At 70.4% G+C, this 330,160-nt stretch carries 313 protein-coding genes and 4 pseudogenes (1 of these 317 running past the window's edge); 156 read left to right on the top strand and 161 right to left on the bottom strand.

Annotated elements, in window-relative coordinates; genetic code table 11:
* Positions 1 to 158 precede the first annotated feature (158 nt).
* The gene (locus tag AC07DC_RS02065; protein WP_478910962.1) at positions 159 to 806 is read right to left on the bottom strand and encodes an HD domain-containing protein; all 648 of its coding nucleotides are present in this window, start codon (positions 804 to 806) and stop codon (positions 159 to 161) included.
* Positions 807 to 947: 141 nt separating this feature from the next.
* On the opposite strand from AC07DC_RS02065, the gene AC07DC_RS02060 reads away from it, so the two are divergent.
* Positions 948 to 1,988, top strand: coding sequence for a GlxA family transcriptional regulator (locus AC07DC_RS02060; protein WP_478910960.1), 1,041 nt, complete (start codon positions 948 to 950; stop codon positions 1,986 to 1,988).
* Between the two features lie 132 nt (positions 1,989 to 2,120).
* The gene (locus AC07DC_RS02055; RefSeq protein WP_478910958.1) at positions 2,121 to 2,375 is read left to right on the top strand and encodes a hypothetical protein; all 255 of its coding nucleotides are present in this window, start codon (positions 2,121 to 2,123) and stop codon (positions 2,373 to 2,375) included.
* 33 nt (positions 2,376 to 2,408) lie between these two features.
* Here AC07DC_RS02055 and AC07DC_RS02050 read toward each other — a convergent pair whose 3' ends face one another.
* Positions 2,409 to 3,116 (bottom strand): hypothetical protein, encoded by a 708-nt coding sequence (locus AC07DC_RS02050; RefSeq protein WP_478910956.1) that lies wholly within the window; start codon positions 3,114 to 3,116, stop codon positions 2,409 to 2,411.
* 22 nt (positions 3,117 to 3,138) lie between these two features.
* Positions 3,139 to 3,237, bottom strand: a pseudogene (locus tag AC07DC_RS02045) (helix-turn-helix domain-containing protein); the annotation flags it as partial.
* A 209-nt stretch (positions 3,238 to 3,446) separates the two neighbouring features.
* Between AC07DC_RS02045 and AC07DC_RS02040 the strand changes: the two are divergent.
* Complete coding sequence (locus AC07DC_RS02040; RefSeq protein ID WP_478910955.1) at positions 3,447 to 4,676, top strand: phospholipase D-like domain-containing protein; 1,230 nt, start codon at positions 3,447 to 3,449, stop codon at positions 4,674 to 4,676.
* Here the strand turns inward: AC07DC_RS02040 and AC07DC_RS02035 are convergent.
* A complete protein-coding gene (locus tag AC07DC_RS02035; protein WP_478910953.1) occupies positions 4,651 to 5,040 on the bottom strand; it encodes an STAS domain-containing protein in 390 nt (129 codons plus the stop codon). The two genes, AC07DC_RS02040 and AC07DC_RS02035, sit on opposite strands and share 26 nt — an antisense overlap.
* Positions 5,041 to 5,289: 249 nt before the next feature.
* On the opposite strand from AC07DC_RS02035, the gene AC07DC_RS02030 reads away from it, so the two are divergent.
* The gene (locus AC07DC_RS02030) at positions 5,290 to 5,439 is read left to right on the top strand and encodes a hypothetical protein (protein WP_478910951.1); all 150 of its coding nucleotides are present in this window, start codon (positions 5,290 to 5,292) and stop codon (positions 5,437 to 5,439) included.
* Here AC07DC_RS02030 and AC07DC_RS02025 read toward each other — a convergent pair.
* The 4 genes from AC07DC_RS02025 to AC07DC_RS02010 form a co-directional block, all read right to left on the bottom strand.
* Positions 5,436 to 6,032 (bottom strand): DNA-3-methyladenine glycosylase I, encoded by a 597-nt coding sequence (locus AC07DC_RS02025; protein ID WP_478910949.1) that lies wholly within the window; start codon positions 6,030 to 6,032, stop codon positions 5,436 to 5,438. The two genes, AC07DC_RS02030 and AC07DC_RS02025, sit on opposite strands and share 4 nt — an antisense overlap.
* A 107-nt stretch (positions 6,033 to 6,139) precedes the next feature.
* Positions 6,140 to 6,922 carry a glucosamine-6-phosphate deaminase gene (locus AC07DC_RS02020; RefSeq protein WP_478910947.1) on the bottom strand — a complete coding sequence of 261 codons (783 nt, stop codon included), beginning with the start codon at positions 6,920 to 6,922 and terminating at the stop codon, positions 6,140 to 6,142.
* A gap of 112 nt (positions 6,923 to 7,034) precedes the next feature.
* Positions 7,035 to 11,885 (bottom strand): HEAT repeat domain-containing protein, encoded by a 4,851-nt coding sequence (locus tag AC07DC_RS02015; RefSeq protein WP_478910945.1) that lies wholly within the window; start codon positions 11,883 to 11,885, stop codon positions 7,035 to 7,037.
* 23 nt (positions 11,886 to 11,908) lie between these two features.
* Positions 11,909 to 12,259 (bottom strand): hypothetical protein, encoded by a 351-nt coding sequence (locus AC07DC_RS02010; protein ID WP_478910943.1) that lies wholly within the window; start codon positions 12,257 to 12,259, stop codon positions 11,909 to 11,911.
* Positions 12,260 to 12,541: 282 nt separating this feature from the next.
* Here AC07DC_RS02010 and AC07DC_RS02005 point away from each other — a divergent pair, with 282 nt between their 5' ends.
* Positions 12,542 to 13,243 (top strand): phosphatase PAP2 family protein, encoded by a 702-nt coding sequence (locus AC07DC_RS02005; protein WP_478910941.1) that lies wholly within the window; start codon positions 12,542 to 12,544, stop codon positions 13,241 to 13,243.
* Positions 13,244 to 13,271: 28 nt separating this feature from the next.
* On the opposite strand, the gene AC07DC_RS02000 is transcribed toward AC07DC_RS02005, so the two are convergent.
* Entirely contained in the window at positions 13,272 to 13,907 is a 636-nt protein-coding gene (locus AC07DC_RS02000; RefSeq protein WP_478910939.1) for a TetR/AcrR family transcriptional regulator, read from the bottom strand.
* Positions 13,908 to 13,986: 79 nt separating this feature from the next.
* Between AC07DC_RS02000 and AC07DC_RS01995 the strand changes: the two genes are divergently transcribed.
* The 5 genes from AC07DC_RS01995 to AC07DC_RS01975 all read left to right on the top strand — a co-directional run bounded on the left by AC07DC_RS01995 (position 13,987) and on the right by AC07DC_RS01975 (position 19,006).
* Positions 13,987 to 15,471, top strand: a complete 1,485-nt coding sequence (locus tag AC07DC_RS01995) for an MFS transporter (protein ID WP_478910937.1) — start codon at positions 13,987 to 13,989, stop codon at positions 15,469 to 15,471.
* A 283-nt stretch (positions 15,472 to 15,754) separates the two neighbouring features.
* Positions 15,755 to 16,576: a putative protein N(5)-glutamine methyltransferase gene (locus tag AC07DC_RS01990; protein WP_478910936.1), complete on the top strand. Its 822-nt coding sequence runs from the start codon at positions 15,755 to 15,757 to the stop codon at positions 16,574 to 16,576.
* 108 nt (positions 16,577 to 16,684) lie between these two features.
* A complete protein-coding gene (locus AC07DC_RS01985; protein WP_478910934.1) occupies positions 16,685 to 17,206 on the top strand; it encodes a GNAT family N-acetyltransferase in 522 nt (173 codons plus the stop codon).
* Positions 17,207 to 17,313: 107 nt separating this feature from the next.
* A complete protein-coding gene (locus tag AC07DC_RS01980) occupies positions 17,314 to 17,571 on the top strand; it encodes a hypothetical protein (protein WP_478910933.1) in 258 nt (85 codons plus the stop codon).
* Positions 17,572 to 17,779: 208 nt separating this feature from the next.
* Entirely contained in the window at positions 17,780 to 19,006 is a 1,227-nt protein-coding gene (locus tag AC07DC_RS01975) for an FUSC family protein (protein WP_478910931.1), read from the top strand.
* A 25-nt stretch (positions 19,007 to 19,031) separates the two neighbouring features.
* Here the strand turns inward: AC07DC_RS01975 and AC07DC_RS01970 are convergent, their stop codons facing one another.
* The gene (locus AC07DC_RS01970; protein WP_478910929.1) at positions 19,032 to 19,385 is read right to left on the bottom strand and encodes a VOC family protein; all 354 of its coding nucleotides are present in this window, start codon (positions 19,383 to 19,385) and stop codon (positions 19,032 to 19,034) included.
* Between the two features lie 179 nt (positions 19,386 to 19,564).
* On the opposite strand from AC07DC_RS01970, the gene AC07DC_RS01965 reads away from it, so the two are divergent.
* Complete coding sequence (locus tag AC07DC_RS01965) at positions 19,565 to 19,969, top strand: nuclear transport factor 2 family protein (protein WP_478910927.1); 405 nt, start codon at positions 19,565 to 19,567, stop codon at positions 19,967 to 19,969.
* A gap of 28 nt (positions 19,970 to 19,997) precedes the next feature.
* On the opposite strand, the gene AC07DC_RS01960 is transcribed toward AC07DC_RS01965, so the two are convergent.
* From AC07DC_RS01960 to AC07DC_RS01945, 4 genes are all read right to left on the bottom strand, one after another.
* Positions 19,998 to 20,840, bottom strand: coding sequence for an MIP/aquaporin family protein (locus AC07DC_RS01960; RefSeq protein WP_478910925.1), 843 nt, complete (start codon positions 20,838 to 20,840; stop codon positions 19,998 to 20,000).
* A gap of 307 nt (positions 20,841 to 21,147) precedes the next feature.
* On the bottom strand, positions 21,148 to 21,648 hold the full coding sequence (locus AC07DC_RS01955) for a levansucrase (RefSeq protein WP_478910923.1): 501 nt from the start codon (positions 21,646 to 21,648) through the stop codon (positions 21,148 to 21,150).
* A gap of 113 nt (positions 21,649 to 21,761) precedes the next feature.
* Positions 21,762 to 22,325 carry a DoxX family protein gene (locus AC07DC_RS01950; protein ID WP_478910921.1) on the bottom strand — a complete coding sequence of 188 codons (564 nt, stop codon included), beginning with the start codon at positions 22,323 to 22,325 and terminating at the stop codon, positions 21,762 to 21,764.
* A gap of 180 nt (positions 22,326 to 22,505) precedes the next feature.
* The gene (locus AC07DC_RS01945; protein WP_478910919.1) at positions 22,506 to 23,465 is read right to left on the bottom strand and encodes a DUF1152 domain-containing protein; all 960 of its coding nucleotides are present in this window, start codon (positions 23,463 to 23,465) and stop codon (positions 22,506 to 22,508) included.
* Positions 23,466 to 23,594: 129 nt separating this feature from the next.
* Here AC07DC_RS01945 and AC07DC_RS01940 point away from each other — a divergent pair, with 129 nt between their 5' ends.
* Positions 23,595 to 24,332 (top strand): YoaK family protein, encoded by a 738-nt coding sequence (locus tag AC07DC_RS01940; protein ID WP_478910917.1) that lies wholly within the window; start codon positions 23,595 to 23,597, stop codon positions 24,330 to 24,332.
* Positions 24,333 to 24,357: 25 nt separating this feature from the next.
* Here the strand turns inward: AC07DC_RS01940 and AC07DC_RS01935 are convergent, their stop codons facing one another.
* A complete protein-coding gene (locus AC07DC_RS01935; protein WP_478910915.1) occupies positions 24,358 to 24,957 on the bottom strand; it encodes a GNAT family N-acetyltransferase in 600 nt (199 codons plus the stop codon).
* 227 nt (positions 24,958 to 25,184) lie between these two features.
* On the opposite strand from AC07DC_RS01935, the gene AC07DC_RS01930 reads away from it, so the two are divergent.
* Together AC07DC_RS01930 and AC07DC_RS01925 are read left to right on the top strand one after the other, a co-directional pair.
* On the top strand, positions 25,185 to 25,778 hold the full coding sequence (locus AC07DC_RS01930; protein ID WP_478910913.1) for a hypothetical protein: 594 nt from the start codon (positions 25,185 to 25,187) through the stop codon (positions 25,776 to 25,778).
* Positions 25,779 to 26,395: 617 nt separating this feature from the next.
* Positions 26,396 to 26,596, top strand: a complete 201-nt coding sequence (locus tag AC07DC_RS01925) for a hypothetical protein (RefSeq protein ID WP_478910911.1) — start codon at positions 26,396 to 26,398, stop codon at positions 26,594 to 26,596.
* A 96-nt stretch (positions 26,597 to 26,692) separates the two neighbouring features.
* On the opposite strand, the gene AC07DC_RS01920 is transcribed toward AC07DC_RS01925, so the two are convergent.
* Positions 26,693 to 27,100 carry a hypothetical protein gene (locus tag AC07DC_RS01920; RefSeq protein ID WP_478910909.1) on the bottom strand — a complete coding sequence of 136 codons (408 nt, stop codon included), beginning with the start codon at positions 27,098 to 27,100 and terminating at the stop codon, positions 26,693 to 26,695.
* A gap of 365 nt (positions 27,101 to 27,465) precedes the next feature.
* Between AC07DC_RS01920 and AC07DC_RS01915 the strand changes: the two genes are divergently transcribed.
* From AC07DC_RS01915 to AC07DC_RS01890, 6 genes are all read left to right on the top strand, one after another.
* The gene (locus AC07DC_RS01915; RefSeq protein ID WP_478910907.1) at positions 27,466 to 28,317 is read left to right on the top strand and encodes a fumarylacetoacetate hydrolase family protein; all 852 of its coding nucleotides are present in this window, start codon (positions 27,466 to 27,468) and stop codon (positions 28,315 to 28,317) included.
* A gap of 11 nt (positions 28,318 to 28,328) precedes the next feature.
* The gene (locus tag AC07DC_RS01910; RefSeq protein WP_478910905.1) at positions 28,329 to 29,666 is read left to right on the top strand and encodes an L-fuconate dehydratase; all 1,338 of its coding nucleotides are present in this window, start codon (positions 28,329 to 28,331) and stop codon (positions 29,664 to 29,666) included.
* Between the two features lie 135 nt (positions 29,667 to 29,801).
* Entirely contained in the window at positions 29,802 to 30,113 is a 312-nt protein-coding gene (locus AC07DC_RS01905) for an L-rhamnose mutarotase (RefSeq protein ID WP_478910903.1), read from the top strand.
* Positions 30,114 to 30,118: 5 nt separating this feature from the next.
* Positions 30,119 to 30,961 carry an amidohydrolase family protein gene (locus tag AC07DC_RS01900; protein ID WP_478910901.1) on the top strand — a complete coding sequence of 281 codons (843 nt, stop codon included), beginning with the start codon at positions 30,119 to 30,121 and terminating at the stop codon, positions 30,959 to 30,961.
* Between the two features lie 85 nt (positions 30,962 to 31,046).
* Positions 31,047 to 31,697 carry a CGNR zinc finger domain-containing protein gene (locus tag AC07DC_RS01895; RefSeq protein ID WP_478910899.1) on the top strand — a complete coding sequence of 217 codons (651 nt, stop codon included), beginning with the start codon at positions 31,047 to 31,049 and terminating at the stop codon, positions 31,695 to 31,697.
* A 272-nt stretch (positions 31,698 to 31,969) separates the two neighbouring features.
* On the top strand, positions 31,970 to 32,476 hold the full coding sequence (locus AC07DC_RS01890; RefSeq protein ID WP_478910897.1) for an O-acetyl-ADP-ribose deacetylase: 507 nt from the start codon (positions 31,970 to 31,972) through the stop codon (positions 32,474 to 32,476).
* Between the two features lie 25 nt (positions 32,477 to 32,501).
* On the opposite strand, the gene tsaA is transcribed toward AC07DC_RS01890, so the two are convergent.
* The 3 genes from tsaA to AC07DC_RS01875 all read right to left on the bottom strand — a co-directional run bounded on the left by tsaA (position 32,502) and on the right by AC07DC_RS01875 (position 34,519).
* On the bottom strand, positions 32,502 to 32,918 hold the full coding sequence (tsaA, locus tag AC07DC_RS01885; RefSeq protein ID WP_478910895.1) for a tRNA (N6-threonylcarbamoyladenosine(37)-N6)-methyltransferase TrmO: 417 nt from the start codon (positions 32,916 to 32,918) through the stop codon (positions 32,502 to 32,504).
* A 96-nt stretch (positions 32,919 to 33,014) separates the two neighbouring features.
* Positions 33,015 to 33,899, bottom strand: a complete 885-nt coding sequence (gene sigJ, locus AC07DC_RS01880) for an RNA polymerase sigma factor SigJ (protein WP_478910893.1) — start codon at positions 33,897 to 33,899, stop codon at positions 33,015 to 33,017.
* A gap of 146 nt (positions 33,900 to 34,045) precedes the next feature.
* On the bottom strand, positions 34,046 to 34,519 hold the full coding sequence (locus tag AC07DC_RS01875; RefSeq protein WP_478910891.1) for a MarR family winged helix-turn-helix transcriptional regulator: 474 nt from the start codon (positions 34,517 to 34,519) through the stop codon (positions 34,046 to 34,048).
* Positions 34,520 to 34,601: 82 nt separating this feature from the next.
* On the opposite strand from AC07DC_RS01875, the gene AC07DC_RS01870 reads away from it, so the two are divergent.
* On the top strand, positions 34,602 to 35,537 hold the full coding sequence (locus AC07DC_RS01870; protein ID WP_478910889.1) for a quinone oxidoreductase family protein: 936 nt from the start codon (positions 34,602 to 34,604) through the stop codon (positions 35,535 to 35,537).
* Positions 35,538 to 35,687: 150 nt separating this feature from the next.
* On the opposite strand, the gene AC07DC_RS01865 is transcribed toward AC07DC_RS01870, so the two are convergent.
* Positions 35,688 to 36,107: an SRPBCC family protein gene (locus tag AC07DC_RS01865; RefSeq protein ID WP_478910887.1), complete on the bottom strand. Its 420-nt coding sequence runs from the start codon at positions 36,105 to 36,107 to the stop codon at positions 35,688 to 35,690.
* A 206-nt stretch (positions 36,108 to 36,313) separates the two neighbouring features.
* Here AC07DC_RS01865 and AC07DC_RS01860 point away from each other — a divergent pair, with 206 nt between their 5' ends.
* The 3 genes from AC07DC_RS01860 to AC07DC_RS01850 all read left to right on the top strand — a co-directional run bounded on the left by AC07DC_RS01860 (position 36,314) and on the right by AC07DC_RS01850 (position 37,911).
* The gene (locus AC07DC_RS01860) at positions 36,314 to 36,907 is read left to right on the top strand and encodes a GNAT family N-acetyltransferase (RefSeq protein WP_478910885.1); all 594 of its coding nucleotides are present in this window, start codon (positions 36,314 to 36,316) and stop codon (positions 36,905 to 36,907) included.
* A 128-nt stretch (positions 36,908 to 37,035) separates the two neighbouring features.
* Entirely contained in the window at positions 37,036 to 37,374 is a 339-nt protein-coding gene (locus AC07DC_RS01855; protein WP_478910883.1) for a PCC domain-containing protein, read from the top strand.
* Positions 37,375 to 37,575: 201 nt separating this feature from the next.
* A complete protein-coding gene (locus AC07DC_RS01850; RefSeq protein WP_478910881.1) occupies positions 37,576 to 37,911 on the top strand; it encodes a histone-like nucleoid-structuring protein Lsr2 in 336 nt (111 codons plus the stop codon).
* Between the two features lie 128 nt (positions 37,912 to 38,039).
* Here the strand turns inward: AC07DC_RS01850 and AC07DC_RS01845 are convergent.
* Positions 38,040 to 38,465: pseudogene (locus tag AC07DC_RS01845) on the bottom strand (sigma-70 family RNA polymerase sigma factor); the annotation flags it as partial.
* A 111-nt stretch (positions 38,466 to 38,576) separates the two neighbouring features.
* On the opposite strand from AC07DC_RS01845, the gene AC07DC_RS01840 reads away from it, so the two are divergent.
* Positions 38,577 to 40,112, top strand: a complete 1,536-nt coding sequence (locus tag AC07DC_RS01840; RefSeq protein ID WP_478910879.1) for an MFS transporter — start codon at positions 38,577 to 38,579, stop codon at positions 40,110 to 40,112.
* A gap of 60 nt (positions 40,113 to 40,172) precedes the next feature.
* On the opposite strand, the gene AC07DC_RS01835 is transcribed toward AC07DC_RS01840, so the two are convergent.
* Positions 40,173 to 41,390: a M20 metallopeptidase family protein gene (locus AC07DC_RS01835; RefSeq protein WP_478910877.1), complete on the bottom strand. Its 1,218-nt coding sequence runs from the start codon at positions 41,388 to 41,390 to the stop codon at positions 40,173 to 40,175.
* 201 nt (positions 41,391 to 41,591) lie between these two features.
* On the opposite strand from AC07DC_RS01835, the gene AC07DC_RS01830 reads away from it, so the two are divergent.
* Together AC07DC_RS01830 and AC07DC_RS01825 are read left to right on the top strand one after the other, a co-directional pair.
* The gene (locus tag AC07DC_RS01830) at positions 41,592 to 42,065 is read left to right on the top strand and encodes a VOC family protein (RefSeq protein ID WP_478910875.1); all 474 of its coding nucleotides are present in this window, start codon (positions 41,592 to 41,594) and stop codon (positions 42,063 to 42,065) included.
* A 176-nt stretch (positions 42,066 to 42,241) separates the two neighbouring features.
* A complete protein-coding gene (locus AC07DC_RS01825) occupies positions 42,242 to 43,735 on the top strand; it encodes a metallophosphoesterase family protein (RefSeq protein ID WP_478910873.1) in 1,494 nt (497 codons plus the stop codon).
* A 181-nt stretch (positions 43,736 to 43,916) separates the two neighbouring features.
* Here the strand turns inward: AC07DC_RS01825 and AC07DC_RS01820 are convergent, their stop codons facing one another.
* The gene (locus AC07DC_RS01820) at positions 43,917 to 44,753 is read right to left on the bottom strand and encodes an NAD(P)-dependent oxidoreductase (RefSeq protein WP_478910871.1); all 837 of its coding nucleotides are present in this window, start codon (positions 44,751 to 44,753) and stop codon (positions 43,917 to 43,919) included.
* Between the two features lie 286 nt (positions 44,754 to 45,039).
* On the opposite strand from AC07DC_RS01820, the gene AC07DC_RS01815 reads away from it, so the two are divergent.
* Complete coding sequence (locus AC07DC_RS01815) at positions 45,040 to 46,239, top strand: glycoside hydrolase family 64 protein (RefSeq protein WP_478910869.1); 1,200 nt, start codon at positions 45,040 to 45,042, stop codon at positions 46,237 to 46,239.
* 54 nt (positions 46,240 to 46,293) lie between these two features.
* On the opposite strand, the gene AC07DC_RS01810 is transcribed toward AC07DC_RS01815, so the two are convergent.
* Together AC07DC_RS01810 and AC07DC_RS01805 are read right to left on the bottom strand one after the other, a co-directional pair.
* Positions 46,294 to 47,499 carry a low temperature requirement protein A gene (locus tag AC07DC_RS01810; protein ID WP_478910867.1) on the bottom strand — a complete coding sequence of 402 codons (1,206 nt, stop codon included), beginning with the start codon at positions 47,497 to 47,499 and terminating at the stop codon, positions 46,294 to 46,296.
* 56 nt (positions 47,500 to 47,555) lie between these two features.
* Positions 47,556 to 47,774, bottom strand: a complete 219-nt coding sequence (locus AC07DC_RS01805) for a hypothetical protein (RefSeq protein ID WP_478912655.1) — start codon at positions 47,772 to 47,774, stop codon at positions 47,556 to 47,558.
* On the opposite strand from AC07DC_RS01805, the gene AC07DC_RS01800 reads away from it, so the two are divergent.
* Together AC07DC_RS01800 and AC07DC_RS01795 are read left to right on the top strand one after the other, a co-directional pair.
* A complete protein-coding gene (locus AC07DC_RS01800) occupies positions 47,671 to 48,207 on the top strand; it encodes a chloramphenicol phosphotransferase CPT family protein (RefSeq protein ID WP_478912569.1) in 537 nt (178 codons plus the stop codon). The two genes, AC07DC_RS01805 and AC07DC_RS01800, sit on opposite strands and share 104 nt — an antisense overlap.
* A 10-nt stretch (positions 48,208 to 48,217) precedes the next feature.
* Positions 48,218 to 48,448: a DUF6011 domain-containing protein gene (locus AC07DC_RS01795; protein ID WP_478910865.1), complete on the top strand. Its 231-nt coding sequence runs from the start codon at positions 48,218 to 48,220 to the stop codon at positions 48,446 to 48,448.
* A gap of 36 nt (positions 48,449 to 48,484) precedes the next feature.
* On the opposite strand, the gene AC07DC_RS01790 is transcribed toward AC07DC_RS01795, so the two are convergent.
* The 4 genes from AC07DC_RS01790 to AC07DC_RS01775 form a co-directional block, all read right to left on the bottom strand.
* Entirely contained in the window at positions 48,485 to 48,964 is a 480-nt protein-coding gene (locus tag AC07DC_RS01790) for a hypothetical protein (RefSeq protein WP_478910863.1), read from the bottom strand.
* A gap of 141 nt (positions 48,965 to 49,105) precedes the next feature.
* Positions 49,106 to 49,768, bottom strand: coding sequence for a hypothetical protein (locus tag AC07DC_RS01785; protein ID WP_478910861.1), 663 nt, complete (start codon positions 49,766 to 49,768; stop codon positions 49,106 to 49,108).
* A gap of 309 nt (positions 49,769 to 50,077) precedes the next feature.
* Positions 50,078 to 51,634, bottom strand: a complete 1,557-nt coding sequence (locus tag AC07DC_RS01780; RefSeq protein WP_478910859.1) for an FG-GAP-like repeat-containing protein — start codon at positions 51,632 to 51,634, stop codon at positions 50,078 to 50,080.
* Entirely contained in the window at positions 51,631 to 52,992 is a 1,362-nt protein-coding gene (locus AC07DC_RS01775; protein ID WP_478910857.1) for a glycoside hydrolase family 76 protein, read from the bottom strand. The genes AC07DC_RS01780 and AC07DC_RS01775 overlap by 4 nt, the downstream gene beginning before the upstream one ends.
* Positions 52,993 to 53,370: 378 nt before the next feature.
* Here AC07DC_RS01775 and AC07DC_RS01770 point away from each other — a divergent pair, with 378 nt between their 5' ends.
* The 3 genes from AC07DC_RS01770 to AC07DC_RS01760 all read left to right on the top strand — a co-directional run bounded on the left by AC07DC_RS01770 (position 53,371) and on the right by AC07DC_RS01760 (position 54,771).
* Positions 53,371 to 53,532, top strand: a complete 162-nt coding sequence (locus AC07DC_RS01770; RefSeq protein WP_478910855.1) for a hypothetical protein — start codon at positions 53,371 to 53,373, stop codon at positions 53,530 to 53,532.
* Between the two features lie 50 nt (positions 53,533 to 53,582).
* Positions 53,583 to 54,188: an O-methyltransferase gene (locus AC07DC_RS01765; RefSeq protein WP_478910853.1), complete on the top strand. Its 606-nt coding sequence runs from the start codon at positions 53,583 to 53,585 to the stop codon at positions 54,186 to 54,188.
* A gap of 145 nt (positions 54,189 to 54,333) precedes the next feature.
* A complete protein-coding gene (locus tag AC07DC_RS01760; protein ID WP_478910851.1) occupies positions 54,334 to 54,771 on the top strand; it encodes a nitroreductase family deazaflavin-dependent oxidoreductase in 438 nt (145 codons plus the stop codon).
* Positions 54,772 to 54,888: 117 nt separating this feature from the next.
* On the opposite strand, the gene AC07DC_RS01755 is transcribed toward AC07DC_RS01760, so the two are convergent.
* Together AC07DC_RS01755 and AC07DC_RS01750 are read right to left on the bottom strand one after the other, a co-directional pair.
* On the bottom strand, positions 54,889 to 55,524 hold the full coding sequence (locus AC07DC_RS01755) for an FMN reductase (protein WP_478910849.1): 636 nt from the start codon (positions 55,522 to 55,524) through the stop codon (positions 54,889 to 54,891).
* A gap of 58 nt (positions 55,525 to 55,582) precedes the next feature.
* A complete protein-coding gene (locus AC07DC_RS01750) occupies positions 55,583 to 56,683 on the bottom strand; it encodes an LLM class flavin-dependent oxidoreductase (protein ID WP_478912567.1) in 1,101 nt (366 codons plus the stop codon).
* Between the two features lie 463 nt (positions 56,684 to 57,146).
* On the opposite strand from AC07DC_RS01750, the gene AC07DC_RS01745 reads away from it, so the two are divergent.
* The 3 genes from AC07DC_RS01745 to AC07DC_RS01735 are packed head-to-tail and all read left to right on the top strand — an operon-like array spanning position 57,147 to position 64,008.
* Positions 57,147 to 57,707, top strand: coding sequence for a sigma-70 family RNA polymerase sigma factor (locus AC07DC_RS01745; protein ID WP_478910847.1), 561 nt, complete (start codon positions 57,147 to 57,149; stop codon positions 57,705 to 57,707).
* Complete coding sequence (locus tag AC07DC_RS01740; protein ID WP_478910846.1) at positions 57,704 to 59,320, top strand: hypothetical protein; 1,617 nt, start codon at positions 57,704 to 57,706, stop codon at positions 59,318 to 59,320. The genes AC07DC_RS01745 and AC07DC_RS01740 overlap by 4 nt, the downstream gene beginning before the upstream one ends.
* Positions 59,317 to 64,008 carry an FtsK/SpoIIIE domain-containing protein gene (locus AC07DC_RS01735; protein ID WP_478910844.1) on the top strand — a complete coding sequence of 1,564 codons (4,692 nt, stop codon included), beginning with the start codon at positions 59,317 to 59,319 and terminating at the stop codon, positions 64,006 to 64,008. The genes AC07DC_RS01740 and AC07DC_RS01735 overlap by 4 nt, the downstream gene beginning before the upstream one ends.
* A 66-nt stretch (positions 64,009 to 64,074) precedes the next feature.
* Here AC07DC_RS01735 and AC07DC_RS01730 read toward each other — a convergent pair whose 3' ends face one another.
* Complete coding sequence (locus AC07DC_RS01730) at positions 64,075 to 64,380, bottom strand: hypothetical protein (RefSeq protein WP_138354356.1); 306 nt, start codon at positions 64,378 to 64,380, stop codon at positions 64,075 to 64,077.
* Positions 64,381 to 64,455: 75 nt separating this feature from the next.
* Positions 64,456 to 65,445 (bottom strand): hypothetical protein, encoded by a 990-nt coding sequence (locus tag AC07DC_RS01725; RefSeq protein WP_478910842.1) that lies wholly within the window; start codon positions 65,443 to 65,445, stop codon positions 64,456 to 64,458.
* Positions 65,446 to 65,664: 219 nt separating this feature from the next.
* On the opposite strand from AC07DC_RS01725, the gene AC07DC_RS01720 reads away from it, so the two are divergent.
* The gene (locus tag AC07DC_RS01720) at positions 65,665 to 72,018 is read left to right on the top strand and encodes a putative T7SS-secreted protein (protein WP_478910841.1); all 6,354 of its coding nucleotides are present in this window, start codon (positions 65,665 to 65,667) and stop codon (positions 72,016 to 72,018) included.
* Positions 72,015 to 74,759, top strand: a complete 2,745-nt coding sequence (locus tag AC07DC_RS01715; RefSeq protein WP_478910839.1) for a right-handed parallel beta-helix repeat-containing protein — start codon at positions 72,015 to 72,017, stop codon at positions 74,757 to 74,759. The genes AC07DC_RS01720 and AC07DC_RS01715 overlap by 4 nt, the downstream gene beginning before the upstream one ends.
* 25 nt (positions 74,760 to 74,784) lie before the next feature.
* Here AC07DC_RS01715 and AC07DC_RS01710 read toward each other — a convergent pair whose 3' ends face one another.
* Positions 74,785 to 75,642 carry a ricin-type beta-trefoil lectin domain protein gene (locus AC07DC_RS01710; RefSeq protein WP_478910837.1) on the bottom strand — a complete coding sequence of 286 codons (858 nt, stop codon included), beginning with the start codon at positions 75,640 to 75,642 and terminating at the stop codon, positions 74,785 to 74,787.
* 118 nt (positions 75,643 to 75,760) lie between these two features.
* Here AC07DC_RS01710 and AC07DC_RS01705 point away from each other — a divergent pair, with 118 nt between their 5' ends.
* From AC07DC_RS01705 to AC07DC_RS01665, 9 genes are all read left to right on the top strand, one after another.
* On the top strand, positions 75,761 to 75,988 hold the full coding sequence (locus tag AC07DC_RS01705; RefSeq protein WP_478910835.1) for a hypothetical protein: 228 nt from the start codon (positions 75,761 to 75,763) through the stop codon (positions 75,986 to 75,988).
* A gap of 89 nt (positions 75,989 to 76,077) precedes the next feature.
* Complete coding sequence (locus AC07DC_RS01700) at positions 76,078 to 77,598, top strand: phytoene desaturase family protein (RefSeq protein ID WP_478910833.1); 1,521 nt, start codon at positions 76,078 to 76,080, stop codon at positions 77,596 to 77,598.
* Entirely contained in the window at positions 77,595 to 78,452 is an 858-nt protein-coding gene (locus tag AC07DC_RS01695; RefSeq protein WP_478910831.1) for a fatty acid desaturase family protein, read from the top strand. Before AC07DC_RS01700 ends, AC07DC_RS01695 begins: the two co-directional genes overlap by 4 nt.
* Positions 78,445 to 79,086: a TetR/AcrR family transcriptional regulator gene (locus AC07DC_RS01690; protein WP_478910829.1), complete on the top strand. Its 642-nt coding sequence runs from the start codon at positions 78,445 to 78,447 to the stop codon at positions 79,084 to 79,086. The genes AC07DC_RS01695 and AC07DC_RS01690 overlap by 8 nt, the downstream gene beginning before the upstream one ends.
* Before the next feature lie 35 nt (positions 79,087 to 79,121).
* Positions 79,122 to 80,057: a 2-dehydropantoate 2-reductase gene (locus AC07DC_RS01685; protein WP_478910828.1), complete on the top strand. Its 936-nt coding sequence runs from the start codon at positions 79,122 to 79,124 to the stop codon at positions 80,055 to 80,057.
* A 126-nt stretch (positions 80,058 to 80,183) separates the two neighbouring features.
* Positions 80,184 to 80,372, top strand: coding sequence for a hypothetical protein (locus AC07DC_RS01680; RefSeq protein WP_478910827.1), 189 nt, complete (start codon positions 80,184 to 80,186; stop codon positions 80,370 to 80,372).
* Positions 80,373 to 80,520: 148 nt separating this feature from the next.
* Positions 80,521 to 80,688, top strand: coding sequence for a hypothetical protein (locus tag AC07DC_RS01675; RefSeq protein WP_478910825.1), 168 nt, complete (start codon positions 80,521 to 80,523; stop codon positions 80,686 to 80,688).
* 189 nt (positions 80,689 to 80,877) lie between these two features.
* Positions 80,878 to 81,081, top strand: a complete 204-nt coding sequence (locus tag AC07DC_RS01670) for a cold-shock protein (protein ID WP_138354363.1) — start codon at positions 80,878 to 80,880, stop codon at positions 81,079 to 81,081.
* A gap of 178 nt (positions 81,082 to 81,259) precedes the next feature.
* Positions 81,260 to 81,925, top strand: a complete 666-nt coding sequence (locus AC07DC_RS01665; RefSeq protein WP_478910823.1) for an NAD(P)-dependent oxidoreductase — start codon at positions 81,260 to 81,262, stop codon at positions 81,923 to 81,925.
* A gap of 100 nt (positions 81,926 to 82,025) precedes the next feature.
* On the opposite strand, the gene AC07DC_RS01660 is transcribed toward AC07DC_RS01665, so the two are convergent.
* Positions 82,026 to 83,045, bottom strand: a complete 1,020-nt coding sequence (locus AC07DC_RS01660) for an alpha/beta fold hydrolase (protein ID WP_478910821.1) — start codon at positions 83,043 to 83,045, stop codon at positions 82,026 to 82,028.
* A 434-nt stretch (positions 83,046 to 83,479) separates the two neighbouring features.
* Here AC07DC_RS01660 and AC07DC_RS01655 point away from each other — a divergent pair, with 434 nt between their 5' ends.
* Both AC07DC_RS01655 and AC07DC_RS01650 read left to right on the top strand, forming a co-directional pair.
* The gene (locus AC07DC_RS01655) at positions 83,480 to 84,235 is read left to right on the top strand and encodes a VWA domain-containing protein (RefSeq protein WP_478910820.1); all 756 of its coding nucleotides are present in this window, start codon (positions 83,480 to 83,482) and stop codon (positions 84,233 to 84,235) included.
* A gap of 217 nt (positions 84,236 to 84,452) precedes the next feature.
* Positions 84,453 to 84,839 carry an ATP-binding protein gene (locus tag AC07DC_RS01650; RefSeq protein ID WP_478910818.1) on the top strand — a complete coding sequence of 129 codons (387 nt, stop codon included), beginning with the start codon at positions 84,453 to 84,455 and terminating at the stop codon, positions 84,837 to 84,839.
* Positions 84,840 to 84,894: 55 nt separating this feature from the next.
* Here the strand turns inward: AC07DC_RS01650 and AC07DC_RS01645 are convergent, their stop codons facing one another.
* From AC07DC_RS01645 to AC07DC_RS01630, 4 genes are all read right to left on the bottom strand, one after another.
* Positions 84,895 to 85,323: a VOC family protein gene (locus tag AC07DC_RS01645; RefSeq protein WP_478910816.1), complete on the bottom strand. Its 429-nt coding sequence runs from the start codon at positions 85,321 to 85,323 to the stop codon at positions 84,895 to 84,897.
* Positions 85,324 to 85,348: 25 nt separating this feature from the next.
* Complete coding sequence (locus tag AC07DC_RS01640) at positions 85,349 to 85,777, bottom strand: helix-turn-helix transcriptional regulator (RefSeq protein WP_478910814.1); 429 nt, start codon at positions 85,775 to 85,777, stop codon at positions 85,349 to 85,351.
* Between the two features lie 67 nt (positions 85,778 to 85,844).
* Positions 85,845 to 88,232 (bottom strand): ATP-binding cassette domain-containing protein, encoded by a 2,388-nt coding sequence (locus AC07DC_RS01635; RefSeq protein WP_478910812.1) that lies wholly within the window; start codon positions 88,230 to 88,232, stop codon positions 85,845 to 85,847.
* Positions 88,233 to 88,368: 136 nt separating this feature from the next.
* Positions 88,369 to 88,725 (bottom strand): VOC family protein, encoded by a 357-nt coding sequence (locus AC07DC_RS01630; protein WP_478910810.1) that lies wholly within the window; start codon positions 88,723 to 88,725, stop codon positions 88,369 to 88,371.
* Positions 88,726 to 89,106: 381 nt separating this feature from the next.
* On the opposite strand from AC07DC_RS01630, the gene AC07DC_RS01625 reads away from it, so the two are divergent.
* Positions 89,107 to 89,361 (top strand): isoamylase early set domain-containing protein, encoded by a 255-nt coding sequence (locus tag AC07DC_RS01625; RefSeq protein WP_478910808.1) that lies wholly within the window; start codon positions 89,107 to 89,109, stop codon positions 89,359 to 89,361.
* Between the two features lie 46 nt (positions 89,362 to 89,407).
* Here the strand turns inward: AC07DC_RS01625 and AC07DC_RS01620 are convergent, their stop codons facing one another.
* Positions 89,408 to 91,531 (bottom strand): alpha-galactosidase, encoded by a 2,124-nt coding sequence (locus tag AC07DC_RS01620; protein WP_478910806.1) that lies wholly within the window; start codon positions 91,529 to 91,531, stop codon positions 89,408 to 89,410.
* A gap of 178 nt (positions 91,532 to 91,709) precedes the next feature.
* Here AC07DC_RS01620 and AC07DC_RS01615 point away from each other — a divergent pair, with 178 nt between their 5' ends.
* From AC07DC_RS01615 to AC07DC_RS01585, 7 genes and pseudogenes are all read left to right on the top strand, one after another.
* The gene (locus tag AC07DC_RS01615) at positions 91,710 to 92,882 is read left to right on the top strand and encodes an ROK family protein (protein ID WP_478910805.1); all 1,173 of its coding nucleotides are present in this window, start codon (positions 91,710 to 91,712) and stop codon (positions 92,880 to 92,882) included.
* An 80-nt stretch (positions 92,883 to 92,962) separates the two neighbouring features.
* Positions 92,963 to 93,154, top strand: a pseudogene (locus tag AC07DC_RS01610) (carbohydrate ABC transporter permease); the annotation flags it as partial.
* An 89-nt stretch (positions 93,155 to 93,243) separates the two neighbouring features.
* Positions 93,244 to 95,049 carry an alpha-galactosidase D gene (locus AC07DC_RS01605; RefSeq protein ID WP_478910804.1) on the top strand — a complete coding sequence of 602 codons (1,806 nt, stop codon included), beginning with the start codon at positions 93,244 to 93,246 and terminating at the stop codon, positions 95,047 to 95,049.
* A 109-nt stretch (positions 95,050 to 95,158) separates the two neighbouring features.
* On the top strand, positions 95,159 to 97,579 hold the full coding sequence (locus tag AC07DC_RS01600; RefSeq protein WP_478910803.1) for a glycosyl hydrolase family 95 catalytic domain-containing protein: 2,421 nt from the start codon (positions 95,159 to 95,161) through the stop codon (positions 97,577 to 97,579).
* Positions 97,576 to 98,808 (top strand): SGNH/GDSL hydrolase family protein, encoded by a 1,233-nt coding sequence (locus AC07DC_RS01595; RefSeq protein ID WP_478910802.1) that lies wholly within the window; start codon positions 97,576 to 97,578, stop codon positions 98,806 to 98,808. The genes AC07DC_RS01600 and AC07DC_RS01595 overlap by 4 nt, the downstream gene beginning before the upstream one ends.
* Before the next feature lie 240 nt (positions 98,809 to 99,048).
* Positions 99,049 to 100,413, top strand: a complete 1,365-nt coding sequence (locus AC07DC_RS01590; protein WP_478910801.1) for an LCP family protein — start codon at positions 99,049 to 99,051, stop codon at positions 100,411 to 100,413.
* Positions 100,414 to 100,468: 55 nt separating this feature from the next.
* Entirely contained in the window at positions 100,469 to 100,753 is a 285-nt protein-coding gene (locus AC07DC_RS01585; protein ID WP_478910799.1) for a DUF6343 family protein, read from the top strand.
* Positions 100,754 to 100,774: 21 nt separating this feature from the next.
* Here AC07DC_RS01585 and AC07DC_RS01580 read toward each other — a convergent pair whose 3' ends face one another.
* The 7 genes from AC07DC_RS01580 to AC07DC_RS01550 all read right to left on the bottom strand — a co-directional run bounded on the left by AC07DC_RS01580 (position 100,775) and on the right by AC07DC_RS01550 (position 110,064).
* Positions 100,775 to 101,335 carry a 3'-5' exonuclease gene (locus tag AC07DC_RS01580; RefSeq protein WP_478910797.1) on the bottom strand — a complete coding sequence of 187 codons (561 nt, stop codon included), beginning with the start codon at positions 101,333 to 101,335 and terminating at the stop codon, positions 100,775 to 100,777.
* Positions 101,336 to 101,377: 42 nt separating this feature from the next.
* Positions 101,378 to 101,884, bottom strand: a complete 507-nt coding sequence (locus AC07DC_RS01575; protein WP_478910795.1) for a DinB family protein — start codon at positions 101,882 to 101,884, stop codon at positions 101,378 to 101,380.
* A gap of 48 nt (positions 101,885 to 101,932) precedes the next feature.
* Positions 101,933 to 105,721: an SAV_2336 N-terminal domain-related protein gene (locus AC07DC_RS01570; RefSeq protein WP_478910794.1), complete on the bottom strand. Its 3,789-nt coding sequence runs from the start codon at positions 105,719 to 105,721 to the stop codon at positions 101,933 to 101,935.
* 2 nt (positions 105,722 to 105,723) lie between these two features.
* Positions 105,724 to 106,632, bottom strand: a complete 909-nt coding sequence (locus tag AC07DC_RS01565) for an AAA family ATPase (RefSeq protein ID WP_478912566.1) — start codon at positions 106,630 to 106,632, stop codon at positions 105,724 to 105,726.
* Positions 106,633 to 106,757: 125 nt separating this feature from the next.
* Positions 106,758 to 109,052 (bottom strand): VMAP-C domain-containing protein, encoded by a 2,295-nt coding sequence (locus tag AC07DC_RS01560; RefSeq protein WP_478910792.1) that lies wholly within the window; start codon positions 109,050 to 109,052, stop codon positions 106,758 to 106,760.
* Between the two features lie 3 nt (positions 109,053 to 109,055).
* Positions 109,056 to 109,478, bottom strand: coding sequence for a CU044_2847 family protein (locus AC07DC_RS01555; RefSeq protein WP_478910790.1), 423 nt, complete (start codon positions 109,476 to 109,478; stop codon positions 109,056 to 109,058).
* Between the two features lie 118 nt (positions 109,479 to 109,596).
* Positions 109,597 to 110,064, bottom strand: coding sequence for an SgcJ/EcaC family oxidoreductase (locus AC07DC_RS01550; protein ID WP_478910788.1), 468 nt, complete (start codon positions 110,062 to 110,064; stop codon positions 109,597 to 109,599).
* A gap of 92 nt (positions 110,065 to 110,156) precedes the next feature.
* Between AC07DC_RS01550 and AC07DC_RS01545 the strand changes: the two genes are divergently transcribed.
* Together AC07DC_RS01545 and AC07DC_RS01540 are read left to right on the top strand one after the other, a co-directional pair.
* Positions 110,157 to 110,651 (top strand): MarR family winged helix-turn-helix transcriptional regulator, encoded by a 495-nt coding sequence (locus AC07DC_RS01545; protein WP_478910786.1) that lies wholly within the window; start codon positions 110,157 to 110,159, stop codon positions 110,649 to 110,651.
* Positions 110,648 to 111,808, top strand: a complete 1,161-nt coding sequence (locus AC07DC_RS01540; RefSeq protein ID WP_478910785.1) for a DUF3800 domain-containing protein — start codon at positions 110,648 to 110,650, stop codon at positions 111,806 to 111,808. Before AC07DC_RS01545 ends, AC07DC_RS01540 begins: the two co-directional genes overlap by 4 nt.
* Positions 111,809 to 111,923: 115 nt before the next feature.
* On the opposite strand, the gene AC07DC_RS01535 is transcribed toward AC07DC_RS01540, so the two are convergent.
* Positions 111,924 to 112,760, bottom strand: coding sequence for an NAD(P)H-binding protein (locus AC07DC_RS01535; protein WP_478910783.1), 837 nt, complete (start codon positions 112,758 to 112,760; stop codon positions 111,924 to 111,926).
* 390 nt (positions 112,761 to 113,150) lie between these two features.
* On the opposite strand from AC07DC_RS01535, the gene AC07DC_RS01530 reads away from it, so the two are divergent.
* The gene (locus AC07DC_RS01530) at positions 113,151 to 114,323 is read left to right on the top strand and encodes an alanine--tRNA ligase-related protein (protein WP_478910781.1); all 1,173 of its coding nucleotides are present in this window, start codon (positions 113,151 to 113,153) and stop codon (positions 114,321 to 114,323) included.
* A 38-nt stretch (positions 114,324 to 114,361) separates the two neighbouring features.
* Here the strand turns inward: AC07DC_RS01530 and AC07DC_RS01525 are convergent, their stop codons facing one another.
* Positions 114,362 to 116,110: a glycoside hydrolase family 9 protein gene (locus tag AC07DC_RS01525; protein ID WP_478910780.1), complete on the bottom strand. Its 1,749-nt coding sequence runs from the start codon at positions 116,108 to 116,110 to the stop codon at positions 114,362 to 114,364.
* A 139-nt stretch (positions 116,111 to 116,249) separates the two neighbouring features.
* Here AC07DC_RS01525 and AC07DC_RS01520 point away from each other — a divergent pair, with 139 nt between their 5' ends.
* From AC07DC_RS01520 to AC07DC_RS01505, 4 genes are all read left to right on the top strand, one after another.
* A complete protein-coding gene (locus tag AC07DC_RS01520; protein ID WP_478910778.1) occupies positions 116,250 to 116,762 on the top strand; it encodes a DUF2199 domain-containing protein in 513 nt (170 codons plus the stop codon).
* 70 nt (positions 116,763 to 116,832) lie between these two features.
* Positions 116,833 to 117,408 (top strand): GNAT family N-acetyltransferase, encoded by a 576-nt coding sequence (locus tag AC07DC_RS01515; RefSeq protein WP_478910777.1) that lies wholly within the window; start codon positions 116,833 to 116,835, stop codon positions 117,406 to 117,408.
* Complete coding sequence (locus AC07DC_RS01510) at positions 117,398 to 118,279, top strand: DUF3626 domain-containing protein (RefSeq protein WP_478910776.1); 882 nt, start codon at positions 117,398 to 117,400, stop codon at positions 118,277 to 118,279. Before AC07DC_RS01515 ends, AC07DC_RS01510 begins: the two co-directional genes overlap by 11 nt.
* 76 nt (positions 118,280 to 118,355) lie before the next feature.
* Positions 118,356 to 119,162 carry a class I SAM-dependent methyltransferase gene (locus AC07DC_RS01505; protein WP_478910774.1) on the top strand — a complete coding sequence of 269 codons (807 nt, stop codon included), beginning with the start codon at positions 118,356 to 118,358 and terminating at the stop codon, positions 119,160 to 119,162.
* A gap of 73 nt (positions 119,163 to 119,235) precedes the next feature.
* Here the strand turns inward: AC07DC_RS01505 and AC07DC_RS01500 are convergent, their stop codons facing one another.
* Entirely contained in the window at positions 119,236 to 119,931 is a 696-nt protein-coding gene (locus AC07DC_RS01500) for a TetR/AcrR family transcriptional regulator (protein WP_478910773.1), read from the bottom strand.
* A 275-nt stretch (positions 119,932 to 120,206) separates the two neighbouring features.
* Between AC07DC_RS01500 and AC07DC_RS01495 the strand changes: the two genes are divergently transcribed.
* Positions 120,207 to 120,434: a hypothetical protein gene (locus tag AC07DC_RS01495; RefSeq protein ID WP_478910771.1), complete on the top strand. Its 228-nt coding sequence runs from the start codon at positions 120,207 to 120,209 to the stop codon at positions 120,432 to 120,434.
* A gap of 30 nt (positions 120,435 to 120,464) precedes the next feature.
* Here AC07DC_RS01495 and AC07DC_RS01490 read toward each other — a convergent pair whose 3' ends face one another.
* Positions 120,465 to 121,052, bottom strand: coding sequence for a TetR/AcrR family transcriptional regulator (locus AC07DC_RS01490; RefSeq protein ID WP_478910769.1), 588 nt, complete (start codon positions 121,050 to 121,052; stop codon positions 120,465 to 120,467).
* A gap of 297 nt (positions 121,053 to 121,349) precedes the next feature.
* Between AC07DC_RS01490 and AC07DC_RS01485 the strand changes: the two genes are divergently transcribed.
* Positions 121,350 to 121,862 (top strand): ATP-binding protein, encoded by a 513-nt coding sequence (locus AC07DC_RS01485; protein ID WP_478910768.1) that lies wholly within the window; start codon positions 121,350 to 121,352, stop codon positions 121,860 to 121,862.
* Positions 121,863 to 121,894: 32 nt separating this feature from the next.
* Here AC07DC_RS01485 and AC07DC_RS01480 read toward each other — a convergent pair whose 3' ends face one another.
* The 6 genes from AC07DC_RS01480 to AC07DC_RS01455 form a co-directional block, all read right to left on the bottom strand.
* Complete coding sequence (locus AC07DC_RS01480) at positions 121,895 to 122,566, bottom strand: NUDIX domain-containing protein (protein ID WP_478910766.1); 672 nt, start codon at positions 122,564 to 122,566, stop codon at positions 121,895 to 121,897.
* Complete coding sequence (locus AC07DC_RS01475) at positions 122,563 to 122,940, bottom strand: DUF4406 domain-containing protein (protein ID WP_478910765.1); 378 nt, start codon at positions 122,938 to 122,940, stop codon at positions 122,563 to 122,565. Before AC07DC_RS01475 ends, AC07DC_RS01480 begins: the two co-directional genes overlap by 4 nt.
* A gap of 83 nt (positions 122,941 to 123,023) precedes the next feature.
* The gene (locus AC07DC_RS01470; protein ID WP_478910763.1) at positions 123,024 to 123,809 is read right to left on the bottom strand and encodes a DeoR/GlpR family DNA-binding transcription regulator; all 786 of its coding nucleotides are present in this window, start codon (positions 123,807 to 123,809) and stop codon (positions 123,024 to 123,026) included.
* Between the two features lie 137 nt (positions 123,810 to 123,946).
* Positions 123,947 to 127,225 (bottom strand): GH92 family glycosyl hydrolase, encoded by a 3,279-nt coding sequence (locus AC07DC_RS01465; RefSeq protein ID WP_478910761.1) that lies wholly within the window; start codon positions 127,223 to 127,225, stop codon positions 123,947 to 123,949.
* Positions 127,226 to 127,715: 490 nt separating this feature from the next.
* Positions 127,716 to 128,042: a DUF4326 domain-containing protein gene (locus AC07DC_RS01460; RefSeq protein WP_478910759.1), complete on the bottom strand. Its 327-nt coding sequence runs from the start codon at positions 128,040 to 128,042 to the stop codon at positions 127,716 to 127,718.
* Positions 128,043 to 128,286: 244 nt separating this feature from the next.
* Positions 128,287 to 128,667: a DUF805 domain-containing protein gene (locus AC07DC_RS01455; protein WP_478910757.1), complete on the bottom strand. Its 381-nt coding sequence runs from the start codon at positions 128,665 to 128,667 to the stop codon at positions 128,287 to 128,289.
* A gap of 195 nt (positions 128,668 to 128,862) precedes the next feature.
* Between AC07DC_RS01455 and AC07DC_RS01450 the strand changes: the two genes are divergently transcribed.
* Together AC07DC_RS01450 and trxA are read left to right on the top strand one after the other, a co-directional pair.
* Complete coding sequence (locus AC07DC_RS01450; protein ID WP_478910755.1) at positions 128,863 to 129,294, top strand: MerR family transcriptional regulator; 432 nt, start codon at positions 128,863 to 128,865, stop codon at positions 129,292 to 129,294.
* 1 nt (position 129,295) lies between these two features.
* The gene (gene trxA / locus AC07DC_RS01445) at positions 129,296 to 129,631 is read left to right on the top strand and encodes a thioredoxin (RefSeq protein ID WP_478910754.1); all 336 of its coding nucleotides are present in this window, start codon (positions 129,296 to 129,298) and stop codon (positions 129,629 to 129,631) included.
* A 134-nt stretch (positions 129,632 to 129,765) separates the two neighbouring features.
* On the opposite strand, the gene AC07DC_RS01440 is transcribed toward trxA, so the two are convergent.
* Positions 129,766 to 130,350, bottom strand: a complete 585-nt coding sequence (locus AC07DC_RS01440; protein WP_478910752.1) for a hypothetical protein — start codon at positions 130,348 to 130,350, stop codon at positions 129,766 to 129,768.
* A 173-nt stretch (positions 130,351 to 130,523) separates the two neighbouring features.
* The gene (locus tag AC07DC_RS01435; RefSeq protein WP_478910750.1) at positions 130,524 to 131,114 is read right to left on the bottom strand and encodes a helix-turn-helix domain-containing protein; all 591 of its coding nucleotides are present in this window, start codon (positions 131,112 to 131,114) and stop codon (positions 130,524 to 130,526) included.
* 82 nt (positions 131,115 to 131,196) lie between these two features.
* Here AC07DC_RS01435 and AC07DC_RS01430 point away from each other — a divergent pair, with 82 nt between their 5' ends.
* Together AC07DC_RS01430 and AC07DC_RS01425 are read left to right on the top strand one after the other, a co-directional pair.
* Complete coding sequence (locus AC07DC_RS01430; RefSeq protein WP_478910748.1) at positions 131,197 to 132,288, top strand: NAD(P)/FAD-dependent oxidoreductase; 1,092 nt, start codon at positions 131,197 to 131,199, stop codon at positions 132,286 to 132,288.
* A 104-nt stretch (positions 132,289 to 132,392) separates the two neighbouring features.
* Positions 132,393 to 133,034: a class I SAM-dependent methyltransferase gene (locus tag AC07DC_RS01425; RefSeq protein WP_478910746.1), complete on the top strand. Its 642-nt coding sequence runs from the start codon at positions 132,393 to 132,395 to the stop codon at positions 133,032 to 133,034.
* A gap of 159 nt (positions 133,035 to 133,193) precedes the next feature.
* Here the strand turns inward: AC07DC_RS01425 and AC07DC_RS01420 are convergent, their stop codons facing one another.
* Both AC07DC_RS01420 and AC07DC_RS01415 read right to left on the bottom strand, forming a co-directional pair.
* Positions 133,194 to 134,057 (bottom strand): ABC transporter permease, encoded by an 864-nt coding sequence (locus AC07DC_RS01420; RefSeq protein WP_478910745.1) that lies wholly within the window; start codon positions 134,055 to 134,057, stop codon positions 133,194 to 133,196.
* Positions 134,054 to 134,965, bottom strand: coding sequence for an ATP-binding cassette domain-containing protein (locus tag AC07DC_RS01415; protein ID WP_478910743.1), 912 nt, complete (start codon positions 134,963 to 134,965; stop codon positions 134,054 to 134,056). The genes AC07DC_RS01420 and AC07DC_RS01415 overlap by 4 nt, the downstream gene beginning before the upstream one ends.
* A 133-nt stretch (positions 134,966 to 135,098) precedes the next feature.
* Between AC07DC_RS01415 and AC07DC_RS01410 the strand changes: the two genes are divergently transcribed.
* Together AC07DC_RS01410 and AC07DC_RS01405 are read left to right on the top strand one after the other, a co-directional pair.
* On the top strand, positions 135,099 to 136,277 hold the full coding sequence (locus AC07DC_RS01410) for a sensor histidine kinase (RefSeq protein WP_478910741.1): 1,179 nt from the start codon (positions 135,099 to 135,101) through the stop codon (positions 136,275 to 136,277).
* Positions 136,274 to 136,933, top strand: a complete 660-nt coding sequence (locus AC07DC_RS01405) for a response regulator (RefSeq protein ID WP_478910739.1) — start codon at positions 136,274 to 136,276, stop codon at positions 136,931 to 136,933. The genes AC07DC_RS01410 and AC07DC_RS01405 overlap by 4 nt, the downstream gene beginning before the upstream one ends.
* A 31-nt stretch (positions 136,934 to 136,964) precedes the next feature.
* On the opposite strand, the gene AC07DC_RS01400 is transcribed toward AC07DC_RS01405, so the two are convergent.
* The 14 genes from AC07DC_RS01400 to AC07DC_RS01335 all read right to left on the bottom strand — a co-directional run bounded on the left by AC07DC_RS01400 (position 136,965) and on the right by AC07DC_RS01335 (position 147,999).
* A complete protein-coding gene (locus AC07DC_RS01400; protein WP_478910738.1) occupies positions 136,965 to 137,558 on the bottom strand; it encodes a TIGR03086 family metal-binding protein in 594 nt (197 codons plus the stop codon).
* Between the two features lie 294 nt (positions 137,559 to 137,852).
* On the bottom strand, positions 137,853 to 138,374 hold the full coding sequence (locus AC07DC_RS01395; RefSeq protein ID WP_478910736.1) for a hypothetical protein: 522 nt from the start codon (positions 138,372 to 138,374) through the stop codon (positions 137,853 to 137,855).
* A 228-nt stretch (positions 138,375 to 138,602) separates the two neighbouring features.
* On the bottom strand, positions 138,603 to 139,043 hold the full coding sequence (locus tag AC07DC_RS01390) for an SPW repeat protein (RefSeq protein WP_478910735.1): 441 nt from the start codon (positions 139,041 to 139,043) through the stop codon (positions 138,603 to 138,605).
* A gap of 311 nt (positions 139,044 to 139,354) precedes the next feature.
* A complete protein-coding gene (locus tag AC07DC_RS01385; RefSeq protein WP_478910733.1) occupies positions 139,355 to 139,765 on the bottom strand; it encodes a rodlin in 411 nt (136 codons plus the stop codon).
* A 180-nt stretch (positions 139,766 to 139,945) separates the two neighbouring features.
* Positions 139,946 to 140,323 (bottom strand): luciferase domain-containing protein, encoded by a 378-nt coding sequence (locus tag AC07DC_RS01380; RefSeq protein ID WP_478910731.1) that lies wholly within the window; start codon positions 140,321 to 140,323, stop codon positions 139,946 to 139,948.
* Positions 140,324 to 141,314: 991 nt separating this feature from the next.
* Entirely contained in the window at positions 141,315 to 141,650 is a 336-nt protein-coding gene (locus AC07DC_RS01375) for a hypothetical protein (protein ID WP_478910729.1), read from the bottom strand.
* Positions 141,651 to 141,976: 326 nt separating this feature from the next.
* A complete protein-coding gene (locus tag AC07DC_RS01370) occupies positions 141,977 to 142,354 on the bottom strand; it encodes a nitroreductase/quinone reductase family protein (RefSeq protein WP_478912564.1) in 378 nt (125 codons plus the stop codon).
* 104 nt (positions 142,355 to 142,458) lie between these two features.
* A complete protein-coding gene (locus AC07DC_RS01365; RefSeq protein WP_478910728.1) occupies positions 142,459 to 142,788 on the bottom strand; it encodes a thioredoxin family protein in 330 nt (109 codons plus the stop codon).
* 89 nt (positions 142,789 to 142,877) lie between these two features.
* Positions 142,878 to 144,026 (bottom strand): hypothetical protein, encoded by a 1,149-nt coding sequence (locus tag AC07DC_RS01360; protein ID WP_478910726.1) that lies wholly within the window; start codon positions 144,024 to 144,026, stop codon positions 142,878 to 142,880.
* Complete coding sequence (locus AC07DC_RS01355) at positions 144,023 to 144,832, bottom strand: PP2C family serine/threonine-protein phosphatase (protein WP_478910724.1); 810 nt, start codon at positions 144,830 to 144,832, stop codon at positions 144,023 to 144,025. The genes AC07DC_RS01360 and AC07DC_RS01355 overlap by 4 nt, the downstream gene beginning before the upstream one ends.
* A gap of 56 nt (positions 144,833 to 144,888) precedes the next feature.
* Positions 144,889 to 145,680, bottom strand: coding sequence for a vWA domain-containing protein (locus tag AC07DC_RS01350; RefSeq protein WP_478910722.1), 792 nt, complete (start codon positions 145,678 to 145,680; stop codon positions 144,889 to 144,891).
* Entirely contained in the window at positions 145,670 to 146,449 is a 780-nt protein-coding gene (locus AC07DC_RS01345; RefSeq protein WP_478910720.1) for a hypothetical protein, read from the bottom strand. The genes AC07DC_RS01350 and AC07DC_RS01345 overlap by 11 nt, the downstream gene beginning before the upstream one ends.
* Before the next feature lie 91 nt (positions 146,450 to 146,540).
* Positions 146,541 to 146,996: a hypothetical protein gene (locus AC07DC_RS01340; protein WP_478910719.1), complete on the bottom strand. Its 456-nt coding sequence runs from the start codon at positions 146,994 to 146,996 to the stop codon at positions 146,541 to 146,543.
* On the bottom strand, positions 146,983 to 147,999 hold the full coding sequence (locus tag AC07DC_RS01335; protein ID WP_478910717.1) for a serine/threonine-protein kinase: 1,017 nt from the start codon (positions 147,997 to 147,999) through the stop codon (positions 146,983 to 146,985). Before AC07DC_RS01335 ends, AC07DC_RS01340 begins: the two co-directional genes overlap by 14 nt.
* A 413-nt stretch (positions 148,000 to 148,412) precedes the next feature.
* Here AC07DC_RS01335 and AC07DC_RS01330 point away from each other — a divergent pair, with 413 nt between their 5' ends.
* A complete protein-coding gene (locus AC07DC_RS01330) occupies positions 148,413 to 149,444 on the top strand; it encodes a hypothetical protein (protein ID WP_478910715.1) in 1,032 nt (343 codons plus the stop codon).
* Between the two features lie 105 nt (positions 149,445 to 149,549).
* Here AC07DC_RS01330 and AC07DC_RS01325 read toward each other — a convergent pair whose 3' ends face one another.
* Together AC07DC_RS01325 and AC07DC_RS01320 are read right to left on the bottom strand one after the other, a co-directional pair.
* A complete protein-coding gene (locus AC07DC_RS01325) occupies positions 149,550 to 150,233 on the bottom strand; it encodes a response regulator (protein ID WP_478910713.1) in 684 nt (227 codons plus the stop codon).
* The gene (locus AC07DC_RS01320; RefSeq protein WP_478910711.1) at positions 150,230 to 151,561 is read right to left on the bottom strand and encodes a sensor histidine kinase; all 1,332 of its coding nucleotides are present in this window, start codon (positions 151,559 to 151,561) and stop codon (positions 150,230 to 150,232) included. Before AC07DC_RS01320 ends, AC07DC_RS01325 begins: the two co-directional genes overlap by 4 nt.
* 239 nt (positions 151,562 to 151,800) lie before the next feature.
* Here AC07DC_RS01320 and AC07DC_RS01315 point away from each other — a divergent pair, with 239 nt between their 5' ends.
* The 5 genes from AC07DC_RS01315 to AC07DC_RS01295 all read left to right on the top strand — a co-directional run bounded on the left by AC07DC_RS01315 (position 151,801) and on the right by AC07DC_RS01295 (position 156,641).
* On the top strand, positions 151,801 to 152,499 hold the full coding sequence (locus AC07DC_RS01315) for an ABC transporter ATP-binding protein (RefSeq protein WP_478910709.1): 699 nt from the start codon (positions 151,801 to 151,803) through the stop codon (positions 152,497 to 152,499).
* Positions 152,496 to 154,946 (top strand): ABC transporter permease, encoded by a 2,451-nt coding sequence (locus tag AC07DC_RS01310; RefSeq protein WP_478910707.1) that lies wholly within the window; start codon positions 152,496 to 152,498, stop codon positions 154,944 to 154,946. The genes AC07DC_RS01315 and AC07DC_RS01310 overlap by 4 nt, the downstream gene beginning before the upstream one ends.
* A 39-nt stretch (positions 154,947 to 154,985) precedes the next feature.
* Complete coding sequence (locus AC07DC_RS01305; RefSeq protein ID WP_478910705.1) at positions 154,986 to 155,690, top strand: ribonuclease H family protein; 705 nt, start codon at positions 154,986 to 154,988, stop codon at positions 155,688 to 155,690.
* An 88-nt stretch (positions 155,691 to 155,778) separates the two neighbouring features.
* Complete coding sequence (locus tag AC07DC_RS01300) at positions 155,779 to 155,994, top strand: hypothetical protein (protein WP_478910704.1); 216 nt, start codon at positions 155,779 to 155,781, stop codon at positions 155,992 to 155,994.
* Positions 155,995 to 156,236: 242 nt separating this feature from the next.
* Complete coding sequence (locus AC07DC_RS01295; RefSeq protein ID WP_478910702.1) at positions 156,237 to 156,641, top strand: hypothetical protein; 405 nt, start codon at positions 156,237 to 156,239, stop codon at positions 156,639 to 156,641.
* A gap of 86 nt (positions 156,642 to 156,727) precedes the next feature.
* On the opposite strand, the gene AC07DC_RS01290 is transcribed toward AC07DC_RS01295, so the two are convergent.
* The 5 genes from AC07DC_RS01290 to AC07DC_RS01270 form a co-directional block, all read right to left on the bottom strand.
* Positions 156,728 to 159,082: a chitobiase/beta-hexosaminidase C-terminal domain-containing protein gene (locus AC07DC_RS01290; protein ID WP_478910700.1), complete on the bottom strand. Its 2,355-nt coding sequence runs from the start codon at positions 159,080 to 159,082 to the stop codon at positions 156,728 to 156,730.
* 311 nt (positions 159,083 to 159,393) lie between these two features.
* Positions 159,394 to 160,233 (bottom strand): class II fructose-bisphosphate aldolase, encoded by an 840-nt coding sequence (locus tag AC07DC_RS01285; protein WP_478910698.1) that lies wholly within the window; start codon positions 160,231 to 160,233, stop codon positions 159,394 to 159,396.
* Complete coding sequence (locus AC07DC_RS01280) at positions 160,211 to 161,146, bottom strand: 1-phosphofructokinase family hexose kinase (RefSeq protein ID WP_478910697.1); 936 nt, start codon at positions 161,144 to 161,146, stop codon at positions 160,211 to 160,213. The genes AC07DC_RS01285 and AC07DC_RS01280 overlap by 23 nt, the downstream gene beginning before the upstream one ends.
* Complete coding sequence (locus AC07DC_RS01275) at positions 161,143 to 162,171, bottom strand: ROK family protein (RefSeq protein ID WP_478910695.1); 1,029 nt, start codon at positions 162,169 to 162,171, stop codon at positions 161,143 to 161,145. The genes AC07DC_RS01280 and AC07DC_RS01275 overlap by 4 nt, the downstream gene beginning before the upstream one ends.
* Positions 162,164 to 163,117 carry an SIS domain-containing protein gene (locus AC07DC_RS01270; RefSeq protein ID WP_478910693.1) on the bottom strand — a complete coding sequence of 318 codons (954 nt, stop codon included), beginning with the start codon at positions 163,115 to 163,117 and terminating at the stop codon, positions 162,164 to 162,166. Before AC07DC_RS01270 ends, AC07DC_RS01275 begins: the two co-directional genes overlap by 8 nt.
* Before the next feature lie 373 nt (positions 163,118 to 163,490).
* On the opposite strand from AC07DC_RS01270, the gene AC07DC_RS01265 reads away from it, so the two are divergent.
* The 6 genes from AC07DC_RS01265 to AC07DC_RS01240 all read left to right on the top strand — a co-directional run bounded on the left by AC07DC_RS01265 (position 163,491) and on the right by AC07DC_RS01240 (position 170,390).
* Complete coding sequence (locus AC07DC_RS01265; protein ID WP_478910691.1) at positions 163,491 to 165,479, top strand: ricin-type beta-trefoil lectin domain protein; 1,989 nt, start codon at positions 163,491 to 163,493, stop codon at positions 165,477 to 165,479.
* 124 nt (positions 165,480 to 165,603) lie between these two features.
* Positions 165,604 to 166,362: a DeoR/GlpR family DNA-binding transcription regulator gene (locus AC07DC_RS01260; protein ID WP_478910689.1), complete on the top strand. Its 759-nt coding sequence runs from the start codon at positions 165,604 to 165,606 to the stop codon at positions 166,360 to 166,362.
* 178 nt (positions 166,363 to 166,540) lie between these two features.
* Complete coding sequence (locus AC07DC_RS01255) at positions 166,541 to 167,602, top strand: chitinase (protein ID WP_478910687.1); 1,062 nt, start codon at positions 166,541 to 166,543, stop codon at positions 167,600 to 167,602.
* A gap of 298 nt (positions 167,603 to 167,900) precedes the next feature.
* Positions 167,901 to 168,938 (top strand): PHP domain-containing protein, encoded by a 1,038-nt coding sequence (locus AC07DC_RS01250; RefSeq protein ID WP_478910686.1) that lies wholly within the window; start codon positions 167,901 to 167,903, stop codon positions 168,936 to 168,938.
* Positions 168,939 to 169,115: 177 nt separating this feature from the next.
* The gene (locus AC07DC_RS01245) at positions 169,116 to 169,916 is read left to right on the top strand and encodes a VOC family protein (RefSeq protein ID WP_478910684.1); all 801 of its coding nucleotides are present in this window, start codon (positions 169,116 to 169,118) and stop codon (positions 169,914 to 169,916) included.
* Positions 169,917 to 170,093: 177 nt separating this feature from the next.
* The gene (locus AC07DC_RS01240) at positions 170,094 to 170,390 is read left to right on the top strand and encodes a hypothetical protein (RefSeq protein WP_478910682.1); all 297 of its coding nucleotides are present in this window, start codon (positions 170,094 to 170,096) and stop codon (positions 170,388 to 170,390) included.
* A 70-nt stretch (positions 170,391 to 170,460) separates the two neighbouring features.
* Here AC07DC_RS01240 and AC07DC_RS01235 read toward each other — a convergent pair whose 3' ends face one another.
* Positions 170,461 to 171,003 carry an ArsR/SmtB family transcription factor gene (locus AC07DC_RS01235; RefSeq protein WP_478910681.1) on the bottom strand — a complete coding sequence of 181 codons (543 nt, stop codon included), beginning with the start codon at positions 171,001 to 171,003 and terminating at the stop codon, positions 170,461 to 170,463.
* A gap of 57 nt (positions 171,004 to 171,060) precedes the next feature.
* Here AC07DC_RS01235 and AC07DC_RS01230 point away from each other — a divergent pair, with 57 nt between their 5' ends.
* Positions 171,061 to 171,978 carry a S41 family peptidase gene (locus AC07DC_RS01230; RefSeq protein WP_478910680.1) on the top strand — a complete coding sequence of 306 codons (918 nt, stop codon included), beginning with the start codon at positions 171,061 to 171,063 and terminating at the stop codon, positions 171,976 to 171,978.
* Between the two features lie 7 nt (positions 171,979 to 171,985).
* Here the strand turns inward: AC07DC_RS01230 and AC07DC_RS01225 are convergent, their stop codons facing one another.
* The 4 genes from AC07DC_RS01225 to AC07DC_RS01210 form a co-directional block, all read right to left on the bottom strand.
* A complete protein-coding gene (locus AC07DC_RS01225) occupies positions 171,986 to 173,974 on the bottom strand; it encodes a GTP-binding protein (RefSeq protein WP_478910678.1) in 1,989 nt (662 codons plus the stop codon).
* 296 nt (positions 173,975 to 174,270) lie between these two features.
* Positions 174,271 to 174,642 carry a DUF805 domain-containing protein gene (locus tag AC07DC_RS01220; RefSeq protein ID WP_478910676.1) on the bottom strand — a complete coding sequence of 124 codons (372 nt, stop codon included), beginning with the start codon at positions 174,640 to 174,642 and terminating at the stop codon, positions 174,271 to 174,273.
* Between the two features lie 235 nt (positions 174,643 to 174,877).
* Positions 174,878 to 177,454 carry a polynucleotide kinase-phosphatase gene (locus AC07DC_RS01215; protein WP_478910674.1) on the bottom strand — a complete coding sequence of 859 codons (2,577 nt, stop codon included), beginning with the start codon at positions 177,452 to 177,454 and terminating at the stop codon, positions 174,878 to 174,880.
* Positions 177,451 to 179,019: a 3' terminal RNA ribose 2'-O-methyltransferase Hen1 gene (locus tag AC07DC_RS01210; RefSeq protein WP_478910673.1), complete on the bottom strand. Its 1,569-nt coding sequence runs from the start codon at positions 179,017 to 179,019 to the stop codon at positions 177,451 to 177,453. The genes AC07DC_RS01215 and AC07DC_RS01210 overlap by 4 nt, the downstream gene beginning before the upstream one ends.
* A 141-nt stretch (positions 179,020 to 179,160) precedes the next feature.
* Here AC07DC_RS01210 and AC07DC_RS01205 point away from each other — a divergent pair, with 141 nt between their 5' ends.
* Entirely contained in the window at positions 179,161 to 179,904 is a 744-nt protein-coding gene (locus AC07DC_RS01205; protein ID WP_478910671.1) for a dienelactone hydrolase family protein, read from the top strand.
* Positions 179,905 to 179,906: 2 nt separating this feature from the next.
* On the top strand, positions 179,907 to 180,173 hold the full coding sequence (locus tag AC07DC_RS01200) for a DUF6295 family protein (RefSeq protein ID WP_478910669.1): 267 nt from the start codon (positions 179,907 to 179,909) through the stop codon (positions 180,171 to 180,173).
* 26 nt (positions 180,174 to 180,199) lie between these two features.
* Here AC07DC_RS01200 and AC07DC_RS01195 read toward each other — a convergent pair whose 3' ends face one another.
* The 3 genes from AC07DC_RS01195 to AC07DC_RS01185 form a co-directional block, all read right to left on the bottom strand.
* Positions 180,200 to 180,568: a VOC family protein gene (locus AC07DC_RS01195; RefSeq protein ID WP_478910668.1), complete on the bottom strand. Its 369-nt coding sequence runs from the start codon at positions 180,566 to 180,568 to the stop codon at positions 180,200 to 180,202.
* A 95-nt stretch (positions 180,569 to 180,663) separates the two neighbouring features.
* Positions 180,664 to 181,812: a serine hydrolase domain-containing protein gene (locus AC07DC_RS01190; protein ID WP_478910667.1), complete on the bottom strand. Its 1,149-nt coding sequence runs from the start codon at positions 181,810 to 181,812 to the stop codon at positions 180,664 to 180,666.
* A 114-nt stretch (positions 181,813 to 181,926) separates the two neighbouring features.
* On the bottom strand, positions 181,927 to 183,255 hold the full coding sequence (locus AC07DC_RS01185; RefSeq protein ID WP_478910665.1) for an aldehyde dehydrogenase family protein: 1,329 nt from the start codon (positions 183,253 to 183,255) through the stop codon (positions 181,927 to 181,929).
* 53 nt (positions 183,256 to 183,308) lie between these two features.
* On the opposite strand from AC07DC_RS01185, the gene AC07DC_RS01180 reads away from it, so the two are divergent.
* Positions 183,309 to 183,980, top strand: coding sequence for a TetR/AcrR family transcriptional regulator (locus AC07DC_RS01180; RefSeq protein ID WP_478910664.1), 672 nt, complete (start codon positions 183,309 to 183,311; stop codon positions 183,978 to 183,980).
* 44 nt (positions 183,981 to 184,024) lie between these two features.
* Here the strand turns inward: AC07DC_RS01180 and AC07DC_RS01175 are convergent, their stop codons facing one another.
* On the bottom strand, positions 184,025 to 184,303 hold the full coding sequence (locus tag AC07DC_RS01175) for an MmyB family transcriptional regulator (RefSeq protein ID WP_478910662.1): 279 nt from the start codon (positions 184,301 to 184,303) through the stop codon (positions 184,025 to 184,027).
* Here AC07DC_RS01175 and AC07DC_RS01170 point away from each other — a divergent pair.
* Complete coding sequence (locus AC07DC_RS01170; RefSeq protein ID WP_478910660.1) at positions 184,286 to 184,507, top strand: hypothetical protein; 222 nt, start codon at positions 184,286 to 184,288, stop codon at positions 184,505 to 184,507. The genes AC07DC_RS01175 and AC07DC_RS01170 overlap by 18 nt on opposite strands.
* A 55-nt stretch (positions 184,508 to 184,562) precedes the next feature.
* Here AC07DC_RS01170 and AC07DC_RS01165 read toward each other — a convergent pair whose 3' ends face one another.
* The 3 genes from AC07DC_RS01165 to AC07DC_RS01155 form a co-directional block, all read right to left on the bottom strand.
* On the bottom strand, positions 184,563 to 186,452 hold the full coding sequence (locus AC07DC_RS01165; RefSeq protein WP_478910659.1) for a phospholipase C: 1,890 nt from the start codon (positions 186,450 to 186,452) through the stop codon (positions 184,563 to 184,565).
* Between the two features lie 195 nt (positions 186,453 to 186,647).
* Complete coding sequence (efeB, locus tag AC07DC_RS01160) at positions 186,648 to 187,883, bottom strand: iron uptake transporter deferrochelatase/peroxidase subunit (protein ID WP_478910657.1); 1,236 nt, start codon at positions 187,881 to 187,883, stop codon at positions 186,648 to 186,650.
* Positions 187,880 to 189,172, bottom strand: a complete 1,293-nt coding sequence (locus AC07DC_RS01155) for an EfeM/EfeO family lipoprotein (protein ID WP_478910655.1) — start codon at positions 189,170 to 189,172, stop codon at positions 187,880 to 187,882. Before AC07DC_RS01155 ends, efeB begins: the two co-directional genes overlap by 4 nt.
* A gap of 303 nt (positions 189,173 to 189,475) precedes the next feature.
* On the opposite strand from AC07DC_RS01155, the gene AC07DC_RS01150 reads away from it, so the two are divergent.
* From AC07DC_RS01150 to AC07DC_RS01135, 4 genes are all read left to right on the top strand, one after another.
* Positions 189,476 to 189,763: a hypothetical protein gene (locus AC07DC_RS01150; protein WP_478910654.1), complete on the top strand. Its 288-nt coding sequence runs from the start codon at positions 189,476 to 189,478 to the stop codon at positions 189,761 to 189,763.
* Positions 189,764 to 190,548: 785 nt separating this feature from the next.
* Positions 190,549 to 190,959 carry an apotyrosinase chaperone MelC1 gene (melC1, locus tag AC07DC_RS01145; protein ID WP_478910653.1) on the top strand — a complete coding sequence of 137 codons (411 nt, stop codon included), beginning with the start codon at positions 190,549 to 190,551 and terminating at the stop codon, positions 190,957 to 190,959.
* 67 nt (positions 190,960 to 191,026) lie between these two features.
* The gene (gene melC2 / locus AC07DC_RS01140) at positions 191,027 to 191,845 is read left to right on the top strand and encodes a tyrosinase MelC2 (RefSeq protein WP_478910651.1); all 819 of its coding nucleotides are present in this window, start codon (positions 191,027 to 191,029) and stop codon (positions 191,843 to 191,845) included.
* Positions 191,846 to 191,932: 87 nt separating this feature from the next.
* Complete coding sequence (locus AC07DC_RS01135; protein WP_478910649.1) at positions 191,933 to 192,724, top strand: maleylpyruvate isomerase family mycothiol-dependent enzyme; 792 nt, start codon at positions 191,933 to 191,935, stop codon at positions 192,722 to 192,724.
* Between the two features lie 62 nt (positions 192,725 to 192,786).
* Here the strand turns inward: AC07DC_RS01135 and AC07DC_RS01130 are convergent, their stop codons facing one another.
* From AC07DC_RS01130 to AC07DC_RS01115, 4 genes are all read right to left on the bottom strand, one after another.
* Positions 192,787 to 193,530 carry a hypothetical protein gene (locus AC07DC_RS01130; protein ID WP_478910647.1) on the bottom strand — a complete coding sequence of 248 codons (744 nt, stop codon included), beginning with the start codon at positions 193,528 to 193,530 and terminating at the stop codon, positions 192,787 to 192,789.
* A gap of 163 nt (positions 193,531 to 193,693) precedes the next feature.
* On the bottom strand, positions 193,694 to 194,473 hold the full coding sequence (locus tag AC07DC_RS01125) for a VOC family protein (RefSeq protein ID WP_478910645.1): 780 nt from the start codon (positions 194,471 to 194,473) through the stop codon (positions 193,694 to 193,696).
* 209 nt (positions 194,474 to 194,682) lie between these two features.
* Positions 194,683 to 195,912: a S8 family peptidase gene (locus tag AC07DC_RS01120; protein ID WP_478910644.1), complete on the bottom strand. Its 1,230-nt coding sequence runs from the start codon at positions 195,910 to 195,912 to the stop codon at positions 194,683 to 194,685.
* Between the two features lie 179 nt (positions 195,913 to 196,091).
* Positions 196,092 to 197,648, bottom strand: coding sequence for a ThuA domain-containing protein (locus AC07DC_RS01115; protein ID WP_478910642.1), 1,557 nt, complete (start codon positions 197,646 to 197,648; stop codon positions 196,092 to 196,094).
* Positions 197,649 to 198,331: 683 nt separating this feature from the next.
* Here AC07DC_RS01115 and AC07DC_RS01110 point away from each other — a divergent pair.
* Positions 198,332 to 199,618, top strand: coding sequence for a ricin-type beta-trefoil lectin domain protein (locus AC07DC_RS01110; protein WP_478910641.1), 1,287 nt, complete (start codon positions 198,332 to 198,334; stop codon positions 199,616 to 199,618).
* Positions 199,619 to 199,704: 86 nt separating this feature from the next.
* Here the strand turns inward: AC07DC_RS01110 and AC07DC_RS01105 are convergent, their stop codons facing one another.
* From AC07DC_RS01105 to AC07DC_RS01095, 3 genes are read right to left on the bottom strand one after another with little or no spacing between them, the layout of a single operon-like run.
* Positions 199,705 to 200,733: an aminoglycoside phosphotransferase family protein gene (locus tag AC07DC_RS01105; RefSeq protein WP_478910640.1), complete on the bottom strand. Its 1,029-nt coding sequence runs from the start codon at positions 200,731 to 200,733 to the stop codon at positions 199,705 to 199,707.
* Between the two features lie 25 nt (positions 200,734 to 200,758).
* The gene (locus AC07DC_RS01100; RefSeq protein ID WP_478910638.1) at positions 200,759 to 201,310 is read right to left on the bottom strand and encodes an HAD domain-containing protein; all 552 of its coding nucleotides are present in this window, start codon (positions 201,308 to 201,310) and stop codon (positions 200,759 to 200,761) included.
* Positions 201,311 to 201,351: 41 nt separating this feature from the next.
* The gene (locus AC07DC_RS01095; protein ID WP_478910636.1) at positions 201,352 to 201,681 is read right to left on the bottom strand and encodes a hypothetical protein; all 330 of its coding nucleotides are present in this window, start codon (positions 201,679 to 201,681) and stop codon (positions 201,352 to 201,354) included.
* 29 nt (positions 201,682 to 201,710) lie between these two features.
* On the opposite strand from AC07DC_RS01095, the gene AC07DC_RS01090 reads away from it, so the two are divergent.
* From AC07DC_RS01090 to AC07DC_RS01080, 3 genes are read left to right on the top strand one after another with little or no spacing between them, the layout of a single operon-like run.
* Entirely contained in the window at positions 201,711 to 202,724 is a 1,014-nt protein-coding gene (locus AC07DC_RS01090; protein WP_478910634.1) for a hypothetical protein, read from the top strand.
* Entirely contained in the window at positions 202,708 to 202,839 is a 132-nt protein-coding gene (locus AC07DC_RS01085; protein ID WP_478910632.1) for a hypothetical protein, read from the top strand. The genes AC07DC_RS01090 and AC07DC_RS01085 overlap by 17 nt, the downstream gene beginning before the upstream one ends.
* 56 nt (positions 202,840 to 202,895) lie before the next feature.
* Entirely contained in the window at positions 202,896 to 203,441 is a 546-nt protein-coding gene (locus AC07DC_RS01080; protein ID WP_478910630.1) for a DUF5949 family protein, read from the top strand.
* A gap of 97 nt (positions 203,442 to 203,538) precedes the next feature.
* Here the strand turns inward: AC07DC_RS01080 and AC07DC_RS01075 are convergent, their stop codons facing one another.
* Entirely contained in the window at positions 203,539 to 204,168 is a 630-nt protein-coding gene (locus AC07DC_RS01075) for a dihydrofolate reductase family protein (protein ID WP_478910629.1), read from the bottom strand.
* A 440-nt stretch (positions 204,169 to 204,608) separates the two neighbouring features.
* Positions 204,609 to 205,001 (bottom strand): TOBE domain-containing protein, encoded by a 393-nt coding sequence (locus AC07DC_RS01070; RefSeq protein ID WP_478910627.1) that lies wholly within the window; start codon positions 204,999 to 205,001, stop codon positions 204,609 to 204,611.
* A 236-nt stretch (positions 205,002 to 205,237) separates the two neighbouring features.
* Here AC07DC_RS01070 and AC07DC_RS01065 point away from each other — a divergent pair, with 236 nt between their 5' ends.
* From AC07DC_RS01065 to AC07DC_RS01050, 4 genes are all read left to right on the top strand, one after another.
* A complete protein-coding gene (locus tag AC07DC_RS01065; protein WP_478910626.1) occupies positions 205,238 to 205,480 on the top strand; it encodes a hypothetical protein in 243 nt (80 codons plus the stop codon).
* A 467-nt stretch (positions 205,481 to 205,947) separates the two neighbouring features.
* Positions 205,948 to 213,303 (top strand): SpvB/TcaC N-terminal domain-containing protein, encoded by a 7,356-nt coding sequence (locus tag AC07DC_RS01060; protein ID WP_478910625.1) that lies wholly within the window; start codon positions 205,948 to 205,950, stop codon positions 213,301 to 213,303.
* Between the two features lie 58 nt (positions 213,304 to 213,361).
* On the top strand, positions 213,362 to 218,662 hold the full coding sequence (locus tag AC07DC_RS01055; RefSeq protein WP_478910623.1) for a Tc toxin subunit A-related protein: 5,301 nt from the start codon (positions 213,362 to 213,364) through the stop codon (positions 218,660 to 218,662).
* Between the two features lie 749 nt (positions 218,663 to 219,411).
* Entirely contained in the window at positions 219,412 to 219,630 is a 219-nt protein-coding gene (locus AC07DC_RS01050) for a hypothetical protein (protein ID WP_478910621.1), read from the top strand.
* A 61-nt stretch (positions 219,631 to 219,691) separates the two neighbouring features.
* Here the strand turns inward: AC07DC_RS01050 and AC07DC_RS01045 are convergent, their stop codons facing one another.
* Complete coding sequence (locus tag AC07DC_RS01045; RefSeq protein WP_478910619.1) at positions 219,692 to 220,510, bottom strand: DUF2785 domain-containing protein; 819 nt, start codon at positions 220,508 to 220,510, stop codon at positions 219,692 to 219,694.
* A gap of 436 nt (positions 220,511 to 220,946) precedes the next feature.
* Between AC07DC_RS01045 and AC07DC_RS01040 the strand changes: the two genes are divergently transcribed.
* Entirely contained in the window at positions 220,947 to 221,597 is a 651-nt protein-coding gene (locus tag AC07DC_RS01040; RefSeq protein ID WP_478910618.1) for an IclR family transcriptional regulator, read from the top strand.
* A 22-nt stretch (positions 221,598 to 221,619) separates the two neighbouring features.
* On the opposite strand, the gene AC07DC_RS01035 is transcribed toward AC07DC_RS01040, so the two are convergent.
* Positions 221,620 to 222,513 (bottom strand): LysR family transcriptional regulator, encoded by an 894-nt coding sequence (locus AC07DC_RS01035; RefSeq protein WP_478910616.1) that lies wholly within the window; start codon positions 222,511 to 222,513, stop codon positions 221,620 to 221,622.
* Between the two features lie 137 nt (positions 222,514 to 222,650).
* Between AC07DC_RS01035 and AC07DC_RS01030 the strand changes: the two genes are divergently transcribed.
* Together AC07DC_RS01030 and AC07DC_RS01025 are read left to right on the top strand one after the other, a co-directional pair.
* Positions 222,651 to 224,069 (top strand): MFS transporter, encoded by a 1,419-nt coding sequence (locus AC07DC_RS01030; protein WP_478910614.1) that lies wholly within the window; start codon positions 222,651 to 222,653, stop codon positions 224,067 to 224,069.
* Between the two features lie 102 nt (positions 224,070 to 224,171).
* Positions 224,172 to 224,438, top strand: a complete 267-nt coding sequence (locus tag AC07DC_RS01025) for a hypothetical protein (RefSeq protein WP_478910613.1) — start codon at positions 224,172 to 224,174, stop codon at positions 224,436 to 224,438.
* Between the two features lie 139 nt (positions 224,439 to 224,577).
* Here AC07DC_RS01025 and thrS read toward each other — a convergent pair whose 3' ends face one another.
* Complete coding sequence (thrS, locus tag AC07DC_RS01020) at positions 224,578 to 226,092, bottom strand: threonine--tRNA ligase (RefSeq protein WP_478910611.1); 1,515 nt, start codon at positions 226,090 to 226,092, stop codon at positions 224,578 to 224,580.
* Positions 225,992 to 226,486 (bottom strand): cupin domain-containing protein, encoded by a 495-nt coding sequence (locus AC07DC_RS01015; protein ID WP_478910609.1) that lies wholly within the window; start codon positions 226,484 to 226,486, stop codon positions 225,992 to 225,994. Before AC07DC_RS01015 ends, thrS begins: the two co-directional genes overlap by 101 nt.
* 249 nt (positions 226,487 to 226,735) lie before the next feature.
* Here AC07DC_RS01015 and AC07DC_RS01010 point away from each other — a divergent pair, with 249 nt between their 5' ends.
* Positions 226,736 to 227,443, top strand: a complete 708-nt coding sequence (locus AC07DC_RS01010; protein WP_478910607.1) for an alpha/beta hydrolase — start codon at positions 226,736 to 226,738, stop codon at positions 227,441 to 227,443.
* 112 nt (positions 227,444 to 227,555) lie between these two features.
* On the opposite strand, the gene AC07DC_RS01005 is transcribed toward AC07DC_RS01010, so the two are convergent.
* Both AC07DC_RS01005 and AC07DC_RS01000 read right to left on the bottom strand, forming a co-directional pair.
* Positions 227,556 to 229,046, bottom strand: a complete 1,491-nt coding sequence (locus AC07DC_RS01005; RefSeq protein WP_478910605.1) for a flavin monoamine oxidase family protein — start codon at positions 229,044 to 229,046, stop codon at positions 227,556 to 227,558.
* A gap of 297 nt (positions 229,047 to 229,343) precedes the next feature.
* The gene (locus AC07DC_RS01000) at positions 229,344 to 230,042 is read right to left on the bottom strand and encodes a TetR/AcrR family transcriptional regulator (protein ID WP_478910603.1); all 699 of its coding nucleotides are present in this window, start codon (positions 230,040 to 230,042) and stop codon (positions 229,344 to 229,346) included.
* Between the two features lie 127 nt (positions 230,043 to 230,169).
* On the opposite strand from AC07DC_RS01000, the gene AC07DC_RS00995 reads away from it, so the two are divergent.
* The 7 genes from AC07DC_RS00995 (at position 230,170) to AC07DC_RS00965 (ending at position 239,126) form a co-directional block, all read left to right on the top strand.
* Complete coding sequence (locus AC07DC_RS00995; RefSeq protein ID WP_478910601.1) at positions 230,170 to 231,963, top strand: amidohydrolase; 1,794 nt, start codon at positions 230,170 to 230,172, stop codon at positions 231,961 to 231,963.
* Between the two features lie 139 nt (positions 231,964 to 232,102).
* The gene (locus tag AC07DC_RS00990; protein ID WP_478910599.1) at positions 232,103 to 233,740 is read left to right on the top strand and encodes an ABC transporter substrate-binding protein; all 1,638 of its coding nucleotides are present in this window, start codon (positions 232,103 to 232,105) and stop codon (positions 233,738 to 233,740) included.
* Complete coding sequence (locus tag AC07DC_RS00985; protein ID WP_478910597.1) at positions 233,737 to 234,753, top strand: ABC transporter permease; 1,017 nt, start codon at positions 233,737 to 233,739, stop codon at positions 234,751 to 234,753. Before AC07DC_RS00990 ends, AC07DC_RS00985 begins: the two co-directional genes overlap by 4 nt.
* Positions 234,750 to 235,655, top strand: a complete 906-nt coding sequence (locus tag AC07DC_RS00980) for an ABC transporter permease (RefSeq protein WP_478910595.1) — start codon at positions 234,750 to 234,752, stop codon at positions 235,653 to 235,655. The genes AC07DC_RS00985 and AC07DC_RS00980 overlap by 4 nt, the downstream gene beginning before the upstream one ends.
* Complete coding sequence (locus AC07DC_RS00975) at positions 235,655 to 236,764, top strand: ABC transporter ATP-binding protein (protein WP_478910593.1); 1,110 nt, start codon at positions 235,655 to 235,657, stop codon at positions 236,762 to 236,764. Before AC07DC_RS00980 ends, AC07DC_RS00975 begins: the two co-directional genes overlap by 1 nt.
* On the top strand, positions 236,761 to 237,669 hold the full coding sequence (locus AC07DC_RS00970) for an ABC transporter ATP-binding protein (protein ID WP_478910591.1): 909 nt from the start codon (positions 236,761 to 236,763) through the stop codon (positions 237,667 to 237,669). The genes AC07DC_RS00975 and AC07DC_RS00970 overlap by 4 nt, the downstream gene beginning before the upstream one ends.
* A gap of 167 nt (positions 237,670 to 237,836) precedes the next feature.
* Positions 237,837 to 239,126: an ATP-binding protein gene (locus tag AC07DC_RS00965; RefSeq protein ID WP_478910589.1), complete on the top strand. Its 1,290-nt coding sequence runs from the start codon at positions 237,837 to 237,839 to the stop codon at positions 239,124 to 239,126.
* 30 nt (positions 239,127 to 239,156) lie between these two features.
* On the opposite strand, the gene AC07DC_RS00960 is transcribed toward AC07DC_RS00965, so the two are convergent.
* From AC07DC_RS00960 to AC07DC_RS00950, 3 genes are all read right to left on the bottom strand, one after another.
* Positions 239,157 to 239,675, bottom strand: a complete 519-nt coding sequence (locus AC07DC_RS00960) for a GNAT family N-acetyltransferase (protein WP_478910587.1) — start codon at positions 239,673 to 239,675, stop codon at positions 239,157 to 239,159.
* A gap of 87 nt (positions 239,676 to 239,762) precedes the next feature.
* A complete protein-coding gene (locus tag AC07DC_RS00955; RefSeq protein WP_478910585.1) occupies positions 239,763 to 239,891 on the bottom strand; it encodes a hypothetical protein in 129 nt (42 codons plus the stop codon).
* 129 nt (positions 239,892 to 240,020) lie between these two features.
* Positions 240,021 to 240,950 (bottom strand): LysR family transcriptional regulator, encoded by a 930-nt coding sequence (locus AC07DC_RS00950; RefSeq protein WP_478910583.1) that lies wholly within the window; start codon positions 240,948 to 240,950, stop codon positions 240,021 to 240,023.
* An 83-nt stretch (positions 240,951 to 241,033) separates the two neighbouring features.
* Between AC07DC_RS00950 and AC07DC_RS00945 the strand changes: the two genes are divergently transcribed.
* From AC07DC_RS00945 to AC07DC_RS00935, 3 genes are all read left to right on the top strand, one after another.
* Complete coding sequence (locus tag AC07DC_RS00945; RefSeq protein ID WP_478910581.1) at positions 241,034 to 241,999, top strand: EamA family transporter; 966 nt, start codon at positions 241,034 to 241,036, stop codon at positions 241,997 to 241,999.
* A 124-nt stretch (positions 242,000 to 242,123) separates the two neighbouring features.
* Positions 242,124 to 243,047: an NADP-dependent oxidoreductase gene (locus AC07DC_RS00940; protein WP_478910579.1), complete on the top strand. Its 924-nt coding sequence runs from the start codon at positions 242,124 to 242,126 to the stop codon at positions 243,045 to 243,047.
* 34 nt (positions 243,048 to 243,081) lie between these two features.
* Positions 243,082 to 244,020: an AraC family transcriptional regulator gene (locus AC07DC_RS00935; RefSeq protein ID WP_478910578.1), complete on the top strand. Its 939-nt coding sequence runs from the start codon at positions 243,082 to 243,084 to the stop codon at positions 244,018 to 244,020.
* A gap of 129 nt (positions 244,021 to 244,149) precedes the next feature.
* Here the strand turns inward: AC07DC_RS00935 and AC07DC_RS00930 are convergent, their stop codons facing one another.
* A complete protein-coding gene (locus tag AC07DC_RS00930) occupies positions 244,150 to 245,082 on the bottom strand; it encodes an NADP-dependent oxidoreductase (protein ID WP_478910576.1) in 933 nt (310 codons plus the stop codon).
* 110 nt (positions 245,083 to 245,192) lie between these two features.
* Between AC07DC_RS00930 and AC07DC_RS00925 the strand changes: the two genes are divergently transcribed.
* Entirely contained in the window at positions 245,193 to 246,149 is a 957-nt protein-coding gene (locus AC07DC_RS00925) for a GlxA family transcriptional regulator (protein ID WP_478910574.1), read from the top strand.
* 143 nt (positions 246,150 to 246,292) lie between these two features.
* Here the strand turns inward: AC07DC_RS00925 and AC07DC_RS00920 are convergent, their stop codons facing one another.
* Together AC07DC_RS00920 and AC07DC_RS00915 are read right to left on the bottom strand one after the other, a co-directional pair.
* Positions 246,293 to 247,480 carry a serine hydrolase domain-containing protein gene (locus tag AC07DC_RS00920; protein ID WP_478910573.1) on the bottom strand — a complete coding sequence of 396 codons (1,188 nt, stop codon included), beginning with the start codon at positions 247,478 to 247,480 and terminating at the stop codon, positions 246,293 to 246,295.
* 267 nt (positions 247,481 to 247,747) lie between these two features.
* A complete protein-coding gene (locus tag AC07DC_RS00915; RefSeq protein WP_478910572.1) occupies positions 247,748 to 248,326 on the bottom strand; it encodes a CGNR zinc finger domain-containing protein in 579 nt (192 codons plus the stop codon).
* 72 nt (positions 248,327 to 248,398) lie between these two features.
* Between AC07DC_RS00915 and AC07DC_RS00910 the strand changes: the two genes are divergently transcribed.
* Positions 248,399 to 249,667 (top strand): MFS transporter, encoded by a 1,269-nt coding sequence (locus tag AC07DC_RS00910; RefSeq protein WP_478910571.1) that lies wholly within the window; start codon positions 248,399 to 248,401, stop codon positions 249,665 to 249,667.
* A gap of 90 nt (positions 249,668 to 249,757) precedes the next feature.
* Positions 249,758 to 250,096: a DUF427 domain-containing protein gene (locus tag AC07DC_RS00905; RefSeq protein WP_478910570.1), complete on the top strand. Its 339-nt coding sequence runs from the start codon at positions 249,758 to 249,760 to the stop codon at positions 250,094 to 250,096.
* 84 nt (positions 250,097 to 250,180) lie between these two features.
* Here the strand turns inward: AC07DC_RS00905 and AC07DC_RS00900 are convergent, their stop codons facing one another.
* The gene (locus AC07DC_RS00900) at positions 250,181 to 250,699 is read right to left on the bottom strand and encodes a hypothetical protein (RefSeq protein ID WP_478910569.1); all 519 of its coding nucleotides are present in this window, start codon (positions 250,697 to 250,699) and stop codon (positions 250,181 to 250,183) included.
* A gap of 276 nt (positions 250,700 to 250,975) precedes the next feature.
* Here AC07DC_RS00900 and AC07DC_RS00895 point away from each other — a divergent pair, with 276 nt between their 5' ends.
* The 4 genes from AC07DC_RS00895 to AC07DC_RS00880 all read left to right on the top strand — a co-directional run bounded on the left by AC07DC_RS00895 (position 250,976) and on the right by AC07DC_RS00880 (position 254,887).
* Positions 250,976 to 251,656 (top strand): hypothetical protein, encoded by a 681-nt coding sequence (locus AC07DC_RS00895; protein ID WP_478910567.1) that lies wholly within the window; start codon positions 250,976 to 250,978, stop codon positions 251,654 to 251,656.
* 32 nt (positions 251,657 to 251,688) lie between these two features.
* Positions 251,689 to 252,927, top strand: a complete 1,239-nt coding sequence (locus AC07DC_RS00890; protein WP_478910565.1) for a histidine kinase — start codon at positions 251,689 to 251,691, stop codon at positions 252,925 to 252,927.
* Entirely contained in the window at positions 252,924 to 253,604 is a 681-nt protein-coding gene (locus AC07DC_RS00885) for a response regulator (protein ID WP_478910563.1), read from the top strand. The genes AC07DC_RS00890 and AC07DC_RS00885 overlap by 4 nt, the downstream gene beginning before the upstream one ends.
* A 212-nt stretch (positions 253,605 to 253,816) precedes the next feature.
* Positions 253,817 to 254,887 (top strand): CaiB/BaiF CoA transferase family protein, encoded by a 1,071-nt coding sequence (locus tag AC07DC_RS00880; protein WP_478912562.1) that lies wholly within the window; start codon positions 253,817 to 253,819, stop codon positions 254,885 to 254,887.
* Positions 254,888 to 254,936: 49 nt separating this feature from the next.
* Here AC07DC_RS00880 and AC07DC_RS00875 read toward each other — a convergent pair whose 3' ends face one another.
* Complete coding sequence (locus tag AC07DC_RS00875; RefSeq protein ID WP_478910561.1) at positions 254,937 to 255,374, bottom strand: cytidine deaminase family protein; 438 nt, start codon at positions 255,372 to 255,374, stop codon at positions 254,937 to 254,939.
* Positions 255,375 to 255,548: 174 nt separating this feature from the next.
* Here AC07DC_RS00875 and AC07DC_RS00870 point away from each other — a divergent pair, with 174 nt between their 5' ends.
* Entirely contained in the window at positions 255,549 to 256,208 is a 660-nt protein-coding gene (locus AC07DC_RS00870; RefSeq protein WP_478910560.1) for a dihydrofolate reductase family protein, read from the top strand.
* 202 nt (positions 256,209 to 256,410) lie between these two features.
* Here the strand turns inward: AC07DC_RS00870 and AC07DC_RS00865 are convergent, their stop codons facing one another.
* Positions 256,411 to 257,010, bottom strand: a complete 600-nt coding sequence (locus AC07DC_RS00865) for a hypothetical protein (protein ID WP_478910559.1) — start codon at positions 257,008 to 257,010, stop codon at positions 256,411 to 256,413.
* A 220-nt stretch (positions 257,011 to 257,230) separates the two neighbouring features.
* On the opposite strand from AC07DC_RS00865, the gene AC07DC_RS00860 reads away from it, so the two are divergent.
* Complete coding sequence (locus AC07DC_RS00860; protein WP_478910557.1) at positions 257,231 to 257,797, top strand: cysteine hydrolase family protein; 567 nt, start codon at positions 257,231 to 257,233, stop codon at positions 257,795 to 257,797.
* A 59-nt stretch (positions 257,798 to 257,856) separates the two neighbouring features.
* Here the strand turns inward: AC07DC_RS00860 and AC07DC_RS00855 are convergent, their stop codons facing one another.
* Both AC07DC_RS00855 and AC07DC_RS00850 read right to left on the bottom strand, forming a co-directional pair.
* Entirely contained in the window at positions 257,857 to 258,195 is a 339-nt protein-coding gene (locus tag AC07DC_RS00855) for an ArsR/SmtB family transcription factor (RefSeq protein WP_478910555.1), read from the bottom strand.
* 109 nt (positions 258,196 to 258,304) lie between these two features.
* On the bottom strand, positions 258,305 to 260,020 hold the full coding sequence (locus AC07DC_RS00850) for a serine/threonine-protein kinase (RefSeq protein ID WP_478910553.1): 1,716 nt from the start codon (positions 260,018 to 260,020) through the stop codon (positions 258,305 to 258,307).
* A 38-nt stretch (positions 260,021 to 260,058) separates the two neighbouring features.
* On the opposite strand from AC07DC_RS00850, the pseudogene AC07DC_RS00845 reads away from it, so the two are divergent.
* Positions 260,059 to 260,208, top strand: a pseudogene (locus AC07DC_RS00845) (Tn3 family transposase); the annotation flags it as partial.
* A 143-nt stretch (positions 260,209 to 260,351) separates the two neighbouring features.
* On the opposite strand, the gene AC07DC_RS00840 reads toward AC07DC_RS00845, so the two are convergent.
* The 3 genes from AC07DC_RS00840 to AC07DC_RS00830 are packed head-to-tail and all read right to left on the bottom strand — an operon-like array spanning position 260,352 to position 261,884.
* Positions 260,352 to 261,017 carry a dihydrofolate reductase family protein gene (locus AC07DC_RS00840; RefSeq protein ID WP_478910552.1) on the bottom strand — a complete coding sequence of 222 codons (666 nt, stop codon included), beginning with the start codon at positions 261,015 to 261,017 and terminating at the stop codon, positions 260,352 to 260,354.
* Complete coding sequence (locus AC07DC_RS00835; RefSeq protein ID WP_478910550.1) at positions 261,017 to 261,538, bottom strand: SRPBCC family protein; 522 nt, start codon at positions 261,536 to 261,538, stop codon at positions 261,017 to 261,019. The genes AC07DC_RS00840 and AC07DC_RS00835 overlap by 1 nt, the downstream gene beginning before the upstream one ends.
* Positions 261,522 to 261,884, bottom strand: a complete 363-nt coding sequence (locus AC07DC_RS00830) for an ArsR/SmtB family transcription factor (RefSeq protein WP_478910548.1) — start codon at positions 261,882 to 261,884, stop codon at positions 261,522 to 261,524. The genes AC07DC_RS00835 and AC07DC_RS00830 overlap by 17 nt, the downstream gene beginning before the upstream one ends.
* Before the next feature lie 114 nt (positions 261,885 to 261,998).
* On the opposite strand from AC07DC_RS00830, the gene AC07DC_RS00825 reads away from it, so the two are divergent.
* The gene (locus tag AC07DC_RS00825; RefSeq protein WP_478910547.1) at positions 261,999 to 262,187 is read left to right on the top strand and encodes a hypothetical protein; all 189 of its coding nucleotides are present in this window, start codon (positions 261,999 to 262,001) and stop codon (positions 262,185 to 262,187) included.
* A 142-nt stretch (positions 262,188 to 262,329) separates the two neighbouring features.
* Here the strand turns inward: AC07DC_RS00825 and AC07DC_RS00820 are convergent, their stop codons facing one another.
* The 3 genes from AC07DC_RS00820 to katG all read right to left on the bottom strand — a co-directional run bounded on the left by AC07DC_RS00820 (position 262,330) and on the right by katG (position 267,597).
* On the bottom strand, positions 262,330 to 263,115 hold the full coding sequence (locus AC07DC_RS00820; protein ID WP_478910545.1) for an ArsR/SmtB family transcription factor: 786 nt from the start codon (positions 263,113 to 263,115) through the stop codon (positions 262,330 to 262,332).
* A gap of 139 nt (positions 263,116 to 263,254) precedes the next feature.
* Positions 263,255 to 264,523 carry an MFS transporter gene (locus tag AC07DC_RS00815; RefSeq protein WP_478910543.1) on the bottom strand — a complete coding sequence of 423 codons (1,269 nt, stop codon included), beginning with the start codon at positions 264,521 to 264,523 and terminating at the stop codon, positions 263,255 to 263,257.
* A gap of 845 nt (positions 264,524 to 265,368) precedes the next feature.
* Positions 265,369 to 267,597, bottom strand: coding sequence for a catalase/peroxidase HPI (gene katG / locus AC07DC_RS00810; RefSeq protein ID WP_478910541.1), 2,229 nt, complete (start codon positions 267,595 to 267,597; stop codon positions 265,369 to 265,371).
* 459 nt (positions 267,598 to 268,056) lie between these two features.
* On the opposite strand from katG, the gene AC07DC_RS00805 reads away from it, so the two are divergent.
* Together AC07DC_RS00805 and AC07DC_RS00800 are read left to right on the top strand one after the other, a co-directional pair.
* Positions 268,057 to 268,467 (top strand): Fur family transcriptional regulator, encoded by a 411-nt coding sequence (locus AC07DC_RS00805; protein ID WP_478910540.1) that lies wholly within the window; start codon positions 268,057 to 268,059, stop codon positions 268,465 to 268,467.
* 73 nt (positions 268,468 to 268,540) lie between these two features.
* The gene (locus AC07DC_RS00800; protein WP_478910538.1) at positions 268,541 to 268,819 is read left to right on the top strand and encodes a glutaredoxin domain-containing protein; all 279 of its coding nucleotides are present in this window, start codon (positions 268,541 to 268,543) and stop codon (positions 268,817 to 268,819) included.
* A gap of 131 nt (positions 268,820 to 268,950) precedes the next feature.
* Here the strand turns inward: AC07DC_RS00800 and AC07DC_RS00795 are convergent, their stop codons facing one another.
* Positions 268,951 to 271,179, bottom strand: a complete 2,229-nt coding sequence (locus AC07DC_RS00795; protein WP_478910536.1) for an MMPL family transporter — start codon at positions 271,177 to 271,179, stop codon at positions 268,951 to 268,953.
* Positions 271,180 to 271,433: 254 nt separating this feature from the next.
* Here AC07DC_RS00795 and AC07DC_RS00790 point away from each other — a divergent pair, with 254 nt between their 5' ends.
* The 3 genes from AC07DC_RS00790 to AC07DC_RS00780 all read left to right on the top strand — a co-directional run bounded on the left by AC07DC_RS00790 (position 271,434) and on the right by AC07DC_RS00780 (position 274,952).
* A complete protein-coding gene (locus tag AC07DC_RS00790; protein WP_478910534.1) occupies positions 271,434 to 272,624 on the top strand; it encodes a sensor histidine kinase in 1,191 nt (396 codons plus the stop codon).
* Positions 272,621 to 273,298: a response regulator gene (locus tag AC07DC_RS00785; RefSeq protein WP_478910532.1), complete on the top strand. Its 678-nt coding sequence runs from the start codon at positions 272,621 to 272,623 to the stop codon at positions 273,296 to 273,298. The genes AC07DC_RS00790 and AC07DC_RS00785 overlap by 4 nt, the downstream gene beginning before the upstream one ends.
* Before the next feature lie 418 nt (positions 273,299 to 273,716).
* On the top strand, positions 273,717 to 274,952 hold the full coding sequence (locus AC07DC_RS00780; protein ID WP_478910531.1) for a cytochrome P450 family protein: 1,236 nt from the start codon (positions 273,717 to 273,719) through the stop codon (positions 274,950 to 274,952).
* Positions 274,953 to 275,096: 144 nt separating this feature from the next.
* Here the strand turns inward: AC07DC_RS00780 and pip are convergent, their stop codons facing one another.
* A complete protein-coding gene (gene pip, locus AC07DC_RS00775) occupies positions 275,097 to 276,056 on the bottom strand; it encodes a prolyl aminopeptidase (protein ID WP_478910529.1) in 960 nt (319 codons plus the stop codon).
* Positions 276,057 to 276,174: 118 nt separating this feature from the next.
* A complete protein-coding gene (locus tag AC07DC_RS00770) occupies positions 276,175 to 276,501 on the bottom strand; it encodes a helix-turn-helix domain-containing protein (protein ID WP_478912560.1) in 327 nt (108 codons plus the stop codon).
* 302 nt (positions 276,502 to 276,803) lie between these two features.
* Between AC07DC_RS00770 and AC07DC_RS00765 the strand changes: the two genes are divergently transcribed.
* A complete protein-coding gene (locus tag AC07DC_RS00765) occupies positions 276,804 to 277,394 on the top strand; it encodes an HhH-GPD-type base excision DNA repair protein (protein ID WP_478910527.1) in 591 nt (196 codons plus the stop codon).
* A 208-nt stretch (positions 277,395 to 277,602) separates the two neighbouring features.
* Here the strand turns inward: AC07DC_RS00765 and AC07DC_RS00760 are convergent, their stop codons facing one another.
* Positions 277,603 to 277,920, bottom strand: coding sequence for an SCO5918 family protein (locus tag AC07DC_RS00760; protein ID WP_478910525.1), 318 nt, complete (start codon positions 277,918 to 277,920; stop codon positions 277,603 to 277,605).
* A 301-nt stretch (positions 277,921 to 278,221) separates the two neighbouring features.
* On the opposite strand from AC07DC_RS00760, the gene AC07DC_RS00755 reads away from it, so the two are divergent.
* On the top strand, positions 278,222 to 278,644 hold the full coding sequence (locus AC07DC_RS00755) for an acyl-CoA thioesterase (RefSeq protein ID WP_478910524.1): 423 nt from the start codon (positions 278,222 to 278,224) through the stop codon (positions 278,642 to 278,644).
* Between the two features lie 59 nt (positions 278,645 to 278,703).
* Here AC07DC_RS00755 and AC07DC_RS00750 read toward each other — a convergent pair whose 3' ends face one another.
* Positions 278,704 to 279,555, bottom strand: a complete 852-nt coding sequence (locus AC07DC_RS00750; RefSeq protein WP_478910522.1) for an SDR family NAD(P)-dependent oxidoreductase — start codon at positions 279,553 to 279,555, stop codon at positions 278,704 to 278,706.
* A gap of 109 nt (positions 279,556 to 279,664) precedes the next feature.
* Between AC07DC_RS00750 and AC07DC_RS00745 the strand changes: the two genes are divergently transcribed.
* The 3 genes from AC07DC_RS00745 to AC07DC_RS00735 all read left to right on the top strand — a co-directional run bounded on the left by AC07DC_RS00745 (position 279,665) and on the right by AC07DC_RS00735 (position 281,408).
* Complete coding sequence (locus tag AC07DC_RS00745; RefSeq protein ID WP_478910520.1) at positions 279,665 to 280,126, top strand: MarR family winged helix-turn-helix transcriptional regulator; 462 nt, start codon at positions 279,665 to 279,667, stop codon at positions 280,124 to 280,126.
* 271 nt (positions 280,127 to 280,397) lie between these two features.
* Positions 280,398 to 281,126, top strand: coding sequence for a hypothetical protein (locus tag AC07DC_RS00740; RefSeq protein WP_478910519.1), 729 nt, complete (start codon positions 280,398 to 280,400; stop codon positions 281,124 to 281,126).
* A 93-nt stretch (positions 281,127 to 281,219) separates the two neighbouring features.
* Complete coding sequence (locus tag AC07DC_RS00735) at positions 281,220 to 281,408, top strand: hypothetical protein (protein ID WP_478910517.1); 189 nt, start codon at positions 281,220 to 281,222, stop codon at positions 281,406 to 281,408.
* 24 nt (positions 281,409 to 281,432) lie between these two features.
* Here the strand turns inward: AC07DC_RS00735 and AC07DC_RS00730 are convergent, their stop codons facing one another.
* The 9 genes from AC07DC_RS00730 to AC07DC_RS00690 form a co-directional block, all read right to left on the bottom strand.
* A complete protein-coding gene (locus AC07DC_RS00730; RefSeq protein ID WP_478910515.1) occupies positions 281,433 to 282,338 on the bottom strand; it encodes a hypothetical protein in 906 nt (301 codons plus the stop codon).
* 12 nt (positions 282,339 to 282,350) lie between these two features.
* Positions 282,351 to 283,571, bottom strand: coding sequence for a DUF2306 domain-containing protein (locus tag AC07DC_RS00725; protein ID WP_478910513.1), 1,221 nt, complete (start codon positions 283,569 to 283,571; stop codon positions 282,351 to 282,353).
* A gap of 89 nt (positions 283,572 to 283,660) precedes the next feature.
* Positions 283,661 to 284,176 carry a PadR family transcriptional regulator gene (locus tag AC07DC_RS00720; protein ID WP_478910511.1) on the bottom strand — a complete coding sequence of 172 codons (516 nt, stop codon included), beginning with the start codon at positions 284,174 to 284,176 and terminating at the stop codon, positions 283,661 to 283,663.
* A gap of 53 nt (positions 284,177 to 284,229) precedes the next feature.
* Entirely contained in the window at positions 284,230 to 285,489 is a 1,260-nt protein-coding gene (locus AC07DC_RS00715) for a vWA domain-containing protein (protein ID WP_478910510.1), read from the bottom strand.
* Positions 285,486 to 286,748 carry an AAA family ATPase gene (locus AC07DC_RS00710; protein WP_478910508.1) on the bottom strand — a complete coding sequence of 421 codons (1,263 nt, stop codon included), beginning with the start codon at positions 286,746 to 286,748 and terminating at the stop codon, positions 285,486 to 285,488. Before AC07DC_RS00710 ends, AC07DC_RS00715 begins: the two co-directional genes overlap by 4 nt.
* Positions 286,749 to 286,809: 61 nt before the next feature.
* Complete coding sequence (locus AC07DC_RS00705; RefSeq protein ID WP_478910506.1) at positions 286,810 to 288,255, bottom strand: hypothetical protein; 1,446 nt, start codon at positions 288,253 to 288,255, stop codon at positions 286,810 to 286,812.
* Between the two features lie 136 nt (positions 288,256 to 288,391).
* Entirely contained in the window at positions 288,392 to 289,306 is a 915-nt protein-coding gene (locus tag AC07DC_RS00700; RefSeq protein ID WP_478912558.1) for a DUF5829 family protein, read from the bottom strand.
* A gap of 862 nt (positions 289,307 to 290,168) precedes the next feature.
* Positions 290,169 to 290,579, bottom strand: coding sequence for a VOC family protein (locus AC07DC_RS00695; RefSeq protein ID WP_478910504.1), 411 nt, complete (start codon positions 290,577 to 290,579; stop codon positions 290,169 to 290,171).
* Between the two features lie 92 nt (positions 290,580 to 290,671).
* Positions 290,672 to 291,064 carry a helix-turn-helix domain-containing protein gene (locus AC07DC_RS00690; RefSeq protein WP_478910502.1) on the bottom strand — a complete coding sequence of 131 codons (393 nt, stop codon included), beginning with the start codon at positions 291,062 to 291,064 and terminating at the stop codon, positions 290,672 to 290,674.
* Positions 291,065 to 291,155: 91 nt separating this feature from the next.
* Here AC07DC_RS00690 and AC07DC_RS00685 point away from each other — a divergent pair, with 91 nt between their 5' ends.
* The 5 genes from AC07DC_RS00685 (at position 291,156) to AC07DC_RS00665 (ending at position 295,456) form a co-directional block, all read left to right on the top strand.
* Positions 291,156 to 292,055 carry a GNAT family N-acetyltransferase gene (locus tag AC07DC_RS00685; protein WP_478910500.1) on the top strand — a complete coding sequence of 300 codons (900 nt, stop codon included), beginning with the start codon at positions 291,156 to 291,158 and terminating at the stop codon, positions 292,053 to 292,055.
* 458 nt (positions 292,056 to 292,513) lie between these two features.
* Complete coding sequence (locus tag AC07DC_RS00680; protein ID WP_478910498.1) at positions 292,514 to 292,735, top strand: hypothetical protein; 222 nt, start codon at positions 292,514 to 292,516, stop codon at positions 292,733 to 292,735.
* Positions 292,732 to 293,640 (top strand): XRE family transcriptional regulator, encoded by a 909-nt coding sequence (locus AC07DC_RS00675; RefSeq protein ID WP_478910496.1) that lies wholly within the window; start codon positions 292,732 to 292,734, stop codon positions 293,638 to 293,640. Before AC07DC_RS00680 ends, AC07DC_RS00675 begins: the two co-directional genes overlap by 4 nt.
* Positions 293,637 to 294,470 (top strand): hypothetical protein, encoded by an 834-nt coding sequence (locus tag AC07DC_RS00670; protein ID WP_478910494.1) that lies wholly within the window; start codon positions 293,637 to 293,639, stop codon positions 294,468 to 294,470. The genes AC07DC_RS00675 and AC07DC_RS00670 overlap by 4 nt, the downstream gene beginning before the upstream one ends.
* Positions 294,471 to 294,628: 158 nt before the next feature.
* Complete coding sequence (locus AC07DC_RS00665) at positions 294,629 to 295,456, top strand: alpha/beta fold hydrolase (RefSeq protein ID WP_478910492.1); 828 nt, start codon at positions 294,629 to 294,631, stop codon at positions 295,454 to 295,456.
* A gap of 59 nt (positions 295,457 to 295,515) precedes the next feature.
* Here the strand turns inward: AC07DC_RS00665 and AC07DC_RS00660 are convergent, their stop codons facing one another.
* The 8 genes from AC07DC_RS00660 to AC07DC_RS00625 form a co-directional block, all read right to left on the bottom strand.
* Positions 295,516 to 296,256, bottom strand: coding sequence for a hypothetical protein (locus tag AC07DC_RS00660; RefSeq protein ID WP_478910490.1), 741 nt, complete (start codon positions 296,254 to 296,256; stop codon positions 295,516 to 295,518).
* 31 nt (positions 296,257 to 296,287) lie between these two features.
* On the bottom strand, positions 296,288 to 296,806 hold the full coding sequence (locus AC07DC_RS00655; RefSeq protein WP_478910488.1) for a hypothetical protein: 519 nt from the start codon (positions 296,804 to 296,806) through the stop codon (positions 296,288 to 296,290).
* A 185-nt stretch (positions 296,807 to 296,991) separates the two neighbouring features.
* Positions 296,992 to 297,309, bottom strand: a complete 318-nt coding sequence (locus tag AC07DC_RS00650) for a cupin domain-containing protein (RefSeq protein WP_478910486.1) — start codon at positions 297,307 to 297,309, stop codon at positions 296,992 to 296,994.
* A gap of 196 nt (positions 297,310 to 297,505) precedes the next feature.
* Positions 297,506 to 300,448, bottom strand: coding sequence for a hypothetical protein (locus AC07DC_RS00645; protein ID WP_478910484.1), 2,943 nt, complete (start codon positions 300,446 to 300,448; stop codon positions 297,506 to 297,508).
* A complete protein-coding gene (locus tag AC07DC_RS00640) occupies positions 300,448 to 302,301 on the bottom strand; it encodes an HSP90 family protein (protein ID WP_478910483.1) in 1,854 nt (617 codons plus the stop codon). The genes AC07DC_RS00645 and AC07DC_RS00640 overlap by 1 nt, the downstream gene beginning before the upstream one ends.
* Before the next feature lie 276 nt (positions 302,302 to 302,577).
* On the bottom strand, positions 302,578 to 303,618 hold the full coding sequence (locus AC07DC_RS00635) for a hypothetical protein (RefSeq protein ID WP_478910481.1): 1,041 nt from the start codon (positions 303,616 to 303,618) through the stop codon (positions 302,578 to 302,580).
* Between the two features lie 284 nt (positions 303,619 to 303,902).
* Positions 303,903 to 304,670, bottom strand: a complete 768-nt coding sequence (locus AC07DC_RS00630; protein ID WP_478910480.1) for an alpha/beta hydrolase — start codon at positions 304,668 to 304,670, stop codon at positions 303,903 to 303,905.
* Positions 304,671 to 304,802: 132 nt separating this feature from the next.
* The gene (locus AC07DC_RS00625; RefSeq protein ID WP_478910479.1) at positions 304,803 to 305,636 is read right to left on the bottom strand and encodes an aldo/keto reductase; all 834 of its coding nucleotides are present in this window, start codon (positions 305,634 to 305,636) and stop codon (positions 304,803 to 304,805) included.
* A gap of 207 nt (positions 305,637 to 305,843) precedes the next feature.
* On the opposite strand from AC07DC_RS00625, the gene AC07DC_RS00620 reads away from it, so the two are divergent.
* A complete protein-coding gene (locus AC07DC_RS00620) occupies positions 305,844 to 306,263 on the top strand; it encodes a PPOX class F420-dependent oxidoreductase (RefSeq protein ID WP_478910477.1) in 420 nt (139 codons plus the stop codon).
* 96 nt (positions 306,264 to 306,359) lie between these two features.
* On the opposite strand, the gene AC07DC_RS00615 is transcribed toward AC07DC_RS00620, so the two are convergent.
* Both AC07DC_RS00615 and AC07DC_RS00610 read right to left on the bottom strand, forming a co-directional pair.
* Positions 306,360 to 307,364, bottom strand: a complete 1,005-nt coding sequence (locus AC07DC_RS00615; protein WP_478910475.1) for a zinc-dependent alcohol dehydrogenase family protein — start codon at positions 307,362 to 307,364, stop codon at positions 306,360 to 306,362.
* Positions 307,365 to 307,394: 30 nt separating this feature from the next.
* On the bottom strand, positions 307,395 to 307,799 hold the full coding sequence (locus AC07DC_RS00610) for a nuclear transport factor 2 family protein (RefSeq protein ID WP_478910473.1): 405 nt from the start codon (positions 307,797 to 307,799) through the stop codon (positions 307,395 to 307,397).
* An 89-nt stretch (positions 307,800 to 307,888) separates the two neighbouring features.
* Here AC07DC_RS00610 and AC07DC_RS00605 point away from each other — a divergent pair, with 89 nt between their 5' ends.
* Complete coding sequence (locus AC07DC_RS00605; protein WP_478910471.1) at positions 307,889 to 308,467, top strand: TetR/AcrR family transcriptional regulator; 579 nt, start codon at positions 307,889 to 307,891, stop codon at positions 308,465 to 308,467.
* 61 nt (positions 308,468 to 308,528) lie between these two features.
* Here AC07DC_RS00605 and AC07DC_RS00600 read toward each other — a convergent pair whose 3' ends face one another.
* The 4 genes from AC07DC_RS00600 to AC07DC_RS00585 form a co-directional block, all read right to left on the bottom strand.
* On the bottom strand, positions 308,529 to 308,675 hold the full coding sequence (locus AC07DC_RS00600) for a hypothetical protein (RefSeq protein ID WP_478910469.1): 147 nt from the start codon (positions 308,673 to 308,675) through the stop codon (positions 308,529 to 308,531).
* A 917-nt stretch (positions 308,676 to 309,592) separates the two neighbouring features.
* Positions 309,593 to 310,531 (bottom strand): sigma-70 family RNA polymerase sigma factor, encoded by a 939-nt coding sequence (locus tag AC07DC_RS00595; RefSeq protein ID WP_478910467.1) that lies wholly within the window; start codon positions 310,529 to 310,531, stop codon positions 309,593 to 309,595.
* A gap of 108 nt (positions 310,532 to 310,639) precedes the next feature.
* A complete protein-coding gene (locus AC07DC_RS00590) occupies positions 310,640 to 312,310 on the bottom strand; it encodes a PHP domain-containing protein (protein ID WP_478910465.1) in 1,671 nt (556 codons plus the stop codon).
* A gap of 85 nt (positions 312,311 to 312,395) precedes the next feature.
* Positions 312,396 to 314,300: a LamG-like jellyroll fold domain-containing protein gene (locus AC07DC_RS00585; RefSeq protein ID WP_478910464.1), complete on the bottom strand. Its 1,905-nt coding sequence runs from the start codon at positions 314,298 to 314,300 to the stop codon at positions 312,396 to 312,398.
* A gap of 280 nt (positions 314,301 to 314,580) precedes the next feature.
* Here AC07DC_RS00585 and AC07DC_RS00580 point away from each other — a divergent pair, with 280 nt between their 5' ends.
* Positions 314,581 to 315,561 carry an ADP-ribosylation family protein gene (locus tag AC07DC_RS00580; protein WP_478910462.1) on the top strand — a complete coding sequence of 327 codons (981 nt, stop codon included), beginning with the start codon at positions 314,581 to 314,583 and terminating at the stop codon, positions 315,559 to 315,561.
* Between the two features lie 64 nt (positions 315,562 to 315,625).
* Here the strand turns inward: AC07DC_RS00580 and AC07DC_RS00575 are convergent, their stop codons facing one another.
* Complete coding sequence (locus tag AC07DC_RS00575) at positions 315,626 to 316,063, bottom strand: DUF6299 family protein (RefSeq protein WP_478910460.1); 438 nt, start codon at positions 316,061 to 316,063, stop codon at positions 315,626 to 315,628.
* Between the two features lie 175 nt (positions 316,064 to 316,238).
* A complete protein-coding gene (locus tag AC07DC_RS00570; protein ID WP_478910459.1) occupies positions 316,239 to 316,538 on the bottom strand; it encodes a hypothetical protein in 300 nt (99 codons plus the stop codon).
* Between the two features lie 100 nt (positions 316,539 to 316,638).
* Here AC07DC_RS00570 and AC07DC_RS00565 point away from each other — a divergent pair, with 100 nt between their 5' ends.
* Positions 316,639 to 316,947 (top strand): helix-turn-helix domain-containing protein, encoded by a 309-nt coding sequence (locus AC07DC_RS00565; RefSeq protein ID WP_478910458.1) that lies wholly within the window; start codon positions 316,639 to 316,641, stop codon positions 316,945 to 316,947.
* 31 nt (positions 316,948 to 316,978) lie between these two features.
* Here AC07DC_RS00565 and AC07DC_RS00560 read toward each other — a convergent pair whose 3' ends face one another.
* The 3 genes from AC07DC_RS00560 to AC07DC_RS00550 all read right to left on the bottom strand — a co-directional run bounded on the left by AC07DC_RS00560 (position 316,979) and on the right by AC07DC_RS00550 (position 319,573).
* Complete coding sequence (locus AC07DC_RS00560) at positions 316,979 to 317,800, bottom strand: methyltransferase domain-containing protein (RefSeq protein WP_478910456.1); 822 nt, start codon at positions 317,798 to 317,800, stop codon at positions 316,979 to 316,981.
* A gap of 28 nt (positions 317,801 to 317,828) precedes the next feature.
* Positions 317,829 to 318,176, bottom strand: coding sequence for a VOC family protein (locus AC07DC_RS00555; RefSeq protein WP_478910454.1), 348 nt, complete (start codon positions 318,174 to 318,176; stop codon positions 317,829 to 317,831).
* Between the two features lie 155 nt (positions 318,177 to 318,331).
* A complete protein-coding gene (locus AC07DC_RS00550; RefSeq protein ID WP_478910452.1) occupies positions 318,332 to 319,573 on the bottom strand; it encodes an RNA-guided endonuclease InsQ/TnpB family protein in 1,242 nt (413 codons plus the stop codon).
* Positions 319,574 to 319,598: 25 nt separating this feature from the next.
* Here AC07DC_RS00550 and tnpA point away from each other — a divergent pair, with 25 nt between their 5' ends.
* The 3 genes from tnpA (at position 319,599) to AC07DC_RS00535 (ending at position 322,312) form a co-directional block, all read left to right on the top strand.
* Entirely contained in the window at positions 319,599 to 320,018 is a 420-nt protein-coding gene (tnpA, locus tag AC07DC_RS00545) for an IS200/IS605 family transposase (RefSeq protein ID WP_478910450.1), read from the top strand.
* A gap of 445 nt (positions 320,019 to 320,463) precedes the next feature.
* Complete coding sequence (trpD, locus tag AC07DC_RS00540) at positions 320,464 to 321,492, top strand: anthranilate phosphoribosyltransferase (protein ID WP_478912556.1); 1,029 nt, start codon at positions 320,464 to 320,466, stop codon at positions 321,490 to 321,492.
* Positions 321,493 to 321,832: 340 nt separating this feature from the next.
* Complete coding sequence (locus tag AC07DC_RS00535) at positions 321,833 to 322,312, top strand: hypothetical protein (RefSeq protein WP_478910448.1); 480 nt, start codon at positions 321,833 to 321,835, stop codon at positions 322,310 to 322,312.
* Positions 322,313 to 322,344: 32 nt separating this feature from the next.
* Here the strand turns inward: AC07DC_RS00535 and AC07DC_RS00530 are convergent, their stop codons facing one another.
* Entirely contained in the window at positions 322,345 to 322,917 is a 573-nt protein-coding gene (locus AC07DC_RS00530) for a dihydrofolate reductase family protein (protein WP_478910446.1), read from the bottom strand.
* A gap of 205 nt (positions 322,918 to 323,122) precedes the next feature.
* Between AC07DC_RS00530 and AC07DC_RS00525 the strand changes: the two genes are divergently transcribed.
* The 6 genes from AC07DC_RS00525 (at position 323,123) to AC07DC_RS00500 (ending at position 328,351) form a co-directional block, all read left to right on the top strand.
* Positions 323,123 to 323,263, top strand: a complete 141-nt coding sequence (locus AC07DC_RS00525; protein WP_478910444.1) for a hypothetical protein — start codon at positions 323,123 to 323,125, stop codon at positions 323,261 to 323,263.
* Between the two features lie 170 nt (positions 323,264 to 323,433).
* Entirely contained in the window at positions 323,434 to 324,567 is a 1,134-nt protein-coding gene (locus tag AC07DC_RS00520; protein WP_478910442.1) for an alanine racemase, read from the top strand.
* A gap of 292 nt (positions 324,568 to 324,859) precedes the next feature.
* Positions 324,860 to 326,668 carry a protein kinase domain-containing protein gene (locus AC07DC_RS00515; protein ID WP_478910441.1) on the top strand — a complete coding sequence of 603 codons (1,809 nt, stop codon included), beginning with the start codon at positions 324,860 to 324,862 and terminating at the stop codon, positions 326,666 to 326,668.
* A 174-nt stretch (positions 326,669 to 326,842) separates the two neighbouring features.
* Positions 326,843 to 327,214 (top strand): DUF4440 domain-containing protein, encoded by a 372-nt coding sequence (locus tag AC07DC_RS00510; protein ID WP_478912554.1) that lies wholly within the window; start codon positions 326,843 to 326,845, stop codon positions 327,212 to 327,214.
* A gap of 11 nt (positions 327,215 to 327,225) precedes the next feature.
* On the top strand, positions 327,226 to 327,423 hold the full coding sequence (locus AC07DC_RS00505) for a hypothetical protein (protein ID WP_478910439.1): 198 nt from the start codon (positions 327,226 to 327,228) through the stop codon (positions 327,421 to 327,423).
* 61 nt (positions 327,424 to 327,484) lie between these two features.
* Entirely contained in the window at positions 327,485 to 328,351 is an 867-nt protein-coding gene (locus AC07DC_RS00500; RefSeq protein ID WP_478910437.1) for a class I SAM-dependent methyltransferase, read from the top strand.
* Positions 328,352 to 328,420: 69 nt separating this feature from the next.
* On the opposite strand, the gene AC07DC_RS00495 is transcribed toward AC07DC_RS00500, so the two are convergent.
* Complete coding sequence (locus AC07DC_RS00495) at positions 328,421 to 328,870, bottom strand: carboxymuconolactone decarboxylase family protein (protein WP_478910436.1); 450 nt, start codon at positions 328,868 to 328,870, stop codon at positions 328,421 to 328,423.
* An 83-nt stretch (positions 328,871 to 328,953) separates the two neighbouring features.
* On the opposite strand from AC07DC_RS00495, the gene AC07DC_RS00490 reads away from it, so the two are divergent.
* The gene (locus AC07DC_RS00490) at positions 328,954 to 329,841 is read left to right on the top strand and encodes a sigma-70 family RNA polymerase sigma factor (protein ID WP_478910434.1); all 888 of its coding nucleotides are present in this window, start codon (positions 328,954 to 328,956) and stop codon (positions 329,839 to 329,841) included.
* An 83-nt stretch (positions 329,842 to 329,924) separates the two neighbouring features.
* Positions 329,925 to 330,160: the start of a TetR/AcrR family transcriptional regulator gene (locus tag AC07DC_RS00485; RefSeq protein WP_478910432.1), read on the top strand. 376 nt of this gene lie beyond the right edge of the window; only the first 236 of its 612 coding nucleotides appear in the window; the start codon lies at positions 329,925 to 329,927; its stop codon lies off the right edge, out of view.

Below are 330,160 nucleotides of genomic sequence, written 5' to 3'. Positions count from 1 at the left end.
CGCCCCGCCGCGGCCCCCCCCCCCGGTTCCCCGGGGGCGGCCACGTCTTTATACAACAACCCGGTCCCCCCAACTGGGTGGGGGGGGCGGGTACCCCCCCCGGACCCGCGCCGCCCTCATTGCTCTGCAGGCCGCTTCCGGGCAGTCGGGCAGCCGGTCTACTCGGGCCAGGGCGAGTTCTGGATGGTCTCCACGAAGTCGCCGCGCTCGAACCCCGGGACGAAGTGCTGGAGGACATCGGCCTTCACGTTCCCGAACGTCGTCTCCGGCTTCGGGGCGATGCCCTCGGTGAACGCCTCCAGGATCCGCCGCTTGAAGTCCGGGCGGGGGTGCAGCGCGGTGATCGCGGCGCGGTCGCTGTCACGGATGTCCTGGTACCCGATGCCCAGGACGTCGTACTCGACACCGGCGGTGAGCAGCGCGACCTCAGGCTCCATGAAGGCGGGGATGCCGGGGGTGGTGTGCAGGGCGATGGCCGTCCAGACCCGCCGGATGCCGTCCTCGGGGAGGCCGTGGGTGAGCAGGAAGCGCCGTGCCTCGTCGGCGCTGTCCACCTCGAAGCGGCGCCCGCTGGCACGGAAGGGTTCGCCGAGGCCCAGGTCGTGGAACATCGCTGCGACGTAGAGCAGTTCCGCGTCGAACCGCAGACCGCGGTTGGCTCCCTGCAGGCTGCCGAACCAGTAGACGCGGCGGGAGTGGTGGTAGATCAGCTCGCCGACCGTGTCGCGCACCAGCTCGGTGGCCTCGGCGGCGAGCTTGGTGTCCGGTACGGACACTCCGGCGGCGCTGGACTCCTGGACCGTCATGGAACGGCTCCTCTCCTCTGCTCGGGGAACGGGCCCGACCGGCCCGGGTGACTGCTCCAGCCTGTCCGCGCTGCCGGACGCCCCGCCATGTCGCTGAAGACAGGAACCCCACACATACGGACATGCGGCTACCGTGGACGGGTGCAGCGCCAAGTGATCGTCTTTGCCTTCGACGGGGTGCGGCTGATGGACGTCGCCGCTCCGCTGGAGGTCTTCGCCACCGCCGCGCGGGACACGGGCGCCTACGCCGTGCGGGTGTGCACCCCCGGGGGACGGGACGTCATCACCTCCACCGGCCTGCGGATCGCGGCCGACCTCTCCGCGGAGCAGGCCGAACGCACTCGGTGGCCGGACGGGGACGCCCCGGCGGAAGCGGCGGGCCCCGGGGAGCGGGCGGGCCGGGAGGTCACGCTCATCGTCCCCGGCCCCGCCGACCTCGACACCCTCCGGAGGGAACCCGCCCTGGTCGAGCAGGTGGCCCGGCTGGCGGCGCGGGCGCAGCGCGTGGCGGCGGTCTGCACCGGGGCGTTCGCGCTCGCGGCGGCCGGCCTGCTGCACGGCCGCAGGGCGACGACGCACTGGGAGCACGCGGCGGAACTCGCCCGCCGGTACCCGGACATCCGGGTCACGCCCGATGCCATCCACGTCCAGGACGGGACCGTCCTCACCTCGGCCGGGGTGACGGCCGGCATCGACGTCTGCCTGGCGATGGTCGAACAGGACCACGGCCCGGAAGCGGCGCGCCGGGTCGCGCGTGACCTGGTGGTGTTCCTGCAACGGCCGGGAGGGCAGTCCCAGTTCTCCGCCGCCTCCCGCACCACCGCGACGCTCCACCCCGTCGTGCGTCCGCTGTTGGACGCCATCGCGGCCGACCCGGCGTCCGACCACAGCCCGCAGGCCCTGGCCGGGCAGGCCGGTGTGAGCCCGCGTCATCTGTCCCGGCTGTTCCGCGAACACACCGGCAGCACCCCGGCCGCGTACGTGGAGACCATGCGGCTGGAAGCCGCCCGGATGCTGCTGGAACGCGGCGAGAGCGTGACGTCCGCGGCCCGCCACAGTGGATTGGGCAGCGACGAGACCCTCCGCAGGACCTTCGCCCGCCACCTGGGAACCACTCCCTCCGCCTACGCCGCGCGCTTCCGCAGCACGCGCCCCGAGGTTCCGCCGGCTCCGGCAACCTGACGTAACGCCTCGTGAATGCCCGTGGGGCCGGTCCCGTCCCGGGCCGGCCCCACGGGCATTGTCAGACCTCCCCGGTAGCGTCGAAAACCGGTCCGTGAACCGGCGGACGGCGAATGGCTGAGGAGGACCACGATGGGAAACAGGATCACGGTCGACCGGCAGGGCCTGGGCCGGTCACTGACCCAATGGGGAGACGTCTACGGCACGTCCTACCAGCGCGACTTCGCCTCCCTCAGCCGGTCCCACCGCGGCCGGCCCGTCGCCGAGATACTTCCCCTGCTGCGCCGGGCGGCCGAGAACGCGAGGCTCGGCTTCACCCCGACCGACCTGCTGGAACAGGCCGAAGCCATCAGCACCGGGGCACCGTACGAGGTGCGGATCGGGTGAGGTGAGCGGCGGCGGGCCGGGGAAGCCGGCGAGTTACGTCCGGGGCTCGCCGTACCAGCGCCACTCGGTGACGCGGGGGTGGCCGGGCAGTTCGGCGCGCCCGGTCGCCCACAGCAGGGTGGGCCAGGGGTCGGTGGTCCGCGGCGCGTCCGGGAAGAGCCGGCCGAGCACGCGCGAGCAGATGTCGGAGGGCGGGGTCCAGGCGAGCCCGAGTCCCTCGGCCAGGTCGTGGGTGTGCACCAGGGTCTCCACGATCCCCATCGCGGCGAACCCTTCCGGATCCGACACGCCGAAACCGTGGAAGGCGCGAGTCCGCGACGGCGTCGTGCGCACCATGGCGACCAGCAGGGCGCCGCACGCCTCCAGTACCTGCAGCAGCCCGTCGGGTCCCGCCGCACGGTCCGCGTGGACGGCGTTCGCCGGGCCACCGGGCCGCCGGCTCTCCCAGACGAACGGCACCTCACCCTCCAAGGGCGGTGTCCTGGGGCCCAGTTGAGCCGCGTAAGCGAACAGATCGTCGCTCAGGTGCTCGACGGTTTCCCAGCAGTCCCACTCCAGCGAACCGGCCTTACCGTCCCAAGCCGTCGCGGGCGCGTTCCGCAGGGCGGCGACGGCGAGCTGGACCGACCGGTCGAGATCGTCCGCGGTCACGGCGGAAGGCGCGGATGACGGTGCGGCGGACGGTGCGGCGGACGGTGACGCGGCGGAGGGCGACGGTGAGGCTTCCGATGATGCAGACATGGCAGGACCGTACCCGGCCGTGCCGGTCCATCCGGATGTGGCCGCCGTCGGCCCACCGCCGGACGGTCTCAGGACTCACGGCCAGCACTCTCGCGGCCTGGCCGATGCTGTAGGACGACACCTCCGCACGATACCCGCACCGCGCTCGCCTGCGGGTTCCGCTTCGCGGGGCCGCGGACGCGCCACGGCACCGTCAACTTCGGCGGCAGCACCGGCGGGTGTGTACGTTGGCCCAGTCCAATCGGCTCGTTTCGCTCCGAGATCCGGGCATCGGCGCCGTACGGCGGGGCAGCACACACCGCAGCAGCTCTCTACGCCAGGAGAATCCGCATGACGACCGTCGAGGACCACGAGCAGACGCTGCCCGGGGCCGGTGCGCCACCCGCGCCGGGCGAGCTGTCGTACGCGGAGCGGAAGCAGCGGATACGGCGCCGCCTCGAGCGGCTGATCGGCATCGCGGCGACCGAGAACAACGCCCTGGTGCCGCTGCGCAACGGTGACGAGATCTTCGCGGCGATGTTGGAGAGCATCAGGACGGCGCGCTACACCGTCGACATGATGACCTTCGTCTACTGGCGTGGTGCGATCGCCCGGGAGTTCGCGAAGGCGCTCGCCGGCCGGGCCCGCGAAGGGGTCCGGGTCCGGCTGCTGCTGGACGGTTTCGGCAGCCGGCTCATCGAGCAGGAACTGCTGGACGAGATGGAGCAGGCCGGGGTGCAGGTGGCGTGGTTCCGCAAGCCGCTGTGGCTCTCACCGTTGAAGCAGAACCACCGGTGCCACCGCAAGGTACTGGTCGTCGACGAGACGACCGGGTACACCGGCGGGGTCGGCATCGCGGAGGAGTGGTGCGGCGACGCCCGCGACGAGAAGGAGTGGCGCGACACCCATGTGCAGGTGCGCGGCCCAGCGGTGGACGGGATCGCGGCGGCGTTCGCGCAGAACTGGGCCGAGTGCCATGCCGACCTCTTCGACGATCGCGACCGCTTCGTCGAGCACGCCCCGCAGGGCGAGGCGATCGTCCAGGTGGTGCGCGGCTCCGCCAGCTTCGGCTGGCAGGACATGCAGACCCTGATCCGTGTGGTGATCGAGTCGGCCCAGGAGCGGCTACGCCTGGCCACCGCCTACTTCGCACCCGACGCCTTCTTCATCCACCTGCTGTGCGAGGCGGCCCGGCGGGGAGTGGAGGTGGAGATCCTGCTGCCAGGACCCCACACCGACAAGCGGGTGTGCCAGCTGGCGGGCCAGAACTTCTACGAGGAACTGGTCGCGGCCGGAGTGAAGATCTGGCAGTACCAGCCGACGATGATGCACGCGAAGGTGATCACCATCGACCACGTCGCGTCGCTCATCGGCTCCACGAACTTCAACCGCCGCTCGCTCGACCATGACGAGGAAGTGATGCTGGCCGTCCTCGACGAGACCTTCACCGCCACCCTCGACGCACACTTCGAGGAGGACCGGGCGGTCAGCGAACTGATCGAGTCCGGCTCGTGGAACCGGCGTTCCTCGATGCAGCGCCTTCAGGAGGTGGCGGTCATCCCGATCCGGCGTTTCCTGTGACGCCGGTGGCGTCGGGAGGCAGCAGCAGGCCGGCGGCCTCCTCGACCCCGCCGGCCAGGGTGAAGACCTGGTCGGCGCCGGTGAGTTCCAGGGTGCGCAGCAGCTGAGTGCCGGGCGCGGCCAGGACCAGGGAGCCGCCGCGGTCCTCCAGGGTCTGCCGCAGCGTGAGCAGGAGTCCCAGTCCCCGCGAATCGCAGAAGGTGAGTTGTCCGCAGTCCAGGATGAGCCGCACCTGGCCGGTGTCCAGCACCGATGCGGTGGCATCGGCCAGCACCTGTTCGCTGTCCAGGTCCAGTTCGCCGACGACCGCCACGACGGCCACGCCGTCATGACGGTGTATCCGTCGCGCCTGCAAGCGCGTCATGGAGCACTCCCACTCGAAGATCGACTGCCCCGTGCCGTCATTCTGCCAGGACGGTACGCCTCCGGTCCGGAACTTCGCACACTTGTACCCCGCGCAGGCGCGGTGGGACCCCGGACGGACCCGGCCGGACCAGCAAAACAGGACCGGCGCCGGGGACTGGGTTGGAGTGGTGGGGGGCTTCCGGCCGTCCGGGAGCCCCTACAAGAGCCATTCCGAGATCCCATCCGAGATCCCATCAGAGGAGAAACGATGATCACCATCGTGTGTCACTGCGGCGACAACATCAGCGTCCCGAGCGGGACCGACACCGACTACGACGAGCAGCGTATCTACCACGGGGACGACGACGGCAGGCCCACGGCCTGCCCGCTCGACGCCGAAGGCGAGATGCGCGGCTAGGGCCTGCCCGCGGCGGGCCGCGCCTGGGCCGTGCACGCGGTGGTGTGGTCGTTCACGACACCGACCGCCTGCAGAAACGCGTAGGTGATGGTGGTCCCGACGAAGGTGAAACCACGCCGCTTCAGGTCCTTGCTGAGCCGGTCGGAGAGATCGGTGCGCGCGGGCAGCGGATCCGCCGGGCCGGGACGGTTGACCACGGGTGTGCCGTCGACCCACTGCCAGAGGTAGCTGTCGAAGGAACCGAACTCATCGCGCGTCGCGATGAAGGCGCGGGCGTTCTTCACCGTGGACGCGACCTTGAGACGGTTGCGGACGATGCCGGCATCGGTCATCAGGTCGTCCAGCTTGGCCTGCTCGTACCGGACGATCTTCCGGTAGTCGAAGCCGTCGAGGGCCTTGCGGTAGTTCTCGCGCTTGTTCAGCACGGTGGACCAGGACAGCCCTGCCTGGGCGCCTTCGAGAATCAGCAGCTCGAACAGGTAGGCGTCGTCGTGGGACGCGACGCCCCATTCGGTGTCGTGATAGGCGGCCATCAGCTCGGAGCCCTCGGCCCAGGCGCAACGGGTGACGGTACCGGCGGTGGCTGCGCTCACGGGCTGTCCTCGGGGCTGCTGGGGCAGGCAGGGGGTATACGGGCGGCGGCCGCCCCGGAACTGCAGACCCGGGACGGCCGCCGGTGGTCCGGATGTACCGGACAGTACTAGAGGAACTGCCAGGTGGGCTTCGCCGCGTACGTGGCGCGGAAGTAATCCGCCAGCTTCAGGCCGGACGCGGCCGCTTCGTCGATGACGACGGTGGCATGCGGGTGCAGCTGCAGCGCCGAAGCCGGCACCATCGCCGACAGCGGGCCCTCGACCGAGAGCGCCACGGCCTCGGCCTTGGCCTCGCCGGTCGCCAGCAGCACCAGATGGCGCGCTTCCAGGATGGTGCCGATGCCCTGGGTGATGACGTGGTGCGGCACCTCGTCCAGCGAGTCGAAGAACCGCGCGTTGTCCACGCGGGTCTGCTGGGTGAGCGTCTTGATGCGGGTGCGGGAGGCGAGCGAGGAGCAGGGCTCGTTGAAGCCGATGTGCCCGTCGGTGCCGATGCCGAGCACCTGCAGGTCGACGCCGCCCGCGGCGGCCAGCGCGCGGTCGTAGTCGGAGCTGGCGGCGGCGACGTCCTCGGCGGTCCCGTCGGGGCCCATGAAGGAGGCCTCGGTCAGCCCGAGCGGCTCGACGACCTCGCGCAGCACCACCGAGCGGTAGGACTCGGGGTGGCCCTTGGGCAGTCCGACGTACTCGTCGAGCTGGCAGATGCGCGCCCGTGAGGCGTCGAGCGTGGAGGCGCGGACCCGGGCGGCCAGCGCTTGGTAGATCGGCAGCGGCGTCGATCCGGTGGCTACGCCGAGCAGGGCGTCGGGCTTGCGGGCGAGCAGGCCGGCGATCGCGGAGGCGATGAGTTCGCCGCCCGCTGCGGCGTCCGGAACGATCACTACTTCCATGCTGATTCCACCGTTCTGAGGCATACACATCGTGGTGTAGACCAATTTACCGGAGGTGGCGGGAGGGCGGAGCGGCGGTCCAGCACTCGGATCCCCGCCGTACGGGAAAGGTTCACTGCCTGGACGCCCGCTGTGCGCCGACCGCCACGATCCGTTCGAGGACGTCGGTGTAGTGAGGCCGTTTGTCGGGGCGGGCGTGGTCGGCCGCTCGTCGCAGAGCGGGGACCGCCGGTGCGCCCATGCCGACGAGCCCCTCGGCCGCCGCCTTCCGGACGACGGGGTGCGCATGCTCCAGCAGACCCGTGATGGCGGGGATCGCGGGCTCCCAGCGCGCGTGACTCAGGGTTCGGACCGCGGTGCGGACGACGTTCGGCTCGGGGTCGTCCAGCAGGACCGAGGTGTGCAGCAGATAGGTCGGCCGGTCCAGCACCGACCGTGAGGTCCGGTGGGCGTGCAGTCGGACTTTGGGCCTGGGATGGCGCAGCAACTCACCGATCAGCTCCAGCAGTTCGGCATCGTCGCCGGGGCCCCGCCGGGCGCCCGCGCCGGGACGTGACCCGGCCAGCCGGGTGAGCGCCCGGCGGATCTGCTCGGGGGCGCCGGTGCGGGCCAGATCCAGCAGCTCGTCCCGGGACGGCTCGGGGGCGGCACCTTCCGGCGGGTCCGCGGCGCGAGCGCGGAGCGCCGCCAGGGCGGCGGCGTCCCGTGACCCGGCGTCCGGGCCACGCAGCGGGCCGTCGACGAGCAGGAGCCCGTCCGCGAGGTCGTCGCGGCCCTCGGCGCGCAACCGCCGGCAGATCCGTTCCAGCGCGGGGGTGCGCAGCAGCGGACGGCCGGTGAGCAGATCGAGGAATCCCCAGGCGCCGGCGTCCAGGCGGTCGGCGAGGCGCTCCGCCAGCGCATCGGCTGACCCCCTGCGGAGCAGATTCCACGCTGTCGGGCGGAACGCGGGCGGGTCGTGCTCCCACCAGTCCAGCAGCAGCGGGACCAGCGAAGTCAGCTCCCGGTGATCGAGCAGCCCGGCCACATCGGCCACCCGGTCGTGCAGGATCTCCCCATCCCGTAGTTCGGCCTCGCCGAGGCCGCTCAGCATGCGGGCCATGTCGCCGCTCACCGGCACCGTGACCCGGCCGCGGAGGAACGCCCGCAGTACGAGAAGCCGGGTCCCGGGCTCGGGCCATGCCAGCAGCGCGAGCGCGGCGGCGTCCCTGCGGTTCGGGTCGGCGGACTTCAGCAGGCGCAGTAGCCGCTCGCGCAGTGCGGTCGAACGGGGCTGGTCGAGGTCGTCGATGTGTACGGCGCGCGGTGCGGGTACGGGCTCGCGGGCAGTCTCGGCGATGGTCCAGGCCGGTACGTCGAGGGGCTGCAGATCCGTCATCCAGTCGAGAAGCGCACCGCGCACGCCGGGGCCGGCGGAGGGATAGGCGTCGATCAGCGCGGTCAGCCGCTGCCGGGAGTTCGGTACGTCGTCGTTTCGGCGCTGCAGGGCTGTCAGGGCTGTCTGGGCCAGGGTGTCCGGGGCCCGCACCGCGGCGTCCAGCGCGTCCTGCCACGCCGCGACCGCAGTCCCGGTCTCGGCTTTGGCATCGGCTACGGCATTGGCTTCGGCATCGGCCTCGGTGGGGGAGTGCGGGACAGCGAACGCCTCCCGCAGTACGGCCGATTCGGCCTGCCAGGGGTCGGCACCGAGCCGGGCCGCGGCGAGCGCCCGGTCGAGGTCGGCGCGGACCAGCACCGCACCGCACCGGCGGAGCAGCGCCAGCGTGGAGCGGTCGCCCGCGGGAGCGGGTGGCAGTGCGCGCACGGCCTCGACGAGAGCCGAAGCCCTGACCGCGGACAGCTTCGGCGCGACCGCTTCGAGTACGGCGATGAGGTCGTCGCGGTCGGCGGCCGCCATGCCGCGGCGTCCGTCGGCGATTCCGTCAGTGAGTCGGTCGGCGCGTCCATCAGCGTGTCCGTCGGCGAGTTCGTCGAGCACGACTCCGGTGGAGCGGGAGAGGATCGTCAGCTCGTCGTCCGTCCATGGTGCCGGGCACAGGCGCAGGGTGAGCCCCAACACCCGGCCTCGGAGGATGGGTTCCGCCGTTGCCAGCCGGAGCCAGTCGGCGAGCAGCGGGCGCAGCGACGTCAACTGTGCGGCGGTCGGAGGTTCCGGCCGTTCAGCGATGCGTACCGCGACCGAGGGGTCCCAGCCCCGAGTCGTCAACGACCTGACGTCGAGGTCGGGTTGGTTGTCCGTCGCCGGTCGGCGTCCTGCGGGTACGGCAATTCCGTGCCGGGTCAGGGCTGCCACCAGGTCCTCGACCCTCCCGGCCGAGAGGTGGACCCGGCCGGCTGCCACCAGGGCGAGCAGGGTCGGTGCGACCGGGAAGGCCTGGTTCTCCAACGCGAGGACCGAGCGCGCGGACAGCTCGCCGTCGAGGCCCTCCAGCAGCAGTTCGCGGGTGCGGCTCTCCCCGTCGCCCTCGGAGTCGTGCGGGGAGCGGTGCCCGACGGCGTGTCGGGAGGCGTGCTCGGCTGCGGCGAGGACCGTCGCCGCGTACGCTTCGCCGAGGATGGCGCGCAGCGCCGCGACCAGTGCCTCGCGCAGCCCCGGATTGTCGTGGTTGCCGAGCCAGAACAGCAGCTTCGGCACGGCCGCGGGGGTGCCCGCGCGGGACAGGACCCCTGCGGCGGTCTTCTTGATGTTCATGTTCGGATGGTCGAGACACGCGGCGATCGCGGCGGCGGCCCAGCGGGCCCGGGCATGGCCGAGGGCCAGCAGCGCCTGCCGTACGGTCCGGATGTCCTGGATGTCCTGGCCGTTCCGGGTGGCGATCAGCGCGATCAAGGACGCCGACAGCGCCTGGGCGTCGTCGCCGGTCGTGTCGCGGGCGAGCAGCGCGATCACGTGCTTGCGCACCTGCGGGTCGCGATTCCGCAGCAGCTGGTGCACCCGCCGGCGGGTCCGCTCGTAGGGCGCCCGCAGGAGCAGTTCGAGCAGGATCGTCCGCTCGCCGTCCGACACCTCCGGCCGGTCCAGCAGGTCGAGCGCCATGCTCGCGACGAGCGCGTGCCCGGCCTCCCGCGCGGTCGTGGCGTCGAGCAGGCAGGACGGCCGGATCCTGCCGCGTTCGTGGAGGCGACCGCCCAGGGCGCACAGGGCAGCGAGGACCTCGTCGGGCACCGCGGGCTCGCCGGTCGGCGGCCGGTCGCGTTCGGGCCGCGCCGCGCCGCTCGCCTCCCCGGACGCGAGATCGGCCACGACGCGCAGGAGAAGGTCCGCGATGAGCGGCAGCGTGCCGGCGCCGCCGTGGGCCGCGAGCCTGCACAGGGACGTGACCGGCTCGTCCGGGTCCAGATGGGAGCTCAGGAGCGCCAACTCCCGCTCGTCAGGACCGCCGAGGTCGGCCGCCGTGCGCCGGGGCAGATCGGCGGGATCGAGACGCTCCAGGAGGGCACGCCGCTGCTCAGGATCGGTCGTCAGCAGCCACAACAGTTCGAGGGCGCGGTCACGTACGGCGCGCAGATGAGGCGCTATGGCCCCCGCGTTTCCCTGCTGGGCGAGACCCAGCCCTTCACGTAGCACCGTCACGGTCCGGTGCCCGCCGATGGCCTCCAGAGCGTCGAGGGCGGCCTCGGGCGCCGAGGGCAGGAGCGCGATCACCGCGTCCTCGGCGTCCGTGTGCCGCAGTCTGCGGATCGCGTCGAGGAACGGTCCGGGCGCGGGAGCCGAAGGAAGCAGGCGCGCGATGGCCTCCCCGATCCGGGTCTCCCCGGTCCCGGTCCCCTCGGTCCCGGTCCCCTGCTCGGCGAGCGCGACCAGGAGGTCCAGCCGTCGTGGCCGGTTCGCGTCGTCGCCGTCCGTCTCCTGGTCCAGCAGGACGTGGCCCATCGTCCGACGGCAGGTGAACAGGATCGTCGCGACCTGACCGCCCGGAATCGAGTGATCGGCCAGCGCCAGGCCGACGATGGCCGGGACGTCCGCCTCCGCGGGAAAGTGTCCGCGCCGGTGGAGCCCGCGCAGGCAGGTCATCGCCGCTCCGGCCAACAGCGGCGGGTCCTGCGCGGCGCTCGCCGTCAACCCGGCGATGTCACCGCGGTCCGCCAGGTCACCGAGGAGTTCCATGGCGCGCCGCCGCAGGCCCGGCGACAGCTCAGCATCGTCGACGACCCGTCGCAGCAGGTGGCGGTGGCCGTGCCGGGCCGCGGTGGTGAGCGCGGCCTCAGCCGTCTCCGGCGCGGCGTTCACCGCATCGGTCTTGAGAAACGGGGTCAGGTGCCTCGCGGGCAACGGATCGAGCGCCGCCCACGGCTCCGCGAGCTCCCGCAGCGCGTCGGCGGTGACCTCGGTGCTCCCGGCACCGAGCAGCCGCAGCAGCTGCTCGCGGACCGGCGCCGGGGCGAGCAGGCCGGCGTGCAGACCCTGCCGGGCCAGGCGCAGGGCCGCGGCCGCCAGCACCGGGTCGCCGCTGTCCACCAGCTCCTCCACGAGCTGCTCGGGTCGGTGTGCGTCCGCGACGGCCGCTCCCCGTACCGCCTGGTACAGCAGCTCTCCCGGCGCCTCGTCGCGGATCACCGCCGGATCGTTGAGGAGTTCGGCGCGCAGCCACGCGATCCGCACCCGCACCGGCAGCGGCTCCGTACGCCACGACGGCCAGGGTCGCTCACCTAGGTGGGGTCCCAGGCGTTCGTAGAGCCCGGCCAGTACGAGCGCCGCCTCCGGCGATCCGGCCACCGATCCGGGCAGCAGCGCGGCGAACCGGGCCGACTCGCCGTCGTCGGGTGTGCTGTCCGAGGCGATCCGCTCGGACAGCAGGGTGAGGCCCAGATACCGGACCTGGGGGCTTTCGTGCCGGACGAGACGTCCGAAGATGTCCGGCGAACAGCTCTGCGCGTCCAACCGGCCCGCCAGCCGGCCGACGTCGGCCCGGCCGAGCGCATCGCGGAAGTCACGGAAGTCTTCGTCTGGCGGGGTCGTCATCACCGGATGTTAGCCGCGGTGATTCAGAGTCCTCCATCGGGTTTCCCGGGGGATTTGGGCTCCACATCGATCGCTGTGATCACCGGATTGCCCAGGGGTGCGGAGCGCTCGTCCAGGCCGGCACCGCGCAGCGCGCTTTCGGCGAGCGTGAACGCCTCCGCACGTGCTGTGGCGCTGTTCTCGGCCTCCACTTCCAATCGGAGGGTGAACGTGGAGGTGTCCGGGTCGAGGCTCAGTGGGTCGAGCTCCGCGGACTCGCCCTCCGCGACTTCCCGGGGATCGGTGCCCTGGAGCGCGGCCAGGATCTTCCCCCTGATCTCGGGGGTGAGCTGCGCTTTCAGGGTGCCCGGCAGGGAGACGACGAAATTGCTCATGAGCGTCGACTACCCGCTACCGGGCATTTCCCACCAGGCCGGTACGGATGAAGCGCCCGGACGGGGCACATCGTCCGCGTATCGCGCCGGTGGGCTTCGCCGCCCTCCGCGGGGATCCGGAACGTCTTCCGTGGGCGCCGGCCGTGGTGGCGTCGCCGTCCGATGCCACCAGCACGGTCTGCCCCTTCCCTTCGTCTACGGTGTTGTAGACAGACGGATCCGCCGCGGGCCGCCCGGGAACGGGCGATGCGGGGCGCTCGGCGTGCAAGGAGACTGGCCGGCATGGTCGAGAACCGGGTCGACCCCCGTGATGCGCCGCCGCGCACCCGATTCCCGGTCTCCCTGGTCGTCGCCGCGCTCGGCGCGGGATTGCTCGTCGTGCTGGCGGTGCTCGTCGGCATCCGCCACGGAGATCCGCTCCCCGGTGACCGTGCCGCGCACGCCTGGTCGGTGGCCCACCGCCCGCACCTCGCGCTCACCGTGGCCCGCTGGGTCACCGCGAGCGGTACGGGGGTCGGCCCGTACGCGATGGCGGTGGCCGCCGGGCTGATCGTGGGGCGCGGGCCCCGGCAGCGGGCGTACGCGGCGGTCGGCGCCGCGGTCTTCCTCGCCGCCGGGCAGGCCGTCCGCTACGGCCTGATGGAGGCGATCGGCCGTGCCCGGCCGCCCGTCGTCGACTGGGCCGGCCATGCGTCCGGCTTCGCCTTCCCGTCCGGGCACGCGACCACCTCGGCGATGGCCGCCGGCCTGCTGGCCTGGGCGGCGCTCGTCCGCGGGCGCCCCGCGGTCGCGCGGCTGAGCTGCGCCGCAGTGCTGTGCTGGGCCGTGGCCGTGGGCGGCACCCGGGTCTACCTCGGCATGCACTGGCCCAGTGACGTGCTCGGCGGATGGCTGTTGGCCGCCGCCTGGATCGGACTCGGTACGACCCTCTGGGCCCGGTACTTCGCGCGCCGTCCGGCGAAGGGCGGCCGGCCCCCGAGCTGAACCGGGGGTGCCCGGCGCCGGTCGCGGGTCAGCGGACGGCGTATCCGCGCAGCCCGTTCTCGACGAGATCGAAGGCGGCTTCGGCCCGCGCCACGGCGTCCTCGTACATGGCGTCGGGGGTCTCTCCAGCGAGCAGCCTGCGGTGGTTCTCGGCGATCAGGGCGTTGCGGGCGCCGAGCAGTTGGGCGGCCGCGACCTGCGCCATCACGGGGTCGCCGGTCTCCTCGGCCAACTCGGCGGCGAGCAGGTCGGCGCTGCGGGCGGAGAAGGAGTAGGCGCGGATGAGCAGGGCGGGAGTGTCCTGGATGAGTTGGCGGACCCGCAGCACATGCCGGTCGTTGTTGAGGCCGACGGACGCGTCACGGACGGCGAGGGCCTCGATGAAGTGGCGGCGCAGCGCGGCGACCGCGGACTCGCCGGCGGCGCGCCCGCGGACGACGCGCGCCGGGTCGCCGATGTGTTCCTCCATCGGGCCCAGCGCCAAGTCCTCTTTGGTGGCTACGTAGTTGAAGACCGTCATCTTCGACACGTCGGCGGCCGCGGCGATCTCCGCGACGGACACCTGGTCGAAGCCGCGCTCGCTGAAGAGGTCGATCGCCACCGACCACAACCGGCGGCGGGTCTGGAGCTTCTTGCGCTCCCGCAGTCCCAACTCCTGAGTCATGACGTCACTGTACCAGGAACAAAAATGTTCCGAGATTAAGTCTTGACTCGGTACACATTTTGGCGTCATGGTGATCCCCATGACGACATCGCTGATGACCGAACGCCAGCGCAGGACCGGCTTCTTCCTCTGTCTCGCCACGATCGTGCTCGCCGTCCTCGACCAGAACATCGTGTCGGCGGCGACCGTCCCGATCGTCCGGGACCTCGATCCGGCCCATGGCGTCGACCTGATTCCCTGGCTGATCAGCGCCTTCGCGCTGGCCGCCACCGCGGCGCTGCCGCTCTACGGAAAGCTCTGCGACGTCCTCGGCGCCAAGCGGGTCTTCCTCGGGGCGGTCACCGTCTTCCTGGCCGGTTCCGCGCTCTGCGGCGCGGCCCAGTCGATGGGACAGCTGATCGCCTTCCGCGCGCTGCAGGGCATCGGGGGCGGCGGACTGATGAGCGTCACCATGGTGGTGATGGCCCACCTCAAGGGCCCGAAGGAGAAGGCGGGCGCGGGAAACAGCGGCAGCTTCGGCGGCATCGTCGCCGGCGCCGGCATGGCGCTGGGCCCACTCGTCGGCGGTCTGCTCGCCGATCACGCCGACTGGCGCTGGATCTTCTACGTCAACCTGCCCGTCGGCCTCGCGGTGCTCTTCTTCGCCGCCCGCACGCTGAAGCTCCCGCACCGGACCCGGCGCCACCGCATCGACTTCCTCGGCGCGGGACTGGCGGCCGCCTTCTCCACGTCCCTGCTGCTCGTCACCGAATGGGGCGGCAAGCAGTACGCCTGGACCTCGCCGCTCGTCCTCGGCCTGATCTGCGGATCCGTCGCCGCCCTCGGCCTCTTCCTCTGGCGGCAGGCCACCGCCGCCGAGCCCGTCCTGCCGCTCACGATGTTCAAGCACCCGAACCTGCGGATCGGGTTCGCCGTACAGGGCCTCGTCGGGATGGCCCTGATGGGCTCCATCGTCTACATCATGATCTACCTCCAGGTCGTCCGCGGTCTGCCCGCCACCTCCGCCGGACTCTTCCTGCTGCCGATGGCCGTCGGCATGACCGTGGTCGGCATCGCCTCCGGCCGGCTCGCGGTGGCCGGTTGGTCGCACAAGACCTTCGTCATCAGCGGTACGGCCTGCGCCGTCGTGGCGATGCTGCTGCTGGCCACCACCGGTGCCGGCACCAGTCTGTGGGTCGTCCGCGGCGAACTCCTGCTCCTGGGGGTCGCGTTCGGCCAGCTCGTCGGCCAGCTCCTGCAGCTGATCCAGGACTCGGCACCGCGAGAGCAACTCGGCGTGGCCACCACCGGGATCCGGTTCTTCCAGACCCTCGGCAGCGCCCTCGGCGCCGCGCTCTTCGGCACCCTGCTCACCCGGGTCTTCGCCGCGAAGATGCCCGGCGGAAGCACCAGCACCATCGGCACGCTGACCGGCCGGCAGCACGAGATGGCGGTGCACGCCTTCGTCACCTCGATGGACATCGTCTTCCTCGCCGCGGCCGGAGTCATGGCGCTGGCGCTCCTGATCGCCTCCCGACTGCCCGCCCGCAGGCCCGCCGCGCTGGAGGTCGTCATCGCGGCCTGAACCACCACGCGCGACGGCCCCGCCCCGGATGCGTCCCGGGCGGTGCCGTCGCGTCGTCCGGAGCCGTCCTCCAGCGCCGGCGCCATAGGCCGGACCAGCGGGTACAGGGTCAGGTACAGTGTTGCCGTCGTTACCAGTGAACAACCGAGGAGGTGGGACCCATTACCGCTGTATCAGGTCGGGTGCTCCCCCCTCACGGCCGTGCGGTTCACCGTCAGGCATAGGTGACCGCGGGAGCGCCCACAGGCGTTCCGAAAGGCTCATCGTGTCGGCATCATCACCCGTGCTCCCGCTCTCCGCCATCGTCACCAGGCTTCGCGCCGCCGGCTGTGTGTTCGCCGAGGACGAGGCGGAGTTGCTCATCTCCACCGCGCGAACTCCCACCGAACTCGCCGCCATGGTGGACCGGCGCGTCGTCGGACTGCCCCTCGAACACGTCCTCGGCTGGGCGGAGTTCCACGGCCGGCGGTACATCGTCGACCCCGGGGTCTTCGTGCCCCGCCGCCGTACCGAGTTCCTCGTCGATCAGGCGGCGGCCCTTCTCCGACCGGGCTCCGTCGTCGTCGACCTGTGCTGCGGCTCGGGCGCGCTGGGCGCCGCGCTGGTGGCCGGCCGGAACCGGGAACCGGGCTCCGGCCGGGGCCCGGTGGAGTTGTACGCCGCCGACATCGACCCCGCCGCGGTGCGCTGCGCCCGGCGCAACATCGACGCCGTCGGCGGCGAGGTGTACGAGGGCGACCTCTACGAGGCACTACCCGGTACGTTGCGGGGCCGCGTCGGAGTCCTGCTCGCGAACGTGCCCTACGTGCCGACCGACGAGATCGAACTGCTCCCCGCGGAAGCCCGCGTCCACGAGGCCCGGGTGGCCCTCGACGGCGGTACGGACGGGTTGGACGTCCTGCGGCGGGTGACCGCCGAAGCGGCCCGGTGGCTGGCCCCGGGCGGTCATCTGCTCTTCGAGACCAGTGAGCGGCAGGTGCCGGAGGCCGTCGACATCGTCGCCCGCGACGGACTGATCCCGCGGGTGACCGGCTCGGAGGAGTTGAACGCCACCGTTGTCATCGGAACCCGACCCGCGGGTGCGGACAGCGCGCGTCGGCCCTGACCTCGCGCCGGGCCCGACATCGCGGCGTGCGGGGGCGGCTGTCCGCCGTACCCGTACGCCGCGGAAATCCGGGTGTGCCCACGCCATCGCGCGTGATAGTCCGATGCCATGGACGATCTTGTGACGGCGCGGCTCGTGCTCCACCCGATGAGTGTCATCGAGGCGCGGCAGGTGGTGGCGGGCGAGCCAAATGAGGGCGCACGGTGGGCGCCCGGCTATCCCGACGAGGGTGATGTCGCCGGGGCCCGGCGCTTCCTGAACACCTGCGAGCGGAGCGGGGATCCCCAGCCGTTCGGCGCGTACGAGCTGCGCCGCCGCGAGGACGACCTGGTCATAGGCGGCCTGGGCTTCCACGGCCCCGCGGACGAGAACGGCGGCGTCACCATCGGCTACGGACTGGTCCCCGCCGCCCGGGGCCAGGGGTACGCGGGTGAGGCGCTGCGGGCGCTGCTGGTGTTCGCGCGCGCTTGCGGCATCTCGCGGGTGCACGGTGACACCGCGCGGGAGAACATCGCGTCCCAGCGGGTCATGGCCGCGGTCGGAATGCGGCTCGTCGCGGAGGACGAGCGGTTGAAGTACTACACGATCGAGTGGACCGGGATGCCGGAGACGACCACTGCGCGCCCCTGACGGCGCCCCCAGGACACCGTCCGCCCGCCGTCCTGTTGCGTACGTCCCGGAGGGTGGGTTGTTCACGGTTTGCGTGCCCTCTGGCCGTCCCGCGCGTTACATCGATCATGAACGTTCGTCGATTCCTCACCGCCGCCGCCGCAAGTTCCGCGCTGCTTGCCGCCGCCGCCCCCTGTGCCCAGGCTCTTGACTTCGGAGGAACCCTGAGTGGCACGGCGCAGACCGCCGCGACCACCGGCCAGAAGGCCAAGGAGGCGGCGCAGAGCGTCGTCGGCAACAAGCTGGACCAGAAGGTGGGCGCCGTCAAGGACACCGTGAAGGCGGGCAAGGACGCGGTGAAGGCCGGCCACGAGCTGGTCAGCTGAGCGCACCCGGCAGTTCGGGCGCCTCGCCGGATCCTGCTGTTTCTCCCGGTCGGCGACCGGGTAACGCTGTCGGCGACAGCAGGAGGATGCGTCGCGATCCGGACCGGCGCGGGTACCTTCACACCCACGCCGGTCCGCCCCGAGCTCCGTACCGGTCTCCGGCTCAGGCCCGATGCCTGAGCCGTCCATGATCGGGAAGGGGTGGGAGATGCCCGGAGTACCTGATCCCGTCGTCAAACTCGTCCAGAAGTCCAACGAACCCGTCGTCGCCCAGACCCTGCGCTCCACCGCGGCGGCGGTCATCGCCTATCAGGCCGCGGTGTGGCTCAGCCCCGAACCGGCCCCCCTGACGGCGCCGCTGACCGCGCTCCTCGTCGTCCAGGTCACCTTGTACGCCACGCTCACGACGGGGATCCGCCGCGTCAACGCGGTGGTGGCCGGCGTCCTCATCGCGAGCGCCTTCAGCTCCCTGGTCGGGCTGAACTGGTGGAGCCTGGGCCTGACGATTCTCACGTCACTGGTCATCGGACGATTCGTGCGCGTGGATGAATTCGTTCCCGAGGTCGCGATCAGCGCCATGCTCGTCCTCGGCGTGAGCCGGGTGGCGGACACCGCGTGGGACCGGGTCCTGGAGACCCTGATCGGCGCCGGTGTGGGCCTGCTGTTCAACCTGCTGTTCGCGCCACCCGTCTGGGTGCAGTCCGCGGGGGAGTCCATCGAGGGACTGTCCCGCCGCATGGGCCGGCTCTTCCGCGACATCGGCGCTGAGCTGTCCGGGCACACCCCCGTCGAACGCGCCGCCGCCCGGCTGCACGAGGCCCGCCGCCTCGACCACGACATCGTCGAGGTGGACGCCTCGCTACGGCAGGCGGAGGAGAGCCTGCGGTGGAACCCCCGGGTGCGGGAGGGACTGCTGTCCCGGGTCGTCCTGCGGACGGGCCTGGACACGCTCGAGATCTGCGCCGTGGTGCTGCGGGTGCTGACGCGAACGCTCACGGATCTCGCGAAGGAGCGCCTCGACGAGCCGCTGTTCCCGTCCGATGTTGCGGCCGCGCTCGACGAGTTGCTGCGCCATGTGGCCGTCGCCATCGAGAGTTTCGCCATCCTGATCACCACGCAGGTCACCGCGAACGCCGAAGAGGCGGAGGAGGAGCTGAGCCGGGCGCTGGAGCAGAGCGGCCTGCACCGCGAAACGGTGGCCCACCTGCTGCTGGACAAGGTGCGTGAGCACCCGCGCCAATGGCAGCTGCACGGGGCGCTGCTGGCGGAGATCGACCGGATCCTGGACGAGCTGGACGTGGAGAAGCGCTCGGTCCGGCTGGTGGAGGAACTCGACCGCTACTCCCGTGAGCAGCGCGAGCGCTTCCCGCGCGTCGACGCCTTCAAGCGCCGGCTGCTCGGATCGGCCCCGAACGTCTCCCGGGCCGATCCGTGACGCACGGGCACGCGTCCGCCGGGTGTCAGCCGGCGCGGGCGCCGAGCACGCAGAACTCGTTGCCTTCCGGATCCGCCAGCACGACCCACGGCTCCTCGCCCTGCCCCACATCCGCGCGGCGCGCCCCATGGGCCAGCAGCCGGTCCACCTCGGCCTGCTGATCGGTCGGACGGAAGTCCGGATGCAGCCGGTTCTTGACGACCCGTGGATCGTCCACCGGCGTGAAGAGCAGTCCTGGCAGCCGGTCCGGCGCGGGCCGGATCTCGTACTCGTCGGCGGAGTCGTTGACCACGACCCAGCCCAGGGCTTCGGCCCACCAGCGTCCCAACGCGACCGGATCCGCCGCGTCCACCACAACCTGTTCCCATTCCAGTGCCATGCGCCGAGCGTAGACGCGGAGGCGTATGCGGGCCGGGACCGGATGACGCGACGCGGCGGCACACGCCAGACCGTCGGCGCTGCCGCAGAGGAGTCGAAGGCGGCCGGTGGGCAGTCATAGGGTGAGGGCGGGTTCGGGGATGCCGAGGCGTCGCCGCACGCTGCTACGAGAGGACATCGATGGCACTCACCTCCGAGGACCGTACGGCGATCATGGAGCTGATCTCGCTGCACGGTCATCTGATCGACGACGGCGAACTGGACCGGCTGCACGAGGTGTTCACCGCCGACGTCACCTACGACCTGACCGATCTCGGCCACGGATCGATCGAGGGGCTGGCGGCGATCCGGGGCGCGGCGCTCGCGATGGGCGATCTGAATCCGGTCGCCCATCACGTCACGAACGTCCTTCTCACCGAGGTCGCCGCCGACCACGTCCACGCCCGGTCCAAGGGCATCGGCATCGCCGTGGACGGCACCTGCGGGAGCGTGACCTACGAGGACACGGTCTCGCTCGGCGCCCAGGGCTGGCGCATCGCGTACCGCAAGGTCATCGTGCGGCGAACGCCGTTGAGCGCCAAGTAGGGCTCCGTGCCGGGGGAGGGGGAGCCCGTCACTCGTCCTCCTGCAGGATGCTGCCCGGAGGTTGTTCGGCGTGCTCCGGCAGAAACGGCCTGATGACGTAGTGGTAGACGGCTGCGCCGATCGGGCCGCCGATGAGCGGGCCGACGATCGGCACCCAGAAGTACAGCTCGCCGTACTGGTCGCGCCACGCGCCGCTGTAGCCGGTGAGGTAGCTCGCCAGCCGCGGACCCAAGTCGCGGGCCGGGTTGATCGCGTACCCGGCGGCGGTACCGATGGCCATGCCGATCGCGACCACGAGGAACCCGATCAGCAGAGGGCCCAGGTTCGCCTTGGGCGCTGTGTTGAGTACGTCGGTCAACGCCATGATCACGAGCAGCAGGACGGCCGTGCCGATGATCTGGTCGCGGAGCGCACCCCATTCGCTGATGGGGAAGACCCCGTTGCCGGGCAGGGTGGAGAACACCCCCTGGGTCTTGATGGTGTGACCCGGGTCGGCCTTGGCGAGGACCTCGGAGGAGTTCCAGCGCACCAGCAGAGCGGCGACGAAGGCTCCCGCCGTCTGCGCCAGTGCGTACGGGGCCACTCTTGGCCAGGGGAAGCCGCGGAACATGGCCAGCGCGACCGTCACGGCCGGGTTCAGATGCGCGCCCGACAGCCGTGCGGCGACGTACACACCGAACGTGACGCCGAACCCCCACGCCCACGCGATGCTGTCGTGGTCGCCCAGGCCGGCGGCCACGACCTGGGCGACCACTCCCACCCCGAACAGGATGAGCACCAGGGTGCCGGTGAACTCCGCGAGCAGTTCGCCCAGCAGTTGGTGCGAGGCCAACCGGCCCCCCGCCTTGGGAACATCTGTCGTATCGGTCATCGGTCCAGCCCTTCCCGGCGTGTGGGTCCGCCCCTCGTCGCGGTGCCGGTACGGCGGTGCGCCGTGTGGAGGTGTGGCCGTGTGCCGGCGTGGCGACGTGATGGCGGACCGCATCCGACCCACGTCTGACCCATTCGACAGGCATGCCGGTCCTGCGGCACCGTGAGAAGCCCGTGGCGCTGCCGAACGGGTGACGCGGCGGGTCCTACCGCCCGCGCGCCGGCCAAGGGCCGAGGTCATGGAGGCGCGCCCGGCCGCCCTGGGCCGGAGCGCTGACGGCACGGCAGCCCAACTGCACAGGGGAGCGTCAGGCCGGGTGGTTGAAGTAGCGGTCGCCCTTCTCGACGAGGTGGGAGGAGTAGATCCATCCCAGAGCGGGCTTTCCGCGGAAGAGTCCGACGTAGTGCCGCGCGGTGTCGACCACGACGGGGCGTGCGAAGCAGGCGAACTGGTTGCGCTGCTTCTCCTCCGCCCACGCCATCGCGGCCGGGTCGACACGCTCGCTGACCAGGACGGGGAAGACAGCGACCCCGGTCTGCATCCCCACGGGCAGGCCGCCCTTGTTCTTCTTGGCGAAACTCAGGGTCTGCGTGGTGAAGGTGTCGATCGTCGCGGGGGTTATCTCGGGGACGGCCGCGGCGATCGTGAACAGATGCAGGTTGGTGGCCATCCAGCGCAGCCTGAAGTCGGCCCGCCGGCCGACCAGCACGCGGATACCCGACCAGTCCTGCCACTGCGGGGCGCAACCGTCGGCCGTCAGCCGGCTTTCCACCGCGGCCAGGTAGTTTCGTGGCGACTCTTCACTCATGGACGCGATTGTCCCCGCATCCACCGCCCCCGTGAAGATCCCGGGGCGGACGGAGTGACGGACGGACCCGAACCGGGTCCGTCCGTCCCGTCCGACCGGGCGTGCTCCGCCCGTTACACCGAGGACGAGGCGGGGACCTCGGATCGCGCGGGAGTCAGGGAACCGGTGTCGTCCCCGTCGTGGCGGCCGGCGGAGAACGCCACGGTGGCCGGTGCGACAGCCGCGCCGACCGTCGAGGTCTCCGTCGCGATGCCCTTCGCGGTGCGCCGCTCCAGCAGCGCGTCGAGTGACCAGCGGCCCGGCCCGGCGACCACGATCAGCAGGAACGTCCAGGCGTACATCGCCGCCGGTTCGCCACCGTTCTGGATCGGCCACAGGGCGTTCTGCTGGTGCTCGGTGAAGTACGCGTAGGCCATCGAACCGGAGCAGATCAGCGCGGCGTAGCGGGTGCCGAGGCCGAGCATCACCAGCCCGCCGCCGACGAGCTGGATCAGCGCCGCGTACCAGCCGGGCCAGGTACCGGCCGCGACGGTCCCGCCGCCGAAGGCGCCGCCGAGGACGCCGAAGAGCGAAGCGGCGCCGTGGCACGCGAAGAGCAGTCCGACAACGATGCGGAACAGCGACAGCACCTGGTCCTGCACGAGGGCGGCCGAAGTCCTTGAACCGGAGAAACGCATGAGGGGTCTCCTACGGCAGAGAGGGAGGTACCGATGCGGGAAGAGTAGGAAGAATGGTTGAAGCCGCACTTAAATCCAGCGCGTTGGCACTGTGTCGCCGGACGCCTTGCAGCCGAATGGCCGAACAGCGTGTTGACGGAAACGCGGTGCCGGCACGGCGGAACGGCGTGCCCCGGCGGCTCAGTGCGGGAACGTACGTGGCGGCCGTTGGCGGGGCAGGTCGTCGCGGAACTCCGCTATTCGGCTGCTGATCTGCCGTACGAGATGGGTGTCCTCGATGCGGTCGAGGTAGAGGGAACGGCCGGCGACGCCGTCCAGATCGAAGGAGAAGTACAGGGACATGAGGGGGTTGATGAAGAGCTCCGAATGCCGAGTGCGATCGGTGAACCGCACATCGCCGAACTCCCCTCGTACCGCCGCGGCGATCGAGCCGTTGACGATGCTCGGATGCACGGCGGTCTCCGCCTGGGCATGGGCCACCGCGTCCAGGTAGAGGGCGCCCTCGGAGGTGTCCCGGGGGACGGACAGTGCTCCGAGGTAGGCGGCGTCACGGTCGAGTGCCGCGATGTTCTCCAACACCTGGGAGTGGTTCACCCCGTGGTACGCGTCAATGCCGAAGCCCAGGCACACGACGAGCCGGTTCGGTACCGCCAGTCCGTGCACGGCCGCGAGGCTCGCCATGTCCTCCTCCGGCGTGCCGAGACCGGACTCGTCACCGCGCATGAGGATGTCCGTGCCGCCGTCGACCAGCACGATCGCGTCCACGGCGAGGTGCTCTACCAGCGCCTCGTACGCCGCCCGCAGCGGCTGCACCCCGATCGACGGGAAGGCGAAGACGGTCTCGGGCATACCGCGCCGACGCAGCCAGCGCGCCAGTGTCCGTTCGGGAAAGTACTCCGCGGCCGACACGGTGTCAGGCCCGATCTCTGCGACGTCCGGCGCGAGCCATACCTCGGAGTCGAGCCCGTAAAGATCGCTGAACGAGAAGTTCGCCAGGTGGACGTCCTTGCCCTGGGCCCTGAGCGCCAGCGCCAGCGGCAGGCCGGCGTAGACGTCGAAGCCGCCGCCCGCGCCGGCGATGAGCACCCGGCCGGCCGGGGCGAGGCGCGCGAAGAGGGGCGGCACGGCGAAAGAGGACATGGGAGGGGACCGTACCAGCGCGCGAAGCAGGGCGGCGCTCTGCCGTGGCCGTGGTGGTGTATCCCTGGGCGTGGTGGACGGAGCCCACGCCGCCCGGACGCCGTCCCGCATCATCGGAAGGGAACCGCCGTGACCACTGTTCTGCGCGATGCCTGGAACACCCTGGTCCCCGACCTCGACAGCCGCCACGGGCCGTTGCCGCCGCTGCTTCTCGCGCTGACCGTCGTCACCGGGCTCGTCGACGCCTTCAGCTATCTGGTGCTGGGGCATGTCTTCGTGGCGAACATGACGGGCAACGTCGTCTTCATGGGCTTTTCGCTGGCCGGCGCCGAGGGTTTCTCCCTGACCGCTTCGCTGGTGTCGCTGGTCTCCTTCGTCGTGGGGGCGCTGGCCGCCGGGCGTGTCGCCAACCGTTTCCCGCACCACCGCGCTCGGTTGCTGCTCGCCGCGACCGTCATCGAGTGCACCCTCGTCCTCGCGGCGTACCTGAGCAGCGAACTGACCGCCGATCGGCCTTCGTCGGCCATGCGCTACGTGCTGATCGTCCTGCTCGGCCTGGCCATGGGCGGGCAGAACGCCACCGCCCGCCGGCTGGCCGTCCCCGATCTCACCACCACGGTCCTGACGCAGACCATCACCGGCATCGCAGCCGACGGGCGGCTCGCGGGAGGCACCGCCGGCAGGGCCGGCACCCGCGCCCTGTCGGCCATCTCGATGTTCCTGGGAGCCCTCGTCGGCGGGCTGCTCATCGGCCACACGGCGCCGGCGCTGCCGTTGCTCGTCGCCGGTCTCACGCTGGCAGGGACGGCCGCGGTGGTGTCCTTCCACGTCCGCTCGACGCGGTCCTGGATCGCGGCAAGCAGCTGACGTTACGACTGACCGTACGGAAGGGTCACACCGTGCCGGGGGCCGGCCGCCACAGCGGGTACATCGCCTCGGGGTCGAAGGGCAGGGCCAGCGGCTCGCCGAGGTCGGTGTAGCCGTGCCGCAGGTAGAGCTTGCGGCTGGCGGGGCTGGTCGCCTCCAGGTAGGCCGGGCGGCCGTCCCGGTCGAGCGTCTCGTGGTGCAACCGGAGCAGCCGCGAGCCGATGCCGCTGCCCTGCAGGTCGGGGTGGACGACCAGGAAGGCGAGGTGCTCGTAGTCGCCGCGATCGGTGGGGTGGGCCCGCTCCATGGCCTCGTCGAGCTCGTGGAACCGCCCGACGTGCTCCTGGCACGCGGCCGCCAGCAGATCGTCGTAGCCCTCGATGGCGGGGGAGGGCTCCGGCAGCCATACCGCGGCGGCCAGCAGATCGTCGGTCACATGGACCGTTCCGTGGCGCAGCGCGTGTCCGACGAGGATGCGGAAGAAGTTCGGAAAGATCTCCGGGTGCCGTTCGCGTACCGGGACCAGCCAGCTGTGCAGCGGCAGTTCGTCGAAGACGGTCGCCAGGAGCCGGGCGACGGTCTCCTCCTCGGCGGGGACGGCTTGTCTGACGGTTGTACCGGTCACGCGCGCACTCCCATGGGTCGGCTTCTGGCGGCCGGGCCAGATCCTATCCGCCGCTTGTCGGCAACCAGCCATCGCCCAGGGCGATTTCCGGGACCGCCGCAGGCCGGCGGTCTCGGGCCGTCTCCGATTCCGTAGACTCCGGTTTCGAACGGCGCCGCCGCAGCGGCCGCCGCACGATCGCTGGGCGGGACACCGTACGCCTGAGTCCACGAATGCGAGGCCGACCGATGACCGCCGATCAGCACCAGCGCCCCCACACGCCGGGCAGCCCCGGCACGGAGCCCGCCGATCCCGTCGATGCCGTCGACGAGGCGCAGGCCGTCCGCTCCTCGATCCGCGGGACCGCGCGGGGCATGTCCCATCACGAGGCCGAGGAAGCGCTGGAGAAGGCCCGGTCCGAGGAAGACCACGGTGAGGACGCCGGGGGCGACGAGGACGGCGACGGCGGTCCCGTCGGCGCGGCGGTCGAGGAGTGGGAGCGCATCGTCGATCTGCTCACCACGCACGCCGGCCCCTACGATCCGGACTCCGATCCCTTCGTCCAGGGCGAGCTGACCGCACAGGCCAACCGGAAAGCGGCCAAGCGGACCGACAACACCGGCGCCGCCGACACGGACGCCGACAAAGCGGATGCCGACGACGCCGATGCCAGGAACACCTTGCTGAGCACGCTGGCCCGTACCGGGGTACGGAACGGCGCCGGCGGCGAGCACGAGTCGGTGGTCACCCGGATCGTCCAGGCCGACCCGGCTGCCGCGCTCGCCGTGAGCCGCTGGCTCGACGCCGCCTTCGCTTCCGGCCGGTCTCAGGCTCAGGACTGAGGCTCAGGACTGAGGCCGGGCGTCACCGGAGGACCGATCCGCTCCGGCCTCAGACCAGCACGAGCAGGTCCATCCAGCTGGTGGCGGGTTCCGCCGGTTCCGCCGGTTCGGCCGCGCCGGCCGCACGGAGCCGGGCCATGCCCTCGGTGAACTCGGCGTCCGGGAGGGCCCGGAGCTTCGAGTCGGCGTCGCGGCGGATCGTCCCCGCGAAGTCCGCCAGGCTCGCTGCGCGTCGTCCTGCGGTACCGAACGCAGCGCCACCCGCGTGAACCCGGCGGCGGCGAAGGCGTCGCAGGTCTGCTCGACGGTCGGGTACGTGTCGATGACGCGCGCCGTCCCGGGGAAGAACCGCACCCGCAGATCGCGGTCGCAGCGGCCGGGGAACGTGTTGCGGACGAGCACCGGTGCTCCCGGCTTCAGCGCCCTGAGTGCGGAAGGGCCGCGGGATTGGCTGCCGGGCCGGGTGGTCCCGCAAGGGCCGTCCAGGGCAGTACCACTGCGTGCCGGCGCGGGAACCGCCGTGTGGACGATGCTGAAACCCGTGCGGGCCCCGGAGCCAGAACGTGGCTTCGGGGCCCCATCGCGCGTTCGGGGCGCCGGGGGAGGAGACTGCACGAATGACTGTTCATCGCCGCCCGCTGGGCATCGGACCGCACCCCGACACCGATCCGGACGAGGGGCGGGCGCAACGGGCGATGACACCCGCCGAACGCGCGGCCGCGGAAGCGGCGAGAGCGGCGGTGGAGGAGGAGAGCCTTCCTCCGGAACAGCCCGCCGTGCGGCGCCCGTTGGGTGACGGGTCGCACCCGAACGCCTGATTTCAGGCCGTCGGGAAGCGTTCGCTTGGGAGCCCTCTACCCAGAGGCCTTTCACCCGCGAGACCTTCACCCGGGACCCGTTCGCCCGAGATCCGTTCACCGGGGTTCCGGATCACCTTCCGCGCCGTCGCCGTGCTGCTCGTACCAGCGCCGGATGCGTTCCATCTTCCAGATCACCGCCCGGTCGATCTCCTCCACACTCAGACCCGTGGCCGCCGACAGGGTGTCAGGACCCATGAGGTCCTGCGGGCGGCCCTGCAGCGCGCGGCTGATCTTTGCCGCCCAGAGTTCCTCCGGCACGAACGGGCGCCGTCGGTACTCGTCCTGCAGCGCGACCAGGTGCTCGGGCGAGCAGACGATGATCAGCCGCTTGCCGTCCTTGCCCGGATCGTGGGCGTGCACCGCCGAGGAGTCCGGCACCAGGTCGAGACGGCCCTGCGCGCCGATGCGTTGGCCGCAGAAGTCGCAGATGTCCGGGAACGGGTCAGACTCGTCCGATGCCATACCCAAGGGCTACCCCGAAGAGGGGTCCCGATAGCCGTCCACCCACCGGCGCGGCGGGGCGCGCGGGATGAATCGCCGGGCCCCGGCCACGCGACGCAGCTCCTGGCCCTGCTGCCGGAACTCGTAGGGGCCGAAGCCGCAGCCTGATCCTCACTCCAGAGACATAGGATGTCTCCATCTGGCGGGCTGAGCCATAGCAGGGGCGGTCAGGCTTCCTCATGTCCAAGATGGCGTTGATCAAGCAATATTGGGCACTTGCCTTGGGTTCAAGGGCGACGTAGAGTCCGTTCTGAAGTCGAGACATCGGATGTATTTCGATGGGCTCGGGCTCGCCACACCCCCAGCCGATCAGAGGGAACAGCTCCGTGAAACTGCTGCGCTTCGGCACCGCCGGCCATGAGCGGCCCGGCGTCCTCACCGACGAAGGTGCGGTACTGGACCTGTCGGCGCTCACGCCCGACATCGACGGGGCCTTCCTCGCCTCCGGTGGGCCCGACAGGGTCCGGGCCGCGCTCGCCGCGGGCTCCCTGCCCGTCGTGGACGCCACCGGGCTGCGGATCGGAGCTCCCGTCGCGCGGCCCGGCAAGGTCGTCTGCGTCGGCCTCAACTACCGCGGCCACGCGGAGGAGACCGGTGCCGCGATCCCGCCGCGACCGGTGGTGTTCATGAAGGATCCGGGCACGGTGGTCGGCCCGTACGACGAGGTGCTGATCCCGCGCGGATCGTCGAAGACCGATTGGGAGGTCGAGCTCGCGGTCGTCATCGGCAGCCGGGCCCGCTACCTGGAATCACCGCTCCACGCCCTCGACGCCGTCGCCGGGTACGCGGTGAGCAACGATGTCTCGGAACGTGAGTTCCAGCTGGAGTTCTCCCCGCAGTGGGACCTCGGCAAGTCCTGCGAGACGTTCAATCCGCTCGGCCCCTGGCTGGTGACCCCGGACGAGGCCGGCGACCCGCAGAAGCTCGGACTGCGGCTGTCGGTCAACGGCACGCAGCGGCAGAACAGCGAGACCGGGGACATGATCTTCGACGTGGCGTACCTCGTCTGGTACCTGAGTCAGTACATGGTCCTGGAACCCGGTGACGTCATCAACACCGGCACTCCGGCGGGGGTCGCCCTCGGACTGCCGGGGACCCCGTACCTGCGCCCCGGCGACACCGTGGAACTCGCCATCGACGGTCTCGGCGCCCAGCGCCAGACGTTCGCCCGAGCGTGAGAGGCACCTTCGTGACGCCAACCGCCCCCCGGATCACCGCGGTCGACACGTACGACATCCGGTTCCCGACCTCGCGCGAGCTGGACGGCTCGGACGCGATGAACCCGGATCCCGACTACTCCGCCGCGTACGTGATCCTGCGCACGGACGCCGGCGACGGGCTGGAGGGTCACGGGTTCACCTTCACGATCGGACGCGGCAACGACGTACAGGTCGCCGCGATCGCCGCGCTACGGGGACACCTCGTCGGCCGGCCTCTCGACGCGCTGTGCGCCGACCCCGGTTCGCTGAATCGCGACCTGATCGGGGACAGCCAACTGCGCTGGCTCGGCCCGGAGAAGGGCGTCATGCATATGGCGATCGGCGCCGTCGTCAACGCAGTGTGGGACCTCGCCGCGAAGCGTGCCGGGAAGCCGCTGTGGAAGCTGCTCGCCGACGCCGACCCCGAATGGCTGGTCTCCCAGGTCGACTTCCGCTACATCGCCGACGTCCTCACCCGTGAGGAGGCGCTCGGCCTGCTGCGCCGGGGCGCGCCGGACCGGGACGCACGCGAGGCGGACCTGCTGCGACGCGGCTACCCCGGATACACCACCTCGCCGGGTTGGCTCGGCTACTCCGACGAGAAGCTGACACGGCTCGCGCGGCAGGCCGTCGCCGACGGCTTCACCCAGATCAAGCTGAAGGTGGGCGCCGACCTCGGCGACGACATCCGGCGGCTGCGTGCCGCCCGCGCCGCCGTCGGTCCTGAGTTCCGTATCGCCATCGACGCCAACCAGCGGTGGAACGTGGGCGAGGCCATCGAGTGGACCAAGGCCCTGGCCGAGTTCGAACCGTACTGGGTCGAGGAGCCGACCAGCCCCGACGACATCCTCGGCCATGCGGCGGTGCGCAGCGCCGTGGCACCGGTCAAGGTCGCCACCGGCGAGCACGTCCAGAACCGCATCGTCTTCAAGCAGCTGCTGCAGGCGGAGGCGATCGACATCCTCCAGATCGACGCGACCCGGGTCGGTGGCGTCAACGAGAACCTCGCGATTCTCCTGCTCGCGGCGAAGTTCGGGATCCCGGTCTGCCCGCACGCCGGCGGAGTGGGACTCTGCGAGCTGGTGCAGCACCTGTCGATGTTCGACTACGTCGCGCTGTCCGGAACCACCGAGGACCGGGTCATCGAGTACGTCGACCATCTGCACGGGCACTTCGAGACCCCGGTCGTCATGCGGCGCGGGCAGTACGCCGCACCCACGGCACCCGGTTTCTCCGCGGAGATGCGCGCCGCGTCGATCGCGGAGTACACCTATCCCCATGGCGCTTTCTGGGCCGCCGACCTCGTCACCCGGGGGACCGCGGCATGAGTGACCTCTTTGGCCCGGCACTGTCTGTCCGCACGACATGATGTGTCCGGGCCGGGCCGTCGCGGTGCACCGCCCCGCCCGTGAAGTGGTCGATGCTGGAGAACAGCCGGGAACCGGCACGGAGGGAGACCTGCCATGAGAGTCGCGCTGCACACGAAGGTCCGCGGGGACCGGATCGAGGAGTACGAGGCCGCGCACCGGCAGGTGCCGGAGGAACTGGTCACCGCGATCCGCGCGGCCGGCGCCACCTCATGGACGATCTGGCGCAGCGGCACCGACCTGTTCCACGTCCTGGAAGTCGAGGACTACCCGGCGATGATCGCCGAACTGGGCAAGCTCCCGGTCAACGTCGCCTGGCAGGCCAGGATGGGTGAGCTGGTGGAGGTCGCGCACGACTATTCCGCCGGCGGGTCCGACGCGACGCTGCCCGTGGTGTGGGAGCTGTGACGAGTATGCGCATCGTCGATTCCCATCACCACCTGTGGGACCTGGCGGTCCGCGACCAGGACTGGATCACGGGCGAAGCCCTCGCCCCGCTGCGCCGCAACTTCGCCCTGGCGGATCTGGAACCCGAGGCACGTGCCGCCGGAGTCGAAGCGACCGTCGTGGTCCAGACGGTCACGGTCCCGGAGGAGACCCCGGAACTGCTGGCTCTCGCGAACGGCAGCGACCTGGTCGCGGGGGTGGTTGGCTGGGCCGATCTGACCCACCCCGGCATCGCCGACACCCTCGGCGCCCTGCGTGAACTGCCGGGGGGCGATCGGCTCGTCGGTATCCGGCACCAGGTGCAGGGCGAGCCGGATCCGCGGTGGCTGCTGCGCCAGGACGTTCTGCGCGGGCTGGCGGCCGTCGCTTCGGCGGAACTCGTCTACGAGCTGGTGATCCTCCCGCATCAGCTGCCCGCCGCGTACACGGCCGCCGCGCTGCGGCCCGAGCTCACCTTCGTCCTCGACCACCTCGGCAAACCGCCGATCGCGAGCGGTGAACTCCGGCCCTGGGCCGACGCCGTTCGGCAGCTGGCGTCGCTCCCCAACACCGTCTGCAAGCTCTCCGGGATGATCACCGAGGCGGACTGGGACACTTGGACGACCGCGGGCCTCGCGCCGTACGCGGACACGGTGCTCGACACGTTCGGACCGGACCGGCTGATGTTCGGGTCGGACTGGCCGGTGTGCCGTCTGGCGGGTTCGTACACCCAGGTCGTCGACACCGCACGCGAACTGACCGGCTCGCTCGGCCCGGCCGGGCGCGAGGCGGTCTTCGCCGGCACGGCCACCCGCGTCTACGGCCTGTGACGGGAGCGGACCGGGACCGGCGGTCGGAGCGTCCAAATGGTTGATGGCTTGGAAAACCATTAGGAAAAGGCGTACGGTCGACTCCATGAACACCACGGATCCGCAGATCGGTGCGCCGTTGCTCGGTGAACCGCTGCCGGTCGAGCTGATGAACACCGTGTGGGCCGACCGCGACGGTGTCCACGACGCCCTGGGTGACGCCGATGACCTGGCGCGATGGCTGCGGGCCGTGTCCCCGCGCTTCGAGCCGGCACTCGCCCTGGACGAGCCGGCCGCGGCATCCGGGCCCTCGCCGCTGCTGCCGCTCGTGGACAAGTACCTGCGGCTGCGTGACGCGCTGCGCCGGCTGGCGGCCGTTGTCACCGAAGACCCCCGTCCGGCGGCGGCCTCGGCGGCGCCCGATCTCGCGGCGGCTGTGGAGGCGGTCAACCGGGCCTGTGCCTATGCACCCGAGTGGTCGCGGATGGTGTGGCCCGAAGGGGGAGTGCCGTCCCTCACCAGGACCGGCGCACCGTCGCGCGACATCGCGGCGACGGCGCTGTCACGGATCGCGGAAGAGGCCGTCCAACTCTTCGCCGGGCCGGACCGGGATGAGCTGCGCGCCTGCCGGGCCCCCGGCTGCGTGTTGTATTTCGTGCGGGCCCACCCCCGCCGGGAATGGTGCTCGGCCAACTGCGGCAACCGCGCCCGCGTCGCACGCCACTACCAACGCCACCACGCCGAACCCTCCGTATAAGCGGTAGGGGCACGACTCGGCCGGCCGGCTGAACGATCTGGCGCCGTCCGGGATGCGACGTTCTGGCGCGGACAAACGTGTCCTGCGGATCTCCACAAGGGCCGAGACCCTGACACTGCCTGGCGAATTGCGAACGAGCCCGGCGGTGTCGTCGGAGGTGCCCGGACGCGCCGCCGGACCTGCCTTGGCCGCGCCGCCGGACGCGCCCGGATGGGGGTCCCGGCGGCCTAATCCGCAGGTCGGACGCCGGTGCTGCTGCGAGGATGGGCTTCATGATCACTATCACCTTCGCCCTCGGCGACATCACTGAGCAGCGCGTCGACGCGATCGTCAATGCCGCCAACTCCTCGCTGCTGGGCGGTGGGGGAGTGGACGGGGCGATCCACCGCAAGGGCGGGCCCGAGATCCTGTCGGAGTGCCGCGCGCTGCGGGCGTCCCACTACGGGAAGGGGCTGGCGACCGGCCGGGCCGTGGCCACCACGGCGGGACGGCTGCCGGCGCGCTGGGTGATCCACACCGTCGGCCCGGTCTGGTCGCAGAACGAGGATCGGTCGGACCTGCTGGCGTCCTGCTACCGGGAGTCGCTGCGGGTGGCCGACGAGCTGGGGGCGCGGACGGTGGCCTTCCCGGCGATCTCCACCGGGGTGTACCGGTGGCCGATGGAGGACGGGGCCCGCATCGCCCTGGCAACGGTCGCGGCGGCGGAGACGTCGGTGTCGGAGGCCCGGTTCGTGCTGTTCGACCAGGACGCTTACGACGTCTTCGCCTCGCAGGCCTGAAATCCGCTGCCAGGGGCCGGGGAGTTCAGCGTTCGGTGTCCGCGTCGAGTACGGGCTTGATGTCCAGGACCGGTGTGGCGTCCAGGGCTTCGAGATCCGACACGCACATCCGGTTGCCGTCGATCGAGACGATCCGCACCCGGTGCAGTCCGATCGGGTTGGGACGGGCGGGTGAGCGGGTGCTGAACACACCTGTGGGCGGCCTGGTCGCGTCGCCGCGCGGGTGGACGGTCAGGACATCGCGACGTGCGCGGTCGAGCCAGGTCAATACCAGGATCTCGGCGCCGGCCCGCAGGTCGGCGAGCCCGGCGCTCACGGCCGGTTCGAACACGAGCCAGGCCTCGGGCGATCCCTCATCGCCCTGCTTGGGCGCTGTTCCGGGGTCGACCAGCGGCGACTCGACCCATCCGATCGGCCGCAGGGCATACAGGTCATCGGGCAACGGACGTTCCTTTCCGGCAGGTGGGGCGAAGGGGGGTGCCCGCCGCCCTCGTGAGGGCGGCGGGCATCGGACGGACGGAGCGAAGGGACGTCCGCGTCAGTTGCCGAGGAGTTCCCATTCCAGCTTGGCGAGACGGTCGCGGTCGGCGAGCAGGTTGATCTCGGTGATCCTGCCGTTGACGACGGTGAGGCCCATGACCGCGTACAGCTGCCCGTCGGGGACCGTGATGATCCCCGGGGCTCCGTTGACGAGTGCGTGCCTGGCGTACTGGGCGAAGGCCGTGAAAGTGAGCGCCTGCTGCGCCACGGTCCGCGATCCGCGGATGAGCCGGGAGATGTTGCCGGCTCCGGTGCCGGTGTCGGCCCGCATCAGGACGTCGGGATCGAGGACCGCCACCAGGGCGTCGAAGTCGCCGCCGCGCGCCGCGGTCATGAAGGCGTCGACGACTTCGCGCTGGCGGCTCGGGTCCGTGTCGGGAGCCGGGGCCGCTCCCTGGACCCGGCGGCGGGCCCGGCTGGCGAGCTGCCGGGTCGCGGCAGGGGAGCGGTCCACGATCGGGGCGATGTCGTCGAAGGGCACGGCGAACATGTCGTGCAGCACGAAGGCGAGCCGTTCGGCGGGCGGCAGCGTCTCCAGGACGACGAGCAGCGCGAGACCGACCGAGTCCGCCAACAGCACCTCGTGCTCGGGGTTGAGCCCCTCGGCGCTGCTGACGATCGGGTCGGGCACGTGCACTTCGAGCGGGTCCTCGCGGCGTGTGGTGCGCGACCGCAGCATGTTCAGCGACACCCGGGCGACGATCGTCGTCAGCCAGCCGCCCAGGTTCTCCACATCGTCGGTGCCGGCTCGGCTGGCCCGCAGCCACGCGTCCTGCACGGCATCCTCCGCCTCGCTCAGCGAACCGAGCATGCGGTAGGCCACTGCCCGCAAGTGGGTGCGGTGGGCCTCGAACTGCTCCGCGAGAAACTCTTCGTCGTTCATCGGTCACATTCTCCCGTTGCCTCGTGTCATATCGATGACCCGTGAAACCCCGGCGATGTGACGGGCGCACGATGCCGGCCCGATCCCGCTACGGACCCGGTCCGGTCGCCACGCGGCAGGGACCGGTCGGTGGGGCGTGCGGAGTTCTACTCGCCGCTGTCTCCGGGGCCGCAGGCGGGCTCTTCCGACTGGATGATGCGGGTGAGCAGAGCGATGAGCTGCTCGCGTTCCGCGGGGGAGAGAGCCGCGGTGAGTTCGGCGTTCGCCTCGTCGCCCAGTTCCTCCGTGCGCCGCAGCCGCCGCCGGCCGCTCGCCGAGATGGCGACGGCGTTCTTCCGGCGGTCCTTGGCGTCGGGTGTACGGGTCACGAGGCCGCGGCTCTGGAGTTCGTTGACGATCGCGACCATGTCCTTGGGGTCGATGCTCAGACTCCGGCCGAGCTCCGCCTGCGACACCGGCCCCAGTTCGGCGACGGCCGACAGGACCGCGTGATGCATCATCCGCAGGCCCTCGCGGGCGAGCGCTCCGGCGACCAGGCGGTGCCCACGGGCGGCGGCACGCCCCAGGAGCCAGCTGGGCAGTTCACGGATCCGGGCGGGGGCGTACGGGTCTTCGGCCATGCCTCCAGCGTATCGAACTCATCATTGGGGCGACCAATGACATTCTGATACCGTTGGGATCACCAACGAATTGGAGGTATCCATGCGGCGCGTCCGCTTCTACGAGTACGGCGGCCCGGAAGTGCTGCGCGTGGAGGAGGCCGAGGACCCCTCGGCCGGCCCCGGCGAACTGCTGGTCCGTACGGAAGTCATCGGCGTGACGCTGCCTTCGGTGCGCAAGGTGCGCGGCGAGGGCGGCGGTACGACGCTGCCGGGGATTCTGGGCGGCGAGGTCGCCGGAGCGGTGATCGCGGTAGGGCCCGGCGTGACGGACTTCGCGGTCGGGGACCGCGTCACCTCCCTCACCTTCACCGGCTCGTACACCGAACTGGCCCTCGCGCCCGCCGCCATGGCGAGTCGTATACCGGACGGCGCGAGCGCGGTGCAGGCTGTCGCGCTCGTCCGCAGCGGGCAGGTCGCCCTCGCCGCGCTGGCCACCGCCCGACCCGCCACTGCCGAGTCGGTGCTCATCACGGGAGCGGCGAGCGGGGTGGGGCACCTCGCGGTCCAACTCGCCAAGATCCAGGGCGTCCAACGGGTCGTCGCGGCCGTGAGCTCGCCCGCCAAGGCCGACTTCCTGCGCGCGCAGGGAGCGGACGAGGTCGTGCTGTACGACGGCGAGAACTGGGGCGAGCCGGTCGATGTCGTCCTGGACGGCGTCGGCGGGGGTCTCCTCCCGCGCGCCGTGGCCGCCCTCGCGCCCGGCGGACGCCTGGTCTTCTTCGGCTCCGGCGGCGGCACGGTGCCCGCCTTCGACCTCCTCGCCGGGGCCAAGACCATCACCGGTCTGACGATGGCTCGCTTCTCCACCACTCAGCGCGAGTTGTACGACCGGCACGGCGATCTGTTGTGGGAGCTCGCCCTGTCCGGACGGCTGCGGCCCGCCGTGCACGCCGAGATCCCCCTCGCCGACGCCGCACGGGCACACGAGATAATCGAGGCACGGGCCAACTGCGGCAAGGTCGTTCTGCGCCCCTAGTCGACGTCGCACCTGGCCCGCGTCGCCCCTCCGGCCGCTCGCGAACGGCCGTACCCCGCTTGGTGCGAGGCCGGGATCGGTTCCGCCGCTCGGCCGGAGCGGCGGAACCGAGCGCCGTCGTGGAGGCCTCCGGCGCAGGCGCGAGCGGCGTCAGCTCCGCGACGCCAGAGCGGCCAGGGCGGCCAGCGTGTCGGGCCAGTCGGCGGTGATGCCGGGGCCGATCTGCGGTCCCGCCTCGTCGGAGCCGGCGCCGGTGATCTCCATCCGGTACACCACGCGAATCCTCTCCTGGTCGATCCGGACGATCCGGTGCGTGGTCCGCAGCACCAGCTCGTCGAACCGGGCCTCGTCGACGAACATCTCGTCCTCGACCGCCTCCGCGACGACGAGGAGCACTGGGTCGTCGCCGGGCGGCGTCATCGTGATCCGCGCACCGGGTGCGAACGGGCCGCTGATCTCGATCTTCTCGATCTCGGCGTTCCAGGCGCCCCAGTTGTCGACATCCGCCCAGAGCCGCCAGATCGCCTGGGGGGTGGCGCTGGTCTCGATACTGCTCTCGTATTCCCACATGGTGGCCTCCTCGACTGGTTAATCTATCCATAGATTATCTGCGCGACGACTATCTGTCCAGCGCTCCGCCCCACCGCTTCGGTGGCGACCTCCGATCCCTCCGCCGCCACCGGACCACTGCGTCACCGGTCCCTGGGCCACCGGGCCGCCGCGCACCGTCCTGCCGTGCCGTCGGGTCGACTTCGGGGCCGACCTACGATTCCTCCATGATCGAAGGAAACCTCGTGAGACTCCGCGCGTTGCACGCGGAGGACCTGGACCACCACGTCCGCTGGCGCAACGATCCGGAGGTGGTGCACTGGGCCACCGGCGGCAATCCGCACTTCGGCCCCGTCACCCGGGCCGCCGTGGAGCGCGGCTTCGACACGATGCTGGGCCTGGACCCCGGCGATTCACGTGTCTTCACCGTGGAGGACCTGGTCGACGGCCGGCCGATCGGCATGGCCGACTACCGCGACCTCGACCCGTTCGCGGGGCGGGCCACCGTCGGTATCACCATCGGCGAACGGGACTGCTGGGGCACGGGACATGGGACGGAAGCCCTGCGCCTGCTCGTGGGGCATCTCTTCGACGCCTGCCGGCTGCACCGGGTCGAACTCGACACCTGGAGCGGCAACGAGCGCGCCATGCGCGCCTTCGAAAAGGCCGGGTTCCGCGAGGAGGGCCGGCGCAGGGCCGCCGTGCTGGTGGCAGGGGAGTGGTACGACAACGTGCTGTTCGGGATACTGCGCGACGAGTGGCGCGAATCGGCCGGCGGCCGGGCCCGCCGCCCGGAAAGGGATGCCGCTTCGACCGAGTGAGCCGTCGATTCTCCGGGAAGGGGCCTCGGAGCGGTGCGACCTCGTTGACGGAGGAAATCCGGGCGGGGCCGCAGGACGCGTCGATAGGCTCCGGGTCCGGAGCCCGCATTGCGCTGGGGAGTGATGGCATGCAGGTATTCGAGGTACGACGCGGTGAGCTGTTGGAGTCGATAGCGGATCAGGCCGCATCGGCCGGCATCTCGGACGGGGCGATCGTCTCCCTGATCGGCGCGGTCGACGCTTTTACCGTCTCGACGATGTCCGAGGACGACGCAACGAAGGACCAGCGCACCTACTACACCTGTCCGGCGGAACTCGGCGGAACGGGAGAGATCCGGGACGGAGACGTTCACATTCACGCCATTCTGGCGGTAGCAGGCGATAAGGCCATTGCTGGGCATCTGCTCCACGCTCGGGTGGAAACGCACTTTGTGCGGGCGTACGTGCTCCCCGCGCTTCCCACATAGTCCCGACAGCCTCCGACAGCCTCCGGCGGACTCCGGCGGACTCCGGCGGACTCCGGTCGGGACGCTATGCGGACCCGAAGCGAGCCGCTATAGAGGCCCTGCGAACCACCGGATCGTTCTGTCGTGCTACCCGTCCGTACACATGAGCGGACGGTAAGTGATTTCTATACGACCCCCCGCATTACTGCTAATCTGCGCCCTATGGCTCAGAAAATCGTAACCATTTACACCGACGACCTCACCGGCAAAGAATCGGCGGAGGCGGCCACTCACACGTTCGCCGTTGATGGCGTTGTCTATGAAATCGACCTCGCCCCGGACAGCTTTGACTCTCTTCTCGAAGCGTTGAACCCCTTCATTGCGGCCGGGCACAAGGTGGGCCGGAACAAGGGCGCGAACGGACCGCGCAAGCTCGCCGGCGCCGGTTCGGAGGACACCGCCAAGATCCGGGCCTGGGCCAAGGAGAACGGCTACGACGTGAACGACCGGGGGCGCGTCCCCGCGACGGTTCGTGAGGCGTACGAAAAGGCGCACTGAACCCGGTGCTCGTCCCGTGACGGCCCCGCCGCTCTTTTGGAGCTGCCGGGGCCGTCGTCGTTCGTTGAGTCGCGAGCCGCCGGCAGCCAGTCTTCATTCGTCGTTCGTCAGTCGTGAAGGATCGTCAGGGCGATGTCGTCGTAGGGCACGCCGAACAGGTCGTGCAGCACGAGAGCCAGCCGCTCTTCGGGCGGCAGTGTCTGCAGGGCAACGAGCAGCGCGAAACTGACCGAGTCGGCCAGCAGCGCTTCGTGTTCGGAGGTGCATCCGTCGGTTCTGCCGTCGATCGGGTCGGGGCTGTGCAGCACTTCAAGTGGGTCCCCGCGCCGTCGATGGCGCGAGCGCAGCATGTCCAGCGATACCCGGGCGACGATCATCGTCAGCCAACCACCCAGTTTCTCGGCGTCGTTGGTGCCGGCACGGCTGAGCCTCAGCCATGACTCGTGGACCGCGTCATCCGCTTCGCTCAGCGAGCCGAGCATCCGGTAGGCCACCGACCGCAGATGAGTGCGGTGCGCCTCGAACCGCTCCGCCAGAAATTCATGTCCGTCCACCGGTCACACTCCCTCGTCGCGTGGTGTCACTGCACTGACAGACGAAACGCCGCCGATGTGACAGGACGCGGTACCGACCGCGCCGCACGGCCGGCCTCCAGGAGTGATGAGATGGCTGCTTCAGTACCCACCACAATCCGTTCGGGACCCGCGGCGGGGGCGGGCCCCGGTGCGATATTGGCTTTCCTCTGCATCGCTCAGTTCATGGTCTTCATCGACGTATCGATAGTGAACCTCGCCCTGCCGTCCATCCAGCGCGGCCTCGGGATGTCCGATGTCAGCCTGGAGTACATCGTCACGGCCTACTCGACCGTGCTCGGCGGATTCCTGTTGCTGGGCGGGCGGCTAGCCGACACGTTCGGGCGTCGCCGGATGCTGCAGACCGGGTTCGTCGTGTTCGCGCTGGCCTCGCTGGTGTCGGGCCTCGCGCAGAACGGCGCCACGCTGATCACCGCCCGGGGATTCCAGGGACTCGGCTCGTCGCTCATCGCGCCGGCCGCCCTGTCGATCCTGACCGGTACCTTCGCGGAAGGTCCTGAGCGCAACAAGGCGCTGGGCATATGGGGTTCGCTGTCCGGTGTCGCGTCGATCGTCGGCGTCATCCTCGGCGGTGTGCTCGCCGACGGGCCCGGCTGGAAATGGATCTTCTGGATCAACGTGCCGATCGGCCTGTCGGCCGCGGCGCTGGCCCCGCGCATCGTGCCCGAGAGCCGGGCCGATGAGCGTCGCCGTCCCTTCGACGCGGCGGGCGCGGCAACCCTCACCGCCGGACTGCTCCTGCTGATCTTCACCCTCGGCGAAGCCACCCACGTGGGCTGGGGCACGGCCCGTACCCTCGGCAGCCTGGCCGGCGTCGCCGTGCTCCTCACGGGGTTCCTGGTGATCGAGGCGCGGGTCGCGTCGCCGATGATGCCGCTGAAGGTCTTCCGGCTGAAGACGATGCGGACCGCCAACCTCTCCGCCGTACTGGTCTTCGGCACCTTCGGCGCGCTGTTCTACTTCGCCAGCATCTTCATGCAGCAGGTCTACGGCTACTCACCGATGAAGGCCGGGTTCGCGTACGTGCCGCTCGCGGTCTCCGTGGCGGTCGGCGCGGGGGTCGCCTCGGGACTGATCACCAGGATGGCGGCGCGGCCCGTGCTCGTCACGGGGCTCGTGGTCACCATCACGGGACTGCTGCTGCTCTGGCGCGCTCCGGCCGACGGCAGCTACGCCGCGAACCTGCTGCCCGCGTTTCTTGCTCTCGGACTCGGCTGCGGCATGTGCTTCGTGACACTGCAGATCGCCGCGTTCGTCGGCATCAGCGAGGAGGAGGCGGGACTCGGCGCCGGTCTCATCAACACCAGCCAGGAGGCCGGCGGGGCGCTCGGCCTGGCCATCGTCGCGACCATCGCCTACAGCGGCTTCGCCGGGAAGCTCGCCGCCGCGGGCGGTGACCCCCCGGCGATGCGGGCCGCGCAGGCCTCGGCGAACCACGAGGCGTTCCTGGCCGCCGCCTGCTTCGGAGTCGGCGGGCTGCTTATCGTGCTGCTGCTGATGCCGCGGGGGAAGGCGTCGATGAGCTCCGCGAGCGCGGTGGCGGGATCCCAGCAGACGCCGGAGGACTCCGAGACCGCCACCGTCATCCGGATGGGGTCGGAGAAGTAGCCGGTCGGGGGAACGGGCTGCCGGCCGGACCGTGGGGAACGGTCCGGCCGGCAGGGGGGCTCAGTCCCTGACGGTCCGTCCCAGAGCCAGTTCGGCGAGGAGCGCCGCAGCGTCGCCCAGCACGCAGTCGTCGAAGGCGGCCTGCGGGGAGTGGTTGTAGGCGGCGGTGGACGGGTCGCGGTCGGCGGGGCAGGCACCGAGCATCAGATAGCCCGAGGGGACGAGCTCGGCGACGACGGCGAAGTCCTCGGCTCCGGCGACCGGGCGCGGCATGTCGAGGTAGCGGTCCGCACCCAGGAGTTGGCGGGCCGTCTCGGCCGCGAAGGCCGTCTCGGTGGGGTCGTTGACGGTGACCGGATACCCCTCGGTGACGATCGCCTCCACCGTCAGCCCGTGCGCCCGGGCGATTCCCTGGACGACCACGGGCGCCTCCTCCAGCACCCGGGCCCGGGCCTCGGGCGAGAAGGAGCGGATGGTGGCGCCGAAGACCGCCTCGTCGGGGATGACGTTCTCGGCGGTGCCCGCGTGGAAGCTGCCGACGGTGACCACGACCGGGTCGAAGACGTCGAAACGGCGGGTCACCATGGTCTGCAGCGCGATGACGGCCTCGCAGGCGGCCGGGACCGGATCCAGGGCGAGATGGGGGCTGGATCCGTGCCCGCCGCGCCCGTGCATCGTGACGGTGAGAGTGTCGGCCGCCGCCATGATCGGGCCCGGGCGGGTGGCGACCCAGCCGTTGGGCAGCTGTGAGGCGGCGACATGCAGGGCGTAGGCGGCGACGGGAGTGCTCCCGGCCGCTTCCAGCACACCTTCGTCGATCATCAGCCGGGCACCGCCCAGGCCCTCCTCGCCGGGCTGGAACATGAAGACCACCGTCCCGGCCAGCTCGTCGCGCCGCTCGCACAGCAGCCGGACGGCCCCGACCAGCGCCGCGGTGTGCAGGTCATGGCCGCAGGCGTGCATCACGCCTGCGACGGTGGACGCGTACGGCAGGTCACCAGCCTCCTGCACCGGCAGTGCGTCCATGTCCCCGCGCAGCAGCACCACGGGCCCCGGCAGCGCGCCGCGCAGCACGGCGGTGACCGAGCCGAGCTTCTTGCCGTGGGTGATCTCCAGCGGCAGCCCGTCCAGCGCGGCCAGCACCCGGGCCCGCGTCAGTGGCAGCTCCAGGCCGATCTCGGGCTCCCGGTGCAGGGCTCGGCGCAGTGCCACCAGCTCGGCCTGGAGCGCGGCGGCGGATCGGCGAAGGCCGGCATGACGGTGTGCTGCGGCGGTCATGGCATCTCCTGACGAGGTCGTTCTCCCATCCTCGCCGCTTTCGGGCGCCGTGGCGTGGAACGACGGGGACCGGTCGCTCCGTGCGCCGCCGCGCCGCGCCGCGCCGATCCCGGGATTTCTTCCTGAGTAGCGATGACATTCGACCGGTGCGACGGTCAATACAGGAGCAGGGCAGAACACCCACGAAGCGAGGAGAGTCCCATGCCGCGGATCACCCCCAACCTCTGGTTCGACACCGAGAGCGAGGAAGCTGCCAAGTTCTACGTCTCGGTCTTCCCGAATTCGGCGATCAAGAGCATCACGCACTACAACGACGCCGGTCCGCGGCCGGCCGGAACGGTGCTGACGGTCGCCTTCGAGCTCGACGGCCAGGAGTACATCGCGATCAACGGCGGCCCGGAGTTCACCTTCACCGAGGCGGTCTCACTGATGATCACCTGCGCCGACCAGGCGGAGATCGACCACTACTGGTCCAAGCTCTCCGAGGGCGGCGAGGAGGGTCCGTGCGGCTGGCTGAAGGACAAGTACGGGCTGTCCTGGCAGGTCGTCCCCGGTGGGATGGACGAGCTGCTGAACGACTCGGACCCGGGCCGAGCCCAGCGGGCGATGTCGGCCGTCCTCGGGATGAAGAAGCTCGACGTGGCTGCCATCTACGCCGCCGCCGACCAGACGTAGCAGGCACAGCGGGCGTCATAGGCGTAGTCGCGAGCCGTGGAAGCTGCACGCACCGCGGCGCGGGCCCGTCCGGACACCGTCCGGGGCCGGCCCGCGCCGCCGCTCCGCCGGTCTGAGACAGGGCGGGATCAGGCATCAATTCCGTGCGTCGGACGGGAGGTTGCTAGGGTGCGCCGGTGTCAGTTTCCTCGCGCGATTCAGCGACCGGTGCCGGATGGCACGGCCAGGAGCCCGGCCATTTCGAGAGTCTGATGCCCGGCCGGGTCAAAAAGCTCTCCTGGCTCAATCCGGCCACCCTGTGGAGTGCCCGCAACGGACCGCTCGCCTCCCTGTTCGGTGACCCGACCAACGACGACCGGCGGCGCTGGGTGTCCGGGCAGCGCGACCGCGGGGTCCCGAAGGACTTCGTGATCGAGCGGGACGACCCGGACACGTACTCCTTCATGCTCATCGCGGACACCGGCGAGGGCGACGCCCCCCAGTACGCCGTGGTGCCCGGCCTCCTGGAGGCGGGCGAGGGCTCCCGCTTCGCCGTCCTGTCCAGCGACGTGATCTACCCCGTCGGCAGCGCCGACGACTACGGCACCAAGTTCTTCCGGCCCTACCAGGACTACAACGCGCCGATCTACGCGATACCCGGCAACCACGACTGGTACGACGGCCTGACCGGGTTCATGCGGGTCTTCTGCGAGGCCCTTGCGCTGCCTGCGGGCGCCCGCCCGAAGCTCCTGTCGGCGGCCTGGTGGCGGTCATTGCTGTGGAAGAGCCCCGACGCCGTCGACGAACGGCGGCTGAAGGAGGCGCGGTCGCTGAGGTCGGCCCCGGCGCAGCAATCCGCGCAGCCCGGACCGTACTGGGCCATCGACTCGGGACCGCTGCGCATCATCGGCATCGACACCGGGCTGCTGGGCGGCATCGACAAGGAGCAGGGAGAGTGGCTGCGCCACGTCTCCCAGGGCCCCAGGCCCAAGATCCTCGTGACCGGTTCACCGATATACGTGGACGACAAATACCATCCGTGCGCCATCGAGGGCGGCGGCACCGTCGATGAGATAGTCCGCGACGCCAACTGCCACTACGTGGCGGCCATCGGCGGCGACATCCACAACTACCAGCACTATCCGGTGGACGTGGACGGCCGCACCATCGAGTACGTCGTCTCCGGGGGCGGCGGAGCGTTCATGCACGCCACCCACATCATCCCGCGAGTGACGGTCGCCGGGGTCAGCGAGCAGGAGTTCCGCTGCTACCCGCTGCGCGGGGACTCGCTGGCCTTCTACAGCGGGCTCTACGGCCGGCGGCTGCGGATGAAACGATTCTTCGCACTGACCGACGAGCAGGCGACAGCGGTGGTCGCCAAGCGGCTCGGCATCCCCCCGACGCGCGCGACGAACGCGCGGGTGACACTGCGCACCCGACTGGTCGCCACGCTTCTCGGAGTGCCCTCCCGCCCGCACGGCAGGTCCTGGTTCCGGCTCCCGGTCCGCAAGATCTACACGCAGGTCCTCTCGCCGGGCTCTGTGACCTACACCCCGCCGTTCTTCAAGAGCTTCCTGCGCCTGGACGTCACCCCGCACAACCTGCGGATCCGGTGCTTCGCCGCCACCGGCTACCGCGAGCAGGAGATCGCCCCTCCGGTCGAGGACGACTTCACCATCCCGCTGGGCTGAGCGGTACGGCGCCGGGGGGGCGGGGCGTCCGGCAGAGCGTGGCGGTGCGTCCCCGCGCGGTGGTGGGCTGGGCACCGGGCGGTGGCGGCGGTGCGGCCCCGGCCAGGCGCCGTTGGGGCGCACCGCGCAACCGCCGTTGGGGCGCCGACGTGCATCCGCCCCAACGGCGCCGGGTACCCGGTCAGTCGCGGTGGAGTCGCCGCAAGGCCTCCTCCGTGGTGAGGGAGTCGTCGTCCTTGCTGTCGTTCCAGCGGGCCAGGGTGCGGGCAGCCGCGCGCAGCACGTCGTCCGGCAGGCCGGCGGCGGCCGCCATGTCGGCCGCCTCCTGCAGTTCCGGCCCCCAACGCCACGCACGGGCAGCCGTACCGGCAATACGCCCCGGTTCGCCGAGCGGTGCGTCGGTGCGCCGGGACGCGAGGGCGACGAGCTCCCGCTCGACACCGTGCTCCTGCGCCATCCCGAGGGACAGCGCGGCCACCACCTGGGACGTCTTGCGCAGGCTCGCATAGGCGAGCTTGAGCGCGGAGGCCTGGCCGACCTCGCTGCCGAGCACCGTTGTCGTCACGTCCGTTCCGGCGAACAGCTTCTCCACGACGGCCGCCGCGGGAGCCAATCCCGAGAGGTACAGCGTCGGCGCCTCACCGCCGGACGGAGGAGTCCCGGTGACCGCACCGTCGAGGACCAGCGCCTCCGGCAGCAGGCCCACGATCCGCCGGACCCGCTCCGGGGAAATGGCGTTGGCTTCCACGTACAGGCCCTCGAACCCGTGCCTGCCGGCCTCCCGCGCCACGTCCTCGGCGGCGGCCGGTGGGCACAGGCTGATGACGATGTCCGAGCGGTCCAGCAACTCGGCGGGCGTCGCAACCGGTTCCAGTCCGAACCGGGTGGCGCGCGCCACCGTCCGCTCGCTGCGCCCGTCCTGGCACCACAACACGGTCGCGGCGTGAGTCGCGGCCTGGGCGGCCACGGCCGCGCCCATGCTGCCCGGGTGGAGGATCCCGACGATCGGCTTGGCCACGGGTGGAGCTCCTTCGTAGATGCTCGGCAGGGTGTCGATCGCGTCGCCGACGGTGTCGACCGTACGGGCCGTGACGGGCTGTTCGTCAAACCGGGATCTTCCCTGCGCGTGCCTGTCGGAGTTGGAGCAGTTTCTGTCTAGACCATTGACAGAGCACTTCCGCCCTCCCATTCTGAGAGCGCTCTCAGCCCGGGTGGTTCGGACCATGCGGCCAAGAGCCGGACCCAGACGGTCGTATCGGCCTCCACGTCCCCCCACGTTGCCTGTACGAAGCAAGGAGCAAAGCGTGTTCGCCAGAAAATGGAAGCTGTTGGTGTCGCTGATAACGGCGGCGGTCATCGGCACAGGTATCGCGACCATCGGCCCCATCGCCCCCGCGGGAGCCGCGGTGCCCGCGACCATCCCGCTCACCTTCACGAACAACTCCGGTCGCGGCGAACAGATCTACATCTACAACCTCGGGACCCAGCTCTCGACCGGCCGACAGGGCTGGGCCGACGCGAGCGGTACGTTCCACGCCTGGCCCACCGGCGGCAATCCCCCCACGCCGGCGCCGGACGCCTCGATCGCCGGACCGGCCAACGGCCAGTCCATGACGCTCCGGATGCCGAAGTTCTCCGGGCGGGTCTACTTCTCCTACGGCCAGAAGCTGGTGTTCAAGCTGGCCACCGGCGGGCTGGTGCAGCCCGCGGTGCAGAACCCCAGCGACCCGAACCACAACATCCTCTTCAACTGGTCCGAGTACACGCTCAACGACTCCGGGCTGTGGATCAACAGCACGCAGGTCGACATGTTCTCGGCCCCCTACGCCGTCGGCGTCAAACTCCCCAACGGCTCCACCAAGTCCACCGGGCACCTCAAGCCCGGCGGGTACAACGGCTTCTACAGCGCGCTGCGCGGCCAGCCGGGCGGCTGGGCGAACCTGATCCAGACCCGCTCCGACGGCACCGTGCTGCGCGCCCTCGCGCCCGGCCACGGCATCGAGTCCGGCGCCCTGCCGGCCACCGTGATGAACGACTACATCAACCGGGTGTGGAGCAAGTACGCGAGCTCCACGCTGACCGTGACGCCGTTCGCCGACCAGCCGAACACCAAGTACTTCGGCAAGGTCTCCGGCAACGTCATGAACTTCACCAACAGCTCCGGCGCGGTGGTCACCTCCTTCCAGAAGCCCGACGCCGACAGCATCTTCGGCTGCTACAAGCTCCTGGACGCCCCCAACGACCTGGTGCGCGGCCCGATCGCCCGCACCCTGTGCGCGGCGTACAACCGCTCGACGCTGCTCGTCAACGCCAACCAGCCGGACACGAGCTCCGCGACCTTCTACCAGGACACGGTGACCAACCACTTCGCCCGGAAGATCCACGCGCAGATGGTCGACGGCAAGGCGTACGCCTTCGCCTTCGACGACGTCGGCAACCACGAGTCGCTGGTGAACGACTCCAACCCGCAGCAGGCGTACATCACCCTCGACCCGTTCAACTGAGGCCTGCCACCCGAACAGCGCCGCCCGCCCGGAAGTCCCCGGGCGGGCGGCGGCTCACGTCTGACGGGGCCAGGCGGACGCGGATGCCATGCGGTCGGCGTGGCTCCGCTGCCGTCGGCCGACGAGCACGGCCGCCAGGATCGTCCACAGCGCGAGCAGCGGGATCAGCTGGCGCGGGGTCAGCCTCTCCGGGCCGACGAGGAAGGCCAGGCAGACGGTGGCGGCGGTCGCCGCCGAGCCGAGGAGGAAGCGCCGGATCCCGCCGCCGCGGCGGAAGAAGCGCAGGTTGCCGGAGAAATAGAGGGCGACACCGACGGTGAGCAGCCACGAGCCGGCCAGCTCGACATGCCCGGGCGGCTGCTCCCGCAGGCAGAGTTCCAGCCCGGCGGAGACCAGCAGCAGTCCGAAGGCGGGCCGCAGATGTCCCCCGGCGTAGAGGGTGCGGGCGGCGGAGAGCACGCGGTCGGTCGAGGTCAGAGCGTGCTCGATGGCTTCGGCGACGGAGTCGAAGTAGATCCACCACAGCGCCGCCGCCAGCAGCAGTCCGCCGACCAGCCCGCACCAGTAGCCGAAGTCCTCGCCCGTGCCGGGATCCGCTCCGGCCCCCGCGGCGACGACCTCTCCCAGCATGATGATCATGAAGAGGCCGAAGCGCTCCGCGAGGTGTCGCGGCTCGATCTCGGCGCCGGGCCGCTGGGCGGCCGAGCGGCGTGGCGCGAGCAGACGGGCGGCCTCGTAGACGAGGGCGAGCAGCACGAGCCAGATGAGCCAGTCGCGGCCCTCGCCCCACACCCCCCACACGGTGAGTACCAGGGCCGAGAAGACGTAACTGCTCCATACGTCCAGCGGGTGCCAGCGCAGGGCGCGTTCGGTCTCGGCGAGATGCGCGCCGGCGAGCAGCAGTCGTGCCGCGGCGAGCGCCAGGCCGAAGCCGAGGTAGTGCCCGTCCACCGCGTCGGGCACCTGGGCGCCGGCGACGGCGCAGGGCAGCGTCCCGGCGAGGATCACGAGACGTTCCCCGCGGCGTTCCTCGTCGCCGTGGCGGTTGTAGAGGACGGCGAAGCCGATCCAGGTCCACCAGAGGATGGCGAAAAGGAGCACGGTCAGCCAGACGCCACCCGCGTCGGGGTGTTCGACGATGCCGAGAGCCAACCGGGAGACGACGTACACGTAGACGAGGTCGAAGTAGAGCTCGACCCAGGAGACCCTTTTCGCCGGAAGGCCGGATGAGACTCCTGCGATCCCGCTGTCACTGGACATGTGCCAGATATTGCCGCTGTTCCTCCGGGGCACCAAACCGGCATCATGATCGGACGTCAGCAGAGCGCGAGCGGGGGAGAGGACACAATGGCGGCACCACCAGTGCCCAGGTCCGAGGGGACCGCCGACCCGGCCGGAACGTCGCGGACGTCCGGCGGGCTGATCATCTTCTTGAACGGCACATCGAGTTCGGGGAAGTCGAGCATCGCCGAGGAACTACTGGCGATCCTTGAAGAGACGTACTTCCACATGCCGGTGGATGCCTTCCACGCCATGCGCTCACGACGGGACTTCGGCCCGGAGCAGCTGCCGGCGATGCTCGAACGCACCTGGATGGGCTACCACCGCGCGGTCGCCGGCATGGCGGCGGCGGGGAACAACATCGTGGTGGACCATGTGCTGAGCGCCCGGTGGCGGCTGCTCGACTGCCTCGACCTGTTCGCCCCCGAGGACGTCGTCCTGGTCGGTGTGCACTGCCCTCTGCAGGAGCTGGAACGACGCGAGCAGGCGCGCGGTGACCGCCCGTCGGGTCTCGCCGCCAAGCAGCTCGCCCAGGTTCATGACCATGGCATCTACGACGTCGAGTGCGACACCGGCGCGGCCGGTCCGCTCGACTGCGCCCGGCAGATCAAGGATTTTCTGCCGCGGCGGCCGACCCCCACTGCGTTCGAGCAGTTGCGGCGCGTGGTGCGGGGCGGTAGCTGGTAGACCTGGACACATGTTCCCCGCCCCGGACTCCGACCCCGCGCTCCTGCCCGGCTTCGCCACTCCTGACGAGCCGGCCGCCGGGCGCCCCCGTGTTCTGTGCCGGCTCTGTGGGCGGCCGTTGAATGATCCGGAGTCCCGGTTGTGGGGGCTGGGGGAGGGCTGCCGGAACAAGCTCGATACCCGGAGTGCCCCCCGTCCGGCGGAGAACGGTGTCGAGCAGGAGCAGTTGCCAGGGTTCTGAGCCGGGAGCCGGGAGCCGGAGGCGTTCGCGTCCGGGTCAGGCCGGCGGGTCCGTCAGGTCCGAGATGCGGGAGCCGTCGAGAGGCGCCTGGTACCAGACCTGCGTGGGGGAGCCGGAACCCCAGTACTCGGTCACCACCACCGTGGCGTGTCCGGCCCCGCTGCCCTCGTAGCGAACCGACCGGTCCTTCGGAGTGTTCTGCGCGCGGAAGACCGGGTCGGCCATGTTCTTCTCGGCCCAGGCGTCGAGTCTGTCGTTGAGCGCGGGGGTGAGGAACTCGTTCCGGACCTCTCGCGGGTTCATGTCGGGGTTCTTGCCCTCGATGGCGGCCATGTACTGGTCGTAGAAGGCCGTGACCCGCTTGACGGCCTTCGACTCCTGGCGGACCGCGGCCACCGAAGCGGCCGCCGATCCGTCGTCCGCCTGCGCCGGAAGGACTAGGAGGCCGCAACTGGTCACCAGGGCCGCGGAACAGGCGCCGATCACGGCTCCGCGCAGCTTCGAGCGGTAGGACATACGGGTCTCCTCGACGGCAGGGCCTGGCGGCCGCTCACTGATCGATCACGGACAGTGACCAGTGAACCACTCGCGGACGACACCGCCCAGAAGGCATGGGGGGAGGTGTCGTCCGCGGGCCGGAGCGCCGAAGGTGTGGTGTCAGTGCCGGCCGGTGTCGGCGCGGCGGCGCAGGACGAACAGCCCGCCCGCTCCGACCAGGAGGAACGCGCTGGCGAGCGCCGCGATCGTCGTGCTGTCCCCGCCGCCACCGGTCGTCGCGAGGACGGTTCCGGTGGGGGAGTCGGAGGGAGACGGGGTCGACTGGCCCGGGGTGGACGGCGCCGCGGACACGGGCGCGGGCTTCGTCGCGGTCGGGGTCGGCGTCGGCTTCGCGGGCTCGGTCGTCGGCTTCGCGGGAAGCGTGCAGGCAGTGTCGGGGGACACGGGGTGGACGTCCAGCAGCTCCGAGTGCAGGGTTCCGGCCGTCACCTGGACGGACCACTGATACCCCTGCATCCACTCCACGAGGATCTTCTTGGTGACTCCCGCGGCGGTCGGGTGAGCGATGTGCACGGTGCCGACAACCGGTCCCGACAGGCCGGACGCCATGCGGAGCACCACGGAGATGTCGGCCGGCGTACCGGAGGGGTCCTTGTCCGTGACGGTGATCGCAGCCATCGGCGTACCGGTGCTCGTGTCGCACGCCGCTGTGGCGTCCGCACTGAAGTCGCGGATGCTGCAGGCGACGGCAGGACCGGTGGCGAGCAGCAGCGCGCCCGCTCCGGCAGCGGTGGCGGCGACCAGTCCGCGCTTGGATATCACAGCTTCCTCCACACAGTTCATGACGGCGGGCGCGCCAAAGGCAACGGTGTCCGCACGGTGCCCCGCGCCATCGCGTGAACGTCGAGACAGTCATGAACCGGTCTCGGGCACGCGGGCTTTGGGGGCGTCACTCATCGTCAACTCCTGCGTGGCTCCTGTCAACTTGGTGATCGTAAAGGTAAACCCAAGCTCTTCGGGGTCCGCCATTGCCGGAAATGTCAGTGGGATTCGGGGCATAGAGGGTGTGGGTGGGCGGCCGCCCGGTTCGCCGGCTCATCGCGCCCCGACTCCCCGGCCGCCGCGGGCGTGTCACCCGATGGGGACCCCGGAGAAGACGCGGCCCCGGTCGGTCCAACCGCCGTGGCCGTCGCCGCCGGCCCAGCCGTACACACCGGCGGCGTTGGTGCCCGGCTCGGTGAGGAGGTAGTCGGCGTTGCCGTCACCGGTGAAGTCGGCGAAGGAGACGAGATCGGCGTTGCCCGTCAGGCCCGAGGCGATACCACCGAGCTGCAGCCAGCCGCCGCGTCCGTCGCCGCCCCGGTTGAGGTACGTCTGAACGGCGCCACTCGCGGCGATCACGCTGTAGTCGACGCGGCCGTCCGCGTCGAAGTCGGCGAACCGCACCTTGGCCGCCTCGGTGGTCAGGCCGGTGGCGATCTGGCCCAGCGGGGACCAGCCGCCGTGACCGTCGCCACCGCGATTGAGATAGGCGGTGATCGAGCCATTGGGGTTGATCAGGAGGTAATCGGTTCTGCCGTCTCCGTCGAAGTCGGCGAATCGCACTCTCGCGGGGTCGGTGGTCAGGCCGGTGGCCACTTGGCCAAGGGGGGACCAGCCGCCGCGTCCGTCGCCTCCTCGGTTGAGGTAGGCGGTGATCGAGCCGTTGGTGTTGATGAGGAGGTAGTCGGCGCGGCCGTCCGCGTCGAAGTCGGCGAACCGCACCCTGGCCGGGTCGGTGGTCAGGCCGGTGGCGACCTGGCCCAGCGGGGACCAGCCGCCGTGACCGTCGCCACCGCGATTGAGGTGGACGGAGACCGCGCCGCTGCTCGCGACGGCGAGGTAGTCCGTGCTGCGGTCACCGTCGAAGTCGGCCCAGCGCACCTTGCCCGTGCCGCCCGCCTCGGTACCCGCGCCCAACGGCGTCCCGCCCACCGCCCATCCATCGGTGAACGCACGGTCCAGCGCCTTGTAGAACGGCTGGGCCATGCGCCGGTAGCCGGCGTCGTTGGGGTGCAGGAGGTCGATCATCTCCGCAGAGGTCAGTGCGGGCGGGTCGACGTAACGGAACTTCTTCCCCGCCTGCTGCTCCGCGCTCTCCAGGGTCCGCAGCCGCGCGTTGTACACACTCGTCGCGGTCTCCAGGCCGGGCGTGGTCGGGATGAGACCCATGGTGAGGACCGTGATACCGGGCCGGTCGACGAAGATGTGGTCGACGAGTGCGGTGAGCCGGTCCGGGGCATGGGCGGGGTCGATGCCCCGGTCCAGATCGTTGATGCCGATATGGAGCAGCACGACATCCGGCCGCGCCCCGGCCAGCCAGGCGTCGACACCGCCGCGGATCTGGTCGATCGTGTAGCCGCTGTGCCCCTCGTTGGAGAAGTCGGGCAGGCTCCCCGAGGCCTGGGAACCCACGAACCGCACGGAGTAGCGGGACTGGCCGGCCAGCAGGTTCCACAGCGGGAGCCGGTACGACGAGGTCGTGGCGCTGCCGACGCCCCAGGTGATCGAGTCGCCCAGCGGCATCACCCGGAGAACGGGCGGGGCGGGCTCCACGGCCTGCGAACAGGAAGGCAGCAGCGCCAACGCGACGGCGCCGACGAGGGCGAGGACGCCACCGATCCGCCTCATCCGGTTCCGCGGACTCATGACGCCGCGTCCATCAGGTCGAGCGCGCTGTGCTGCCGGGCCGCGTCCATCGCGTCCGGTGGACCAGACCAGCGCAGACCGTACTGGTCCAGGGGGTTACGGTCGGCCGCGTACGCGCGATCCGCCTGACGGTGCAGGTAGGAGGTGAACGGGTGGTCGGAGAGGGCCGCGTTGAGACGGCCCAGACCCCGCACATGGGCGCCCTTGAAGGACGGGCCGTCGGCGCCGCAGTTACCTGACTCGCAGGGGTCGCGGAGGATGCCGTCGCTGGTGTTGAGGACCGTGGACGTCGTCGCGGCGACCGCGATCTGGCGGGCCGTGGCAAGGAGCGCCGGGTCGTTCGTCGCGCGGTTGAGCTCGGTGAGGCCGGCGAGGAGCACACCTTGGTTGTAGGACCAGACGGTGCTGCCGTTGTTCTTGCACGTCGACATGCTGATCCCGTCGTTGACCAGGTGCGAGGAGTTGACGAGGCCGGTCCGCTGGAACCAGGACCAGCCGGCCAGGGCGCGCTGCAGATAGCCGGTGTCGCCCGGAATCCGGTTGTGCAGCGCCGAGTTGAGCTGGATGTAGAGGGCGTTGGGGATGGCGTTCTTGGTCGTCCGCGATGTGTTCCACCACACCCCGCCGCCGCAGGTGCCGTCCCAGTACGCGGCCATGTGGTCGGCGTCCGCGCGGGCGGTGTTGAGATACCGGCTGTCGCCGGTGAGGTCGTAGGCCGCCACCCACGCCATCCCCCACCAGCCGGAGTCATCGAGGTAGTCGTTGCGGAACTGCCCTCCCTGAGCGTTGATGTTCAGGTCGTAGGTGCGCGCGATGGCGTACTCGTAGCTGCCCATGCCCGTCACGCGGATGTTGTCGATGACCGCGGTCAGGGCGTTCGCCGAGTTCCACCAGCCGGTCGTGTCGAACAGGCCGGTGCCGTAGTCGTAGAACTGCATCTGCGCGGTGGCCGCCGCGGTCCGCCGGTCGCCCGCGTTCCAGGTGGTCCGAGCCCAGGGGGTGCAGACGATGTCCGGCCGGTCGCCGGCCCTGCCGCAGGCGCGCAGGGCGCCGACGCCGTGGCCGTTCCAGTCGTCCACGTTGTACATCTGCGTACGCCAACCCCGCCGGCCGGCGGGCACGGTGGTGGCTCCGAGGCGGCTGCCGGCGGTCCAGGTGCGGCCGCCCTCGAAGGACCGGTCGAGCCAGACCTCGTCGCCCGCGTTGCCGTTGTCGATCGACGCCCAGCCCATCGCGTCCTGGTCGTCGAAGTGCAGGCCGACGATGCGGGAGAAGACGGTCGCCGTCACGGGTACCCGGTCCTGCGGGGACAGGGCGGGGTCACGGCCGTCGCAGTACCTGTTGCAGACGGACGCCATGACGGTCGCGACCGGCGGGAGGGAAGAGGCCTCCGGCGAAGCCTCGGACGAGGCTGAGACGGGATGGATTGACAACGTTGTCCACAGTGCTGCGACGAGCGCGGTGGTGATGAACCGGACTGCCTTCACGGGACCTCCGGTGACTTGACGGCCGACGGGGGAGCGGCGGGCACGAAGTCTGAGAGCGCTCACAGAAGTTAATGGCGCTGTAGGGGCCCGTCAATGCGCAGGACATGATGATCTGTCGCAGGTCATGGGCCGCAGGTCGTGGGCCGGCCGCGCGGCGTGGTGTGATCACGACCGATTCGTACGCGTGTACCTTTCTGTTAGCGCTGCCCGTCCGCTGAAGCGGACGGGACCGATTGTCAGAAGGTGCCCATGTCTTCGTTGTTCTCCGAAACGCTCCGCCCGGAAACCAGCCCGAACCAGCAGTCTCCGGGGCCGTCGACGGATCCGTTCCTCTCCCCGGCCCTTCTTCCGTTCACCCCGGCGGAGTCGGACGGCGAGTTCGACCAGGACCTGGAGAGCGCACCGCGATAGCATCCGCCGTCGCCGCCCCGTGTGAGGGGCCGGCCTGCGACAGTCGTGCCATGTCACTCCAGGGCACCGACGGGTACGACGAGGTCGACGTCCTGCCACCGCTCGTCCAACGAGCCGTGCAAGCGGCCCGACACCATGGGTTCGCGTACTCCTGCAGACCTGAACAGGGCCGACTGCTACAGGTGTTGGCCGGGGGCGCACAGCGGCGGATCGGTGAGACCGGGACGGGGTGCGGCGTCGGACTGGCCTGGCTGGCCTCCGGCGCCGCCGACGGTGTCCGGCTCATCAGTGTGGAACGCGATGCGCAGCGGGCGCGTATTGCCGCAGAGGTCTTCAAGGACTGCGACCACGTCGAGATCCTGCACGCCGACTGGCGCCGCATCGCGGACCGGGGCCCTTACGACCTGCTGGTTCTCGATGGCGGTGGCCAGGGCAAGGGCGGTGACGCGGCCGCTCCCTCGCAACTGCTCGCCCCGGGCGGCACGGTGGTCATCGATGACTTCACTCCGGCCGTCACCTGGCCGCCGCTGTTCGACGGCGCACCCGACCTGCCCCGTCTGCACTGGCTGGAACACCCGGAACTGCGCGCGGCCGAGCTGCGGCTCGCGGCCGACCTCAGCGTCGTCGTGGGCGTCTACACCCCCGCGGCCGACTGAGGCGGTCCACGGCGCAGGTAGGGCGCTGTCAGGACATCCCGCGACCCCGGATGTGCTTGTATCCAGGAACTGTCCATGAACATCAAGGGGTCTGTCCCGCAATGTTGCGGGGCCCGTTGGACCTCTGCCGAGAGCAGGAGCGGTGATGGCGAAGAGCTATCGGGTCGGTACCGGTACGCGGGCGGTGAACGGGGTGTTCGCGGTGATGACCCGCTTCGGGATCGGGAAGGGGTACCGGCACGTCCTGACCGTTCGGGGCCGGACGTCGGGCCAACTCCGTTCGACGCCGGTCGATGTGATGGAGTCCGACGGCAGTCGCTGGTTGGTCGCCGCGTACGGGGTCACCAACTGGGTGCACAACACCCGGGCCGCGGGTCAGGTCAGCATCAGCCGGGGTGGCCGCTCGGAGGACCTGCGCACCGTCGAACTTGGGCCCGCGGAGAGCGTCCCGGTGCTGCGCCAGTACCTGCGCGAAGTGCCCGTCACCCGTGCGTACTTCGACGTGACGCGGGACTCGACGGATGAGGAGTTCGTCGCCGAGTCCGCCCGCCACCCGGTGTTCCGTCTGCTGCCGTCCGCCTGAGCGCCACCCGGGGAACGGGCCGGCTTTTTCATGCCACCGCCGGCCGCCGTTGAGAACGGCGGCCGGCGGTGGTTTCAGTTCCGGCGGACGGTGGACGTCGTCGGGCGGTGGGCGCGGTCAGGCGCCGGGTCGGAGCGCCGCCAACTGCTGGGCGAACGGCACCACCTGGTCGGTGGTGGGCGGGTCGGCGGCGGGCCTGCCCGCCAGCTGGTCGGCCAGCTCTCCCGCTGCGCGGGCGATCCGGGCGGCGAGGCCGTCCGTGGACGCGTCCCCGCTCGAGCCCCAGTCCTCAGAAGCGGCGAAGACGGCCGTGGGCATGACGAGCGCCCGCAGGTAGGCGAAGAGCGGTCGCATCGCGTGCTCCAGCGCGAGCGAGTGCCGCGCGGTACCGCCGGTGGCCGCGATGAGGACGGGCTTGCCGGTGAGCGCCCCGTTGTCGAGCACGTCGAAGAACGACTTGAACAAGCCGCTGTACGAGGCGCTGAAGATCGGGGTCACGGCGATCAGGCCGTCGGCTCGTTCCGTCGCCTCGATGGCGTCCCGCAGTGCCGCACTGGGGAAGCCGGTCACCAGATGGTTGGCGATGTCGGCGGCGAGCTCGCGCAGTTCGATGACGCGGACGGCGACCGTACGGTTCTCGTCCCGGTCGCTCAGGCCGCGCCGGGTCGCCTCGCCGAGCCGGTCGGCCAGCAGTCGCGTCGAGGACGGCCGGCTCAGACCGGCTGAGACGACGACGAGATTCACGGTGTTCATGTGCTCCTTCTCCCCAGAGGGTCAGCGGGGGTCACGGCGGGTTGGCAGCTCAGACGGCTCAGACGGCGTCGGCCGGGTCGGCAGCGGTCAGGGCGCGCGCGACCAGGTCGGCGTGGGTGGGGCCGGCCGGCACCTCGGCGGGCCGGGCTGCGGCGAACTCCTTGCGCAGGACCGGCACGACCTCCTCGCCGAGCAGGTCGAGCTGTTCCAGGACGGTCTTCAGCGGCAGGCCGGCGTGGTCCATGAGGAACAGCTGGCGCTGGTAGTCGCCGAAGGAGTCGCGGAAGGACAGGGTCTTGTCGATGACCTCCTGCGGGCTGCCCACGGTCAGCGGCGTCTGATCGGTGAACTCCTCCAGCGAGGGGCCGTGTCCGTAGACGGGGGCGTTGTCGAAGTACGGGCGGAACTCCCGTACCGCGTCCTGCGAGTTCTTGCGCATGAACACCTGCCCGCCGAGACCGACGACGGCCTGCTCCGGAGTGCCGTGGCCGTAGTGGGCGAACCGCTCCCGGTAGAGCTCGATGAGCCGCACGAAGTGCTCCTTCGGCCAGAAGATGTTGTTCGCGAAGAACCCGTCGCCGTAGTAGGCCGCCTGTTCGGCGATCTCCGGGCTGCGGATCGAGCCGTGCCAGACGAACGGCGGAACACCGTCGAGCGGCCGGGGCGTGGAGGTGAAGGACTGCAACGGCGTACGGAACGTGCCCTGCCAGTCGACCACGTCGTTGCGCCACAGCTCGTGGAGCAGCGCGTAGTTCTCGACCGCGAGCGGGATGCCCTGGCGGATGTCCTTGCCGAACCAGGGGTAGACCGGTCCGGTGTTGCCGCGCCCGAGCATCAGGTCGACGCGGCCGTCGGCCAGGTGCTGCAGCATGGCGAAGTCTTCGGCGATCTTCACGGGGTCGTTGGTGGTGATCAGCGTCGTCGAGGTGGAGAGGATGATCCGCTCGGTCCGCGCCGCGATGTAGCCGAGCATGGTCGTGGGCGACGACGGCACGAAGGGCGGGTTGTGGTGCTCGCCGGTCGCGAAGACGTCGAGACCGACCTCCTCGGCCTTGAGTGCGATGGCTACCATCGCCTTGATCCGCTCGTTCTCGGTGGGCGTCGTCCCCGAGGTGGGATCGGCGGTGACATCGCCGACGCTGAAGATCCCGAACTGCACTGTGCTCACCACATCCATGTAGTTGCTGATTCAACTATCTCCATGAACGGCCGACCCCGCGTCTCTATTCCCACCGCTCTGCCCAGGTCGGGACGGGGCGCTCCGTACTCCACTCCCCGCCCGGTCCGCTACCGAGTGTGATTGTCGCCTCGTTCCCGGCGAACCCGTCGAGCGGCCGGACGGCGGCTTCCCGAGCCCCGCGGCTCGCGGTCGGACCGGTGCAAACCAAGGCCCAACGGCTGCTGTGCGGCCCCCCGCGACCGGGCACCGCATCGCCCGAAGATGGCGCAAACCGCCTGCTCCACAGGGGATTTGGCCAATTGGCGCCTTTGCCTCCGCGCGCGTCCCGTGACTAGGGTGTGCGGTCTGTGGTGGATCCACCTATCCGGATACCCCTTCCCTCGCCCGGTACCCCGCGTGACAGGCGCCCCGATCACCCCGAACCTTCCGAGGCAGCAGCACCATGAGTTCAGCGGCACTCTCCGCCCCGCGCTACGCGACGCGCGAGTCGGACGAGCGGTTCACCGCACTGATCGGACCCCATCGCCAACCCCTCCTGCGCTACGTGCGCACGCTCCTTCCCGGTGATCCGCAGCGGGCCGAGGACGCCGTGCAGGAGACCCTGCTGCGGGCCTGGCTGGCGACCGCCACCGGATCGGGGTCGGGGCGGCGGGAAGGCTTCCTGCCGGGACTGCCCTGGCTCTGCACCGTGGCCCGCAACGTGGTCATCGACTGGAGTCGCAGGGACGGTGTCCGCCCCGCCCTGCCCACCGCGTATCTGCCCGAGACCGCCGCCACCGTGGACGACCAGGCCCGCGTCGTGGACCGCACCCACCTCGTCGAGCTGCTCGCCCCGCTCTCCCGCCCCCACCGTGAGGTTCTGGTGTACACGTACCTGCTCGGATGTTCCGGCCCCGACACGGCGCTCGCCCTGGGGATCCCGACCGGAACCGTCAAGTCCCGTCTGCACCACGCGATGCGTGACCTGCGACGCTCGGCCGCCTTCTCGCGGGAGTGCGCGTGACCGGCCGCACGGTACCCGTCGCCGGCGGGCAGCCGCTCGCCCTCGCGATGCCCGACCGGAACTCCTGGCTGATCATCATCGGCCTGCTGGCCGTGCTGGTCCTGCTGATGTGGGGGATCGGCCGCATCGTCAAGGCCCAGGGCGGCTTCCGGCGAACGTGCCGGCGCGTCGTGTGGGAGATCCGGATGACCGGCCGCGCCTTCTCCCAGCCGTTCCGCGCCTACCGGCTGCACCGCCGCCGCGCGCGCATGCTGACGGCCTTCCTCACCGACCCGCAGGCGCGGGCGCTCGCGGGCGCGGCGCTGGACCGCGCCGATGCGGCCCAGGGTGCCGGTTGCTACGCCCCGACCGTGTGGATCGGGCCGTCGCGCGACCGGACACAGGTGGTCATCGCGGGCCGGGATCCGCTCGGCCCCACCGGCGACTGGGCGGATGCCGCAGGGCCGGGGGAGTGGACCTGGGCCGCCCCGGCGCAGGCGGAACTGTCGGCGTCCGCGGCGATCGAGGAGGACCGGAACCGGCTGCTGCTCGCCGTCGGCGTGGACCGCCGCGCGCCGGGGGTCGTCCTCGTCGACTGGTTGAGCGGTCCGTCCTCGCTGGTGGTCGAAGGCGACGCGCGGGTGGCGCGCAGCGTCGTGCACGCGCTCACCGCCCAGCTCGACAGCCTGCCGGACGGGCCGGAGGTCCACGTCGCACGAGGTCTGCATCCGCGTTTTCCCGGCCTGGAACTCGACGATCTCATCGAGGAGTTGTCCGGGCGGGGGAGCTCGGCGACCGAACTCGGAGCCGATCCGGACGCGGAGACGGAAACGGGAGCGGAAACGGCCGCGGAAACGGGCAGCGATCGGGTCGGTGCTCCGTACGCCGAGCTGCCGCCGGTGCTGGCCTGCTGGATGCCGACGCCGGAGCAGGCGGAACGGCTGGCCGCACTCAGCGCCGAGGGCCACGCCCGCGTACTCGTCGGCGGAAGCCTCCCGGGCTCCAGCTGGACGCTGCACGCGGAGGCCGACGGGCGGTTGCTGGGTCCGGGCATGCAGATCGACGTGGAGGCGGCCTCGCTCGGCCGGGCCGTGGGGCGCGCGATCCGACGCCTCCGGTCGCGCGGTCCCGCCACGGAACCGGCAGCGGCCGGTTCCGTCACCATACCGCCCGGAACAGCGGAAACACCGCCGGTAACGACCGCCGAGGCGGCGAACGGGGAGCCCGGTGTCGGCGATCCGGACTTCACCGAGCCCGACGTATCGCCTGCCGGCGCCGGGGCACAGACACAGCTCGCGGACCCGGGCGTCTCTCAGGCCCCCCGGGGCGAGCTCGATCCGCTCCCCGCAACGGCCTCCGTCCCCGTACCCGCCCCCGCGCCCGCACCGGACTCCCACCGGGATCCGGACCCGCACCCGGATCCCGCTCCAAGCCCCGCCCCCGCCCCGACCCCGGACCTGGCCCCCGCCCCGACCCCGGACCTGGCCCCCGCCCTGACCCCGGACCCGGACCTCGACCTCGCGGAGCCCGAGCCCGCCGCGGCGCCCGCGCGGTCCGCGGGTATCTCCGCCGCGTCACGTCCCCTGCCCGCCGCCCCCGGCGAAATCCCGGATCGGACTTCTCCCACCCCGTGAGACTCTTCCTCAGCATCACTCCGGTCGAAACGCCGGACCAGGGCCGCGATCTCATGATCGACGCCACCGGCGCCACCACCGTGGGCGCGCTCGTCGCCAGGCTGGCCCATGCCGGCCAGGAGGCGAACGGTGTTCCCGGCGGTGACGAACTCCCCCCGCTCTACCTGGGCGACCGGCGGCTTCCTGCCGAGCTGCCGCTGTCCGCCGCCGGGGTGCGGGACGGAGCCAGGCTCGGGCTCGGCGGACCGGCCGCACCGGAGCCCGACGGTTACGGGCCACTGCGCGACCGGCTGCCGCCGCCGTCCCGGTCCGCGGACGGCGAACGGCTGCCGCGCGGCCCCCGGGTGGAACTCCAACTGGTCGGTGGCCGGGACGCCGGACGGGTCTGGCTGCTGGAGCCCGGCACACACGGCGCCGGTCCGCTGCCGGGCAGCGCGGTCTTCCTGGAGGGTCGGGACGTACCGCCGCAGGGAGTGCGGATCACCGTCCGTCCCGACGGGACCGTACTGCTGAACACCGGTCAGGCCGAGAGCGTCAGGCTGTCCGCGCCCGAGCCGCCGCCGGCCCGACCGCGTGCCGACGCGACGCCGCTGCCGCCCGCCCCGCCGCCCGAACTGCCCGATCCGTACGCCGACGCCCATGAACCGCTGCCCCGGGGCTGGCAGGAGTGGCCGCTCGGCGGTGAACTCGTGCTGGGCGAATTCCTGCTGCGGGTGGCGGAGCCCACCGAGGCGGACGCGGCCGTCACCGTCTCCGCCGACGGCGCGTTCCTGGACTTCAACCGGCCGCCGCGGATCATCCCACCGCTGCTGCCCGAACGCTTCGTCCTGCCGTCACCGCCGAGCCCGCCCACCAAGCGCCCGGTGCCGCTGCTGGTGGTGTTCGCGCCGCTCCTTCTCGGCGTCGGCATGGTCACCATCCTCCATTCGTACTTCTACTTGATGTTCGCGGTCTTCAGCCCGGTCCTGGCCATCGGCAACTGGATGAGCGGTCGCAAGAGCGGACGTCGGGAGTTCACCGACGGCGTCGCCAGCTACCGGGCCCGGCGTGCCTCCCTGGAGCAGGACATCCAGCAGAAGGTCGACCGGGAGCGGCGGTTGCGGGTGGCCGGCGGTCCCGATCCGGCCGGCGCGGGACTGTGGGCGGTCGGCCCCGGCGCGCGCTTGTGGGAGCGCCGCCGCGGTCACCCGGACCACCTCGTGCTCCGGGTCGGAACGGTCGGCCAGTCCTCGCTGCTCACCGTCGAGGACACCTCCCGCGAGGACAACCACCGCTCCGTGAACTGGCGGATCCCCGACATGCCGGTCGGTGTCGACCTGGCCGGTGACGGTGTGGTCGGCATCGCCGGCGAGCGCGACGCGGCACGCGCGCTGGCCCGATGGACCGTGGCACAGGCCGCGATCCTGCACAGCCCGCGCGATGTGCGCATCACCGTCCTCACCGACACGGCAGGAGCCCCGGCCTGGGAGTGGGTGCGCTGGCTGCCGCACGCCCGGCCCGGCCGTGGCGGCGTCTCCGCGGAGAACTCCGGCGGTCCGGCCGTCACCCTCGGGAACGATCCGGAGACCGTCGCCAACCGCGTCTCGGAACTGGTCTCGGCCGTCCGTTCCCGGATGCGTGCCCGCAACTCCGCGATGAGCGGGGCGCTGCTCAGCGAACCGGACCTCGTGGTGGTGCTGGACGGGGCACGGCGGCTGCGTGACGTGCCCGGCGTGGTGCAGGTGCTGAAGGAAGGGCCGGCCGTCCGGGTCTTCCTGATCTGCATCGACCAGGAGGAGCGGATGCTCCCCGAGGAGTGCGTCTCGGTCTGCGTCGTCGGTGCCCGCGAACTGACGTTGCGCCGTACCGGCAGCGCGGATCTCACCGAGATCCGTCCGGATCTGGTCGACACCGACTGGTGCGAGCGGATCGGCCGGGGGCTCGCGCCCGTTCGCGATGTCACTCCCGACGGCTCCGACGGGCTGCCGGACCGGGTCGGACTGCTCGGCCTGCTGGAGCTGGAGCCGCCCCGGAGCGAGGAACTGGCCCGCCGGTGGACCAAGCGACCGGCCTCCACCGCCGCACTGCTGGGCGTCGGCTACACCGGTCCTGTCACCTTCGACCTGGTCAAGGACGGCCCGCACGGGCTGGTCGCCGGCACCACCGGCGCCGGCAAGTCCGAGCTGCTGCAGACGCTGGTCGCCTCGCTCGCCGCCGTGAACCGGCCCGACGAGATGACGTTCGTGCTCGTCGACTACAAGGGCGGCAGTGCCTTCCAGGACTGCGTGCGACTGCCGCACGTTCTGGGCATGGTCACCGACCTCGACAGCCACCTGGTGGAGCGAGCCCTGGCATCGCTCGGCGCGGAACTCACCCGGCGGGAACGGATCCTGGCCCATGTGGGCGCCAAGGACCATATGGAGTACCGCTCCTTGCGGCGGCGCGATCCGTCGCTGGCGGCGCTGCCCCGACTGCTGCTGATCATCGACGAGTTCGCCACCCTGGCGCGGGACGTCCAGGAGTTCGTTCCCGGCTTGGTCTCCATCGCGCAGCGCGGCCGCTCCCTGGGCCTGCACCTGATCCTGGCCACGCAGCGGCCCGCCGGCGTCGTCACCGCCGACATCCGCGCCAACACCAACCTGCGCATCTCGCTGCGCGTCACGGACAGCATGGACAGCCAGGACGTCCTGGAGGTCAATGACGCGGTGACCATCTCCGCGGCCACCCCGGGCCGCGCTCTGGCCCGCATCGGACACCGTTCCGTCCTGCCGTTCCAGACGGCCTTCGTCGGAGCGCCCCGCGCGGGGAAGGACACCGACGGCGAGCAGCCGCGAGCGGACACGTCGGGCGCCGGGACGGGCGTGGGCGTGGAAGCGCGGCCGGTGGCCGAACCTCCCGTCTGGACCAGCGAGGTCGACTGGACGCTGCTGGGACGTACGGCCGCCGAGCCCGGTCCCGAGCACGCCTCCGACGCCGATGCGCCGGACCACTCCGACGACCCCGACGCGCCCACCGATCTGACGGCCCTGGTCGAATCGATCCGGGAGGCGGCGGAGCAGCTGGACGTGCCGCACCAGCCCAGCCCGTGGCTGCCCGCGCTCCCGCCGGCGATCTCACTGCACGACCTGCCCGTGCGGCCGGACCTCCCCAACGGCCGGCTGGCCCCCGTCCCCTGGGCGCTCGCCGACCTGCCGGGCGCCCAGCTCCAGGAGCCCCTGGAGCTGGACTTCTCCCAGTTCGGGCACCTCTACATCATCGGCACCCCGCGGTCGGGGCGCTCCCAGGCGCTGCGGACGATCGGCGGAGCGCTGGCCCGCCGGCACTCCTCGGCCGATGTGCACCTGTACGGGATCGACGCGGCCGGCGGCGCGCTCGCTGCGCTCAGCGCGCTGCCGCACTGCGGTGCGGTGGTCCCCCGGGCCGACCTGGAGCGCCTCAACCGGCTGCTGGCCCGGCTGCTCGGGGAGATGGGCCGCCGCCAGGAGCTGCTGACCCAGCACGGCGTGGCCAGCCTCGCCGAGCTGCGCACTCTGCTGCCTGCGGCCGAGCGGCCCGCGCATCTGGTGGTCCTGATCGACGGCTGGGACTCGTTGACCGCGCTGCTCGGCGACCACGACGGCGGCCGGCCCGTCCAGGAGCTCACCGCGCTGATCCGCGAGGGCGCGCCGATGGGCGTGCATGTGATCGCCACCTCGGAACGTGCTCTGCTGTCCGGCAAGGTCGCCTCGCTCAACGACGAGCGGCTGCTGCTGCGGCTCACCGACCGCAGCGAGTACATGCTGGCGGGCATCCCGGCGAAACTGATCCCGGCCGTGGTCCCGCAGGGGCGCGGCTGGCGCGGCGGCAGCGCCATGGAGGTGCAGGTGGCGCTGCTCGGCGAGCTGTCGGGCGGCCTGCCCACCGGCCGCGAGCAGGCGGACGCGCTGCAGCGCATCGGCGCCGAGGCGGCGCGCCGCGACCGGGACGTCCCGGCCGCCCGGCGGCCAGCCCGGGTGATGACGCTGCCGAAGCAGGTGACGTTCACCGACGCGTACGCGAAGGTGCCGGCGGCCCAGCGGCGTCCGCTGTGGGGGCTGCTGGGGATCGGCGGTGACGACCTGGAGCCGGTGGGCGTGGACTTCGCGGCGGACTCGCCGTCATTCCTCATCAGCGGTCCTCCCGGGGCCGGCCGTTCCACCGCGCTGGCCAGCCTCGCGGTCTCGCTGCTGGCCGGCGGTACGCGGGTGGTGGCGATCACCCCGCGCGAGTCGCCGCTGCGCGGGCTGCGCAGGCACCCGCAGGCCGTCGTGCTGGAATCGCCCGACCCGATGGCCGACGAGGTCCGCGAGGCGCTGGAGTCCGGGACCGGGCCCGCGGTCGTGCTGGTGGACGACGCGGACCTGCTCGCCCAGATGCCGGCCGCCGACTCGGTGCTCCGCGACATCGCGGCCACCGGGCGCGACCGCGGCTACGGGCTGGCGGTGGCCGCCACCGCGGAGACCCTCACCTCGGCGGGCATCGGCTGGCTGGGCCAGGTACGACGGGTCCGCAAGGGCGTCCTGCTGTCGCCGCAGTCACCGGCCGAGGGCGACCTGCTGGGCATCCGCGTTCCGTACGACCTGCTGCGCGGCCGCCCGACTCCCGGTCGCGGGCTGACCGTCGACCCGGTGTCGGGTCTGCTGGTGTCGGTACTGGTCCCGGAGACGGTGCTGCGGGCGGACGACGCCTGACCCGTCGCAGAGAGCGAGCGCGCCCGCGGACACCGGGAAAGGTGGCCGCGGGCGCGGGAGTTGCTGTCAGGCCTGGTTGGTGCTGGCCGCGATGTCGGCGTCCATCTTCTCGACGGACTCCTTGATCTTGGTGAACTGCATCGCGAAGCTGTTGATGCTCTCCACGGCCTGCTGCAGCGAGGCGGTCAGCTTCTCGTAGGCGGCCTTCATCGCGGGGCTGCTCTGCTGCATGAACAGCCCGTTGTCGAGCAGCCCTTCGACGGAGGTCTTCGTCGAGAGCAGATGGGGGTTGATGTCGTTGACGGCCTGGTTCATCACGCCTGAGACGCGCAGGATCTCGGTGTAGTCAAGGTTGATGTTGCCTGCGGGCATGGTGCGCTCCGTTGGTTGTGGGGTGACCGTGGTGCCGTTCCCGGCTCACGGGTCGGGCCGGTTCCGGCCCTGGTCCTAGTCGTCGTCGGACGTCGTCCAGCCGCTGTCCTGGTCCGCGTTGTCGCTCTTCCACTCCTCGGTCCGGCCGTCGGTCACCACGGTCTTGGTGCCGCTGCCGTCCTCGTTGACCTCGACGGTCGTGACGACCTCGTGGCCGTTGAGGTCCACCGCGGAGTGCGTAGTGCCCTTCACGGTCTGCTGGTTGCCGTCCTTGTCGGGGCCGACGGTGGTGTAGGTGGTGTCCGAGTCACGGTGACCGGTGGTCGTGTTGTAGACCGACGTGGTCGTGCCCGTGGTCGTGCTCTCCTTGCCGTCGGGATCCTTCGTGGTGCTGGTGAAGTGGTCGTTGGTGTTCTTGGTGTTCCCCGACTCGGTGGTCTGGCTGTTGCCCGTCGTGGTCGTGACGTTGCCGTAGACATCGGTGGCGGACGAGTCGTACGTGCCGTCGGCGTGGTAGTTCGTGGTGTCCGTACTGGTCAGGCCGGTATTGGTGTGCTGCGTCGTGGTGATCTTCGTCGGCTTGCCGTCCGGGCCGTACTCGTACGTGGTCGTGGTGGTGTTGCCGTGCCCGTCGTCGGTGGTCCAGGTGCCGGGCCGGTCCGCGGGCGGCTTGGGCGCGTGCGGGTCGTTGGGGTCGGCGTTGCCGGCCGCGACCGCCGCCTGCCAGTCGTCCCAGATCTTCTTCTGGGTCGTGTACAGGTCCGCGGCGAGTGACGCCTCCTGCTTGCTCGCCTCACCGGCCAGCCGGAAGTCCCAGTCCGCCCAGCCGCGCGCCACCCCGTCGTAGAGGTTGCCGAGCTTCTCCAGCTTCTCCTCCGAGCGCTTGAAGGAGCTCTTCCAGACGGAGTAGTAGGCGCGGATGGCCGTGGAGACGGAGGCAGCCCCGGTCTCGTTGACGGTGTAGTCCTGCTTGCCCTCGCGCGCCGCCTGGACCTGCTCCTTGAGGGTGCGGGCCTTCTGGGCGACCTGGTTGAGCAGTTCGTAGTCGACCGCGATGTCGGGCACAGTCACTCCCGGGGGACGGAGTCGGGGACGGGACGCGTACTCAGATCAAACGCACCCGGGATCCGAACGGTTCAGTGATCCGGATTACACCCGTCTCCGGAGCCTGTGACGTCGTTCACACAGTGAACCGATCGCGCGCGCACTGCGTAGACATGATGTCCGGGCCGTGCGGAGCCCGGTTGTTGCCTACGGCAGGTCGCCGCCAGGGGGTGCTTGAACGTGGGAACGCGTCCAGGGGACTGGAGTGCGCTCGGCCTGGACGGCGATCCCACCCCGGGAGACCCCGCCACCCTCATCGTCGTCGCGGACGCGATGCGCGATCTCGCCACTTCGGCCGGGACCATCAACACCGGGCTGAAGGAGCTGCAGGTCACCGCGGGCGACGGCCAGCGCTTCATCGGCAAGACCGCCGACGCGCTGCGCGACAAGGTCGACGACCACCTGTTCAAGTTCGTCGGCCGGGTGGAGGAGTCCTTCCACACGGCGGAGAACGCGCTGCGTACCTACAGCACCGTCGTCACCAACGCCCAGGCCGAGGCGGACCAGGCGCTGTCCGCGGCGCAGGGTCTGCCGCAGGACGACGCGCAGTTGCCGGGTCTCAAGCAGCGAGCCAACGACGCCAAGGGCGACGTGTCCACCGCGGCGACGGAACTGCGCAAGCAACTGCACACGGCCGGCGAGCTGATGGTCCAACCGGTCAGCGACTGCGACCTGTTCTGGGAAGTCTTCCAGTGGCTGACGATCATCCTGTCGGTGCTCGCGGTCTTCACCGGCGGCATCCTGGCCATCATCGCCTGGGGCATGAACGCCGTCCTGCTGATCAAGACCATCGTCGCCTTCAGCCAGGGAAAGGCCTCCGGCCTGGAACTCGGCCTGGCCTTCCTCGGTGTGCTCTTCCCGACGACCAAGGGCATCAACGTCGGCGCCCTGCTGAAGGGGCTGGGCAACAGCCTCAAGAGCGGCGTCGGCGGGCTGGCGATGGCCGGGAAGAACATCTGGTCGCAGATCGGCCACTTCTCCTCGCTCACCGGACTGCCGAAGTTCGTCATCGCGCCCATGGTGATCGGCTCACACCTCGGCCCGGCCCTCAAGATCGACCTGGCCGGCCTGCTGCGCGGCATCGGCAACGGGGCCAAGGGCGGCTGGAACACGATGGTCACCGCCATCCACAGCGACTGGGTGAAGTTCACCGGAAACGTCACCGGCGACTGGGCGAAGGTCGGCACATACACGCTGGTCAATCTCCAGCGGACGGGCCGGTTCGGCATCGCCGCCATCGTGCCGCTCAACGCCACGGAGATCGGCGTCCTCGGCTTCGGCGGCGCGGCCCGGCTCGCGTTCGGCGAACGCGTCCTGGGAATTCCCCACCCCGAGCTGCACGAACTGCTCGTCAACGCGGGCCGCACCGACGCCGCGCTGCACTTCGGCTCGCCGCTGGCGGGCGGCGGCCACGGCACGATGGTGCCGTCCCCGCTCGTGACGCCCGGCGGGCTGCACTTCTCGCCGGGGACGTTCAGCCCCAACTCCTCGCTGGGCGGGCTCTTCCGGCCGGGCGCGGGGTTCGGTTCGGCCGGCACCACCAACCTCGTCCACCTCGCCCTGGGCTCGATGCCCACCGTCAACCTCGGCCATCTCGGCATCGGCTCGCTCGGCACCATCCGCGGCGCCGCGCTCGACGGCATGCACGCGCCGGGCGCCTCCCTCAGCGTGCCCACCGCGGTGAACCCCGGCTCCGGAGCGCTCAGCATCGGCGGCCTGCACGGGATCGGAACCCCCTCCGTGGTCGGCCACGCAGGTGGTGCGCCCGGCCTGCACATCACCGGTGTCGGGGCGCCGCATCCGGGCGGACTGAGCGTCGGCGGAGCGTCCCTGGTCACCCCGCCGCTGCCGCACGGCATGACGACGCTGCCAGGTGGTCTGAGCGTGCCGCTCACCCATGGCGCCGGCATCTCCGCCGGGTCGCAGCTCGTCCACAACGCGGACCTCGCGGCCGGCCACGTACGGCTGGACAGCAATCTGCTGCTGCCCGGCCACACCGCCATCGACCTGCTGCGCGACGCGCACGGCTCGTCCCCGATGGTGCACATGGACCAGGCGGTCACCGGGGTGCACCCGGGAACGACCAGCGTGCCGCACACCGTCGGCATGGGCGAAGGCGTCACCATGGCCCGCGGCGCCGTCGGCCACGCCGAGGCGCTGAACGACCTGACCTTCCCCGAACTGCGCGCACTGGCCTCGGGCGACGTCGCCGTGACCGGTATCAGGGCCGACGGCATCACCCTGCGCATCGGGGACTCCGCACCCAAGACGATCGACGCGCACGCGGTGGCCAACACCGCCCCGGTCCCGCCGGCACCGGTCGCTCACGTGACGACCGGCTCCGTGACGGGCGCGCCCTCCGCCGGGGCGCATGGGGTCCAGGGCGAGCACGCGCTCACGGTGCCGTCGCAGCCGGGAGTCCGTACGACGCCCACCGGTCTGATGGAGCGCCCTGCGCCGTCCGTCACGACCGGGGCCGCGGTGCACCCTGCCCCCGCGCCGCGCGTGCTCAACACCCCCGGACGGCTCCCGCAACCCGCCCTGTCCACGCACGACCTGGCGATGAGTCTGTTGCGTGGTGACGACGAGCTCCGTGTGCCCACTCCCGTCGGGCTCAGCGCCCATACCGGCGCCCCGGCCGGCGTCTCCGCCAAGCCGGGACTGGACGCCGCAGGCGCCGGCCACTCCGGCTCCGCGAACGGCGCGCTCGACCTGGTCGCCCGACCCGGCACCCCTGTCAAGGCCGACGGGGTGCCGGTACCCGGCACCCCGCACCCGGCGGTGGCCGAGGTGCCGGTGCCGCACCTTCCCGCGCCCCGGGACAAGGGCAAGGGCATAGCGGTCGAGCAGACCGCCGTGGTCACCCCGCTGCCGCCGGGCGGGCGGCTCGGTGGGCGTGCCGCGGAGTTGGTGATGAACCAGCGGATCCACGCCGCCCGGCAGATCGTCATCGGCGGCTCCAGCGGCTCCGAGGCCGTCGCGAAGCTCAACGCCTGGGCCAGGTACGAGCGGTCCACGACCAAACTGGGCAAGGCCGAGCAACAGCTCGACCACGTGACCCCGCCGCCCGGCCAGGGCGCCTCCACCGGGCCTACCGCCGCCTACCGGACGGCGCTGGCCGACGTCGAGCGGACCGGAGCGGCCGTCGACAAGGCCGAGGACGCCCTGATCGCGCTCGGCATCGACGCCCGTGCCACCCGCATGGAGATCCGCTCCGTCACCGGCAAGATCTTCACCGACCGCGGCGGCCTGCTCGGCGGCGCCCCCTCGACCAAACCCCGCCCGCCGCGCCCCGGCGCCGCCGAGCTGAACACCCCGTCACCGACGGCCTCGCACACCGCCGCCGACGACGCGATGGACGTCGAGTTGCCCTCCACCGGACCGCACGCCGGCGGCCCGTCCGTGGCCGCCCCCACGCCGCACACCGTGCCGCAACCGGCCGGTCACGACGTCCCCATGTCCCCGCCGGCGCACCAGGGCGGCGACGCGATGCAGATCGACACGCCCGCCCCGACCGGTGGCGTCCACACCTGGACCCCGCCCGCGGGCGTCACAGCCGATCCGCACACCGCGGTCAACGACGCCTTCGCGCACCTGGGCGCGCACACCCCTCCGACGATGGACGCCGGGCGCTACGTGGCCCTGGTGCACGGGAGCGTCGAGGAGTCCCGTCCGATCGCGTACGTGGTGAACGCGATCGTCAACTACCGGGAGCTGGGCGGTCTGCAGTCGTTCCTGGACTCCATCACCCACAACCTGACCGGCTTCGACAGCCGGGTCGCCGTCGTCATCGGTGTCAACGGCCCCCGATCCGAACTCGCCGCGATCCGTACGGCCATCGACAACGCGCTCGGCGGGGCCTCCTTCCCGCACCCGCTCGCCCTGGTCGCCACCCCGATGACCCACAGCGTCAACTTCGCGTACGGCACCGCCCGCAATGCCACCTTGACCAGCGCCGCCAGCACCCATCTGGCGGAGACGATGATCCGGCAGGGCAACCATCCCTACTTCTCCATCATGGACTTCGACGCCCACCCGCACACGGTGCCCGGCGGCGAGCACGTCTTCCGGCACTTCGACGAGGCGCTCGGCGCGCACGGCTCGCCCGGATTCACGCCGCTGCGGCCGCTGATGATGTCCGGCGGCTACCGGATGCCCGACATCACGATGCCCGGTGTCTCGGCAGACCTGGTGAAGGTCACCAACGAACGGCTGGCAGCCGACGCGGCGAAGGCGCCGAAGACGCCGAAACCGCCGAAGGCGGGCGCCGACGGGCCGTCGAAGAGGCCCCGGGTGGTGAAGGTCAAGGGCGACGTGCCCGAGAGCTTCCTGCCCACCCTGGACGCGCGGATCCGGCTCGACATGCGCATCCGCGACCGGCTGGCGGGGATGCACCCGCAGCTGCCCTACTCGCCGGAGCCCAACCTCTTCGTCGACGCGGCCGCCGTCCTGCTGCACCGCCCCGACACGCCGCCGGTGCGGTTCGGCACCGGGGGCGCGGAGTTCCAGACGCTCAGTGAGCGGCTCAACCAGCTCAACGCCTGGGAGCTGGACCGGAACCTGCCGCTGCCGTCCTTCGGCGGGCTCCACCACACCCAGCTGCCGGAGATCCTCAGCCGGATCGACGACGCCTTCCGCGCGGACCGCCCACCCCTGAACCAGGTGGAGATCAACCACGCCCAGGGGGTGCTCAACGACCTGGGGAACGCCGTGCGCAGCGGCGATTCGCTGGTCGGCGGGCTGCGGGCCGACCGGGTGCCGCAGGTCCTGCACAGCCTCGGCGAAGCGCTGGGTCAGGGCGGCGGCCACCTGCATGCCGCGCCGGCCGCCGCGGCCCGCGAGGCGCGGCAGATCCTGTGGCACACCAAGGAGGCCCTCGACGCGCGGCTGACCCTGCGCGAGCTCAACGCCGCCAACCACGTCCTGCCGGAACGCGGAACCGCGTTCCTCACCGACTTCCAGGGTGCCGCGATCCCCACCGACGTGTCCCGGCTGCTGAAGGACCTGTGGAAGGACGGCACCCTCCCGCAGGACCACGCGCACATCAAGAAGCCCCTGGACCGGCTCTTCAACTCCGACGCGTCCGGCGGCAACGTCCAGTCGGGCCGCTCCGGGCTCGAACTCGCCGGACACCGCGACAACTGGATCACCAAGGAGTACGCGAAGCTGCCGCCGAACCTGAACAACGGCAGCCCGTTCGACCCGCTGTGGCCGGTGCGCCCCGCCGCCGGTGACGCGCCGCGCCCGACGACCGCGGCTCTGTCCGGCGGTCTCGACCCCCGGCTGGGCACGCCGGGGAGGCATCCGGTGGGCACCGCCGTCTCCACCCCGGTGCCCGGAGGGGGCGCGGCGGTGTTCGCCGGGATCAACCCCGCCGAACTGCGGCTGGTGTCGCACGGCCTCGCGCTCAGCGCGGACACCACGCACTTCCTGCGCCACCTGCGGTACTTCGCCGCCGAGCACCTGCCCACCCGCGCCATCGACCTGTCACCCGGCTCGCTGTTCGCGGCGCTCGACCGCGCCGCCGTCGCGACCCCCGGCCTGGACCCGGCCCGGATGCTGCAGAGCGCGTTCAACCGGATCGACAATGCCGTCGGGGTGACGGGGGCGACCGCGCAGAGGCGGCTGAAACCGTTCTTCGACAATCTGAACGCCCGCGGCCTCGGCGTCGAGGACTTCTTCGTACGGCTCGTCCAGGGGCGGATCCACCCGCCGACGGACACCCTGCAGGGCCTGCGCGCGGCCGGTGCCGCCGCGCACTTCGCGATGGACGAGGGCGGTCTGCACGTGCTCAGCTTCTACGCCAGCGCGGTGGGCCGCGACATCCGGGTGACCGGCGGCGACGGAGTGCCCCACTTCATCGGCGGGCCCACCAGCGGCAAGCGTTCCCGCGACTTCCTGGAGATCACCTGGCACGGCAGCCCCGAGGACGGCGGCTGGCACGCCCGGCTGTCCGACGGCTCGGGCGCGCCCGAGCCGCCCGTGGAGCGCGGCGGCCCGCCGCCAGGAGCGGATGGACACGGTCCGACCAAGCGTCCCCGCACCGGCGCCCCCGGTGACGGGACATCGCACACCCCCGGCCAACCGGACCACAGCACACCGCCGACCGACCCCGGCACGAAGGTCAAGGGGAAGGGCAGGGCGCCGAACACCGCCACGTCCTCCACCCGGGGCTTCGCTCCCAGCAGCTCCGTTCCGGCTGCTCCCCAGGTCACACGCACGGAGGCCGAGACCGCCGCCTGGGACGCCTACACCGAGGCCAACGGTGAGCTCAACCGGGCACAGAGGGCGTTGGAGGCGCTGGATCCGGGGGTCAGAGGCGGCGGCGGGAGCAGTTCCCACGCCCCGTCCGGGGGCTCGCACGCCTACGATCAGGCGATGGACCTGATGCGCCGGGCGAACGCGGCGCTGAACCGCGCCGAGGGTGAGCTGGCACGGCTCGGCATCGACCTGCAGGCCCGGATGAACAACCTCACCCTCAGCCCGGGCCGCCCCCGCCGGCCCCCGCTCCCGCCCTCCGGAGACGCCCCGTGACCCCGCCCCCCGCCCGACCGGCGATCCTCTACGTCGCCGATCCGGAACAACGGCCTGCGGCGCACCCGACGATCGCCGCCGCCTTGAACGCGGCGGCGGACGGCGACGAGATCCGGATCGCCCCCGGCGAGTACACCGAGGCGCTGCGCGTCGAACGGAGCGTCTCGCTGCTGGCCTGGACGGCCGACGGGCAGAACCCGTCGGGCCGCCACGACCTGGTGACCGTCACCGCCCCCGACGAGGACCGGCCAGGCCTCGAAGTGGCCGCCGGCGCCCGGGTGGTGCTGCGCGGGCTGACCGTACGAGGCGGGGCGGCCAACCGTCCCGCCGTGCGGTTCGGCGGCGGCAGCACCGAATGGTCCGGCGGCGGGATCACCCGCGGCCGGCTGGAAGTGCTGGGTGCCGCGGACGCCCGGCTGTGCGACACGACGCTCGCCGGAGCCACCCTCACCGGCGCCCTGCTGCGTACCACCGGCGCCGTGCACCTGACCGACTGCCTGCTGACGGACGCCGACGGCACGGGACTGGTGGCCGGCGGCTCCACCCACCTCGAACTGGAACGCACCACCGTCCGAGGGGCTTCGGGCTCCGGGCTGCGCGTCCGGGAGAGTGCCCGGGTCATCCTGCGTGACAGCCTGATCGACCGCACGGGCCGCAGCGGCCTGCTCGTCGAGGACCAGGGCTCGGCGCTCCTGACGGAGTGCCGGGTACGGGACAGCGGGGCCGAGGCCGTGCGCGTCCTGGGCAGTTCGCCCGCCCCCGCGGACCCCGCCGGGGCCGACGACCGGACGGTGCGCGCCGACGACGGCGTGCGCCTGCACGGTTGCGAACTGACGGGTTCCGGCACCGACGCGGTGAGCGTCACCGGGCACGGCCACGTGCTGCTCACCGCGTGCGTGCTGCGGGACAGCGGCGGATCGGGCGTGAGCGCCGGGGACGACGCCCGCGTGTGGCTCGCCGACACGCGGATCGTCCGCACGGCCGCCGCAGCGCTGCGGGTGCACGGCGCCGCCCGGCTGACCGCCGGGCAGAGCACCGTACGGGAGTCGGCCGCCAACGGCCTGCTCGCCGCCGACGACGCGACCGTACGGCTGGAGGACTGCGAAGTGGGGGAGTGCCGGTTCAGTCCGGTCCACCTCGGAGGACGCGCCACCGTCGAGCTGATCAGGCTGCGGGCGTCCGGGTCACCGGAACACGGCGTGCATGTGGTCGCCGACGCGACCGTCGAGATCGTCGACGGCTCGATCGCCCACTGCGGGATGTCCGGTCTCGACATCGCGGGCGCGGCCCGCGCGGAGGTACGGGGACTGAGCGTGCTGCGCTGCCGCAACGGCATCACCTCCGCGTCCAGCGGCCCGGTGCGGCTGCTCGACTGCGAGGTGACGGACGGGGAGCGGGCCGCCGTCGTGCTGGGGCCCGGAGACGTCGAGATGACGGGCGGGCGGCTGTTGCGGCCGGGCACCGCCGGGCTGGTCGTGGAGGCGGACGCCCGGCCGCGGGTGACCGATCTGGAGGTCCGGGAGGCGGCCGGTTCCGGTGTGGTGGTGGCCGGGGACGCGGAGCCGCGGCTGAGCGGGGTCCGCATCGTCCGGCCCGGCAAGAACGGCCTCATCGTGGAGGCCGGGGGAGCGGGCCTGTTCGAGGACTGCGACATCGCCGGACCCGGATTCCCCGCCGTGCACCTCGGTGCCGGGGCGACTCCCGTACTGCGGCGGATCCGGGTCCATGACGCCGGCGAGGACCTGAGCGCCGACCCGGGAGCCGAGCCGGTCGTGGAGGAGTGCGTCTCGGTCCGGGTGAAGTCCCCGCTGTGGCCGGCCGCTTCGCTCCCGGTCGCGGCGGCGTCCGGCCCGTCGAAGGCGCCTGACGTGAAGGGTGCGGACGAGAGCGGCCCGGCGGAGGAAGCCGAGGAGAGTCTGGACAGTCTGCTGGGCGAACTGGACGAGTTGATCGGTCTGGGCCGGGTCAAACAGGATGTGGCGTCGCTGGTCAAGCTCATGCGGATGGTGCAGCGGCGCAGTGCGGCGGGGCTCGCGGCGCCCCCGCTGAGCCGGCACCTGGTCTTCGCGGGGAACCCGGGGACCGGCAAGACGACCGTGGCCCGGCTCTACGGCCGGATCCTGGCCGCGGTGGGGTTGCTGGAACGCGGCCACCTCGTCGAGGCCGACCGGTCGGCGCTGGTCGGCGAGTACGTCGGCCACACCGGGCCGAAGACCCAGCGGGTGTTCCAGGAGGCCATGGGCGGTGTGCTGTTCATCGACGAGGCGTACTCGCTGGCCCCGGTCGGCGGCAGCGCGGGCAACGACTTCGCCCAGGAAGCCATCGCGACCCTGGTCAAGTTGATGGAGGACCACCGGGACTCGGTCGTGGTGATCGTGGCCGGCTACCCGGCCGAGATGGAGCACTTCATCGACTCCAACCCGGGGCTGGCGTCGCGGTTCAACCGGACGCTGCTGTTCGAGGATTACGACACCGCCGAACTGGTCCGGATCGTCGAACAGCACGCGGCCTCGCACCAGTACGACCTCACCGACGCGGCGCGGACGATGCTGGACGCCTACTTCGCCCATGTGCCCAGGGACGGGCGGTTCGGCAACGGCCGCTCCGCCCGCCAGGCGTTCCAGGCGATGACGGAGCGGCAGGCCTACCGGGTGGCGGAGATCGACGAGCCGACCGAGGACGATCTGGTGACGCTGTCCGAGCTCGATCTGCCGGAGCTCGACACCCAGCCCGCGCCGTAGCGGCCGGGCGGCTGCCCCTTTCGGGTCAGCGCAGCCGCCACTTCTGGTTGTTGGTGCCCTTGCAGGTCCACAGCTGCAGCTTGGCGCCGCTCGCGTTGTTGCCGTTCGCGACGTCGACGCACTTGTCGGCCTGCGGGTTCACCAGGTCGCCGGCGCCGCTGAGGATGAACCGCTGGGCCGGGTTGCCGCTGCACCGGGCGAGCTGGATGGCGGCGCCGTCGTTGCGGGAGCCCCAGGCCACGTCCATGCAGTAGCCCATCGAATGCACGGTGCCGTCGGACTGGAAGTCCCAGCGCTGGCTGTTGGCCCCGGTGCAGTTGCCGATCTGCAGGGCGAGGCCGTCGGTCCCCTTGCCGCCGGGGACGGTGATGCAGCGGCCCGAGGCCGTTCCGACCACGGTCGAGCCGGGAGCGATGATGGGCGGGGCCTTCGGGCTGGGCGCCTGGGACGGCACCGAAGCGGGCGGATTCGTCCGGGGCCTGGTCTGCGGCTGCCCCGCGGCGGGGCTCGGCGGGGCCGCGACCGAACCGGGCCCGTTCGGGGCGGCGGGCTGCTGGGCCGTGGCCTGCGACCGGGGCTGCGTCACGGAGGACGTCTGCCGTGGGGTCGCGGCGGGGGTGGTCGGGGTCCCCTTGGACGGTTCGGCGACCACCGGACGGTCGGACGCCGCCGTCTCCATCGTGAGGTCGATGTGGCGGATCAGCGGCACCGTCATGGCGCCGATGCCGACCACCGCCGCCACGGCGACGGTGGTCGCCCAGACCCGCCGTCCGGGCAGCAGCCCGCGCCGGGGCACCGTTGGGCGGCGCGCGAAGGTGTCGGAGAAGCGGGGCCCCGAGCTGTCGGGACGCTCGGCGGACTGCTTCGGGGGAAGGGACGGCACGAAGTCTCCTGTCGGGATCAGGAGGTGCGCGCAGGAAGCGCCGGCGCAATGTCATCAACCGTTCCCAGAGGGCGGGTTGAGGCACTGACCACTCGCTCTGACCTCGCTCACCGGATACGTGGCCAGTGTACCTATCTCCCGCCCCCGCCGGCCGCCGGACCCTATCGCCTCACTGCTTGGTGATGCGCTCCGGGCGGACGACCAGGATCACCCGTCGCTCGGCGTCGCCCACCGGAGGCTCGTACTCGAGGCCGTACCGCTTCGCGAGAACCCGGCGCTGCGCTCGCTGTTCGGCCGGGCGGTCCTGGCCATCAGGGACGAGACGGCGGACGGGCTCCTGCGCTGACGCCGGTGATCTCCAACTCGCTCTGATCCCAGCGGGGTTCTCCGTACCGGGGTATTGACCTTCGAAGCGACGCCCACCACTCTGAACACATGTTCAGAACAAACGTTCAGAACGCACTCGGGCCGGCCGACGTCGCGGTGATCGGCGGCGGCATGGCCGGAATGGCGACGGCCCTGCGGCTGCAGGCCGCCGGGGTGTCGACCGTGGTGCTGGAAGCGCACGGCCACGCCGGCGGGTGTGCCGGCTACTACCGCAAGCGGGGCTTCTCCTTCGACGTGGGCGCGACGACGCTGGTCGACTTCGCGCCCGGCGGGGTCGGCGCGGAGCTGCTGGAGAGCGCCGGCATCGCACCGCTGGACGCGCACGAGCTGCCCGGCTACCGGGCGTTCCTGCCCGACCGGGAGGTCGTGCTGCACCGTGATCCAGCCGCCTGGCACGCCGAGCGGCTGCGGATGCTGGGGGACACCGAACGGCACCGGCGCTTCTGGGACCTGCTCGACCGGCTGGCGGCAACGTTCTGGCGGGCCAGCCGGTCGGGCGTGCGACTGCCCGTACGCGGTCCCGCCGATGCGCTGCGGGATTTGCGGGCCATCGGCTTCGCCGGCCTGCCGCTCGCCCGCCATGTGAACCGGACCCTCGGGGACGCGCTGCGCGGCTACGGCCTGCGGGAGGACGCGGCCCTGGTCGGTCTGCTCGGCATGCTCGTCGAGGACACCGTGCACACCGGTGTCGACGACGCGCCACTGATCAACGCGGCGCTCGGGGTGACGATCCGGGGCGCGGGGCTCAGCCGGCACGCCGGCGGTATGCACGGCTTCTGGCGCGTTCTGGTGGCGCACTACCGGAGCCTCGGCGGTCGGCTCCGGACTGGGTGCGAGGTGTCGGGTGTCGACGGCGAGCCCGGCGCCTATCAGGTGACCACGCGTCAAGGTGTCCTCCGGGCCCGGCGTGTGGTGTGCGCGATACCCGCCGTCACCACGGCCAGGATCTGCGGCACGCTGCCGGTCGCCCGCAGGCTGCGGCCGTATCTGGAGCGTGACGCGGACGCGTCGGGCGGCGCGTGTGTGGTCTTCCTGGGGGTGCCCGAGTCCGAGGTGTCGGGCCAGCAACTCACCCACCATCAACTGCTGCAGTCGTACGACCGTCCACTGGGCGACGGGAACAACATGTTCGTCTCCGTCTCCGAGCCGGGGGACACGCTCAGCGCCCCGCCGGGACACCGGGCGGTGATGATCTCCACGCACACCGATCTGGCCGGCTGGGCCGGGCTCGACGCGGCCGGGTACGAGCAGCGCAAGAAGGAGATCGGCGAGCGGCTCGTCGCCTGCGCGCGGCGGGCCTACCCCACGCTGGGGGAGCGGGCCGTGATCGCCCAGACCGGCACGCCCCGCAGCTACGAGCGCTTCGGATTCCGTCCGGCCGGCGCGGTCGGCGGCCCGCGCCAGAACCTGCGCAACACCAACCAGCACGCAGTCCCGCACGATCTCGGCGGCCGCGGCCTGTGGCTGGTCGGCGACTCGACCTGGCCGGGGCTGGGCACCGTCGCCTGCGTGTTGGGCAGCCGCATCGTCGCCGAGGGGATGCTGCGCGAGAAGGGATCGGCCCGGTGAACCAGCCCGGCTCCATCAACCAGCCCAGCTCAACCCATCAGTCCGGCTCAGCCAACCAGTCCAGCTCCGTCGACCAGCCCAGTCTGGCCGACCTCGGTGCGGACCTGCTGGTCACCACGCGCCGGCGGCGGGTGATCGCGCTGTGCCGCCCGTTCGCCGGGGTCGTGCTCTTCGCGGTCGCGGCGTGGCTCGGCTGGTGGTGGCTCACGCCGGTCATCGTCTTCGGCGTCTTCGTGTCCGTCGTCACGGTCACGCACGACGTCGTGCACCGCACGATCGGCCTGTCGGCGCGGGCCACCGACTGGGCGCTGTTCGCGACCGGGCTGGTGCTGTTGGAGAGCGGGCACGCTTACCGCGCCACGCACACCCAGCACCACCGGTTCTTCCCGCACCCCGACGATCCGGAGGGCCACCCGGCCGATCTGTCGTTTCTCGGTGCGCTGCTGCACGGACCGGTGTTCCTCGTCCGCCTCTGGTTCTGGTCCTTCCGGCGCGGCCGGGACCGTGGGTGGCTGCTGGCCGAGGCGGCCGTGCCCCTCGCGGTGCTCGGCGGCGGCGCGCTGGCCTGGTCGTACGCGCCGGGAGTGCTGGTCTACGCGGTGATGATGATCGTCGGAAGCTGGGTCTACCCGCTGCTGACGGTGTATCTGCCGCACCACGACTACGGTGACACGCCGCTGACCCAGACCCGTACGCTGCGGGGCCGGATCATCCCCGCGGTCTTCCTGGAGCTCACCTACCACCTCGAACACCATCTGTACCCGCAGGTGCCGAGCCACCATCTGCCGGAGCTGGCGCGCCGGCTCGAGACGTACTTCGCCGCCAACGGCGTCCGGGCGGTGCGCGTTGTCTGACACCCGCGGCCGGGTACTCGACGCCGCCCTGGCCTGCCTCGTGGCGAACGGCTTCGGCGGCACCACCGCGCGGGCGATAGCTCAGGCGGGCGGCTTCGCACCCGGAGTGATCTACTACCACTTCACCGATCTGGACGATCTGTTGGTCGCGACGCTGGCGCACACCTGCGAGGCGCGCGCGAAGAGATACCGGGCCGAGCTGTCCGGGGTGGACCGCGCCGTGCGCGCGGCCGACGTGCTCCGGGTGCTCTACGACGAGGACACCGAGGTCGGGCACATCGCCGCCGTTCAGGAGATCTACGCCGGAGCGCGTCCCGGGTCGCGGCTGGCCGCCCAACTGTCGTTGGAGACCCGGCGATGGGAGGAACTGGCGGAGGAGTTGCTGACCACGTTGTTGCGCGGCAAGCCGCTCGCATCCGTGGTGCGGGTGCGCGTGGTGGCCGGCGCGGCCGTGGCGTTCTACCTGGGCATGGAGACGCTCACCCACCTCGACGGCGACCGGTCGCGACCGGCGGCGTTCTTCGACCAGGCCGCCCGGATTGCGGCCGTCTTCGACCGGATCCCGCGGCTGCGTCGACGATCCTCCCCGGGGCCGACCGTGCCCCGACCGCCCCCGACGGCCCGCTTACCGTAGACGAACCCGCTTGCGTCAATGAAAGGCTGCCCCTCATGAAGATCCTGGTCGTCGGTGCCGGAGCCACCGGAGGCTTCTTCGGCGCCCGCCTCCTCCAGGCCGGCCGAGACGTCACCTTCCTTGTCCGCCCGAACCGCGCCGCCACGTTGCGCGAGCGAGGTCTGCGGATCACGGGTCTGACCGAGGACGAGGTGATCACACCCCGGCTGATCACCGCTCCCGAACTGACCGCCCCCTACGACCTGGTGCTGCTGTCGGTGAAGGCCACCGCCCTCAAGCAGGCCATCGACGACGTGGCGCCGGCGATCGGCCACCGGACCGCGATCGTGCCCCTCCTCAACGGGATGGCCCATCTCGGCGAGCTCAACGCGCGCTTCGGTGCCCGGCCGGTGCTGGGCGGCGTGGCCAAGGTCGTCACCACCCTGAACGCCGACGGCGACATCGTCCGTCTCGCCCCGGTGGCGAACCTGGACATCGGCGAGCAGGACGGACGTCCGTCGGCCCGGCTGGACGAGGTGCACGCCGTGCTGGACGCCGCCGGTATGAAGGCGGGCATCGTGCCGGACATCGTCGCGGCGATGTGGCACAAGTGGGTCTTCATCACCACCGTCGGCGCGGTGACGTGCCTGATGCGCGGCACGGTCGGCGACGTCAACGCCGTCCCCGGAGGATCCGACTTCGCGCTCGCCGTCCTGGCCGAAGCCGCAGCGGTGTCGACCGCGGCCGGGTTCCCCGTCCCGGAGAGCCAACTCGCCGTGATCACGGGGACGGTGAAGCAGGACGGCCCGTTCGCGTCCTCCATGTACCGCGACGTCGAGAACGGTCGTCCGAGCGAGGTCGAGCACCTCTTCGGCGACTTCCTCGCGCGGGCCCGCGCCCTCCAGGTGGACACCCCCCTGCTCGACCTGGCCACCCTGCACCTGCGCGTCCACCAGCACCGCACCGCCCAGGGCGCGTTCGGCCGGTCGTAGGGCAACGGACCGGCCGGCGGCGTCGAACACGGTTGCCGGTCGCTCCGGTCCTCAGGCCCTTGACGCGGACAGGTGCGACCTCTGTCATGGACGCACGAGATAGGGCAGAACGGCCTGGGGGGCACAGTGGGGGTTGACGAGCCGAACGCACCTGGCGGCGACAGCGGTGGTCACCAAGGGCCGCCGGACGGATGGAATCCCGACCGCGTCCTCACGATCGTGCTGCTCGTGATCGTCGTGGCGCTGTTCCTGTGGGGGATGTCGTCCAACGGGAGCGGCACCACCGAGTGCACGGGCGGCTGCGGCTGGCACTGACCGGCACCGGTACAGCCGGGCCGGCCGCAGCCACCCGCTCAGCGGCCCCGCCGCGCAGCTCCCCGGCGAGCGCGCCGAGATCCTCGCCAAGGTCCTGGGCCGGCCGCCGCGCTTCGAGGGGCAGCCCGACGACGAGGCGCGGGCCGAGATGCTCGGCAACGGCGTCCCGGAGCGCTACGTCGACGCGTTCTTCCGCTTCTTCGTCGACGGTGAGTTCGACGACACCCCTGTCCTGCCCACGGTCGAGGAGCTCACCGGCCGCCCGCCGCGCACCTTCGGGGAATGGGCCCTCACCCACGTGGACGCCTTCCGATGAAGGTGGGACAGTCCGGTTGCCGTACCGCTCCGAGGCTGCGGAAGATGTCCGGGCTGCGGCGCGATCACGCACCGAAGTGGTCGTATAAGCGGGCCGCAGGTGGGGTAGAACGGTGGCGGACATCCTGAACCGGGGTGTCCGCGGCGCCCGTTGTGGGCGGCACTGTCACGGACGAAGGATGCAAAAACGATGGCCAGCGGCACGGTGAAGTGGTTCAACTCGGAAAAGGGCTTCGGGTTCATCGCCCAGGACGGCGGCGGCGCCGACGTCTTCGCCCACTACTCCAACATCTCGGGCACCGGCTATCGCGAGCTCGCGGAGGGCGAGCATGTGACCTTCGATGTCACGCAGGGCCAGAAGGGACCGCAGGCGGAGAACATCGTCCGCGGCTGACACCTCGGGTGTGGGAAGAGGCCGGCGCCTGCCCGTCGGCCTCTTCCCACCACCCAGGCCCGTTCTCGCCCGCCGGACGGGCCGAGGACGAGACGTGGGACACCTCCCTGGCGTGGATGTCACATTTCGAGCGGTCGGGCCGCTCTCAGATGTTGAACCACGACATAGGGAGCACCCGATGAAGCTCACCATCTTCGCCGCGACCGGCGGGATCGGCCGGCAGATCCTCGACCAGGCCGTCGCGGCAGGCCATGACGTCACCGCGGTCGTGCGGAACCCGGACAAGGTCTCCGGACCGATACGTATCGTCACCGCCGATCTGGCCTCAGCGGACCCGGACGCACTCCAGTCGGCGATCAGCGGGGCCGACGCCGTTCTCTCCGGCCTCGGGGCCCGCTCGAAATCCGAAGCCGGCGTCGCCTGGCGGGGGACGCGGGCCATAGTCCAGGCGATGCAGGCCACGGACGTACGGCGCATCGTCGTCGTCAGCGCGGCCCCGATCGGCACCGTGCCGTCGCCCGGCATCCCGCACCCCCCGAAGCACGATCCCGGCGACGGGTTCCTCATGCGGCATGTGTTCGGCCGGTTGGTGAAGGTCGCACTCCGCGAGCACTACGCCGACCTCGCGCGGATGGAGGACGTCCTTCGCGAGACCACCCTGGAATGGACCGTGGTGCGGCCCCCGAAGCTGACCGACAAGGCGCTGACCGGTACCTACCGCACCGCGTACGAACAGAACGTGCGCGGCAGTTGGTCGGTCTCCCGCGCCGACGTCGCCCACTGCATGCTCGATGTCCTGGAACGCCCCGAGACGGTCCGCCGGACGATCGGCATCGCCGGCTGACAAGGCCACCGAAGAGACCGACGAAGGGCCCGGCCCGCCACGGAAGGGCCGGGCCCGTCGTCGTGCACGACGACCTTCGGGCTGCCTCCTCGGGCGCCGTTCACCGTGGGGTGAGAGTCGTTCCGAGGCGCTCGGTGGTGTTGCCGTAGGGGAGGTCGCTGAGGGGCTGATCGGTGCAGAAACGGGTGACGAGATCGGCGAAGTCCGCGATGCGCTCGACGGGCGCCAGGTGATCGGTCTCCTTGATCGTGGTGAACCACGCCGCGGGCAGTTGGGCGGCCACCTCGCGGCCCATCTCCGGGGTGGTCAGCGTGTCGTACTCGCCGGTGACCACCAGGCTGGGGATGGTGGGCGCCGGTTCGGGGCGGTACCACTCATGGCGCATCAACCGGGTGTTGTGCTCGGCGGACTTGCGCAGCTCCTCGGGGCTCTGGCCGACGATCTGCTGGTAGACCAGCCGGGAGACGGCGGCGTGCTTGCGGACATGGCCGGTGCCCGGAGGGGACATGAAGCGGTCCGCCAGCTCCCGGGCGATCGGCTCCGTCTCCCCGCGCTCGATCATGCCGGACCAGCGCTCCATGGCCTCGGCGTAGCCGGCCGGGATACGGGTGGTCATGCCGACCAGCAGGAGGCGCTTGACGAGTGCGGGGTAGTGCTGCGCGAAGCGCAGGCCGATGGCCCCGCCGTAACAGGCGGCGACGAGATTGATCCGGGGCAGCCCGAGCTCTTCCACGAGATGGCGGACGGCAGCCGCCAGGAAGTCGACCCCGTACTTGGCGGGCAGGAAGTCGGCGCTGCCGTAGCCGGGGAGGTCCACGGTGATCACCTGGCCCAGGTGGGCCAGCCACTTCTCGTGGCGCACCCAAGAGTTGCGGTCCTGCGACGATCCGCCGAGGACCAGGACCGGCTCGGTGCGGGGAGTGCCCTGGCGCACGATGCGGCAGGTGAAGCGGAAGCCGTCGAAGGTCAGATCCCGCTCCTCCACGCGGACCGGTGGTGTCGCCCCCTGGACCCCCAGGACTCCGTGGGCCGCCGGGGCCTGTCCGGGGAGGGTGGCGGTGGCGGAGGCGCCGAGCCGGTCCGCCCCACGGTCCTGAGGAGGTGCGGTGTCGGTGGACATGAAGGGCTCCAGAATTCGGGGAGGGCGGTGTGACGCCGGCCCCGGCCACGGCGGGCGGGGACGGCGCCCGGACCGTTCCGCCTGCATGACGTGACCCGAAAGGAGTCGGCGGACAGCCCGGTGACGAAGAGCGAACGCCCAGCGCCCGCTGTGCGCGGCGTCCGCACACAAGGGGCCGATCGCCGCTTCGATCACCAATAGGTGTTCGTTGCAGTCTGTTTGCCCGGATTGGCGGGAACACCCTTTGCGGGGTTGATTCACCTCTTCAGGTGAAAAGAGCCGTCACTGTGGGTGAACATTCCGAGGATTGCGACTGACGCCTGTCACTCGTCGTAGCCGTGGGGTTCGGCCTGCCGCACTTCGCACCGGGAGCCCGACCGGTTGGACGTACGGTTCTCCCAACGTCGCTTTCGCAGCTCGCACGGGGGAATCTCATGGCCATCGACTACACCAAGCGCCCTGCTGCCCCCGCGCCGGCGATCGATCTCGTGAAAGTCCAGGCCAGCGCCCCGCGTCTCGTCGATCTGTACAAGTCGGCCCGGGTCTCGCTGGAGAAGGCCGGGATGGCCGGGCAGCGTGCCGCGGTCTATCTGGTCCTGGACCGCTCGGGCAGCATGCGCCGCTACTACAAGGACGGCACCGTCCAGCATCTCGCCGAGCAGGCGCTCGGCCTGGCCGCGAACCTCGATGACGACGGCATCGTGCCGGTGGTGTTCTTCTCCACCGACGTCGACGGTGTCGCCGACCTCAGCCTGACCGACTACGACGGCCGGATCGGCGCGTTGCACGCCGGCTTCGGACGTATGGGCCGCACCAACTACCACCTGGCGATGCAGGCCGTCATCGACCACTACGCCGACTCGGGCGCCACCGACCCGGCCTTCGTGATCTTCCAGACCGACGGCAGCCCCAGCTCCCGGACCGCCGCCGAGCATGTGCTGTGCACCGCCGCACGCCTGCCGATCTTCTGGCAGTTCGTGGCTTTCGGGAACCCGGACGACAGCCGGTTCGACTTCCTGTGCAAGCTCGACGACCTGCCGGTACCGGCGAAGCGCGTGGTCGACAACGCCGGATTCTTCCCTGCCGGGGTCGACCCCCGCGCCCTGTCCGACGCCGAGCTCTACCGGCGGCTCACCCTGGAGTTCGGTTCCTGGATCGCCACCGCGACAGCCGCCGGCATCATCGGCTGACCCGGGCACCTCGCGGTCGATACCGCTGTGTGCCGGCCGGGGGCGTTGTCCGGCGGGCTGAAGGATCCCGACAGGACGGCCGTCGGCAGCGCGATCAACCGCGGCCGCGGTGGATCGCGCGAGGGCGGGCAGGCGCAGGGCAGGCGTGAAATGGCCGGGAAGCGCTGGAAGGTGGATTCGCCGGTCTCGGGGAGAAGGGCTACACGGGTGGTTTTCGATGATGGTTGAGCGGTTCTTGAAGGTCTCCTGCGCGACGGGCGGCGTCGCGGAGGCGCGGGCCTGGGCGTGTGCCCAACTGGAAGGGTTCGGTTGGTCCGCGAACTGGCGGCCGGACCGCAACGTGGTGGCGTTGTTGGTGTCGGAGCTGGTGACGAACGCGATTCGGCATGCCTCCGGCGCCGTGGGTCTGCGCCTGATGTGGGACGAGCGGCGGCTGCGGATCGCCGTGGACGATGCCTCCCCGGCCCTGCCCGTACTACGGCCTGCCCGGCCGGACCGGCCCGGCGGACACGGCCTGAATCTGGTGCAGCGGCTGTCCGGCGGGTGGGGCGTGGCTCCTCGCGACGTCGGCAAGCGGGTGTGGGCCGACCTGGTGTTCGGTTAGGACGTGCCTCACCGTGCGGCGGCCCACGTGAGTGCCACGGCCTCGCGGTGCGGGGCTATGCCGGCCGGGCCGCTCGGCGCAGCTCGTTGATACGGATCAGGTTGCCCGCGGGATCGCGGAAGGCGCAGTCGCGAATCCCGTACGGCTGCTCGGTCGGCTCCTGGACGACCTCCGCGTCGCCGGCCTGCAGCCGCTCGAAGGTGTCGTCGAGGTCGGCGGTGGCGAAGTTGATGCTGGCGTAGGTGCCCTTGGCCATCATCTCGGTGATGGTGCGCCGCTCGTCGTCGGTGATGCCCGGGTCGGCGGCCGGCGGGTGCAGCACGATGGACGTCTCCGGCTGGCCGACGGGGCCGACCGTGATCCAGCGCATCCCGCCGTATCCGACATCGTTGCGCACCTCGAAACCGAGAGTGTCGCGGTAGAACGCCAAGGAGGCCTCCGGGTCGTCGTGCGGGAGGTAGCTCGCGTGAATGGTGATGTCCATGGCGGTCACATTAGTTGCGGCCCGGTTACCGCGCTTCTCGATTCCTGATCGGTCTGGTCACCTGTTTCGCGACGCAGGACGGCATCCCTGCCGTGGCGTCTGCGGCCTCGCGTCGGTACGTACTGGGCGGTACGCCGACCAGCTCGGTGAAGCGCGTGCTGAAGGTGCCCAGCGACGAGCAGCCGACCGCGAAACAGACCTCGGTGACGCTGAGGTCGCCGATGCGCAGCAGCGCCATGGCCCGCTCGATGCGCCGCGTCATGAGGTAGCCGTACGGCGACTCGCCGTAGGCGAGCCGGAACTGGCGGCTGAGGTGCCCGCCCGACATGTTCACCCCGCGGGCGAGCGCCTCGACGTCCAGCGGCTGCGCGTACTCCCGGTCGATCCGGTCCCGGACGCGGCGCAGCCGCGCGAGGTCGTTCAGGTGCTGCTCCGCGGCGGGCCTACTGGTCACCTGCGAAATCCTGCCACAAACGGCTGTACGGAGCGCAGGACGAACGCCGGCGTCCGCGGGGACCCGGTCAGGCGCCCACGTAGGCCGAGAGGTGCTCGCCGGTGAGGGTGGAGCGGGCGGCGACGAGATCGGCGGGTGTGCCCTCGAAGACGATCCGGCCGCCGTCATGGCCTGCGCCGGGGCCGAGGTCGATGATCCAGTCGGCGTGCGCCATGACCGCCTGGTGGTGTTCGACGACGATGACCGACTTGCCGGAGTCGACCAGCCGGTCGAGCAGGCCGAGCAGCTGCTCGACATCGGCGAGGTGGAGGCCGGCGGTCGGCTCGTCGAGGACGTAGACGCCGCCCTTCTCGGCCATGTGGGTGGCCAGCTTGAGCCGCTGCCGTTCGCCGCCCGACAGCGTGGGGAGCGGCTGGCCGATCCTGAGGTAGCCGAGCCCGACGTCGACGAGCCGGGTCAGGATCTTGTGCGCGGCCGGTGTGCGCGCCTCGCCGTCGCCGAAGAACTCCTCGGCCTCGGTCACCGACATCGCCAGCACCTCGCTGATGTCGCGGCCGCCGAGGTGGTGGTCCAGCACCGACGCCTCGAACCGCTTGCCCTCGCACTCCTCGCAGAGGGTGGCGACTCCGGCCATCATCGCCAGGTCGGTGTAGATGACGCCGGCGCCGTTGCAGTTGGGGCAGGCGCCCTCGGAGTTGGCGCTGAACAGCGCCGGCTTCACGCTGTTGGCCTTCGCGAACGCCTTGCGGATCGGGTCGAGCAGCCCGGTGTACGTCGCCGGATTGCTCCGCCGCGAGCCGCGGATCGCGCCCTGGTCGACCGACACCACGTCCTCGCCGGCGGGGATCGACCCGTGCACCAGCGAGCTCTTGCCGGAGCCGGCGACGCCGGTGACGACCACGAGCACCCCGAGCGGGACGTCGACGTCGACCTTCCGCAGGTTGTTCGCCACCGCGCCGCGGATCTTCAGCGCGCCGGTGGGCTCACGCACCGTCTCCTTGACAACGGCCCGGTCGTCGAAGTGGCGGCCGGTGATGGTGTCGGCGGCCCGCAGCCCCTTGACGGTGCCCTCGAAGCAGACGGCGCCGCCCGCTGTACCGGCGCCGGGGCCGAGGTCGACGATGTGGTCGGCGATCGCGATCGTCTCCGGCTTGTGCTCCACGACGAGCACCGTGTTGCCCTTGTCCCGCAGCCGCAGCAGCAGGTCGTTCATCCGCTGGATGTCATGGGGGTGCAGACCGGTGGTGGGCTCGTCGAAGACGTAGGTGACATCGGTGAGCGAGGAGCCGAGGTGGCGGATCATCTTGACGCGCTGCGCCTCGCCACCCGACAGCGTGCCCGAAGGGCGGTCGAGCGAGAGGTAGCCGAGGCCGATCTCCACGAACGAGTCGAGCGTCTGCTGCAGCGTCTCGAGCAGCGGCGCCACCGAAGGCTCCTTGAGGCCGCGGGCCCACTCGGCGAGGTCGCTGATCTGCATCGCGCAGGCGTCGGCGATGTTGATCCTCTTGATCTTCGACGACCGGGCGGCCTCGCTGAGCCGGGTGCCGTCGCACTCGGGGCAGACGGTGAAGGTGATCGCCCGCTCGACGAACGCCCGGATGTGCGGCTGCAGCGCGTCGACGTCCTTGGCGAGGAACGACTTCTGCATCTTCGGGATCAGGCCCTCGTACGTGAGGTTGATGTTGTCGACCTTGATCTTGGTCGGCTCCTTGTGGAGCAGGTCGTGGAGCTCCCTCTTGGTGAACTTGCGGATCGGCTTGTCCGGGTCGAAGAAGCCGCAGCCGCTGAAGATGCGCCCGTACCAGCCGTCGATGCTGTAGCCGGGGATCGTGATCGCGCCTTCGTTGATCGACTTGCTGTCGTCGTACAGCTGTGTGAGATCAAAGTCGGTGACCGAGCCGCGGCCTTCGCAGCGCGTGCACATGCCGCCGGTGCGGGTGAAGGTCTTCTTCACGGCCTTGGTCCTGTCGGCACCGCGATCGACCGTGAACGCACCGCTCGCGCTGACCGAGGCGACATTGAAGGAGAACGCCTGGGGCGAGCCGATGTGCGGCTTCCCGAGCCGGCTGAAGAGGATGCGCAGCATCGCGTTGGCGTCGGTGGCGGTGCCGACGGTGGAGCGGGGGTCGGCGCCCAGCCGCTGCTGGTCGACGGTGATCACAGTCGTCAGTCCGTCGAGTACGTCGACCTCGGGCCGCGCCAGCGTCGGCATGAAGCCCTGCACGAAGGCGCTGTAGGTCTCGTTGATCAGCCGCTGCGACTCCGCGGCGATCGTGCTGAAGACCAGCGAGCTCTTGCCCGAGCCCGAGATGCCGGTGAACACCGTCAGCCGGCGCTTCGGGATCTCGATGCTGATGTCCTTGAGGTTGTTCACGCGCGCGCCGTGCACACGGATCAGATCGTGACTGTCGGCAGCATGCGGCGCAGGCGACTGCGTGTCCGTCCTCGTGGCCATGCTTGTCGTTTCCCCATCTCTTTCGCGGAGACCGCAGTCGCGGTCTCCGTCGGCGTCGCCCGGTTTGATCCGACCAGCCGCGAACAGTACGTCCGGTTCTACTTCGTCGGCGCGGTCGGAGCAAGGGTCCGCTGTCTCACTGGTCCTGGAGCAGCCCGAGGAGATTGCCGTCGGGGTCGGTGAAGGTGGCCACCAGACGGCCGCCGCCGACATCGTGAGCGGGCTCCTTCACGGTGGCGCCCGCGGCGGTCACCTCGGCGAGCTTTGCCTCGATGTCCTGCACATGCCAGTAGCAGACCGGTGCGGTCATGCCCTGCGGTCCACCGCCCGGCAGCAGTCCGATGTGCTGGCCCGCGGCCTCGAAGCCGACGTAGTAGGACGAGTCGCTCGTCGGCGCCACGCCGAGCAGTGCGGCATACACCGCCTTGGCCTTCTCCAGGTCGGACACGGGATGCAGCACGGTCTTGATTCCCTGGTTGGAAGAGTCGGTCATGGTCGCTCCTGACGTAGAGGGTCGCATCGACCCGGTGCGGGACCCGTTCGGTCCATGGCGGCCACGCTAGCCGCGGCTCGGTGACGGCGCTTCTCGATTCCTGATCGGTTCCGGCCGGCTCTTTCACGAGGCAGGACGGCCCCCGGCGGCCATGCTCCGGAACCGGCCACGTCCCTGCGCCGGTATCCCTGATAGCCGCGGCGCGCTTCCGTACACTTGGTCCAGCTGTGGGCCCGGGCTCCCTCCGGGCCCATCAGTACGTCCGCCCGCCGTCCGCCGCACGGGTGGTCCGTGTCCCTCGTTTGGCCCGCCGAAGTAGCGCGATCGTGGCTCTCGGGCGAGGATCGGCTCGGTAGCCCCTGCTGTGAGGAGCGGATGGTCATGTCGGAGCGCAGCCGTCGCCAAGGAGCCGTAGAGGCCTCCTTCACTCTGCCCACGGGCCACCCGCTGGGCGAGGTCGACGACGAATGGCTGCCCGGCGCCCCCGCCCGACCCCGCGACGACGGTGACCGGACGGAAGCCGCCGCGCAGGCCGCTAAGCGCACACCGTCCCGCAACCTGGCGTACGGCGACTACTGGGTCGAGAAGGACGGTTCCGACGGCGGCAGCGGCCGCAACAGCGAGCGGAACGCCTGACCGGTGCGGTGCAGGCGGCGGTGACCGGGCCCGGGCGGCCCGTCGCTCAGGGGATCCGGATCAGGTGCACCGCCGTGCTCGCCCAGTCGCCGTGCGGCAGTTCGGGCAGCAGGCCGCACTCGCTCAGCACCGTCGCCGAGTGGACGGAGCCGCTGTGCGCGTCGCGGTAGCGGGCGGTGGGTTCGAGACCGGACAGCCGTAGCGGCAGCCGCGGGCCGCCGTGGCGCGGGGTGCGCTGCCAGACCAGGAGCAGCACCTCGCTCCGGTCCGCCGCGGTGTACTGCACGGCGGCCGGGCCGTCGTCGACCGGACCGCGCGGCCGGTGCAGGGTGCCGTGCTGGACGAGATGACGTACCCGCTTGTACTGCGCCAACAGGGCGGCTCCCTCGGTCAGTTCTCCGTCCGACCAGCGGGTGAGGTCCCCGCCGATGCCGAGCACCCCGGCCATCGCGACATGGAAGCGGAAGCGCAGCGGCACCGTGCGGCCGGTGAGCTGGTTGGGCACGTCGGTCACCCAGGCGGCCATGGTCCGCGACGGGTAGATCTGGCCGTAGCCGTGCTGGATGAGCACCCGGTCGGCCGCGTCGGTGTTGTCCGAGGTCCAAGCCTGGTCGGTGCGGGAGAGGATGCCGAGGTCCACCCGGCCGCCGCCACCGCTGCACGTCTCGATCCGCAGGTCCGGATGGTCGGCGCGGAGCCGGTCGACGACCTCGTAGAGGTGGTGCACGTACGCCGTTCCCACCCGGTCGGCACCGTCCGGACGACCGGGCCAGCCGGCCTCGCTGAACGCGCGGTTCATGTCCCATTTGAGGAAGTCGATGCCGTGCTCGCCGACGAGCCGGGTCAGCCAGCCGTACGCCCAGTCCGCGACGTCCCGGCGGGCGAAGTTGAGCACCAGCTGGTTGCGCAGTTCGGTCCGGGTGCGGTGCGGGAAGTGCAGCACCCACTCCGGGTGTGCGCGGTAGAGGTCGCTGTCCGGGTTGACCATCTCGGGCTCGACCCACAGGCCGAAACGCATGCCGAGCTGGTGCACCTCGCGCACCAGCGGTGTGAGTCCCTCAGGAAAGCGGTCGGGGGACGGGGTCCAGTCGCCGAGTCCGGCCTGTTCGCTGCGGCGCGCGCCGAACCAGCCGTCGTCCATGACGTAGAGCTCCACACCCAGCGCCGCCGCCCGGGCGGCCAGTTTCAGCTGGCCCGGCTCGTCGACGTCGTAGGCGGTCGCCTCCCAGGAGTTGTAGAGCACCGGCCGGGTCTCGTCGGGGTGGGGCAGTACGTGGGCCAGGGTGTACGCGTGCCAGGCCCGGCTGGTCGCACCGAAACCCCCGTCCGCGTGGAGCCCGGCGAACCGTGGAGTGGTGAACTCCTCGCCGGGGCCGAGCGGCAGGACCGTCCCGTCGTGGCCGACGCCGCCGGTGAAGCCCGCCCGGCCGTCGGGGGACCGCTGCACGGTGATGCGCCAGCTTCCGCTCCAGGCCAGGGCGGCGCTCCACACCTGACCGTGGTCCTCGGTCGCGTCGCCCGCGTCCAGCATCACCCAGGGGTTGGCGTGGTGGCTGGTGATGCCCCTGCGGCTGGTGAGCGTCGTCTCGCCGAACGGCACCCGGTCGCGGTGGAGTTGGGTCTCGGCCGACCACTGGCCGGTCACATGGCTGAGCCGGTGGTCCTCCCGGGCGGGGACGGTCCACGCGGCGGAGTCGGCGCGGGGCAGCGCCACCGTGTCGTCGCCGGTGTTGCGCAGCACCGTCCAGCGTTCGATCACATCGCTGTCGTCGTGGACGCGGTAGTGGAGGGCGATCTCCAGGGGGTAGTGCCGGTCGCGGAACTCCAGGACCAGTTCGCTCGAACCGGGCGCCCGCTCGTGGACGCGGTGGCCCGCCGCCAGCCATTCCAAGGCGCGGGTGCCGTCGGCGAAGCGGACCTGCAGCGAAGGCGCCCCGAACCGCGCTCCGCCGTCGGCGGGAAGTTCCTCACCGACGGCCGGCAGGCCCTCGAAACTGCTGGCCGGCGGGGGTGGGGGAGTGGCGAGCTCCTGGGCCTCCGCAAGGGTCAGCCGCGGTCCCCAGGCGAGGTGGACGGGCGCTCCCGTCCCGTCGACGCGTAGCGCGTACGAGGTGCGCGGGGTGCGGAGCAGCCAGACCCCGGTGTCGGGGGCAAAGGAGATCACAGGCATTGATCCTTACGGTCAGGTAGCGCCTTGAGAGCAGTCGGCAGCCAACCCTTCTTGCGATCACCTGTCAATACCCATGGCTGAGCCTGTATTTGGAGGTTCTGACCCGCATGGAGCGACATCTTGAAAGGAGCGTACTTCTTTCATTGACAGTGGAAAAGAACCCCCTTACGTTTCGGCCATGCACTCGTCCCCTCGCACCGAGGTGGTCCCGGCAGCGACGCCGGCCGCTTCCCTGGTCTTCACCACCGTGCTGTCCCACGGCCCGCTCACCCGGATCGAGATCGCCCGGCGCACCGCACTGTCGCCGGCCGCGGTCACCAAGGCCGTACGGCCGCTGATGGCGGCCGGCTATCTCGTCGAAGGCGTGGACGAGGAGGCGCGGGCCTCGCTGGGACGGCCCGCCAACCCCGTACGGGTCGACGGCGGCCGGGCGCTGTTCATCGGCGTCAAGGTGACCGGGGACGAGATCATCGCGGTGCTGACCGATCTGTGCTGCCGCATCCGGGTGGCCCGGCACGTCCGTCTCACCGCCCGTGACCCGGGCGCCGTGCTCGCCTCCATCGCCGGACTCGTACAGGAACTCCTCACGGAGGCCGAAGGGTTCGGTGTGCAGGTCAGCGGGGTGGGACTGGCCGTGTCGGGTGATGTGGACCGCGCGGCCGGAGTGGTGCGCTACTCACCGTTCCTCGACTGGCGCGACGTTCCGCTCGCGGAACTGGCCGGCACCGTGACCGGTCTGCCGGTCACCGTCGACAACGACGTACGCGCCCTGACCGTGGCCGAGCAGTGGTTCGGGGCCGGGGCCGGAGTCTCCGACTTCGCGCTGGTGACCGTCGGCGCGGGTATCGGCTGCGGGCTCGTGGTGCACGGGCGGGTGGTCTCCGGCGCGCACGGCGTCGCCGGCGAGATCGGCCATCTGTCCATCGACCCGCTGGGGCCGCTGTGCCACTGCGGAAACACCGGATGCGTGGAGGCGATCGCCGGTGACGCCGCCATCATCCGCCGGGTCCGGGAGGTGACCGGTCTGCCGGTCACCGACTCGGCGCAGGCCCTGGAGCTCGCGCACCAGGGCGACCCCGGCGCGCGAGAGGTGTACGCGCGGGCCGGGGAGGCGATCGGCCGGGCCATCGGGGCCGTCGTCAACGTCCTCGGACCGGAACGAGTGATCATCTCCGGCGAGGGGCTGGCGGCGTACGACCTGTTCGCCGAGCAGATCCGTGACGCCTTCACCGCGTCCGCCTTCGGTACCGCCGCCCAGTGCGACGTGATGACACGTCCACTGCCCTTCGAGGAGTGGGCGCGCGGGGCCGCGGCCACCGCGATCCAGTCCTTCATCGGCATAGACACGTAAGAGGAGTAGCGATGACGCTGCAGAGCCGCCCCCTGACGCATGCCACCGAACACAGCCGCCGCACCGTGGTCCGCGGGTACCTCGCCCTGATCGAGACCGGGGACAAGCGCCCGATCACCTCCGCGCCGGCCAACCTCCAGGGCCAGTACTTCACCAACCCCAATCTGATCGCGGCCGGTGCACTGATGACCGCGATCCCGACGCTGCTGGTGTACTTCGCGCTCCAGCGCCAGTTCATCAGCGGGCTGACCATCGGTTCGGGCAAGGGCTGAGCCACCGGCCCCTCCGCCGCACCCACGTCCCCCGATCCCCCCACACCGCCCAGCGCACGCCCATGCCCCCACACAGGGAGGTCCGACCCATGCGGTCATCCTCGTTCCGCACCGTGCTCGCCCTGGCCATCGCCGTCGGTCTGACGACCGCCGTCCCCGCCGCGATGGCCGCCGCTCCCCGCGGCACGTCCCCCACCGCTCCCCCCACGGTCACGACCGCCCCCGCCCAGAAGCCGTACATGGGCTGGTCCAGCTGGAGCATGCAGTCCTCAAAGTACCCGGGGCTCAACCCCGACGGCGACTACAGCTACCTGACCGAGAAGAACGTCCTCAAGCAGGCCGGCGCGATGGCGTCGAAGCTCAAGAAGTACGGATACGAGTACGTCAACATCGACGCCGGCTGGTGGCGCGACACGACCTGGAAGCCGGAGTTCGACGCGTACGCCCGGCAGGCACCCGACCCCGTCCGGTTCCCGCGCGGCATGAAGCCGGTCGCCGACGACATCCACGCCAAGGGTCTCAAGGCCGGCATCTACCTTCCCGCTGGGCTGGAGAAGGAGGCGTACGGCGCGGGCAAGGTCCCGGTCTGGAACGCGCCGGGCTGTGCCACCGCCGACATCGTCTACAGCGACCTGCGCACCACCAACGGCTGGGACAGCGCCTACAAACTCGACTTCTCCCGCCCCTGCGCGCAGAAGTACATCGACTCGCAGGCCCGGATGTTCGCCGACTGGGGATACGACTTCCTCAAGCTGGACGGTGTCGGACCCGGCTCCTCCAAGAGCGGTGACAACTACAACAACGTTGCCGACGCCGCCGCCTGGCAGCAGGCGATCGCCACCGCCGGGCGCCCGATCCACCTCGAACTCTCCTGGTCGCTGGACATCAACCACGCCGCCGACTGGAAGCAGTACTCCAACGGCTGGCGGATCGACACCGATGTCGAGTGCTACTGCAACACCCTGGTGTCGTGGGAGAACTCGGTCGACGACCGATGGGACGACGCGGCCGGGTGGACCGGGCACGCCGGACCCGGGGGATGGAACGACCTCGACTCCCTCGACGTCGGCAACGGAGAGATGGACGGCCTGACCAAGGCCGAGCGGCAGAGCTACGTGACGCTGTGGGCCATCGCCAAGTCCCCGCTCTACACCGGTGACGACCTCACCCGCCTCGACGACTACGGCGTCTCGCTGCTGACCAACCGCGAGGTCATCGCGCTCAACCAGGGCAGCACCCCGCCCGCCCGGCCCATCACCGCCGCCGGCGACCAGCAGGTCTGGAGCGCGAAGAACGCCGACGGCAGCTACACCGTCGCCCTGTTCAACCTCGGCAGCGGTCCCGCCGCCGTGACCGCCGACTGGTCGTCCCTCGGCTTCTCCGGGCAGGGCGCGGTCCGCGACCTGTGGAACCAGCAGAACCTCGGCTCGTACAAGGACAAGGTGACGCAGGCACTGCCGGCCCACGGCTCGCGGCTGTTCACCGTCACACCGCACGGACCCGCGCAGCAGAAGACCGGCTACGAGGCCGAGTCGGCGGCCAACACCCTCAGCGGCAACGCCGGCGTCGGCGACTGCGCGGCCTGCTCGGGCGGCCACAAGGTCGGCAACCTCTACCAGGGTGGAAAGCTCCAGTTCAACAACATCGTGGTGCAGAAGGCCGGCCGCTACATCATCGACGTGGCCTACATCAGCGGTGACGCCCGCCCGGCCCAGGTCTCCGCGAACGGCAACGGAGCCACCGGCCTGAAGTTCCCGTCGACGGGTGACTGGGGGACTGTCGAGACCGTCGGCGTGCCCGTGACGCTCAAGGCGGGCAGCAACACCGTCACCTTCGACAGCGGCGACGGGTACGCCCCGGACATCGACCGGATCGACGTACCGACGCTGTCGTGACGACCGGGTGCGGGGCCCGACCTCCTCCGGGCTCCGCACCCCCTGTCCGCACCCCCCTACACACAACGTCCCGCCCCACACAACGTCCCGCCACAATACGGAGTGCACCGTGGACGACCAGAACACCGACTCATCCCCCCGCCGACCGAGTCGGCGGGACATCCTCTCCCTCGCCGCCGCGGCGGGTGCCTTCACCGCACTCGGCAGCCTGCCCGCCTTCGCGGCCTCCGCGCCCGCGGTCCGCCCGGCCGGATCCCCGATGCTTCCCGAGGCGTCGACCACCAGATTCTGGTACCCGGCGCCCGCCTCCGACACCGCGATGATCGAACAGGGTCTGCCCATCGGCAACGGGCGGCTGGGCGCGCTCACCGGGAACGACCCGTCGCGCGAACTGCTCCTCCTCACCGACGCGACCCTGTGGACCGGCGACCGCAACGCCGTTCTCGACGCGGACGGCCAGTTCCCGTACGCCCGGGAGAACTTCGGCTCCTTCACCCTGCTGGGACGTCTGACCGTCGACATCCCCGACCACGACCTGTCGGCGGTCTCTGACTACCGCCGTGACCTCGACATCAGCCAGGGGATCGTCAGCTCCTCGTACGTCCGCTCAGGAGTGACGTACGAGCGCCAGATCTTCGCCAGCCACCCGGACGACGCCATCGTTCTGCACTTCTCCCAGCGCGGCGGCGGCCGGTACACCGGAACGGCGACCCTGGCGGGCACGCACGACGAGACCACGACCGCGGACCGGGCCCGTACCTACGCCTCGTTCGGTGCCGCCTTCCCGGACGGCGGGTTGCGCTACGGCGCCGCGGTGACCGCGTACAGCGGCACCGGCACGGTGACCACCGACGGTTCCCGGATCTCTTTCGCCGGCTGCAAGGACCTCACCGTCGTGGTCAGCGGCGGCACCAACTACGCGCCCGACGCGTCCGCGGGTTACCGCGACCCCGCCCTCGATCCGCAGAAGCTGGCCCGTAGCAAGGTCCTCACCGCGGCCCGCCACCCGTTCACGACCCTTCTTTACTCCCATGTCGCCGACCACCGGGCGCTGTTCGACCGGATGGACATCTCGCTCGGCGCGTCGTCCTCGGTACAGCGCGGACTCGACACCTGGGAGCGGATACGAGCCCGCGCACGGGACGGCGAGGCCGACCCCGAACTTGAGGCGTCATACCTGCAGTTCGGCCGCTACCTCATGATCGCCGGATCGCGCGACAGTCTGCCGCTCAACCTCCAGGGGCTGTGGCTGGACGGCAACGACCCGGACTGGATGGGTGACTACCACACCGACATCAACATCCAGATGAACTACTGGATGGCCGACCGGGCGGGCCTGTCCAGCAGCTTCGACGCCTACGCCGACTACTGTCTGGCGCAGCTCCCCTCCTGGACCGAGCTGACGCGGACCCTCTTCAACGACCCGCGCAACCGCTACCGCAACTCCAGCGGGAAGATCGCGGGCTGGACCGTCGCCATCTCGACCAACATCCATGGCGGGGGCGGCTGGTGGTGGCACCCGGCGGGCAACGCCTGGCTGTCCAACTCGCTCTTCGAGCACTACGAGTACACCCAGGACGCGGCCTACCTCGCCAGGATCCACCCGCTCCTGAAGGGTGCCTGCGAGTTCTGGGAGGCGCGGCTGCTCACCACGACCGTCACCGACCCGGCCACCGGCAAGGAGCGCGAGGTCCTGATCGCCGACAGCGACTGGTCACCCGAGCACGGGCCGTTCGACGCCAAGGGCATCACCTACGCGCAGGAACTGGTGCGGTCGCTCTTCGAGAACTACCGCACCGCGTGCTCCGTCCTCAGCAGGGACAGCGGCCACAGCAAGACCATCGGCGCGCTCCAGGAGCGGCTGTACCTGCCGCAGGTCAGCCCGAAGACGGGCTGGCTGGAGGAGTGGATGTCACCCGACAACCTCGGAGAGACCACCCACCGGCACCTCTCCCCGCTGATCGGACTCTTCCCCGGCGACCGGATCCGCCCCGACGGCTCAACCCCCAAGTCCCTGGTCGACGGCGCGACCGCGCTGCTCACCGCGCGCGGGATGGAGAGCTTCGGCTGGGCGAACGCCTGGCGGAGCCTGTGCTGGGCGCGGCTGAAGAACGCGGACAAGGCGTACCAGCTCGTCGTGAACAACCTGCGGCCCTCCATCGGCGGGACCAATGGCACCGCGATGAACCTGTTCGACATCTACGAGGTGTCGAAGGGCCGCGGCATCTTCCAGATCGAGTCCAACTTCGGCACCTCGGCCGCCATGATCGAGATGCTGGTCTACTCCCGCCCCGGCCACATCGAGCTGCTGCCCGCGCTCCCCGAGGCCTGGGCGCGCTCCGGATCGGTCACCGGCGTCGGAGTACGCGGCGGCTTCGTCATCGACCTGCGCTGGCGGGACGGAAAGGTGACCGAGGCGCGGCTGCGCAGCGTCGGCGGACGCACGACCACCGTGTCCTACGGGGGAGTGGCCCGCGAACTCAGCCTCAAACCGGGCGGCTCCGTCACCCTGCGGGACTTCAGCCGGTGAGCCGCCGTCCGTGGTTCCCGCACCGTGGCCGTGCGGCAGGACTCGTCTGCGCCCTGGTCGTCGCGCTGTGCGCACCCGCCTCCATGGCACCGGCATCAGCGACGACTGTGGCGCGCGCACCCTCCCACCAGGTGGTGACGTGGGGCGCGAGCGCCGACCGGATGGGAACGGCGGCCGCCGACCACAGCTACCGGCTGGTCGTCCGCACCAGCGTCGGCGGCGGCAACATGCGCATCCGGCTGTCCAACGCGTTCGGCGACCACCCGGTGACGTTCGACAGCGTCCGCGCCGGACTGCAGAAGGACGGTGCCCAACTCGTCTCCGGCAGCAACCGCCGACTCACCTTCGGTGGCGGGCAGTCCGTCACGGTGCCGCCGGGCGCCACCGTGTACAGCGATCCGCTGCCGGGATCGTTGGCGGCGCAGAGCAAGCTTGTGGTCAGCCTGCACGTGGTGGCCGCCGAAGGTCCGGCGACGGGCCACGGCATGGCGATGCAGACGTCCTACGCGGCGGCCGGCGACCACGCAGGTGAGGAGGGCGCGGCCGGCTGGACCGAGCGGATCGGATCGTGGTTCTACCTCGACGCGGTCAGCGTGGAGACCGGCGCGGACACCGGCGCCGTGGTCGCTCTCGGCGACTCGATCGCCGATGGCTGGCAGTCGAGCACCGACACCGACCGCCGGTGGCCCGACTACCTGTCCCGGCGGCTCCAGGGCACGACCGGTATCGGCATCAAGGGAGTCGCCAACGAGGGGATCTCCGGCAACAAGGTGCTGGCCGACGGTGCCGGGCAGAGCGCCCTGGCGCGGCTGCAGCGCGACGTGCTCTCCCAGCCCGGGATCCGCACGGTGTTCCTCTTCGAGGGCATCAACGACATCAAGGCGCACAGCGGCGTCACGGTCGCCGATCTGACCGCCGGCTACCGGCAGATCATCGACCGGGCCCACGCGGCGGGCGCCTGCGTCGTCGGCGGGACGGTCCTGCCTTTCAAGGGGTGGCCCGAATTCGATCCCGCGGGCGAGGCCGTACGCCAGGGTGTCAACGACTTCATCAGGAACAGCGGCGCGCTGGACGCCGTCACCGACTTCGACAAGCTGCTGCGCAGCCCGTACGACCAGGAGCGGCTGCTTCCGGTCTTCGACGGCGGTGACCATGTGCACCCCAACGACAAGGGCATGCAGGCGATGGCCGACTCGGTCGACCTGACGAGCCTGCGGTGCACCCGGTGAGTTGCGTCGAGCAGGGGCCGTTCTGATCCGACGGTCCGGTCCGACACCTGATCCGACACCTGATCCGACGACTGATCCGAGGACCTGACGGCGGGCCCGATCCGGCCCGCTGTCAGACCGTCACCAGGCCTTTCGTCACTGTTCGGAACTGTTCGAAGGATCTAACATTTTCCTCATATCTGTCTGCAACGATCCTCGATGTGCGGCTCAGGCCCCGCACACCAGGGGAGAGGGACGCAGATGCCAGCCGCGCGGGACGAGACGTACGAACATGACGGGGCCGCCCCGGAGGAGATACCCGAGGCCACGGCCGACGGCCCGGCCGCCCCGACAGGGCGCGGCACCGGCCGGCGAGCACGGAAGATCGTCGCCTGGACGGCAGTCGGCACGTTGGTACTGCTGGTCGTCGCGGGCGGCGCGATCTACTACCGCCTCAACAGCAACATCCAGAGCTTCCCCGCGGAGGCGATGAGCAGGGACCGCCCGCCCGCCGCCGTACCCGACGCCACCGGGAACACCCCGGTCAACGTCCTGCTCATCGGCTCCGACTCGCGTGGCGGCGCCAACAGCAGCCTCGGCGGCGGAGAGAGCGGCACCGCCCGCTCGGACACCACGATCCTGCTGCACGTCTATGCCGACCACCAGCACGCGATCGGCGTCTCCATCCCCCGCGACACCCTGGTCACCATCCCCGCCTGCCGTCTGTCGGACGGGAGTTGGACCAACGAGCGGACCCACACCATGTTCAACGAGGCGTTCTCGGTGGGGGAGACCGACGCCGGCAACCCGGCCTGCACGCAGAACACGGTGGAGAAGCTCACCGGCCTGCGGGTGGACCACACCATCGTGGCGAACTTCGAGGGCTTCGCGGCGATGACGAAGGCCGTCCACGGGGTGGAGGTCTGCCTCCCGAACGACATCTACGAGGGCGACGTCAATCCGAAACTGGGCGCCAGGGGCAATGTGCTCCTCGGCAAGGGCAAGCAGAACGTCCAGGGCCAGCAGGCCCTGGACTACGTGCGGCTGCGGCACGGCATCGGGGACGGATCCGACATCGGCCGGATGATGCGCCAACAGGCCTTCCTCGGCTCGCTGGTGTCCAAGATCAAGGGGCAGGGGATCAACCCCACCACGTTGCTGCCGCTCGCGGACGCGGCGACCAAGTCCCTGATCGTCGATCCGGGTCTCGGCTCGGTGGCGAAGCTGCTGGAGTTCGGCTCGTCGCTGAAGAACATCGACCTGCACGACCTCAAGTTCCTGACCACCCCGTGGCGCTTCAGCGGCGAGCGCGTCGAGTTGGTCCAGCCCGCGGTCGACACCCTGTGGGCCACCCTCAAGGCCGACCGGACCATCGACGGGCAGAACGCCACCGGGACCGGGCCGCAGACCACTGCTCCGGCCGGGTCGCCGTCGTCGTCCCCGCCCGCTTCGGCACCGACGACCGGGACCGGCGGTGCGGGCGCCGGCGACAAGGACGACCCATTCGCTCAGGATTCGGCGAAGCCGACCGGAACGCCCACCGCGCTTCCCTCCACGGTCGTGGCCGACGCCCGCTCCGCGGATCAGGACACCTGCGCCAACACGGTCTTCGGTTCGGGCGGCTGACAGGCCCCGGCCGGCCCACGAAAGGTGGATGCTGGAGGGGAGGAGATGCGTCGCCATGCGTACTGGGAGTGAGCCGTTGACCGCACGCAGTCCGCTGCGCCTACGTCTGGGGCTGGCCGCGTTCGGGCTGGTCTGGGCGGTGGTGGGCGCGGTGGGGTTCGCGGTGGCGGGCCATATGGCGTGGGCGGTCGCGTTCGCGGTGGTGGGAGCGGTGGCCATCGTGGATCTGATCGTGGTGGGCCGGCACATCCGCCAGGGCGCGCACTACCAGCCGGGGCGTGACATTCCGCCGTACCTGCCGGACCGGGGCGGCACCCACCTGCGGCATCACGGACCCTAGGGCCTCTCCGGCCGGACAGTCCTAGCCGGGCCAGGCGCCCTCGGCGGCCAGGGCGAGGATCAGCGCGGCGATGTTCCAGGCGTCGTCCTCGCCGCGGTGGCGCCGCCCTTCCAGCGGCAGTCCCGCGATACGCAGGGCCTGCGCCATTCCGGGGCGCTTGCGCAGCCGGTGCGCCTGGGTGAAGGCCAGCTTCGCGTTGGTGTGCCGTTGCCCGAAGGGGTACTCGGTGTTGGTGGCCAGGCACTGCCGGGTGAACTGATGCCGGTCGTAGTCTCCCCAGCTGGCCCACGGCCGGCTCCCGGCCCGGTGCTCGGCGGCCAGCAGCCGGCAGGCCTCGGAGAAGCCGACGCCGGTCTCCACCTCGGCCTGCGTCAGGCCCGTCAGCTCGGTGCAGAAGGCGCTGACGGCGGACCGTTCGGGCCGCACCAGGATGCCGTGCCGCGCGACCCGCTCGCCCGTGTCGAGGTCGACGACGGTGAGTCCGATCTCGATGATCTCGCTCACCGCCCCTGGAGGCGGTTCGCCGGCCCAGCAGGTCGCCTCGACATCGATGACGTTCAACAGTCCCACGGCGCTGTCCATGCTGCCGAGCGTAGGAGACGACCACCCGCCGGTCACCTCGGTTTACTCCCCGGTCGTGCCGTCGATGCACTCCCGGAGCAGGTCGGCCTGGCCGTTGTGCCTCGCGTACTCCTCGATCATGTGGGTGAGGATGTAGCGCAGCGAGTACACCTCGTCGCCGTAGTGCCCGGTGTCGTCGAGGGACGTGGCGGCGTCCACGATGGCGCGGGAGCGTGCGCACTCCTCGTGCCAGACCCGGAACGCCTCGTCGGGATCGGCCGAGTCGACGTCCCACTCGCTGAACCGGCCGGGCTCCGGACGGGGCCAGTAGGGCTGAACGTTGTCGTCGTTCAGTATCTTGCGGAACCAGCCCCGCTCGACCTCGACCAGATGCCGGACCAGCCCGAGCAGGGACAGCTCCGAGGGAGGAACCGCCTTCTGCCTCAGCTGTTCGGTGGTCAGGCCGGTGCACTTCATGGTCAGCGTCTCACGCTGGTACTGCAGAAAAGCGGTCAGGCTCGCCCGCTCGTCCGCGACCCACGGCGGCTGGGTTCTCTCGTGATCTTGCATCGGGTCATCATGCCAACCGAGCCGGGTGCCCCGCCGGGATCAAACCGGTCAGTCCGCGGTCACGACGCGGGCAAGTTCGTTGAAGGCCGCACGGGTCTGCCGGGGGAGCTGACCGAAGTCGCCGAGCCCGCGCGTGCGCAGTGCCGCGGCGTCCGGGATCAACACCAGGGGAAGGGGTTGTCCGAACGCTTCCACCAACGGGCTCAGCCCCTCCCGGGACGCGATGAAGCCGTCCGTGTCGTACGCGGCCACGACGCATCGGTAGCTGAAACGGGTGTAGGGAGACATGCGCAGGGCCCGGAGCTGGGCCGCGGCCACCTGCAGGTCCGCGGGGCGCAGGGTGGTCGCGATGACCATCCGGTCCTGCTCGCGGATTCCGAGTACGCCTCTCACGTTGGACATGGGACGCAGGATGCTGTCGCCCGTCGACACGACGACGGTGCCGATTCCGCGCAGATGATCGACCATGGCGCGCAGAGCGGAAGCGCCGGGCACAGCGGCCACCGGGGTGGTGGTCTCCTGGTAGAGCACGTGCAGGCCGTTGGAGTCCCGGAGGGTGACCCACCGGTCCGCGTCCTGCGTCCCGGACCGGACCGGAACCCCGTCCAGGACGGCGCCCACGGGCTGGGGCGAGTCCGGATGCACGAGGAGTTGGTAGCCGAGCGTCGCGGGGCGGATGTCGAGCGGGGTCATCACCACATGCGGGGGGTCGGCCCGGCGCTGGAAGGCTGCGAGCGCCGATCCCAGCTGCACCGCGATCACGCTTCTCGCCGCTGAGTCCTCGGGGCCGAGGACGGCGACACACCGTCCGGCGGGGCCGGAGCCGGGGCGCAGCAGCGGTGTACGCCGCGGGCGACGCCGGGGCGGGCTGCCGGGAAACAGTGCGTGGGTGCGCGGTGCCTCAGGGGAACCAGGACCGGCGGGGGCGACCAGCGCGGCGGCCTCCGGATGCAGCGGGATCTGGGGGTACGGGACGGGGACGTCAGGTACCGCGGGAGTGTGGGCCACCAGCCGCAGACTGCCTGTGCCCTCGTCGACCCAGGCCCGGTTCTCCCGGGTCAGGAAGGTTTCGAACGGTAGCGCGGAACTACCTCGCGGCAAGCGGTGCTCAAGGAGCGCTGCGATGTCGGCAGCCGTGGCCCGCCGCGTCTCATCGGGTTCCGTGCACCCTTCGATCACTGCCCGCAACAAGGAGTATGCGGGGGCGTAGTACCCGACGTTGAAGGCGGTCTCCAGCAGCCGGCCCAGAGCGAGTACATCGTCCCCTTGCGTCGGCCTCCCATCGTCCGTTGCCGGCGGTAGGGCCGGCTGCCCGGCGCCGCGGTCCGGTGCGTCCGCCTGCGGGGCGGAGACGACGGCGCCGGACCACCCGATGATGAACGGGTTCTCGGCGGTGACCAGGATCCTTCCGGCGGTGAGTCTGCCGTGGACGACGCCGGCGGCGTGGCAGTGAGCCAGCGCATGGGACAGCCGGTAGGCGAGTTGAAGGATGACGGCGAGCGATTGGTGCCCCAGGAGAGACAGGGGCCGGGCCTGGTGTCCGTCGCGGGTGGCGATGAGTTGCATGGCGACCCACGGCATCACGGTGCCGTCCGCGTCGCTCCGTCCGCCGGCCAGCAGCCGTGGAACGCAGGGATGCGAGCAGCGTTCGAGCGCCTCGATCTCGTTGCGGACCCTGGCGTCGAGCTCCAGCGATTCGGCGTCCTGCGCCCTTTCGCCAGGGGGCAGGCGCGGGTGGCGTACGGCGCCCAGCCGGATCGCCGCCCACCGGCCGTCCGGATCCAGGCCCGCGTACAGCGGGTCGTCCTCGTCCTCGTACTGCAGACCCAGCGGGGCGGTGAGCGTGAACGGGCCGACAGCCTTGGGGTCGTCGCCGCTGGGCGGCCACCAGATCCGCCTTCGGCCGGTGGTCGGGCGGCGGGAGGTGGTGCGGGGCGTACTCGGCGCCGAAGGGGGCAGGGCCATGTACTCGCTCCAGGGGATGCCCCCGGGCTGCTGCAGTTCCGGCGAGAGGCCTTCGGGCGGGGCGGGGGGCTGCGTCACCAGGCCGGTCAGCCCCAGCCGTTCCAGCATCGGCGCGCCCAGCCAGGCGAAGGCCTGGGCGTCGGCGGGCAGCAGGTCGGCGCCCTCGTTGTGGGCGAGCCAGGCGGGGAAGTCCGGTGCGCGCCCGATGAGGTCGGCCACCTTGTCGGAGACCCGGCGGGTCGTGCGGATCAGTTCTCCGGTGGGCACGGCGTCCAGGAGCACATTGCGCACGGGTTCGGGGAAGGCGAAGACCTGGTTCTCCAGGTAGAGCCGACGGACCCCGGCCGGCGAGGTGTCCGGGGTGTCAGGGGCGCGGGTGGCAGGGGGTGCGGCGGTGGGACGCAACAGGCCACCGAGGAAGACCTCCGCCAGATGGGCGGTCGTGGTCGGTGTGGGCGCCGAATCGGCGACCAGCCGCATCACCGGCACGGTGAGCGGGGACAGCGCCGCGAGATAGCAGGCGAGCCGGTACGCCTCGGGCGACGCCGACCGGCGGAAGCGGCGAAGGTCCTGTGCGGGTTCCTCGGTGTCCGGGCTCCCGGCCGACGCGGCGTCCGGGGCGCCGGCCGGGGCCTCGTCCGTCCCCTGCGCCCAGCCGGACTCCGGGGCCCACAGGGGAAGCGTCGCCGTGGCCGCCGCAGACGCCACGACCCGCGTCCATTCGATCAGCGCGGTCGCGTCGGGTTCGAGTACCGGGACCGGTATGCCCTGCCAGGGCGCGAGTTCCGGCGGCAGCAGCGGGTCCTGGACGTGCCAGCGGGTGTTCGCCACCCCGGGGCGCGGCGCCCGTACCTGCCACCGGCGGGTGCGCAGACCCGAGCCGGCCCACATGCGGGGCGGGAGGGCGTGGATGAGGGCGGTGGGACCGCACGCCGCCCACTGGGCGATGACCCGGGTGACCTGACGGCCGTGCCAGAGGGGGTTGGCGCCGTCCGTGACCACCAGGACCATGGTCCGGCCCGAGGGGTCGGCGAGTACGGCGGGAGGCAGCGTGGACTGGGCGTTCCCGAAGGGATGGTTGGTGAGGGCCGGGGGTGCGTCCCTCTCCAACCGCAGGGCGAAGACGCGGATCTGCCGGAACGCCCCCAACTGGCGCATCAGGGTGTGCAGTTCGGAGCAGAGCGAGCGCCACAGCTGCATGGACATGCCGTCGTCCAGGACCAGAGCCAGGTCCAGCCACCGCTGCCGGCCGGGCTCCATGACCACGTCCAGGGTTCCCGTCTGCGCGATGTGTTCGACGGTGGCCGCCTCGTCCAGTTCCTGGCGCTCGATGTCCGCCCGGTGCTGCTTGAGGGGGCGCAGCGCGCGGGCCGCGATCAGCGGGGTACGCAGGACCCGCGGCTGCGGGATCCTGACCGGCTGGGCGCGGGGCGGGGGAGGCGGTGGTCCTTGCGGGCCGTCCGAGCCTCGCGGCGGGTCGTCGTCGCCGAGCGCGTTCGCGTCCTCGGCGGGTGCGCCGTCGTCGGCCGGTGCGGCGGGCGCGGCGTATGCCGGCGTGCTGCCGCCCTCCGCCGGGCTGTCGGTGTCCTCGGCAGGATCGGTGGTGGCGGCCGGACGCCAGGGAAGGGCGGGGCGCCGCTCCGGAAGGCCGCCGGCGGGTGCGGGGTCGTCCGCCGTACGTCCCGGTTTCTCCGGCGAAGCCGCGGGGCCCAGGCCCAGCGCGAGGGCCAGGGGTGCGGCATCGGTGGTCACCGGCATACGCTCGGCGAGCCACAGGATGTCCACCAGCTCCTCGTGGCTCAGCGCCGAGCCACCCTGCGCGGCGTCGGGGTCGGCGAGGATCCTGGAGAGCCTGGACAGGCGGCCGGTCACCGCTACACGGCTCCGCCGAGTCGGTGCAGCACCGCTTCGAGTAGCCCTTCGGCGTCGAGGTCCACGCCTCCAAGGCGCAGATGGGCCGCGTTGAGGAGCTGGTCGGTGGCCAGCTCGGCCGGGGCCCTGCGGGCCAGGAAGGTCACCATCAGGTCCTCCACACGGTCCAGCGCCTCGTCACCCAGATGCGCCGCCACGATGGCGCGCAGCCGCTGCTCGTCCGGTTCGGGAAGGTCCAGCCGCAGGCAGCGGCGCAGGAACGCCGGCGGGAAGTCGCGTTCGCCGTTGCTGGTGATGACCACCACCGGGAACTCGCCGCAGCGCACCTGCCCGGCCCGGACCGGCACGGGCGCTCCCCGGTCCGCGCTGTGCACCTCGATGTGCTCCTCGCCGGACCGCAGCCGGGTCAGTTCGGGGATCTCGAACTCACCCTCCTCGAAAACGCCGAGCAGGTCGTTGGGAAGATCGACATCCCCCTTGTCCAGTTCGTCGATGAGCAGGACGCGTGGCCGGTCCGTGGCGGTGAACGCCGTTCCCAGCGGTCCGAGGCGGATGAAGTCGCCGATGTAGGGATCGGGGCGGCCGGCGCCCGTCCCGAGGTTCGACTCGCGCAACCGGCCCACGGCGTCGTACTGGTAGAGAGCCTCCTTGAGGGTGGAGCGGCTGTTGATGGGCCAGCGCAGCACCTTGCCGAAGCGCAGCTCATGGGCGATCGCGTAGGCCAGCGACGACTTGCCGGTACCGGGATGGCCGGTGACGAGCAACGGCCGGCGCAGGTGGAGGGCGGCGTTGACGACGTCGGCCTGGGGCCGGCTGATGAGATAGGGACGGTAGGGATCCGCGTTCTCGCCGGCCTCGGATCCGTCCTCGTCCCGGGGGTGGAAGCGGCGCCAGGGCGGCGGTTCCGGCATGCTGATGTCCCGCGGCCGTCCGTCGCCGTGGAACAGCCGCCAGCCGTCCGCGGGACCCTCGGCGTGCGGGTGCGTCTCAGGTGTCGGGTCCGAGCGCGGTTCCGGCTCGGGCTCGCGGGACAACTTCACGGACAGGCCTCCTTGAACGAAGGGTCGCTCCACCGGTCCTCGGGCACCGGCCTGGCGATGTCGTCCCAGATGACGACGGGTCCGGTGGCGGCATCCGCCGCCTCGCCCAGCGCGCGGGCGCGTTGCTGTCGCACGCGGTAAGGCATCGTACGGGCCGGCCCGTTGAGCATCAGGGCCGCAAGCCGGTCACGCGATCCCTCCTCCGCGCCGCGCTCCCACAGCACGACAGGGACGCCCATCAGGATGCAGACCGCGCGCAATGCCGCCCGGTGCTCCTCGGCGCAGTCCAGGATGACCCGGGGCACCCCGAGGTCGGCCTTGAGCAGCCCGTAGATCTGCCGGGACGACATGTGTTTGCGGTCCAGTCGCAGGAACCCGCCACGGTTGATCTCCGCCGAGCGCCGCTCCCAGCTCAGCGGGTGGTCCTCGGCCCGCACCCGCAGCTGCGGGCAGCGGATGACCACGGCGTACTCGGCGCCGAGCACCACGGGAACGTCGGCCGGCTCCGGCTCGTCACCCCACTGGTCCACGGGGAGGTCGAGTTCGTCGGCGTCGAGGATGAACTCGATGACGGAGGTGTCCTGGTGGCGGCCGTGCGCGGCCTTGTTCTCGCGGACCAGCAGGCGGTGCAGGATGCGGGCCAGGCGGTCCTGCGTCTTCGGATCGTCGTCGTCCAGCACCTTTCTGGCCTCCCCGTCCCCGGGGTCGTACCAGGCGGTGCAGCGGTAGGTGTCGTCCCCGTGCGGCGCGACCTTCACGCTCAGGCGCGGGATGCCGGTGGCGGAGGCCGCCGGCTGGGACGCGGCCCATTCCGCGGCTTCGACCTGCCGCTCGTCCAGCGCCGGCTGCGTCACGCCGAGCCGGCGGGCGACCCGGTCCGACCACTGCGTCAACCGACCTGCCTGGGCAGCGGAGCAGAGGGCCGCGAGAAAGACGACGGCCCGCAGTAGCGCGGGGACCCGCGGTGTGCCGGGCGGTACCGGGGCGCTGTCGCCCCAGTAGCCCTCCAGCCGTTCCACCAGCCGCAACGCCGCCTCCAAGGACGTCTCGGCGGCGCCGGGACCGGACTCCTCGACCGGCGTCGTGTCGGCCGGGTCCGATCCGGTGGGGACGGTCCCCGTCGAGCCCGTCCCGTTCGCGTCCCCGGTCGTGCCCGTCTCGTCCCAGACGGTGGTGTACCGCAGCGCGGCACGTACCGCGCCGGGCAGGAAGCCGAGCACGACCCGGTCCTTGAGCAGTTCGACGAGCCACTGGTACTCCCGGACCGACAGCAGGCCGGGTACGAGCGCCGCCCGGCCTACCGCCAGCAGCCGGAACGACTCCGCCCGGCGGGTGGGCGCGAGCCACTCGGTCAGGGCCGCCATCGCCCGGGGCGTGGAGAGCACCAGGTCCACGAGCTCGTCGCTGGAGGGCGCCTCGCTGGATCCCACCGGCAGCCCGAGTTCCCCGGCCAGGTATCTCCCGGCCTCGCGGCGCGAACCGGTGTCGGGAAGGACGTCCGCCACCACGGCGGCCAGGGCGTACCGGGTCGCGCTGCCGCCAGGGGCCGCCGCGGGCGCGCCCGCCGGGGACGGGAAGGGAAGCTCCACGCCTGTCGCGCGCGCCGCGGACTCCAGTTCCCGGCGAACTGCCTGCCACGGAAGCACCACGGTCCTGCGGAGCACGGAGTCCGCGACGGCCCCGGCCGACGCCGACCGCATCACGGCCACGACCAGGCCCACCGCGGCCTGTTCGGCGTCGCACCACACCGGGCCTCCGCTGTAGCCGGGCCCCACGGCCGCTCCGCGCAGCGTGCCGTCGACGAATCCGAGATCGGCGTCGTAGGCCTCGACGACACCGTCGGCGAAGGTGAACGACTGGCCGCCGCCGTACCAGGACCGTACGGACTGGCTCCGGGCCATCGGCTTCCACATCACCGGCGGGACGTCCTGCGGTGGTGCGTCCAGGGCCAGCAGCGCGAGGTCCCCGCACCACACGGTGTCCTGCGGTCCGGCCGGACGCCGGTCCGGGCCCGCCTGCCGCGGCGGAACCCATACCACCGGGCGGGCGGATACCGGGCCGGCCGGCGCGAGGTGCGGAAAGGAGATCGGGATCCGCGCCCGCGCGGGCGGCTCCTGGGTGAACATGGGGCGGGCCAGGGCGTCATTGACGACATGGGCGCAGGTGAGCACGAGTCCGGGAGCCACCAGGACACCACCGCCGGCGGGTGTGCCCCGAGCGGCGTCGAGGACGGTCGCCAGCGACGGCCGGGCACCGCCGTCGGACGCGGCGGAGGGCGTGAACCATGCCACGGGTCACGGTCCCGCGTTCGGGTCGGCGGGACCGGCGGCTGGTTCTTCCGGCGCGCGGGTGAGATTCCAACTGGCCGTGATGGCCAGACTCACCTCGCCGGAAGCGCCCACGACGGCGACTTTGAGATCGTTGCCGATGCGGACCCCCAGCGTCACCGTGAGCTGGTCGGGCGGCGTCGCCGCCGAGGCGACCGTGTCGTGCACGCTCTGCAGTACGGGCACCAGCGGGGCGAGTACTCCTCGCAGCGTACGACCCGTCACCCGCGCCAACCGCCCTCCCGCGGCGACCGGACGTGACGGTCCGAACCCCGGTACCCGCTCCGCACCGTCCGTTTCCGCTGCCGTGCCTTCCTGGACGGCGGGAGCGAAAGCCTGAACAGCCACGACGGTGCCGTCGTCGAAAGCGAACTCCAAGAAGTCGGTCACGGCCCCAGTGTGCTCACAACCACCCGCGCGGTGGGTGTACTTGGCAATCTTCAGCCCGGTGGTTCCGGGTTCCGCCGGCAGGGTCGCGCACGATTCCCTCCGGGGCCGACCGACCGGTCTACTGGCGCGCGAGCGGCCTGGTGGCGGGGGAGAAGCGGAACGACACGGCCTCCATGACCGGGTGCCGCTTGGTGTTGTGGAAGGCGGCCACCCGCCACCGTCCGTCGATGTCGCGGATCACCGTGGAGGTCTGCACCTTCCTGAGCTTCCTGGGGGGCTTGTTGCCCTTGTGGACGTCGCCCCGGGAGAGCACTACGGCGGTGTCGGGTCCGATGAACCGGATGTCGGTGGTCTCGCCGGCCAGCCGGGTGCCCTTGAGGAACGTGGCCAGCAGCGCGCGGTGCCCCTCCACGATGTCGGTCCGCCCCTGGTAGAGCGTGCCGGCGAAGGTCGTGTAGGTGGCGTCCGACGTGAAGTGCTCGCCGTAGGCGTCGGCGTCCGCACGGCCCCAGGCCTCGTTCATCCCCTCGAACAGTGCGGTGATGTCCCGCAGGTCAGCGGTGCGGTCGGTGCCATTGGTGGCCATGTCGGTCCTCCCGTTGGTTACACTGTCAAAGAATCTGCACGACTGAAGTATCTGCATGCGTGCAGATATTAGTGAAGGGGAGGCGGCTCGGGATGTCAACCGTTCGCCGGGAAGACGCTCATCGGATCTACCGCCGCTACGTGGACGCGGTGGTCCTCAACGGGCAGGCGGGCGCCGAGATCGCCGGTCTGCACACCACCGACCTGCGCGCCCTGAGCATTCTGGATCTGGCCGGCAGCCTCACCTCCGGTGAGCTCGCCGAGCGCACCGGACTGACCACGGGCGCCACCACCCGGCTGATCGACCGTCTGGAGCGCCGCGGCCTGGTGCGCCGGGCCGTCGATCCGGCGGACCGGCGCAAGGTCATCATCGAGCCGGTGGCGGGAGCCACCGGTGGTGTGGATGTCGAAGCGGTGGCCGGGCCCGCCCGTCGCCGGGTCGGCGAGGTCCTCGCCCGGTACACCCCGGAGCAACTCGACGTCCTCTTGGACTACTTCGAGCACGCCGCGACGGCCTACCACGAGGCCACCGAGGAGCTGCGGCGCAATGCCGCCCGCCCGGCCGGACCGGAGGGCGCTACCGGGTGACGGCAGCCGGAAAATTTGTGGTGGATCCCGCGCTGATCACCGATGATGGCGAACATGTCCATCCGTGGGAGGACCAGGCAGTGACAGGCGATCGGGAGGAAGCTCTCGGGGCGGCAACGACCGACCGGCTCCTGGAGGTCGCCTGCGACGAGTCGGGCTCGGACGGCGAGAATCTCCTCGGCGGCAACACCGATGTGTTCGCACATGCCAGCGTGCAGTGGGATGTCGAAGCAGCGGCGGACAGTATCCAGGAAATACGGAACAGAATTCGTTCTCCGGCGCAGGAGTACAAAGCCAATCATCTGCTCCGTGAGAAACATCGTCCGGTTCTCACCTGGCTGCTCGGGCCGCTGGGGCCGCTCCACGGAAATGCGCACGTCCACCTCACCGACAAGGCGTTCTTCGTCGTCGGCAGGGCTGTCGATCTGCTGGTCGGGGGCGCCGTACACGCGGCGAGTGCGGGCCTGTGGCAGGACGAGGAAGCCCATTCCCTGGCCGTCGCCTTGTATCGCGAGGGCCCCCGGTCGTTCCGGCCGGAACAGTGGCAGGCATTTCTGGAATCGTCCAACAATCTGATGCGCACCAAGAATCTCTGGGGTGCGCGGACCCCCGTCGACTCCTTCTTCCGTACGGTCGACGACCTGCGCAGGACCGGTCCGGACGGCCGGGTCGACGACATCCTGGGACGGCTCGCGGGGGCCAGGTCGCACGCTGATGCATTCCGGGCCCGGCTTCTCGACGATCCGACGATGATTCCCGCGCTGGACCCGCTGATCCCTTCGATCGTCAGGACCGTCGCGCACTGGAGTGACGGAACGCGGCCCGTCTCCATTGTTCACGACAGAAACAACACGCTGACAGAAGAACGGATCGCGCAGCTCAAAGAGATATTCGGCAAGCCGCGCCCAGCTCTTTCCGGGACTCTGCCGCAAGGCCGTTTGACGAGTGTGACACTTGTCAGCTCGCGCTCGGATGCCCGAATTCAACTCGCCGACTTCCTCGCCGGTGTGGCGCGAAAGATCGCGTCGGACGAACTCAATCATCGGGGCGACGCGGAACTCACCGGACTGCTGCGTCCGTATGTCGATGACGCGTCGTTCTGGGGAGACGCCAGAAGCTGGTCCCTGCTGAGCCCGGTGGCGAGCGCCCAGCTGTAGGGAGCCGACAGGCACGCGCCGGGGGTGGATGTGCCCCGGACCGATCTGCCCGGACCGATGTGCCCCGGACCTGATCCGGGCCCCGGGGCGCACCGATCCCGCGACCTGGTCTGGTTCAGTTCAGGAAGGCGGCGGCGTTGGACTCGGCCCACTGGGCATAGGTGAGGGCGGGGCGGCCCAGAATCCGCTCCACCTCTCCGGTCACCAGGGCGGGACGTCCGACTGTGTCCGCGAGGAAGCTCAGCAGCGAATCGATCATTTCCTCCTGGACCCAAGTGGTGTGGGCGAGCATCGCCGCCTTCGCGGCCTGGGGGGAGATCTCCTGATACCGCAGCGGACGGTCCAGAGCGGCGCCGAGGATCTCCACCTGTTCCGCGATGGTCAGTTCCTGCGGACCGGTCAACGAGGGGGCCCGTCCCAGCAGTTCGTCCTCCAGCAGGGCCCGGACGGCGACTGCGGCGAGGTCCGCCTCATGGATCGGTGCGGTGCAGGCACCGGCGTACGGACCGTGCACGACGTCGCCCGCCCGAAGCTGCGCCTGCCACTGCAGGGCGTTCGAAGCGAAGGCGCCGGGGCGCAGATGGGTCCACTGCGGGAAGTCCGCCTCCACGGCCTTTTCCAGGTTCCGGTGGATCGCGGCGGTGCTGCCCTCGACCGCGGCTTCGCCGTCCGTCGCGACCAGCAGCGAGGAGAGGGTGACGACCCGGCGCACGCCGGCCTCCTTCGCGGCGTTCAGCAGGGCCGCGGTGCTGTCGGGCGCGCCGGCGATGTTCAGCACCAGTGCGCTCACGCCCGCGAAGTCGGGTGCGGCGCTGTCGCACGGTTCGACCCCGGCGGGCAGGTCCGCGTGCTCGGGTGTGCGGGTCAGCGCCCGCACCTTCTTTCCCTGCGCGGCCAGTTCCGCGACGAGCGGGCGGCCGAGGTTTCCGGTGGCTCCGGTGACCATGATCATGGCGAGTCGTCCTCTGAAGAGTCGGCGGGGCGGATCTGTTTCCCTGTCCCTCCCGAGAGCTCGCGGGCGACCCGGAGTGTGACAGGGAGCCGCCGCGTGTGGCCCACATCACCGCGCCGGAGTAGGGGCCGCGGCCAGGTCAGGGCCCGGCAGCCGCCGGGAGAAATGCCGGGCACGTCACCGGGCCCCCTGTTACCGTTGGCGGCATGGAGATCACCAGGCGCATCACTGCCGCGACCGCGCGAGCTACCAGCTCGTCGGTTGCCGCCGCCTGACCTCACTCCTCATCCCCGGCGACCGGAAACGGCCGCCGGTGCGCTGTACGACTCCTGTTTCGCAGTCCGTGCCCACGGTCCCTTCCGGTCCCCATGACCCGAAGGAACCACTGCCATGAACACCGACCGGACCGTCAGCACGTTCATCGACTTCTTCCGCGACCGCGGACACCGGCGCATCACCGGCGATTCGCTCCTGCGGCCACCCGGAGACCCGGTGCTGTTCACCACCTCCGGCATGCACCCGCTCACCCCGTACCTGCTGGGCCGCCCACATCCGCTCGGACAGCGCCTGGTCGGCCTCCAACGCTGCTTGCGCACCACCGACCTGGACGAGGTCGGTGACCGTACGCACCTGACCGTCTTCGAGATGCTGGGTTCGTGGTCACTCGGTGACTACGGCGGCTCGCAGAGCCTGCGTTGGGGGTACGAGCTGCTGCACGACGGCTTCGGCATCCAACCCGGCCAACTGCACGTCACCGTCTTCGGCGGCGACGACCAGGTCGGCCCCGACACCGATTCCCTGCGGACCTGGAACGAACTGGGGGTGCCGGTGGAACTGACCCGGGAGGACAACTGGTGGTCCAACGGTCCCACCGGGCCGTGCGGTCCCGACTCGGAGATCTTCGTATGGACCGGGGACACTCCACCGCAGGGCACCCCGAGCAGCGACCCGCGCTGGGTCGAGGTGTGGAACCACGTGAAGATGCGCTACCACCGCCATGACGACGGCAGCCTCCAACCGCTGCTGCGGCCCAGCATCGACACCGGGCTGGGGCTGGAACGGCTCCTGACCGTCCTGCAGAACAAGCGGTCGGTGTTCGAGTGCGACATCTTCGACCCGTGGATGAGAACGGTCCCGGGCCTGTGGGACACCGACGAGGAGTCGCTGCGTGTCGTCTGTGACCATCTGCGGTCGAGCATCGTGGTCATCGGCGACGGCGTTCTCCCCTCCAACACCGGACGTGGCTACGTCCTGCGCCGGTTGACGCGCCGGTTGCTGACCACCCTGTGGCGCGAGGACCCCTCGCGGACGTTGTCCGACCTTCCCACCGAGCTGCTGGAGCACACGCTCGACCACTTCCAGCAGACGAGCGAGGTCGGACACGTACGAGAGGTGCTGCTCGACGAGGAGCGACGCTTCTCGAAGCTGCTGGAGCGGGGCCGGCTGGTGCTGTCCCGGCAAGGGTTCGACAGGCCGTTGCGCGAGGAGGACTACAGCTATCTGCACGAGACCCACGGGCTACCCCGTGAACTGGTCGACAGCCTGGGATCCGAGGAGCGGTGACCGTGCGGCGCGTCATGGGAGTCCGGTCGGTGCGGCGATCAGCGGGCCGAAGCGACGGCGAGCAGGAACCAACCCGTGTGCGGGATCCACTGTTCCGCCCACCGCCAGGCGTCCCCCGGCGGGGCGTCGGGCGGAAGGAAGGCGATGTCCTCCTCGTCGGACCAGCCCGAGGTGATGCCGTTGACGATGCCGCCGGGAATGTTGGGGAAGTCCGACGCGTAGTCGACGTTGTTGCGGCCGCGGCCCTGGATCATCGACGCGTCGAACGGATTGCGGCCGGTGATCCACGCCAACTGGTCGTCGGCGAAGGCACCGAGCCGGGCGCGGTCGTCCTCGCCGGCGTCGTCGAGGGCGGAGCACGCGCAGGCGGCCGCGGCCAGCGAGGAGATGGTGGCGTTCTCCCCCTGCCACCAGTAACCCGTCTCGTTGGCATGGGGGAAGAAGAACGCGTCCCGGGCCGCCGCGCCGGAGGGCTGCACCCGCTGGCGTGGATAGCCGAACGGGTTGGGCACCGCGTGGGTGCGCCGGAGCGTGTCGAGCATGGCTTCCAGGGCCAGCGCCCGAGCCGGGGCGGCCTCCGGTGAGCCGGGCAGCACGGCGGCGAAGCGGGTCAGCGCCAGCACCGGCAGTCCGGCCTCGGCGGCGTGGAAGAACGGGCGTCCGGCCGCGTCCGCGCTGAACCAACCCGGGCCGTCGGCGGGTCGTACGTACCGGGAGAGAAGTGACCGCGCTCGCCGCCGGGCCGCGTCCCGGGCCTCGGTCTCCTCGCCCGCGTCCGCCGCCACGAGTTCGGTCGCGGCCAGCAAGGCCGCGTAGTCGTCGACGATCGATTCGGTGCCGTCGTCGAGGTATTCCAGGTTGTGGGCTTCGAGGTGGACGAACCCCTGGACCGCGGCGGAGAGGTACTCGGTGCCGGTGAAGTCGCCGTGGTCGTCCAGCGTCGCGGCGCGTGCCAGGGCGGCGATCGCCAGACCACCGCCCTGCCGGTACGCGGCCTGGTAGCGGTCGGTACGAACGCACTCCGCCAGCGGCGCGGTCACGACGCGCTCGTCGAGCTTCTTGGTGAGCGCGTCGAAAATGCCGGTGTAGAAGTACCCTTCGGGCGCCCGGAAGCGGACGAGGAAGTCCGCGCCCCACAGCGCCTCGTCGCGCAGCCGGGCGCCGAGCGAACGCACCAGCGCGGGGTGCCGCTCGGCGATCGAGTCGCGGGCGGCCATCATGGCCCAGGCGCACAACGGCATCTGCTGCGGGCTCATCGTGCGCGTGTAGGTGAGGTGGCTGAGGAACTTGCTGGTGTCACCGCTCGCGTCGAGCCAGCCGCCGCGAGCATCGACCTCCCGGCCGGTGTCGTCGCCCCACAGCGCGGCGCGCCGGTCCTTCCGGTCGATCTCGCCGCTGGATCGCATCGCTTTGAAGTACGCCAGCACGTCGGACATCGTCCGGCGCTGCAGCAGGTCCGCCGCGATCTCGAACGCGTCCGAGACGGTGCGGTGGCCGTCGCCGCCGACGACACGGACCGTGTACCGACCTGGCCGCAGATCCTGCGGCAACTCGACGCGCGCGAACGGGCCGTGCCGCCAACCGGGCACCGCCTGGACGGGACCGGCTATGAGCTGCCGCACGACGGTCGCGTCGGCGGCCAGCAGCTCGACCCGCTGCGGCGCGCGACCGTCGGGCAGGACCACCACGACAGCCTTCGACGCCCCGAGCCCGTAACCGAGATGGCCGAGCAGGACGGCCGGCGGCGCGGCGCTCTCCCCGCCCGTCACGTCATCCGTCGAGCGCATCCGCGAGCACCGCCCCTTCCGTCACGCCGAAGAAGATCTACGGCGAACCTACGCCCCTCCACCGGCGTCATGCTCGGCGGTGGCCCGGCCGGCACCCTGCGCGGATCCGGACCGTGGTGGAGCGGATATTGTCTCCGCCATGTCAGTCGATCTCGGTTTCACCTGCTCCTGTTGTGGCGAGCACCACGAGGAACTCCCGATGAGCTACTCCACCATTGCTCCGGACATCTGGGAGCCGGGCTTCGCCAACGACGCCGACAGCGTCCTGTCGTCGGACCAGTGTGTGATCAGGAATCAGGCCTTCTTCGTCCGCGGCCTGATCGAGATACCGGTGATCGGAACCACGGACGTCTTCGCCTGGGGTGTGTGGATCTCACTCAGCCGTGAGAGCTTCACGCGGGCGAGCGAGCTGTGGGAGACCCCCGGCCGGGAGACCGAACGACCCTATTTCGGCTGGCTGTCGACGGAGATCAGCCTGTATCCGGAGAGCACCACCGATCTCAAGACGAACGCCCACACCCGCCCCGTCGGCCGGCGTCCCCGCGTGGAACTCGAGCCCACGGACCACCCGCTCGCGGTGGAACAGCGAACCGGCATCACCATGGACCGGGTGCGACAGATCGCCGAAGCGGTGCTGCACCCGCAGATCTGACGCCTGCGGGAGACTGCCGACCACCCGGGCTCGCCGGAGGCCTCGGCCCACCCCGTGAGATGCTCCTCGCATGCTTCTCGACACGACTCGGCTCCGCCTGCGGCACTTTCGGCCCGCCGACGCGGCGGCGCTCTCGGCATACCGCTCGGACCCGGATGTGGCCCGCTACCAGGGCTGGTCCGCCCCGGTGTCCGTCGAGTCGGCAGCCTCGCTCATCTCGAAGTTCAACGGCGATCCGGCCCGGCCCGGCTGGTTCCAGTACGCGATCGAGCTCAAGGACGAGGGCTGTCTGATCGGCGATGTCGGGGTGAACCTGAACGAGAACCGCATGCAGGCCGACCTGGGGTTCACCCTCGCTCGTGACCGGCAGGGCCGCGGATACGCGACCGAGGCGGTGAGCGCTGTGCTGAAGGACCGGTTCGCGGGCGGTCTGCGCCGGATGTCGGCGGAGTGCGACGCCCGCAACCTGAGTTCGGCGCGCCTGCTGGAACGGCTCGGATTCCGGCTCGAGGGGCGGCGTCCGGCGTTCACCTGGCTCAAGGGCGAGTGGACGGACGATCTCCTCTACGGCCTGCTCGCCGACAGGCCGTTCAATCCGGATGCGCCGGCGGATCGCCTTCGCGCAGACTGCACGGATGTGCGCTGACACCTCCCGGTCGCCCCAGGCGAGAGCGTTGCGGCACGTCGCGGACCGATCCGTGGGCGGACCGCTCGACGCCGGGCTGCGCGTGACGATGAACCTGCATCCCGACCGTGACGCGGGCGGCCTGCCGATCCTGCGCAGACTGGCGCGGGACGGCGTCTACTACTCGCAGTTCGTGACCGGCACCAGCAACGGCGGTCTGACCGCCCACCCCGGCGGGGACCGGTGGCGCTGGGAGAGCCGGATCTTCGGCGGCGCCTACGACGGCGCTGCCGCCCATGAGCGCCCGGTGTACGGTGCGCTCAACTTCCGTCGCGAGCACATCGGTGCGGCGCCGCGGTTCGGCTCCTCGCACTTCCGGCTGACCGCCGACGCCGTCACCCGGGCCACGTTCTGCTATCCGGACAGCTCCACCGAGCCGTCGGACTTCGGCGTCGCCACCAGCTGCGCACTCGTCGAACTGGCCACGGCCGGAGACCTGGACGCTCTGGACGGCCATGTCGAGGCGCAGATCCACGGACCGGTCCGGCTCGACCGCGATGTGGAGGCGCTGGTCCTCGATCCCAGCTATCGCGGCACGGCCGTGGAAGCCGCGGCCTCGGAGCTTCCGTGTCCCGTCGAATGGCACGGCGGATTTCGGCTCACCGTCGAGCGGCTGCGGCGCCACCCGGACTTCCGCGGCCGGGAGTACGTCGACCTGGGCGCCGTGATCGCGGTCGACGGCCGGCTCGACCCGCGGATCATCGGAGACGCCGCCCGCACCGGTCGCTACGACACGCAGGCGCTCAAGAAGGTCTGGCACTGCCTCGCGCGCTTCGGCTCGCCGCTGGGGGCCGGCGACGACGCTCCGAGCCAGGTCGCCGCGGGCGGTTGAGCGGTGTCGCGGTGCCCGTGACCGGGCTCGCGCGTGTCGGCGGTCCGCCGGGCTGCGGTCGGGGATGGTGGTGGGCATGAACGAGCAGCGGTTCGAGGTGTGGGCGGCCGGGGATGCCTACGAGCGGTACATGGGCCGGTGGAGTCGTCTCGTCGCGGAGGGGTTCGTGGCGTGGCTCGACCGCGAGGACGGTCTGCGATGGCTGGACGTGGGCTGCGGTACGGGGGCGCTGACCGCGGCGGTGGTCGGCCGGTGCCGTCCCCGGACCGTGCTGGGGCTGGATCGCTCCGCCGGGTTCGTGGCATCGGCCCGTGCCGCCGCTCCGGCGCCGGCCGGCTTCGTGGTGGCCGACGCGCTCGCGCTCCCCGTACGCGACGAGGCCTGCGACGTGGCCGTCAGCGGGCTGGCGTTCAACTTCCTTGCCGAGCCGGCTGCGGCGGTGGCCGAGGCGGTCCGGGCGGTGCGTCCGGGCGGGCTGGTCGCCGCGTATGTGTGGGACTACGGCGAGGGCATGGCCTTCCTGCGTCATTTCTGGGATGCCGCGGTGGAGGTGGATCCGTCGGCCGCCGCACTGGACGAGGGCCGACGCTTCCCGGTCTGCCGCCCGGATCCGCTGCGCGCGCTGTGGACGGGTGCGGGACTGGCCGATGTGGCCGTCGCCCCGATCGACGTCCCCACCGTCTTCACCGGTTTCGCCGACCTGTGGGAACCGTTCCTGGCCGGCCAGGGACCCGCCCCCGGCTTCGTCGCCACTCTCGACCCGACCGCTCGGGACCGCCTGCGCGAGACGCTCCGCGCGGCCGTACCGACCCGGCGGGACGGATCGATCGCGCTCACCGCCCGCGCGTGGGCGGTCCGGGGCCGAACGCCGAACCGCACCTGACGCGGCCGTCCCCGTGGCCGGTGGGCCGGGATTTCGGCCGGGCTGTCGGCCGGGCGGGTGCTGACCAGCCGCCTCAGCCGGCCACCATGCCCGTGATCAGGACGTCGATGCCGTTGGCGAGCCGCTCGGCGGCCGAACCGGTGGTCAACTCGGTGGCGCTGGCGGCGAGATGGGGGTAGCGATCGGGGTCGAGTGCGGCCAGTCGTGCTTCGATGCCGGAGTCGGCGTGGCGGCGGTCCTGCGCCTGCTGCAGCGGGTCCCGCGGCGTGGCGGGGGAGTCGTGGACGCTCGCCTCGTAGGCGACCGCGCCGATGTACATGGCGATGAGGTCGCAGTTCCAGGCGGCCTTCTGCCGGGGTAGACCGGCGGCCAGCAGCAGACCGAGGATCCGGTCGAACATCGCCGCCCACGCCGGGCCCGTAGGAATGTGGCCGAGCGAGACCCGGCCGATGCCGGGGTGTTCGTTCAACGCGTGGACGGCCGCGGTGATGGTGCTGGTCAACTGCGCGCGCCACCGGCCGGCGTCGATCGGCTGCAGCGGGACGGTGGCGATGACGGCGTCGTGCAGCAGCAGGAGCAGGTCCTCGCGGTGGGCCACGTACACGTAGAGCGAGGCGGGCCCGGTCTCCAGCTCCGCTGCCACGCGGCGCATGGTCACGGCGGCCAGGCCCTCCTGCCGGAGCACCCGCAGCCCTGCGGTGACCACCGCCTCGACGCTCAGCGGGGCCTTGGCCGGACGGGTCCTGGAGCTGCGGTGAGGGGCGGTCATGGGCCCAGGCTAGCACTTGACACGAACACTGTTCGCGACGAACGGTGTTCGTTACTCCGGGGCCGGGAGATGCGGCCCGTCGAACCCGAGGAGCCCCCGTCGTGGAACTCTCCATTCCGCCGTCCCGTCCCGGCACGGCCCCGCCGCCCAGCTGGGCGGCACCGCCCTGGGGTCGGGGTAGTCCGTCGACACCTGGCAGCTGCTGCCCGGCACTTTCGTCGCCGGGCTCGGCATGGGAATGGTCGTCCCGCCACTGTTCGGCGTGATCCTGGGATGTGTCCACCGCCGAGGTCGGCTCCGCCTCCGGTGTACTCAACGCCGTGCAGCAGCTGGCCAACGCTGTCGGCGTCGCCCTGCTGGTGACGGCCTACTCCGCCTTCACCGACCACGGCAGGTCACCCACGACCGCGCTCGCGGGCACCACAGCCCTGACCGGCGTGCCGCTCGCCGGCGCCCTGCTGCTGTCGTTCCGGCTTCCCGAGCGGGCCCGGTTCGAGGCCTGAACCCGCGCTCGCCGCGGTGCTCGGGGGCGGCTACTCGGCGTCGACGGCCGCGGCCAGGGAGAGATCGATGTGCCGCAGCGCGGCCACCGTGAACGCCGTCGCGAACTCACCCGCCACCCGCGGGCTGAGCGAGCCGGCGCCCAGGGCGCAGCGCGCGCCCTCCACGGCGAGCCCGACGATGAAGGAAGCGCACAAGGTCGCGCTGGCTCCCCACGGCGGCCGGCCGTGCGATGCCGCGAATTCCCTGATCAGGTGGGCGATCCGGTCGGTGGCCGCGGTCATGAGGCGGTGCCGGGCGGCCGGGACGGTGCCCGAGGCCTCCGAGCCGAACAGGAGCCGGAACTCATGGGGATGCTCGGCGGCATAGTCGAAGAAGGCGAGGGTCCCGGCCCGTACCTGCTGTTCCAGCGAAAGGCCCTTGGCCGCGACCTGGGCCTGGAAGAGCTGCCGGGCCAGGTTCTCTGCGGCCCGTTCGCTGCAGTGCTTGTAGAGGTCTTCCTTGCTTCCGAAATGCGAGTACAGCGTCGGTTTGGTGGAATTGGCGCGGGTGGCGATGGCCTCCATGGTGGCGGCCAGGTAGCCGGCCTCCGCGAACACGGCGCACGCGGCGTCCAGCATGACCGATTCTCTGGAATGGGACGCGGCGCGTGTGCGTCGCCGTCCGGTTACGGAGAGGTCTTCCGGCGATGGTGTGGCGCTCCCCGCATCGATCATGAATGGCACTTTACTCCACGGTAAAGTCGACATAGGCTTTACTTCGCGGTAATGCTGCCTGGTGCGGTAAAACCGTCAAGATCATTCGAGTGCGAATAGGTATGCCGCACTCGGCTCGACCCACTTCCCCTTGGGAAGTGGCCCCATCCCGTGTCCGGGCCGCCCCACAGCGAGGGCGGCCTGGGCCAAGTGGAGGCCCTTATGCGCCGACCTCGCCCTTTCACGGGCGCCCCCGCCGAAGCACATCTGCTTGGGCAGCCGGGTGGCGGGCGGCAGCACGAAGGCCCAGCCCCGCACCGGCATCCGTCCGTGCCGGTGGTGCCCAGGCAGGATCTCCTGACGGGCGGTCCCTGGCCGCTGCCTCGTACGCCGACGGCGTGTCGCCAGGCCAGGACGGCGCTCCGCGACGTGCTGCGGCAATGGGGCATGGAGCATTTGACGGATACCGCGGAGCTTCTTGTCAGCGAACTGGTCACCAATGCGGTGCGCTACGCGCCGGGCCCCATCCATCTGACCGCCCGGGGCGGCCACGCGCTGCGCTGCCACATCGACGACGGCAGTCGCCTGCTTCCCCGGCTGCACAACGCCCGGCCCGACGACGAATTCGGCCGCGGTCTCGCCCTTGTCGACCAACTCGCCAGTGACTGGGGTGTGGACCTCACCGACCGCGGCAAATCCGTCTGGTTCGAGCTCAAGGGCGCGAGCTCCTCCTGAAATGAGCGACAGCCGGACGGGCGGGTCCGGAATTAACCTTCACGCGGTGCCGGGGCGAATGGGCCGTCCAGGGCCGCCCATTGAAGCAGCATGATGGTTTTGGCATCGGCGATGTCGCCGGACCGGACCAGCTCCAGGGCCCGGGTGAAAGGGAGTTCGACGACTTCGATGTCCTCGCCCTCCTCCGCGAGCCCGCCGCCGTCCGTATTGCGCGTCCCGGAGTCGTACGGCGCCGCGTAGAAGTGAAGACGTTCGGTCACCGATCCGGGGCTCATGTAGACATCGAAGACATGCTCCACCGCACCGATGGTGTGGCCGGTCTCCTCCGCGGCTTCGCGCCGGATCGCCGTCTCGGGACCGTCCTCGTCGAGCAGACCGGCGGCGGTCTCCAGGAGCATGCCGTCCGGATGGCCGTTCGCGTAGGCGGGGTAGCGGAACTGGCGGGTCAGCAGCACGGTGGCGCGGTCGCGGTCGTAGAGCAGGACGGTGGCGCCGTTGCCGCGGTCGTAGGTCTCGCGCTGTTCGGTGCTCCAGTGACCGTCGGAGTGCTGGTAGTCGAACGTGGTGGTGCGCAGGACGTACCAGTGGCACGACAGCAGGGTGACCCCACGGACCGCGACCCGGGGATTGCCGGTCAGTTCGAGTCCGGCCCGGTCCAGTCGGGTCCGTCCACGGCGGTCGGGCGTGTCGATGCCGGCCGTCATCGGGCGGCGGGGATCTCGTCGAGGTGGTGGAAGACCTGCTTGCCCAGGGCCTCTGCCCGGGTGGTCATCAGGTCGGCCCCCGCGGAGGGTCCGCCGATGCGCCAGACCGCGTCGCACCGGACCAGCAGACGTTCCGCGACGGGATGGAAGATCTCGTCGAAGTCCGGATCGCCGATGCCGGCGGAGCCCGCGGCCTCGATCAGCGGAAGGGCGAGCGCCTCGCCGGTGACGGGCAGGTGCCCGGCGCGGAACAACGTCAGCGCGGCCCGGTTCATGGCCTCGACATTGGAGGCGAGTTTCGCCGGGTCGTCGCCCGTGCCGGACCGGTAGGGGCCGGCGACAAGGATCATCAAGGGGTGGGGCGGGGCGGGCATCGGGAGCCTTTCGTCGGAGAGTGGGGTGCGGCAGGTGTGGTGCGGCGGGCGCGGTCCGGCAGACATGCTGCTGCGGGCGTGGGTCAGATCAGTTGGGTTCTGACGCCGGCCTCGCGGAGTGCGGCGAGAGTGGCCGGTCCGGCGGGGTGGGTGTCCGGGTCGTCGCCGGCCGCATCGGTGACGAAGGTGTCCACCGCGTCCAGAGGGGCGACCCGGCTGAACGCCTGGACCCCGAGCTTGGTGGCATCGGCCACCGCGATGGTGCGGGTGGCGCGGGCCAGAGCGGTCTGTTTGACGGCGCAGTCGTCCAGGGAGAACTCCGACCAGCCGTGATCGGCGTGCACTCCGCCGATCGACATGACGAAACAGTCGAAGGCCAACCCGTCCACGGCGCGCAGCGCCAGCGGTCCCACCAGGGACCGCTCGGCGGGGCGTGACTCCCCGCCCAGCACGAGCAGCCGGATACCGGGCTGGTCGGCCAGCCGCACGGCCGTCTGCAGGCTGAGGACCGCGACCGTCAACGGGGCGCGTGCGATCAGATGCGCGGCGACGTGCACGGTGGTGGTGCCCGCGTCGAGCAGTACGGTCCCGCCCGGTTCCACCAGCTCGGCCACGGCCGCACCCAGCCGGTCCTTGGTGGCGGCCTGCCAGGGCTCGCGCGCCGCGAACCCGGAACCCTGCTCGGGCAGGCCGACCGCGACCGCGCCGCCGTGCACCCGCCGGACCATCCCCTGGCGTTCCAGCTCGTCCAGATCCCGGCGCACGGTCATCTCCGACACACCCAGCCGCCGGGCCAACTCGGCGACACCCATCCGCTCGGCCCCCTGGACCAGGCGCAGCGTGACGTCGAGACGGTTCGCAGTACTCATGCCTCCAGGTCTAACACATTCGTGTTCGTTTTGGTAGATCAATGTGCGTCGCCCAGGGCCGGCCAACGGGAACGCGATGGGGCGGACGGCGAGTTGCTCGCCGTCCGCCCCGGTTCAGGCCGCGGGCCCGCGGCCGGTCAGCTCGCGAAGCCGATGCCGAATAGGTGCAGCGTGCCGTCGTCGGTCACCGGCAGAGTGACACTGGCGATCTGCTTGCCCGCGGTCAGCGGGAGCTTGCTGCTGAACAGGTACGTTCCGACGGTGTCCTTGGAACCGTCGCCGACGTTGCGGTACGGGGTCTGGACGACCGTGGCGGTCCCGGGGAGCGGCTTGCTCGCCCCGGCGTTGAGCGTCCAGTCGGACATGGCCAGCGTCACCTTCTCCGTCGAACCGTCGGTGTAGGTGACGGTCACGGCGCCGCTGGTTCCCTTGGACGGGGCGTTGATCGCGGCTCCCAGGAAGCCGATCGCGGTGGCGTTCGCCGGGGCGGCGACCGGGATGGTCTGGCCGGCGGCCGCGATGTTGTCCGGCTTGCCGGTGCCGCCCGGCCAGGGGTAGGCGATGCCGTCGGACGTCACGGTGCCACCCGTTTTCACTCCGGCGGCGTCCAGCGCGTTCTGCGAGTAGGCCCAGCCCTGCTCGTCGAAACCGCCGCCGAAGGTCTTGCCGTCGGGATACACGCCGGTCCCGGTCGCGTACGGCCACAGCGCTCCGGGCGCGGCGACCGCCACATGCAGTGCCGTCGACGGCAGGGCGGTGCCGTCGCTGCTGCTGAGGCTGATCGGGATCGAGTAGGCGCCCTCGGTGCTGCCCGCGGTCACCTGCAGTTGCTGCTCGGCGGGGGAGTGCGCCGGCACGGTGAGGGTGCCGCTGGTGGTCGTCATCGTGACTCCGCTCGGCGGCGCGGCGGTCCACGCGACGCTCACCGGGGTGTCGGAGATGTTGGCCAGGTTCAGCGTTCCGGTCCCGCTCGCGCCCGGTGCCAGGACGAGTCCGGCGCCGGACGGCCCGGTCGCGGCGATGACGTCGCGCTGTCCGGTGCTGTCGGAGGGCGGTGCGTCGGAGGCCGCGGAGCCCCAGGACGTGTTCGGGGTGGCCGCGAGGGTGTAGTCGAGCGTCGCGCCGCCCGACAGCTTGCTGAAGCTGGTCCAGGGCTTGTTCCACGCGGCGCCGTTGACCTTCAGCCCCTGCACGTACGGGCTGCCGGTGGCTGCGGCGGGAGCGTTGATCGTCACCGTGCGCCCGTTGCCCAGCGTCACCTTCGCGGTCGGGAAGACCGGGCTGCCGAGCACCAGGGTGTCGGCGCCGGGCGTCTCCGGGTACATGCCCAGCTCGGACCAGACGTACCAGGACGACATGGCGCCGAGGTCGTCGTTGCCGAAGGAGCCGACCGGGGCGTTGAAGTACAGCTGCTGCTGCACGTCCCGCACCGCCTTCTGCGTCTTCCAGGGCTGACCCAGGTAGGCGTACTCCCAGGGGATCTCCACGCTGGGCTCGTTGCTCAGATCCGCGTGGGTGCTGTCGGGCTTGGTGAGAGCGGACAGCAGGCCGTCCAGATAGCTGCTGTAGGCGGCGGCCCCGCCGCGCGACTGGATGAGCGCCTGGAGATTGAACGGAACCATCGGCGTGTACTGGGCCGAGGTTCCCTCCACGAACCCGTTGGACGTGCCGGGGGTGAATCCGGCCGCGAACTCGCCACTGGCCAACTTCGCCTGGAGGTAGCCGGTCTGCGGGTTGAAGACGTTCTGCCAGTCCTGGGCCCGGCCGGCGAAGGTGGAGTAGAGGTCCTTCTTGCCGAGGGACTTGGCGAAGGCGGCGATGGCGTAGTCCGCGCTGTCGTACTCCAGCTGCGTCGAGACCGGACCGTAGAAGTTGCAGCAGCCCCACGTGCTGTTGTCGATCGGCAGATAGCCCTTGGCGTCACGGACGGCCTGACCCGGACGGTCGCCGTTGGCGTGGGTGGCCTGCCAGGTCATCGCGTTCAGGGCGTCGCCGGTGTCGAAGCCGCGGGCACCGAACGCGTACGCACCGGCGATGATGCCGTCGGCGGGGTCGCCGACCATCACATAGCTCTCACCGTTGTTCTGCGCCCACTTGGGGAGGATCCCGATCTGGTGGTAGCCGTTGAGCATCGACGTCACCACGTCGGAGGCGACGGCCGGCGCGACCATGGCCATCAGCTGGGTCTGCGACCGGTAGGTGTCCCAGCCCGAGTAGTTGGCGTACTGGATGTGGCCCTTGGCGGTCGTGTGGATCTGCCGGTCCATGCCCATGTACTGCCCGTTGCTGTCCGAGAACACATTGGGGTGCAGCAGGGAGTGGTAGAGGGCGGTGTAGAACTGGGTCTGCTGGTCGGTGCTGCCGCCGCCGACCTTGATCCGTCCGAGGGTCTGGTTCCAGGAGCTGTGGGCGGCCTGCCGCACCGTGTTGAAGTTCCAGCCGCGGATCTCGCTCGCGACATTGCCCGCGGCGTTGGCGTCCGAGGTGTACGAGATACTGACCTTGGCGGTGACGGTCGCCGACTTCGAGGTGTCGAAGCCGAGATAGACACCGTTGGCGCCGACCACCGGCGGATTGGCGGCAGCCTTCGCCGTCGACGCGTCGGCAGCGCCGCCGTGCGTCGTCGGCTGCTTCTTCGACGGGAGGGTGAAGTGCGCCTCGGGCGTCGCCGCCCGGGTGGTGGCGGCGGACAGCTGCTGCTGCGGAGCACCCAGCTTCAACGCCTTGGCGTTCGGGTCGACCGTGCTGCCGATCCAGGTGCCGCTGCTGCTGAAGGGCCGGTCGAAGCTGATCGTGAAGTGCAGGGTGTACGTGTTGTTCGCGCCGCAGAAGTGGCCGCTGTCGATCGCCCCGGTCACCTCATGGTCGTTGACGACCTGCGCCCGGGTGCCGTCGATCTTGGTGGCGCCACCGCTCAACTTGAGCAGCAGATGGGCGTCGGACCCGCTGGGGAAAGTGAAGCGACCCATGCCGGCGCGGGCGGTGGCCGTCAGCTCGGTGCTCACCCCTGAGCCGTCGGTGAGCGCGTAGTAGCCCGCCTGCGCGGTCTCCTTGGCGTGGTCGAAGCCGACCGAGGTCGCGGCCAGATCGCCGGTCAGCGCACCGGTGAACGGCAGGATCGGCAGATCGCCGGCGGCCGGACAGCCGGGCCCCGACAGGTGCGTCAGGCTGTAGCCGGAGATCTTCTTGTCGGTGTACTCGTAGCCGCCGCCGTCAGGCCGGTGGGGGGTCGTGTCCGGACTCCACTGGACCATGCCGAACGGCGCGTCGGCACCCGGGAAGGTGTCGACCGCGCCGGAGGTTCCGATGATCGGGTTCACCAGCGAGGCGGGGTCGTCGACGAGTCCGGCCGCGTGGGCCGCCGGCGCGCCCAGCGCCTGCATCGGCAGCGCCACCAGTACGGCCGCTGAGAACACGGCCAAGGCGGTACGGAGGACGGGCGCGCCAGTGCGCCCATATCGTGTCATCACGTGGCTCCAGGAGACGATTGGGGATCTTCTAGGTGACATACGTGCGCACATACCGAAGGCAGCGTTGTGAGTTGTCCGTCCATTGGGTGACAACGTTGTCAGATCGGAACAACAAATAGTGAAGCCGCCACCTGAGGGAAAGTCAACAACGCCTGTACCAAGCCGAGTCCGGCCCCGCGTGAGGTGTGGATGGGCGGCCCGCGTACGCCCGTTCGGTGCAGAACGTACAGAAGCGTGGCAGTCAAGAGGGCATGTCAGAGCCGCAGTTGGCATCTCCGTCGGCTTCCCATGGGCTTCGATCGCGGCGAATGGAGTCGTCGGTGGATGCGAAGCCGGACCTGCTGGGAATTGGCCCCCGGCCCGCACCGTACGTATTACGCGCTCCGTCGGCGCGATTTCCGGTGCGGGAATCCTGGAATTTCATCCGCGAGGAGACTCAGCGGCTCTTTTTGGTCTCCACGGAATCCGCGAGTTCAGCGATCACCTGCGCGTGGCAGAGCTCGGGAACGCACCAGCAGCCGAGCCGGTGCCCGCGCAGGTCGGGGAGAAGGGCGAGGAGTTCGGGTCGGCCCAGCAGGTAGTCCCGGTACTTCTCGACGACCTCCTCGCGGGTGCCGTCCGGGCCGGGCCGGAAGGGGCAGGCCAAGGGGGATCCCTTGAGATGCCAGCCGCCCCGGTTCATGGCACGCCCGACGTACACGACGTCCGCGTATTCGGGGTCGTCGCGGTGGCCCTTGAGATTGACGACCGTGGTCCTGTGCATGCCCTGGGTCCTCCGGCCTCGGTCGGGTTCTGTACCGGCTTCCGCGGCCCGGCGGGGTCAGGGAAGCTCGACCGCCAGGAGATCCACGGGGCGGAAGTCCGGTGCTGAGATCAGCATGGTCGCTGCCGCCTTCATCAGCGCGCCGACGATCCGGCGCGGCAGATGGGTGGCCGCTCGCCGAACGGCGGCCCGACGCGCTCATGGACCACGCCTCGGGGCCCGGTTTGGCGGCCGTCCGGTGTGGTCAGGCCCATGCGGACGATTCATGGTCCAGCGCCGGGGCGGGCTTGGGGCTGGGGCCGTAGGAGTTCTCGTACGGCTGGCTGTCGCTCGCCAGGAAGACAAGCACGAAGATCGCGCCGACGAGCGGAACGATCGTCAGGAGCAGCCACCAGAACGACCGGTCGGTGTCGTGCAGCCGGCGCCAGACGACGGCCATGCCGGGCAGGAAGCTGACGATCTGGTACGCCGAAGAGACGTACGGATCCACGCCGAGCGACGCTTCGCCGAGCTGCATCGCGCAGGTGATGATCGTGGTGATCAGGTAGAAGTACCAGAACTCCTTGCGGCGCGCGCGCCCGCCGAAATTCACATAGTTCCGGAAGGCTTGCAGATACCAGTGCATGGCGTCCTCCAAGGACAGCGTTGGCGCCTGTCCGTGCGGAGCAAGCCAGGGGGCGGGAGCTAGAACCTATGGGGGCGCAAGTCTGCAGGTCAAGACTGTCCCGCTGGGCCGGAACGGTGCACGGGGCGCATCCGGCGGTCCGGCTTCCGGTTGCTCTCTGGCCTTGACGTCAGGGTCAAGGTCTACCGTCGGGGCATGCGGATCGGTGAGTTGGCGGAGCGGGCGGGTGTGACCACCCGTGCCTTGCGGTATTACGAGTCCCTCGGGCTGCTGCCCGCCCGGCGTGCCGGGAACGGATATCGGTCCTACGGCGACGACGATCTGCGCCTTCTGGCGCAGATCCGCACGCTGCAGGATTTCGGCTTCGGGTTGGAAGAGACCCGCCCGTTCGTCGAATGCCTGCGCGCCGGGCATCCGGAGGGGGACTCGTGTCCCGCCTCCCTGGAGGTCTACCGGCGCAAGCTCGCCGAGCTGGACGACTGCATCGCGCGGCTGCGCGAGGTGCGTGAGCAGGTCGGGGCGCAATTGGCACGCGCGGAGGTGGAGGCCACCGCGCACACGCCGGAGAGCTCGCCGCCGCGGTGTGAATGGGCCGGGCACCCGGACGACGATGGGAAGAGGAGCTGACATGGCGCAGGCGACAGGATTGGCCACGGTGACGGATGCGACGTTCGCCGAGGAGGTGCTGGGGGCCGAGGGGCCGGTGCTGGTGGAGTTCACCGCTGATTGGTGCGGGCCGTGCCGGATGATCGCCCCGGTGCTGGAAGCGGTGGCCGAGGAGCAGGCGGGCCGGCTCAAGGTGGTGCTGCTGGACGTGGACACGAATCCGGAGACGCAGGCGGCTTACGGCGTGCTGTCGATGCCGACGCTCATGGTCTTCAGCGGCGGACAGCCGGTGAAGTCGATGGTCGGGGCCCGCCCGAAGCGGCGACTCCTGCAGGAGCTCGACGACATCCTCCACTGACCGACCGACGGGCGCGTCCGTCGCGCGCCTCCCGCGTCACGGCGCACGGCGCCCGTGCCCACCCGTCGGCCGCAGCGACCCGTACACCGGCAGCCCCCGACCGCGCAGAACGGTCGGGGGCTGCCGCGTGCCGCTCATCCGTTGGTGTTGACCCAGCCGTCGCCCCCGAAGTCCTGGCTGATCTGACACATGGCGATGTTGTAGCTGCCCGACGCCTCGGCCTTCGAGATCACCTTGCCGTTGACAAGGATCGTGCACTTCACGTGGCCACCGCCCTGCAATTGCGCGGTGATCGAGTAGTACATGGGAGTCCCCAGCGGCTTGGTCACCTTCAGGGGCACCTTTCCCGAGAAGCTCGACCCGGCTGGTCCGTAGGTGACCTCCGCGGCGCTGCCCTCCACCAGGTAGGTCACCGTCTCCGCGGCTGCCTTCTTCTCGGCGGCCGGGGCCTTCGACGTGGGCGCCGCCTCGCCCCCGGTTGCCGCGGACTTCTTCGATCCGGGCGCCGCGGCCGGCGCGGACGCGGTCGCCGTACCGGCCTTGTCGGCGGCGTCCTTGCCACCGCCGGCCACCGCGGCGATCACACCGATCACGACGCAGAACGCTGCGACCGCGATGAAGGCGGTCAGGCAGCCGCTTCTCTTGCGCCTGGCCGGTGGTGCCTGCGGTGCCTGCGGTTGTTGCGGTGGGCCCCAGCCCTGTGGCTGCTGATACGTCACGATGCCCCCAAGGTCTCAAAAAGTTGAGGATTGAAGCATCGCGTCCCTTGTGTCACCCAGTACTCATAGTTACTACTCCGTGACACAAGAAACCAGGAAAGGTACGGCGGAAGGCTGATATTCGGGCATTCGCATGCCGACAACCGGATTGCCCGCCCGGCGCCACTGCCCCGTCACGTCTTGGTGGGGCGGGCCCGTACGTGCATCCTTTCGCCCTGGGCGCCGAACAGGCTGAGGAACTCGACCGGGCGCGTTCCGGCGTTGGCGAAGCCGTGCGGGGTGCGGGTGTCGAATTCGGCGGCTTCGCCGGCGGTGAGGACGAGATCGTGCTCGCCCAGGGCCAGCCGCAGCCGGCCGGACAGGACGTAGAGCCATTCGTAGCCCTCGTGTGTCCCCTGCTTAGGGCGGGCGTCGGCCGCCTTGCCGACCGGGAGGATCTGCTTGTAGGCGTGCAGGCCGCCGAGGTGCCGGGTCAGGGGCACGAAGGTCTGGCCGTGTCGGGTGAAAGGGCGCGGGTGGATACGGGGATCGCCGGTGTCCGGTGCGCCGACCAGTTCGTCCAGCGCCACGCCATGGGCCTTGGCCAGCGGCAGCAGGAGTTCCAGGGTCGGCTTGCGCTTCCCGGACTCCAGGCGCGAGAGAGTGCTGAGCGAGATGCCGGTTGTCTCGCTCAGCTGCGCCAAGGTGGTACCGCGGTCGTTCCGCAGCGCCCTCAGCCGGGGTCCCACAGCGGTCAGCACACCGGGAATGTCGTCGTCTGCCATCCCACTATTTGCCATCTCGGCAAGAAACTTTGTCAAGCGGGCGGTGATGGGTTGACGATCGCGGTGAACGGAGGCGAGCGATATGACGACACACGCAGAGCAGACGACGACCACCGCTGCCACGGACGACGAGCGGCGCTACGACGTAGTGATCATCGGAGGTGGCGCCGCGGGACTGAGCGGGGCCCTGACCCTGGCGCGAGCACGGCGCTCGGTACGGGTGATCGACGCCGGACAGCCCAGGAACGCCCCGGCGGCAGGCGTCCACACCTATCTGGCGCGCGAAGGCACGCCACCCGCGGAGCTCTTGGCGGCCGGCCGCGCCGAGGTGACCGGTTACGGCGGCGAGATCGTGTCGGGCACCGCGGCGACCGCCGAGCGCCGCACCGGCGGGACTGCCGGGACCGCCGGGACCGGCGGGGATTTCCGGGTCGTCCTCACCGACGGGACCGCGGTCCTGGCGGATCGGCTCCTGGTGACCACGGGCCTGGTCGACGAGCTGCCCGCGGTCCCCGGCGTGGCCGAGCGGTGGGGACGCGAGGTGCTGCACTGCCCCTACTGCCACGGCTGGGAGGTACGCGACCAGCGGATCGGCATTCTGGGGACCGGACCCCTCGCCGTGCACCAGGCTCTGCTGTGGCGGCAGTGGAGCAGCGACGTCACCCTCTTCCTGCACACCGCACCGGAACCGGGCGAGGAGGAGTACGAGAAGCTCGCCGCCCGCGACATCGCGGTCGTCACCGGCGAAGTCTCCGGCCTGGCGATCACCGCCGATCGCCTCTCCGCCGTACGGCTGGCCGACGGCCGGGAGGTCGCCTGCCAGGCTCTCGCGATCGCTCCGCGCTTCACCGCCCGCTCGGGAATCCTTGTCGGCCTCGGCCTCGAGACCACCGAGCAGGAGATGGGCGGCCATGTGATCGGCAGCCATGTCGCCGCCGACCCCATGGGCGCCACCGCCGTCCCCGGCGTGTGGGTGGCCGGCAATGTCACCAACCTGGCCGAGCAGGTCATCGGCGCCGCCGCCGCGGGAGTGCGAGCCGGGGCGGCCATCAATGCCGACCTGATGTCCGAGGAGACCGACCGGGCCGTCGCCGCCCGCCGAGCCCCCTTCTCGCAGCGCATGGAGCGCGAGATGTGCGAACGCGTTCTCGGCGACCGCCGGCACGGCCTGTGATCCCACCGCACGCACTCGATGACGTAGACCCTGCGACCCGCAGACCTGACGCGGCAGATGCTGCACCACAGACACCGACGATGACCCTGACGAAGGATGCCTCGATGACCGACCACCTGAACCACGCCTCGGCCGAAGAGTTCTGGGACGCCCGCTACGGCTCCAGCGACCAGATCTGGAGCGGTGAGCCGAATGCCGTCCTGGTCCGCGAAGCGACCGGTCTGACCCCGGGCAGCGTCCTGGACCTCGGATGCGGTGAGGGAGCCGACGCGATGTGGCTGGCACAGCAGGGCTGGAAGGTCACTGCCGTCGACATCTCCCACAAGGCCATTGAGCGCGGGGCCGAACATGCGGCGGCCGCGGGCGTCGCCGATCGGATCGACTGGCAGCGGCACGACCTCGCGGTGTCCTTCCCCGTCGGCACCTTCGATCTCGTCTCGGCCCATTTCCTGCACTCTCCCGTCGACATGCCGCGGGAGCGGATCCTGCGCAGCGCCGCGGCGGCCGTCGCCCCGGGCGGCGTGCTGCTGGTCGTCGGGCACGCCGGTTTCCCCTCCTGGGAGACCGATCACGGCCACGACGTGCATTTCCCCACGACCGACGAGGTCTTCCGCGACCTCGAACTCCCGGCCCGGCAGTGGGAAGTGCTCCTCAGTGACGTGCACGAGCGCGGCATGACGGGTCCCGACGGGCAGCCGGCCACCCGCACCGACAACACCCTCAAACTCCGGCGCCTGGCCGGCTGAGCTCCGTCCGCATGAGCCCCGTCCGGCCGAGCCCCGTCCGGCAGGACTCGCCTCCGACACCCACCACGCCGGGCGTTCCGCACACGTCCTCACCCCGGGTGCTCCTCACACGTCCTCACCCGGGGTGCTCCGCACCTGTCCGCACGGCGGGAGTGCTCCTCACACGTCCCGACGCCGCACGACGACGATGGCGACGACCACCGAGACGACCACCCAGCCGGCGAGCGCGATCCACGATCCGGAGACCGTCGCCGGATACTTGCCCGGGTCCATGTACGGGTTGCCCGGATTCTCCTTCAGCCGGTCCACCGCGGCGATCGGCAGGGCGTGGCCGATCTCCTTGAGGATCTTGTACCTGTCGCCGCCGAACATCAGCGGTGCGATGAACAGCAGGGTCACCAGGGCGACAATCGTGGCCGTGGCGTGCCGGATGACGGCGCCGAACGCGATGCCGATGAGCGCGGACACCGGGACGATCAGCGCGTACGCGGTGACGGCGCGCAGGCAGCCGGGGTCGTTGATCGAGAGCCCGACATGGCGCGACGCCAGCATGGCGTTGGTGCCGAAGAAGGACGCCGTCGAGATGATCACGCCGAGGACGAGAGTGACCGCCGCCACGACGACCACCTTGGCCGCCACCACCGCGCGGCGGTCGGGGACGGCCGCGAACGTCGTACGGACCATTCCGGTGGCGTACTCGCCGAAGATCGAGATGGCGCCGACGCTGGCTGCCGCGAGCATCATGAGGTAGACGGCGATGCTGTTGAGGCCGTGGAACAGCGGGTCGTACTGGAAGGGTGGCATTCCCGGTGGCGGGTTCGGCCGGTCGATGTAGGTCAGGTCGGTGTGGACGGCGTTGAGATTGATGACGATGGCGGCCAGCGCGCTGACCACGAGCACCCAGTAGGTCGACCGCAGCGACCGCATTTTGATCCACTCGGCCGCGAGAAGGTCCACGAACCGCGCCGGGGGCCCGGCCGTCCGCGCGGCCGGCCTGTCGACGGTCGACACCAGTGTGCTCATCGGGGATCTCCTGCGAGGTATTCGACGCTGTCGGCGGTGAGTTCCATGAACGCTGTCTCCAACGACGAGTTCTTGGTCGCGAGTTCGTGCAGCACGATGCGATGCAGGTGGGCGAGTTCGCCGATCCTGGCCGCACCCAGCCCGGTCACCCTCGCCACCGTGCCGTTCTCCTGGCGCACCGACGCGCCCTCGGCGGTCAGCACGGCCGTCAGCGCGTCGAGTTGGGGCGTGTTCACGGTCACGCCCATGCCGGTGCTGCGGGCCGAGAACTCCTCCAGGCGCTGGTCGGCGATCAGCCGCCCCTGGCCGATCACGATCAGCTGGTCGGCGGTGTGTTCCATCTCGCCCATCATGTGGCTGGAGACGAACACGGTGCGGCCCTCGGAGGCCAGCCGCCGGAACAGCCCGCGCACCCACAACACGCCCTCGGGATCCAGGCCGTTGAGCGGCTCGTCGAAGAGCAGCACCGGAGGGTCGCCGAGCAGTGCGCCCGCGATACCCAGCCGCTGTTTCATCCCGAGGGAGAACCCGCCGATGCGGCGGCGCGCCGCCTTGGCCAGTCCGACCTCCTGCAGGACCTCGTCCACGCGGCGCAGCGGGATGCGGTTGGTGCGAGCCAGGGCGGACAGGTGCGCCGCGGCGCTGCGGCCGCCGTGCACGTCCTGCGCGTCCAGCAACGCGCCGACATGGCGCAGTCCGCGCGGGAGGTTCGAGAACGGGATCCCGTCGACGGTGACGGACCCGCCCGTCGGGGTGTTCAGACCCAGGATCATCCGCAGCGTGGTGGACTTGCCCGCACCGTTCGGGCCGAGAAACCCGGTGACCTGACCGGGCCGCACGGTGAAGGTCAGGTTGTCGACGGCGACGGTGTCGCCGTACCGCTTCGTCAGTTGGTTGGCTTCAATCACGATGCCAACGGTGCCCGTCCGACAACCGGTCCCACATCGGGCCGCCGACCACCATCCGCGGGTGGGTCTGTGGTCCTGGGGAGTACGTCCACGGGCCAATGTGCTGGTGAGGGCGGTGGCTTACGATCGGGCCATGACCGTCACTCCCCGTCCTCCGCTGTTGAAACGCCTGCCCATGGGCGTGTGGGTGGGTGCTCTCTGGGCGACGATCGTCCTGGTGCGCTCGTTCCAACGGCCGGACGAGTGGGTGCGTCTGGTCGAGCTCGACGGCAACATGGAGGGCGGTCCGCTGCTGATCGTCGCTGTCGTCACCACCCTCGGCGCCCTGCTGCTGTTCCGCGCTCCGCTGGTGTCTCTCGCCGTGGCGCTCGCGGGGTTTGTCGTCGCCCTCGAGTCGTGGGTGGTGGAGGCGCCGATCGTGGTCTTCCTGCTGGCCGACAGCGTGGTGGGCTACATCGCGTCCACCCGGTCGCGTCGTGTGTCGATCCTCGCCGTCATGATGCCGGTCGTTCTGGTGACGGCTTTCACGGTCACCCGACTGGTGCGCGACGAGACAACGGGGATCTCGGGGCAGGCGGCCCTCGCATCGACCGCGCTCATCGCCTGGCTGATCGGCAACACGATCCACCAGAGCCGCGCCAACACCGAGACGCTGCGCTCGCGGGCCACGGAACAGGCGGTCACCGCCGAGCGGTTGCGGATAGCCCGCGAGCTGCACGACATGGTCGCGCACAGCATCGGCATCATCGCCATCCAGGCGGGCATGGGCAGCCGGGTCATGGACACCCAGCCCGACGAGACCCGCAAAGCCCTCGACGCCATCGAGGCCACCAGCCGCGACGCACTGTCGGGGCTCCGGCGGACGCTGCGCGCGCTGCGCCAGTCGGACCCGGGTTCCGCGTCCCTCGAGCCGGCGCCGGGACTGGCCGACGTCGAACAGCTGGTCTTGAAGACAAAGGACGCCGGCGTACGCGTCGACGTCCGGTGGCGTGGGAAGCGCAGACCCGTCCCGTCCGACATCGACCTCTCCGCCTTCCGCATCATCCAGGAAGCGGTCACCAACGTCGTGCGGCATTCCGGCACCCGTGACTGCAGCGTGAGCGTCGACTACCGGGACGAGGAGCTGTCCATCGAGGTCGTCGATCTCGGCTGCGGCGGCGACGGGGGAGCAGCGGGGTTCGGCATCGTCGGCATGCGCGAGCGGGTCAGTCTGCTGCACGGCGACTTCAGCGCCGGACCGCGGCCCGAAGGCGGCTTCCGTGTCGCCGCACGGCTTCCGGTGCCCGCGGCGGCCGTGGCGGTCGCCCGATGATCCGTGTCATCCTCACCGACGACCAGCCCCTGGTCCGCACCGGCCTGCGTGTGCTGATCGCCGACACCCCCGACATCGAGGTCGTGGGGGAGGCCGCGAACGGCGCCGAGGCGGTGACCGTGGCCACGGAACTGCGCCCCGACGTCGCCGTCATGGACATCCGCATGCCCGTCATGGACGGCATCGAAGCCGCGCGACGCATCACCGCGGACCCGGGGTCGCAGACGCGCGTCCTGGTCCTCACCACCTTCGATGACGACGACTACGTGTATGCCGCGCTCCGCGCCGGGGCGAGCGGCTTCCTCGTCAAGGACATGCCGCTGGAGTCCATCCTCGACGGGATCCGCGTCATCGGCGCCGGTGACGCCCTGATAGCCCCGAGCGTCACCCGCCGCCTCATCGAGGAGTTCGCCGGCCGCCCCGAGCCCGCCGCCCCGCGCCCTGTCGCGGTGGACGGCATCACCAACCGCGAGCGCGAGGTCCTGACGCTGGTCGGCCGCGGGCTGTCCAACACCGAGATCGCCGAGGAACTCGTCATCACCGTGTCCACCGCCAAGGCCCACGTCGCAAGGCTGTTCACCAAACTCAACGCCCGCGACCGCGTCCACCTCGTCATCATCGCGTACGAACTCGGCCTGGTATCCCCAGCCCGCTAGGGCCAGTCCGGCGCCCGCTCTGGACTCCGCCTCAGGCCGCGGCCCAGGCGGGGTCGCGTCCGGTGAGGGCGACGACGCGGTCGAGGAGGGGGGCGCCGGAGGGGAGGGGGACGGGTGGGCCGAACACGCCCTGGCGGGTGGTGGCCTGGTCCGGTGCGGACATCGGTTCCACGAACTCCCGGCAGCCCTCCAGCGTTTGCGTGTCGGCGGTGAACGGCTGCCCGGTGGCGCGGGCGATGTCCCAGCCGTGGATGGTCAGTTCGTTGAGCGCCACCCTGCCGATCATGCTCGCGGGCATCCTGACACCGCCGACCTCGGTCATCCCTTCCCAGGCGGCGGGATCGCGCCAGGCCTCGGCGAGGCCGGCGAGCTGCTCGGGGATGCGGGTGCGCCAGTCGTCGCCCAGGCGGGAGGCGTCGCCGGACGGTGCCGGCGACGTCTCGTGGAGCGGAGTCTTCCGGGCGGCGGTGATGAAGGCGTGGGAGAGTCCGCCGACATGCTCGAGGAGATCGCCGAGGGTGTATTTGGAACATGGGGTCGGCGCGGTGAGCTGTTCGTCGGGGATTGCGCCCAGCAGGTCGGAAAGTCGCTGCGCGGCGGGACCGAGGTCGAGCATCGCTGTCATGAGAGGGACTCCTTCGGCGCGGGTTCTCGGTATGAGGGGCAACGAAGAGGTAGACGGCGTGGCGCGGCGGAATTCATCGGTCGTGCCGTGCTGCGTTCGGGCGTTCGGGCGTTCGGGCGGGCGGTGCGGTGACGAGTCGCGCGCCCGCCATTCCAGAATGAAGCCACTGTAAAAAACGCAATGACTTCACTTTTGGAGTAAGTCCGCGTTTGGGTCAGGTGGACGCGCGGCGGCTGTGGACCGGCTGCGAGGAAGCCCTCGCCCGAACCACCACATGACGGAGGAGCCCGGCGGCTACAGGAGAGTGCGCTGCATCCACGGCACGAGATCGCGCTCCTCGTGCAGGAGGTACTGGTCGACCTCGCCGAGCACCAGCTGGGTGGTGAGCGGCATGCCCTCGACGGCCACCTTGCCGGCGATGACGTCGTCCAGGCGTCGCAGGAGCTGAGCGCCGTCCTCGCGATCGCGTACCACCGCGACGGAGGCCCTGTCGTGCCGCTCCAGAAGCGGGTGGATGGTCGCCTGCTTCGCCAGGTAGTGGTCCTCGAACGCTTCCCGGAACGCCGGCAGGCCCTCCGGTGCGCCCGAGGGGACCCGGTGCATCTTCTGCAGGGTTGCCCGCAGTGCGCGGCTGCGGGCGACGAGTGCGTCCACCGCAACCGTGTGGATCTCGTGCGCCTGCGCCTCGTCGTGCCGGCGCTTCTTGACCTCGGCGTCGAATTCCGCCCCGCGCTTGCCGATCTCGTGCGGTCCGTGGAAGGTCTCCTGCGACGCGTGGTCCTGCGACCCGGGGTCCTGCTGCGATGAAGCGGTCATGGTGGGCGACACCTCCTGATTGCATCCACTCACGCTGTGCTGGTACCCGCAAACCCGGGCCGGACGCCACCGGGGACGCCACGTCCCCACGAATGGACGCCCGGCCGAGGCCGGGCGTCAGGGTCGATGAGGGCCGGCACCCGCCGCACGCACGGATGGCCGTCCCCGGCTCTCGCCGGCCCCCCGAACGGCCATCGGCACCTGTCCGCGCCGGATGTGGTTCCGGTGTCAGACCTCTCTCTTGTTCCTCATCATCATTCCCGCGGCCGCGAGGCCGAGCAGGCAGATGACGGCACCGGTGATGATGTTGTTCCACATCGCGCCGGTCTCGGGGTGGCGGATGACCACCCAGGGGGAAACGATCAGCCAGACGCCGATCGCCGAGCAGGCCAGGCTCAGGCCCTGCATGCGTTCCGGAGCCATGGTCAGGCACAGGGCCACCACGGCGACCGCGATGCCCATGATCAGGTTGTTCTGTGCCAGCTGCGGGGACGTGGGCGCGAAGTGCACCGTCCAGGGCGATATGGCGGCGTACAGCCCGGCCAGGAGCAGGAGTCCGTCGACCCCTACGATCCCCCGGCCTCCGAGTACGCGGGCATACCGGTCCCGCATTTCCGATACGTCTGGGTGACCGGAGATATCCCCCGGGCGGTGTGACACGTCGGCCATACGACTCGCCTCCTTCGGCTTATGCAAGTCTGACCGCGTTTGCGGCATATACCGCGAATCCATTGTGCGCCTATATCGTCCTTATGTGTAGCTTATGTCCGGGGATACTGGCCAGGTCAGGGGCGGGGAGCGGGTGATCGCCGGCGCCTGGGCGATCACAGCGTCGTCGCCCATGATCGCGCTCCTGGGGCAGGGCGCCTTGACGCTCGGCGGTCCCGCGAGTCGCCGCAGGGGTCGCGGCGGCCCGGGGCCCCGAAAACGGCACTGGCCGCCGGTGGGCACCGGCGGCCAGAACCTTCGAGCGGGGTGTGTCAGTGGTTGGCGACACCGTTGCCGGACAGGACCGGGATCTGGTCCAGGATGTGCGACAGCGGCTCGTCGCCCTTGATCTGCGACGAGTTCTCGGTGCACTGCTGGTTCTGCGGCGAGGACAGGACGTTGATGTCCTGGACCGTGATCGGCACCACGCCGATGAGGGAACCGACGTTGGCCTTGGCCGGCAGACCGATGCAGGGCTTGTTCAGCGAGCCCTGGATGAGGCCGAACGAGGGGCTCATGTAGCCGCTCGTGTAGGTGTTGCCGTACGACTGCTCGGCCCCGTTGCCGTTGGTGGTGCTGGTCCCGCCGCTGTCGCCGATCGCCATCGCCGGCGCGGCCACCGCGGCGGAGACGCCCATGACGGAGACTGCGACGGCCGCCGTGGCGAGGAACTTCTTGATCATGATAATCCCTTTTGTGCGAAATTGACCTGGTACCGGGTCTGCCTGATCAACTGCCCGTCACGGATTTGGTTATGGGGCTTCACTCGTATGGAGGCAAGCGAAAGGGACCCCTGGGACTTGGGGTTCAAGTCCCAGGGGTCCCCGGGGGTGTGGGTGCGGCCTCGCGGGCGGCGCGGAGTCTCAGGCGGCGTATTGGCCCTGATGGCTGCAGGGATCGGCGGCAAGTCCCGAGAGCTCTTCCGCCGCGACGGCCGGGCCGGCTTGGAGTGCGGCGCTGACCAGGGTGATGAGGAGGTCGATGTCGGTGCCGCAGTCGAGCCGCACGGTCACCCAACCGGAGCCGTCGCGCAGCCTCAGCGCGGTGGACTCGCTCAGTGCCGGAAGCAGTTTGGCGACCATGGTGCGGGACAGGTGCACGTCGGCTTCCTGCTCGCCGTGGAAATGGACTATCTCCTGGGCGCCTGTGCGCACGCAGTACTCGCTGCCGCAACTGGCCCGGCCACCGGTGAGACCAGGCCAGCTCATCAGCCGTTCCCTGGCATGTCTGGCAGAGTTCATGCGCTTAGCCTGCCGCAGAATTCCCGCCCGGCACAGAGGTAGGAGGTGCCATCCGGCCGCCCGCGGGTCGCAGCGCGCAACGTCCCTGGTCAGGGCCGCACAGTGCGGCTGAAATTCTCGTTGGTCCCACCTCGGTTCCCTGGTATGCGAAGACGGGTGGGACGGCAGTTGTCGTGTGGTGTTCCCGCGGGACGATCGGGAGTTGACGAGGGGTCGGAGCCACGGTCCCGCGGCCCGTCGAATGTCACGACGGCTGGTCTGTACGGGTGAAATCTGCCCTGCATGCGGGTGCGCCTCGCCCCGTTCGTGGTCCGGGTGTGTGTGGCGGTGGAACGTTGCCCGCTCGACGGCCCGTGTCGATGCGACCGTCCAGCGCCGAAGCCCATACGGCACAAAAGCAAAGGTCTGGCATGCAGAAAATTCGAAGTGCCCTCCTCCTGGGTCTCACTGCCGCTGTGGCGATGGCCCCCACCGTGGCCCTCGCCGTACCCCTGGCCACCGACTCCGGTTCCCCTCGACACAGCAGCGTGCTCCCCCGATCCGGCCATGGCGACACCTCGTGGACCGACTGGTACGGGTGGAGCGACTGGAACCTCTGGAAGGAATGCGGCCACGGTCCGTGCGGTCCCGCCGCTCACGCCGGTGACAGTCACAAGGACGAGCACGCCAAGGGCGGTTACGGCAGCGATTCCGGTGGCAGCACCGGGGGCTCCGGCTCGGGTGGCTACGGCAGCACCACGGGCGGGTCCTCGGGCGGGTCGTCGGGCGGTTACGGCAGCGATTCCGGTGGCAGCACCGGTGGCCACAGCACCGGAGGCTCCACGAGCGGTGGCTATGGCAGCACCACGGGTGGATCGTCCGGCGGTTCGTCCGGCGGGTCCAACGGCGGATCCTCGGGCGGGAGCCACGGCGGGACCACAGGTGGGACTCACGGTGGAACCACGGGCGGGACCCACGGCGGAACCACCTCGGGTGGGAGCAGCGGTGGTTCCTACGGTGGGACGACCGGCGGCACCACGACCACGGGTGGGTCCACCGGTGGAACGCATGGTGGAACGACCGGCGGCACCCACGGTGGAACGACCGGCGGTACGCACGGTGGCACCACGAGCACGGGTGGTACCTCCTCCTCGGGCGGCAGCTCGAGCACAGGCGGGAACACCTCGGGTGAGACCACCAGCACGGGCGGGTCGACGAGCACGGGCGGATCGACCAGCACGGGCGGGTCGACGAGCACGGGCGGATCGACCAGCACGGGCGGATCGACGAGCACAGGCGGGTCGACGAGCACGGGCGGCACCTCGACCTCGGGTGGCACCTCGACCACGGGTGGGTCCTCCGGCGGAACGCATGGTGGGACCACCGGCGGCACCCACGGTGGAACCAGCGGCGGAACGCACGGTGGCACCACCGGCGGGCTCGCTGACACGGGTCTGGGCGACAACCAGCTGGGGCTCGAGATCGCCGCGGCCGCCAGCCTCCTCGCCGGCGGTGTCTTCGTCGTGGCAACCCGGCGCCAGCGCCGCCAGTAGCCGACCGCGGCCCATCGGCCGGCCCATCGGCGTCGCGTGAGCGGCGTCAGGGAAACTGTCGGACCCTGTCCGCCCGGAAGCGCTGCGCGCTCCGGGCGGACAGGCGCGCCTGCGTGCGGGATCAGTCGGTGAGGTCGACCCGCAGCGTCAGAAGGTTCGTGCCGACGGTTCGGACCGCGGCGCTGTTGAGCGGCGGCAGGGACTTCAGCCGCGCACGAGCGTCGTCCTGCGGGATCGGATGTGCGGTGCCGGCGTACCACTTCCCCCTGATCCGGACCCGGACCTGCGGATGGGCCTGGATGTTCCGGACGTACTGCGACTTCTCGCCGAACTCCGAGACGAACCAGAATTCACGTCCGATGCGGCGTCCGCCGATCGGTGTACGCCGCGGCAGGCCGGACGTGCGGCCCGTCGTCTCCAGAACGGTCTGCGTCGGAAGCCGCACCAGGAGCGGGTTGCCGATCCGCCGCTGGAACGACGTGACGGTCCGGAACTTCATCTCGCGATAGCGCGACACTCGTCGCCCTCCCGTTCGTGGCCGGTGATGTCCGGCGTAGGGACCCGGCGCTGCCCGCCCACCAGTATGGCCCGGCTGTGGGGCGCTCAGAGGTGCGCGTCCAGGAACGCCTTGAGCTGCTCGCGGGTCATCGGCCCGGTCCCGGTTGCCGTCACCTCGCCCTGTACGAGCAGGAGCATGGTGGGCGCGCCGGTTACCCCGTAGCGCTTCGTGGCTGCGGGACAGCGGGTGATGTCGGCCTTCACGGTGGTGAGGCGGTCACCGTACTCGTTGGCCAGGTCGCGCACGATGGGGTCCATCTCCTTGCACGGCTGGGACCAGATCCCCCAGAAGTAGGCGAGCACCGGTCCGTCGGCCTTCGCGAGAATGAAGTCGAACTCCTCGTTCTCCATCGGTTGGTGGACCCGGCTTGCCATCGACTCTCCCTGCATTGCGATCAACACGGCAGCATTCACCCTGGCCCGTTCCGGCATGGCCCGCTGCTGTGCCACATCACATCACGAGGTCACTGCGCCAGCGCCCCCAGCAGGATCAGGAGGACGATCAGCACCGCCACGACGATCATGGAGTTGCGTACGGCATGGGTCTCCTTCGGAACCGGCAGCTGCGGTGGAGGCGGCAGAACGACGTTGAAGTCGTCCTGGCCGGTGCGGCCCGCGCGCTCGCACCAGGGGCAGGTCGGCAGATGCGAGCTGTAGGTGTGGCGGGGCCGGACGGGGCAGCTCTGGACCCGGCCGCGTTCCTGGTCCAGCGCCCGCAGCCAGTCCTCGGCGGAGGGGCGGGCCTGCGGGTTGGTCACGCCGGGGCCGAAGGCGGCACGGGCCAGATGGAGCAGTGCCGGTGGCAGTACCGCGGGGTCGATGACACCGCGCGGGACGATGATGCGTTCCGGCTGGACCACGTACGAGCAGCTGGCGGCGATGTTGTCCTTGACCGTCGACTGCGAGTCGCTGTCGTGCGGCACACCCCCGAAGGGGTGGTTCCCCACCGTCAGCAGTTGGTAGACGAGCACCGCGAGCGCGAAGTCGTCGCTGGCGGGCGTGGCGGGTCCGCCCTTCTGCCGCTCGGGGGCACAGTAGTCGGCGGTCTGCATCAGGCAGGGGAAGTACTCGCTGGTCGCGGGGTCGGTGAAGGCGATGGAGTCGCAGTCGAGGAACGTGACAAAGCCGTTCGCGTCCACCACGACGTTGTTGCTGGAGAAGTCTCCGACGACCAGGCCCTCGTGGTGCATCCGTGCGGTCATGAAGGCCAGGTTCCAGCTGACGCCCAGCAGGAACCGCCAGTCCACCCGCTCGGGGAAGAGCCGCAGCCGCTGCGCGCGGGTGAACAGCCCGACCAGGCGGATGTGTTCGGGCTCGCCGAAGCTGTTCATGGCGTAGCCGAGGAACTCCCCGCCGGGGCTGCGGGCCGGAGCCGTGGGCCAGGCCAGTTCGGACGGCTGGGCCCGGTCGGTGGGCCGACCGCCCAGCGGCGTCATTGTCAGCATCCGGGCCAGTCGTCGTTCCTGCTCGGGTCCAGGGGTGTCCCGGTAGAGCTTGACGACGATCCCGTCGTGGCCGACGACGGTGTACACGGCGGCCTCGCCACCGCTCTTCAGCGGCTGCTCGGACAGTTCCACCGGCATGCCGTTCAACAGAATCCTGTGCCCGGTCATGGGCGCACCGCCCTCAGCAGCGTCTTGTCGTCGGCGTTGACCGCGGTCAGCTTGTCCGAGCGCAGCAGGACCGCCAGCGCCTCGTCGTCCTCGTCCGGGTCCTCGCCGGGGGAGTCCAGAGTCCGCAGCATCGCCGCGACGAAGGACGCCCTGGGCTGCTGCGGCTGACCGTCCACCCAGGTCAGGGCGATCTGGGCGAGTCCGTCCGTGGACAGCAGCACACCGTCCACTTCGGGGTCGCGCACGCAGGCGGTACGGACCCACCGCTCCGCGTCCGTCGAGGTGAGGAACACGGTCTCGTTGCTGTACTCGCTGGCCGCGGCCGGTTGCGGCAGCAGATGGAACTGCCGCACCCCGTCCACGGTTCCGGCCCTGAGCACGACGAAGCCGTCGCCGACGCTGAGATAGCCGATCCATTTCGGGGTGAGCACCGCCACAGTCAGCGTGGTGGCGAAGTCGTTCGAATCCTGGCCGGTGCGCCGCAGGAACTCCTCGCGAACGTCGAGGAACGCCTCGTGCAGCGCGGCGCGCACTCCCGAGGCGGTCGGCGGCAGCTCGGTGGCGCGCCGGGTGAAGCAGTCGACGGCCAGTTGTACCGCCAGGGCCGAGCCCTCGTCGGAGCGTGCGCGGCTGCCCGCGCCGTCGGCGACCGCCAGTACCGTCACCGACTGCTCCGGCGGTCCGGAGACCGTGTACAGCCAGGAGTCCTGGCACGGCGTGCCGGTCCGCCGGTGGCGGTACCCCTCGACGCTGACGCCGCGGACCCGCCACCGGGCGCCGGAACCGCCGCTGCTGGCCTCGTCCATGTGTCTTCCCCCAGTACCCGTCAGTACCTGTCAGTTCCCGTCGGTGCCCGTCCGGATCAGGATTCCCAGGCCGGCCGCTGGGTCTTGAACTGACTGAAGATCTTCTCGAAGACCTCGTCGCCCGCGCCCCGCTGCTCGGCGTTGGCGCTGGCCGACATCATCTGCAGCAACTCGCGGAACGGGAACCCGTGCAGCCGGGCGTTGAACGTCGGAGCGAAGGCCCGCAGGACCTCCTCACCCCGATCGGTGATGCCGCCGACGCCGATCGCGTAGAGCCGGAACCGCCGGGCGCGCTGCTCCTCGGTGAGCACCGGTACGACGCGCCGCCAGGCTTCTGTGGGATGCCCGGTGGTGTCCGTCGGCAGGCCGTCGGTGACCAGGCAGATCTGCGGACGGTAGAACTGCAGGCCGAGCTGCCTGAGTTCGGCCTTCCGGGCCGCGACGATCTGCATCGACAGCTCCAGTGCCTCGGCCATCAACGTGACGCCGGCCGCCTTCAGTTGCGGTGGCTGGAACAGGTGTGCGGGCACGAACGGGCTGACCGGGCTGTTGTGCGGCAGCAGGTTGGGGCCCTGCCAGGCGCTCACCCCGGCGTCGCCGAAGGTCAGCACGGCGACCTCGACGCTGTAGCTGAGACTCACATCGTCGTGCAGTTCCCTGGTCCACTCGCGCAGGGCCTCGTTGAGCGACGCGATGGGCGCGCCCAGCATCGAGTGCGAGGTGTCCAGACACAGGACGAGCGGGAGGCGCTGCGCGTTGTTCTCGATCTCGATGTCCGCGTACTGGTACGGCAGGGTGCTGGCCTGCTGGTTCACGCGCACGGTCATGGGGTGGGTGTTATCGCGCATGGTCTCTCCGTCGGGTGTCGGCCGGGAAGGCGAGCAGGACGTGCGGGTCGTGGGTCTCGTCATGGGGGTCGGGGCGTGCCACGTCGACGGGCTCGCCCGGACCCGGCGGGGGTTCCGCGGGCTCGGACCACACCGCGCGGTAGAGGCACTCGTCGATGTCGACGTAGCCCTGCGGATGGAGGTCGGTGGCGACCGTGGCAGGACGCAGGTTCTCCGGCCGTGGTGCGCGGCGCGCTCCCGGGAGATGCGCGGGCTTGGCGGGGGAGCGGTGTGCCACCGGATCGGCGTCGTGCCGGGCGGCCGGGGCGTCGCGGGGTGCCGGGGAACGGGCGGAGTGGCGGCCGGTGCCCGAACGGCGGACCGCTACCGCGAGCAGGGCGAGGAGCACCAGCAGGAGGGCGGTGATGGAACCGATGAGCAGCCAGTTGGTGCCGTGGCCGACCGTTGTCTTCGGGCCGGGGCAGGGGCTCGTGGGACCGGAGGACGGTTTCTTGGAAACCGATGTGCCGGTCGTCGGCTTGCTGCTGGGCGGTTTGGCGGGAGCCGTGGTCCTGGGACCATTCGGGCCGGCGGACGGCGTGACGCAGGTCGGCGACACGGTCGGGCAGGGTGCCTTCGGTTCGGCGGGCAGCATTGTGGCCGTCGTGCAGTGCGCCGGTGGGTCGGCGGGTGCCGCTGCTGCCGGCGCGGCCGCCGAGAGGCCGGCCAGCAGCACCGCTGTGAGGATCATGGCGATCGGACGACCGCGCTGCACCGTGTCGGATGGCACGAGAGGCTCCCCAGCTCCTTCTTCTCGCGTACTTGTCTTCCCGCGTGATCGCGTTGTGTACGTAGGCGAGCCCTTGCGTTCTCGCGGAGTGCTACAGCTCGAAGACCCGGTGGCACCGGGTGAACATCTGGCGTGCGTGCTCGGCCCACTTCGTGGCCAGCACGCCGAACTGCTGATGGGTCATCCTGCAGGTGAGCGGGAGGGTGCAGACGCCGGCGAGGCACGGACCCGGACCTCGTACGTCCCAGACCGAGAGCATGGGAATCAGCTGCTCGGTGTTCCAGGCATTGGAAGCGGCGGCGGCCAGGGCCAGTTGGTCGGTCTTGAGAACATGACCGTCTGTCATGAAGGCCACCAGCAGATCCCTCGTCGCCATGAACCGCACCGTCACCGGGTGATCCGACCCCGCCAGGTCGAATTCCAGCGAGATCGCGGCGTCGTCCTCGGCCGACCGGTAGTGGCTGCGCTCGGCCCAGGCACGAACCAACGTCCGCCAGCTGGACCCGAGCTCCATCTCGCCGGTGGGCGTGGCCTCAGAATCCGCCACGGCCCACCGCCTCTGCCACCATGCGGTCGGTCAGCCCGGCGTCGAGGAGGGTCTGTGCGTGGAGCAGCAGGCAGGAGGGTACGGACATCACCGATCCCCTGCTGTGGTTACGGGCGTTGAGGTCGTCGGTGCGCAGCCGGATGCCCTCGGCGACGGCGGGCGGCGGCCACGGTGGAACGGGATCCGGTGCGGGAGCGGGTGCGGGTAGGGGTTTCGGCGCGGGTTCGGGTGCGGTTTCGCGGGGGAGAACCTCGTCCAACAGCGCGGCGAGTTCGGGTCGGTCCTGTGGTGACTTGGCCAGACAGCGTGCCAACAGGGGGCGCAGCCCCTCCGGAGCACCGTCCAGCGCGGGCTGTTCATGGATGATCCGGTACATCACGCCGACGCCCGAGCCGAACGGCGGGACCCCGGTCGCGGCGAAGGCGAGGACCGCCCCGAGAGAGAAGACGTCGCTGGCCTGCTTCGCCACTTCGCCCCTGAACTGCTCGGGCGACATGAACGGCGGCGTACCCATCACCGTTCCCACCTGGGTGATCGTGTTCGCGGCGGCTCCGAACAGCGAGATCCCGAAGTCGATGACCCGGGGACCGTCCTCGGCCAGCAGGACGTTGGCGGGCTTGAGATCACGGTGCACGACGCCCACGGCGTGGATCGCCTGTAACGCCTCGATCAGACCGGCGGCCATCAGCCGGACCGCCGCCTCCGGCAGCGGTCCGTCCGCCCGTACCGCCTCGGCGAGCGAGGGGCCGGGGACGTACAGCGTGGCGAGCCACGGCGGATCGCCCTGCGTATCTGCGTCGACGACCGCCGCGGTGAAGGCCCCGCTGACCGCACGCGCCGCGTCGACCTCGCGGGCGAAGCGGAGGCGGAATTCGGCGTCGGAGGCGAACTCGGGACGCACAACCTTCACGGCCAACGCTCGACCGCTCGCCGACCTGCCGAGGTACACCCACCCCATGCCGCCCGAGGCGAGCCGACCGACAATGCGGTAAGGCCCCACCATTAGCGGATCACTTATCGGAGTCCGCACTCCGCCCCCTGTTCACGGCTTCCGTCCCTGGCTCGCCACAGGCAGTCCGCGCCCCGCCGTCGTGGCTGCTCAGAGTGTCCCGCAAAACCCATGCGGACGTTATGGGAACAGCCGGATATTCTCAGGAACTCAATCTGTGCGGCCCTGCATTGGCGCCCGAGCGCGAAACCCACCCGTTCCGAGTCCGCGGTTCACCTCACGACCCCAGGTTTCACACCGGCCCCAGCCGACCCTTTTCGCACACAGGTCACATGCGCGCGCGGAATCCCGTCCAGTTCGCAGATTCCGCGATCAGCGGGCAGTGGCTGCGTGCAAAGATCGGCGCACACGGGAATTGAAGGGGGCGTATGGAGTCAACAGGGTTGCTCTCGACGGTTGTCGAGATCATGGTCGGGGCGGCCAGTAATGCGGCCGGCGCGTTGGGAAGCAGCGCGGGGACGGCAGTCGTTGACCTGGTACGCGAGCGGTTGAGCTCTTCCCCGGAAGGTCGGACGGCACTCGCCGGGGTGGCCGCCGGTCCTGCGGATGCGGCCGCCGCCGAGGCGCTGCGAGCGCTGCTGGAGCGGGAGTTGCAGGCGGACAGCGACTTCCGGTCGCGCCTCGCGGGCGCGCTCGCCGGCCCGCCACCGCAGGAGAGCCCGCACGCCTACACGCACAGTGTGGTCATCGGCGGTGCGGCCAAGGTGCGCAACAGCCCGATCTCGCTGGGGCCGTTGACGGTCAACAACACGCGCAATGCCCGGTTCTCGCTGGTCGGCCTGGGCGTCGTGGGTGTTGCGCTGCTCTCCCTCGCGGGTTACGGCGGAGTCCAACTGATCGCGGATGACGGCGCCCAACCCAAGGTCGCCGACGGCCGGACCGCCCAGAAGCCGGGTACCGGCGCATCCACCGCCGCTGGAAATCCGGCCGGCTCCGATCCCTGCGTCCGGGCCGGTGGCCAACCTCCGAGCCAGAAGCGACCCGTGGGCGGCCAAGTAGGCACCTTTCCGTGTGTTCTCGCAGCGGGCGCCACGTACACCTACGAGGACGGGGTGGCGATCAAGGTCGGGGCTTTCACCAAGGTGGAGGGGAATCGCCTCGACGGCGAGGATCTGAGCCTCCAGGGGGATGAAGTCGCCGTTACGGCGAACGTGACCGTCACCAATGCGAGCGGTAAACCCGTCGAGACCTTCAAGGACTTCGAGTACGACAAGGCCGAATCCGCCACTACTGGAAAGCAGGCAGGATTTGCCGGCGGGAAGACTCTGGGGTCGTCAAACATCACACTGGCCCCTGGAGCCTCCGCGACCGTCAAGTACGTGCTCAGCACCAGCCGTGAGGAGAGCACGGGCAAAATGAAGTTGATTCTTGATCGCGACTGGGTCGACAGCAAGGGCAACTCCGCCGACGCGCTGGCGTGGGTGGGGGACATCTCCTGACACCGCGAGGCCGGAGTCTCCGGCCTTGCCGGGCTGATCGTCGCTCTGGTGGCCTGCCCGGCGGCCCATCCGCGGCCGGCCACCGCACTGCCGCACAGGCCTCGTTCAGTCGGACGAGGTCGCCGCGCCCGGGGAGATCAGGCCCGTCTCATAGGCGAGGACGACGGCTTGGACCCGGTCGCGCAGTCCGAGTTTGGACAGGATGCGCGCGACATGGGTCTTGACCGTCGTCGCGCTGAGGGTCAGCCGGTCGGCGAGTTCGGCGTTGCTCAGGCCGGTGGCGAGCAGGCGCAGCACCTCGAGTTCGCGTGGGGTGAGGCCGGACAGGTCGCGGTGGACGGCGGACTTCGCCTCGTCGCGGTGGGCGAAGCGCTCGATCAGCCGGCGGGTGATGGTCGGTGCGAGCAGCGCGTCGCCGGACTGCACCAGACGGACCGAGGCCACCAGGTGCTCGGGGGACACATCCTTGAGCAGGAAGCCGCTGGCGCCCGCGGTGAGCGCGGCGTAGACGTAGTGGTCGAGGTCGTACGTGGTGAGGATGAGGATGCGGGTCCCGTCCGCGCCGTCGCTCAGGATCTGCCGGGTGGCTTCTAGGCCGTCCATCTGCGGCATCCGGATGTCCATGAGTACCACGTCGGGACGGGTCCGCCGGACGGCGGAGATCGCCTCGGCTCCGTTGGAGGCCTCGGCCGCCACCTCGATGCCGTCGGCGGCGAGGATCATCCGGAACCCGGTGCGTACCAGTGCCTGGTCGTCGGCGATGACGGCACGCAGGGGTTGCCGGCTCATACGGTTCTCCACGGGACTCGGGCCTCGATCTTGTAACCGCCGCCGATTCTGCGCCCTGCCACCACGGTTCCGCCATAGACCGCGAGTCGCTCGCGCAGTCCGATCAACCCGCGGCCGTCGCCGCTCTGCGCGTACGTCCCCCGCGCTCCGCCGGTGTCGGTGACCTCGATCTCCAACCACCCGTCGTCGTGGCCTATCGTGACGGACGCCGTCGAGCCGGCGGCGTGTTTCATGGCGTTGGTCAGCGCTTCCTGGACGACGCGGTAGGCGGCCAGATCGACGCCGGGGGGCAGCGGTTCCGGCGGGGGTGACAGGGTGACGGTCACCGGCAGCCCGGCGGCGCGGACCCGTTCCACGAGGTCGTCCAACCGGTCGAGTCCCGGCTGCGGTTCGAGCGCGTCGCCGGTGCTTTCGGAAGGTCCGGTGCCCGAGGCCGCGATGAGGCCCATGACATGGCGCAGTTCCGCCATCGCGGCCCGGCCGCTCGCCTCGACCGCGAGCAGGGCCTCCTTCGACTGCGCGGGCGCCGCGTCCATGACCTTGCGGGCCGCCCCGGCCTGGATCACCATCACGCTGACGTTGTGGGTCACGACATCGTGCAGTTCGCGGGCGATGCGGGAGCGTTCCTCGTCGATGGCCTCGCGCATCGCCTTCTCCTGGGCCTGTTGCAGCTCGGAGAAGCGCAGTTGGGTGGCTTTGAGCCGTAGCTGCCAGTAGCGGATCACGCTCGCGACCAGCGCGACGATCAGCAGGACGAAGAGCCGACTCGACCAGAACGGCAGTTCCGGGTCGGTGGTCCGGTCGAAGGTGGCGGCGAGCACGGCCGCGAGCGCGAAACTGCCCATCGTGGGCGTCAGATTGCGGCTGTGGACGAGGGCGCTGTAGGCGGCGACGAGGCAGACCAGGAAGGTGGCCCTCGTCGTGTAGTCGGGGCCGGCCAGCGTCGCGCACATCACCACCCAGAAGGCGGCGAGCGGAAAACGCCGCCGCGCCGCCAGCGGCAGCGCTGTCAGCGCGCAGAGGACGTAGACCTGCGGGCCGGGGTGGAACTCGGCCCCCGGGTAGGGCGGCCCTGGCGCGAGAGGCGCGTCCGGAGGAGAGGGCAGGGCCGGTGGGCAGGGCTCCAGGGCCGGATCGGTGCCGGGCGGCCAGCCGGCGTCCCAGTGCAGTCTGGAGACGGCGAACACCACGATTGCCGTCAGGGCCAGCGCGAGCACCGCATCGGCGACGACCGCCCGCCTCGACAACCGGGGAGCCCGGCCGTCCGGGCGCAGTGCGTCGCGCACCTGCCGGCGCCATCCGTGTCGTTCGTCCTCGTCCGTTTCCACCAGCACATTGTCGGCGCCGCCCACTCGGCGCACATCCGTCTCGGCGATCAGTACTCCGGCCGAGCGGAGTACTTCGCAGGGATGACACCGCAGCCGAGTCCTCCTCGCGGGCGACCGGATGTCGGTGCGGCGGCCGACGCGCCGCGGAAGCGGCCGCACTTAGCTTCGGTGCTGCCGGCGGACCGCCCGGGGAGTCCCCCGGGGACGCGGCCGTTGCGACCGGAAGGACCTGCAACCCCATGGGGAATGTGATCGAACTGCGTGGCGTCGTCAAACGCTACGACAACGCGGACGGGCCCGCGCTCGGCCCCCTGACGCTCACCGTGGAGCAGGGCGAGGCGGTCGCCGTCACCGGGCCGTCGGGCAGTGGCAAGTCCACACTGCTGAACCTGGTGGCCGGGCTGGACAAGCCCACGGAAGGCACCGTGACCGTCGGCGGCACGCGGATCGACAACCTCGGTGAGGGCGGGCTGGCCCGGTTCCGCCGCGAGCGGATCGGGATGGTGTTCCAGTTCTTCAATCTGCTCGACGACCTCACGGTCATGGACAACATCCTGCTTCCGGCCCAGTTGGCGGGAACGGCCCGGGGGAAGGCGGCGGACCGCGCGCGGGAACTGCTGGAGACGCTGGGTATCGAGAAGCACGCCCGCACCTACCCGGGCCGGCTGTCCGGTGGTGAACGCCAGCGCGTCGCGGTCGCGCGGGCGCTGATCAACCGTCCCGCGCTGCTGCTCGCCGACGAACCGACGGGCGCCCTGGACATGGCGTCCGGGCGTGACGTGCGGGAGCTGCTGGTCGATCTGCACCGGGGCGGGCAGACCATCGTGCTGGTCACCCACGACCTCGATCTCGCCGAGTCGTGCGCCGGCCGGACCGTCCATCTGGTCGACGGGCATGTCGCCCTCGACCGGAACCGTGGCGCGGGGGCCGTCCGATGAGCGCGCTGGGAAAGGTGGTACGCGCCGGCGTCGGACGGCGCCGGGTCCAGACCGTCGTGATGGTGCTGACCACGATGATGGCGGTCACCGCGTCGGTGCTGGCGGCCGGGCTTCTGGTGGCGTCCCAGGCGCCGTTCGACCACGCCTTCGCCCGCCAGAACGGCGCACACCTGACCGCCCAGTTCGACGGGGCGAAGGTCACCGCCGCGCAGCTCTCGGCCACCGCGCGCGTCGACGGTGTGACGGCCGTCTACGGCCCGTTTCCCGTCCGATCGCTGCGCCCGAGCATCGGCGCGAACAACTCCGGAATGCCGCAGGGCGACCGGATGCCGCCGCTGACGTTCGTCGGCCGTGCGGACGCGGGCGGGCCGGTCGACGCCCTCGACCTCGTCGAAGGGAGGTGGATGACCGGCCCGGGGGAGGTGGTGTTGCGCACCCTCGACTCGCCGTTCGGTGTGGGCGACCGGATGAGTTTTCCCGATCTGCCGGGCGCTCCTATGCTGACCGTCGTCGGGATGGCCACCTCGGTGGGCGACAGCGCCGAGGCGTGGGTGACACCGGCGCAGCTCGCGCGACTGACCGCGCCCGGGGCCCGATCCGAGTATCAGATGCTCTACCGCTTCGCCGACGCCGGCACGGACGCGCGGATCAACACCGATCGAGCCGCGGTCGCCGCTGCCGTGCCGCCGGGATCGATGACCGGAGCGGCGTCGTATCTGAAGATCAAGCTGGCGGCGGACCGGACCTCGGCGACGTTCGTGCCGTTCGTGGTCGCCTTCGGCATGCTCGGCCTGTTCATGTCGGTGCTGATCATCGGCATCGTGGTCAGCGGCGCGGTCGGCGCCGCCACCCGGCGCATCGGCATCCTGAAATCCCTGGGCTTCACCCCCGGGCAGGTCGTGCGTGCCTACGTCGGACAGGCACTGATCCCCGCGACCGTCGGCGCCGTGCTGGGTGTGGTCCTCGGCAACCTGCTGGCGATTCCGGTCATGGGAATCGAGGGCAGCGCCTACGGCACCGGGACCATGACGGTCGCTCCGTGGATCGACTTCGCCGTTCCCTCCGCGGCTCTCGGCGCGGTCATCGCCACCGCTCTGGCACCCGCGCTGCGTGCCGGCCGGCTGCGTACCGTCGAGGCGATCGCCGTCGGCCGTGCCCCGCGCGCCGGGCGCGGGCGCGTGATCCGGCATCTCCTCGGCCGGCTGCCGCTGCCCCGCGCGGTGAGCCTCGGCCTGGCCAACCCCTTCGCCCGGCCCGGTCGGTCGGGCACGCTGGCCGCTGCCGTGATCTTCGGAACGGTCGGGGTCACCTTCGGAGTCGGTCTCGCTCTGTCGCTCAACGGCATCGAGAGCGGCCTCGACCGCAGGACGGCCGGTGCGGTCCTGGTCCGAACGATGGGCGCACCGCCTCCCTCCCCTCCCGGATCGGACGGGCCAACAGCCGGGGCAGTGAACGGGGCACCGGCAGGGGCGTCGGGCGGGTCGAAGGGCGGGACGGCCAACGTACCCCGCGGCGGGCCGGCCGATCCCGCCGCGATCGCCGCGAAGATCGCCGCGCAACCGGGCACCCGACGCTACTTCCGCACCGGACAGACCTGGGCCGGCGTCGCCGGGCTCGCCGGCCGGACGACCGTGATCTCCTTCCAGGGCGACTCGTCCTGGGGCTCGTACCGGATGATCTCGGGTTCGTGGTTCAGCGGCCGGGGCCAGGCGGTCGTCCCGTCCGGTTTCCTCAACGCCACCGGGACCCATGTCGGGGACACCATCACCCTGACCAACGAGGGTCGCACCGCCCCGGTGCGGATCGTCGGTGAGGCACTCGACCTGCGGGAGGAAGGGATGAGCATCCTGACCGACGCCTCCTCCCTGACCGGCCTCGGCGCCGTTGTCGTCCCGGAGTCGATCCAGTTCTCCATCGACCTCACGCCAGGGACCGACCCGCAGGACTATCTGAGCTCGCTGAACACCGCCCTGGAACCGCTCGGGACCACCGCCGAACGCAATTCCACCCAGACGAGCAGCACGGTGGTCGCCATGGACACGTTGGCCGCGCTGCTCACCCTGATGCTGGTCGCGGTGGCGGGCCTGGGCGTCCTGAACACCGTCGTCCTCGACACCCGGGAACGCGTCCACGACTTCGGGGTGTTCAAAGCCCTGGGCATGTCGCCGAGGCAGACGATCGCGATGGTCATCACCTCGGTCGCCGGCATCGGGCTGGTCGCCGGCGTGATCGGGGTCCCGACCGGTATCGCGCTGCACGACTACGTGCTGCCGGTCATGGGCCACGCGGCCGGCACGAGATTCCCGGCGCAGGACCTCGCGGTCTACCACCTCCGCGTCCTGGTCCCGCTCTTCCTCGGCGGTCTCGTCATCGCGACCGCGGGCGCGCTGCTCCCCGCCGGATGGGCCGCCAAGACCCGAACGGCGACCGCTCTGCGCACCGAGTAGCCGGCCACGGGACGGCGGGGCACCTGACATCATCAGGGCATGGAACGCGTTATTGCAGCATGTGACGGAGCCGCCAAGGGCAACCCGGGCCCGGCGGCGTGGGCCTTCGTGGTCGCGGACGCTCAGGGGCGGCCGGAGCGGTGGCAGGCGGGGCCGCTGGGACACTCGACGAACAACGTCGGTGAGCTGACGGCACTGGAGCAACTGCTGACCGCGACGGATCCGGCCGTACCCCTGGAGGTCCGACTGGACTCCACCTACACCCGTGACGCCGCCACCAAGTGGCTGGTCGCCTGGAAGAAGAACGGCTGGAAGACCGCCGCCGGGAAGCCGGTGGCGAATCGGGAGATCATCCAGCGCATCGACGCCCTGCTGACCGGCCGCGACGTCGAGTTCGTCTACGTTCCCGCGCACCAGGTGGACGGGGACCCGCTCAACGCGATCGCCGACAAGGCCGCCAGCGACGCCGCGATCAGCCAGCAGGCGAGCGGCGGCACCGGGGCCGACCTTCCGGTGCCGGACGCCGGAGCCAAGTCCCCGGGTGGCAAGGGCTCCGGCTCCGGCTCGGGTCGTCAGGCTGCGGCGTCGAAGCCGCGGACCGGCAAGGGCGCGTCCGGCACCATCGAGGCGAGGTTCCCCGGCAGGTGCCACTGCTCCGGCACCTACGCCAAGGGCGAGTTGATCGCCAAGGTGGCCGGCGGCTGGGGCCACGCCGCGTGCGCGGAAGCCGCGGGCAGAAGCTGAGTGCTTCCGGCGCGTACTCACCGGACGGGAGGCCGAGGAGTTCAGTGCGCGGATCGGCGCCCGGGCTCAACGGATCCGCGCCAAGCGGTTGGCCAAGGCGCGATCCGATGCGCGGGAGCGCGGCAAGGAGCCCTTCGACCTGTCGGTGCTGGAGACGCTGTGCGACACCTCCCGGGAGGGCCGGATGGATGCGGTCGACGTACGCCACCAGAGGTTCGAGGACATGTACTACACCCTCTGTCCCGAGGTCATGACCCTGCGGGAATTCGCCCACAAGGCGGACGAGCTCAACCGATGGTCCTGACCGCCGATTCCGGAGAGTCCCGCCGTCGAGATCATGCTGCGCCGTCAACGGGCGCGGGTCGGATAACGTCGAAACCCGGCAAAGTTGGACGATTGTTCATATGATGTGCCGCCTCTGAACGGCTTCAGGTGGGGGTACCGATGCACAGCGCCGATCGCACCAGGAACAGCGGCACGAGCAACAGCCGCACAGACCGAAGACGTGTAGGGGGTCCCGTCCGGCGGGCGCTGGTTGTCCTGTTGGTGGCAGGCATAGCCGTCGCCTGCGGTCCGGCAGACAGCGACAGTCCTGTCGTCTCCCCGCCCTCGACCGTTGCCTCGGCGCTCCCGACGACGGTCTCCCCCTCACCGACACCGACACCGTCGCCGACTCCGACGACGGCCACTCCCACTCCCACCGTCGACGCGAAGCACGAGACGCCCAGCGCCTCCCCGACCCGGTCCACGCCCAAGCCCACGACCAAGGCCCCGACGCCGACACCGACCAAGACCGCGGCTGTCGAGTGCGAGATCGTCTCCAACGCGGGGAACTGCTACAACGCGGGCCAGTACTGCCGCAATGCCGACATCGGCCAGTCCACGCACGCCGGAAACGGTCGCATGATCTACTGCCGCCAGGACGGCAGCCGCGGGCGCTGGGGCTACTAGCGTCTGCCCGAGGGGGTAACGGCGGCCTCCGGGCTCCTCGCCGTGGCGAGGAGCCCGGAGGCCTGCTTTCATCTCAGGTCATTGCTTCATGGATAGGCGACCACATTGCTGGGAGTGGTGTTCGACGCGGTCACCGCCCCCGTGTCGTTGATGACGTGGGTGATGGTGCCCACGCCGCCGAGTGAGACGGTCAGCGCATCATGGAACCGCACACCCGGGGTGTTGGGCACCTCGAACGCGTGGTAGCTGTTCACCGCCGGATTGACGTTGAAGTAGCAGTAGCTCCCGAGCCCCCACGCCTCATGAGTGGTGACGCCCGCGCCCACCTTGTAGGCGGCGTACCCGTTGACCCCTGCCGCGCTCATCCACGCGCCCTGGTTCGGCACGTCGTACGGCATCTCGTTCTGGAAGAAGATGGTCTTGCCGTTCTGGCCGTTCCAGATGACCTCGTGCTTCTGGTAGTGCTCGACGAACAGTCCGGTCGCCAGGACGTTGCCGCCGTTGACGATCACGCCGGTGTCCGCCGTGTTGGTCGTCCAGCCGATGGTGCCCGCGTTGCCGTGGTCGGCCCGCCAGGCCCAGATGTGGTCGATGATCGCGTTGTTGCTGTTGACGATCAGGCTCGTCGTCGCCTTGCCCGCGATCTGACCACCGATCCGGAAGAACACGTCCTGAATGGTCGTCGGGTTGCCCGCGTGATTGGCGGACCATCCGGCCGGGCCGACGGTCAGCAGCGCCGCCGAGTTGGTGGTGCCGGCGTCGATCAGCAGGCCCTTGAGACGGACTCCGTCCACGTCGGCGACCTGGATCGCGTTGACGCCGTTGTCCGGGACGAAGGTCGGGTAGCCGATGCCGAGGACGACGGTGTTCGCCCGGGTGATGTTGACCGTCTGGTTGAGGTGGTAGACGCCCGGGGTGACGAACAGGTTGCAGCCCTGGGCGAGCGCGTTGTTGATGGTCGCGGCGGTGTCGCCCGCCTTGACCACGTAGAACTGGCTCATCGGCTGCGAGGTGCCGGGAGTGCTGCCGTTCGCCCAGCTCGCGCCGGAGGCGTTGGTCCGCAGCGACGGAAGGAACACCCGGTACTTGCCGGTGCCGTCGACGTACAGGTACGGCACGTCACGGGAGACCGGAGTGGTGGCCAGGGTGGTCTCGGGCGGGTTGGGGAAGGTGTTGGCCGGGGCACCGGTGGTGCCGGAGAAGACCATGTTCCACACGCCGCCGGCCCAGCTGCCCAGGTTGCTGTCCCGGGTGTACCACTGCTGCTGCGAGATGGACGCGGCCTGGCCGCTGACCTTGGTGTCGGCGATGTAGCCGCCGCTGGCCCAGCCGTAGCTGGCCGGGTAGAGCTGCAGATCGCCGTGGACGTCGATCCGGCGGAACGGGGCGGCCTGGGCCACGGCCCAGCGGTTCCCGCCGACCGGGTTGATGGCGAGGTTCTCGGCCGAACGCCAGAAGTTCTGCGTCGCGTTGCCCGCGTCGGAGGCGTTGAAGGCGTCCACGGTGACATGGCCGTTGATCGTCACGTCGTCCGGGTTCTGGCCGAGGCCGGCTACCGAGGTGTAGAACCCGACGTTGTCGTTGACGTCGTACGTGCCCGGCTTGAAGAGCTGTGCCACCCGGTTCGAGCTGAACTGCGCGGTGTTGGTGTCCTTCATCTGGGCGAACTGCGCGTCGAGCTGCCCCTGGATGGTGGCGCTGGACATGCTCGGGTCGTAGATGTGAACGTTCGGGCCGAAGTTCGGCGTGTCCGACTGCGTGGGGCAGCCGGCAGACGTGCCGATGGTGTAGGTCGCGCTCGCCACGGCGGAGTCCGTGAGGCCGGACTTGACCGCGACGGCCTTGACGGTGGTGGTGGCCGTGACGCTGATCGGCGCGCTGTACAGGGCGGACGCGGCCGTCGGGGTGGAGCCGTCACGGGTGTAGTGGATGGCCGCACCGGAGGTCGTGTCGGAGAGCGTCACGCTCTGGGCCGACGTGTAGGTGCCACCCGCCGGATTGAAGGTCGGAGTCGCCACCGCGCCGGTGCCGCCACCGCCCTGGGTGTACGTGAAGTGCGGCGTGTCGTACTGCGGCCCGCTCTTCTCGTAGGTGAACCAGTACTCCAGGACCGTCCCGTTGGTGAGGGAACCGACGGTCTGCGTCCAGGTGCCGGCGCTGTTGGTCATGCGGACGTTCTGCTGGTTGGCGCTGTTGACCAGGTAGTGCACATCGACGTACAGCGCGGCCGTGGTCGGCGTGAAGAAGATCTGTGCCTGCGTCGCGCTCAGTTGCGTGACGCTCTGGGTGTAGTCGGCCGCGGCTGCCGAGGCGGGACCGGCGAGCTGGGTGAGGCCGAGCAGCCCGGTCAACGCGAGCACCAGCGCGCTCAACAGGGCGACGGTGCGCTGGTGGAGATGTGGCGGGGGCCGCATGCGGCCGGGAAGGACGGTTCTGCGCATGGGGGGTCCTTTCGCCTGGTTTCGCGAAGTGAACACCGGGCCAGCGTCGAAGATGAGGTGGATCGGCCTCGATACCGCGCTTTAGGGGTCACCATCGCTCCACAGGCCTTTGAATCAACCTATTGAAAACGCTCTCAATCTGTGGAACGCCGATGTGCTGGATCCGTTAGGCAGTTTCAAGTGGCAATGCCGAACCGTCAAGAAGGTGCGCAGCCTTCAACTCTTGAACACCAACTACGCCGAGCCGGGCTCCTGTTCACTCACGGACGTCATCAGTTCACAGGTTGTTGGAACAGACCGCCGTACTCCGCTCAGGATCCGCCGGTCAGCACCTTCAGCAGGCGCGCGACCTCCGCCGCGACCGCGTCCCGGGCCGGCCCGAGGTACCTGCGGGTGTCGGAGACCCCGGCGTCGGCGTCGAGATACGCCCGGACCGCCCGGGTGAACGTCTTGTTGAGGTGGGTGGAGATGTTGACCTTCGTCATGCCCGCCGCCACCGCCCGGACGAGGTCCGCGTCGCCGACTCCGGAGGATCCGTGCAGGACGAGAGGGACGCTCACGGCGTCTCGGAGACGGGTGATCAGGTCGAAGTCGAGGACCGCGTCCCGGGTGTGCATCGCGTGGGAACTGCCCACCGCCACCGCGAGCGCGTCGACCCCGGTTGCGGCCACGAACTCCCGCGCCTCGTCCGGATCCGTGCGGACCCCCGGAGCATGTGCGCCGTCCTTGCCGCCGACCTCGCCGAGCTCGGCCTCGACCCACACCTTCCGGCGGTGGCAGTGCGCCGTGACCTCGCGGGTGGCGGCGACATTGTCGGCATAGGGGAGCTTGGCCGCGTCGAACATGACCGAGGTGAAGCCGAGTTCCACTGCCTCGTGCACGAGGTCGGCCGATTCCGCGTGGTCGAGATGGACGGCCACCGAGACGCTCGCGGCCCGCGCGATGGCCAGCGAGGCGAGGGCGATCGGTTCGAGGGAGCCGTGGTAGCGGGCGGTGTTCTCGCTGATCTGCAGGATCACCGGACGCCCGGCCACCTCGGCGCCGGCGACGATGGCCTGGGCGTGCTCCAACTGGACGACGTTGAAAGCGCCTACGCCCACGGTCCTTGTGGTCGCGTCGGCTGCGATCTCATGGGTGGCTGTGAGCGGCATGGACTTCCTCCACGGGAACGGCGGTACGGAAACGGCGGTAGGCGTCGGCGTCGAAGTCGCCTGCCGTGGGACGCAGGACGGCTGCCGCCGACAGGGCGACGGCCTCGGACAGGACGGCGGGCCACGGTGCGCCGGTGGCGAGCCCGGCCGCGAGCGCTGCGACGCAGGCGTCCCCCGCACCGGTCGGGTTGCCGGTCAGCCGCTCGGGCGGCGTGGCACGCCAGATGCCCTGCGGGGTGATCGCGTGCAGCCCGTCGGCACCGCGGGAGGCCACGACGGTACGGGCGCCCATCGACCGCAGGCCGGCCGCGGCGGCCGCGATGTCCTGGCGGCCGGTGACGGCGGTGAGTTCGTCGGCGTTGGGCTTGACCACGTCGGGGCCGGCGGCCAGCGCGTCGCGCAGTGCGGGCCCGCTCGTGTCCAGGACCGTGGCGACGCCTGCCTCGCGGGCAAGGGCCACGAGGTGTGCGTAGGCGTCGATCGGCAGGCCCGGCGGAAGGCTGCCGGAGAGTACGACGACGTCGGCGTCGCGCAGCAGCCGTGTGAACCGGGTGGTGAAGGACTCCCACCCGTCGGCCGTCACGAGTGGTCCTTGCTGGTTGAACACGGTGGCGTCACCGTCCTCGCGGGAGACGACCGTGAGGGTGCGCCGTGATTCGCCCGCGACGGGAACCAGCTCGTCCCGCAGTTCGGCCGCTCGCAGTTCGGCGCGCAGCCGGTCGCCGGTGTCGCCGCCGGACAGCCCGGTCACGACCGCGGGCCAGCCCAGGGCGGAGAGTACCCGGGCGACGTTGATGCCCTTGCCGCCGGCGCGCTCGTACACGGTGTCGACGCGGTGCGAGGTTCGGGGCACGAGGCTGTCGACGAGGTAGGTGACGTCGAGGGCCGCGTTGAGCGTGACCGTCAGGATCACCGTGACCCGACCCCCGCAGAGCCTACGGTGGCGCCGCGGATGCCGAATTCCACCGGGCCGGAGCCGGCTCCGGTGCCGGTACCGACACCGCGCGTGGCGGAGTCCACGGCCTGCCACGCGTACAGACCGGCGCCCAGGCAGCCGGCCATGTCGCCCAGTGCCGCCCGCACGATGGTCGGACGGCGCTGGAACGTCAGCCGCTGGGCCAGGCGGGCCCGGACCGGCTTCAGGAGAACGTCTCCCGACTGGGCGAGGCCGCCGCCGAGGACGATCAGCTCGGGGCCGAGCAGCGAGGACGCTGTCGCCAGGGCCGACGCGAGCGCGTCGACCGCACGGTCCCAGACCGCGACGGCGTCGGCGTCGCCCTGTGCCACGAGAGCGGCCACCTCGTCGGCGCCCTTGACCGCACGGCCGGTGCGCGCGGTGAAGGCCGCCCTGATCGCGACGGCCGATGCCACCGTCTCCAGGCATCCACGGCCCCCGCACTGACACTTCGCGCCGCCGGGATCGACGACCACATGGCCCAGTTCGCCCGCGTGACCGCCGGCCTGAACGGGCCGCCCGTCGCTGATGACGGCGGCGGCGATGCCGGTGCCGATGGCCACGAAGAGCACATCGCGGGCGCCGCGGGCCGCGCCCAGGACGCACTCGGCGAGCCCTCCGGCACGGACGTCGTGCCTCAGCGTCACGGGGAGTCCGGTGCGCCGTTCGAGAAGGTTCGCGAGCGGGAGGTCGCGCCAGCCGATGTTGGCGGAGTAGACGGCCTGTGCGACGTCCTCGTTGACGAGGCCGGGGACGACGACGCCGACCCTCCGGACCAGCAGTCCTTCGTCGCGGGCCTGCCCGTTCAGGGCTCGGAGCGTCTCGGTGATCGTGTCCACCACCGCCTCCGGTCCGGCGGCCCGGGGGGTCGGCCGGCGCACGGTGGCCAGCAGCAGTTCCCGGTCCAGGAGCGCCCCCTTGATGCCGGTGCCGCCGACGTCCAGGGCGATCACGCACTCGTTCGCTCCGTGGCCCTCACGCATGGTGGCCCTCCAGGACGACCGACCGGGTGAGGTTGCGCGGCCGGTCCGGGTCGCAGCCTCGGGACTCGGCGACAGCGACGGCCAGCCGCTGGGCGCGCACGAGGTCGGCGAGCGGGTCGAAGTCCTCGGCACCGTCCTGGGACCGGGCGACCAGGATGCCGCCGACCCGGGCGACATCGTCCGCGAGACCCTGCGGCAGCGAGCCGAACATCCACGCCACGCGGCCCGGTCCGGTGATGCTGATCGGCCCGTGCCGGTACTCCATGGCCGGGTACGCCTCGGTCCACGCGCCCGCGGCCTCGCGCATCTTCAGCCCCGCCTCCAGCGCCAGACCGGTGGTCCAGCCGCTGCCGAGGAAGGTGAACTGCTCGGCTCCGCACACATCGTCGGCCAGTTCTGCGGCGACGGCCCGTTCGGCGTCCCGGGCGGCCTCGGCGACGGTGCGTACACCGGGCGGCAGCGCGTCCTCGGCCTCCAGGTGGGCGCGGAGCAGGGCGAGCACGGTGGTGGCGAACCGGGTCTGCACGACCGATTCCTCGTCGGCGAAGTCCAGGACGGCCACGGAGTCGGCCGCCGTCATCACGGGAGTCGCGGGGTCGGCGGTGATCGCGGACGTGGGCACGGCCGCATCGCGTGCCCGGCCGAGCAGGTCCAGCACCTCGGTCGTGGTGCCGGAACGAGAGATCGCGAGGATCCGGTCGTAACGGCGCCCGGCCGGGAATTCCGAGGCGGCGAAGGCGTCGGTCTCGCCGTGGCCGCCGCTCTCGCGCAGCGCCGCGTAGGACTGGGCCATGAACCAGGAGGTGCCGCAGCCGACGACCGCCACGCGCTCGCCCCGGCGGGGGAGGGCGGCGGCATGGTCGGGGAGCGATCGGGCCGCCTGCCGCCAGCAGGCGGGCTGGGTGGCTATCTCGACGGAGGTACGGGAGGGGGTGGCGCTGGGCATACGACGCTTCCTTCAGAGGTGGTGACGGCGGCACTCGGACGGTGAGTGATCGAAGATGATTCAATTATGCCCTGTTCGAGCAAATATGAACGACTCGGCTGGTGTCGCGGAGTATTCACGAGCCGGCGGCTCAGGTCCAGTCGCCGTTACCCGACCGTTGCGAATAGGCAGGCCGGGACGGCAATGTGGCCGGATGTGGCGGCGCGCGGCCGGTCGATGGCGTCGGCTCGGTGGCCGGTACGGCGAACGGCATTCGCGTGCGCACAGTTGTTGACGCGATGGCAATTCTGAGCAGATTATGTCAATCGCTCGTAGCGCCCTCGCCGACCCGTGCCGTACGGCGATCCCCCCACCCCGAAGGAGCCCACCCACCGTGGCAACCAGACTCCTCCGCAGACCGCTCACCGCGGTCCTGACCGCGGCCCTGATACCCGCCGGCTGTCTCCTGGGCACCGGCCCGGCCGCCGCGAACGACGGCGTGAGCCAGCCGGCGGCGAACTACGCGTCCGCGGCGACGCCCAGCACGCCCATCGCCGCTCTCCCGCCGATGGGCTTCAACAACTGGTCCCGTGCGACGTGTGCGCCCCAGGCACCGCTGGACGGCTCCAACCGGCTGAACTACTCCTTCCAGCAGTACATGAAGGACAACGCCAAGGGCCTGTCCGACACCGGCCTGATCGCCAAGGGGTACCGGACCATCACCGTCGACGACTGCTGGATGTACCGCAACAGCTCCGGCTACCTGCACGGCGGGCTCAACTGGGGTGGCGCCACCGACGTCCGCGACACCACCAAGCAGCCCGGCTTCGACTACGAGCTGACCGCCTACGGCGACTACCTGCACAGCCTCGGCGCGAAGTTCGGCATCTACGAGACGTCCGGCACCCACACCTGCAGCACCGCCACACCGACGGCACCCAATCTGCCCAACGGCAGCGAGTACTACGAGCAGAACGATGCCAACTCCTTCGTCTCCTGGGGTGTCGATCAGCTCAAGTACGACAACTGCGGCGACCAGGAGCCGGTCCGGACACTCGATACCCGCATGTCCAACGACCTGCGGACCGCGGTCACTGCGGCGGCCAACGGCGGCAAGGCCACGCCCAACATCACGTTCAACATCTCCGCCCCCGCCGGATACGGGAACGGCTCCACGAAGTTCGACTCCATGAACTGGGTGCGCGGGCTCGGCCAGCTCTGGCGGGTGGGCCCGGACATCTGGAACTACGGCGACGGCAAGAATCCGTGGAACGTGCCGCTGGCCGGCTACAACTTCGGCGCGTACCAGAGCTTCGACAACACCCTGGAGCTGAGCCGCTACCAGGGACCGGGCAACTGGAACGACGCCGACATGCTGCTGATCGGCGACAACGGCATGACCACCGCCGAGGAGCGCAGCCAGATGGCGCTGTTCTCCGCACTGGCCGCGCCACTGGTGATCAGCACCGACGCCCGCAAGTTCCAGCCGTCGTACATCGCCGCCCACCCCGCGGAAGCGGCGCACCTCAACGCGTCCGTCGCGATTCTGGGCAACACCGAAGTGATCGCCGTCGACCAGGACCCGCTGGGCGCCGGCGGCTACCGCGTCTCGGGTGGCGCCGCCAACGCCGACGGCTCCCCGGCCGCCGCCAGTGGTGTCGATGTCGTCCTCAAGCCCCTCGCCGACGGCAGCAAGGCCGTCGTCGTGCTCAACAAGGGCTCCGCGGCCACGAGCTACTCGCTCTCCCTCGCCGGCCTGGGCTTCAACACCACCGGCTGCGGCTACGACGTCCGCGACCTGTGGGCGCACAGCAGCAGCACTTCGACGGGCTCGGTGCCCCTCACCCTGGGCGCGCACGACAACGCGATGCTCAAAATCGCTCCGCAGGCCGGCTGCGGCAGTTTCACCCCGAGCGGACAGATCACCGCGTCGCGTGACAACTGGGGCAAGGCGTCCCTGTGCCTGGACAACTACCGCTCCGGCACCGCCACCAACAACCCGGTCGATCTCTATCCCTGCAGCGGCGGTTCCAACCAGCAGTGGCGGCGCAACTCCGACGGCACGATCCAGCTGCTGCAGTCCGGTACCTCGAACCTCTGCCTGACCGCCCAGAGCGGTACGACAACCGGGGCGATCAACGGGAAGTCCGGTCAGTGGGTGGGTGTCGCCCCGTGCGGTTCGGCCGCCGGCTACCAGACCTGGACGTACAACCGGGACGGAAACCTCAAGCTCAGCGGGACCACCAAGTGCCTCGACGGCTACGGAGGGGCGACAACCACGAGCGGTACGCCCGTCGACCTGTACGCCTGCGGAACCGCCCCCGGCTCGCTCCAGACCAACCAGACCTGGGCAGCTCCCTTCAGCACTCCGCCCGCCTCCTGACCTGACACCGATCCGACTGAGGGGTCCGCGGCGATGTCCCACGCCGCGGACCCCTCCTGCCGCCCGCCGTGCCGGCGGCAGGATTGCTCATCTTGCTGCTCTGACCTGGAGCTAGACTCCCCTCATGCTCAAAGTTGACAGAATCGCCCGCATCCTTGATCACGTTTCCAAGGAGGGCAGTGCCGACGTCCATGTGCTCACCGAGCTGCTCGGTGTGTCGGGGGCGACTGTCCGGCGCGATCTGCAGACGCTGCACGAGCAGGGACTCCTCCACCGCACCCGCGGCGGCGCGGTGACCGGCACGTTCAATCTGGAACTGCCGCTGCGCCACCGTGCGGGACGCCAGCAGGCCGAGAAGCGGCGGATCGCACTCGCCGCGGCCCGCCTGGTACCGGACGGGGCGGTGGTGGGCATGACCGGCGGCACCACGGTCACCGAGATCGCCCATGCGCTGTCCGATCGAAGCGGCATCACCGTCGTCACCAACGCGGTCAACATCGCCGCTGATCTGATCGCCCGGTCCGAGATCCGTCTCGTGGTCGTCGGAGGCAACGCAAGGACCGCCAGCTACGAACTGGTGGGGCCGGCCGCCGAGCGGATGCTCGCCCAGTACAACCTGGACATCGCCTTCATCGGTGTGGACGGCCTGACCGCGAGCGAGGGCTGCACCACGCACGACGAGATGGAGGCCCACACCGACCGGGCCTTCCTGCGCAGCAGTGCGCGCTCCGTGGTCGTCGCGGACAGCACCAAGATCGGTCGGGTGACCTTCGCGGAGATCTGCCCGCTCGGCGACATCGACGATCTCGTCACCGACGACGCACTCGACGAGGCCCGGGAACAGGCCATCGTCGAGTGCGGCGTCCGGGTGCTGCGCGCCTGAGGGCTGCCGGCAGGCGCAGGTGAAGTTGGTCCAGACCTATTGACGGTAGGTCTGGACCAATCTACCGTGGGCGACGCTCGCGACGAGACCTGTGCCTTCTGCCAACTCACCCACTGTCCTGCCCTCATGGACGCCACGTGGACTCGGTGATGGTGTTCATGGAGAGACGGAGCGAAACATGATCGGTCGGTCATCACGTCTGCTGGGGGTCGGCCTGGCAACGGCGTTCGTCGTCCAGATGCTGGTCGCCGCGGCGCCGAGCGCACCGCAGGCCACCGTGTGCGCGGTCAAGTCGAAGCCGGCGGGCAAGGTCCTCCAGGGGTACTGGGAGAACTGGGACGGCGCGGCGAACGGTGTGCACCCCCCGCTCGGCTGGATCCCGATCACCGACACCCGCATACGTGATCACGGCTACAACGTGGTCGACGCGGCATTCCCGGTCATCCACTCGGACGGCACCGTCCTGTGGGAGGACGGGATGGACTCGACCGTGAAGGTCGCGACCCCGGCCGAGATGTGCCAGGCCAAGGCGGCCGGTCAAACGGTGCTGATGTCCATCGGTGGCGCGGCGGCGGGGATCGACCTCAACTCCTCAGCCGTCGCCGACCGTTTCATCGCGACGGTGGTACCGATCCTGAAGGCGTACAACTTCGACGGCATCGACATCGACATCGAGACCGGTCTCATCGGCAGCGGCACCATCACCAAGCTGTCCGCCTCGCAGGCCAACCTCGTGCGCATCATCGACGGCGTACTCGCCCAGATGCCCTCGAACTTCGGTCTGACCATGGCGCCGGAAACGGCCTACGTCACCGGCGGCAGCGTGGCCTACGGATCGATCTGGGGCGCGTACCTGCCCATCGTCAAGAAGTACGCGGACAACGGCCGGCTCTGGTGGCTGAACATGCAGTACTACAACGGCAGCATGTACGGGTGCTCCGGCGACTCCTACTCCGCCGGTACGGTCGCGGGATTCACCGCGCAGACGGACTGCCTGAACAAGGGGCTGGTCGTCCAGGGCACCACCATCAAGGTCCCCTACGACAAGCAGGTCCCGGGACTGCCCGCGCAACCGGGTGCCGGGGGCGGCTACATGGCGCCGAACCTGGTGTCGCAGGCCTGGAACAAGTACAACGGCGGGTTGAAGGGCCTGATGACCTGGTCGATCAACTGGGACGGTTCGAAGGGGTGGACGTTCGGCAACAACGTCAAGGCCCTGCAGGGTCATCGAAGCGCCTGAGGTGATCTGGTGGGCGAGCGGGCTCCTGCGCGATCTCGGCCAGGGGTACCGCTCGAGGGCGTCGGACCAGCCATCGGTCTCCTGCCCGGTCACATTGAAGCGCGGTCCCCTCCTGCCGCGCCGCGCTCACCGCCCGGAACGGTGTGATGGGGCGCGGAGGGCTTCCGGGGTGCGCCGGCACCGGTGCCGGGCGAGAGTGGAGGAGTGCGTGGGCTCCGCCGACGTGCCCCGCGCCCGCCCCGCGGTGAGGCAGGCGGCCGGCGGTCGGCGGTAGGGCGGTCGTCCCGAGGAGGTCGCGATGGAACCGGTGCAGGCGCTGGACCGGATCGCCTTTCTGCTGGAGCGCTCCCAAGCGGCCACGTACCGGGTGGAGGCATTCCGTACGGCGTCCGCGGTGGTCGAGGCGATGACGGCCGAGGAGGTCGCCGAACGCTCGGCGGCCGGCACGCTGCAGGCGCAGAAGGGCATCGGCCCCAAGACGGCCCAGGTCGTCAAGGAAGCGCTGGCCGGCAGCGTGCCCGGTTACCTCGAACGGCTGGAGGCGGAGGCGGCGGCGCCGCTCGTGGAGGGTGGAACGGCGCTGCGCGCCCTGCTGCGCGGCGACTGCCACCTGCACTCGGACTGGTCGGACGGGGGCAGCCCCATCGAGGCGATGGGCCGGACCGCGGCGGAGCTCGGACACGAATGGGCCGTACTCACCGACCACTCGCCCCGCCTGACCGTCGCCCACGGTCTGTCGGCCGAGCGGCTGCGCCGGCAGCTGGAGGTGGTGAGCGAGCTGAACGAGCGCTGGGCCCCGTTCCGGCTGCTGACGGGTATCGAGTGCGACATTCTCTCCGACGGCTCCCTCGACCAGGAACCCGACCTGCTCGACCAGCTCGATCTGGTGGTCGCCTCGAACCACTCCGAGCTGCGGATGGAATCTCCCGCCATGACGCGACGCATGATCAATGCGGTACAGAACCCCCTGGTGGACGTCCTCGGGCACTGCACCGGCCGGCTGCTGTCCGGCAAGCACCGCCCGCCGTCTCAGTTCGACGCGGCCGAGGTCTTCGCGGCCTGCGCGGAGGCCGGAACGGCGGTCGAGATCAACAGCCGACCGGAACGACTGGACCCGCCGCGTGACCTCCTGCTCCAGGCCGTCGCCTCCGGAGCGTTCTTCGCCATCGACACGGACGCCCACGCTCCCGGTCAGCTCGACTGGCAGATCCTGGGATGCGCACGGGCCGAGACCTGCGCGGTGCCGGCCGAGCGGGTCGTCAACACCTGGACCGCGCCCCAGCTCCTCGAGTGGACACGCTCCCGGAAAGCGCCCTCGGGCGATCACCCTGCGTGACATTTCGCCGGCCGGAACGGGTCCTCCGGTCCCCGTGCTCACGCTGATCGGCCCATAAGGGTGTCAACGAGCGCGATACCGAGTAAACGGTGGCAAAGTGATCGGTGTCCCCATGCGCGAAGCGAGGCTGCTGAGATGGCTTCTTCTGAAAGCGCGGTCCAGGGAGCGCCGTGTTGGGTGAGCCTGACCGCCGCCGACCTGCCGGCGAGCCAGGCCTTCTACAGCCGAGTACTGGGCTGGCAGTACCGGACCGGATTCGGGCTGGACGAGTACGCCGTGGCGATCAGCGAGGGGGAGCCGATCGCCGGCCTCGGCCCGACCGGGCACTCCCTGGGCACCCCGGCGTGCTGGTCGGTGCACTTCGCGGTGGACAGCGCCGACCGAGCCGCGGGGCGGATCCGTGAACGCGGCGGCACCGTCGCCGTCGGCCCCATCGCTTTCGGCCCCGGCCGGGTGGCCTGGGCCATCGATCCGGCAGGCGCGCCGTTCGCCCTGTGGGAAGGCCCCGTGGAACCGCACTGGTCCCCCAGGGGCGCCGGTCGCGGCCTGTGGATCGAGCTGCACACCCGGGATGTCTTCGCCGCGGCGATTTTCTACAGCCAAGCCCTGGGCTGGGACACCGAACCCCCCGAGCGTTGCACCCTGCGGTACGAGAACGATCAGGTGTTCGTCGACATCGACGGCCGCACGGTGGCCGCCCTGCACGGCGGCGCGGTGGAGGAAGCCCCGGATCCGAAGGTTCGCCCCCGCTGGCAGGTCACCTTCAGAACCCCCCATCCGGTCATGGCCGCCGAGCGCGCGGAGGCTGCGGGAGGCGTGATCGTCAGTGCGCCGGACGAGAGCGCGCCGGGTTGGGCGACGCTCCTCAGGGATCCGGAGGGCACCCTGTTCACCGTCGCCGCGCAGACCGCCGAGAGCGGGCCGGAAGAAGGCCCGTCCCGCCTGGAGCCGACCTCGCACGGCGACCCCGCTGTGTAGCGCCATGGGCCTCGCGGCCCAGCACAGCACCGTTCGGCCCCGACGGCACGCGCGGTATCCCGATCGGCGATGCGGTACACACTCGCCCTGCCGGCGAAGGGGTCTTGTACCGGTCATTGCTTTGTGGTTGGGTGCGGGGCTGACGTGCAGTTGACGCAGGGGGCGGGGATCGGTCCGATGCGCAGTGAAGGCAACGAGGACCGGTGGTCGCGGTCCGAGCGGTGGAGCAGTGATTCAGCAAACTACCGGGAGTTCGACGACTCTGTCGGCGGCAATCGGGACCGCGAGGTCGGTGGACTCGGAGGACGGGCGCTGACGGCATGCCTGTGTCTGGCCGGTGTCCCGGTGGCGCGGTGGCTGGGGTCGGCTACCCACCGGCACACCCGTGGTTGGGAGTTCCTGTACTTCATGGGCTTCATCGCCCTCGTGGTCGGCCTGGGCGCGGCGGTCAGGTGGCTGTGGGACAGGTTGTGACAGTGGCCCGGGCCGTCGTGGGCGACGCCTGGCGTTCTGGCACCCGCCGGAGATCCTGAGCGCGGCGGCGCTATGCCGGAGTGCCCGGTTCGGTGTGCCGGGCGTGCTCGTACAGGGCGAACAGCATGCCGTGCACCGGCTCGTCCTGGGCGTCCTCCTCCGTCTCGTCGATCAGCCGGGCCAGGGTCTCGCCCAGGCGTTGCGCCTTGGCGGGGCTGAGGTGCAGGTGGCGGAGGGTCAGGTGGGTCTCGGCGGGGGAGCGGTCCAACTCCTGGGCGATCGCGCCGAGCATCGCCGCCGTTCCGGCCGCCTCGGGCTCGGCGACGATCATGCGGCGGGCGACGCGCTGGTAGTACTGCTCGGTGCCGCCGCGGACCTGGCGGGTTTCGGCGACGTGGACGAGACCGGCCGTGCGCAGCACCTTCAGGTGGTGTGCGACGTTGCCCTTGGCGGTCTCGAGTTGTGCTGCGAGCTGGCTGATGGTGGCGGGTCGGTGGCCCAGGGCGAACAGCAGCCGTTGGCGCAGCGGGTGGGCGAGCGCCGCGAACTGCTCGGGCGAGCCGATCTCCTGGACTTCATGCGGCGTCGGCGGGTAGGGCGGTTGCTCGGGCATGGGTTAAGTGTCTAATACTCTTGACGCTTTTGGAAGGGTGGTGTTCTACTCCCTGCCATGACAACAACCCTGACGCAGATCAGTACTGTCCCGGTCGTCGAGGAGACGGCCCAACTCGTCCTGGATCACTACGTCTTCCCCGAAGTGGCCGAGCACCTCGCGGCCCTGTTGCGGCGGCGCCTCGCCGCGGGGGCGTACGACGTCGGCAGTGCGGAGGACCTCGGCCGGCTCGTCACCGCGGACCTGCAGTCGGTCAACGACGACCGGCATCTGCGGCTGCTCTTTCACGCAGAACCGGTGCCGCCGGAGCAGGGAGCTGCCACGTTGGCGGCCATGCGCAGGAAGTTCGACGCCTCGCTGGGCGGCGTTCCCCGGGTGGAGCTGCGGGACGGCGGGATCGCCGTACTGGAGCTGACCCCGGCACTGTTCCCGCTGGCCTGGGCGGCCGAACCGCTCGCGGCCGCGCTCACCCTGGTCTCCCGGGCGGACGCCCTCCTTCTGGATCTGCGCGCCAACGGCGGCGGGGACCCGGATACCGTCGCGTTCATCTGCAGCTACCTGCTCGACGAACGCACCCACCTCAACACCATGTACTGGCGTGACGGCGAGCGGTACGAGCAGTCCTGGAGCCAGCCGTACGTCCCCGGAGCACGTTTCGGCGGTACCAAGCCGCTGTACGTGCTGACCAGCGGCAGCACCTTCTCCGCTGCCGAGGAACTGGCCTACGACCTGCAGCAGTTGGGCCGAGCCGTTGTCGTCGGCGAGGTGACATGCGGTGGGGCGCACCCGCGCGAGGGCTGGACGGTGCACCCGCATCTGGAAGCCAGCATCCCGACCGGCCGCGCGATCAACCCCGTCTCCGGCACCGACTGGGAGGGCACCGGCGTGCAGCCGGACGTCTCCTGCGCCGCTTCCGACGCCGTCGATCGCGCCCACGCCCTCGCCCGCACCCGGTTGACGTCCCACACCGGCTGACTCCTCCTCAGACCCGGCGCGAGACCCGCATCAGGTACTCCCTGCGGTTGAGCGGATCGTGGTCCGACCTCGGCCGGGTGGGGACCGCGCCACGGACCCGCTGGTAGTGGTCGAAGGTGTACTCCAGCACCCCCTCGCCGCTGGTCAGCGACGGCAGTTGCCGCTCCAGCTCGTGCACCGAGGCCGCCGGGATCTCTCCCTCCACCACGTACGACGAGCCCCGCACCGCCGATGACTGCGGCACGGCGCGCAGTCGCGCGAGCGCGGGCAGCACCAGCCCGAACACGTCCGCGGGGATGTCGAGGCTGAACCGGTGCATCGGCTCGTACACCCGGCTCGCCGCCTGCTCCAGCGCGCTCATGAGCACCAGCGGCGTCAGGTTGCGGAAGTCCCCGGCGGTGCTCGACATGCTCTTGTCGAAGACGGCATGAGCGTGGCTCTGCCGTGGCGCATAGCCGGAATGCGTCATGGTGACCGTGCAGTCGGTGACCTGCCAGCCGTAGATCCCCTGCTCCAGCGTCACTTTGACGGTCTCTTCGACCGCCTTGAAGAACGAGTACGGCATCGAGCCGAGTTCGACCTCCAGACGGAACTCGACGCCGCTGCCGACCGGCGCCGGGTCGATGCGCAGTCCTACGGTCGCGAGAAACGGATTGGAGTCGGCATGGAGGACCTCGACGGCCGAACCGGTGCCGGCCGGACGTTCGATGTGAAGGGTCGTCGTCTCGCGGAAGGTGACATCGATCCCGAAGTCGCCTGCCAAGGTGGCCTGGATGACCTCTTTCTGTACCTCCCCGTAGAGCGAGACGGAGGTTTCCTGCCGGAGGTCGTCCTGGCGCAGGTTGATCAACGGGTCCTGCTCAGCGAGTTGCATGAGCGCGACGTGCAGTGCTCCGTTGTCGGCGGGTCGAACGGGAGCGACGATCGTCTCCAGGGTCGGCGGGGCGAAGTGTTGGCTGTCCGGGTGCGTGGTGCGCTGAACGCCGATGGCGTCGCCGATACGGACGTCTCCGATTCCCCACAACTTGCCGATCTGCCCCGCGGAGACAGCGTCCCGCTGGACGTCCGAGCCGCGCTCGTAGACGCTGAGCGCGGTGACCTTCCCCTCCTCGTCCCCGCGGAACGGCAGGCGGTCCCGTACGCGTACCGTGCCCGCGAACATGCGGACGTAGGCGATCTTCTCCCCGGCCGGACCGCGTTCGACCTTGAAGACGGTGCCGGCGACCGGGCCGTCGGGATGGTCGTCGGCAGTGGGCAGCAGTTCGGTGATCCCGGAGACCAGGGCATCCACACCCGCCCCGGTGATCGCCGAGCCGAAGAACACCGGATGCACCAGGCCGCGCTTGGTCTGCGCCGCGAGTTCGCCACGGAGCCGGGGGTAGGAGAGCGCGGCCTCGTCGTCGACATACGCGGCCAGGAGTGCTTCGTCGCGGCCGGCCAGCAGATCGACGAGTCCGGACGTGAAGTCGGCGTCATCGGCGGTGTGGGGCCGGGACGTTGCGCCGCGCGTGCCGAGCGCGGTGGCCGGTCCCATCGAAAGGCTCGCGGGGGCCAGTTTCTCGGCGATGCCGCGGAGCACGTTCTCGTACTGGGCGCCCCCGCGGTCGATCTTGTTGACGAAGATCAGCGTGGGAATGCCCAGCCGTTGCAGCGTCCGCATCAGCACTCGGCTCTGCGCCTGCACGCCTTCAACGGCGGAGACGACCAGCACGGCCCCGTCGAGCACGTTCAGCACCCGCTCCACCTCGGCGATGAAATCCGGGTGACCGGGTGTGTCGATGAGATTGACGGTGATGTCGTCAACGACGAACGAGGCGACGGCGGACTTGATGGTGATGCCGCGTTGCCGTTCCAACGACATGGAATCGGTCAGGGTACTGCCGTCATCGACGCTGCCGATCGTGTCGATGGCGCCTGCGGCGTGCAGCAGCCGCTCGGTCAGGCTCGTCTTGCCGGCGTCAACATGCGCCAGGATTCCCAGGTTCAGCGTGTGCACTAGGTGTCATGTCCTCGAGATAGATGGCAATTCCCTCCTGGATGGACATGAACGATCCGCACATGATCGGGACTCCTGGATTGATGGGGGTGTTACAGGGAAGTGCAGCAGACGCCTGACCCGGAGAGCAACCGTTTAAATGGCGACGCAATGGGCTTGCGGCCGTTGGGCCGGAGCTCCGCTCGCCGGACCCGGAACGCCGACTGCCCACCGGCGGGGCCGGTGGGCAGTCAGGGGAGTGCGGGTGCCGGCGGTCAGCGGAACGTCATTCTCCGCTGTGCCTCGGCGGCCGGTGGTCAGGCGAAGTGGGCGTCCTGCACCGGGACGGCCTTGGGGTTCGGGCCGTATGCGTTGGTCTGCTGCTCGCTGTCGGAGCTGAGCATGACCAGCATGCAGATCAGGCCCGCGAAGGGGATGAGGTTGATGAGCACCCACCAGCCTCTGCGACCGGAGTCGTGCAGCCGTCGGACGGTGACTCCCAGGACGGGGAGGAACGTGGGAACGAGGTACACCAATTCGAGCAACGGCTTCGTGTCGAGCACGAAGTCGAGGATCGCCAGCGGAATCCAGATGGCGGTGTTGATCAGGGTGAACATCCAGTATTCCCTGCACCGCGCGCGGCCGCCGAATACGGCGTATTTCTTGAGTACATCGAGGTAGTAGTGCATTTCGTCCCCCCATAGGACTGATGTGGCCCGTCCTAGTGGATCAAGCCAGACGGGAGAACCTTAAGGGCGTGATGTGCACCGGTCAAGGGATATGTCCGCTTGGCCGGAGGCGCGGGCGCGGGCGCGGGCGCGGGCGCGGAGCGGATCAGTGGAGCGGATCCGGGGGGCACCGCCATCGGTTGTGCGCCCCGCCGGCGCCCTGGAGACAGGACGCCGGCGGGGCCCGGATCCGGGATCACAGCCGGGGGTCGACCGGTTCGGACTCCAGAGCCAGCACCGCGAAGACCGCCTCGTGGACCCGCCACAGGGGTTCGCCCGCCGAGAGCCGGTCCAGGGCCTCCAGGCCGAGTGCGTACTCGCGCAGTGCGAGCGAGCGCTTGTGGCCCAGGAACCGGGAGCGCAGCTTGGCGAGGTTCTCCGGCCGGGTGTACTCGGGACCGTAGATGATCCGCAGGTACTCGCGGCCCCGGCACTTGATGCCGGGCTGCACGAGCCGACCGTTCTCACCACGTACCAGAGCCTGGAGCGGTTTGACGACCATGCCCTCGCCGCCGGCGCCGGTCAGCTCCAGCCACCAGTCGGTGCCCGCCGCGACCGACTGCTCGTCGGTGGTGTCGACGACGAGCCGGCGGGTCGACTGCAGCAGTCCCGTCGGGTCGTTGGAGACCAGACGGTCGATCAGGGTCAGCTGCTCGTCGTGCGGGAGCGCGGCGAGGCTGCGGCCCTGGGCCGCCAGGATCTGGAAGGGCGCCAGACGCACCCCGTCCAGGCCCTCGGTCGGCCAGCAGTAGCGCCGGTACGCGTCGGTGAACGCGGCGGCGTCGGTGGCCCGGCCGCGCTGGCGCGCGAGCAGCTCCGACACCCCCGTGCCGCGTGCCGAAGCGGCCTCCAGGGCGGCGATCGCGCCCGGGAACACCGCGCCCGAGGCCGCGCCCACGGCGGCGTACTGCCGGCGCAGCAGGCCGGACGCCTTCAGCGACCAGGGCATCAACTCGGCGTCGAGCAGCAGCCAGTCCGTGTCCAGTTCGTCCCACAGCCCGGCAGCGGTGACGGCCTCCCGCAGGCGCGCCAGGATCTGCTCGGTGACGGCCTGGTCGTCGAAGAACGGGCGCCCGGTGCGGGTGTGCAGGGCTCCGCTCACCCCCGGCTCGGTGATACCGAAGCGCGCCCGTGCCACCTCGGCGTCACGGCAGAGCAGCGCCACCGCGCGCGAGCCCATGTGCTTCTCCTCGCACACCACCTGGCGCACGCCGTCGGCGCGGTACGCCGCGAAGGCCTCGTGCGGGTGCTCCAGATAGCCCTCCTCCTGCGAGGTCGCGCAGGGCGACATCGTCGGCGGCAGGTAGGCGAGCAGCCGCGGGTCGACCGCGAACCGACTCATGACCTCCAGCGCGGCCGCCGCGTTCTCCTCACGGACCGCGACTCTGCCGTGCTGCGACGTCTCGACGGCGCGACGGCCCGCCACGTCGGCGAGGTCCAGCGGCCGGCCGTCCTGGCCGCCCGGTGTCTGCGTGACGAGCGGCTTCGCCGGCTCGTACCAGACCCGCTCGGCCGGAACGTCGACGAGTTCACGCTCGGGCCAGCGCAGCGCGGTCATCTTCCCGCCGAACACCGCGCCGGTGTCGAGGCAGATGGTGTTGTTGATCCACGAGGTGTCGGGAACGGGCGTGTGCCCGTAGACGACGGTGGCGCGGCCCCGGTACTCCTCGGCCCACGGGTAGCGGACGGGCAGACCGAACTCGTCGGTCTCGCCGGTGGTGTCCCCGTAGAGCGCGTGCGACCGGACCCGGCCGGAGGTGCGGCCGTGGTACTTCTCCGGGAGACCGGCGTGGCAGACCACGAGCTTGCCCTCGTCGAGCACGTAGTGGCTGACGAGCGACTCGATGAACTCCAGCGCGCGGGCGCCGAACTCCGGCTCTTCCTGGGCGGTCTTCTGCAGCTGCTCGATGGTCTCGGCGAGGCCGTGGGTGTGCTGCACCTTGCGGCCCTTGAGATGGCGGCCGAGCTTGTTCTCGTGGTTGCCCGGTACGCACAGCGCCGAGCCGGCGGCGACCATGCCCATGACGAGGCGCAGCACGCCGGGGCTGTCGGGACCGCGGTCGACGAGGTCGCCGACGAACACGGCGGTGCGCCCGAGCGGGTGCGCGGCGCCGATCGGACGTTCCGCGGCGTCCCGTTCCAGGGCGTAGCCGAGCTTGGTCAGCAGCGTCTCCAGCTCGGATCGGCAGCCGTGGATGTCACCGATGATGTCGAACGGTCCGCTCAGGTGCCGCAGGTCGTTGTAGCGGCGCTCCAGGACGATCTCGGCGCTGTCGATCTCCTCGGTGCCGCGCAGGATGTGCACCTTGCGGAAGCCCTCGCGCTCCAGCCCGCGCAGGGAGCGACGCAGTTCGCGCTGGTGGCGCTGGATGACGTGCTTGGGCATGGCGGCCCGGTCGGGGCGCGCGGCGTTGCGCTCGGCGCAGACCTGCTCGGGCACGTCGAGGACGATGGCGATCGGCAGCACGTCGTACTGGCGGGCCAGGTTGACGAGCTGCTTGCGGCTCTCGCTCTGCACGCTGGTCGCGTCGATGACGGTCAGGCGTCCGGCGGCGAGCCGCTTGCCCGCGACGAAGTGCAGCACCTCGAAGGCGTCACGGCTGGCGCTCTGGTCGTTCTCGTCGTCGCTGACCAGGCCGCGGCAGAAGTCGGAGGAGAGGATCTCGGTGGGCTTGAAGTGGCGGGCCGCGAACGTCGACTTGCCGGAGCCGGTCGCTCCGACGAGGACCACGAGGGACAGGTCGGTCACGGGAAGCGTGCGCTTGCTGGTCATGCGGCTGACTCCTCCTTCGGGGTCGGCGGGGTGTGCGCGGTCTGCGGGTGCGCCGAGTCCGTGGCGGGCTGCTCGTCGAGCTGTGCGGTGCTCCGGGTGCTCCCGGTGCTTGGGGTGCTCCCGGTGCTTCGGGTGAAGGCCGCCAGCTGGGTCGGCGGGCCGACCTCGGGGTCGTCGGGCCCTACGGGGACGTACGCCACGTCGTACCCGTGCCGCCGCGCGACACGGTCCGCCCAGTCGCGGAATTCCGCGTGGGTCCACTCGAACCGGTGGTCCGAGTGCCGGACGTGTCCTGCCGGCAGCGTCTCCCAGCGCACGTTGTACTCCGCGTTCGGAGTGGTGACGACGACGGTCTCGGGCCGGGCCGCGCCGAACACGGCGTACTCCAGGGCCGGCAGCCGCGGCAGGTCGAGGTGCTCGATGACCTCGCTGAGCACCGCGGCGTCATAGCCCCTGAGCCGGGTGTCGGTGTACGTGAGCGAGCCCTGCAGGAGCTTGACGCGGGCGGCCCTGCGGTCGCCCATCTGCTCCAGGCGCAGCCGACGGGCCGCCGCGTTCAGCGCCCGCACGGACACGTCGACACCGACGATCTCGGTGAAGCGGACGTCCTTCAGCAGCTCGCCGACCAACTGGCCCTGGCCGCAGCCGAGGTCCAGCACGCGGGCCGCGCCCGCGGAGCGCAGTGCCTCCAGGATCGCGTCGCGGCGCCGGGCGGCCAGCGGTACGGGCTTCTCCTCCGTGTCCGCGCTCTCGTCGACCGCGTTGTCGATCTCCTCGACCTCGATGTCGTCGGCGTCGGCGAGCCGGGCCAGCTCCAGGCGCTCCATGGCCTGGCGCGTCAGGGCCCAGCGGCGCGACAGATAGCGGCTGGCGATCAGCTGTTGCTCGGGGTGGTTCTCCAGCCAACCCTCACCGAAGCGCAGCAGCTTGTCGACCTCGTCGGGTGAGATCCAGTAGTGCTTGGAGTCGTCCAGCACCGGCAGCAGGACGTACAGGTGGCGCAGCGCGTCCGACAGCCGCAGCTCGCCCTCCAGCGTCAGCCGTACGTACCGCGAGTCGCCCCACTCGGGGAACTGCGGGTCCAGCGCGATGGGTTCGGCTCCGACGGTCCACCCCAGCGGCTCGAACAGCGCCCGCACCAGATCGGCGCCGCCACGGGCGGGCAGCACCGGCACCTCGATCCGCAGCGGCAGCGGGGCCGCGGCGCGCTCGGGGTGCGTGCGGCACTCTCCGCGCAGCGCGCTGGAGAACACCGTGCGCAACGCGACGGCCAGCAGCGACGAGGCCGCGTACGGCCGGTCGTTCACATACTGCGCGAGCGCCGCGTCGGGCGCCCCGCCCCGGTCCTTGCCCTTGCCCTTGGCGCGACGCACCAGCGCGACCGGATCCACCTCCAGCAGAAGCGCGGCCGTGCAGATCTGTGCGGACGCCTCGGGGTAGAAGACGTGCGCGTCGCCATAGGAGGTCGAGAAGGCCTGAGCCTTTTCCGGATGCTTGTGCAGCAGGAAGCCGAGGTCCGTCGCGGGACGCTCGTCGCTGCCGGTGAGAGATATCGTCAGGAACACACGCCCGAGTATCGACGGGTTCACCCGCCGTGACCAGGCAATTTTGGTCACGGTAGGCGGCTTGCGGCCTCTCGCCGCTTCGTGCGGACGCGGCGGGACGCCCGGTTGGTCGGGATCCAGGGCCACTGATATAGCTGTCCCATGAGTGATTCCCTGACCGCGTCAACCATCCGAATCACCGGTCACGACGGCGACGAGATCGAGGCGTATCTGGCCCGGCCCGAGGGACAGGAGCGGCGCGGTGGCGTCATCGTCATCCACCACATGCCCGGTTACGACCGGGGCAGCAAGGAGATCGTCCGCCGTTTCGCCGAGCTCGGCTACGACGCGATCTGCCCCAACCTCTTCTTCCGCGAGGCGCCGCGGGCCGCCCCCGACGACGCGGCCGCCGTGGCAAGGGCCAACGGCGGAGCGCCGGACGCGCGCGTGATCGGGGACGTCTCTGCTGCCGCGGCCCACCTGCGGGAGCTGCCCACTTCCAACGGCAAGGTCGGCGTCATCGGCTACTGCTCGGGCGGCCGGCAGAGCGTGCTCGTGGCGTGCCACCTCGACCTGGACGCCGCGGTGGACTGCTACGGCGCGTTCGTCACCGGCACCGTGCCGGAGGGCTTCCCCCTGCGGGTCACCAACCTGGTCGACCAGTTGCCCCGGCTGCGCTCCCCACTCCTGGGCCTGTTCGGCGCCGAGGACAGCCACCCCAGCCCCGAGCAGGTGGCCGAGTTGGAGAAGATCCTGACCGCCAACGGCAAGGATTTCGAGTTCCACAGCTACGCGGGCGCGGGCCACGGCTTCTTCTCGACGGACCGCCCCGCCTACAACGTGGCGGCGGCCAACGACGGCTGGGAACGGATCACCGCCTTCTACGCCGCCCACCTGGGGGCTTGAGCATGTGCACCTACACCACCGTCAAGGACTCCATCGAAGGCAGCGCCAAGGGGCCGAACGGCTCCTGGTTCCACGTCACCGATGTGACGGTGTACTTCGACCACCCCGTGCACGCCATGGCCGAACACACCCTCAACATCGACTTCGCCGCCCCGTCCAAAGGCCCCTCGGCCCGAGTCGCCCTGGAGCTGACCGCAGAATCCGCCCGCCACCTGGTCGCCGCCATCCAGGCGGCCTTGGCGGCTGTCCCCGCCGAACTGGCCGTCTGACGACCCCCACGGCCGCGCGTGGCGCGTCAGCCATGGGCGGTGTCGATGACGCAGAAGCGATTGCCCTCGGGGTCGGCGAGCACGATGAAGTCGGCGTCGTCGGGATAGAAATCCCAGTCGACGCGCTGGGCGCCGAGAGACAGCAGGCGCTCGACCTCGGCGGCCTGGTCGGCCGCGTCGCCGGCGTAGAGGTCGAGATGGATACGCGGTCGGTCCTGGACCGGCGTCTCACTGAGGCCGAGGGACAGCTGTGCCCCGACTCCTTTCGCCGGTACCAGGACCACCCAGTCGTCCTCCATCTCCTCGCGCGGGACGTATCCCAGGGCTTCCGTCCAGAAGGCCGCCGCGCGCGGCACGTCCGAGACACCCAGCACGATGGAGCCGATTCTCAGCATGTGCCGATTCTGGCAGTCGGCGGCAGAACCGGCGCAGCGACGGTGTTGCGGAGGCGGGACGAACGGGTCCGCTCCCCCTCGCCTGCTTCCAACGCTCAGGCGTCGGCCGCATAGCGCCAGAAGTCCCGCATCACGGTGGGCGGGGTCGGTCCGGTCATTTCGAGTTGGGTGAGCAGGATGGTGACCGCGCCGGTGGACGGGGTGATGTGGGCCGTGGTTCCGGTGCCGCCGACCCAGCCGTAGCGTCCCGGGACGTTCCAGGGGTCGATGGCCGCGACGTCGACGGATCCGCCGAAGCCCCAGCCCTGGCCTTCCAGGAACAGCTTGCCGGCCTCGCGTTGGGGCGCGGTCAGGTGGTCGGAGGTCATCTGGCGCACGGATTCGGGCGACAGGAGCTGTCGGCCGTCGACGGTGCCGTCGGCGAGCAGCAGCCGGGCGAAGGAGTGCCAGTCGTCGACGGTCGAGACCAGGCCGCCGGCGCCGGACGGGAACGCCGGAAGGCTGCTCCACTGCCCGTCCGGGGCGTCGACCAGTTCCAGGCCGCCCGCGGGATCGGCCCGGTAGTAGCTGGTGAACCGGTCGAGTTTGGCGGCCGGCACCTCGAATCCGGTGTCGACCATGGCGAGCGGTTCGAACAGCCGCTCGGCCAGGAACTCGGGCAACGGGCGACCCGCGACCCGGGCGATCAGCACGCCCAGGATGTCGGAGCAGGTGTTGTACAGCCAGGCCTCGCCCGGCTGGTGGAGGAGCGGAATGCGGGAGAGCACCGCCATCCAGGCGTCCGGCGCCGCGGTGAGCTGCGGCTGCGGCGGTCCTTGCTTCAGCTCGCTGAACAGCAGGCCGACCGCCGGCAGCGAGAAGTCGGAAGGGAAGCCGTAACCGGCACGGAAGGCGAGCAGGTCGGCCACGGTGATCGCTCTGGCCGCCGGGACGACGTCGTCGACCGGGCTGGACGGCGTCCGGACGACCGTCGGTGACGCCAGTTCCGGCAGCCATCGCTCGACCGGGTCGTCCAGCGCGATCCGGCCGTCGTCGACCAGCATCATGACCGCCGCGGCAACGACGGGCTTGGTGATCGAGGCGATGCGGAAGATCGAATCCCTGGCCATCGGTGAGGTGCCGTTGACGTCGGCGGAACCGACGACCTGCACCTCGACCTGATCACCGCGGGCCACCAGGCCCACCGCGCCCGGTACCGGTCCATCGCTGACGTGCGTTTTCAGGATGTCGTGCAGGTTCGTCATCGGTCCACCTTCTCGAGTGTGCGGTCAGAGGTAGGACTCCCGCTGCGGCACAGAATCATCGGGCCTGAGCCGTCAGATCCTGCCCGGCCCGATCAGCCGCACACTCACTCTCCCTCAGGACAGCGGCTTGTCCAGCACCGCCTTGCTGTGGCTGAAGGTGTCGATCGAGTACTCGCCGTGGTACCGGCCCATCCCGCTCTCGCCGACGCCGCCGAACGGCAGCTCGGGGGCGGTGAGATGGGCCACCGGGATCCCGAAGGTGAGCGCGCCGGACGAGGTCTCGGCCAGCAGCCGCTGCTTGGTGTCGTCGGACGCGGTGAACGCGTACAGCGCGAGCGGCTTGTCGCGCCCGTTGATGAACGCGATCGCGGCGTCGAGGTCCGGTACGGAGACGATCGGGAGGACCGGGCCGAAGATCTCCTCCTTCATCACAGGGGAGTCGGGGGAGACATCGGCGAGCACGGTGGGCGCCAGGTAGCGCGTCGTGCGGTCGTGCGTGCCGCCGGCCACGGTGCGTCCGCTGTCGAGGAGCCCGGTGAGCCGGTCGAAGTGCCGCTCGTTGACGATCCGCCCGTACTCGGAGGAGGCGGCGGGATCGGCGCCGTACAGATCGTGCACGGCCGAGGCGAGATGCGGCTCGACGGCCTTGGCGGTGTCGCCGATCGCCAGGACGTAGTCGGGGGCGACGCAGGTCTGGCCGGCGTTGAGGAACTTCCCGAACACGATCCGCTGCGCCGCGGCCACCAGATCGGCGTCCTGGTCGAGGACCACGGGGCTCTTGCCGCCGAGCTCCAGCGTGACCGGGGTCAGGTGCTTGGCGGCGGCGGTCATGACGATCCGGCCGACCGCACCGTTGCCGGTGTAGAAGATGTGGTCGAAGTGCTGCTCCAGTAGCGCGGTGGTCTCCGGGATCGCGCCTTCGACGACCGCCACGGCCTCGGTGTCGAGGTAGTGGGGGAGGAGGCGGGCCATCACGGCGGAGGTCGCGGGCGCCAGCTCGCTGGGCTTGACGACGACGCAGTTGCCCGCCGCCAGCGCTCCGAGCAGCGGCGTCAGGGCGAGCTGGAGCGGATAGTTCCACGGCGCGATGACCAGGACTACGCCGAGCGGGTCACGGACGACGTACGCCTGCGCCGGCAGGAGCTTGTCGGGAAGCGCGGCGGGGCGCGGGGCCAGCCAGCTGTCGAGGTGCTCGAGGGTGTGGTCGATCTCGTTGATGGTGAAGCCGACCTCGGTCCGGTACCCCTCCTTGGGGCCCTTTCCCAGGTCGGCCCGCAGGGCAGCGGTGATCTCGTCGCTGTTGTCGACGAGCAGGGTGCGCAGGGCTTCGAGCTGGGCGTGGCGCCAGGCCGTCGGCTTGGTGCGGCCGGTGGCGAAGGTCGAGCGCAGCCGGCTCACGAGGCCGGCGGCGTCCAGATCCGGGGTTTCGTCATGGTGTGTCATGAGACCCCACGGTACACAAAACGAAAAGCTTTCGTTTCGTATACTCTGATGACGTGACCGATCACACCGAGAACGATTCCCCCGTACGCGGCAGGCGCCGTGACGTCGGCCGTGACCGGGTCCTGCTCGAAGCCACGTTGGAGGTCCTGTACGAGAAGGGCTACGGCGGGCTGACGACGGCCGAGGTCGCCAAGCGGGCGGGCGTGTCCACGGCGACGCTCTACCGCCGGTGGAGTTCCAAGCAGGACCTGGTCATCGGTACCGCCACCCAGTGGGCCCGCGATCTCGGACCGGGCGAGGACACCGGCACCCTCGACGGAGACCTCACCGCGCTCCTGCGGGACAAGGCCCGGACACTGGACGGGCCGGGGGGCCGGCTGCTGCACGTCCTGATCGGCGAGGCCGCGCACAACCCGGCGCTGGCCCGCGTCCTCGACGACGCCGTCGTCCAGCCCGTCCGCGACCGGGCCGCCGCGTTGGTACGGCGCGCGGTCGCGCGGGGCGACATCCCGCCCCTGGAGGACACGCATGTGCTGGCCGACCTGGTGGTGGGAGCGATGGTCAGCCGGGTCTTCCTGACGCCCGGCCCGGCATCGCCGCACGACGTACCGACCGAGGAAGTACCGACGGAGGAAGCTCCGAAGGACGAAGCGCCGACGGGCGAGGCGATGGTCCGCGAGCTGCGCCCGTTCCTGCTGCGCGCCCTCGGGGCTCGGCCCGCCTGACGAGCCTGACGCCGCCCGCTCCGCCCGACCCGCCGGGTTCGCTCTCAGGAGCCGTCGAGCAGCGAGAAAAACCCGCTGGAGGCCGTCCTTGTCCACGGGCACCTGCAGCACCAGGAGCAGGGGTCGGGATCCTCGACCGGGCGGACCTGGAAGATCTCCAGGGCGAGCCGCCCGATCTCGGGGTGATCGATCTCGGTCGTCGTAGGCCGGAAGGAGCGGACCGGGTACTCCGCCCACCAGGCCCGGAATTCCGGGCTGGCCTCGGTCAATTCGGCCACCATGACGGCGAATCGCGGGTCGTCCGGTTGCTGCCCGACAGCCACCCGGAACTGACTGAGCACCGCACGCGCCGCCGCGCACGGATGCTCTTCCTCGTCTCCCCGGCCGGCCACGAGACCTATCTCCAGGAGGTCGCCGACGCGCTCGGCGCCGGAGGTCCGCCCGACCCGGCCGAGATCGCGGCGATCCGCGCCCGCCACGACATCCACCAACTCACCCCGCTCATCACCGCGCCGCCCACGGGCTGAGCGACGTCGGGCCGCCCGCCGGGTCTCCCCGGGGGCGGCCGTCGTTCGTGGTTGCCTATCCGGCGGTGGTCGTACGTGTCTTGCGGCGGTGGAGCATGAAGGCGATGCCGGCGCCGCCGGCCGCGAGCGCTCCGGCGGTGATGCCGAGGGGCAGGACGGCCGAGGAGGAACCGGTGTCGGCGAGTGTCTGCGGAGATGTGTTGTTGTTGCCGCTCGTCGATGTCGATGTCGACGGGGACGGGTCGGCGGAAGGCGCCGGGTTCTTGGGGATGTCCTTGACGGACTTCACCGAGCCGTCCGCATTGAGCAGGACCTGCTTGCCGTTGGGGTGCTTGAAGTCGAAGGCAGACGTGAGCGATCCGGCGCGGGCGTCGAAGGAGGCGTCACCGATACGGTCGGTGTGCCAGTTGTCCTCGATGAACCGGGTGATCGAGGCCTGCTCGGTGCGGGTGTGGTCAACGGAGTTGACCTTGCTGTAGGGGGAGATGACCAGCAGCGGCTGGCGGGTCCCGGGCCCACAGCGGTCGGCATAGCCGCCGGCCGCGGCGGGGCCGGCCTGGCAGGCGGGGCTGTCGATGGTCTTGCCGTTGGAGCCGATCGCGGTGTTCTTCGAGCCGTTCGCCGGCTTGGCGTAGGCGTGGTCGTACCAGCCGTCGGAGTCGTCGTAGGCGACGACGACGGCGGTGTCCTTCCACTGCGGTGACTGCTGCACCTTGTTGATCTGGTCGACGAGGAAGTGCTGCTCATCGATCGGGTCGGAGTAGGCGGCGTGGCCGTCCTGGAACTCCGGCGCCTTGAGGAAGCTGACGGCGGGCAGGCTGCCGGCCTTCAGCGCGCTGTCGAAGTCGGTGAGGTCGTAGTTGTGGTTGGCCTGCCCGTCGTGGCCGATCTCGGCGACGTTGGCGGGCGCGAGGTGGTGCGGGTTGGACGTGGACTTGTAGTACTGGAACGGCGAGTGGTGCGGGCTGTAGTCGACGACCGAGGCGCCGCCCACGTTGGTGTGGGTACTGCCGGAGCATTGCGCGTAGTGATCCTGCTGGCCGTCCCACGTGGTGCTGGGGCGGAAGCCGCCCTGGAACCAGCCCCAGCTGACTTTCTGGCTGTTGAGCAGATCGCCGATGTTGCGGCCCTGCATGACCGCCAGCGCGTTCTTGCTGGTGTGGTCCTTGTCCGAGCAGTCGTCGAAGGCCGGGTCAGGATCGTTGATCAGCGTGCCGACGCCCTTGGCGTCGGGCGATACGACCGTGTACGGGTCGGGCGTCGCGGTCTGCTTCGGGTGCTCGGTGCCGGAGGCCGGGTCGACGGAGATCACTCCGTGGGTCTGCGCGGAGACCAGGTTGAGCGCCCCGGGAGTGGACGGCCCGTAGGTCGTGCCGTAGGAGTTGTCGCCGAGCGAGTAGTGCTGGGCGTAGTTCCACAGCCCGGTGACGGTGTTGCCGTCGTAGTAGTCCATGACCAGGCCGGGCTCGCCGAACAGGCTGCCGGAACACTTGCCGGAGTCGGTGTTCTGGACGTACTGGTCGGCCTTGCCGCCGTTGGCCGCGTACTGCTCGGGGCCGTAGTTGTGGTTCTGGTCGCAGGTCATGGCCTGCTGCGGGGTGAGGCGCTTGGGCGCGTACTGGTTCGGGTTCTTCGTCAGCAGACCGGCGGTGCGCAGGGTGTCGATGTTCTTCGGCGTGTGCTTGTCCGCGGTGAACGGCGTTCCGTCGGTGTTCGCCGCCACCGGGTACGTGCCGAAGTAGTGGTCGAAGGAGACGTTCTCCTGGAAGATGACGACCAGATGCTTGACCGGAGTGGCCGTCGTGCCGCCGCCGGCGTGGTGGTCGGCGGAGTCCGCCCGGGCGGGGCCGGCCCCGCCGAGAAGGGTGAGCGCCGCGGCACCGGCGAATGCTCCCCAGCGCACCGCCCGGCGCCCCGGTCCCGTCGCTCTTCCTGTGTTGCCCATGCTCTGTCAGCCTCCGCTGTCGACCGGTCGCGATGTACGTTACGGAACGCGATCTTTCGTGCGGTCCGCGACACCCTGACAGCCACTCAGTGTCGTGCGGGTGAACAGCCGGTCAGGAATAACAGGCCAAAGCTTGACGTATCGTTGACCGTTCCCGGCGGGATGTTGCTCCGCTATGGGCGCAAATCCGATCTTCTAGGCGAGCAGGGTCCGGCCCAGCCAGTCGGCGCGGTCCCGCACTCCGGGCAGGACGAAGAAGTAGCCGCCGCCGAACGGCTTGACGTAGTCCACCAGCGGCTCACCCGCCAGGCGCTTCTGCACGGTCTCGAACTGCCGGACCAGGTCCTGCTGGTAGCAGGAGAAGATCAACCCCATGTCGAGGTTGCCGTTGCTGTCCATGCCCCGGTCGTAGTTGTAGCCGCGGCGCAGGATTCGCCGGCCCTCGGTCTGCGGGGTGCGGGGGTTGGCGAGGCGGATATGGCTGTCGAGCGGGATCACATCGCCCTTGGGATCCTGCGGGTACTTGGGGGCGTCGAACTCGTCGGAGCCGTCGAGCGGCGCGCCGGTGTCCCGGCTGCGGCCGAACATCCGCTCCTGCTCGGTGATCGAGATCCGGTCCCAGAACTCGACCAACATCCGGATCAGCCGCACCACCTGGTAGGTGCCGCCGGTGGTCCATGGCGGTTCGGCCCCCGCGCCCACCCAGAGCAAGCGGTCTGCCTCGGCCGCCTTGGAGGTGTCCGGGTTGGCCGTGCCGTCCTTGAACCCCAGGTGGTTGCGAGGCGTACCGCTCGGGCGGGGCGGGCTGGTGAAGCCGTCCATCCGCCAGCGGACCTGCATGCCGCCGCGGGTGTGGCGGGCGATGTCGCGCAGGGCATGCAGCACGACGTCGGGGCTGCTCGCGGAGAGCTGCAGGCTCAGATCGCCATGGCACCAGGCCGGGTCCAGATCGTCGTCGGGGAACGACGGCATCACGCCCAGCCGCAGCGGCTTCCGGCCGGCCAGCCCGAAGCGGTCGTCGAACAGGGAGCTTCCTGCCCCGGCCGTGACGGTCAGACCACCCGTCGGGACCTGCGGTCCGAGCACCCCCGAGTCGGACGGCGGTGCGGTGATCCCGACCGGGGGCGGGGTCCCGCCGGTGGCCAGGAACCGGGCCCGGTCGGTGAGCGTGCGAAGGAGCTCGGTCAGCTCCCGGCGGTCCCCGGCGGTCACGTCGAACGAGACCATCGTCGTGGCGCGCTGGGTCGGTGTGAGGATTCCGCCCTGGTGCACGCCGTGGAAATCAACAGGCGCACCGGCGGGTGTGTCCGTGGAGCCGGCAGCGGCGGTGGCCGCTCCGGGTTCGGCGCCCGATATCGCCGCCCCGGCCACCGCCGTCCCGATTCCGGCGGCCGCACCGCGCAGGAAGCCGCGTCGCCGCACCTCGCTCATGTCGTTCTCCGCACGTCGCACAGGGCCGCCACGGGGGCCAACCGTTCCACCAGTTCACTCATGTCGCTGTTGATCCGCTCCCGGTCCGCGCGAGCCAGCGTGCCCAGCGGCGCCCACGTCCCGTCCCGGTCGAAGGAGTCCAGGGTGTGCTGGGTGCGGTCCAACCAGGAGTCCAGTTGCGGCAGTTCCGGCAACCGGGGCGTCAGCAGAGGCCGCAGCCGGCCGAGCAGTTCACGCGTCCCGTCGAGATTGGCGCGGGCGGTGGCGAGGTTGCTGCCGCTGCCGTAGTCGGTGCGCCCGGTCAGTTCCCGCTGCACGGTGTTCTCCAGGATCTCGTGCGCGCGCAGCCCCAGCTCTCCCGGATCCACCCGCTGCTGCGGCCATCCGTCGCGCAGCGCCCGCACGGCCTGTGCGAGAGCGTTCGCGGGACCGCGCAGCGATGCCGCGGACTCTCCGTGCCACAGCCCGTACTCGACCCGGTGGAAGCCCGCGAAGCCGGGGTCGGCGCTGCCGGCGGGCAGTCCTGCCGTGGTGCCGTTGATCGCGGAGTCCGCGTCCCCGAAGGTTCCGTACGCCGCCCCCATCCGCTCGTACACCAGGTGCGCGGGCAGCCACGCGCGCCGGGCCGTCGCCAGATCGCCGGCGGCGACGGCATCCCGCAGCGCATCGGTCCGCTCCGCCAGCTCGACGGTCCTTGCCTGGATCCACCGCTGGTAGGCCAGCGTCGGCGGGATGAGATCGTGCTCGGTCACGGGCAGAGCCGCCGGTCCGCGAGCGGCCGACCCGCTGACCCGGACCGTGGGACCGGTGACCGCGTCCGCGTCGTCGGGCAGGCACTTGAACGCGTACGCACCGCTCCCGAGGACCACGCGCATCGGCCGGGTCGTGCCGGGAGCCAGCCCCTCCACCTCGCCGTAGACCGCGCCGGTCGTCGGATCCAGCAGATCGACCTCGGTCGCCCCGCTGGAGGTGTTGCGGAGGTCGAACACCTGCGTACCCGGTTGCGGGCGCACCCAGCCACTTCCGCAGCTGCTCCGGGAGACCTCCACGGCCGTGTGCCGCAGCCCGTCGGCCGCCTGCGGCGGCGCCGGGTTCGACGTGTGCGGGCCGTCCGGGGATCCCGCCCATAGGGCGACCCCCGCGATCAGAGCCATCGCGGCGGCGACCACGCCTCCCGCCACCCACACCTGCCGACGACGGCGCTCGCGCCATGCGGGCCGGTCAGGGACTGCGACCCGCTCCGCGAGCTCGTCGGTGTCCTGGCCGGGGTCGGAGACGGGGCTGGGCACAGCGGGCCTCCAAGGTGTCGGCAGCGGGATGACGGCGCCGTTCATGCTAGGCATCCCGGTCGGCCCGATCGGTCGCGGGGGTTCCGGGTGGGCCACAATTCGTCGGCAGTTCACCCGGGGGCCATCATGCACGACCGCTGTCGGAGCGCAGTCGGTGGAGCACCCTGCGCGACACCGGTGAGATCCGCGTCGCGGCTGCGGATCGCCTCGGGCGCAGACCGCCCCGGTATCCCCCGACCGGCGAAGAGCAGGAGCGGCAGGACGGGTTTACGCTGGTGGTGAGGTCCGCTGCGGAGGTGCACTGTGCCCCGACGACATCATTTCCACCTGGATCATCTCGGCCACTCGATCACCGTCAACATCCGAGCCGGCGTGAGCCGTGACGTGGAGGTGCTGGTCGATGGCAAAGAAGTCGCCCACGAGCGGGTGCGCGGCGCCGGACTGAGCGTGCTGGCTGCCGAGCTGCCGGAAGACCCTGCCCAGCCGTTCCAGATTCGCATCCACCAACCGCGGTTCGGCTCCAGCGTGCCGCAGTGCGTTCTGACGCTGAACGACGTCGACCGCACGATGCCCGCCCGGCTCGTGGCGTGAGGCGGCGGTCCGTTCCGGCAACGCGGCAGGAGGGCGCAGACGCCACGTAGACACCCGGCACAGGGCACGGGCGCAGGGTGCGCCACGCCCCGGTCGTGCGTCCCTCCTGCAAACCTCCACGTCCTCGGTGGGTTCCCGTTCCAACGTGCCGGCCCGGCATGGGCGTGGGCTGGATGGACTGAGCGGAGTACGGCGACACCAACCACTTCTACGGCCTCCAGAACATGATCTGGGTCGACCCCACCGGACCATGGAGAGCATCTACCTGCCGGCCAACAGCCCCGCGCTGACTCGCGTCTGCGTGCAGGCCGGCAACGACAGGACGGCACGCTGCACCCCGTGGTTCTGATCAACGCGGGCGCCCTTGGGCAGGTGTGATGGTTGAGGACCGGCCCACGGCCGGGTCCCTCGGCGTGATCGTGCGCCGCGGGACCCGGCCGTCTGCGTCGGTCCGCCTCCGCATACTTTGCGTCGTGATCTTTTGGTGGGGGACATCACCATACTTCCCGTACAACCCGAGGATTTGTCGTCCAAGGGGCGCTATTCCGGAGAGTTTCGCGTCTGATCCCCAACGGGGACGGACGTTCTGCAAGATCCACTCTGTTCAACTTTCCACATCTTGCGAGGGAATGTCCGGTAAGGAGCCAACCCATAAGACGCTCCTTTCCACGCGCGGCGGCTGCCTGAAAGCATCCCGGTCGGGAGATCACGAAATGTGACTACCCGTTGGGAATCCTGCCTTCTGGGGCCGTTGTGCCCCGAAGGCGAAGAGATGGGGGCTGCACATGTCCGAACTCACTCGCCGCAGCGTGCTGCGGGGCGCTGTCACCGGCGCCGCCGCGGCGGCGTTCACCGGGGTCGCGCTGGGCCTGCCGGTGGCGCTGGCCGCCCGGCGCACCGGGAACGACATCGACAACGCCGCGGAGTCGGTCCCGCACACCACCGGCCCTGAGGCGTTCGACGAGACCTACCGGGGCCGGCGCATACAGGGCAAGCCGCGGACCGGCGGTGGACACCGCCACGGAGGGCCGGGCTACGCGGTGTTCGTGGACGGCAAGGAACTGCATGTGATGCAGAACGCCGACTCCTCCTGGATCAGCGTGGTGAACCACTACGAGACGTTCGCCACCCCGCGCGCCGCGGCACGGGCCGCCGTGCTCGAGCTGCAGGGCGCCGCGCTCGTTCCGGTCGCCTGACCCGAACCAGCCCACCGCAAGCCGATCCGTCGGAACGCGAACCACCGGAACAGGACGAAGACTCTTCATGGCAGTCCGTCAGAACCAGGCGAACCTCACGTCCGCGCAGAAGCGGGCCTTCACCGACGCCGTACTGGAACTCAAGCGCAGTGGCCGGTACGACGATTTCGTCACCACACACAACGGCTTCATCATGTCCGATGTCGACAACGGGGAGCGGGTCGGGCACCGCTCGCCGTCCTTCCTGCCCTGGCACCGCAGATTCCTGCTCGAGTTCGAGCAGGCGCTCCAGTCGGTCAATTCCGAGATCATGCTGCCGTACTGGGACTGGACCCGGGACCGTACGGCGTCCGCCTCCCTGTGGGCCGCGGACTTCCTCGGCGGTGACGGGCGCGCCGGCGACGCCCAGGTGACCACCGGACCGTTCGCGTTCAACTCCGGACGGTGGGCGGTGAACGTCCGCGTCGACTCCCGCAGTTACCTGCGCCGCACGCTCGGCGGCGGAGGCCGACCCCTGCCGACCCGGGCCGAGGTCGACTCCGTCCTCGCCATGCCCGTCTACGACATGGCACCGTGGAACAGCCAGTCGAACGGCTTCCGCAACCACCTGGAGGGCTGGCGGGGAGTGAACCTGCACAACCGCGTCCATGTGTGGGTCGGTGGCCAGATGGGCACCGGCGTGTCTCCCAACGACCCGGTGTTCTGGCTGCACCACTGCTTCATAGACAAGCTGTGGGCGGACTGGCAGCGCCTGCACCCGACCTCGCCGTACCTTCCCGCGGCGGGCACGCCGGACGTCGTCGACCTGCGCGAGACCATGAAGCCGTGGAACGACATCACCCCGGCCGACCTGCTCGACCACACCTCCCGCTACACCTACGCCTGACCCGGCCCGCCCGCCCGGCCCGCCCGGCGGCGGACGCGTCAGCGGTAAAGCGGCACCACTGTCAGCGGTGCGGTCTATCGTCACGTCATGACCGCTTTGAGCTATGACCGCTATTGCTCCGAGATCGTTGCGCAGAGTCGCCTGCTGAAGGCCTCCATCGAGGGTGCGGACCTGACGGTCCCGGTGCCTTCCTGCCCAGGTTGGAACGCGGGCCAGCTGGTGCGGCATCTCGGCGGCGGCCAACGCTGGGCCGAGGAGGTGGTCCGGAAGCGGGTGACGCAGCCGCTTCCGGACCACCACTTCCGTGATCTCGACGCCTACACCCACGAGGACCCGGCGGTGGTCGGTCCCTGGCTCGTCGAGGGCGCCGAGCAGCTGGCGGAAACGCTGCGCGGCGTCGGGCCGGCCGCGAAGCTGTGGACCCCCGTCACCGGAGGCACCACCGCGTTCTACGCCCGCCGCTTCCTGCACGAGACGGTCATGCACCGTGCCGACGCGACCCTGGCGATCGGCGCGAAGTTCACGGTCGAGGAGGACGTCGCTCTTGACGCCGTCGACGAATGGATGGAGCTCGGCTCACTGCCGATGCACTTCGAGGTCCACCCCTGGATGCGCGAGCTCCTCGGCCCCGGCCGCACCTTGCACTTCCACGCCACCGACACCGCGCCCGAAGCCGGGGCGGAGTGGGTGGTCGATCTCACCGGCGACAGCATCGCCTGGCGCCGCGCCCACGAGAAGTCAGCAGTCGCCGTGCGCGGCCCCCTGTCAAACCTCCTGCTGGTCATCTACAAACGGCTCCCGGCCCGCACCGAGGGCATCGAGATCCTTGGCGACGCGCAGTTGCTCGACTTCTGGCTGGAGCGCGTCAGCTTCGGGTGACGCTCCGGGACCGCCCCGGCCCGTTGCTCAGACAGGTTGGGACGCGGGGTAAGCCGCCCCGCTCACCGGACGAGGCGTTCCCCCAGTACCGGCAGCAGGCGGTCCGTCAGCAGGCGTCGGGCCGGATCGGAGGACAGCCACAGGAGTTTGTGGCTGGTGCCGTCGGTCATCTCCACTGTCAGACCGGAGGTGCTGAGACCGCCGTGGAGGCGGGCGTGAGCGATCTTGTCGAAGGGGATGACCTTGTTCGTGCGGTGTGCGGCAAGCAGGGTCGTCGGGTCGTAGCTGACGGTGTGGCCCGGAGTCCGCGCCGCGAGCCCCGGACCGGTGGAGTTCGCCATGGTGTCCAGGAACCCGCTGCGGGCACGGATCAGGCACGTCGGTGTCAACCAGAGCTCGCCATGGATCCAGTCCAGCCACCCCGTGGTGCAGGTGCGTGCCACCAATTGGGCGTGTTGCACGTGAATGCGAGCCGCCCGCACCACCGCGTCGTCCAACAGGGCGGCCCAGCTGTCGATGGATGCCACCCGCTTGCGCCCCCATGACTCGCCGGACTCCGAGAGGAGCCCCAGGTGGGCCCAACCTTCGCATTCCAGCTCGACGAACAATCCGACCTCCCAGCCCGCGCCGATGACCTGCACCGCCAGCCGGTCCGGGGAATTGACCATGCCGCGGTCGGCCACCGGATAGGTGTCCGTTCCGCGTCTCCAAAGGAGCGGGGACACGGACAGCCCGGCCGCTGTCCACTGGGCCGAACGCTCGGCGAGCTTCGCCGCGGCCAGATCAAGGTCCAGTTGCTCTCTCACACCGCTGATCATGGTTGATCCGGTCCATGGCGCGCCAGGTGCGTGCAACGGGACGGCGACCTGCTGTTGGCGGCGTCCGCCGGTCGTTCGGCAAGGCGAACGACCGGCGGATCACGGCCGCTGACGATGATGACGCGTTGACTGCACGGGCCCGCCCGGAAGGTCAGGCAGCTCGGGGGCGTGGCTTGAGGACGGCGAAGGGTGCGCCGAAGGGGTCGGCGAGCCAGGCGATCCGGCCGACGTCCGGCACGTCCGCGGCGGGCATCAGAACGGAGCCGCCGTTCTCCTGCACGCGGACGACGATGTCGTCCGCGTCAGCCGCGTCGAAGTACGGGATCCAGCGCGGCTCCATGCCTTCCTGCGCCGCGACCAGGCCGCCGAACGACGCGTCCTCCTGGTCGCCGTCGGCGGTGGAGAGCACCGTGTAGGTCATGCCGGGCCCCTCCATCTCGTTCGACCGCCAGCCGAAAAGGGAACGGTAGAAGGACAGTGCTGCCGACGTGTCGGGAGCGTGGAGCTCGACCCAGAGCAGCGTGTTGTGTTCCGAGGTCTTCTCCAGGCCCTTGACGGTGCCGGGCTGCCAGACGGCGAATTCGGCGCCGCCCGGGTCGGTGAGGCAGGACATCCGTCCGGCGTCCATGACGTCGAAGGGCTCGACCCGCACCGCCCCGCCACTCTGCTCGACCGACTTGGTGGTGGCGTCCGCGTCCGGGGTCAGGAAGTACACCGTCCAGGCCGAACTGGCGCCTTCCTCGGTGAGGAGGCCCAGGGCGGCGACCGTCTTGCCGTCCTTCTGGAAGAAGCCGTACCCGCCCGCATCGGAGCCCGCGGACTCGAAGTGCCAGCCGAAGACCGCCGCGTAGAAGGCGGCCGCCGCCGCGGTGTCGGGGCTGGCGAGGTCGAGCCAGTTGGGTGCGCCGGTGGTGAAGTCGGTCGTGAGCATCGTGACGTTCCTACCTCTCGCGAATCCGGTCAGAGCGTGAGCGGGGATGTACACCCCGAGGTGAACGATCCCTAGCGGATCGTAGCGAAACGGCCATCGACGGACATCCCGAATGTCGGAGTCGCGGCCGCCACATGGGGCCGGCGGCTTCAGGAGGACTGAAGCCGCCGGTTCGCCGGCGCCCGGCGTGGGTCCAGGCTCGGGCGGGGTCAGAGGCCGTTGGTGAAGAGGATCCTGTTGGGCGAACTCTTGCTGACGGAGCTCAGTGCGTCCTTCGTGCTGCTTTCGTCGAGCCAGGCGGCGATGTCCTCCGCGGTCGCGGCCGGGTGGGTGGACTTGTAGAGCAGAGCGGTCCCGGCGACGTGCGGGGAAGCCATGGAGGTGCCGTCCAGGGCGAGGCTGCCGCCGCCGAGCTTGGCCGAGACGATGCCGGCGCCGGGGGCGTAGAGCGACACGCACGGGCCGTAGTTGGAGAAGTCGGTCTCCTCGTCGAAGCGGTTGCTCGCGGCGACGGTCACCACGCGCTCTGCGGATGCCGGGGAGACGGTGCAGGCGTCGACCGCTTCATTGCCCGCGGCGATGACGGGCAGGACGCCCAGGTTGGAGAGTTCGGTGGCGGCGGTGTTGACCAGGGGGGCCTGCGGGCCGCCGAGCGAGGCGTTGAGTACAGCCGGCCGGCCGGGGTTCTTCGCGTGGTCCGCTGCCGCCCATTCGAGTCCGGCGATGACCTTGAGGCTGGTGCTCGCGCCCTGGCAGTCGAGGACTCGGACGCTGACCAGGGTCGCCTGGCGTGCGACGCCGTACGTCTTGCCGCCGACGGTGCCCGCGACGTGGGTTCCGTGCCCCTCGCAGTCCGCTCCGTTGCGCCCCTGGGAGGGGAAGGCGTCGAAACCGGGGACTGCGCGGCCCTCGAACTCGCTGTGGTTGTAGTCGATGCCGGTGTCGAGGATGTAGGCGGTGGCTCCGGCGCCGGTGGCGGTGGCGGTGAAGCTGTTGTCCAGCGGCAGGTTGGCCTGGTCGATCCGGTCCAGTCCCCAGGACGCCGCGGGCGCCATGGCCCTGACCGCGGTCTCCTTCGCCGGAGCGGCGGACTCGGGGGCCCTGAACTCGGCGTCCTGCTCCACGGCCAGTACGTTCGGGTTCGTCCTGACCTTCGTCAGCTGGTCGGGGGTGAGCTTGGCACCGAAGCCCCGCAGCACCTTGCTGAACCGGAAGAGAGAGGGCACCCCGGACTTGGTCACAGCGTCGGCCACGTTGGCCGCGGGCTTGAGCTGAACGATGTACTGGCCGGGAATGGCGGACGAGGCCGGGATGTGGAGCGGCGCGAGAGCCGGTGCGCCTGTCTCCGGGCTGGACTTCGCGGAGGCGGAGAGCGGACCTGCCGCCACCAGGGCGGCGGTGACGGCGGTCGCGAGCGCGAGCTTGCTTCTGGTGTTCATTGGCGCAGGGGATCATGCAGAAACGACGATGTTCCAGGTCATATGCCGCGAGTCGTGCAGTTTCGGCAGCGATACCGGAATGCGTTCCCCCGAATGCCCGCCGACGGCGTACCGGACACAGCCGCCGGCGCCTTCGCAAGGAGGGCAGCGCGGGCGGTGCCGCCGGCGGGTGAGCGTGTTCAGCTGGGGAGGTGCCACTGCTGGTTGGCGGCGGAGCTGTTGCAGGCCCAGATCTGGAGCCGGGTGCCGTTGGCGGAGCTCGGGCCTGTGGCGTCCAGGCAGCGGCCCGATCCGGTGTTGACGAGGGTGCTGCCGGCGCCCGCGGTCCACTTCTGGGCGGCGGTGCCGTTGCAGTCGTAGAGCTGGATCTTGGTGCCGTCCGCGGTGCCCGCGGCGGTGACGTCCATGCACTTGCCCAGCGCCTTCACGCTGCCGTCCGAGCCGACCGCCCAGGTCTGCGCGGCGGTGCCGTTGCAGTCGTACAGCTGCACCGCGGCACCGTTCGTGGCACTCGCGCCCGCCACATCCACGCACTTGCCGCCGTAACCGGTGATCGCCCCCGAGCCGCCTCCGGCCCCCGTCACAGTGAGGGTGTACGTAGCCGTCTGCGCGCCCGAGGAACCGGTGCCGGTGACCGTGATGGGGTACATACCCGGCGCGACCGCCGAGGTCGTGGCCACGGTCAGCGTGGAACTGCCTCCCGAGGTCACCGACGCCGGGCTGAACGACACGGTCGCACCTGACGGGGCGCCGCTCGCCGTCAGCGCCACGGTCTGCGCCGTACCGCCGGACGCGACCGCCGTGGTGACGGTGGAGGTGGCCGAGGCGCCCGGCGCCACGGTGCCCGAGCCAGGTGTGACGCCGAGGGTGAAGCCGGCGCCCGGATTCGACGAACCGCCACCGCCGAGCCACTTGATGCCGTTGAGGAGGAACTGGTTCTGCTGGGCGCTGGCGAAGGTCGACGACAGCGCGGTGTTGGTGTCGTAGTTCATCGCGTTGTGGCCGAAGTTCGCGTAGAGCATCTTGTACTGGCGGTTGGTCCAGATGATCGGGTAGTAGCCGCTGTACCAGGTCTGCGCGGGGTCGGTGCCGACCGGGAAGGTGGACGGGTCGAGGGAGGCCAGGATGTCGATGTTCGGGTTCTGGCGCAGGTCGTTGTTCCAGCTGTACCACTCGCTGACCGAGGACGCGATGGTGGCCGGCAGACCCGCCATGGACGGGTGGGCGCGGTCCTCGACCCTCAACGTCTCGCCCGTCGGGCCCCAGGTGTTGCTCTTGAAGGTGCCGGTGCCCAGGAAGGTGTTGTGGTACCAGGACCAGTCACTGGGGGTGGCGTCGTTGTAGGCCGAGACATGGAAGCCCATCCAGCCGCCGCCGTTGTCCATGTACGCCTTGAAGGCACTCTGCTGGGTGGCGGTCTGTGGGTAGTTGTCCAGGAACAGCACGACCTGGTACTTGGCCAGGTTCGCGGTGTTGAGCTGGCTCCAGTCGTTGGTCGATGTGTACGAGAAGCCGTTCTCCGCCGCGTGCTGCGGGAACCACTGGTTGGCCTCGTGGACGAAGCTGATGTGTGCCGCGTCGAACGTGCCGTCGTAGAAGGCCAACACCTTGAAGGTGGGGGCCGCGTGCGCGGTGCCGGAGTCCGGGACGGTGGTGAAGCCGAGCAGGAGCATGCACAGCGCGAGCAGTCGTATCAGTACGCGGTGCACGGGACGTGCCGTGCGGGTTTGCACCATGGGACGGGGTTCCTCCTGGGCACGGCGGAATGACGGTGGGGGGATCGTGCGGAGAGACCTGGGTGGGCATCGGCGGATCGTCTGCCGAACGGGATCGGTGGCCGCGGCCGATGCGGGTCGGTCGCGGCCTACTGGGGATCCGCACTCGGGAGTGCGGCTCTCCTGACGGAGTATCAGTAGGAGGCTTCACTTTGTTCACGACTTAATCCAGGTGGTGATTTAACCGAGGGGACACGGTCCCGTCAAGACCTCGTACGCGTCCGGCAGTTGTCGCTCGCCGACGGTTGTCGAGAGCCTGCCCGGGCCAGGGGTGCGCTGTACTGCGCCGATACCGCTTGAATGACCGGAAGAGTCCGCGGTGGTCTTGACAGGGGCGTGGTCTAGTCCAAGCATGGTCGTGGTCGTACAGCGTTTCAGGACCCCGCGCCGACGATTCGGTCGCACACCGACCGGCCGCACACCGACCGTGGGAATCCGCCTGGGGCCTGTCTCGTACCGACTGTTCCGACGCTGCGGGGCGCCGGAAGCGGTACCTCGCCTGAGCTGTTCCCTTCGCACACGCGTGCCCGCGTGTATCGATGTGCGCCGAGGAACCCTTCACCGCAAGCCCTGTACAGCCCTCCACCCGTGAGGAGCATGACTTCCTTCCGGCCTTCCGCCGTCCCCCCACTGAGGAGCCCGTCATGTCGGCGCCACCCCCCACCCGACGTACAAGCCCCCGCAAGCTCGCCCTGTTCGCCGCCGCCGTGCTGCTGCTCGGCGGCGGCCTTCAGCAGGCTCTGTCCCCGCAGGCCCACGGGGCTGAGAGCGCCGCTCCCGCAGCGGCCGCCGCCACCTTCACCGATGACTTCAACGGAGCCGCGGGAAGCGCGGTCGACAGCTCCAAATGGGGCTACGAGACCGGCGACAACGTCAACAACCACGAGCGCGAGTACTACACGAGCGGCAACCACAACGCGGCCCTCGACGGCCAGGGCAATCTCGTCATCACCGCCCGCAAGGAGAACCCGGCCAACTACCAGTGCTGGTACGGCACCTGCCAGTACACCTCCGCCCGGCTCTCCACGCCGGCCAAGTTCACCCAGGCGTACGGCCACTTCGAGACCCGGATGAAGCTCCCGCGCGGCCAGGGCATGTGGCCCGCGTTCTGGATGCTCGGCAACGACATCGGCACGGCCGGCTGGCCCAACAGCGGTGAGATCGACATCATGGAGAATGTCGGCTTCGAGCCCGGTTCCGTACACGGCACCATCCACGGCCCCGGCTACTCCGGCGCCGGGGGCATCGGCGCCGGCTACACGCTCCCCGGCGGACAGAGCTTCTCCGACGCCTTCCACACCTTCGCCGTGGACTGGGCTCCGAACTCCATCAAGTGGTCCGTCGACGGCAACGTCTACGAGACGCGCACCCCCGCCGACCTCAACGGCAACCGCTGGGTGTTCGACCACCCCTTCTATCTGCTCCTCAACCTCGCGGTGGGCGGCGACTGGCCCGGTGACCCCAACTCCGCCACCACCTTCCCGCAGCAGCTCGTCGTCGACTACGTGCACGTCACCACCAGCGACACGGGCGGCGGCACCGGGACCGGCCACCCGATCACCGGCTACGGCAACAAATGTGTCGACGTAGCGGCGTCGAACAGCGCCAACGGCACGCCCGTACAGCTCTACGACTGCAACGGAACGGCGGCACAGGCCTGGACGTCCTCGTCCGACGGCTCACTGCGGGCGCTGGGCAAGTGCATGGACGTCACCGCCGCGGGCACCGCGGACGGCACCAAGATCCAGCTCTACGACTGCAATGGCACCGCCGCCCAGAAGTGGACCGCGGGCGCCGGCAGCACCCTCGTCAACACCGGATCGGGCCGCTGCCTGGACGCCACAGGCCCGAGCTCCGCCAACGGCACCCGGCTCCAGATCTGGGCCTGCAACAGCTCCGCCGCCAACCAGCAGTGGCACCTCGCCACCTGACCGACACATCAGCGCCTCGCGGGTGCCCGGCCGGCTTCGCGCCGACCGGGCACCCACGCCTGTCGCCGCTCGAAGTGCTCCGGCCCTTACGGTCGCTCGGTCGGGACCGGCCGAATGGTCGGCCAGCGGGTCAGCATCCGCTGACGCAGGTCCGCGCTGAGGGTGCTCACGCCGTGGAGCGAGGCGTGGCCCGCTGCCATCCGGCTGACGACACCGAGCCGGTGGACCAACCGCTGCCGGGCGGTGGCGGTACCCCACTTCCAGTCCCGCTTCGGGATACGCGCCAGATGGTCGATGCTCTCCCGGTGTGCCCGCTGGACCAGCGCATCGCCGCGGATCAGCCAGCCGGCGCACGCGTCGGTGAGGTCGATCGCGATCTCGGAACCGGTCGCTTCGCGCCAGGCCGTTCTGTATGCGGCTTCCGCCCGGTCCAACAGCGGCTCGGCGGCCGAGGTGACGCACCAGCAGGTGGGGAAGCCGATACGCAGGTAGGCGAGCTCCATCAGACCGCTGCCCAGCGAGGCCTGCTCGAAATCGATGAATCTGATCCCCGCCGTGGTGTGCAGGTCGTTGCCGGGACACGGGTCCCCGTGCAGGAGGGCGTGCCCCGGTGCCTGACCGAGCCTGCTGACGAGGGCCTCGAGTTCACCGGACACGCCGGGTGGGACCGAAGCCTCCAGAGCCACGGCCAGTCCGAGGAACGAGTCGATGTCGGCCTGACTCGGACCCTGCCAGCGGGGAAGCGCACCGGTGTCCTGCGGACCGGTGGTGGCGTGCAGCCGGGCCAGGGCGGCCGCGTAGTCGACGATCCAGTCGCCGGCCGGGCGTTGGTGGTCCCAGTGCTCCAGTACCAACACGCGCTCGCCGGGATCGGTGGCCAGCAGCGCGGGCACCACGGGTGTTTCGGCTCGTGCGGCGAGCCGCAGAGCGGTCACCTCACGTGCGTAGCGGTCTGCGGCATCGGGGCCGTCCACGAACTGCTTCACCACGGCCGACGCTCCGGGCAGCTCGATGCGCCACACGCGGGAGCGGGGGCTGCTGCTCAGTCTGCGCGAGCGACCGGGCGAGCCCAGTTCACTCCGCAACTCGTCCCCGAACGGCAGCCGCGACCCCATCCGCCCATCCTGCCACGAAGAGTCGTCAGCGCTGTCGGGCGATCCCGGCGGTCTCGCGCAGCCAACTGTCGAGGGCGGCGAAATCCGCGTCGGTCAGACCCCATCGGGGGTCGACACGATGGAGGAGGGCTCGTCCCCGATGATGTGCAGAGACCCAGGCCCGGTCATTGTCGGTGATCTCGTCGTCGACCCAGGCGAATGCGCGGCCGGCGGCCCAGTCGATGAGGGTGCGGGTCTTCCAGTGCACTCCAGCACGCTCATCCTGGTCGTCCATGTCCGACGGCTCGGGCCAGATCACCACCGGAAGCTCCGGCAGGCCGAGGTGTGGCGCGATGGACTCGTTCGCGTCGGCCATCCAGGTCGTGGCCCAGACCGGTTCGCACGGCAGCGCCGCCAGGCGGGGGCCGTACGCGGGATTGATCCGCGCCATCAGCGGATTCGATGCGGCCCCCTGCGGTCCGGGCCCCGTCCGATACGTCGGATAGCCGTCCGGAAGATCCCGCGCTGTCGCCCCGAAGGGGATGAGCGGCCCGTCGACATCGAGAAACAGCAGTGGACGCTGCACGGAACCGGTCACAGCCGCACCCTAGCGGCTGTTCGGGAGGTGGGCGGCACGAGTCAGATCAGCAGGATCCCGGCGATGACCGATGCCGCGTTGGCCGTCACGGACGCCGCGTACGGGACCGGGCCGCGCAGCCGCAGCATGTGGCGGAGGAGCAGCGCCTCCGCCAGGCAGACGGCTGCCTCGGCCAGGGCGAAGTACCCCCAGTAGTGGGCGGCCGGGACATGGGCGAGGAACCACCACAGGGGCGGGTGCGTCACACAGTTGACCAGCAGGGCTGCGACGCCGGCGCGGGCCGGTCGGACGCGAGCCGGTACGGTGAGCGCCGCGACGTAGACAGGGACCTCGACGAGCAGGGTCAGGGCGAGGGCGAACACGTACGGCACGGCGGGATCGTGTCACGGGGAGGGGACGGATGGCGAGCGCGCAAGCGGCGGGCCTGCCCGCCGTGCGGGGGCTGGGTGCCGCGCCGGTGGTGGGGTTCGTGTGCGCGGCGGCCGTCGCCCTGGTGGCGGCCCTGCGGCTGCCGGCCGGGACGGCCGTGGTGGGGCTCGCGACGTTCGGGATCCTGCACAACGTGCTGGAACTGCGGTACGTGGCCGGTCGCTTCGAAGGGGTCCTGCGGGGGCCGTTCCTGCGGCTGCTCGGCCTGCTGATCACGGGGATCGTGGTGTGCCGCCTGCTGCCGCCGTCCACGGCGACGCGCACCGGCGAGATCCTGCTCGCGTACGGGCTGCTGGCCACCGCGTGCGGGCACGCCCTGCGCTCCCGCCCCCTGCTGCTGACGGCCGCTGCCGCGGTGCTCGCGGCAGCGGCCGGCACCTCACTCGCCTTCCCCGCCTACCACTTCGTGGTCCTCACCCATCTGCACAACATCGTGCCCCTGCTCTTCCTGTGGGAGTGGTCGAGCCGGTTGCCGCGGGGACGGGCCGCCTTTCGCGCGGTGCAGTGCGGATGGGTGCTGGTGGCGCCCGCGCTGCTGATGGCCGGTGCGTTCGACCACTGGCTGGCCGCCGGTACGGCCTGGACGGACCGGCTGTCCGCTTCGTACACCCCACCGGCCTGGCTGGACTCGGCGGTGAGTCTGCGCTTCGTCGCGGTGTTCGCCTTCCTGCAGACCATGCACTACGTGGTCTGGGTCTGGTTCCTGCCGCGCTACGCGCCCGACGCGACGCGGTCGTTCGAGCGCCGGGTGCCGGCGCTGCGCGGCTGGCGGGCCTGGGCTCTGGGCCTGGGCGTGGCCGCCGCCCTCGCTTCGCTGTTCGCGACCGACTACGCGCAGGGGAAGGCGCTGTACGCGGCGGTCGCGAGCTACCACGCCTATCTGGAGTTTCCGGTCCTGCTGATGTTCATCCTGGGACTGGGGTCGGTCAACGCTCCGGTCCCTGGGCCCGCCGAAGGGAAGAACACACGTGTCTCTACTGGCTGATGTCGCTCCCGACCCGCCCTCCTCGGGCGGGCATGTCGTCCTCACCGTGGTGGGGGTTCTGCTGCTGGTCGGCGTTCTCGTACTGGTCCTGGTGTCGCTGTCCCGCCGCAAGTGAGCACGGAACTCCGGCCGTCGCTGAGCCATTCGGGCACGATTCGTCCGTGCGGCTGAATGAACCCGAGGGGCGGGCAGACCAGGCCACTAGGGTGCCGTGCCATGACGTCAACGCAGACTGTGGAGAGCCGAATTCAGCGAAGCATGCTGGGTACGCTCTCGGTGCTCGGATGGACCGGCGGTCCTGAGCAGGGGCAGACCATTCCCTACCTGCTCGCCTATTCGCTCGGTGACGGGGAGGGCGGGCCCGAGGCGGGGGAGGCGGCCGCGTGGGCGTTGCTGGAGGAGACCGGTCTGTCGGTCGGCGGCAAGCTGCTGGACGGCGCCCGGATGCCCGCGCTTCCGATCAGGCTCCTCGTCGAGGGCGGCCAGTGGGCGCTCAGCATGCCGCATCTGACCGCCCAGTGCGACGCCCCGCCGGACTGGCTCCAGGCGGTGGCGGAGTACCAGCAGGTGTACTTCCTGTTCGCGACCCGCCCGTGGCCGGAAGCGACCCCGGGCAGCACCGTGAGCGAGGAGATGCTCAACGCCTTCGTGGCGGACGAGAGGACGTTCTCCACCGCCGCCCACTGTCTGCTTCCGATCACGCGGCTGCGGAAGTAGGTCGGCTGTGTGATCCGGCAGGGTCCTTCCCGGCCGGGCGGTCCTTTCCGGGCCAGGAGGCAGTTGCAAGGTCAGGCGGGCCTTGCCGGGTCGGACCTCAGCGACGGATCAGGCGGACATGGGTAACCGTTGCGGAGCTGACCTGCTCTGCCACCTTGTAGCCGTCGATCGCGTCTCCCCAGTTGTCGAGCAGACGCTCGCCCTTGCCGGCGAGCAGCGGAGCGATGACGAGGTGGAGCTCGTCGACCAGCCCGGCGCGCAGGTACTCCTGGACGGTGGCGGCGCCCCCGCCGAGGCGGACGTCCTGGCCCGCCGCCGTTTCGAATGCTCGCCGCAGCACCGTTTCGACGGGCTCGTCGGTGAAGTGGAAGGTGGTCCCACCCTCCATCGACACCGACGGCCGCACGTGATGCGTGTGGACGAAAACGTCGTGGTGGTAGGGCGGGTTGTCGCCCCACCAGCCGGTCCACGACTCGTCCTGCCACGGCCCACGCTGGGGTCCGAACATGTTGCGGCCCATGATGGTGGCGCCGATGTTCTCGTCGCCGCGCTCGACGTAGTCGATGTCGATCCCCGACTTGCCGTCCTCGCGGTCGCGCAGCGCGTCGAACATCCAATCGTGCAATCCGTCGACACCGTCGCCGAAGGGTGCCTCCAGTCGCTGGTCGGTGCCGGTGGCGTAGCCGTCCAGGGTGATCGTGATGTTGTGTGCGCGCAGCTTGGGCATGGCCCTCTCCTTGGTTCGTTCCGAAGCCGGTGGGTGCCTGGATGGCGCCCGGACCGGGAGGCGGCTCTGTTCCCGCTCTCACCTGTGCGTCGAACGGGAGACGGCCGAATCGACAGCTCCTTCCGAATTCTCCTGAGAACTTTCCGCGGCGGCCACCGGCGAGGGAGGCGATTGCCCTGCTGATACTGTCTGCGCTCGAATCAACACTTTGGGCAATGCCGACTCGGGGACGTTGTGCGGTCGTGGCGGCGGTGTCTGGACGCGGCTGGAGTGCGCGGAGCCGATCTGCGTGCCGACTGCCTGCGGGTGCGCGGTTTCTGCGGCGCAGGGAGCCTGCTGTCCATGCGGCGGTGCGGCTGCTGGCACCTCCGGAGTTCCAGCCGCACGTGACGCAGCAGACCGGTACGGCGACGACTCGCGGGTAATCCGGCAGGACGGGTTCAGGCGAGGTCGATGTGGACGCTGGTCGACTTCACCCGGGCGGTGGCCTGCATGCCGACCTTCAGTTGCAGTTCCTCGACGGCCTCGCGGGTGAGGAGCGAGACCAGCCGGTGGGGCCCGGCCTGGATCTCGACCTGCGCGGCGACGTCGCCCAGCTTGACGGCGGTGACGATGCCGGCGAAGGCGTTGCGCGCGGATGTGTACGCCTCGCCGTTCTCCGCCGCCGCCTCCTGCGCGACTTCGACGCAGAAGGCCGCCAGATCCGGGCCGTCGACGAACCGGCGGGTGTTCTCCCGGCGCGTGGGGAAGCGGCCCGCATCCGCCCAGCGGCGCGCCGTGTCGACGCTCACGCCGAGCAGATTCGCGGCCTGACCAATGGTGTAGGACTCCATGAGCCGAACACTAAGCCCAATCCCGCGCGCTCCCGTCGGCGGTGCCCGGGGTATCTCGGTGATCAGCCGCGGATGCGCTGACTGCACGATCTGCCTGGGGCGAGCCCGGCAAGACGCTCGTGCCGTATCCGGTGCAGGACCGCAAGCCGCGCTGATCCGTGCCACGTGGAATGATCCGATCGGATGCCGACCGGTACCGGTCGCCGGTCGGGGGGCGACGCTATTTCCTGGCAGCGGTGGCGCTCTCGCTCCCCTTCGGGCCGGCCGCGTTCGTTGCCATCTACGGGGGTTACGCGCTGATCGTCGGCGTCGGTGGCCTGTTCGCCGCGCGAACACTGCCCGATGGCAGCGATGCCAGTCGCCACGCCCTCATCATGCGAATCGTCGCGAAACTCCGTAAGCCCGAGAAGATGGCCTGGATGTTCAACTACCGCATCAACTGGGACACTCCCGTCACCACCACCAATCCAACGGCCTGAGCCTGCTCCAGGCAGAGTTTGGACACGGTGACGGGCTGTGGCTGAGGAGCGAGCCCCGCGGCCGTTTTTGACGAAGAGGGCCTCCGCCTGGTGACGGGCCCCGCCCCGCCATCAGCGCGTCGGCCACATCGGTCACATCGGCGGGGCAGGCCAGGATCACCCCGAAGAGCCCCTGTGGAGCGGGCGCGCGGTCCGGTGAGCGGAACAGCAGACGACAGCCGGTCCCCGGTGTATCACGCTGTCCGCCGAGGGCCTCACAGATCGGGGAACGCGGAACCGTTCGCACGCGGACCAAGCGGCGGCGCGGCTCCATGGCCGACGGAGATCCGTCATCGATCCGCTCAGGCCGCAACAGCGGCAGACGCGATCCGGCGGCCGGCCCGAACACAGCTGGTTTTTCACGGAGTTGAACGGGGCGATGGATTCGTCCCGGCAGGAAGTCGCACGCCATGTGAGGGGATGGACAGATGAGCACTGAGGATACGACCGGCGCCGCCGGGGCGGGGTCGGTGATCTCGTTGCCCAGTGGGGGCGGCGCGGTGAGTGGCCTCGGGGAGAAGTTCTCGCCCGACCTGTTCACCGGGACCGGCAACTTCACGGTGCCGATCGCCGTGCCGGCCGGCCGGCACGGCATACAGCCGCAGCTGACACTCGCGTACAGCACAGGGAACGGGAACGGACCCTACGGACTCGGCTGGCAGCTGAGCCTGCCCGGCGTGTCGCGGAAGACGTCACGCGGACTGCCCCGCTACGCCGACGCCCCGGGAATCCCCGGTACGGGCACCCCTGGTACGGGCGGCGAGCGCGCCGATGTGTTCGTGCTGTCGGGGGCCGAGGATCTGATGCCCGTCGAGGGCACCTACCCCGGGCGGGTCCGGTACCGGCCGCGGACCGAGGGCCTGTTCGCCCGGATCGAGCACGTCAAGGACGCCACGGGCAACTTCTGGGAGGTCCGCTCCAAGGACGGCATCCGCACCAGGTACGGCACCCCCCGGCCGGCCGGCGCGCCCGACGGATGGCGGGACCCGGCGGTGGTCGCCGACCCGGCGGCACCCGGCCGCGTCTACTCCTGGCGGGTCACCGAGACCACCGATCCGCTCGGCAACCTGGTCCGCTACTCGTATCTGCGCGACCTCGGCCAGGAACCCGGCCACACCTGGGACCAGCCGCTGATCGCCCGGATCTCCTACGCCGACTACGGTGCCCGGAGCGACCCGTCCTTCCTGGCCACCGTCGACTTCGAGTACTCCCTGCGCCCCGACCCGTTCTCCGAGTACCGGTCCGGCTTCGAGATCAGGACATCGCTGCGCTGTGACACGGTCCGGGTGACCACCCACGCGGCCGACGGCGTGGCGCGGGTGGCCCGGGAGTATCGGCTTGGCTACGAGCAGGCCCCGTTCAACGGCGTTTCCCTGCTCACCGGGGTGATCACCGCCGGGATCGACCAGTCGGCCCCGGCCACGACGGCCACGACGGACGACCCGGGCGACGGGCCCAGCGACGGGCCGGGCGGGACACCCGACCCGGACTCTCTGCGGACCGGCGCCGCCGCCGGACCGGCGGTCGAGACGCTGCCGCCGCTGACGTTCGCGTACACGGACTTCGACCCGTCCAGGCGCAGGTTCGAACCGCTGACCGGGCAGGCCTTGCCGGCGGTGTCGCTGGGCGACCCCACCATGGCGCTGGTCGACCTGCGCGGGGCGGGGCTGCCCGACCTGGTGGAACTCGGGGCCGTGCGCCGGGTCTGGCGCAACGCGGGCGGCGGCAGGTTCGAGCTTCCCCGGGCCATGGCGGAGGCGCCACCGCTGTCCCTCGCCGATCCCGGCGTGCGGTTCATGGACACCGACGGCAACGGCCGGCCGGACCTGGTCGTGCCCGGCACGACGTCGGGCGGCCGGACCCCGGGCGCCCCGGCAGGCTACTTCCCGATGTCCTTCGGAGGCGGCTGGAGCCGCCGCGCGTTCCAGCCGTACCGGCAGTCGCCGTCGGTCGCGCTCGCCGACCCTCAGGTGAAACTGGTCGACCTGGACGGCGACGGGTTGACGGACGTGCTGCGTTCGGGTACCCGGCTGGAGTCCTGGTTCAACGACCCCGACCCACGGCTGGCGTGGCGGCGCACCGCCGTCAGCAACGGCACGGGACCGCAGGTCGACCTGGCCGATCCCCGGGTGCGGCTGGCGGACATGACCGGCGACGGCCTGCAGGACCTCGTCCTGCTCCGCAACGGGAACATCGCGTACTGGCCGAACCTGGGCTACAACCGCTGGGGCGCACAGGTGACGATGCGCGACTCGCCCCGGCTGCCCGACGGGTTCGACCCGCGCCGTGTGCTGCTCGGCGACGTCGACGGGGACGGCTCCGCCGACCTGGTGTACGTCGACCGCGGCCGGGTGCTGGTGTGGGGCAACCGGACGGGCAACGCCTGGACTTCCCAGCCGGTCACGATCACCGGTACCCCGGCCGTCGTCGACACGGACTCCCTCCAGCTGTCCGACCTGTACGGCACCGGAATGGCCGGACTGCTGTTCAGCCGGGCGGCCGGCGGTGCGGGCCGGGGATCCGCGAACCTGCGGTTCCTCGACCTCACCGGCGGGACGAAGCCATATCTGCTGTCCGGCATGGACAACAACCTCGGCGCGGTCACCCGGGTGACGTACACGCCCTCGACCCAGGAGTACCTGCGCGATCAGTCCCGCCCGGCCACCCGCTGGCGGACCACGCTGCCCTTCCCCGTGCAGGTCGTCGCGAAGGTCGAGGTCACCGACCGGATCTCGGGCGGCAGGATGACTACCGGGTACCGCTACCACCACGGCTACTGGGACGGTGTCGAGCGGGAGTTCCGCGGCTTCGCGATGGTCGAGCACACCGACAGCGAGACCTTCGGCGAAGCGGTCTCGGCCGGCGCGGCCGCCGCCCCCGCCGGGCACTTCTCGCCGCCGACCCTGACGAAGAGCTGGTTCCATCCCGGACCGGTGGCCGCCGCCGAGTCCGGTGAGTGGACCGAACTCGACCTGCGGCACGAGTACTGGGACGGCGACGCGCAACTGCTGTCCCGGCCGGCCGCCACCACCGCGTTCCTGGCCGGGCTGCCACGCGGCGCTCGGCGGGCCGCGCTGCGGGCGATGCGCGGGCAGCCGCTGCGCACGGAGTTGTACGCGCTCGACGACACCGTCCGCGCGAACCGTCCGTACACGGTGACCGAGTCGGTCCCCGTCGTCCGGGAGGAGCCGGGCGCGGCCGGTGCCACGGACGCCGACCGGGAACGGATCTTCTTCCCGTTCACCACCGGCAGCCGCACCACACAGTGGGAGCGCGGCGCCGAGCCGATGACGCAGTTCGCCTTTCCCACCGGCTACGACGCCTACGGTCTCGCCACCGGGCAGCTCACCGTCGCGGTGCCCCGCGGCCGGGACCCGCTGGCCGCGGCGAGCGGCACGGCGCAGCCGTACCTGGCGACGTACGCGACCACCGAGTACGCCCGCCGCGACGACGCCGGCCACTACCTGGTCGGCCGCGTCGCCCGGACGACCGGCTACGAGGTCGTCAACGACGGCAAGCTGTCGGTGGCCGACCTGCGCGCCGCCGTCCTCGCCGGTCCGGGGCAGACCGCCGGCGGTGTATCGCTGCGGGTGACCGGCCACACCCGTACGTTCTACGACGGCGACGCGTTCACCGGGCTGCCGCTCGGCACGCTCGGCGAGTACGGTCTGGCGACCCGGGTCGAGTCGCTCGCGTTCGGCGACGATTTCCTCGGGTCGCTGCACGTCGCGGGCGACCCGCTCGCGGTCGGCCCGCGGCCCGTCTACCTCACACCGGGCGGGGTGCCCGCCTGGACGGCCGAGTACCCGCAGCAGTTCCGTGCCCTGCTGCCGTCACTGGCCGGCTACGCCCACTACGCCGACACCGACGTGCCCGGATCGCCCGGCGGGTACTACGTGACCGCGGCGCGGCACCGGTACGACGTCCACGTCCCCGGCAGGGTGCCGCGCGGGCTGCCGGTCGCCTCGCTCGACCCGTTGGGTGCCCAGAGCCTGATTGAGTACGACCAGCACGACCTGCTGCCCGTCCTGGCCGTCGACCCGGCCGGCCTGAAGACCGCGGCGGCCTACGACTACCGCGTCCTGCATCCGCGCGAGACGACCGACGCGAACGGCAACACCGCCGGCGTGACGTTCTCGCCCGCCGGGCTGGTCACCGCCCACTACGTGCGGGGCAAGAACGGCGAAGGTGACCAGGCCGAACCCAACACCCGGATGACCTACGACCTGCACGCGTTCACCGACCGGGGCCAACCCGCGTCCGTGCGCAGCGTCAAGCGGGTGCACCACGACACCGACACGGACATCCCGGCCGCCCAGCGCGACAAGGTGATCGTCTCGGTGGAGTACTCCGACGGGTTCGGGCGGGTGCTGCAATCCCGCGCACAGGCCGAGGACACGCTGTTCGGCGACCCGGCGTTCGGCGGCGGCGTCATCCCGGCCGGTGACCTCGCGCCGGTCGGCGACACCGCGGGGCGAACCCGCGCACCGTCCGACCCGGACAACGTGCGCGTCTCGGCCTGGCAGATCTACGACAACAAGGGCCGGGTCGTGCAGAAGTACGAACCGTTCTTCTCCACCGGCTACGACTACGCACCGGCACTCGACGCTCAGCTCGGGCAGCGGACGGCCGTGTTCTACGACCCGCGCGGACTGGTCGTCAGGACGGCGCACCCGGACGGCAGCGAGCAGCGCGCCATCTTCGGCGTCCCCGCCGACCTGACCGACCCCGCCCGGTACGAGCCGACCCCGTGGGAGTCCTACACCTACGACACCAACGACAACGCCGGACGCACCCACGGTGACACCGCCACGGGATACCGCACCCACTGGGACACCCCGGGCAGCAGCGAGTTCGACGCTCTCGGGCGTACCGTGCGCGCCGTCGCCCGCAACGGCGCGACCGGCGCCGACTGGTTCACGACGAGGTCCACGTACGACATCCAGGGCAACCTGGTCTCGATCGCCGACCCGCTCGGACGGGTCGCGTTCGCCTACCGCTACGACCTGGTGCGACGGCGCTGGCGGGTGGACGGCGTCGACTCGGGGCGGCGTGACAGCGTCCTCGACGTGCTCGGGCACCCGGTCGAGAGCAGGGACAGCAAGGGCACGCTCACCCTCTGCGTGTTCGACCTGCTGCGTCGGCCGGCCCAGGTGTGGGCGCGCGATGACACGGCCGGGACCGTGACGCTGCGTCAGGCGATCGAATACGGCGACGGCGGGGACCCGGCGCAACCGGCCGCTGGCAGGGCCGCCGCCCGGGCCCTGAACCTGCTCGGCCGGACGGTACGCCACCATGACGAGGCCGGCCTGGTCACGGTCGCGGCGGCCGACTTCAAGGGCAACGTGCTGGAGTCCGCCCGGCGGGTGATCGCCGACGCCCCGGTCCTCGCCACGTACACGGCCGCGCAGGGCAAAGGCTGGCAGGTGGTTCCGTTCCAGGTGGACTGGACCCCTGGCGCGGGCCAGGACCAGACGGCGCGCGACGCCACGCTGCTGGAGACGGCTGGCTATGTCACGACGACGCGTTATGACGCGCTCAACCGGATCGTGTCCCACCTGTTCCCGACCGATGTGGAGGGCCGCCGCAGGGAACTGCGCCCCGCCTACAACCGGGCGGGGGCGCTGGAGGCAGTCACCCTCGACGGCACGGCCTACGTGCAGCGGCTCGCCTATGACGCCAAGGGCCAGCGGGCGCTCGTCGCGTACGGCAACGGGGTCATGACCCGGTACGCGTACGAACCGCACACGTTCCGGCTCGCCAGGTTGCGCAGCGAGCCCTACACCCTGACCGGCGGGGTGACCTACCATCCGGCCGGGATCCCAGTGCAGGACCAGGGCTACGACTACGACCTCGCCGGGAACATCCTCACCCTCCGCGACCGGGCGCCGGGCAGCGGCATCCCGGGCAGCTCCGCCGCGCTCGGCGCGGCCGACCCGGTACTGCGCGCGCTGCTCGGCGGCGGCGATGCGCTCGACCGGCGATTCGCCTACGACCCGGTCTACCGGCTGTTGTCCGCAACGGGACGCGAGTACCAGGCGCCGTCGGCCGGTGACCCCTGGCTCGACGTACCGCGCGGCACCGATGTGACGAAGACCCAGGCGTACACCGAGTCTTACGGCTACGACCCGGCCGGGAACCTGCTCACCCTGACCCACACCGCCACCGGAGGCTTCAGCCGCGTCTTCACCGGCACGGCGGGCAGCAACCGGCTGCAGCGGATGACCGTCGGGAAGACACCGTACGACTACACGTGCGACCTCAACGGCAACATGGTGTCCGAGACCACGTCCCGGCACTTCGCGTGGAACCACGCCGACCAGCTGAAGGCATTCGCGACCCAGACCGCGAGCGCCGAGCCTTCCGTGCACGCCCAGTACCTCTACGATGCGACCGGTCGGCGGATCAAGAAGCTGGTCCGCCGCCAGGGCGGCGCGGTCGAAGTCACCCACTACCTCGACGAGACGTTCGAACACCATCGCTGGGCCAGCGGGACCCCAGGAGCCGGCGAGAACAACCACATCCATGTCATGGACGACCACCGGCGCGTCGCCCTGGCCCGCGTCGGCCCCGCCCACCCCGACGACCGCGGCCCCGACACCGCCTATCACCTCCCTGACCACCTCGGCAGCAGCACCGCCGTCCTCGACGCCAAGGGCATCCTCGTCAACCGTGAGGAATACACCCCGTACGGGGAGACCAGCTTCGGGAGCTACACCCGCAAGCGCTACCGCTTCACCGGCCAGGAACGCGACGAGGAGAGCGGCGCAGCGCAGCACGGCCGGCGGTACTACCTCCCCTGGACGGCGCGCTGGACCTCCTGCGATCCCACGGGTCCAGCGGGCGGCGTCAACCAGTACCAGATGTGTGGCGGCGATCCGGTCAACCGGACCGACACCGGCGGCACGGACTGGGAATTCACGCTGGATCCGCGGGAATGGGCACCGCTGCAGTTCACCGAGGAGTGGATCGCCCCGAGGGTGGCGGGCGGTGCCAAGGTGATGGTCGGCGCGGGTGCCTTCGTCGCCGGAGCCGGGCTGTGCGAGCTGGGAGTTGGCTGCGTCGTCGGCGCGCCGCTGATGGTCATGGGCGCCGACGTGGCCGGCTCGGGGGCGGTCCAGGCCGTGAAAGGCGCCCCCGCACCCACCGCGTTGGGCGTCCTGGCCGGACCGTCGGCACAGCGCCTGGAGGAGGACTTCGTCGCGGCCGCCGGTCTCGCGCACGCGGCCGCACAAGGGTATGTGATGTGGCAGACGGGTCGGCCCCTGGGGGCCACGTACGGACCGCCGCTGTCCAGGGCCGGAACGAGGTCCACGGGAACAGGCGGCGGGAAGCCGGGTTCCGGCGGCAAACCGCCGGCCGGGCCACCCGCTGAGCCGACCTTCCTCAGGTCCACGGCGAGCGATCCCGCCGCCCCGGCCCAGAACACGGCTCCGGGGCCGGCTCCCGCCGCGGCCCCTGCCTCCCCCAGTAACTGGAATATCTCCGAGGTCATGACGGGATCGCGCTACAAGCCGACACAGAAGGCCGTGTACCGGGGAACCGTCGACGAGATGGCGCAGCAGATGAAGGAGGGGAGCTTTGAGTGGCCCACCGAGGCGTCCAAAGTCATCCGGGTCGATGCCCGCGGAAAGGTGTCGGAAGGACACCACCGTGTCGTCGCGGCGCAGATCGCCGGCAAACAGATCCCGAAGGACGCCATCAGTACAAGTCCGGACGTCGACACGATCAGGGACCCCCGGCCGTGGGCGAACGTCGCCGTCAGGCCCGGCAAGAAGCCGTGACGCGGACCGGTCAGGTGAGCAGTCAGGTGAGCAGCCAAGCTATTGGATTGGAGTTCTTGTGACCATCAACGAATTATCAGCCGCGCCCGGCGCACAGAAGTCGGACGCCCTGCCCCCGCCGATCCCGAAGGCGCCCCCGGAGGTCCCGCCGTCGGTGGGCATCAGGCCCCTGACGGGCCGGGTGGTGGCCGGAGTTCCGTTCACCATCTCGGTCGCCGCCGACCGCGGCGTGCACTGGGTGTGGCTGGCCGGGGACCAGAGCTGGAACGACGAGCCCAAGGTCACGTACACCGAGACCCGGGTCGGCATCGACGGTGTCGAGGTGCTCCGGGACACCCGGGGCGGTGGCGGGTCAGAGACGGTGACCTTCACGACCCCCGGGACGCATACGCTCATGGCGTCCGCGGTGACCACCCTGGGGGCCGTCATCTCGTCGGACCCGGTGAGCGTCCGGGTCTTCGCGCCCGGCCCGCCGGCGTTCACGCTGACGGCGCCTGCCGACGGGACCACCGTCGACCTGAACGAGGGCGGAGCCCAGATCACTGTCCAGCTCAGCACGACGGCCGGTCAGTACTTCCCGCTGACAGTCAGCATCTCCCGGGACGGCCAAACGACGACCGGGATCATGACCGCCGGCACCCTCCAGTTCCAGCAGACGGTGAGCCTGGCCCCCACGCCGCTCGGCGCGCGGTCCCTCGCGGTCACCCTCGCCGATCCCGACGGGGTCTCCTCGACCCAGACCCGCACCCTGACCGGCCGCGATGTCGCGTCGCCGCATGTGCAGGTCGACTTTCCGCTGCCCTTCGCCAAGGTCGTCGGCGACGTCAACGGCGCGGTGACCGTGGCCATGCACGGCATCGCGTCCGACACCCAGAGCGGTATCGCCGGCGGCAGCGCCTCGGTGGCGTGGGCCCAGACGCCGACGGGAGCCAGGACCCTGGCACACCCGGTGGCGGGCAACGACTTCAGCAGCTGGACCGCCGATGTGCCACTGACCGGCTTCGGCGCCCACACAATCTATGTCTGGGCCACCGACCAGGCCGGGAACGTCATGGGGGCCCCGCTCGCCGTGCCGGTCGTCGTGATCAGCACGTACACGCCGCAGACGCTGGACGAGCGGCTCAACGAGCGCGAATATCTCGCCGCGCTGCTGTCATTCGCCCAAGAGCAGGTGACGGTGCCGGGGACACCGGCGACGCCGCTGGACACCCACACCCTGGTCGTCGCCCTCGGCCAGCCGGTCGACCGGCTGAGCCAGCCGCTGTCGGCGATCGTCGACCAGGGAAACCGGGAGGTCAATCAGCTACGGGTGCCCGTCGAACTGCTCCGGGCCGCCATCACCGCCGCCGGCGTGCCCCTCACGCCGGGAGCGGCCGGGGAACTCGCCTACCGGAGCGCGGCCTACGCGGCGCTGCTCGCCGCCGCCGGGACGTCGTACGCGGAACTGCGGCTGGTCCGGGGCGCCGCCCCGGCCGTCCGCCAGGCGCTCGCCGCCCGGCTGGGCATCCGGCTGTCGGCGACATCACCCGACCAGCTCGACCGGCTCCTGATTGACGCCCCCGCACTCACCGAGGGATCGCTGGAGGCCCTCTTCGGCCTGCCGTCGTCCACCGGGGCCGACCCGCTCCGGGTGCCGACCACGCCGATACTGCTCACCTGGCAGCTGGCCGGCCTCTCACTGGCCTGGGCCGAGCGGGACCAGCACCCGATCGTGCAGCCGGCGTACTCGGCGCTCGCCGACCCCGATGTCATCAGCGCCGCCGACATCGTTCCCGGCCCGAACGGCGACCGCATCCGCAAAATACTGGCGGACCGGCTTCAGGTGCTCACCCTCTTCGTCGCCTCGCTCAACGACGCGCGGGCCAAGGCCGCCAACGCCCCGGCCGGGCTCGCCGCCATGCAGGCGCTGGCACTGCCCGGAGTGGACCTCGCCGCCCTGGAGACCAAGGACGGGCAGGGCACCGACATCAGTGCCGCCCTCGCGACGGCGGGGCTGACCCGAGGCGGCTTCCTGTACCTCAGGAAACTGAGCCGGCTCGCGACCGCAGGGACCGTCACGGCGGCCGAGTGGAACGACGCCGTGGCCGTGCTCACCGGCGTCCGCAAGAAGGCGCTCTATCCTCTGTGGCGGGCACAGGAGACGACGTTCCTGCTCTCCCCCGACTTCTTCGTCCTCGCCGGCACCGGCCCCAAGGTCAGCGCCTACCGCGTCGACAGCCGGGCCCGCGCCGGCTGGCAGTCCGATCTGCGCAACCGGATCGCCCAGCGCCAGGATCTGATCGACGCCAGCGCGCAGGCGGTCGCGGCGGCCGAACAGACCGCCCTGCCGATACTGCGCGACGCCCTCCTCGCCGATCTCGCCCCCACCACCACGGGCAACATCGGCGAGGAGATGTCGGCCCGGTACCTCATCGACATCCTCGCCGGCGGGACACTGCGGACCACCCGGATCCGGCAGGCCATCGAGAGCGTCCAGTCCCTGCTGTCGGCGAAGAGGTCGGGCGAGCTGGCCGCGAACCATCCGGCGGCCGGCTGGACCCTCAACAACTTCGACGTGTTCACCAGCGCCTGGACCTGGATGGGCGAGATGGGAAGCTGGCAGGCGGCCACCCTGGCCTTCCTGTTCCCCGAACGCCATCTCGACCCGAGCCTGCTCGGCCCGGGCACCGGGGCACTGAAGATGCTCCTGGACAACATTCGCGGCACGGGTCCCTTCAGCGCCGCCCAGGCCACGCAGGAGGGGGACAGGTACCTGCAAGCGAGGACCATGCCCTTCACCTACCTCGACCCGCACCGGACCACGGCGCACCAGACCGCGCTCCGGGACCTGTCGAAGACTCAGCCGGAGCCGGCCGCCCGGGAGATCTTCTGGGCCGTTCCCCTCCTGCTCGCCCAGCGGCTGCAGACGGCCGGCGACTACCAGGCCGCGCTCGACTGGTACTGGACCGTGTACCCGTACGACGTCGGCTCGCCCGTCTCCATCTACAACCGGATCAACACCGAGACGGTCTTCCGCCCCGACCTCCGGTTCCCGCCCCTGTGGACGACCGCACTCGATCCCTTCGGGCTGGTGGCCGGCCGGCCGGCCCCGTACACCCGGTACACCCTGCTGTCGGTCATCCGGTGTCATCTCGACTACGCCGACGCCGAGTTCACCCGGGAGACCGACGAATCGGTCGCGCACGCCCGCACTCTGTACGTCACCGCACGGCGGCTGCTCGGCACCGCCGCGCTGCAACCGCAGACGCCGACGAACACCGGCGAGCCGGCCCTGGCGATCCCGGACCTGACTGCCCTGCGCACCCGGACGGAGGTGCAGCTCGCCAAGATCAGGCAGGGGCGGAACATCGCCGGCATGCCCCGTACCCAGGGCATCGCCACGACGGCGACGGTGACCCAGCCGACCCCCTACCGCTTCAAGGTCATCCTCGAACGGGCCAGGCAACTCGCCGCCCAGGCCATCCAGATGGAGGCCGGTTTCCTCGCCGCCCTGGAGAAGTACGACGACAAGAGCCTGCGCCTGTACGACGCGACCAAGGGCATCGACCTGACCGCCGCGCAGGTCACGGTGGCGACGAGCCGGGTGCAGGAGGCCAAGGACTCGGTCATCGCCGCCGTCGCGCAGCAGACCAAGGCGGACACCATGGTCGCCGCCTACGCCGACGCCGTTGCCGCGCCGGCCGGCCTGTACGAGAAGAACCTCCTCGACGAGTACTCCGACCTGCGTTACGTCCGGGACGGCATCGCCGTGGCGGACACGGCGATCGGTGTGATGCAGGCAGCCTCCGAGGCATCCAGCATGTTCGACCTCGTGACGAGTTTCGGTTTCAAGCAGGGTTTCGCCGGCGGTATCGCCGTGGCGACCCTCGCCAAGGGCGGGCTCGAAATCCTGCAGAACGGCATCGACGCCCAGATCCAGGCCAACCAGATCAAGGCCGGCATCGAGCAGCGCAAGGACGAATGGCGGCTGCAGGGGATCTCCGCACAGCAGGACTCGCTGGTTGCCGCCGCGCAAGTCGCGACGGCCCGCGACCAGGTCACGATCGCCGTCAAGGAACAGGCTGTCGCCAGTCTGCAGCACGACCAGGCGGTGGCCATGCTGAAGTTCCTCAACGACCAGTTCACCAACGCCGACCTGTACCAGTGGATGAGCAACACCCTGGGCGGGGTGTACCGGTACTTCCTGCAGCAGGCCACCGCGACCGCCCGGCTGGCCCAGGCACAGCTGGCCTTCGAGCGGGCGGAACCGGTGCGGACGCTGATCGGCAACGACTACTGGCAGTCGCCCGCGGAGATGACGGCGAACGCCGTCCAGCCCAACCGCCGCGGCCTGACCGGCGCGGAGCGGCTCACCGAGGACCTGGCCCGCCTCGACGACTACTCCTTCAGTTCGGCACGGCGCCGGCTGAACGTGTCCCAGACCTTCTCGCTGGCCCGGCTGATGCCGGCGGAGTTCATGGAGTTCCGCCGTACGGGAACGCTCGCGTTCGCGACGCCGATGTCGCTGTTCAACGTCGACTACCCCGGCCACTACATGCGGCTGATCTCCAAGGTGCGGACCAGCCTCGTCGCGCTCGTGCAGCCCGACCGGGGCATCCGCGCCACCCTGTACTCCAACGGCATCTCCCGGGTGACCACCGCGGCCGACGGTACCTTCCAGGACGTCACGGTCCGGTCCGATCCCGGGATCGTCGCCCTGACCTCACCGATCAATGCCAGCGGTGTGTTCGAACTCGACGCCCAGTCAGACCTGCTGCTGCCCTTCGAGTCGAGCGGGGTGGACACCACCTGGGAGTTCCAGTTGCCGCCGGCGGCCAATCCGTTCGACTTCTCCACCATCGCCGATGTCCTGCTCACCATCGACTACACCGCCGCCTACGACGACACCTACCGCAGCCAGCAGATCACCCGGCTCAACGCGAACCGGGACCGGGGGGCGGACTGTGTGTTCAGCCTGGCCCGCGACTTCCCCGACCAGTGGTACGACCTCAACAACCCGGCCGATCCGGCCACCCGCACGGTCACCGTCACGCTGCGCGACATCGACTTCCCGCTGGGATTCGAAGCGGTGACCACCGCCTCGGTAGCCGTCCAGCTCTCCAGCGGCGACACCGTGCCCGACACCGTGGTCACTCTCACCCGGGGCACCAGCGGCGGCCCGGCCACCGCCACCGGTGGGATCGCCAGCACCCGGCGCGGCAACGCGGCCGGCTGGGTCCCGCTGTGCGGCACCGCTCCCGCCGGGGACTGGCAGCTCACCTTCGGCCCCGACGCCGCCGCGCTGTTCGCCTCCCAGGCGATCGACGACATCGTCCTCGTCCTCGGCTGGACCGGACAGGCCCCCGCCTGGGCGCCGTAGTCCCGTTCCGCTCCTGCCGTCCGGTGACCGGAACCCCGGTCACCGGACGGTGACGGTCATCCAGAGGGCAGTGGGACACCCTGGCCTGACCCGGCGGGAAAGCGTGCTTCCACGGCCGACGGCCGCACCACTACAGTGAGGGCATGTCCGGTGAAATGGTGCTCGATCGCGGCGAACTGCGCGCGTGCCACGAGGATTGTGAACGACGGCGTATTTCCCCAGGGCTGAGGCGGCGTAATTCCCCAGCCTTGGAACCGTTCTGGACTATTTGATCTTGGTGGCAGGTTCATCCGTGTGGGTCTTGGGTCGCTTGTTGAGCCGGTAGCTGGGACCGTTCATGATGACCTGGTGGCTGGTGTTGATCAGCCGGCTGAGGGGAGACTCGGCGACGACAGGGTTGGGGATGAGCGGCTACCAGTCGCTCGGCATGGGCCGGGCTGGGATCGTGCTCGGCCTGGAGGTCTCCCGGCTGGCCCACAACAACACCGACTGGCATCGGCTTTTGGAGATCTGCGCGCTCGCGGGCACCCTGATCTTGGACGAGGACGGCCTCGACGACCCGGGCAACTTCAACGACCTTTGCTGCTCGGTCTCAAAGGCACCATGTCCGAAGCGGAGTTGTACCTGCTCAAGGCCCGTCTTCGGGGCAGGGTGCTGTCCAAGGCCCGTCGCGGCGAGCTGGTCCGGCCACTGCCCGTCGGCCTGGTCTACGACCACGCCGAACGTGTGGTGCTGGACCCGATGCCTCGGTGCGGCAGGCCCTGCGGCACCTGTTCGCGACCTTTGCCGCGACCGGCTCGGCGTTCGCCACTGTGAAGGCCTTCGTGACCGCCGGGCTGAAGTTCCCCCGCCGGATCCGCACCGGACCGAACAAGGGCGAGCTGACCTGGGGCATCCTCCAGCACCATCGAGTGCTGCGGGCCCGGGCGGCAGACCCACTAGCCCGGCCGTTGCGGCGACGGCCGTAGAAGAACCGCCGGGACGGGCAGCCGCGCACCGCGACTGCCCGTCCCGGCGGCGCCTGGAAGGTCAGGCGAGCCAGCGGTACGGCCGGCGCAGAACGTCCGCGACCCGTGCGGCAACGACCGCGGCGTGCGGCGGAACCCCTCCGTCGGCCAGGCCCCGGGTCAGATGGAGATGGAGGGACTGCAGGGTGGCGAAGGTGTTGGAGGCCCACGGCGGAACAGGGCCGGGGCCTCCACCCTCGAGGGCGTCCGTCACGACCCTCAGCCAGTCGGTGGCCTGCTCGGCCGTCAGGTCAGGTGCGAGCAGGATGCTGCTGAGCGCATGGGCGAGGCGGGCGTCCTCCAACTGCGCGTAGCGGTAGCCGGCGTGTTCGGCCGTCATCCGGCGGGCGCACAGTTCCAGCAGTTCGGTACGGCGGGCGGGCAGCGCCCGTGCGAACGCGGCGGCCGCGTCGGCGCCGTGTGCGACGGCGTGCAGCCAGCCGAGGGAGTCGTCCCAGCCGCGGGTGTCGCGCTCGGCCGGGTACCAGGATGCGAAGCCTTCGTACCAGCGCTCCACGGCCGCCTCCGGCAGGGTGCCGGGGGCGGCCTGTCCTCGCGTCAGAACGCACCGGAGCACGAGGGGAGCGAAGCTGCGGGCCTGGATCTCCGGATGCTCGAAGCGGCCCGCGGCGGTGTCCCCGAGTTCCTCCAGGACCTCGTCCAGATGCCCTTCCCGCATCCAGGCTGCGGCGGCGTTGTACGCAAGCTCGTCCCGGATTTCGGGGTCGGGAGACACGAGCATGGCCGACAGCTCGTCTCCGAGTCCGGCGGCCGACGCGGCGTCGGGGAAGGGGAAGTCCGCGGCGGCGATCGACGGCCAGTCGACAAGATCCTTACTCATCGCCCGAGCTTTCCACCCGCCGCGCGGACCGGCAAGGGATTTGAACCCCGCCGCTGCCCCTGAGCGATGTCTCTGAGCGGTGCCTCAATCCGGTGGGCCGGGCGTACTACGACCCGTCCACGTTGCCGTGCGTACGGAACACACGCTCCGCGGTGCTGAACTCGAGTGCCGCTGCAGCCGTATTCCCTGCGAAGCCGGGGGAGCGGGGTACGAGCCGGCGTTCGGTCAGGGGGCGGCGCGCAGAGCCGTGGATGTCGGTCGACGACGCCATGCGCAGCGCCGGCGACATGGTGATCGCATCGAGACGGGGGTCTCATCGATGAGGCAGTTGAACGAGCCGTTGAACCGGCCGGGAGAGTGCGTGTCCGAGGGCGAGGCCATGGCGGGGTTTTCGCCGTGGGCTGGCGGGCGCGGCGTGTTGCAGGGAGCTTTCGGGTTGCTGGGGGCCGTGGACCGGGCCGGGGAGGCGGGACTGACGCGGCTCGCGTCGGAGTGCGGGCTGCCCAAGACGACGGCGTACCGGTTGCTGGAGCAGTTGGTCGCGCTCAACGCCGTCGAGCGGTGTCACGGGGGGTACCGGATGGGCTCGCGCATGTTCCGGCTGGGCCAGGAGTGGCAGCCGCATCCCGGGCTGCGGGCCGCCGTGCGGGAGCCGGTACGCCGGCTGGTGGGTGCGACCGGCGCGACCGTGGGCATCAGCGCGTTACGGGAGGGTCAGACGCTGGTCCTGGACTGGACGCCCGGCGAGGACACGGCACTGGCCCAGTTGCGAAGCGGCACGGTCTGGCCGTGGTTCACCGCGGCGGGCAAGGTGCTGGTGGCCGGTGCGGACCCGGCCCTCCCGCTGGACGGGCTCCCCGCGTCCTGGCCGCGCGAAGCGGCGGCGATCCGGGACCGCGGTGCCGCGTTCGACCGTGAGGAGGTGGTGGCGGGAGTGTGCTGCGTGGCCGTGCCGTTGTACGCGGCGGGCGATGTCCCGGTGGCGGCCCTCTGCGTCCTGACGCATCCCGCGCTGCATCTGGAACGGCTCGCGGATGTGGTGCGCCGGACGGGCCGGGCGATCAGTGCGTCGCTGCGCGTCCGGTGAGACGGTCCCACGAAGCCCCCTCTCATGCCCGCGCGCCCAGAGCGGTGCGTACCTGCTCCCGGAACCAGCGCTGTGCGGGGTCGTTGTCGTGGCGGGGGTGCCAGCCCATCGAGATTTCGAGGGGCTGCAGCGGCAGTGGGATGGCCAGGGCCTCCAGGCCGAGCGCGGTGATCATCGGTGCGCCGGTTCTGGCCAGGGTCTGGCCCATCAGGTCCGATGCGGCGACGAGTTGGAGGGCCGCGGCGGTGGTCGGCATCGCCGCCACCACCCGGCGGTGCAGTCCCCTGGCCTCGAGCGCTTCGTCCAGTGGACCGCGCAGCCGGCCGCGCCGGGACGTGAGGACGTGCAGCGCGCCGGCGAAGCGGGCCGGGGTGAGTGGGCTTCGGGCGAGGGGGTGTCCGGGCCGGACGACGGCGACCATCTCGTCGGTGAACAGGGTCTCGACGAGGGTCTCCGGTGCCGGTGCGGTGATCATCCCGATCTCCAGGTCCGCCGTCCCGTCGCGCAGGACGCGGTCGTCGGGGTGGTGGCTCTCCGGCAGCAGGACGACGACGACCCCGGGGGCGCGCTGCTGGAGGCGGGGCAGCAGTCGGGTGGCGAGGACGGTCGACGGCAGGTCGTTGGCGACGATCGTGAACGTCTGCCGCAGTTGAGTCTCGTCCACCGGGCGGCCCTCGGCGAACAGTGCCCGCGAGCGGTCGAGCAGGGCCTTGACCTCCTGGCGTACGGCCTCGGCCCGAGGGGTCGGCACCATCGACCGTCCGGACCGGACCAGGATCGGGTCCGAGAACGCGGTACGGATCCGGGCCAGGGTGCGGCTCATCGCGGGCGCGGACAGGCCGAGCCGGTCGGCGGCGGCGGTGACGGAGCATTCGTCGAGCAACGCGTCGAGAGCGACCAGGAGATTCAGATCCATGTCCCGGGTCATACGGCCACCTCTCATCTGCACTGTTGCCTTTGCTGCAATATATCTGTGAGAGCAGTGCATTTGCCGTTATGTGAGGCCGCTCCTAGCGTCTCCCGGGTACTGACCCGAGGTCCCGAGGAGATGCTGTGGCAGCGCAACAGACAGAGCACCAGGCGGCACTTGAGATGCCGGCGGGGTCATCCGCGGGGCACCCGCGTGGCCGGGAGATGCTCGTCCTGATGTCCCTGTGCGCGGGGACGCTGCAGGCGATGGCCGCCGCGATGAACCTCGCGATCCCCTCGCTCGCCCACAGCGCGCTGCACCCGGGCCCGACCGCGCTGGTGTGGATCGTCGACGCCTATCTGATCGCCTTCGCCTGCCTGTTGATCCCGGGCGGCGCGCTGGCGGACCGGCTCGGCCGCAAAGGCGTACTGCTCACGGGACTCGGCCTGTTCACCGGCGGCAGCGCGCTGGCGGCAACGGCCGGGAACGTGCCGCTGCTGATCGCCGGGCGGCTGGTGGCCGGCGCCGGAGCCGCACTCGCACTGCCGGTCACCCTGGGGCTGCTGATGCTGCTCCTTCCGCCGGCCCGGCGCCCGCAGGCGGTGGCCACCTGGACCGCGTCGTTGGCCGTCGGAGGGATCCTCGGCAACGTGATCGGTGGCCTGGTGCTGCAATACCTGTCCTGGCAGGGGCTGTTCATCGTGTTCGGTGCGGCCGGTGCGCTGCTCGCGGCGGTCACCGCACTGCGGGCACCGCGGACACCTCGGCGGCCGGTCCCGCTGGACGTGCCCGGCTCGGTGCTGGTGGCAGCGGCGATCGTCGGGCTGATCCATGGACTGATCGAAGGACGGGAACGCGGTTGGACCTCCGGCTGGGTTCTCGGTTCCTTCGCCGCATCGGCCGTGATCACGCTGGTGTACGTGCTCCTCGGGCTGCGCAGGCGCCATCCCCTGTTGGATCCCCGGGTGTTCGCCCTGCGCCCGCTGCGGGCGGGGACGCTGGGTGTCACGGTGGCTTTCGCCGGCGCGTTCGCGATGTTCTACGTCAACGCCCAGTACCTGACGGTCGCCCACGGCTACTCCCTGGCGGTGGCGGGCTGCGCGCTGGCTCCGATCGCGATCTCGATGGTGCTCGCGTCCCGTTCGTCCAGCGCGCTGGTACGCCGCTGGGGCGCAAAGCGGGTGGTGGCCCTCGGGTTCACCGCCCTGGTGGCGGGCCTCGCGGTTTTCTCGCTGGTCGGCGCCGACACCCCGTACGCGCTGTACATCCTGTGCCCGGCGCTGGCCCTCGCCGGTATCGGTGTGGCACTGCCCCCGCTGTCCGGCGGCATCATGGCGGCGCTGCCCGCCGAACGCGCCGGCATGGGCTCCGGCGTCAACGGCGCCGCCCGCGAGGTGGGCAGCGCCCTGGGAGTCGCCGCCATGGGCACCGCACTGGGCACGAACACGGCCGGCAGCGGGGTATCGGCGGTGGCCCTGAGCGGAGCCATGGACAGCGGCTTCCAGGTGATGGCGCTCGCGGTGGCACTGGCCGCGGTCCTCGTCGTCCGCTGGATCGACTGAACCCGAAGACAGCCCAGCAGGACGTCAGTCAGTGGCAGAGCCACGACCACCGGAAGCCGCGTACGAGTATCAATGTCAGTGGGGGCTGCCATGCTCGTGGGCATGGGTGAACTCATCTGGCGCCGGGTCTACGGTGCCGACCATGAAGATCCGGATCCGGGGCCACGGACGGGTCATACATACCGGGAGCTGGTCGGCGGTCCTCTGGACGGACTGCTCCTCGACGTCACTGGCTGGACGGTTCAGCAACTGCTGGAAGGTGCCGCCCTGGTCACCGAGATCGGCAGGTTCGGTCCGGGAGGCCGCGCCCGCTACGGCCCCCGCGCGGGCGACCCGGATCACTGGGACTGGGAAGGCGACACCCGCTGAACCCGCCAGAACCCGGTAGACCCGCTGATCCTGGTAGCAGGAGACCACGGCGGACCGAGGCGCCGGATCGGACGGGCTCCACCAGGGCCTTCCGATCCGGCGGGCCTCAAGACCGCCGTAGGTCGCGTCGAGCCGGGCACTACGCGCGGGTGTCGCTGTCCCACAGATCGGTGCTGTGCGCGTCGATGAGTGCGGCGACGCGGGTCAGCACCTCAGCGGCGGGCAGCGCGTCGAGGCGGCGCCCGTCCCGCAGGCGCACGGCGACTCGGTCGTCGATGGCCTCCTTGGCACCGATCACCGCCTGATACGGAACAAGCCGAGCGGCCCGGATGCGGGCACCCAAGGTGCCCTGCTCGGGCCCGGCCAACTCCGCGCGCAGCCCCTGCTCGATGCAGCGCTGTACGAGTTCGGCGGCCTGCGGCACCTCGGCTTCGGAGATCGGGAGGACGACGAGCTGGGTCGGCGCGAGCCACGCGGGGAAGGCGCCGCCGTGCTGTTCGATGAGGTGGGCGACGGCCCGCTCAACGCTGCCGATGATGCTCCGGTGGACCATGACCGGTCGGTGTTTCGCGCCGTCCGCGCCGATGTACCGCAGATCGAACTGCTCGGGCTGGTGGAAGTCGATCTGGATGGTGGACAGGGTGGACTCGCGGCCGGCGCCATCGGTCACCTGAACGTCGATCTTGGGGCCGTAGAACGCGGCTTCTCCCTCGGCGGATTCGTAGGGAAGGCCGGAGCGGTCCAGGACGTCGGTCAGCAGGGCGGTGGACCGCTGCCACATCTCCGGGGCGGCCACGTACTTCCCACCGGGGCCGGGCAGGGAGAGCCGGTAGCGGCTCGGGCTGATGCCGAGGGCCTCGTACGCCCGGCGGATCATCTCCAGCGCCGACCGGGCCTCGTCGGCGACCTGGTCCAGGGTGCAGAAGATGTGCGCGTCGTTGAGCTGGATGGCCCGCACGCGGGTCAGCCCGCCGAGCACACCGGACTGCTCTGAGCGGTACATGCCTCCCAACTCAGCCATGCGCAGGGGTAGTTCGCGGTAGCTGCGGGAGCGGGAGCGGTAGATCACCGCGTGGTGAGGACAGAGGCTCGGTCGCAGCACGACCTGCTCACCGCCGAGGTCCATCGGAGGGAACATGTCGTCGCTGTAGTGCGACCAGTGCCCCGAGATCTCGTAGAGCTCGCGTTTGCCGAGCACCGGCGAGTACACGTGGCGATAACCCGCGCGCCGCTCGGCGGTGCGGATGTACTCCTCCAACGCGTGCCGCACGGACGCACCGTCGGGCAGCCAGTACGGCAGCCCCGCACCGATCAGCGGGTCGGTGTCGAACAGCTCCAGCTCGCGGCCGAGCTTGCGGTGATCATGCATCGTGGTCTCCTCGCAGACAGTGGGGCGAGTGACCACACGGCGAAGCCCCGGGGCACTCGCCCCGGGGCTTCGGACTAAGACATCAGTCAGCGCGCCGGGACACTCTCCGGCGTCGTCGTCATAGCAGCGCGCTTCATGCGTCCAACGGTAGCAGAGGTGCGGCCGCCTACTCGGGCCCTTCGCGTCACTTCGCCGCGTCGAGGGCGGCGCGCCACACGGGGCTGTCGACGTAGTGGTTGTCGAACTGCTCGGAGGAGTCCTTGATCTCCTGCGGGCTCGCCTCACCGCGCATCACCCGGCCGAGCAGCCGCAGGTAGTCGAAGCGCGGCATGCCGGGCGTGAACACGAACAGCACGTCGGCCTCCGCGCCGGGAGCCGCCGCGAAGGCGTGCGGGGTGTGCGGCGGCACGAGCAGGAGGTCGCCCTCGTCCAGGATCTTCACCTCGTCGTCGACGAGCACCTGCAGGGAACCGCCGATGACGAAGAAGAGCTCCGAGGCCCGGGTGTGGAAGTGGGCGGGAGCGCCCACCGCACCCTTCGCGAACTGAGAGCGGTAACTGGTCAGCGAGCTGCCGTCGGTACCGCAGTCGGCGAGCAGGGTCATGACGCTGCTCGGGTCGCTGGTCGTCTCAGCGGTGGCGGCGCGCGTCAGAACCGGGGTGAGTGCGGTGACGTTCATGGTGATACTCCCTGCTCCGGGCGGTTGCCGCGGGGTTGTTCCTTGGCTTGATGATGACAACTCTAGTCAGCCGATAGAACTGGTGCAGGGTGCATTTCGGTGCGGAAACGATGGGTCAATTCATCGGCTCGATCCCGACCGCGCAGCGCCGCCCGGACGGCGAGGGCGTGGCGATGAGTTTCGGGGGCTCGCCACGTCTACCGTTGTGGCGGCGCGATTCGCGTGCCGTCGGGCTGAGTGAGGTTGGCGATGGCGACGTATGTGCTGATCCACGGTGCCGGATCCGACTCCTGGTACTGGCACCGGGTGGCGCCGCTGCTGCGCGCTCGGGGCCACGACGTGGTGATGCCGGATCTGCCGTGCGAGGACGAGGAAGCGGGGTTGTCGGAGTACACCGATGTGGTCCTGGACGCCATCGGGGACAGGACCGACCTGGTACTGGTGGCGCAGTCGATGGCCGGGTTCACCGCCCCGCTGGTCTGCGAGCGGGTGCCGGTCGAGCTGATGGTGCTGGTGGCGGCCATGGTCCCGGCGCCGGGGGAGTCACCGGGGGACTGGTGGGCCAATACCGGCCAGCCCGGCGCCAGGCGGGAGATGGACGTGCGCGAGGGACGCGATCCGGACGCCGAGTTCGACCCGCGCGTCACATTCCTCCACGACGTTCCCGCCGAAGTTGCCGCCGAGCTGATGGCGCGGCGGACGCTCAACCAGGCTGAGGCGCCCTTCCTCAAGCCCTGGCCGCTGCGGAGCTGGCCGCAGGTGGCCACCAGGTCCCTGCTCTGCCGTCAGGACCGCTTCTTCCCGGCGGAATTCCAGCGCCGCGTCGTCCAGGAACGGCTGGGCTTCACCCCGGACGAGATGGACAGCGGTCACCTTCCGGCACTGGCTCGTCCGAAGGAACTCGTCGAAAGGTTGGAGGCCTACCGGATCTGCCACCACACTGAGGCCGGCGAGTGAGACCACCCGTGGACTTCGGCGACGGTGCGCGACGGCAGGTCCGCCGCTCGGCAGGGAGCGGCGGACCTGTCGGGCCTTGATGCGGCGCGATCACCTCACGTGTTCCGCCGGTTCAGATCTGCGTCGTGATCTCGGTTGCGACGCGTTCGCCGGAGGCCACCGCGGCGTTCAGGGTGGAGTTGTCGACGTCCGTGTGCTCGCCGGCGAAGTGGATCCGGCCCTCCTGGATGCCCTCGTAGCCGGCGATCGAGGTGTACTGGCCGACCTTGTAGTAGTGATAGGCGCCGAGGTGCCAGGGGTCGAGGGACCAGTGGTCCTCGTACGCCTTGCCGGTGTAGGCCGCTGTGGTGCCGGGGTAGAGCTGTTCGATCTGGCCGAGGAACCAGTTCACGTCCGTGGCCGGGGCGGGTCCGTGCGCCGCGCCCGTGAGCGCGTTGCGGGCGGTGCTGCCGCCGGGGAAGTTGACGAGCAGGGCCGGTGATCCCGTGGGGCCTTGGGCGACGGAGCCGTCCCAGGCCGTCTGATAGCCGAGCGGGCCGGTGTTGGTGATGCCGTTGTAGCCGGCCCTGGGCCAGGTCTTGGACGCGAGTTGGGTGACGAGCTTGGCGTTCTGGCCCATGCCCTGCTGCTGGATCGCCGTCCGCTTCAGTGCCGACAGGCCCGCCCCGGAGAGGTCGACCTTGCGCAGCGTGCTGAACGGCAGCGCCAGCACCACATGGTCGGCGGCAACGGAGACGGTACTGCCGGACCGGTTGAAGGTGCAGGCGTAGCTGCCGTCACCGTTGCGGCACAGCGCGATGAGCTCGTACCCCTGCTTGATGGTCCCGGTCGGGAGCTGTTCGGCCATGCGGCTGACGAGCTGGTCGTTGCCACCGACCAGGTGGTACTTCTCGTCGAAGCCGCCGCCGTCGAAGACCGAGGAGCCGCCGAGGAAGCCGATCATCCCGAGCGCGGAGGCTTCGGCGGGTTCGCCGCCTGACTGCAGTTGGAGGGACTGGATCAGCTGGCCGAGCCGGGAGTCGCGGGCGAGCCCGATCTCGTCGAGGTAGTCCAGGCAGGACAGTTGGTCGAGGCGGTGCGCCTCCGGGGTGTAGCTGTTGTAGCGGGCCGTGCCGGCCGCGGCGTACGAGGCGCGGAAGGCGTTGTACACGTCGCCGTCCCAGTCGCTCTGCTGCTGGACGCCGGTGTAGGTGCTGTTGTTGATCCTGGCGACGTAGTCACCGGAGTCGAGCGCGCCGCCGTTGGCGTACTCGCGCTTGAGGCCCAGGTTCGCGGCGAGCTTGAGGATCTCGGTGTCGGTCGAGCTGATGAAGGAGCCGCCGTGCTCGCTGACCTGCCCGTTGTCGAAGAAGCCGCGCAGGGACCAGCAGCGGCCGCCGATGTGGGTGGTGTCCGCCTCGTACACGGTCGCGGCGACCGGCTTCCCGCGGTTCCACAGCTGGTGCGCGCAGCGGAGCCCAGCGAGGCCCGCGCCGACGACCACCACCCGGGGTGCGGTGACGGCCGCGGCCCTGGACGGGGTGAGCAGCCCGCCGGGGACGGCGGCGGCCAGCGCACCGGCGGTGCCGATGATCCGGCGACGGCTGACCACGCGACCGGACACGCGGCCTGAGACGCGATCGGGCGGGGAATCGGCAGGGCGGGTTGGGACCGAGGATGAGCGCGGAGCGGCTGGTTCCTGGTGCATGAAGTCCCTCTTCCCGGGGTCGGGGTGGCTGACGGTAGGTCAGACAGACTCGGGCGGCGCGGTGGAACCCGCCGCTGGTATCCGAGTTGAGGGGGAGTGAAGCGCTGGCGCAACACTGTTGTCAACAGTGTTGCGCCAACGCGGCGGGATGGGGCCCGGCCGTGTGCGGTTCTGGGGTGGATTGCCGGTGCTTGCGCGGACCCGCGGGGGGTGTCACCCCCCGCGAACGACCTCGGCCCGCAGTTCGATCGCGGCGATCAGCGACTCGACCCTGGCGTCAAAGACCTGATCGTCCGTCACTTCGGCCAACTGGGAGCTGAGTCTGGTGATGTTGGGGAAGTCGTGGGCGTCGACCAGCCGGTACTCGCGGTTCCACGAGGACTCGTCGCCGGCCCGTACGTCCGGGTCGAACAGCAGGTAGGCGGCGCGCTGGCCGACGTGGGCCAGCAGTGAGTCGCCGACCATGCGGTAGTGGACGGCCGCATCCTGCCCCGAGAGACCGGCCTCCATGACGGCTCCGAGGATGAGCTCGACGACCCGGAACTCGTTCGTGCGCCGGGTGGTCCGGCTGGCCATGGTCGAGGCGACCGCCGGATATTTGAGCGCGACCCGCAGGGAGCCGGCGGCCAGGGCGCGCAGCCGTCCCTTCCAGTCGAGGCCGTCGGGGATGCCGTCGAGCACCTCGCCCAGGGTCCGGTCGGCGACGGACAGCAGCAGCTCGTCCTTGTCGCGGAAGTGTCGGTAGATCGCGGTCGGGTCGGCGCCCAGCTCCTCGCCGAGGCGGCGGACCGTGAAGGCGTCGGCGCTGCCGCGGGCCGCGATGCGCAGGCTGGCTTCGATGATCGCGTCGGGTGTCAACTGCGCGCCGGCGCGCTTCGTCCGGGCGGGGGTGGCGGCGTGTGGGTTCGGCATGGTGCGGCCAGTCTATCGATGCGTGGGCGAATGAGCGCAACACCGTTGACAACAGTGTTGCGCTGCCGTTCACTCCTCCTCAACAACACGCACCGCGGGCCAGCCCGCCGAGCCGGAGGATACGTCGATGGGGAACACCAGGCAGCGGGCCGACACCGTCTTCGTGGGGGGCCGGGTCTTCACCGGGACCACGTCGGAGCCGATCGACGCCGCTGTCGCGGTCGGGGACGGCCGGATCCTGGCCGTCGCCGACGAGGCGTCGGTCCGCGCGCTGGCCGACGGGGACACCGAGGTCGTCGATCTCGCGGGGGGCCTGCTCGTCCCCGGTTTCCAGGACGCCCACGTCCACCCCGCGGTGGCCGGGGTGCAGATGCTGCGCTGCGACCTGTCCGAGGAGCGTTCCGTCGAGGGATATCTGGCGGTGGTCGCCGAGTACGCCAAGGCCAACCCGGACGCGGCCTGGATATCCGGCGGCGGCTGGTCCATGGACATCTTCCCAGGCGGCACCCCCACCCGAGAGATGCTGGACGACGTGGTGCCGGACCGGCCGGTACTGCTCAGCAACAGGGACGGCCACGGGGCCTGGGTCAACTCCCTGGCGCTGCGGCTGGCCGGCGTCGACCGGGACACCCCCGACCCGGTGGACGGCCGGATCGAGCGGGAGCCGGACGGGACTCCGGCCGGCACCCTTCAGGAGGGTGCCGTCGGTCTGGTCGGCGCTCATCTCCCCGTCGCGACACCGGACGAGTCGCTCGCCGGCCTGCTGGTGGCGCAGGACCATCTCTTCTCCCTCGGGGTGACCACCTGGCAGGACGCCATGATCGGCGTCTTCCCGGGCAACCCGGACAATTTCGACGTCTATGTGCGGGCGGCCCGCGAAGGATCACTCCAGGCACGGGTGGTCGGAGCCCTGTGGTGGGACCGGGAGCGCGGCCTGGAACAACTTCCCGAGCTCGAGGAACGCCGGCGCACCGGCCAGGTGGGGCGGTTCAATGCGACCACGGTGAAGATCATGCAGGACGGCATCGCGGAGAACTTCACCGCGGGCCTGCTGGAGCCCTACCTCGACCACTGCGGCTGCGCCACCGACAACTCCGGTCTGAGTTTCATCGATCCGCAGTTGCTGGCCGACGCCGTGCGGGTGCTCGACGAGGCGGGCTTCCAGATCCACTTCCACGCGCTGGGGGACCGTGCCGTCCGGGAGGCGCTCGACGCGTTGGCCGGTGCCAAGGCGGCCAACGGCACCAACGACAACCGCCACCATCTGGCCCACCTGCAGTTGATCCACCCCGATGACCTGGGGCGTTTCGCCGAACTGGGGGCCGCCGCGAACATCCAGGCGCTGTGGGCGGCGCACGAGCCGCAGATGGACGAGCTGACGATCCCCTTCCTGGGCTCGGAGCGCGCCGCCCTGCAGTACCCGTTCGGAGACCTGCAGCGGGCCGGCGCCCGGCTGGTCGCCGGCAGCGACTGGTCGGTGAGCAGCCCCAACCCGCTGTGGGGTATCCATGTCGCGGTCAACCGGTCGGTGCCCGCCGAAGCCCCCAACGCCCCTCAGTCCTCTGACACTTCCGAAGGCGCGCACGGGACTGTCGAGCCGATGGGCTCGTCGGACGGTTCGGACCGCTCGGAGGTCTCGGACGGCTCGGACGGCCTGGACGCTTCGGTCGTGCAGGAGCCCTGCAAGCCCTTCTACCCCGAGCAGGCGCTGACGCTGGCTCAGGCCTTCACCGCGTACACCGCGGGCAGCGCCTGGGTGAACCACCTCGACGATGTCACCGGGACCGTCGAGGTCGGCAAGTACGCCGACCTCGTGGTGCTGGATCGGGATCCCTTCGCGCGGCCCGCGCTGGAGATCGCCGATACCCGGGTGCTGCGGACGTACATCGACGGGCGGCTCGTCTTCGCCGCGACCGACTGAGCTGCGGGTCCGAACGCCGAAGCCGTTCCCACGCCGTTCCCAACGCTGTTCCCACGCGCACCCTCAGGCGCACCACTCACGGAGGAACACCATGCCAGCAGCCTGTCCGAGAACCGCCCGGCGATCCGTCCGGCGGCCTGTGCGCCGCACCCTGACCGCGGCCGTCGCCGCTGTCGCCGCGCTCGCCCTGACCACCCTGAGCGCCTGCAGCGGCACCGCGCACCCGCCGGCCGGGACCGCCGACGCCGCGTACAAGCTCACGGCGAAGACTCCTGCCGCCGCCGGACCCATCAACTCGTTCACCTGGTCCCTCTTCGCCGAGCCGACCTCGATCGACTACGCCTACTCCTTCGACTACCCGCCGAACCAGATCCTCGCCAACGTCTGCGAGAGCCTGCTGCGCTGGAACCCGGACCTGACGACCTCACCCGGCCTGGCGACGTCGTTCACCCACCCCACGCCGACCAGCTGGGTGTACCAGATCCGCTCCGGCGTGCACTTCCACGACGGCACGACGCTCACCGCCGACGACGTCGTCGCCTCCCTGCGCCGCAACCTCGACCCCGAAGTGGCCAGCAACTGGGCCTATCCGTTCCGCAACGTGAAGTCGATCGACCGGACCGGACCGTCGCAGGTCACCGTCAACCTCAAGCAGCCGGACTCGACCTTCAACAAGTACCTGGCCGCGAGCCCCGGCACGGTGGAGTCGGCGGCCACGCTGAAGAAGGACGGCAAGGACTACGGCAACCCGGCGAAGGGGGTGAACTGCACCGGGCCCTTCTTCTTCGGGTCCTGGACCTCGGGTCAGTCGCTGGTGCTCAAGCGCTTCGACGGCTACTGGGATCCCCAGCTCAAGCCCAAGTCCGCGGAGGTGAAGTTCGTCTTCCTCTCCGACCCCACGACGCGCGTCAACGCCTTCCAGACCGGTGAGGTCGACGGCGGCTGGATGGTCCCGCCGCACGCCTACGCCCAGCTGAAGGCGAGCCAGGCCGGAACGCTGTACTTCGGCCGGAACACCACGGTCGCCTCCGAGATCGTCAACAACCTCAAGGGACCGCTGGGTGACGCCCGGGTGCGGCAGGCCCTGCTGATGGCCATCGACCGTAAGGGGATCGTCAAGGCGGGAGCGGGTGGCGTCGCCGATGTCGCGGAGTCGCTGGTCAGCTCGAACACCTGGAACGGCACGCCCGGCTCCACCGTCAAGGGACTGCTCAAGGCGCTGCCGAGCTACCCCTACGACCCGGTCAAGGCCAAGGCCCTGGCGGCGCAGGCCGGAGTGGCCGGGCAGAAGGTCGTGATCGCGAGCAGCCCGCTGGATTCCCAGACGACCATCATCACCCAGGCTGTCGCACAGGCCGCCAAGGCCATCGGGCTGAACCCGCAGATCAACACCATCTCCGCCGACAAGTACACGGCGCTGTTCACCGACGCGGCCGCCCGCAATGGCATCGATCTGTTCCTCACCTTCTGGTACACCTCCATCACCGACCCGCTGGACATGTACGGGTCGCTGCAGACCGGCGCCTTCAGCAACTACGGCAACTGGTCGAACCCGCAGTTCGACGCGGCCATCGACGAGGCCACCGTCGCGCAGGATCCGGCCGGGGTGGCCGCCGCCACCGGGAAGGCGCAGCAGATAGCCATGGAGCAACTGCCCTGGCTGCCGCTGTACACCGAGCCGGTGAGCGTCTTCCTCGGCAAGCGGATCACCGGAGTCCAGCCCTCCATCGCCTACCTGTACTACCCGTGGGCCGCCGAGATCGGAGCCCGCGGATGACAGCCGCCCTGGCAACCACCACGGTGGACCGCGCCCAGCGGGCCGGGAGGTTCGGCGCCGTGGCCGTGTCGGCGCTGCGCAGGCTCTTCGCGATGGCGGTGACGCTGCTGGTCACCTCGTTCGCCGTGTTCTCCTCGCTGTACCTGGCGCCGGGCGACCCGGTGAGCTTCCTGGTGCGCGGGCGCAGCCCGAGCCCGCAGGAGATCGCCTCGATCCGGGAGCAGTACGGGTTCAACGACCCGTTCCCCGAGCGGTACTGGCACTGGTTGCAGGGCGTGCTGCACGGGGATCTCGGCCGCTCGTACCTGTTCCACCAGAGCGTCGACGAGGTCCTGCGGTCCCGGCTGCCCGCTTCGCTGCTCCTGGTGGGAACGGCGGCGCTGATGATCGCGGTGGTGGGCGTCGGCGCCGGAATCGTCGGAGCCCTGCGGCGCGGCACGCGCACCGACACGGCGGTGCTGCTGATGGTCACCGTGGGGGCGGCGGTGCCGTCCTTCGTCGCGGCGATCGTGCTGCGGTCGGTGCTCGGCGTCCGTCTGGGCTGGTTCCCGACGATCGGGAACGGCACCGGGCTGCTGGACCGCATGCACCATGTGGTGCTTCCCGCGGTCGCCCTGTCGGTGACGTTCATGGCCCTGGTCACGCGGGTGACCCGCTCGGCGATGCTGGACGAGCTGCGCCGTGAGCACGTCGAGGTCGCGCTCAGCCGGGGGATGTCCAAGTCGTCCGTGGTGCGGCGACATGTGCTGCGCAACGCGCTCGGGCCCATCGTCACCGTCTCGGGGCTGCTGGTCTCCGGGATGCTGGTGAGTACCGCCATCGTCGAGACCGCGTTCGGGATGTCCGGGGTGGGGTCGCTGCTGGTGCAGGCCGTGAACGAGATGGACTTCCAGGTCGTCCAGGCGATCGTGCTGCTGGTGGTCGCCGCCTTCGTGGTCGTCAACACCTTGGTGGACCTGGTGTATCCGCTGATCGACCCGCGCGTCGCGGCAGCAGCAGGGAGCGCACGATGAATGCCCCTTCCTCCACCATGACCGACCGCCGTGTCGACCCACCCGCCCCGTCGCGGTCCCGGTTGCGTCTCCCGCTGGTGTGGCTGCGGCGGGCCGGCGGCGGCTGGCTCATGCGGTCCTGCCTGCTGCTTCTGGCGTTCTTCGTCCTGCTCGCGCTGTTCGCGCCCTGGATCGCCCCGCAGGACCCGACCTTCGGCGAGCTGGGCAACACCTTCGCCGGGCCCGGCCCCGACCACTGGCTGGGCACCGACCTGGGTGGCCACGACACGTTCTCGGCACTGATCGAGGGCACCCGCACCAGCCTTGCCGGCCCCCTCGCCGTGGTGCTGTTCTCCACCACCCTGGGAGTCGCCGTCGGTCTGTTCACCGCGTGGCGCGGCGGGTGGGTCGACACCGCGGTCGGCCGGGTGCTCGACATCCTGTTCGCCTTCCCCGCGCTGCTGCTGGCGATCCTCGCGGTGGCCCTGTTCGGCAAGGGGCTGACCGCGCCGGTGCTCGCCATGGCCATCGCGTACATGCCCTACACCGCCCGCCTGGTGCGCGGCCTGACCGCGCAGGAGAAGACCCGTCCGTACATCGCCGCCTACCAGGTGCAGGGTCACTCGGCGGTGTTCATCACCTTCCGCCGGCTGCTGCCCAACATCACCCCGACGGTGCTCGCCCAGTCGACGGTGAACTTCGGCTACGCCCTGCTCGACCTCGCGGCCCTGTCGTTCCTGGGGCTGGGCGTGCAGCCGCCGACACCCGACTGGGGCTCGATGATCAATCAGGGGCAGGCGGCCGTCCTGCAGGGACAGCCGCTGTCCGCGATCGTTCCCGCGGTCGCGGTCGTCCTGGTCGTGGTCGCCTTCAACGTCGTCGGGGAGAACCTCGGCGACCGGCTCGCGGGGAGGGAGTCCTGATGCCGCTGCTCGAATTGAGCGATGTGAGTGTCGCGCTGCCGGCCATGGCGCGTCCGATCCTGGACGGCGTCAGCCTGACCGTCGCCGCCGGTGAGGCCGTGGCGCTGGTCGGGGAGTCCGGCTCGGGGAAGTCGGTCACCGCCCGTGCCGCACTGGGCCTGTTCCCGGCCGGGGCGGACATCGGCGGTCACGTCCGTGTCGACGGTGCCGACCTGATCGGCGCGGATGCCAGGTGCCTGCGCGAGGTGCGCACCGGCAAGGCGTCCATGATCTTCCAGGACCCCCGGGCGGGCATCAACCCGGTGCGCCGCGTCGGTGACTTCCTCACCGAGTCCCTGCGGCTCGCCGGCGGCTGGTCCAGGACACGGGCGAACGCCCGCGCCCTGGAACTCCTCACCGCCGTCGGGCTGCCGGATCCCGCCCGGCACCTGCGGCAGTACCCGCACGAGCTCTCCGGCGGGATGCTGCAACGCGTCATGATCGCCGGAGCGCTCACCGCTGAGCCGCGGCTGCTGCTGTGCGACGAGCCCACCACTGCGCTCGACGTCACCACCCAGGCGGAGATCATGGCGATCCTCCGCCGCCTGCAACGCGAACGCGGTCTCGGCCTGCTCCTGATCACCCACGACATCGACCTGGCCGCCGCGACCTGCGACCGCATCTACGTGATGTACGCCGGAAGAATCGTCGAGACCGGGACCGCGACCGAACTGCTCACCGCGCCCCGACACCCCTACACCGCCGGACTGCTCGGTTCGACGCCGCCTCTGGACGGTCCGCTCGAACGACTCACACCCATTCGCGGTGTCCCCATGGGCCTGCTGGAATCCGCACCGGGCTGCTCCTTCGCCGCCCGGTGCCCCCACGCCCGACCAGGACGCTGCGACCAGTCGCCGCCCGCGCTGGTGCAGATCGCACCCGGCCGGGAGCGGGTCCCACCGGTCCCGGCCGAGAGCACGGCCCAGGTCCCGGCCCGCGTCCCCGCTCACGTCCCGGTCTCCTCGGCGCAACGCGGTCCCGCGCTCGTCGCCTGTCATCTGGCCGATGAGATCGGCGGCCGGCCGCCGATGGCGGCCGTCTGCGCCTCACCCAGCGAGGAGGACTGTTGAACACCGCCCCCGCCCCCGCCCCTGCTCCCACCCCCGCTGCCATTTCGGACGGAGGACCGCTGCTCCAGGTCAGCGGCCTGCGCAAGACCTATGCGACCGGCGGCACCCAGGTCGTCGCCGTCGACGATCTGTCGTTCCGCCTGCACCCGGGCGGCGCCCTCGGTCTGGTCGGGGAGTCCGGCTCGGGCAAGACCACGACGGCACGGATGCTGGTCGGTCTCGAACGCCCCGACCACGGACAGATCCTCGTCCTGGGTGCCCCGATCGCCGCGAAGGTGCGCGGGAGGTCGGCACGGCTCGCCCGCGCGAAGGCCGTACAGATCGTCTTCCAGGACCCCTATCTCTCCCTGGACGGCCGGATCAGTATCGGGACCACCATCGACGGGGTGCTGCGCCTGCACGGCTGCGGTGACCGCGCGATGCGGGCCCGCCGGGTCAGGGAACTCCTGGCCCAGGTGGGCCTGGGCGATCGCGAGGCGGCGGCGCTGCCCCGTCAGCTGTCCGGCGGCCAGCGCCAACGCGCCGCGATCGCCCGCGCGTTGGCGGTCGAGCCGGCTGTCCTGGTGCTCGACGAAGCGGTGTCCGCGCTCGATGTCTCGGTGCAGGCCCAGGTGCTCAACCTGCTCTCGGACATCCGCCGCGACACCGGCATCGGCCTGGTCTTCGTCAGCCACGACCTGGCGGTGGTGCGCTACGTCTGCGACGAGGCCCTGGTGATGTACCGGGGGAGGACCATGGAACACCAGCCCGTCGCCGACCTCCTCGCCACGCCCCAGCACCCGTACACCCGGCTGCTGCTCGCCTCGGTACCCCGTCCTGGCTGGGACCCTGACGCGATCGGCCGCGAACGGCGCGCACTCGACGTCCTGCCGGCCGGAGCGGGGCCGTCGACCGCGCAGGGGTGACGCCGTCGGTCCGGCATGGGGCCGGTCCGGCCGCATACGGGCCACGGGGTCTGCGTCCTACGTACGGAACGTAGCGTTCGCGCCGCGGGATTGTTCACCGTGGAGCAGGCCCCGTCCCACCCCCGCCCCTAGCCTCACCCAAACAGCACGGACGAGGGGCGGTACCGGTGAACTGGCTCATCCATGACTACCGCGAGAGCGATCTCGCAGCAGTTGTCCACCTGATCGACACCACGGCCGAGCTCGGGCAGGAGTCGGTCTTCTCCCTCGCCGAATGCATCGGCGCACTGACGTCCCGGCAGCCCGCGGTCGTCGCCGTCCACCAGGGTGTCCCGATCGGCGCGGCGCTCGCGTGCGTGGCCGGCGAGCGCGCCTGGGTGATGCGCATCGCGATCTCCTCGGTCTGGCGCGGGCGGGGGCTGGCCAGCGCCTTGCTGGTGGAGCTGGAGCGGCGGCTCGTCGCGGCGAGGGTGGGCCGTATCGCCTACGTGCTGCCCGAGGAGGACCTGCTCGGCGAAGGGCTGCTCAACGCGGGCTACACCCGGCAGCCCGCGGTGGCCTACTTCGAGAAGGTGGAGCCGTCGCACGGCCCCGCGGCGAGCCTGCTGGAGGATCTCGGCGGCCGGTTCCTGCCCGGTGACCTGTGGGGCAAGGTGGCCGGGATGGAAGCGGAGAAGGACCTGATCGAGCGGCGGGTCGTGCTGCCGCTCGCGGAGCCGGAGCGGGCGGCCCGGCACGGGGTCAGGCCGCCACGCGCCATCGCCCTGTTCGGCCCGCCCGGTACGGGCAAGACGACGTTCGCACGGGGCATCGCCTCCAAGCTCGGCTGGCCCTTCGTCGAGCTGCTGCCCTCCCGGCTGGCGGACGAGGGCAACCTCGCCGCCGCGCTGCGCAGCGCCTTCGCCCGCATCGCGGAGCTGGAGCGGGTGCTGGTCTTCATCGACGAGGTGGAGGAGGTCGCCCCCGTCCGTACCGAACCGGTGCAGCCGGGCGGCATGCACGGCGTGACCAATGAGCTGCTCAAGCTCATCCCGGGCTTCCGGGAGGGCGACGAGCGGCTGCTGGTGTGTGCGACGAACTCCATCCGCTCCCTGGATCCGGCGTTCCTGCGGCCGGGCCGCTTCGACTACCTGATCCCGATCGGCACCCCGGACGCCGCCGCCCGCTCGGCGATCTGGTCCCGGTACACCGGCGGCCGCCCCGATGTGGAGGTGCCGGCGCTGGTGGTGGCCAGTGAGCTGTTCACCCCGGCGGACATCGAGCACGCCGCCCGCACCGCGGCCCAGGCGTCCTTCGAACGGGACCTGGAGTCGATCGGCGGCGGCGCGGGCGCCCCGGGCCCGCCGGGCGCGGGCACCGGCGACTACCTCGCGGCGATCGCCCAGTGCCGGCCGACCGTCACGCCCGCGATGACCGAGGAGTTCAGTGCGGACATCACAACCCACGGCCGCCTGTGAGCGCGCCCTCGCCGTGCACCCGACGGCATCTCAGAGCCCGGCAGCCGGCAGGTCGCCCTTCTGGGCTTCCAGCAGGTTCCGGACAAAGCGAAGGCCAGGGCGACCGCTCAGTTGGACTTCGCCGGTGGGTGTGAACCCCGTTCGGGCCAGTACGGCTCGCGAAGCGGCGTTGTCGAGTGTGGTTTCGGCCCGCAGCGTCGTCAGGCCGTACTCCGCGACAGCCAGGGCGCAGACCTCACGTACGGCGGCGGTCGCCAACCCTCGTCCGGCAGCCTGCTCGGCGATCCGGTACCCGAGCTCGGCCGAACCGTCCGTCACGTAGACCACGTTTACCCGTCCCAGCACCTCACCGCCGCTGCCGACCAGTACATGGAAGAAATGCAGCCCCGTGGCCTGCTCGGCCAGCAGGTTCTGGTGCCGTGCGTCGAAGTGAGCGAAGTAGTCGTCGCCACGGTCGGGGATCGTGGCGGCGAAGTACGCCCGGTTCTTCAGCTCGAACTCGAGGAGAGCCGGGGCGTGTTCGAGGCGAAGCAGTTGCAGCAGCGACATGGTGCAAGGCTACTCACCCGTGTGCTGTGAGGAAGCTGAAGGTGACGGCTGCTCCATGGGTGAGAGCGCGGCGGGGCACGACCTGGGCTACGGCAAGGTCTTGGCGAGCCAGTGGTCGACGTAGGGGTCGTCGTTGAACGCGGGTACCTCGTGGTAGCCGAGCCGGGAGTACATCCGGCGGGCGTGGACGAGGTCGTCCCGGGTGTCGAGTCGCATCCGCGTCACCCCGAGATCGCGGGCGCGCGTTGGGCCGTCCGGATCGGATCACCGAACCAGTCTCGCCGATGACCGGGCGTCGATGTGGGCGGGGTGCGGTCGGTTCCGGGGCGGGCGAGGCCGACATCGTCACGAGCCCGGCGCGCCAAGACCGTCGTGGCCCGGGGTGAGGTGCGTGGCGCGATCGGTGAGGAGGCCGGTGACCAGCGTCAGTGGCGGCCAGTTCAGGCGCCCGTGCCGGGCGACGGCGTAGGAGCGCAACTCGACGTCGGGGGAGGTGAGGGGCAGGATCCGGATGGCGGGATGAGTCGCATGTCCCGTGGGCAGCAGGCCCACGCCCAGGCCCGCGGAGATCATGTCCTGCACGAGGTCGAGGCTGTCGGCCTGATGGGTGATCCGGGGGGTGAAGCCGGCCATGGAGGCGAGGGTGCGGATGACGTCCTCGTCCGCGGTGTTGCGGGAGTTGACGATCCAGTCGTGGGCGCTGAACCGGGCGAACACCTCCTGGGCCGTTCCGGCCGGGGCGGTCGCGGGCGCGGGAACGCCGAGACCCCACGTCGCCGTCCACAACGGTGTTGCCTTCAACGACGGATCGACGCTCGCCGGAGCGAGGTTGTAGTCATAGGTCAGCGCCAGGTCCGCCTGGTCACCGGTCAGCAGCGCGAGAGCCTCGGCGGGCTCGTGCTCCCGGATCAGGATGTGCACCCGCGGATGGCTTGCCGCGAGGTCCCTGATGACCGGCAGCAGGAACGTGCGGATGGCGGTGGCGAAACCCGAGATCCTTATCGTGCCGTTGGGCTCCGCCTCGGGACCCAGATCCAGGCGCGCCGCTTCGACGGCGGCGAGGATCGTCACGGCGTGCTCGGCCAGCCGCCGCCCCGCAGGCGTCAGCCGCACCCTGCGCCCGTCGGGCTCCACGAGCACGGTGCCCGTCTCGCGGGACAGAGCGGCGATCTGCTGCGACACCGTCGAGGTCGTGGTGCCGAGGACATCCGCGACGGCACGCATCGACCCCAGGCGGGACAGTTCCGCCAACAGTTCCAGCCTCCGCGTCTCCATCCGCTCATTGTTCAGCATTCATGAACGAACTGTCCATGATCGCCACGTGGACATCAACGATGCGTTGGACTTCTACTGGAGCCATGACCTCCGCAGACCTTGCCGCACCGGCCGCACCGGCCGTTCCCGCGGCCCCCTCCGCCCTCGGCCGGCTGTCCGACGGAGCCCGCGGAGGAGCGCTCATGGCCGTCGCGTCCATGTCCTGCGTCCAGCTCGGCCTGGGGCTGTCGGTGCCCCTGCTCGACCAGCTCGGTCCCCTGGGCACCACCTGGCTGCGCCTTGCCTGGGCCGGGATTCTCCTGCTCGTCCTGATCAGGCCCCGCCCGTCGGACTTCACGAGGAAGGACCTCCTCGCGTGCACCGTCCTGGGCGTGGCGACAGCCGGCCTGATGGTGCTCTTCATGTGCGCGGTCACCCGTATCCCGCTGGGCACCGCCAGCGCGCTGGAGTTCCTGGGGCCGCTCGGCCTGTCCCTCTACGGCGCCGCGGGCGGGCGCAGGATCTGGGCCCTGCTGGCCGGGATCGGGGTGGTTCTGCTCACCGAACCCTGGCACGGAGGCATCGACCTCGTGGGTGCCGGCTTCGCCCTGGCCGCCGCGCTCTGCTGGGCCGTCTACATCGCGTTCACCCAGAAAGTGGGCGACCAGGTCACCGGCCTGAAAGGGCTGGCCCTCTCCATGCCGGTTGCCGCCGTCGTCACCACCTTCTTCGCCGCGCCGACCGAACTGGGCAACGTGACCTGGCCACTGGTCCTTGCAGGACTGGCACTGGCCGCGCTGCATCCGGTGCTCCCCTTCACTCTCGAGTTCCTCGCCCTGCGCAGGCTCACCACCACTGCCTTCGGCACCCTGATGAGCCTTGAGCCGGCCATCGCGCTCGCGGTGGGCCTCGTCATCCTCGGGCAGATCCCGGGACCGGCGTCCGCGGTCGGTGTCGGGTTCGTGGTGGTCGCCGGTATCGGTGCCACCCGCGCCGGAGCGCGCACCGCACCGCCGGGCGACGGTGCCGTCGACGGTGGAGCATGCATGGCTCAGAGCACCACTCAATAAGACGCTGGGACATGTAGCCGAGACGGAAGGCTATTCTGCGGCTCATTCGATCTCCCTAGAGTTGAGGACATCAAGCAGGCAGTCGGACCGGACATCAACCGGACCCAACTCAGGGAGAGTTACCGTGCGCGCAGTAATCCAGAAGTCCTTCGGCGGCCCCGAGGTCCTCCAGGTCGTGGAGACCGAGCGGCCGAAGCCGCTGTCCGGCGAGGTGCTCGTCAAGGTCCACGCCAGTGCGGTCAACCCGGTGGACGTGGCCGTCAGGTCCGGAGCCTTCCCGCTGCTCGGCGAGCCGCCGTTCGGCGTCGGTTGGGACATCTCCGGGGTGGTCGAGGAGGCCGGCCCCGGCGCCAGGTTCGCGGTGGGCGACGAGGTCTACGGGATGCCGTTCTTCCCCTGCGCCGCCACCGGGTACGCCGAGTACGTGGCCGCACCGTCCCGGCAGTTGGCCCGCAAGCCCGCCTCGGTCGACCACGTGCACGCCGCCGCCATTCCGCTCGCCGCGCTCACGGCCTGGCAGGGCCTGGTGCAGGCGGCGGACGTCAAGAAGGGCGACCGGGTACTGATCCACCGGGCGGCCGGTGGCGTCGGCCACTTCGCGGTACAGATCGCGAAGGCACGCGGCGCCCACGTGATCGCCATCGCCAGTGCGGCCCGGCACGATTTCGTCCGCGGCCTCGGCGCCGACGAGATCATCGACTACCGGACCACCGACTTCACCGAGGCCGTCAAGGACGTCGACGTGGTCCTCGACTCCACGGCCCAGGGCGATCTGTCACTCGGCGTGCTGCGCCCCGGCGGCGTACTCATCAGCATCCTGGAACACGGCGACCCGGAGCTCGCCGCGCGCGTCGAGGCGGCCGGGCGGCGGTTCGCCGGTATCTCGGTCGAACCGGACTACGCCGCGCTCGAAGCGATAGCCGAGCTGGTCGACGCGGGCCGGATCCGCCCCTACGTCGAGGAGACCTTCCCGCTGGAAGAGGCCGGTAAGGCACACCAGCTGGTCGGCTCGGGACACGTACAGGGCAAGATTGTCCTGACGGTCTGACCGCCACGGGCCGCACCAGGGAGGCGAGGGCCGGATGGACATCCTCACCGAGGCACTGGCCTCGATGCGCACCGGGCACCCGGCGTCCGTACGGACCAACGGCCGCGCCCCCTGGGGCCTACGGCTGCCACCGGTCGCCGGCGCCGGGTTCCATGTGGTGCTGTACGGGAGCTGCTGGCTGATCCCCCTCGACGAGGGGGCGTCGCAGCTGAAGCCGATCCCGCTGAGCCCCGGCGACGTGGTCTTCCTGCGCGACGGGCGCGGCCACATCCTCGTCGACCATCCCTCCACCCCGGCCGAGGAGCCCAGGGACGAGCAGTTCCAGGGGGGTTCGCCGATCGGCTCGGTCACGCTCGGCGGAGATGGCCCCGAGACCAGCCTGCTGTGCGGCAACTACCACCTGGACCAGGGCCGCCCGCACCCTCTGGTGCGCCAGTTGCCCGAGGTGATCCATCTGGCTACCCGGCACGGACGCCATCCGGAGCTGAGCGCCGCCGTCCAACTGCTCGGCTCCGAGTTGGAGAACCCGCGCATCGGCTCGGACGGCATCGTGCCCACGCTGATCGACTCGTTGCTCCTCTACATCCTGCGGGCCTGGCTGGACGATCAACCCCCGGCCGCCGCGCAGGGATGGGCCGCGGCGTTGGCCGACTCGGCGGTGGCGCCCGCCCTGTCGGCCATGCACGACGATCCCTCCACGCAGTGGACGGTCGAGTCGCTGGCCGAACGGGCCGGCCTGTCCCGCGCCGCCTTCGCCCGACGGTTCGCCGCACTGGTGGGCGAACCGCCGATGGCCTATCTGACCCGCTGGCGGATGACGACCGCGGCCCGTCTGCTGCGCGAGTCCGACGCCCCGCTGACAACGGTCGCCGCCCGTACCGGCTACGGCTCGGAGTTCGCCTTCGCCAAGGCCTTCAAGCGGGAGTACGGCCTGGCCCCGGGGGGCTACCGGCGCCAGACCCGGGCGGCCTGACCGGGGTTCTCACTCCTCCGCGCTCGCGCTGTGCCCGAGGGCGAGCGGTTCGAAGGTCCAGGCGCCGTGCCGGGCGCCGTCCAGGCGCCGGGTATGGGGACGGGTGGTCATCGGGGGAGGCCCTGCTGGTCAGTTGGTGACCGACAGGACGATCTTGCCAGTGGTGCGGCGGCTGTCGCCGAGCTCGTGGGCCTTGGCGGCCAGTTCGAGCGGGAGCACCGTGTCGATCTCGGGGCGCAGCAGGCCCGCCTCGGCGAGGGCGGCGATCTCGCGCATCCCCGCCTGGTCGGCTTCGACGACCATGAAGGCGGCGCGCTGCCCGAGGGGGCGGGCCTGGTCCGCCAGGTACGCCTCGGCCGGCGAGGCGAGGGCGACCAGAGTGCCGCCTGCGCGCAGGGTGCGCAGCGAGCGCGGCCCGTACTCGCCGCCGATCGCGTCGACCACGACGTCGACCGGTTCGACGGCGGTCGCGAAGTCGGCCCGGGTGTAGTCGATCAACTCGTCCGCGCCAAGGCCGCGCAGGAAGTCGTGCTTGGCCGAGCGGGCGGTGCCGATGACGTGGGCGCCGTGGGCCTTGGCGATCTGGACGGCGAGGTGGCCGACACCGCCCGCCGCTGCGTGGATCAGCACCCGCTGTCCGGGGCGCACGTCGGCGACGTCCACCAGGGCCTGCCAGGCAGTGAGCGCGGCCAATGGCAGCGCGGCGGCCTGCACATGGGTGAGTCCGGCGGGCTTGCGGACCAGGTGGCGGGCCGGGGAGGTCACGTACTCCGCGTATGTGCCTGCCGGGAGCGGGTGGCGCGGCATTCCGAACACCTCGTCGCCGGGGGCGAAGGCGGTCACGCCGAGGCCGACTGCCTCGACGACGCCGGAGAGATCCCAGCCGAGTCGGATCACGGCACCGGCCAGGCCGCCGGTGGCCCGGTGCCAGGAGTCGGTGGGATTGACGCCGGCGGCGTGCACCCGCACCAGCACCTCGGCCGGCCCGGGCTCCGGGCGCTCCACCTCGATGACCTTCAGTACCTCGGGCCCGCCAAAGCTGTCCTGGCCGATCGCACGCATCGTTGATTCCCCTGTTCCGCCGGGCCCCTGCGGCCCGTCGGGATCAAGGTTTCCGCATTCCGCCCAGTGGAACGAGTGGCAAGATTGCCAGCATCTGAAAGAATCTTGCCATGCATCGCGTTGTCGTCCTGGCCCTCGAAGGCGTCTATCCCTTCGAACTGAGCATCCCCGTAAGAATCTTCGGCACCGCGGCCGGGCGTGACGGCGAGGCACTGTACGAAGTCGCCACCTGCAGTCTGGACGGCGGCCCTGTCACCACCAGCGCCGACTTCGCCATCACCGTGGCCCACGGGAGCGAGGCGCTCCGGACCGCCGACACCCTGGTCATCCCGCCCTTCACCTGTGGCCCCGACGAAGAACGGGAGTGGCTGCCGGACGAGTTGGCCCAGGCTCTCGCGCTCCTGCCGTCCGGGGCCCGCATCGTCTCGATCTGCACCGCCTCCTACGTCCTGGCCGCCGCCGGCCTGCTCGACGGCCGCCCCGCCACCACGCACTGGAACGAGGCCGACCACTTCCAGCGGACGTTCCCGCAGATCCAGGTCGACGCGAACGTGCTGTTCGTCGACGACGGACAGGTCCTCACCGCGGCGGGCGTCGCCGCCGGGGTCGACCTCTGCCTGCACCTGGTACGCCGGGACCACGGCAGCGAAATCGCCAACCGGGTGGCCCGGCTGTGCGTGGTGCCCCCGTGGCGGGAGGGCGGTCAGGCCCAGTACATCGAGAGCCCGATTCCGCAGCCCTCGGCCGCCACCACCGCCGCAACCCGCGACTGGGCCCTGCAGCAGCTGCAACGGCCCATCTCCCTGGCAGAGCTGGCGGAGCACGCCCGCATGAGCGTCCGGACGTTCTGCCGGCGCTTCCGCGACGAGGTGGGCATGCCGCCCGGCCAGTGGCTCGCCCAGCAGCGCGTCGGACACGCCCGACGACTGCTGGAGACCACCGACCTGCCGGTGGACCAGGTCGCCGCCCACGCGGGCTTCGGTACGGCCGTCTCGCTCCGCCAGCATCTGGCCACCACGATCGGAGTCTCACCGACGGCCTACCGCCAGGCCTTCCGCACGAGATGAAGCACGTGCGGCACGGCTCGTCTACATATCGGGGGGCGGGCCTGCGGGTCCAGTCGAACGAAGCGTTGTGGAGCGTCAGTTCGTGCTGCCGAGAACACCGCCGGCCGCTGCGCGGAAACCTCCCGGCCGGTTGCCGCCGGACCTCAGGGGCGCAGGAGAGCGCAGACGAAGTCCTCCTGGACGTTGCGTACTTGGGCGAGCAACGCGGGCTTGATGCTCTTGCTGGTCTGGGTGGTGATGGAGAAGGTCAGAGACCGTTTGCCGTCCGGTGTCGCGGCGGCCAGCTGGGTGTAGCCGGCGGTGTTTCCGGTGTGACCGTAGAGGACCCCGCAGCGAGTGGTGTAGCGGAAGATCGCCAGACCTGCCGCGTTGACGCCCGGACCGGCGGGTTCGGACGCGCCTCCGGGGACGAACGTCAGCTGCTGTCGGCGGGTCTGTGGGGACAGGAGGCTGCCGCGTGCGTAACCGCGAATGAAGGTGGTGAGGTCCTTCGGCGTCGCGACAACGGCGCCCGAGGCCCACACGCCGGAGGAGCCGAAGAGCTCGGTGACGTCCTCCGGCGGGGCGGGCGGGTCGACCGCGTAACCGTGAAGGTAGGGCTCGGGAAGCCGGAAGCCCTGAGGGAGACTGGTCTGCCGCAGGTTCAGCGGCCGGTACACCAGCTGCTTGAGGAGGTCCTCGTAGCGTCGGCCGGTGGCCGCCTCGGCCATCAGCGCGACGGCGATGTTGTCGGAGTTGGAGTACTGGTACCGGGCGCCCGCCGGGAAGACCAGCGGAACGTCGACGACGAAGTCGAGCAGCTTCCGCGAGTCGAACACGTGGTGCGGGTCCTGGCCCAGGATCTGCCGGAACTCGGCGGAGCCGGTGTAGTCGGGCAGCCCGCTGGTGTGGTTGAGCAGTTGGCGGAGCGTCACCTTGCACCAGGCGGCGGGCAGTGAGGGAAGCCGCTCGCCGATCGTGGTGTCGAGCTTGAGCCGCCCCTGGTCCACCAGTTGCAGGGCCACTGCCCCGCTGTACGCCTTCGAGAGGCTCGCGAGCCGCATGTGGTCGGTCGGGCGCAGGTGCCGGCCGGTCGCGATGTCGGCGACCCCGGCCTGATAGACCTCGGTCCGGTCGCCACGCTCGAGCACGGCGATCACTCCGGGCGGGCCGCCCGGGGTGTCGACCAGCTGCTGGATTCCCCGCTGCAGCGCCTGGTCGGGGCGCCGACGCGCCTCGTCCCCGGCATGCGCGGGCTGGACGAGCCCGCCGGCTGCCGCAGCGGCGATCACCACGGCGACGGACACATGGCGGCGGGTGTGGTGGCGGCGTCCGGACGATCGTGACAGCACGTGCGTACCTCCCGAAGAGCTCGGCGCGGGTTCGACGCTCGCGCTCACGTGCCCAGCTTCAGGTGACGCCTCCGGCTCCACCTCTCACGGTGCTCCATCCGGCCGAGGGACATGCCCCGGCCGGGTGCAGGCGCTTCCGCGGTCCGGATGGCTTCCGCGGTCCGGATGGAGAGATCAGTGCACGTGAGGAAGTGACAGCAGAGTTTCCCGAGGCGACGGAGGGGGCCCCGGGTGCGTCCACGACTTCCGGGGGTGCCCCGGGTGCGTTCACGACTTTGTCGCTCGGCGCGCGCGGAAAGCGGCGGTCTTGGAGCGGTTCTGGCACGCGGTCGAGCAGAACTGGCGGGCGGCGTTGCGCGACGTGTCGACGTAGACGCGATCGCACTGGATCGCCTGGCACACGCCGAGGCGGCCGGCGAGGTCGCCGCCGATCACCATGGCCAGCCCGGTCGCACATCCGGCGCTCCACCCCACCGCGAGGGAGTCGTCCGCGCCATGGAAGTGGACCTGCCAGGGCTCACCCTCGGTGCGGTCCAGCTGCGGGCGGGCACCGTTCGAGAGCAGGAGCACGTTCAACGCGGCGGCCGCGTCATCGATGCGGGCGTCACTCACGGCCTCGAAGATCAACCGCAGCTCCCGTGCCGTCCGCGCAAGGTGGCCGGCCTGCGCCGGCTCGATCGTACGAGGGCCTGTGCCCGATGCGGGCAGCGCGGCGTCGACGGCTCCGGGGAGCTCCGCGCCGTGCGGTGCGGTGAACGGTTTGCCGCGTGCCTCGCCGTCGGTCAACGCGTTGACGAGCGAAACGGCCGCGTCGAGCAGCACCGCCATGTGACTGTCGAATAGCACTTGACCAGTTACCCCTTCCGGGTCTAACGTCCGTCACTGACATTAGTCGATTTGTCAGTGACGAGGATGTGCATGGGACTGATCGCGCGCGGTGGCCGACTGCCACGCACCGTATGGCTGCTGCTCGTCGCTCGGGCGATCAACCGCCTCGGGGCCTTCTCCCTGCCGTTCCTCACCGTCCTCGTCGGTACCGATTTCGGAGCGAGCGTCGCGACCGCCGGGCTGGTCTCGGCTGCTTTCGGGCTCGCGACGATCCCGTCGCGCCTGGCGGGCGGCCGCCTCGCGGACCGCCTGGGGCGGCGTCGCACCATCGTCCTCGGCCTGACGGGCTGCGCCGTCGCCCAGCTCGGAATCGCCCGAGCGAGCTCGCTGGCGGAGGTCGCGACCTTCGCGGTGCTGCTGGGACTCGTCTTCGAGCTGTACGAACCGCCGAGCCAGGCGCTGATCGCCGACTCCGTGGGACCCGAGGAGCGGGTCCGTGCCTACAGTCTGCTCAACGCGGCCCTCGCCGTCGGCGGCATGGGCGCCGGTCTGATCGCGGCAGGTCTGGGCCGATGGGACCTGCGCTGGCTGTTCGTCGCCGACGCACTGAGCTGCCTGGCCTGCGCGGTCATCCTTCAGCTCGCTCTGCCCGGCGACCGTCCCGGCCGTCAGGATCAAGCCGCCCTCCAGGCGGCTTTCGACCGGGCGGATCTCCACCAGGCTTCACCGCAAAGTGGTGATGACATCAGGCCGTGGCGCGATCGCACGCTGATCATCATGCTCGCTTCCGGCACCGTGTTCGCCCTGGTCTACCTGCAGGTCATGATGTCGCTACCGCTGTCCCTGGCGCGCCGCGGCATGCGACCGGCGGACGCGGGAGTCCTCTTCACGGTCTCGGCCGTGACCATCGTCGCCGCCCAGCCCTTGCTACGTCTGAAGCGCCTGTCGGCGCTGTCCGCACCGGCGGCCCTCGCGCTCGGCTATGTCCTGCTCGCGCTCGGCCTGGCCGGCTACGCGGCAGCGCACACCCTGACGGCCTCCCTTGCGGCCACGGTGATCTGGAGCCTGGGCGATCTCCTGATACTCGGACGGGCCTTCGCACTCGTCGCAGACCTTGCCCCGCCGGGCGGCACCGGCCGCTATCTGGCCGTCTACGGCATCAGTTGGGGCGTCGCCGGCGTCGCCGCGCCCGTCATCAGCACGCAGATCCTCGAACGCGCGGGACCGACGTCCTTGTGGTCGGGACTGGCGGCCGTCTGCGTGGCGCTCGCCGTCGGGCAGATCCCGATCGCTCGGGTACTTGCCGCCCGGGGACGCGAGCAGGGTGTGGGTACCCTCGCCGCCCTGCCCGGTTCGTGAGCTCCACCCTGCAGCGACGTCGGTGGTGGGCCACTTGATGTGCCGTCCGGCCCACCGCAGCGGGAAGAACTGGCAGCCCCTGGGCGCTGCATGGGTATGACGAATGGACACCGCATCACCATCGAAGAGGCCACCACCGCGGTACGTGTCGTGCACGACGGACAGGTCCTGGCGGAGAGCAGTCGCCCGCTCGTGCTGCGCGAGACCGGCTGTCCGGTGCGCTACTACCTGCCACCGGAGGACGTGCGCACGGAGTTGCTCACCGCTTCCGACACCAGCACCCACTGCCCGTTCAAGGGCGATGCCTCGTACTGGTCGGTGCCCGGCGCCGCCGACCTGGTCTGGGCATATCTCGAGCCGAAGGACGACGTGGCTCCGATCAAGGGTCACTTCTGCTTCTACGCAACGGAGGTCGTCGCGGCGGACTGACCGCGAACCCCGGCTCCGCAGCGCCCTCACGGGCGAAGCGGAGCCGGGGTTCGGTTTGTTGGTCGGACCGGGGTTCGGTGTCGCTCAGGCGGTGGCGACGGCCGGCAGTTGGTAGGCGCGGTGGGCCAGGGTGATGGTGCGGGTCAGCAGCATCGCCACGGCCATGAAGATCAGCCCGTCGGTGATGGCCGCCCCGGTGACGCTGTGGCTCACGCACCAGTCGGTCAGCTGCTGGGGGAACCAGTGGGCCGATCCGTAGGAGAAGGCGGCGCGGGCGCCGATGACCGTGGTCCACAGAAGCGCGTACGGAGCTCCGGAACGACTGACCGGCATGCCCGTCCGGGGACTTCGGTACACCCGCATCAGGCCGATGGCGGCCAGGCCGCAGAGGAAGCCGACGGCGATGGCGGCAATCTCCACGACCAGGCCCGTGCCGTGCGTGGCCGGCCGCTCGAGGAAGAGCGGGATGACACCGCCGGCGATCAGCGCAGGCCGCAGGATGCGCAGCTTGCCGATCTTGCGGTGACCACCGAGGTCGCTCTCCAGGACGGCCACCAGCACGGCGCCGTTGACGATCATTGCCTGGGTCAGTTCCGACAGCATGGTGTGCTCCCTGGTGGTGAAGGCTTCGTGGTCCTGCGATGCCTTCACCTTCGGCCTTTCGGCCCGCGGCGGAATCGGAGCGCGGGTCCAGATCAGGTATGAGCTCTCCGGACGCGCGTAGTACCGCCGGTACCGCGGTCCCGTTCCAGGGACCTGCCGCCGTCACCCCGGACCTCACCCCGCCGTGTGACGCCCGAGCACGGGCTCTCTCCCTAACGTCGCAGGTGGCGGGTTGCAACGGCCCGCCATCCGGACCGACAGAAGGAGGGCGCAGACATGCTGGAAGTGCTTGCCGTCATCGCGATCGTGGCTTACGTCATCGGACGCCAGTTGCTCGGAGAGCCGCTGCGGGGCAAGAGGGTGATCCTGCTGCCCCTCGTCCTGGCGGTGATCGGACTGACCCGGCTCGGCGGGCACGGCGACCCGGTCAGGCCCGAGGATGTGGTGCTGCTGGTGGTCGGCGGGGTGATCGCCGCCGCGATCGGCGCCGGGCAGGGATCGATGATGCGGCTCCGCAATCGTGACGGTGGGCTGTGGGGGCAGATGCCGATGCGCAGCCTGTGGCTGTGGGCAGCCCTGGTCGGCTCGCGCGTCACCCTGATGGTGATCGCAAGCACCATGGGAGCCCATGTCGCCGCGTCCGCCGCGCCGATCGTGCTGATGCTAGGCATCAACCGGCTGGCCCAGGCCGTCATGATCACCCGGCGTGCCCACCGGTCCGGAATCCCCTTCGCCCGGGAGAAGGACGGTTCCGTCTTCCTCGGTGGCCGCCTGCAGGACCTGAACTCCCGCCTTGACGTCCTGACGGGCAATCGGCCCGGCCACCCGGATCAGCGGCACCCGGGCCACGACGACGGCGTCGCACCCTCCCGTCCGTACGACCCGTCCAACCGATACGACCTGTCCAACCGACACGACTCGTCCAACCCGAACGACCGGCCGAGTACGAGGCGGTAGCGGTGGCGCCCCGCCTCGGGGAGAGCCCGGGCATGACCAGCCGCCCCGTCCTGTCGTCCGTAGCCCGCACCGCGGACCGCACGACGGCCGCCGCCGATGATCGCGCCCGCTATCGTGAGCTCATGCTGCGCACGGTGTCCTGGCTCATCAGGGCGGGGGCGTACGGCCTGATCGGGGTCGACATCTTCATCCGTGCCTCGCTGGGGCCGGTCGCGCTGCCCGTCACCATCGCGGCGTACGCCCTGTGCGGGACGCTTCTGGTGGCGTGGGCGGCAGTGGCCGACCGCGGTGGCACGCCGAACGCGGTGCCGTTGATTCTCGGACTGATCACGGTCGTCTCAGCAGGAGTCTCCACCCAGCAGGACGTCACCTCCCTTATCGCACTCGGCGTGATGGCGGCCGTGGACGCGGGCACCGAGACCCGGTTGACGACCGCCTGGGCCGTCTTCGGGGCCGGGGTGCTCGCCGCCGAGACCGGTGCGCTGATCACCGATGCGAGCCCCGCTAAAGCCTTCGGCATCCCGCTGCTGCTGGCGCTCGGTCTGCAGGCGGGCTTCAACCGCCGGGCCCACCGCCTCCGGGCGGACCAGAGCGCGGCTCTGCTCGCCCAGTCCGAGGAACTGCGGGCCGAGCAGCACCGCAGTGCCGTCCTCGACGAACGCACGCGCATCGCCCGCGAAATCCACGACGTGCTGGCCCACTCGATCGGCGCGCTCGGGATCCAGATCCAGGCCGCCCGCGCCCTGCTCGCCGAACCCCCGGATGTGGACCGGGCGGACGGCGTGCTCGCGGTGGCTCAGCGGATGGCCTCCGACGGACTGACCGAAACCCGCCGTGCCGTGCACGCCCTGCGCACCGACACCCTTCCTCTGGATGAGGAGTTGGCCCGGATGACCGCCACCCACGAGCAGCGCCACGGCACACCGGTCGCGCTGCGGGTGGAGGGCAACCCGGCCCAGCTGCCGCCGGATCAGACGTTGGCCCTGGTGCGGACGGCTCAGGAGTCGCTCGTCAACGCCGCCAAGCACGCGCCGCACCAGCCGGTGACGCTCACACTGACCTACGGGGACGACAACGTGACCATGAGTATCACCAATCCGCTGGGGACCGCGGCCGCCCCCGGATTCGCCACCCTCGACGCCGGCTACGGCCTGACAGGCATGCGGGAGCGCCTGCTGTTGCTCGGCGGCACCCTCACGGCCGGTGCCGCGGATGCCGCCGATGCCGCGGACGGCACCTGCTGGACCGTGACCGCGAAAGTGCCCCGATGAGCACGCCTGAAAAGCCGCTGCGGGTGATCGTCGCCGACGACCAGGCGAGCGTGCGGGAAGGACTCGCGCTCATGCTCGACCTGCTCCCGGACCTCGACGTCGTCGGCACGGCCGCCGACGGTCAGGAAGCCCTGGACCTGGTCGCCCGGCACCGCCCGGACGCGATCCTGCTCGACCTGCACATGCCCGTGATGGACGGTATCGAGGCCACCCGGCGGTTGACCGCCGAGCACCCTGAGGTGGCCATCGTCGTCCTGACCACCTACGTGGACGACCGCTCCGTGCTCGACACGCTCCAGGCCGGCGCCCGCAGCTACCTGACGAAGGACGCCGACCGGCGGGACATCGCCCAGACCCTGCACAGCGCGGTCGCCGGGCTGAGCGTGCTGCACCCGCAAGTTCAGGCGACTCTGCTGGCTGCCGCGCAGGGCGCCCCACGGCGCCCCGAGGACCACGTCGAGCAGGCACCGCCCGCTGAACTGCCGGACGGACTGACGCCGCGCGAGGCGGAGATCCTCACCCTCATCGGCCGGGGTCGGAACAACACCGAGATCGCCGCGGAACTCTTCCTCAGCGGCAACACCATCAAGACCCACATCAACCGGATCTTCGCCAAGACCGGCTCCCGCGACCGTGCAGCGGCCACCCGCTACGCCCAGCAGCACGGGTTGATCTGACCCCCGTCCGACCCGTCACACCGTTGGACGCATCGCACCCGTTGCACCCGTCGCATCCGTCTCGCCCATCGCGGCGGAAACCCCGCGCTCTCCGTCCACCACCCCGGTTCTCAGGCAGGTGCCCAGTGAACGATGCAGATGTAGCCCGACTGCCGCTGGCAGGCATTCTGATCGCCGACTTCGGCCGTGTGCTGGCCGCCCCGTACGCCACGATGCTGCTCGCCGACCTCGGCGCGGACGTCGTCAAGGTCGAGCATCCCGACGCCGGGGACGACACGCGGTCATGGGGCCCGCCCCACGCCGCGGGGGAGGCCACGTACTTCCTGTCGGTCAATCGCAACAAGCGTTCCTTCGCCGCCGACCTCGGTGACGAGACGAGCCGCCGGCGGGCCGTGGAACTGGTTCGCCGGGCGGATGTGGTGTTCGAGAACTTCCGGCCCGGGACCATGGCCAAGTACGGGCTCTCGTACGAGCAGGCGCGCGCGGTCAACCCGGGCATCGTCTACTGCTCGGTCACCGGCTTCGGTTCAGGGGAGGGCGCTGCCCTTCCCGGCTACGACCTGCTGCTGCAGGCGGTCGGCGGGCTGATGAGCGTGACAGGCTCGGAACCCGGGGAGCCGGTGAAGACAGGCGTGGCGGTGGTGGACGTGCTCACCGGTCTGCATGCCGTGATCGGTGTCCTGGCCGCGCTGCGGCACCGTGACGCGACGGGAGAGGGGCAGCACGTCGAGGTCAACCTGCTGTCCTGCCTGCTGTCCAGTCTGGTCAACCAGGCCGGCGGTTTCACGCTGGCGGGCGCGGTGCCGGGAATCATGGGCAACCGGCACCCTTCGATCGCGCCGTACGAGGTCTACCCCGCCGCGGACCGCCCGATGGTGATCGCCGTCGGGAACGACCGGCAGTTCGCCGCCCTGTGCCAGGGCCTGGAGGCGCCGGAACTGACCGCCGATCCCCGGTTCGCCACCAACACCGACCGCGTCGCGCATGTCGACGACCTCGCCGAGCAGCTCACCCGGCTGCTCGAACGCCGCACCGCAGCCGACTGGTTCGAGATCCTCACACCGCTGGGCGTACCGTGCGGGCCGGTGAACGACGTGGCAGAGGCCTTCGGCCTGGCCGAACGGCTGGGCCTGGCGCCGCGCGCCACGATCACGACCGACGGCCGGCCGATGGATCTCGTGGCCAACCCGATCGGTCTGTCCCGTACCCCGCCGCGCTACGACCGGCGCCCGCCGCGACTGGGAGAGCACACGGACGAGATCGGTGCGTGGCTGGACTCGTAAGCCGCGCGACGCGACCGATCCGGCCCAGCCGTGACGAGCCCTGAGAGCGTCACTCCGTGGTGAGTGGTGCGTCGTGCTCTCCGTCGAGTTGGTGGTCCGCCCAGATGTAGCTTTCGGGAAGCAGGTCGGTGATGGAGACGGTTCGGAGACCGTCGCGTGTGCCGACGATGACCTGGATGGCCGGGAAGTAGTCGAGAAGGACCTGCCGGCAGCGCCCGCAAGGGGGCACCACCCCGCGGTCGCGGTCTCCCACGGCGACGATCGTGTCCAGGTCGTAGGCCCCCTGAGCGGCAGCCGCGCCAATGACGACCAGCTCCGCGCAAGGGCCGCCGGTGAAGTGGTAGGCGTTCACCGCGGTGACGATCCGGCCGTCCTTGGCGCGGGCCGCAGCCGCCATGGTGTGGTTGTCGCCCCGGCAGCGGGTTGCCGCGACATGCGCCGCGGCCTGGATCAGCTCGTGATCGACGGGGTCTGTCTGCGTGGTCATCTTTTCTGCCTTCATACGGTGGTGAGCGACGCTCGCCAACATTGGGTGATGGCGCGGCTGCCGCGCAACTCCGTGGACCAGACGGACGAGAGTGCGGCCGGCATCGACGGATGCGATGAGTTTTTCGGGCCCGCTGGGTCTTACTTCCTGTAGGCAAACACGAAGGGACACCCGATGCGCACACTGTCCGTCAACACATTCGTCTCTCTTGATGGGGTCATGCAGGCTCCCGGCGGTCCGCATGAGGACCCTACGGGTCACTTCACTCACGGAGGGTGGAACGTCACCTTCTGGGACGAGGTGATGGGCCGGGCCATGGGGAGGGCGTTCGAGAGGGAGTACGAGCTGCTCCTCGGGCGCAGGACCTACGAGATTTTCGCGGCGCACTGGCCGTACGCCGGCGACGACGACCCGGCCGCGAAGGCTCTGAACTCCATGAAGAAGTACGTCGCGTCCCGCACGTTGCAGGAAGTGACCTGGAGCGGCTGCGAGCTGCTGTCCGGCGATGCGGGGGACGCGGTGGCGGAGCTCAAGCAGCAGGAGGGGCCGGATCTGCAGGTCCACGGCAGTAGTGGCCTGCTGCAGACGCTTCTGGAGCGCGATCTGGTGGACGAGTTCACTGTCTGGACGTTCCCGCTGCTCCTGGGGAGTGGGAAGCGCATGTTCGGTGACGGGACTCGGGCGGGTGGGCTGCGGCTCGTGGAGTGTGAGACCTCTACAAGCGGTGTGGTGATCTCGCGGTACGAGCGCGCCGGCGTGGTACCCCTGGGGTCGTTCGAAGCCGCTGAGCCGAGCCAGGCGGAGCTGCGGCGCCGCGAGGGCCTGGCGGGCTGATCGCGAGAGACCCACGAGCTGATGTCGAACGCTTTCCGGCGTGCTGTGCTGCGGCCGACGGCTGTTGCGTGCGCCCGTGATGACGGGCGCACGCAACGTTGTCCCATCCCGTCGTTGACCGCGGCTCCGACGGTGTCCGGGCGACGGGCAGGATGTCCGTCAGGTGCGGGGCGTGGGGCTCACCCTGTTGCCTTCCGGAAACTCAGGCGGAGATCTTCTTCAGACAGCCCTCCAGCTGAGTGCGGGGCTTGGTAAGACTCTTGGCCGCGGTTGCTACGGCGAGTTCGGCCTTGTCGGCGGTGGCGTTGAGCGAGGCGGCGTTCTTGGCCTGGGTGGCCTTCTGGGCCAGGCCCGCCTGACGGGTCAGCCGGTCGGCCTGATAGGTGGCGTCGGCGCCGCCCTTGCTCTTGGCCAGTGTCGCCAGCTTCTTGAGGGCCGTGGCGGTGGCTGCGGCATCCCGCGCGTCAGCGGCCTTGGAGACGGCCATGCCGGCCTGCAGCCCCTGCGAGCCGTACCGCGACCCCAGGCCGGCTGCCGCGTTCGAGCTCTCCTTCAGGACAGTGACGTCCTTGTCGGCCGCATCGGCCGCCTTCCTGGCGGAGTCCGCCTGGGTTGCGGCTACCTGGACCTGGTCCTCGGCCATGAGGTACGCCAGCTGCTCCTTGGCACACGCGGTCGGGGCGGCGGCCGGGGACGTCGGGGCGGGCGGTGCGGGCGGTGCGGTCTGTGCCACGGCGGGGGAGGCCAGGGCGAGCAGGACCAACGTGGTCGTGGCGGCTGACGCGGCGGTGCGCAACTTCATGGGGGATCTCCATCGGGACGTGATGCGGTGTGCGGCGGGACGCCGGCACGGAAGGAGCTTTGCCCCGCACGCGGTGACCTCTACTGCCCCCTGAAGCCGGATGGAGCAGTCCCAGCACCCAACTGGCCCCCTGCGCTCACTCCGAGGTTCGTTCCGGGTCGCTGTCAGTGGGTGGGTCTACCGTGGGTGGATCCAGAACCCAGCGTGATCAGGAGGGGCCATGACCACACTCGAGAACCGGCCGAACACCGCACTCCTCGTCGTCGATGTGCAGACCGACGTCGTCGAAGGGGCTCATGAGCGCGACACGGTCGTCGCGAACGTAGGCAGCCTCGTCGCGGAGGCGCGGCGGGAACAGGTCCCGGTTGTCTGGGTCCAGCACTCCGACGAGCACCTCGTGAGGGGGAGTGACGGCTGGCGGATCGTTCCCGAGCTGGCTCCGGGCGACGCAGAGCAGCTGGTCGAGAAGAAATACGGCGATGCCTTCGAGGACACCACCCTGGAGACCGTGCTGTCGGGGCTCGGGGTCGGGCGTCTGGTCATCGCCGGCGCCGAGACCGATGCGTGCATTCGCTCAACGCTTCACGGTGCGTTCGCCAGGGGGTACGACGCGACGCTTGTCAGCGACGCCCACACGGCGGGGGACAAGACGGCCTGGGGCGCTCCGCCGCCGGACCAGGTCATCTCGCACACGAACCTGTACTGGACCTACCAATCGGCACCGGGTCGGACGGCCGGGACGGTCGCGACCAAGGACGTCGACTTCGGCGGTACGTCCGACTCTTGATCGGCGGGGACGGGAACGTCCTCGTGGGGCCTTATGGGGTCACCGCGTCCGCGGGCGGGTCACGTCGCGGTCGCGGTCGGCCACCAGTGCGCGGAGGGTCCGGGAAGGTCTTCGTCGATCTCCTCGCGGCGCAGCGTGTTCATGCGGGAGGTGCCGACGTAGTGCTGGCGGATGAGACCGGCCTCGCGCAGCACGTGGAAGTGGTGGGTGGCGTTCGACTTGCTGACCGGTAGGTCGGTCGCGCCGCAACTGATGTCCTCACGGGCGGCGTACAACTCGCTGACGATCTGGCGACGCACCGGTTCGACCAGGGCTTCGAGCACCTGCTGAAGGCTGATCGTCCGGATGTCGGGGTGTGGTGGGCTCCGTTCCTGCCCGGTTCGTTGTGCTGCTGCCATCGGTTGTCGACCTCCCGTAGACCTCCCTTGCGCATCGTAGGACACCCATCTAAGGACGATAGGGCCTGCCAACGAGGGGAGTGGCTCCCGATGGCAACTCCCGCAGCAGCTAGTCGCCGGCGGGCATCAGCTTCGTGACTTTGCCCTTGGGGTCCGCTTCCAGGTAGCCGCCGTCGTAGGCGTCGGCGAGATAGACCGCGATACCGGCGGGGGTGTTGAAGATGTTGTTGGGTTGGCGGATCACGAGGTAGCGCGCGGTGGGCTTGGGGACGTGCAGATCCTTCTCCGCCCGGCTGAGCAGGGCGGGCAGGGCGTCCCAGTTGAAGGCGTCCAGGCTGACGGGCAGATCACCGCCGGACAGTGTCCCGCTGATCGAGCCGCGGGTCACGCCCTCGCCGACGCGGTAGTCGTAGCTGTCGTAACGTTTGGTGCTGCCATTCACGATGCCTTCGGCGGAGATGTACTCCGGGTACACGACGAAGCGGCCGACCTTGTCGGTCCCCATCTGCGCCTTCAGCTCCTTGATGGCAGCCCGGATGCCGTCGGGCGTCAGCAGATTCCCATTCGCCGGAACCTTTGCCGGCTGCGGTGCGGACTGCGTGGTCGTCGGTGTCGGGCCCGATGTCTTTGGCGTGGAGGCCGTCGAACCGGGCGGCTTGGACGCGACGTTGTCACCGGCGTGCTCGGGGAGAAGCGTCCACACCAGCAGGCCGGTGAGCACGGTTCCGCAGACCGCCGAGCCGACCGCCACCCACCGCGTGCCGGTCCTGCGCCGCCCGCTTGGGAAGGACGACCGCGTCGTGCCCGGCTCCCGCAGGGCGTGCTGCCATGGACCGGCACCTTGGGGAAAGGCGTCCTGGGGCATGGACGGCCCGAATTCGTCCGGCCTTGGCGCAGTGGATTCCGCCACCGGGGGCCTCAGCTGGAAGGACGTGGCCTCGGGTCCGGGAACGGGCACGGGTCCGGACCAGGATGTGGACGGCTGCTGCTGGGCTGCGACGGCCAGCATGCGATCCAGGGCCTCGGCGTCCGGCCGGGCGGCAGGGTCCTTGACCAGAAGGGCGTTGAGGACCGCGGTCAGCGGCCCTGCCTGGCGCGGCGGCGGAAGCTCCTCGTTGAGGACGGCGGCCAGCGTGGCCAGGGTGGTTCCCTTGCGCAGCGGGTGATGGCCCTCGACGGCCACGTACAGCATCATCGCTAGGGACCAAAGGTCCGCGCTGGGACCGCCGTCGTCCCCGGTGATCCGTTCGGGGGCCATGAAGTCGGGGGTGCCGATGATCGACCCCGTGGCGGTCAGGACCGTGGATTCGCGGATCGCGGCAATGCCGAAGTCGGTGAGCACCGGGCGTCCGTCGGGACGCAGCAGGACGTTGGGGGGCTTCACATCCCGGTGCTGGATTCCCACGGCGTGTGCGGCCCGCAGCGCGGCCAGCAGCTCGCGGCCCAGCAGGGCCGCCTGTACCGGCTCCATCGGCCCGAGCGCGAGCCTGTCCTGAAGCGATCCGCCGGTCACCAGTTCCATCACGAGCCAGGGGTAGGTACCCTCACCGCCGTCCACGACGTGGTGGATGGTCACCACATTGGGATGGTCGACCCGGGCCAGCGCACGAGCCTCCCTCAGGACCCGGGCCCGCAACAGGCTCGCCGCCTGCGGATCGTACTCGGCCAGCCCCGGATCGGACGGGCGTACTTCCTTGAGTGCTACCGCCCGGTCGAGGACGAGATCACGCGCCCGCCACACCAGACCCATGCCACCGCTACCCAGCCGCGCCTCCAGCTCGAAGCGCCCATCGATGACCCGTCTGCCAGGTTCCCCGTTGCTCATGGCCCGGAGCCTACGAGACACCTCGGACGTTCACACACACCACCCGCGCCGCCGTCGCCCAGTTCCGCGCCGAGGGCCACGAGATCGGCGACGAGGACATCGCCCGGCTCTCTCCGCTCAAGCACCGCAACCTCAACGTGCTCGGCCACTACAGCTGCACCGCCGCAGCCGGTCCGTTGCAGCCGGTTGACCAGGACCGTGCGGTGAACCTGCCGGTCAGCGCTGGTATGGAGCCATCCCGGCTGGTATCCGTGCACGGCGCGGGGTGGTTCTTCCTTCGGATCGACCACCGTGGTGGTCTCGTGCGCAAGCCCCGGATGTGGTGCGCCGGCTACCGCTTCCTGACGGTGTAGGTCAGGTGGGTCACCCGGGATGATGCGTCCGTGCGGGTCTGGTCGAGGGCGAGGTGGGCCGGGTCAACGCGGTCGAACAGGCGGATGCCGGTGCCGAACAGCACGGGCGCGAGGGTAATCGAGAACTCGTCGATCAGACCGCTGTCCAGGTACTCCTGGATCGTCTCGGCGCCGCCGGCGATGCGGACGTCGCGGTCGCCGGCGGCCTCGCGGGCCTGGTCCAGTGCGCTGGAGATGCCGTCGTTGACGAAGTGGAAGGTCGTGCCGCCCGGCCGCTCCCACGGGTCACGCTTGGTGTGGGTCACGACGAACACCGGGGTGTGGAACGGCGCCTCCTCCGGCCATGCCAGCTCGCCGGCGTCGAACATCCGCTTGCCCATGACGCTCACGCCGGTGCGCTCGTACGTCGCCCGAGCGATGTCGTTGTCGAGTCCTTCCTCGCCGCCCTCGCCGAGCTTGAGGTTCTCCCGGAACCACCGCTGCGGGAACAACCACGCCTGCAACTCCGACCACTTCGCCATCCAGCGCTGGACCCTCGGGTCGTTCTGACCTTCGGGCGAGAAGACGTCCTCGACGGGCACGGCCTCCGGTGCCATGAAGCCGTCGAGCGACATCGTCACGCTGAAGAACACCTTCCCGGCCATCAGCCCTCAGCTCCCTTCGGTGTGTTCTCGTTCCAGTTGAGTTCGGCGATATAGGCCGCCAGGTTGCGCAGCGTCTGCTCGCCGCCCTCGATCGCGTGGTACTTCTCCACCGCCTCGTCGCGCAGTTCCTTGGTGGGGAACACCGTGCGCATCACGATTTGGGTCTCCTCGCCGGCCGGCTCGAAGGTCAGGACCGACTGGAAGGCGTTGGGGTCGTCGCGGGACTCGCCGTGCACCAGCGCGATCCGCTCCGGCGGGACGATCTCGGTCCAGGTGATCCACTCCTGGTAGTCGGTCCCGTCCGGCCCGTGCATCACGAAGGCCCAGACCCCGCCCGCGCGGAACTCGAAGGATCGCGTCGTGGTCGTGAACCCTTCCGGTCCCCACCACTGCGACAGGTGCCGGACCTCCGTGAACGCCTCGAACACCAGCTCCCGTGCGGCGCCGATGGCCCGGGCGACCACGATCTCGCGGTCCGCGGCTGCGTGGTCGGGCTCGTCGCCGCTACTGGTCGTCGTCATCGGGTGGTTCCTCCTGCCTCGCCTGTTTCAGATCTCGCACGTACTCGTCCAGCCGGTCGAAGGTCTCGTTCCAGAACCGCTCGAAGCCGCCCGCCCACTCGTGGACCGGCCGCAGCCCGCGGGCGTCCAGGTCGTACAGCCGCTGCTTGCCCGCCCCACGGACCCGCACCAGCCCGACCTCGCGGAGCACCCGCAGGTGCTTGGACGCCTGCGGCTGGGTCATCCCCAGGTCCCGAGCCAGCTCGGTCACGGGTCGCTCGCCGCCCCGCAGCAGCACCAGGATCTCCCGCCGCTGTGGCTCGGCGATCGCATTGAACGCGTCCGAGGTTGTCGCCGCTCGTGCCATGTGGCCATCGTATGCCTATATCGGAATGTGTCAACGGCTGTGTGACCAACGACCGGCTCGGGCTGGTCCGGCTTGCCGACCTGACCGTGACGAAGGTGCGGCAATGCATGGCTCGTGAGCAGCTGGGTCATCCGGGGCCGCAAGAGCACGGCGAAGGGGATGCCCAGCGTCGGGCGAGGCGGAGTGTTGGTCTTCATGACGGATGCGGTCGCTACGGCGTACCTGCACGGCCGCTATCGGGAGTGGAAGGACCGCCCGAAAGCCCGGCGCCGGCACCCCGTCCCGCTGCCACTCGACGGCTGAAGACTCCAGTCCGCTGGCCTGACGGCGATTGCTTCGGCGGGCCGGGACGACGAGCCCGAGGGTCCGGGCGGCGGTGTGGGCGCGCCGCCGCCCGTTGGAGGACCTTCGGTCGGCCGGGGTGCCGCGGGGTGGCCTTGGAACGTCAGGAGTACAGCACTGGCTTCGGGAGGCCCTGTCCCGTCTCCAGCAGGGACTTCAGGCTGGAGATGACCTTCGCCCAGCCACGGGCGGTGGCGTCGTACTGGTCGGTCGGGAGGTCCTCATGGGTGACGGTGAGGCATACGGTGTCGCCGATGGGTTCCAGGTCGAAGGTGACGCGCGAGCGGCGGGCCGGGACGTCGGCGTCGGCCGGGCTCGCCCAGTCGTGGGTCAGCCGGCGCGGCGGGTCGATCTCCAGGATGGTGCCGACGACATCGACGACATCGACGCCGCCGTCGGTGTGACGTACGTGCTCCCACCGGTCGCCCTTGGCCCAGCCGGAGACGTTGCGGTGGTCCCAGTACTGCGCGGTGACCTCCGGGTCGGTGAGCGCCGTCCACAGTCGCTCCGGCGTGGTGGCGATGTACGTGACGTAGACCAGGCTTGGCTTGTCCATGAGTCCGTTCTCCTGTTCGAGGTCGTTCTTGAGAGAGGCCAGGGCGTCGAGGTCCGGCAGTTCGAACTTCGCGATCCAGCGACGGTGGATCTCGTGCAGTGGCACCGGGTTCAGGTAGTGCAGCTTCTCCCTGCCGCGCCAGGTCGTGGCGATGAGCCCGGCCGACTCGAGCAGCGCGAGGTGCTGGGTGATCCCCTGTCGGGTCATGCCGAGATCGCGGCAGAGCGCGCCCAGCGTCTGGCCGTTGTCCGCGTGCAGCCGGTCGAGCAGCCGTCGCCTGGTCGGGTCGGCCAGCGCCTTGAAGACCCTGGTCATGTCATCGCCGTCGGGCATGCCTCCACGATAGGCAAGTAAATACTTGCGTGTCAATCGGTGGCATCCATTCCCTGGAGCAGATGCCATGGGAACGCAGCACTGTCGTCACTGCCCGCCCGGGCTGCACCGGTGTCGCGGGAGGTCCGTCTCGTCGGCGTCAAAGCGGGCGTACGTCGGCGGCGCCTGCTGCGCGGCCGGAAGGCTCCCGTCCCAGCCGGGCGAGCGGGGACAGGGCCATCAAGGCGGGGGACAGCATCATGCCGGCCGCCGTCACCAGGAGGCAGGTGCGCAACCCCCACTCCTGCGCGAGGAGGCCGCCGAGCAGCGAGCCGAGCGGGGTGAGTCCCATGCCGACAAAGGTGATGGTCGCGGCCGCGCGGCCTTGCATCCCATCCGGAGTGACCGCCTGCCGGACGGCCATGACGGTGACGTTCACCAGCTGACCGAACGCCCCGAACGCGAAGTTGATCGCCACGAGAGCCGGGATCGTCACCGTGGAAGGGCCGTGCAGCGCGGGCACACACATCATTACGCCGTCGCCGATTGTCGCCGCGGACACCAGCACCGCGCCGTAGCCGAACCGGCCCGGGAGGCGGGCGGCCAGCAGCGAGCCCAGGAGCGCGCCCGGTCCCGTCGCCGCGAGGACCAGCCCGACGGCGGTGCCCGTCAAATGGAGTTCTCGTGTCAGGAAGAGCAGGTACGTGGTCATCAGCGCCGCGAAGGAGAACTGGAAGGCGGCCGAGGCCAGGCCCACGGTCCGCAGCGAGATGTCGCCGACAACGAAGCGAAGGCCCTCATGAATCCGCCGCCAGACCCGAGATGGGCGTTCCGAACGCTCCGGGATCGATTCGTGGCTGCGGATCCCGCGGATCGACAGGAACGAGGCCGCGAAGAACAGCGCACTGGACGCGGCAGCGATGGGCGCGGCCAGCAGGGAAACCACCAATCCACCGAGGGCGGGGCCCCCGATCTGGGCCGCGGAGCGGCTGCCCTCGAGCGCGCTGTTGCCTCGCAGCAACTGGTCGCGTTTCACCAGTCGTACGAGAGACGCCTGGTAGGCCACGTCGAAGAACACCGACAGGGCCCCGACAGCGAAGGCGACCACGAGCAGCGTCGGCAGGCCGAGCCCGCCGAGGAGGCCGGCCAGGGCGGCGGCGCCCAGCACCAGAGCCCGGCCCATGTCGGCCAGCACCATCACCGCACGGGTCCGCCACCTGTCCACCCACGCACCGGCGAAGAGCGAGAGCAGCAGGATCGGCGCCTGCCCCACCGCGCGAAGGACGCCCAGCCGGCCGGCGTCGGCGTCGAGTGTCAGGACGGCGATCAGCGGCAGCACCATCAGGCTCGCATGCTCGCCGAGTTGGGAGGCTGTCTGGCCCGCCCAGAGCCTGCGGAAGTCGCTGTCCCGCCACAGCGGGGGCGGCACAGGTCGAGGAGCATCGGACACGACGGAAGCGGGCGGCACAGGAACCCCTTGGGTTGCCGAAGACGAGATCCGCCATCCGGCGCGAACAGGCGCACCGACGGTTCAGGCGGGGGGAAGGCTCGCTGTGCCGCGTATTAGGGGCAGCACGCGATGACAGGCCGCTCACGGCCTACAACGTCAACGCGCGCTCGGACGACCGGGCATGTCTCGTCTCCTCAGGGGTCACTCGCCGCACCTGACAGTAGCCCTCGGCGGCGCGGCGTGAAAAGGCGATTGAAGGCTGGTGCGGACGGCCAGGTCGCAGCCTGCCGCCGGTCCACGGAGCGCGGTTTCCTGGCGCGGTCCCATCTGACGGCGTGTCGGTCACCTCGGCCAGGCAGCACTTCGCCCCGCCCGACAGCATCGGGCGGGGCGAAGCGTTCCGGGTCCTGATTACGTCAACGGCATTCCACGTGGCCGGCGACCGCACAGATGCCACGAGCGACGCGGTCCTACGGGCGATCGAGAGCCATCGAGCTTACGGCCGATCGAGAGCCATCGAGAACCGTCGAGCTTACGGTCGGTCGAGAACGATCGAGTTGACCGGTGTGAAATCGATCTGCCAAGCCGTTTGCGGCAGGCCTGTTTTCGTGCAGCCGACGCCGTTGTATCCGGTGCATGTCTCGACCCAGGCATTGGACCCGTGCGGAGTCTGGTTGTTCGCCAACCAGTGGAGTCCAACCTTGTTGCTCAGGTCGTGGGCCCCGTAGCTCCAGTAGATGTCAGAAGGATGTCGAGACCCTTCGGACAGAGGACGTCCAGGTCGGCCCGGCGCGGGCCGACCTGGACGTCGTGCATCAGACGAGTCAGACGAGGTCGAACCGGTCCAGGTTCATGACCTTGTCCCAGGCGGCGATGAAGTCCTTCACGAACTTCTCCTTCGCGTCGTCGCTCGCGTAGACCTCCGCGAGCGCACGCAGTTCGGAGTTCGACCCGAAGACGAGGTCGGCCCGGCTGCCGGTCCACTTGACACTGCCCGTGGCGTCGCGGCCCTCGAAGGTGGTCGCGTCCTCGGACGTCGCCTTCCAGGTCGTGCCCAGGTCGAGCAAGTTGACGAAGAAGTCGTTCGTCAGCGACCCGGGGGTCGTGGTGAGGACGCCGAGCGGCGACTGCTGGTGGTTCGCTCCGAGGACGCGCAGGCCGCCGACGAGGACGGTCATCTCGGGGGCGCTGAGGTTCAGCAGGTTCGCCTTGTCGAGCAGCAGGTACTCGGCCCGCAGTCGGTTCCCCTTTCCGAGGTAGTTGCGGAACCCGTCGGCGCTGGGCTCCATCTCGGAGAACGACTCGACGTCGGTCTGCTCCTGCGAGGCATCAACGCGTCCGGGCGTGAAGGGGACCCGGACCTCGACGCCGGCGTCCTTCGCGGCCTGCTCCACGCCCGCGGCGCCGCCGAGAACGATCAGGTCGGCCAGCGAGATCTGCTTGCCGTCGGTCCGGGCCGAGTTGAAGGTGTCCCGGATCCCCTCCAGCGTGCGCAGTACCGTCGCCAGCTCGTCGGGGTTGTTCACCTCCCAGCCGATCTGCGGCTGCAGACGGACGCGCGCGCCGTTGGCACCGCCGCGCTTGTCGCTGCCGCGGAAGGACGAGGCCGACGCCCACGCCGTGGAGACGAGCTGGGACACCGACAGGTCGGAGGCGAGCACCTGCTGCTTGAGCGCGGAGATCTCGGCGTCTCCGACGAGCTCGTGGGTCACCGCGGGGAGCGGGTCCTGCCACAGCAGCGTCTCGGTCGGGACCTCGGGGCCGAGGTAGCGCACGATCGGGCCCATGTCGCGGTGGGTCAGCTTGAACCACGCGCGGGCGAAGGCGTCCGCGAACTCGGCGGGGTTCTCGTGGAAGCGCCGGGAGATCTGCTCGTAGGACGGGTCGAGCCTCAGCGAGAGGTCGGTCGTGAGCATCGTCGGGGCGTGGCTCTTCGACGCGTCGTGGGCGTCGGGAACGGTACCCGCTCCGGCGCCGCCCTTCGGCCGCCACTGGTGCGCGCCGGCGGGGCTCTTGAAGAGCTCCCACTCGTAGCCGAACAGGATGTCGAAGAAGGAGTTGTCCCAGGTGATCGGGGTGTTCGTCCAGATCCCCTCAAGACCACTGGTGATCGCGTCGGCGCCCTTGCCGGTACCGAAGGAACTGCTCCAGCCCAGGCCCTGCGCCTCGATCGGGGCGGCCTCGGGGTCGTCGCCGACGCTTTCGGCCGGGCCCGCGCCGTGGGTCTTGCCGAAGGTGTGGCCGCCCGCGATCAGGGCGACCGTCTCCTCGTCGTTCATGGCCATCCGGCGGAACGTCTCACGGATGTCGCGCGCCGCGGCGATCGGGTCCGGGGTGCCGTTCGGACCCTCGGGGTTGACGTAGATGAGGCCCATCTGGACCGCGCCGAGGGGGTTCTCCAGCTCCCGGTCCCCGGTGTAGCGCTCGTCGTCGAGCCAGGTGGTCTCGGGGCCCCAGTAGACGTCCTCGTCGGGCTCCCAGACGTCCGCCCGGCCGCCGCCGAAGCCGAAGGTCTCGAAGCCCATCGACTCCAGGGCGACGTTGCCGGTGAGGATCATGAGGTCGGCCCACGAGAGGCTCTGGCCGTACTTCTTCTTGACCGGCCACAGCAGGCGGCGTGCCTTGTCGAGGCTGGCGTTGTCCGGCCAGCTGTTGAGGGGAGCGAAGCGCTGCTGGCCGGCCCCGGCGCCGCCACGGCCGTCGCTGACCCGGTAGGTGCCCGCGCTGTGCCAAGCCATCCGGATCATGAGCGGGCCGTAGGTGCCGAAGTCGGCGGGCCACCAGTCCTGCGAGCTCGTCAGTACCTCGGCGATGTCCCGCTTCACCGCAGGGAGGTCGAGCGTATTGAACGCCTCGGCGTAGTCGAACTCCTCGCCCAGGGGGTTGGCCACGGCGGGGTTTTTGGCGAGGATCTTCAGGTTGAGCCGCTCCGGCCACCACTGACGGTTCCCACCACCCTGGGTCGGGTGCGGGGCGCGCTCGTGCGCGACCGGGCAGCCACCTCCGCCCTCCGTCTTCGCGTCTACGACGATCGCGTCGTTGTTCTCAGTCATGGGAATCCTTCCGGAACAGGGGGATCACAGTGCTCAGAAACTGTGGGCGGTGGAACGGTCGGGGCGGAGCCCCAGTAGATGACCTCGGCCTCTTCGATCGAGAGGCCCTGGTCTTCGGACGCGGTCGGGCAGGGGGTTTCGCCGACCGCGCGGTCGACGTCGGAGAGGACACCACGTGTCCCTCGAAGCGGGCCGGTCGCCATCCCGGACGGTCTCGAGCAGCGCGACACGGGCGGCTCGCCACCCGCAGGCCGGCACCGCATAGCGCCTCGGTGGTGGTCCCGTACGTCTCCGTCTCCTGCCGTACTGGAGTCTTCCTGTCTCTTGGCTATTGCCAGAACCGATCCTACGATGGACAGATTCCAAGTCAAGAAGCGCGCCAGAGCCCTATCCAATCGGAACCCGGACCTCCACCGGTAAACTCCGGGCAACCCACCGAACCTGAATAGGTGAACCCATATGAGCGACCTGCTGGAGCGACTGCGAGGGCGTGGCTGGCGGATGACTTCCCAGCGGCGTGTCGTTGCGGAGGTCCTTGACGGCGACCACGTGCATCTCACGGCTGACGAGGTGCACGCCCGCGCGGCCCAGCGGCTGCCCGAGATCTCCCGGGCGACTGTCTACAACACGCTGGGCGAGATGGTTACTCTCGGTGAGGTCATAGAAGTCGCCACCGACGGCCGCGCCAAGCGCTACGACCCCAACGCACACCACCCGCACCAGCACCTGGTGTGCTCCAACTGCGGCACCATCCGCGACGTCCACCCGACCGGTAATCCGCTGGCCGCCCTTCCGGCGGAGGAACGCTTCGGCTTCACGGTCTCCGCGGTCGAGGTCACCTACCGCGGCCTGTGTCCCTCCTGCGTCTAGGCAGTTTTTGACCTGGTCCGGTGGGTAGCTCGTTACGATCTCCCCAACGCTGTAAGCCAGAGGGGGGAGATCCGTGATCGACGGTCATGAGGGCGTGGTCGTCTACTGGCGACCCATGTGCATGTTCTGCATGAAGTTGCGTCTGCGCCTGAGCTTCACACGGCTGCGGTACACCAAGGTGAACATCTGGAGAGATGCCGAGGCGGCGGCCTTCGTCCGCTCGGTCGCAGACGGGAACGAGACCGTGCCGACCGTGACCGTGGCCGGCAGAGCGATGGTGAATCCGTCGAAGAAGCAGCTGATGGAAGCGGTCGAGACGTATGCACCGCATCTGTTGTCCAAGGCCGGCTGACTGACGGCGTCGGCGCGATGGACCCTGGAGACAGCGCCTCTGGCCGCGTCAGCCAGGTCCACTCTCACGAGTGACTGGAAGGGGCGCATAGGTGTCCCCGCCCGTGGGCGGGGACACCGTGGGGCGCTCGGTCAGTAGGACGGAACCCGGTCACGCTCTTGCGTCGGCATCTCCGCGCTGTGCTGCGGGTGACGGCCGGCGGGTCGGCCCGGTCGGACCGGCCACCAGATGCTCCGGCCGAGCAGCGCGGCCAGAGCGGGCACCAGCACGATCGACAGGATGAACGCGGAGAGCATGATGCCGAGGGCGGTCGCGAAGCCGACCTGCCGGCTCGACGGAGTGGCGGCGAGACTCGCGAAGGAGCCGGCCAGTACCAGGCCCGCGGTCGCGATGGCCGGTGCGGTGTGCCGTACGGCACGGGCCACGGCTGCGCGGGCCGGGCCCGGCCGCTCCATCTCCTCGCGTATGCGGTCGCTGATCAGGATGTTGTAGTCGGTCCCCAGGGCGACGACGAACAGGAACAGCACCAGGGGGAGGGTGAAGTTGACGCCCGGCTTGTTCAACAGGTGTTGGAACAGCAGGGTGGAGGCGCCGAGGGTGGCGGCGAAGCCGAGGCCGACGGAGAGCATGAGGATCATCGGCGCCAGGAGGCTGCGCAGCAGGACGAGCAGGATCAGGGCGATCAGCACGGCCGCGACCGGGAACACGACCTTCAGGTCGTGGTCGACGGCGGTCGATATGTCGGCGAAGATGGCCGCCGTCCCGCCCACATGTGCCGTCATACCCGTGGGGGTGTGAGCGGCGACTGCTTCCCGTACGGGACCGGAGACCAGGTCACGGGCCTGCTGGGTCTGAGGATCCGCCGTCAGGTAGAGGTCGATCCGGGCGGCACGGTGGTCCTGGTTCAGGGCGGTCTTGGCTACCTTGCCCACGCCTTTGACCTGAGCGAGCGCGTGGGACAGGCCGTCGAGCCCGTTCGGGCCCAGGGTGCCGCCGTCCTTGGCGGTGACGAAGACGCTCGTGGGATCCGAAACGCCGGCCGGCAGGGCGCGGGAGATCTCGGTGGCGGTAGCCGCGGCCGCGGTGCTTGCGCCGCCGCCGGTCTGGCCGTAGTCCATCCGGATCCCGATCAGCCCGGCGGACAGTGCGCCCAGCATGGCGACGGAGGCGACGAGCATCATCAGGGGCCGCCGTGCGACGAGGTCGCCCAAGCGGGCGGCCGAGCCGGCGCGGGGCTTGCGCTTGAGGGCCCGGGAAGGCCAGAACATCTTGCGGCCGGCCGCCGCCAGCATGGCCGGCATCAAAGTGAGGCTGCCCAGCAGCATGACCAGGACCGAGACGGCGATGGCCGGGCCGAGCACGCGGAACTGTCCGAAGGAAGCGACGCCGAGCGTGGCGAAGGCGGCGACGATGGTCAGCGCCGCCGAAGTGATCGCGTTGCCCACCCGGCCGGAGACCTCCGCGGCCACTGTGCGGGCGTGCTGCTCCGGTTGCGCCCGCAGCTGTTCGCGGAAGCGGAACAGCAGGAACAGCAGGTAGTCGGTGCCGATGCCGAGCAGAACCACGCTGATCAACGAGGGGGTGCCCGGGTCCAGTTTGATTCCGGTGAGCATCGCGGCGCCGACCACGGCGCCCGACGCCGCACCGCCGATGAACACAACGGCGAGGAGCGGCAGCAGCGCCGCGAGAACGCTGCGGAACACCAGCACGTTGAGCAGCACGATGAGCCCGATGACGAGTATCGACGTGACCTTTGAGGCGGTCTCCCCGGCGTCGGTGGTGTCCACGGTGTCGGCCAGGCCGCCGGTGAATCCGGTGCGCATTCCCGCGTCGGTGAACTGCGCGCGGGCGGCGTCCCGGAAGGCCCGATAGAGGTCCTGCATTCCGGGGGCCGAGGAATTACCGACCAGTTCCGCGGAGAGCAGCTCGAAACTCCGGTCGGGCGCCATCATGGCCGGGGCGACCCGGGGCGTCTGCGAGTAGTCCCTGAGCAGGAAGGACGGTCCGCCGTCCTTGGGCTTGGGCATGGTGACCCGGTGCCGGCCCAGTTTCTCGGCCTCGGCGCCGACCCGCCGCTGGTCGGCTGCGGTGAGGGCCTTACCGTCCGGGCGGGCGACCAGCACGGTGACGGTATTGGCGTCGGGTTTCACGCCGAACTGGTCCTCGGCGATTTTCAGCGCGGCGGCCGAGTCGTAAGTCTTGGGCAGGAAATCCCCGGTCTGGTTCTGCGTGACCCGATAGATCAACGTCGAACTCAGACCGGTCAGAACGATACCCAACGCCGCCCAGACGGCGATGACCTTCCACGGGTTTCTTGTGGAGAATCCGGTCAGGGCGCGGATCACTGTGTCCTCCGGCAAATGGACTTCATCGCCGGGGGATCCCGGCCGGTTTCCAGACCATCACGCGGGGGCCCTGTAGATCGTCCGAGCAGAGGATGAACACGATCAGGGGTCCGAGGTCCGGCAACGGTCCCCGACCAGGACCGTGGTCCTAGTCGGAGATCAGCCGCAGGGGCAATGTCCGGCCATCGGTCCGATGCGAGAATGGATCAAGGGCAGCAGCTCGCCCGCCCCGGGGAGGACCCGGAAGGCCAAGAGCAGGGAGGGGCACCATGCGAACGCGTCGGTACACCGCGCCACTGATTTCCGGCGCGCTGCCGTGGACGCGCAACGACGGGCTCGTGGCCGTCGGGGCCGCGGTCGTGGACCTTCTCGGTTACCTGATCGGTAGCCAGACCGAGGGCGGTTCCGTCACGGCCCTCGGGGTCATCCTCGTCGTTCTGTCGGCCCTGCCGCTTCTGGCACGCCGTAGCCACCCGATGCCGGCGTTCATCGCGGTCCTGGCCCTTACTTCGGTGCTGAATCTGTCCTCGGCGCAGCCGAGCCACTTCGGCGCGGTCATCACGGTGGGTCTGTACTCGGCAGCCCGAGTCTGCTCCGCTCCGGTGACAGCGTTGGTGTCCCTCGCGACGGTGGCCCTGACGCTGCTCAGCCAGAGTTCCGGGCGGACCATATCGAGGACGGACGTCCTTGCCAACGTCATCGCCGTCGTCATCGTCGTCACAACGGCGATCGTGGTCAGCCGCTGGCAGCAGGAGGTCGCGGCGACCCGCAGGTTGCTGGCCGACCGCGCGGTTGCCGACGAACGGCGCCGCATTGCCCGGGAACTGCACGACATCGTGGCCCATCACATCACCACCATGCAGCTCATGGCCGGCGGGGCCCGAGCCAATCTCGCGGGCAACCCCGAAGCCGCGCGGGACGCGCTGCTCACCTTGGAGTCCTCCGGACGGATGGCCCTGGGCGAGATGCGGCAACTTCTCGACGTCCTTCGCGCCGGCGACGAACCGGAGCTCGCGCCGCAGGCACCCCAACCCGGAACCGGCGACATCGACCGCATCGTCACGGAGTCCCGGCTGGCGGGCCTTCCCACCGAGTTCCGCGTCTGCGGTCAGGAGCGACCGCTGCCGCCGACCGTAGGGCTCACCGTGTTCCGGGTCGTACAGGAAGCGCTCACCAACGCCCGCAAACACGCCGGTCGGGCCCGCGCGTCGGTACAGCTGACGTACCTCCCGGACCGGGTCAATGTTGAGGTCCTCGACGATGGCGCGGGCGCGCTGGTGCCCGTGGGGGCGCTGGAGACGGTAGCGGCGGCCCGGAGCGGCTACGGTCTGATCGGAATGCACGAACGTGTCGCCCTGCAGGGCGGCACCTTGGAGACCGGCGGGCTCGACGGCGGCGGATTCAGGGTGGCGGCCAGCCTGCCACTGGCACCGGACGAGAGAGAGGAACTCCTCCGATGAGCGGAGTTCCGCAGAAGATCACCGTGCTGATCGCCGACGACCAGCCGCTGGTACGGCGCGGCCTGGCACTCATCCTCGCTCCCGACCCGGCCTTCGAGGTGGTGGCCGAGGCCGAGAACGGCGAACAGGCCGTCGCCCTCGCGCGCCGGTTCCGGCCCGATGTCGTCGTGATGGACATCCGGATGCCGGTCCTTGACGGTGTCCAAGCGACCGAGCAGCTCGCCGACGCGCTTCCCGAGTGCCGCGTGCTGGCCCTGAGCACCTTCGACATGGACGAGTACGTCGTCGGCGCGCTCCGCGCCGGCGCCTACGGATTCCTGCCCAAGGACATCTCCCCGGAGGAGCTCGTCGCGGCGATCCACATCGTCCACACCGGGGAGGCCACCGTCGCACCCAGGCTGCTCACCCGGCTCATCTCCACCTACGTCAGAGCTCCGCACCGTCCACAACGACCCGCCATCGGTCTCGGCGAACTCACGCCCCGAGAGGTCGAGGTGTGGCGCCTGATCGCCACCGGCCTCGACAACGCCGAGATTGCCCGCGCGCTGGAGATCACTGTCTCGACCGTCAAGAACTACATCACCAGCATCTTCGACAAACTCAGCGTCCGTGACCGCGCCCAAGCGGTCATCGCCGCTTACGAATCGGGCCTTGTCGAGACCGGCCGGCAGTAGCGGTCGACGCGATCACCGGAACGGAGTCTGCTCACCGCGCACTGGCGCCGAAGGAAGCACCCACGTCCGGGCGTGCGAGCCTGGCAGCGTTCAAGGGATGGAGGTCGGGGGGCAGATGGTGCCGCGTTTGGTCATTCGCGAGGGCTACGCGGTGTACCGGGGGCCGTCCACGGACAGTTCCTTTCATGCCCACGCCGCATTCCAAGTCGCCATCGCCGTCTTTCCATGCGGCGGTGGAGCAACTGCGCCCCCTGCTGCGCCGTACGCCCGACATCGTGAGTACCACAATCAAGGACGCGGACGGCTGGAGTGCGATGGGCGAGATCACGATCGACTGACTGCGGGCTTCATCGGGGGCTGCGGGAGGCGGGTGCGTCCGTCATGACCGGCCGAGGGTGCGGGTATTTAGGGTGGGGTCATGACCACCACAACGTCCGGCCTCTCACAGCCTTTTGACCCGGCCGAGCTGATCGATGATCCCCACACCGTCTACGCACGGCTGCGCGAGGCCGGGCCCGTTCACCGGATCGCCGGTACGGACGGCCTGCCGGCCTGGCTGGTCACCCGCTATGCCGATGTGCGTCAGGCTCTGGCGGATCCGCGGCTCGCTCTCGACAAGCGCAACGCGCGACCCGGCGGATACCAAGGCCTCGCTCTGCCACCCGCGTTGGACGCGAACCTGCTGAACATGGACCCGCCGGACCATACCCGTATCCGACGGCTGGTCTCCCAGGCGTTCACCCCCCGCCGGATCGAAGAGCTGCGCGCCCCGATCCGGCGGATCGCCGACGACCTCCTGGACGCCGTCGCCCCGCACGGCCGCGCCGATCTGATCGCCTCGTACGCAGCCCCGCTGCCGGTGACCGTCATCTGCGACCTGCTCGGTGTGGCCCTATCGGACCGTCAGGACTTCAGGTCCTGGACCGACGCCCTCATCTCGCCGGACCCCGCCCAACCCTCGCGCGCCAGGGAAGCGGTCGGGAGCATGCTGGGCTACTTCACCCACCTGATCGCCGACAAGCGCAACCACCCGGCCGACGACCTGCTCTCCGCGATGATCGCCGCACGTGACGAGGGCCACCACCAGAGCCACCCGGGTGAGGACAGCGAGGACCGGCTCAGCGAGGACGAGCTGATGTCGCTGGCCTTCCTCATCCTGTTCGCCGGCTACGAGAACACCATCCACCTCATCGGCAACGCCACGCTGGCCCTGCTCACCGCCCCCGACCAACTCGACGCGCTGCGCGCGGACCGAAGCCGGCTGAGCGGCGCGGTCGCGGAACTCGCCCGGTTCGACGGGCCCGCGCCGCTGGCGATCCGTCGCTTCCCGCTGGAGGACATCACCATCGGCGGCGTCACGATCCCGGCCGGCGAGACCGTCCTGCTGTCGCTGGCCGCAGCCAACCGCGACCCCCACCAATTCGCCGACCCGGACCAACTGGACATCACCCGGGACGCCACCGGCCACCTCGCTCTCGGACACGGCATCCACTACTGCCTCGGCGCACCCCTGGCCCGTCTGGAGACCGAGATCGCCCTCGCCGCACTCCTCGACCGCTTCCCCCGCCTGGCCCTCGACGTTCCGTCAGACGCCCTGCGCCGGCGGCCCTCGATGCGAGCCCGGGGGCTGCTCAGCCTCCCCGTGCGCTTCTGACCGCTGCCCGCAGTTTCGGCACACCGCCGCCCGCGGCGGTGTGCCGTCCGGGAGCGGGCACGCTCGCCGGCCTGGAGTCCGGGCCGGGAGTCCGGGCCTGGCCGCGGTGCACGCCGCTCCTCCCAGGAGACCTGCACGAGTAGTTCAGCGTGCCGCGAACCGATCGAACGCGCCGTAAAGTGCCGCGCTCATTGTGGCGCTGCCCTTGTGCCCGGAATCGTCGACGACCACCAACTCCGCGCCGGGCCAGGCGCGGGCGAGTTGCCAGGCTGTGTCGAGGGGCCCGCTCATGTCGAGGCGGCCATGGATCAGGATGCCGGGAATGCCCGCCAGGCGGCCCGCGTCGCGGATCAACTGGCCATCCTCCAGCCAGCCCCCGTGAGCGAAGTAGTGTGCGCAGATCCGCACGAACGCCAGCTTGGCCAGGGGCGGCCTGTCGCCGTAAGGGGTGGGCGCGCCGTTGGGTTCGGCGGACAGGACCGCGTCCTCCCAGGCACACCAGTCGATCGCGGCCTTGGTCCGTACGTCCCGGTCGGGATGGTTCATGAGACGCGCGTACGCCCCGACGAGGTCGCCGTCGCGGTCGGCTTCGGGAACACCGTCGCGAAACCGCTCCCACGCCTCGGGGAAGAACCGGCCAACGCCGCGGTAGAGCCAGTCGATCTCGGTGCGACGGGTACTGGTGACGGCGACGAGGACGATCTCCGACACCCGCTCCGGGTGTCGCTCGGCGTAGGTGAGGCTGAGCGTGGAGCCCCAGGAGCTGCCGACGAGCAGCCACTTGTCGACACCGAGTTGCTCGCGCAACTGCTCCATGTCGGCTATGAGGTGCTCGGTGGTGTTGAGCTCCATGTCGGTGGCGGGGTCGCTCGCGTGGGGTGTGCTGCGGCCGCATCCGCGCTGGTCGAAGAGGATGATCCGGTAGCGCTCGGGGTCGAAGGCCCTTCGGGCGCCGGTCGAGCAACCCGAACCGGGGCCGCCGTGGACCACCAGGGCGGGCTTTCCCTCAGGGTTGCCGCAGACCTCCCAGTAGACGAGGTTTCCGTCTCCGGTGGCGAGCATGCCGTGGTCGTAGGGTTCGATCGGCGGGTAGGGCGAGGCCATGGTCCGACTCTAACCGCCGTGCCGGGCCGACCACGGAACAGCTGTCGGTTCGCCTGCCGTGGGCGTCCCGCCCGGTTGACCCTCGCCAAGGCGCCCAAAGCGCCCAAGCCGAGCACTGTCAGTAACTCCGGTCCTGCGGGGCGAAGATGCCGACCAGCGTGCGGAAAGCCGCACGATAGGGGCTGGGGGTGGTGCCGGTCGCTGGGTGGAAGTGATGGCGCAGGTTGGCCGGCGTGCCGAGCCCGGTTCGTACCGCGATCTGCTCGACTGGCATGTCCGAGTGCTCCAGGAGCCCTTGGGCCCGCTGCACACGGGCTCGCAGAAGGAACTGGGGGGGCGTGACACGTGTTCGGGCGCGGAAGCGCCGGTTCAGGCTGCGGACGCCGGTTCCCGCCTCTACGGCGATGTCCGAGAGGGTCAGCGAACGGTGGACGTTGGACTCCATCCACGACATGTCGGTCCGAAACCATGATCCGTCCGTGGCAGACCGGGGCCGTTGCAGTCGTACGGCAGACCGCGCCGGCGAATCTGGCCGGCCGCGGCAGGTCAACCAAGAGGGGGCTGCCGGAACCGCCGGTCCTTGACCCGCCCGTGACAAGCGGTGGCTTCGTTGGTGCCGACCAGTCTGCCTCGGAAGCACCGGAAATCCGGCTCACACCGCGTCGACGGTGACGACTACTGAGCTTCGGCACAACCCGTCGGTGAGCCAGCCGCGCGGAAAGCTCGGGGGCGGGCGAAGCTGGAGGCATGGACACTACGATGCGGCTGGCCCAGCAACCGGAAGCGGACGCCCTGCTCGGCCGCAGCCCCCTGGCGGCACTGGTCGGCATGCTGCTGGACCAGCAGGTGCCGATGGAGTGGGCGTTCTCGGGGCCGTACACCATCGCCCAGCGGCTGGGTGCCGAAGATCTGGATGCGCATGCCATTGCCGCCTACGACCCGGAGGCGTTTGCGGCCCTGCTGTCGGAGAAGCCGGCCGTACACCGCTATCCGGGATCGATGGCGAAGCGGGTCCAGCAGCTGTGCGCGTACCTGGTGGAGCACTACGACGGGGACGCGGCGTCCGTGTGGACGGGCGTGGGTACGGGCGAGGAACTGTTGCGACGGCTCAAGGATCTGCCCGGCTTCGGGGAGCAGAAGGCACAGATCTTCCTGGCGCTGCTGGGCAAGCGACTGGGCGTACGCCCGAAGGGGTGGCGAGAGGCGGCGGGCGGCTACGGGGCTGCCGGGGTCTACCGCTCGGCTGCCGACATCACCGGACCGGAGTCACTGGCGAAGGTACGGGCGCACAAGCAGGAAATGAAAGCGAAGGCGAAGGCCGCCAAGGCCGACAACTGAGGTGCGTAACCGAGTGGCCCTTTCGGGCCGCAGCCCGGAGCCCACCCGCAGCCCGGAGCCCATCCGCAGCCCGGATCCCGCCCGCTGACCGAGCCGGCCCCGGCCCACCGGCTGCGTGGGTCCGAGGCCCTCAGGAGCCATACGGCAGGCTCAGGCGGCAAGGTCAGGCGGCGGGGCCGAACGGTCGCGTTTGCGGGCAGGCGGCCGGTCAGCTGTAGGCGTGGGTGCCCAGCATGGTTACCACGGTCTCGAACGGGCTGTGCGCGGCGGTGGCACTCTCCGCGGCCGGCTCGGGTGCGGGGCGGCAGGTGAAGCCGAGCCGGGTCATCGCCCGGGTGATCTGATCGGCGGTGAAGTCACGCCGGTCCTGCCGAGTGAGGATCTGGCCGACCTGCTTCACGGGGTAGGTGCGGCGGCTGATGATCACGGATTCTCCGGTGACCGGTTCGGGCTTGATGCCCCGCATCGTCTCCTGCACCTCGCTCTTCACCAGGTCGAAGGAACAGCCGGCGATGACGCAGCGCATAGGACCTCAGCAAGAAGAGGGAACGATCGGAATGATCAGAGTCCCACACCCAAGCCCGGTCAGGAAGGACAAACCGCCGGTTGAAAATCCCACACAGCGGCAGAAAGCGGTTTCGTCCCGCGTCGGCGCCCAGCGGATGAACGCAGCCGTGATGCCCTTGCGCCTGGCTCATCGTGACCTTGCGTGGGCCCCGCATGAGGGCTCATGAGGGGTGGTGACATGGTGGCTACCTCCGGATCACTGGATGCCCCCGGCTCGGAGACGCACCAGGGGCATCCATCGAGAAGAAGGCAAGGTCGACATGGCAGATCTGTTCACGGTGAGGGTTACCGTCCGCGGCTACGAGACCGATGCGCAGGGGCATCTCCATGGAAACGTCTACTTGCAGCATGCGGAACACGCGCGTTGGGAACAGCTGCGGGCTGCGGGTCTCCAGCAGAGCGAGCTGCTGGCGCAGGGCGTCGGTCCGGTGAATCTGGAGAGCACGATCCGGTACCACCGCGAACTGGTCGCGGGCGATGATGTGGACATCACCTGCGCGTTCGTCTTCGGTGAGGGCAAGTCGTTCCGTGTCGAGCAGCTCTTCCACCGCCCGGACGGCACCCTCGTGGCCGAGGTGTTCAACGTCGGCGGGCTGCTCGATCTGAAGACGCGCAAGCTGGTTGTGAACCCCCGCGAGTACTTCCGCGCCGCAGCTTCCGAGCCTGCTGTCCTTGGTCTCTGACGCGCGTCGACTCGGAGAGTCGACGGGGAACCGCTCGGATGGCCGGCGAGTCGCTGAGGTCAGCCGACCCACGTTCCGGTGAGGGTCTGGACGGCGGAACCGTCGAGGTCGGCGAGCTTGGTGGCGGTGAAGTCGCGGGCCCAGTCGGAGGTCTGGATGCGGAAGGCGGGCCGGTCGGCGGTGAGTGCGTCGATGATCGGGGCGGCGGCCTCGGCGGGGGTCTGCGCGTTGCCGAAGGACTTCATGGTCCGGTCGATGTAGGTCTGCAGCGCCGGACCGTACGGGCCGGCTTCCGCAGTCATTGTCGCGACGTCGATGCCCAGGCTGGCGACGAACTCGCTGGCCACGGCGCCCGGTTCGACCACGGTCACCGAGACGCCGACGGTGCCGGCCACCGGGGCGAGCGACTCCATGAAGCCCTCGACCGCGAACTTGGCGGCGCAATATGCCTCGTTGAACGGCTGTCCGACGACGCCACCGACACTGGTGACCGTCAGGATCCGTCCGTGTGACGCCCGCAGGTGCGGCATCGCGGCCCGGGTGACCTCCACGACGCCGAAGAAGTTGACCTCCATCGCCGCGCGGACGTCCGCGACCGTGCTCTGCTCGATGGTGCCCACCTGTCCGGCTCCGGCGTTGTTGACCACCGCGTCCAGCCGGCCGTGTTCGGCGATCACCTCGTCCAGGCAGGTGGCCACGGAGGCGGCGTCGACCACGTCGAGGCGCTTGATCTGGATCCGGTCGGCGACTCCGGCCTCGGCGGCAGCCGCGCGCAAGGCGTCGGCCTTGCCGAGGTCGCGCATGGTGGCGACGGTCAGCCACCCGGCCTGAGCTGCGGCGACAGCGGCGGCCAGGCCGATACCGGAGGAGGTGCCGGTGATCAGGACGGTCTTCTGGGGCTGGACGGACATGCGGGCCTCGTCTCCGCCGAAGATCGTCGGTCGACCTCGGCATGTAGTGTGCGTGCACACACACCATACGTCTGTGTGTGCACGCACGCAAATCGCGTAGGATTGCCCCATGCCACGTGCCGACATAAACCTGGGTGATCTGGCCGCCCGAGATCACGCCTTCTACGGGCTGGTCTGGGCCGGCACCACGCTCACCGCGCGCGTCGACCGCGCCCTCGTACGCGCCCATGACCTTCCGCTGTCCTGGTTCGAGGTGATGCTGTGGCTGCACGGTCAGAGCGAACCGGTGGCAGCTTCCGACCTCGGGGCGAAAACCCTCCTCAGCCGCAGCCAGGTCTCCCGCGTCGCGGACGCGCTGCAGGCCCGCGGTCTGGTCGAGCGCACCACCGCCCCCACTGATGCCCGCTCGGTCCGGATCGCACTGACCCCGGTCGGGCGCGAGGCCTTCGCCGCAGCCGATGCCACCCGCAGACAAGCCCTGGCCGAGGTCTTCAACGACCTTCTCGACGACGACGACATCGAGGCACTGGAGGCCGTCTGGGCGAAGCTGAAACAGCGCCATGTCGGCTGAGTGCCTGGTTCTGCGGTTCCGCCATGTCGGCCGGGGACGCGTGGACGCGCCGGCTGAGAACTGAGGGGCGTCACCGTACGTCGGGTTCATCGCTCTTCGGCCGTCCCGTCAACCCCTGCGCCGCCGGGACGTAGGACCGCAGCCGCGGTTGTCCGGCCTGTCTGTCTGGGTCCCGGACGTCATTGTTCGAAAACTCTGGTTTCCCGCCTGCCTGCACCCCGCCCGGGGAAGGATGTTGCGCAACCGCACCGGTCGAGGGGGAGGACGGGGAATGGGCATTTTCGGGCGCAAGAGACGGCCTGCGGACACGGGGCCGCTGGACACGTCACAGGACGCACGCCCGTCGGCGACGCCGCAGGACGCACGGCCGCCGGGGACGCTGCGGCCGGTCGGGCCGCAGGACCGGCCCCTGCCGGGCGGCGACGACGACGGGAGCCGCTGGATCTACGAGGTCGCGGGGGAGTACTCCTCGGAAACCTGGGCGCCACCGGAGTCGATCCGCCGCTGGTGGCGGGTTGACCGGGACGGAAACGAGCTCGAGGGCCCCGTCGAGAACGAGAACTTCGGACCTCCTCAGGACAATCTGCGCCGCGCCACCGACCCCGACGGCCCGCTGAGCTGGTTCCCCGACCCGGAGGCGACGGTCCGGGGCTGGCTGTCGATCACGCTCGGCCGGATCGCCGAGGGCATCGAGTTGCACTGGTTGCAAGTCACCGACACTCCACTCGTCCTCGCCGGCCACGACGCCTCGGACTTCGGCCCGCCCGACTTCGCCGGCAACCCGCCGCCGCGGATCGGTGTCGCCGTCCCCGTCGGCCTCGGCGTCCAACTGGCCGACCACGCGCCCACGGTGCTGTGGGGCCTGCTGCTCTGGGCGACGGTCAGCGAGGATCCGGCCGCCGACGCCAAGCAGAACGTCTGGTTCCGTCCCGACATCGGTGCGGATCGCGCCGACGAACTCCTGCGCATCGTCCTCCAGGCCCCGGACATTCGCTTCTGAGCAGCAGCAGCAGGAGCAAGGCCAGGACCAGGATCAGTAGCAGGGTCAGGGCCAGGACCAGGAGGTGGCAGTCGTGTCCGCATCGAGGGCGTCGTGAGCAGGCGGCGCTACGTGGCCAGAGGAGTGCCCGGCGGCTACCGGGTCTGGGACAACAAAGGGCGCCGGTGGTGGGGCGATCTCTATGAACTGTGCCCTGACGATCTCATCGCCGAGCTGAACGGTGCCGCCGACTTCGAGAAGGTCACCGCTCTCCTCAAGCACTACCGGGCCTTGAAGCGGTAGCGCCGCCTCCCGGCGGCACCGCCCTCAGCTCCTTTGGCGTGAAGCCGGGCTTCCGGACAGGAGTCGGGATCCGGTCGCGCCGGTCAGCAGCAGGCCGGCGATCATCACGAGGAGGGACAGGCCGGGGCCGGACGTCCAGTCGATGGCCGAGGCGTGGACGCCCAGTACGACAGCCGCGCCGAGCGCGACGCCGGGGACGGCGAGCAGCGCGGGTCGGACCCGGTGCAGGTCGTCCTCGGCCAGCGCCCCCAGGACCCCGACGCCGAGTGCGACTGCCCAGACTCCGAGCGCCTGCGCGTCGGGTCGGTTGACCGTCCATGGAACGAGGTCGCCCCAGAATCGCGGCACGACGAGCAGGCCTGCGCCGATGCCGAGCCATGATGATCCAAGGACGGCCAGGAGCGGCTTCGACCAGCCCGGCAGCGGAGCGATCCGCTCCTCGATCGGCAGGGCGGGCTTCGTGTACTGCCAGCCGACGCACGCGACGGCGCCCGCGGCGAGCACGCCGAGGACGGCGATCCAGCCGAGGCTGAACAGGACGAGGACCACGGAGCCGCCTTCCGCCGCCTGCAGGTCTCCGGCGTTGTGCAGGCTCACGGCGAGCAGGCCGACGAGAACGATGGCCAGCGGGAGGACGAGGGTGCGGACCTCCTCCCAGGCACGGGCCCGGCCGATCGTGAAGAGGCCGGGCGACACGCCGAGCATCGCCGCACCGATCAGTCCCGGCGTCAGCGCCTCCGGAGACTTCCACGCACCGAAGACGTGGCCGGCAAGGCTCACAGCGGCCATCAGCGCGCCGACCAGGAGGCTGACGATCGCCACGGCGACGGCCAGCATCGCCACAGCCGGAGTCAGTTCGCGGCCGCCGAAATCCTCCGTCGGTACGGCAGCGGGTTCCGTGGTGCCGGACACGTCCGTTTCCTCGGTCATCTGCGCTCCGTCTCAGATCGTCTCTCGCGTGGTCCGGGCACCGGCCGGAGTGGCCTGCGGGAGCAGCGGCGAGACCTGGCGCGCGCTGCGAGCGGTGGTCAGGCTCCGCCTCTTGACCAGCTCTCGGCCGTACATGACACGCAGGCTGACCACGGCGGTGGCCGCGAAGGCCAGCATTCCGCAACCGATCCCAACTCCCGCCGACAGCGCGGTCGCCCGGTCGAGATCCAGGTACCGCTCAAGGGGCAGTGCCGCGGTGGCGGAGAGCACCGGAGCCAGGCACAAGGCGGCCAGATGCACGCGCCACTCCTCGCGCGCCCAGGTCCTTCCCTGCCGGCCCGAGCGGCGCTGGCTCACGAACATGACGGCGTACGCCGCGACGTACGGCACCAGATACGCCGCCAGCAGACGGTGTCCATCCGCGCCCCAGCCCAGGTAGGACCTGACGATCCAGACCATGGCGGCAGCGCCGACGACATGCGCCACGACGAGCACGGACGTCGGCACCCAGGTCCCGGCGACGCCGGCCACCTTCGTCCGCCTGTCCATCGCGCGGGAGGCGAGCAGCGAACCGAAGACCACCACGGAGCCCAGGTGCATGATCGCCACCCGGTTGATGTCCTCCATGGAGAGGCCGGGGAGGATCCAGGGGAGTGCGCCCCATTCGAGGCGCAGCAGCGGCGCCGTCATGAGATAGCCGTAACACAGGAGCATCCACCGCTGGTGCAGGTCCGGGAACCTCCCGACGGCGGCGAAGATGCCGAACGTCACGCTCATCACCGTGCCGACCAGGATGGTGGCGAGATCGATCCAGAACGCCGCCCCGCTGAACGCGTCGGCCGGCGCCGTGCGGACCAGGTAGATCGCCGCGCCCGTCATCGAGACGTACACCGTCAGTGCGAACACCACCCCCGTGGCACGGTGCAGCCGGGTGCGCCGCCGGACCGCCGTGAGGAGTTGGACGGGCCCGAGCAGCATCAGGGCGCCGCCGAGGACGGAGTGGATGATCATCGGCAGCAGGGTGTGACGGTACGGTCCGACCCTCGTCGCCACGGCGTCGGCGACGTAACGCGCCGACGTCATGCTGGACAGGAACCGCTCCCCGAGCGCCGGCGCGCCGGGGTGCGCGTAGGGCCACAGTTCGGTCATCGCGATCGGTGCGTAGCCCACGCAGAGGACCACCAGGGCGATCGTGGCCACCCGGGTCCAGGGGATGCTCCTCGGACGGTGCACGGCGGCTCCCTCGGTCCCGATCCTCGATAGTCCTGTCTGGACTATCGAGACGGTAGGGGCGTCCGCCGGTGTGGTCAACCTCCGCGGCATCACGATCCGCGCTGGTCCACCCACCGCCAGAAATCGACCATCATGCGCTCGTAGCGGAGCCCGAACTCCAGCGCCTCGCGCTGCCCCGGCGTGAGCAGGTCGCCCACGCTCTCGGTGAGTTGCTCGTACTCCGCGAGAGTGCGGTGATGCTCGGCGATCTGCACCGGAGCAATCACCTCCGGTCTGGCGCCGAACCACAGTTTCAGGATGCCGCGCTCGCGCGCCTCGACCGGTACGAACGCCGGGTCGGCGAGCCACTCCTCCAAGGCCGACTTACCGGCCGGCGTCACCTTCATCACCCGTCGGTTCCGGGCGTTCGTATCGCGGACCTCCGACAGCAGGCCCGCCCCCAACAGACGGTCGCACTGCGCATACACCTGCGCATGGGGCATCGACCAGAACGGAGCCACCGTCCGCGCGGCTTCGACCTTCACGTCGTACGGGCTGGCTTCCCCCAGCTTGTCGATGATGCCGAGCACGAGGAAAGAAGGAGGAGTCAACCGCACATCAGCCATGCCACGACCGTATCGCGGCGAACAGCGAGGGAGCGCGGCGTCGATCACGGGGATCACCGAGCAGCGGGAGCGGACCCGATGACCACCACGCGTGCCCACTCGGGCGGTGAGTCCGGCACGTAATCGGGATCGTCCTCGTCCGACGACCGGGCGGCCCGCTGCCGCGGGAACAGACCCACCACCGTCCGGCACGGCGGTCGTGTGCTCGGCCAGGGCGTCTGCCCGTCGGTCAGGACCACGATGACATCCGGTCGGGACGCGGCCCGGAGCGCCTTGGCGAAGCCCGAGCGCAGATCCGTACCCCCACCGCCCAACAGCGGAATCCCCTCGGAACGGCACAGCGGATGCACGACATGGGCCGCCGCGTCGCACGGCACCACGGTGACCAGGTCGCGACGGCCGCCCACGGCACGGGAGATCGCGGCAACCTCCAGGAGCGCGCTGCCCAGTTCGGCGTCACTGACGGAACCGGAGGTGTCGATGACGACCGAGACCCGAGGCGGCCTGCGCCGGAGACTCGGCAGAACAACGCCGGGCACCCCGACCGAGCGCCGCGAGGGCCGGCCGTAGGTGTAGTCCTCGCCCGCGCCGGAGCCCGAGGCTGCCGAGCGGACCGCCGCTCCCAGCAAGTGCCGCCACGGCTGCGGCGGTTGGAACGCCTCCTCCGCCCACCGCTGCCACCCCTTCGGGGCCCTCCCCGGCCGGCCGTTGATGCCCTGCGCCACCCGGAACCGGACCGCGTCCCGTTCCTGCTCGCTGAGGCCGTGCGCACCGTCCGGTCCCAGGTCCCACCCCCGGTAGAGTCCGTCGGCGCCACTGCCGCAGTCCAGCCAGGCCAGGCTCTGCGTACACGGCCCGAGACTGAACTGGCGCAGATAGTCCTCCATGAGCTGCCCCTTGGGCAGCCCCAAGGACCCGGGCTCGACAGCACCTTCGGGCCGGACCAGTCCGTCACCGAACGCGTCGTCGTTGATCTCGCAGTCCGCGGCGATGTTCATCCGCAACCGTTCCCCCCGGCCAGTCAGCCCGCGCTCGCGCGCGACCCGGTCACTGCGCCCATGGTGGTCGCGCAGCAGATGCGACACTTCGTGCACCCACACTCCGGCGAGTTCCTCCACCGGCGTCGCATCCACGAACGCCGGCGAGACGTAACACCGCCAGTTCCGGTCGACGGCCATCGTCGGCACCAGCCGCGACTCGACGGTGTGCAGGGCGAACAGAGCCGTCGCCAGATAGGGCCGGACCCGCGCCGCGTGCAGTCGGGCGGCGAAGAGCTTGTCGAGGTCGAGAATCCCCGGAGCGTCCTGGATCATCGGCCGGCCTTCGTGGCGACCGCGGCCCTCGCCGCCGCGCGGTCTGCCCGCTGCGACAGGGACACCGCTCCGGCGAGCCCCGCGATCGCCTCCGGAACGTCCCAGTCCTCGTGGCGCAGGGTGGCGAGTGTGGTCGCGGGGACGACCACCAGGTCCGGCGCTCCGGTCTCCACCGCCCGGGCCAGCAGCGCCCACGCCGCGTCCCAGCGGGACTTCTCCGGGCGCTTGCGGACCGCCTCCACCACACCGTCGAGCACGGCTTGACGCAGATCCCCCCGCTCGGGGAGGGAGGAACCCGCGGGGTCCGCGAGAAGCGTCTCGGGGTCCGGGAGATCCATCCGGTCCAGGCTCGCCAGCAGCTCCAGTCCCGGACCGTCTCCCACGGTGCCTCTGACCAGCAGGGAGAGAACCTCCCGGGAGGAGCCGGCCGCGGTCGCGAAGGCGATGAGGCAGAGCGTCATCTCCCAGCTCCGGGGTGACGGCCAGGCGCCGCCCCGGCGCGTTTCACTGCTGGGCAGCCGGTGCACGAGCGTGGGGCGGGCGGAGAGCAACCCGCACACCGCGCGACGGGCGAAGTGCACGGCCTCCGACAACCTCGCCGGGTCGAGCCGCGGCAGGGTCGCCCGGGGCCAGGTCCCGCCGAGGCCGCGCACCACGACCTCGTGGTCGTGGGTCCACTGAAGATGCACGAAGCGGTTGGCCAGCGGCGGGCTCAGCTCCCAGCCGTCGGCCGCCGAGGACCGCGGATTGGCGGCGGCCACGATCCTGACGCCGGGCGGCAGTTGCAGGGCGCCGATCCGCCGCTCGAGCACGAGGCGGAGCAGGGCGGCCTGAACGGCCGGTGGCGCGGTGGACAGCTCGTCCAGGAACAGCAGCCCTCGGCCGGCTCGCACGAGTCGAACCGCCCAGTCCGGCGGGGCCATCGGGACACCGTGTTCCGCGGGATCGTCGCCGATGACGGGCAGCCCGGAGAAGTCGGACGGCTCGTGCACACTGGCGATCACCGTGGTCAGCGGAAGGTCCAGGGCCGCGGCGAGCTGGGTCAGGGCCGCGGTCTTGCCGATGCCCGGCTCGCCCCACAGAAGCACGGGCAGGTCGGCGGCCACAGCCAGCGTCAGGGCCTCCAGTTGTGTGTCGGGGCGGGGTTCGGTGGTCGCGTCGCGCAGCAGGCTGAGCAACTCCCCTGCGACGTCCAGCTGGGAGGCATGGGTCGGCTCGGAGGGGGCGCCGGTGGTGGCGAACGGGGTGCATGTGGGCATGTTTGATCACCTATGGGTTCGTGGTGGGTCGAGCGGGTACAGGGGACGCAGGCCCCAGAGGTCAGCGGAACGCCTTCTGGCGTGGGCGTGGGTAGTGGTCGCCGGGGCTTTGACGATCCGGAGGAATACGGCCGGGCCCGGGTCCGATCAGCCCCGATCGGTACAGCCCGTAGGCGATCCGCCGGGCTGCGGCCGTCTCCAGTTCGTCCCGCAGAGCGCCGGCGCGCAGCAGTGCGTCAGGGCCCAGCAGGCCCTCGACGACGGCCAGCGCACCGTCGGTGTCGCCATGGTCCAGGCGTTCGCGGACGCCGGTGAGGCAGTTCGGCCGACGGTGCGCCTCATCGATCGCCCGCAGGCAGGGAAGCGGAGTGCCGGTCAGCGCGACCAGCAGTTCCTCCCGGCGGATCTCGGCCGGGTCGTGGTCCAGCGGGGCCAGCACTCCGTCGACCAGGCCGATCCGGTGCTCAGCTCCCCGGCACTCCACCAGGCGCGGTTGTCCTGCCCAGTCGGGGTTCCGGGAGGAACCGGCCGGTGAATGATCCGGTACCAGTGCCGAGGCGACGAGCGGGTGCAGCCGGTCGGCCTCGATCGCACCGGTGCGGATCAGTTCCAGGTCGGGCAGCGCCCAGGCGGCGGCGTCGGGCAGGACCGGCAGCGAACAGGCGCTGCCGTCCACGGGCGCCGACGCGATCCGCAAGGCGGGCGGCTGGTGGCCGTCACCGTCTTCGACCAGGTGCAAGTAGAGGCGATGTCGGGCCCCGAACCGCACGGTGAAGGTACCGGTCGTCCGCCCTTCGGCCTGGAGCAGGATCTCTGCTTCGGCCGCCCACCGGTCAACGGCGCAGCGGTGCCCCTGCGATACCGCCCCGAGCACTTCCGGATCCAGCAACTCCTGGTCCTGCAACTCCTGGTCGAGCACCGGGTGGCCGGCGGGGGGCAACCGATCGGCCCCGGACCGGATCCGCAGCTCATCGGTCCTGCGCGCGTCCCACAGGTGGCGGTGCAGGTCGAGGCGGAACCGCCGATTGGGACGGGGGTGCGGATGGGGATGCCGCTGGCGGGAGGCGCCGACCCCGGAGTGGGATCCCTCCCACAGCGCGAGGCTGATCCGCTGGCCGGCATCCGCCCAAGCCGGCGGAGTCCGAGCCACGAGGTGTATCGGGCTCGCGCCGGCACACCCCGGGGCGTCGTAGCGAGCCAGGGCTACGGTCAGGCCCGGGCGCAGCAGGCCGTTGGGAGCGATGCGCGGCATGTGCCAGCGCAACAGGTCAGGCGCCAGATGGCGGAGATCGGCCCGGATGCGGGCTGCGAGATCATGGCCATGGGCCCGCGCCACGGAACGCAGATTGAGATCGACATCGATGCCCGCGGCGGCGCACGCTCCTGCCCAGTCCCCGGCACGGCGGCGGGCGGTCGCAGTCTCGATCATGGACGGCGGCACGGCGAACTCGCGCACGCGCAGCCAGAGGGAAAGGCGGGAATCCCCATTCGCGGTCTGAGTGAGCATCAGCACTCACCTTGCGCGGATGGGGCCCCCAATCTATTGAGAGAAAGAGTCGTCATCGCGGAGATCGTAACGCTCCGGATCGCGATCTGCCAGGCGTTTTCGGTCGGACGCTCCGGGTTTCTGCTGTCGAGACCTGCTACTTCGTGTCGTCGAAGGTCCACACGGCACGGGTGCCCGGGCCGACGGTGAGAGTCGACCGGCCGATCCGCTCCTCGTGGCGGTACCTGACGGGATGGTTGAGCGACATCTCGACCTGCCGCAGGCCGACCTTGTCAGACGCGACGGCGTCGAACCGGATCGTGGTGCCGCCACCGTGTGCGACGACGCCACCGCCCGCCACCGACCGCACGGCGAACCCGCCGGCCTTCAGCAACGGCACCGTGTTGGCGAGGTCGCGTCCGGAGACCGCGAGACGGATCGAGGTCACGTCCCGCATCAGGTGGTCGCGGTAGTCGTCGGAGAGATAACGCTCTCGGCCGACGTCACCGGGGTAATTGGCCGGCTCCGTCTTGCTGCGCGGGTCGGCGAAGTACTCCGGCAGGTACTCCATCCCCCAGGCTCCGAAGGAGTCGTACTGGTCGGTGGTGAACACGGCGTCGAACCACGGCACCGGTACGCCGTCGCCGAAGTCACGCGTCTGACGGAACTCGACCGGGTTGGCGATCCCCTGGTCCCGCAGGCGCTCGGTCACTGTTGCCAGGGCGCCGGACCGCTCGACCGAGAGCCCCATCCCGCCGGCGCCGAGGCCACCGTCCTGGCCGGGTAGATCGCCGATCCCGAACAGTTCGAGGTACGTCTGGCGACCCATCAGATAGCGACCGGTCCAGGTCTGTCCGCCGGTGCCCGTCGTGGTGCGGACCTGGAAGTTGGCGAAGCTCCGCAGGTAGTCGGAGTGCTCGATGGCATCGGCGGTTTCCCGGTCGAGCACACCATAGGCATGGTAGTAGAACAGCAACTGCCGATCGGGGTGCGACCGGCTCTTCCCGGCCCACGCGGTTGCCGTACCCCCTTGAAGCACCCCGGTGAGAATCACAGCAAGGACCATGGCCATTCGCAGCACTCGGCGACGTAGCATGCAAATGATCGTAGAACGCAGCGAACCAACCGCGCTGCCGGTTCGAACAACCGGGCCCTGGACCCTGGCCGGCGATCGGGCTGCGCATCATCACCCCTTCCGATGATCGATGTTGGCCCGCGATACCTTCTTCGGCATGGAGCCGCTGGTATTCGACTACGGGGGACTTGCACCTGCGCGTGAACCGACGGGTGGTCTGACGTGCAATCACGGGTTCTCGAGCTTGGCGACGTGCATCTGCGGGTCGACCACGGCATCTTCGAGATGTTCCGGCGAGATCGCATCACCCGGCCGTGGGGTGAGGGCCGGCGTTGGGCCGGGCCACGTGCCTCGGCGCGTAGTGCTGTGCTCCGTCAGAGGTCTGCTCCGTAACAACCGCTGGCACATGGGGGAGCCTCGCGCAAGAGGGTGGTGGTGCGAAGCGAGTCGGTGGTTACGCTGCCGCGCATGGACCTTGTCACGGGAAACGGGCGGTAGCTGATGATGCGGGAACTGACGGATGTGGAGTGGGCCGCGGTGCGTTCGGCGTACTGCCAGGGAACTCCTGCCGTGTGCCCGGACTGCGCTCAGCGCGGCACGCCCGAACTGAAGCCGGCCGAGCGCGTGATGCGCTTCCCGTGCGGCCATCAACTGGCGGTCCCGGAGGGCGCCACGCCCTGAAGGATCGGCGAGGCAACGGTCGTGGCCCTCACGGTCCTCTGGGGGTGACCATGATCCGGCGTTTTCCGCCGAAGGAATGAATCCCCGCGCCGGCCCCCCCGGGCGCGATGTACCGGCCCGGGGAGGAGACGCGGAGACGGCGGGTACCTGAAGTGAAGGGGCTTGCCGTCGGACGGTTCTAGCCCTTGGGTTGCGTGAAGCGGATGCTGTTGCCGAAGGGGTCGCGGAGGGCGCAGTCGATTCCGTACGGGCGCTCCGTGGGTTCCTCGGTGAGCTCGACGCCCCGGCTCCGCAACGTGTCGTACGTCTTGCGGCAGTCCTCCGTGCTGAAGATGAGGGAGCCACCCGTCGCGCCCTTGGTCAGCAGCTCGCGGACCTGTTCTGCCGTCTCTTCGGACATCGCCGGGGCGCCCGGCTTCTCCAGCAGGATCTGGCGATCCGGGTGGCCGGGGACGTTGACGGTCAGCCAGCGCATGAAGCCCATGTCGATGTCGGCGCTGACCTCCAGACCGAGCTTGTTGACGTAGAAGTCGAGGGCCTCGTCCTGGTCCAGGACGTAGATCTGTGAGTGTGTGATGGCGGTGAACATGTGCATCACGCTACTGGGCGGGCCGGACGAAAACTTATCCAAAACTGCTCAGTCGGCGGACGCTGCGGTCGTGCGAACGCTCGTGCCGAGGCTCAGGCGCTCGGCCGCGTCCACGCCATGGTGAAGCACGTCGGCACGTCCGCGGCCGCGGCCTCCTTGCGGTACGCCCTCGGGGACCGGCCGACGATGTCACGGAACGTGCGGCTGAAGGTTCCCGGGCTGCCGAAGCCGACCTGGAAGCAGATGTCCGTCACGCTGCGGTCCGTCTCCCGCAGCAGGAACATCGCACGCTCGACCCGGCGTCGCTGCAGGTAGCGGTGCGGCGTCTCGCCGAAAGTGGCCCGGAAGGTACGCGCGAAGTGCGCCTGCGACACATGGGCGATCCGGGCCAGGGCCGGGACGTCCAAGGGCTGCGCGTAGGCACGGTCCATCGCATCCCGGGCCCGCAGCATGCGGCGATTGGTCTCTTCTGCGGCGCTGCTCACGGCGCCATCACACCACGGTTGTCCGCTGTCCGTGGCCCACCCGCCGGTGCGCTCCTGGCGCCGAAGCGCATTCTCTGACTAAAGTCAGAGAATGGATGAGGTGCAGATCAACCAAGTGAGGCGGTTCAACCGCACCGTCACCGAACGTGTCGGCGTGCTTCACGACCGCTACCTGGGCCGCGACCGGCCCATCGGCGAGGCTCGGCTGCTCTGGGAGATCGGCGAGCAGGGCGAGGACGTGCGCCGGCTGCGCGAGCGCCTCGGGCTCGACTCGGGGTACGTCAGCCGGCTGCTTCGCTCGCTGGAGACCGACGGCCTGGTGACCGTGGAGCCGCAGCCCCGGGACAGGCGGGTGCGCACCGTCCGGCTCACCGACGCGGGCCGCGCGGAGCGCGCCGTACTCGACGGTCGCAGCGACGAGCTGGCCGGCTCCCTGCTGGCACCGCTCAACACTGCTCAGCGTGCCCGGCTGGTCGCCGCCATGGCCGAGGTCGACCGGCTGCTGACCGCCGCGACGGTCACGCTGAACGTCGTCGATCCGGACCACCCCGACGCCCAGCACTGCCTGCGGTCCTACTTCACCGAGTTGCAGGAGCGCTTCGAGACCGGCTTCGACCCGGCACGCAGTCTGCTGCCCGACGCGGGCGAACTCCGGCCGCCGCACGGCCTGTTCCTCGTTGCCCGGCTGCACGGCGACCCGGTCGGCTGCGCCGGTCTGAAGCTGCCGCACGGCGCTCCGGCCGAGATCAAGCGTATGTGGGTGGCTCCCCGGGCCCGCAGGCTCGGCCTCGGCCGCCGGTTCCTGGCCGAACTGGAGGCGATGGCCGGCCGGCACGGCTGCGAGGTACTGCGGCTGGACACCAACAAGGTGCTCAGCGCCGCGATCGAGCTGTACCACTCCCACGGCTTCCAGGAGGTCGCCGCCTTCAACGACGAGCCTTACGCCCACCACTGGTTCGAGAAGCGGATCACCACAGCTACGTCGGGGTGAGGGCGGACGGTGCCGCGGTCTGCCCACTGTGCGCGGCTTTTGAGCGGGTGCGCGCCACCGTCCTGAAGCCGCTCCCGCCGGTGAAGGGCCGGGCGGGAGCGGTGTGCCGTCCCCCTTGTCGCTCAGCACGGGGACGGCACGGCCTTCCGGAGGGAAGGTTCCGACGCCGGAGGCGTCCGATCTCCCATTGACGGACGCCAGCGACGCAAGCGCACGAAAAACAGGGGAAGTTCGCCCTTAAGAGCGATCAACGCGGCATCATTCCCACGGGTGTTCGAGCCGAATGGCGTCCGCGGCGCGGGGAACCCGCGGCCATTGTTCCGCAATCGCATGATCACGTGGCGCGGCAGCGCGTCTCCCCACCATGCTGGCGTCCCGGCTCCTCGACGGCGCGTCAGCACCGCCGCGAAGAGGCCTTCCGGATGCCCCTCGTCGTCGTTGGAACGGGAAAGGTCCCGATGTCCAGTAAGCAGGTGTTGACCCTCATCGTGTTGGTGTCGGTCTTCTCATGGAGTGCGGTCATGGCCGCGCTCGGGCAGTTGACCGCTGTGGCCGCGTTGGTGCCCTCGCTCGGGCTGCTGGTGCAGCAGGTCGTCCATGCGTCCGCCTGCGGGAGGCCCGAATCCACCGCGGCCGGATCTGCTCCTGCCGCGGGGTCGGACGAAGGTGCCACCCGGTGAGCCCCCATGCCGTGCCGCCCGAGCAGACCGAGGGGGAGCCGCCCATCCGGCGGGGCAGGAAGCCGGAACCGATCACGGAGCAGGCCGGCACCTCTCACCGCGCCTGGCTCGAGCCGGTTCGTACCCGGCTCTTCACCAGCGGTTTGACGCTCGACGACCTCGTGGAGCGGTCGGGGTACTCCAAGACACGGATCTCGGAACTGCTGCGCGGCGCCGGCCTGTACCCGCGGTGGGAGATCACCTACAGCGTGATCCGCGTGCTGGGCATCCCGGCCCGGCCCATGCGCCGGCTGTGGATCGCGGCGGCGCGCGAGGCGCAGAAGAAGAAGGACTGGATAGACGGCTGCATAGCGGAGGTCCCGCCGTCGAAGGGGCCCGAAGTCCGGCCGCTGGACCACCAGGGCTTCACCGACACCCACCGCGCCCCCTACACCTCCTACGCCAAGGCGCTCCTGCTCACCGAGGAGCGGGCCGCCTGCGTGGTCTTGGAGGCCTTCGACATCCTGTGGCTGTGTTGGGACGAGGCTCTGGGGAGTTCCAACGTCCAGCGGTTCGCCTGGCGGCTCCTGCGCGCCCGGGTCATGGCGCGCACCCCGCACATCGACAACCACCCGCTGCTGGCCGCTGCCGCCTTCGCCACCGTCGCCCAGGACCGGGCCGCAGACCCCGCGGCCCGCTTCGCGCAGGTCGGCGAATCGCTGACGTTGTTCGACGCCGTCAGCCGCCTGCCGGACAACCAGATGGACGTAACGATCCTGCGCTACCTGTGCGGCATGGACACCACCGCCGCGGCCGAAGTGCTGGGTGTTCCGCTCGCCTCGGCGCGCTCCGACGACCGCCACGCCAAACGCACGCTGACCGAGACTCTCAACCTCCACGACCGCCCGGGAGGCGCTTCCCTATGACGTCGATCGACCAACTCCTCGCACGTGCACTCCTGATGCGGGAGCCCGGCATCCCCAGCGACGTGGTCACGTACGAGGATGTCCACACCTCCGCCGGCTCTGACGACGTTCTGTCCTGGCCGTCGTCGAGCCCGTTCAACGAGGACCCTCCCGGGGGAGACGCGGCCTACGACCTGCAGACCCTCTGCGAGACCGTCGTGACCCAGACCGCCGCGACTTCGCTGAGTGACTTCGTCACCGCGCAGCTGCCGGAGCCGGGCGGTGCCAGGGTCCTGGGATGCATCCTGCATCTGGCCGACTCCGAGGACGGCGCCCGCTTCTGGTGGCAGTACGCCGCAGGCGCCGGCGACGACGTGGCCTCCTACTGCCTGTACCTGCACCACCTCGCCCTGGGGGAGACCCACGCGGCCGCATGGTGGGGCAAGCAGACCCGCATCGACACCCAGCCCGCGCCCGAGACGGTCAACCTTCCCGGCTCCGCGGAACCGTCCGACAACCTCAACCTCGACTCCAGCACTCCGACCGTCCTGCGCGTCCTGGGCAGGCTCCTGAGTCCGGCCGACAGATCCAGAACCGAAGTCGTGACCGCGGTGATGGAGTACGTCCCCAGCGCCGTCGCGGCCGGCTACGTCGACAACCCCGACGTCGAGATCCCGCTGCCGGGACCGCACTTCGCGGATCACATCGCCATCATCCTGGCCGCCGCGCCCAGCATCAGCGGCGCCACCTGCCAGCGCCAGAAAGCCCGCTCTCCGTCACTGCGGCGTCGTCCCGACCACATGCGCGCCGACGCCGCCTCCGAGGATCCAACGCGCGGCGGCCACCGATGACGGTGGGCGACCGCTGACGACGGTGCCGGGGCGCACCTGGTGGTCCGGACAGCCGCTCAGGCGGTGCGATGTATTTCGCTCGGGAGCGATGAATTTGCCGCAGCACGGGAGTCTCCCTTGGTGAGCATGCTTTGTCGCCCCGCACCAGGAGGATCCCTGTGAACCCGACGTCTCCCGTTCCCGCCACCGTCGACACCCTCCGGGTCCCCGGAGCCCGGCTGCACTATGAGGTACGTGGCCAGGGGCCCCTCGTGGTGCTCGTCGGCGCGCCGATGGACGCCAGGTCGTTCGCGCCGCTCGCGGAGCGGCTGGCACCCGACCACACCGTTCTCACCACCGACCCTCGCGGCATCAACCGCAGCCCGGTCGACGACCCCGACCAGGACTCGACCCCGGAGATGCGGGCCGACGACCTGTCCCGGCTCCTGGTCCACCTCGACGCCGGCCCGGCCACGGTCCTTGGCTCCAGCGGCGGGGCCGTCAGTGCCCTCGCCCTTGTCCAGGCCCACCCCGGACTCGTCCACACCGTCATCGCCCACGAACCCCCGCTGAACGAACTGCTCGACGACCGCGAGCAGATCCGGGCGCTGACCGAGGACATGATCGCCACCCACCTGTCCGGCGACCGGACAGGTGCCTGGAAGCAGTTCATGGCCCTGGCCAACATCAACCTGCCCGACGGCGTGTTCGACCAGATGTTCGGCGGAGAGTGGGAGCCGCAGCAGATCGCGGACGACCACTTCCAGTTCGCGCACATGCTGCGCCCGACCACCCGGTGGCACCCGGACCTCACCGCCCTGCGCTCAACGCAGACCCGGGTTGTCATCGGCCTGGGCAAGGAATCGGGCGGCCAGATCTGCGAGCGCACCTCGATCGCCCTCGCCTCGGCACTCGGCGCCGAGCCCACCGTGTTCCCCGGTGGCCACACCGGCTTCGCCGAGGACCCCGACGGCTTTGCGACCCGGCTGCGCGAGGTGCTGGGCTGACTCGGCGTACCGGCGTCATGGTCAGGACGATCCGAGTGGCTGAACACCTGCCCTCGGGTTCAGCGTCGGCGCAGCCGTACGAATCCGTGGTCTCCGCAACCCGCGTCCCGCATGGCCCAGCCGAGGACCTCGGTGAGCCAGGCGAGCACCTCGACGGACCACTCGCGGACCGTGCAGTCGACGTGTCCGAGGAATTCCAGCGGAACATACGCGGAGCCCCGGAATTCCACCGGCCCTGGATCCGGACTGTCACGGATTTCCAGGGCCGCGGCGTCGCCGAGCCAGGTCTGCGCACTGCTGACGACGGATGCCGCCCGGGCGCTGTCGGCGGTGGAGGAGTAGAGGTCGATGCCGATCACTTCCGCAAGCGCCGGATCGGAGAACGCGAACCAGTCGCGATCGTAGGCGAACTCGACGGGTTCGCCGTTGAACTCGCCGAGTGGCAGCAGGAAGTCGCCCTGAGTGATCCGGGGTGTGCCGACCTTTCCGAGGACCTTCTCCAGCACCGAGCCGATCGGCTGGAGTGGGACCCTGCCCCGTTCCGTGCCGTCCGTGTCCACCTGCAGCCAGATCAACTCGGGTGCTTCGGCGCTTCCTGTCCACGCATCGCCGGCGTCGTTGTGACGCCACAGGATGCGGGGTGATTCCTTCGACTGGTGGAACGCCGTCATTCCCTGCATGACGCTCTGCCTCACGATCAGGATGAACGCGTCGTCATCCACGCCGTTCGCGTACTGCCGGCGGGCCCAGTCATGCAGTTCGATCGAGCCCATCAGGCTGACGATCAGCGTCGATTCCATGCCGGTCAAAGGAATCACCCATCGCTTCCGACTATGAGGTGGGCAGGCAGGGATACGCCGCCGGCGTCGTCACGGCCTGTTCAGCGCTGTCGGCATAGCCGACGAGGTCGACATCGATCCGCGTGCGGTACGTGTACTTCGTACCCGAAGCGATCGGGCCCGCGGCGCACACCATGCGCGCCGTCGCCCGCCGTGCGCTGCCGCCACCGGGGTAGACGGTCTTCGCACCCTGGCCGACCACGTGCCAGCTGCTGCCGGACTTCACCTCGAGCCAGATGGTCACCTTGGCCTTCGTGGCCTTGGTCGTGCCCTTGATCCACCAGCCGTGCCCGGACATGGCGGCAGGGGCACCCTTCGTCCACGTCGAGTAGTGGACCTTGTCGCCATCCGTCAGGAAGAGGCCTATCTCGGCGGCCGCGGCCTGCGGAGCGGCTTCGGAACTCGGTGCGATCTCGTGCACCACGACGGGGCCGGGCGTCGGCGGTGACAGCGGTTCCGCGCTTGCCGTGGCAAAGGACGATCCGACGAGTGAGACAACCGTGAACGACACGGCAACAGCCCATCGAAAGGCGCGCATACATCCCCCAAACTATGAGACCGTCCGCCGGTCGTGCGGACGCGGCGCCGACGCTAACACATGCTCGTGCCCTGGTCGGAGACCGTACTGCGGTGTGGTGAGGCGCAGTTGCCGGCAACGGGCTCGCGAGATCCGAACCCCGGAACCGACCAGGCAGATCAGGGCGCGGGAGGTGACGGGGACGCGGGGGGCTCCTTGAGTTCGATCTCGACGAAAGCCAGCCATGAGCTTCCGGTGTTGACGACGTCGTGCTCGGCACCCGCGGGGCGGGCGTACGACTCGCCCGCCCGTAGATCTGACTCGACCGCCGATCCGTCGGGCGACAGCGCGCTGATCCGGCCGTCGACCACCGGGACGACGACGTAGTCGTGCTCGTGGACATGGGGGCCGGTGCGCGTGCCCGGCTCGAAGTCCCAGCGGGTGACGCGTACTCGCTGGTCCTCGTGCTGCACGCTCGCGTGCGCCGTTGTCGTCATGGCCTCTTCCCCGCTCGTTGTCCTCCGGGCCGTACCGCTGCACGCTCGTCGAATATACGCGGTGGGGCCGGTCGGATCCGGTTTCGAATCCGCTTCAGATCCTGGTCCGGGCCGGTACGAGGAAGGTGAAGCCCCTGGTCGGTACCGCCCGGGAGGATGCGGGCGGGACCGGCCAGGGGGCAGGCTGCGCCGGCGTTCAGGCGTTCTGCTGGGTCAGGAGACCCTGTCGCAGTGAGGCCAGGGCCGAGGCGGCTCCCGGGAGCCCCGCCTGTTCGCACCGGGTGATGGCCGTCGACAACCGGGCCGCCGCGGCGTCCACGGCGCCCAGCGCGTTGCCCTCGATCAGGGCCGCCACTCGGACGGCTTCTGCACGGGGCTCCTCCGCGGGCCGGCCGCCGGCCTCGTACGCGGTGATCGCGAGCTCCATTTCGGCGAGGGCTTCCGCGTACCGTTCGGCCGCCGCATAGGCGCGGGACCGCTGGTAGCGGATGGTTCCGGTCTGGTACCAGGTGACGAAGTCCTCGGCATCGTCAGGGATCTGCTCGCAGACCCGGTCGGCCTCCGCGAGATGGCCGAGCGCGTCGTCCAGCCCTTCGGCGTCCCGGGCGACCATCGTCAGCCGCGCGAACTCGCACATCATTCCCGTGACGCGCCCGGGGCGGGGCGCCGTCGCGTGCGAGGCCAAGGCGCGTGCGTAGGCCGCTCGTGCGGGTTCCCACAGGTCGGCCTCGGCCAGGGCGACCGCGGCTTCGCAGGCGACCATCGTGTGGGTGCCCTGCTCGGGCCACTCCGCCAGGGAGTCGGCGAGCCGGAGGAACTCCTCGGCGGCGGCGCGCTTCTCGTCGAGCGCGCTCAGCCCGCGTGCCAGATCGAGCCGTATCTGGGCGCGGAGCCGCTCGTCCAAGGAGCCGGTCTCGTCGGAGTTGGTCTCGTCGTTCAGCACCGATTCGAGGACCGCGACAGCGTCGGCCTGCCGGTTCGCGTTCGTGAGCGTTGAGGCGAGTTCGAGTCTGACCTGCGCGGCGTTCTCGGTCTCTCCTTCGCGGTCGAGGCGGTCGGCGGCTTCGGAGAGATTCCGGATGGCGCCCTGGGTGTCTCCCGAGTGCGCGCAGGCGTGGCCGAGCATCGCGTAGGTGGAGCTGACGGGGAAGGACCGGTCGCCCCACTGGGCGGCGGAGGCCAGCGCACGGTGCAGGAGCGGCACGGCCTCGTCGGGGTGCCCGTTCTGCATGGTGATCTGGCCCAGCAGCCCCAGCAGCCGGGTTGCACGCCAGGGCTGCAACGCCGTCTCGATCAGCTGCAGCGCGGTCCTCGCCTCGTCCGTGGCGGCATCGAGCCGGCCGGTCCGGGCCGCGACGTCAGCGGTGAACTGGTGGGCTGTCGAGATCCGATGGACGCACTCCAGCCGGATCGCCTCGGCGTGGAACTCCGCGAGCGCCGCGTCGAACGTCTTGCGCGTGTCATCGGAAACGTCGGGCAGTTCCTTGATCAGCGACTGGTGCGCGACGGACACGAGGCACTGCAGTACGGCCAGATACCGCTCCGTCTCACCTTCCGTCTCACCCTCCGCGTCACCGGCCAGCAGTTCCCTGGCACGGAGCAAGGCCGTGTCCAGTTCCTCGCCGACCGAAGAGCCGTCCAACTCGGGATCCTCCTGCGCGCCGGCGGCCAGTCCCGTGGCGGCCCGGGCGCGAGCGGCCACGGCGTGGCTGGGCAGGCCCGCCTCCTCGTACGTCGCGGCGGCTTCGAGCATCGCCTCGCGGCCCCGCTGCCACTTCTCGTCCTCGAACGCCTCGAAGCCCGCCTGCTCGGCGAGTTCGGCCCGCAGCATTACCTCAGGGCCCAGCTCGGCCGCGTGGACGTGGCCGTCGGCCACGACGAGCTCGGCGACGCGGCGCCACAGCGCCTCGTCGTCCGGGCGACCGACTCGTGACAGCTCGCGGGCCCGGGTCACCAGGGCGGTGAAGTCCTCCGGTATCGGCTCGGCGGAAGCCAGGACGGCCGGTGCCGCCGGGGTCGCCGACGTGACGGGCAGCGCGGCGCGGACGCCCAGGACCAGGGGTTCGGCCAGCAGGGGCAGCTGTGCCAGCCGCGTCCGGCGCTCGTCGCCGACCGCGGTGGTGCCGTTGCGGGCGTCGAAGGCGGCGGCGACGCTCCCGGCCTCCGCGCGGACGTGGTCCAGCAGCGCGGTCGCGGTCCAGTTGCGCCCGGGCGGTCCTGCCACGGCAAGCTCACCATGGCCGTCGCCGACCAGTCCCGCCAGCAGCAGTTCCACACCCGTGAGGAAGCCGAGGCGGGCCAGCGGAGCACCGTTGTCCTCGAACAGCACCCGGTTCTCCGCGAGGATCTCCAGGCCGCGGCCCGCGTTGCGGGACAGGGCGCAGAACTCCAGGTGCAGACCGATCTCCTGCGTCATTCCCGTCTTGCCGCGGGCGAAGCGGTACCCGACGAGGTGGTTCGAGCGGGCCTCGTCCGGGCGGCCCGTGCGCAACAGCGGGAGCAGGCTGAAGGCCTGGCTGCCGTACGGCTCCTCGGTGCAGGTGAGGGCGCCGGACAGGACCGGCTGCCAGGTGGTGAGCGCACGCTCGTCCGCCCCTTCCCGCACCTGGTGGCAGGCCTGCCGGCGGATCTCGCAGGCCTCGCAGTCGCTGAGCTCGGAGCGCGGTCGGGTCGCCCACAGGTCGAAGGCCGGGAGCACACCGGTACCGGTGTGCACGGCGAGTTGGTAGCGCAGCGCGTAGACGGGCTGCAGTCCGTGGCCGTCCGCGCGGTAGCGGTCGCGCATCTCGTCGATCCAGCGCCGGACCGCGGTGAGCGGAACGTCCGGCACCTGGATCAGCGAGTTCGCCACCCACTTGAACCGCCACAGGATCTGACCGGCCTCCCACTCGCTGAACGCGTCGGGGTCGCTCTCCCGCACCTTCAGGATGCGTGCGAAGACCACGGGCCCTTTGCGGTGCTCGCCCGTGTACGCGTAGGCCTCCATCAGCTCCAGCAGCGCGGTGACCAGACTGCCGCGGTCCTCGAACTGGTCTGCGGCCTCGACGAGTTCCTCGGCGGCAACGGTCCGCGGGCGGCCGTAGGGTCGCTCGTTGTTCTCGCGCAGGGCGTCGAAGACGGCCTCTGGGGTGTCCAGCATTACGACTCCTCCGGGGGGTCGGCTGCCATCGGGTCGTGCATGGCGTGGGCGAGCAGGTTGATGAAGGCCCGGTTGAGCAGAGCGCTTTCGGTCGACCGCAGCGGCCGGCGGGTCAGCAGGAGGGCTTGGCCGTACAGCGCTTCCACGGCCGTCACCGCCAGACCGCGCTCGGTGATCGTGGCGGCGCGCCGCACCAGGGGGTTGAGGTGGTTGAGCACCAGCTGGGCGCGGGGCGCCTCGGAGCGCAGCGAGCCGAGGATGTCGGCCCACAGGCCGTCGGCCTGGCCGGCGAGTTCCGTGCGAGTGCGTTCGTGCCGCGCCTCGCGGTTGTCCAGCAGCAGCGCGGGAGCGTTGACGGGGTGGAAGCTGCGCAGCACGACATCGCAGTCGAACTGCCCCATGACTTCACGCGCGATGTGCAGGAACCAGGTCGCGGCGAGCTCGGCCGCCGGGTCGACGGCGTCCAGGTGAGCGGTGACGGCGCTGGGGTCGAGGTCGACGACCGAGACCCCGGGCCGGATCTCGGGCAGCCGGTGCACCAGGTCGCTGTCGTAGGTGTACCCGCCGTTGACCACGCCGAGCCCGGCCGCGCTGGCGATGGGGGCGACCTGCCGGAACTCCTCGACGGTCTGGGCCACCAGGATCACCGGGTGGGCCCGCGCGAACTCGTCAAGGGTGACGTTGCCGTCGGTGGTCTCGAACGGCAGCCATGGCAGGAGCAGACGCAGCAGTTCGTCGTCGTACCGGGCGAGTGCCTTGACGGCGAGGTGGTGGGTGCTGATGAAGCGGTGCAGCAGGGCCGGGTCGCTGGCCGACAGGCCGGTGAGCCAGTCGCGGATCCGTGCGCCGAGGGCGTCGCGGATCGCCGCGAGCGTCTCGTCCTCGTACAGCGCCTCACGGGAAGCGGTCGGGCGCAGGCTGTCGGCGTCCACGACACAGCGGACGAAGAACGCCCACTCCGGCAGCAGTTCCTGCGCCTGGTCGGACACGAGCATGCCCTTGAGATGGACCCGGTGGCCCGCCTGCCGTGAAGGATGTACAGCGGTCGGCAGAACGTAGGCGACGCCCCGCAGCCCTGCCACGGGCAGGTCGAGTTCGATGGTGTCCAGCGGCGTGAAGTCGAAGGTCTGCCGGCAGTGTTCGGTCAGCGCCTCCTTACGGGCCAGCGGGGAGGCGTGGGGGCGCTCCCAGGGTGCCGGGGTGTCATTGATGCGGGTCGCGTCGCCGCGTCCGTCGATGACGGTGACCTCGTGCTTGAGGAGACTGCCGTAGTGCCGGGCGAGCGCGACGACCCGATCGGGACGGGTCCACTCCCGCGCATCGCCACGGGGCACCAGTCGCACTCGCGTACCGGGCTCGGGCATCTCGCTCGCCGGCAGAGTGCGGATGGTGTAGCGGCCGTCGGAGGTACCGCGCCATTCGACCACCGCAGCCGCGGGGTCCGCGGCCGACCGGGTCACGACGGTGATCTCGTCCGCGACCACGAAGCAGGCGAGCAGCCCGATGCCGAACTGGCCGATGAAATCGCTCCGTGCCGAGGCCAGTTCCATCCCGTCGAGCCCGCCGTCGGCTCCGCGCTTGGAGCTGCGGCCGATGGTCGCCAGGAACGTGTGCACATCGGCTTCCGACAGGCCGATGCCGGTGTCGGTGACTGTCAGGTCGTCGCCGGCGCGCACGGTGATCCGCGCGGGCGCGCCCGGCGACAGGGCCTGCCGCGCGGTGATCGCGTCGACAGCATTCTGCAGCAGCTCCCGCAGGTAGACGCGGGGACTGGAGTAGAGGTGGTGGGACAGCAGGTCGACCAGGCCGCGCAGGTCGACTTGGAACGTATGGGTGGTCTGAGCTTCGGACACCTGAGACGACTCTCTCGTTCGGCACCTGGAGAGGTGGACCCGGAGATGGCCCTGGAGGGGCTTCCGGGGGAGCGCCGATGGGGGCGCGGGGCAGGGGTGGTTTGGGAGGCGGCGCCAAGGCGTCGGGCCGAGCGCCGGCGTCGGACGCGACGAACGCGTCCGACTAGCGGTGCTGGGCGGGGCCTTGGGCTGAGGCCTTGGGCAGGGGGTTGAGTCGGGTCTTGACTCGGAGGCTGGAACTGGAACTGGGGCTGGGGAGGGAGTTGGGGCCGGGGCTCAGGCTCCGACGCGCTTGCGCCAGGTGCGGAAGTTCTGCTCCGAGTCCCCGGCGACGTACAGCCAGGGGAATTCGGTGACGGTTCCGCCCGCGGACCGGAACATCTCGGCGGCGGCGGACCTCTCACCCGCGAGTGCGAAGGCCAGCGCAAACGTGTTGAACCCCCGGGCCCATCCCCGCGGCCGGGTGTAGTCGCGGTGGCGGACCGACCGGTCGGCCGCCTCGTGCAACTGCCCGATCACCTCGTACGTGCGCAGGTACGCGCCGTCGCCATGGGCCTGGCACTTCTCCAGCCAATCCTCCAGGTGCGCGATGGCGACGAGCTCACCCAGGGGGCTGCCTTCCGGCGCCGCCAGCATGGAGTTCCGGGCGAAGGCGTGCATCTCCTCGCGAGACCCGCTCCACTTGGCGCACAACTGCTGCAACCGCTGTTGATGGCTTGCCAGGTGGCCGGGGTAGCGGCGCACGGCCGCCTCGAAACGCATTGCGGCGATCTCGGGTCCCACCTCCAGGCCCCGCCCGGCGGTCTGCAGGAAGAGCCAGGGAGCGACCCACTCCGGTTCCCGTTCGGCCACCTCGTACAGCAGCTCCTCCGCGGTGCGCAGCCGCTCGTGGAAGACCTGGAACTGTTCCCGGGAGACATGCCTGGCCTGATGCTTGGTCCGGGCCTCCCAGGCCCAGGCGACGTGCCGGGCTCCGGAGACGAGCCGCGGCAGCGCGGCGTCGGGGTCGGCCGCGATGATCCCGGGTATCCACTCTTCGATCCCGGCGACCTCGGTCACGTTCGTCAGCAGCCACGTCAGGTCCTGGCCGTCGGTGACGGCGGACAGCTGCTCGTTCATCGTGGCCCAGTCACCGGCCGCGGCAGCCGCCCGCAGGGTGCGGAGGCCCGCATCTCCGACGCTGGGATCGAGGCGTGCCGTCGGGCGGATCCAGCGCGCCGCTGTGAACGGTCCTGGACGTCCCGGTCTGAACGCGCCGGGACCTTCCTGGTTCTCGTCCGGCGCCCCCACGGCGGAACGTTGGCGGATCAGTGCCATGCTGCGGCCCTCTCTCGATGTGTGAACAGGGCCGTACGAACACCGCCCCCCAGGTGGAAGGAATATCATGACGTGATCCGAACACCTGTGCCGAGTCGATTTTCGCCATCGGCAACGGTTCCGGATCCTCCCGGGAAGAACCGGTTGAGGCGGCGCGGGAACTCTGCATCGCATCGAGTGAGCGACGATCGGACCCTGTTCGTCACGTAGCCCTGTGCGTGCGGCGTCCGCAGCCGTATCCGTGACGTGTGGTCAGCGGTGGCCGGCTGTGCCCGCGGCCTGCATCACGGGCGCGAGGCGGAGGCGGAGCCCAGGGTGTTGGCTTCCTTCGCGGTGCGGAGCCGGTCCAGGTCGACGTCGAGGTCCAGGATGCCTTCGGCGGTCTCCGCGTTCTCGGGCAGTGCGAGGGCCGTCGTGACGTGGGCCGGCAGGGGCGTCAGGCCGAGGAGACCGGTGACCAGCGTGGTCGTCAGGCGGTGCCATGACGGGGCGCGGCGCAGCATCGCGTGATCGCTGTCCCGGATGGTGATGAGGCAGGTGCGGGCGCCCGCGTGGCGGGCCCGGGTGGTGAGGGAGCGGGTGTCCTCAGGGTTGGTTATCCGGTCGCGGGTGCTGTGGAGCAGAACAGCGTCACGGCCCGCGAGCTGCGTTACCGGATCGCCCGGCGGGCACCACGGGGCGAGGCCGACCACTCCCTTGACCAGGGGGTGTCCGGCGGCGCGGAGAGCGGCGCGGGCGCCCATGGAGTGGCCCAGGAGCACCACCGGGATCCCGCCTGCCTCGCGCTCCAGGGCGTCGAGGGCGCGTGCGACGTCGTGGAGCGGGTCCTCGCGGGCACCGTTCCAGCCACGGTGGGTGTACGGGATGTTGCGGATCAGTACCCGCCCGCCGTCATTGCCACCCGTGCTCCGGGTGGCCCGTGCCAGGCTCCGGGCGAACGGGCGCATACGTACTGCGGGCAGGTTGAGCAGGCCGGGCGGAGGTGGCTTGATCGCCGTTTCGCGACCGCCGTGCAGGATGAGCACCGCTGCCGTCGGCGGTCGTGGCGTCACGAGGACCTCCTGATCCGGGAGCGGGACGGACACCCGCACACCAACTATTCGGTTCTGCCCGGCCTGCGGATGAGCCCGAGTACCCGGAAGCTTGCCATGCCCAAGAGCCGCGCCGGCGGCGGGTCGGGCAGGTCACAGCATGTCGAGGGGCTGACTACGGGTCGGGGGCGGGAAGGCCGCGTCGAGGATGCGGAGGTCGTCCGCCGTGAGATGCAGGTCGAGGGACGCGTGGTTCTCCTCGACGTGCGCGGTGGTGGAGGCTTTGGGAATGGCGATGACGTCGTCCCGGCGCAGGACCCAGGCAAGCGCCACCTGGACGGAGGACATCCCATGGCCGGCGCCCACGGCTTCGAGCGCCTCATGGCCGAGCAACCGGCCCTGTTCGACGGGGGAGTAGGCCATGATCGGGATGGAGCGTTCCCGGCAGTAGGGGAACAGATCGAATTCCGGGCCTCGCCGGGAGAGGTTGTAGAGCACCTGATCGGTCTGTGGCCGGGCGCCGTCGGGCAGCTCCGCGAGGTCGTCGACGTCCAGGTTGCTCACGCCCCACGCGCCGATACTGCCTTCCGAGACGAGCGATTCCAGGGCCTCGACGGTTTCGTGGAGCGGGACACCGCCACGCCAGTGCAGCAGGTAGAGATCGATCCTGTCGGTCCGCATGCGGCGCAGGCTCGCATGGCAGGCGTCGACCGTGCCCTTTCGGTCGGCATGGGACGGCAACACCTTGCTGACGAGGAAGGACTCGTCCCTTCGGCCGCGAATCGCCTCGCCGACCAGTTCCTCGGCGGCGCCGCTTCCGTACATCTCCGCCGTATCGATCACCGTCAGCCCGAGGTCGAGGCCGCGCCGGAGAGCGGCGATCTCCTCGGAACGCCGGGAAGGATCCTCCCCCATGTACCAGGTGCCCTGTCCGAGGGCCGGCACCCGCACACCGGAGGGAAACGTCACGGTCCGAGCCTCTGCCATCGTGTGCTCCTTCTCAGCTCCCGAGGAGTTGCCCGCCATCGGATGATCACCATGATCGCACCGCCGGTGCGGTGGCGCGGCGCCCCCTCATGGCGAAAACTCGAAGTTGCTGATGGTGCGACACAGCCCAGTACAGATGATCACGGGTGATCGCCTGTAGGAATGCAGTAGTGCAGTAATGCAGCAATGAGCGACGAAAGGTGTCCCATGTCGAAGCCGCCGCTTCCCGACGAGGCAGTCACGATGTTGACGAAGGCCAATCAGGCTGTCGTCACGACTCTGCGCTCGGATGGTCAGCCGGTCTCCACCGCCACCTGGTACCTCTGGGACGAGGGCCGAGTGCTGGTCAACATGGATGAGGGGCGCAAGCGGCTGGAGCATGTGCGCAACGATCCGCGGGTGACGCTCACCGTGCTCGACGAGAGCAACTGGTACACGCACATCAGCATCATCGGCCGTGTCGTCGAACTGCGCGAGGACAAGGATCTGGCCGACATCGACCGGTTGTCCCAGCAGTACCTCGGCAAGCCGTACCCGCGGCGGGAGCGGCGCCGTTTCAGTGCGTGGATCGAGATCGACCGCTGGCACGGCTGGGGCACTCTGAAGGACAGCAGCCAGCCCGGATGATGCCCCTCGGCGGGGCGGAGCGGCTGGTCGGCGCTGCCGCTGCCGTCCGCTCCGTCGCCGTCCGCTCCGCCGCCACCGGTCGATGGACGGCTCCCTTCAGATCGCGATGACGACCTTGCCGAAGGCCTTGCCCGAGGCGTAGAAGCGGTACGCGTCGGGGGCGTCCTCGAAGGAGAACTCCCGGTCGATGACCGGGTGGAGACGGTTGACCTGGATGGCGCGGTTCATCGCGAGGAACTGTGTGCGGCTGCCGACAGCCACGGTCCGCAGCGTCGCGCCGGAGGCGAACAGCACCCCGGGGTCGATGGGTCGTGCCGTGTCGGAGACGAAGCCCACGCATGCGACGTGGCCCGCCACCGCCACCGCCTTGAGCGACTCCTCCAGCAGGCCCGCCACGTCGACCACGCGGTCGGCACCTCGGCCGCCGGTCAACTCCACGACCCTGGCGGCCCAGTCGGGTGTGGCCCGGTAGTCGATGACCTCGTCGGCGCCGAGTTCGACGAGGCGCCGCGCCTTGTCCGGGCTGCTCGTCGTCGCGATCACCCGGGCTCCGAGCGCCTTGGCGAACTGGATGGCGAACAGTGACACTCCGCCGGACCCCTGTGTCACGAGGGTCTCGCCCGCCCGCAGGCCGGCTCCGTCGCCGGTCAGCGCGTTCCAGGCGGTGACCGCGGCACAGGGCAGCGTCGCCGCCTCCTGGTAGGAGAGGTGGTCGGGGACCGGGACGAGCGCGTCCTCGCTGATCAGCGCAAGCTCCGTGAGCATGCCGTCGAGTGAGCCGCCGCGCTGCGGCAGGTGCTGGAGACCGAACGGGCCGTCCTGCCAGCTCGGGAAGAGCGTCGCGGCGACGCGGTCGCCGACCTTCACCGCGTGCACTCCGGGGCCGACCGCGACGACTTCACCCGCACCGTCCGACACCGGGATCACGTCCGGTTTCACGGGCAGAACGTAGTCGCCGCGCAACACCATCAGCTCGCGGTAGCTCAGTGACACGGCCTTCACGGCGACCAGTACCTGCCCGGTGCCGGGGAGCGGATCCGCGTGCTCCTTGACCGACAGGCCTTCTATCCCGGCCCCGCTGTCCACGTGATAACTGCGCATGGGAATCCTTCCGGTCCTTGGTCTGTGGGCTCAGCCGTCGAGTGCGTCGAGTCCGTCGACGGCCAGCGGCACGTCGCCCGTGGTCTTGCTGTAGCCGAGGGCCTCGACGATGAGGCCGTCTCGTACGCACATGAGGTTCACGCCGCGGACCGAGTCGGTGGGTCCGTCGCCGAAGCGGTACCGCCAGCGGATCGTGGCCCGTTCACCGGCGACGACGACGTCCTCGGGCTCGAACTGGGTGGTGCGGTCCTCGACGATCGCCTGCCAGAACTCCAGGCACGCGGCACGCCCTTCGTAACGGGCACCGTCGGGAGCCGGTTGGTTGGCCTCCATGACGCACTGCTCCCCGATCAGGTCGGCGAGTACGGAGGCGTCGTGGTGAATGAAGGCGTGGTTGAAACGGTCGATGACCTCGGCCGTGGTGCGGAGCGACATGACACAACCCCCGAGAAGTAGAACGAATGATCTACTAAAACCATATAGACCGGTTGATCTACTCGTCAAGTGGTGGCAGGCTGTCTCCCATGACGACGCGCACCAAGCCGGGACCTCGCGAACGGCTCCTGGAAGCCGCACAGCGGTTGACCTACAGCGAGGGCATGGGTGTGGGTGTAGACGCCCTGCTCAAGGCGGCGAACGTGGCCCGGCGCTCGCTCTACGAGCACTTCGGCGGCAAGGACGGGCTGATCGCCGAAGTCCTTCGGCGGAGCGCCGCCGAGGACGAGGCCGCCTACCAGCAGGTCATGCACGCGGCGGGCGACGACCCGCGCACCCGCCTGCTCGCCGTCTTCGACGGCATCGGCGAGGCCATCGACAGATCCGACTTCCGCGGCTGCCGCTATCTGGCCGCCGACCTCGCCCTGGCCGACCCCGACCACCCGGGACACGCCATCACCCGCGCGTACCGCACGCGGGTGCACCGGCTCCTGGAGCACGAACTCGTCGCGCTCGGACACCCGCACCCGGCGGTCGCGGCCGACCAACTCCTGCTGCTCATCGACGGCGCACTGGCGGCCGGGGCCACCCGCCCCGCAACGCACCCCGCAGCCTCCGCCCGCCAACTCGCCGAGCAGGTCATCGATGCCGGGCAGCAGGCCACCTGACGAAGGATCACCCCAGCTGGAGCCCCAACGCCGAGCAGCCGCAGCCGGACCGAAAGCCTGTTCAACGCATCCGCAGCCACCAGTCGATGCAGATCAAGGCCGCCGGGCCTGCCGCGTCGGCAACGCTGAGCAACGCCCGGTTGAGGGCCTGTCGCCGCAGGGTCGTTCGGTACATGACGAGCTTTCGAAGTCGAGGACGTTCGGTCATGGCAGAGGACTCCTTTTGGAGAGTTCTGTTCGGCCGCCGGGCCCGGCCGGCTGCCACGGCCGAACCAAAGTCCGAAGGCCCGGGCACGAAGGCGGTCTTGAGTCCTACGCTGCTGGTCACGGACGTCGCCTGCCGGTATCCGCAGTGCCCGTTGCGGGTACGAGCGGAGAGGCGGCGGGCACGACGGAGAGCAGGCGGGGAAGCAAGGGGGCGGAGCCGTGGGTGTGCAGTGCCGGAGGCTTTACCAGCGACTTTGCGGCGGAGGTCGATCCCTCCGGCGAAGGTACGGTCGCCGATGTACTGGGGATCCTGGCGGAAGCAGACGAGCAGCCGACCCTACAGGCCCTGAGCTGCCGAGTTGCCGCGCAGGTCGACCTCACCGACCCTTCCGGGATCTCCAGATGGCTGTACACGTTCCGGAGGATCGGCGCAGAGCGGGCTACGAAGATCCTCCTGGAGCGCGACCCTTCGGCGCACGTCGACCTCAGCCGTCCCGATGGCGTCGCCGCCCTGATGAATGGAGTGCGTGCGATCGGAGCTCACGACGCCGTAAAGGCGCTGGTGCTGCGCGACCCTGCGGCGCAAGTCGACCTCGCTGACCCGTTGTCCCTGGCCTGGCTACTGAAAGAACTTCGCAAGGCAGCAGGAGAGCAAGCGGCGAGAGAGGCGGTGACGACGCTGTCGGACCGCGACGTCGCCGCTCGAGTCGATCTCCCGTGGACCGCATCCAGTGCACGATCTCCTCGTGGAACTGCGCAACGCGGGTGGGGGAGAACAAGCGAAGGATCTGAGCCGCCGTGCCATGGACAGCGGAATCTTCCTGGCACCGGACATGCCTCATGGGCGGGAGACGGACGGATCCCCGGCCGGGCCCTGGCGGTGCAGCCTGCCCGCGATCCAGGGCGAAGACCTGTGACTCATGGCGCGGGGCGAAACTCGTCGGAGGACATCTGCTGGGGCAGGTCGAACGCCTCGAACACGCGAGGGTCGGTGAACACGACGTTGTGTGCGACTCGGCCGCCGGTGACGGTGAAGACCTGGAGCGTGTGCAGCCGGTACCCGGCGCCGGGCTCCGGCGTGTACGCGGCGAGGGCGGGCTGCCCGTTGGCGGTGAGGTGCCTCATGACCCAGCCGGTCCCACGCATCTCGAACACGCGGCGAATGAACAGGCCGTAGTCGCCGCTGCCTCGGTACCACAGCGGCACCGGCGGCATCTCCAGCACCGCATCGTCCGTGAGGAGCCGTACGAGCGCCGGAACGTCGGCCGCCTCGAAGGCTCGCACGTACCGTTGGATCACCGCGCGTACCGCGGGATCGTCCGGCTCGGCGACCTCCCCGGGATCGCCCGCGTCCGCGAGGGCGGCGCGGGCCCGCTGCAACGCGCTGTTGACGGCCACGACCGTGGTCCCCAGTTGTTCGGCGACCTCGGCGGCACTGAACTCCAGTACCTCGCGGAGCACCAGCACGGCCCGCTGCCGAGGCGGCAGGACCTGCATCGCCGCGACCAGGGCGAGGCGCAGGTCCGTGCGGAGCCCGGTGTCGAACCGCGCGTCAGGAAACGGCTGCAGCCAGGGGATGTCCAACGCCGGCGTGAGCGGCGCCCCAGGATCGTCGCTCGGCGCGCCCAGTCCGGACGGCAACGGCCGCCGCGCACGACCCTCCAACGCGGTCAGGCACGCGTTGGTCGCGATCCGGTACAGCCACGTCCGGACGGACGCGCGCGTGGGGTCGTATCGGTCGCGGGCCTTCCATGCACGCAGCATCGTCTCCTGCACCAGGTCCTCGGCCTCGTGGAACGAGCCGAGCATCCGATAGCAGTACACCACCAGCTCGCCCCGGTACGGTTCAAAGTCCACCGGCCCATCATGGCGCACACAGCGCTGTGGCCCGTCGAGCACTTCCCCCGGATGGGTTCCGGCCGGCGACGAGTGTCTCTGCGCCGGCCGGGTCCCTTCCCCGTTCGGTCAGCGCACGACGTCCACGAAGACCGGGTTGGTGTACAACCAGGTGTCCAGCCACGGGTCGCCGTTGCCCGGCTCGTGTGTGATCGGGCCGTGCGGGTCGATGGCCACGCCCAGCAGACCGGGGCCGTTGCGCTTGCCGTCGCTGCCGCGCAACCGCAGGTACGACGACTCCTCGGCCCTACCCAGCGGGATGCGCAGGGTGTAGCGGCCCTTGCGGCCGGAGACATCGGCGGTGTGCACGACCCGGGTGTCGGGGGCGCGCCACGCGTCGCGGTCGACGACCGGGCCGCGGACGGCACCGCGGATCACATCGAGGTGGGCAAGACGCGGCACTTCGCCGTGTTGGTTGGGGCGCGAGGCCGTGGTCACGGTGACATTGAGGACGATCCTCTCGCCCCGGCGCACCCGCAGCCGGCCGCCGAGGGTGACACCGCGACCGTTGCCGTGCTCCCTGTTCACCCGGACGTCGATGCCGTCGACGAGCTGGCCGTGGTCGACCCAGACGCGGCCCGCCCGTAGCCCCGCCATCACGTTCCGGTAGCCGTAGCGGGTGACGCCGACGTGCGTACGGCTGAACTGGCCGGGCCAGAAGTCGCTGCCGGGCTGCGGTTCGGTCGTGTTGACCGGGTCCGGGAGCCGTCCGGTGTTGTCGAAGTTCTGGCCTGGCAGCCAGTCGCCGTTCTTCCAGGTGTCGAACGCGACCCGGTGCACATCGGAGTTGGAGGTGGCCGAGAAGAGCTTGCCCTCGGCGAGCATGGCGTCCCAGAGGCCGCCGACCGTCGCGGTCGCCCAGTCGAAGCCGCCGTACGTCAGATAGGCCTCGCGCGGGTAGCCGGGCCATGAGTGCTGGGACGGGGAGTTGTCGTACTCGCCGCGGTGGCTGGTCGTGCCGCGCTCCGGCATGCCGGCGGCCTGGGCGCCGGGCGCGCCCTCCATGCCGATCATGATCCCCGGAGCCGCGTCGCGCCAGGCGCGCATTTCGTGCGGGGAGTCGATGCCCAGGCGCAGCGGGTGGTTGGCGAGGACGAGGACGTCGTCGACGTAGCCGCTGCGGCGTTGCTGATCGAGCCACTTGAGGGCGTTGACGGCGTGCGCTTCGTTGCGCGGGGTGTCGGGGTTGCCCGGTGCGCCCGCGGTGTAGCCGAGGAGTTTGCCGTCGTACGCCTCCTCGAAGCGCGTCAGCAGTTCGACCTCGTGGCGTCCGGGCGGCGAGAAGACGGTGCAGTGCTCGGCGCCGGGGATGTACCACTCGAGGCCCTGGAAGAGCAGCATGCGCCGGTTGTCGTGGCGGGCCTTGAGTATCTCGCGGTGCTCGGCCTCGGCGCCGCCGGCCCTGGCATGACCGAAGTTGCTGTGTTCGGTGAGGACCATCCAGTCCAGGCCGTACCGGGAGGCGGCCTGCGCCAGCTGGGAGAAGGTGTACTTCGCGTCGTGGCTGTAGACCGAGTGCACATGGTGGTCGCCCACGAGATAGGCGAGGTCCGGGTCCTCGAAGTCTCCGGTGTGCGCCTCGGCCGCGGTCGGGTCGAGCAGAGTCCCTGCGGCGAAGGCCGCGCCGAACAGGCCCGCGCTGCGCAGCAGTCCGCGCCGTGAGAGTCCTTGTGGGTCGAGGGAGCCGGTCGGCACAGCGGGGTCCGCCCAGGTCGGCAGGGACTGATTCGGTCGCGCCATGGGGTGTCTCCTTGAGGGGTGGTGCGGTGGGTGGTGCCAGTGCTGCCTGTGCTGCAAGTGCTGCCTGTGCTGCTGGTGCCGTCGGTCAGGCGTTCATGAAGTCGCCTACGGGGAGGGCGCGTTCGGTGATCCTGATGTCGCCGAGCCAGCCGTGCATCAGCTGGTCGAGGGTTCCGCTGTACTCGTAGGCACCGAGCAGCCAGGGCAGACCGAGCGTGGCGAGGCCGTTGGTGCGGGTCGCGGGGTTGCGGGCGACCCGGCAGCCGTCGACGTACAGGGTGGTGTGCCTGCTGTCGTTGACGACAGCGACATGCCACCAGGTGTCGCGCTCCAGCTCGTGGCTCCAGTTGGTGACCAGGCCGGGCTGGTCCAACGGCGCGGCCGCCCACTGGATGCCCGGCCCGTCGGACAGAGACAGGGTGGCGACGGGTTCTTCCGGGTCGCCGGCGGCCTTACCTGCGGCGCCGAGGGTGCCGCGGCGGCTGAGGATCGATCCCCAGGCATGGTGGCCGGCGTCCCAGTCGGCGGGGAGCTTCAAGAACGCTTCGACGGTGTAGCCGGCGCGGAAGGTCTTGCTGTTGAGCGGGGCGTCCGCGGCGGTCCGCAGGTACGCGCCGTGCAGCGGGGGCTTGCCGCCGTCGAAGTAGAGGCTGCCATGACCCGGCTGGTGGGGGTGATGGGCGGCGGACCAGCGCAGGGCGTCCGTCGGGGAGCCGGGTACGGTCTCCCGGGTCAGATGGTTGCCGTGACCGGACAGGTCGGGGACGCGCAGGGCGGGATCGGCCGGGCTGCCCTCGGGGTGCGAGCCGTCGAACCGCCAGTACGCGACGGTGCCGGGCACCAGCATCTTCGCGGCGGCGCGGGGGCCGCGCGGCGCGGCGGGCGCGAAGCCCGCGAAGCGCTTCTCGAAGTCCAGGGGCACGGAGAAGCTGTCCTGCGGCCCGGTCAGCTCGATCTCGCGGCGCTCCAGCTCATTGAGCCCCTCGCCCGCGCGGCCGAGGATCCACGGGGAGACGGTCTCCACGTCGATGGTGTTCCTGGCGAGGTCGAAGCGGTAGAGGCGGATCATCGCGCTGCCGCCGTAGTAGCGGTTCTGGTAGTTGGTGATGTGCAGATGCACGTCGTGGCCCGCCGCGTTCTTGCGCGTGGTGCGGGCGGCCGGCCAGAAGTGACCGTTGAGCGTGAGGAAGATCTGGTCGTTCCCGTCGATCAGCTCGTCCCACAGGTGCTTGCCGTGCTCGGAGAACTCCGCCTCGTCGCCGTACCGGTCCGCGTACACGAGCTCGTGCGTGGTGAGGATGACCGGCATCTTCGGGTGCCTCTTGATGACGTCCCGGGCCCAGGCGAGTCCGGCGGCGGACGGCCGCCAGTCGAGCGCAAGGACCAGCCATTCGCGGCCTGCGGCACGGAACAGGTGGTAGGTGTTGTAGCCGTCGGGCGTCGCGCCGCCGAAGGTGGGCAGCTTGCGCAGGCGGCGCGGGCCGAAGGCATCCAGGTAGGGCGTGAAGCCGCGCTGGTCGTCGGTCGACGAGTCGATGTCGTGGTTGCCCGCCAGAACGCTGTAGCCGACGCGCCGACGATCGAGAACTTCGAAGGCCTCGCTCAGCGGTCCGAACTCCTCCGGGAGTCCGTGCTCGGTGAGGTCCCCCAGATGGGACAGGAACGCGATGTTCTCGTCGCGTCCGTGGTCGAGGATGTAGCGCAGTGATGCCTCGACGGGCGCGGCGTTGATGCTGACGCCGTCGAAAAGGTACTGGGTGTCGGGCATGACGACGAGTGTGAATCGGGGGCTGTCGGGGTCGGGAATCCGCCTGGCAACGTTGTCAGACGTCCCCTGCCGGGACAGGGCGGCGGCGGGCGCGGCGCCGGCGAGCCCCCCGGCCGCAGCGGCTGCGGCGGCGGCACCTGCGAGTCCGGTGGCGCGAAGGAAGGTACGACGGCTGGCACCGTCGGGGAGGGGGCCGTCGGGCGGGTGGAGCGGACTGCACATGGATGTCTCCGCGGGCGTTCGTCGGGTGATCGCTGAGCACGCTAGGCGAAGGACTCGTGCACGTCGGGGCCCGGGCAACGACCGCATGGCGAAGACTGGGTGAACGAGTTGACGGAAAGGGGCCGGTGTCCTGCCGTGAGGAGAGCTGCCGCGTGGAGGGCGCCATGCGGAGCTGCCGCTCCCGGGCGCTCGCAGTCCCACCCGCGCGGGGAATCCACCGCTTCGCTACGCTCGACTCGGCCGTGCCGGCGACGGCGCTCCCCATCCCGGAGGTTGTCCCGTGCACGTTCCGAACGGCAGGGCCCTCGCCGACCGACCGGAGATCGAGGAGCGGTTCCGGCGGGACTGGGGCATCGAGCTGCCCGACTCCATCTTCCGGTTCTGGGAGTTCTGCACCACGGCCGGACCGGACGAACAACGAGCGCTCGCCGACATCTCCGTGGGGCCGGCCGGGGTCCTGGACCTGTTCGCCGATCCGGGTGCGCAGCCTCGCGCGGGGCTCGATGTCCGGGTCCACGGCCGGTTCTACGCGGATCCGCCGGAGTTCCTCACCTTCATGTACGGCGCCTCCGACGGCTTGCACTACGGCTTGTGGACCGATGACGGGCGCACCTGCAATGCGGTCGCGTCGTACTACACACGCGACGGGGGAGGGATCGACAAACGAGCTGAGACGCCGCTTCAGGCGGTCCGCGCGATCCTTGAACGCTGCTGGACCGACGTGGTCGACGATGACCAGGGCGACACCGAGGTGGCCGCGAGGCTGGTTCGGTTGGAGCTGTTGCGGCAGGCACTGGCCGGCTACGAGGACGAGACGCGTCCGGAGACCGGCATCGCGTACTCCCACAGGTACGACTTCATCCGCCAAGCCGTCGACGAGGAGCGGGTCACCACGCTGGACGGCGCCGGCGCCCTCGTGGCCGGCACGACCGCCCTGGACCGGCCCCCGCACAACGCCGCCGACGAGTTCCGCTTCGCCACCTACCTGCACAGCCAGTTCGAGGACCCCGCAGCCCTCGAAGCGTGCGTGGCCGAGGCCCGACGGCGCTGCGCGGCGGGAGACCCGGCGGAGGCCCTGGTCCTGGGGCGGGACCTGCACTGGGCGTCGGGAGGCAGCCCCGTCCACGAAGCTTTCGCGAACGAACTCCTGGTCGCCGCCTATCGCGCACTGGACCGGCCCGCTCTGGCAGCGACAGCAGCCGCCCATCACCGACACCGTCAGCTGCCCGACGTGGAGATCCTGCAGCTGAACAGGGTCTAGCGTCGCGCCTTGCCCGGGAGGAGCGCCCATGGATCAGGGAGTTGTCGTCCGGGCCGAGCGCGCGTCACTCGTTCGCGGGGCGCAGTTCGACGCTGTGCTGGTCGGTCGCGACGACGGCCGGCAGCGGCAGTCCGCTGCGCGTGTCCAGGTGCACCAGCGTCGCTTCGACCTCAGCCGGCCCGGGGGACACGGGCGCCCCGAGCGCGGGCCTCTCACTGTTCACCCAGGTGTGCTCGGCCCCGTCGCACGTCGCCGCCGTGCCGCCGATGCCGTACCGCACGGAACCCGTCCGCACACTACTGGATACGAAGACAGGACCCGGGCCCGACAGCGCCGAACAGCGATAGGTGCCCGAGAGGGTGAGCGTCCCGTCCCGCGAGACGGTCCCGGTCGGGTCGGCGGACACCGACCCGGTCGCGGCGGCGCCGGCCGGACCGGTGGCCCCTGCCAGCAGGGCTGCGGCAAAAGCAACGGCACCGGCGGCAACAAGACGTCCTCGCATCTGAGATCTCCCTGGTCGGTATTCATATGGTCACCTGCGGGCTGACCTGCGCCCTTGTGCCCTAGCAATACCGCCATCCCGCCTGCGGGTCCGGGATTCTCCCCGGTTCGCAGCGTGTCGGGCCCGTGCCGACCACCTGAGGAAGGCCTCGCAAACGATCATGCGAAGGCATCTCCTACGAGAGCTCCACGGCGAGGTGTTCCGGGCTGAGCGAGCGCAGGAAGTCCGCCGGGCCGGAGATCTCGCCGACGGTCATGACGCCGACCGGCCGGGTCGGGCTTTCGAGGAGCCGCTGCGTCGCTTCCACCACGATGGGTGCGGTGATGGCGTAGATGTCCTGTCCGCGCGCGACCGCACGGCGCTGCTCGTCTCCGGACCGGACGATGACCTCGACCAGGAACTGTTGGGCCGAACGGAGTCCGGTCGGCGGCGTCAGCTCGGTTCCGCTCAGGTCCTCCAGTGGGGCGAGCGTCATGAAGGTGTTGATCTCGGGGACCTTCAGATGATGCGGGACGGTGACGGTGTCCGCGGTGCGACCAGCCGATGCCGGCCGGTGAGTCGACCGGCCTGGCCCGGTGCTCGACTGGGCGCGCACCCAACTCCACCGCCCGCTGACGATCGACGATCTGGCCGCGCAGGCGGCGATGAGCAAGCGCAGCTTCCTGCGTCACTTCCGCGCCGGCACCGGCACGACGCCGCTCCAATGGCTCGTGCACGAACGCATCTCCCGCGCGCGCGACCTGCTGGGGACGACGAACGGCAACGTCGATCGCGTCGCCGAACAGTGTGGGCTCGGGTCGGCGCAGAGCCTGCGCGTGCACTTCGCCCGGATCAACCAGACGACGCCCTACCGGTACCGGCAGGCGTTCGACCCGGCGCGATAGTGCGCGATAGTGCGCGTCGTGCCGGCCCGGGTCACGAGGACGGACGCGTCGCGGCCACTCCGAACATGGTCACGGACATGTGCAGTGCGCCCTGTTCGGCAGCGGCGCTGAGATCGGCGTACAGCGCGTCCCGCTGCAGCTCGGAGATCAGCCCTTCGCGTTCCGCGGACTCGCCGAGCATACGGATGAGCTGCCAGTTCACCGTGGTGTTGCTCTGGATCAGTGCCTGGGAGGCGACATCGGTGATCTCCAGTCCCGCCGCGGACAGGTAGCCGACGAGTTGGCGTCCGGCGTAGGGATTCGCGGAAGCGGCCAGCGCGCGGCTCATCAGCGCGGCGACGACTTCGGGATCGCCGGGGTGCAGGAGCGCGGTCGCCCAGTCCGTGTCGAGCAGGACGACGCGCCCGCCCGGCCGCAACACCCGGACGATCTCGCCGACCGCCTTCTCGGGTTCGGTGAGGTGCTGGACGACGCGCTCGCACCACACCACGTCGGTGCCGGCATCCTCCAGGGGCAGCGCCGCCGCGTCGCCCGCGACGAATCGGGCGGAACTGCCGGCGGTGGCCGCGCGGCGTTCTGCGGCCTCCCGCAGTCCGTCGTGCGGTTCGACTCCGAGCGCCTCACCGTCGGGCCCGACGGCCGCTGCGAGGACCTGCGTCTCCGACCCGGTGCCCGCGCCGATGTCCACCGCCCGCTCCCCGGGCCGTGCCGCCGCAGCGGCATGAGCCCACTGCCGCAGTCGGCGTACGCCCTCACTGGCGGCCTGCGCATCCAGCGCACCGACCAGCCGATCCGTGGGCGTGACGCCGATGTTGGTCACATGAAACGCCGAAGTGGGTCGGGAATCCGCCATGCCGTCATCCTAGGGGCCGCCCCGGGCGTCAGCGGTGACCCAGCACGTTGACCACTCGGCCATTGGGGTCCCGGACGAAGAACCGCCGCACCCCCCACTCCTCGTCCTGCAAGGGGTGCACGATCTCCGCGCCGCTCTCGCGCATGACCGCATAGGCCGCGTCCACATCGTCCACCTCGACGCTCATGTCGGGCGTGACCGCCGCGGTCTTGTCAGTGGCCATGAAGCTGAGCTGCGCCGTCGGAGTGGTCGGGGAGGCCAGCGTCATGATCCAACCGTGGTTCATGACCTCCTCGAACCCCAGAAGACCGTAGAACTCCCGGCTCTCCTGCACAGCCTCCGACTGGATATTGGGCACGACACGGCGAACGGACATCAACCACTCCAAGTGATAGCAGACGCGTTCCGGGGGACCTTGACGGGTTCGAGATCAGACGGCCTGGTAGATCATGGTGCAGAGCAGGGTTGCTCCATCATTCATCAGCCAGGACCATTGACGTCCTCCCCGCCTTGAAGGGACGGGGATTCCTACTACGGCCGGGTGGCCGTCTTGGTGGGTTCCTGCTTCTGTCCCACGGGTGTGGGGGTTGCGCGCTGTGCCGGGATTGCTCCCGGTCTTACCTGCGCTCCACGGGCGTTTTGGGTCTCCGCCTGTCCGGCGGCGACCTTGCGTCCTTCGGTTCGGATGTTGATCGCGGCGTTCAGATCGCGGTCGTGGACGGTGCCGCAGTTCCCGCACGTCCACTCGCGGACCGCGAGGGGCTTGGGGCCGTCCTTCACGCCGCATGCCGAGCACAACTGCGACGACGGGAAGAGGCGGTCCACCCGGGCGAACGTCCGGCCGTACCGTGCCGCCTTGTACTCCAGCATCGCCACGAACGCCGACCATCCGGCGTCGTGCACCGACTTGGCGAGGTGGGTGCGGGCGAGTCCTTTCACGCACAGGTCCTCCACGCTGATTGCTTGGTTCTCGCGCATCAGCTGGGTGGAGAGCTGGTGGTGGAACTCGTGTCGCGCGTCGGTGACCTTGGTGTGTGCGCGGGCGACCTTGAGGCGGGCCTTGGCCCGGTTCACGGAGCCTTTCTGCTTGCGGGACAGGGCCTGCTGTGTGCGCTTGAGCTTCTTCTCGGCCCGGCGCAGGAACCGGGGTGAGCTGATCTTTTGGCCGTCGGACAGGACCGCGAAGTGGGTCAGCCCGAGGTCGATACCCACCTCGCCCGCAGTGTCCGGCGGCGCCTGTTCCGGGCCGCTCTCGATGACGAAGGACGCGAAGTACCGGCCCGCGCTGTCCTTGACCACCGTCACCGTGGACGGCTGCGAGGGCAGCTCGCGGGACCACTTCACCGGCACGTCGCCGATCTTCGGCAGGGACAGCTTCCCGCCCGACGTGATCTTCCAGCGGGCGTTCGCGGTGAACCGCACCGACTGGCGGGTGTCCCGCTTGGACTTCCAGCGCGGTGCGCCCATGCGGGGGCGCTTACCCTTCAGGCCGTCGAAGAAGTTCCGGTACGCGGTGTCCAGGTCGCGCAGGGACTGCTGCAACACCACGGCGGACACCTCGCCGAGCCAGGCGCGGGCCTCGGTCTTCTTGGCCTCGGTGATGAGCAGCTTGGACAGGTCCCCGATCTTCGGAAACGGCAGCCCTTCGCAGCGCGCGGTCTCCCGGGCCCGCAGGGCGTCGTTGTAGACCACCCGCACACACCCGAACGCCCTGCCCAACGACACACGCTGACCGGCCGTCGGGTACAGGCGGAAGCTGTACCGAAGCTGCATACCGCGATCGTACGACACTTGATTTATGGCTGACATGCAGAACATTCGAACGGGTAAGCACCGTGCTTTCGCTCTTCACGCTCACTCGGTTTTCGTGACGAAGTATCGGCATCGGGTCTTCAACAACGCCCACCTCAAACGGATGGAGGAGATCATGCGCGCGGTGTGCGCCGACTTCGCATGCGAGCTGGTCGAGTTCAACGGCGAGAACAATCACGTCCACCAGCTCCTCGTGAACTTCCCGCCCAAGGTCGCCCTGTCCAAGCTGGTCAACTCCCTGAAGGGCGTGAGCTCGCGCAGGCTCCGCCAGGAGGACCCGGAACTGGTCCGGCAGTACTGGCGGGCACAGCGCCTATGGTCCGGCTCGCACTTCGTCGGATCCGTCGGCAGGGCTCCACTGTCGATCGCCCGTCAGTACACCGAGCAGCAGAATCGTCCCCTTTGACCTGCGGATCAGAGCACTTCTCACAATCGCTTCGCCACTGGGCCGAAGCCCGGTGCACTGCGATCAGATCCGGTAGCCGGAGGGAATGCAGGCCGTCCGGCAGTCGACCATCGTCATCGAACCCAGGCTGATGCTGTCGCCGGACTGTTTGCCGAGCATGCAGTAGTTGGCGTGGTAGACACGGTTGAGGCAGAGCCTGGTGGTGTCGCCGCTGCCTGCTCGGCCTGTTGTTCCCTTTCGCGGCGTGCGGCCCGCTCCTAGGACTGCAGGGGCGTGGGTGCCGGCGGGGGCAGCGGGCGGGTCGGCGCCGCCCTCGGGGCGGGGTGGAGGGCCGGGGGTGCGCTGACGGCCGCTAATGTGCTGGGGACAACGTGCGGCCTGCGGTCCCGGGCCCACCCGTATCAAGGGGATTTCCGTGACTGACGCCGACCGCTCCTGGCGGCAGATGCTGGCCGTGCTCCTGCGCGGCGAGAACCTGAGCGCGGACGACACCCGCTGGGCCATGCGACAGGTGATGGACGACGACGCCGAACCCGCGCAGCTCGCCGGTTTCCTCGTCGCCCTGCGTGCCAAGGGCGAGAGCGCCGAGGAAGTCCACGGCCTGCTCGACGCCCTGATGGAGCGCGTCATCCCGATCCCGGTGGACGGCTCCACGGTGGTGGACATCGTCGGGACCGGCGGGGACGGCGCGCACACCGTGAACGTGTCGACGATGGCGGCGATCGTCGTCGCCGGGGCGGGTGTCCCGGTGGTCAAGCACGGCGGCCGATCAGTGTCCAGCAAGGCCGGGGCCGCCGACGTCCTGGAGGCGCTCGGACTGCCGTTGAACCTGACCCCGGACGCCGTTGCCCGCTGCGTACGAGAGACCGGCATCGGCTTCACCTTCGCGCCCCGCTTCCATCACGGCCTGCGCCACGCGGGACCGGTCAGAAGATCCCTGGGCGTGCCGACGGTGATCAACTACCTCGCGCCGCTGACCAACCCCGCCCGCCCCCGTACCGCGCTCGTCGGCTGCTCCAATACGACGCTCGCCCCGGTGCTCGCGGATGTTCTGGCAGCGCGGGAAGCCACCGCACTGGTGGTGCGCGGCGACGACGGCCTGGACGAGATCACCACCGCCTCCCCGACCCGGGTGTGGATCGCGTCGGGCAAACAGGTCCGCCAAGAGCGCCTGGACACTGCTGACTTCGGACTGGCCCGCTCCACGCAGGACGACCTGCGCGGCGGCGACGCCGCCTACAACGCGCTCGCGGTGCACCGCGTCATGGACGGCGAGATCGGGCCGGTCCGCGATGCCGTGCTCGCCAACGCCGCAGGCGCTCTGGCCGCCCACAGGTACCTCGACGAGCAGGGCCTGCACGACGCGTTCGCCACCGCGTTGCAGGAGGCCCGCCAGGCGATCGACTCCGGCGCCGCAGCCCGGACGCTGACGCGTTGGCTGGACCTTGCACGCTCCCTGGCCCCGGACCGCTGACAGTCGGCGCAGGGGGGATGCCGACCCGTTCAGAAGCGACGTTAAACTGGTCGCCGCCAGTTGACCGGCCGAGAGCGGCCAGCGCAGGCCGTGCGGGGGAGTACACGTCATGTTCGGAGCACATTTCGCCATGTCCCGCCTTGCTGCGGGCGCCGTCACGATGGTGTGTGCCACCACGTTGGTGGCATGCGGCAGCGGCACGCCGAAAGGCTCGGTCGCGGATCCGTCGCATGGCGCGGCTTCGCCGGCGCCGTCCGGCTCCGCCCCGGGCGGGCAGAGCTCATCGGCCGATCGCCGGCCCTCCGACCCTCTGAAGGGGCGCGGCCCGGTGCTCTCAGTGATGAACGCCACATATCAGCACACCGTGCAGATCGTGGACGCGGTGATGAGCCCCAACACCGGTGAGGATCCCGCGCCGAGCGGTCGGACGTATATCCAGCTGGTGGTGAAGGTGGCGGCGAAGCAGCCGGGACGGGCCATCAAGGTCCCGGCCCCTCAGCACTGGGTCGTCGAGTACCCGGGCTGCAAGGAGGATCAGCGCGAGAGCCACGGCGTCAGCTGCAACCTGATGGACGGTGGCAGCAACTACTACACCGCCCAGGACATGCAGTCGGACGATTTCGGTCCGGGTATCGCCTTGTTCGGCACGCTTGCGGCGGACACCGTGTACTACACGCGGGCCTGGCAACTGGTCTCGGAGAAGGCCGACCTGTCAAAGGCCAGGCTGTGCGAGGCCCAACCCGCCGATGGCGCTGAGAACTGCATACCGCTGGGTGAGGTCCGCAAGGCCGCCGACCCCAAGATGCCCGGGGTCGGCTGAGTGCGGGTCGTCGCTCAGGGAGCTCCCTGTGGTCACGACGTTGTTGGGGCCGGGGTGTAGCACTGCAGGGTGATACCGCTTCGAAACGCCTTCGAGTCCACGAGCCGCAGTCGCGGAACTTCGTATCCTTCGGGGAAGAGGCGGCGGCCGCGGCCCTGGACCGTTGGGTAGACGAACAGGCGGTACTCGTCCACGAGGCCCGCCGTGATCAGCAGGTGCGTCAGCCTGATGCTGCCGGTGAGGACGATGTCCTTGCCCTCCTGCGCCTTGAGGGCGGTCACCTCCTCGACCGGGTCACCCGCCAGAACGGTGGAGTTCTCCCACTGCGGGTTGGTGAGCGTGGAGGACACGATGTACTTGTCCACCCGGTTGAGGTAGCCGGCGATGCCGGTGGGGTCGTCGGTCTGCTGCGGCCAGTAGCCGCGGAAGTCCTCGAACGTCTGCCGGCCCAGCAGCAGGGCGTCGGCTTGGCTGTCCTGGCGGTGGGTCTCCTCCAGGAGGTCGGACATGTCCGAATGACCCTGTCCTTGTGGGTCGAACCAGTCGGTGAGCATTTCGATCGAGCCGTCGACGGTGATGTTCTGGGTGATCGCCAGTGTGCGCATGATGCCCTCCTGAAGGCTGCTCGGTCCATCCGTTACGACTGCGGCGAACGCGGAAAGTCATCGGTGGGCTTCCCTCCCACATTCCGCGATCACCACGACAGGGACAGTCGTTCGGTCCTCTCCACGAGCAGCACCCGCGCGTTCTCACCGCGACGGCGCAGCGGCGCGCTCCGACGAGCAGGCCGTCACCCCCGGGATGTGGATCGTGGGAACCGGGCTGTCCACCTACCGCGGGCTGTCGGACGCGACCTTCCGTGGCACCTACGAGCGCCACGATCCCCCGAGCGACCCCCGCATCGTGCGGACACCAGGACACCCCCGGGCCAGCGCCACGCCCGCTCCCTGACCCGGCCCGGCGCCGGCCCCGCCCGGCCCGAATCTGAGCGCCACCCTGCGCTTACTGCGCATTCTTTGCTTCACTACGGGTCAGTTGTGAACGCATGCCGGGTGATCCGCGTACATGCCGACAGTTTCACTGTTGCGCGCTGCGCACGTACGAGAGGGAGGTCACCGGTCATGGCGCTCACGCTCTACGTCGACCCCGTGCGCTGGAGGGCGCATCAGGATGTGGTGACCCAGCAGTTCCCGGGGATGGTCCCGGTCGTCAGGGGCAACGGATTCGGCTTCGGCTACCAGGCGCTGGCCGAGGAGGCCATGCGCCTGGGCTCGGACGTCATCGCGGTCGGAACGGCATACGAGGCAGCCCGGATGAGGGATGTCTACAGTGGAAAGGTTCTGGTCCTTTCACCGTACTGGCGCGGTGAGGAAGAGATCGCGCTGCCGGGGCGCGTGATCCGGTCGGTGTCCTGCGTCGAGAGCGTGCGCAGCTTGAGCGGAGCTCGTGTCGTCATCGAGGTCATGAGCAGCATGAAGTCGCCGGGCGTCAGTGAGCACGACCTGCACCTGTTGCGTTCCGGCATCGAGAACGTCCGTTTGGAAGGGTTCGCCCTCCACATGCCGCTCAACCGGACCGACGGCTCGGACGCTGCCGAGGAGCTCATCGCGTGCATGCAGCAACTGAGCGCCGCGCGGTTGCCCTTGCACACCATGTTCGTCAGCCATCTGGAGGCCGAGGAACTCGACCAGGTGCAGAGGCAGTTCCCCAACACCCGCTTCCGCGCCCGCATCGGGACCCGGCTGTGGCTGGGCGATGCCGAGGCCACCCAGTTCCGTGCATCGGTCCTGGAGGTCAGACGCGTGGTGAAGGGTGAGCGCTTCGGCTACCGGCAGGGCAAGGCGCCCTCGGACGGCTGCCTGGTGGTCGTCTCCGGCGGTACCTCGCACGGTGTGGGCCTCGAAGCCCCCAAGGATCTGCATGGTGTGGTGCCCCGGGCCAAGAACGCGGCGCGCCTCGGCCTGGCCACCACCAATCACCACCTGTCGCCCTTTGTGTGGGCGGGCAGGCGACGCTGGTTCGCCGAGCCACCGCACCTGCTGGTTTCCGTCCTGTTCGTGCCGCAGGACGTCCCGCAGCCGACCGTGGGCAGCGAACTTGTGGCTCGCCTGGGGCACACCGTGACCCGGCCCGACCGGGTCGTCGACTGCTCGGCTCAGGCGTGGCCCACCTCGTTCGGCGGGAGCTGGGAGCCGGAGGCCGTTGGGCTCGCGGGTCCAACCGGTGCGGCTGTCCCGAGTGGGGTGATGGGGTAGTCAGGTCCGACTGGCGTCGGCGCGGAGCCTTCAGGGGGCCCGCCGTTTCGTCGGCTCTTCGGCGGTCTCATGCCGGCAGCCCGCTGTCCCGTGACACGGTTCGCCCGCTGTTGCGGGCTCTCATCCGCAAAGCACCCCAAGAGCGCTCGTTTGCCCAGCTCGGTGATTGGGCGGCCTTCGCCCACGTCGGCGTTTGACTGGTGACGGGCCCTGAACAAGGGGGTGTTGAAGTACGGCCACTGCATCCTGATACCCCTGACGGGTCCGTGGATCTTGGGTACGCTGCGGGGTTGTGACCGTGAACGGGGGAGAGTCGTTGGACGTCAGTGGCAGCGGGGCCGAGCCGCTGGAAGTGGAGGATCCGCGGCGGATCGGGACGATTCCGCTGCTCGGCAGGCTCGGCTCCGGCGGCATGGGACGGGTGTATCTGGGCGTCGTCGACGGCCGCTACGCCGCCGTCAAACAGGTGCTGCCGCACTTCGCCGAGGACGAGAACTTCCTGCGGCACTTCGGCCACGAACTCGACAACCTCTCCCGGCTGCCCGAAGAGGTCAGCGCACCGCTGCTGGCGAGCGACCGGCAGGCCAGTCCGCCGTGGTTCGCGACCGCGTACATTCCCGGCCTCACCCTGACCGAGGCGATGGCCCTGCACAGCGGGCCGCTCCCGATCCAGGCCCTGTGGCTGCTGCTGCGTGAAGCGGCCGCGGGGTTGCGGGCAGTGCACGCACTGGACATGGTGCACCGCGACCTCAAGCCTTCCAACGTGATGCTGACACAGGCCGGCGCCACCCTCATCGACTTCGGGGTCGCCCGCGCCGCCGACCAGAGCCGGCTCACCCGGACCGGGGTGGTCGTCGGCACCCCCGCCTACATGTCGCCCGAACAGGCCACCGCGTCGAAGCAGTTGACGGGCGCCACGGACATCTTCGCGCTCGGCGCGCTGCTCGGTTACGCGGCCGTCGGCCGACCGCCCTTCGGCGACGGCTCCGGGGTGGACGTGCTCTACCGCATCGTCCACGGCGAGCCCGACCTGGACGGGCTGCGCGCAGTGGACCAGGACCTGGCGGAGGTCGTCGAGGCCTGCCTGGACAAGAACCCGCTCGCAAGGCCCCCGGCGGACCGGCTGTTCCAGCTCGCGGACGGGAAAGCCACCTCGGCCAAGCCCGGCTGGCCCCCGCTGGTGATGGAGCGGCTCGCCGAGCGCACGGCGTTCGCGGCCCAGCCGACACCGCAGGTGACGCTCGAAGAGGAGCCGGACCAGCCGGAGCAGGCCGAGCTCGCACTGGTGCAGAACGCACCGATCACAGCGGGCAAACCTCCTCGGCGACGAACTCGGCTGCTGCTGGCGGTGGTTCCCATCGTCCTGGTGGCGGGCACGACGATCGGCGTGCAGCTGCTCCCCAAGCTCACCTCACCCGGTGCGTCGGAGTCCGGGCCCTCAGCTTCCGGGCCGGCCGGGACGGGTCCATCGGCCTCCTCGTCGTCAGGTTCCCCCTCGGCGGGAGCGACCCCGTCGGGCCCACCCGGTGCCAGCGGCAATCCGTCGGCCTCGCCGAACAGCCAGACCGCAGCCCCCGCGACGAGCAGCGGTGCCTCCGGCGGACCGGGAGGGACCGGCAGCACCGGCTCGGGCGGTACGGGCAGCACCGGAGGCCCGGGCAGCAGCGGCGGCTCCAACACGTCGAGCGGCCCGACCACCAAACCCACGACTGCGCCCACGACCTCCCCGGCATCGCACGGGTCCGGCTACTACACAGTCAAGAACGGCAGCAGCGGTGAGTGCCTGGGGATCACCCAGTTCGGCAATGCCCTCACACTCGGGCCGTGCACCGGCAACGCGGCCCTGTGGTCGTCCAAAGCCGTGCCCGGCGGGAGCTTCCAGGTGGTCAACAAGGGGACCGGCCAGTGCCTCCAGGCCGGCATGTTCAACAACAAAGCCACGGTCAGCGACTGCGGCCAGAGCGGCCTCACGTCCTGGTACTCCGGCTCCAACAGTAGTCTTGCCGACCAGTACGACGGCAACTGCCTGGACCTGGCCTTCGGCGGCGGCGCGACCACTGCCAAGTGCTCGGGCTCGGCATCCCAGCGTTGGAAGCGGTAGTAACGGCGGTGCGCCGGAGCGTGGTCGTCGGTTCGGCCGGCAGCCGTCGGCCAGGGCTTGCTCACCCGGTGGCAGTGGGCGACGATCAGGCGCGAGGAGATTGACCCGTTGCGAGGAGTTCCACCCGTGGGAGGGGTACCTGTGTCCGACGCCAAGGCCGAGCTCGATGAGCTGATGCGCGCTTTCCTCGGTGCGTTCACCAACACTGCCGGAGGCAGGCCGAACGTCGACGTTGTGCGCGAGGTGTTCATTCCCCAAGGAATGATCATCAAGAATGTCGGGGCCGAGCCGGTCATCTACGACCTGGACGCGTTCGTCGAGCCCCGGGAGAAGATCCTCACCGACGGGACGCTGACGGAGTTCTCCGAATGGGAAGTCGCCGAGCGGACCGAGATCTTCGGATCGATCGCGCACCGGTTCAGCGACTACCGCAAGTCCGGTTTCCTCAACGGCGAGTGGTTCGAGGGCTCCGGCCACAAGACCACCCAGTTCGTCCGGACGCCTGCGGGCTGGAGAATGAGCTCGATGGCTTGGGACGACGTGTAGAGAGGCGTCCGGTGGACGATTCGCTGTGGTGCAGGCTCTCGGCCGAGGCGCAATCCGAGGTGGACCGCCTTGTCGGCATCGGGCGCAACGTGCAGGCCATCGCGGTGATGCGCGAGCACTCCGGCCTGCCGCAACCGGGCATCAGGGAGTGCGGCGACCTCGTGGGCCGGCGCCTGGCCGTCCAGCGGACCGGGCGACACTGCGAGTGAACCGAGCCAAGGTGGCCAAGGTGGACGTCGAAAAGGCCTCAGCGGCGGGCGGTGAGCGGAGGTGACTGCCGGTTGGGAGTGGGACGAGACGTTGTTCTCGGGCACGGCCACCTACTACCAACGCGGGCGGCTGCCGTATGCCCCCGGGTTGGCGGACATGCTTGCCAGGGTTGTGAAACTCGACGGGCGAGGGCGACTCCTCGACGTGGGATGCGGACCGGGCACCCTTGCGCTGAGCCTGGCGTACTTGTTCAGCGAGATCGTCGGCCTGGACCCGGACCGCGGAATGATCGTCGAAGCCCAGCGCCGGGCCGCAGAGGCGGGCGTGACTCACAAGGCGCAGTGGGTGCGGGCCCGGGCGGAGGATCTGCCCGCAGGTCTTGGGGCGTTCACCGTCGCGACCTTCGGCCAGTCCTTCCACTGGATGGATCGCGACCTGGTTGCGGCCACCATGCGACATATGCTCCAGCCCGGCGGGGCACTGGTGCACATCTCGGACGAGAAGACCGAGACCCGATCCGTCGATGGTCTTCCGTTTCCGCCAGTGCCCTACGCCGCGATCGACGACCTGGTCAGACACCATCTGGGACCGGTGCGACGAGCCGGCCGGGGGGTGCTGCCGCACGGAACACCCGGCGGTGAGGCGGCGGTGCTCACCCGGGCGGGATTCTCCGGCCCCCAGCGCCATGTCATTCCCGGCGGACAGGCGCTGGAACGCATCTGTGACGATGTCATGGCTTGGGTGCTCTCGATGTCGTCCTCGGCTCCGCACCTGTTCGGAACGCGCCTGGACGACTTCGAGGCCGAGCTGCGCCGGCTACTGAGGGACGTCTCCCCGTCAGGCCGGTTCTCCGAACGACAGCCGGGCACCGAGGTCTTCGTCTGGTGGAACGCGCCCACCGAGAAGGCTCCTCTGCCAGGCATGTGACCAGCCGGTCAGGGGGCGTCATCCCATATGGGGGAGGTGTGGCCCCGCGCGGATGACGCCCCGCCCGGCTCACCAGGTCTTGCCGGCCTGCTCCCGGATCGTGCGGTTGATCCGATTGAAGAAGTTGGTGATCGCGATGTTCAGAATGATCGCGGACAACTGCTTCTCGTCGAAGTGGGCGGCGGCGGCCTCCCAGATCTCGTCGGTCACGCCCGGCGCGCCGTCCTGGATCCGAGTGGCGGCCTCGGTCAGCGCGAGCGCTGCCCGCTCCTCCTCGGTGAAGAAGGGCGTCTCGCGCCACGTGACCACGCTGTGCAGCCGTTCCTCCGTCTCTCCGTGCTTCTTCGCCGACGCGACCCCGGCAAACACGCACGGGCTGCAGCCGTTGATCTGGCTGGCGCGCAGATGGACCAGCTCGAGGACGAGCGGGTCGACGTCATGGGCGTAAATCGCCTTGTTGAGGTGCTGGATTGCTGTGATCACGTCGGGATTCCCCGCGCCCTTCATGCGTGCTTCCATCGTTCCTGCTCCTGCATCGGTTACCTGCGCCCCTCCGGGCCCGTCATCACCCATGACGGAGCCGAACCGCGGAAGGTAACCACATGTTCGACAGCAGCCCGGCGGACCCGGTGGCCGAGGCGTTCGAGGCCCAGCGCGACCGGCTGCGCGCGGTCGCCCACCGCATGCTCGGATCGCACGCGGACGCCGAGGACGTGGTTCAGGAGGCCTGGCTGCGGCTCTCGCGCCAGGACTCGGCGGCCATCCACAACCTCGCCGGCTGGCTGACCACCGTGGTCGGCCGGATCAGCCTCGACGTCCTGCGATCGCGCCAGGCCCGCCCTGAGGCGTCGTACGACGACCGGCTGTCCGAGCTCGTGGTCACGTTCGACGAAGGCCCTGCGCCGGAGGACGACGTGGCGCTCGCCGACTCGGTCGGGCTCGCGCTCCTCGTCGTCCTCGAGTCGCTCCGGCCGAGCGAGCGGCTGGCGTTCGTGCTGCACGACCTGTTCGCGGTGCCGTTCGACGAGATCGGCCAGATCCTCGGCAAGTCCACCGACGCCACCAAGATGCTCGCCAGCCGCGCGCGCAGGAAGGTGCAGGCGAGCGAGCGGTCGACGGTCGCCGGACGGGAGCAGCGGGAGCAGCGGGAGGTGGTCCAGGCGTTCCTGGCGGCCGCCCGCCGCGGCGACTTCGAGGGATTGCTGCGCGTGCTCGACCCCGAGGTGAGGCTGACCATCGACACCCCCGACGGGGTGGTCGTCACCCTCGGCGCCACCAAGGTCGCCGCCGGCGCGCAGCTGTCCGCCGGCGCAGCCGCGCGGGGGCGAGAGGTACTCGTCAACGGCCTTCCCGCGATCGTTTCTTGGCGCGAGGACGGCGCCCCGCTCTCGCTCATCGCGTTCACCGTCGTCAAGGGCCGGATCGCCGGCATCGCGGCCGTGACCGACCCGGCCAGGCTCGTGTCGATGAACCTGCCGAATCCCGGGTGAGTCACCGCCGAGGCGTCCGCCGCAGTGCGGGGGGCGCCGCGCATGCTATTTTGTGAGCGATCGTTCAACTACGGGAGGCGCCGGTGGGCCGCAAACAGGTCTGGGATCAGGACGAGGTACTGGCCTCCGCCATGCGGTTGTTCCGTCGTCGCGGATACCTCGGCGCCTCGCTGCGCGACCTCGAGGAAGCGACCGGAATGCACCCGGGCAGCCTGTACCGGGCGTTCCACAGCAAGGAGGGCCTGTTCAGCGCCGCGCTGGACGCCTACAACGAGCAGGTGGTGGAGGGCCGCGTCCGCGTCCACCTGCGGGACACCGA

This window comes from Streptomyces sp. NPDC045021, from assembly GCF_056432645.1.
Note: the sequence above shows the minus strand (reverse complement) of the source record. Positions and strands in the feature narration are given on the sequence as shown.

Excerpts from the sequence above, each read along its gene's own strand:
- AC07DC_RS01900 (WP_478910901.1), top strand. The coding sequence starts at position 30,119 with ATGCGCATCGTCGATTCCCATCACCACCTGTGGGACCTGGCGGTCCGC.
- AC07DC_RS00995 (WP_478910601.1), top strand. The coding sequence starts at position 230,170 with ATGGGGAACACCAGGCAGCGGGCCGACACCGTCTTCGTGGGGGGCCGG.
- AC07DC_RS01575 (WP_478910795.1), bottom strand. The coding sequence starts at position 101,884 with ATGCAAGATCACGAGAGAACCCAGCCGCCGTGGGTCGCGGACGAGCGG.
- AC07DC_RS00790 (WP_478910534.1), top strand. The coding sequence starts at position 271,434 with ATGCGAACGCGTCGGTACACCGCGCCACTGATTTCCGGCGCGCTGCCG.
- AC07DC_RS02010 (WP_478910943.1), bottom strand. The coding sequence starts at position 12,259 with ATGAGCAATTTCGTCGTCTCCCTGCCGGGCACCCTGAAAGCGCAGCTC.
- AC07DC_RS01255 (WP_478910687.1), top strand. The coding sequence starts at position 166,541 with ATGATCGGTCGGTCATCACGTCTGCTGGGGGTCGGCCTGGCAACGGCG.
- AC07DC_RS02035 (WP_478910953.1), bottom strand. The coding sequence starts at position 5,040 with ATGACGCGCTTGCAGGCGCGACGGATACACCGTCATGACGGCGTGGCC.
- AC07DC_RS01840 (WP_478910879.1), top strand. The coding sequence starts at position 38,577 with ATGGCTGCTTCAGTACCCACCACAATCCGTTCGGGACCCGCGGCGGGG.
- AC07DC_RS01425 (WP_478910746.1), top strand. The coding sequence starts at position 132,393 with ATGACCGACCACCTGAACCACGCCTCGGCCGAAGAGTTCTGGGACGCC.
- AC07DC_RS00930 (WP_478910576.1), bottom strand. The coding sequence starts at position 245,082 with ATGCGTGCGATCGGCCAGGACAGCTTTGGCGGGCCCGAGGTACTGAAG.
- AC07DC_RS01925 (WP_478910911.1), top strand. The coding sequence starts at position 26,396 with ATGACTGTTCATCGCCGCCCGCTGGGCATCGGACCGCACCCCGACACC.
- AC07DC_RS01410 (WP_478910741.1), top strand. The coding sequence starts at position 135,099 with ATGACCGTCACTCCCCGTCCTCCGCTGTTGAAACGCCTGCCCATGGGC.
- AC07DC_RS01355 (WP_478910724.1), bottom strand. The coding sequence starts at position 144,832 with ATGGACGAGGCCAGCAGCGGCGGTTCCGGCGCCCGGTGGCGGGTCCGC.
- AC07DC_RS02020 (WP_478910947.1), bottom strand. The coding sequence starts at position 6,922 with ATGGAAGTAGTGATCGTTCCGGACGCCGCAGCGGGCGGCGAACTCATC.
- AC07DC_RS01025 (WP_478910613.1), top strand. The coding sequence starts at position 224,172 with ATGGGTGAACTCATCTGGCGCCGGGTCTACGGTGCCGACCATGAAGAT.
- sigJ (WP_478910893.1), bottom strand. The coding sequence starts at position 33,899 with ATGAACGACGAAGAGTTTCTCGCGGAGCAGTTCGAGGCCCACCGCACC.
- AC07DC_RS01060 (WP_478910625.1), top strand. The coding sequence starts at position 205,948 with ATGAGCACTGAGGATACGACCGGCGCCGCCGGGGCGGGGTCGGTGATC.
- AC07DC_RS00850 (WP_478910553.1), bottom strand. The coding sequence starts at position 260,020 with ATGAGCAACGGGGAACCTGGCAGACGGGTCATCGATGGGCGCTTCGAG.
- AC07DC_RS00960 (WP_478910587.1), bottom strand. The coding sequence starts at position 239,675 with ATGTCGCTGCTGCAACTGCTTCGCCTCGAACACGCCCCGGCTCTCCTC.
- AC07DC_RS01830 (WP_478910875.1), top strand. The coding sequence starts at position 41,592 with ATGCCGCGGATCACCCCCAACCTCTGGTTCGACACCGAGAGCGAGGAA.
- AC07DC_RS00685 (WP_478910500.1), top strand. The coding sequence starts at position 291,156 with ATGGATGAGGTGCAGATCAACCAAGTGAGGCGGTTCAACCGCACCGTC.
- AC07DC_RS01500 (WP_478910773.1), bottom strand. The coding sequence starts at position 119,931 with ATGACCGCCCCTCACCGCAGCTCCAGGACCCGTCCGGCCAAGGCCCCG.
- AC07DC_RS00890 (WP_478910565.1), top strand. The coding sequence starts at position 251,689 with ATGACCAGCCGCCCCGTCCTGTCGTCCGTAGCCCGCACCGCGGACCGC.
- AC07DC_RS00570 (WP_478910459.1), bottom strand. The coding sequence starts at position 316,538 with ATGACGCTCGCCCCACTGGAGGACCTGAGCGGAACCGAGCTGACGCCG.
- AC07DC_RS00880 (WP_478912562.1), top strand. The coding sequence starts at position 253,817 with ATGCTGCTCGCCGACCTCGGCGCGGACGTCGTCAAGGTCGAGCATCCC.
- AC07DC_RS00620 (WP_478910477.1), top strand. The coding sequence starts at position 305,844 with ATGTCGAAGCCGCCGCTTCCCGACGAGGCAGTCACGATGTTGACGAAG.
- AC07DC_RS00605 (WP_478910471.1), top strand. The coding sequence starts at position 307,889 with ATGACGACGCGCACCAAGCCGGGACCTCGCGAACGGCTCCTGGAAGCC.
- AC07DC_RS01455 (WP_478910757.1), bottom strand. The coding sequence starts at position 128,667 with ATGCACTGGTATCTGCAAGCCTTCCGGAACTATGTGAATTTCGGCGGG.
- AC07DC_RS01700 (WP_478910833.1), top strand. The coding sequence starts at position 76,078 with ATGTTCAGAACAAACGTTCAGAACGCACTCGGGCCGGCCGACGTCGCG.
- AC07DC_RS00925 (WP_478910574.1), top strand. The coding sequence starts at position 245,193 with ATGCATCGCGTTGTCGTCCTGGCCCTCGAAGGCGTCTATCCCTTCGAA.
- AC07DC_RS01080 (WP_478910630.1), top strand. The coding sequence starts at position 202,896 with ATGAACCCGAGGGGCGGGCAGACCAGGCCACTAGGGTGCCGTGCCATG.
- AC07DC_RS01850 (WP_478910881.1), top strand. The coding sequence starts at position 37,576 with ATGGCTCAGAAAATCGTAACCATTTACACCGACGACCTCACCGGCAAA.
- AC07DC_RS02055 (WP_478910958.1), top strand. The coding sequence starts at position 2,121 with ATGGGAAACAGGATCACGGTCGACCGGCAGGGCCTGGGCCGGTCACTG.
- AC07DC_RS00575 (WP_478910460.1), bottom strand. The coding sequence starts at position 316,063 with ATGCGAGGACGTCTTGTTGCCGCCGGTGCCGTTGCTTTTGCCGCAGCC.
- AC07DC_RS00765 (WP_478910527.1), top strand. The coding sequence starts at position 276,804 with ATGGACACTACGATGCGGCTGGCCCAGCAACCGGAAGCGGACGCCCTG.
- AC07DC_RS00945 (WP_478910581.1), top strand. The coding sequence starts at position 241,034 with ATGACCTCCGCAGACCTTGCCGCACCGGCCGCACCGGCCGTTCCCGCG.
- AC07DC_RS00495 (WP_478910436.1), bottom strand. The coding sequence starts at position 328,870 with ATGGAAGCACGCATGAAGGGCGCGGGGAATCCCGACGTGATCACAGCA.
- AC07DC_RS01955 (WP_478910923.1), bottom strand. The coding sequence starts at position 21,648 with ATGAGTGAAGAGTCGCCACGAAACTACCTGGCCGCGGTGGAAAGCCGG.
- AC07DC_RS01760 (WP_478910851.1), top strand. The coding sequence starts at position 54,334 with ATGGCGAAGAGCTATCGGGTCGGTACCGGTACGCGGGCGGTGAACGGG.
- AC07DC_RS01765 (WP_478910853.1), top strand. The coding sequence starts at position 53,583 with ATGTCACTCCAGGGCACCGACGGGTACGACGAGGTCGACGTCCTGCCA.
- AC07DC_RS01480 (WP_478910766.1), bottom strand. The coding sequence starts at position 122,566 with ATGACGGCCGGCATCGACACGCCCGACCGCCGTGGACGGACCCGACTG.
- AC07DC_RS00560 (WP_478910456.1), bottom strand. The coding sequence starts at position 317,800 with ATGGCGGATTCCCGACCCACTTCGGCGTTTCATGTGACCAACATCGGC.
- AC07DC_RS00955 (WP_478910585.1), bottom strand. The coding sequence starts at position 239,891 with ATGCGACTCGACACCCGGGACGACCTCGTCCACGCCCGCCGGATGTAC.
- AC07DC_RS01615 (WP_478910805.1), top strand. The coding sequence starts at position 91,710 with ATGCACTCGTCCCCTCGCACCGAGGTGGTCCCGGCAGCGACGCCGGCC.
- AC07DC_RS01430 (WP_478910748.1), top strand. The coding sequence starts at position 131,197 with ATGACGACACACGCAGAGCAGACGACGACCACCGCTGCCACGGACGAC.
- AC07DC_RS00750 (WP_478910522.1), bottom strand. The coding sequence starts at position 279,555 with ATGTCCGTCCAGCCCCAGAAGACCGTCCTGATCACCGGCACCTCCTCC.
- AC07DC_RS00730 (WP_478910515.1), bottom strand. The coding sequence starts at position 282,338 with ATGACCGAGGAAACGGACGTGTCCGGCACCACGGAACCCGCTGCCGTA.
- tnpA (WP_478910450.1), top strand. The coding sequence starts at position 319,599 with ATGGCTGACATGCAGAACATTCGAACGGGTAAGCACCGTGCTTTCGCT.
- AC07DC_RS00615 (WP_478910475.1), bottom strand. The coding sequence starts at position 307,364 with ATGCGCAGTTATCACGTGGACAGCGGGGCCGGGATAGAAGGCCTGTCG.
- AC07DC_RS00740 (WP_478910519.1), top strand. The coding sequence starts at position 280,398 with ATGGGCATTTTCGGGCGCAAGAGACGGCCTGCGGACACGGGGCCGCTG.
- AC07DC_RS01875 (WP_478910891.1), bottom strand. The coding sequence starts at position 34,519 with ATGGCCGAAGACCCGTACGCCCCCGCCCGGATCCGTGAACTGCCCAGC.
- AC07DC_RS01810 (WP_478910867.1), bottom strand. The coding sequence starts at position 47,499 with ATGTCCAGTGACAGCGGGATCGCAGGAGTCTCATCCGGCCTTCCGGCG.
- AC07DC_RS01980 (WP_478910933.1), top strand. The coding sequence starts at position 17,314 with ATGAACGTTCGTCGATTCCTCACCGCCGCCGCCGCAAGTTCCGCGCTG.
- AC07DC_RS00895 (WP_478910567.1), top strand. The coding sequence starts at position 250,976 with ATGCTGGAAGTGCTTGCCGTCATCGCGATCGTGGCTTACGTCATCGGA.
- trxA (WP_478910754.1), top strand. The coding sequence starts at position 129,296 with ATGGCGCAGGCGACAGGATTGGCCACGGTGACGGATGCGACGTTCGCC.
- AC07DC_RS00535 (WP_478910448.1), top strand. The coding sequence starts at position 321,833 with ATGAACGCCACATATCAGCACACCGTGCAGATCGTGGACGCGGTGATG.
- AC07DC_RS01105 (WP_478910640.1), bottom strand. The coding sequence starts at position 200,733 with ATGGGGTCGCGGCTGCCGTTCGGGGACGAGTTGCGGAGTGAACTGGGC.
- AC07DC_RS01475 (WP_478910765.1), bottom strand. The coding sequence starts at position 122,940 with ATGCCCGCCCCGCCCCACCCCTTGATGATCCTTGTCGCCGGCCCCTAC.
- AC07DC_RS01975 (WP_478910931.1), top strand. The coding sequence starts at position 17,780 with ATGCCCGGAGTACCTGATCCCGTCGTCAAACTCGTCCAGAAGTCCAAC.
- AC07DC_RS00820 (WP_478910545.1), bottom strand. The coding sequence starts at position 263,115 with ATGCCCGACGGCGATGACATGACCAGGGTCTTCAAGGCGCTGGCCGAC.
- AC07DC_RS01960 (WP_478910925.1), bottom strand. The coding sequence starts at position 20,840 with ATGACCGATACGACAGATGTTCCCAAGGCGGGGGGCCGGTTGGCCTCG.
- AC07DC_RS01125 (WP_478910645.1), bottom strand. The coding sequence starts at position 194,473 with ATGCTCACGACCGACTTCACCACCGGCGCACCCAACTGGCTCGACCTC.
- AC07DC_RS01565 (WP_478912566.1), bottom strand. The coding sequence starts at position 106,632 with ATGCCGGAACCGCCGCCCTGGCGCCGCTTCCACCCCCGGGACGAGGAC.
- AC07DC_RS01870 (WP_478910889.1), top strand. The coding sequence starts at position 34,602 with ATGCGGCGCGTCCGCTTCTACGAGTACGGCGGCCCGGAAGTGCTGCGC.
- AC07DC_RS00785 (WP_478910532.1), top strand. The coding sequence starts at position 272,621 with ATGAGCGGAGTTCCGCAGAAGATCACCGTGCTGATCGCCGACGACCAG.
- pip (WP_478910529.1), bottom strand. The coding sequence starts at position 276,056 with ATGGCCTCGCCCTACCCGCCGATCGAACCCTACGACCACGGCATGCTC.
- AC07DC_RS01905 (WP_478910903.1), top strand. The coding sequence starts at position 29,802 with ATGAGAGTCGCGCTGCACACGAAGGTCCGCGGGGACCGGATCGAGGAG.
- AC07DC_RS01235 (WP_478910681.1), bottom strand. The coding sequence starts at position 171,003 with ATGCCCGAGCAACCGCCCTACCCGCCGACGCCGCATGAAGTCCAGGAG.
- AC07DC_RS01395 (WP_478910736.1), bottom strand. The coding sequence starts at position 138,374 with ATGACCGCTTCATCGCAGCAGGACCCCGGGTCGCAGGACCACGCGTCG.
- AC07DC_RS00950 (WP_478910583.1), bottom strand. The coding sequence starts at position 240,950 with ATGGAGACGCGGAGGCTGGAACTGTTGGCGGAACTGTCCCGCCTGGGG.
- AC07DC_RS01275 (WP_478910695.1), bottom strand. The coding sequence starts at position 162,171 with ATGCGTGAGGGCCACGGAGCGAACGAGTGCGTGATCGCCCTGGACGTC.
- AC07DC_RS01525 (WP_478910780.1), bottom strand. The coding sequence starts at position 116,110 with ATGCGCTCGACGGATGACGTGACGGGCGGGGAGAGCGCCGCGCCGCCG.
- AC07DC_RS01260 (WP_478910689.1), top strand. The coding sequence starts at position 165,604 with ATGCTCAAAGTTGACAGAATCGCCCGCATCCTTGATCACGTTTCCAAG.
- AC07DC_RS00910 (WP_478910571.1), top strand. The coding sequence starts at position 248,399 with ATGGGACTGATCGCGCGCGGTGGCCGACTGCCACGCACCGTATGGCTG.
- AC07DC_RS01515 (WP_478910777.1), top strand. The coding sequence starts at position 116,833 with ATGCTTCTCGACACGACTCGGCTCCGCCTGCGGCACTTTCGGCCCGCC.
- AC07DC_RS00935 (WP_478910578.1), top strand. The coding sequence starts at position 243,082 with ATGGACATCCTCACCGAGGCACTGGCCTCGATGCGCACCGGGCACCCG.
- AC07DC_RS01315 (WP_478910709.1), top strand. The coding sequence starts at position 151,801 with ATGGGGAATGTGATCGAACTGCGTGGCGTCGTCAAACGCTACGACAAC.
- AC07DC_RS02005 (WP_478910941.1), top strand. The coding sequence starts at position 12,542 with ATGGTCGAGAACCGGGTCGACCCCCGTGATGCGCCGCCGCGCACCCGA.
- AC07DC_RS01625 (WP_478910808.1), top strand. The coding sequence starts at position 89,107 with ATGTCGGAGCGCAGCCGTCGCCAAGGAGCCGTAGAGGCCTCCTTCACT.
- AC07DC_RS01550 (WP_478910788.1), bottom strand. The coding sequence starts at position 110,064 with ATGGCCACCAATGGCACCGACCGCACCGCTGACCTGCGGGACATCACC.
- AC07DC_RS01630 (WP_478910810.1), bottom strand. The coding sequence starts at position 88,725 with ATGACCGACTCTTCCAACCAGGGAATCAAGACCGTGCTGCATCCCGTG.
- AC07DC_RS01485 (WP_478910768.1), top strand. The coding sequence starts at position 121,350 with ATGCGCCGACCTCGCCCTTTCACGGGCGCCCCCGCCGAAGCACATCTG.
- AC07DC_RS01070 (WP_478910627.1), bottom strand. The coding sequence starts at position 205,001 with ATGGAGTCCTACACCATTGGTCAGGCCGCGAATCTGCTCGGCGTGAGC.
- AC07DC_RS00650 (WP_478910486.1), bottom strand. The coding sequence starts at position 297,309 with ATGACGACAACGGCGCACGCGAGCGTGCAGCACGAGGACCAGCGAGTA.
- AC07DC_RS00660 (WP_478910490.1), bottom strand. The coding sequence starts at position 296,256 with ATGGAATCGACGCTGATCGTCAGCCTGATGGGCTCGATCGAACTGCAT.
- AC07DC_RS01385 (WP_478910733.1), bottom strand. The coding sequence starts at position 139,765 with ATGATCAAGAAGTTCCTCGCCACGGCGGCCGTCGCAGTCTCCGTCATG.
- AC07DC_RS00760 (WP_478910525.1), bottom strand. The coding sequence starts at position 277,920 with ATGCGCTGCGTCATCGCCGGCTGTTCCTTCGACCTGGTGAAGAGCGAG.
- AC07DC_RS01310 (WP_478910707.1), top strand. The coding sequence starts at position 152,496 with ATGAGCGCGCTGGGAAAGGTGGTACGCGCCGGCGTCGGACGGCGCCGG.
- AC07DC_RS00680 (WP_478910498.1), top strand. The coding sequence starts at position 292,514 with ATGTCCAGTAAGCAGGTGTTGACCCTCATCGTGTTGGTGTCGGTCTTC.
- AC07DC_RS01165 (WP_478910659.1), bottom strand. The coding sequence starts at position 186,452 with ATGGGCAACACAGGAAGAGCGACGGGACCGGGGCGCCGGGCGGTGCGC.
- AC07DC_RS00905 (WP_478910570.1), top strand. The coding sequence starts at position 249,758 with ATGGGTATGACGAATGGACACCGCATCACCATCGAAGAGGCCACCACC.
- AC07DC_RS01755 (WP_478910849.1), bottom strand. The coding sequence starts at position 55,524 with ATGAACACCGTGAATCTCGTCGTCGTCTCAGCCGGTCTGAGCCGGCCG.
- AC07DC_RS01585 (WP_478910799.1), top strand. The coding sequence starts at position 100,469 with ATGCGTACTGGGAGTGAGCCGTTGACCGCACGCAGTCCGCTGCGCCTA.
- AC07DC_RS01120 (WP_478910644.1), bottom strand. The coding sequence starts at position 195,912 with ATGAACACCAGAAGCAAGCTCGCGCTCGCGACCGCCGTCACCGCCGCC.
- AC07DC_RS00530 (WP_478910446.1), bottom strand. The coding sequence starts at position 322,917 with ATGCGCACACTGGCGATCACCCAGAACATCACCGTCGACGGCTCGATC.
- AC07DC_RS01865 (WP_478910887.1), bottom strand. The coding sequence starts at position 36,107 with ATGTGGGAATACGAGAGCAGTATCGAGACCAGCGCCACCCCCCAGGCG.
- AC07DC_RS01635 (WP_478910812.1), bottom strand. The coding sequence starts at position 88,232 with ATGGCCACGAGGACGGACACGCAGTCGCCTGCGCCGCATGCTGCCGAC.
- AC07DC_RS00705 (WP_478910506.1), bottom strand. The coding sequence starts at position 288,255 with ATGCTCACTCAGACCGCGAATGGGGATTCCCGCCTTTCCCTCTGGCTG.
- AC07DC_RS01930 (WP_478910913.1), top strand. The coding sequence starts at position 25,185 with ATGACCGCCGATCAGCACCAGCGCCCCCACACGCCGGGCAGCCCCGGC.
- AC07DC_RS01090 (WP_478910634.1), top strand. The coding sequence starts at position 201,711 with ATGGCGAGCGCGCAAGCGGCGGGCCTGCCCGCCGTGCGGGGGCTGGGT.
- AC07DC_RS00875 (WP_478910561.1), bottom strand. The coding sequence starts at position 255,374 with ATGACCACGCAGACAGACCCCGTCGATCACGAGCTGATCCAGGCCGCG.
- AC07DC_RS01360 (WP_478910726.1), bottom strand. The coding sequence starts at position 144,026 with ATGACCGGGCACAGGATTCTGTTGAACGGCATGCCGGTGGAACTGTCC.
- AC07DC_RS00520 (WP_478910442.1), top strand. The coding sequence starts at position 323,434 with ATGGCGCTCACGCTCTACGTCGACCCCGTGCGCTGGAGGGCGCATCAG.
- AC07DC_RS01200 (WP_478910669.1), top strand. The coding sequence starts at position 179,907 with ATGTGCACCTACACCACCGTCAAGGACTCCATCGAAGGCAGCGCCAAG.
- AC07DC_RS01835 (WP_478910877.1), bottom strand. The coding sequence starts at position 41,390 with ATGACCGCCGCAGCACACCGTCATGCCGGCCTTCGCCGATCCGCCGCC.
- AC07DC_RS01805 (WP_478912655.1), bottom strand. The coding sequence starts at position 47,774 with ATGGCGTGGAAGGCATCCACCGGCATGTGGAAGTACGTCTCTTCAAGG.
- AC07DC_RS01920 (WP_478910909.1), bottom strand. The coding sequence starts at position 27,100 with ATGGCATCGGACGAGTCTGACCCGTTCCCGGACATCTGCGACTTCTGC.
- AC07DC_RS01420 (WP_478910745.1), bottom strand. The coding sequence starts at position 134,057 with ATGAGCACACTGGTGTCGACCGTCGACAGGCCGGCCGCGCGGACGGCC.
- AC07DC_RS01535 (WP_478910783.1), bottom strand. The coding sequence starts at position 112,760 with ATGATCATGGTCACCGGAGCCACCGGAAACCTCGGCCGCCCGCTCGTC.
- AC07DC_RS01895 (WP_478910899.1), top strand. The coding sequence starts at position 31,047 with ATGAACACCACGGATCCGCAGATCGGTGCGCCGTTGCTCGGTGAACCG.
- AC07DC_RS01450 (WP_478910755.1), top strand. The coding sequence starts at position 128,863 with ATGCGGATCGGTGAGTTGGCGGAGCGGGCGGGTGTGACCACCCGTGCC.
- AC07DC_RS00720 (WP_478910511.1), bottom strand. The coding sequence starts at position 284,176 with ATGGCTGATGTGCGGTTGACTCCTCCTTCTTTCCTCGTGCTCGGCATC.
- AC07DC_RS00770 (WP_478912560.1), bottom strand. The coding sequence starts at position 276,501 with ATGGAGTCCAACGTCCACCGTTCGCTGACCCTCTCGGACATCGCCGTA.
- AC07DC_RS01305 (WP_478910705.1), top strand. The coding sequence starts at position 154,986 with ATGGAACGCGTTATTGCAGCATGTGACGGAGCCGCCAAGGGCAACCCG.
- AC07DC_RS01670 (WP_138354363.1), top strand. The coding sequence starts at position 80,878 with ATGGCCAGCGGCACGGTGAAGTGGTTCAACTCGGAAAAGGGCTTCGGG.
- AC07DC_RS00755 (WP_478910524.1), top strand. The coding sequence starts at position 278,222 with ATGGCAGATCTGTTCACGGTGAGGGTTACCGTCCGCGGCTACGAGACC.
- AC07DC_RS02015 (WP_478910945.1), bottom strand. The coding sequence starts at position 11,885 with ATGACGACCCCGCCAGACGAAGACTTCCGTGACTTCCGCGATGCGCTC.
- AC07DC_RS01675 (WP_478910825.1), top strand. The coding sequence starts at position 80,521 with ATGCTCGGCAACGGCGTCCCGGAGCGCTACGTCGACGCGTTCTTCCGC.
- AC07DC_RS00830 (WP_478910548.1), bottom strand. The coding sequence starts at position 261,884 with ATGGCACGAGCGGCGACAACCTCGGACGCGTTCAATGCGATCGCCGAG.
- AC07DC_RS01470 (WP_478910763.1), bottom strand. The coding sequence starts at position 123,809 with ATGAGTACTGCGAACCGTCTCGACGTCACGCTGCGCCTGGTCCAGGGG.
- AC07DC_RS00635 (WP_478910481.1), bottom strand. The coding sequence starts at position 303,618 with ATGGCACTGATCCGCCAACGTTCCGCCGTGGGGGCGCCGGACGAGAAC.
- AC07DC_RS01505 (WP_478910774.1), top strand. The coding sequence starts at position 118,356 with ATGAACGAGCAGCGGTTCGAGGTGTGGGCGGCCGGGGATGCCTACGAG.
- AC07DC_RS01370 (WP_478912564.1), bottom strand. The coding sequence starts at position 142,354 with ATGAAGTTCCGGACCGTCACGTCGTTCCAGCGGCGGATCGGCAACCCG.
- AC07DC_RS01790 (WP_478910863.1), bottom strand. The coding sequence starts at position 48,964 with ATGTCCTACCGCTCGAAGCTGCGCGGAGCCGTGATCGGCGCCTGTTCC.
- AC07DC_RS01135 (WP_478910649.1), top strand. The coding sequence starts at position 191,933 with ATGACCGCTTTGAGCTATGACCGCTATTGCTCCGAGATCGTTGCGCAG.
- AC07DC_RS01730 (WP_138354356.1), bottom strand. The coding sequence starts at position 64,380 with ATGCCCGCAGGCAACATCAACCTTGACTACACCGAGATCCTGCGCGTC.
- AC07DC_RS01650 (WP_478910818.1), top strand. The coding sequence starts at position 84,453 with ATGATGGTTGAGCGGTTCTTGAAGGTCTCCTGCGCGACGGGCGGCGTC.
- AC07DC_RS01780 (WP_478910859.1), bottom strand. The coding sequence starts at position 51,634 with ATGAGTCCGCGGAACCGGATGAGGCGGATCGGTGGCGTCCTCGCCCTC.
- AC07DC_RS01115 (WP_478910642.1), bottom strand. The coding sequence starts at position 197,648 with ATGGTGCAAACCCGCACGGCACGTCCCGTGCACCGCGTACTGATACGA.
- AC07DC_RS01860 (WP_478910885.1), top strand. The coding sequence starts at position 36,314 with ATGATCGAAGGAAACCTCGTGAGACTCCGCGCGTTGCACGCGGAGGAC.
- AC07DC_RS01945 (WP_478910919.1), bottom strand. The coding sequence starts at position 23,465 with ATGTCCTCTTTCGCCGTGCCGCCCCTCTTCGCGCGCCTCGCCCCGGCC.
- AC07DC_RS01645 (WP_478910816.1), bottom strand. The coding sequence starts at position 85,323 with ATGGACATCACCATTCACGCGAGCTACCTCCCGCACGACGACCCGGAG.
- AC07DC_RS01250 (WP_478910686.1), top strand. The coding sequence starts at position 167,901 with ATGGAACCGGTGCAGGCGCTGGACCGGATCGCCTTTCTGCTGGAGCGC.
- AC07DC_RS01530 (WP_478910781.1), top strand. The coding sequence starts at position 113,151 with ATGAACACCGACCGGACCGTCAGCACGTTCATCGACTTCTTCCGCGAC.
- AC07DC_RS00610 (WP_478910473.1), bottom strand. The coding sequence starts at position 307,799 with ATGTCGCTCCGCACCACGGCCGAGGTCATCGACCGTTTCAACCACGCC.
- AC07DC_RS00555 (WP_478910454.1), bottom strand. The coding sequence starts at position 318,176 with ATGTCCGTTCGCCGTGTCGTGCCCAATATCCAGTCGGAGGCTGTGCAG.
- AC07DC_RS01620 (WP_478910806.1), bottom strand. The coding sequence starts at position 91,531 with ATGCCTGTGATCTCCTTTGCCCCCGACACCGGGGTCTGGCTGCTCCGC.
- AC07DC_RS00860 (WP_478910557.1), top strand. The coding sequence starts at position 257,231 with ATGACCACACTCGAGAACCGGCCGAACACCGCACTCCTCGTCGTCGAT.
- AC07DC_RS02000 (WP_478910939.1), bottom strand. The coding sequence starts at position 13,907 with ATGACTCAGGAGTTGGGACTGCGGGAGCGCAAGAAGCTCCAGACCCGC.
- AC07DC_RS01855 (WP_478910883.1), top strand. The coding sequence starts at position 37,036 with ATGCAGGTATTCGAGGTACGACGCGGTGAGCTGTTGGAGTCGATAGCG.
- AC07DC_RS01405 (WP_478910739.1), top strand. The coding sequence starts at position 136,274 with ATGATCCGTGTCATCCTCACCGACGACCAGCCCCTGGTCCGCACCGGC.
- AC07DC_RS00865 (WP_478910559.1), bottom strand. The coding sequence starts at position 257,010 with ATGAAGTTGCGCACCGCCGCGTCAGCCGCCACGACCACGTTGGTCCTG.
- AC07DC_RS01110 (WP_478910641.1), top strand. The coding sequence starts at position 198,332 with ATGTCGGCGCCACCCCCCACCCGACGTACAAGCCCCCGCAAGCTCGCC.
- AC07DC_RS00900 (WP_478910569.1), bottom strand. The coding sequence starts at position 250,699 with ATGCTGTCGGAACTGACCCAGGCAATGATCGTCAACGGCGCCGTGCTG.
- AC07DC_RS01270 (WP_478910693.1), bottom strand. The coding sequence starts at position 163,117 with ATGCCCAGCGCCACCCCCTCCCGTACCTCCGTCGAGATAGCCACCCAG.
- AC07DC_RS01605 (WP_478910804.1), top strand. The coding sequence starts at position 93,244 with ATGCGGTCATCCTCGTTCCGCACCGTGCTCGCCCTGGCCATCGCCGTC.
- AC07DC_RS00590 (WP_478910465.1), bottom strand. The coding sequence starts at position 312,310 with ATGGCGCGACCGAATCAGTCCCTGCCGACCTGGGCGGACCCCGCTGTG.
- AC07DC_RS01950 (WP_478910921.1), bottom strand. The coding sequence starts at position 22,325 with ATGCGTTTCTCCGGTTCAAGGACTTCGGCCGCCCTCGTGCAGGACCAG.
- AC07DC_RS01075 (WP_478910629.1), bottom strand. The coding sequence starts at position 204,168 with ATGCCCAAGCTGCGCGCACACAACATCACGATCACCCTGGACGGCTAC.
- AC07DC_RS01795 (WP_478910865.1), top strand. The coding sequence starts at position 48,218 with ATGTTCCCCGCCCCGGACTCCGACCCCGCGCTCCTGCCCGGCTTCGCC.
- AC07DC_RS01285 (WP_478910698.1), bottom strand. The coding sequence starts at position 160,233 with ATGCCGCTCACAGCCACCCATGAGATCGCAGCCGACGCGACCACAAGG.
- AC07DC_RS01685 (WP_478910828.1), top strand. The coding sequence starts at position 79,122 with ATGAAGATCCTGGTCGTCGGTGCCGGAGCCACCGGAGGCTTCTTCGGC.
- AC07DC_RS01240 (WP_478910682.1), top strand. The coding sequence starts at position 170,094 with ATGCGCAGTGAAGGCAACGAGGACCGGTGGTCGCGGTCCGAGCGGTGG.
- AC07DC_RS01985 (WP_478910934.1), top strand. The coding sequence starts at position 16,685 with ATGGACGATCTTGTGACGGCGCGGCTCGTGCTCCACCCGATGAGTGTC.
- AC07DC_RS00510 (WP_478912554.1), top strand. The coding sequence starts at position 326,843 with ATGCGCGCTTTCCTCGGTGCGTTCACCAACACTGCCGGAGGCAGGCCG.
- AC07DC_RS00625 (WP_478910479.1), bottom strand. The coding sequence starts at position 305,636 with ATGGCAGAGGCTCGGACCGTGACGTTTCCCTCCGGTGTGCGGGTGCCG.
- AC07DC_RS01775 (WP_478910857.1), bottom strand. The coding sequence starts at position 52,992 with ATGGCGTCCGTCTGCAACAGGTACTGCGACGGCCGTGACCCCGCCCTG.
- AC07DC_RS01330 (WP_478910715.1), top strand. The coding sequence starts at position 148,413 with ATGGTCGGGGCGGCCAGTAATGCGGCCGGCGCGTTGGGAAGCAGCGCG.
- AC07DC_RS01510 (WP_478910776.1), top strand. The coding sequence starts at position 117,398 with ATGTGCGCTGACACCTCCCGGTCGCCCCAGGCGAGAGCGTTGCGGCAC.
- AC07DC_RS01545 (WP_478910786.1), top strand. The coding sequence starts at position 110,157 with ATGTCAACCGTTCGCCGGGAAGACGCTCATCGGATCTACCGCCGCTAC.
- AC07DC_RS02065 (WP_478910962.1), bottom strand. The coding sequence starts at position 806 with ATGACGGTCCAGGAGTCCAGCGCCGCCGGAGTGTCCGTACCGGACACC.
- AC07DC_RS00715 (WP_478910510.1), bottom strand. The coding sequence starts at position 285,489 with ATGATCCAGGACGCTCCGGGGATTCTCGACCTCGACAAGCTCTTCGCC.
- AC07DC_RS01520 (WP_478910778.1), top strand. The coding sequence starts at position 116,250 with ATGTCAGTCGATCTCGGTTTCACCTGCTCCTGTTGTGGCGAGCACCAC.
- AC07DC_RS01665 (WP_478910823.1), top strand. The coding sequence starts at position 81,260 with ATGAAGCTCACCATCTTCGCCGCGACCGGCGGGATCGGCCGGCAGATC.
- AC07DC_RS00600 (WP_478910469.1), bottom strand. The coding sequence starts at position 308,675 with ATGACCGAACGTCCTCGACTTCGAAAGCTCGTCATGTACCGAACGACC.
- AC07DC_RS01015 (WP_478910609.1), bottom strand. The coding sequence starts at position 226,486 with ATGAACGTCACCGCACTCACCCCGGTTCTGACGCGCGCCGCCACCGCT.
- AC07DC_RS01185 (WP_478910665.1), bottom strand. The coding sequence starts at position 183,255 with ATGACACACCATGACGAAACCCCGGATCTGGACGCCGCCGGCCTCGTG.
- AC07DC_RS01390 (WP_478910735.1), bottom strand. The coding sequence starts at position 139,043 with ATGGCCGACGTGTCACACCGCCCGGGGGATATCTCCGGTCACCCAGAC.
- AC07DC_RS01230 (WP_478910680.1), top strand. The coding sequence starts at position 171,061 with ATGACAACAACCCTGACGCAGATCAGTACTGTCCCGGTCGTCGAGGAG.
- AC07DC_RS01220 (WP_478910676.1), bottom strand. The coding sequence starts at position 174,642 with ATGCACTACTACCTCGATGTACTCAAGAAATACGCCGTATTCGGCGGC.
- AC07DC_RS01490 (WP_478910769.1), bottom strand. The coding sequence starts at position 121,052 with ATGCTGGACGCCGCGTGCGCCGTGTTCGCGGAGGCCGGCTACCTGGCC.
- AC07DC_RS02030 (WP_478910951.1), top strand. The coding sequence starts at position 5,290 with ATGATCACCATCGTGTGTCACTGCGGCGACAACATCAGCGTCCCGAGC.
- AC07DC_RS01435 (WP_478910750.1), bottom strand. The coding sequence starts at position 131,114 with ATGGCAGACGACGACATTCCCGGTGTGCTGACCGCTGTGGGACCCCGG.
- AC07DC_RS01995 (WP_478910937.1), top strand. The coding sequence starts at position 13,987 with ATGACGACATCGCTGATGACCGAACGCCAGCGCAGGACCGGCTTCTTC.
- AC07DC_RS00840 (WP_478910552.1), bottom strand. The coding sequence starts at position 261,017 with ATGGCCGGGAAGGTGTTCTTCAGCGTGACGATGTCGCTCGACGGCTTC.
- AC07DC_RS00550 (WP_478910452.1), bottom strand. The coding sequence starts at position 319,573 with ATGCAGCTTCGGTACAGCTTCCGCCTGTACCCGACGGCCGGTCAGCGT.
- AC07DC_RS01655 (WP_478910820.1), top strand. The coding sequence starts at position 83,480 with ATGGCCATCGACTACACCAAGCGCCCTGCTGCCCCCGCGCCGGCGATC.
- AC07DC_RS01335 (WP_478910717.1), bottom strand. The coding sequence starts at position 147,999 with ATGGTGGGGCCTTACCGCATTGTCGGTCGGCTCGCCTCGGGCGGCATG.
- AC07DC_RS01460 (WP_478910759.1), bottom strand. The coding sequence starts at position 128,042 with ATGCACAGGACCACGGTCGTCAATCTCAAGGGCCACCGCGACGACCCC.
- AC07DC_RS01590 (WP_478910801.1), top strand. The coding sequence starts at position 99,049 with ATGCCAGCCGCGCGGGACGAGACGTACGAACATGACGGGGCCGCCCCG.
- AC07DC_RS01965 (WP_478910927.1), top strand. The coding sequence starts at position 19,565 with ATGGCACTCACCTCCGAGGACCGTACGGCGATCATGGAGCTGATCTCG.
- AC07DC_RS01400 (WP_478910738.1), bottom strand. The coding sequence starts at position 137,558 with ATGACAGCGATGCTCGACCTCGGTCCCGCCGCGCAGCGACTTTCCGAC.
- AC07DC_RS00975 (WP_478910593.1), top strand. The coding sequence starts at position 235,655 with ATGCCGCTGCTCGAATTGAGCGATGTGAGTGTCGCGCTGCCGGCCATG.
- melC1 (WP_478910653.1), top strand. The coding sequence starts at position 190,549 with ATGTCCGAACTCACTCGCCGCAGCGTGCTGCGGGGCGCTGTCACCGGC.
- AC07DC_RS00645 (WP_478910484.1), bottom strand. The coding sequence starts at position 300,448 with ATGCTGGACACCCCAGAGGCCGTCTTCGACGCCCTGCGCGAGAACAAC.
- AC07DC_RS01190 (WP_478910667.1), bottom strand. The coding sequence starts at position 181,812 with ATGACGAACCTGCACGACATCCTGAAAACGCACGTCAGCGATGGACCG.
- AC07DC_RS00585 (WP_478910464.1), bottom strand. The coding sequence starts at position 314,300 with ATGTGCAGTCCGCTCCACCCGCCCGACGGCCCCCTCCCCGACGGTGCC.
- AC07DC_RS01380 (WP_478910731.1), bottom strand. The coding sequence starts at position 140,323 with ATGAACTCTGCCAGACATGCCAGGGAACGGCTGATGAGCTGGCCTGGT.
- AC07DC_RS01890 (WP_478910897.1), top strand. The coding sequence starts at position 31,970 with ATGATCACTATCACCTTCGCCCTCGGCGACATCACTGAGCAGCGCGTC.
- AC07DC_RS01350 (WP_478910722.1), bottom strand. The coding sequence starts at position 145,680 with ATGCGCGATAACACCCACCCCATGACCGTGCGCGTGAACCAGCAGGCC.
- AC07DC_RS02050 (WP_478910956.1), bottom strand. The coding sequence starts at position 3,116 with ATGTCTGCATCATCGGAAGCCTCACCGTCGCCCTCCGCCGCGTCACCG.
- AC07DC_RS00870 (WP_478910560.1), top strand. The coding sequence starts at position 255,549 with ATGCGCACACTGTCCGTCAACACATTCGTCTCTCTTGATGGGGTCATG.
- AC07DC_RS00670 (WP_478910494.1), top strand. The coding sequence starts at position 293,637 with ATGACGTCGATCGACCAACTCCTCGCACGTGCACTCCTGATGCGGGAG.
- AC07DC_RS01045 (WP_478910619.1), bottom strand. The coding sequence starts at position 220,510 with ATGAGTAAGGATCTTGTCGACTGGCCGTCGATCGCCGCCGCGGACTTC.
- AC07DC_RS00855 (WP_478910555.1), bottom strand. The coding sequence starts at position 258,195 with ATGGCAGCAGCACAACGAACCGGGCAGGAACGGAGCCCACCACACCCC.
- AC07DC_RS01745 (WP_478910847.1), top strand. The coding sequence starts at position 57,147 with ATGAGTTCAGCGGCACTCTCCGCCCCGCGCTACGCGACGCGCGAGTCG.
- AC07DC_RS01970 (WP_478910929.1), bottom strand. The coding sequence starts at position 19,385 with ATGGCACTGGAATGGGAACAGGTTGTGGTGGACGCGGCGGATCCGGTC.
- AC07DC_RS00885 (WP_478910563.1), top strand. The coding sequence starts at position 252,924 with ATGAGCACGCCTGAAAAGCCGCTGCGGGTGATCGTCGCCGACGACCAG.
- AC07DC_RS00490 (WP_478910434.1), top strand. The coding sequence starts at position 328,954 with ATGTTCGACAGCAGCCCGGCGGACCCGGTGGCCGAGGCGTTCGAGGCC.
- AC07DC_RS00710 (WP_478910508.1), bottom strand. The coding sequence starts at position 286,748 with ATGCCCACATGCACCCCGTTCGCCACCACCGGCGCCCCCTCCGAGCCG.
- AC07DC_RS01035 (WP_478910616.1), bottom strand. The coding sequence starts at position 222,513 with ATGGATCTGAATCTCCTGGTCGCTCTCGACGCGTTGCTCGACGAATGC.
- AC07DC_RS00805 (WP_478910540.1), top strand. The coding sequence starts at position 268,057 with ATGAGCGACCTGCTGGAGCGACTGCGAGGGCGTGGCTGGCGGATGACT.
- AC07DC_RS01365 (WP_478910728.1), bottom strand. The coding sequence starts at position 142,788 with ATGGCAAGCCGGGTCCACCAACCGATGGAGAACGAGGAGTTCGACTTC.
- AC07DC_RS00980 (WP_478910595.1), top strand. The coding sequence starts at position 234,750 with ATGAATGCCCCTTCCTCCACCATGACCGACCGCCGTGTCGACCCACCC.
- AC07DC_RS00985 (WP_478910597.1), top strand. The coding sequence starts at position 233,737 with ATGACAGCCGCCCTGGCAACCACCACGGTGGACCGCGCCCAGCGGGCC.
- trpD (WP_478912556.1), top strand. The coding sequence starts at position 320,464 with ATGCTGGCCGTGCTCCTGCGCGGCGAGAACCTGAGCGCGGACGACACC.
- AC07DC_RS00780 (WP_478910531.1), top strand. The coding sequence starts at position 273,717 with ATGACCACCACAACGTCCGGCCTCTCACAGCCTTTTGACCCGGCCGAG.
- AC07DC_RS01000 (WP_478910603.1), bottom strand. The coding sequence starts at position 230,042 with ATGCCGAACCCACACGCCGCCACCCCCGCCCGGACGAAGCGCGCCGGC.
- AC07DC_RS00700 (WP_478912558.1), bottom strand. The coding sequence starts at position 289,306 with ATGGCCATGGTCCTTGCTGTGATTCTCACCGGGGTGCTTCAAGGGGGT.
- AC07DC_RS01580 (WP_478910797.1), bottom strand. The coding sequence starts at position 101,335 with ATGGACAGCGCCGTGGGACTGTTGAACGTCATCGATGTCGAGGCGACC.
- AC07DC_RS00835 (WP_478910550.1), bottom strand. The coding sequence starts at position 261,538 with ATGACGACGACCAGTAGCGGCGACGAGCCCGACCACGCAGCCGCGGAC.
- AC07DC_RS01205 (WP_478910671.1), top strand. The coding sequence starts at position 179,161 with ATGAGTGATTCCCTGACCGCGTCAACCATCCGAATCACCGGTCACGAC.
- AC07DC_RS01660 (WP_478910821.1), bottom strand. The coding sequence starts at position 83,045 with ATGTCCACCGACACCGCACCTCCTCAGGACCGTGGGGCGGACCGGCTC.
- AC07DC_RS00695 (WP_478910504.1), bottom strand. The coding sequence starts at position 290,579 with ATGTTCACCGCCATCACACACTCACAGATCTACGTCCTGGACCAGGAC.
- AC07DC_RS01290 (WP_478910700.1), bottom strand. The coding sequence starts at position 159,082 with ATGCGCAGAACCGTCCTTCCCGGCCGCATGCGGCCCCCGCCACATCTC.
- melC2 (WP_478910651.1), top strand. The coding sequence starts at position 191,027 with ATGGCAGTCCGTCAGAACCAGGCGAACCTCACGTCCGCGCAGAAGCGG.
- efeB (WP_478910657.1), bottom strand. The coding sequence starts at position 187,883 with ATGAGCGAGGTGCGGCGACGCGGCTTCCTGCGCGGTGCGGCCGCCGGA.
- AC07DC_RS01325 (WP_478910713.1), bottom strand. The coding sequence starts at position 150,233 with ATGAGCCGGCAACCCCTGCGTGCCGTCATCGCCGACGACCAGGCACTG.
- AC07DC_RS01010 (WP_478910607.1), top strand. The coding sequence starts at position 226,736 with ATGGCGACGTATGTGCTGATCCACGGTGCCGGATCCGACTCCTGGTAC.
- AC07DC_RS01770 (WP_478910855.1), top strand. The coding sequence starts at position 53,371 with ATGTCTTCGTTGTTCTCCGAAACGCTCCGCCCGGAAACCAGCCCGAAC.
- AC07DC_RS01195 (WP_478910668.1), bottom strand. The coding sequence starts at position 180,568 with ATGCTGAGAATCGGCTCCATCGTGCTGGGTGTCTCGGACGTGCCGCGC.
- AC07DC_RS01215 (WP_478910674.1), bottom strand. The coding sequence starts at position 177,454 with ATGACCAGCAAGCGCACGCTTCCCGTGACCGACCTGTCCCTCGTGGTC.
- katG (WP_478910541.1), bottom strand. The coding sequence starts at position 267,597 with ATGACTGAGAACAACGACGCGATCGTCGTAGACGCGAAGACGGAGGGC.
- AC07DC_RS00745 (WP_478910520.1), top strand. The coding sequence starts at position 279,665 with ATGCCACGTGCCGACATAAACCTGGGTGATCTGGCCGCCCGAGATCAC.
- AC07DC_RS02040 (WP_478910955.1), top strand. The coding sequence starts at position 3,447 with ATGACGACCGTCGAGGACCACGAGCAGACGCTGCCCGGGGCCGGTGCG.